The organism is Blautia luti, from assembly GCF_033096465.1.
Classification (GTDB): Bacteria; Bacillota; Clostridia; order Lachnospirales; family Lachnospiraceae; genus Blautia_A; species Blautia_A luti.
Window position 1 is genome coordinate 2269217 of record NZ_AP028156.1, and the last position, 461373, is coordinate 2730589.

Genomic DNA, 461373 nt, shown 5'->3' on the forward strand with positions numbered 1-461373 from the left:
AGGTGGTGGATGCCGTGCTTCCAACTATATTGCATTTATCCGCCGTGCATTAAAGAAAGCCGGTATGGAACAGATCCCGGTTATCTCTGTTAACTTAAGCGGTCTGGAAAGCAACCCCGGATTCAAGCTTACTCTTCCACTGGCAAAGAAAGTAGCTTACGGTGCTGTATTCGGAGATATCCTGATGAAATGTGTATACCGTATGCGTCCTTATGAACTGGAAGAAGGAATCGTAAACAGAAAACATAAGATTTGGGAACAGCGTATCATCTCCTTCTTAAGCGGAAGCAGTGTCAGCCACAGCCAGTTTAAGAAGATGTGCCGTGAAATGGTTCATGAATTTGATACCATCCCGATCAGTGATGTGAAAAAACCTCGTGTTGGTATCGTAGGTGAGATCCTTGTCAAGTTCCTGCCTGCAGCAAATAACCATCTGGCTGAACTTCTGGAGTCCGAAGGCGCTGAGGCAGTTGTCCCGGATCTGATCGATTTCATGTGCTACTGCTTCTACAACCAGAACTTCAAGGTAGAAAACCTTGGCTTCAAGAAGTCCAAAGCAACTATTGCAAACTGGGGAATTAAGGCAATTGAATGGGTAAGAAAGCCGGCAAGCGAAGCTCTCGCACAGAGCCGTCATTTCGCACCACCTGCTGATATCAGAGATCTTGCAAAAATGGCATCTCCGATCGTTTCCACTGGAAACCAGACAGGTGAGGGATGGTTTCTGACAGGCGAAATGATGGAGCTGATCCATGGAGACGTTCCGAATATCGTTTGTATCCAGCCATTCGGATGTCTGCCGAATCACATTGTAGGTAAAGGTGTTATCAAAGAAATCCGCCGTGAATATCCGACAGCAAATATCGTAGCCATCGACTACGACCCGGGTGCAAGTGAAGTTAACCAGCTGAACCGAATTAAACTGATGCTTTCCACTGCGCAGAAGAACCTGAAAAAAGTACAGGAAAAAAACGCTTAAACAGCATCTGAAAATTAACTTTAGTTTCTATGAATTAAGTTTACCTGACGGCGATCCCGTCTATACCCTAAAAAAAGTGATGGAAAAATTAGATTTTTCAGGCTTGTTTCTTAAAATAAAACTATCCCAAATAAGCAGTAAAGCGTAAAATCCTCGTACTTGCCGGGATAGTTTTATTTGGAGCTGATGGTGTTAAAAATCATTACTAACCGACACCTCCTTTTATGTACATTATATAAGATGTTTTGATCTGATTTTTCAAACAAAAAGCCATATTTTCACCATCCATTTTGAAAATATAGCTGGATTCTGAAATATGGCTTTTTCATTTTCTAATTCTTATTTTTCATATTTTATTCTTTATACATTCTGCCAAAACGGAAGTTTCTCCGCAATTCTTACCAGATAACTGCCTCCTGGAATTCTTCTGAGTTCTGCTTCTGACGGTTTACTGATAACCAGATAAGCAAACAGATACACAACTGCCGCAATCGGAATAGAAACGATCAGACAAATGAAGTTGGATTTTACAAAAATATTCAGTCCATAACAGATACATCCTGCAACGATTCCCATAGGAATAGAAGCAAGAATCGGATACAGGTAACCTTTTTTCCACGGATTTTTATACTGAAGATATTTCTTCATCGCCAGGTCGTTCAATACACATACAACAATAGAATAAACCACCATCGCGATCAGCAGTGCATATACACCAAGGTTTGTTGTAAACAGCAGCACTACAACCACAATAATATCTACAGCCAGTGCAATCGCTGCTGTTACCACAGGAATTCTCTGCTGGCCGATTGCCTGAAGCACACCATTGGAAATATTGGACATTCCATTCAGCAAAATGGAAAATGATCCAAGGATCAGCAGGTTTGCTGCAAGTCCTGTAGAATTTCCATAAAGAAGAAATACGATTGGCTGTGCAAGTACTGCAAGACCCATTGCACACGGTGCAGAAACAACCATAGAGAGCTGTACCGTCTGGTCAATACATGCCTTTGTTGCCTCAATATCACCTGTTGCATATAATGAAGATACTTCAGGAATCATAGAAGTCGGCGCTGTACTAGACAGCGTCAGCGGAATATTAATAATAGTCATGAAATAAGTTGCATACTCCGCATAAAGAATACCGATCTGTGTAGCATCCCCGCCTCTTCTGCCAAGAATATCAGAGAAAAGATATCCATTGATATAAGCGTTAACATTATAGACAAATGCACTGAGGATAATTGGTGAAACTACGAGCACAATGACACGGAATATCTCTTTGTAAGATTCTTCCTGATGTCTGTGGTCCCTGTTCACACGATGCATGATCTTACCGCGGTTCACACCATAAACAAGAAGCATAAAGATCAGCGCCGCAACTACGCCGGCACCGGTTCCTACTGTAGAACCTGCTGCTCCCCATTTCGCAATGCTGTTCTCTGTACCGTCTGCAAAAACATTGATAAATCCCCATGCTGCCAGCAAACTGACTGCTGCATTAAATACCTGTTCCAGAATCTGGGAAATAGATGTAGGCATCATATTTCTGTATGCCTGAAAATATCCTCTGAATACACCCAGGATACCGGACAGGAAGATTGTCGGTGCAAGAATCTGAAGTGCCAGGATCGCATCTTTCTGATTCTTCGGAATGATCAGTCCTGCCCCGAAGAGACAGAACAAAGCGACCGCTCCTCCCACTACCATGGCATAGATCATGGCACCCTTGAAGAACTTATGCGCATTTCTGTAATCTTTCAGAGCAATACGCTCAGAGATTAGTTTTGACACAGCCTGTGGAATACTGAATGACGCGATCATAAGAAGGATCATATATGCGTTCTGCGCAAGGCTTGTATATCCCATTCCAAGACTTCCGATAATATTGGAAAGCGGACTCTTATACAGAAGTCCGATCACCTTGGAGATCATCGCTGCAATCATCAGAAAGGACGCATTTTTTACTAGATTATTTTTCTGATTCATGTTATTGCTGTGTGTCGTTTCCTGACTACACATTACCTCTTTTCTTATATATTTTCTATCTGCCAGTCGATCGGTTCCAGACCGTTGGCAACCAGAAATTCGTTCGTTTTGCTGAAATGCTTACATCCAAAGAAGCCTCTGTAAGCAGACAGCGGACTTGGGTGAGGTGCTTCCAGGATCAGATGCTTCGGATTGTTCAGCATAGATTTCTTCATCTGTGCCGGACGTCCCCAGAGCAGAAATACCATGGGACGATCTTGTTCATTCAGAACCTGAATTGCTGCATCTGTAAACTGTTCCCAACCAATCCCACGATGGGAATTCGCCTGATGGGCGCGTACAGTCAGAACGGTGTTCAGAAGAAGCACTCCCTGCTTCGCCCATTTCTCCAAATAACCATTATTCGGAATATAGCATCCGCAGTCATCATGAAGTTCCTGATAAATGTTGACCAGTGACGGCGGTGTCTCTACTCCTCTCTTTACAGAGAAACACAGACCATGTGCCTGTCCGTCATTATGATATGGATCCTGTCCAAGGATCACAACTTTTACCTCATGAAGCGGTGTAAAATGAAATGCATTGAATAAATCATCTGCAGGCGGGAAAATTTTTCTCGTCTGATATTCTGACATTACTGTCCTGTAAAGCTTTGCATAATATGGCTGGCGAAATTCTCCTTTCAATGCTTCCAGCCAGTCGCCTGTAATCGCTGACATAACAGTTCTTTCCCTCTTTTCTATTTTCTCACAGAGATCCCCTTATCTGCCAGATAATCCTTAACCTGGGAAATCTCCAGTTCTTTATAATGGAACAAAGACGCAGCTAACGCAGCATCTGCTCTTCCTTCTGTAAGTGCATCATAAAAATGCTCCAGTACACCTGCACCGCCAGATGCGATCACCGGAATGGATACTGCATCTGCGATCGCTCTGGTAAGCGCCAGATCATATCCTGCTTTCGTACCGTCACAGTCCATACTGGTAAGAAGAATCTCACCTGCACCGAGAGCTTCCACTTTCTTTGCCCATTCTATAGCATCAATTCCCGTGTCCAGTCTTCCGCCATGCTTATAGATATTCCAGCCGCCGTCTTCTCTTCTCTTTGCGTCAATGGCAACTACCACGCACTGGCTTCCGAATTTATCAGCTGCTTCGCTGATAAGCTCCGGTCTGTCGATAGCTGCGGAATTCACAGAAATCTTATCCGCACCCTCTCTTAACAGCTTCTTGAAATCGTCTACTGTACGGATTCCTCCGCCTACTGTAAATGGAATAAATACATTGGCAGCTACACGTCTAACCATATCTACTACTGTATCTCTCTGTTCACAGGATGCTGTGATATCAAGAAATACCAGCTCGTCTGCACCTGCTGCATCGTATGCCTTCGCAATCTCCACAGGATCACCGGCATCGCGAAGCTGGACAAAGTTCACGCCCTTTACCACACGGCCGTTATTTACGTCAAGGCAGGGAATAATTCTTTTTGTAAACATTTTATTTCCCCTCCTTTTCATTGTTTTCATCTTTTCCGATAGCTGCAAAGTTCTCAAGAATCTTCAGACCCCATTTGCTGCTCTTCTCCGGATGGAACTGACATGCAAATACATTGTCTTTCTCTACAGAAGCATGTATACATGTGCTGTATTCCGTAGTCGCTTTTACGATTTCAGGATCCTCTGCCTGAAGATAATAAGAATGAACAAAATACACATAAGTCTGTTCCGGAATGCCCTGAAAGAGTCTGCCGTTATTCTGAAGGTGCAAGGAGTTCCATCCCATATGAGGAATCTTAAGTCCCTGTGCAGGCGGGATCTTAACGATCCTGCCCTTCAGAATTCCAAGCCCCTCTACTCCCGGTGTTTCCTCGCTGCTGTCAAAGAGAAGCTGAAGTCCAAGACAGATTCCCAGAAATGGTGTTTTTTTCTCTACCAGTTCATGGATCACAGGTACCAGTCCGTATGTATGAAGATTCTCCATAGCCTGTCCAAAGCTTCCAACTCCCGGCAGGATTACTTTGTCCGCATTTAACAGAGTCTGCGGATCACGGGATACTACAGTTTCCTCTCCAAGATAATGAAGCGCTTTTTCCACGCTTTTGATATTTCCAGCATCATAGTCAATTATTGCTATCATGTTATCCTCCTGATGTCATTATCTGTTTTCCTCATTAGTACAGTATAACCCAAAAACAGACAGTTGCAAAGTGATTTCTTTGCTTCTGTCTGTTTTTTCTAAGCGAAATTATTTAATGTCTGCAATTTACTTTTTCACTGTCTGCAGTCCAGGGTAAACCAGAATTCTACACCATTATCATAATTGCATACTCCATATTTCTGGTTCATACCTTCAATAATTGCTTTGACAATAGAAAGTCCGATGCCGCTTCCGCCATACTCTCTTGTACGGGCTTTATCTACTTTATAGAATTTATTCCAGAGATTCGGCAGGTCTTCCTCCGGGATCGGAGTTCCTGTATTAAATACTGTTACCTTCACACAGTCACCCTCACGGAGTACTTTGATCTCTATCTTGCGTTCCCCGTCCAGATGATTCAGCGCGTTGCTTGTATAGTTAGTCACAACTTCTTCCGTCTTAAATTCATCTGCCCAGACATATACAGATTCTGTTTCCTCAAAAATGACAGTTGCCTCTTTCTGCTCGATCATAATATGCATAGAACCAAGTACTCCCCGGATCAGGGAAACAATATCAAAGCGCTCCATTACAGGTGCATCCTTGCCGGATTCCAGCTGGTTGAGCGTCAGCAGATTCTTGACCAGCTTATTCATCTTGGATGCCTCATCCATGATAACCTCGCAGTAAAATTCTCTGCTTTCCGGATCATCTGAAATGTTTTCATTCAGACCTTCTGCATATCCCTGGATTAAGGCGATCGGTGTTTTCAGTTCATGAGATACATTATCCAGAAATTCTTTTCGCATTTCATCAATTTTGATCTTATCCTCAATATCTTTCTGAAGTTTATTATTGACAGATTTCAGCTCTGAAATAGTACTCTCCAGTTTCCTGGACATTTTATTAAAGTTATCTCCCAGAACATCAATCTCATTTCCTGCATGGCTCTGATATCTCGCTTCGAAATCCAGGTTGGACATCTTCTCCGACAGTTTGGTCAGCTCACTGATAGGACGGGTAATCCTGCTGGTCACCACCAGGATGATCACACCGCTGATTACAATGATCGCTGCGCCTACGAAGAAATAGAAGCTGTTCGATATGGATGCACTTTCCTTAATGCTCTCTAACGGAGAACGGACCAGATAATAATATCCATTGTCAAACTGGCCCCAGCATTCTACATATTCCATACCTGCAAAACGATCATGCACCTGCCAGATCGTACAGTTATCTGTTTTTTTCAGAGTATGGCTGCGTTCCATATCCTTGTCCAGGTCATTAATATAGCCAAACAGCTTACTGCGGAGCATTTTCGCCATATTATTCTCTCCCCAGTAATAATAACCGCTGTTTTCCTCATTTACAATGATCCAGGTAAGATTGTTTCTGGAACTGCTGTGTTCAATCTCATCCGGTATCTCATCAGCTGCATTTTCATTATTGTTTCCGGAATCTCCATCAGAATCTTTATCATATTCAAGAAAATCATCCAGGTTCATCTGGGAAAGTACATTTCTGGCTTCCAGCAGTACTTCTACTTTTTTGGAAACATAATATTTCTCCAGAAACAGGCCATTGATCAGAGTGATTGTAAATATGGACAGTAGCAGAAGTCCAATAAACAACACAGATATCTGTCGTTTCAGTGAATGAAATTTCCTGGGCTTTTTGCGAGGTTTTTTCACGGTTTTCATTCTGTCACCTCGAATTTATACCCCATACCCCATACAGTTTTAATATACTCACCCTTATCGCCCATCTTACTTCTGAGTTTTTTTACATGAGTATCAATAGTTCTGGCATCTCCGAAATAGTCATAATTCCATACAGAATTAAGGATCTTTTCTCTTGATAAAGCAATTCCCTCGTTCTCAAGGAAATAGGTCAGAAGCTCAAATTCTTTAAAGCTCAGATCCATAGTTTTCCCATCCACAGTCGCCAGATGGGCAGCTTTGTCAATCACGATTCCTCCTGCTGAAAGAACATCCTCTGCGCTTCCCTGCCCTGTACGGCGAAGGATTGCTTCCACTCTGGCTACCAGAATTTTCGGACTGAATGGCTTGGATATATATTCATCCACTCCCAGGTCAAATCCTAATAATTCATCCCTCTCGTCACTTCTGGCTGTAAGCATAATGATAGGTACTTTTGAATTCTTTCGTATTTCACGGCATACTTCCCATCCGTCCATCTTCGGCATCATTACATCCAGAATGATCAGTGCAATATCTTTCTCTTCATAAAAGATATCCATTGCTTCTTCTCCATCACCAGCTTCCAGTACCTGAAAATTCTTTTTTGTAAGGAAATCTTTTACCAGCTTTCTCATTCGGCTTTCATCGTCCACTACCAGGATCTTCAATGCATCCATTTTATCTCCTCCGTTATCCTCACAGGCTGTTCTGCCTTTTAATTTTCTTATAGCGATATCATATCAAAGATTTATGTCTCTTTTGTGAACAATATTCTAAAAAAATGGTATTAAGAATTCCTGAAAACGAAAAAAGAATCCTTGACATTCGGCTTTTGTTTCCATATAATATAGAAACAGTGGGTATATGTTATATCTTTTATACTTTCGTCTGATCACCAGCAGGATGTTTTTACATCTCAGCCACATTCAGGGCTTGTACTGGTTTCGACGGGGGCTTTGAAGTTGAGGAAGCCATCCGCAGACTCCTGGACTGCGTACCAACCGGGAACCTAAATATAAACGCAGACGAACAGTACGCGTTAGCAGCCTAATTGCTGCTCGTCAGCCTTGATGCACTCACACTTCAAGGGTCTGGCGTCGACCATGTGAGAAACCTTGCCGGATAAGCTTTGCTCCGGTAGATGTATCATGAAGCTACTGAATCTGTAAGCCTGTCGGTGGGCGTACAGCTGAGGGAATGTTAAAACAGCGACTGTGATGGGAGATGCCTCAATGAATAGGCTTTCGGACGCGGGTTCAATTCCCGCCAGGTCCACTATTCAACAAACTGGCCAACTTACAGGAAATGCCGGAAACCCTTGAATTTACTGGGGTTCCGGCATTTTTTTTTCAGATCGCGATCAGGTCTTTCCAGGTTGCGGGTCCGCATACGCCGTCTACGGCAAGAACCTCTTTTCTGGATTCCTGATAGGTTTTGAGGGCGTAGATGGTGTTGGCATCTGCGGTCCAGGTGAGTTTCAGGGCTTTTCCGTTCTTGCCTTTGAAGCCTCTGGCTCTTAAGATCTCCTGGAGTAATAATACAGATGTGTTTTTGTCTCCTGATTTTATGGTTTCTGTTTTCCTGGCCGAATGCTTTCATAAAACACCAGGAAACAAATGCTCCGCACCACGGCTGTCCCTGATAAGACGTCTTTACGTCCCGCCAGTATTTTGTATAATTGTTTGATCCAGCATTTCCGGTTTTGCTGTCCAGATCCCGGGCTGATTTCTTTTCCAGATAGCCGATTTCCTTTTCTGCGATTTTCAAAACTGCATCAATGGCTTCACTTTTTGTTATAGATCTTTTTTCTCTGACAGATCTTTCACTTCACTGTAATCTTTATAAAATACATTTCTATCTACAGTTCCATTGATACCAGGGATTTTTGCCCTGGAACTGTACTGCCATCTTATAAATTTTCTCTGTCCCCAGGCTTCTCTGATTGTTCCATTCCAGATCCAACCACACAGGAAACAAAAGTTTTCGCCCTTTCAAAACAGAAATTACTTTTCTGGCTTCATTCTGCATTTCTGTGATGTTCATAGCATAAGAATATTTATATACCCCTGTTGAAATATTATATTTCTGACATTCCGTATAATTTCTCTCGAAATATCTGTCGATCACATTTTCCGCTTCTGCAATCCTGAAAATAGCAAAATCCATACCATAAGCAGCTACCGTCTTCCAGTCAATCTGCCCCTGCTATGCGGAAACATCAATCCCTCTGATCTCCATGTATCTCTCCTGAAAATCCTCTTTATTATCAGTATTCATTTTATTTTTAATCTGTGAATTTCCGCGAACTGTATAATGTTTTCTCTTCCAATACGTGGTATAATCATATTATTATATACTTAGGAGGAAGCTCTGTTATATGAAGAGAAAAAACAAATTACTATCACTATTTTTATCATTATTTCTTCTGCTGTTCACCCTGGCGCCCCAGACAGCTCTGACTGTTTATGCTGACAGCAATGATATGGCAGTTCATTTTCTTGATGTAGGCCAGGGTTCTGCCATTCTGGTACAGTCAGGCGGTCAGAATCTGCTTTATGACGGCGGTGATCAGAATCATGCGGATCAGGTAGTATCCTACTTACAGCAACAAAATATACAGAACATTGACTATATGATTGCTTCTCACTATGATGAAGATCATATCGGTGGTCTTGTCCAGTGTTTAAACAGCTTCACTGTATGCAATGTTTTCGGACCGGATTATGTCCATACTTCTGACCTGTACAATACATTCATGAATACTGCTACTGCGAATGCCATCATTGTACAGTATCCTTCTGTAGGTGATACTTTTGATTTCGGTACCGGCAGTTTTACTGTTCTCGCGCCAGACGGTATCAGCCAGAACAGCAACGATAACTCTCTTGTGATCAAGCTTGAAAATGGTTCAAACAGCTTTATCTTTACCGGAGATGCAGAAGAAACCAGTGAACAGGATATGATCAGCACAGGAATGAATCTTGACTGCGATGTTCTTTCTATCGGACATCACGGATCTGCAAGCTCAACTACCTGGGATTTTCTTGAAGCAACTTCTCCTTCTTACGCAGTAATAAGCTGCGGAACCAATAACCAGTATCACCACCCGTCGGCAGACACTATGGGCCGTCTGTCAGATATGGGAATCCCGGTATTTCGTACAGATAAGCAGGGAACGATTATTGCCGTATCCAACGGTACAACCATCAGTTGGTCACAGGATCCCTGCAATGATTATTCTTCCGGCGACAGCACCCAGGAAACCGAAACTACTGTTTCCGGATCGCAGTCTTATGCTTCCGAATCTTCGTCATACACTTCAGATGCGAAATCAGCAGAAACACAATCTTACGGAACAACTGTATGGATTCCTGCAACAGGAGAAAAATACCACAGCATTCCCAACTGCGGAAGAATGAATCCTGCCAAAGCCCGCCAGGTTACAAAATCCGAAGCAGAAGCCATGGGATACACCCCCTGTAGCAAATGCTACTGAATTCCGACTGATTCACTATCTGAATCAGTCAAAAAAACGGAAAGATCATTGAATTTGATCTTTCCGTTTTTCGATTCTATCTATTTTTATTCTCCGAACTGCTCTGCGCATTCTTTCATCATCTTTCGGATTGGAAGATGATATGGACATCTGCCTTCACAGGCACCACACTCGATGCAGGCAGATGCTTTTGCTGTCAGCGTACTGTAACGGTCTCTCGCCCAGTCCCCCAGATCATAACGATTCAGATAACCTGCAAAAAGGAATACACTCGGAATATTGATTCCCACACTGCATGGTGCACAGTAATTACATCTGCGGCAGAAATTGGTTCCCAGCTGTTCTCTTACTGCTGCCATCTCCCCAAGCTCTTCCTCACTTAAAGGAGATGGATCCAGACAGGCTTTCATGTTTTCTTCCAGTTCTTTTTCCTCTGCCATTCCCGGAATGACTATTGTCACATCAGGATTTGCACAAATATAGCGCAGAGCCAGAGTTCCATTCTCAATGGCGCCTCCTGCCAGAGGTTTCATATCAATAAATCCAATGTTTTTCTCTTTACACTTCGCGATCAGTTCCTCGCCCTGATTTTCTACGATATTATACGGAAACATGATCGTCTCCACCCAGTTAAGTTCAAGCGCCCGTCCAAATACTTCTGTAGAGTGAGCTGTCAGCCCGATATGCCCGATTTTTCCGGCTGCTTTAGCTTCCTGCAAAGCCTCCAGTGCCCCACCTGCTGCCAGTATCTGATCAAGCTGTTCCATACTTGGATTATGTACCTGGTACAGATCAATATAATCTGTGCGAAGATTCTTCAGACTTTTCTCAATATCTGCTGCCATCGCCTCTTTGGTTCTCGCCATGGATTTCGTTGCGATCACAAATTTATCCCGGATTCCCTTCAGCGCATAGCCCAGATATTCCTCACTGACTGTATATCCTCTGGCTGTATCAATATAATTCACTCCCGCTTCTGCCATCTTACAGACAAGCTTTCTTGTTCCTTCTGCATCAATTTTCTGAACAGGAATTCCACCCAGTCCCATTTTAGAAACTTTCAAACCAGTTTTTCCCAATGTCACGTATTCCATTTTTCGCCCTCCTGTATGACTTATCTCTGTATACAAAAACTGCCACCGGCTTTCGCCGATGGCAGACTGCATTCTTTGTATTTCGCTTTTACAGCTGTACAGTTTATACTCGGGAAAGATACTCCCCTGTTCTTGTGTCGATTTTCAGTTTATCTCCCTGGTTAACAAACAGCGGAACCTGAACCTGTGCACCTGTTTCTACAGTAGCCGGTTTTGTAGCACCCTGTGCTGTATTTCCAGCGAATCCTGGCTCTGTCTCAACTACTTCAAGTTCTACGAACAGAGGCGGCTCGATTGCGAATACGTTTCCGTTATGAGAACATACTTTAACCATTTCATTCTCTTTAACAAATTTAAGAGAATCGCCAACCTGATCTTTTGTAAGACCAACCTGATCATAAGTTTCTACGTTCATGAAATAGTATAAATCACCATCGTTGTACAGATACTGCATATCCACACGCTCAATACGTGCTGCCGGGAATTTCTCTGTAGGACGGAAAGATTTCTCCAGAACTGCTCCTGTAATGATGTTTTTGTATTTTGTTCTTACAAAGGCAGCGCCCTTTCCTGGTTTTACATGCTGGAATTCAACGATCTGACATACGTTTCCATCAATTTCAAGTGTGATACCGTTTTTGAAATCACCTGCTGAAATCATAGTTATATTTCCTCCTTAATAGTACAGTTCAACGTTACTGCCTGCGATCTCTGCAGTAACTGCTCAATAGTGTGTGTCTATTCATTCTTCAGTCCTGTGACACACTCTTATCTGATTTTATAATATTCTGGTACTTTTTTCAACTATTTTTTTATATATGTTTTCAATTTTTCTTCAAGCTGACCGATCAGTTCTTCAAAAGGCTTGTCTCCGGTGATCATTTCAACATCTGCAAATTTCGCATACACCGGATCTCGCTGTTTGAGAAGTTTCTTGATCTTGTCCGCCTTATCAGCACCCTCGATCAGTGGGTTGCTGCTGGAATTTTCCAGACGTTTTTTTAGTGTCTCATAAGATCCCTTCAGATACACCACTGTTCCCAGTTTCTTAATGTATTTCTCATTCTGCTCCTGCATAGGAAGACCTGAACCAAGGGAGATCACCTTCTGCTCCGGATCCTCGATCAGGGCTTTTACTGCTGTGGTTTCCAGGGCACGGTAAAACGGTTCCCCAAATCTGTCAAAAATCTCCTTTGATGAAAGGTTCATCTTCTTTGTTACTACACGGTCGATATCCACGAATGGAATATCAAAGTCTTTCGCCAGCCTTTTGCCGACTCTTGTCTTTCCTGAACCCATAAATCCTATGATCACGATATGGTTCATGAATTCCCCTCCTCTTTATGGTAAAAATATAAAACAATTTTTTCAAGGTAGCGCTTCAGCACAATCTGTATCTCCTCTTTCGAGTCAATAGGTTTAACCAGAATATTCCTTATTCCGGCTCTCTTCGCCCCGTATATATCCGTAAACAACTGATCTCCTATGAAGATCGTGTTACTCCTGTCTGTTCCCAGAAGTTCCATTGCCCGGATATAGTTCCTTACCGAAGGTTTATGTGCATTTTCGATGAAGTGCTCTCCTATCACATCGTTAAAAGATGCTACTCTCTCGTACTGGTTATTTGAAATAAAACAGCATTTAAATCCCAGTTCTTTTAAATGTGAAAACAACGCACAGGCCCTTGCATCTGCCGGGGCTCCATGGGGTACCAGTGTATTGTCAATATCAAACAAAAGCCCCCTGTAACCCTGCTCATACAGTCTGTCAAAATCAATCACATACGTAGAATCCAGATATTCGTCTGGAAAAAAACAATTAAACATTCCTTTTTGTTCCTTTAGTCACTCGGATATTTGCGGTCCGTTTTTAACGTTCATTCAGTGGAACATATACCGCAGGTTCCAGCACATTCTTATATGCCGGACGGATGATCTTATCTGCATTGATAAGTTCTTCCATTCTGTGAGCGCTCCAGCCCACAATACGTGCAACTGCAAACATCGGAGTATACAGCTCCAGCGGCAGATCCAGCATACTGTACACGAATCCGCTGTAAAAGTCCACATTTGCACTGACACCTTTGTAAATACGTCTTTCTTCTGCAATTACCTCCGGAGCCAGACGCTCAACCATGGAGTATAATGCATAATCCTTCATTCTGCCCTTTTCCCTTGCCAGGGTTTCCACATATGCCTTGAATACCTCGGCACGTGGATCGGATACAGAATAGATCGCATGTCCCATGCCATAGATCAGGCCCTTTTTGTCAAAGGCTTCTTTATGAAGAAGTCTCTTCAGATATGCACGGATTTCCTCCTCGTCCGTCCAGTCCTTCACTTCTTTCTTCATGTCATTAAACATGCTGACAACCTTGATGTTGGCACCGCCATGTTTCGGTCCTTTCAGGGAACCAAGCGCTGCTGCAATGGCAGAATAGGTATCTGTTCCTGAAGATGATACAACATGAGTGGTAAATGTTGAGTTATTTCCACCGCCATGCTCCATATGAAGGATCAGTGCGATATCAAGGATCTTGGCTTCCAGATGTGTATATTTCTTATCCGGTCTGAGCATCCGCAGGATGTTTTCTGCTGTCGTCAGATCCTTCTTCGGATTGTGGATATAAAGACTTTTCCCTTTAATATAATGGTTATATGCCTGATATCCATAAACAGACAATAATGGAAATACACTGATCAGATTCAGACACTGTCTGAGTACATTCGGAAGTGAGGTATCATCCGGATTATTGTCATAAGAATAAAGTGTGAGCACACTTCGTGAAAGACCATTCATAATATCTTTACTGGGCGCCTTCATCACAACATCTCTGACAAAATTAGTCGGAAGAGATCTCTGGTTTGCCAGAAGTTCTGTAAAATCTGCCAGCTGTTTCTTATCCGGCAGTCTGCCGAACAGAAGGAGATAGGTTACTTCCTCGAAGCCATACCTGTCATCTTCGATAAATCCACGGGTCAGATCTTTGATATCATAACCTCTGTAGGAAAGGCTTCCCGCACATGGAACCTCTTTCCCGTCCACGATCTTCGTAGCCTTGACATTGGAAACCTGCGTGAGACCTGCAAGAACGCCCTTACCATTAAGATCGCGGAGTCCTCTCTTTACATCATATTTCGCATAAAGTGAAAGATCCAGGCTGGTATTGTCCTTACATATCTCTGTGAGATTCTCAATTTCCGGTGTTACTTTTGTTTTAAATCCTGCCATTCTTTTAAATCCCCTTTCTTCTCAATTCTTCCGATAAAGGTCCCCTCCTCATCCCTGTCATCGTTTTTACGTATCTCTGAAATAAAGTATACCATTTTTTTCTATTTTGGTCTATATCCAAATTTTCAGATAGCTCCGGATAAAGCAAAACAGGTTCAAAACCCGTCGGATTTCAAACCTGTTTTGCAGATTTTAACTGGTTATAATCACCTATTTGACTGTAATCTTACACTTTACTGATACTTTTCCTGATTTTACAGTAATAATCGCAGTTCCTTTTCCTTTCGCAGTAATCTTTCCTTTGGAATCCACTGCTGCTACCTTTTTATTGGAGCTGGTATAAGTAATCTTATCATCACTGTTTGAAGGATTTAATTTTACCTTCCATGTAATACTTTTTCCTTTTTTCAGTATCTGCTTCGAAGGAATACCACTGATAGATTTCGTAACTGTTTTTGGTACAGTTACTGTTACTACTGCTTTCTTAGATCCTGATTTTACTGTAATCTTTGCTGTACCTGCTGCTTTTGCTGTTATAACGCCTGCAGATGTTACAGAAACGATCTTCTTATTTGAAGAAGTATAGCTGATTTTTTCCTGTGCTGTGATTGGTGAAAGAACCGGTTTGAGTGTCACTTTCTTTCCTTTTTTCAGGGTGATCTTCTTTTCCAGACCTGTGATCGCCCTTGTTTTCACTGCTGTTTTCTGTACTGTTACCGCAATATCGCCTTTCATTCCACTGGCAAGTTCTACTGTAACAACAGCCTTTCCTGTCACTTTCTGAGCGGTGATCTTACCTGTACTGCTTACTTTGACGATCCTGTTATCACTGGATTTCCATTTTTTAATACCGTCCCCTTCTGCCAGTCCGGATACTTTTACCTTTGACGTTGTCTGTCCGATCTGCATGGTGAGTTTTGTTACATTCAGCTTTATGGAAGCAGGCAAGGCTTCTCCTGTGTCTCTGCTATCCTTTTCGCCGCATATCTGACACTGTCGCTCTTCTTTTGCCGGTGCCAGAACGGTTGCTTTCTGAACCTGTTTCCATTCACCCCATACATGAGATACTGTTATTTCCACAGAAGCTTTCGCTTCTTTATATTCCCCGTTTTCCGGTGCTGTAATGCTGATGGTTGCTTTTCCGGCAGCTTTTATTGTGACAGTTCCGGAAGCATCCACTGCAACAATATCACTGTCTGAAGAATATTTCAGTTCTCCGTCACCTCTGGAAAGAGATGCGTCCAGATTAAACTTCTCATCTCCCTCCTGTTTCTGAATTTCGCTTTCTACATTAATGCGCCTTACTTTTTTCTCTGTAACTTTCTTCCACTCCGCTGTAAATATAATGTTTCCATATGGCATTCTGTATGCAAAACCGGCCTGATATACACTGTTACCATCATTCCATCCGGCAAACTGATAACCATTTTTATTAAATGTATTTTCCGGAAGTATGATTCTGGTTCCACCGGCTGCCTTAATGGTATCCGGTGCTGCTCCATCGGCATCCTCACTCTGGAACTGAACTTCATATTCTGTTGTTTTATCCTTCGTTACAGAGACTGTACAGGTAACCTGTCTGCCTCCGTCCTGAGTAACAGCTGTAATGACTGTTGTCCCTGCTGCAATACCTGTTACAAGTCCATTCTGATCCACTGTAGCTGCTGTTTCATCTGAAGAAGTCCAGTTTACCTTTTTATTTGTGGCATTTTCCGGTAATACTTCTGCTTCCAGCTGGAATGTTTTTCCTTCTGCTATGCGCACAGACTGATCCTTCAGTGTAATAGAACTTACTGCTACTGTATCAGATACTGTCACTTTACACTTCGCAGATATTTTTCCAATCTTCGCTGTAATGGTAGCGGAACCTTTCGCAATGGCTGTTACCTCTCCATCATTTACTTCTGCGACTTTTTCATTGGAACTGCTCCATACTGCATCTGCTGCTGAAATATCAGATGAACCGGTATAAGCAACCTGCAGCCTGGATTTTTCTCCTGCCTGCAGATTCAGGCTGCTGCTGTTCAGCGTCACATTCTCTGTCTCTTCTCCGTCTATAAACAGATAATCGCTGTTATCCTCTACGCTGATCTCCGAAGAATCTGTTTCTGCATTTACATAAACGACATTGCCGATGGCCTGTGAATCTACTTTCAGCATTTCTTCCGGGATATCCACGGAAAAATCAGTCGTTTCTCCTGGTTTCAGTGTTTTTGCATCATAGGTTCCCAGCAGTTTGCCGGATGCATTTGTTTCATATACAGAAACTTTCACATTTTCCATGTTTCCATATCCTGTGTTATTCAGTGTTCCGGAAACAGCCGGTTTACTTCCTGTACCTGTCAGATGCAGCTCGTCAAGAACCAGGTTTCCATAACCGATAGTAATTATTTCACTGTTGTCTTTCTTATTGGTCTCTCCTTTAATTTCAGCTGTAAGAACTATCTTATGTAAGGTCAAAGTTTCCGAAAGTCTGTAAATATAAGCAGCTTCTGCAGAAGCACCAGGTTCCAGATGGGAGGAAACTTCTCCACTGCTTATCTTCTTTCCATCCTCATCAGTGAGAGTCACCTGGAATTTCTCCACTGCTGTCAGGCTGTTGTTTGTTACTGTGAAATGCAGAGGAAGCTGTCCTCCCGGTTTCACCATACTGTCATCATAGGTCACGCCGGAAATACTGATATCTTTTACAGTATCCATTCTCACAACCATGATACCTGCCTGATCCGTGAATTCTCCGGATTCTTTATTTACTTCTACCACATTCAACGCTGCTGCAAGATTTCCTTCTTCATCAATCTGTGCAGAATAGCTGCGGATATATTTTCCATAATTCGTCACTGCCACTGGATTTCCCCAGGTTCTGTTTACCTCATCATAAACAGACGCATAGAGTTCATTTCCCTGTCCGTCACTTCTTAATGTAAGAAGATATTTCACATCTGCACCTGTTACTACGGTAAAATTATCCAAATTACTGAATGTACTTTCTTCTGAGGATCCATCTACCATGTTATATTCATACATAGTTCCAGACTGTGTATAGTAAAGAATACCTTCTGAAATCACACTGTTATCTCCGGAGAATTCTTTTGTCTCTCCTTTATAAACAAGATGGATCTGATTGTTATCATTATTGTAAGTCTCATAAACTACAGCCAGACTGCCATTTACATAACTTATATCCACAGATGTAACAGGATCGGTTCCTTCTGCCAGAGTTTCTTCTTTCCATCCATCGCCCTGGCTGCGTGCAATCCGGATATAGTTTGTTCCTTCTGTCATAAACGGATCATTTGCACTGTTTTCCACCCATACAACAGCTGTTTCTCTGCCATCAGAAGCAACTCTCTGCATCATTTCATATGCAGTGTTTTCGCTGTTTCCGATCAGCTCAGGTTCTGTAAATGCCCCATCTGTATATGTGATGCAATACAGATTTGTGGCTTTCAAGGCATCTGCCAGTGAGGCTTTCTGTGATAATGGCTGTGCAGTTCTCTGCCATACAATATATGCTTTCTTTCCATCTGTGTACACATCCGGATAATCATTCAGACCACCTGTCTCATATAATTTCTTCGGTTCGCTCCATTTACTGTTTTTGTAAACAGATGCATACAGAGATGTTTTATTCACGTTGTTCTTTGATCCGTCATCATCGATCCATACCATGATCTTCGTTCCATCATTAAGCTCTGCCAGATTCGGGATACTGTACGGATAAGAACTGTCTCTCTCAAATATCGTTCCCTGACTGTCTGCAGTTCCGGCAAGAATCTGTTTCTGATCCTCTGACTCCAGGTAATCCCTGTTTCCGGATGCTGCGCTGAATTCACTCAAATCAAAAACATCTTTTCCATCAAATGCCTGAAGTGTTTTGGTCTGTGGATATATCTGCACATCCGGATAGTCTGATTTGTACGCCGGACCATCAAATCCCAAAACCTTACTTTCTATGTATACACCTCCGTTCAGCCAGACTGTCAGTGCCTGATCCAGGGAAGATGCAGGCAGACTCAGAGCTGTTTTTAATTTTCCAAACAGACCGCCTTCTGCATAACTTCCAGCTTTCTTCACACCAAGGCCAATTCCCAGGCGTGCTGCCAGTTCAAGCTTGGCTGCCATGGACAGGGTATAATTCATTTCGGTATTTTTTACAAGCTGCAGGTTTCCGTTGAAATCGCTGTCAAGACTCATGGTGCAGTATGCTGCCGGGAAAGACGGAATCTGACGGGTGATATCTGTGCCAAGACTTGCCTCCAGTACAATTCCACCTTCCTGGAACTGGAAGTCACCGGATGCAAAACTGAACTCCATGTAACCGGCTGCATATGATTTCGCATCAATGACCATTTTGATATTGGCAGGTCTCAGTTTTCCTCTCAGTTTGCTGAAATCATTCCACAGTTTCGTAGAGTCTACTTTCTTGCCAGTCATTCCTGTGTAGATATTTTTTACCTGTTTGTAGGATTCGCTCCAGTAATTTGTACTGTTTGTGTTTTTATCAAGGGTTGCGGAACCTGAGAAATCTTTGAAACCGATCAGTACCTGGACTGTTTTGGTATCCATGTCTACCTTTGCCTGTACCTTATCTGAAAGCTTAAGATCCATGCCTGCATCTACTTCAAAAAGATTAAAGGTTTTTCCGCCCACTGTGATCTGCGGGCCTATGATCTTGCCGTCTTTCAGTTCAATGTTATTGATCAGATTCTCTACAGGGAATTTGTCCAGAACTTTCTTGGCTGTATCATATCTGGTAATCTTTCCTGACTGGATCTCGCAGAATAGAATGCCTTTTTCTCTTGCATAATTCTCCGCATAAGAATTCTTTTCACCATAAATAGTTAATTCTTTACAGTTGGTGAAAGAATTATTTCCTATGGTTGTTACAGAGGAAGGGATTACGGCACGTTTTAAAGAATAATTTTCACTGCCGCTACGGCAAATGTTATCCGGAACAGTTTTGGCACCATCGGTAAAAATAATTTCTTTTAATTCCTCATCTCCCGCTGTAGCTCCGGCATATCCGCTTCCCACATAGGCGCATCCACTCCTCGTCACTGTACTTGGTACTGTCAGGCTTGTGATCCCTGTATTCATTATAAACTGGTAACCTACATTCTCAAGTCCCTCCGGCAGACTGATGTTTTCAAGACTGCTGCAGTTCCCAAATGCACGGTCACCGACGGATGTCACATTTTCCGGTACCTGTACTGCCGTCAGGCCTGTACAGCCATAGAACGCTTCCGTTCCTACTGTCTTTACATTCTTCGACCAGTCTATCTCTGTCAGGCTGCTGCAACCCGCAAATGCATCACTGCCTATCTCCAGCGGGTACAGTCTCTTCTTCCCATCTGTCCCTACTACCTGTTTCGAATTTTCCTCAAAACTGATCCTGCTTAAGCTTACACATCCAGCAAATGCATGGTCCCCGACCTTTCCCACTTCTTTTCCGAAGTTTACCGTTTCAAGGCCTGCACAGTTCTGGAAAGAAGAGTTTCCTACTTCCATTACTGTTGATGGCAGCACGATCCTCTGGATCGCACTGTTTGGTGATCCGTTCCGGCAGAAGTTCTCCGGGATCTTTTTCATCCCCTCTGCAAATTTCACCTCCTGCAGTTCCATCGCTCCCGCCGTGGCTCCGGCATATCCGCTTCCTACATATGCGTATCCACTCGCCGTCACTGTACTTGGTACTGTCAGGCTTGTGATCCCTGTATTCATTATAAACTGGTAACCTACATTCTCAAGTCCCTCCGGCAGACTGATGTTTTCAAGACTGCTGCAGTTCCCAAATGCACGGTCACCGACGGATGTCACATTTTCCGGTACCTGTACTGCCGTCAGGCCTGTACAGCCATAGAACGCTTCCGTTCCTACTGTCTTTACATTCTTCGACCAGTCTATCTCTGTCAGGCTGCTGCAACCCGCAAATGCATCACTGCCTATCTCCAGCGGGTACAGTCTCTTCTTCCCATCTGTCCCTACTACCTGTTTCGAATTTTCCTCAAAACTGATCCTGCTTAAGCTTACACATCCAGCAAATGCATGGTCCCCGACCTTTCCCACTTCTTTTCCGAAGTTTACCGTTTCAAGGCCTGCACAGTTCTGGAAAGAAGAGTTTCCTACTTCCATTACTGTTGATGGCAGCACGATCCTCTGGATCGCACTGTTTGGTGATCCGTTCCGGCAGAAGTTCTCCGGGATCTTTTTCATCCCCTCTGCAAATTTCACCTCCTGCAGTTCCATCGCTCCCGCCGTGGCTCCGGCATATCCGCTTCCTACATATGCGTATCCACTCGCCGTCACTGTACTTGGTACTGTCAGGCTTGTGATCCCTGTATTCATTATAAACTGGTAACCTACATTCTCAAGTCCCTCCGGCAGACTGATGTTTTCAAGACTGCTGCAGTTCCCAAATGCACGGTCACCGACGGATGTCACATTTTCCGGTACCTGTACTGCCGTCAGGCCTGTACAGCCATAGAACGCTTCCGTTCCTACTATCTTTACATTCTTCGACCAGTCTATCTCTGTCAGGCTGCTGCAACCCGCAAATGCATCACTGCCTATCTCCAGCGGGTACAGTCTCTTCTTCCCATCTGTCCCTACTACCTGTTTCGAATTTTCCTCAAAACTGATCCTGCTTAAGCTTACACATCCAGCAAATGCATGGTCCCCGACCTTTCCCACTTCTTTTCCGAAGTTTACCGTTTCAAGGCCTGCACAGTTCTGGAAAGAAGAGTTTCCTACTTCCATTACTGTTGATGGCAGCACAATCCTCTGGATCGCACTGTTTGGCGATCCGTTCCGGCAGAAGTTCTCCGGGATCTTTTTCATCCCCTCTGCAAATTTCACCTCCTGCAGTTCCATCGCTCCCGCCGTGGCTCCGGCATATCCGCTTCCTACATATGCGTATCCACTCGCCGTCACTGTACTTGGTACTGTCAGGCTTGTGATCCCTGTATTCATTATAAACTGGTAACCTACATTCTCAAGTCCCTCCGGCAGACTGATGTTTTCAAGACTGCTGCAGTTCCCAAATGCACGGTCACCGACGGATGTCACATTTTCCGGTACCTGTACTGCCGTCAGGCCTGTACAGCCATAGAACGCTTCCGTTCCTACTATCTTTACATTCTTCGACCAGTCTATCTCTGTCAGGCTGCTGCAACCCGCAAATGCATCACTGCCTATCTCCAGCGGGTACAGTCTCTTCTTCCCATCTGTCCCTACTACCTGTTTCGAATTTTCCTCAAAACTGATCCTGCTTAAGCTTACACATCCAGCAAATGCATGGTCCCCGACCTTTCCCACTTCTTTTCCGAAGTTTACCGTTTCAAGGCCTGCACAGTTCTGGAAAGAAGAATTTCCTACTTCCGTTACTGTTGATGGCAGCACGATCCTCTGGATCGCACTGTTTGGCGATCCGTTCCGGCAGAAGTTCTCCGGGATCTTTTTCATCCCCTCTGCAAATTTCACCTCCTGCAGTTCCATCGCTCCCGCCGTGGCTCCGGCATATCCGCTTCCTACATATGCGTATCCACTCGCCGTCACTGTACTTGGTACTGTCAGGCTCGTGATCCCTGTATTGGCTATAAACTGGTAGCCGATCCTTTCCAGCCCTTCCGGCAAACTGATGCTCTCTAACGTTCCGCATCCGGAAAATGCGCGATCTGCAATCTCCTTAACTTCATAACTCCCAATCTTGGCAGGAATCACAGCGCTTGTTCCGCTGCCTTTATATCCGGTTATTGTTACTTTGTTATTGTTGACACGGTAAGTAAGATCTCCGTATACCAGATCATCTGCTGAAGCTGTTGCAGGCAGTATTTCTTCTTCACCTGCTGAAAATTCCTCTGGTTTCTCTTCTCCGTCTCCGAAAAGTTCCTGTGGCTCCTGTTGTGTCTCATCTTCTCCTGTGCCGAATTCATCGGAGATATTTTCCTCTTCCTCCGCAGGTTCTTCTCCTTCTGTGATCACATCCTCCAGGGGATCATCCCCGGAAATTTCCTCTTTTTCTTCTTCATTTGGTAAAACTTCTTCCTGTTCTGAACTGTCCACTTCATCTTCAGGTTCTGCCGTCTCCTCCTGAACATCAGATACTGTTTCTTCAGATCCAAAATCTGACACTTCCGTATCTGATTGAACTACAATATCTGACGCATACGTTGGAAGTCCATTCTGGGCTATCATTGTTCCCGCAAGAACAACAGCTAACAGTTTTCTTTTCATACCATTTTCCTCCTGTTGTTTATTCTGCCAGTCTCCTTCTTTGGCTGAATCATCGCCTGATCACCGGCAGTTATCAGCTTCATAAAACCATTATATAGTTCTTCCAGGGCTTTTTCAATTTTTTTTAAAAAAATATCATTTAACTCTTTCCATTTGTAGCACTTTAGTGTATAATAACGTCGATTTAAAAAATACACAAACGATCGACGAGGAGGAAATCATAATGTCTTATACTGAAGAAGTATACGAGAGAGTCGTAGCACAGAATCCAAATGAGCCTGAATTCCACCAGGCAGTAAAGGAAGTTTTAGACTCCCTTAAAGTCGTAATCGACAAAAATGAAGAAGAATACCGCAAACTCTCCATTCTGGAGCGTCTTGTTGAGCCAGAAAGAATCATCTCTTTCCGCGTTCCGTGGGTAGATGATAAAGGCGTTGTACAGGTAAACAAAGGATACCGTGTACAGTTCAACAGCGCTATCGGACCATACAAGGGTGGTTTAAGATTCCATCCGTCAGTAAACCAGGGAATTCTTAAATTCTTAGGTTTCGAGCAGATCTTCAAGAACTCTCTTACAGGTCTTCCGATCGGCGGCGGTAAAGGTGGTTCCAACTTCGATCCTAAAGGAAAATCTGACAGAGAAGTAATGGCATTCTGCCAGAGCTTTATGACAGAACTTTCCAAATATATTGGTGCTGACATGGACGTTCCTGCAGGTGATATCGGTGTAGGTGGACGTGAGATCGGTTATCTGTACGGACAGTACAAGAGAAACCGTGGATTATATGAAGGTGTTCTTACAGGTAAAGGACTTTCCTACGGTGGATCTTTAATCCGTACACAGGCTACAGGATATGGTCTTGTATACATGCTTGACGAAATGGTTAAAGCTAAAAACGATACAATCTCCGGTAAAACTCTCATCGTAACAGGTTCCGGTAACGTTGCTATCTACGCTGTAGAAAAAGCTACAGAACTTGGCGGTAAAGTTGTTGCTATGTGCGACTCCAACGGATATATCTATGATCCGGAAGGAATCAAACTTGACATCGTAAAAGATATCAAAGAAGTAAAACGTGGACGTATCAAAGAATACGCTGACCGTGTGGAAGGTGCTACTTATACAGAAGGAAAAGGCATCTGGAACATCAAATGCGATATCTATCTTCCATGTGCAACTCAGAACGAGCTTGATCTTGACGGTGTTAAAACTCTTATTGCAAACGGATGCAAATATGTTGCAGAAGGTGCTAACATGCCTACTACCCGTGAAGCAACAGATTACCTTATGGCAAACGGCGTAACATTCATGCCTGGTAAAGCAGCTAACGCTGGTGGTGTTGCTACTTCCGCACTTGAAATGTGCCAGAACTCCGCAAGACTTTCCTGGACAGCTGAAGAAGTTGATACCAAACTTCACCAGATCATGGTAGACATCTTCAATAAAGTTGACGATGCTTCCAAACGTTACGGTATGGAAGGCAACTACGTTGTAGGTGCTAACATCGCAGGCTTCGAGAAAGTTGTAGATGCTATGAAAGCTCAGGGTATTGTTTAATCCCTTCACATTTCATAAAATCGTACAAAAAACGCCAGGCAGAAATTTCTGCCTGGCATTTTTATATACTTGAAAGTCAAGAAGATTTCGCAATCCGCTTCGATGCTTACTTAATTTGGTTAATTCATAAATTTCTTCAGTTCATCCATAAAGGTACTGACATCTTTAAACTCCCTGTACACAGACGCAAATCTCACATACGCAACCGGATCTAAATCCTTCAGGTGATCCATAACGATCTCACCAATCTTATTGCTGGAGATCTCCTTTTCTTCTGTATGAAAGATCTCTCCTTCCACAGCATCCATCATCTCTTCAATCTTCTCAATAGGAATCGGACGTTTATAGCAGGCTCTGAGTATTCCCGCCTGGATCTTATTCCTGTCATACTGCTCTCTGTTCTGATCCTTCTTGATCACAGTTAATGGTATGGACTCTACCTTCTCATAAGTTGTAAATCTTCTTCCGCATGCATCACACAAACGGCGGCGGCGAATAGAATTGGTATCATCCACAGGTCTGGAATCCACAACCCTTGTATTATCCTGATTGCAAAATGGACATTTCATAAAAAAGTCCCCCTTATGTCATAATATTATAAGATGATAATGCTGTTTTTATCCTCCAGAACAGCGTCTTTTCTGTCTTTTATTATACTGTATCTACATTTGTCATGTCAATAAAATGCCACGCATAAATTCTCTGAACCCTGCATAAATTTAACAAAAATATCTCTTAAAAGAGTGAGTTTCCATGCGCATCTGTGAATTAAGACAGAAAGAAGTCATCAACACCTGTACCTGCCGCAGTCTGGGCTGTCCCATAGATATCGAATTTAACTGCAAGACCAGCTGTCTCACCGCCCTGATCCTCCCGGGCCCCGGACGATTCTGCTGTCTGTTCGGCCGTGAAAGTGAATATGTCATCCCCTGGGACTGTATCTGCCAGATCGGAGATGACATTATCCTGGTAGAGATTGACGAAGATAAATGTTTTGTCAAGGGCTGATATTTTTTATATTTTTCCCTCGAAAGTATAAATCCCCTCCTGTATGAGAATCATTTTATTAGCGGCAAATACCGCGGCATAAGATGATAAGGAGGATTCAAAGGATGGCACTGAACAAAGTAGAAATATGTGGAGTCAATACATCGAAACTTCCTGTTCTTAAAACAGAAGAAAAAGAGGAACTTTTCCGGCGGATCAAAGAAGGGGATGAACAGGCACGGGAGCTCTATATCAAAGGAAATCTGCGCCTTGTTCTAAGCGTGATCCGCCGTTTTCAGAACAGCAGCGAAAACCCGGATGATCTTTTCCAGATCGGCTGTATAGGACTGATCAAGGCTATCGACAATTTCGATACCACGCTTCAGGTCAAATTCTCTACCTATGCAGTACCCATGATCATCGGAGAAATACGCAGGTATCTCCGTGATAATAACAGCATCCGGGTCAGCCGTTCCCTTCGGGATATTGCTTATAAAGCCATTTATACCAGGGAAAATTACATGAAGCAGCACCTGAGAGAACCTACGATCACAGAGATTGCCCAGGAGATCGGGATTGAAAAAGAAATGATCGTCTACGCCATGGATGCGATTCAAAATCCCGTCAGCCTTTTTGAACCGGTTTACACAGAAGGCGGCGATACTCTCTATGTGATGGACCAGATTAGCGATAAGAAGAACAAAGAAGATCTGTGGATTGAAAATCTTTCCCTCAGAGAAGCCATGCAGCGTCTGGGTACCAGAGAAAAGTATATCATTCAGCTGCGTTTCTACGAAGGAAAAACTCAGATGGAAGTTGCACAGGAGATCGGGATCTCCCAGGCACAGGTCAGCCGTCTGGAAAAAAATGCTCTGAAATCCATGAGAAATTATCTCCGTCCATAAGCTGCCCCAGCTCCATAACACAGCAAAGCAGTCCACTCATCTTACAGAGCCGACTGCCTTACATATCCTAAATCAGTGATTCTCTTTTAATGCCTTCTCAATCTCTCTGATCACAATCTTCAAAGCCTTAATACGGGCATATTTCTTATCTACAGATTCCAGCACGTGCCATGGCGCATAAACAGTACTTGTTTTCTGAAGCATCTCATCTACAGCCACTTCATAGGCATCCCATTTTTCTCTGTTGCGCCAGTCCTCATCTGTGATCTTCCATTGTTTCTCCGGATTATTCTGGCGTTCCTGGAATCTGGCAAGCTGGGTATCTTTATCGATCTGAACCCAGAACTTGATGATCACAGCACCCCAGTCCTTCAGTTCCTTTTCAAACTCATTCATCTCGTTGTAGGCACGTTTCCAGTCGTTCTCACTGCAGAAACCCTCCAGACGTTCTACCATAACCCTTCCGTACCAGGTGCGGTCAAAGATCGCTATATGGCCGCTCTTAGGCAGTCTTGTCCAGAATCTCCAGAGATAATGGCGTGCTTTCTCATGAGGTTCCGGGCTGGCTATCGGATTTACCTCATATCCCCTCGGATCCAGTGCTTCCGTGATTCTCTTGATATTTCCGCCTTTACCGGCTGCATCCCATCCCTCATAGGTAATGATCACAGGAATCCGTTTTAGATACAGACGATTATGAAGTTCTCCAAGTTCTTTCTGAAGCGTCTTCAATTCTTTTCTGTATTCCTCTTCCTCGACCACCTTGCCATCCAGCTGGATTTCTGAAAGTTTCGGCATTTTTTTCAACGGAAAAACATTCTGAAGAATCGGTACAGAATGTGCCTGATTCTGCATGGCTACCTCAATGTTGCTGACCATTGTCTCCAGCACCTGAAGTTCCGCCCATTTACGGTCACTGGCATCAATGATATACCAGGGAGCAGATGAAGCATTAGTATTCGACATATATTGATCAAACACCTTCGCGCATTTTTTGTAATGCTCGTTTTCCCATTTGTCAAATTCAGATACTCTCCATTTCGTATCTTTATGCGACAAAAGTATCTCCTTGCGACGGGTCTGCTCTTCTTTATCAATCTGCATGAAAAATTTCAAAACTAGATATCCATTATCTGTCAGCTGTCTCTCGAAGTGGCGTATACTCTCGATCCGGGAAGTATAAGCATTCCCCTCCAGTTTTCCTTCCAGACATTCCCTGCAGGTCTGTTCCATCCATCCGGAGTCCAGGAAAGTAAATTTACCTGCCTCCGGAATCTGTTTGAAATATTTGTACAGGAAAGGATACCGTTTCTCCTCTTCTGTAGGTACAGACATTGTGGCAACTTTAAAAAATCTGGGATCAATATTTTTGATCACTTTTCCGATGGTACTTCCCTTCCCTGATGATCCCCATCCTTCAAAAAGTACCAGTACCGGTATCTTATGTTCTTTGATCTTCATCTGAAAATCATACAGCTGTTCTCTTGCTGTACGAAGTCTTTCTTTTACTTCTTCTTTTTCCGGTACATGTGCCGGGCTCCAGTTTGTGATCATAAACAATCCCCCTTTTTATACACAGTCACAGCTTTTCGTTATTCAGGAATCTCTAATACTTTCTGCCAGTTCTTCGCACCATATACTTTCTTTACATCCAGCTTGCCTGACAATACCGGGAAAAACTTCTTCTTGGATGTAAAGATCACTGCATAATCGAATTTCGACATACCAAGAACTCTTCTGAGCTCACGGCTGTAGAAATCTTTCAGCATTTCCGGTACTTCTTTGGAATCGGAATCCATAAACATCTGATGGCATACATATTCCTCATCTGTAGCAGGATAAGAACGTTTCCAGTACAGAACTCTTACTTCCTTCGGAAGAGTATTCAGCTTTTCTTCTGCACTCTCCCTGCCGGAACCGTTTCCGATCAGGGTGACATCCATACGTGAGAAATCCACTTTCTCCAAAAAACTTTCGAATTCTTTTGTACTGTTTGTTTCACCGAACGCACCTGCATAGACAAGCACTTTTACTTTATCTGTTTTATCAGACATTACCTGTTTCTGCTCTTTTTCTTTTCCGAACACAATATCTGTGATCCGCTGGCAGGCTCTGCCGTCATCCTTCGGGCAGAATTTTCGGCGGGTTTCCTGATACTTCTGCTGATATGGTTTCACAGCAGCAGACAGGTCTTTAAAGATTTCTCCTACTTCTTCCAGTGTAGCTGCTGTCGGTCCCGGAAGATTTTCCAGAGAAGCATATACACCTCTGTATTCTTCGAAACTTCCTGCATCCGGAATGTAGAATACAACAGGCTTTCCTGTATTCAGATAATCGAAAAAGATACTTGAATAATCTGAGATCAGCACATCTGTAACAGACAGGATCTCATTGGCATCCATTGTTGCAGGAATAAATTTCACTTTCTCTTCAGCTGGTTCCTGCTCCTGCTCTTTCAGGTAACGGTAAACAGTCTGATGGAGTTTCACCAGTACCTGATATTCCTTTTCATCCACACTCTGCCGGACTTTATGGATCAGCTTGTAAACCTCCTGCAGGTCTGCTTCCGGTTCTTTATACTGAGCCCCTCTCCAGGTCGGTGCATAGAGAATGATCTTCTTATTCTCATCTACATCCACACCGTAAGACTGCATTTTACGGATCATTTCTTCCCGGCTGTTTTCGGTATTCTCGAACAGCTTATCATTTCTCGGGAATCCCTCTTCCAGGATCTGGCCTTCATACAGGTTCTGAAGTTTATAGGACTTCTTATAAGCGGTCTCAGTCATATACGGACCGGAAGAAACCAGATAATCTGCACTCAGAAGATTTCTTGCCGTATTTCCCTGTGAAATGTTTGAACCAGGGATATCAAATCCCATATTCTTCAGCGGAGTTCCATGCCAGGTGTTCAGATAAACCTGTTCTTCCCTTTTCAGGAAATAGCTTGGGAAACTTACATTATTGATCAGATATTTGGTAACTGCAAGCGCTTTACAGTATTCTTTTGTCTTATACTGTACGAATCTTACATTCGGATACTTTTCATACTTCTCAATCTGTAATCTGCTGTCTTCCAGATCATCGATCACCCAGATATGGGTATATTCCTGATATTCTTCCTTTTCCAGAAGATACTGGAAGATCGCGTAGGGACTGTCGATCATTCCGCGGCCGCCAAATGCTTCGTACAGGATAGTTTTATCTTTTACCGGATACTCTTTTACATATTCTCCGTAGCTGGTGCGAAGAGGATATTTCTCCTGGCATTCTAGGATCGCTTCTTTGTTTTTCTCATAGAAAGTTTCAATTCCCATTACACGGTTGAAAAGACGATTCCACTCTTTTACTGCTTTCTGGATGGCGAAATCTTCTGATTTCCAGATTGCATTTCTGGACATTTCTCTTCTCAGTTCTTCATCATGTGCCAGCTTCAGCATAGCCTCTGTGAATTTCTTTGTATCAAATGCTTCCGGAAGAAATCCTGTTTTCTGGTCGTCGATGATCAGATCCATGGCTCCTGTATGAAATGCAATTACAGGAAGTCCGAACTCGAATGCTTCCATGATAACCATCGGCCATCCCTCCCATCTGGATGGAAGAAGGAAGATAGAAGAATTCAGGTAATATTTCTCTGGCTCATTGGTATAACCTACGAAGTTTACACGGTCATCAATGTGGCGTCTTTTGGCATCCGCTATGATCTGGTTCCAAAGATCTCCGGCTCCAATGATATCCAGCTGCCATTCATCATCCTGTTTGCAGAATTCCTCGAAGGATTCCATCATAAGATCCAGACCCTTCGCATATACGAAACGGGTGGCCATGAGAAATCTCTTGGATTTCGGATCGCATTTACGTTCACTGACGAAACTTCTCGGATTGATCTTAACTTCTGTGTCAATATCCAGAAACTTCTTATAATCTCTCTTATCATAATCACTGAGTACAATGTATCTGTCCAGTTTCGGAAGATATTCCTGCAGCAGGCATTCCTGTTTCCAGAATACAACATTGGGAACTTCCAGATATCCTGCATAACAGTTATGCTGCCAGCCGATGGTCTTTGCCTTTAATTCAGGTGCCAGCATTCCCAGTCTCAGACTCAGGGATGCAGTTGTAATGATAATGTCATAATCCTGCTCATTTAAATATTTCACCCATTTTTCCCGTGTCTTTTTCGGGAAAATGGCATCTGCAAGAATATCATTATATTTAGGCTTATTGAACGTACCGTATTTCGCATTTAATTTCCGCACCAGATAACGCCAGCAGAACGCCGGTGTATGATGACGGTTTACAAATTCATTATTATCAATAAAGTCAACCTTGATATCCTCACTCATGTGATACATATTACGGTCTTCTTTAAATCTGTCCTGATATACCATAATAGTGACATCATGTTCTTTTACAAGTTCATTGGCAAGGAGTGTAACAACTCTCTTTGTTCCGCCAAGATCGAATATCTTAGTACACCAAATACATATTTTCATTTATCTTTTTTCTCCTGTCATGACTCTACTTTGTGATGTTAAAGTAATCCAGTACACGCTGGCAGTAATTATCACATACATTGTGTGTTTTCGCCCTTACCTGCGCACGCTGCTCTTTATAATTATCATTTTCATTTTTGATATCCATAATAAAGCTTTCGAAATCCTGCATGTTGTACATATGCTCGCCAGGCATATATTCCAGCGGATCATCGAATACCCAGCCTCTGGATTCTGTATACGCTTCGTAATCATCCAGAGTGAATCCCAGAGGTCTGTCCAGAAGAAGATAATCAATGGCAACAGAAGAATAATCAGAAACCAGTGCATCTGAACAGTTGATGAATTCATACAGCTGCAGTCCGTTATCCGCAAGATCTTTATTCTCCAGATATACGATATTGGTAAGAACGTTCTCACCGAAATCATATGGGATCTGCAGATAATGCTTCTTAATAACGATGAGCATATGATTCTCTTTACAGAAATCATTCAGTTCCAGAAGCTTGTCTGCATCATCAATGATCGGGATATTAAATTCATTGTTCAGAGTTTCTTCGTTCAGACGTACACTGGATGCATGTCTGTATGTGGGCATCCACAGGATCAGTTTTTCACTGTTTGTTTCCTGCAGAAGTTTCTTCTTAAATTCGTCTGCCCTTTCACTGCCTCTGAGCATCATATCATAACGGGGATATCCGAATGACAGAAGCTTCTTGGAAGTACAGCCGAAGAATTCCATTTTCGTCTTGATAAAGATATCTCCAGGAACCAGACAGTAGTCAAAGAATACTTTACGTCCGTTTTTATTTGCTTTATAACCGCAGCCATGCCACAGGTCAATAAAGATCTGATTCTTTCTTGACATTGCGATCCAGTTAAATGCCTGTGTGTAGAAAATGTACTTTGATGTCAGTGCATATTTATATGCCTCTGCCCTTCGGATCGTAGAATCTTTTTTGAAATTCTGGATGAATTTTACATTCTCATACTGATATTCTTTATACTTGGATGGATCATGTACCAGCCATACCATCTCATATTTTTTATTATAACCATTTTCGATGAGATAATCGAACAATGCACGTCCATTATCTGTAAAATCATCATTTGTTTCAAACAGCATTCTGTTTTCTACAAGTGCAGGCGGAAATTTTTTTAGACGTTTGATCTTTCGTTTGTCATATACTCCGTATGTGAAATCTGCCCATGCTTCCCGGAGCATAGCCTTTGTTCCTTTTTGTGCCTTTACTTTCTTGAGCTTTTTAACAGTTTTTCTGGTATTTTTTTTGATAGATTTTTTTATCTTTTTCAGTTTTTTCTTTATTCTTTTTTTCATGGTCACACTCCCCTTAAAACTCTTTTAACTTCTCGCGAAGTAAGGTTGAAGATGTATCTTTCGTATATGGCAGGAATACAAGCTTCGCACCCAGGCTTTCCATTTCTTTTCCGGTCTCCTCCCAGCGTGCGTTTCCTTTCCAGTCATCACCGATATAAATCTCATTGAAGCGTACTTTCTCCCACACTTCTTTCTTATTCAGTGTTTTCGTTACGATCACTTCATCCACATATTTAATGGCGCGGACGATCTCTACTCTTTCATTTAATGGCACAATAGGTCTTTTGTTCTTATATGACTCTACAAGATCATCATCATTTACACCAACGATCAGATAATCGCAGTGTCTCTTCGCATTTTTGATCAGATTCAGATGTCCGATATGAAACATATCAAATGTTCCCTGTGTGTATCCTATTACTTTTTCCATATTTCTCTCCCTGTTTCATGATAATTATTATAATAAATATTCTGCCAGCCTTTTGCAATAGCTTTCTGTTTTATTATGCATCTGCAGGAGCATCTGCGCCCTCTCCTGCATGTAAGTATCTGTTCCCTCTGACAGATGTTTCAGATACTTTATCATATCCTCTGCATTATAAATTTTCTCTCCTGGCATGTATTCCAGCGGATCGTCGAAGACAAATCCCCGCTTCTCTTTATAGATCTCATAATCAGCCAGAACATATCCCAGCGGTCTGTTCAGGAGCAGATAATCCACTGCCACTGATGAATAATCTGAGAGCAGACCATCACAGACTCCTATGAGTTCATACAGCCTGACTTCTTTTCTGTCCAGAAGATCTTCCGATACATACCGGATATTGGTAAATCCCTGTTCTTCCTGATCCCATCCGGTCTGAAGCGGATGTTTCTTTATGATCAGAAGGATCTGTTCTCTGCGCAGATATGCATCGATCTGTTTTAATTCTTCCTCATCCCGGATTCCAGGAAGCTGACAGGGCAGTTCGATCTCATTTTCCGCGCATCCTCCAAGTTCACTTTTGCGGAAGGTCGGCATCCAGATCACTGCCTTCCTGCCCTTCCACCCGAAAAGCCTCTCCAAGATCTCCTCCTGATTCATGGAAGGATGCAGCATCCAGTCATATCTGGGATATCCCATCATCAGCAAATGCCCGGGAGCACAGTTCCACAGTCTGGACTTGGTTTTTACGAACACAGGTCCCGGAACAAGCGCATAGTCAAAATCAGCTCTGCTGTTCTGGTTCTTTCTGGCCTGTTCTGCATCTTTATAACCACAGCCATGCCACAGATTTACCACTGTCTGTCCCTCACATCGATAACGGTTCAGTTCGGCACTGTTATGGGAATAAAAGAAAAAGGAAGCTGTGGCACCATAATAATATGCCAACGGGCTGCTCCAGCCGTATTTATTCTCTGCTGTTACAAACTTTACATTCTTTATCTTTTTATTTCTGAATTTCTTTTTCTGTGAAACCAGCCAGATGATCTCATATTCTTTATTATACCCGTTATCTATCAGATACTGGGAAAAAGCTCCCGGATTATCTGTGTAGTCCATCATTTCCCGGTTCTTAAATACCATTCTGTTTTTTTTCACTTTTCCGAAGCGCCGGGTCATTTTTCCTATGATCTGCATTTCAGCCTTTGTCAGGAAACGGCTGATATAATGCAGGATCATTCCTCCAATGCCCAGCTGCTTTGTATATTTTTTTACTGCATCTTTCGTCATATCTGCCTCCTGTCTTTCTTACCGTTCAAACGTTGATTTCTCAGGCAGGATACATTCGAAAGATTCTTTTATATTCTTTTTTTGCTGCTGGAAGTCGCCTATATTCTCCGTATCATTGATACAGATGATCCTGCACAGCTGTTTTCGCAGTACATTATGGATCTGTTCATCATGAAGTCCAATCGTCAGAAACTTCCCTGTTTTCGGTGACTGTGGCTCATAATTTCCTTCCATGTACTGCCAGTACTTCATCACATACTGATTGACATCAGATGCAGAACGGAACCGTGTCTTGCATACCCTGTCCAGAATTTCTCCCTCTTCTTCCCAGACTTTCTCAAATGTACTCTTCAGAAAAGCACTGGAAATATGAGAATATTTAAAACTGGAAAATTCCCTGTAAGGAAGCATCAGTACATTCCGAAGCACCATGGAACCATATGCCGGATGAAACCATTTTTTCCACTGTCTGCAGATCACTTCCCGCTTGGAATAATGCATATTCACCAGAGCTGCATCATTCATCAGGATGGATGCAAAGGGATTGTTGATATCATCCTGCACCAGGGCAGTTTCAATACAGTAGTCCCTTGGAAGACCTTTTTTGAAAAAATCCTCCGGCTGCATGGCATTTATAATAAATGTATCATCATTAAAGTATACAAACTGTTCGGAAAGCCCTTTAATCCTGTGCAGATTCAGTTCAATGGGGTGACTGCTGAATGTAGGAAGATATTCTTCCGGAATATAATCTTTATGGTTCACTACTGTGAGTTTCGGATTTTCCGTATTCAGCCAGGAAGGTATATGTCCCCATGTTATAAAATAAATATGGTTTACCCACGGAGTAAATTTCTCCACTCCGCGAAACCAGTACTGCAGGTTTTCCCAGTCACGGAATCTGCTGTTCGAAAGATCTCCATCTCTGGTATTCAGATATTCATTTCTCTGCCTGATCCACGCTTCATCAGAACCATCTACCCAGGGCAGTACAAAATCGATCTTATTCATTTCTCTTACCTCTGTCCTGATATAATTCTTTCAGACGTCCAGCTTCTGTTTCTATATTAAAATGAGCCTCTGTCAGTTTCCTTTTTATCTGTGCGGCATCCTCTCTCTCAAGGCTGCTCATCTCTTCTACAGCAGCAGCCCATGTCTGATCCGTTTCCTCAAGTGAAAGACGTCTGATCCTTTCCGGAAAAACAACTGCTTCTTCTGAAACAGCCTTGGACATTACACAGGAAAGCCCGTTTGCCTGCGCCTCGATCAGTGCAAAAGGAACTCCCTCGAAAACAGACGGAAACAGAAAAACATCCATGGCTGATAAATACCTGCGGATACTTTTCTGTCTGCCTGCAAAATACACATTATTCTCAAGTCCTTTTTTCTCTGTCTTATTCTTTATCTGTGTGTACAGACCTTCTTTTGGGCCAACCAGACATAAAACCACATTTCTGTTTTTCTTCACAAACTGCTGCAGGATATCGATCATTCTGTCATGATTTTTCGGAATGTCAAATCTTCCTACATGCCCGATCACAATCTTATCCTCCCAGCCCATTTCCCTGCGAAGCTGCTCTCTGTCTTCAGATGAAAAGCTGAATTTCTCTGCCTGAATGGCATTATTGACCACTGTCACCTTTCCCTTAAGAAAATTCTTCTCTCCGAACATCCATTTTCCTGCCAGTTCACCGCAGGATACCATATCAGTGGCATACCGTGCAATAAAAGGACGGTTAAAACTGTCCATCAGATTACGGATCAGTCCCGGGCAGGAGGAACTGTGGCTGTGGGCGATCACCTTTTTTACCCCCATCTCATGGGCCACACGCAGGGGGACAATGTTTGCCGCTGACAACATGTTTACATGAACCGCCGTATATTCATTCTCCTGCAGGATCTTTCGCAGTTCTTTTATATACCCATGATAATGTTTCTTTACATTGGGTACATAAAAGATCTTTCCGCCCAGCTTCTGAATCTCTTCTTCATATGCAATTTTATCATACATACAGACAAAATCAAACTGTACATCCATATGGATCAGTACCCTGTAGTAATTCATCACGAATGCTTCCAGACCACCGGCCACATTTCCCATTCCTATTTGAAGGATTCTCATTTTGATCATTTCACCTCAGTTTCCGCATCAGGGCGGATATTAATTTCTGGTATCCTGTAACCCTCTTGAGTACTTCCACCACATAGGCAAGAAGCAGAGAAATCAGCAGGAGCACAACAGGAATCAGCCAGAACTCTCTGACTGCAAATACAAACTTTCCAAAATAGTCACGTATGAAAGTGTGAATCAGCCAGATATCCAGTGAATATTTCCCGAAATGCTGAAAAACAGACGATATCCACGGAATTTTAAACAAATATTCCACGCAGAACATAATAACCAGAAACGGTACTGCCATATAATGATATTCCCAGATCACTTTCAGATCCAGTTTCGGGTACAGACAGAATGCAGCCGCCAGACACCCAAAAAGGAGCAGTCCCTTACATAATCTTCCGTTCTTTCTCCCGCTCCCCAGCTCATGAAACCAGGAAAAAAAGTTATATTCCGCACACACCATTCCCGTCACAAAAGCAAGGAAGAAAGAAAATACATCGGCACCTCCCGGGAATCCCATTCCTGTTGCCCTTGGTAATATAACTATGATCCCCAGAACAACTGCCCAGCCCCATTTCTTAATAGCAGTATACCCAATGGGCACAAATATGATAAATAAAACTGCCGCGCTCATATACCACCAGGAGCCGTTTAAAATCTTGGTTCCTGCCAGCTTCGCAAGACCCAGAATATCAATTATGACAGCGACAAACCTCTGCGGAACATTCTCTCCCCAAGATTCAAATCCGCTGCTGGCCAAAAACGCATACAACACATACGCCCCTGCTGCAATAAACCAGTAACCGGACAGAGTTGAAACCAGGTGTGCACCAATCCATCTGGAAGTGCCGGGATTTTTTTCCGACTTATATCTGCTGTAGCCGCACATCAGTCCATATCCTGAAACAAAGGCAAACAGCGCAACGCAGATCTTCATACAGGAGGCAGCTGTCATTACACTGTTTGCAGAAATACCTCTGAAAGCCACATCATATTTTGCAAATTTTGATGCTTTATAAAAGCAGTGATGAAAAACCATCATCATCACTGCAAGCCCCTTTAAAGCCATGGAGTCTTCTTTTTTCAGTCCGTTTTTCATAGGCTCCCCTCTTTATTTCGTCATCATCTCATACTGTTCGGAAATTGTATCAATATCTCCGTATGCGATCAGTTTTCCTTTCTCAAGGATCATGGCCTTGTTACATATTCTCTGCACCTGTGCCAGGGAGTGGGATACAAATAATACCGTTACACCTGAATCAAACATACTCAGGACTTTTTTCTCACTTTTTTTACGGAATTTCGCATCTCCTACAGACAACACCTCATCCAGGATCAGGATTTTCGGAGAGACTACTGTAGCAATGGAAAATCCAAGTCTGGATTTCATACCGGAAGAGTAATTCTTGATAGGCACATCAATAAATTCCTTCAGTTCGGAAAATTTTACGATCTCATCATATTTCTCATCAATAAATGCCTTGGAATATCCAAGCATTGCTCCATATAGATAGATATTCTCTTTTCCGGTATACTGGGGATCAAATCCTGCTCCAAGTTCCAGAAGTGGAACCATTTTGCCGTGTTTCGTAACAGTTCCTTCTGTAGGCTTAAAAACACCTGCGATCACCTTTAAAAGAGTACTTTTTCCTGCACCGTTAAGACCCAGGATTCCAACCCTGTCACCTTTTTCTACTGTAAAACTGACATTCTGTAATGCCCAGAACTCATTATATTTGATTTCTTTTTTGATCGATTTGATGATATAATCCTTCAGGCTGTCTACCTTTTCTTTGCTGAGATTAAATTTCATGCTGACATTGTCAACAACAATCGCTGGTTTGCTCATTTTTTCTCCTTATGTCTTTCTTAGTCAAGCGGATCTCTGCAGTCCGCATTCAGTTAAATATAAAGAATAAAATCATCCTGTTTCTTCTTGAAGCACACTAATCCGATGATGATCGCTGCCACTGAAAAGCCCAGTGCATATAAGAAATATTCTATATTCATAGGTTTTCCAAATACAGCACATCTGAAAATATCAATTGTACAGTATAACGGATTATATTTCAGGATCCATGCCCATCCACTCTTTAACAGTTTCGTCGGATAATAGAAGATCGCGCAGGTATACATTACCAGCATCAGACCTACTGACCACAGATATTCCATATCCCTGAAAAATACACCGATAGTTGCCAGGATCATTCCGAATCCATATGCCAGGCCGAAGATCAAAATCAGCGCAACCGGTGCTTGGATCAGATAAACCGTCGGCTTCACTCCCAGAACCACGCTTACAATTGCAAGCACGATCAGTGAGATCAGAAAGATCACATAGTTAAAAAGTACACTGGACAGAGGATAGAGATATTTCGGCACATACACCTTCTTGATCATCGCCGAGTTCTGCCTGATAGATTTCAGGGCAGCCTTCGTGGACTGTGAGAAAAAGCTGTACAGCAGTCGTCCTGTCAGAATATATACAGGGAAAGTTTTGTCAGTATTTCCGTAAAGGGTACCAAATACAATGGTAAGCACGATCATGGTAAGCAGAGGTTCCAGCATGGACCACACAATTCCCAGATAAGAACGTCTGTATTTCAGCTTGATGCCCTTTTTTACCAGTTCGCCCAGAAGGAACTGGTACTGTCTAAAATTGTCAACGTATTTTTTCATGTTCTCTCCATCGTTTCTATTTTATTTATTTGCTCCTTAACCGGCTTCTCGGATTAACTGCTTAACTCAAGATAAGCCACCTTGTACTGTAGCATATTCTTTGTCCTCTTGCAACCGGTATCCTTATATTTTTTCCTCTGAAGCTGCCAAAAACGCAAAAATGATCCCGGGCTTTGAAAAAGCACCGGGATCATCAGGGATCAGAAAGAACCTCCGGAACCACCATGGGTCTCTCCTGAAGAGCTTGTATGAGTACTGCTTCCTCCGCCTGAAGAATCCTCCTTGGGCTTCGCAGTACGGCTGACCTGATTATACAGGAACATATCCCCGCATCTTGTAAGATTCAGGCTGTTCTTTTTCATATAATCTGCTGCATCCGGCTTCATGCGGACTGTTTTCATCTGGCTGCGCATGGTTCCCGTAATGATCAGTGCCAGAGCCAGACCAATCCCCAGAGAAATCAGGATCCAGACCGGAGACATGGGCTCCTGCGGCATATTTCCTGTATCATATGGTTCCCCGTCCTCTGCCTGAATGATAAATTCTTCGCACAGACTGGCAAAACTGTCAAAGGCGTCATAATAATTTCCGTCAGACAGATCACTTTTTATCTGATCCTGTATGTATTCCAGCCCGCTGTCTGTAAAGGTATCGATCGCATCTCCATGGGTACTCATCCAGAATTTACGTTCTGACATGGTGACCAGAAACAGGATTCCGCTTTTGTCCTCTCCCATTCCATAGCCTTTATAATCAAAATAATCATCCGCATAGTCCATGGGTTCTGCCCCGTTGATGCTCTCTTCTGTCACAACTGCCACATCACAGTCATAATCTTCACTGATCTGATCCAGCCTGCTTTCCAGTCTTTTCTCCTCCTGCTCAGAAAGCAGATCGCCGTCATCCACCAGTCTCGCAGGATGTGTTTCTGCTGCCTGGCTCTCCACAGCCGGAACTGTAAAAAGGCAGGATACTGTCATAACAGCTGCAAGACACACAGGTATTATCTTTTTCTTCATATACACAGTCCTCCTCCCTAATAGATCAACATTACTGCCAGGTAAGCAGCTGCCGAACACAGGATCGTCAGGCCTGCCAGCCATTTGGCATATGCTCCGTTATCAATTGGAAGATTACCTGTCATTTTCCCGGTCTGTCCGTTCATTGCGAAAAGATACTTTTTCCCCTTCCAGGTGGTATTAAGGATCCATACAGGGTATAATGCATATTTCGCTTCTCCCCCATATACCTGCAGGCTGGTGCTCTCCTGTGTTACTGTAGCATAACCTTTTACCGTATTTCGCAGCACTTCCTGGGCACTTATTTTCATACGCTCCTGGGCCCGGTCCGTGCTCTCTCTGGCATCTACATCATATTTATCAGCCAGATATCCGGCCAGATATGCTGTCTGAAAATCAACAGCCTCCTCAATCCTGAAAGGTTCAATGGATTCCATCAGATCATCTGCCATTTTGGTGGAACCATCTACCGGCACACTGGCAAATGACATATTTCCGCTTCTGAAAACAGAATAATAGTTTGTTTCCGTATAGTCATAATCCTTATCGCTCCATACCCTGATTTTCGTAGCTTTGTATCTTGCATCTGCATTCACATCAGCATCAAAGAGCCAGAAAGGCACATAGACACCTTTGATCTCATCAATATGGTTCTCCTGACGGAAAACCCTGGGCAAAAGCGGCCTGCCCTTAATATGTCTGTAGTATGCTTCCTTCGCAGCTTTCTTATCCAGCTTGAAAGGTATGACCAGATCCGGCTTTAATGTACCGCTGAATTTCTCAGTCATGATCACCGGATTTCCGCAGTACGGACAGCTGGATGCACCTGTATTCTCATCTGCTACGATCTCGCCTCCGCAGGATTTGCAGGTATATACGTTCATTCCCGCAGTCTCGCCTTCCTGCCACTGGCTGCCTGCATTTGTCTTCCATTCCGTAGAAGCAGTCTTTCTTTCCTCTTCTTCACTGAGCTGTTCCTCATAAGCTTTTAATGTATCCAGATCAAATTCCGTATCACAGTACGGGCATTTCATTTTCTGGCTGCGGCTGTCAAACTCGATAGCGCCTCCGCAGGCAGGACATTTGTATTCTTTCAGATCAGACATAGGAACCCTCCTTATGGTCTTATTGTCTTGGTTTTCCACATTCCGCACAGAATTTACCGGTATTTACCGCTCCACAGCTGCAGGTCCATCTGTCAGCCGGTCTGGGGCTCCCGCATTCAGAACAGAATTTTCCGGTATTTACTGCACCGCAGCTGCAGGTCCACTCTGCTGGCTGAGGTTTCGGTTTTCCGCATTCTGCACAGAACTTGCCGGTATTCTCTGCACCGCATTCACATTTCCATGTACCGGATGCCGGTTGCATCTTTGGTGCTGCCTGTGCCTGCTGCTGCACTCCCATCTGATAAAGACTCTGCATATTGGCTCCGCCAGCCTGACTGGCCATTCCCATACCCATAAATCCTGTCATGGAACCGGCCTTATTGGAAGCTGCTGCTTTCATGGCATCTGCCTGCGCTCCTGCCAGTGTAGCAGCTGCCATTGTAGGATCCCTGAGAATGGCATTTTTCTGTGCATCTTTGATCAGCTGTGCATCTTCTTCCGGAAGAGTAACCGGATTCATGGCAATGGACACGATCGCCAGACCTCTGGCCTGCTGCCATTTCTGTGTCAGCGCCTGATTCATGGCATCACACAGTTCCTGTACATGTCCCGGAATCGCACTTGGCCGGATCTGCATCTCGGAAATCTGTGCAAACGCAGGCTGAAGTGCACTTATAAATTCTGTTTTCAACTGAGACTCAATTTCTTCCCTGTCATACTGCTGAGCAAAATTACCGCAGACATTTGTATAAAACAGCAGCGGATCTACAATTTTATAAGAATATACTCCATTGCAGCGCACAGATACATCAATATCCAGTCCGATATTTCTGTCTACCACTCTGAAAGGGATGGGATTGGCTGTTCCAAACTTGTTTCCTACCAGCTCTTTTGTATTAAAATAATATACTCTCTGATCTTTTCCCGTATCTCCTCCATAGGCAAAACGCTTCTTCACTGTTTCAAAGGTCTTTTTGATTCCTTCACTGAGCCCGCCTGTAAAAATACTGGGTTCTGTAGAGGTATCATAAGTAAATTCTCCCGGTTCTGCGCAGACTTCAACAACTTTGCCCTGCTCCACGATGATCATGCACTGGCCATCTGCTACCGCGATTCCCGAACCATCGGAAATGATATTATCACTGCCTCTTTTGTTAGAGGAACGTCCCCCTATCCTTTTCTCCCCCTTCACGGCAAGAACTTCATTATCAATTGCCTCACAGTAAAAAAATTCTTTCCACTGATCCGCCAGTGTGCTGCCTGCTGCTCCTGCAGCTGCTTTAATTAATCCCATAGAATGCTCCTTTCTCAAAGCTTATGCTCTTTGCAATAACAGTAATACAAATTCTTTAATCTGCTATGAACCCCAAACTCCCTTTTTCTGTCATCTTTTTGCATTTGCGGGAGTCTTTTCATTTATACATAAAGTATACCATATTCTTTCGATTATTTCTTTCTTTTTTATTATATTTTTACAATTTTCTTCTCATAAAAAAAGAATCCTGCCCGGAGGGCTTCTTATAAATAATAATAACAGAAAACCGGCAGAGCTTTTCACACCCTGCCGGCAAAATTCTTTCTATATTATATACTCTGCAAAAACTCAGCCTACTAAAGCAGCGCCTAAAGCTTTGCATGCATCTGTAGCTTCATCATCTGGCTCTTCCTGGCAGATTACACTGTCGCATACAAGATTTGCGCCTGTTTCTTTACAGGACTCTTCCCAGTTGCGCATCCATTCGCCGTCTCCCCATCCATAGGAACCAAACAGAGCAATATTTTTGCCTTTCAGGGCATCCTTACATCCGTCGAACATTGGCTCGAATTCTGTGTCTTCGAGAACTTCATCTCCCATTGCAGGGCATCCGAAAGCGATTGCATCATATTCAGCTACTTTAGATCCGTCAAAATCCTCGCAGGTACGAAGAACAGCTTCGCCGCCTTTTTCCTTGATTCCGTCTACAACTGCGTTTGCCATTGCCTCTGTGTTTCCTGTGCTGCTCCAATATACAACTGCTACTTTACTCATGATCAAAATCCTCCTTAAAATTCGCTCTGCTTCCTCTTTGCTACAAAGCCATAATTTATTATAATGAAAAGTCGTACGGCTTTTCTATTATACTAATTTATTTATGCTGCCACTGTCAGCTGGCGTACACTCCTGCCCTGGCTCCAGAGACGTACATATACGCTGGTGCATTTCTTAAATTTTGCAAAAGCCTTCACTGCTTCACATTCATTGCAGTAAACTTTCCAGCAGCCCACGCATTTACAATTCTGCCCTGCGTTCTTGACAAATCCGATCACATCTCCTAACGGATATCCCAGAAATAATCCGATTTCATGAGGAAAATCTTCTCGCTGTGCCAGACGGCTTCTCAGTCTCTCCAGCGCGTATGACGGATCTGTACTTTCATATCCATATTTCTTCATGAAATTCGCCACACCAGGTTTCTTCAGATCTTTCTCCAGACTGGAAGAACGACACACATAAATTAATGCCTTACTTTCACTCTTACGAAGTACTGTGAGGGAAACACCTTTTTCTTTTACGCATTCATTAAAGCCATCCACGCTTTTCCATAATTTTTCCTCAGATTCATATTTATATGTAAAAAGATTTCCGGTTTTAATAGATGCTAATGTAGGTGAACAATGTTCGATCACAGATTTCTCCAGCATGTCAGGTTTCCTTTCTTAATGTCAGAATATAAATTAGTGTACGCTAACCAGGTATCAAAAAATAAAGCTTTACGAAACATTCTATTGCTTCTTATGTACCGTAAGGCTTGAAGTTGCTGTTGCAGGAATACCAGCAGCGGGTTGAGTTATTCGTATCTAACTTCATGTCTTAATATATACTATTTGAGATATTCTGTCAAGTTAATTTTATATAACTTTTTTATTTTTACTATTTTTGACAAAACAGAGGAGTATGTCCCATCATACCCTCTGCTCTGCAATCTCTTAGTTTTCTATACAGATCGTACTTCCGACTCCCTCTTCTGTTCGTTCCTTAGTTACTATGATCTTCTTATCAATACGCTCCTTCAGCTCTGATACATGGGAAACGATCCCCACCAGTCTGCTTCCCTGACTGAGATCTTTTAATGCCCGGATTGCCTGGTCAAGTGCATCCTCATCGAGAGATCCGAAGCCTTCATCTACAAACATCGTATCAAGTTGAATTCCTCCAGAACTTGACTGGATCTCATCGGAAAGCCCTAACGCCAGTGACAGGGATGCCTGGAATGTTTCTCCGCCGGACAGGGTCTTAACGCTTCGGATGGTTCCATTATAATGATCTATTACATCCAGTTCCAGACCCGTTTTGCCTACCCTGCTTTTATTCTCTTTCCGGCGGACTAACTCATACTGACCGCTGCTCATAGTCATGAGACGGATATTGGCCCGCGCAAGGATACGGTCGAAGTACTGCATCTGAATATAAGTTTCCAGCATGATCTTTGCTTTACCCGTGATTGTACCATTTGCTGTATCTGAAAGAGATTTCATCCATTTCCAGCGGATTTCTGTTTTCAGGAGTTTCGTCTGCTGTCTGCGGATTTTCTCGTACATATCGCCATTGATCTCCAGGCGGGCATGGATTTCATCTCGTTCTGATGAAAATGCTTTCTTTTGCTGTATGAAATTTTCTTTCTGAGCATTCAGTTCCTCAACTGAAATATTTACAGCTTCTTTTAACTGCTCTGTCAGAGATGTGATCACAGAATTCAGCTCTGTCATCCTCTTCTCTAATGTTTCTTTCGCTTCTGTTACAGTTTTATAATGCGTTTCAAGCGTCTGGCGTTCCTGAGTCTGCAGCTGGATCTGAGACTGGATTTCCTCTTTCGTTTTTTCTCCCAGTTCCTTTTCCATGCTCTCTTTTTGTTTCTGCATCTGTTCAAGTCTGGACTTCTCTGCCGCTGTCTGCTGCTGATTCTGGTTGTTCTGGTCTGTAAGTGTTGTAAGTTCTGTCTGTATTTTGTTTATTTGGGTCTCCAGAAGTTTTCTCTGCTCCAGAAGTGCGGTCAGATCTTTTTGTTTTTGTTTCAGAATATCCTGCTGCTGTTTCAACCATTCTGATGCTTTCTTTCCCTGCTGCAGAAGCAGTGATACTTCTTGTCCTTCCTGCTGATGATGCACTGCCTTACTGCTCTGATCTTGCTGCAATCCTGAATCTGCTTTCAGTTTCTGCTGTATCTCTTCACACAGCCATGCAAATATCGGCTCTTCCAGTTGATTCTGTAATTGTTCCTGAATACTCTCCTGCTGACTCTTTCTCTTTTCCAGACTGATCTGTAGCTTCTGAAATTCTTTTGCATGTTGTTCCAACTGTCCGGTGAATTTTTCCTTTTTCTTCACCAAATCCTGCTGAACTTTCTTCTGTTTTTGAATTTCTTCTAATTCTGTCTGCACCTGGCTTTCCTGAGCTTTTACGAATAGGCGTAATTCAGGATCAGCAGCTTCATTCCGAAGTATTTCCTCTGCCTTCTCTTCTGGCAGAAACTGCGCTGCATAGTTTCTGACTTCTTCTGCCAGTTCTTCCTTTGAGCGCTGTACCAACCCTGCGGCTGATCCAGCCTGCACACTTGCATCAGATGCCGCTTTCTCCGCAGTTTCTGCTGACATTTTCTGCTTTTTCAGCTGTTCTTCTGTTGGAACTTCCTCTGGGATCTGCGTAAGCTTCGGATGATGAACAGAACCGCATACCGGACACGGCATTCCATCCTGAAGATCAGCTGCCAGTACGCCTGCCTGGGCATCCAGATAAGCCTGCTCCATTTTGTTCAGAATTTCTTTTATTTCTGCCCGGTTCTGAGAAGCTGTCAGATAAACCTTCTTTTTGCTCTCTGCTTCTTTTTCCAGATCCTGGCATCGTTTCTGCTGATCTTTCATTTTGTGTATCTGCTGTAAACGCATGATCAGACTGTTCTCTTTTGTTTCCAGATTACCGCCGAAAGCAAGCTGTTCTTCCAGATCAGCCAGAGACTTTGTCATCTGTTCAGACTGTTTTTCCATTTTCTCGGACTGTGTTCCCAGATCCTGGATCTTTGTCAGAAGAAACTCCAGATTACCGCAATTCTTACAGACTCCCGCATAGAGATTATCTATCTTCTCTTTCTGGAAATCTGTTTCTGCTTTTTCTTTTTCCGTGCGGTCTGTTGCCTGATATTCTTTCTGCTTCTCTTCCAGTACTGCTTTCGTTTCTTTCTGACGGTTCTGCAGTACTGTACTGTCTGTTTTCAATTTCTCTATCTGAGCAGAAACATTTACTATTTCACGGATCAGATTTTCCAGGTTCGTATAACGATCCAGATTCTCCTTTTCTTTCTGTATGGAAAGTATCAGCTGTTGAATCTTCTCAGGTTCTTTGGCTGCATTCTCTGCATCTTTTTGCGCCTGTTCAAGCTGTGGAAGCAGTACTTCTCTCTCTTCCAGAAGTTTCTCTTTTCTGGCCTTTGCATCTGCTTCTTTATGAATTTTTCCCAGAAGCTGGTTCACTTTATCCAGTTTTCCATCATTTTCTTTTATCTGCTTATTCAGGGCTTTCCATGTATCTTTGTCTGCTTTCAGAAACTGCTCCAGGATTTCCAGTCCTTCTTCCAGATTTCCCTCAAATTTATTCTTCTCCATCACTGTCCACTGCTGTCCCAGAGGATCTTCTATGGAATATCTGACCTGTTCCGTATACTGACGAATACTTCTCAGCAGTTCTTTATACGCCTTGTCCAGACCACCGGCTTCCAATTTCAGCTTCTCCTGGATCACCTTATAAATATCTGTATGAAAAAGCTTTCTGAAAATATTGCTGCGCTCCTCTGTATCAGCCAGAAGTAATTTCCTGAAATCTCCCTGCGCGATCATGGCAATCTGCGTAAACTGTTTCATATCCAACCCAATCAGCTCCGTAACCGCCTGGTTCACTTCCTTCAGCTTCGTCACCGGAGCTCTCCCATCCGAAAAAGTAAGCAGCGCCTCCCCTTTCTGTGTGGTCATTCCCGTACCTCTGGTCTTTGGCCGCTCATAATCCGGACTTCTCCGAACTGTATACACTGTATCTTTATACTCAAAAATATATTCCGCATAAGTAGGAGTCTCCGGCTTCGCATATTTACTTCTGAGCATAGATGCCTCCCGGACTCCTCCACTGGTCTCTCCATACAATGAAAACGTAATCCCATCAAAAATCGTTGTCTTTCCCGCACCTGTATCTCCAGTCACCAGAAAAAGTCCCTGACCTCCAAGCTGTGTAAAATCAATCACTGTTTCCCCTGCATACGGTCCAAATGCAGATAATGTCAGCTTCAATGGTTTCATGCGCGTGCCTCCTTCAGATCCTGGATCAGTTTCTCCACAAATTCTGCCTGTTCTTCTTTCATCGGCTCATTGTTCAACAACTCATAAAACTCACCAAACAGTTCCAGCTCCGACTTCTGCTCCTGAGCCTCCACTGCCTGAACCTCCCGGTTCTCCCGTGTTCGTTTATTGTCATATTCTAAGCGCATCAGATTCGGATAAACCGTACGCAGCTTCTGCAGTGCTCCCGGCACATCTTCTTCATCCATCAGGGTAATCTGCAGATAATCCATCTTATTCTCAGCAGTATAACTCTCCTTCGCTATCACCTCCATATAAGTTCCCCTCATCTTACGCATATCCCGCATCGGAACCAAAGGTACCATACTGATCTCCACATTCCCCTTCTCCAGAAGCTCCACAATTGTCACCAACTTCTTATGATCTGCTTCCGAAAAAGAATACTTAAGCGGTGTCCCACTGTAACGCAAAGTCTCTCTTCCCATCTTCTGAGGTCTGTGGATATGTCCCAATGCCACATAATCAAAACCCTCAAACACTTCCGCACTCACATTATCAAGACCACCCACAGACGTCTCCTCCGAATCACTCCGGTTTGCTCCCGTCACAAACTGATGCGCCACCAGAATATTTCTCTGCAACCTATCAATCTCGCACTCCTGCAGAGCAGCCACAACACCCTCCTCATAAGTATTGATATCCTCTCGCTGCAGCGCATGCCGCACTGTTGCAGGCTTCAAAAACGGAAGAAGATATACAGATACCGGACCATACTGATCTTCCAGCTCAATCCGCTTCATTTCTCCATTATAAACCTGCGAAATAAAAATACCGCTGCTCTCAAACAGCTTCGCCCCGAAAGAAAGCCTCTCCGCCGAATCATGATTTCCACTGATCATATAAACCGGAATCTTCTCCTTCGCCAGCCTCGTAATAAACTCATCAAACAATTGCACCGCCTCCGCTGACGGCACCGTCTTATCATAAACATCTCCCGCGATCAGAACCCCATCAACTTCCTGCTCCACAAAAATCCCCAACATCTGATCCAGAATATATCTCTGATCCTCCAACATAGAAAAATCATGCACCCTTTTCCCAATATGCAGATCCGCAATATGCGCAAACTTCATCCCACATCTCTCCAATCCAAATTTCATATCTACATACCATTCTACCAAAACACCAAAAAAATTTCTACAATATCATCCAAAGCCCAAAATAACAACGCTCCAAATATTGTTGTTCCACCTCCAGTATTCACCAAAAAAGGAGCCAGTCTTCCAGGCCTGGCTCCCAACACTTTTTCCGTGAATTATTTTACCTTCAGGATATTTCTGCTCTCCTGATATTCCTCCGGAATCTCTTCTGTCAGGATCCGGGCATCCCGGAATTCGCCGAAAGTTACGGAGCTTACCTGACCGAATTTAGCTTCATCTGCAAGGATATAGACATCTTTACACTGTTTTATTGCTGTACTCTTGACGATTGCTTCATTGGTGTCCGGTGTGGTAAATCCCTCTCTTCTGGTGATTCCGTTAGTTCCGAAGAAGCCTTTTGTGAAATGATACATCTGGATCATCTGCATTGCCTGGCTGCCCACAACTGCTTCTGTAGAACTCTTCAGTTCCCCTCCGATCAAATAAACGTGAATTCCCATCTTTGCCAGAGTCTGGGCGTGGGATACTGCATTTGTGACAAAAGCAGCTCCTGTCCCTTCCAGATATTCCAGCATCAGACCGGTGGTGGTTCCTGCATCCAGGTAAACAAAATCATCCGGTGTGATCAGACTGGCTGCATATTTTGCTATTTTCTTCTTTTCTTCTTTATTTAATTCTGATTTCTGCGCTACGGTCGGTTCATAGGCAGTTACTTTATGATTTAACGCTACTGCACCACCGAAAACTTTGGTAAGTTTTCCCACTTTGTCCAGTGCAGTGATGTCTCTTCGCACTGTGGATTCTGATGCGTCCAGAAGTTCTCTCAATTCTGTTACGGTAATACTTTTTCTTTCTTCCAGAAGCTTCAAAATAATGTCATATCTCTGTTCTGTCAGCATATATTTCTGCCTCCATTGTATATTTACTCTGATATCTACGAATTGCTCCGTTGTTACGCAACTTCCGCAATCTTTGTTCCACTACAGTCAGGCAAAACGTGTGTCACCGGCACACTGCACCTGTATATCTCATTATAACAGAAACAGGAGATGAATGCATCATCTCCTGTCCGTTAGCTTCTTATATTTAATTCCGTGAATTACAGATTCTCATGCATGAATTTGCTTACTGTTTCATATGCTGCTTCTTCATCAGCACCTTCGATTGTAAATGTTACTTCATGGCCTTTCTTAACGCCAAGTCCCATCAGTGCAAGAAGTTTTCTGCAGTCTACTTTCTTGCCTTCTTTTTCGATTGAGATTTTGGACTCAAAACCTTTTACCAGTTTTACAAGTTCTCCTGCAGGACGTGCGTGAATTCCTTCGTTGTCTGTGATCACATACTTAAATTCTTTCATTTTGATATCCTCCATGTTCTTTATTTTTTCTTAATTCTTATATTTTATCTGCTGATTCTTTATGTCAGCAGTAATCAAGCCAAATGACTACCATACTTTACTGCTTATGCTACTTTCTTCTTTAACAGACCAAGCATAACTGCGGAAATTACTGTTCCCACAACCAGCGCCACAAGATACATGACTGCATTTCCAACAACAGGGAATACGAAAATTCCACCATGTGGTGCCATCAGTGTACAGTTGAAAGCCATAGAAATCGCTCCCGCTGCCGCTGATCCAATGATACAGGACGGAAGTACACGAAGCGGATCAGATGCTGCAAATGGGATCGCACCCTCTGTGATAAATGCAAGACCCATGATGAAGTTTGTAGGACCTGCGTCTCTCTCTTCTTTTGTAAACTTATCCTTAAACAACAATGTTGCAAGTGCGATCGCGCAAGGTGGTGTCATACCTCCGATCATAACTGCTGCCATAATATCATAGTTGCCAGCTGCAATTGCTGCTGTTCCAAATACATATGCTGCTTTGTTAAACGGACCGCCCATATCAATGGCCATCATTCCGCCAAGCACTATACCCAAAATCACTTTACTAGAACTTCCCATTCCTGTCAAGGCATTGTTCAGACCTGTGTTGATACCGCCCATGATCGGTTCTACAATAAATATCATTAAGAGTCCCATAACAAGGATTCCCACTACAGGATAGATCAGAACAGGTGCTATTTTCTCTAATGCTTCCGGAAGTTTGTCACATACTTTACGAAGTCCAAAAATAATATATCCTGCAGCAAAACCTGCGATCAGAGCTCCAAGGAAACCGGATTTGCCGTTTGCTGCCATCATACCGCCAACAAGACCAAGTGCAAGTGCAGGCCTGTCACCGATTGCCATGGCGATAAATCCTGCAAGGATCGGAAGCATAAAACCAAATGCTGTATCACCAATGTTCTTGAACAACGCTGCTGCCGGAGTAATGGTACCAAAGTTTGCTCTCTGGTCTGCCGGAAGTGCGCTTAAGTCTACGCTTAATCCATCGATCAGGAATGCGATCGCGATCAGAATACCACCGCCTACAACCAATGGAAGCATATGGGATACACCGTTCATCAGCTGTGTATAGATTTTATGACCTACGTTTCCGCCGGACCTGGCACTGGAAGCAGATGACTGAGAACCGGCTGCAGCGTGGTAGACCGGTGCATCCCCGTTGATTGCTCTCTCGATGAGCTGGTCAGCTTTGCTGATTCCGTCTGATACCTGACACTCGATCACTTTCTTGCCGTCAAAACGTTCCATCGGAACCTTGGCATCTGCTGCAACAATAATACAGTCAGCATCTGCAATCTCCTGATCCGTCAGTACATTCTTTGCTCCGCCGGATCCTCGTGTCTCAATCTTGACAAAACAGTTCTTTGCTTTTGCAGCTTTCTCAATTCCTTCCGCCGCCATGTAAGTATGTGCGATACCAGTCGGACAGGAAGTAACCGCAAGGATCTTTGCCTGTGTTCCTTCTGTCGATCCGGTATCTGCGAGTCTCTCATCAATATCTTTCTTTTCACTGTCTGCTCTGTCAATGATATCCATGAATTCATCTACAGAGGATGCATTGCGAAGAGATTCTGTAAATTCTTCATCCATCAGCATTACGGAGAGCTTGCTGAGCACATCCAGGTGAATGTTGTCCTCTGTATTCGGAGCTGCGATCAGAAATAATAAGGTTACAGGCTCATCATCCAATGCCTCGAACTCCACACCGTTCTTGATGACCATTGCTGCAAGTCCCGGTTTCTTAACTGCATCACATTTACCATGAGGAATGGCAATTCCATCGCCAATACCCGTAGTGCTCTCTTCTTCTCTCAAATATACCTGTTTGCGATAGGCTTCACGGTCGCTGATCTTATCACTCTTTACCATGAGATCAATTGCCATATCCAGGGTTTCTGACTTTGTCTTCGGAGCTGCGGTCAGCGATACGCTCCGTCTGTCAAGAAGATCTGTAATTCTCATCCCATTCTCCTCCTTTTATTTTTCAGTTACCTGGCGGTAAACTGCTTTAATCTCTTCTTCTGTAGCAAGATTCTCGGAAAATGCGCTTGCGCTTCCTGCTGCGATTCCCATATGAAAAGCATACTCATAATCTTTCTTCTCCATCCATCCGGCTACGAAACCGGCTACCATGGAATCTCCGGCACCTACACCATTTACAAGTCTACCTTTCGGAGCAGGTTCTTTAAATACCTGTCCATCCTCTGCTACCAGAACTGCACCTTCGCCTGCCATGGAGATCAGGACGTTTCTTGCACCTTTTCCCTGAAGTTTCTTTCCGTATGGGATCACATCTTCTCTTGTCTTTAATTCTGCACCAAAGATTTCTCCCAGCTCATGGTTATTTGGTTTTACTAGGAATGGATGATATTTCAGGACATTGACCAGCAGATCTTTTGTCGCATCAACAACGATCATCACACCTTTTCCATCCAGTCTTGCCATAATCTGTTCATACATGTCATCCGGCATGGAAGATGGAATGCTGCCTGCCAGGAAAAGTACATCGCCCTCTCCAAGCTCATCCAGTTTCTTCATCAGCTCCTCTACTTTATCTCTGCTGATCACCGGACCCGCTCCGTTGATCTCGGTTCCATCGATAGATTTCAGCTTCACATTGATTCTGGAAACTCCCTCACTGATCTGGATGAAATCGGATTTCACCCCCATCTCCTGTAATCTGCGGATAATCTCTTCTCCAACAAATCCTGCGGTAAATCCAAGCGCTGTATTCTCAATTCCCAGATTCATCAAAACTGTGGAAACATTGATTCCTTTTCCACCCGGAAGCATCAGCTCTGAGCTTGTTCTGTTTGTCAGTCCCAGTTTAAAATCATCTACGGAAACGATATAGTCCAGAGACGGATTAAAAGTTACTGTGTAGATCATCTCATCTTTCCCTCCCATTTATATTTGTCATGCTTTATCTGCATGTTCGTGACTGTTTTTTGTTTATGGTCTTAGTATACTGTCATATTCGTTCAAAGTCAATCATACTAATTCATAAAATTCATGAGTGATTTTGGTTGAGATTGCACAAAAATCACTCATTATTTTCCATTTCATCCAAACTCAGTCATTTCTTATCATACGTCAATCATTGCCTGCAAGGCTGACGGATATTCACAACCTGTATTCGCCATCTGTCCATAGCCAGATTATATCCAGGCAGAAAAAAATCCTCTGACCGGGATATTAACTCCACAATCAGAGGATTCTCTGTTTTCCATTATTTTATTACGTTTTATAATTCTTTACATTTTGTGCTTCTTTGCATCAAAGAATGTCTTTGTTTCTTTTACAATCACACCGCTCAGTGCAAACAGTGCGATCATATTCGGAATTGCCATCAGTCCGTTGAAGATATCTGCGATAGTCCATACTGCACTTACGGTCATGTACGGTCCGATAAATACTGCAAGAATGTAAAGCCAGCGATATGTAAGGATTGTTTTTTTATGTCCATGTGTCAGATATTCCAGGCATCTTTCACTGTAGTAATCCCATCCAAGGATTGTCGTGAATGCGAAGAATACCAGACAGATCATTAATACAAATGCGGAAACCTGTCCAGGAAATGGAAGTCCGTGCTGGAATGCATAAGTAGTTACCTGCACACCTTCTATACCTTCTACCTGCCATGCACCTGTCAGTACAATGGAAAGACCTGTCATTGTACAGATTACGATAGTATCAATGAATGTACCTGTCATACTTACAAGTCCCTGACGTACAGGCTCTTTTGTCTGAGCTGCTGCCGCTGCGATTGGTGCACTACCAAGACCAGCTTCATTTGAGAAGATACCACGTGCAACACCCTTCTGCATGGCAACGATCATAGAACCTACCACGCCACCAGTAATAGCTGACGGATTAAAGGCTCCTTTTACAACTGTTACAATAGCTGCCGGGATTTCTGTAATATTTAAAATGATCAGTGTAATACTGAAGATCAGATAGATAACTGCCATAAACGGTACAATGATCTGGCTGACTGTTGCGATTCGTTTCAGACCTCCGATCAGGATCGCTGCAACACATGCTGCAAGGATCAGGGAGGAAATTACAACTGCCCAGGAATATTCTCCAAGGAACGGGATATTTACGCAGTTTGATTTGTTTGGATCAAAAAAGTTCTGAACTGCACTGGAAATACCATTTACCTGACTGAAAGTACCGATTCCGAAAAGGCCTACACATACACCAAAGAATGCAAAAATCTTTGCAAGCCATTTCCATTTCACTCCCATACCTTTTTCAATATAATAGAAAGGACCGCCAAGGCTGTGACCATCTTCTGCTACCACACGGTATTTAACTGCCAGAAGACCTTCGGAATATTTCGTTGCCATTCCAAAGAATGCTGCAAGGATCATCCAAAATAATGCTCCCGGACCACCTGCACAGACAGCAGTTGCAACACCGACGATATTACCGGTACCGATGGTCGCACTCAATGCTGTACATAAAGCTGCGAAACTGGAAATCTCACCGTCGCCTTCTTCTTCGTTCTTAAACATCCATTTCAGTGCAAGAGGGAGTCTTCTCATCTGAAGAAGTCCAAGTCTGACAGTTAACAAAATACCACCTGCCATGATCAAGGCCATAAGGGGCACACCCCAGACGAGATTGTCTACAGTAGATAAAAATGAATTGATCGCTTCCCACATAATAATAAATCTCCTTTTTCTTTTAAAAAGTGTAATATATTGTACAGCTGGGAAACAAAGTAATAACAGACCGTTTCAAAAATTAGAAAGTTCAGAAAATACTGTTCATATCTTTCATATGAATCAGCGGGGATGATAAAGCATCCTCTGTCCTTTTGCCTGAGAGATTCAAGACACGGGTCGTATAACCATTTGTCGGCGGTTATAGATCATCCATGTTATTTGCACCTTCGGCCCCCGATCTAACGGGTGTCTCCAGAGAAACGATCCATTTGCAGTTCTTCCCTGCGTCCAGGGAACCTGAGAGTTTTACTCCTTCGGCGGGTATAGCCTCTTTGTGTGGCTTCCACTTTCCTGCAAACTTCACCTCGTTAATTTGCTGTTACTGCGATATACTATATCTCTTAATTTTGAACTCGTCAATAGAAATTTAAATTTTTATAAAAAAATATAAAATTCCCGGGATTTCAGTTTTCCAAAATCCCGGGATATTTAAAAAAATAATTGTTACGCATTCACCATATCAACAGCAAACAACGCTGCACCAAGCGCACCGCAAAGCTGTGCCTTATCACTGATCACCAGTTTTGTTCCAAGCTTTTCTTCCAGAGTTTTTACCAGACCTTTGTTCTTGGATACGCCACCTGTCATCATGAATTTCTCCTCGCCGCCTACACGTCTGGTAAGAGCTGCAGTCTTTACAGCTACCGCTTTATTCAGTCCATGGACGATATCATCTGTCGCTTTATTCTGTGCGATCAGAGATACAACCTCAGATTCCGCAAAAACAGTACACATACTGGAAATAGTAATATCCTCTTTAAATTCCAGACCACATTCACTCATCTGATCCAGACTCATTTCCATGGTACGTGCCATCATTTCCAGGAATCGTCCGGTACCTGCCGCACATTTATCATTCATGACAAAGTTTGCAACTGCACCATTCTCATCCAGACGGATGACCTTACTATCCTGTCCGCCGATATCAATGACTGTACGGACTTCCGGATTCAGGAAGTGTGCACCTCTGGCATGACAGGTAATCTCTGTGATACTCTTATCACCACTCTTAATAGCAGTACGTCCGTATCCAGTAGTGACCAGCGCGTCAATATCTTCTCTCTGCAGATCAGCCTGCTTTAACGCTTCTGCCAGTGCACGGTCCGCACCAATGGCAGCCCCTGCACCTGTAGGCAGAATAATGCTGGTAACAATCTCATGTTCTTTATTTAAAATAACCACATCTGTACTGGTAGAACCGCTGTCAATTCCTGCGAAATAGCCTTTTCCCATTTTTTTCTCTCCTTTTGTGTCTCCCTCTATGGTCTGCTCCAGTGTATCAGGCTGGATACTCTCTGCAAAAGCTTCCAGTCTGGTAAGAAGCTGACCGCTGCTTTGAATGGTATAATCTGATTCAATCTTTAAAAGAGGTACATCTGTATGATTCTTGATATCTGCATATTCAAAACTATAGAAATCACAGAACTTTACAGTATGATAGATAATTCCCGCAACAGACGGATCATTATAAAGTTTCTTACGGCCTGTCGGATCCATCATACGCATACATGGGATCTGTCCCAGGATCTCCCCTGCATACCAGTCCATCAGTTCATCAAAGGAAGCGTTCTCCGGTGGAAGCACATTTCCTACAGAACGGTTATGTACACAGGTATCATTCTCCACGGGAAGAGGTATTGCTTTACTGGTCATTTCATATAATTCCTGTCCCATTCTGGCTCCAAGCACAGCAATATGCGGTTTCGTAATCTTCTCAGGTGCATGAAAAGCTGCCCGGAATTTATCCGCATCAAACTCCGTGCCTTTATACTTTGCATAAGCCTTTGCCAGACCTTTCAGCTGTACTGCCATTCGTTCCCTGCTGCAGGCACTGTCACAGTGAAGCACATCCAGAATATACAGAAAATCCAGCTTTCCACTTTCCAGAAGAATATCATACACACTCCGGATCGTATCACAGCAGCTTACCAGAACAAGCTCCTTAATCTTTCCTTCCATGACTCCTTCCAGAAGTGTTTTTCCAAATCCACAGATATTCGGATGAGAAACCTGATCTGCCAGGTCAAAGCCATCCGGCATATGGTTAAAGTTCTCGCATTCCCCGCCAAGAGATTCCAGAAGCTCGATCGGGGTATATTTACAGACATAATATGTTTTATTCATTTTCTGCACCTCCCAGCATTTCCAGAAAAGCTCCCAGTCTGGTGGATGTCTGCCCATCTCCTCCATGGCTTCTGTCACAGCCGTCACCGTCCAGGATCAGAAGTGGCAGACCGACTTCTTCGAATTTTTTCTTTGCAAGCTGGGCAGCACCAAGGGTATGCTTACAGCCCCAATGTCCAAACCACACCGCACCATCAGCACCTGCCTGTTTTGCATGACGAATTCCAGCTTCGATTCTTCTCAATGCACTTCCATTCAGCGAATGATATACCATTCTTCTTGCCATAGCTTCAAACGGTTTTTCAGGATCAAAATCCGGCTCACAGGTTTCTGCAAGTTCACAGCCCACGATCTGGGCTTTCTCACTGAAGCAAAGTTCCTGTTTTACTGCATCAGACCAGAACGGAATGGTATGCATCCAGTAAATATGCTTGCCCTTTGCTGCAGGTGCTTTCTTAATATCCTCAAGAAGCATCTGGGTATATTTCTCCTCTTCTTCGGTTCCAAGCAGGATATTATTTGTCATTCCCGCATACAGCGGCGTAACCAGATCTGACGGTACATATCTGTCCGCACGCATCTGCTGGTATTTTTTATAATTCTCCAGAGTCCGCTTGCTGCATGCAAGACGGTTCTTCAACGCATCCTCAGAAATTGTTTTTCCTGTATGCTTTTCCAGAAATATTTTCAGTTCTTTTAACTGATCTGCTACGTACTGTACATTCTCCTCATTCGGCTGCCACGGTACGTCAATAGCAAATGCAGGTACCTGGTAAAAATCAGCAAGTGTACGAAAAGTCAACAGATTAGCATCGCAGGTTAAATTAGTATAAACAATACATTTCGGCTTCGGAAGCAATCCTTTCTGCGCTGCGCCAAGGAATGTCTTGTGATAACTGCACAATGTCTCTGCAATTCCCTGATTTTCTGCCTGCTGCAGAAATGCTCTCTCTGCTTTACTTGCAGAAAGATAGCAGGAAAATCCCTCTACATTATAAGGATGTAATCCTACTTCCTCCATCATTTCGCAGGGTGTAAAAATACTTACAATAACAGAATCCTCCGGTTTCTGAAGCGGACGCAGCATGGTGTCCATCATCAGATTTGCAAGATGTCTGTCTGCAGGCATCAGTCTTTTATCCTGCATAAAGCGAAACTTCAGATTCTGCGCATCCCAGCCCGTTTTTAACAGCCAGCGGGCATTCTCCGGCTTTGTGTTAGTCAAATTTTCCACATAATGACCAAATGTCTCGATAATCTGCATAATTTTCTTCCTCATTATGGTAATAATAATTTATCAGTTTTCGGCGCATCATTTTCATACAAAGAAATCATTTTCATTATAATATTTGATATTCAAAATAAAACAACGCTATGGAATATTTTAGTGATATCTTTTTTCGAAGTCAAGCAAAATCTTTTCCAAAAATTACCCGTTTTTATACATTCTTCTTGACAAAAAAGTTTCAAATGATACACTTTTGAATGTATTATTTTTCACGAATGGAAAAATTAATAATATAGGATAGCAGTGTCAAAAGGTCAGAAAATCGTTCATGCTTGCATGATAAGACTTTTGAACTTGGGACCCGCCAAACATAAGGAAGTAGCGATTTACGAAGTAAATCAGCGGATTCCGAATGTTTGTAGAATTGTAAGAGCTGCTTTCGCAGCGGAACAATTCGTAGATATCAGTAAAATAAAGAAAGGAAGGAATTTAAAAAAAGTGCGTTCATTAGCAGTTTATTTAAAGGACTACAAAACAGAAAGCATTCTGGCGCCATTTTTTAAATTTCTGGAAGTTGTATTCGATCTGATCGTGCCGATCATCATTGCACAGATCATTGATGTTGGTATCGCCAACCATAACAATGGATACATCGTCCAGAGATTTTTTCTGCTTATTTTAATGGCAGCCTTTGGTCTTACCTGCAGTTTTACGGCTCAGTTCTTCGCAGCAAAAGCCAGCGTAGGTTTTGCTACCAAATTAAGACAGGCCGTTTACGATCACGTACAGCATCTGTCTTTCACAGAGCTCGACACTCTCGGAACAGATACACTGATCACCAGACTTACCGATGATATCAACCAGGTTCAGAACGGTCTGAATATGGGACTTCGTCTTCTTCTTCGAAGCCCGTTCATCGTACTGGGATCTATGGTCATGGCATTTACCATTGACTTCAAATGTGCACTGGTATTCGCCGTCGCCATCCCGTTTCTGTTTCTGGTTGTCTTTGTCATCATGTTCCTCAGTATACCACTGTTTAAGAAGGTACAGGGAAAACTGGATACTGTTACAGGACTGACAAGACAGAACCTGACAGGTGTACGTGTAATCCGTGCATTCTGCCGTGAGAAAGAAGCAGTTCAGGAATTTGATACCCGCAATGATGAACTGACAAAGTTAAACCTCTTTGTCGGAAGACTTTCTGCTTTATTAAATCCTGTTACTTATGTACTGATCAACATTGCAACCGTTATCCTGATCCAGAAAGCCGGCGTTGAAGTAAACTTAGGCAGTATGCATCAGGGACAGGTTGTTGCCCTGTACAACTACATGGCTCAGATGATCGTAGAACTGATCAAACTTGCATCCCTGATCATTACCTTAAACAAATCCGCAGCATGCGCAGGACGTGTGGCAGATATCCTGAAAGTAAAATCTACTATGGATTATCCGGCAGCTACTGCTGTTTCTGCTGCTTCTTCTGATGATGCAGTTGTATTTGATGATGTTACCTTCGAATACAGCGGAGCCGGCGCACCAAGTCTTTCACATATCAGCTTCTCTGTTAAGAAAGGTCAGACAGTTGGTATCATCGGAGGTACAGGAAGCGGTAAAACCACTCTGGTCAATCTGATCTCCAGATTCTACGATGTAACCAAAGGAACTGTACTTCTGAATGGTCAGAACATCGAGAACTATAAAAGAAATGACCTCCGTTCCAGAATCGGTGTTGTTCCGCAGAAAGCAGCCCTCTTCAAAGGCACGATCCGTGACAACATGAAATGGGGATGTGAAGATGCCACAGACGAAGATCTCTGGCAGGCACTTACTACTGCCCAGGGAAAAGAAGTGGTAGAGGGGAAACCAAGACAGCTTGATTTTGAGCTGGAACAGAACGGAAAGAATCTCTCCGGCGGTCAGAAACAGCGACTCACGATTGCCCGTGCACTGGTAAAGAAACCTGAAATCCTGATCCTGGATGACAGCGCCAGCGCACTTGACTTTGCAACAGACGCTGCGCTGCGTAAATCTCTCAACAGACTTGACTGGAACGCAACCACATTCCTGGTATCCCAGCGTTCTTCCAGTATCCAGCAGGCAGATCTGATCCTTGTCCTTGACAATGGGAATCTGGCAGGCAAAGGAACACATGCTGAGTTATTGCAGACCTGCGAAACATACCGTGAGATCTACTTCTCTCAATTCCCTGAAGAGAGAGCAAAATACGCCTCTGCACCTGCAGGTGGTAAAATAACGGAGGTGACAGTATGAGCAAAGTAGCATCAAACGATTCAGCAAAAGGAAAAAGTTCAGAAACCTTTTTCAAGGTACTTCATTTCATCGGAAGATACCGTTTTCTGCTGATCCTCAGTATCGTACTGGCAGCAATCTCCGTAATCCTGCAGTTATATGTACCGATCCTGTTCGGTAATGCAATCGACCAGATTGTTGCTGAACATCAGGTTAATTTTGAGATGATGTGGTACTATTTGTCCCGGATTCTGGTAATGGTCATTCTATCTTCTGTTGCCACCTGGCTTATGAATGCCATTAACAACCGTATAACCTATCAGACTGTAAAAGATATCCGAGCAAAAGCAATCCGCCATATTCAAAAACTTCCACTGTCCTACCTTGATGGACACAGCACTGGTGACATTATCAGCCGTGTGATCGCGGATGCAGATATCCTCTCAGATGGTCTGTTGCTTGGATTTACCCAGCTGTTCTCAGGAATCGTAACAATCATCGGAACTCTGATCTTCATGTTCTCCAAGAACTTCTGGATCACACTGATGGTCATTGTCCTGACACCATTAAGCTTCCTGGTAGCGAAATTTATTTCCTCTCATACCTTCCAGATGTTCAGAAAGCAGAGTGAGGCTCGTGGACGTCAGACTGCACTTATCGAAGAAATGATTGGAAACCAGAAAGTTGTTCAGGCTTTTGGATATGAGGATAAATCTTCTGAACGTTTCGCAAAGCTTAATGAAGAATTACAGGACTGCAGCCAGAAAGCTGTTTTTTACAGCAGTCTGACTAACCCATCCACACGTTTCGTAAACAATGTGATCTACGCATGTGTGGCACTGGTCGGTGCTTTCATTATTCCTGGCGGCAAGCTGACAGTCGGAGGACTTTCCGTACTCCTCTCCTATGCCAACCAGTATATGAAGCCATTCAATGATATCAGTTCCGTTGTTACAGAACTTCAGAACGCACTTGCATGTGCAGGCAGAATCTTTGATCTGCTGGAGGAAGAACCGGAAGTTGCAGAAGCTTCTGATACACTGGAAAATGTAAAAGGTGAAGTAGCTATTAAGAATGTATGCTTCCACTATGATGAATCCAAGAAACTGATCGAGGACTTCAATCTTCATGTAAAACCGGGTATGCGCGTTGCTATCGTAGGACCTACCGGATGCGGTAAATCAACATTTATCAACCTCCTGATGAGATTCTATGATGTAAATGCCGGATCTATCTCTGTTGACGGCAAGCCAATCAGAAACATTACCCGCCATTCTCTCAGAAACAGTTATGGTATGGTGCTTCAGGAAACCTGGATCAAGAACGGAACTATACGCGATAATATCTCTATCGGAAAACCGGAATCTACAGATACCGAGATCATTGAAGCAGCAAAACTTACACATAGCTGGGAATTCATCCAGCGTCTTTCTAAGGGACTGGATACTATGCTCAATGAGGACAGCTTAAGTCAGGGACAGAAACAGCTTCTGTGTATCACACGAGTTATGCTCTGCCTGCCTCCGATGCTGATTCTGGATGAAGCTACTTCCAGTATTGATACCAGAACAGAATTGCAGATTCAGGAAGCATTTGAACGAATGATGGAGGGAAGAACAAGCTTTATCGTTGCCCATCGTCTCTCTACTATCCGTAATGCGGATCTGATTCTTGTTATGAAAGATGGAAGTATTATTGAACAGGGTACACATGATGAACTAATCGCTAAAGGTGGATTCTATCATACTCTGTACAATAGTCAGTTTGCTAAAGTTTCTGAATAACAGGATTTAGTAACTGCATTTAACCTAATTAAGATCTAAATTAAGACAATAAAAAAGAACTGTTGTAATTCCTATATTCCATACATCATCTCTTCTATGATGTACAGAATTCATCGGAATACAACAGTTCTTTTTTATCTTAGTATCAAATTTGGTTGATCAGATTGTTCTTGTAGCTTCTTTCAGCCATACTCTCTCATCTTCATCCAGATACGGAGAAATCTTTTCGTATACCTGTGCATGATAGTTATTAAGGAGTTCTCTCTCATGTGCAGTCATCTGTTCCGGAACTACGGCATCAAGGTCAAATGGTACCATAGTCAGGAATTCAAAGTACATAAACTGACCATATTCTGTTTTTTCAGCTTTTTTGCATACGATCATATTCTCATGGCGGATTCCAAATCCATCCTCAACATAATATCCAGGCTCATCCGATGTGATCATACCCTCTTCCAGAACTGCCGTATTTCCCGGAACAATTTTCCAGCGGAAGTTATTTGGTCCTTCATGAACATTCAGCAGATAGCCAACTCCATGTCCTGTTCCATGATTGAAATCCTTTCCCAGTTCCCACAGAGGACCACGCGCCAGACAATCCAGGTTTGCACCTGTGCATCCATAACGGAACTTCGCATTTCCCAGATTCAGCATACCACGTAAAACTGCAGTAAAGAATTTCTTCTCCTCATCCGTCACAGATCCCATCACGATCGTACGTGTAGTATCTGTGGTTCCTTCATAATAGTTTCCACCTGTATCTGCAAGCACAAAACTTCTTGGTTCGATCGGAATATCTGTTTCCGGTGTTGCAAAATAATGAACAATCGCAGCATGTTTTCCATAGGAAATAATCGGATCAAAACTGTTGTCAATAAAGTTCTCCTGCTGTGCGCGGAAACTGTACAGTTTCTCTTCTGCACTTAATTCTGTGATCGGGATCTTACCTACATTCTTCTTCAGCCAGTAGATAAATTTCGTAAGTGCAACACCATCTTTAATATGTGCAATACGCTCATTCTCTACTTCCACCGGATTCTTGATCGCTTTCGGAAGAAGTGTCAGGTTCTCTTCATCAAGGATCTTAACCCCTGCCGGAATATTGCTTACCAGACGGCTGTTGGCTTTCTGTTTGCAGAGAAGCACTGTCATGTCTTTTTCAAATGTTTTTACATATTCATAGATACTGTCATATGGAAGAAGTGTCACGCCATCCTTTGTCAGTGCATCCAGAACTTCTGCTGGAAATGCTTTCTCATTGGCAAACAGCTTGATTGCTTTCTGTGTCATTATCAAATAAGACAATACAACCGGACAGCAATGTACATCTCCGCCTCGGATATTTAACAGCCATGCAATGTCATCCAGAGAAGTCAGTACAAAAGTATCTGCCTCTTTTTCTTCCATTGCTTTGCGGATCCTTGCAATTTTATCTGTACGGGATTCTCCTGTCCATTTAATATCCAGCTCCATAACAGGTTCGCAGGAAAGCGCCGGACGATTTTCCCATATGTCGCCTACCAGATCATAGTCTACACTGAGAGATACACCGTTTTTATCAAGAATTTTCTCCAGTTCTGACGCTTCTTTTGCGCTGATGGTACGTCCGTCAAATCCCAGACACATTCCCTGCGTCAGGTTCTTTTTCAGAAATTCATGGATTGTCGGAACTTCCGGCTCTCCCATTTTAAATAATGTGATTCCTGTTCCTTCCAGCTGATTGGCTGCCTGGATAAAATAACGTCCATCTGTCCATAAGCCTGCCATATCCTGCATGATCACTGCGGTACCTGCAGAACCATTAAATCCGGTGATATATTTTCTGCATTTAAAATACTCTCCTACATATTCAGAACCATGAAAATCATCTGTAGGAATCAGATATGCGTCAATTCCCGTCTCTTTCATGCGTGCATGAAGTGCTGCTACTCTCTCTTTTACTGTCATTTGCTTTTACCTTTAAGGCTGCTGCCTGCAGTCTTTCCTATCTGCATATAGTATAAAAGAGCGGCTACAAATATATGCAGCAGCCCTTTCTCTATTTATCAGTGTAATAATATCCCGGATATTTGTCAACTGATTTGTTTATCATCTACGTTCACTTTTATAATCGTTGATATATTGTATACCCCAATTTTCTATAAACTCTGTAGAAAATTGATTTTCGACTTTTCACTATTACTCTAATGTTTTCTTCTCAAGAGTCTCATTCATGCTTCCCATACGATATCCAAGAATATCCATGGTCACATAAGTAAATCCATACTCCTTAAATTTCTTCGCGATATCCTCACGGACATTTTTCTCCAGAAGTTTCGGGAATTCCTCCGGCATGATCTCGATCCTTGCAAGTAATCCATGAATACGAACACGAACCTGATGGAATCCATAGTCAAGTAAAAGCTGCTCTGCTTTCTCAACCATTCCAAGTTTCTCTTCACTGATGGTCTCTCCATACACAAATCTGGAAGACAGACAGGCAAAAGACTGTTTATCCCAGGTCGGTAGTCCCAGTTCTTTGGAATACTCTCTGATCTCTGCTTTTGTCAGTTTCGCTTCACGTAACGGACTTTTAACACCGAGTTCCTTTACCGCGATCAGACCCGGTCTGTAGTCGCCGTTATCATCCATATTGGAACCCTCTACAATGTATTCAATTCCATTCTCTTTCGCAATGTCACCGATCTTCTCAAACAGCTCTTTCTTACATAAGTAGCATCTGTTCGGCGGGTTCTGGGAAAATCCTTCAATCTCCAGTTCTTCAGACTGGCAGATCACATGCTTAATACCCTCTTTCTCGCAGAACGCTTTCGCTTCATTCAGCTCTCTTTTTGGAAAAGAACAGGACTGTGCTGTGATCGCGATTGCTTTATCTCCCAGCACATCATGTGCTACTTTTAATAAAAATGTAGAATCTACCCCGCTTGAGAAAGCAACTGCTACGCTGCCAAGTTCTTTGAGGTATTCTTTTAAATATTCCAGTTTATTTTCCATGGTGGTTAACCTCCTGATCATTCTTCTTACCATTTCGATTAATCATATCATTAAAGTAGGGTTTAATGTCAAGAGTTTTTATTATATAAACCCTTCAATATTTTCATTATTTTGGTATTAGTGATCAACGTGTAGACTTCGCTTTCGGATAAATCTGTTTCATTCTGACATCGTCAAAACGTGTATCCACCCATTGTTCTACCTGATTTTGCGCCTTAACTCCCTGTACACGCTGATCATAACGTATCAATGCCACCGCAGAAACAAGCATATTACAGCACATAAATATTGTCAGGATCCAGGTAATGATCTTGCCTATAATCCATTTAGACAAAAATAAAGTTCCAGACTTATTATCTGAAACTTTATTATAAATCCAGCATCATTGCATTACTTCACACAACGGAAATATACCATAGAACCGTCAACATGGATATCCGTTTCTTTATATAGTTTTTGAAGGATATCTCTCAGCTCTTTCTCCGTCTGAAACGGTGGAGAAAACCACCCTTTCTTTGCAAGAATATTTTTTACCAGCCAATCTGTCCGTTTCGATTTTCCCCTGATATAAAAACAGGCAATGAAATCGCCGCCTGGTTTCAAAACACGCCCTATTTCATAAAATGCTTTTTGCTTATCAGGAAATGCATGAAAACCATTCATACTGACAACGGTATCAACAGATTCATTCTCCATTTGCAGGTTCCCCACATCCCCCTGAATACATTTGATATGCGCATGACTACCAAGTCTTTTTCTGGCTTGTTCAAGCATATCCATGCTGTAATCAATACAAGTAATATGTGCATTTTTCAGAGAACTCCATTTGTTTTCCGTAAATACAGCAGTTCCAACCGGAACATCAAGAAGATTTCCTGAAAAGTCATCAGGAACATATGATAAAACTTTTCGTGCTATATCATTATCATCAGTGCCACTCCAAAATAACTTAATATACAGTTTGCTGAAAATATTTCTTTGCGTAAGAACATCGTCATATATATTTTTTGATGTTTCATAAGCATTTTGTATTTTGTCTGCCATATTACCCTCCAAATTTAATTTTAATTCTAAAAGCTTAAAACTATCGTTCTCTAATCTTCCTGACATTACGATTCATGAGGTGTCTTCCAATATGTCTATAAGCAAATGCTTTTAAGGCTGAAATTTCTTGATGATGTTCCTTCAACAGTTCATCTGGACAATCATAAACACCAAAATCCTGATTGATTCCCTCGCTCTGAATATAAGTATTGTTCCTATCAAACTCAATAATGAGATTTCTGAAATCCTTGACTGCTACTCCATAACCGCAAAATGCACCTGTACATTCCGAATTTTGTTCCTGTAACTTCTTTATGTAGGTTTTATCCAAAATGAAAGCTTCCAGTTCGTACCACTGATTTTCGAAATTAATTTCTACCCAGCTATGGAAAATACTTTTTGGAGCATTACAGTAAACAAACCCGGTCATAGCCCCTTTCTGCAATCTTTTATCAATCGTAAAACCATGTACTCTGCATGGAATATTGCAGGCACGTAAAAGTGCCATAAATAAAGTTCCTTTTGTATTACATTGTCCATAACCATCTGCAAGTACTTTTGAAGCTGAAATTCCGTCATCAATATTATATCCAAATAAAACATCATCTCTTACATAGTTGTAGATTGCCTTAATCCTTTCAAATTCACCCATTTCCTTCCATTTCATATTTTGAATAAGCTTTTGAATTGTCGGATTAGAAAAATCAACCATTCGTGTTTCCCTAAGATACTTATCTTTCATTTCCTATCGCCTTTCCCATAGGTTTTCTCACAACACAATGCATTCGCATTTCTTCATTTTTTCATATAAGCATAAAACTGCTTATGCAATTCCCTCATTTCATCTGGTGCCTTCATAGCATGTTGATACATAAATTTATCTCCAAAACTGCTTCCAAATGTAACTACCAGCATATTCGCTAAAAATGGCAAGGGTAAAAAGCGAAAAATATTCATTTTCCATGGTGACAGTTTACCCTGTTGTTTTCGCAAAAAATTAAAATTTCTTTTCAGCCTTTCTGCTGTTTTCCTCATGATTTTCCATTCTTTTTCTACTTTCTCCGGATCGTCTGATTCATAATACGCATCTGCAATCGGTACCACCATAGCAAGATGACAAAGCTGCCATAGATGCATATCCGTTACTTTCTGGTATGGTATATGAGCATGCCTCAATATCTCTGAAAACTGCTTAGTTCTTTCGGATTTATTTCCTGATATTTCTGCAAATGTTGTCGGCTGAATCAACCTTGGAGTAAGTGCTGCATCAAGGATACCATCATCATTTATACTTCCGCCTGCTCCTGGAAAAGCCGGTAATATTCTTCCTTTTCCGACAATGTCTTCCCATTTATTGTAACTGTCCAGTGAATTTATCATTGTAACAATCGTATTACTTTTATTATTTTTCAATTCAGTTAGTGCTTCATACAGCTGATTTTCCCGGACAGTAAGCAAGACAAAATCATAAATATCATCGTTTGGTAGTTCTCCAAGAATCCTAATCTCTGCCTTTATTACTTCCTGATTTTTCTTATATTGCAATCCATTATTTCTTAAAGCCTCAAGTCTTTTACCTCTGGCATAAATATTTGTATCATAACCGGCTTCTGCAAATAAAGCCGCATACAAGGATCCAATCACACCAGCACCATAAATCAATATTCTCATAAGAATCATTCCTCTCCTCTTACCCCAGTGCCACATCCAAGATCATCATCAAACTAAATCCAAGTGCAAAGAAAAGCGTACCGATATTCGAGTGCTGTCCCTGAGACATTTCCGGAATTAGTTCTTCAACCACGACATATACATAGCTCCTGCCGCAAACCCTGCAAGTGCACATTGCAGTAACTTGCTAAGTGTTTTTCTCATAAAAAACACGCATGCTGCACCTAGCGTTGTTTCAACAAATGGAATCAGTATACCTTCAAAAACATTCATTAGCATTATGTATACCCCTGTTTCTTTGGTTATATCGAACATTGTATTCCTCCTAAGTCCACTTGGTCTCCAAGTTTGTTGTAACTAATTATATCTTCTTTTGCATCAAAATTCAATTCACCTCTTTGCCATTTTCAAGCCTCCGAATTGTAGTATTAGTAGAGGGGAAAACGAGGGAAGGGTTACGGTAGCAAGCACAGCCAGCGAGTACCCACTGGCGGATTTTGTGTTTAGGGGGACCCCTGCCCCTAAACACAAAAATTGCTTGCTGGGATAGTTCCAGATCCTTATGAGAAACGGACGCGAAGCGGCTCATCGACGAGAAGATGGCCCAGCTCCCCACAAAGCGGTATGAGGCATACCTGCGGAAAATGGCGATTGACGGATACATCGTCCAGGTGGACACCACCGACATCAATGAGATGACAAAGGCCCTGGGCTCCATCGGCCGGAACATCAGCCAGATCGCCAAGAGGATGAACGCCGGGGGCCCTGCTTATCAGGCCGATATGGAGGAGATACGGGAGAGATTGGAGCAGATATGGCAGTTACAAAGACGCATCCTATTAAGTCAACGCTGAAAGCGGCCATCGACTTATATCTGCAATCCAGACAAGACGGATGGGAAGCTTCTGGTGTCCTCCTTCGGCTGCACCGCGGAGACCGCCAACATTGAATTTGCATGGACCCGCCGCCATGCCATCGATACCTCTCCCGCTCCCGCATCCGGTCCCGTCCCTTCCGGTCCGAGCCCTGGGGGTTGGGGGGATTGATTGGACAGGATTGGATCCTTCCGTACTTGATAGATCTTTTTTTGTTTTTTCTTTACTTGATCTATTAGTATTTAATTGTGCGGGGTTTTCCTGTTCAGGTTCTTCCAAGACAGGAGAAGCCTGTTCAGGATTATCCAAGACTGGATTTTCCCGTTCAGGTTTTTCCGGTTTTGGTTCCGGCGGTCTGGGCTGCTCCAGGATGGTGTACTCGATGGCGCCGAGCTGGCCGTTGGGTTTGCGCCCCTGTATCGCCGCCCGGCCTCCCATGAGGGAAAGAATATGGGCGGCTTCATTTGCGCCGCCCACAGGTGAAAAATAAGGGGATTTCCCACCCGTTTTCATACAGTTTTGCGTGCCCCCGGCAGGGCATAAAAAACGCCACAGGTTTGTGTTACCCATGGCGTTGCCCCGGCAGATGGCCGGTCTATATTCAGTTATATGGTCACGGGGCGGAGGCCCCGATTGACGGGTGCTGTACCCATATCTCGACATTTCGTGGTCTTTCAGCGTATCAAGGCTCACTCAACAGTAGTAAAATCGTAGTAAATGAGGTGGTTTTGACCTGTCTGAAATGCCCGTGGATACAGTGCTTTCAAGGGATAATCAGATTTCGGCTTGATTTTTAGGTTAAAAATGGTGCTGGACATAATACCCAACACCAAGTTTGTCTACAGCCTGAACAATAAAAAGAGCAACTTTAAGTAGCTCTTTTTATTGTTGGTTTGTTCATATTTATTTTTTCGTTTCTTCGCGTTTTGCTTTGTAAAAGTTTTGTTTTTTGTGGGTATAGGCTTATCAGGAAACTGACATGACCTTGCCAATGAACAGGACTTCATCATTATTTCTGTCATAAATCAGAAATGCAAATGGGCGGGTAAGCTCCACGGTTTTGATAATCGGTTCATCTTCCACTGCAGCAGACATACACTCCATGGTAACTGCCGTCACTGCAGCTGCCTTCGTGCCGTTTTCATCCAGCTCCAGTTTTGTTTTCTGTAGTATAGTATCCACATTTACGTTGTGGTCTGCAATACCGGAGAAATCAGCATTGCTGGAAAATATATTGTCCAGCCCCAGATTTGAGAGCATATCGTTCAGAACGGTGCTCGTTTCAAAGTTAAGTTTTGGCATCTTGCAGTCAACTGCATCATATTCTGGATTGGATTTCAGGAGTCCGCTAATATCCAGATCCTCCAGAGTGAAATCACCTTCATCATTTGGCAGGATCCCTATGAAACTTAACCCGTTGGCATAATCCCTGCCAAAAGCAGTAGACTTGTCATTTTCATAATACTGGTCTCCTGTACAGGTCATATATTTTGTCTTTTCTATTTTTCCAAAATTTTCTTCTGTATCAGAAACATTCCAAGGTTCCCCGCTCCATCCGGATTCAAAATACAGGGAATTGGTCAGGCACAGTCCCGTATTGTCATTGATCAGATCCGGAGTAACGATCTTCGGGATCAGCCCTTCTGTATTTTTGTCACACCAGGAATTGATGATATCACATGTTTCCTCCGCGGCAGAAAAATCTACAGCCTCCACTTCTGCCCCAAAACTATTCGATACCGTATTCTTGAATTTCTCCTGAAGTGTTAACCCATCATCCACCCAGACCGCATCTGCTATCTTTACTTTTGACTGATATCCGTAACTCTCATCTTCAGTATTGTATGCCTGAATCTTGTCCAGATACTCCTTTGCATAGGAGGCAAAATCACTGGTTCCCAGATAAGCACTCAGAACTTCTTTTGTCTCTCCTTTCGCACCTTCTGCAATCATGCCGAGTGCAAAATTCAAGCTTGTCGGGCTGAACATGATGTTTTTACCAGAAGCTTCCGTGGAGAGCATGTCTATCAATTTTACGGAATTTTGTAATGCTGTAGTTTTGTCAATATTGGTTTCAGTTTGCACAGTTTCATTTGAAGTAAGAATTTCGCTGGCTGCTGCGGTATCAACATATACGCTGACAGCTGGCATCACTGCTGTCAGTGCTGTCATTATCCCAGCCAGAAGTTGGTTTCTTCTCATAGGGCAGTTCCTCCTTTGGCATTTTATATAGTTTAACATGCCGGTCTATTTGCCGTGTAATTTTAGAAAACCAGATATCTGGATCCTATTTCCTGACAGCCAGAATTTAACAATCGTAGCAAGAATTCCCTCACCTCTATAGGTGATGGGATGAATTGCACATTCGAGCATATCTGCTCAAATTCATAAAAAACCACAAAACGCTTGTTCTGATACAATAAATATATTATAATAGGAAAAGAACAATATGCTCTTGACTTTGGGCCGGTCGAAATAAGTGTACAGAATGAGTTTAGATAATAATTCTCATTCAGTGTTTTTATTTGATCATGGTTATGAAATATAGCAGAAAGATGATGGACAATAAGAGGTCAAAGAGAGCAAAAGAAATCTTTGAAATATAGCACCTGTTGAAACAATCCATTAGTATATAGAGAGTCAGGGTGAGAAAGATAAACCGGGCAGTAAAAATAAGGATCTATCCAAATAAAGAACAGATAACCCAGATAGAGAAGACAATCGGCTGCAGTCGTTTCCTCTATAACAGGATGCTTGCGGATAAGATCCGTTATTATCAGGAAGAAAAAAAGATGCTGAAAAATACGCCGGCCGGATATAAAAAAGAATATCCATGGCTGAAAGAGGTGGATTCTCTTGCGCTGGCGAATGTACAGTTAAATCTGGAAGGGGCTTTCCGGAAATTTTCCCAGGAACCGGGAGTGGGCTTTCCGCATTATAAATCAAAAAAGCACTCGCGGAAATCTTATACAACAAATATGGTGAATGGGAATATCTGTCTGCAGGACAGGTTCCTGAAACTGCCAAAGATGCAGCCAGTAAAAATAAAACTCCACCGTATGATCCCGGAGGAATGGAAGCTGAAATCAGTGACTGTGAGCAGGGAACCATCCGGAAAATATTTTGCCAGCCTGCTGTTCGACTGTGAAAACCAAACAGCGGAGAAAAGACAGGCGGAAAAATTTCTGGGGATTGATTTTGCTATGCATGGAATGTGTGTATTTTCCACCGGTGAAAGGGCCGGATATCCCATGTTTTACCGGAATGCAGAGAAAAAACTTGCCCGGGAACAGAGAAAGCTTTCCAGATGTGAAAAGGGAAGCCGTAACTATCAGAAACAGAAGAAAAAGGTTGCATTATATCATGAAAAGGTAAAGAACCAGAGGAAGGATTTCCAGCATAAGCTCAGCCACAGCCTTGCAGAAGACTATGATGCAGTATGTGTGGAGGATCTGAACCTGAAGGGAATAGCCGGAGGCCTGCATTTCGGAAAAGGGATACAGGATAACGGATACGGTCAGTTCCTTTCCATGCTTGGATATAAGTTGGAAGAACGTGGAAAATATCTGATAAAAGTAGACAGATATTTTGCATCCAGCAAGATATGCAGTGTATGCGGACATAAGAAGAAAGAACTGGCATTATCAGAACGGACATACCTGTGCGAATGTGGAAACCAGATGGACCGGGATGTGAATGCGGCGGTCAATATTCTGGAAGAAGGAAAAAGAATATATATAAAATGTGCATGATAGCACAGAAAAGATCCGTAACCGGATAAAAAAGAACCGCGGGACACGCGGGGATAGCCTGTTTTAGCTTTGCCCTGAAGGGCAATCGAGCAGGAAGCTCCCACTTCAAAATCGTTACTGTTCAGGGGTATGTATAAGTCATTGTAAAAAATGACGAAATTTATTTTTTTTATTTTGTGGATAATCATTTTCAGCTGGAAAAACTGTGTTTATAGTTTTTCCGGCTGTTCTTTTTGTGAAAAGTTATACACCGGATTCTGGTTTTGAGCCCCCTTTCTTGAATTCGCAAGACTTACCTTAGTACTTTTTTTATTATAAAACCAATAGTTATCCACTGTCAGATTAACGAAAGGGTGATTTGGGGTAATTCGCTTTTTTCCTATGTTTTTGTTATACTCTTTTTAACAAAAAACAAGAGAGGTTTCTTCATGGAGATTGATTTAAAAGAAGAGCTTAAGAAACGCGATGAACTTCTTGCTGGTTATCTCAAACAGATTGAGATCCAGGAGGAATTTATCCAGAAACAAAAAGAATTGATCGAATATCTGGAAGATCATATTTCTAAGATCACAGACATAATCAGCGGCATTTGATTATAACTGTGCTGGGGGAAAATATATGCCTGATGCTTATGATTACATCACACTTATGTGCCGGCTGAAAACCGTACAGGCCAGAAATAAAGAACTGGAATCCGGCGAAAGATATATCCAGCTGAAAGAACTCCATCAAAAGGAGTGCAGGGTTTATGAACATAAAATCCAGAAACTGGAATCTGCGATAGCAGATGCACATAAAGAGACAATCCGTGTACGTAACTACTGGTTTCAGGTTCTGGAAGACATGCTCTTGGAGTTTGAGTCTATGCAGAAAAAAGCAGCCCAGGAACTTCAGAAGATGGAGAAGCGAGCCCTTCTTGCTGAAAAACAAAGAGATGATGCACTGGATAAGGTAAAAGAACTCCGGATTCAGTTTTACGAAACAGCTGCCAGACTGGAAGAAGAACAGGGAAAGAATCTGAAACTCCGTGCACAGATAAACCGGGATTATGAAAACTCATCGATTCCTTCCTCAAAGACCATTAAGCGTAAAAAGATCACAAACAGCAGGGAAAAATCAGGCAGAAATCCAGGTGCCCAACCCGGTCATAAAGGACACAGCCGAAAGAAACATGAGCCTACACATCCTATAATACTTCTTTCTCCACCAGAAGCGGTAACTGAAGACTGTGCTTTAAAAAAGACTGGAAAAACGATCATAAAACAGCTGATAAGCATCCGTATGATACTGGATGTGACGGAATATCATGCAGATGTTTATTATAACAGTAAAACGGGCGAACGTGTACATGCTGCATTTCCGGATGGTGTTGTTGATGATGTAAACTACGATGGCAGCATTCGGGCATTTTTGTTTCTCCTGAACAATGACTGTTGTACTTCTATTGATAAGAGCAGAAAGTTCCTGTCAGATCTGACAGGTGGAAAATTAAACATTTCTAAAGGAATGGTAAGTAAACTCAGCAAAGAGTTTGCTTTAAAAACTGAGCCTGAGCGCAGGTCTGCTTGTGCAGATATGCTGCTTTCCCCAGTTATGCATACAGACTGTACAAATGCCAGAGAGAACGGAAAGAGCTGTTATGTATATGTCTGTGCAACACCTGACGGAAAAGCTCTTTATTTTGCACGCAGAAAAAAGGGGCACGAAGGTGTAAAAGGAACTGTTGCTGAAGATTATCAGGGGGTCCTTGTCCATGATCATGATATCACCTTCTACAACTATGGGGAAGATCATCAGGAATGTCTTGCACATGTGCTGAGATACCTGAAATCCAGCATCGAAAATGAACCAGATCGAACCTGGAACAAAAAGATGCATTCACTGATACAGGAAATGATCCACTTCCGAAATAAATCCCAGGTGCCATACACCCCGGAGACAGAAAAATCTTCCGAGTTTGAAAAGCAATACCTGAAGATACTGGAAACTGCCCGAAAGGAATACGAGGACATTCCAGCAAACACTTATTATAGAGAAGGGTATAATTTATTCCTGAGAATGGAGAAATACATGCGGAATCATCTGCTATTTTTGCATGATCTCCGAATACCTGCTACTAATAACGAAGCGGAAAGGCTTCTGAGAAATTATAAGCGGAAACAGGCACAGGCCGTGACATTTAGGAGTTTCGAAAGTATCGATTATCTCTGCAAATGCATGAGCATGCTTATTTTGATGCGCTTGGAAGAACCAGAGAATATATTTGACAGAGTGTCCAAGATATTTGGATAAAGAAAATCGGGAAAAACAGATACTACAGTAATTTGATCAACAATGGGGATTTTAAGTCTCGCATTTAAAGAGATCATAATAACTTTTCCTCTTTATTATCTTCTAACTCTGCTTTATAATCTTCCAGATCCATAAGAAAAATCTCATAGCCTTCATCACTCATGCAGAACAGCTTTCTTATGGTATTGCAGACTAGCCCGATCATATCCGCATCTCCTTTCAGAAATTCTTCATTGAGTTTTCCCTGCAGCTTTGTGATCTGTTCATCGCTTCCCTCTTCCATCTGACACTGGATCAGTTCATTCGTAACATCACGGATCTTCACCATCCCTTTGACACGTTCCGCTGTCATTGCTGGAAGCTCCATGTTCTAGACACCCAAATATTTCTTAAATGCCAGATTCATCATTTCTGTATCCTGCCCTTTAAAAAACACATAGTAGGTCGATGGCTTGGTTGAACTGTCTTTTTTCAAGGCAAAATCTAAGCGGTATTTCTTCGCCACACGTTCAAAAAATTTGATATTTCCATCTGTGACCTCAATATTAGATAAACCAGAATCCTGGCTTTTCAATTCTTTGTATGACTGTTTTCCAACCTTATAAGGATTCTTTCCCTTTTGCTTCTGTCCTGACAGATACTTCCGCAGCATATTTTTTAACACGTCGGCAGTCACTCTTGCAGTTTTAACCGACAATGCGATTGTTTTCTGTGTAACTTCTTCCTGCAATTTGCACGCCTCCTTTCGATTCCGATCAGCAAATTACGGTGGTACTAACAGATGGGGAAGATATATTTTCATTGGAATTTGGCTCCTTTCCACTTCCCGACAAATTGTCGAGAAGTACTCTTTTAAATATAAAAAGCCGGCTGATTCCAATTTCTACTAAATTGAACCAACCGGATACAAACTAAATATTTCGTTTACTCTTTTTCTTTTCCGAATATCTTATTATATTCTTTTTCCACTTTTTTATTATCAGGGAACATCTCCTTTTCTACCATAACTCTCCCTCTCTTTAACATATCACTTCCTGCTAAACTTTTAAATTTTTCTCTCGTTTCTTTTACTCCATTTCCATGTAAAGTGCTTTCTACTACCATATCATCCTGAAGCAGTGCTGAGCTTGATAGTAAATGTGTATATCCCATAGAAATATTAGTTGATGCAGTTATTCTTTTTAATCCATATATTTGCTTATTTTTCTCTAATTGTACAAAATTGAATTGTGTCTGTAAAATTATTTTATATTATTTTTTTAGTTCCACTGGACAATCCTTTTTCCAAAATATAACATACATTACAGCATTACCAAATCTTATCGCTAATGTACTTTCATTTTCTGGAATAGTGATTGAATTAAAATTATGTGGTAGTTTAAACAAGAATTCAATTCCAATACTTGTTCCTCGTAGCTTAGGATTTTCGCATATTTGTAATGGTTGGTAGTTATAAACTTCCTCCAGTACAGGAGTTGTATTAATATGCAATCCCATAAATATGTCAAAATTATCGGAAAGCTCTACATTTTGCAAAATACAAGGAATATACTCTTCCATAAAACTACATTCAATCTTTCTGCTTCTAAAATAATTATATGCTATTTTTAATATCCACTTGGCAAAAAGATCATATTCTATTGTTTTTTCTATTACGGCATCTTTCATATCGTAATCTATTTCATCTTTAAACTGCTTCTTTATTAATTCGCCTCCATAGCTATCCAATTCCGACAAAGCTCCATTATTACATCCCGCACAGACATCAGCAATTGTTAACCCCGAATTATCTTTAAAAATCTTTTCCGGTGTAAAAGACACATCCTGCTCCGGATATAATTGTAATAATGTCTGAGGAAAGATATGCTCCGCCGTACGCTTCACTTCACCAAAAAATTCTCTTTTACAATACGCACATGTTTTACTTTTCATACCTTAGTCTCCTCCCATTTAATTTGTTACATCGTAGTTTACTATATTTTGTTAAAATTGTCACTTACTCTCCAACATATAAATTGTACTGAACTGCACATGCAACTTTTCTTCTTCCCAATCCATTTGATCCATCAGCAGGCACTGGAATAATACATCTACATCCTGCAATTTATAAATCCTGTTGCACGTTTCTGACAAACCTTTCAATTCCGGGATCTCTTGCATTGCGTTTCGCCTGTGCATAAGGCATTGCAGATATAATGCTTCCAGATGTTTCTGACTGAAAATAAGTGCTGTGATATCCTGTTCATTAACAGTACATTTACGTTTTTCTAACTCTTCCTGGGAAATATCCAGAAAACACCGGATATTTTCGACATATACATCACCATCAAATGTTGGATGCTTTTTCTTAATCCATCGTTTCGCCGCTACCGCTTGTCTGCCATCCTTCTTGCAGACATTCTGGCTTCACACTGCCATTTTTAAAATCATAAATTCTGTTAATGTGTTTTCGTGTATCTCTGTCAATTCCAAGACAATATACCAATGCTTCGTGATATACGTCTTTCCATCTGCATTTAGGCAGATATTCCAAATAGAATTCCTTATGTTCTTTGCTCATAAAAGTTATTGTGCGAGCATCCTCGCCAGCTGCACCTATCGCTGTATTTGCCATACTGATTTCCTCCTTATGAAATTAGCTTTTAAGTTAATAATTTGATTTTTGAAAATTATAGTGATCTGATGAAACCGCTGATAATTTGAGTAACTTCGCTGAAGATTGCAAGCCTTTGCTTTTACTCAGTTTTTCCTTACTCTATACTCAATTTTGGGAAATTCTTGTTGATTTCCAGCGATGCTTGGCGGTATTTAGGACTTTTTTAGAAAAATATAGAAAAAAGCCCCGAAAACCTTATAATCACTGTGAAACGTAGTGTTTATAAGGCTTTCAGGGCCTTTAAATACTTAAATTCAGACTTATTAAAATAATATAATGAAAACTTAAGTTAATGGATTATTTACCCATCTGCTTTGCAACTTCTTCTGCAAAGTTCTCTTCTTTCTTTTCGATACCATCACCTGTCTCGTAACGTACGAAACCTTTAACAGTAATCTTAGCACCGTTTTCTTTAGCAACCTGCTCTACGTATTTAGCTACAGACTGTTTTCCGTCTTCAGCTTTAACGTATGTCTGGTCAAGAAGGCAGATTTCTTTAAGCTCTTTTTTGATACGTCCTGTGATCATTCCTTCGATAACCTTAGCCGGTTTCTGGGATTCTTTCGGATCGTTCTGAATCTGAGCCATAAGGATTTCTTTCTCATGCTCAATGTATTCTGCGCTTACTTCGCTGTCGCTTGTGTACTGTGGTTTCAGAGCTGCAATCTGCATTGCTACGTTCTTAGCCATTTCTTTAACAGCATCGTTAACTACGTCTGTTTCAACGTCTACAAGAACACCAATCTTACCGCCCATATGTGTGTAGGAAGCAACGAAACCGTTCTCTTCTGTAACCTGAGCAAATCTTCTGATGTTCATGTTCTCGCCGATAACTGCGATCTGAGCTGCAAGAGCTTCTTTAACAGTCTTAGTTGTATCAAGTGCCCATGCTTCTGCAAGGAAAGCATCGATATCTGCTGCTGTTGTGTTCATAGCCTGAGCTGCTACGTCTGCAACGTAGTTCTGGAATTTTTCATTCTTAGCTACGAAGTCTGTCTCAGCATTAACTTCTACAACAACTGCTTTCTTTCCGTCTTCGGAAACTAAAGTTTTGCAAAGACCTTCTGCTGCTACACGGCTTGCTTTCTTCTGTGCTGTAGCAAGACCTTTTTCGCGAAGGAATTCTACTGCTTTATCCATATCACCTTCTGTAGCTGTAAGAGCTTTCTTACAATCCATCATTCCGGCGCCGGTCATTTCTCTTAATTCTTTTACCTGTGCTGCTGTGATAGCCATTTCATTTTCCTCCTGAATAATATTCGTAAATCGCCCGGAGGGGCTTTTCCTTTTTCAATGACAGGAAAGCCTGTCGGCTTTCCTGTACTGGTTCAAAAAATTATTCTTCTGTAGCTGCGAACTCTTCAGATTCAGCTTCGATTTCACCGTCTACATCTGCAGTACCCTGTTTTGCTTCGATAACAGCGTCTGCCATTTTGGAAACGATTAATTTTACTGCACGGATTGCATCATCGTTACCAGGAATTACATAATCCAGTTCTTCCGGATCACAGTTTGTATCGCAGATACCGATAAGCGGGATTCCTAATGTATGAGCTTCCTGTACGCAGATTCTTTCTTTCTTAGGATCTACGATGAAGATTGCATCTGGAAGTCTCTTCATTTCTTTGATACCACCAATGTTTTTCTGTAATTTGGCAAGTTCTTTTTTCAGCTCAATAACTTCTTTCTTAGGAAGAACGTCAAATGTTCCATCAGCTTCCATAGCTTCGATCTGTTTCAGTCTTGCAATACGGCTCTGGATAGTTTTGAAGTTTGTAAGCATACCACCTAACCATCTCTCGTTTACATAGAACTGTCCGCAACGCTCTGCTTCTGTTTTGATAGCATCCTGAGCCTGTTTCTTTGTTCCTACGAATAAGATGCTTCCACCGTCTGCTACGATATCAGCGATTGCATTGTAAGCATCGTCAACCATACCTACAGACTGCTGTAAGTCGATAATGTAGATACCGTTTCTCTCTGTGTAGATGTATGGAGCCATTTTAGGGTTCCATCTTCTTGTCTGATGTCCGAAATGTACGCCTGCTTCTAAAAGCTGTTTCATTGAAATAACGCTCATGTTTGTTCTCCTTTTTGGTTAATTTCTTCCGCCCGGTTCTTTTTCCTGGGGACCCAGCCTCACACCGCAGGGCACCATCCGCGGGAATCTCCGAACGTGTATATTTTTGCATACGCAATAGATGCGCATGACTCGCAACTCTTGTAGTATAGCATACAAAAACCCTCCATGTAAAGAGGATTTTTTGCAAATTTTTTATTATTATTACAGGTTTTTCCAGGTTCTGATTTACTTCTGCAAACTCAGTTTCCCGCATTTTATCGCCTCATATTATAATGTCCATTATATCAGCGGACAATCAACTGTATATTCTTACAATTTCAGTTATTTTGTGACAATACTGTCTTTTAATTTCTTTTCTTCCTCTGCAGTCAGCTGACGGCATTCGCCTTTTGTCAAGTCATCCGGCAAATTCAATACTCCCATGGAGATTCGTTTCAGATAGACAACTTTCTTTCCTACTGCTTCTGTCATTCGCTTGACCTGATGAAATTTTCCCTCTTTAATTATAAGATGAATTTCTGAGGACCATCCTGACGGATACTGTTCCAGTTCTGTCTCTTCAACTTTTCTTGTACTGAGGATCTCCAGTTTTGCCGGCATTGTGGGATTTTTTTCTCCGATTTCCAGACCATCTGCGAAGCGCTGCACATCCTCTTTGGTCATACATCCGTCTGTAACCGCATAATAGGTCTTGTCCACATGTTTCTTTGGAGAAAGCAATTCATGCGCCAGTGCTCCGTCGTCTGTGATCAGAAGCAGTCCTTCCGTATCTTTGTCCAGTCTTCCCACCGGAAACAGGCCTTTTCTGTCTGATGCTACAAGTTCCATCACTGTTTTGTCCCGCTTATCTTCTGTTGCACTGACATAGCCTGCCGGTTTGTTCAGAAGATAATAGACGAATTCCGGTGCCTGGGAAATTCTATTTCCATCCAGAACTACTTCATCTTCTTCACTGACCTTGATCTCCGGCTTCTTTGCAGGTACACCGTTGACCTGAACTTTTCCTTTTTGAATATATTTCTTTACTTCACTTCTGGTTCCTGCTCCTGCATCTGCCAGGAATTTGTCCAGACGAACTGCTTTCTTCATTTTTCTTCCTCGCCAGTTTCTACTATTTTCTTTATAAATTCCGGCTCTTTCGCTTTCAGTACAGCAAACTCTATTCCGTTTAGCGATTCTCCGGCAGACTCTGTACTGTTCAGAGCCACTTTCACACTCACACCCGCCTCCGTTTCCAGCCATGCCGGACACTCCAATTCACGGATCAGGCTCTGGGCTAATTCTTCTTTCTGTTCAGAATCTGTGACATCCATTTCTTCTGCATTATATGTCACTGAATAATCGTACTGTTTCAGATTTTCTTTTTCCATAACAAAAGCATAACCTTTTTCTTTCAGGAAAACAAGTGTCCGCTTAAATGTCGGGAAAATATATCTTCCTACTTCTGCATAGGATTCCGGTGCAATATGCTCATCCATATCTGCATAGGAAGTAGCGTAAAGCTCCATCTGTCCACACGGGATTCCTATAAGTTCCTGCGGTGAGGCTTCTGCTATATCCTGTTTCAGCAGATCCAGCAGCTTCTGACTGTCAGATTTTTCCAATGTTACAGAGTACTGATCATCTAATTCATTTAAAGGATCTACTGTTATAAAAGACACTTTCTGTCTGTACTTTTCCAGAATATCATATTTATTATCTTTTAATGTTCCCTGCTCATAGCATGCTTCCAGCAGTCTGCCAAGCTGCTCCGCTGTCACTATATATTGTCTGGTAATATCGAAACCGCTCTTCTTTTTAAACTGAACTCCTATTTCTGTTCCGCTGCACTCCTTACTGTTCTGATAAGACGCAATTTCTTTTAACACTTCATAGATTTTATCTGACATTCCTGCATCTGTCCATCTGCCATAATTTCCGCCCATAAAATAAAAGAGTCTGTCCAGTTTATATGAACCAGAACTCACTTCCATCTGCGGTTCATTCACACTCTCAGTTCCTATCCACTCCAGATTCAGACTGATTCCCTCAGTTTTTGCCATTGTCGGAATTCTTGTATCATATCCGATGGCATCTGTGTGTAATATCCAGGCGCTGACAGCTACACATATTCCCAAAAGCAGAAGCTGCAGCTTATGTGCTGCCATTTTACGGAAATCCATTGCAAAAATAACCTGCAAAATTCCATAAAATACAACTGTCCCCAGCACAAGCCCGAATATCCACCAGCCAGTCCTGTTCTCTTCCGGTCCGATCAGCGCAAACATCGTTCCAATTGCCAGAGCAGCAGGGATTACGACCATAAACAAAAGGATTGGTTCCAGAAATCCGTAAACAAAAGATTTTCCTGTTTTCTCAGCTGGACGCTTTGTATATGCCAGATATGCACATACTGCCAGAACAATCAGAAGCAGTATCCCGCCCACTATAATGATCCAGAAATTCTTTTGTCCTGAATAAGTCCGCAATGCCACGGAAATAGATACAGGTGAAAGAAAAACAGATATCTTTTCTGCCATTCCCTCTTTAAGTCCCATATTCGTTCTGAAATACATCATTTCCAGCACCCATAAAAGAATGCCCAGTACCGGTCCGTAAAGGTAAACACAGCATAATGACAGAATACCTGCCAGAATATTTCCCGCAATTGCCAGTGCCAACACTGCTCCGAAATACAGCAGCAGATACATAAGCAAATGTTCCAGAAACATTTTCCCCGCTGCCGTGATCAGATGACTACCATGTCCTTTGCTGACTGCGATCGCCATTGTGATCAGTTCCATGATCACATATGGAACCAGATACAGCACCAGACCTCTGATTGCTTTTTCCCAAAAGAACCTGCTTCTTGTTACCGGAAGACTGTGATAAAAATCAATCTTATCTCTAGAAAAAAGATACCAGAATTCATTCAAGGCATTTACAACGGCCGCAAGCATTGTAACCAAAAAGCCTGGAACTATCAGATAGGAACAGATCATGGCAAAAGTCATCCTGTGGATTTCATCCGTCTGATTTCCGATCAGCATCAGTTCTGCTACCGGAAATGCAACCATAAACCCCAGTAACAACAGCACCAGAATCCAGGTACTGCCTTTTAAGCTGCTTCTTAATGATCTACCAGAAAATGTTTTTGACTTCATAGCCTGCCACCTCCGTTTCGCTGATAAATATCTCCTCCAGTGTCAATGGAATCACTTCGCAGAATATTGGATTCTGTGTCTGTACTTTCTGAAGTATTTCTTCTCTGGTCCCTCTTGCAGTAAGTATCAGAAGTGATCCCTGATGTTCTTTCTTTAAAACGTCCAATTCTTTCAAAAGTGCTTCTTCTTTTGTCTGATCCGGCAGTACACACTGGATCTTATGGATATGGAATTTCATGTCTTCCAGTTCTCTGGATAAAAGAATTCCTCCTTTGTGCAGGAGTCCTACATGGTCACACACGTCCTCCAGTTCTCTCATATTATGAGATGCGATCACCGGGGTAAAATCCCGATTCATGATTTCAGACACAAACAGACTCTTTACTGCCTGACGCATGACCGGATCAAGTCCATCGAACGTTTCATCGCATAACAGATATTTTGTCCCTGCACTGATTCCCATAATGACCAGAAGCTGTTTCTTCATTCCCTTGCTGTAGGAACTGATCCTGCGTTTCTCATCCAGATGAAACTGGTCCATTAATTTACTGTAACGGTCAGTCATAAAGTCCGGATAATATTCTCTGTAGAAATCTTTCAGATCTGCTGCCGTATATCCCTGTGGAAAATATCCACCGTCTGAAATGTAAAATATCTGCTGTTTTATCTTTTCATTCTCATAGACCGGTTCCTGATCCACCAGGATTTCTCCTTCGTCCGGCTTTATCACTCCGGCAGCCATTCGAAGCAACGTGCTCTTTCCTGCACCGTTGGTCCCTACCAGTCCAAAAATCTGGCGTTCACCGATTTCCATTAATACATGGTCAATGGCATGGATCTCTCCGAAAGCTTTACTGCAGTTTCTGATCTCTATCATGATTCGTCCTCCTTTTCAAAGATTTCCGCAAGCATTTTCTCCAGTTCCTCTCTGTTGAATCCTGTGTTTCTGCCTTTCTGTATCAGTGCTGTGAATTCTTTTCGGTAGCTCTCTCTGTTTATCTTCTGTACCTGAGAGCTGTCTGCTACGAAATTTCCTCTGCCTTTTACAGGATAGATCAGTCCCAGTTTCTCCAGCTCCATATATGCACGCTGGATCGTGTTGGGATTGACGGACAGTTCTGTGGCAAGCTGCCTTACTGACGGCATCTGCGATCCCGGCGGCAGGACACCGTTCAGGATTAGGATCTGAAATTTATCTGTAACCTGTTCATAGATTGGACGCCTGTCCTGATAATCCAAAACAATCACTGGTGATTCCTCCTTTCTGTTACGTGTTTCATGATGTGTTGTTTTATTTTATGTGTGTATTTAGTGTATTAGTTGTATTAATACATTCATAATACAGAATACTGTTGTATCTGTCAAGTACTTAATAGCTAAATACTTATTTGTCAAACAGATATTCTCTGTTTAATTCAGTAAAAGGTTATTTCCGAATCCTAATCAAACTGTTAGGTTTTACTCTTTCCAGTACATCTAAATTTCCGTATACTGATTATTTTCTTTTTGCCTTAACATAATCTTTTTTCTAATAACAAAGACACCTGCATGTGTACTGTCATTCCACAATTGCAGATGTCTTTATCTTGTCTCTATTTTTATATCATTCTTTTCTTTTTTCTTATACTGCACATCTTTTCGAAATGGGTAAGGCAATATACCACACTGATCAACAGAATCAGATAGATCAATATGAGAATCTGTACCCCATATTTCATGGAATACAAATCCAGTGCATATTCTGAGATAAGCAGTGACCAGATGTTTGCTCCCATATGGAGCAGCATACTGCTGTAAATATTTCCACTCATTTCCAGTATCCATGCAAATGCAGTTCCGAGGATACTTGCATAAATTCCCTGCACGATATTTCCATGATAGATGCCAAAGATCAGTCCGGAAATTACTGCTGCAACCGGCATCTTCAGCCAGTCACGCAGACGCAGATAGATCAGCCAGCGAAAGATCATTTCCTCTGCTGCTGGTGCAACGATTCCCATCCAGAAGATCATCATAAGAAGCGATTTTCCTTCTGTGATCCTGGTCATGCTGTCTTGGTAAGTACTGCTGTTAATAAATGACTGAAGTATCATCATCAGGAAATTCCCATATTGCGCAAGTCCGGCTCCTGCCAGAAATAAAAGAATTACCTCCGGCAAAGAAAGCGTTACTTTTTTCTTAACCGGTATCAGGCCACCAGCGATTCTTCTCACTTTATCTTTTCGATAAAAATACAATGCCGGAATCATAACCAGGATTCCTGTCAGACCTGTGAGAAAAATCGTGTAATTGTAATACCTCTCAGCTGCGTTTGCTGCAGTTCTTGCAAATATTGCCAGTGCCGTTCCTGCAACAATCTGCGAAATTACAAAGTGGATTCCTACCGGATATCCTGCCCTCCAGATTTTAGAAACAATGTTTTGTTTTCGCAGAGGGCTCAGGCGAAAAAATTTACTATTTCTTCTGCAGAATCTACGATTTTCAAAGGTTCTGCCTGTTTCAGTTCTTCTTCTGTTCCATAGCCGAAAGAAACTGCGATGCATTCCAGACCTGCTTTGCGGGCTCCGTATACATCGTGCTCTTTGTCACCGATCATAATGACCTGGTCCCCGTGTTTCTCCATATGCAGGCGGTGAAGAACATCCTCGATCACTTCTGTTTTATTTGTTTTTCTTCCATCCATTTCGCTTCCCCCGATTTCTGTGAAGTACTGGGTAAGTCCGAAATGATCCAGGATCTGTCTCACATATACTTCCGGTTTGGAGGATGCTACCGCGAGAATATAGCCTTTATTCTTTAACTGCGCCAGCATATCTTCAATTCCCGGATATATCGCGTTCTCGAAGATTCCTGTTACAGAATAGCGTTCTCTGTAGATTTCCACTGCCTGTTTTGCAGTTTCTTCGTCAATCTGTGCGTATTTCATAAACATCTCCATAAGCGGAGGTCCTACGAAAACTTTCAGTTTCTCAAGATCCGCTTCAGGCTTGTCGATTCTCTCCAGTGCATACTGAACAGACTTCATGATACCCTCGCCGGATTCTGTTAATGTTCCATCTAAGTCAAACAAAATTGCTTTGTACATAGTTTCCTCCTGTTTCAGAAAAAAATTAGTATAACAGGATAGATTATATCATTGTTTTCATGAAGCGTCTATGCAGAAAAAATCCAGGGATCCATTTTTATCAGCTTTCCCCCCTGTGAAACAGCCAATAACTCTATTTTATTTTGATCTCCATCTGCCTCCGTATCAGATACGACTTTGTCTTCTTCCCAGTGCCAGGGACATTCTGTTCCGTTGAGGCAGACGGATAGAATCTGGACGGAACCCTGGGATAAGATCTGAATTTGTGGGATGTGGGAATTATCTGGATTTTGTGTACACTGGAATGTTACAGGTTCATCTTTTGCGTGTGCGTATTTAACGGTGTCTAATTGCGCATCTGTATTTTGAAGTTCTTTGAAATTATCTGTACTCTTGTTTTCTATTTTCTTTACTTTATTCTGTTTCTTTTTATTTTTCTTTTTGGATAGCTTAGGGGTTGGTGTTTGAGTTGGTTTGGGCGTTTTTGTTGGCTTTGGATTTTTCGTGGGCTGGGGCGTTGGCATCGGTGTTGATGTTGGCGATGTTTCTTCCGGTGTTTTAACAGGGGATCCACTATCTGTCTGAGGTGCAGTCTGTATCTTGTTATCCGTTTGAGATTGATCATTCCATGCAGAATTATTATTCTTCTGGATATTATTGTCCTGAGTATTATTGTTCTGGGAATTGTTATATCCCTGAGAGTTGCTGTCCCATTGATTACCATTATTCCAGTCATTGCTGCTCTGCTGTATATCGTTCCATTGTTGTGTATTATCCTGTGTTCCGTTTCCTATATCAGAATTATCCTTATACCTGTTATCCTGCATCTGATCGTTCTGTTCAGTAGTTTCTGATGCATTGTCACCAGTCTGCCAGCTGCTTTCCCAGGTGTTCTCCCAGCTGCTCTGATTCCAGTGCTGTTCTTCCTGCCATTGCCAGCTGCTGTTTTCTCCATTTTCCATGTTAATATCAAATCCGCCTATCTCCATGGCAGAAATGGTTGATGTCAAATACAGGTATAAACATCCCAATACAATGATCAAAAGTCTGTTACTGCTTTTCTTCAATCTCCGTCATCTCCTTTTCCCACAATCTTAGATTTCTGCTGACTGTATCGTCTAACATTGTTTCTTTTGACTTATATTCCGACCATAGTGTCTGACTGGCTTCCTGTTGTCCGGTGCGTAGCAGAAACATTCCATATTCACCATATCCGGCTCTGTAAGTTTCATCGTAGAAAAGCATCTGTTCAAAGTAGAGTCCGGCATCTTCGTAACTTTTCTGATATTCGCTGTTTACTGCCAGAAGCTGCAGTATCTTTCGGGATTCTTCTTTTTCTGTGCATTCTTTTTGTAATTCCCGCAGTCTGGTATCTGCCTGTTTGCAAATTTTTTCCTGATCCGCTTTACTGCCATTTTGAAATTCTTCCTGATAATAGAGGTCTGTAACAGCAGTCAGTTCTTCATAGAAATTAAATGGTTTAGAACCAGATACGAAATTAGAACTGAATAGAAGAAAGACAACTATTACTGCAAAAACAATGCTGCTTCCTGACAAAACCAGCATGTTTTTAATTTTACTCTGGTTTTGTCTTTTCTGAATCCTGTTTAGTTTTTTTTGTACAGTCTGCATGTTCTGATAACGTATTCCTGGTTTCTTCATGCAGCATCTGAAAATAAGCCAGAATAATGACATGTTTCGAATAAACAACAGATAATCTGTCTTTTTACATAAAACAGATAATGTTTTTCCAAATGTATAAATATCCGTTGCTGCGTTTATCTTTCCTTCATACTGTTCCGGTGCTGCAAAGCCATTTGTACCTGTGCATACTTTATGCTGATATTTATATCCATTTACAGCGCCACCCAGATCGATCAGGTATAATCTGCCATTCTCGCCCAGCATTAGATTGTCAGGTTTGAGATCTCCGTAATAAACTGGCGGTTTCCGGTTATGAAAATAGGAAAATACTTCTGCAATCTCCATTCCATATTTAACGATTTCATTTACAGAAAAGCGTTTCCCGTCTCTTAAATATTCACCCAGAGATTTTCCCCTGACATATTCCATGACAAGATAACATTTCCGGTCATCCTCTATGTAATCTATCATCTTTGGCAGAGATGGATGAGAAAGTTTCAGAAGCATCCGGGCCTCACTTTTGCCGGATACCGGTATTTCTTTTACCGCCCACAAAACGCCCAATTCCAGGTCTCTGGCAAGGTAGACTTTTCCTCCTCCGCCTTTTCCAACGGACTCCAGAATACAGTAGCGCCCTTTTAATACAGTTCCAGATAAATTCACTGGCGCACCTCCTATTCAATTGTCAAACAGATATTTATCAAATAACTGTTTCCCAATTTATTCAGTTAAATTAAAAATGGAAAATATGATGAAAGAATTTCATCACAATAGATTCAGATAAATATAGAATAGCACACTTCGTTCTTTTTGAAAAGCCCCATTTACAAATACAAGTAAATGGGGCTTAAGTTCATTGCTGAATTTCATTTCTTTAATTTATACATAACTCCTGTCAGAATACAGGAAGCAAAAACATATATCCACACCAGTTTCGTGACATTCTTACATTCTGTCCGGTGCGGAGAATCCGAGAAGATCAATGCATGTCTCCAGAACTTTCTTTGTAAGTTTCAGTAACTGGATAAAGGAAGCTTTCTGTATTTCGTTCTCTTCACTGAGGATCTTTGTCTCATGATAGAAGCTGTTAAATGCGTTGGATACTTCGTAAATATATGCACAGATCTTATGCGGTGCTTTTTCTTCGAAAGCATTCTCTACAGTTGCGCCGAAACCAACCAGCTGAAGCATCAGGTTCTTTTGGCTGTCGTTTACAGGATCAAGGATCACACCTGCGTCAAGGTCGCCACCCTCTTCCACAAAACGGTTCAGGATGGATTTGATACGAACAATCGTGTAAAGGATGTACGGGCCTGTATTTCCTTCGAATGATGTAAATCTGTCGATATCAAAGATATAATCCTTAGTAGCCTGGTTGGAAAGATCACCGTATTTGATCGCGGAAAGTCCTACGATCTCAGCTGTTTCTTTTGCATCTTTGTCCTTTACGCTACGGTTCTCAACGATCTTGTTAAACATCTCTTCGTTGATATCCTTGATGAGAGTTTCCAGACGCATAACGCCGCCCTCTCTTGTCTTGAACGGTTTGCCGTCTTTTCCGTTCATGGTTCCGAATCCGAGGAAAGAAAGCTTTGTACCATCTTTTACAAGGCCGGTCTTTCTTGCGCAGCGGAATACCTGGATGAAGTGAAGTTCCTGACGTTTGTCTACCACATACAGGATCTCGTCCGGGTTAAATAATTTCATACGCTCTACGATTGTTGCAAGGTCTGTAGTTGTATAAAGAGAGGCTCCGTCTGATTTCAGAAGCATACATGGAGGAATTTCCTTTGTATCATTGTCTTCTTTTACATCTACTACCAGTGCGCCCTGATCTACATAGGCGAATCCTTTTTCTTTCATATCCTCAACCATATTCGGAATATATGGCTGTGCATCAGATTCTTTTTTCCAGAGGTCAAAAGATACGTTTAATTTGTCATAGTTACGTTTCAGGTCTGTAACAGATACATTCATGATGTGGTTCCAGAGAGCCATGTATCCCGGTTTGCCCTGCTGAAGAAGATGAGTTGCTTCCAGAGCTTCGTTTCTGTATGCTTCATCTTCTTTGGACTTGCCGCTTGCGCATGGATAAATCTCTTCCAGTTCACTGATCGTAAATGGTGCTTCCTCCGGATATTCTCCTGTGTAGGAATCATCAAAGTAAACCAGCTCCGGTTTTCTGTGTCTCAGTTCTGTGATGATCAGACCCATCTGCAGACCCCAGTCTCCAAGATGAACGTCACCGATCACTTTATGTCCAACGAAACGGCCGATTCTCTTAATGCTCTCTCCGATGATCGCAGAACGAAGATGTCCTACATGAAGAGGCTTTGCAACGTTTGGTCCACCGTAGTCGATGATAATTGTTTTCGGCTCTTTTGCTGCAGATACAGAAAGCTTCTCGTCTGCTGCCATTGCCTTTAAGTACTCTGCAAGGAATTCACCTTTTACTTTCAGGTTGATAAATCCCGGCTTTACAACTTCTGCCATGGAGAAAACCTGGCTATCTTTTAAGTATGCTACTACGTCATCAGCGATCATAAACGGTGCTTTCTTATATGCTTTGGCTCCTGCCATGGCACCGTTGCACTGAAATTCGCAAAGGTCCGGTCTGTTAGATACGGTTACTTTTCCGTAGGATGGGTCGTATCCGGCTTTTTCAAATGCTGCGGAAAGTTCTTCCGCCATCTGTTCCATCAGTTTCTTCATTCTTTCCTAACTCCTCAAATCGTTCTATTTTATAAATCAGTCCACTACCACTTTTCTTGAACATGCAACTGCGATCGCACCATATCCGATGTGGCATGCAACACTTAATGATAACGGATTCTGCACGATCTCAATTCCAGGGAATGCTTCTGCGATCTCTTTCTTGAATTCCAGAGCTTCCTCTTCATTTCCCGTATATGCAGACTGCAGGCACATCTCGCCGCGTTTTACATATTCTGCGAAACGGTTCTCCCAGTCATTCTGCATGGCTTTCATCATGACACGTTTGGCCTGCTTCTTGCCTCTTGTCTTGGAATATGCGTCCAGCTTCTCACCCTGGATCTGAAGTACTGGCTTTAAGTTCAGAACTGTTCCGATAGCTGCTGCCGCAGGAGTGATCCTGCCGCCTTTCTTAAGATATTTCAGGGTTTCCAGGGTAATATAGATACTGGAATCAAATTTCTGTTCCTCCAGAACCTGTTTGATCTGTGCTGCATTTCTGCCTACATCTCTTAATGTAAGAGCATCCAGTACAGACTGTCTCTGTGTAACAGAAATTCTCTGGTTATCTACTACCTGCACTCTTCCATCATATTCCTGAGCCAGTCCCATCGCTGTATCGCAGGATGCGCTCAGTCCGCTTGACATTGGAATGTGTACCACTTCATCATACTTTTCAAGAAGTGTATTCCAGAGTCCACACACATCTGCCGGTCCTGGCTGGGAAGTGGAGATCGTCTCATCGCTCTTAAGCCGCTCATAAAATTCTTCCTGTGAAAGGGTGATCCCCTCCAGGTAAAGTTTCTCGTTAATATAAAAAGGCATTGGAATTACGCTGACTCCAAGTTCTCTCGCCTGATCCTGTGTTATGCCGCTGTTACTGTCTGTGACAATGGCAATTTTTCCCATATTCATATCTCCTTTACTTCTGATTTCTTATGTATCAGTTATCTTTTCATAAAATTACATACTATATTTAGTTTATCATATTTTTTTATGTATCACAATCAGGAACAGAAAATTTATTACAAAAAAATTCCGCATGGAACAAATCCATACGAAATTTTCATTGTCAGTCTCTGTCAGTTTATACAAGAAAGAATCCTGCCCGGAGGGCTTTTTATTCCATTTCTCTTACGATCTTACGAACCGGAAGAACAAATGTCGGAGATACGGACAGTTCGTCGATACCCATCTGTACGAAACGCTCTGTCATAGTTGTATCTGCACCAAGCTCACCGCAGATACCTGCCCAGATGCCCTCTTTGTGAGCATTGTCGATTACCATCTGGATCATACGGAGTACTGCCTCATGGTGGGAATCATAAATGTTGTCCAGTTTCGCATTCTGACGGTCAATTGCCAGTGTGTACTGTGTTAAGTCGTTTGTACCAATACTGAAGAAGTCAACTTCTTTTGCAAGAAGATCACTGATCATAACAGCTGCAGGTGTCTCGATCATTACACCCTGCTCTACGTCATCCCTAAATGGTACGCCCTGCTCTGTCAGTTCTTTCTTCACTTCTGCAACGATAGCTTTGATCTGTTTTACTTCTGTTACGGAAATGATCATCGGGTACATGATGGAAATATTTCCATACATGCTTGCTCTGAACAGTGCACGAAGCTGCGTCTTAAATACTTCTGGTCTGTCCAGGCAGATACGGATCGCACGGTAACCCATTGCCGGGTTCTCTTCATGTGCCATATTAAAGTAACCGATCTGCTTGTCCGCACCGATATCCAGTGTACGGATGATCACTTTCTTTCCTGCCATATTCTGTGCTACTGCTTTATAGATCTGGAACTGCTCTTCCTCTGTGGGATAATTGTCTTTCTCCAGATAGATGAATTCACTTCTGAAAAGACCGATGCCTTCTGCATCGTTAGCCAGTACACTTGCTACGTCTCCTGTGCTTCCGATGTTTGCATAAAGATGGATCTTATGTCCGCTCTTTGTCTCAGTTGTCTTACCTTTTAATTCTTTGAGCATTGCTCTCTGGCGTAATTCTTCGTCCTTCTGATCCTGATATTTCTTCAGAGTATCTGCATCCGGGTCTACGATAAGAGAACCGTTCTTACCGTCTACAACTGCCATCTTTCCATCCATGCTCTCATCATATTCGATATTGATCAACGCCGGGATGTTCATGGTTCTTGCAAGGATTGCTGTATGAGAATTGGAAGAACCTTTTCTTGTAACAAATGCGAGAACTTTACTCTTATCCATCTGTACGGTCTCACTTGGAGCCAGGTCCTCAGCAACAATGATGGATGGTTCTGCAGCATCCATATCTCCGTCATCATGTCCGGATAATACGCGAACCAGACGATCTGAGATATCTTTCACGTCTGCAGCTCTTGCTTTCATGTAGTCATCATCCATCTGTGCAAACATATCTGCAAAATTATCGCCGGTTGTTGCTACTGCATACTCTGCATTTACATTCTCTGTACGGATAATGTTGTCAATAGAATCCAGATAGTCCTCATCATCCAGCATCATCTGATGTACTTCAAAAATGGCAGCCCCCGACTCTCCTACCTCCTGGAGTGCCTTGTCATACAGCTTCTGAAGCTGTGCAACTGCCTTTTCCTTTGCTTCCTGCACACGTGTGATTTCTGCTTCCGGATCTTCTACCTTCGTACGTTTTACACTTGTGTCTGCTTTCTGCAGAATAGAAATTCTGCCAATGGCAATTCCGGAAAATACAGACTTTCCTTCTAATACTCTCATTGTTCCTGTTCTCCTTATAAAAGATTATTTTTAATAATGTTCCATAAAGTTTTCATATATTATAGCACAGCCTGTATGGAATATTCCATCCTTATTTTTACATTTTTTCCATTATTTAACCACTTTTTTTGATTTAATTTCCAGATTTCGTGATTTTTCTTCTTGAAATCAGATACAGAAAACATGAAATCGTTCCCATGATAACTGTTTTCTCCCAGAATGATCTGCCTGGTCTGTTCTGCTGATTTGGGAAGCATCAGATAAAGTTCAAATTCCGTCAAAGCAGACGCTGTTTTTTCTTTCCAGAAATGACCGCCAGCATTTCGGCCTTGGATTATGCATTGCCTATGAGATCATCGCTCTTCATAAAGGCTCTGTTACCATACAGGATACCCCCGGCGGAGGTTCCACTTTCCTGATCTTTCTGCCTGACATTCTTAGTGCCTGAATTTAAACATTATAAAACGGACTCTTTATACTATTTCTATCGTATATTGAGTCCGCTCTTTGTTTTCTTTTTATAGCTTCCTGTTTATTCACTTCTCAATGCATCAATCGGGTTCAGATTAGCTGCCTTCACAGAAGGAAGCAGTCCAAACACCACACCAATCACTGTAGAAAATAATACCGCGATCACAATGGACGGTATGCTGATCGCCGTGGGTGAACCTGTCACCTTTCCAACCACCTTCGACAACCCAATTCCAGTCATTACTCCAATAATTCCTCCGATGCTGGTAAGTACGGACGCCTCTGTCAGGAACTGCCCAAGAATGGTTTTCTTGCGGGCACCAATGGCTTTTTTCAGACCGATTTCCTTGGTACGCTCCGTAACAGATACCAGCATGATGTTCATAACTCCGATTCCTCCTACAAGAAGGGAAATACTTGCGATCCAGATCAGCTGGTTATTGGTACTCTCGCTTAATTTCTGCATGTTTCTTACCTGCTTCATGATATCATCCGCTTTATAACTCATGCTGGATTTGGAACCATTGGATGAAACAGGAATGGCTTCGTTCATGGCATCTGCCGCTGCATTTCCTGCAGTACTCATATTGTCTGTGCTGTCCGCTTTGATCACTGCATTCTGCGGCACATCAAATTTAAAGGAAATAGGCCAGCAGGTATCTGGGATCATTACACTTCCCACCATGTTCTCCATGTATTGATAGTACTCATTGATATCACTGATGGTGGGCTGATAATTTTCATCCTGCCGGATCACCCCTACCACTGTATAAGGTTCCTCATTGATCTCCACCGTCTTGCCTACAGGATTCTCCGACGGAAACAGATTCTGCGCTGCATTATCATCGATCAGTGCTACTTTACTGTAATCCTTATAGTCATTCGTTACAAATCCTCTGCCTGACTGAACCACATATCCGCAGGTGTTCAGATAATTCACATCAATACCATAAACACTTCCACCCTGCAGACTGTTATTGTTATTATAAATATTAGCACTGCTACTGCTATAGAAAAATGTTGCATTTTCCACATGATCCAGGTCACGTACCGATTCTTTCACATCATCAGAAAGGATTGGTGTTGCACTGGAAGATGAACCATAATCTGTATCATACTGATTATCTCCATCATAAAGATAAATATTTACTGTATTGGATCCTGCACCGATCAGGTCTTCCTTGATCTGTTCACTGGTTCCCTTAATGGTAGAAACAATGGCAATGATCGATGCAATACCAATGATGATTCCAAGCATGGTCAGGAAGGATCTCATCATATGTGACCATATTCCCTGAAAAGCCAGGCGTATATTTTCAATCATAAAATTTCTCCCTTCTCATCAATAGCCATACATCTCGTCGATAGTAACTTCTTTGGTCTTCGCACCCTCTACCACATCTTTTCCATAAGGGAACGCCAGAAGATCATCCATGCTGATTCCGCCTTTTACGATCACATTGTATCCACTATCTACAATAGAACCAACTGCGATTTCCTGTTTCTTCAGAACACCATTGTCATCTTTGTACACATAGTTCTTACCATTTTCACTGCGGACAAATGCTTTCTGGATCACCATACTGCCACTGTCTGCAGATGCCTGATAACTGATGGACACATAGTCCTGATCTTCAAGCTGAAGGCTCTTGTCTGTCACTACCGCTGTAAATGCATAATAGGATACATTCGGATTGCTGTCATAAAAAAAACTATTGGAATTAACCGGATATTCGGAAACATCCATCACCTCAGCTTCGAAGGAACCGCTTGTATAGCTGGTACAGTTCAGGATCGTTCCCTCTTTAATATCATCAAGCATCAATTCACTGATGGATCCTACTACATAGAAACCATCTGCACTTTTTACCTTGATCAGTGCTTTTCCATCTGTAGTTGTTCCGCTGGTCACATCTCCCACATAGGAAACGGTTCCATCCAGCTTGCTGCTGATCAGTTTTTTCGCTGCTTTCTTTTCAAGCTGAGCAATCTTGATATCACTTTCCTGAATATCCAGCTTCAGACTGGCGATCTGGCTTCTCTGATACTTAATGGCATCTGCTCTGGAAATGGTGGTTCCCGGGTCATCTGTTGTGCCCGGATCATCGGAAGGATCATCATCTGAAGGGTCATCTCTGTCATATTTATCCGCTTCATCCAAAGTAAACTCTACTTCTGAAAATTCATATACAGGATTTTCAAGAAGACTTCCATTGATCAGATAATATCCTGTACAGGATCCCTTTCTGTTCTCATAATCTGCAATCGTATCATTTTCATGGAATTCCAACTGATACCAGTATCCGCCTTCATGAACGATCCGTGTACCGTCAGGACTGTATCCTGCAAGTTTATTGAAAAAGGAGCCTGTTACGGTTACTTTTCCCTTCGCACTGCTACAGAGAAAAACATATGGATCATCCTTTGTCCCGGTTCCTGTAAATGGAATGGATTCTCCGTTCAGTTTCTGATAGAATGGTTCATTGCCATCTGTGAAATTCGGATCTCCCTTCTTATAGTAGGGATCGAAACAGCTGGTATGATCATCCAGTACTGGTGTAGGTGTAGGTGACAGCTGCGGTGTATCATTATTATCTCCTGAATTAAAGGAATTGTTGTCCTGTCCGTCTCCAAATTCACTGGCTGACGGATCTGTATAGGACGGTGTCTCACTGATACTGCTTCCATTTGTATCTGCAGATGGATCATCCGTATTTCCTGTATTATCTGCATCTGCTCCGGATGAAGCCGCACCGGATGCATCTGTTTCTGGATCATCTGATGTCCCATCTGTAAATGCAGCCAGCAGATACGGATGAATCGCTGCTGCCAGATAATTTCCTGAAAAGTCAGCGGCAGATGACATAGCACTGTCCGGTGTCATATCATCATCGCCTTCACTATCTGAACCTGTTGTAGTATTCAGAGTATTATCTGCATCTGTTCCACTGTCAGATTCCTGCACAGGACCGCCATTTAACAGACTGTTCAGTCTGTTTGCTGCTTTTGTCAGATCCTGCTCCTGTTTCTGTTTTTTCAGCTTCGCAATATTTAATTCCATTTCCACCAAAGTTGTATCAAATGAGATCAGAGGATCATCTTTCTTTACATTGTCACCTTTGGAAACAAATACCTGGTCTACCACAAGATCCTTATCACCGGTAACGGTCTGTGTGGCACTGGAAGCTATCTGCCCGTCCAGATTCGTACTCTGCTGATAATATTCCTGAAGCAGTCCGCTTACAGGAGTAACTTCCACTTCTTTCTGGCTGTTTTTCCTCAGCTGCATCAGCCCTGCGCCAATTCCCGTTCCGGCTACTGCCACCACCAGAACACCGGCGATGATTTTCTTTGCCTTACCCATGGAATCACCTCTTTTCCTGAAGGATGCCGTCTTTTATGGTAACTACTCTCTTCGCATGAGCAGCTATGTCGGCATCGTGGGTGATCATCAGGACTGACACCCCTTCATCATTCAGTCTCTGAAAAAGCTCCATAACCTGAGCTCCTGATTTACTGTCCAGCGCACCGGTAGGTTCATCTGCCAGAAGCAGTTTGGGATTATTTACGATCGCCCTTGCAATGGCAACCCTCTGCATCTGTCCTCCTGACAGCTGGTTGGGCTTAAAGTCTACTCTGTCTGCAAGTCCTACTCTTTCCAGTGCTTTCAGAGCTCTTTCCCTGCGTTCCTTCTTCGGCACCCTGGCATAATTCAAAGGCATCTCCACATTAGCCAGTGCACTCTGTTTCGGAAGAAGGTGGAAACTCTGAAACACGAACCCGATCTTATTGAGACGGATATCCGACATATCATTCTCTGAGCAGGACATGATATCCTGCCCATCCAGGAAGAAAGTACCTGAAGTCTGTTTATCCAGGCAGCCTATGATATTCATCAATGTGGTCTTACCGGAACCGGAAGGTCCCATGATTGCCACATATTCTCCCTCTTCCATAGAGAAATTTACATCTTTCAATACCGGGACTTTCATTTTTCCCTGCTGGTACTCTTTATAAATTCCCTTTAAGTCCAGTATCATTCAATCCCCTCCGTATCTTCGTCCCCGCTCATACCAGGTGCCTCATCCATCGGAACCAAGTCCTCATTGGGGTCTAATGTATCATCTGAATCATCTGTAACATCTTCGGTGTCCTCACCTGTATCCGATGTCATATCTACACTTGAACTTACATCCGAATCGTCTGTGCCGTCATATCCATCCATTCCATCAAGACCATCCAGATCATATCCATCAAGATTATCTGCACCAAGAGAATCATCCCCGCTGAGGGTCTGTGTAATATCTCCTTCTTCCGTGGTCTCGCCTTCCTGAAGCGCATCAGTAGGAAATGCAATGCTGTCCTTCTTGGTCAGGCCGTCAACAATCTCGTACTCCTCCAGATCATCGTCATGCTTTCCAAGGGTAACATACCGTTTCTCAAGTTTCTTCTTATCATTGGCAGCCCATACATACGGTTCATTGGTATCTGCATCCACAATATAATAATCGCTGATCCACAGACCGTCTTTCTGTTCATCCTGTCCAATATCCCGCTCTATGTATACATGCTGTCCCAGCATCAGGCCATCTGAAGAATCCAGTTCTACATAGAATGGATAAGACGTAGACGTTGTCTGATCATCTGAACTTCCTCCCATCATACTGTAATCGTCACTGTCTGAACTGTCTGATGATCCGTTATTTACATCAATAGATCCCATCGTACCTTTCCACGTCTTACTGCTATCCACTCTGGAACGGATGATCACTGATTCTCCCGGAACAATAGAATCCCGGTTCTGTTCATTAATCTTTCCCTTCACTCTGTAAGCTCCGGTGCTCAGGATCGTAATAAATGCAGAACTGTCTGAACTGCTGTCACCGGAAGAATAATCGGTATCAGTACTGTCATCTACAGAATCTCCGTCATCACTGGTCATCTTGGAAGTGTCTATCTTCTGGATAACGCCATCGATCTCGCTTCTCACCTCCGTATTACCTGTAGCATTCTGCAGCTTCTCGATTTCTGCTTCCTTGCTCTTCTGGCTGTATTCATTTTTCTTAAGATTCATCTTATTTGTTTCTATTTCAATGGTATAGGAAAGCTGATCTTCAGCCTTTGCCTTTTTCTTCTCTGCTTCCAGGGTGGCGATCTGCTCTGTCAGACTGATCTGCTCATTTTTCAGTCTGTCCATGTCCAGCTGTGCCTGCTTCAGATCATCCTGAATGCTACTCAGGTCATATACAAAGAGAAGCTGGCCTGCTTTTACCTCATCTCCTGTCTTTACCTGAACTTCTTTTACCTTACGTCCGCTTTCTATCTTTACATTTACCGTTTCCTGGGGCTCCACCACACCGGCAAAACGATTGGTTGCCGCTGATTCCACACCTGTAAGGACGCTTACCTTGGATACATAAACCACTGTATCATCAGAACCGCCTGACCCGCTGCCGAAATGATACCAAACACCGGTACCGATTCCGCCTGCAGCGATAAGAATTCCCAAAACGATAAGTACACGTTTCTTCATAGTTGCCTCCTTGCTGCTTTCGTAATGTCTATTTCGGATATATTATACACTATCTTTTCTCCGCAGCTTAAATATTCACTTTCCTATCATATCAGATTCTGCCTGAAAATAAAAGCTTTCCATCTAAATGATGCGTTTTTCACAAAATTTCCACCGATTTTTTATGAAATTCGTTCATAATTTATACTTTTTTGACATTGAAGATAAAATCTGGTAAAATACATAACATCTATTGGAAAGGAAAAGATACGTATGAAGATAAACAAACGTCTTCTCCCGATCTTCGCTATAGTATTGATCTTCCTGGCTGCATTCATAGCAGGCAGCTTTTCCCACAGAGATCAATCCGATGCCAGAGAAGTGATCAGGAGTGAACTGGACCGGCTTAAAGACCTGGATTCCAAAACAACTCAGAAATATATCTCCTACAAAGAAATGTTCCCCGATGCGACAGAAAATACAGAGCTATCTGATGAAATCAACAATGTATTTTCTCTTTTTTTCCAGAAATTTGACTATAAAATTCTGGATATCAGCGTCGATAAAAAATCAAAAACCGCCGAAGCTTCTCTTAAGCTTACTACTATTGATGCACAAAGTCTTGCCAGAGATTTTGCCACCGAACTGCTGAAGACACAGATCACAGAGACAGCCCAGGCCAAATCAGGAACTGTAAAAGATTCTTCCAAATCCCTGGAGGGACATTACCTCATTCTGAATCGTCTGCTTACCACTAATACTTACGATTCAACAGAAAACAATTGTACCATCCAGCTTATAAATAATGGCTCCGGCCAGAAAGAAAATTGGGAGATTCGGCGTACATATTCCCTTGAGAATGATCTTGTCGGCGGTCTAATGGTCTATCTGTCTGATCCCGATATCCTGTCACCGGAGGATACCCTTTCTGTTTATTTTAACACACTCCAAAAAATGAATCTGGAAGAAATGAGTTCTTATCTTGGTGTGCTTAATATTATGAATACTTCCGATTCCGTGAAGAATTCCATTGCCGAAGCACTGGTAGAACAGGTTCATCAGAATTTTAATTTCAAGATCCAGTCAAGCAGCGTCAACGGATACAATGCCACTGTCACTACTGCGATCACTACCTTTGACAGTAATGCTATTCTGTCCAATTATCAGAGCAGTCTGGATACTTACCTGGCATCCCCTGATGCTGTGATCGATGGTTCCCAGAAACGTTATGAAAAATCTCTGGATTTTCTACTGAATAGTATAAAAAACAACACTGCCACAACTACTTCAGATGTTGATTTCGTACTGATCAATGATGGCGCATCCTGGAATCTGCAGGATGAAGGAAATACACTTGGTGATGCCATATTCGGAACTCTGACATCTTCACCTCTGGATGAGGATTCAGACAGTTCTGATTCTGACTCTTCCGAAGACAGTTTCGAAACAACAGATGATACAGACACTGAAACATATGATTCCTGAAAAAAATCCCGGGCTTTTGATAACCCGGGATTTTTTGGCTTTTTACATGCCTGTTATTATTTTTATAAATAAAAGTACCAACACGATCAGAATAATAGGACGGACAATCTTGTTGCCGTTTTTCATTACCATTCCCGATCCTACATAATGTCCTGCAATAGAAAATACAGAAGCTGCCAGTCCCAGAAGAACAATGATCTTCCCGCTGAACAGAAAAACTGCAAGAGCCATTACATTAGAAGAAAGGTTTGCCAGCTTCATGGTACCTGTAGCCTTTGCTACCGGGAGTTTTGCCACTCCGGTATACAAAATAAGAAGAAAAGTCCCGGTTCCCGGTCCATAAAATCCATCATAGCAGCCCACTGCCAGAGAACAAACTGCACATAACAGCCATTGCTTTTTTCTGGAAATCCGGATATTTCCTGTATCATCCAGATCCTTTTTCTTCAATACATAAAATGCAACAACAGGAAGTACAGGAATCAGCATTCCTCTGAGGATCTTATCACTTGCCATCAAAGCCAGATGTGCACCTGCAAACGATCCCGCCAGTGCCATGGAAATACATGGAAGAGCAACTCCCCAATCCACAAATTTATTCTTACACAGACGCGCTGTGGAAATTGCAGTACCTGTAGCTGAAGACAGCTTATTCGTGGCAATGGCATTATGCATGGGAACCCCTGCAAGTAAATATGCAGGCAGGGAGATCAAACCTCCCCCGCCTGCAATAGCATCAACAAATCCAGCCAGAAAAACCAACGGGCATACAATTAAAAATGTCTGGACTGTAAGCTTCATAATTATTCAGCGTCTTTCTCCGGTCTTATTTCAAGTTCCAGCTCTTTTAACTGTACTTCACTTACTGCACTTGGAGACTGGGTCATAAGACAGGAAGCATCTTTAACCTTCGGGAACGCAATAACATCACGGATGCTGTCAACCTTAGCCATAAGCATAACCAGACGATCCAGTCCATATGCCAGTCCAGCGTGAGGCGGAACTCCGTATTTGAATGCATCCAGAAGGAATCCAAACTGCTCGTGGGCAGCTTCTTTTGTGAATCCAAGTGCTTCAAACATTCTCTCCTGAATGTCATCCTGATGGATTCTGACACTGCCACCACCGATTTCATTACCGTTTAATACGATATCGTACGCTTTCGCACGGACCTTTCCAGGATCTGTATCCAGAAGCGGAAGATCCTCTTCCATAAGCATAGTGAATGGATGATGCATTGCTGTGAAACGGTTCTCTTCTTCACTCCACTCAAGAAGCGGGAACTCTGTTACCCAGACGAAACGATATTCATTCTTGTCAAGCAGATCCATCTGTTTCGCAAGTTCCAGACGAAGTGCGCCAAGTACATCATAAACCAGTTTCTTCTTATCTGCCGCGAACAGAAGCAGGTCTCCTGCTTTACCATCCATAGCAGCTACCAAAGCGTCCATCTCTTCCTCTGTCATGAATTTGGCGAAAGAAGACTTTCTTGTGCCATCTTCGGCAATCGCAATGTATGCAAGGCCTTTGGTCCCGTAACCTTTGGCAAATTCAACCAGTTTATCAATTTTCTTACGAGGCATAGCGCCCTGTCCTTCTGCATTGATACCACGGATACTGCCGCCATTTTCCAGGGCAGAAGTAAATACGCTGAATCCACAGTTCTTCACTACGTCACTTACATCATGCAGTTCCATTCCGAAACGCATATCCGGTTTATCAGAACCGAATCTGTCCATAGCTTCCTGCCATGTGATACGCTGGATTGGAAGTTTTACATCAATGTCAAGAACTTCTTTGAACAGATATGCAAGGAATCTCTCGTTTACATCGATAACATCATCAACATCTACGAAAGAGAGCTCCATATCGATCTGCGTGAACTCCGGCTGTCTGTCAGCACGAAGATCCTCATCACGGAAGCATCTTGCAATCTGGATATAACGGTCATAACCGGAGCACATCAGAAGCTGCTTGTACAGCTGCGGTGACTGGGGCAGACCATAGAAATGTCCAGGATGGACACGAGACGGTACCAGATAATCTCTTGCACCTTCCGGTGTACTCTTGCCAAGCATTGGTGTTTCGATTTCAAGGAATCCCTCTTTTGCAAAGAACTGTCTTGTGAGCATCATAACTTTGCTCTTAAGCATGATGTTCTTCTGAAGATCCGGTCTTCTTAAATCAAGATAACGATATTTCAGACGGATCTCATCTTTTGTCTTGCTGTTCTCTTCGATTGGGAAAGGAGGTACTTCTGCCTCAGACAGTACACGGAGTGTTTTTACCCGAAGCTCGATCTCACCTGTTGCAAGATTCTTATTTACTGCGCCGCCTCTTTCTTCTACCACACCGGTAACAGCGATTACAAACTCGCTTCTCAGCTTGCCTGCTTTGGCAAAGCCTTCTTCGTCAATGCTGCCGTTCTCGAAGATCAGCTGCATGATACCGGAACGGTCTCTTAAATCTACGAAAATGATTCCGCCTTTATCACGGGCTTTCTGAACCCATCCCATAAGAACGACTTCTTTGCCCACCATTTCCTTCGTTACTTCTGCACATCGGCATGTTCTGTGCAGTCCCTGCATACTTTCAGCCATGTTTTTTTCCTCTTTTCATGCTTTTCTATATTAATTATAAAATCTAACGTGATCACATTCTGTCTTTGAAAAATTCTACAAACTCTGTATAGCCTTCTGCAATCATCTGGTCTTTCTGGAATTTCTTATTCTTCTTCATAATAGAAATATTGATCTGTGTTCCTGCATTACGTTCTTCCTGCGCCTGTTTCAGGATTGTAAGCAGTTTGTCTGCAGGCATATTTTTCTCAATGAGATATGCTTTCTTGCCGTTCTTTGTAGGGATTTCGTAGTTTCTCTCAAGAAGAAGCATAACAATACGTTCAAATCCGATGGAGAATCCGCATGCACAGGTATTATTTCCTGTAAACTTGCCGATCATCTCATCATAACGTCCGCCGCCGCCTACACTGCCGCCGAATTCATCCATGGAAATTTCGAAGATCGGACCTGTATAATAGGACATTCCACGTACCAGGGTCGGATCAAATGCCATCTTGAAATCTGCTGTTTTTACAGAATCAACAGTTGAAATGATCGTCTCCAGATCTTCTGCAACCTTAGAATCCAGTACATCTTTTAATTTCTCTTTGATAAAGCGGACACCTTCAATATCAGAAGTGATCTCTTTAAACATTCCCAGATAAGTATCAATACTTTCTCTGGCAAATCCTTCTTTCTCCAGTTCTTCTGCTACTCCGTCCAGACCGATCTTGTCCATCTTATCCAGAATGATAAATACTGTGTCAAAGCTCTCCTGCGGGAATCCACTGTACTGTGCCATTGCCTTTAAAATCTTTCTGTCATTGATACGGATAGTGAAATTATGGAAATCCAGTTTGCCTAACAGTGTTGTAGTAGCCAGCACCAGTTCAATTTCAGCCAGATAAGTAGGCTCTCCCAGAATATCAATATCGCACTGCATAAACTGACGGAAACGTCCTCTCTGTGGTCTGTCTGCTCTCCATACATTTCCCATCTGGAGTGCCTTAAAAGGAACCGGCAGTTCATTGGCATTGTTGGAATAATATCTGGAAAGCGGTACGGTAAGGTCATAGCGAAGTCCGGAATCCACCAGATCTGCCTCCTGCTCTGCTTCTTTCAGTTTCAGCTTCTCGCCACGTTTCAAAATTTTGAAGATCAGTTTCTCATTTTCTCCACCCTGCTTGCTGCAAAGGTTCTCAATATGCTCCACACATGGAGTTTCAATTGCTGAAAATCCAAATGTTCCATAAGTCTCACGGATCATGTTCATCACATAATTACGGATTTCCATCTCTTTTGGTAAAATGTCTTTCATACCGGTTACCGGCTTTTTCTTTAACGCCATATTGTCCTCCTTTTATCGCGTTGTTTTTTCATCTTTATGAACAACTCTCTGGAATGCAAGGAAAACCTGCATATCAAAGTTTTTCACTTCATCGATCATCAGTTCCATCACTGTGGAAATGTCAAATCCCTTCCTGTATGGCCGGTCTGAGATCAGTGCTGCATACACATCACAGACCCTCAAAATCCGCGCCCCGATAGGAATCTCTTCCCCTACCTTATTGGACGGATATCCACTGCCATCATAATTCTCATGATGGTACAGAATACTCTCCAGCACGAAATCCGAATATCCCTGATCTTTCAGTTCTTCATATCCCAATGTAGAATGCATACGGACATATTTCAATTCCTCGATCACCAGCGGATCCTGCTCCTGCCCGTTGATATAGCTTGTCAGTTTCAGTTTTCCAATATCATGAAGCATTCCGGCAATAGCCAGATCATAACACTGTTTATGGGGAAGTCCCAGTTCTTCTGCTACTGCATAGGCCAGATTACTTACCAGCATTCCGTGATGTAATTCTGATGACAGGTCAAACTCCAGAATTCTCTGCTGAGAACCGGCTGCTGTCTTTTGTACTGTACTCAAAGCATTCCCTCCCGGTTTTACAGCCAGGTACTGATCGCTGTCTGTTTTCTCTGGATCATTTCATCTATACGTGAAATGTAATTGGAAACATCTTTCACATTTTCTACCCGTTCAATTCTGTTTCCGTGGTCAAAGACCAGTTTGGAAGAACCGCCTGCGCCTAATGCGATGATCGGCTGTTTTTCCTCCATAATCAGTATATTGTAAATTCCGGCTTTGTCAACCTTTGCATAGCCAACATTTTCGAAATTTCCCTTCATATTCTTCTGTCTGTACAGATAATATGGTCCCATTCCCATCTCATAGGCAGTTTTCATGGTAAGATCCATGATTTCCTGATTATTTTCAAAAGACATTTCCTGATATTTTTCTTTAAAAATGTTCAGTCTTGCTGCTCTTTTCACAGCCAGAGAATGAACCGTCATACTGTCAGGAGCCAGTTCCCGTACCTGTTCCAGGGTACGCCCAACCATGGAAATATCCTCCCCTGGAAGCCCTACGATCAGATCCATATTGATATTATCATATCCCAGCTCCCTGGCCAGATAGAAAGCTTCTTTTGTCTGGGCAACGGTATGTCTGCGGCCGATAATATCCAGAGTTTCCTGATTCATAGTCTGTGGATTTACAGAAATTCTGGTAACCGGATACTCCTGGATCGCCTGCAGTTTCTCCCTGGTAATACTGTCCGGTCTGCCTGCCTCTATAGTAAATTCAGCAAGTCCCTCATAACCGAAAGACTCTCCAACTGTATCAAGAAGTTTCCTGATCTGATGAGGAAGCAATGTGGTAGGTGTACCGCCGCCTATATAAATAGTATCCAGTTTCCTGCCTTTCATCATCCGGGCAGTTTCCCTTACCTCCCTGCAAAGTGATTCCACATATTCATCCGTCCTCTTCTCCCATACTTTCAGCGGATAGGAACTGAAAGAACAGTAAAGACAGATGCTCGGGCAAAACGGAATCCCGATATACAGGCTGTACCCATTCTCATAATCAATGTCCTTAAGGATCTCTCTTTCTCTGTTTGCAATGGTAATGGCAAGGGCAGTTTTCTGCGGGCTGACCAGATATTTCTCTCGCATTTCCTGTGCAGCCTCTGTATTCTTCATCCCTGACTCGATCATTCCCATGGCCAGTTTGGCAGGGCGGATCCCTGTAAGGTTTCCCCACGGAAGTGTTCTTCCGGTCAGTTTCACCAACAGCTGATACAGGGCATATTTGATGCTGTCCTTATTTTCTTTTCTTAATTTATGAGAATCTCTAATCTTCTCATCCCTGATCACAGCGGCACTTATCACGCCCTTGTTTTCGTCCCGTTCATATCTGATCAGGTAACTGTCATTATCCCGTTCCACACGGAAGCGGAGGTCATACTCTGCTTCCTCATCTTCGTAAAGAGTATGTATCTCCGCTTCGGGATAAAATGCTTTGATCAGTTCATAAACATCATGTTCAAATTCTCTGTTCTCAAACAGAATGCCTATTTTATACAAATGGATTATACCTCTTTTCATAACCAATGGTGGTAGATGCATCATGTCCCGGGAATACTTCTGTCTCCTCAGGCAGGGAATCCACCAGTTTATGCAGACTTCTGACAATGTCTGCGGTACTTCCTCCCGGGAAGTCTGTTCTTCCTACAGAGCCGTAGAAAACTGTATCTCCACTGAAAAGTACATCTTCCTCTTCTATATAATAACAGCAGCTTCCTTTCGTATGTCCCGGTGTATGGATTATCTGAATTGTAAATCCAGCCACCTGGAAAACTTCCAGATCATTCAGCAGTACATCCGGTATGATAGAACAGTTTTTGCCATAGTGTGCTGTCATGTTCACAGAAGGTTCACGAAGCATCTCTTCCTCCTGACGACAGGCATAGATCGGAATATTGTATTTTTCTTTCACTGCCTGTGCCGCCATAATATGATCAAAATGTCCATGTGTCAGCAGGATCGCTGCGGGCTTTCCACCCATCTGTATCACTTTCTCATAAATTTTCTCCGGGAAATCAGCCGGATCTATCACAATCATTTCACCTGTAGTTTTATTCTTCAGAAAATAACAGTTTGTATATACAGGACCCAGGATGCATTTCTGCAGTTCTAAATTCTTCATAGAAATTCCTTTCTTTTATACCTTGCGGATTCTTATCAGCCGGTAGTTCTCTCTACATCAATAATACTGTCTACCTGACGTATCTTTTCGATCAGAGATCTTAATTCCTCTTTGCTTCCGATTTCAAAGCTCATGGAGATCGTCGCCTTTTCCTGTTTATTCGTACGGCTGTTAATACTTCTCAGATCTATCTTACGTTCTGTAAAGATCTTGGACAGGTCCACAAGAAGACCTGTTCTGTTGTTGGCATAAACCTGGATCTCCGCCATGTATTTCTCAGCCTGTTTCGTATCCGGCTGCTGCCATTCCGCCTCGATCAGACGTGTACGATCCATCTCTGACATATTCAGCACATTGATACAGTCTGTACGGTGAATAGTAATTCCACGTCCTCTGGTAACAAATCCCACAATCTCATCCCCTGGAATAGGATTACAGCACTTGGAGAAACGTACTGCCACATCATGGATTCCTTTTACCACAATGCCGCTTTTGTTCTTCGTAATATGAAGTTTCTCCTGGGTCTCCCCTGCCGCTTCCAGAACCTGCTCATCTGTGAGGTTCTTTTTGTTTTCTTTATCATAGGCTTCAACCAGCTTATTGAAGACCTGTCCCTCTTTCAGACCACCATGACCGATAGCAGCCAGAACAGATTCCCAGTCACGGAAACCATATTTATGCATAACAGCATCCTGATACTGAGGTTTCGTGTAATTCACAATCTTAAATCCCTTGGCTCTGGCATACTGGGTCAGCATTTCCTTACCTTTAAGAATGTTATCTTCCTTCAATTCTTTCTTGAACCACTGGTTGATCTTGTTCTTCGCCTGGGTACTCTTTACCAGTTTCAGCCAGTCACGGCTTGGTCCCTGAGAATTCTGGGAAGTGATGATCTCGATCCTGTCGCCGTTTTTAATCTGATATTCAATAGGAACAAGTTTGCCGTTTACTCTGGCACCCACCATCTTATTTCCTACTGCGCTGTGCACACTGTAGGCAAAATCTACAGGTGTGGAACCGCTTGGAAGGGTTTTTACATCTCCCTGAGGCGTAAAACAGTAAACACTGTCTGCAAAAAGATCCAGGTCATTCTTCAGAAGGCTCATGAACTCTTTATTATCAGACATATCCCTCTGCCACTCCAGGATCTGGCGTAGCCAGTTCAGTTTCTCTTCCTCACTCTTGCCTACCGGTGCTTTGCCATCCGAGGATTCTTTATATTTCCAGTGAGCGGCAATACCATATTCTGCAGTCTTATGCATTTCAAAAGTACGGATCTGGATTTCGAAAGGCTGTCCATTAGGTCCGATCAGTGTGGTATGCAGAGACTGATACATGTTCGGTTTCGGCATTGCAATATAATCTTTGAATCTTCCGGGAATCGGCTTGTACATCTCGTGAATGACACCAAGAGCTGCATAACAGTCCTTAACTGTGTCTACCAGAATACGTACTGCAAAAAGATCGTAGATCTGATCGATGGTCTTGTCCTGATTGACCATCTTCTTATAAATACTGAAGAAATGTTTCACACGCCCGTCTACCTGCGCTTTAATGTTGGCATCGTCCATGTGTTTCTTGACTTCTTTTACAATGGCACCTACGAATTGTTCTCTTTCACTCTTTCGCAGGGCAATCTTCTCTACCAGATCGTAATAGACGTCCGGTTTCAGATATTTCAGTGACAGGTCATCCAGTTCTACCTTGATCTTGGATATACCCAGACGCATGGCAATGGGAGCATAGATGTCCATGGTTTCTCTGGCTTTCTCCTGCTGTTTCTCAGGGCGCATATACTGCAGAGTACGCATATTGTGGAGACGGTCTGCCAGCTTGATAAGGATAACCCTGATGTCTTTTGCCATGGCAAGGAACATCTTTCGCAGATTCTCTGCCTGAACTTCTACTTTATCCGCGGAATAGGACAGCTGTCCCAGTTTGGTAACACCATCTACAAGAAGTGCTACCTCTGAGCCAAACTCCTTTTCCACTTCTTCATAGGTCATCCAGGTATCCTCCACCGCATCATGGAGAAGGCCGGCCACAATCGTTTCTTTGTCAAGTTCCAGATCTGCCAGAATGATTGCTACGCAAAGCGGGTGAATGATATATGGCTCTCCGGACTTTCTTTTCTGTCCTTCATGAGCTTCACTCGCAACTCTGTATGCTTTCTCGATCATGGAGATGTCTGTTGACGGATGATACTTCCGGACACTGTTTATCAGTTCTTCATAAAGTACCTCCGGACTTGTAAAATCGTGCATAGTCTTTACTGCCGCATCTGCTTTCTTTACAGATTCCAGTTTCTCTTTCTCAACCTGCATTTCATCTTTCTTTGCTTCTGTACTCTTCGTTATCTCTGCCATATGCTCCCACCTGCCTGTCCTGCACAATCAGCTGTGCTTATTTACCATCGTAGCAAATTACGGATGCTACATCATATCCCTTCAGTCTCTCGCGTCCTTTTAATCCTGCAAGTTCCATAAGAAATACAACTTTCACTACTTCTCCGCCAAGCTGTTCTACAAGCTTGATGGCTGCTTCAATGGTACCGCCTGTTGCGATCAGATCATCGATAATGGCAACCTTCTGGCCTGGTTTGATGGAATCTTTATGCATCTCGATCTCTGCACTGCCGTATTCCAGGTCATAGCTTGCAGATACTGTTTCACATGGAAGTTTTCCTTTCTTGCGGATCGGCACAAATGGTTTATGAAGATTATATGCAATCGGAACTCCGAAGATAAATCCTCTGGATTCTGTACCTGCGATCACATCCACGTCAAGGCCTTTCAGACATTCCTGCATGGAATCGATTGCCAGCTGCAAACCGTCTGCATCCTGCAGAACACTTGTAATATCTCTGAAAATAATTCCCGGTTCCGGGAAATCCGGTATGCTTCTTACGTATTCTTCAATTTTTTTCATCTTAATTTCCTCCAAAGCTTTATAATCTATGAATAAAAATACTTTTTTATATAATAAATCATAAATATTTTATAGTATAGCACCTTTTTATTTCAGAATCAATCCTTAGAGCAGCGCGTCTTTCTTCCTGAACAATTATTGGGTTGTTACTGTTCACTCCCAATGTCATTTACTTAAGAGCAAAATAATAGAAATATATCCGCCAAGCGCTATAGGCTTAGTATATTTAAGGATTTATCTAAAAACGGATGCATCTTGTTTGACAAAAAGTAGTTCTTTATAGCTGTTATTTTTCTTAATGCAACAAAAATATTGGAAAACATCTGTTTATGGGTAACCTTAATAAAGGTAAGCAAAAATTTATATTTTACTTCCCGTTTATCGATAAAAGGTCTATATTAATTATGAGCAGTTATCATTATCGGTAACAAAAGCTCATAGGTAGTTTGAACCTGGCTTGGCGGCAAAAGGTTCTATTAGGCCTGATTGCTCTGGCAAACACTTCCTGAACGATATATGTATATTTTTTACTATGGAATGCTTTCAGGCATAACGGATATTTTAAATCACGGTATGCATTTTCCTGTGTCCATCGGAGATGATAGAGTTCCTTGAGGTCATCCATATCAAATTCAATATCAGGAAGATTTGTAATCAGATTTTCATAAATGCCTGGTGCAATCACAATTCGGACAATCCGTAAGGATAGCAGATATTCTGTGAAGGTTTCCGAAATAAAATCCATTGGAACATCTTTACAGATATAACGGTAGTTCTGCAAAAGTTCCCATAGTGCATTATCTTTTAATTTTGCACGCTGGTGATAGAAAGCGGCTTTTGATGGTGTTTCATCCGTGCGTCCGAAGAAATGGTAAAGTTCTTCTCTTAAACAGTCATCTTCCATGGTCAGTAAAAGAAGAAGGAAATCATGAAAGCCAATTTTTCTGTTACGAGTAAAATCTTTATCCGGATGGACCGCAAAGTTTTCAGGTGTTTGGGAAAGTTCGTCAATGGATGCCATAAGCATCTGTTTCATCAAATTTGAATAAGTCATTTTTGCTTCCTTAGTTAGATGATAAATCGTAAATACGTTTCTAACTAATTGGCTTTTTTTCTGATGTCAATCAGAAAAAATCCGCACAAAATTGATGTAATGTCAAGAAATTTTTGAGTTACTGGTAAGAAAAAAGGAAATTCCTTTTTTAGTAAGAAATTTCCCTAAGTAAATGACATTGCCTGTGAACAATAACATTGGGTTACTGCCCACTCCATGCCACTCCTAACAATAATTCTGAATTACGATCTGAATGCTTTCACGTCCCCGGAAAATGTTGATCTCCGGATAGTAAGTTACAGAAATACTGTCTTTCCCATCTATAAATCTTACGAATTCTTCTGCTTCCCCGAAGTATACCCCATCCATAACTGTACCTGACGGATCCATAAGTTTTACTTTTGCCACATTTCGGTTTTTCCCGAACACCCTGCTTTCCAGAACACGAAGTCCTTTCTGGGCAAAAACCGGCTTGGTATTTCCTTTTCCAAAAGGTTCCAGTAAAGAGATCTGCTCTATCAGCTCTCTGGTTATATAAGAAACAGGCATCGGTACATCTATGATCACTTTTGGGCGCAGATCTTCTTCTGTAAGGGTACAGTTTTCATTTAACCGTCTTCTGAATTCTTCTACATTTTTTTCTTCCATGGAAAGGCCTGCTGCCATAGGATGACCGCCGAACTGTGTCATCAGATCCGCGCACTTTACCAGTTCTTCAAACATGGAATAGCCTTCTATGGAACGGCCGCTTCCCTTTATCCCGGTCTCTCCCCTGGTCAGTACAATTGATGGTCTGTGATACTTTTCCCTGATCCTTCCTGCAATGATCCCTGCAATACTTTCGTGACAGTCCGGCAGGAAGATCACAAGCACTCTGTCCTGACCGAGGGATGTCGTTTCCACCATCTGGATGGCTTCTTCTTTTCCTTTCTCTGTCAGTGCTTTTCGGCTTTGGTTTAAAGCTGTCAGATCACCTGCAAGTCTGGCGGCTTTCTCCCTGTCTTTTGCATTCAGAAGAGCCAGGGAACGTGCAGCTGTATCCAGCCTGCCGCTTGCATTGATGCAGGGACCAAGTACAAATCCCACATGATAAGAAGTGATTTTCATATCCTCCAGTCCATTGGCACGGATCAGTTCTCTCAATCCGATATTCTCAGTGTCCTTTAAACGTCTCAGTCCCTCTTTTACCAAAATACGGTTTTCTCCCTGAAGATCCATCACATCTCCTACTGTTGCAATCGCTGCAAGTTCATAATAATCCTCCAGTTCTTTCCTCGAGATTCCATATTCTTCATACAGTGCAATGATCAGTTTAAAGGCAACCACTGCACCACAAAGTCCTTTTTCCGGATAATCACAGTCGGACTGCTTCGGATTGAGGATTGCGTTGGCCGGAGGCAGGAGCACCTGCCGTGTCCCGTTTATTTCCCTGTATGGAATCTCATGATGATCCGTTACGATCACCGTCATATTCTTTTTTCTTGCCATATCTATTTCCGCTGCAGCTGCAATTCCATTGTCACAGGTAACGATCGTATCGATCCCGTCCTCTTCTGCCCTGTTGATCAGGTGTTCATGGATTCCGTATCCGTCTGCTACTCTGTCCGGAATATAAGTATCCACTTTCCCACCAATCCTTGTAAGTCCTTTTAGCAGTACATAAGTGGAAGTAACACCATCTATATCATAATCTCCAATGATTCGTATCTTAGCCTGTGCAGATATTTTCTCCTTCAGAATATCCACGGCTTTTCTCATATCCTTCATCAGCCACGGAGATGGAAGGTCTTCTATGGTTCCTGTCAGATACTCCCTGATTTTCGATTCGTCTGTCACATCCCTGTTTCTGATCAGCCTGGCAATCACCGGATCAATATGAAACTTTTCTCCAATTGCCTGAAAATCTGCTCTCTTAGCTGTCACTACCCATTTTTCCATCTGATATTCTCCTGCATATCTTTATTATATAAAATATCCCGGGGCATTGCTGCCTCGGGATATTTATGTGTCATATCTGTTTATTTCTGTTCCTGTTCATTCTGCTGATCCTTTGCAGCTTCCTCTGCTGCCAGACGCTCAGCTACTCTTTTTCTGTTTTTCTTCTTTGGCTGAGTCGGATCTTTCTGTGATACATCACGGGCTTTTTTCTGTTTGGAAGAAGAATTTCCGGCTGTGGAAGCTGTGGCAATTGCCGGCTGTCCTTTTCCTGTGAATTTCTTCTTCATTACATACCACAATGCACCTGTAATACATACAGAAGAATATGCACCAACAAGAACACCAACCATCAGAGGTGCTGCGAATTCACGGATAGAAGAAACTCCCATAACGTAAAGAACAGCTACCATAATGAAAGTTGTGAAAGAAGTATAAATACTTCTTGTAAGTGTCTGAGTGATACTTGTATTTACGATCTCTTCCAGTTTCTCACGGGAACCGCTGTGCAGGTTCTCACGGATACGGTCGAAGATAACGATTGTTGCGTTGATCGAGTAACCTACAATAGTAAGCATGCATGCAATAAATGTATTACCTACGGATACTCTGGCAATTGCATAGAATGCAAGTACAACCAGGACGTCATGAAGAAGTGCAAGTACCGCACTGCTTGCAAAACGGATATCTTTAAATCTGAACCAGATGTAAAGAAGCATGCAGATTGTAGCTACGATAACGGCTACGATGGCATCACGGCGCATCTCACTACTTACGGTAGAAGAAATACTCTCTGTGGAGATTGTGCTCTCATCTACACCGAATTTCTCAACCAGCGCGTTCTGAAGAGCTTCACGCTCGCTCTGATTCAGAGAACGTGTCTTGATCACCACCTGATTGGTTCCCACTACCTTTGTAGGCTGAACGTTCTTGTCGCCTGTTACCTCTTCTACAACAGGAGTTACTTCAGAGTCAATGGTCTTAATGTCCATATCTTCGTTAAATGTAACTGTTGTAGAGGTACCGCCTGAAAACTCAAGGCTGTAATTTAATGCTTTGTTTCCTGCATGTGAATTTGCGAGCATCGCTACTGGTCCGCAAAGGATCAGGATAATGGAAATAATGAAGAATACTTTCTTCTTTCCAAGGAAATTAATTGATTTGCATGCCTTTGTAGATCCGTAGAACTTCGGATCACGTACACCAACTGCATAAAGTGCATTCACTACAAATCTGGATACAACCAGTGCTGTAAACATGGAGATCACGATACCAAGGGCAAGCGTATAAGCAAATCCCTTAACTGTACCGGAACCAAGCCACATCAGCACGAAAGATGCGATCAAAGTTGTAATGTTTCCATCGAAGATTGCGGAGAAAGCTTTGCTGAAACCGGATTTGATGGAATTTCTTACAGATACCCCTGCGCCGATCTCCTCTCGGATACGTGCATAAATAATAACGTTGGCATCCACCGCCATACCGATACCAAGGATGATACCCGCGATACCCGGCAGGGTAAGGGTAATGTCAAAGGCATTCAGTGTGATCAGCATTAATGAGGTATAAAGGATCAGTGCAACACCTGCAACTACACCAGGTGCACGGTATGCAATGATCATGAAGATAATAACAATGATCAGACCGATCGCACCTGCAAGAACACTTGTGGAGATTGCTTCTTCACCAAGCTGTGCAGCTACAACGCTGGAACGAAGTTCTTCCAGTTCCAGTCCCAGGGAACCGATACGGATATAAGAAGCAAGGTTCTGCGCTTCTTCCAGATCAGACATTCCACTGATCTGTGCTTTTCCACCGGAGATCTCTTCATTTACGTTCGGAGCACTGATGATATTGTTATCATATACAATGGCGATCTGTTTGCCTACGTTATTCTTTGTAGCTTCGGCAAATTTCTCTTTACCGCTGTTGTCGCCGTCAGAAGTAAGTGTAAGGCTTACTACGTATTCTTTGGCACTTGTGCTCTGATTCTGGATGGCACCGCCCTGTGCATCTGCCACATCAGAACCTTCCAGAACAACACTTCCGGATTCTTTGATCTCATCCATACTTCTGGATAGAACATACCCATCCTGTCCTGTAGTAAAGTTCTGGTTTCCGTCAGCATCTTCTTTTGTGATGAAATACAGGGAACCTGGTTTACCCAGATCATTCAGAATAGTATCTGCATCTGTAACACCAGGGATCTCAACTGTAATACGGTCTGATCCTTCCTGGTATACCTGAGCCTCTGTACTGTACTGCTCTACACGCTTCTGGAGCTTGTAGATAGTATCTGACATTTCTTCGCTTGTCGGATTGCTCTCCTTGGCCTGGTAGGTAATGCTGACACCACCAGCAAGATCAAGACCTGTGTTGATATGTTTTGCTGCACCGGTTCCGGTAGGACCGATACCTACGGCTGCAGTAAAGCAAAAGAACACAGTCAGGATCAGTGTCAGAAGCAGCACTACGATTCCTTTACTTTTTTTCATAGTTCTTTTCCCTTCTTGATTTTTTGTCCGCGGTCATGTCCGTCCGCCTGCCAGCCATTTTCTGTTATGATAATAGCCGACGGCGGTATCAGCCAGACAGATTCCTGTCCGCTAATCACATGCTAGTGCGGCTTTTATCATGATGGCGCACTCCACACGTTTTCTCTGGAGTTCGCATCCGATTTCATAATTGCCTTTGATATCTCCCTGGAAATGGAATGCATTTGCTGCACATCCACCGCTACAGTAAAAACGCGCGAAGCAGTTTCTGCAGTCTTTCTTTGTGTAAACATTGCATCCGCCGAATTCCTTCTGGATCTCCGGTTTCACGATGCCTGCATCTACATTTCCCATGAGATACTGTTCTTCACCAACAAACTGGTGACATGGGTAAAAATCACCCCAAGGTGTTACAGCCAGGTACTCTGTTCCTGAACCGCAGCCTGACAGTCTCTTGTATACACAAGGGCCGCCTGTAAGATCGATCATAAAGTGGAAGAAGTTAAATCCTTTTCCTTCTTTCTCTCTCTTGATCATTTCTTTTGCAAGAGTATCATACTCTTCCATAATCTGCGGGATATCCTCCTCGCGGATCGCATACTCCTCTGTATCCGCCGCAACTACAGGCTCTACAGAGATCTGTTTGAATCCAAGATCTGCCAGATGAAGTACATCCTTGGAGAAATCAAGATTATGATGTGTAAAAGTACCTCTCACATAATACTTGTCCTGATTTCTGGATTCTGCAAATTTCTGGAACTTCGGCATGATCAGATCATAGCTTCCTGCACCTTTTCTAAATGGGCGCATGTAGTCATGAACTTCCTTACGTCCGTCCACGCTGAGTACAACGTTGCCCATTTCCTTGTTGCAGAATTCCATCACTTCATCATTCAGAAGAACTCCGTTTGTTGTCAGAGTAAAACGGAATTTCTTATTATGAAGCTTCTCCTGCTCTCTGCCATATTTGACCAGATCTTTTACAACTTTCCAGTTCATCAGCGGCTCTCCGCCGAAGAAGTCTACTTCCAGGTTTCTTCTGGAACCTGAATTGGCGATCAGGAAATCCAGCGCTTTCTTGCCGACTTCATAGGACATCAGAGCTCTTCTGCCATGATATTCGCCCTCTTCGGCGAAACAATAGCGGCAGGCCAGATTGCAGTCATGTGCAATGTGCAGGCACAATGCTTTTACAACGGTCTGCCGGTTGTTTGAAAATTCTTCAATTACATTCTCGTAAACATCTTTTGTAAAAAGCATTCCATCTTCTTTCAACTTGTTACACTCTTTTACAGATGTTTCGATATCTTCTTTCTTATATTTGTTTCCCAGTTTCTCTGCAATGGTATCTATGTCCAGACCCTCTTCCAGATACGGAAGAACTTCATATGTAACTTCATCTACTAGATGGATGCATCCACTGTTGATGTCCAGCACAATATTGAAACCATTGCTTTTATAACGGTGAATCAGACTCATTTTAATTAAAATCCTTTCTAAGCGTAAGATAAGCAGCGAAGCACTTACACTCCGCTGCTTATCTCATTTTTCCATAGCTGGTCTTATTTCTGCTCGCAGCTCTGGTTTCCTACTGTACAGGAAGTTTTACATGCGGACTGGCAGGAAGTCTGGCACTCGCCACATCCACCTTTCTTAACTGTGTTCTGTAAGTTCTTTGTATTCAGGGTTTTGATATGTTCCATAACTCTATCCTCCTTATGTAATTATATTCTTGGCATAGTATACCATAGATTTTCATATTTTGAAAGTTTTTTTTTACGACAGCATTCCACCAAGTGTTCCGCCCCCTGCACACATAAAAAAGCAGGTCACTGCATGGGTTATGCTCATATCCCAATGTCCCCTTACAGCAAAGGAAACAAGCAGTAAAAGCAGGTAATAGGCGGCCCCTGTTCCTACTCCCCAGAGATATTTATCTCTGTGCAGAATCCTGCCTGCCATAAATCCTCCCATAAAACACGCAAGCACATATACTACTGTAATTCCCACGTCAACCACAGTTTCCCCCAGATCAAAGGAAAACAGCGCAAATGCCAGCAAAAGCAGAAGTACACCCGTCAGTGCATATGCGAACAGCAGCGATTTCAAAACAGCTCTTATTCTCATGTCTTTCCCTCCTGCTTAAATATATGGAAAGAATATTTATGTTATTCTATCTTATTTCTTTTTCTTCTTCAGGAAAACAACGGCTCCTATGACCACGACTGCCGCTGCGATCAGAACAACAAACGGCACAATATTTGTGGTATCACCAGTTTCCACACTGTTCTGTCTGGAAGCATTGCTGTCCTCTGCCTGACTGTCATCAGAGGAAGCGTCTGATGCATCTGCTGCCGCACTGTTATCAGAGCTGTCCAGACCTGTATTCTGCTCATTTCCTGAAGCTGTACTGCTGTTTCCTGTATCTGAAACAGGTGTTACTGTTACCGGTGCTGCTGTAGGTGTTGCTGCCTGTGAATCAGAGCCGCTGTTCGGTCCCACCAGCTGTTTGCTGCCTGCAATTCCGAAAGGACTGAATGAATGAGTACTGAACACCATCACATCCCCCTCCACACTTGGAATGATCGTTTCCGTAGCACCATTATCCAGAAGATGCTCGATGGTATACTGATATCCTTCTTTGACAGGAACTGTCACACTGATATATTCGCCGCTTGGGATTTCATATTCTGTATTATTCTGCAGATCCCAGAGTTCAAATTCATAGGACTGGAAAATCATGGCATCATCTTCATTGGTAAACTGATAGTTGTCTCCGCTTGATACTCTGAACTGAACATACCATGGCAGATTGATCCCGCTCACCGTAATGCCATTACAGGTATGATTAATGTCTGCCCTTTCTTCTTTCTCTGTTTCAGAAATACTGTCATCAGCATCTTCTGGACGATCATCTTTCTGTTCCGGCTGAATTGGATTGTCAAAAATATTGTCAGATGGTTCTGGTGTTTCCGTAAGTTCTGGATCTTTCTGCTGATCTTCATCTTCTGATTCAGACGGGGTTTCTGTCACAGACAAAACAGGAGTTACTGACGGATCCTCGGATGGAACTTCTTCAGAGGTATCTGCAGGAGCTTCAGATACTGCCGGTGTCTGTTCTGCAGCTGATGAGTCCTCTGCATCTGGTGTCTCTTCGCCGTTTTCAGATGGTTCTTCTGATTCTCCCTTATCTTCCGTTTCTTCAGGTGTTACTGTTACCTGTGCATCCTCTGCCGAGTCTGTCTCTTCTTTATTTGCAGTATCTGTATTCTCTGTCGTATCTTCTGCTGTGTCTTCGTCCGGATCCTCTTCATCCGTGTCCGCCAAGTCATCACCGAAATCTGCAACAACAACATTTATGTATCCCACTACCTGTCCGGACTCTTCATCCCATCCTTCCAGATGGCTTAAATCCTGTCCTTCTGCAGGTGTCAGGAGCACCTGACAGGATTCAACTCTTTTCGTAGGAACATAGCTTCCATCTGCCCATTCCAGAATGCCGTACTCATTCCCCGGGAGTGTGATATTTTCCAGCTCTGTAGGTTCGCTGATCGTAATATTATCAGGAATCACATCTGCCAGTGTTTCCTGTCCCTGTGCTGCATTTACAGATGTCATGCTAACAGGAACCTGACCGGTGATCAAGGCTGCTGTTAATACCGCTGCTGCCAGAAAACCTGCTCTTTTTGTATATTTATTATTTTTGATCATTCTATTTCTATTTGACATATTTACACCTCTATATTATTCGACTGTTCGACTTATATTCTCTATTTTTCTTAATATTTTTAATTTATCTGTACTGATTTCTGTTTTATATGACACGATAATATCGTGTGTTTATATCTTATCAAAACAAATTGATTTTGTAAACATTTTGTAACATAATTTTCAATAATATTTTTCACCTGTATCACATTTCTATCAGAAAATGCGGAAAAAAAATCTTTTTTCCATAATACAGGCAAATTTTGTCGAATGAATTATAGCACAAATTATTTTGTTCTGACACCCCCATTTTCACATTTTTCATGTGTAATTTTCTTTTTCTTGATTTTCAATAAGAAATCATGTATATTCTTTAATAAAAATGATAAAAACAATTTCAGCCTGTTACAGACTGTCAATATAAAGGAGTGAATATTTTGGATTCAGGTATTATTTTTCAGGCAATTACAGTTCTTATATTGATCGCACTCTCTGCCTTTTTCTCTTCCGCAGAGACATCCATGACCACTGTAAACAAAATAAGGATACAGGCTCTGTCCGAACAGGGTGACAGGCGGGCGATCATTCTGGAAAAAGTCATTTCCGACTCTCCAAAAATGCTCAGCACTATTCTCATAGGAAATAATATTGTAAATATGTCTGCATCTTCCCTGATGACTACTCTGACCATCCGGGTATTCGGTAATGTATATGTAGGTATTGCCACAGGAATCCTCACCTTACTGATCCTGATCTTCGGTGAGATCACCCCGAAAAATCTGGCAACCATCCATTCCGAAAAATTTGCACTGGCCTATGCCAGAGTGATCTACGGACTGACAGTGTTCCTTACACCTGTAGTATTTATTGTCAACAAGATCACAGACTGTGTACTTGCACTTTTCCATGTAGACCCCAATGCCAAGGCCAATTCCATGACGGAACATGAGCTGCGTACCCTGGTCAATGTAGGTCAGAAAGAAGGCGTCATTGAAAGCGAAGAAAAGCAGATGATCTATAATGTTTTTGACTTTGGTGATTCCATCGCCAGAGATGTTATGATCCCCCGCATTGATATGACCTTTGTAAATGTGGATTCTACTTATAAAGAGCTGATGGAAATTTTCAAAGAAGATATGCATACACGTTTCCCTGTGTATGAAGATAATACCGACAATGTCATCGGCATTATTAATATGAAAGATCTGCTGGTTTACCCAAAAGAACAGCCTTTTTCTATCCGTGCCATTCTTCGTGAACCATATTTCACCTATGAACATAAATCCACAGCAGATCTGATGATCGAGATGCGTAAGGCGTCTGTAAACCTGGCTATCGTGCTGGACGAATACGGTGCCACCGCAGGACTTGTCACTCTGGAAGATCTTCTGGAAGAAATCGTAGGTGAGATCCGCGATGAATACGATGCTGACGAAGCTGAAGATATCAAAGAAATTCAACCAGGAAGAGAATATCTTGCTCTTGGCTCTGCCAAACTGGATGATATCAATGAAACCATCGGCACAGAACTGGCTTCCGAAGATTATGATTCCATCGGAGGCTATATCATCGAACAGCTGGACTGCCTTCCAAAAGACGGCCAGTCCGTTACTCTGGAAAGCGGTATCCGCCTGGTAGTTGACCGTATCGATAAAAACAGAATTGAACTTGTCCATATCTGGCTTCCTGAAAAACAGGAAGATCCAGATTCTGATGAATAAAAGCCGGGAATCCGGCTTTTATTTTTGCAACATCAGCGAAAACTGTTTTATGATCCTAGTGATCTCACCTGTAACTGCGTCAATCCCTTCTTCCGTTTTTCTCCAGTTCTGTTTATTAATCCCGTCCGTTTCTGAAGGCACTACATAGAATCTGGTTTCCGGATACAAAAGCTGATAATACATAAGCGCTCTTCTGCTGTGATAATTTTTACAGCACAGGATCGCCTTTTTTATATTCAGTCCTGCCTGATCCGTCACCTGTCTGGAATAAATTGCATTTTCATAAGTAAATGTTGCCATGTCTTCCCTGAGGATCCGCTCTTTTGGAACTCCATTCTTTATCAGGACATCCCTGAGAAATTCCCACTCTGTTTCATAAGTTCCATTATATATGTCCCCTTTTGCCAAGACTCCCGAAAACTTCTGATTTATCACACTGTAGCGTCCGCTTGGCAGCACCCAGGCTGCCATTCCTTCTTTATACAGCCTGGCTGCCTGTTCTGCCATCTGCGGATAACCGTTTCCAGGAACAAAAATAATGTCTGCCTGCTCCGGTTTGCTTTCTACAAAAATAAAATTCTCCGTATCTTCCAGAAATTCAGGATATGTCTGCTTCATCCTATTGTCTCTCCATTTCTCTGTATTTTTTCAGATTATATCACATTCTTCCTGACAGATAAAGTAACCCCTCTGCCATCTTATCTCGTAACGATCACTGTGCTGTATCCGTCATCCCGCAGCCGCTGCTCCATGTTTACTGCATTCCCAATCTGCTGATATGCTCCGGTCTGTACTTTATACAGTCCGTTCTCATGCAGCAAAAATGCCGGATATCCTTTCTCAAGAAGCTGATACAACATGCGATCTGCATTTTCCCTTTTCCTAAAAGATCCTGTCTGTACCCGGTAATACAAAGGTTCCTCCACTGTCTCCTGATCCAGGGTTCCCAGTATAGCTTCGGCAATGCTTCTGGCAATCTGGTCGAATTTTTCATCAAACAGTTTATTATCCTCATCTGAATTAATGAAACCTGTTTCGATGAGCAGTGCCGGCATCTTTGTTCTGCGCAGAACTACAAGTCCCGGCCTTTCTTTCACTCCGATTTCCCGGAATCCCAGTTCTCCAAGTGCTCCTACAATATTCTCTGCCATCTGGTACTTTATCCCACTTTTATCATAAACCAGCACTTCTACCCCATTATACTGGTTATCTTTCGAGCTGCTGTTTCTGTGAAAAGAAATAAAATAGTCCACACCTGCCTGATTAGCCAGCTGTGCTTTCTCAAATGGTGTCTGATAAACATCTGTTGTCCTGGTATAAGAAACATTAATTCCGTTATCCTCCAGAATCTTCCCCACAGCCAGTGCCAGTTTCAGATTATCATCCTTTTCCTGACGTCCCTTATATACTGCACCCGGATCCTGTCCGCCGTGTCCTGCATCCAGCATGATCGAATAAGCCATAATATATCCCTTCCTTTTTCTGCCTGTGCTGTTTTATGCACCGACAGAAGAAATCATTTCTGTTTCATTATATGTTTTCCTTTTCTTCATGGTTCCCTTTTGTATCCCTTATTTAATTCTTTAACTTTCAATATACTTCTTGACTTTTAAGCGTTAAAGCATTATACTGAAAAAGTCAATTTATTCCAAATATAATTTTAGGAGGAACCATATATGAAAAGAAAAGCATTAACCATCACTCTTGCCGCAGTCATGGCAATGGGAACATGCGCAGTAACAGCAAGTGCCGCTGACGGAGATACATATAATATCGGTATCTGCCAGCTTGTACAACATGACGCTCTTGATGCAGCAACACAGGGATTCAAAGATGAAGTTATCAAAGAACTCGGTGAAGAGGCAGTTACATTTGATGAGCAGAACGCACAGGGTGATTCCAATACCTGTTCAACAATCGTTAACAGCTTTGTTTCCAACAACGTTGACCTGATCCTTGCAAACGCAACTCCGGCTCTTCAGGCTGCAGCAGCTGGAACAAGTGATATCCCGATCCTTGGAACTTCCGTTACAGAATACGGCGTTGCACTTGGACTTGATGATTTCGATGGAACTGTAGGCGGAAATATTTCCGGAACTGCAGACCTCGCACCACTTGATGAGCAGGCTGCAATGCTTAACGAACTTTTCCCTGATGCCAAGAATGTAGGACTTCTCTACTGTTCAGCAGAAGCGAATTCCCAGTATCAGGTAGATACAGTAAAAGATGCACTGGAAAAACTCGGATACACCTGTGAATATTATGCATTCTCTGATTCCAACGATCTCTCTTCCGTTGTTACAACAGCTGCCGATGCAAGCGATGTGATCTATGTACCGACAGATAATACTGTTGCATCTAACACAGAAATCATCAACAACATCTGCCTTCCGGCAAAAGTTCCGGTAATCGCAGGTGAAGAGGGAATCTGCAACGGATGTGGTGTTGCAACTCTTTCCATCAGCTACTATGACCTGGGTGTTACAACCGGTAAAATGGCCGTTAAGATCTTAAAAGACGGAGAAGACATTTCCACAATGCCAATTGAATATGCACCTAACTTTACCAAAGAATATAACAAAGATATCTGTGAAGAACTCGGCGTTACTGTTCCGGATGACTATGTAGCTATCGGAGAAGCTTCCGATGACACAAAAGAAGCTGCTGACGACACAGCCGAAGAAACAGCAGATGATACGGAAGAAGCTGCTGAATAAGATCAGAATAAAATTTAACTTATATGCGATCAGCGGGAAAGGTTTTGACACCTCTCTCGCTTTTCGCGTCTCAACAGGAGGAAATAACAAATGCAAATTATGACATTAATCGCTGCACTTCCCGGTGCAGTGGCTCAGGGTCTGATCTGGGGAATTATGGCGATCGGAGTTTATCTCACTTTCCGTATCCTGGATATTGCAGACCTTACCGTTGATGGAACCATGTGTACCGGTGGCGCAGTATGTATTATGATGATGCTTTCCGGACATAACGTCTGGATTTCTATGCTGGCAGCTACCCTCGCCGGAATGCTCGCCGGTCTTGTAACCGGAATCTTTCACACATTTATGGGAATCCCGGCAATCCTTGCCGGAATCCTGACACAGTTGTCCCTGTATTCCATCAACCTGAAGATCATGGGAAAAGCCAATCAGGCGATCAATGTTGACAAATACAATCTTCTGGTTTCCCTGCGCCATATTAAGAATACAGACCTTTCCAAGAACACCATTTTTATCGTAGCAGTTATGTGCGTTATTCTTATCGCTGTTCTCTACTGGTTCTTCGGAACAGAACTTGGTTCTTCCCTTCGTGCAACCGGATGTAACCCGAATATGTCCCGTGCGCAGGGTATCAACACCAGCATGAACAAAGTTCTGGGGCTTATGATCTCCAATGGTCTGGTAGGACTTTCCAGTGCACTCCTTGCACAGTATCAGGGATTCGCAGATGTCAACATGGGACGTGGTTCCATCGTTATCGGTCTGGCTGCTGTTATTATCGGTGAAGCGATCTTCGGACGTATTTTCCGAAATTTTGCCCTTCGCCTGACAGCTGTTATCCTTGGTTCCATCCTGTATTACCTGGTACTTCAGGTTGTTATCTGGATGGGTATCGATACAGACCTGCTGAAAATGCTCTCTGCCATCGTGGTTGCCCTCTTCCTCGCATTTCCATACTGGAAAGGCAAATACTTCAGTAAACCAGTAAAAAGGGGAGGTAAATAAAAATGCTTGAACTTAAAAATATCTATAAAACCTTTAACCCGGGTACTATCAATGAGAAACGTGCCCTAAACGGACTGAACCTGAAACTGAATGAAGGCGATTTCGTGACAGTTATCGGTGGAAACGGTGCAGGAAAATCTACCATGTTAAATGCAGTTGCAGGAACCTGGCCTGTTGACGAGGGCCAGATTCTTATCGATAACATTGATGTCACCAAACTTTCCGAGCATAAACGTGCCACATATCTCGGCCGTGTATTTCAGGATCCTATGACAGGCACGGCTGCAACCATGGGCATCGAAGAAAATCTCGCCCTGGCGAAACGCCGTGGTAAATCCCGTCTCCTTCGTCCAGGCATCACTAAGGCAGAACGTGGAGAATATAAAGAACTGTTAAAAATCCTGGGACTTGGTCTGGAAGACAGACTTACTTCCAAAGTAGGACTTCTCTCCGGCGGTCAGCGACAGGCTCTTACCCTTCTTATGGCAACACTTCAGAAACCAAAGCTTCTGCTTCTGGATGAACACACAGCAGCTCTTGACCCTAAGACAGCAGCCAAGGTTCTGGAAATCACAGACATGATCGTAAACCGTGATCACCTTACAACCCTGATGATCACTCATAATATGAAAGATGCTATTGCACACGGCAATCGCCTGATCATGATGATGGAAGGTAAGATCATTCTGGATATCCAGGGTGAAGATAAGAAGAAACTCACTGTGAAGGACCTGCTGGATCAGTTTGAACGTGCCAGCGGAGAAGAATTCAGTAATGATTCTGCTTTATTAGGATAATATTGATATCTATATGTTTTTACAGAGACTGTCCGATAGGAACGGACAGTCTCTGTTTACGTTTCTCCTGATATCCTGTAGATTTCTTTATGATCTGACTGTAATTTCAGATTACCGAATCCGTTATGTCATCTGTTTCTTTTTCCGGTGTAACACAGATGAATTTATGCGTTTCCCGACAGTACTGATAAATTCTGGAGGTAAGATAGTCCTCCTTCGGTGTTGCCTCCTTAATCGTATCCTCCAGAACATTTTCCAGATCATCCGGATCTACACAGTGATCATTGTGTATCATCACTTCATGGATACTGGTAAAGACCATATAGAAATCAGAATCCAGCAGATATGCCAGCCGTTCAGCCACCCCCGGCAGAAATACAGCAACTGCTCCATTTGTCTTCCTGGATGTACTCAGGCAGTTTCCCATTGCATCTTTCTGAAGTTTCGCAATTCCCGTGAGATCCATGAAATTCTCTCCTTCATAATCTGGGTTAAAGATCATCTGCTCCCATCTGTAAATTCTGGGAGGACTCATAAAGTACGTATTCAAAAGAGCTTCTTTAAACACTTCATCGCCGTTTTTTCCCCATTTAATCAGTATTTTCTGACGGATCTTCGTGCTGGTCACACATCCGTTATATTCCGATACCTTCATATAAAGAACCAGTGCAATATCTCCCAGAGATCTGTATACTGCATCTTTTAACTCTTCTTCATATTTATCTTTATTCAGAAGCCGAATAAAAAGTCTGTTTTTTATTTTCTCATAATCTGTGATCTCTCGGGTCTTCTCATAAATTTCTGATTCCCTGATCCGGGAAATATCTCCTACGATTTCATCCAGAATCTCCCCCATGGAAGTTCCTGTCTCATAATTTCTGTAAAGTTCCCTGGTATACAGGCCGCATACTTCCCATGCATCCTCGTGCTCTGCAAATTTCACAAGAAGACGGTCACCTACAGGTGCATATTTCCCACCCTCCTTTTCAAAATGCATGTTTTCCCTGACAATCCCGGTTGCTTCATGAATTCCTGATTTCAGTTCCTCGATAAAGGTTTCATAACTTTTCTGCATATTCAGTTCCTTTCTTGATTTGAAAAATAAAACGGGCAGGACGCCCTGACTTGATATGGAATGTCCCATCCGGGACAATAGAAAAAGGGAAGCTTCGCGCTCCCCTGAGAGTCGCTGTAGACCAAGTATAAAATAGTCACAGCCATTTGTAAAGCAGTTTTCATCGACAAATCTGCTTACAGTTTTTTCATTTTTTCCAGATAATCCAGAAAAGCTTCACAGCCTTCCACCACATCCGCATAAGTGACATCAAATCTTCCCGTATACCAGGGATCCGATATATCTCTGGGAGCGTCACTGTAATCCAGAAGCAGCTTTACCTTCTTTTCCGGATCACTCTTCACTATACGCAGCATATTTTTCAGATTCCAGTGATCCATTTCCAGAATGTAATCGTATTTTTCATAATCTTCTTTCTTCAGCTGTACTGCTCTTTTCCCCTTACAGCTGATCCCATGTTTCGCCAGTTCTTCCCACGCCGGTGGATAAACCAGATTCCCGGTTCCATCCCAGATCTCTTCTGTACTGGTCGCAGCAGATGCGATATAAAATCTGTCAGCAAGATTCCTGCCGGAAACCACATCTTTAAAAATGAACTCCGCCATGGGAGAACGGAAAAGTTTCGTGAACATATAACAGAAAATCTTTTCCTGCTATTATAGCTCCTGCCACAATATCCAACTCTATTATAATATCACCATTTTCTAATACAGTAATCCTTTTTGTATGTTCAATTAAAAATCCACCTTACTATTGGTCTTATGTCAAGATTTAGTACAAGTTAAAATGAGAAATTTCTCCCCATTTTAACCTGCCTGAAGCTCAGCCTCAGTGTGCGTTCTTTCATACACTCGTTCGAATTCGTTTGGCGACATATAATTGCAATGGCTATGAATTCGTTTCGTATTGTAGAAAGCTTCCAGATATTCAAAAAACAACTGGTATGCCTGCTCATATAATCAAGTGTTTTTTATTAAAAATTAAAGGTTTTCAAGCCTCTTATATCTCAGCGAACAAGCGATGTATCAGGTACTGAAATAGCGGATAATGGGTATACGAAATAAATGGTTTCTTTGTGTACTCGATACCTCTGTAGTCGAAAGCTCTGGCATAGTGCATTTCACTTCCAACATCGATTCCGAGTACTAAAGTTTTTTCTGTAATAGCTTCAATTTTTGCATTCTGTGTGTTAAACTTCATTGTAGATACCTCAGAGTACAATAAGACTACTAACCTGCCAGTCAGTAGTCTTATTGTACTCTGAGGTATTTTCAATTTTCAACATCCACATTTTTTATTATACAGGAAGCTACTTACATCCAAAACGGTCATTCCTCTTCATTCTCTTCTCTTTAATTGTGGAGTTCTCCATGTTCTTTCAGATACTTTAAAAACCCCTCACATCCCTCAATTACATCATCATAAGTCTCATCAAAATTTCCAGTATACCACGGATCCTCTATATCTCTTCCTGATCCGGCGAATGAAAGAAACTTGTACACCTTTCCCTCCGGATCTCCCTTAAGCATCCTGTTAAGGTTCCGTATATTGGCGGTATCCATGCCAATAATATAATCAAACTTATCATAATCAGCTAACGAGATCTGCTTAGCTCTATGAGGCACTAACGGGATCCCTACCTCTCTCAGTTTATTTACTGTACCTCTATGCGGAGGATTACCAATTTCCTCCCGGCTTGTTGCAAAACTATCTATCACAAACTGATCTGCTAAGCCCTTAGCCTTTACCTTATAGTTAAAGACGCTTTCACTTAAAGTCGATCGACAAATATTCCCATGACAACAAAAAGCTACTCTTATCATTGTTTTCTCCTATCCTTACGCAATTTTTAAATACACCTTTCTCTCTGTTATTTGTTCACAATAGTGCAGGTAGTGCCGTGGCAGATAAATAACACTCTTATCATTGCTTAAAACTCCTTGAAATGCTGTATTTACGCTGTTTACAGGCATTTTCCGATAATCTTCAATCCTGTCATTTTCCTGTATATCACAGCATAAATTCGTATATTTTCTTATCCAAATTTAGTAACTTCTTAGTAATAACCAGCCTGGAAAACAGGCTCTCTAAGAACCTTATAATCAGATTATTTTTAATTCTTTTTTCTATTATTTTATCATACTATGCCAGTTTTGCAATCCTATTCATCTCTTCTTTTGCATCAATTAATCCCAGATGCGTATATACATTTAACGTAACCCCTATATCAGAATGTCCCATTAAATATTGGAGTGCTTTCGGATTCATTCCAGCTTTCGCCATATTGGAACAATATGTATGCCTACATACATGAGGCGTGATCTTTGGCATTTGTTCCTCATGAGTACGATTATACTTTCCTAACGCCCACTGAAAATGTTTTTCCCAATGGAGTGCTACCTCAGGCATATCTTTTTTATCCAGGAATAAAAATCGACTATATCCATCTATAATCGGCTCAACCCTTACTTTTTTACGGTTTTTCACAATCTGTTCAAAACATTCATAAACTTCATCTGTCATCGGCAACATTCGTGTTCCACTTGAAGTTTTGGTATCTTCAATGACGTACTGCATTCCTCTGGTTCTCTGAAGCTGATGATTCACATTGATTTTTCTCTCCTGAAGATCAATATCTTTCACTGTCAATCCACAAAACTCAGAAATACGAAGTCCAGTCTTAAACAAAATAAACATTCCATTATAGTATTTTGAGTAATGGTCATCATTTCGGATAAACTCCAGAAATAACTCTTCCTGTTCTTTTGTAATTGCCTGTCTTGTAACACTGTCATTTACGACAACTGTACATAATTGAAATTCAAAAGGATTCTTGCGCAGTAAATCATCTTCAACTGCCATCTGAAATGCAGGTCTTACAATTCCACGCACACTGTGAATGGAACTGTATCCTCTTCCATCTGCTTGCAGCTTAATAAACCATGCTTTTGCATCCGACAATTTTATTTTATCTATTCTTCTGGTTCCGAATTCTTCTTTTTTTATTATATTGATCACAAAATCATAGTTCGCCTGAGTATTATGACGAACCCCCTTTTTTTGTCCAATATATTTTTGAACCAAATCCAAAACTGTTAAATTTCCTCCGTAAGGTACTATACCATCATGTAAATCTCTTTGGATATTTTTTTCTTTTTCCCTTAGAGCTAAGCATGGTCTGCATCCAGTTGGCAGAGAATCTGTTGGCTCTAATTTCCAACTATACAAAAACTTCTGCTTTCCATAACAATCTGTATATACAAACGCATATCTTCCATCTTTTCTCTGACTTTCTCCGTTTCGTAAAATTCGACCTTTTTTATCTCGTCGTTTTTGGTCACTTTTTGTTTTACCCAAACGTCTTCGCCCCTTTCTACGAAGAAGCCCTAGCACGATATAGGTATTATATCATACCAGGGCTAACATTTCCACTTTAAAGTGCTAAATTGTTCGTATATTTTTTACAAAGACGTAGTCTGATCCAGAAAGGCCTCAAATTTCTTACGGTTAATCAATGACTTACACCCCACCTGGACTGTAAAGCAACATTCTGAATTTAGATGTTCCGAAATAAGCATCCTTATTTTCTTTTCACCTATTCCGAAATATTGCACTGCTTCATCCACCGTAAGCATATATTTTTCCCAAATTGGAATCTTACCTTTTTCAATTTTAATCGCCACTCTTCTCTCCTCCTTTTCTCTTTGGACAAAACATTTTTATCTGCCCATGACAATTTACAATTTTATACACTGTCATCGGCAGATAAAATTACAATACAGGTGGCAGTTCAGTACTCTGCCCACATCGGTTTTGCACCGTCATTAAATATGACCAGATTTTTTCTGGAAGTATCATTATCACAGATATGCTTCGTCGCCCTGTGCAGCTGCTACACATTTTGTCAAATTCTTCTCGCTCCATACCTTTACTTCAATGTTATATTTCAGCATTTCCTCGTATTTACTCCATTAACAGAGCAGATATATCATGGCGGATTTACCTAGTGGCTCTACATATCTTCACGTCCTGTATGTAAAACAATATACAATTTTCAAGGTACAAAAATTCCTGAAGGGGAAAAGGAATCTATATTAAATACTCCCTTTACTGATTACTTTTCCTTACATATGATTTCGTATCAAATCCCAAGGTCTTAGTAATCAGTTTTGCTTCCAGGCGTTGACGCAGAGTTTCATCTACACAGTAATGCACCTGTCCAAATTCGTCAAACATTTTTCTGGTAGCCAAAACTGTTATGTACCCTTCATAATGCTTCAACACTGCCTGGATTGCCTCAGTATCACCAGTTGATGCTGCCTCAATAACATGGAATGGCAGCAAATCAAATGCGCATTTCTGTTTTTTACTTTTTTTCATTTGCAGATTCCTCCATATTTTTTCTCATCAGTTCCAGTGATCGTCTACGATGCTCATTAATTGTGCTGCGTACAAGATTCATTTCTCTGGCAATGTCTGCATCACTCATATCCATAAAATATGATAATAACACAACATTCCTTTTCTTTTCAGTAAGTGTCTGCAGTGCTTCTGCAATCAATGCATCTTTGACTTCTATGTCGTAACCCAGGACCTGAAAACGATGTGTTTCCATTTCATGCTCATCCATTATAAAAAGTCTGCTCAACTCCTTTTCTGATAATTCTGACAACATCACTTCATACTTCTGGCGATATGCCATATGCTTTTCATAATTAATAACTTCACTTTTCAATGCCAGCTTGCACAGAGAATCAAACTGATGTCTGACTGTCTGCTCATCTTGAAAAGAGGATTGCTCCATAAGAGTTCACCTCCTTCCCCGCCGGTAGGCAATAAGCAAAGTTCTTGCTTCCCCTTCACACATATCCCAAACGGATGAGTGCATTTGTCGGGGTGTGGGAAGAAATTTTTAAAAAATTTCTTAATAAATACGAGAAAATTGTTTTTCCTGTATTTTGAGGTATATAAAAAACGTCCTAATGGGTAGTTTTTAGCCCATCGGACGCTATTTATATCAAAAGATAATATTTTGCCATCATTTTTTGTGGCATATAATTCACTTTTTGAGGTAAAGAAATTTATTTGCTTTTTTGAACTATTTATCTATTTCATCCGTCACGTAATGACGGATATGATACCAGACAATAAAATTCTTAATCTTTCCTATACCTCCGGATCTGTTTTACGGAAATTCAGAATTTTATATGTCTTTTAAAAAGTGAAATATCACCCTCTTTTTTAGTGAAATATTAGTTCATTTTCTTTCAAGAAAGGGAACTATACACTAAACATGGAGGTGTATCATATGCCAAAACAAACAGATAAAGAACTGGGATTGTTTTTTAAGAACGCCCGACACGAGCAAAAATTGACTTATGAAGAATTAGCTGAAAAAGCAGAAATGTCCAGCCGATATTTAAAGGAAATTGAAAATGGGGGCCGAGTTCCCAGTTTTCATAAAATCAGAAAACTGGTACGCGCTTTAAATGTTCCTCCTGAACCATTGTTTTATCCAAACAATCATACAGATAATCTTGATTATCAACGCCTGCTCATGTACCTGTCAAAATGCAACGATGAGCAAATTACCGCTATCCTTGCCATCGTAGAAGCATACCTGCGCACATACAAAATTCCTACAGACCACGATAAACAAGATCCCTGAAATTCATTTGAATTCTATCTGAATTATTCTGAAGAAGCGGTATGGTTTCCCATACCGCCACTCTTAACGTGCATATTTTTCTATCATTCTCTTAACATTCGTGGATTTCTTTATTGCCCCTATATTAATAAGAAACTCAACTACATCCATCATTCCCTGGTAATAAGCCCGCTGCTCCTCTTCATAATGGAAATGTTCTAACTGATCCAGATATTTATTCCAGAAATTCTGCTCACACTCTGGGATTTTTTCCAGATGTAGTGGCAGCTTCTTTTGTATTTGTTTCAAATTCTTCTCTGCTTCTTTCCATTCTTCCGGCTGTACTGTATATTCTCTTTCTCCGGAGTCACAGCGCAATTCCTCAAATAAATTCGATACTGCTTCATAAAATTCATTCATCTTCTTTCCACCTCTCATTAGAATTATTTCTCATTACAGGCAGCATTATCATTTTCTTATTTCAAAAATCAAATAAACTTTCCAAAAACTTCATCTTTAGAAGTATAGTAACAATATTTTTCCTTAAAATCAATAATAATACTTCATCTTTAGAAATTTTTGAGGATCAGAATGATTATTTATTGGGATAAAAAAACGAACAGTAAAAACAGAATAGGACAACGGGTAAAAGAATTACGAAAGGCTCATAATCTTACTCAGAAAACACTCGCTGCCAAATTACAACTTGCAGGATATGATTTTAATGATCTGGCAATCCTGCGAATTGAACAAGGCACACGTTTCGTTCCCGACTACGAAGTTGTCGCACTGGCCGAAGTATTTAATGTTTCCTGCGAATATCTTCTTGGTCTGACGGACGCTCCTGCAAAATAATTCAATTGTATTGCTGCCCATTCTATGCTAAACTATGGATAGATACTTCTGAACAACATACACTATTTATAAACCGTATGATTGGAGTGATTTCATGGAATTAACAAAAAAAATCCCTACAACCGATAAAAACCAGGAAAACAATCATCTTCTCCGCATGTTAGACCGGGGAATTGATGATATGGAAGCTGGTCGTGAATTGCCACTGGAAGATGCTTTTCGCAAAATCACAGAATTAAGGGATGCACGAAGAAATGCAAGAATATAAAATTATTTTAACCTGGGAAGCAATTTACGATGTCACAGACATTGCAGATTATATTGAAGAAGAATTCGGCCAGCAACGTGCTGACCGTTTTCAATCTGATCTGAAAGAACAAATGCAGAATTTAGGCCAGTTCAGTACTGCCTTTCCCCGAACTCAAATTCTGTACAGAGGATATTCCATACATAAAAGATCTTTTCCGCCATCTATTATTTTTTATATTATAATGGAAGAAACAAAAGAGATTCATATTCTCCGAGTGCTGCGCCATGAACGAGATTGGGAAAATATCCTGTTGCAAAGATCAACTTATACATATCCAGAATGAATACCTGGGAGCCGATCAGAGATTTTTCTGAAAGGCTTCCTTTTTAATTTTAATTACTTCCCACTGTCAATTAAATCATAACTCATATCCAGAAAATCTAGCGTCTTAGCTTCACTGACAGATTCATCCAAAAGAATCGTAATCCAGTGTCGCTTATTCATATGATACCCCGGTAAAAATCCATACGTTTGAATTAACATCCCAACCAGATCAGGATCACATTTTACATCCAGGATGTCAATGTTTCCATCTTCTTCTAATCCCAGTATTTTCTTTTCCACTGCCATAATTATAGCATACCATTTTCCATTTTTATGTCGAAGCACCGCAGAATCAGGATCTTTTTTCCATAAATATTCCGGTTCCGTTCCATATTGCTCTTTCACATATTGAAAAATTTCCTCACGTTTCAAATTTATCCCTCACTTACGATTTCTTGCTCTGATTATACGCTATCAGGATTGTATTCTCAACCACTTCTCACAGTTCTATTTATGTTTTATAGCTTTTGCATAGCCTGCTTTGCAGGCTACACCCCAAAAGAAGCAAGCACTGCCAGTGTCATGACACCTGGCTCATTTTGTCAAATTCCCTTTCCGGTTCATTCTACCAAAATGTATCAGGGAGTATCCCTGGCCCTCTCATATTTTATAATTTCTTAATTTGACGCTTTCACCCAGTCCTGTTAAAATAACTTACAGATACATCTGTCCAAACCAACAAAAAACCAAGTACCATAACTGTCATAGCCGAACTGGTTAGACAGTTTTTTTGTACTCTTTTTTATAGAAAAAAACGAATTGGAGGATTTCAATGAGCAAACGTACCAGAATTCATCCCGTACAATTTTATTTGAATGATGACGAACAATACATTTTAGAAGAAAAATATCGTCTTTCCAGGATGAAAAGCAAATCTGCCTTTCTACGGAAAATGATCTTATATGGATTTGTATATGAAGTAGACTACTCTCATATCCGAAAAATGAATACCCTGCTGGGCAATATCAGCAGCAATTTGAATCAGATCACCCATCGTATAAACAGTACCAATTCAGTTTACCCAAAGGACCTGGACGATATAAAGGAGTTAATGGAAAAAATATGGCAGTTACAAAAATCCATGGTATCAAAACAACCGTTGATAAAGCAATAGAATACATCTGCAATCCAGATAAAACTGACCAGAATCTATATATTTCTTCCTTTGCCTGCTCTCCCGAAACAGCCGTTCTTGACTTTAAATACACTTTGGATCATACACATGACTGCAGAGATCCGCACAATACAAATAAGGCATTTCATCTGATTCAGGCATTTTCCCCTGGTGAAGTTTCCTATGAAGAAGCCCATCAAATTGGCAAAGAACTTGCGGATCGCTTACTGGAGGGAAAATACTCCTATGTTCTGACAACACATATTGATAAAGGTCATGTACATAACCATTTAATTTTCTGTTCTGCAGATAACATCACTTTTTCTCATTACCATGACTGTAAAAAGAATTACTGGAAAATACGAAATCTCAGCGACACTTTATGCCAGGAACATAACCTGTCCACAATTATGCCAGATGGTAAAAAGGGAATGAAATACAATGAATGGGCTGCAAATAAATCTGAATCCAGTAAAAAAGCGCAGCTGCGAAAAGATATCAACCAGACAATCCGAATCGTTTCCACTTATTCAGAATTTCTTGCATTTATGGAAGCTAAAGGATATGAAATAAAAAACGCAGAATTTGGCGAAAACAGCAGAAAATACATTACCTTTCGTTCTCCCGATATGTCCCATCCAGTGCGTGGAAGTGCTAAATCTTTAGGAAAAAATTTTACTAAGGAACGTATCAAAGAACGCATTAATAATAAGCTCCACAGAACTACTGTTCCTTCTGTTCGTAATAAGTTAATAGACACCAACACTCCCAATATAGCAGGAAACATTGGACTTCAGAAATGGGCAAATAAGGAAAATTTAAAAATTGTCTCTGCTGAATATAACAAGATGTTCACACATAATCTACATAATTTTTCAGAACTTGAAGACCGCATAGCCTTGTTACATATGCAGCAAAAAGAGGTAAATACCTCTGTTGTTTCTCTCGAGTCTCAGATACGCCATCTTCGAGAAATGCTAAAATATGCCGAACAATATCAGAAAAATAAAATTTACGACGACCATTATAAAAGCTCCAAAGATCCAGATCGTTATTTCCGTAAATATGAATCTCAAATTATTCTTTTCGCGGGTGCTGAACATATTTTACAGGAAAATGGTATAAACCTGAAACATCTTAATTCCAATAAGTTGCAAGAGCAAATTGCAGATCTTATTTCCAGAAAGGAATCACTAAATACTCAATACGTTTCCTTTAAGCAAGAAATAAAAGAGTTGGAATTGATACATCAAAACCTGTCCAAATATCTCAAACAGGATGCTCCTGAAATACAAAGATCTTCTCATAACCAACTCCCTTCTTTGTAAAACCATAATAATAGGCAGCGATTTCACTCGCTGCCTAAATTCCCATTAAACCGATATCCTACACCTCGTACTGTTTGTATATATAATGGTTGTCCAGGATCATCTTCTATTTTTTCTCTGATATTGCAGATATGTCGCATAACCACATTATAATCACCGGAATAAGGTTCATTCCATACCAGATCATAAACCATTTCTTTTCCAAATATTCTACCTGGACTTTTCGCTAAAAGAAGTAAAATATCATATTCATATTTTGAAAGATGAACATCACTATCATTCTTTTTAACAATTCGTTCCTGTAGATATATTTTTAATTCTCCAAACCTTATAATTTCCGGTATGAATTGGTTTTTATGTTCCCAGCTAGTCAATATGTTTTCACTTATGCTTCCATTAGCATCTGTGATTCTCTCAATAATTTCTATCTTTTTCACCTTTATTGCCTCTACATTATTAATTTTATATTCTATATATCATCTGCCATTTGACTTTTTTCTTCTACAAGTAATATAATATATTTATTACATATGTAGGATTTAGCAGGAGGATTTTATTATGTCACTACCCCAGATTTCAGAAGCCGAATTTGAAGTTATGAAAATTGTATGGAAATATGCTCCCATCAATACAAATGAAATTACAGAAAAACTTACTCTAACTACCAGCTGGAGTCCAAAAACAATTCAAACTCTTATCAAGAGACTTGTTTCCAAAAAAGCTCTTTCCTACGAAAAACAAAGCCGGGTATTTGTCTATACTCCATTAGTCCAAGAAGATGAATATATACGCCAGGAAAGCAATTCTTTTTTAAAGCGATATTATAATGGAAATCTTTCTTCTATGCTGGCTTCTTACCTTGAAGACGATAAGCTCTCTTCAACAGAAATTGATAACTTACGCCATTTATTATCAAAACATCAGAAATAGGAGGTTTTGAATGAGCAACTGGATCATCCACTTTTTAATCAGTAATATCTTCATATGTATTTTTACACTTGTAATAATCGGAACAAAAAAACTTCTGAAAAAATATTTATCTGCGACTACACAGTACCATCTCTGTTTTCTTTTATTTTTATTACTTGCCGTGCCATTTTTTCCTGTACAGATTCATGGCTCACAACTTTTTTCATGGTTACATTTTTTTCAAACTGACTCAGGACTTAACTCTGGTACCGACACGCTATCCGAACTTACCAGTAATACACAAAATATTTTGTTAAACCAGGTGAATGATTTTTCAGTTTCCATCAGTAGTCAATTTTCTGGAGGCTTGAATACCATACTCTTTCTAATATGGATAACGGGTGTTATGATTATGTCAGTCCTCACCCTTCATTCATTAAACTATGTACGTTCCATAAAAAGATCTGCTCTCCCGCTTCAAAATCAGCAGGTAAAAACTATTTATTACAATTGTTTAAAGGAACTTAAAATCTCTCACCCAGTATCAGTCTACAGTACTGCATTTTTAAAATCACCAGTTTTAATCGGAATAATACATCCCAGAATTTACATTCCCATCCATTTAATTTCCGAACTGAATCCTGATGATATGCGTTTTATGCTGCTACACGAATTACAGCATTACCGTCACAAAGATACATTTATTGGCTTCCTCATGGTCATAAGTAATATACTCTACTGGTTTAACCCTTTTGTTTGGTACACTTTAAAAGAAATTCTCTGTGACCGTGAAATAGCCTGTGATTCTGCTGTATTGCAGATGATTTCTGCTGATGAATACCAAGCTTATGGAACTACACTGATTAATTTTGCAGAAAAAATATCCTCTTTTTCCTCTCCACTGGCAGTTGGAATGTCCGGAAATTTCAGGCAGATGAAACGACGTATTCTCAACATCGCCGTTTTTAGGAAAGAAACTCTTTATCAAAAAATGAGAGCATTGATAATTTATCTGGTCATTAGTGCTGTTTTTATTGGATGTACACCCATTTTATCCATTGATGCCTCTACTCAAAGCGTATATCATTTTAGTGATACAGACAAAAATATCTCCCTGTTAGATATATCCGAAACATTTGGAACATATGATGGATCATTTGTTTTGTATGACAATAATTTGGATTCCTGGAAAATATACGATCTTGAAGAAGCCACCAAACGTATTCCGCCAGAGTCTACCTACAAAATATACGATGCATTATTAGGGTTGGAATCCGGAATCATCACACCAGAACACTCTTCCATGACATGGAATGGTGATGCCTTTCCTTTTCCATCCTGGGAAGCTGATCAGGATTTAAACTCTGCTATGCAAAATTCCGTTAACTGGTATTTCCAGGCAATTGATTCGCAGCTCGGAATTAACAGAGTCCAGGAATTTTTGAATAAAATAGAATATGGAAACCAAACAACCAGTTCAAATCTGGATTTATACTGGTCCGATTTTTCATTAAAAATCTCGCCTTTAGAGCAAGTAACATTATTAAAAAAATTTAACACAAATGAATTCCATCTAAATTTCCAAAATGTATTTTCTGTTAAAAATGCTATAAAAATTGCCAGTACACCTAATGGTAATTTCTACGGAAAAACTGGAACCGGTCGTGTCAACGGACAGGATATCAACGGCTGGTTTATCGGATATGTAGAAACTTCCGATAACAGCTATTATTTTGCAACCAATATCCAAAGTGATTCTAATGCAACTGGCAAAAAAGCATTTGAAATCACTTCTGATATCTTAAAAAAATTACATATATGGAATTAACAAATATGAAAGGGCTGATAGTTGTTATCAGTTCTTTCTTTTTATTCTATATTGATATTTGGGAACTTCTTTCGTACCATTATTCAGAATTTTATTCCCCATATATTTAAAACTCTTATCATCGTTGAACTTAACAGTCAGCTCACTTGTAATAACGGCATCATTACATATAAATGTATCACATACAGCATCAACAACCAACACACTGTTTCCCTCTCCGCTATCTCTTATTTCAACGACCTCCGGTAAAGATGTTCCAAAATAAGTAGGGCTATAATTTAAACAGCCTAATCGTTCCCAGTCATAAGTTTGATGTTCCGAATCAAATACTGCCCATTTTTTAATTTGATCTGCTGTTATCGGCAAAAACTCCATTATCAGATTTTCAAACTCTTCTGCCGGAATTCCACTTGAGTTACCTGAAAACTCATATCTCTCCCCGTATTTCATTCGATATAAATATTCATATAAACCATTATAATCTAACCCTTCCATATCAGATCTATCCCAATCAGAACATAAAAGATTATTCCCCTGATATCCAAGCAAATACACACACCTCTTTGAAACTTCCCTGCATTCATCACTTAAAGGTTTAATTCTTATCATAGAACTGCCATCAACCGCTTCTGATACTTCCGGATACTTTGGAACGCATAGCGTATAACCAAACCAGCCTTTTTCTGTATATTTCCATTCTTCTATCCTTGTATACGAAACATATACAATAGATGGATTGTCGTTCATACCCCAAACAGCTTTCACAGCCAGCAAATACATATCTGTCCCATCATAATTGAATTTGAGTCTTTCTATCCCACCATCCCTGTTAATCCTATATAAGACGATATCTCCTGTCAGATCCTGTTCTGCCCTGAAAAGAAATTCTTCCATTTTAGAATAATTAGCCATATTTGAATACGGTGCTGATGTAATAACGGGGACATTTTTTTCCTTTAATACTTCCTGCATTTCTTCCATTACTGTCTCAGAAACTACTATATTCGATGAAGTCCCTTTATCCGCCTTTTGATAAATGACTTTCATCTGATTCATAACATTCTTACAATCTTCAATAGCTTCTTCTTTCACGACTTCATCTACTGGCAAATCATATCCTCTTTCTTGTACAGCATAATTCGCAGTTTCCTGTGAAATATATTCTAAATCAGCCCCTTTACATTTTGTATTTCCTATGAAAAAGCATCCCGAAATAAATAAAACGCTCATCATCTTTTTCAGTTTTCTTTTTGTAATCATATCAATTATCTCCATAACATTCCTCCCACTTTTCGTCTGATAATCTTTCTGTATACCAGGTAACCTCTATTTCTGACCTTGATACATAATTGGATACATATTGAAATCTATCTTTATCTAACAGCCGAATGGTTACGCTATGACAAAACGCCTGATCTAATTCTTTTTGTGGCCATACCGCATTTACTTCCAGTGTTATTGTTCCATCTTGATTTTCTATGTAGGAAACAACTTCCGGATATGGAATATATGGTGTGGGAGCAAAATCATATACGATTCCTCTGGTTCGATACCGATATGTCTGTATTTCTGTGTGAAATACCGTTCCTGTCTGCAGTATCTCTGCGCTTATATTAAAATATTTTTGAAATATCGTTTCAAATGATTCTTTTGGGATTTCATAAGTCTTTCCTTCCTTAAATTCATCAGTTTTTTCTTCCATTGAAAGTAAACGATCAAAAACATCATAAAAATTTATTCCATCATAATTTTTTTCACTCCAATTAGAAGTAAACAATTTATTAAGTGTATATCCAAAAGGAAGTATATATTTTCGATTCAACTCCCGACATTTTTTATTTAACGGTGCTACCCGAAAGTCCCGATATCCAGACGGTCCATCATATCCTGCCGGATGATATTCTTCTATAAAGAAATGCCCGTTTTCTGTATATTTCCATGAATTAGCTCTAAACTCATGATAATATGTTTCCTGCCAAGTGTCCTCTTTCCATTTAAAAGAGCTTACTTCAACGTCTATTTTCCCCTGTTTGGTTTTCAGATCATACCGGATAAAATGATCCCCTGCTATAACTTGAAATATAGTAGTTTTTCCATTCTTCTCTTTTTCTGCTTTTTTCAAAAAATCATCTACTTTAATACTTTGAACCATATCCAGCTGATTGTAGGAATCAATTACTGCATATCCATATTTTCCAAAATAATCCATACTTTTTTGTATTGTACTCAGCTCATATAGTGCATTTTCTTTCACAGCATTCTCATATATGTTCCGATAGCCTTCTGCTAGCATTTCACACTCTCTGTAAATTTTTTCTTTCGTATCTTCAATTGTCTTTTTCTGCTCTTTCTTTATGCCACATCCACTACAGACAGCAAGAAAAATAACTCCCACAAATATTTTCCAAATTTTTTTCATATCATTTTCCTCTTACATTTGTAATATTTAAAGGTAAAAATTATTCATTACCAAGATATTCATCCAGTATCGCCTTATCCTTTTCCACCACATAACCGCTTCCTCCAATATCTTTCACATTCTCTACCATACTGATGAGCAAAATAGGATTCTTTGTATCTCTATCTGTAGTAAAAACTGTAAACCAGCCAATTTCTGTTCCAGATGTATCTTCTTTTGTAGCTTTCAGTTCCGCTGTTCCGGTTTTTCCTGCTAATCTAATGTCTTCCCGGCATGCTCCATAACCAGTTCCTTCCGGGTTATTCACTACACCCTCTAACCCCTCCATAACCTCCGAAACAATTTGTGGTGAAAAAGCATCTTTTATCCAGATTTCACTGGAAGTGCTTCCACCATCCGCGTGAAGATATGGCTTTATCATATTTCCATCATTTAGAAAAGCCGTATAAATGCTTGCAAGATGCAAAGGATTTACCAGAATCTGTCCCTGTCCATACCCACTGTCAGCAAGCTGGATTTCTGTTTCTATCTTGTCCATATTAGAATATTGGGACTCTGACATTTTAATATCAAATGGAAGTTCCTGATTAAATCCTATTTGATTTAGAGACTGCATCAGTTGATCCGCACCAATTTTTAATGCTGCTTTTGCAAAATAAATATTATCTGAATAAATAAGCGCATTTTTCAAGATCACAGGTTCACAATCATGAAGTGTAGTCACTGTATAATCTCCCCACGAGGAATCTTTCTGCCACGCCAGACCCTCATTTCCAAAATCGTCATTTGCAGTAAATGCCCCCACTTTTAATCCAATTGCAGCAATTACAGGTTTAAAAGTTGAGCCAGGACACCATGTCTGGCGAAAGCGGTTGTATAAAGGCCTGTCTTCATTTTCATTTAATGCACTCCACTGGCTGTTGTCCATTCCACGTACAAAATCATTATTATCATAAGATGGCGTACTTACCAACGCCAATACTTCCCCTGTATAAGGATTCAAAGCTACAGAACATCCTCTGTCTTCTTTAAATTGTTCATAAAGAGTACTTTGAAGATCACCATCAATCGTAGTATGGATATCTTCTCCATCTTTTCTAGGCTCATATGCAATAACACTTTTTTTATTTCCATTTGCATCTACAATACAGATTTCACACCCATCTGTTCCTTTTAGTTCTTTTTCATAAAGCGTTTCCAGTCCAGTCTTTCCAATCACACTGTTTGTACGATACCCTTCCCCTTTATGTTCCTGCAAATCTTCGGCTGTAACCGCCTGTACATACCCTACCAGATGAGAGGCAGCTTCTTTTAGATAATAAGTTCGTACTTTTACATCAGATAACATAATACCTGGAATCTTCAATAATGTGTCCTGCTTTTCTTTTTCTTCCAGAACAGTTTTATCCGGATTCACTGTCAAAAGATCGACCTCTTGTATTTTAGGAATTGTTGCTACTGGTACAAAAGAATCTGCTTTTACCCAACCGGCTTTTAACTTATCCTCAATTTCGTCTGCTCCAATTCCAAGATACTCTGCCAGTTTTTTTATTGTATCTTCTCTGTTCTCCATCCTGCCCGAAACAATTCCTACCGAAGATGCAGTTCCCTCTCCAGCCAACTGACGACCATTTCTGTCTAAAATATCTCCTCTCTTTGCCTCTTCTGACGTTACCTGAACTTTATCCGTTGCAGATAACTCTGGAAAAATCAACTGATCCTGCCAGATTAAATGATATCCTGTCCAATCATGTGAAAATACCGCATCGTTGGTAAATTCTACATTTCCTGCAGCAGTCTGCATATTTGTTGTATAGGAAACTGCCGCATTTCCGTTTTCTTGTCTTTTTACTGTAATATCGGTTATGGACAGATCAGACATCTCAATGCCTTCATATATTTTAGAATTTCGTTCTATAAATTCTTCCTTACTGTTCATGCTGCTTTTTTTCTGATCCAGCATGGCATACATTTGCTCATATTCCCCTTTTTCAATATATTTCATATATTCCATTAGTCTTTTTTCAGGAACATTACAATTCATTGTTGTTACAATACCGATTCCACCACCAATCAATATACCGCTAAATAAAACTATTTTTGTAATAATCTTCGTGTGTTTTTTTCTTTTCTTTTTTCTCATATAGTTTTATTTCTCCTTTTTTCATATTTTCTTAAATATTACACTTGTAATATTTAAACGTCAAGCTTTTTCTTAGGTTTATATATGTAGACAAGAGAAAAGATTTGCATAAAAAAGAAAGGGCATCTCAAAGCCTTCTTTGATAAAGAACTTTACGACACTCTGAGGTAATGGTTTCTCCGGATGTTTCCCAAACGCTATAATCACTCTCCAGAAGAACCAAAAACGATTTTTAATTTTCTCTCAGAAAAAAAAGAACTACTCTAAATCTGCTGATCTTTGAAATAACCCTGCTCGTTTCTTATAATCACAAACATATTCAGACAACACATTCTTTGCTGGCAGATTATTATAGCAGAAAACGCAACAAATCCCTTTATTAACTTTTGTTCCATATATTTCCTGTACCAATCCTATTGTTTCATCATCTGAACAAAAGCTCTTCGGAATCTCCCTACAATCCCTGATAATAACGCAAATCTGTTTACTATCACTAAATACTCAATACGTTTCTTTTAAGCAAGAAATAAAAGAGTTGGAATTGATACATCAAAACCTGTCCAAATATCTCAAACAGGATGCTCCTGAAATACAAAGATCTTCTCATAACAAACTTCCTTCTTTGTAAAACCATAATAATAGGCAGCGATTTCACTCGCTGCCTAAATTTCCGTTAAACCGATATCCTACACCGCGCACCGTTTGTATATATACCGGATGTCCAGGATCATCTTCTATCTTTTCTCTAATGTTGCAGATATGTCGCATAACAACATTGTAATCACCCGAATAGGGTTCATTCCAGATTATATCATATATTTGTTCTTTACTAAACACTCTTCCAGGACTTCGCATTAATAAATGCAAAATTTCAAACTCTATAAAAGATAAATCTATTTTTTCCTGCTTTCGAAATAATTCTCTTTTATCCAACAAAATAACAATATCTCCATAACTCAAATTTGTTTTTGCATTTTCAATTACTTGAAATGCTCTTGCTCCCGTATTGACACAGGATATTATATGATTCAGGATTTCTTCCTCACTATCTTCAAATGTCAGTATTAACATTTTCCCATGTAATCACCTACTTTATTTTTTATGCATAAACTTTTAACTAAAACAAATCTGCCGTACTGTGACATTTTTCTTTTACCATCACACAGCTAAAGATTATTCAATATTCAATTCAATGTTTCCAGTAAATTCCTCACACTCAATGCCGACATAATTTCCGCCATCAGGAAGTGTAATTGTGTCACTATAAGTTCCGGTTGTTTCAAGCAAAGTGACTACTTCATCAGCTCCAGAAATCCAAAATACTTTTGCAGTTCCCTCCGCAACCTCCAAAGTGCAATCAATAGACAAATCCTTACCAGCTTCTCGCTTTATAGAAGTTCCTCCAAACAAATACTCTGAATCTGAAAAATTCTCATAATCAGCCGTATAAGTTCCCGTATAATCATCAATCCCTTTTTCTTTTGTTCCTTCCAAAGATAACTTTCCTGTAAGCTCTATGACTCCAGCCGACTGAACGATATTATTATAATGATTGAGAATTTCATCTTTTGAACAGCCAGAAATCATAAAACTTCCCAAAAGGACAAATGCCAATGCTAAAACTATTTTCTTAATAAAATCATCACCAGCCTTTCTTTGGTGCTACCTTTTTGGCCTTTTTCTTTGTTTGGGTTGCTACTCGCTCTTTCATGCACAAAATCAAGATGGCAGAAATAACAACAGCAAGCACAAGACTGCAAGAACAGCTTCCGATATTCCAGTTGACTGCGGTATCATAGCTGCGGTAGCCTACCATTCCAAGACTTGCGGTAATCGGATAAAGGTTTGCTAATGTCATATTTCCTGAGGCAAACATCCCTCCATATCCATAGACAAAAGCAATGATTACACCGACTAAAAAGCTACCTGTCCTCCGACAAGTAAGAGCGATAATCGGCAGAACCGCAAGATATAAAAAGAAATTAACCGCAGTAATCTGCAAGGCTGCTTTTAGAGCTAAGGAAATCTCAAAGCCTGGAAATCCCACAATCATTTCCGCTATGATTGTAAACAAGCTGCATATCAGCCCGAAAATAATAGACAATACGCCGCACACAATCAATTTTCCGGTCAGCAGCTTCTTAAAAGAAATCGGCACAGTCAGAATATTTTTCAGTGTGTCATCCGTCTGCTCACGAGAAATCATATATCCAGCAATTAGGCTGATACACATCGGAAAAATCATGGACATATTGTTTTTGATGACCTGTTCTGTAAGATAGGCGAAATCCCAAACGGAACCATCATTCGCCATAGAGGTAAACAAGGTCAGCAGGACGGATAGGAGCATGAGTGCAACGCCCGCCCAAAGGATATGATACCTTTTCAATTTATAAAATTCTGTTTTTACAATGCGAACCATGTTTATTCCCCCCTCTGCTTATATAATCTGTCAATCAGTAAGAACGAAACGAATGCCATGATTCCAAGAATGAATACAACTTGAAATGTTGAAGGAATTAGCCCTGTCATTTGCTCCAAGTCCATTTTTATTCCATGAGCCGCCATATCTCCCGCACTCCAAAATGTAGTCAGTGGCGTGGGCAGAAGCCATAACATGGTTTTAGGCAGTGTGTCAAACAATGCCGTAGCACTCATGTTCAGAACGCTGTAAAAGACACACAGCAAAATGGAAAAAACATAGGTCTTACTGAAAAAGACAACAAGGACAATCAACGGGAGTGTTCCTGCTGTAATGAAGATCCCCGTTTCAACCGCCAAAAACAGCTTATAACCAATTCCATAAACTTCTAATGTTCCAATTCCGCAAAGAATTGTTGCAATAGTAGAAGCCACGCAAAAAACAATTCCAAAGATAAAAAGGACAATGATCTTTGCAAGTACCATTTGCGTGCTGGTTACTGGAATTGTACGCAAATTTTTGAATGTATCGTTGTCGCGTTCCATAAAAAACAGGATGGCGGCAATCACTCCGATAATGCAGGGCAGTAAAAACTGGATACCATATCCCAACACCATGTTAAATAGTCCATCGAAAGCATCTGCCCGATCCGTATATCGCTCCATCATAGAGGGCGTTGTCATCAGATAAGTCAGCGGGATTGGAAACAGGAACGCAGCCAGAATAATCAGCGGAATAAATTTCTTCCGTTTCAATTTCAAAAATTCGCATTTGATTAGTTTAAGCAATTCCTTCGCCCCCTGTCACACGCTTGAAGTAATCTTCAAGACTTTCTTCACAGGTATGTGCTTCTGATACCTCCAATCCGTTTTCTACAAAAGCAGTTACAATTTTTCCCACAGGCAGCTCCATATTGTGTAGACGCAGATTGTGGTCGTCTTGTATGGAAAAATGGGTTTCATGGAAATTGCGTTCCAAAATTCTTGCCGCCTGTGCAGTATCAGAGATCGTAAACCGGATATGTTTACTGCTTTTTTGCTCCAACTCAGCAAGGCTTTCTTCTTCCAGCAGTGCACCGTGGTCAATAATTCCAATATCGTCAGCCAGCAAGGAAATCTCCGAAAGAATGTGACTGGAGATTAAAATGGTTTTTCCTCTTGCGTCACAAAGCTCACGGATAAAAGAGCGTACTTCTGCAATACCGATAGGGTCAAGCCCGTTGATAGGCTCGTCCAAAATTAAAAGTTCCGGATCGTGCATGACTGCAAGGGCAATCGCCAACCGCTGCTTCATACCAAGAGAGTATTGCGAAAACAGCTTTTTATCCTTGTAAGGAAGTCCGACTAAATCCAGAGCGTCTTTGATGGCATGGTTGTTTGGTACTCCACGCAGGGTAGCAAAGATACGCAGATTCTCCGTACCGGTCAGATTGGGATAAAAACCAGGGGACTCAATCAAACTTCCAATGCGGGGCAGCAATTTCTTTTCATTTCCCTGCAAAGACTTTCCCCAGATTTTGACCTCACCGGAAGTCGGCTTCGTTAAACCCAACAGCATTTTCATGGTTGTGGTTTTTCCGGCTCCGTTTCTACCCAACAGACCATAAATTCTCCCACGCTTGACATGGATATTTAAGTCCGCCACACTCTTTTGTGAGCCGTATTGCTTTGTCAGATTTTTTGTTTCAATAATATAATTTGAATCCATATTCAAAACCTCCTGTTCTGTAAGGTATTCTATCACGCCAACCTTGCATGAACCTTGCCACAACCTTGCATTAACCTTGCAATTTGAAATCCGACAAAATAAACAAAAGTTCCCGTCACAAGGACGGGAACCCGCTTAAATCTCCAAGGGAAAACGCAAAGAAAATTCAGTTCCTTTTCCCGGTATACTTTCAACAGCTATGCTTCCGCCCATTTTTTCTACAAGTTGATGGACAATGGAAAGACCAAGACCGCTACCTTTCTCAGACCGACCTTTATCGCACTTATAAAGCCGTTCAAAAATGTGTTTCAAATCTTCTTTCTCAATTCCAACTCCATTATCTGCCAGCAGCAGCTCCATGCTGTTTTCCTTCTTCAATAGGGAGATTTTAATTTTGTCCGCATGGCTATGAGCGATGACATTTTGAATGAGATTATTGATGATTCTCATATAGCTGTCTATATCCAATCTTACCCGGACAGGCTGTTCGGAAATATCAATGTCATAATCAACCTGTTTATCCTCAAAAATCGGTATCCAGTCAATCAGGATATTCCTTGTAAACTCTGCGGCCTCAATGCTCTGGATTTCCAAAGCAAACTCGTTGGAATTTAACTTGAACCAGTCAAAAAGCACATCAATATATTCTTTCAGATCGTGGGCTTTCCGGCGAGCAGTTTCAATATAATCATCCCGGTCTTTTCCCGTGACAATACCTTTGTGTGCAGCATCAAGATACCCGATCAGAGTGGTAAGAGGCGTCCGAACATCGTGAGAAAGGCTTGTCATAAGCTGGCGGTTGGTTTCTTCCGTCTGTCGCACAGCAGAAAGCCTGCTTTCATAAGCCACAACGATCTCATTGATTTCATAGGCAAGAGGGGCTGTTAGTTCATTTGTTGCAGACAAAATACGCCGATTGCCATTTCCATTTTTCACATCAACCAATGCATCGGTCATTTCTGCTATTTGTTTTTTTATACGCCGAACGAGAACGATGGAAGTCAATACAGCCACAACAGCAATCACAATGGACAAGAATATGATGATTTCCATGCTGACTACACCTCCTTGTTAAAGCGATAACCGATCCCTTTGACAGTTTGGATGTACTTTGGACTGGAGGGGTTGACTTCTAATTTTTTACGAAGTCGACTGATAATCGCCATAATGTTACTGTCATCATAGAAATATTCTTCACCCCATACTTCTTCATAAATCTGCTGCTTTGTTAAAATCCTTCCTTGATTTTTTACACAATAGAGCAGCAAATCAAATTCCTTTGGTGGAAGTTCAAAAGTGCCGTTTCCCGTAGTAACGGAACGATTTTCAAGGTCAATTTGTAATCCATCAAAATTCAGCTTTTGCATCGTTCCGGCTTGCTGATTAAAGCGAGTGTAACGGCGAATGAGGGACACAATACGGGCAATCAGCTCATCCATATCAAACGGCTTTGTCAGATAATCGTCCGCTCCGGCCCGTAACCCCCGCACCTTAGAAATGCTGTCATTTTTGGATGTGAACATTAAAATTGGCAAACTATGCTCTTTGCGGATTTCTTCCAGTGTTTCAAACCCATCCATACCGGGCATCATCACATCCAGTATTACAAGCTGATATTCCTGCTCTTTTAATTTCTGCAAGCCCTCTTTTCCGGTATTACAAAAATCGGCTGCTATATTTTCCGTTTGTACGCTGCGCTTAATTAAGGCACACAGTTCTCTGTCATCATCTATAATCAAAATTCTATTCATGGTACAATTCTCTCCCTTGTTTTGTCCGACCATCCACAGGTTTTTATGCTGATTTTGGTATCAGCCAAACCATTCCCATCTTTACAGGTCCTGGAATACGTCCACCCGAGCAAAAATAATTTATCCAACGAGGTGTTACTCCCCATTTTGCACTAGCTTCTTTTAATATCATATAATCCATACCCATTCCTCCGAATATTATTATAATTCGTTCTTTCGAATAATACAATCATATGCCTTCTACATTGGCACATCCTTCGGGACCGCCCATGTTAAGGATGTCGATGGGGATTGCTATGCTGGCATAGCAATCCGTAATGTGCCATTTTCTCGCCCCGTTGGGGCAACCGAAAATGATGCACAAAAACTTCATGCACGAACACAAATCAAAAATGGGTGTGCCTCCGACGCATGAAGTTTTATACCGGCTCCAAATCAGCCAGCATCAGCTTCAAAAGGATGTCACGCATCAGCTCTCCCGTTTCCTTGTAAACAGGCGTGACGATGAAGCGGATTTTTCCGATATGGTACACATATATCTTAATTCCAATAAGTTACAAGAGCAAATTGCAGATCTTATTTCCAGAAAGGAATCACTAAATAATCAATACGTTTCCTTTAAGCAAGAAATAAAAGAGTTGGAATTGATACAGCAAAACCTGTCCAAATATCTCAAACAGGATGCTCCTGAAATACAAAGATCTTCTCATAACCAACTCCCTTCTTTGTAAAACCATAATAATAGGCAGCGATTTCACTCGCTGCCTAAATTCCCATTAAACCGATATCCTACACCGCGCACCGTTTGTATATATAACGGATGACCAGGATCATCTTCTATCTTTTCTCTAATGTTGCAGATATGTCGCATAACCACATTATAATCACCAGAATAGGGTTCATTCCATATGATATCATATATTTGTTCTTTGCTAAACACTCTTCCGGGACTTCGCATTAATAAATGCAAAATTTCAAACTCTATAAAAGATAAATCTATTTTTTCCTGCTTTCGAAATAATTCTCTTTTATCCAACAAAATAACAATATCTCCATAACTCAAATTTGTTTTTGCATTTTCAATTACTTGAAATGCTCTTGCTCCCGTATTGACACAGGATATTATATGATTCAGGATTTCTTCCTCACTATCTTCAAATGTCAGTATTAACATTTTCCCATGTAATCACCTACTTTATTTTTTCTAACAATCATTTAATAGATTTCTAATTATCTCTTTAGATGTTCTTATATGCCGGTATAGCCCGTTATTCCGGGCTTTTCCGGCACTTTTCATATCGGAAGAACCTCACAAATCTTTTTATTACCCCTTATGTTTTCGCTCTCAAAAGTAGTAAAAGCAGTAGTAAATTCTGCGTACTACTTATGCCGCCTTGGTTTCCTCGGCGCTTTCCGCCGCAGGCTCCGGCTTGGCCTCTGCGGTGGTTTTTGCCTTGGCTTGCGGCCGTTCCATTTCCTCCTGTGCGGAATGGAAAGTAGCGTGGGCGTAATAGTTCAGCGTCATTACAATGTTGGCGTGTCCCATGATGTACTGCAATGCCTTGGGGTTCATGCCCGCGTTTGCCATTCTGGTACAGAATGTATGCCGCATGGTGTGCGGCGTCATCACATCGGGCAGCGGCTCCTTGTGGCACTTGTTGTACTTCTTGGCAAGGCACTTGAACATGGCGTCATAGTTGACGGCGGTTTTGGGCAGGCCGTCCCGGTTCAGGAACAGGAAGTCCTTATAACCGTCAACCTCAATGCACCTGCCGTCCCTGCGCTTCTTCAACACGCGCTCAAACGCTTCATAGGCGGCTGCGCTCATAGGCACTTGACGGAATCCGCTTTCTGTTTTTGGCGCTTCGATATAGTAGCCGTCCTCGGTGCTTCTCAAAAGCTGGTGGTCTACATTCACAAAGCGCTTCTCAAAATTCAGGTCAGCGGGCGTCAGGGCGCAGAGTTCGAAAATACGAAGCCCGGTTTCCAGCAGGATCACCACCTCGTCATAATACTTGGCATAGACGGGATCGTTCTGCATGAAGTCCAAAAGCTCGTTTTCCTGTGTAGGGGTAAGCGGCACCTTTGGTACGGTATCGTCGTTGATAACCTCATTGATCTGGAAGTCAAAGGGATTCTTGCGGAGGCAGTCATCCTGTACGGCCATATAAAAGATGGCAAGGTCGTTGTTCTCGGTGAGGATAAAGAACGGCAGAAGCCGGACAGGGGGATTCTTCATCTGGAACATCCCTGCCACCCGCCGCAGCGTATGAAACAGCTCCATTGCTGTGCCGTCCGGCAGTTTCAGATCGCACAAGATCAGTTCTATTTCCTTATCCTCAAAAATCCGGCGCTTGGCCTCCCCAATCGAGGGAACCAGAATCAGGTCAAAGCCCTTTTGCAGCATAGCCGCCCGCAGCACTCCGGCGCTGGTATCTTCTGCATGGACAAAAAGCAGCTTGTGAAAAGTCGGGGCCTTTTCGCCGGATAGCTGCCGGTAGGCATATTCCACCAGCTTATCTTGCAGCAGCAGTTCTTTCATTTTGTCCATGCACAGCGTCGCGCCCCGACGCTTGGCCTCCTGTTCGTAGTCGTCCCTGTCATGGCAGGATGCCAGAATAAAGGGCAGCTCCTTGTCTGCCGCCCGTACCTCGTCCAGAAAGTCCATGCCGGAACCGTCCGGCAGGTCGAGATCACAGCAGACCACCAGCGGCATTTCCTCTTGGATGGCGGCCCGCGCTTCTTTCAGCGTACAAGCCGTTTTTACCGGGTAGCCCCGGTGCTGTAAGTATTTTTGCAGATACCATGTATAGGTGTCGCTGTCGTCGATTAGCAGTATCTTTTTCATGTGTCCTCACCCCCAATATTGATTTACCACAAGCATAAACTACAAATGTTACACAAATGTCCGAGGTGCCTTTGATTTCGACAAAAAAACAGGCTGAATTGTTACAAAGCTCGGACATTTCAAAAATTTTTTGAGAAATGGCGAAAAAAGCGGGGCAGCACACGCCGCCCCGCCGATCCCATACGGTTATTCCATTGCCCGCATTTGTTCAATCAGAGATTGTTTTTTCTGTCTGCGGATTGTCCATACAGACAAGATCAGCTCCATTCCGAACAATACCAGAATGAACAGCCCCATTTCCAAAACCGGGAATTGATAAGGCACTACATTTCCGGCAAAAGCACCTACACTCATTTTTCTGCAAGCAAAGATGGAAGCCGGAAGCCCAACGATCAGCGTTGCAAATGTTGCAAAGAGCGCATAGCACAGCCCCTCACAGATGTTCATTTTACATAGCTGTTTTTGTGTTAGGCCGATAGAACGCAGAATACTGTTTTCCTGCTTTCGGGCTATCTGGTTAGAGAGTGTCGTATTGATAAGGTTGATAACGCCAAAGAGAAATACCAGCCATGAAAGTACCTCCATACTGCCAAACGCAAAAGAATTTGTCATTTCTTCATATCCAATCACTGTATTGATTTCATCTAAGGCAATATTACTATGGCTGGCAACAATATTTTTCAATTCAGCTCCCACATAGTCCGCTTTTTGCGGGTCATTTACAATGCTCCATGAATAGTCAAAAGAGGTGATTTCCGGGTGCAGTTCGTGGAACAATGCTTCTGGTGCAAAAAGAGTTGCCCCATCTAAGTGCATCCTGCCATGTCCTGAATATACCTTTGCAGGAGCGTATAACCCCGATATGGTAACAGAAACGGATGGTTGTTCTTCTCCCAAAGAAATCTCAACCGTTGAACCAACACCCATATCCTCATTCTGCTTTAGCACATTATAGTCAATTACAATACTACGGGAATCTGTTGGCATGGTTCCCTCTGTCAGAGCCGCTTCAACTGCCGCATAATTCTGGTCGGTCAGCATATCGCACATACCACCAGCTTGATGAATCTCTGTTTTATAAGTTGCATGGAGAGATTGCCTGCTTGGAATTATATCTGTAACGCCATCAATAGATAAGATTTCCTGCTTTAATTCCTCATTCAATGGATTTCCCGCTGCCATAACCTTTTCTTCTGTCATTTCAGAATCCAAATAAATTTTATAGTCGCCGTCTGGGAAAAACTGTCTTGCAAGCGCCTCTGGTGAGCGCAGCAAAACAATGGAGGATACCACAAGCAGGATAATTCCGCCCAAACTCAATGAGGCTACAATAGCAACGGTCTTTTTTCGGTCACGCCTAAAATTTGCAATTCCCATTGAAACAGGATTGAGCTTGATATTCTTTTTCCGGCTGCGGATGTCCTTTTGCGCCGGGGTAAAACGGACGGCTTCAATGGGGGAAATCCCTGCCGCAATTTTCACCGGCTTACGGATGGAAACAGATACCATGATCCAACTGCTTATAAGCGTTAAAATAACCGTTGCCACATAGGAAACAGCGTTAAAACCCTTGGAAAACAGGAGGGAACCGCCGCATACGCCCAGCACTGTGCCAATCAGAATCCCGATACTGCCGAGTTTGCGTCCCTCGTTCTTTACAATCCGCTTGATTTGCTTTGGTGTCGCACCAATCGTCCGAAGCTGCCCGTAGCTTTGGATTTTGTCATTGATGGAAATACGGAAAATACTTTGAATTACGATATAGCCGCCGATCAGAACAATGGCAATCACGCTAGCCATCAGTGCAAAATCAAAGGATTTAGAAGCATAGGCAAAATACTTGCTGTTCATTTTGGGCATAGGAAGCTGATATTCCTCCGCAATCTCCCTGCAATAAGAGGTCATCAGTTCTTCGCCCAACTGGTCGCTGTTTTTGAAATGGACATAGGCGCGATAGCCAGTCGGGTCAAACCCTTTCCATTCTGTCAGGGCAGCGTTGGAAAGAATGATAGCGCAGGTATTCGCTTCTTTTTCATTTACGCTGTCCATAATGCCGGTAACGACATAATCACCATGAAAACTCTCTGTATCTAAGGTCACAGTGTCCCCAATTTTGGCATTGTTTCCATAGGTGGAAAGAAAGTATTCGCTTACGACAACTTCATTTGCTTTTTCAGGAACCCTCCCCTCTAACAACTCCATCTGCGCCTTGGTAATCTCCATCATTTGCGCGTCGCAATACACATAAGACGCATGATAGCCCTGTTCCGAAAGTTCCTCACCCAGCATATAGTAGCCGCCTACGCGCTCAAACTCCGGCAGTCCTTTCAGGGTTTCAATGTCGTTTTCCTCCACGCCCAGCCAGACCGCCTCATAAGTATCGACAACCTGATTGCGTTGCATTTGTGTCAGGGAGGTAGACACAATTCCCGTAAAGCAGATTAGAAACGCCGCCAGTGCAACGGCAATCACCACCATCAGATTCCGGCGCTTCTCGCTTTGCAAACTTTTCTTTGCCAGCTTCTTTGTAATGGCGCTGGTATCATTCTCAAAAGGCCATGTCATAGCCTGCCACCTCCTTACTCCACAATCTTGCCGTCCTCAATGCGGACAATCCGATCTGCAAGGCGGGCAATGTCGTTGTTGTGGGTAATCATCACAACAGTTTGCCGGAACTCGGCGCTGGTACGCTTGATAAGCCCCAGAACCTCGGCGCTGGTCTTGCTGTCAAGGTTGCCGGTCGGCTCGTCGGCCAGCACAATAGCCGGTTTGGTAATCAGGGCGCGGGCAATCGCCACACGCTGCTGCTGTCCGCCGGAAAGATTGTTCGGCATATTTTTCAGCTTATCTTCCAGCCCCAGCAGGTGAACGATTTCATCCAAAAACTTCTGATCCACCGTGTCCCCGTCCAGTTCCACCGGCAGGACGATGTTCTCATACACATTCAGGATAGGAACAAGGTTATAGTTCTGGAAGATAAAGCCGATGTTGCGGCGGCGGAAGATGGTAAGCTGTTCGTCGTTCATTTTCGACAGTTCTTTGTCCCGGACAATCACATTGCCAGAAGTAGGGGTGTCCAGCCCGCCCATCATGTGAAGCAGGGTGGACTTGCCGCTGCCGGAGGTTCCCACAACGGCCACAAATTCGCCGTCATTTACAGAGAAGTTCACGCCGTCAAGGGCGCGGGTGATATTCGGCTTTGTGCCGTAATACTTTTTCAGATCAATCGTCTGCAAAACGCTCATACTCAAAACTCCTTTCAAGGCTTTCTGCCTGTTGATAAGGTCATTGTAAAACCCAAATGTCCGCGAAATGTTACAGCGGCCCAAAAATTTCATTGAAAATCGGGGTGAAATGTTACAGCGCTCGGACATTTCAAAAATTTTTTTGAGAAATGGCGAAAAAAGCGGGGCAGCACTCGCCGCCCCGCCGATTCCATACGATTATACTGTCACTTTGATTTGTTCAACAAGAGATTTCATTTTAACGAAACTTTAGTTACATTGATTCACTCAATCGCTTTAATACGCTCTACTACAGACTGCTTCGCTAAAATGTGTCTTTGATACACTGTTACTACTATATGAACCACAAAAACAAGCACGAAATACAGGAGTAGAAACGGCCACGGGAAGCGATAGGAAATATAGGATAATCCGGGTATTTCTGCGATCTTGTTGCATAAAAGGAACCCCAGCGGTATGCCTACCACACAACTCCCTATTAAACTACCAAAAAAATAAATCCTGTTTTCTGCACTCTGTGTTTGATAAATTTGTACTTTCGTCATACCAGCGGCCTCTAACAGCGCATAGTCATGGCGGCGTATAACGGTGTTTGTAATGCAAGTATTAAGCAAATTGACAAAAGCAAACAAACATATCAACACTATCACTGCTGTAACAACAATTTTGGCGTTATAAAAATACGCCTGATATTCAGATAAATCATCCGCAAATATGGAAGTATTTATACGGTTATCCGAAGCCACCAGTGCCTTAATTTCCTCAACAGCCTGTTTCGTTTGCATATCTTCAGTACAAATGTACCATGCCAGATCACAATTTATTTCTGCTAAAAAGTCCAGATATTCAGGAGTCGTATAGAATACGCTACCTTTGTCCTTATTTTCGATGAAACCACATACTGAAAAATCAATTTCTTTTGTAGACATTCCCGTATTTACTGATGCGGAAAAATGATCTCCCAAACTCAGGGAAAGACCTGTTTTTTCATAGTAAGGAGAGGCACGATTTATCACAATCGGAATAGTGCTGTTTGTATTTGGAGAATAAGGCATATCACCCTCAACCAGTTGGGTTTCAAAACTGGTTGTGCCGACAATACTATTGATGGATAGTTCATATCTATTCTCAGGTTGACCGGGAACGACGATCTCACAATCTAATTTTTTGGATGGATAAATTTCTGTTACACCAGAGATATTTTCAATCTGCGCTTTCAATTCCTCCGTAAAAGGACTATCTTTCATCAGTTCAAGAGTAGCGTTTTCGGCAGCTGTTGAGTTCAGTTTAAGATAAATGCTGCTGTTTTCATAATACGGTTGCCGGACAAGCTCTTTTATATCAATAGCCGAAACTACCGAAAAGACTACAAATACAAGGACTCCGCTCAACACAAGGGATAGCAGCGTATAAAATGCCTTTTTACGGTTACTGAAAAAGTATTTTTTTGCCAAACCATTAGGATTGATACGACTGCTTTTTTTGAAAATTTTAGCTGATTTTATTTCCTCTGTCCTCAATGCCGCCATAGGGGATAAAGACGCAGCCAGTTTTGCCGGTGTACGGAATGACCAAAAAACAATGAACCATACAAAAGCACCGGAAAGCAATGTGCAGGCCACACTGGGCACCAAATATAATTTCAAGGGTAATACACAATTAAAAAGAAAACCCAATAGCAAACCGCCTAAAATATACTTCCAAGATAACTGTTTTCGCTCGTTATGAATGACTGCTTTGATCTGTCGGTAGGTCGCTCCCACAGTCCTCAACTGTGCAAATTCTCGTGTGCGCTGTAATATGGAAATATACATGATATTTTTAATAGCGATTCCTGCTGTGAGTAGCAGAACAATAGCAATCCCCAAAATTACACTAAGTATTTCCTGTGTGTTATCGACACGAGAGATTATCTGTGTATCTATTGTGGCATTACAAAGTAAGATAGTCGAAAATGCTAACAATAGAGAGGCAATAAACATGATAATCCCTGCGAGGAAATTTCGTTGTTTATTTGCGGATAGACTTTGCGTCGCTAATTTTTTCTCCACTTTGTGAGTATCATTTTCAAAAGGCCATGTCATAGCCTGCCACCTCCTTACTCCACAATCTTTCCGTCCTCAATGCGGACAATCCGATCTGCAAGGCGGGCAATGTCGTCATTGTGCGTAATCATCACAACAGTTTGCCGGAACTCTGCACTGGTGCGCTTGATAAGCTCCAGCACCTCGGCGCTGGTCTTGCTGTCAAGGTTGCCGGTCGGCTCGTCGGCCAGCACAATAGCCGGTTTGGTAATCAAGGCGCGGGCGATAGCCACACGCTGCTGCTGTCCGCCGGAAAGATTGTTCGGCATGTTTTTCAGTTTATCTTCCAGCCCCAGCAGATGAACGATCTCGTCCAAAAACTTCTGATCCACCGTGTCCCCGTCCAGCTCCACCGGCAGGACGATGTTCTCATACACATTCAGGATCGGAACAAGGTTATAGTTCTGGAAGATAAAGCCGATGTTGCGGCGGCGGAAGATGGTGAGCTGTTCGTCGTTCATTTTCGACAGCTCTTTGTCCCGGACAATCACGGTTCCGCTGGTGGGAGTGTCCAGCCCGCCCATCATGTGAAGCAGGGTGGACTTGCCGCTGCCGGAGGTTCCCACAACGGCCACAAACTCACCGTCATTTACGGAGAAGTTCACGCCGTCAAGGGCGCGGGTGATATTCGGCTTTGTGCCGTAATACTTTTTCAGATCAATCGTCTGCAAAACGCTCATACTCAAAACTCCTTTCAAGGCTTTCTGCCTGTTGATAAGGTCATTGTAAAACCCAAATGTCCGCGAAATGTTACAGCGGCCAAAAAATTTCATCGAAAATCGGGGTGAAATGTTACAACGCTCGGACATTTCAAAATTATTATTCAACTACCCTTAATCGAGCTACAATACTTGTTTTTCTAAAATAGCGAAACGAAACATGAGGAACTATAATCGCCACAACGCAAATAACAATTCCCTCTAATATCAACGGGAAAATCGTAGGCTGTATTGTAAACAGTCATAAGTCAGGTTGATTAAAGAAAGTAGGAAGAATTGTATTTGCAACAATAAGAGAGAGAGGTAAACCCATTACACAAATCAGAAATGCGTAAAACAATCCCTCCAATACGGTCAATTTGTTAATTTGTTTTTTCGTCATTCCGATGCTCTCTAATGTAGCAAATTCCCGTTGCCGGTTTATAATGCCCGTTATAATGATGTTGGAAAAATTCACAAGCCCGATACTTCCTAATAGAAACCCAATAAGGCCACCTATGATAAAAATAGTTTGTTTTAATCCATTCATAGTTTGTGCCAATGTTTCAGACGATGCGTATTCAACGGTAGGCAAAGAATTGATGTACTCGGTCGCTGGCAAAAAGTGTTCTTTTTCCACATCAAACACATAACTCATTATGGCTGGATTGTTATACAATTCCACAAACATCTCATTACTCATATAGAAAATAGGACAATCGCCGCCAACATCAGTGTAGCCAACATTCTTACCCGGAGATTCTACCAATGAAAAATCAACCACTGCACGCGCAATTACCGAAACCGTTTTATAAGGCAATCCATCTTTGTAAATGGTAACTTCCTGATTGAGCGGACAAAGAAATTCAGGAGATTCATTTGGGTTGATCGCTGAAATTTCTATAACATAGTTTCCACTTTCCAAATATGAGGTTAGTTGCTGTATATCTGTTTCTCCCTCAATGAAATTCAATTTAGGAAGTATTGATTTTTCTACCCCGTAAATATTGCAAAGAGGTCGATAATCAACACCGAGTTTTACTGGATAAGTTCTGCCATTAACCATACCACTTCGTATAAGGTGATTATCTTCTGTGTATTCGTCTAATACTTCCGTGACCAAACTACCATAATCATAAGTAACACTGACATCATCCAAAGTGTTTTTATAAATTCGACTTCCGTTCAGCACAGGAATATTATTTTCAATATCAGATATGATTTCATTACTAACAGAATCATCTTTAAATCGAAAACCTTGCACATTAGAAAATGTGTTTGGGCTTGCCACAACAAAATCAAATGAGGTAACAGAAGATACATATTTTTTAACATCAACACTATTTCCGATTGCGATTGCACTGTTTAGGAGAATAATGCAGAGTATCATGGATAAGACGATAAATATGGTACGCTTTGAATTTCTTCTTAAATTTCTCCATGCCATTTCTGTTATTCTATTCTTAAACGAAAGACGATTCTTGTTGGCACTATGATAATTGTCTTTTTCATAGTATCTGGTTGCCTCAATGGGCGAAATCGTAGCTGCAATTTTGAATGGTTTCTTTATGCTCACCCAAACAGTAATCGCACTAAATATCCCGGCAACGACAAAAATAATAGGTTTAAAACTCAAGTTCACAGAAAGATTGTGATACTCGCCTTTCATAAAATTAAGAATCCACGGAAGCATAAGTATTCCTACTATATATCCTAAAATCAACCCAATAGATATACCAATTATAGACAGCCAAAATGCTTGCTTATAAACAATTCGCTTGATTTGCTTCTCCGTTGTTCCGATTGTTCTTAATAAGCCATATTTCTTTATTTCTTGAACAACAGAAATCTCAAAAATATTGCGAATGAGCAAATAGCCCGTTATTACAAAAATCATAATAAAAAACAGGGCTGCTATTATGGCAATCCAATTTACAGATGTACCAGTGGACGGGCTGGTTCCCCTAATTTGCAAAATAGTTGTCTGTATAGACTGGATCGCTCCAACACATAAAGTCGTTACAGAAGTAAAAAGCATTGATGTTAAAACGATTGCTATTACAGCAACAATATTTCGTAATTTGTTGGCTTTGAAGCTTCTTTGCGCCAGCTTCTTTGTAATGGCGCTGGTGTCATTTTCAAAAGGCCATGTCATAGTTGTATCACCTCCATATTTGATAAGGCTATTGTAAAACCTAAATGTCCGCGAAATGTTACAGCGGCCAAAAGATTTCATTGAAAATCGGGGTGAAATGTTACAACGCTCGGACATTTCAAAAAAATTACGGCGGGCAGCCGGAAATGGCCGTCCGCCGCGTTTTATTTTGTAGGCAGCATAATAGAAAATTCCGAACCCTTGCCCGGCTCCGAAACCACTTTGATATAGCCGCCCTGCCGCGTTACAATCTCGCGGGCCAGATACAGTCCAATGCCCACGCCCTGCTGTTCGTGTACTTCTTCCTCACGATAGAAGCGCCGAAAGATGGCAGCCTGATTGCTTTCGGAAATGCCCTTGCCGGTGTCGACTACTTTGATTTCCACATACATTTCCCACAGTACCACCGACACAGCGATTTTCCCGCCCGCCGGGGTGTACTTCACCGCATTGTCCAGCAAGTTAAAGAGGGCTTCGGATGTCCACTTGCTGTCATGGGAAAAAGTCAAATTCTCCGGGCAGTCCACGGACACGGCGATTTCCTTTTTCTCCGCTGCATACACGATCCCACTCATGGCCTGCGCCACGGTATCAAAGAGGCGGCCCGGTTTCTTGTCCAACTGGATCACGCCTGTTTCCAGCCGGGAGGTTTTTACAAGGGCCTGAAAGAGAAAGTCCAGCTTATCCGTCTGGCTGCGGATTCCCCGGATAAAGTCGGTGCGCTCCGCCTCGGTCATGGGCTTTTCCAGCAGGGTGTCCGTCGCCATTTTCAGATTGCTCACCGGCGTTTTCACCTGATGGGAAATATCTGATACAAGGGTCTGTAACTCCTGCCGTTCCTCGTCCACCCGGCGGCGGTTCTCCTGCATGATCTGGTAAAGCCTTGCCAGCCGGTGTCCGATTCTGGCAAGCTGGGTTTCGCTGTCCTCTGGCCGCTGGGGCGCTTCATTCCCAGCGATCATGTGGTCTAAAGTCTGGCACAGGTCAGCGGTAAACTGCGACAGCCGCTTTCCAAACGCCTGCGTCAGTACAAAAATCCCCACAAGGGCGCACAGCAGCAGCGCCCCGCCCGTCAGCAGCACCGCAATCTGTTTTGTCACAAGAAACAGGGCTATGGTGATCCCGGACATGGAGAGGGCAAGCCCCATTGCCACCCGGCTAAACAGCCGCTTTACCGAGAGATTTTGAAACTTCATTTTGCCTCACCTCCCGTCCATTGATAGCCCATGCCGTAAACGGTCTTGATGTAGGGCGCGCCGCCGTCGGATTCAATCTTGCTGCGAATCCGGCTGATGGAGGTTGTCAGGGTGTGTTCGTCTACAAACCGCTCGTCTATATCCCACAGCCTTTCCAAAAGCTGCCCACGGGTCAGCACTTGCCGGGGATTTTTGCGGAACAGGTTCAGCATTTTGTACTCCATCGGGGATAGGGTCAGGGGCTTGCCGTTTAGGGAAGCCGTCTGCTCCGAGAAGTCCAGAAACAGCCGCCCGTCGTCGTAAATGTCCTTAGCCGGTTTGTGGTGTTCCAGCATGGCGAACATGGCTTTGATTTTCCGCTGCAAGGCCCCGATCACAAAGGGCTTTGTGATGTAATCCACTGCGCCCACCTCATAGCCCCGTATCTGGTCGCTCTCCTGATCGTTGGCAGTCAGGAAAATCACGATGGTGTCCGGATGCTGGGGCTTTATCAGCTTGCACAGCTCAAAACCGTTGCCGTCCGGCAGGTTGATGTCCAGCAGCACCAGATCAAATTCCCGCTGGCGGATGGCGTCGGCTGCGGTTCTGGCATTTAGTGCAGAAGTCACGCCGTAGCCGTCTGCGGTCAGGTTATAGTCTAACATCTTATTCAAAAAACTGTCGTCCTCGACAATTAAAATCTGCTTCATATCCTCACTTCCTTTGCTTTTTGCAGATAGTATAACAGGCAAATGTCCGTGAAATGTTACAGCGGACGGATTTTTTCAAAAAATCTATCAGCAAAATATAGCTCTATTAAAAAGCAGCACCAAAGAAGATATTTTCATATTCCTCCCAGTGCTGTTTATATATTATTTTAGCTTATCCTTATTATCTTCTTGTTTCTTTTTATCCCGATATTTCCGTATGAGTTTATTGCGGATAGGAACGCCAACACCAATCAAAAGCACAACTGCCAAAATTGTGAAATCCATACAATCACCTCACATTTCCTTATTCTTCATAACCCGAATGGACAAGAAGATTGAAACCGCATACATCACGACAATAGCAAAAACCGCAAGCAAAACGAGAAGTATCGGAGAAGATTCAACGACTGAAATAATTGAGTTCCCGATAGCTGGCATTTTAGAGAGAAGAAGTAAAGTCACCAAAAAACCGGCCACTGGAATATACATAAATACCCGTCCTTTGATTGAACCGTACTTGTAATATCCCGGAATCTGGAACACAGTATAGAGTGCAAATAAGAATACTCCTGCAATAACGGCGGTCACAATGTCAAATGCGCCAACTGATGAAAACACACATTTTGATTGTCACAGGCTTTTTTTAAAATCTCTCCATATGAATTATCATATACATAGTTAAAGTTTTTAATCAGCCTCTTTCTCCACTTCTTACCATATACAAAATATCGTAATACTTCTTTACTATTATTAAGTTCCACAAAAATGCCCGGAATATATTTTCCGTCATGAATCAATTTCTTAATCTGTTCATCGGTATACTTATTTGCTTTTTTTCGTATTAAAAAAAGAGATGTCATAAGTACCAAAATCAAAACCCCTAGTGTAACAAGCCACCATAAATTTTGTATTGTATCACTAAAATTACTAAGTAAATCAATTATCATTGAAAAAGATACACCTTCTGTACACTCATTTTCCATTGCAGAAGTCATACTTTGAGTTGATATAAGATCCTGTTCTTTCTCGTTTTCTATTATAGTTTTCCCTTCGGATGCCCCAACTACTTCTTCAGTCTCCTGCTCCTCAACATTCTTCTTTTGTATTGTTGCTTGTTCCTGTTTTCCTTCTATATTTGCAGCTTCTGATATTGGAGAAAAACCTATAACGAGCAATGTAAACACTAATACTAAAAACATAATTTCCTTTATTTTTTTCATAAGTGCTTCCTCTCTGACATAACATGATATTTTTTCATGCTCTCGAAATTTCAGGGCTACTCCTGTACTACATACCCAACCTTTCATATATATTCTCTCATTTAACATCCCCCATTTTTACTATATCTACTAATTACTTAACAGCTTATCATAAATTTTCTATTTTATAAAGTAGCTCAAAAAGAAAACCCGCCATATTGACGGGTCTCCATGAAAAATTACTTCTTCTTCCTTTCCATCTCTTCTTCCACTGCCTTCTGTTGCTGTGGTTGTCCCTTCCCTGACTGGCTATCTTTTGCTGATGCTTGCGAAGTCGTTTCAATACTGATCTCCGAGGAGCATTTTTATCTTTTTTCTTTGGCATATTGTTCATCAGTCCATCAATCATATTGTAATTGGCTTCTTCTGCCATCTCCGCACTGCGAAGATATTCTCCATTGTCCATGACCTTCTGCCAGTTTGCCAGCTCTGGTTTCTTTTTCTGCTGTTCTAGTGACTGCTGCGTCTGATTCGGTTGCTTTTGTGATTGCACCTGCTGTTGTCTTTGCTGTTCCTGTTCTTTTGCTGCCTGTTGCTGCATAAAGTTCTGAATGTTCCGTCTTGCTTCTTCATCAAAGCCATTGTAACAGTCATTCATAACTACTGCTCCATCTTCACTGAGAATCACATAGACGGCTCTTGTCCCATACTCTTCATGTTCCATTAGGAACCATTTCTTCTCATTCATCAAAATATAATCTTGGGCAAGCCATGTTCCTTTCTTTCCTTCGATTTCATATCCTGTTGTATCAATGGAAAGTCTGGTATCAGCGGAACTTTTGATTGTGAGAAATTCTGGAATGATAATGAATCCGTCTTTATTAATATAGTAGGCTGTGGTTTTTCCCTCATCCGTGATTACCAGAACATCGCTACATCCGATGGAATGACCTTTGAAGTTCTTCGGTCGCTGTTTCTACAGGCGTATTTTTATATCCGCCGGAGTTTCCCCCGGCTGGATTCTTCCAATGTACACCTGCTGATAGTTCTCAATGCTGACGCTCTTTCCTTCGCTTCTCAGCTTTTCATAAGAACGGAAACGAACATCACGATACTCTGGTGTTTCTTTTACCTGATATACTGCACACTGACTTGTTCTCATTCCTCGTCCTCCTCTTCCAATTCCGTTTTATAATCTTCCAGATCCATAAGAAAAATCTCATAACCTTCATCACTCATGCAGAACAGCTTTCTTATGGTATTGCAGACCAGCCCTATCATATCCGCATCCCCTTTCAGAAATGGAATAATATTGTCGATGGCTTCCATCGTATCATTTCGGTTGCCTTTATCAAACATCGCAGTTACTAAACATTCGTCTGTATCAAAGTTCATTGCCAGATCCATCATAATTCTACCTCCCCCTTCTTACGTGCTTTAGATTTTTCAGTTGCCGTTTCTTTCTGCTCCTGTGCTTTTGCTCTTACCTGAAACTCTTTCAATGACTGCAGCACGGATTTTTTCAGTTCTCCTTTTCCACCCTTTGCAGGCTCTTTGTTTTGTTCCCGGTTTGGTTCTACTGATACAGATTCTTTCTTGACTGGTGCTTCTGGAACTTCCTGTTTCACTTCCACAGTCTGTTCTGCTTCCTGCACTTTTCCATGTTTCTCATTCAGATACTTTTCCATATCGTTGATTGCTTTCTGTACCAATGGACTCTCCTTATAATGTGGAATCATATCAATCAGATCCCTGTCTATCCTGTCTCCACTCATGAGTCCATATTCCCCGGAATAATCTTCATCACCATCTTGCAGATCAAATCCGATTCCTTTAATCCCATGCAGTCTCTCTGCTGGGATACTCTCATATATTTTAATGGCTTCTTCTAAAGTGAGGTTATTATGGTACTCTCCCATGACCGGAAACTCCATGCACTCTGCGACATAAAAACTGATCGTGGCTTCTGGCTGTTCCTGCTCTGGCTGTTTGTCAAAGATAGAAAATCTCTCTGCGTCCTCCAGACGGGAAAGTAAAGAACGGGCAGTTATAACATCGCTGTCTATATCGGATTCTTCAGATACTTCAACCAGCCAGTCCTTTAAACACTCTGTTTTCTTATTCAGAATGTCCTCTGTGATTTTCTCCACCTGTTCTTCCCTGTTCTCAACGGTATCTTTATATTCGTAAGTGTCATATTCATAGCTGAAATTATCTAAATCCACCGCCAGCTTTTTAATCTCCTGCTGATCAAGGTAAGCATCTGCTTCCTTCATATATTCTGCCAGAGTGATTCTTTTTTCTGCGATAGGATTGATGTCCACCTTAATGCCTGCCATTGCTATACCATGAGCATTTAATTCATTGAAGAAACTGTCTTCACGGATATTGCCACGATAAGAAAGCACTACATCAAGGTCAGAATCTTCCCGGTAAAGGTCTTGTCTGCTTCTGGAACCATACACTCTTGCAGCAAGCAGCTCTACCTCCTGTTCCATTCCCATATCTTCTAATACTGCCTGTGCATGATACAGGACACCTCTTTCAACTTCTGCCCTGCTCAGACTATTTAATGCCAGTTCATTTCTTCCAATCTCAGAAGTCGCACGAAGTCCCCCCTCCTGCAATAAATCCTTAGAGTGCTGGATCGTCATTTCTTCAAATTCTTTATAATCCACTTTGACACATTCCAGGTCATCCATTCTTTCACTTTTAAGGATTTCATAAGCAGCTTCCTGAATGGATGCGTCTGGATTATCGTAATCACCACTCTGGATTTCATGCAAATCAGAGTCATAAAAAATAAAGGAATATCCTTCTTCTGTTGCCTGTATGCTCAGATACCCTTTGCTCTCGGTAAACTGCATTGCGATTCCTTCATAGGTTTGCAGTGCTTCTTCCCTGTGAAATCCTTCAAAAATACTTGCTGGGCAGTTTTTTTCTAATTGTATCCGCTGTATCTGTTCTTCCTGAATTTCTTCCACATCTGCCATCAATTCTTCATAATCCACTACTTTTGCGTCTTCCAATGAGTACCCTTTATCTTCCAAAATATCACTGGCAGCTTCATCTACATAAATTGTCGGATTGTCATAGATTCCTCCATCATCCTCCTGATAATCTTCATTGTAAAATGTATAGTCATAGCCATCTTCTGCGGTCTGGATTGTAAAGTATTGTTTTCCAATCTGATATGCAATCTGTACCTCATTCCAGTCCAGCATGTTTTCCATTTTATTTACCGCTTCATATATTTCTGGATTCAGCCACCCTCCGATCTGTTCATACGCATGGGTCAGCCGATCTATCCCGTTTTCACATCGGATAAAATCCATGCTTTCCTGCATCGTTTCCGTATTCTGGATACCAAGCACTTTTTTCTGATGATTTGGTAGACGTAAATATTCCTGCATCGCTTCATCCAGTGATTCATACCGGTTTACTTTTACTACACCCTCTGCATTTACATCTTCCATCACATAAAAATTATCAATGTAATGAATCTCTGGCATTTTTAACTTTATGCCTTCCGGCAGCTGCACCTCACTGACTGCATGAAAATTAAACCGGACATCTGTTCCCGATTCATTTTTTCCTGCCATCGTTTCTTCCCATATGTCTTTCTGTACTGCCTGTATTTCTTCGATTGTAAGTGTCTGTCCACTCCGCAGGGTTACAACAGAATCTTCCGGGAATTCCGTCAAGTCATAAAGTGTTGTTCCATTTTCCTGCAGATATTCTGATACAGCTTCTAACGCTCCTTCATCAAATCCATTCCATAAGTCCTCCGCTACAAGCTGTCCATTTTCTGCTACGATAATGCCAGCCACATCGGAGCCAAATTCATCATGTTCCATTAAGAAAAACTTTTCCCCAGCATATTCCTTTTTATCAACCGTATGCCATGTCCCGTTATGTCCTTCTGCTTCATATCCTCTTGTCTCTGCTGTGATCGTCACTTCGTTTTCTCCTATCGCCTGTTCTATCCTCTGCATCCGGATCTCAGCTCTTGCCATGTCGATAAACCCATCTAAAACTGCCGGGTGGCTTTCAATCACATAATCCAGGTTCAGATTTCTGCCTCGGCTGATATTTTCCGGGATTTCGATATGCTCCGCCCAGTCTTTGTTCTGTCTGGAAAATCTTCCATCATGAGAAAGTTCACGGATGGTGTTTGCCATAACAAAATTCATACGTTCTTCCCCAAAGCGTTCCACGACTTCTTTTGCCGCACCCTGCTTTAAGTGCAGTCCGTCAAAATTCTCCCGGATAACATCCTCGATTGCTTTCTTGCAGTCCAGGTTTAACTTTCTGGAATCCAGATAGGCATCTACATCCCGTTCTCCCATTGCCTGTTCCAATGTTTCTTTATAAACTGGCGGATATGCCCTGACGGAATTATGTTCCAGCATGTTCATTCTCTGCTGGACAAACTCCGGAAGTTCCTGAAATCCAAAAGAATCTACATAATAGGCTGTGATCTCTGCCCCCCTGTTTATCACGATCACATCACTTACCGATAAGGAATGACCACGGAAATCTTCCGGTCGATCAATGTTAAATCGTTCAAATATATTGTCTAACGTGATTGTTGGCATCCACGGTGCTGCATAAACCATCCGGTAATCCTTTCCATCAATGGTATAGCCCAGGTTCTTTGCAGATTCCATTCCCATAAACTGATAGGTATGCTCATCTCCACTATCCATCTGATAAATGGCAAACCTTCTGCTTTCTCCATGCAGAAGAAGTGTCTCATCAATCTTTTCTGCACTCTGCCGTTCCAGTGCTTCCTGTTTTGTGGCAGAGACTTCTCTTTCTTTCTGGACTTCCCATTCTGTTTCTGTGATTCCAAAGATACCGTCATATCCAAAAATCTCATTTTCCGTTTCCACAAGCACCTGTTCTGCCCGTTGTGGATTCTCTGGATTTCCATATAAGATGTAAATTTCTGCCCCTCCACGGTATAATTCATATGCCCGGTCTTTCATAAGCGGTAGCATATGGTCTAACTGGATTCCTGCCTCGTGCATTTCCGTAAAACCGATCATGCCATCTGGGAAATTGTCAATCTGTGCCTGTGTTTCATTCATAAGGTTTCTCGTATATTCACTTTCCGGTCTGCGGATTGCGGTCATCATACGGTTCACCAGTCCAAGCACTTCGTCTTTGTCATCCATCTTATATGCAAAATTCACAATAAGATTTCTCTGGGAATCTGTGAAATTTCCTGTATTTGCAGCTTCTGCCGTTTCAATCAGACGGTGGGCATACTGCATGGCTGTTTCTTCTGCAATCTCCGGTTCCTTCACTGGGAAGTTTGCCCTTGCTGCCTGAATCACTTCATACACCAGCTTTGAACCGGCTTCATCATAAGATTCCCTCATATCCCATACCAGGTCATTCAGTCTTTCCACCTGTCCGGGGAAGGTTTCTGCATATTCATTTACAAATGTCTTTTCTTCTTCTGAAAAAATATTTCTTGGAAACTCTGCCTTTTGTACCAACATCTCTGCCTGCTCTTTCGGAGAAAGGTCAGAAATATAAGTAACGCCTATGTCAGCATCATATTCAACATCATAAAAATCAATCGGATAGTTCTCTCCGTGTCCACTGCTGTCATAGAGTGGTGTGACAGCAGCACCTTTTTCTTCCAGAAAACTTTCCAGAGGTTTCTCATTTTCCTCTATCTCACCACTTTCCAGAAGGCGGACGTATTCTCCCACATTCTGCTCTAACTGTTCCCTGCTCATGTTTTCAATCAGATCATAGGTAAACTCGGAACCCATACTGCCTGAAAGATGCAGAATTAAATCTTCCTTATGAAAAGTATCCCGGATTGGTCTTTCCATTTCCAACTCGTACATCTGTGCCTCGATATTCTCAATGATCTCTGCCGATGTTTTTCGGATGGTATCCATAGATGCTTTCAACGCCTTCATATCCCTGCTCTCGCACCAGCTGGCGATATAGGTAAACGAATATTCTGAAGTATCCAGACCAAAATGGTTGCAGACTATGTAAGCGATACTTTCTGCTTCCACTTCCTTTGTTGTCTGGTCTTTTAAGACGCCTTCCGCATCCATTACTTCCCGGTCATGCAACAATGCGTGGCTCACTTCATGGACTCCGGTTTTCATCGTCTGGACATTACTCATATCTTCCTTTATCGCAATATATTTTTCTGTCTGGTGATAATAGCCTTTTGCTTCCACATTCATCATGCGGATCGGTACAGGAGAAATATTCTGCAATGCCTGCATGAACGTATCATAAAACTGTACACTTCCGGTAAGCTCCGGCACCTCCAGTTCTGCGATCGGTTCTCCCTCTGTCTGGCTGACATCAAACACTGTCGTTATGCGGAATCTCGGTATCACCATCTCCACAATCTCTGTTTCCGGCTGTCCATCATCCCCGATCACAGGCTCTTTTGTTACCGGGTCGATCTTTTCAATCTCCTGTTTCTCCCGGATCGGTGCTGGTGCAATGATCTGGATTCCTTTCTCTCCACGTTTTACATGGCGGTTAAACTTCTTCTGCCATGCCTGATACCCTGCCACCAGTGTTGCTTCCGGTTTCTGCATGGTGATCAGCAGCGTGTTATTAAAGCTGTAATTATGGAACTTTGACATGGTATTCAGATATTCGGTATATCGCTCCGATGTAAAGATTTCCTTTACTCCCTGCTCCAGCCGTTCCGATATTTCTTTTAACTGTTTTTCTATATTATTTGCCATAAACAAACCCTCCATTTTATGTCCCCGCCAGAGAAAACTCTGACGGGAAATCTTTTATAACTCCTGTTCGTGTTTTTTCTTTGCAGTTTTCTGTGTAACGGTCGGTTCCGCTGTATTCTGCTGTGCCTTCTCCTGCTTTAAGCGTTCCAGAATAGATGGCTTATGAATTCTGTCTGCTGTTTCCGGAAGTTCTTTTTCTTCTACGGCATCCCTGCTGTCTGTGTTACTTCCTTCTCTGCCAATATCCTCATCTGCCATAATCGTCTCATTGCCCTTTTCATCCATGTTCAGCAAGGCATTTAACTCGGATAACCGTTCTATCTTTTCATTCAGCTCTGCTTCTTTCGGAAATGGTTTCTTTACCTCTTCCTGTGCAGTAGCAAGCTGCTGTTGTACGGTTTCCAATTTCTGCTCACTTTCCGTCAGCTTCCTGTCGATAGAAGAAAGCGTGTTATGGATACGCTGCATATTTCCTACCGGGTCTTTTCCGATCTCCAGCTTATAAGAACATTTTCCTTTGATTGTCAGTTCAAACGCATTGGAGAACATATTATAGGAAGCAGATAACGTGAACCCATGATATTCCCCGACCTTTCCGCCGGTGCTGACGGTTTTTAACCCTGCACAAGCAGCGATCAACGCTTCGCCTGCTTCTTTCTTATCTTCATAAAGGACATTCCCTACTGTCATGGCAAACGTGTCATTATCCTGTAAATCCACACTTTTTACTACCTGCGAATCCACCTGCATTCCGGCAATCCGCTCTTTCAATGCACTGATCTGTACCGGGAAATTCTTTGCAATATCGGATTCCAGACGGTAAATCTGACTGGTATGGTTTGCCTTTAGAAGTTTTAGCTTACTCACCTGCACATCCAGATCCATTTTTTCTTTAATGTACGGATTGCCTGTGGCAAGTGCCTTTATTTCCGCATAGGACAGTGCCGTATCATCCACATCTTCACAAGCCCTGACCGGGGATTTACTGGTCATGATCTGGCTGATGAACTTCTGCTTATTCTCCAAAATCTGCCACATATACGCATCAAAAGTGTTCTCCGTCACATACCGGAATATCTTTACTTTGTCATTCTGGTTTCCCTGTCTTAAGATACGTCCTTCCTGCTGTTCCAGATCAGTCGGTCATTTTTTGCGGACAGTTCATACATGCTATCCTTTTCTGTTCTCTGCTCCTGCGTTTGCTCTCGTTTGATTTCTCCCTCCGTATCTTCTTGGCACAAGCAGGACAATACCTTGATGCACCAGAGCCCGGGACATATTCAACGCCGCACACCGTACAATTTTTAGCGGGCATTGCTGCCCACCGTTTTGTAGGTATGATATGTAATTCATCGACAAAGCCGATGAATTTATAGTAAATATTGATTTCCTGCTTCACTGTTCCGTCTGCCATCTTCTCACGCTCCGAAACAAGTATCTTGTCTATGAGTGCGTTTATAACTGTTGCATCCAGTTCTTTTAAGCCTTGATAATTTCGGATAAGGGCGAGGAAGTCACGGATTCCCCGTGATTTCTCGTAGCTTTCATTAAGAGTTTCCGTCACCTCTTTCAGCCTTGCTTCAATTTCAAGCTGCTCTTTCTGGTATTTCCCCGACATCATCTCAAAATTCCGCTCGGTAATACGCTCCATGACCTTATCCTCGTAGAGAGAGGAAAACAGCCTGTCCAGTTCCGCAAGGCGTTTGTTCAGCTTCTTACGTTCTTTCTCTAATGCTTTCGCCCTGCTCTGGTCTGTTTCCGTGAGCCGCTTTTCTATGGCCCTGACCGCCTTTTCATCATTCACTGCCATATCCGCAAAACAGTTGATGTCGGCAAGAACGGCATTGAATAAATCCCTTGCTTCTATATTGTGGGCACTACACTCGCTTCTTCCGTTTCTTGCATAATTATTACATGAATACTGTACACAGTCGATAATCTCTGGGCGTTTCCTCCTGTGTACGTTCATTGCCCGCAGAGCACATCCGCAGTCCACACACTTGATAACGCCTGCAAAAATATTTACAAATCCTCCCTTGTTCTGTGGAAGCCTACGACTTGTAATAAGCTGTTGGACAATATCAAATTCCTCCTGCGTGACTATTCCCTCATGGGTATTGGGTATCACTTCCCATTCTTCGGGCAGCTTAGAGGGGCGTTTCTTGCTTTTCATATTGGCGGCAATCCGTTTGTAGCCTACAAGATTTCCCGCATATATCGGGCTTCTTAAAATGCTCCTCACGCTGTTCCCACTCCAAATATAGCGTTTGTCCTCGTTCCCCTCAAAATGACGTTCAAAGCCTGTTTCGCCACGCTCCGCCGCATAAGCGGCAGGGCGTAGGATATGCTGTTTATTAAGATGTCTGCAAATTTTGGCAACTCCATTCCCTTTTAATGCAAGGTCGAATATCTCTTTTACAACATGTGCCACTTTATCATCTATCAGCAGATGGTTGTGGTCGGCAGGGTCTTTGATATAGCCATAAGGGGCGGTAGTTCCCATGAATTTCCCCTGTTGAAACCTCGCCCGATATGCCGATTTTATCTTAACAGATATGTCAGCGGCATACATTTCGTTTAAAATGTTGCGGAAAGGCGTGATGTCCATAGCAGATTTATTCAAGGTATCTACGCCGTCATTGACCGCTATATACCTCACGTTATGCTCTGGGAAGAAAACTTCCAGATATAACCCACAATCAAGATAGTTTCTCCCCAGACGGGATAAATCTTTCGTAATCACGCAGTTTATCAGACCGCTTTCAATGTCTTTTATCATATTCTGGAAACTTGGTCTTTGGAAATTTGTACCAGAATAACCATCGTCCACATACGTTTTTGCTATGTGCCATCCCTGCTTTTTCACATAATCCGTGAGGATGGATTTCTGTGTCGCAATGCTCGCACTCTCGTTATCCGTACCATCGTCTTTAGATAAGCGGCAATAAATGCCGACTAAATAGATTTTCTTTTCTTCTTTGATTCCTGCCATACTGTAAAACCTCCGTATCTGTCCTATCTGTTTTCATGTCCCATTGCGTACATTCTAAGCGGACAGCCCCTCATTGTCGAAGGTGTCGCCCTCGGCAATCTTCTTCCGAATATCCTCGGAGATAATCGGGACAAACGCTTCTGTAACGGTCTGTGTGCCGACATATTCACGGCTGATTATCATCTGCACTGGTGCTTTTGGCACGATACGCTTTCTCTTTTTATCTGCTTTCTTATCCTCGCCCATACTTAAATCTTCCTTTCCAGACAGGGCAGGGAAGAGTTTGGAAATGTCCCCGCCCTGCCAATCAGATACCATTAATCCTCGCTGTTTAATTCTTTCTGTAATGCTTTAAGGAGTGCCGCCGCTTCATCAGCGTTCAGCGTGATTCCCTTGCCGCACTTTTCACGGTTCGGGGAAAAGCTGCGGATGTCATACTTCGGCTCTTTCCCATTCCATGAAATGAGATTGATTTCCTTTGTGTAGCCACTGTCGCCCGTAGACAATACTGCGATTTCCTTTACGATTTCATACTGGATTTCTCTCATTCTCCATACCTCAACTCTCTGTATTTACTTCCCGAAAAAAGAAGATTAGCGGCTGTCACGGTTGCGTTTCCTCTGCAACTCACGCTCCAAAAGTTTGATGATGGTTTCCTCCATCTGCTTCGGCGTTGTGTTCTTCGGAAAGTATTTTTTCAGCTTGCTTGTGTTGATTTTCAAGGTTTCTTTCTGGTTGCCCTTTTCCTCCGTCATAATCGCAAATATCGTATCCATGTCAAGCCGCCCGCTCTGGCTTAACTGTTTCATCCGCTGTGCCTGTGAGAGTGAGGGCGTTGCTTCTTCGCTCTCCATCGTGGCAAAGAGGTTTTCCTGCTCGTCTTTCTTCAAGAAGGACAGTTCCACCGCAGGCGTGAGGGCGATTTTCCCCTCGTCCACCATCTGCAAAATCGGCGGTATCAGTTCCGTCAGGCGGATAAAACGCTGCACGGTCATCCTGCCCACGCCGAAGCCCTGTGCCACCTTGTCGTCCGTCCGCAACTTCGTCACAACTTGTGACGAGGTTAAGTCTGTGCGGAAACCCTGCCGCTTCATGGCTTCGGATTTCATCTTGTAAGCAAACGCCCGCTCCGATGGCAGGATATTCTCACGCTGCAAATTGCTGTCTACAAGGGTGATGATGGCTCGGTCACGGTCTAAGGGCAGGACAAACGCAGGCACGGTATTTATCCCTGCAAGTTCAGAAGCACGGACACGCCGCTGTCCTGCAATCACTTCATAACCGTCCCCGTCCTCTTTCGGGCGTGTGATTATCGGCGTGACAATGCCAAATTCCTTGATGCTTTCCGCTAACTCTGACAGTGTTTCATCTTCTGCCACATGAAACGGATTGTCGGGGAACGGGTACAAGTCTTTGGTCTTTAACACCTTAAAATCCTGTTTCTTCATTCACATATCTACCTTTCTTTCGCTCTGCTTCTATGATTTTTCTGCAATTCTTCCAACACTTCGGGCGGTATTTTTGACAGCAGCCGCCCCATCTGCTCGTTGGTTCTCTGCAATTCAAATATCTTCTGATTCGCTTTCTGCACCTTTAGTTCCTGCTCGTACTTTTCATCACGCATACGCCCCGCATAGTCTGATTCCTGCCCAATTCTCTCTTTCAAACTGTCGATATACGCCTGCTGTTTCCCGATTTCCTTAGAGAATTTCTCCACGTCTGGCAGCCATGCAGAGAGTAAATCTAACGCTTTATCCCTTTTCTTCCCTGCGTTAAAGGCGTTGATGTCGGATAGGGCAGACACGATTTCTTCATACTGTTTATCAAGCCTGCCGCCTAATTTATAGAGCCATGTGGGGACGTGTTTCCGCTTGGTTTCCATTGAGGACTGCCCCCGTTCAAGCTGATTCCACCGTGAGGACATCCGCTCATGGTAGGCGGTCTGCCACTCGGATAATGATTTCTGGTTGCCTAAGATAGCTTTCGCTGACAGCTTATTGTCTGGCGTAATCGGCACAAAGCAGAGGTGCATATGGGGCGTTCTCTCGTCCATATGGACGACAGCGGAGAGGATATTCTGCTTTCCAACACGCTCCGAAATGAAGTCAAGAGCCGTCTGGAAATACGCTTTTTGTTCTTCGGGCGGTAACTGGTTCATAAATTCTGGTGAAGCTGTGATGAGCGTTTCCACCATCATCACGCTGTCTTTCCTTGTCCTGCACCCCGCTTCGGCTACCATGCGGTTAATCTCTTTCTTGTAGGTGTACTTTGGTGGTGCTATGAGATGGTAATTGTTTTTAGAGCGTTCCATATCTATATCTGGGTTGCTTTTGTAGGCTTCTTTCTTCCGCTCGTTGTGGCGTTCACAAGCCGCAACGCCGCCCGCTTTTCGTTTCTGGAAACGCAGGATTGCATAAGGCATAGGCGGATTCCTCCTTTCTTTCGGCGGGTGACCGTCCTTTGGGGTGACAGCGGTGACGGTGGTGACAGCAGTTTTGGGATACCCCCTGCCGACTGCCGCAACTGTCACCCTCACCCCCTGCATGACGGTCATGTCGATGATGACGGTGTTTTTGGGATACCCCCCTCGCAAGAGCCGTCACCGTCATGCCGCCATTCTTTTATCCGAAGCCGTAAGGCGTAGGATAGCAGGGCACAGCCCTGCCTTAAGGGAGTCCAGAGGGAACGTCTGGCACACGACTTTGCAGGGCAAAGTGTAGTGTGTTACACCCTGTAAACGCAGTCGGAAAAATCGGAATGATTTTTCTGACCGCAGGGGTGGTTTTACACGACCGAAAAGGGCGAGTAAATCTCACGCCTGCATTTTGCGTTTACGGGGTGTTCTCCCGTAGGGATGACAGCGGCAGGGTATCCTAAAATCACTGTCACCACCGTCACTGCTGTCACCCGCAGGGCAGAGCCGCCAGCTTTACATGGCTTTAAGCGTCAATGACAGTAACAGGGGGGTATCCTAATATCGCTGTCACCACCATCACCGCTGTCACCCGCCCTCCTTGCAAGGGCAATCCGCCTGCCGTCTTTCCTGCGGCTGTACTGGTAGCAGATACGGTTCTCGCTTAAAAATGTGGTGCGGTATTCATTCAGCCATTTCGTAATCACCGTGGGTATGGTTTCCGTTTCCCCCATAGCGGCTAACAGTTCCGTTGCCGTGCCTATCCATTCTTCCTTATCCCTCATAAAATCCACCAACCGAAAAAGGACATCTGGTATCGTTTCTTTCGCAAGCTGCTCCTGCGTTTTCCGCTCCACAAGCTCCCAACGGCAATCACGGAAACGCAGCGTGTATTCCTGATAAGGCGTGTCCCTGCCCGTCACATACAGCTTGGCGGTGTCAGACGCACGTTTCTCCTTTTCCAGAACAAAGGTAGCGTCCGCACTCCCCGTTAATCCTGTCGTCCCAGACACCTTGTTGAACACGTCGCTGTCATTCTGCTTTCGGATGTGGTGTACGACAATGACCGCCAGAGAGTGCCTGTCGGCAAAGTCTTTGATGAGGGAGATGTCCCCATAGTCGCTTGCATAGGCATTGTCTTTTGAAGCTGTACGGACTTTCTGCAAGGTATCAATGACAATGAGCCTGCTGTCTGGGTAATCTTTCAGATAATCTTCAAGCTGCACGATAAGACCGTCTGACAGCTTGCAGCTTGCCACGGCAAAGTGGAGCCGCCCGCTTGCTTCGTCCGTCAAACGAAATAACCTGTCCTGTATGCGGCAGAACGTGTCCTCAAGGCAGAGGTAAAGCACATCGCCCTCCATTGTCGGCATATCCCATAAAGGGATTCCCTGCGACACGCATAAGCATAGCTTCAGCATGAGCCAGCTTTTGCCTATCTTCTGTGAGCCGCAGAACAGCGATAAGCCTGTCGGGATAAGGCTGTCCACCACAAAGGATGGTTTCTCAAGCGGTTCATAAAGGAGCGTTTCGGCGTTGACTGTCTGTAACTTCTGCATGGCTTTCCTCCTTTCGGGCGGTGTCTTTGTTTTCGTTGCACATAGGCGTTGACCTCCTTAAAAATAGATTTACTCCCACGGAAAAAAGTGAGAGTATGTAATGCCGCCAATCCCACACAAATAAAAAACAGATTTCTTTTTCGGGCGGTGTCGGTCACGGTTGGAGATATTTCTTCAATTTCCGCCTTTACTTTCTCCTTTGCAATCGCAACAGATTTCTGTATTGCCGAAGCGGTGCAATGCTCCATAGCGGCGATTTGGTAAAAATTGAACTCATACTCGTAGTAGAGCAGGAAACGCCGCCTTTGTATCTCTGGAAGGCTCCCAACCGCCTTATAGAGCGTTTCATTCCGTTCTTCCTCAACCATGCGTTCATCAAGGCTCTTAGGCACACGCAACGCCCGTCTGTAAAGGGTTTCGTCCCATACCTCGTTAAACTCCCTGTGCCGCTCGTCCCATTAGAAAAGATTCCTGTTCCTGCGCTCCATCTGCCGAAACTCCATAAAGAACTGTTCCGACACTTCCAACTCGTGGGATTTGCCCTGCCCGTCCTTAAAGCTGATAAAATACCTTGTGCCGCTTTCCGTGGATTCCTCCCGAAGCGTGTATGCCTTAACCCTGTATGCCATCCTGTTGTCCTCCTGCAAAAAATGAGTGAGGGGATTTCCATCCCTCACCCAGTAGCCCGCAGGATGGCAGGCTGTTTTAGAAGCTATAAAATTTTCCGCAGCTTCTTCCGCAGATGGTCTAACCTCGCATAGATGGCACCAGTCGTCAAATGCACAAGCGGGGCAATCTCCTTTGTGGAATACCCCTGCATTTTCAGCAGGACGATTTTCAAGGTACGCCCGTCCACCGTGACTAATACTTGATAGAGATTTTCGCTCTCAATCTCTTCCAGTAACTCCGCAACCGTACCCACTTCCGCCTGCCGCTCCCTGCCTGCCATGTCCTCAAGATATTCCGCAACGTCATTCGTCCATCGGTAAAACCGCCTGTTGGAATTGAAGTCTGCCCTGTCCGCCATGCGTATCTGCTCAATGGTCGCTTCATCAACGCCGCACTCACGCAGCAGCTTTTCCTCCGCTTCTTTCCAGATACGCCATTTCCTGTCCTCCCGTCCGTGGTTGTATGCCATTCTTACTTCCTCCAATCAGAATTGATTGAGAGGGCAGAGAAAAGCCCCCTCATCTTCCCAAAGGAAAAAACAAGGGGGCTGAACGCCTTAAATTTTAATTTTCTATTATCTTTCTTAGTTTTATTAGGATTCTGGCTTTGCGTTTGTTTACAACGCTCTGGGTTATGCCCAACCTCGCCCCGACTTCACGCTCGGAAAGTCCGTCAAAAAAGATTGCCTGTATCAGCTCCTGTTCACTATCCGACAGCAAAGGCAGGGCGGCTTTCAGCCTGTCCACCATGACCGCATTGACAACGGTTTCTGCAATGTCCACCGCTTCATCAGTGATAAAGTCCAGAGGATTCCCCTCGCTGTCCGTAAATCCGTCGAGAGATAGCAGTCTATTCTTTGTATCTAATTTTTGCAGATAACGCCACCGTTCCTTGTCACGGTAGAAGTCTGTGTATTGCTCCCTCACGACTTCAAGCAGACAGCCTTGAATGGGGATAAACAGCTTGTCCATATAGGTCTGGTCGGATTCCCTGCAACGGCAGAACTCCGTGTAGGATAATTCCACATAGCCGCCACTTTCTCTGATATATACCTTTCTTGGTGCATATTTCACCATAAATACCTCCCATCTGAATTTTTGAAATGTAAAAAATCCAGATGGAGAGGCGGAGAACGACACCGCATATCAGAAACAGCCCTACGGCACTTTCCAACAAAAATCGACAAAAGAAAAACCGCAAAGGCTCTGTGACCTTTACGGTTATAGGAAATAGTAATTCTATTGTATGGAGATTGTACTTCTACTTTCAAGGTGAGAAGTACCGTTGCACTGGCAGAAATTTTTTTAACTGGTTTCCTGCCGTTCTCTGATATGCTATGTATTGATAAATTTTGCTTCGTATGAGCAGATAGATAACTGCCCGAAAAAAGGACATAAAAAAATCCCTCCAAATTTAAAAACAAATTCAGAGGGTAATTTAGGGTATAACAAAATAACCCACCCGAATATCGTTTTTTTTATTTGGTGAGTTTGTTCTTTCAAATACGAAACAAAAAGAGCCGATGATTCGTGAATTGTTCCACAATTTCATCGGCTCTGCGTCTTAAGCGTCTGGCTCTTTGATGACAGTTATCTTCAAGTTGTCAACTTTAATCAATCTTTCTTGTCTGCATTTTGGACAATAAAGGGGATAATTCTCCAAAACAGTGTCCTTCCTAATTTTATTACGGGTTTTGCTCCCACAAACAGGACACAATATCCATTCGCATTTCATCATAATTAGTCTCTAATCCTTTCAAATCTCATTTTATATGACTTTTGCAAGCTGTTAAGCTAACTTGTGGAACATATGCCGAACCTTATCTATACGGCTATTCGGGCGGCGGGGTTGGCAAATAAATTTACCAATAGCTGGCTGGTATCCTTTTAACTCTGTCAAGCAGACTCCCTGCCCATTTGTGAAATAAGTTAAATCGTTCCTGTATTCTTGAATACATCTAGCAGGGATTTCTCCTTTCAGAATGACCTCGTCATTCTTTATCTGAGTACTTACAATATCTGCACAATACCTTGGAGCATCATGATACGCCCGTGAGAGATATTCCTGCGGTGCATAAATTTCAAAGTGGAGATATGGCTCTAATAGTTCTGTCCCTGCTTTTTTTAAAGCCTGCTCCAATACGATAGGGGAAAGCAGCCGAAAGTCTGCGGGGGTACTTACAGGACTATAATACAATCCATATTCAAAACAGATTTTACAGTCTGTCACTTTCCATCCATACAGCCCCTGCTCGCAGCCATAAAGAACCCCCTCCATAACCGCATTTTGGAACGATTGATTTAAATATCCAAGTGAAACTCTGCTTTCATACTGCACTCCGCTTCCAATAGGGAGCGGCTCTATGGACAACCCGACAGAAGCCCAGAAAGGATTTGGCGGGACTTCTATGTGGATGGTATATTCTGCTTTTCTAAGCGGTCTTTCCATATATATAACAGTAGGCTCTTTTATTTCTGCCTCCACATGATATTTTTCCTCAAGGATGGCACAAATGACTTCCATCTGCACATTCCCCAAAAAAGAAAGTATAATCTCATGCGTTGTAGTATCCACATAATATTTTAAAAGAGGGTCGCCATCTGAAATTTCTGTAAGTGCCCCAAGCAATATTTCCCGCTGTTCAGATTTCTTTACTGCAATCGTTGTTTGGAGCATAGGGAGAGGATTTTCAATAAATTTTCTCTGCGGCAACAGTATTTCGTTCCCCAAAATACTGTTTAGCTGCAAAACATCATTTGGTAAAATTACAATATCACCAGAGCAGGCTGTATCGGATGAATATAATTCACCGTTTGTCGGAACACACATCTCTGTGATTTTTATTTTCTCTTTTTCAGATATTCTAATAACATCCCTCAAATGCAATGTTCCGCTATATATACGCACATAAACAAAACGCCGCCTTTTCTCTGAATATTCAATCTTAAAAACCTGCCCGCATAGTTCAGATTGACCTTCAGGCGTTGATGAATAAAATTTACTGGCAATTACTTCTATAAGCTGCCGAATCCCCAGATTGTTTTTAGCGCTTCCGTGATAAACGGGAAATAACGTTCCGTTTTGGAATCTCCTGTTTTCTTCCTGTTCCAGTTCTGACATTTTAAACGGTTTCCCTGACATATATTTCTCTAATAGTTCATCGTTTCCCATAATTACCGCATCCCACTGTTCCATATCGTCATTGTCCGTTACATTTATATGGGGATGCTGCCCAACCTTTTGCTTCACTATAATTTCCGAAGAAAGCTTTGCTTTCATTTCCCGATATACCATTGGCAAATCAATCCCCTCTTGGTCAATTTTATTGATGAAAAAAATTGTCGGAATCTTCATTATCTGTAGTGCATGAAACAGTATACGGGTCTGTGCCTGTATGCCATCCTTTGCAGAAACTAATAATACTGCTCCGTCTAATACGGATAAAGAACGGTATACTTCCGCCAAAAAATCCATATGGCCTGGCGTATCTATAATGTTGACTTTTACATCCTCCCACTGAAAAGATGTCACTGCTGTCTGGATAGTGATTCCCCTTTGACGCTCCAAATTCATTGTATCTGTCCTTGTTGTGCCTTCATCTACGCTCCCTAGTTCTGCAATTGCACCACTGGTATACAATAAACTTTCCGTTAATGTTGTCTTTCCTGCGTCAACGTGAGCCAGAATGCCTAAGTTAATTATTTTCATGTGATTTTCCTCCTATCAACACCCAAAAAAGGGCATAAAAATACCCAGTGATAAATACTCCTATCACTGGGTAAATAACTCCAATAGCCCCAAAACACTTATATGTTTTCGGGCATATAAAATTACATGATAAAAGTATTCTTAAACTGGGTACAAAAAACTAAGCCCCATATTAAAAGTGAAACGGGACTGCTACTTTTTGTTCCCACTATCAAATTGACAGTTTATTTAAGAATACCTTGCCGCATATTTATTAACTCCTTGTATAATACTGAATCTAATTATATTCCTTAACCCTTTATTTGTCAAGCTGACAAACTAAAGCAGAAAAAGCGGCAGGATTTCCCCCTGCCACTAATCATCTGTTTATGCAAAAATAATTTCCTTTTCCACAATCTCCCTCGCACAAGCCCTTATGTTATTGAGGCATCCTGTCCATTCTAAGGCGTTTTCTGCCTTTAGCTGTTCCGTTATGCCCTGTGCCTGTTTCATACCCTCTATGAGCCTTTCAAAGCGTTCCTGTGCCTGTCTGTTGATGTCGGCAAGGTAGGCGTTTAGCCTGCCGCTTGTAAGAAGATTGGTGTATGTAACTTTACGGTACTGTTTTAGATAATCTAAATGCCGTTGCCCCCAGATGCCTATTGCCTGTTCTTCTTCGGCGGGTACAGTTAAGCACGGTATCAAATAATCCCCTTGCCTTTCGTATTTGCCGCCCAGTTCCTCAAATAATGATTTTGCCATTGTCTGTTACCTCCACATTCTTTTTTATTTTGAATGTCCGCAAAATCCGTCCTACATCAGACGGCTTCCACGGACAGTCAAGGTGATGGAGGGCAATGAGCCTGTCCTGTACGTTGGTACCAGCACCGAGTTTTGGAGTGGAACCCATAAGGATTCTCACCTGCCCGGCCCGTACCTTTGCAAACAAATCTGCTTTCTTTGTCTCCGTGTTGTATTCATGGATAAACGCAATCTCTTCTTTCGGGATTCCCCTGGCAACCAGTTTGTTTCGGACATCATCATATACATTGAAAGTCCCATCCCCTTTTGGAGTAGACAAGTCACAGAAGATCAGCTGTGTTGTCCGATCTGCTTTTCCCTCGTCCCATACCTGAAAAGCATTTTCCACACAGGTATTGACCTTGCTTTTTTCTGCATCCGGAAGGAGTTCATTTAATAGCCTCTGATCCAATGCACATTTTCTTCCGTCATTGGTAATCTTGAGCATGTTGTCCACCGTTGGATTCACAAGACCGGCTCTTACTTCTTCCGCACGTTCCGAAAAGGCACTGACCATTTCCTGCTGTTCTTCACTTGGTTTTAAGACTTCATTGATAAACTCTGCTTCCGGTACAGGAAGATTCAGCATATCCGATGTCTGAATATCCGCAGCTTCCTTAAAAATGGAGATCAGCTCTGGAAGATTAAAAAAACGGGCAAACCGTGTTTTCGCACGATAGCCCGTTCCTTCCGGTGATAATTCGATTGCGGTTACTGTCTCCCCAAACGTTGCCGCCCAGGAATCAAAGTGTCCCATACCCATACGCATGAGTGTGTCATACTGGAGATAACGCATGATAGTGTAAAGCTCGGTCATACTATTTGATACAGGAGTACCTGTAGCAAAGGTGATTCCTCTGCCGCCTGTCAGTTCATCCATATACCGGCATTTCATAAACATATCCGAACTTTTCTGTGCATCCGTCTGTGAGATACCCGCCACATTCCGCATTTTTGTATACAAAAAAAGGTTCTTAAAACTATGGCTCTCATCCACAAACAGCCGGTCTACACCCAACTGTTCAAAAGTTACCACATCATCCTTTCTGGTCTGGTCATTGAGTTTCTTCATCCTCGCCTGCAGACTCTTCTTTGTTTTTTCCAACTGCTTGATGGTATAATTCTGCCCTGCCTGATGTGCCGCTTCTTCAATGGAAAATGTAATATCTGCAATCTGATCTTCCAGCATGGCAATCTGCCGTTCTCTTGAAAGAGGGATTTTCTCAAACTGTGTATGCCCAATGATCACGGCATCATAATCCCCTGTCGCAATACGGGAACAGAACCGTTTTCGGTTTGCCGGTTCAAAGTCCTTCTTCGTTGCCACCAGGATATTTGCTCCCGGATAGAGACGTAGGAAATCACTGCCCCACTGCTCGGTCAGATGGTTTGGCACGACATAAAGATTCTTCTGTGAGAGTCCCAGCCGTTTTGATTCCATACCGGCTGCGATCATCTGGAACGTCTTCCCTGCTCCTACGCAATGAGCCAGTAACGTATTATTTCCATACAGCACATGAGCCACTGCATTTTTCTGATGCGGCATCAGGGTGATCTCCGGGTTCATGCCGACAAACTGAATATGGCTTCCATCATATTCCCGTGGACGGATGCTGTTAAATCGTTCATTATAGATCTTGCAGAGATCTTCCCGTCGGTGCAGGTCTTTAAATATCCACTCCTTAAATTCCTCTTTGATCAGCTCCTGCTTCTGCTGTGCCAGCATCGTTTCCTTCCGGTTTAATTCCCGGTGTTCCCCATCGACATCCTGTACCGTGTCATAAATCTTGGTATCTCTAAGGTTTAAGGCATCTTCCAAAAGGCGGTAGGCATTGGCTCTCTGCGTTCCATATGTGGAAGTAACAAGAGCATTTCCGTAGCTGTCCACATTCTTTCCCATAACATTCCATTGTCCGGTCACTTCGGCATACTGGACTTTGACCTTGCTCCCTACATAATATCTTGGTGTATGGAATGTCTCTGCCATAAACCGTGTAATGTAATCCTCGGAGATCCAGGTTGCCCCAAGTCTTGCCTCAATCTCTGACGCATCCAGATCTTTTGGCTGCACCTGCTCCAAATATTGCACGTTCACCTGATATTCCGGGTGATCTTCTGCAAACTGTTTGGCGATCTGAAGTTTCTCCCTCACATTTCCAGAAAGATATTCGTCCGACGGCTCCCATTTTTCACCGATCGGATTCTTAAAGATCACCCCTGCCAGTTCTTCGGTAAGCTCCCCTTCTGTTTTCCCGGAAAGCTGTGCCATATAGGATAGATCAACGCCTGCCCTCTCACCAATGGAAACCGCAAGTGCTTCACTGGCAGTATCCACGGAAGTTACCGTTTCTGCCCTGCGGATTGTCCTTTTGGTAAAAATATCCGCTTTCCGTTTCAGTTCTCCCTTATCATCCAGAAATTCCAGAGAAGTCAAAAGACAATAGCTGCTGTCCTGGCTAAATGCCCTCTTATTGGCATTGCTGCTGATAAGACCATATTTTGCTGTAAAGGCATCATATTCTTCATTGAGTTTCCCCTGCAGCTTTGTGATCTGTTCATCGCTTTCCTCTTCCATCTGACACTGGATCAGTTCATTCGTAACATCACGGATCTTCACCATCCCTTTGACACGTTCCGCTGTTATTGCTGGAAGCTCCATGCGGTTCATCACAGAATTTTCCCGGTAATAGACTTCCTCATTCACTACGGTAAAACTGAAATTCTTTACATCCGGGTCTGCCGGGATAGAGACAACATCCTCCTCCAGCTCTGTATCCGAAAGTTCCAGTTCCGTGATCGTGCCATGGATATTCCTGATAGCTTCTTTTAACTGTTCTTCTAAGGTAACGCCTTCTTTTGGTTTTACAGTCACTTCCTGCTTTCCATACTGAGTGCTTTCTGTGGTAAATTCACCAAGCACCATTTCCGGATGCTCTGCAAAATAAGCATTGACTGAATAGCCTTCCGGCATTTCCTTTAAATTTAACCATTCCGGTTCCTCAATGGATGCCCTGTCTCTTTTCTGGAAAAACAGAATATCAGAAACAACGCTGGTATTGGCATTTCTCTGGAACGCATTATTCGGTAATCGGATGGCTCCAAGCAGTTCTGCCCGGTTTGCGATATACTGTCTCACTGCCGGATTCTGCTTATCCATCGTTCCACTGGAAGTTACCACAGCCACTACGCCACCGGGACGCACCAGATCAAGGGATTTTGCAATAAAATAATCATGGATCATAAAATGATGCCGGTCATATCTGCGGTCACTGACCTGATACGCTCCAAATGGAACATTGCCTATCACACAGTCAAAAAAGCTGTCCGGATAACTGGTTTCCTCGAATCCCTGTATGGCAATCTTGTTTTTCTGGTAAAGCTGTTTTGCGATCCTGCCCGAAACCGGGTCGAGTTCCACACCGTACATATTGGCTTTGCCCATACTCTCCGGAATCAGTCCCATAAAGTTACCGACTCCACACGATGGTTCCAGGATATTTCCCTGTTTCAGTCCCATATTTTCCAGTGCTTCATACATACTTTGGATCACGGTCGGGGATGTATAAAAAGCATTTAAGGTCGATGCCCTTGCTGCACTGTATTCTTCTGGTGATAAGATATTCTTTAACTCCAGATACTCATTCGCCCAGCTGCTGTTATTTTCCTCAAATGCCTGTGGGATACCACCCCAGCCAACATAACGGGATAAGATTTCCTGTTCTTCGGGTGTTGCCAGACGTTCTTCTTTCTCCAAAGTCTGTAACAAATGAATGGCTTCCATATTTGCCTTATACTTTACCTTCGGACCGCCTGCACCAAGGTCATTATCCTGAATACGGAAGTTGTATGGTTCTATCACGGCTTTTTCCTGTTCCTGACTTTCCAGCATAGATTCTTCGGCAGTAACCTCTTCCTCTTCTATTTCCTCCACATCTGACATATCTACTACGGTCGGTTCTGCCACTGCCTTCGTATCCAAGAAATCAAACATGGTCATCTGGTGTCCGGATGGTTCCGCAAAAGACGGTTCTGCTTCCGGTGTCGGGAATATCGTATAGGTTCCTTCTGCATACTGGTGGAGTTCCGAAAGAAGTTCTGTTTTCTGCTGATAGTTTGTCCCATACGCTTCAAAATCCAATGGCAGAGCTGCCAATGCTGCATCCATCTTCTGTAACAGTTCTTCTGTCTGCTCTGGATTCTCTAATACTGCGACCATTTCTTTTCCTGGTTTTTCCCAGAAGAAGTCATCTGTAAAGGGTCTGCCTATCTCTTCCGGAAGACGGTCATAAAAGCGGAGTACCTTATTCGCCATCTGCTCTCGTTCATATTCCGGCATACGAGCGTAATCTTCTGCCTGCAGGAACTGGTCATTCTTTATCAGATAAGCTACTCTGTTTGCAACTTTATTCCAGGATAATAAAATTGACGTATATGGATTCCCATAAGCACCTCTTGCAAGAAACAATCCTTTTCCATCATAGTTTGCATGTGAATCATCGGCACCAGACAGTGCATGACTGCTTCCACCGATCCCATACTGTTCCTTGATAAAACCTGTCCTCGATCTTTCATCTTCATGAAGTAGATAAAAGGAATACGTCCTAAGCCTGCCCTGCGAATACGCTCCACCTCCTGCAAGATAAGCATCAATCTCATCCTGTGTAATGAACATCGGATGTTCTTTCCAGGCAAAGCCGTCCCTAGCCTGATAAGGAATGACCTCATCCGCAAACTTCTGAAACTGCTTTGAGATATTTATAGGATTATAATGATGGAAACGCATAATAGAATGATTTTCTTCATAGGCTTCTGCCAGTGCATCCAGTCTTTCATTCAGTTCCGAAAGCCACTGGGGATCCTCCAGCTTTTCTTCCAGATAATCCGTGATCTCCGGATAGATACTGCGAAGATGTGGTAAATCCTCCTCATCGAAAACAATCTCCGCTACTCCTTCTGCCATATCCCCTTTCATATAGGCAAGAGCCTGGGCGTGTTCTTTTACTGCATTACTTCTTGCCGCATCCAATACAGACTGCGGTGCATATTCACCCTGGTCTAAAAGCTGATGGATACGTCCGCTGACATCTTCCCATGATAAAAATGCCTTATCTAAGATATGGTCTGTAACCGTATGCCCTACTGCGATCTGCATCCCGGTTTCATCAAACCAGACTGAATATTCATTTCCATCAATCTGAAAACCTTTTCCACCTTTACGGTATTCACGCTTCACAAACTCCGTATATTCCTCCGGTGTCTGTTCACTCATGAAATTATAGATGATCCGGAGCTGGCTGGCTTTCCGGTTTCCTCCTGTCCGTAAGATCTCATCAACAACTTGCTCTGGAATCGGAATTTCTCCGGCATAAAGGGCAGCTGCCCTTTCCTCGATCTGCCGTCTTTGTTCATTTGCGGTGGAATATTCGGGCAAAGATAAAGCAGAGGCGATTTCTTCCTCTGCTTTGCTTAATCCATCTTCTCTTGTCTCTTCGACTAACTGTATACCAATTCCGTTAAGATGCTCTCTTCCGCTGTTGCCATCAGTGCGTTCATGTGTGCTGTCCATGCCATCGGATCTGCTTCCTTGTCCGGTGCCGGATTCTTCTCCAGCAATTTCTCCATCTGGTTGTCCATTCTCTCCTGTGCTGCTTTCTCGATCTGTTCCAGATGGCTGTTCAGCTTTCCGGTCAGGAACAGGCTCTGATAAAGGCTGTTCTTGTGTTCTTTCAGAAATGTCCTCCGCAGCATCCCGTATTTCCCGATCGTCACTTCTTCCTCTTCGACGGTCAGATTCGGAAACAGGTAATCTCCCTTGCGATGATATGTCAGTTCCATAATCGGTTCCTCCTTCATTTTCAATATTTTCTTCTTTTTTCGTTTCTGCATCCCAGCTTTTAGTTTTACGCATTAACGTGGTAAAGTTATTATAATTCCTTTCATTGGAATTTTCAACCTCTTTTCTCGCTTCTTCCAGAGAAATTTTATGTACGGTCTTTCCAATATCAATCAGAATACTCTCACTGAGCTGGCTTGCCGCATTTCCAAGGAAGGTGAGAACTGACAGACGGTTATAATCTGTGATATGCATGAAGTCCTCTTCTTCCAGAAGTTCCATCGGGTCAAGCCCGCATCGCCTGGAAAGCAGATAGTAAACACTGTCTGTTGCCAGCTGACGAAAATCACTGCGGATCGTCACCTCATCCAGATCTTCCAGATAAGTACCTTCTACAGCATATTCCAATCCATCCAGGTATTCCTCCAGATTGTCATTGACCATTTCCCTTGCGACCGCCATCAATGCGTCCTGCAAAGTTGCCGCATCCTTTTCTTCCAGAGCATAGACTTCTGCCAGATGGGTGAGGATCTCTTCTCTCTGGTGTTCCTGCATCTTCCAAAGATATGGGCTTCTGCCTCCGGCTACCATGTGGGTATCCGAAATATCAAACACATAACGAAGTTTGGTATTCTGCCAGGTTTCATCAAACAAGGCAATTCCTCTTGCACCACGATTTACCCAGCGTAACATCTTTTCATTCCATAGTTCCAGTGATGCACAGGCTGTTGCGTCTGGACGCTGTGCATGGATCAGAAGCTGGTCTGAAAAAGAATAACGATATAACCTTGATGCTGTGTCCATATAATCCATCCAATCCCCTGGCGAACTGCTCACTGATACGGCATGTTCCTGCACCAAGTTTCGGATGTCCTGTAGTTTAGACATTAAACTTCCCTCCTATCAATAAAAAAACAGCCCACTCTTTTTAGAATTGGCTGCATAAAATGTACTTTACTTTTCGGAGAGAAAATGCTATATTCTAATTGAAAAGAGTAACCGCCCACAAGGTGGATGCTCCTGGATTAGGTTTTAATTTATTTTGCTCTCAAAGAGAGCTGCCTATCCTGTTGGCAGACAGGGTAGGCTATTTTTTTCGCTTGTTGTCCCTATTATCCAAATAGGCAAGCAAAGCAATCAGAAACGTACCGCCTAAGAACAATAAGCTCAAGACTTCGTATGTATCCATTCGCTCCACCTCCCTTCTTCTGTATCCCTTAACGGAATCTGAAAATCCAGGAGGTTTTTACCAACCCTGTACACGGTTACTCCAGTAATATTCTAACAGGTAACTCTCCGCAAAGCAATTCCTTTTTACTTCATACGGTTTTATATTCTGTTTTTCTCTTATTCTCTGGCCAATGCAGTTTCCATTCCAGATATTCCTCTTCTGTGATTCTTCCATCGCCCAATTTCTGCTTTTTCCCCATCCATTCCTGCAGATAAGACATTGTTTTTTTATCCCTCATTGTGATTCCAACTATTTCACTTTCTGAATCATTTAGCAGGAACAGATGAAAAAGCCCTCTATTTTCTTCATCCATCCAGAATAAAGTTTCCATTAATTCGTCCATTGTCGCAATTCCAGGACTTAAAAAATTTCGGACATCAACTTCCAATATTTCTGCTATCCGGATAAGCGTTTCCTGCTTCGGTGTACGCTGTCCACTTTCATATTGGGCGATTCTCACATCCGCACTACTTTCCCCATATCCTAATCTGCGTCCCAATTCCTTTTGAGTTATGTTGCGAAACATACGGATTTTTCTTATTCTTGCTCCTAATTTCAATTTCTTCTCCTTTTCAAAATGGGGCTGTGCAGTAACCACAGCCCCAGAACACTATTTATATTATCATTTGCGTTTTCTCTTAACTGTCACTACAGTTCCCAGACATCCTGCTGATACTGCAAGTGCCAGCACAAAAATAGCAATATTTGTATTATCTCCTGTTTTTGGTGAATTGGATACAGAAGTCGCATCAGAACCATGGGAACCAGGAGTGCTGACTCCCTGGTTTTCTGATGTTTCCGGAGTGTCTTTTTCCGGAGCTTTCTTATTTGTCAGATCCAGAGTATATTCAATCACAGGAGTACGGTCATTGACATATTCAAACTGAATCTTATGCTCGGTTTCATCAAGCTGATAGCCATCCAGTGTTTTTGTTTCTTTCAGGATATATGTGATTGCTTTTTTATACTGCCCATTCTTAAAAGTCGCAATCGGATAATTCTTTGATTCTGCATGGCCAGCACTGTCTGTTACCAGAGTTTCCAGAACTTTACCTTTGCTGTCACAAAGGGCAAATTCTACACCTTTCATTGGCTTCTTGGTATCTTTATCCGTTTTATTTAAGATTACCTTGCCCATTGCCTGTTCATCTTCCATTTTGGCTCCCTGAACATCTCCGGTGTCCTTAACCTCAAATGTCACTTTATTTGCCACAATATAGCCTTTCGGTGCTGTTTCCTCCAACAACGTATAAGTGCCGACTGAAAGTTTCTCTACATAATGGGGCTGATCACCAGATGTCCAGCTTTCCATAACTTCCTGGTTTTCATTAAGAATATACAGTTTAGCACCTTTGACCTCGCTGCTTCCATCTGTCATATCAACTTTACTGATCAGAATTTTTGTTGTATCATCCTGCATTTCTACTTTCTGTATATCTGCAGTATTTTCTACTACAAACGTAATGGATTCTGCAGTTGCATAACCATCAGCAGGAATTGTCTCTGTTAATGTATATTTCTTTCCAACTTCCAGTTCCTTAATGATGTGTGGTGTGCTTCCGGAAGTCCACTCATCCACAACGTTTCCCTCTGAATCGGATACTTTCAGTTTTGCACCTGGTAATTCTTCCCCGGTTGTAATATCTGATTTTGTGATTTCAAAAGTAGTTGGCTCATCTTCATAAGTGAACTCAAAGGATACTTCTGCAACCTCTTCTCCCGCATAAGCAAAATCAAATTCCTTGATTTCTTCTGTTGTCACAAATCCAGCAGGAGCCTGCACTTCTTTTACATAGTAGTTGCCATTGATTGGAAGATCTGCCGTAAATACAATCCTTCCATCCTGATCCGTAGCTTTCTGCTCGATCATGGTATCTGCTTTCAGGATTACTTCGCCTTCTGCATTTAAAATATCATTCTTTGTATAAAGTGCAAATACTCCGCCTTCCAGAACACGGTCTGTATTTTTTTCTTTCTTAACTACAGTTACTTTTGCTTTCTGGCGGTTATTCTGCCAGTCCTCATCATAAGTCACAACCGGAGTATTCTGATCACGATAAGTCAGATCAACCTCTCTGATTTCTCCATCCAGAACATATCCATCCGCCGTCTCTTTTTCCTTTACATAATATTTGCCTAAAGGAAGATCTTCTGATCTTGCATATCCAAGAGCATCTGTCGTAATTGTTGCTACCAATTCGTCCTTTTTATAATAATCACTGCTTTCCCCATCTGCAGCCTTGATATCCTCCGCTGCATAAATTTCAAAAGTAACATCTTTCAAAGAACCTGTAACATAGCCAAATGCTGCGTCCATGCCGCCTGCCAGCATATCTTTCCAGGTAACTTCCTTGACAAATTCACCTTTTTTATTGATGATGATTCGTCCAACCGGAACAGTATCCTTCATTTCTACTTTTTGAACATCTGCAGTATCAGAAACTGTAAATTTCACTTCCTCTGCCTGCAGATAACCATATGGTGCAAACTCTTCCCGAAGTGTGTAGGTTTTTCCCACATGGAGTCTTTTTATTACATGAGCTTTTCCTTTTACAGAAGTCCATTTTTCTACTTCTTTTCCGTCTGAATCCAAAACCGTCAGTGTTGCTCCGTCAAGTTCCACACCTGTTGTAATATCTGATTTCGTAAATTCAGTTGTTGTCGGCGCATTCCTAAAAACAGTTTCCAGTTTTACTGTTTTTACTTCCTGTCCCTGATATTTCGCAGTCACCTCAATCTTCTCATCCGAAGATACAAAACCATCTGGGGCTGCCAGTTCTTTCACATAATAAGTTCCAAATGGCAGATCCTGCTCAAAAACAGCTTTTCCATCTTCACCTGTTACCGCTTTTGTAAGCAGTTCGTCTGCTTTTACCAGTACCTTATCCCCTGCTTTTATATCCTCTTTTGCGTAAAGACCAAACTCTGCTCCAGAAAGCCCTTTCTCATTTTCAGCATCTTTTTTCACAACTGACATTTCTACTTTCTGGCGGTCATTTATAAACTCTGCACTCTGTGAGATCACTGGTGTATCCTGGTCTGCATAGACGAAAGAAATTTTCTGTTCTTCTTCATTTAATACAAATCCCTCTGGTGCAGTCTTTTCTACCACTTTGTATTCTCCTAAAGGCAGATTATCAAGATCTGCTTTTCCGGATTCATCCGTTGTCAGTTCTGCAACTTTTGCACCCTTTGCATATTCCAGGATTCTTTTTCCTGTGTCATCTTTCTGGAAATCAGCTGTATAAATATCCTCTGCAGCATACACTTCATATACTGCACCGGAAAGGTTCTGAACTTCATACCTAAAATCATTCTTATAGATCGAAAGAACCTCTCCTTTTTTCTGTACAGTGAGTTTTCCTTTCACCGGATGATTCTCATATGCAACTTCAATGATTGCATCACCTGATACCGGATCAGTCTGATACAGGGTATTGGTGTCCACCTGTATTTCGACATAATTTTTGTTAATGGTATAACCGTCCGGTGCTGTTACCTCTTCGATTCTATAATGACCGATTTTTAAATTCTGCGGCAGGATCAGATATCCATCTGTATCTGTGAAATAAGAGATATGTGTAACGGTTGTCGGGTATGTAGTTACCTGCTCTACATATTTTTCATGATCCATATCATAAATTTTAAACTCTGTTCCCGGAATTAGAACAGATTTTTTAGTCTCATCATCCTGTTTGATAATTTTCAGTTTTGCAGAAAATTCTTTATCCAAAAGAACTCTCCATGTCTGCGGCTCTGTTGGTTTATTCTCTGTAATCCGGACAATAAAATCATCTACAGGTTTGTAATTATGGGGTGTTGTAGTTTCTCTCACCAGATATGTTCCATATGGAATTGCAATGGATTTTACATAGCCTTTCTCATTTGTAAAAATTTCCGTTGCTCCATTTTCACCGATCACAACCGGCTCTGCAGAGGAAAAATCATAATTTCCATCCTCTTTTACCACCAAAGAAGATACCAGATATGCACTAAATCCAGCTCCTGATAGTAATGCAGCATCTGTGTCTCCATTATTGGCAGCTTTAATAAGTTCAAACGGCTGTTTCTTCACCGTTTCCAGTGAGGTACACTCTTTTTCTACAACCGCTGTCAGATCACCTTCATCACTGCATACAAGATCATATTCATGCTCGTCTGCCAGATATCCTACGGATGGGGTAATTTCCTTGATGTAATACTCTCCAAGATAAAGATTCTCTATCCTTGCTTTTCCTTCTTTATCGGTAGTTAGCGTACCAATCTGGCTTCCGGCTTTATAAATAACGCCTGTCTTTCCATCTGGATGGGTAATGTCGTTTCTTGCATAAAGTCCATACACCGCATTTTCCAGGGAAGCATCTCCCTGTGCCTTATTTTCTTTTGTCTCGGCATCTTTTTTATTCAAAGAGATTGCAGCACTGACCCTGTCATTCACAAAAGTATGACTGAAAGAAATTTTTGCCTGTTCATCATTGGTATAACTGAACTGGAAAGAATAAGTATCTTTCTCATTTCTGACATAACCAGCCGGAGCCTGGACTTCTTTTACATAATAAGAAAATCCCACTGGAAGATCTGCTTTAAATGCTGCTTTTCCATCAGTACCAGTAATTGCAGTCTCAATCAGAGCATCTTTTTTTACTGCTACTTTTCCATCCACAGTTTTCATATCCTGCGCTGCAAACAGAGCAAAATGCCCTCCGGATAGTGTATTTTCAGTATCTTTGTCTTTCTTTATCACCTGCACCACTGCTTTCTGACGGTCATTTGTAAAGGTAGTCTCTGAGAAAGCCGCTTCTGCAGTCTGCCCTGCATAAGAAATGGTTACTTTTTTTGTTTCTTTTGCATTATAAAAATTTTCCGGGGCCTGTGCTTCTGTTACATTATAGCTTCCAAGCGGAAGATTCTTTACCGTTACAGAACCGTTCTCACCTGTGATCAAATTTTTCGCTACTTCTGCGCCTTTTTTGTAAACTGTTTTTCCACCTGCTGTTACAATATCCTCGGCAGCATATACGTTATAAACAGCTCCTTTCTGACGGCGTTTCTCATACTGGAATGAAGTTCCATTTTCATCAGATACAGCTCCTACAAAAACTTCTCCCTCTTTATAAACGGTCAGATTTCCTTTCTGCTCTTTGTCCGTTACAGTCTGTTTGGTTGTACTGCCAACTACTAATTTCACTCCATACGAAGAAGCCTGGACAACATAACCTTCCGGTGCTGTAATCTCTTTTAAGTAAACAGTATCCTGTGTCTTGGTAAGAGTTACACGTGAAGAACCATTGCTGTCTGTTGGCGGCATTTTAGCAATCAGCTTTGTGCAGGCGTTATCACTATATATCCCATACACGGCTCCAGCTAGATTTTTTCCAGTATCTCCATCTTTCTTTGTAATTTCAATAACTGCTTCTTCCGGCCAGTCAACTGTAATCTGCAGGTCAGAGGAATCTGTATAGTAGCCAAAACCAATATCCTGTGAACTCTCCAGTTTTAAAAGCATTGCATGGAAATCCAGGGGAAAATTGGAAGTGATCGCATACTTTCCTTTCAGACTGCCCATATTGGCTGTTGTAGCTACAAGATGAAATTTCTCTCCACCTTTTACAGTGACATTTCCAGATGCCGTCTTTCCTGTAGTTTCGTTGACAAGGCTCACACCATTTTCCAGATGAATGGTAATGGTAAATGCTTCATTTGCCTTCCAGGTAAAACTTTCTGTTTCCTTTCCCGTTGCATTAACGGAAAGTCCTGGAAGAAGTTTCATTGCTGTCGGATCAGGCATTTTAGCAAGAGCTGCTTTAATCTCTTTCAGCATATTTTTAGCGGTTGTAGAAAGCGCACCTCCAAATCCGGATTCGCCATCATATAAATAGTCAACCAGGTAATGCTGCATGGCTCTTGTCTCAGAACTGCATCCATATTTTTCCATAATGGATTTTACATTATATCCATTGAATGTATGTCCCCATCCTGGACCGCCATATCCATAGAATAAGGCTTTTCTCAAATATTTATCATCTCCGCCTTCATCCAGTTCAACCATATTTTTATATGTTGTCCCACTTGGAGGTGACTGCATGGAGTGCTGCATACAATACGCATTTACTGTATAAGTCTTTCCGCCTGCTTTGTAACGAACATATTTGTAGCTGTCATTTCCACCCTGTCCCATAACTGTATCAAACGGATGAAGCTGGCCATCTGAATAATAGTAATATTTATTTGCTTCAATATTTGTTGCATCATCCCATGGAGTATCGGTTGCAAGTAACATGATACCGTTTTCTGCCTGATCCATGGAAACACTTAGGTCAATGTCATCTGCTGGCATTTCAAAACTGAATTTATCCGATTCTTCGTGATAAGTCACCTCAGAATACAATAAATCTTCTGTATTCTCTGTCTGGTTTGCCTGTACTTTTGTTGTTCCTACTGCAATTAAGCTGCCTTGCGGCATATCTCCAGAAAAAACAACGGTTTCTCCTGGCTGATACTGTCCATCTTCATGGTTCAGCTCAATATGAAATTCCTCTCCACGAACAATATTTACCTGATAATTTCCATCTGCATCTTCTGTTTTCTCTGTTCCATCTGTAAAAGAGTCGTCTGTCGCCTCTAGCATTTCTTCCGGATCTGTATCTGTAATTTCTTCAAATGTGCTGTCTGTATCCGGATTATCATCTATGGCAGGTTCTTCTGTTGAAACTTCCTCAGACGGGTTTTCCGGGATTGGTGTATCTATTGGCTCTTCCTCAACCGGAATTTCTGTCGGAGTTACTTCTTCATAGATTTCATCCTCTGACGGAATTTCTACATTTACCTCATCCTGCACAGGTTCTTCACTCTCTGCAGTGCCTATGGCTGGTTCCTCGCCTTCTGCTTCATTCTCATCTTCCTGGTTGCTTACAGATTCCTGATTCTCAGATTCAGCAACCTGCACCACCGCTTCCTTTACAATCAGCTTACGATTGATCTGATAAATTGGGTGGCCACTTACTGGCTCTACATAATAAACAGCTTTGTATGTATCTTCGTAATCTGTTGTAAAGTCCTGCTTTTCCTCATTTTTTGCCTCATGGAAAGTGATCTTCACCTTTTTTTCATCTGGTATTTCCAGTCCGGTAAAATCTTTCTCCACTTCAAAAATACTGCCTGTTTCCAGTTCCAGATCTTTTGCTTTTACCACCTCATCTGCATCAAGTTCATTTTTTACCTCTTCGTATAACGGTGGCTCTTCTGGCACTGGCACTACATCTGCCGCATAGGACAGTATTGGAGATAGAATTGTAGATAACACTGTAAGCATTGCCAAGAATCCCGACAAAAATCTTCTCATATTTTTTTTATTCTTCATTCTTTTTTCCTTTCTTCCGTTCCGGGAAAATCAACTGAAACTTTGGATTTCCGGTTTCTGAAACCTCCATCTTTATAGTTGCTTCATACTTCCTTTTTGTTTTCTCTGATACCAGATCTTTGAAATGCACCTGCTTCTCACTCAGCAGCTTCCTGACAGTTGCTTCATCAAGTGTTTTTCCCTGACTCTCAAAAAATCGGTTATTTTTCCATAAAGTAAAACTGCAATCACTTCCTGAACAATAATAATTTCTCTTTCCCACATAAACCTTATTGCCGCATCTTGGGCATTTTCCAATTTCTTTCCGACCATCTGAAAATAGTTTCTGGTATTCTTCCACTGGCTGTCCATTATCACTTACCAATTTGGTAACCATTTTTTCAATTTCGAAGAGAAATTCTTCTACATTTTTCTGGCCTCTGGAAATCAGTGTCAGATCATTTTCCCATTCTGCTGTAAGTTTTGGTGATTTGATCATTTCCGGAAGAATCCTGATCAGATTTCTTCCATCTGCTGTCGGTAATATCTGCTTCTTTTTACGCTCAATAAAACCTTTCTCGACCAGCTTCTCAATAATCGCCGCCCTGGTAGCCGGAGTCCCAAGACCTTTTCTCTCTGCGTCTTCTGTCATTTCCGAGCTACCAGCGTGTTCCATGGCACTAAGAAGTGTATCCTCCGTATAATGCTTCGGCGGTGCTGTAAAATGTTCACTAAATTTTACAACAACACTTTCAAATACCTGTCCCATTTTTATATCTGGAAAATCACTTTCCTCCTCTTCTGGATTTTCTGCATTTTTCCCATATGATTTAAAGAACCGTTCTTCCACTTCTTTCCATCCATATTGGAGAACATTCTTTCCAGATGCAGTAAACAGTTCTCCATGACAGGAAATTTCAGTCTTAATACTCTCATATATGTATTCCTGTTCCGATGCACATAATAACTTTGATGCAATCAGCATGAGAATTTCCTTTTCTCCACCCGGAAGTGCTTTTAAATCCATGTTTGTAATTTCTACCGTTGGTATAATTGCATGATGATCTGATACCTTTTTACTGTTCAAAAGTCTCTTTATATCTGGTTCTGAACCCTTTATTGACATTTCAGGAAACATACTATTTACTGCCCCGACAACCAGAAGAGCATTTTCTTCCATATCATCTGTAAGATATTGGCTATCCGTCCTTGGATACGTCACCAGTTTCTTCTCATAAAGGCTTTGGGTATAGTCCAAGGTTTGCTGTGCCGTAAATCCAAGAAGACGATTTGCATCCCTCTGTAATGTGGTCAGATCATATAATTTCGGCGGCTGTACCTTTTTCTTCTCTTTCTTTACTGAAAGAATCTGTGCAGTTTCATCCTTCATATCCTCCATCATCTGAACGGCAGCACTTTTCTCTTTTATCCGGCTGCTTACAGCATCCAATCCATCCATCAGAAGATGAACCAGATAATACTTCTCTTTCTGGAAGTTCTCGATGCTCTTTTCCCGTTCCACCAGCATTGCAAGTGTAGGTGTCTGCACCCGACCTACAATCAACCGATGGTGATACAGTACCGTAAACAGTCTGGTGGCATTAATTCCTACCAGCCAGTCTGCTTCACTTCGCGCCACTGCAGAATAATAAAGATCATCATATTCATGTCCATCTTTCAGCTGCTGAAATCCTTCCAGAATTGCTTTTTCCTCCATGGAAGAAATCCACAGTCTTTTAAAGGGAAGTTTACATTCTGCCTGGTTATATACCAGACGGAAAATCAACTCCCCTTCTCTTCCTGCATCTGTTGCACATATAACTTCTGTGATATCTGCTCTGTGAAGCAGTTCCTTTAAAACCCGAAACTGCCCTTTGGTACTTTCTTTAATCTGATATTTCCAATTCTCCGGAATCATGGGAAGTGTTTCATATTTCCATGCTTTCCAGTCATCCCGGTACTGATCCGCACTAGCCAGTTCAATCAAATGCCCAATACACCAGGAAACCAGATATTCTTTTCCTTCCAGGTAGCCATCTTTTACGTTTGTGGCATGAAGCACCTTCGCAATGTTTCTGGCTACGCTGGGTTTTTCCGCAATTACAAGCTGCAATTTTCTATCTCCTTTCTGCACCTGTCGCTGTAATTAAGTGAAACAAAGTTATTCCTCTGATTCTTCGTCTTCTACTTCACCTTCCATTTCATATTCTTCTAATTCTTCATCATCCTCACGAATTGTATCTTCTTCCTCCTCATCGTCGTCCTCGTCCTCTTCATAATCAAAAGAAGTATTTCTTCCTTTCATAAATTTCCAATAATAGTAAGCACCACAAACTCCTGCCAGAACCAGCAGCATTAATAAAATCGTGCCGGAATTATTGCTTTTCTTCTCAGGTTCTTCCTTTTCTTCCGGTATGATCGTAACTTCTGGTTCCGGTGTATCTGTGAGCTTCTCTGTTTCAAGTGGCAGTGCGGATTCTGCAATAGCCTGGTTCTGTGGAAGTGTGACCATGTTGGTATCCGTAAAGTTCAAAAGATCATTTTCGCCTACCTCTGTAAGAAGATAAACATTTTCATCCGTTTTATCCTTATCTACAATCAGATAAAAAACCTTATCACTTTTTGTCTTGATCGTATAAAATTCCTTTCCCCCTTTGTCCTGAACTGTTCCTGTTGTCATGCCGGAAGCAGAACTTTCTCCCTGCACCCGTCCGGTATCTGCTTCTGTATCCGTTTCATTTCCTGTGTTTTCTGGTTCTGTTGGTGCAGTAGCAGTCTCGTTCGTTGTCTGATGTTCCGTTACGGTTGCCGTAGCACTGGTGGGCTTACTTGCAGTTCCATCGGCTGGCAAAGAAGCTGCATTCTGCTCCGTTCCGGAAACCTCTGTATTCTCTTTTACTGCATCTGGATTTTCATAATAAGGGTTTCCTACTTTATAGATCTCTGACATATTTCCTGCTTTGTCTTTTGCCTGCAGGGTAAAGTATTCATAGGAAGTATCCGCTTTTTGCAAACGGACATTTAACGTATTATTCGTCAGTTCTGTGAATTCATTTCCATTGACATACAAAGCAGCAATTCCCGATTCCGCATCAACTCCCTGCACGATCAGTATCCCATTCTTCGCAGCCGCAATAATAGTTGGTTTGGTTTTATCAAAACACTCTATGTAACGATTCTGCTCATAAGTATTTCCATTCTGATCGGTAACTCTCACATAAACACTACAATTAGAAGAGATGGATACTTCCATATTTCCGGTTATGTCTGACCATCCTCCATTTTCTGAAAGTCTTGCTTCTACTTTTGCAATAGAAAAAGCACCTGTATTCTTTGTATCTTCCACTTGAATTTTTACGGTTGCCGTATCTGTCTGCCAGCCTTCGGGTTCTGTAAAGATAATCCCTACTTCTGGTGTTTCCGTCACATCATTTCCTGCATCTTCCTGTGCCTGTTCCACTGGATCTGCAAGAATTTCAGCTTCTGATCCATCTGAAAAATCAACATCTTCCGGGCTGCTTTCTTCTGATGATTCCACTTCTACATTATCTGCCCATACAGTCAGACTTCCGGGCGAACTATAAAAGAAAGCTCCTGCCGGAAGTCCTGCTAACGTAGCTGCGGTTAAAAATACAGCTGCTCTTTTATGAAATTTCTTCATTTTCTGTCTGCTCCTTTTCTCTGGTTTCCAATATCTTTTTTTGTTCCTCCTTGCTGATATCAATCATCAACTGAAGTTCCTCTGCGGAAACTCCATTGCTTCGGATAATTTTCAGATACTCCATATCCTCTGCCTGTTTCTTCTGTTCTTCCAGATCCCTTGCTTTTTTCTGTAGCTTTTCAATCTTAACGTAGGTTCTTGCAAGTTCTTCTTTTATTCGTTCAATGTTCAAATACGCCCCTCCTTATGGCCTGCCAAAAGCATAAAAATGAGACTGCCAGTATGCAGAATTAATGGACGTATACTGAATTGGATTTCCACAATGGATCATCTGTCCATCTCCGGCATAAATTCCTACGTGGGTAACCGGCTCTCCCGCATCATACGTCCCAGTGAAAAAGATAATATCTCCTGGCCTTGCTTCTTCTGGTGATACAGGCATACAAATGTCATAAATTCCCTGTGCAGTAAGTCTTCCCATATTGCAGACACCCGAATTGGTAAACACATAGCTTACAAAACCAGAACAGTCAAAAGAAGTCTCCGGGCTGGAACCGCCCCATACATACGGCATACCAAGATATTTGTCTGCTTCCGCAAATAATCTCCGCACAGTCTCATCATCATAACTGCCGCCTCCACCATACAGCCCGCTATCTCCGGTACTGATATAAAAAACAGGATTATAATATTCCCCATCTTTGACCAGTTCCAAATATAACTGGCTTCCGGTTGCACTTCCTGTACTTCCCGTTGTACCAATTACAGTATCTGTTGTTACTTCCTGACCATTTGCTACCGAAATGCTCTGCAGATAAGCGTATTTAATCTGCACACCTTTTTTATCCTGCGTAACTACATAATTTCCAAAAGTTCCGCTATATCCTACATCTACAACAAAACCATTCATCGCTGACTTCACTTCTGTTCCCTGTCGTACATTAACCGTCACACCTCTGTGAAGTTGTGTCTGCCCGGTTCCATTGTTTACAGAATACCCATAATAGGTACTGATATAGGCATACCAGTTTAACTCAACCGGAGTTTTATATGTCTGTAAATTTCCTCTGTTGGAATAGACCTCTTCATAAATTTCCTGCTCATCCTCTTCCATTCTGGACAGAATAACACTTCTAAGCGGTTTTGCCTGAACAGAAACATTCAGTACATCTGCAGTTACTGTACGGGTAACTTCCACAGAGTTCTGATTGCCCTCTGCCAGAAAACATTCCCAGGTCTGATGACCATGTGCCTCAGCTACTGCGTGATTATCATAATAAACATCAAACTGGACACCATACTGGGCAAAGTTTCCAGTATCTTCTACGGTGTACTCAATCCCATTCATCACTACTTTCGTCCCCATTGGAAGAAATGGGTTTGCAGCATCAACCGCAAGCGTATGATTAGCCTGTGGCATTGCCCCTGAAGCAGTTGGTCCTCCACTCCACACGCCACAGCAGATAGGACAGTTACAGTATCCACTGGTCACAACATTTCCCAATGACTGCCCTACCTGTATTGTAGATGTTTCCTGCCGGGTTTCACTTTTTTCCTCTACGGTGATTCCGTACTGTAAAGAAAAAATTGTTTCCAGTTCTCCTTTTATCTCATCAAACTTAAAATCCCCATACCTGGCAGTCAGATAACTGATCAATGTATGGGGATCATGGCCGATTTCACCAATGTTATATCTGTATTCATCTTTTCCTGGATACCGGGCTTCCATCTGGTTTATTTTCTGTTGAAGACTGGCTTCCAACTGCGTATAATACAACTCTGCTTTTTCAATTTCGTCCGGATCCGCAATGTAACTGGAAGCGATTACCGTAGAAATTCCATTAGAAAACATAGCCGAACAGGAAGCAAATCCTGTCATTACGGAAAGAAGCAAAATCAATAACAACCCCATTGAGATCAGAGTAGTTACATTTCTTACAAATACTTCCTGTGCCTTTCTTGCAATTTTAGTAGCAAGATTTACTGACCGGATTGAGGTGTCTTTTGTTTCTTTTGCAATCTTCCCAGCCCGGTATGCCATCTGATACTCTCGCTTAATCCTCTGCTTCTGTATTAATTTTCTGATCAGCTTTTTCTGCATCTCTGGATGTTCTTCCAGATATTTCTGATATTGATACCTGGATGCACTCTTCCAGGCTCTTTGCTCTAAACGGTTTTCTTTATGTATCTGACTGCGGTTCTTCCGGATATTTCGACTGCTATGTTCCTGTAATATCCACTCACCTGAACGCACCAGCTTATGTGCTGCATCTACAGCACTGTTTTCCTCTTCGTCTTCGCCTGCTTTCTGATATACTGCATTTTTTAATGCTTTCTTTGGAACAGAAGACAATGTTTTCTTTTTACCATCCGTTTTCCCTGTTTTTTTGTCGAAATATAAATGATACTTTATCTTTGCCTTCTGTTCCTCATTTGTTTTCTTGGTATAAACAGAATCTTTCGGGACTTGGTTCTGCCTTTCAGCTTCCAGTTTTCTTGCAGCCTTATCCACTTCCTGATAAGTTTTTATTGTTTTTCGGCTATATTTCTGCTTTCCTTTTTTTCGGTTTGTAGAAACATCATTCTTCTCTGCCTGAAAATGTCCTCCATCTGTTTCAGCCGAAGTTTTCTTTTCTTTCTTCAGACTTCCATCTGTCTCCAGTTTTCCAAACTGCAGTCTCTGCTGTTTCTTTTTCTGTCGCTGATACTGGCTCCTGTGTTTTTCTTTGCGCTCACGTATTTCTACCGCTGAATCCACAGATACACCTGCAGGCTTGTCCCGGTATCTGTACCGTCCCTGTGTTTTTCGTTTTCCCGGAGGACTGTTTGCAGCCTCTTCTTTTTTGGCAGGATTTCCCTCCTGAACTTTTTCGGAAAATTGTTTCTTTTCAGCTTTTTTATGAGAGTTTTTCTTCTTTTCAGAAGTAATAAATGCCTGTTCTACATCCTTCTGTTTATAAGGCAACTCCTGATCGCTGTTTGTAACTTTTCTGGTCTCCTTTGTTGCAAGATTTTCCTCAACCAGACCATTTCTGGTCATACGGCTGACTTTCTTCTCTTTCGCCGTATATTTTTGTTTTCCCAATGTACCTCACCTCTGCTTTTTTGTCCGTTAAGTCTGAATCTCATCCGGTTTAGTACTCATCAAAGCATAGGTTCTGGTATCCTGCGGATATCTGTCTGCAAAAGGTATGATTACATTTCCGTAAAAAAGCAGCCCTTCTCCTGCATTACTGTTATTTACAAAAGAAATCTGATGTTTGGAAATATTCAATTTCTCCGCAAGGATCTTCTGATCCCCGCTGTGCTGATTTAACATCAGGATAAAATCACTGTTTCCCACAATACTTTCTACTGCCAGAGAGCCAAGAAAATCTGTTACATTCTGACTGATTCCTGTAATGATTCCACCCCACTTACGAAATCTCTTCCACATTTCAATAGAATAATTAGCAGTCTGTGGCTGGTTCAGCAAAAGGTGAAATTCATCCACATAATAACGGGTTGATTTCCTGCGACTGCGGTTCTGTGATACTCTTGTCCAAACCATATGCTGGACAATCAACATCCCTGCTTTTCGTAGTGTGGTTCCAAGTTCCCGGATATCAAAGCATACCACTCTGTTCTGCGTATCGACATTACTTCGATGGTTAAATACATTCTGCGATCCTGTTACATACAGCTGCAGACTGTTGGCAATGTTCTGTGCTGCTGATTTATCTGGTGCATAAAAGTTCAGACGTTCATAGAAATCCTGCAAAGTCGGCATATTTTCCGGTTTTGGATCATTGTAAAGATATTTTTTATAAATGTCTTTTACACACAGGTCAATCATGGAAACCTCATCACCATTTAATTCTGCATTTTGAGGTTTCTTCATAATGACCTCGCAGAAAGATGTGATAAACTCTGCTTTATCAGCAATAATGGTATCAATATCCTCCACATCGCCATTAATCCTGTATTTCTCCGGATGATAAATAACATCCAGGTTCACTTCCATAGGATTGATGTAATCATTACTTTTTGCACTGATTTTAATAACTTCACCATTTAAGGCATTTACCAGCGGAAAATATTCTCCCTCCGGGTCACAGATAATAATGTCATCGTCTGTAATCAGGAAAACATTGAGAATTTCTCTTTTCGTTGCAAAACTCTTACCGGAACCAGGAGTACCCAAAATCAGGCCGTTAGGTGTTTTCAATCGTTTCCGATCCACCATAATGAGATTGTTTGACAGTGCATTTAAGCCATAGTAAAGAGCTTCACCGCCTTGGAAAAGTTCCTGTGTGGTAAACGGAACAAAGATTGCTGTAGAAGTCGTAGTCATAATTCTCTGTATTCCAGTCTGGTTCATTCCCAGTGGTAGTGATGCCACAAGTCCCTGTTCCTGCTGATATTGAAGTCTCCGTATATTGCAATTATATTTCTGGGCGATTCCTGCAGTCTGATACACAATATTGTCCAGTTTTCTCTTATTGTCCGCTGTATTCATCAGCAAAAAAGTAAGTTCAAAAAGTTTCTCATTCCTGGACTGGATTTCATTGAGCAATCCCTCCACATCCTCTCCGTATGTAGAAATGTCCGTTGGAATAATATCCATATCATATCCGCTTCTGACCGCTTTCTTCTGTTCTTCAATTTTCATTTTCTGAATATTTGACAGCGTACTTTTCAGGCTTTTAATAGCTGCCTTGGGATCAATTGGACGCAGGTGCATATTGATGATAAGATTCTCTTCCAGATCCAGCAGATCTGCCAGCAGTTTATCCGTAAGTTCTGGTGATGTAATCTGTAAATATGACACGCATCCAAAAGTCTGTCCCATCCGAAAATAGCTGTCATTGCGAAAATCAAATCCGGTAGGTGCAATAAAGTCTTTTGTCTGCAGACCTGTTTTTGCAACCATCCCATAATGGAAATGGAAAGATTCTTTTGTGTCCATATTCATCACATCATGCAGAATTTTCAGACGTTCTACCCCATTTAAAGGCTCTGCCATGGCTCCCATCACCTTAAAATTATTCAATACACTGGCTTCAATTCTCTCCAGCCTGGATTTTGCATTTCGCAGATTATCCGCCTTAATGGAAAATGTAATATATTTTGTTTTTACAAGCCCATTATTTCCTTTGGAAAGCTGCATTTTCAACATATCCGAATATTCTTTCCGAATATCATTGAAACAGTCATCCTGCTCTGGAATATCAATATTTTTTGCATACTCATCAAAATTCACCTGTTGATTAAGAAATGTAATTTGTACCTCAACAGAGCTGTCAAATGAATTCAGGAACTCACAATAGTTCTCAAAAATAGCCGCTTTATCATCATTCTGCGCTAACTGGTAATTTATATCGTAAAACTGCACCATCTTTGAATAATAGTTATCATCTGTCCTGCAGATACCATCCTTATATATTTCCTTATATGGAATCGTATCCTGCGCTGTAAAAGGCTTCCTCTTCTTCTGATTCTCCGCTTTGATCATCCGAAGTTCTTTCAGACGCTTTTTTTCTTCTTTCGTAAATCCGGTTTTCTGTTTCTTATTTTTTTCGGTCTGCTTTTTTAAGGAAATGGAACGGATTTCTCGCTTCCCTGGCTTCTTTTGCCTTTTTCTCAAGCCATGCACCCTCTTTCTCTAATTTATCGTACTCTATAATCCGGTCATATAAGTTTTGGGAACGATAGACCCTGATTCCAGGTCTTAAAAATTTCTGCCGGATAATGTGAAGCAATATTTTCTCTGCTGGAAATCCATCCTTTTCATACATTGCAAAAAAGAAAAATGGCAGCATCACTATGATCATAAGCGTTGCTGCCACATCTGTTCCCAGTCCTGCTTTTGTCAGCAAATAGACCGGAACACCACAAATTCCTGCCAGAAAAAAACATATAATTTGTCTTTTAGTTAAATTCAGTGCTAATTTTGTCTTTATTTTTGAAAAATCTTTCGGCACTGGAACATATGCCATATTCTTGTTTCCTCCTAATGTGCATTGAAGATTGATTTTGCCAGGGAACTGGTCTTAAACAGGCTGAAACATAAAATAACTGTATATGCTGCAACTGACCAGATAGCTGTATGAAGATTATCCGCAACTGTAATAGCATTTACCAGAACTGCATAAATCGCAACACATACCATCATAAAAAATCCCTGGAATCCCAACGCTAATAATGCCTTCACGTAATTATTTCCAATACTTCCCCATTCCCTGTTCGTAAATGTTGAAAACGGAATAGGTGCCACAGAGACATAAAGATATATTTCTATCATTCGTCCATATAAAATGACGGTAATCAGGACTGATATGATTTTTAGACATAAACTGACCAGCATCGTTTCCAGACCAAGCCCCAGTAATTCTCCGATTCCCATATCTTCAATCTGCGTTTCAAGAAGCGTTTTCAATGCTTCTGTAACATCAATAGATGCGGAACCGGTTATCATACCGCCAGCATTGGATACCACATGATTCGCTACATCAAAAATTGCCATCGCAATATCAAAAGTATGAGTAACAAGATATACCGCTACCCACATCTTGAAAATGTATTTGAAAAACATAAACGTATCCGTATCGTGCATATTGTTTTTTTCCATAATCATGGAAATCAGTTCATAACACAGTACAAATGTAATAATCATCCCCGCAATGGGGACAATGACATTATCCGACAGATTTTTTATCATGGAAAAAATGCCACTGTTCCAATTTTGGGGTGTTTTCCCAACCTCCGCAGCAATCGTTTCTACTTTGGTATTTACATCAGTGAACATGGTATCCAGGTTTGATGTGATCCAGCCTGTTAGCAGATCCTTTATGAACTCTGTTATTTTTTCGGTTATTCCACCCATTTATTTATCCAAACAAAGTTGCAAGCTGTGGAATCAGGTTTATTCCAATCAGTACGATGCCACCGCCCGCCATCAACTGTTTTATTCCTTGTGACTTTGCACCCGGATTGTCCGTTCCATATCCTTCCAGCAGATTGATCACTCCCCAGGCTGCAAGTCCGGCTCCGATCGCACAAACCAATGTTTTTAAGGTCGTAATTGCCGTTGTAAAAAATGCCATAAGTGTACCTTTGGAAAACTTACATTTTCCAGTCCTTTCTTAGATTTTTTCCAGAAAGGGAAGAAAACACTATATAAACCCTGCCTTTTGTGCTACACTAAGCATAGGATTTTCTACTTGGAAAATTCCTCACACGTACAGTCGGTATATTCATTTTCGTCGATGGATACCGACTGTTTCTTTTTTCCAAATTATTCATGATTTCCTCCCATGATCCACTTCCCGACAATTTGTCGAGAAGTTACATCTGATACAATTCCACTTCATCCTCTGGTTTCAGTATCAGATTAGTACTCAGATATTTTTCAATATCAAAGGTATTCTTTTTGTCATAATCGGACAGATATTTGTAGTTTTTATGTTTGCAAATATCGTATTTATTTGAGAAAAATGGTCTGACACCTCTCACCTGCAGAATACATTTTCCTCCGTCCATGACTGCTATTTCATCCTGGCTCATCAACTCCTTTCCTGTTTTCTGGTAGTTCATTCCATAAGACCGCTGACTGCCTCTCGTATCCGATGTGTTATAAAGATCTATGGTTTCTTTTCCCAGGATCTCCGCTATTTCCTTTAATGTCGTTTTTTCCTTTCCCCCCAGGAATAAGGTCGTATCACAGTTCCCTTCGATGGTATCGGCATTATCCTTATAAATTGCCTTAAGCTGAGACTTTGACTGCAAAATAATAGAAGCTGAGATTTCCCGGCTTCTAATCGTAGCAATCAATTTTTCAAATTTAGGAATTTGTCCGATGTTCGCAAACTCGTCCAGGAGACACCTCACATGAATTGGAAGTCTGCCTCCATATACATCATCAGCTCTGTCACAGAGCAGATTAAAAAGCTGTGTGTACATAATAGAAACAATAAAATTAAAGGTATCATCGGTATCTGAAATAATAACAAACAATGCAGTTTTCCTGTCACCAACCAGATCCAATTCCAGCTCGTCATAACTCATAAGCTCCCGCAGTTCCGCAATATCAAAGGGTGCGAGTCTTGCACCACAACTGATCAGAATAGATTTTGCTGTCTTACCGGCAGCCAGCTTGTATTTTTTGTACTGCCTTACTGCAAAATGGTTCGGGTCTTTCTGCTCCAGTTCATCAAACATCAGATCTACTGGATTCTTGAAATTCTCATCATCTTCCCTGGCTTCTGACACATTGATCATTTCCAACAGAGTATTAAAATTCTTTTCTTCTTCCCTGCCTTCATACCAGATATAACCAATCAGGGCACAATAATAGAGTTTTTCCGCCTATAGTGATAGGTAAGGTTTTGATATTATCTCCACCTTTTCCCCCACTTCACACCGGACATGCGACTTTCACCGCATCCGGCGCTCCATCGATTGTCTTCACGAGACATTTAATCAGTCACCAAATTTAAGTTTTATATTATTGCTGACAGGTTCGCCTGCTCTCGCAGACTATTGATTTTCACGAGCATCTTTTTTGTGATATTGAGTGTTTTTATCAGGTCTTTTATTACTGCTTGGGGCAGTTCTTGTAACAGAATCAGATATTTTTTGTGAATCAGAACCATGTTTTTATATCTTTCAAATCCACCAAGTGCTCTTGGTACTTTGAGCCATACAGCTACATGTTCCGCATCTGCGAATTCTTCTCCACTGATTGCACATTTTCCCTTTTGAGCAGAAAATAAAGATATTTTACTGTCATGGTATTCTGTGCTATGACCAACGGATATTTTTTCTCTCAGTCCTTTCAGAACATACTGATTAAGGTTAAGTTCTGTATGAATCGGAGCACGACCTTCTTTTGTATAACTACAAACGATTGATCGCTTCGCCATCGGTATTTTATTTTTGATGAATGCAATCGGATAGATCATCTGGTCAATTCCTGAAACATATCGAATCATTTTTGACTGTCCGAATCTTTCCTTTTCTGCTTGGGTGATAGTTCCACCCTCATGTTTTAGCATACTTCCTGTTTCTGTATTTAACCTGTTCGTCAAAACTGTCATTACTCGCCTATGGAGTTCTCTGCAATCAATACTGATACAGGTGGCAAGCTGATAGTAATTCTGTATGCCTAACACCATAGAGTTATATAGCTGAATTTCTGATAAACAACTTTTTTTCTCTCTGGGTTTTGCGATGTTTTTCGCTTGTTCCACTAGCTTTGCTCTTTCAATTTCAACCTTTTTGTCACAGATTGCCGACTGCACCACATATTTATGATGCTTCAGCCTTACCCTTATTTTGAATCCAAGAAACTCTGACCACCGTTTTCTGGTGTTCACAATCCTTGTTTTCTCAGGGGACACCTCTAATTTCAACCTCTCTTCAATCCACGCCGTAACCGCTTCTTTTGTCCTGACTGCGTCCTCTTTCGTTCTACAGAAAATCCTAAAATCATCCGCATACCGAATGATATGCATTTCTTTCATTTCTGTGTTTTTCATAATCCTATAACCATGGCTTTTATCAAAAACTTTAGTTTTTCCGATTATTCTTTCTCGCCCTCTGCTTATAGCAATCGGATTTTCCTCCCATTGACTAGCTATCCACCAATCCAATTCATTTAGAACGATGTTTGCCAGTAGTGGTGAGATAATTCCTCCCTGTGGTGTACCCTTGTTGGGCAGTACCGTTGTATTATCGGGCATTTTAATTGGAGCTGTTAGTATTCGCTTGATAATAAAAATCAGCGTTTTATCATGGATACCCAGCGACCATATCTGTCTGATTAACTTGCTATGATTTACGTTATCGAAAAATCCTTTAATATCAAACTCAATAACATAATGAAGATTCATCATTTGAAGCATGGTGTAGGTTCTGTTAATGGCATGTTCAACGGATCTATTCGGACGAAATCCATAACTATTATTGCAGAACTTTGCTTCGCAGATTGGTTCCATGATCTGCTTGATACATTGCTGTATCAACCTATCCCATATGCATGGGATTCCCAGCGGACGTGTTTTTCCGTTTGGTTTCGGGATATCTTTCCGTCTTACAGGCTTTGGTCTGTAGCCGTGTTCGCTTCCCGTAACAATAAATCTCACTCTTTTTACCACATCATCAGGAGTTTGACTCCCAATATCTGTGATGTTCTTTTTGTCTGTTCCTGCCGTGTAGCTGCCTTTGTTCGCTTTGATGTTTCGGTACGCAAGTAAAATGTTATCCCTGCTCAGTATCAAATCCATAAGATTCTCAAATACTTCACCGTTCTGACTTTTTTGATATAGTTCATCAAAAGTACCTTGCATTCCGTAGTACTCCGCATGACGCAGGTCATCTACACATAATGTTTTACTTTTCTTTGGCATAAGGCATCACCTCCTCTCGAAAGTGACCCTTTTGGTCTTACTCGTAATCCTTATCATTAGACTGAATAATGCCTGTTTATTTCAACCGACTTGTGACCATTCCTCCGAGTTCCTCTTTTTCGCAGAACTCATCATAAGTTCGATCACGGCTTTTCAGCACCAGTTCACCTGCTTATTTTCTTCGTCAGGCTATCCTCTAATGGAATCTGGTGCCTTTCCACGTTCCGATAATCCTATCTGTACATATATCCTTAGATCTCTGCTATAGTCCTGTCAGCTTAGATGTGCCTGTAACACAACATGGTCGTTCGTAGGGCGAATTTCTACTGAACCACACTGACTGCGCTTTAACGCACCCATACATTTCTATATGGTCTTCTTTTAGAACCGTACATTCGCAGTTTTCGTCAGTTTACTCGCCAAAGTAAACATTCTAATCATAGATATTTTATAGATCCTAGACCTATAGGTAGCGCACCCCACCTCTGGGGCGTTTTCGAGAATCTTTTGGCAGATTCCTACGACTACTCTCGGTCGTTGTCACGGAGCTTCTCACCCCAACCATTACAGCTGACGCAAGTCCGTCAAGGATAGACGTTTCAGGGCGTTACCCCATCATTCCACCTATCGGATTACCAGTTCACAGACTGGTTATGATTTAATAAACCAACACTGTGCGCAGACTTTTTACCGCCTGCGAACGTGTCGCACTCACCCAAAAATCTTCGGAAGCTTTTTCCCCTTCGCCTTTGGTATTAACAATGATTGTTGTAACCAGCTTCAGGATATCTTTTTCAGACCGTATATAAGCAAATGGATTGTAATGAAGCGATTTGGAAAAATTGATGGTATTCAGAACCTTAATCACATATGGCTCATGTACCACTTTTCCAGATTTATCTTTCATGATATTTCCATTCTTATCTTTCTTAGGTGGTCCCTTTGCTAACATCTTCCCACACTCTTCAATCAAAGTGCCTTTCGGATCTGTAATGACCATGGAACAGTTCATCTGCATGACCGATGGTTTTACGAAAAAACGTGTCTTACCGGAACCACTGCCGCCGATGACCACTATATTTTTATTTCTTGCATACTTCGGCTGCTTCGGTCTGCTCTCCATGGTCAGTGCTTCTGTTGCTGTCAATGGAATGTTCATCCATGGATCTTCCGACATATAAGGCTTGATATCCTCTGCGGTTCCCCATCTGGCTGAACCATACTCGATGCCTTTCCGTAATTTCTTTGCGTCTGCCTGTTTCTGCCAAACCAACACTTTCAGAACGACTGCAACAACAATACCTGCTAGCAGATCTTTCCAGTTATTGCTTAACACAAAACCAGCAAAAATCCGGTCTGCGTGTTCCATTGCATATAAAAATTTGTTCCCCATATCTTCTCCCGGACTGTTCCGGTAAAGAAAAAATGCCCGGTCTGCATAGAAAGCAGCCAGAGCATAAGGGATATTTGTAAGAACCAGTTTCTTTTTATCCAGGGCGGACAGCTTACCCCCGATTTTATTCTTCCACTTCTGCATCAGAGTTTTGCCGCTTTTCTTTTTCATCGACTCTGCTCCTGATGCCGGTTCTTTACTTTGTCCTTCGTCTTCTTTGGCATCATTGCCCGGTAAGCTGCAAGACGCTTATGAATGGAAGGCTTATTCGCTTTTTGAATCTGTTTCTGGGAAAACTCACGGAAAGCAGCATTGAGGGCATCCTGATCACGTCCCTTGAAAAATACCAGATAAACCGGAGGATCTTTGCTCTTGTCTTTTTTCAGAGCATAATTGATCCCGTATTTTCTGGCATACCGTTCAAAGGACTTGATATTTTTGTCCGTGATCTCGATATTGACCATCCCGGCATTCTGTTTTGCCAGCTCTTTTACCGTGACCTTTCCCTGTTTCGGCTGATTTTTCTGTGCTTTCTTCTCTACTGATTTCTGCTTCTGATGTCGCAGATACGCAACAAGAACCTTTTTCAACAGGTCTGCTGTAATCTTAGTTGCCCGAATACAGAACGTGACCGTTTTCTGAGTTACCTCTTCCTGCATGACTTTTCCCTCCTTTCAGCGATTCAACTGCTGTCCAGATCTGTAATCATGGCAATCACCCCCTTTAATGAAAAAAGACAGATTAACCGGTAATCAGGTTCTGCACCTGTACGAGTTTTTCTGTCCCTTCTTCTTTTCTCTTATCGTCTCCACCACAATAGATGGGAACACACATTTCAAGTATTCTACTGTAAATACGCTGATGGGCAGTATCCAAATCTGTGGATTTCATTTCATTCAGTCCTAGATTCGTTGTTACGATCAGCGGAAGCATTTTACAATAACGGCTGTCTATCACATTATAGACCTGCTCCAAAGCAAACTCGGAATTTCGTTCTATGCCTAAATCATCAATAATCAGCAGCGGATAATCCACAAGATTTTGTATGATCTGATTCTTGTCTGCCTGATAGCTGGTCATTTCATTTAAGATCCTGGAAAAATTTGTCATCATGACACGTTCTCCCTGTTCCAAAAGTGCATTTGCAATACAGCCTGCAAAGAAACTTTTCCCAGTTCCAACTGGTCCCATCAGAAGCAATCCTACATTTTTTCTCTTCATATCTGTCCAGTTTTCTACATACTGCCTGGCAATTAGTATCTTCTGGTTGCTTCCATTGTCATTTTCAAATTTCCATTCCCAGAATCTTCTTTCCCGAAGTCCGACGGATTTTCTCTGATAAAGCTGCCGCTGTGTTTCTTCCCGCTGCATCTTCTCATCAAGTTCCTGCCTGGCTTTTACCTCGCATTCACACAAACAGGACACTACATGCTCAAATCCCATCAGACTAACTTTCATCTGTTTTCTTTTTCCACAGATACCACAATGAAGACATCCCTCTTCATCCAGATAATCTGCTGTTACTTTATTTTCCATCACAGGCTTTCTCCTTCCTGAAACTCATATTTATCCATTCCTGCCCTGGCGCCATCCCGTTCTGCCCAAAGACAGATTGTTGCAAAATGATTCTGATACTCTTTTCCACTGGATTTCATATAAACAGAAAGATGATCAATCCGTTTCTGATAATCCCATGGAAATATTGTCATCAACTCCTGCAGTTCAGCTTCCGACAGAACAACATTTTTAAATCTACCATACTGACTGAATTTTTCTTCCAGAGCGGGAGTATTGCCCTTACTCTTATCAGTATGATTCTTTTCAGTCTTATTTATCTTAGTATTACTTCCATCCAGATTCTTGCAGTCCGGACTTCTATTTTTTTGTGTTCCGGACTTCCAGTTTCTTGCAATCCGGATTTCCAATTCCTTGCAGTCCGGATTTCCAGTTTCTGGCGTTCCAGAAGCAAAGTATCTTACGGGCTTTCCTCTAATCCGTTTCACAAAATTTTTCACGTATATGACAGAGGGACGATTATTCCCCTGCCGATACCGTTCAATCAATCCAATCCCATGCACACTGTCAAGCTCATAAAGAAGCTTTGTTACTGTTGTATGCGACATTCGCAACAGCTCCTGCAATTCTGCAATCGTGTAAATGATATAGACATAACCATCACCGTCAATCCAGCCATTTTTCTTGGATAGGCTGATTCGATCAAGCAGAATTCCGTAAAGGAGTTTTGCGTCTGTGGACAGGCTTGCAAACTCTTTTTCTGTGAACAGAGCTTTTGGTATCCGAAAAAAAGAAAACTGGTCAGATTCTTCTGCTCTGAAATATTCAAAATCTGCCATAATATTTTCCTACTCTTCTACATCGAAATCACAATTTGCCGCACTGCCTGTACCATGACACATCTCATTAAACACAAAGTTGAAACACATCATTAACTCACTCAGATAATAATTCCTTGCTTCTTTATTGCAGGCATACATATCCTCGATATAAACCTCCTCGTTTCCATTCATTCGTGCGATTGTTTCCAGAACTTTCATAAACTTCCTATTAGAGCAGCACTCATACTGCTCATTTACATATTTCTGAATTTCCAGCACACGTTCAGGCTTTCCTTCATAAACAGATAACACGCCAAATGCCAGATCCATGCCAAACTCATAGCCATCGGCTTCTACGGCATCAATATCAAGATTACCTTTTTCATCGTAATAGCCACGCTCTTCCATAGGAGTCAGTGGTGTCTCATATTCATTCAGATATCCCATATCTGCAATTGTTCCCAGAATATCTCTGGATGCTGCCACCATCTTGTCCATGATAATTTCTCTTTCTTCCATCTGCATATTTGCCATAATTCTGTCTAATGTCATCATTGATTCTTCCTCCATCTCATTTTCATAAATATCATTGATATAAAAGTGGTTCGCCTTTCCATCGTTTTGAACAATACGCACCAGCTTTCCAATCTTAACAAGTTCCTGTACTGCCTGATCTACGCCATATCGAGTCGTATTCAGATCTTTCTTCATTTCGCTTTTTGGATAGATAACAAACAGATCTCCATTATGATCTACCCAGCCATTCTGCACCGCAAATTTCAAACGATCCAGAAATAAGCTGTATAAAATTTTTGCTGTATTTGATAGATTTTTGAATTCTTCCACCTGGAACAGCATCTTTGGCACCTGCAAACAATCTACCGGCATATACTCCATCTTACTCATTGATTATTTCCTCCTTCTGTTTGTACAGCACTTCGGCTGAATTAATATTGATTTCCAGCATCCCTACAAATACCTGATAGTACAGCAGGCATATCTGTTCATCCTCTCTTGCCAGATACAATCCTTCCAGTTCATCGGACGGATGTTTCATTCCATATACTGCCTGACAGATATCATGGATTTTCTCACATTCCACACTTCTAAGATGCATCTCCAAGGTGTGGTTAAATCTCTGCCAGTCCTCCAGTTTCTGATTTACTGACATCATGCACTGGAACAGTTCCGCTGCTTCACATGCTGCTGACAGCACTACATTTTTGTTATTGATACTTCCATCGGCATTTTTCATATGCCCTACCATATACGCCTGATCTACTGAAATCATCTTTTATCCTCCTCTATCTAAACGGCATTTCTTCTTCCATGCCCTCTGGGATCTCTAAGAACCCTTCCGCATCTTCTGGAAACGGTGGTCTGTCAACCATTTTTGCACCTGCGAATTCAATCCGGTTTGCATACACTTCGGTGGTATAAATCTTTTTCCCGGTATCCTTATCTTCATAATTACCTGTGACAATCTCGCCTTCCACCATGACCTTCGTGCCCTGCATCAGATAATCTCTGGCAAATTCTGCTTTCTTTGCAAAAGCCTTTACCGGAATGAAACTGACTTCATCGGAATAATTTCTTCTGACTGCCAGAACAAACTTGGCAATCTTATGAAGTCCTTTTTCATTCTCCACTTCGTTGTATCCGGGATTTCTTACCAATCGCCCGGAAATAACTGTTGTATTCATTGGCTTAACCCTCCTATGCTTTCATTGATTTGTAACAGATACCGATACATGGTCCACATTTTCCATAGACACATCCGTAACATTCATCTTTTTCCAACTCTTCCTGCTTCATTTCATCGGCAAACATTCCTAACAGCGTTGTGTAAATCTTTTTCATTGCCAAGAACTTCACTTCTGCTTTTTCCATCTTCTCTTTGTAAAATGGAATTAGTCCACGAAGAACTGGATGGAAACGTTCATTTTCATCATCCCAGGCACAGGTTTTCATCATACAGCGTGGCTGTTTTTCATAATTTCCCAGATAATACGGGCAGAACGTACAGCCTCTTTCTTTAACAATTTCCACCGGAATCACTGGCATCTGACTTTTGATTTCTTTTGTTACATGCTTACTTTCAATTCGCTCTCTCATCTTAAAAATCCTCCAAGTATATATATTTGCAAAAGGGATTTCCCCTGAATTGCCTGATTTTTGGTACAAAAAAAGAGGCAAGCTTACGATTTTATTTTCGCAAGCCTGCCTCTTATCAAATATTCAATTATTTTCCGATGATATATCGTAAGAAAACGTATACCGCACGGATTACATACACTGGAATCATGATACAGCCAATCAAAGCTCCAATGATGACACTTAATGCAGCCATACCAAGTGTTGCTGTGGTATCCATTCCTCTAGGGATTAGAATCAGCCGCATTTTATGTATTCCAAATGGCAATCCGGCAATAAATATCCACCAGAACCAATCTGTCTGACCACTGACTTTCATAATTGTTTTTGTCATCCAAAACCAGAATACCATAAATGCCAGCGGCAGAATTGATTTTTTAATTACGTCTTCAATCGTCACCTTTTTTCTCCTTCTGTCTGATTCCTTCCGCCACCTCCCGATTAAGGTTAGCTAATATTTCTCTAACCACAGGAGAATCCAATCGAAAGGTTTCCAAATCTTTCTCCGTAAGCTCCCTTCCGTTCGCATCATATCTTCGTACAATTTTTAAAGCCATACTTTCACTTCCTTCCTGCTGATAATCCTAATGTTTTCAACAAATGTTCAAACTTCTCTCTTTTCATCCGTTTAACACGTATCTTTTCTATCTTTTTCAGATAGGCTTGTATTCTACTTACCGTATCTTCATTGCTCATTCTTTACCCTCTCTTTCTGCCCACGATGCCAGAAGCTTAAATATAATTTCTTCCATCTGAGTCTTTGTATATGTCTCTGGAAAATATTGTTTCAATTTCTTCGCCGGAATCTGCACCTGAACTTTTTCATTACTTTCATTCATGCAAATCTGATCAATCTCTGAATACGTCAACATCCGCTCTTTTGAAATCTGTTTCAATTCCTTTGCCTGCTTCATGGACGGTACCATATTGTGATTACTCATATACTGAAATAATATCTGCTGCTCTTCAGTTCTCAAATAAGAAAGTTCAACAGCTGTGTTAAAGGGAAGCTTCTTCTCGTCTGCCAATTCTAATAGCTCTGCTACTAACTCTGTCAGATGAATATATCGAAGAATCTGTCTGGAACTATCTCCTGTATTCTGACTGACTTCTTCTGCCGCCAACTTCTTGCCAACTTGGCAAGAAGTTAAATCAGATCGTTTTCCCTGACGCTTTAACGCCTCATATTTCATTTTATAAGCAAATGCCTTTTCGCTGATCAGCAGCTCTTCTCGTTGAATGTTGGAATCTACCATGATCACCGTCGCTTCATCATCTGTAAGATCTTTGATGATAACAGGCATTTTCTCTAATCCCGCAAGTTCACATGCTCGTTTTCGCCTATGACCAGCTACCAGCTCATAACCACCGGACTCTCTCAACCGCACAATACCAGGAACCAACACGCCATATTGTGTAATGCTTTCTGATAATTCTTCCATTTTCTTATCATCTTTTACTTGAAACGGGTGATTTGGAAATGGATAAAGGCTTCCTATTTCTATCTCGCAAATTCCATTGTTTGTTTCTTCGTTTGTTCCAAACAACGCATCAAGTGGCTGTAAGGAAATGGGAGTTGCTCTTTTTTTAGATGGCATCTTTTAGCACCTCCTCCGTCACTCTCCGATAAGCTTCTGTAGCTTTGCCTTTCGGATCATAAGAGAAAATACTCTGTCCTTCTCTGACTGCTTCCTTCATTCTTACAGAAAATGGAATATAATTATCAAAGATATGAATTTGACTTCCATATACATTTCTGAGAAGTTCCATATTATTTCTGGCATCATTTGTATGCGCATCGACCATCGTGAACAGAATCCCACCGACTTGCAACTTCGGATTAATCTGCTTACGAACCTTACCGATCGTTTTTAACAACTGCTGCAAGCCTTTAATTGGCAGGTAGGACGCTTCAACTGGAATGAGGACTTCATCTGATGCAGCCAGCGCATTGATCGTAATCATTCCCAATGATGGCATACAGTCAATAATGACTGCATCATATTGATCCTTGATACCATATAAAATCTGTTTCAATACATATTCCCTGCTCATTGCATTTACCAACTGTACTTCCGTACCTGCCAGTCCAATGTTAGAACAGATAATGTCTATTCCCTCTGCCTGATGTCTGATATAACAGTCTGAAGGAATATCTTCATCTTTCATTACTGCATCCATAAGAGCTGTAAGTGTTTCATTACTGTCATCACAATCACGATATCCAAATCCTGCGGATACATCAGACTGGGGATCGGCATCTACAATCAACACTTTCATATTCTTTTGTGCTAATCCTACTGCTAAATTAGCTGTACATGCGGATTTTCCCGTTCCCCCTTTTTGGTTTACAATAGAAATAATTCTAGCCATTTTTCATCACCTTTCATCGTCGTCAATCAAAAAGAGGACTGAATTAGACAACCGGAATCTATATTCCGTACGAGCTAATTCAGTCCTATAATTACAATAATTCTGTTGTTTTTACTCTTGTCTTACACAAATCCATTTCCAGTCTGGATCTGTAATAATTCATATTCTGGAATGACAGCGCTGCCTTATTTTTCCCTTTTTCAGGGAGTTAAAAATAAGGACTAAATTAGTGCAACCCCTTGTATTTACTGGAGTTTTCTAACTTGTCCTTATTATAACTCGACCATGTGGAGTAATCAAGGGTAAATCTTATAGCTTTGCTATTAATAATATTTAGTTGTATTTCTAATCATCAATTATTTCCCAGTGTCCATTGGAACCACGACCAACAAATCGGACAATACCTATATCTTTGATGTGACGTTTTACAGTCTTGGAACTTATTCCTAACGTCATTGCCATTTTTTCTGTACTGATTTTATTATCCTTTTTTATCATATTCAATATTTGAATTTCCAACGGATTGCTTTCTTTTTTCTGAGGGACATTCCGAGGGACATTCCGAGGGACATCCTGAGGGACATTGTAATTCAAATTTGGCATCACAACTGTAAACTGGTACCGATCAGATCTAAAAGACGGCTTTTTACTTTCATCATAGTTGATCTGAAATTCATAGCCGCCGATAATTTTTCCAAATCCACTACCTTTACGTTCCATATATCCCAGCCGATTAAATATATCTGCCAAAACCGGGTTTCTTCTCGTTGACGGAACTGTAAGCGGATCTCTGTCCTGAATAATTGAACCGTCCGGCATGCCTCCCGGCGAATAAATTTCCATACGATCATCGTAAATATCAATATGCACTTCACTACCATTCACAAGATAATCTCTATGAGCCAATGCATTAACCAATGCTTCATGATAACTACGTTCTACATATTCCGGCATTTCTTCTCTGGAATTAGCAGTCTTTCTCCACATTAATTTCGCATTTCTCTTAATAAAAGCTTCTCCATTATCAATTAATGACAATACACTTCCAGAATATTCCGCATCGTCAAATGCATCTATTGTACCACCGCTTTTATTTAATCCATTCCACCGGGTACAAAATAATCTTGACCATCGAATAGGGCTTTCATCTGCAACCAAAGCTCCGGCATTTGTCAAATATCCTTGCTCATTCGCCAACCCAAATGATATAAGATCTTTCTCATCAAAACTATTTCCTGTCCATTTTTTATATCTTTCCCGGAGTTTGGAAAAAGCAAAATCTTCCACCTTATACGTAGAAATCTGCGAATCATAAGATGTATTTCTACCGCGCAATACCAGTCTTTTCAATTCCGTTGATGTCGCTTTCACACTCTCGTTTCCAACACGAACATATGCTTCCAGCACACCATCACCCGAATAATAGTACGGTGTCTCTTCACCTTTGAAGATATCCAGTATAATTAATACTTTTCCATCTTCAACCTGTTCAAATCGAAGACGAAATTCTGGAATTGGATCCATCCTTGTCTTAATGATTTCACTTATTTTCTCAGCATCGCTATTCGGATTCTCAAGTCCTACAATTTCATCATTATCGGCTATTCCAAAGATTAATGCTCCACCAAATGTATTTGCAAAAGCACTTACGCTCTTACACCAACTCTTTGGTTTCTTCGCTTCCAAAGATAGCTTTTTGTCATATTCAGTTGCTTCACCGATTAATTGTTTTATATCCAAGCTTTCCACCAACTTTCTAATTCATATATATTTTGAATGGATTTTCTCTTCATTCGTAAGCGCAAAATATTGCTGCGTTACTCGTAAATTACTCTTGCACCAAAATGATAGATGCAAGCGTTTTACTTTATTTTAGTTTTGACAGTTCGCTTTCGCAGTCTCGCTCCATGGAGCAAATTGTTACAGCTGTTCATCTGACATTTTATCGTTTGGCCGTTGTGATAAGAGATATGTCAGATATTTATAGGTATTCAGATCATTCGCTTTTGCCATCTCAACTATTGTATACACAATAGCACTAGCGGTGGCTCCTTTAGGACTGGCGCTGAACAGCCAGTTCTTCCGGCCAACAGTGAATGGTCTGATTGCATTCTCGCTAAGATTGTTGGATAAACTGCAATGACCGTCTTCCAGATAGGTCATCAGGGTGTCTTTCCGATTTTGGGCATAGTTCACCGCTTTCGCCAAACGGGTTCCCTTGTTTGGGCGCTGTTGATCCAGCCAATTCCAGAATGCTTCCAGTATCGGCTTCTCCTTTTCAAGACGAAATTGTTTTCTCTGCTCCGCAGTGTGATTTTTTGCTTTTGAGTACCGCTCACAATCAAACAGCTTGCAACAGAACTGTACTCCCTGCACTGCCGGAAGGCTGTAATCATACTCTTTCCCTTTCGGTATGGCATCTGTGAAGTAACGTCTCACATGTGCCCAGCAAGAGCAGCGCTTGATATCCGGCAGATTATTATAACCCTGATATCCATCAGTCTCCAGATATCCGCTGAAACCCTGTAGGAAAGATGCTGCATGGAACTTTGCCCTTGTCTCTGTATAATGATAGAGCAGGATCGGCGGAAGTCCATCTTCTCCAATGCGGAAGAGCCACATCCAGGAATCCGTTTCAGGATTACGCTCCGGTTCATTCAGTACCTGAACCCGGGTTTCATCTGCCATCAGATATTTACGCATCCGTAACTGACAGTGAAAATAATCATAAACATGATGGAGATAATTCTCGGCACAGTAAATGATCCAGTTAGCAAGCGTAGCCCGGCTTAATGGGACACCCAGTTGCTTCCAGTCCTCTTCCTGCCGGTTTAACGGCAGACCATTCTGGTACTTCTGGTGCATTGCCCATCCGACAACGGATTCCGATGCATAACTTTCCGGGATCAATGGTTCCTGAACAGGGGCTTTGACAAATGTCTGATCATCCGGATGTTCCTCTGATATGGCACACTCCGGGCATTTATAGGTTTCACGATAGATATTTACTACTTTTCCTTTGGCAGGGGTAAAGCGAAATTCATGGCGGACGAATTCTTTCCCGATACATTCCATCTGCGTTCCGCAGGTTGGACAGTTTCGCTCCTCCTCCGGAAGAGAAATGATCTCGTCGCAGGAAGGAACATTTTAAAGAGATCTGCATATGTCCGTCTTGCTTTTCTCTTATGTTCCGGAACAGTGATGTCATCAGAAAGTTCCTGTTCACATGTCGGATCTGCTTCCTGCCCGGCTTCATCAAAAAGATTCAACTGGCCATCGATATCTTTCCGTTTTTCACTGGAAGTGCCAAAAAGCTTCTTCGTGAGATATTCAATCTGCTGACGAAGGTTTTCTTTTTCCAGACGGTCTGCTTCCAATGTTTTTTGTAAAGACTGGATCAGTTCTGTCTGTGTGGAAATGGTCTTATTCAGTTGGTTGATCATGTCCTTGTACACAAGGATTTTTGAATCTTTTGAATTACCAGCCATATGTTTTCTACTCCTTTTTCACTGCTCTTATTATACCATAAAAAGCAATGAAAAAGAAACAGAAACCCCGGCATTTACAAGGGATTTCAGACATGATACAGGGTGAGACCCCCTCCGTTTCTGTTGGTTTGCATAGATGTATGACAGGGTATCTTATCTTTCACTTCCTCTGTTTTTGTACTCGTTCCGGTGGAATATTGAAACAAGCTACTATGAGCAGAAAACCTTCTGGTCACTTTGCAGTTATATGGTACGAAGCTACAAGGGTATTGAAATGCTGGTAAATCTGATCAATATCTGTTATTGTGCAATGAAGATCTTACCCTATCAGGATGAGCAGTTTTCCGAATACCGTACAAAAAGTGTACAGGAGTTTCGTTTTGAATTAAGTCAGGGCATTCGCAGCCAGATATTTTTGACCAATTTCGTTAGAAACATCGAAACACATATAAAATCAAATGTTATCATAAAGGCTTTAAAACAGCTGATTCGTCAGCAAGTCTATTAATTATAAAGTTGTAAACTGGTGTGAATTTATTAATCTATATGTTATGACAACATATCTTTCAGACATGTACTCCGGTAGTCACTCGGTGATATTTTATATCTTTCTTTAAATACTCGGTTAAATGTTCTCTGACTTTCAAATCCACTATCCAGACAAATGTTTGTAATAGAATCACTCGTATTTTCCAAACGATGGCATGCATAGTTCAGCCTTGCATCGTTAAGATATTGATTAAAGTTTCTATGGAATGTTTTGGAAAAGAGTCTGGATAAAACATATTTGCTCACCCCCAGATCTTTTGCCATCTCTTCCAGAGAAAACTTCTTCTTAAAATTTGCTGATATATAGGAAACTGTCTGGTAAATAAGATCGTTGCTCCCCACATTACTCTTTTCTACCAAATTTAATTTTCCTATGCAGCGTGCCAACACAATTTGAAGATATGCCTGTGCAACAGTAATATCCGACTGTTCTGTCTCTAAAATTGCATTTATAACCCTATATACCTCCGGTTCAACCTTTTCCGCTTTGATGATTGGGTATTCAGGAGCCATGGATTGCATGATATCTGCAAATTTGGCTATCGTAAATGGCGATGCAATCAGATAAGTCGCTTTATTTACACCGGATGTCAGTACCTGATAGTGATGAATAACATCTGGAAATACAAAGCCTATATCTCCTTTTTCCATATGGTATAGTTCCTGTCCGACACCAAATTCTAATGCTCCACTTGTTACACAAACGATCTCCAGTGCATTATGAAGATGTGGTTCAATATGTTTTGACTTCCTATTTATTGCTATGATCTCCTCTTTTGTGTCAACATATTTTAACTGCATGAAATACTCCCCTTTGCAACATTTGTCTATATCTTCTTTCGATTTGGCAAGCAATCCTTTTACACCTATCTTATAATCAACTTGTAAATAAGGAAAGGAGGAATTGCAAATGAGCAACCTGAAAAAATATCTGAATGACCTTTTAGTATTCTACACTGAATATTTTGAGCATCCTTACCATGTATAAATACTAAAAGGACTATTTTGTGAAAACTGAATATTTTCTTAAGGCCATTTCACAAAAATGAAGTGGTCCTTTTTTATTTTCAAAATACAGTTCAATCACTTTATATATAGAAAAAAGCACTGTCTCATCGAGCAATGACCAGACAACGCTTTCTCCTGTCAATTCTAATTTATGTCCGATGCATCTGTTACTTCATCTGCAGCAATTTCTTTTTCTGCTTTCAGTTTTTTATTTGCATCTTCTACATTCATTCTTGAAAGTACAAACATAATCAATACATCAAAGATTAACGGAAGCCAAAGATACATAAACTGCATCATATCAAGTGCAGACTGCGGCTGAGTTACATTTGTTCCGACATATCCACTGAACTCAAGCATCCATCCAACAACAGCGGTTCCAATACCTCCACCGATTTTTACGCCAAGAGAAGTACAAGAGTACATCGTTCCGTCAATTCTCTTTCCCTGTGTAAGATAAGTGTATTCAGAGCAGGATGCGATAACTGCATTCATATCTCCCTGCCATGGCCCCTGACCTAAGGCTGCAAGAGCTGTAAATGCCATCATCAGCGGAACACTGCCCATATATCCGGCAATAACAACAAGTGCTCTACCAATGACTGCTAAAACATAACCTCTTAAGTTCAGTTTGTACATACCTTTCCACTTACCAACTAAGGTTGGTGTAAAAATTAAGGCAATGATCAGTGGAATATTAACTGCCCATGCAAATTGTCCAAACAAATTCTTATTTTTCAGTACCCATGTCATGTAATAAATGCCAGCTCCAATCATGGCACCATATAACTGCTGTAAAATATATGTTCCACAAATCATCATGTAATATTTGTTTTTAACAAGAAGCTTGAATGCCTGTACCATTCCGTACTTTTCATTATCATCCTTTACTTCTCCTTCGTTAAGTTCTTCCTCAGGAAGTTCCTTAACAGAAAGTGCTGAAATCGTATTTATGACAAGACCAATGATTGCATAGATAATAGCAACCGTTCTCCATGCCGCAGCATCTCCACCACATTTATCTACAAATCCAACTGTAATCGCCTGAATCAGAAGACTTGTTGAAAATGCAAAAATAAAACGGTAAGATCCCATCTGCACACGCTCTTTGCTGTTCTTTGTAATCAGTGACGTAAGTGCTGAGTAAGCAATATTGTTTGCTGTATAAAACACACCATTTAACAGTGTATAAGAGATAAAGAACCATGCGTATTTAGCCGTTGTTCCAAAGCTGACTGGTATTGCAAAGCAGCAGACCAGCGTAATGGCACAACCAATGTATCCGTATAGCATCCATGGCTTCGCTTTTCCCATTTTACTGTGTGTTTTGTCAATCATTGATCCAAAAAATATATCCGTAAAACCATCAAATAGTTTTGATACGGCAATCAGGGTACCTACGACACCTGCAGCAAGTCCTACTGAGTCCGTCAGATAGACCATCATGAAAGATGTCAGGAAGGCATAGACTACATTACCTGCAATATCACCTGATCCATATCCAATTTTGTTATACCATTTCAAATACTTTTTTTCTTCCATCGAATTTCTTTGCTCCTCATCTTCATCGCACTTAGAATCTCAATATGTCTAACCGTATGATGTCTAATTATATTTTTTTCTCTGTTTTTGTCTGATTGCTCTGTATATCCGGACTTTACATTGCAATCAGACTATCCTTCTTTGTTTACGAGTTACATGAAACTTTATTATCCCTTTACATACGGTATCAGCGTAAACTGGAACCGGAATAATACATCATCAAATCGGTACTGATCCAATACAACTGGACCACAACTATTAGAACCAATGCCATTTAATGCGTAGTCAACGCAAAATACTACACTATCTGATTCTGTCAGTTCATAATTATGCGTTTTCTTCTCAAGTTCTTCCTGCGTATAATAAGAAGCATTGAATGAGAAGGCATTTTCCGCAGATACCACAATTCCATATCGGCTGTTGTTAAGCTCTACATATTCACAATCATAATGGCTTCCATTTTCCTGTGGGCGAATATAATCCTCATGCAAATCATCTACATTTGCATGATACAAACCGTGGCTCGCAGCCTGATGTTTGTCACAATAGCTTTCCTGTGGTCCCATTCCAAAGTATCGTGCAGCTGAAAGTTTTTTATCCAGGAACATCCTCACACCAAATCTTGGCAGGTCCGGAAATTCATCATCTTTTGTTACCGCAATATCTGCATCAATCTTTCCAGCAGCTTCTATTTTCCATGTGATCGTCACATCAAGAATCTTCTGTACTGTCTCTGCCACAACGGATGCGTGGCTTGTAATTTTCACACCATGCTTTCCCTGCACGACCTCTGTCGTGTAAGCTCTTGTATAAGCTTTATCATAATGGGCTTTCTTCCATTCAGACTTGATGTACATATCATTATCTGTTGGTGCCCTCCAGATATTTAATTCCATCGGGTGGTTCAGATATTCCCGACCTGCAAATTTCATCTCTGTAAAAAGTGCAGTCCGTCGGTCGATTGTATATGCGAATTCACGGCCTTTGATATGAATCTGTGTATCATCTTCACTCACCTGTAATTCAGAATCCGTCACTGTTTTTTCAACCCATTTTTCTGCTAACTGGCATTTGGCATCCTTCTGGCTTACTTCGATCTCATCAAATCCAAGGATATGGTCTTCATCCAACAGTGGCAATTCCTTTTTCAGATGGTAAATAAATTTTAAATAACATTTTCCACTCTCTGGCACATTGATTTTAAGGTTTATTTTTCCTTCACTGTGTGGTGCTGCTGAAACTTCTGGGAGTTTACCTTTGCTGATTACAAGCCCGTCCTGCGTCAGTTCATAACTAATCTTCACATAATCTTTCAAGTCATCAAAATCCATGTAGTTATGAAGCACCAGTTCTCCGCTTTCTTTGTCATAGGAAATAACCCTTGCCGGGCGATAAACATTCTTGTATTCCAAAAGTCCTGTATGTACCGTTCTGTCCGGATATACTAATCCATCCATACAGAAGTTGCCATCATGAATTTCTTCGCCATGGTCGCCCCCATAAGCATATATAGTCTTTCCATTCTCAGCAGTTCCATGAGCAATCGCATGGTCACACCATTCCCAGACAAAGCCGCCGCACATTTTATCATTATCCTGAATCATCTGGAAGTAATCTTCAAAATCTCCAGGTCCGTTTCCCATACTGTGACAGTACTCTACCAAAAGGAAGGGTTTGCTTCCATCTTTATCCAGATATTCCTGAATTTCGGAAAGCGCCGGATACATCCGGCTGTACACATCCAGATTGCTGTAATCATATGTTTCATCATAATTACGGTATCTTGCACTCTCATATTGTGTGATGCGGTCTGGATCAAAATTCTTTGTCCATTCCAGTGCTTTTTCAAAGTTGCAGCCATAAGCACTCTCATTTCCCATTGACCACATAACAATACAGAAACGGTTTTTGTCACGTTCCACCATAAGTTTTACGCGATCAACGATTGCCTCTTCCCATACCGGATCATCTGCAATCTTCTCATTCCATCGTTTGAACCGATTGTAATCGGTGTCTTCTTTTCTGTAGATCATAAATGGACCATGAGCTTCAATATCTGCTTCATCTATTACCATGAATCCATACTTGTCACACATTTCATAGAAAAATGGTGCATTCGGATAGTGGCTGGAACGGATCGCATTAAAATTATGCTGCTTCATTAACGTAAGATCGGTTGTAATCTGTTCCAGATTGATTGTAAATCCAGTAACCGGATCAGAATCATGTCGATTGACACCACGGAATTTAATCTTCTGTCCATTTAAATAAATAACCTGGTCTTTAATCTCTATCTTTCTTAATGCAATGTGATCTACAATTACTTCATTCTCTGTTTCAAGAATCAGTTTATATAGATATGGATTTTCTGTATTCCAAAGTTCCGGACTTGCGATTTCTAATACAGCTGTTCCTTCTTCAGCAATACTTCCTATTGCTACAACTGCTCCGTTTCTATCTTCAATCGAAATTTTTACATTTAACGGAGAGTAGAATTTCATTTCAATTTCTACTTTTGCAAGCATATCCTCAATTCTTGTTTTAATATGATAATCACTGATTGCCTGTTTTGGGCGTTTCAAAATGTACACATCCCGGAAAATACCACTCATACGGAATTTGTCCTGATCTTCCAAATAGGAACCATCACACCATTTCATTACCAACACTGCCACCGTATTCGTTCCATCCTGAAGTACATCGGTAACATCAAACTCACTGGTCATATGTGAAACCTGGCTGTATCCTATGTAAGAGCCATTGATCCATACGTAAAAGCAGCTGTCTACTCCTTCAAAGTTCAAAAAAGCTTTTGATGCTTTCTCATCTCTGCTGTACTCAAAAGTATGTACATAAGCTCCACACGGAATATCCTGTGGCACATATGGTGGATCAAACGGAAACGGATACCGGATGTTTGTATACTGGTGTGTATCATATCCTGCCATCTGCCATACACTTGGAACCTGAATCTCATCAAAATTTTCTGTATCATAATTCTTCTCAAAGAAAGAATCTTGAATGTCATAGATGCTGTTAAAATACTGGAATTTCCAAGTTCCATTCAATAACTGCATACGATCTGATTCTTCTCTGTGTTCCACCAAGTTATCCATTCTTTTGGATGCCGGAATATAATAGGCTCTGGCTGGCATTGTGTTTTCGTGCAGTACGCTTAGATTTTCATAATAACGTGGTACGATCATAAATAACTCTCCTCCAATACATATACTTTTTTGTTCTTTGTTTCCCTAAAGCAAACCTTATACTTTACTTTTTTGTTTACGTTCCTTAGTTATGCTATATATAGCTTATCCTAATCCGCAAAATATGTCTATGAATTGGATTAGACAAAATATGCACTAAATGATACAATGATAAAAAGTGTGAAAAGAGGTGCTGTCCTATGTATTTGAACACCGGTTATTTGAACCACTCACATATGGATTTCAAAGACAAAAGTCATCCGCTGATTGTAGGTAGCTGTGGTACTTACCGTCTTTCCAGACATCCCAAACTTCCTACCTACCGTCCAAGGGGTCGTCTGGATTATCAGATTATATATATCACTGCTGGTTGTGGGCATTTTCATTTTGATAATGTAAATAATGAAACGATTGTTCCAGCCGGCAACATTGTACTGTACAGACCGAAAGAACTTCAGAAATATGAATATTACGGAGAAGATAAGACAGAAGTATACTGGATTCACTTCACAGGAAGCAATGTGAAAAATATCTTACGTCAATATGGGTTTCCGGATAAAGAACGTGTCTTTCAAGTGGGTACATCTAATGAATATGAACAAATTTTCAAACGTATCATTATCGAGCTCCAACGCTGTCAAGATAATTATGAGGAAATGCTTGTCCTTTTGCTACGTCATCTTCTGATTAGTTTCCACCGGGAACTGACAAGAGAGCACATATTAAAAAATGAATATCTTGATCATGAGATGGATAATGCTGTTACCTTTTTCAGTGAAAACTACAATCAAAATATCAATATTGATGATTATGCTGCCTCACGAGGCATGAGTGTCAGCTGGTTTATCCGAAATTTCAAAAAATATACCGGTTCTACACCAATGCAATTCATTGTGGGAATCCGCATCAACAATGCTCAGATGTTACTTGAAACAACAACTTATTCCATCAATGAGATTTCTAAGATTGTCGGATATGATAACCAGCTTTATTTCAGTCGGCTTTTTCACAAGTTGAAAGGATATTCGCCGAGAGAATACCGAAAGCTGAGAAACAAATTCTGAAATTCACAAAGAGGATACCACCGAATTATCTCTGGTCATTCGTTTCCCGGCATAAGTGATCTTATTATTCAGGATCCGTTGCAAAAAGCACCAGCCAACTGAATGACTGGTGCTTTTAACATCAATATACTTTATTTGTATAAACTGTATTCCCTTTTGCAATTACTTCAACAAGCTGAAGTTCCTGGTCAAGAATACAAAGATCCGCATCGTAACCTTCTTCAACCTTACCTTTTCCTTTGAGGCGAAGAATATCTGCCGGATTAGATGTAATTGTAGAAATAGCTATTTCTAAAGGAATTTCTGTTTTAAATACACATTCCTTTACTTCCTTCAGAAGGCAGCTAGACTGTCCAACGCCCATTCCAAGGAATTCGCCATCACTACTGTACATCGGAAGGCTTCCCTGTCCATCAGAAGAAATTGTCATGCGGTCAGGATTTACTCCTGCATCCAGCATCCGTTTGATACCATTACATACACGTACCTCATCACAGATAGTTTCCCAATAGTCAATATCTTCATTTCCGGTAAAGTCTACTGCTCCGCCTTTCAGCGCATACTCAATCGACTTGCCAAAAAGCATCTCATTTCGATTGATATGTGTTGGCAGTATTTGAGAAGCCGGTATCTCTGTCTCATCTACCACTCGTTCAATAAGATCTAAGCATCTCGGACTGTCGCCAAGATGAACATTTACAATACCTGCTTTCCCGGAAAGAACACCGCCAAGTCTTGTATCCGCAACGACACGCGCAAATTCCTCAAAAGTCGGCTGTGAAGAACGATGATCAGAGATCGCGATTTCTCCGGTTCCAATGATTTCCTGAATCATCATAATATCTTTGACAATACTGTCCGTCAACGTGTGAACCGGAATCTGATAACTGCCTGTATAACAGTATGCAGACATTCCCTGCTCATTCAATCCTTTTGTCTTTGCAACCAGTGCACACATATCACGACCGATTCCATCCGTTCCAAGGCAGCCAACAACTGTTGTTACTCCAAACTTCGTAAGTCCTTCCATAGTTGCTTCCGGAGTACGATTGGCGAATCCACCTTCACCACCGCCTCCAAGTACATGAACATGACAGTCAATGAATCCCGGAGTTAAAAGTAACCCCTCTCCATTGATCATTTCTGCCTCAGAAAGAAATCCGTCTGCGCATATAGAACCTGCACCTTTAATCTTGACAATCTTATCATTGATTATAAGTACATCTTTTTTCCCCAGATGCTGTGGGGCATAGACATCAATATTCTGAATTAATTTCATCATAAATCACTCTCAATTATCAAATGTATGTTTTAGAATCCAGTTCCAACTGCAATAAGAATTGTAATAATTGCACCAATCATTAATACGCCAAGGAATTTCCACATGAATTTAATCCAGTTAGACCACTCAATCTTTGCAATTGCAAGAGATCCGATCAGGCATCCTGATGTAGGAACAATCAGGTTAGTAAATGCATCACCAAGCTGGAATGCAACTACAGCTGTCTGACGTGAAACACCTAACAGGTCTGACAGTGGAGCCATGATCGGCATTGTGATCGCAGCCTGTCCGGTTCCGGATACAACGAAGAAGTTGAATACGGACTGGAACAGATACATAAGTACTGCTGCAACTGCTCCGGAAACTCCAGACAGTACATTTGAAATATTATACATAATTGTATTAATAACCGTAGGTGTTGTCGGATCAGATCCACCAAGAACCTGCATGATGCCCTGTGCCATAGCAACAACAAGTGCAGCACCGATCAGGTCTTTTGCTCCATCTTTGAATGATGTTGCGATATCATTCAGTTTCATATCGTTCAGTTTAAAGATAACTCCAATCACACCGGAAACAATTCCCATAATGAAGAACTGAGTAGCAATCTCCGGCATGTAGTATCCTTGAGTCATAACTCCCCAAACTACCCATACTACTGTAGCAGCCAGTGTCATAAGAACTAAAATGTGTCCAAGACCAAATGAATGTCCTTCGTCAATTCCTGTTTTTTCATTCTGCTCACGGAAATATGAATCAGTCTTATATGCGATTGAGATTGTCGGAGTCTTTTTGATCTTTGACGCATAGAACATAGTCATTCCACAGCCAAGAACTGTAAATACTACCCACATTACCATACGGAACCCTGCTCCGGAGAATACATCAATACCTGCAATACCCTGTGCAATACCTACAGAGAATGGATTCATCCAAGATGAACCGAAACCAATCTGTGTTGCAACATAAGTAACAAGAACTGCAATAACTGAATCATATCCAACTGCTACAAACAACGGACAAAGAATCATAGTAAACGGAAGTGCTTCTTCTCCCATTCCAAAAACTGCACCACCAAGAGAAAACAGTACGAAAAGTATCGGAATCAGCAGTTTTTCTGCTCCCTTTGCCTTACGGATCAATCCGATCAATCCGGATTCAATCGCACCTGTACGGATCATGATACCGAATGCACCACCTACTACCATAAGGAATGCGATAATCTCTATTGCAGAACTACTTACGATTCCGTTATACATATAGTTGAAGAATCCTGTTCCACCATCTCCACTAAAGAGTGCTACTCCTTCTGTTACTACATTTCCTGCATCGTCTGTCAGATACTGGAAACTTCCGTCTTTGATTACTGTACGGGTTTTCTCAACACCATTGATCATGTACGAAATATCCTGTGTTTCGTAAAATCCCTTTGGTACAAGGAAAGTCAGAAGTGCTGCGACAACAACTACTAAAAAGATAATAATGTAGGTGTCAGGCACTTGAAATCCCTTGTTAAAAGATTTTAACCCTTTTCCTTCTTTTTTGCTCATTTTCGAGTTTCCCTCCCATTTTTGATATACTATACCAGTGTACCATAGAATGCTTAAAATATAACTAAAAATTTACATATTTTATCAATTTTTGTCATTTTCCTGTATTTTTATACATCAAAAATAGGATTTGGCTCTGATAATGCAAAAATATAACGCTCCTGCCATAAAAACAAGAGCGTTATACTTATCCTTCGTTGCCAGGCAGGTATCTGACACAGCACTATTTTCAGCCGATACACAACCTTTTATTTAACACCGTATCTCCTGAATACAGGTAATCATTTAATGTAACCATAAGCTTTTCCTCTTTTGAAGTTATTCAACTTTCATAAACTAACAGACGATTCATGCCTTCCTGCCAGGGAGTTTCCACTTTCAAATCTACAGGTGTACATTCTTTAAAAACCTGATTCCACATTTTTATTTCCTGTTCATATACTTTATTCAAGACTTCGTCATCTCCTCATTACTTAATTCCTTTTTTTCCAAAAAGAAACTGCTCCAGATATTTTTTTCACCGACCTGCTCATTTCTCTCATTTCATCTACAGCAATCATGCTAAAGTGTGTTTGAAAAATCATTCTAACACTCTACCGCTACTTTGATCACACCATCTCTCTTATTTTCAAAAAGTTCATATGCTTCTTCGATTCTGCTAAGCGGATAGGTATGTGTGATAAGTGGTTCTGTATTAATCTTACCTTCTGCGATCAGTTTCAGGGTTTCCTCACAATCACATCCATCCACTCCACCGGTTTTAAATGTAAGGTTCTTACCATACATATCTGGAAGTGGCAAAGTCTGAGCCTTATCATAAAGTGCAACCACAGTCACTATCCCGTTTGGTCTTGCACATTCCCATGCCAGACGAAATGTAGATTCCGCTCCCGCAACCTCAAGAACTACATCAGCTCCGCCGTGATCACTATGGTCCTGGACAAAATCAAAGCATTCCTCCGGCGAGACAGTAAGAACCTCCTGATAATGTTCATTAATAAAATGAATTCTGTTTTCATCTTTTTCACACATAATAATACACTTTGGATTCTTCAGCATAACACTTAGCAAAGTGCAAATCCCTGTAGGACCGGCTCCGATGATCAGCACAGTATCCTCCTCTGTGATCTCAGAAATACGCGCAGCCCAATAACCGGTGGCAAGAACATCTCCTACCAGCAAAGCTTGTCTGTCAGTAACTCCTTCCGGAATTTTGTTCAGTCCCTGATCTGCAAAAGGCACACGCACATATTCTGCCTGACCACCATCTATACGACAGCCAAGAGCCCATCCGCCATTCTCATCTGTACAGTTATTTACATAACCTTTTTTGCAGAAAAAACATTCACCACAAAAGGTTTCTACATTTACAGTCACACGATCTCCCGGTTTTACATGAGTTACAGCACTTCCAACTGATTCAACAATACCTACCATCTCATGTCCCACAGTTATACCAGGAACTGCACGGGGAACACTTCCGTGTTTAATGTGCAGATCACTTGAACAGATACTGGCAAGCGTTACTTTTACAACTGCATCCCGTTCATGCATAAGTACTGGTTTTGGTTTTTCCATTAATTCAAATTTTCCCTTTGAAACATATGTATAAGTCTGCATTATTTTATCCCATCACTTTCCGGACCATTTTATCAGATGATCCTTCATAAATTTTAATGTTTCGTCGGCCTTTAACCAAACTGCTTCCTGTTCTTCATGGGTAACAAAAATCAATGTCTTTCCCTCAGTCTTTTTCAAAATATAATCAATTGTTTTTATTCTGGTTTTTTCATCAAGACCTCTGAGAGGTTCATCCATAATCACACAATCTGAATCAGCCAGCAATGCCCTCAGGATAGACACTCTTCTGCGCATTCCTCCGCTTAATTCACGAACCGGTTTCTGCCATACCTCAGTAAGTGCAACTGCTTTATATGCTTCCTCCAGTTCTCTGTCTGATATTGTTTTTGCGCATACCAGTCTTATATTGGAAGCAGCACTCAGATTTTCGCACAGGCGATCTTCCTGAAATACTGCACTGATCTTCCTGTCACTTATCCCTTCTATTTTTCCCTTATCCGGAATATCCAGCCCCAGAAGAAGCCGTATCAGTGTAGTTTTTCCACATCCGGATCTTCCTCTTATACAAGTGGTTTTCCCTTCTGGAAAAACACAGCACAAATCTCTCAGTATCTGCTGCTCTCCGTATGCTTTACTGACATGATCTACCTTTATATCCATATCTTTTCTCCACCTGTAACAAACCTCGTAAATAACGCATTTAAGAGAATTACCATAAATCAAAATCTCCGTTATTTATGTTCTATTATATAAACTACTCTGCTTACAATTCCAAGAAAACACTTTTCAAATACAAAACTTATCACAATGATCACAATCGTCCACGCAAAAAGATCGGGAGTATTCAGATATATTTTTGCATTATACAGTTTCTCACCAATAGAACCTGAGGGTACTCCGATAACCTCTGCTGCCACTCCTGCTTTCCAGCACATCCCAAGTGAAAGCCTGCATGCAGAAAGAAAATAAGGCAGTACCTGCGATACATAAATATATCTAATCCTTCTTTCGGGATTCACCTGAAATACTTTTGCCATTTCCAATATCTTACTGTCAGTCTGTCGTATTCCCTCAAGGATATTTGTATATATCACAGGCAGGACCATAAGAAAAGAAATAAAAACTGACAGATTTCTGGAAGGTATCCATATCAGGCACAAAATGATAAAAGACGCCACAGGTGTAGATTTGACCACTGCAATTACAGGCGCTATCAGGATTTCCACTGTTTTTGACCAATATGCCAACACTGCCAGAAAGATTCCCAGAAACATAGCCAGAAGAAATCCTGTCACAATACGCACAAAACTAAATCCAACAGACTGCCAGAAATTTCCGGTAAAAATCAGTTCAAAAAGCTTTCGGACAACAGAAACAGGAGATGCCAGAAGGATCTCCTGTCCCAAATACATACTTGCAAACTGCCAGATTGTGATCCAGAAAAACACTGCCACTATGCGGATTCCTGTATATTTTGTTCCATTGTCAGTTTTTGCTCTATCTCTTGTAATAGAATGCATCATCTGGTAACTGTCCTCCTATAATCTCAGGATTCTGCTCATCCAAAGTTGCCAGATATCCTGAAAGCATGGTTTTCATCTCATCGCCTTCAATAAATACAATACTGCAGTCAGGGATTGCTTTCTGCGCAACCTCCTTTGTAATAATGTCATGATCTCCTATGATCTGAGCCGCAGATTCTGTGTCACTGTTGACAAAATCCACAGATTCTTTATAGACATCCATAAAGTCATTTACCTTATCTGCATGATCCTGAACAAATTCATTGTTTGCAATCACAACACCTGTCACAAGTTTACTTCCGTCATCCATAGAATCTTCCCACAATTTATTCAGATCCAGGGCAACTTTCAGCTTATCGTTTTTCATCAGAGCCGTAGTTACAAAAGGCTGCGGAAGAAGTCCGACTGCTGTCTGATCCTGCACAAGTGCTGAAACCACCTCTGCGTGCTCAGACTTATATTCAACAGTCACATCTTTCTCAGGATCGATTCCATTCGCCTTAAGGACAGAATTCAGGGCATATTCCGGAGTTGCGCCTTTTCCACTGGCATATATGGTTTTTCCCTTCAGATCCTCCACAGATTTCACACTGTCTCCATTCTCCACAAGGTAAAGAACACCCAGAGTATTGACTGCCAGAACACTGACATCCTTATTTGTCTTCTGATACAATGTTGCTGCAAGATTTGCAGGAACAGCTGCAATATCAAGCTTATCCTGCACTACCATCGGAACAATCTCATCTGGAGATGCAGCAACCGTAAAATCATATCCGTCTGCATCAAGAAGCTGAGCCATTCCCATCGCAGTCGGTCCTTTCAATGCTCCTATCCGGACAGTATCCGGATCTTCTTCAGAGGCAAATACATTAATCACTCCTGTATTGCCGGTCAGCCCTGCACATATACATAAAGCCATTGTCCAAACCATTAATTTTTTTTTCATTTTTCTCCGCATCCTTTCTTTATTTGAGAATTCAAGAAGTATTTAAGTTCATGGAATTATTTTATCACACAATAAAAAATATTTAATGAAAACTTTGATATTTACCAATAATTTTTCTATTCTTTTCATAACCTGACGGCATATTTTGTTGCTTTTCCATACTGATTATTCTATAATATATAATATCTGTTTGCAATTTTTTGTTGTTATTTCTGAAACAGCAAAAATCGAAAAACATGTTGCTGAAAACGGAATGAGCAGTAACAATATCAAACGATCTCATCTATAAAATAAAATATCAGGAGTATACAGATATGGAATTGAAAAACAGAACTTTATCAAATTTCGCCGATCTTGTTCAAACCGGTGAATGCAAAAAATTCAAAGGCCGCCTGAAAGTAGGTGTGGATTTGGGTACAGCTAATACAGTTCTGGCAGTTGTAGACACTACCAACCGTCCGATTGCCGGCATATCCGCTCCCTCCCAGGCTATCAGAGACGGCGTGATCGTCAATTATTATGAATCCGTTCAGCTTGTTACACGGCTGAAGACTGAACTTGAAGAAAAACTGAAAACTGAGCTTCCTTACGCTGCAGCTGCAATCCCACCCGGAGTTTCCGAAGGAAGTTCAAAAAGTATCCAATATGTGCTGGAGGGTGCAGGTTTTGAGGTTTCCAATATCGTAGACGAACCCACCGCTGCAGCTGCTGTACTTAAGATTTCAGACGGCGCTGTAGTGGATGTAGGTGGAGGCACTACAGGAATCAGTATTCTCAAAGACAGCAAAGTAATCTACACAGACGATGAAGCTACTGGCGGCAGTCACATGACCATGACTGTAGCAGGACACTATAACATCCCATACGAAGAAGCTGAAATTTTAAAAACTGATCGTTCAAAAGAAGCTGAAATTTTCCCTGTGATCAAAGCAACTGTAGAAAAAATGGCCACGATCACTCAGAAATTTCTCACAGGCTACCAGGTACCCGCTGTATATGTTGTAGGCGGTTCCGCAAGTTTTGAAGATTTCACAGGCGTATTTGAAAAAAAGCTTGGTCTGCCTGTTTATCGTCCGGTCCATCCTCTGCTGGTAACCCCACTGGGTATCGCTTATCACTGTGATCTTCCACCGGTCACACAAAAAAAATAATCAAAACTTTTCATAAAATACTATATAAGGGGGTATTATACCATAAGAGAACTAAAAGCAACAAAAATCAATGCTGCTGGCATTTATGTCCTCTTCCTTTAAACAATGAAGTACTCCTTGCCATGATCATTCTTCCGGAATGCACTTATGCAAATGACTGCACAGTAGTAGATTTTGAAGAAAAAGACTGGTTTAAGATTACTGTCTGATATACATAAATATCCCCGGAACTCCACTGTTTTTACATGAAGTTCCGGGGATATTTTTATTGTCCGATTTTTACAATACCCCCTGCTTCTGCATTTCGGCAGACACAGAAACATACTCTTTACTGTTTTCAAGATTTCCCAGCTTTTCTTCCCATGTAAGGTTTCGTTTAATCTTTGCAGGACTTCCCATCACCAGAGAACCATCCGGTATCACTGTGTTCTTTGTCACAAGACTTCCTGCTCCTATGATACAATCCTTACCTATTCTGGCACCATCAAGAACAACCGCTCCCATTCCAATCAATGTACGGTCACCGATCATACATCCATGAAGCACAGCATTATGCCCAACTGTCACATTATTCCCAATATGTACCGGCATATTACGGCTTACATGAATCGTACAGTTTTCCTGAACATTAGATTCCTCACCAATCACGATCGGAGCATCATCGCCACGTATCACAGCATAATGAAGAACACAACTGTCACGCCCGATAGTTACATCTCCAATAACCACTGACTGCCTTGCAATTCTTGCATCTTCTGATATTTTTACACTCTTATAATCCATTTTCTGAAATACCTGCCTTCTTGATTCGGTTAAATCGCAAAATTCCGCAATATCTATAAAATGCATAATAGAATAATCAAAAATATTGGGATATATCTTTTTATATTTTTCTAGCATTCTCTGGACAACTGTACAGTTGACCCTGTAATTCTCATATAATTTTTTAAGTAAATTTTCTGAACACCTGTTAACTATCATTTGAATTATTCTCCATCCATTGTATTACTTATTTTTCCTGCCGGACTTTCTTTTTTGAATCTTCCCTTACTGTATCCCGCAGTTCTTTCATATATTCCGAAAAGCTGCATTCTTTATTTCCGTATGTCATCTGAAGATCATATTCCAGTGGAATCCAGGTAGAAAGGTCAGCCTCATTATGCTGAAAATGCCGGAATATCTCCTGTAATCGCCTCCCCCATATCATGGAATATGCACATCTGTATTACCTTATCAATATCTGCTTCCGGAAATTCATCCTGTACAAAATAAGCCATCACTGCAAGTCTCCAGCTATGCTCTGCAACACTCTCACACCTCCAGGAGGAGGTGTAAGAATGTCTGGTGTTACATTTTAATTTTTCCGCCACTTTAAGAAAATCCAGAAATGCTCGACTATCCATATCATCTTCTCCTTGTTTAATATTGCTTATTATTTTCTTTCTCAAATCCGTATACCCATTTTCCACGCAAAAACAGATATAGGAAAATTACAGAGCTGATGCTCCAGGTCAGTGGATATGCCCAGAATATCACCCGGATATCTGAGATAAGGCGGACTGCTACCGTGATATAGCTTACACGAAACAGGCACCAGTCACAAAGCATGACTATCATGGGGACTGCCGCATGACCGGATCCGCGTAGCACTGCTGCAATACAATGCGAAAATGCCAGCAGACAATAAAACAACGCAATTATTCTCGCCTGCATCACACCATAATGTATTACACTGGGATCTCTGTTAAAAGCAGCGATCAGTACCGGTGCCGCCGCATATATGATAATACCGATCAGCTCTGCAATGATCACCGAACAAATGACTCCAAATCTTGCACCTTTTTTCGCACGTTCATACTGTCTGGCACCAAGATTCTGGCTGACAAAAGTTGTCAGAGCCATTGTAAAACATGTTACCGGTAAAAAAGCAAATCCCTCTACCTTTGAATAGGAACCACAGCCTGCCATTGCCATTTTCCCAAATGCATTGATATTTGACTGTACAAAAACATTTGCAATAGCGATCACTGAATTCTGAAACCCGGACGGCACGCCATTCTGAATAATCTGTTTTAGCATATGTCTGTCAAAACGGATCATTCTCAACTCTAACCGATATTCTTCTTCCACACGCATCAGGTGGATCATACAAAGAATGGCGCTGACAAACTGAGAAATAGCTGTTGCCAGTGCAGCTGAACCAACACCCATACCAAGGCCTGCAATAAAAAAAATATCCAGTACAACATTAATGCAGGAGGAGATGATAAGATAAATCAGTGGGTGGCGACTATCTCCGACAGACTGCAGGATTCCAACAAAAATATTATACATAACAACCCCTATGGATCCTGCAAAATATGTTCGGAAATACACGATGGACTCCGGTAGCACATCGGCAGGTGTTCCCATCAGTACCAGGATCCTGGGGGCCAGAAACATTCCCATAATCGTCAACACTACACCGGCCACAAGTCCAAACGCTACCGTTGTATGGATTGCTTTCTGCAGGCAGTCCTTCATTTTTGCCCCGTAATATCTGGCAACAACAACTCCGGCTCCCATAGCAATTCCATTGATAAACCCCACCATCAAAAAAATCAGATTTCCGGAAGAACTGACTGCAGCCAACGCATTGCTTCCAAGGAAATTGCCTACGATCAGGGAATCTGCTGTATTATACAATTGCTGAAACAGATTTCCGAGAAACAGTGGAATGGCAAAAAAAATAATCTTTCCGGAGATACTTCCCTCTGTCATTCTTGAATCCTTTTTCATAATTCTTGATACCTTCCCGTTTTTTCTTTATTTTATCACACGTTTCTCAACTCCTAAAAAATATACATTGCAGAAGAATTTGAATTATCCTCCCTCAATTTACACTGCTTATTTCTATCATTATACTCAAAAACAGCAGCCTTGTATATAGCTGCTGTTTCCAAAACTATCTTTCTTCTCTTTTTCTTAATTTCATGCGTATCCATTTAAGTAGCTGAATGATTGGAAGACTGGCAAACGCATACAGATATACACATCCAAGCTGCATCAGATTCAATGTCTCCACTTTAAACAGAAGATGAAGACCCGGAACTGTCAGTACTGCTGTAATAAGTACTGCTCCAAGTGCAAATGCTCCCTGAAGCCATTTATTATTAAAGAAACGTTTTGTAAAGATAACCGGATGATCTGATTTGCAGTTGAATCCATGGAACAAACGTGCCAGACAAAGTGTTCCGAAGGCGTAAGTACTTCCGAGCAATGCGCCATTCTGGTGATATCCTGTCAAAAATCCGATCATTGTCATCACACCGATCACAAAACCTTCCAGCCCGATCTTACCAAGAAAATCCTTTGTCAGTATTGACTCGTCTGCAGATCTTGGTTTCTCATTCATCACCTCACTGCTATGAGGTTCCACACCCAGTGCGATTGCCGGAAGGCTGTCTGTCAAAAGATTGATAAACAGCAGATGCACCGGTGCAAAGGGAACCGGAAGTCCTGCAAGCGATGCACAAAGAACTGCCAGAATCGCGCCAAAGTTTCCTGACAGGAGAAACTGAATCGCATACTTGATATTCTGATATAAATTTCGCCCATTTTCCACTGCTTTTACAATTGTTGCAAAATTATCATCTGTAAGCACCATTGCTGCGGCATCCTTTGCAACCTCTGTTCCGGTCACCCCCATTGCAACACCAATGTCTGCCTGCTTCAACGCCGGAGCATCATTCACGCCATCTCCGGTCATTGCCACGATCATCCCTTTTTCCTGCCATGCACGGACAATACGGATTTTGTGCTCCGGTGACACTCTTGCATACACAGAAATATTCGGGACAAATTCCCTCAGCTGCTCATCACTCATATTTTCAATCTCAGCACCCTCACAGGCCTCCGACAGATCATGTAAAATCCCTATTCTCTTTGCAATTGCCGCTGCTGTGATCTTATGATCTCCTGTGATCATAACCGGTCTGATTCCTGCTTTTATACATTCTGCAACTGCAGCCTTTGATTCTTCCCTGGGCGGATCCATCATAGCGATCAGGCCAAGAAATACCAACTGCTTCTCATCTTCCATCGTCAATACATGGTTCTGCGTAATTTCGCGATAGGTAAATGCCAGTACCCGTAACCCTTCCATTGAAAATTCCTGATTCTGACGTTTTATTTTTTCTTTATCTGCTTCTGTAATTTCCCGAACTCCGTCTTTCGTCCAGATTTTCTCTGTCAGTTCCAGAAGCCGGTCAACAGCCCCTTTTGCGATCATCCGGTTCTCACCATCGATCCTGTGAAGTGTTGACATCATCTTACGGTCACTGTCAAAGGGAAGCTCACCTTCTCTTGGATAAAGATTTCTTACGCCTGCAGCCTCTATTCCGTATCTGCTGCCAAGATTGAGCAATGCCGTTTCCGTCGGATCTCCGATCTCCACTCCATTTTCATTTGTTGAATCATTACATAAAATGCTGTAATCCAAAAGACATCTCTGTGCCGGATCTTCCACATTAATTGCATCTGCAGTAATCCTTTTTTCATCAATATAGTAATCTTCCACTGTCATTTTGTTCTGTGTGAGCGTTCCTGTTTTATCCGAACAGATAACAGATACACTTCCAAGACCTTCCACAGCCTGAAGCTTACGAATGATTGCGTGCTCCTTTGCCATCTTCTGTGTTCCAAAAGAAAGAACGATTGTCACAATAGAACTTAATGCTTCCGGGATTGCTGCAACTGCAAGCGCTACTGTAAACATAAATGCACTACTGATTTTCTCACCACGGAATACATTGATTGCAAACAGAATTCCGCAAAATATCAGAATCAGGATGGAAAGCTTTTTTCCAAAGTCATCCAGATTCGCCTGAAGTGGCGTTTGTTTTTCAGAAGTCGATTTCAGAAGTCCCGCAATCTTTCCAACCTCTGTCTGCATACCTACATCTGTTACAACCGCTTTGCCACGCCCATATGTGACAAAGCTGCCGGAAAACAGCATGTTTGTCCGATCACCAAGGGGTGCTTCTGCCAGAATAGGGTCCATACTCTTTTCAACCGCAAGACTTTCACCTGTAAGGGCACTTTCATCGACCTTAAGGCTTGCATTTTCAATCAGTCTTCCATCTGCCGGAATCATATCTCCTGCTTCCAGCAGAATCACATCTCCCACAACCAGCTCTCTTGCCGGGAGCTGGACAGCCACACCATCACGCAATACTTTTGCTTCCGGCCCGGAAAGCTTTTTTAGACTCTGCAGTGACTGCTCAGCCTTTACTGTCTGCACAGTTCCCAAAATCGCATTAATCGTAATAACGATCACGATAACCGCTGCACTTTCCACATCTCCAAGCATACCGGATATTACCGCCGATGCAATTAAAATCAGCACCAGAAAATCCTTATACTGCTCAAAGAAAATCTGTAAAATACTTTTTTTCTTTCCTTCTGCAAGCTCATTCCATCCACACTTCTCTCTGGATCTTTTAACCTGTTCACTGGTAAGCCCTGATTCCCAGCTTTCCACGTGATCCAGAACTTCTTCTACCGTTTGCTGATAGATTTCCCTCATTGCTTTTGCCTCCTTTTTATAAACATTCAACAGCTTTTAATTTTTATGCAATGAAGGATTTTTTAATAAAATGATATAAAAAAAGAAACCCTTATTGCATAACAAAAAATGCAATAAAAGTCTCACCATTTCCTTGCAACGCCGGATGTCTCCACCGTACTGACGACACTGCAAACGCAGATTTTCAAACGTAGGTTACTCCCCTTTATTGGGTCTAATACTATAACAAAATTAATACTTCTGTCAAGATATTTTGTAAATATTCTGTTGTAATATTCTGTTGTAAATAATACTTTCATCCTGATACAGGCAAGTCTAACACACTGCTTATTGCTTTTCGCCCCCCCCCCCGCAGGGGAGTTACTTGATTCGGTTAAATATGCTATTTACAGCAGTCCTCGTAAATAATGTATTAATAAGAGGATTGCTATAGTCAGAAGGGAGATTTCAATGCCGAAAAGCATTTATAAAAATATTTATAAAGATTTAAAAAAAGGAAATAGAAAATAACACTTTTACATATCAGGAGTTTCTGCCTCCTGATTTTTAAGGAGATTGTACCAGAATAAAAATCGAAAAAACAGATACGGATGATTACTTACTGTTTTTCCACAGTTTATCATCTCTTTGCGTCAATCCATATTTTTTTAAATCCACCGTTCCATTGACAACCTCAATTCCATCTGCTTCCAGTAGCTTTTTCTGTACATCTTTACCGCCGAAGGCAAAAGCCCCTGACAGTTCTCCTCTGAAATTCACTACCCGATAACAGGGAATATGCTCCGGATCCGGATTCTTATGGAGGGCATTCCCTACCGCTCTCGACATTCTCGGATTCCCTGCCATTTCGGCAACCTGACCATAAGTTGCAACGCATCCTTTCGGAATTTGCTTCACTGCCTCATAAATCTTCTTTGTCGGGCTGTATGTTACGAGATCATAGCTTTCGGATATCATTCTTTTAATATCTTTATCCGGTACCGTCCCATTTAGAATAATGGTATTCCAATGTTCCTTATTCTGATGATAACCAGCCTGTACAGATTCATAGGCACTTCGCCAAAAATCACGCCACTCCGGATCTGCCTTTACATTCAGATTAACATAACCGTTTCGTTCATAGATCCATAAAAAAATTTTTTTGTTTTCCCTCGCTCTTACCACTTGCCAGTTCTGGTCACGGAAAGGTCTTTCCGTATATGTATTCTGAAATGATAAACCGAATTCCAACGCTGCTTCTCGTGTAATCATGCAATTTTGATTCATTTATTTCACCCTTATTCCCTGAAATTATTTCTGGCATCTTCATAATCTCTTGGAAGTCCCTCAAACAAAATTATTGCCTTATCATACTGTTCCTCTTCCATACATGATATAGCTTTCCTATACTGTTCCTGCTCTATCCTCACACGGAAAAAGTCAAGCTGTTTATCACATCTATTTTTCCCCTTCATTCGCTTCCTCTATTGTCACACTCTCCTGTACCTGCATATCCGTATACTGAACACGAATAACTGCCTGCGGCCAGTTTATGCTGACCATTGCTGTTTTGTCTTTCTCATCTCCTGCTTTCCGGATAAGCTCCAGCAATTCCTTCAGTACTTCCTTTGTCAGATAACCGCCTCTCCAGTGAAAAATAAGTACCCTGCCTTTCTTCGCCGCCTGCAAAGAACGTTTATACACATCCTCTTTCTTAGTAAAAGAAAGCTTCTTCTCCTTATAGTAAAAGTGCTCATGATCACCGCAGTGAGGCGCCGGCGCAATAAGAGGCTCATGATCCCTGAAAATCTGTGAATCATCCAGATTGAAATAATCATAGCGGATTTCAGAAGTCTCACGATCTTTCCCCAGGGTATTATCAAAGGTCGCATCCAGATGATAATATGTACCTCCTATTTTTACGATATTCCATGTGTGGCGATACTTAATCCCCTTCTCAGGATTATTTCCACAGATTGCAATCACACACCAGACTCCCAGTGCATCTAACAAAACCTTTACTGCTTTTGCGATTCCCTCACAAACACCAACGCCTTGCCCCAACGGTCCGATAATTTCATGGGAATATGATTTTTTCAGTTTGTCATAGCGGATATTTTCACAGATAAAATCATGTACATACTTCTCTTTCTCCCACTCAGACAGCTTCTGAGCCGGACGAATCAGCTTCTCAACTCTGGCAGTCATAGCCTTTTGATGTTCACAAATCTTCTTTTTATCAAAAAGATACTCCGGAATAAAAATCAGATTCGGCGAGTCTTTATAATACCGGTATTTATAACTGCTCACCCAAAATATCTCCGGATGATCCAGACGCATCTGAAAAAATACATTATAAAGTTCTTCTCCCTCTAATGCCGGAATCTGAAATTCATCCGCCAGGTTTTTCACACCACTAAGAATGCTGTGATATGCAGCCTGCTGCGCCTTATTCATATGGTTGTAATAATATTGCTCCATTGTTATCTTATCTCCAAGTTCTTCGTCACTTATAATCCCTTCCGGTACATTTCACTGATCACTGCCTGCGCATATTCAGATTCCTTTTTCTCTATTATCTGTGCCCTGTCACTTAAAATCGCCAGCATCTCATCTACCAGATCTTCGATTTTAGGATTTGTATACCGATACAAATAACCCAGCATTCTGGTTGCGGTATAATCTGTATTCATATTTTTATATGCGATCTCTGCACAAAACTCCTTCGGATAGCCCTTGCTGAGCAAAACCCTGTATAGTTCTTCTGTTCTTTCTGATGCCATGTTTTTGCCTTTCTTATCATGTTTCTGTGTCACCAGCCATCTGATTTACCTCGTTAAAAATCATATGATATAGCTATGTTTTTTCTTATAGTAACATACTCCAACTGATATTCGCAATCAGAATATGGAGCTTATTTGATATGGAAAAAGATTGTTAGTTACTGTTCACACATCACTATCCCGCGAGGTGTTTTGGCATGAATATGCCAAAATTCCATTGTCGCTGGCAATCTGGAATGAATTTTGGCTACGTTACTGTGAACGGAGTGAACAGTAACGATTGTTACAAGGCACTGAGTAAACAGTAACACAGTAACTCCAAGACTTACAAGGTTATCAACGTGACAGTAGAATGTGCGCAATAACTATGTTATACTGATAATATCTAAATGCTTCAGATATAATATCTGCCTATCTGAATCATTCAAGCCACATTCTCAGGAGGAAAAAATGTCGAAAAAAGAAATAAGTTTTACAGAAGGACCTGTGTTCCAGTCTTTGCTTCGGTTTGCTATCCCCGTACTTGGAGCATTGATCCTGCAGGCTGCGTATGGCGCAGTTGATTTGCTGATTGTTGGAAAATTCGGAAATGCCTCGAGTATTTCCGCAGTAGGAACAGGAAGTTCCTTTATGCAGATGGCTACTTTTATCATTACAAGTCTTGCAATGGGCTCCACCGTAATAATCGGGCATCACATCGGAGAACAAAAACCAAAAGAAGCAGGAAATGCGGTCGGAACTACGATCATTCTTTTTCTGATCATTGCTGTCATCATGACATTTGTACTGGAATTTGCCGCCGGAGGAATTGCGCATCTTTTACAGGCACCGGCTGAATCCTTTGACAAAACAATTCTTTATATCAGAATCTGTTCTGCCGGTATCGTTATTATCATTGCATACAATGTAATCAGCGGTGTGCTGCGAGGTGTGGGAAATGCAAACCTTCCACTTCTATTCGTAGGAATTGCCTGTGTCATAAATATTCTGGGAGATTTGCTTCTGGTTGGAGTATTTCACATGGATGTTGCAGGTGCCGCCATTGCCACTGTATTTGCACAGTTTGTCTCTGTCGTCTGTTCTGTCGTTGTATTAAGAAAGCAGGATATGCCTATAGAATTTTCCAGAGAACAATGTCGGATTTATAAGGAAGAGTTAGGGAAAATATTGAACGTAGGTGTGCCGATTGCACTTCAGGAGACAACGGTTCAGATTTCATTTCTTGTCGTAAATTCTGTTATCAATCAGATGGGTCTGATGCCATCTGCCGGATATGGAATTGCACAGAAAATCGTTTCCTTTATTATGCTGGTTCCGTCCTCTATCATGCAGAGTGTATCAGCATTTGTTGCGCAGAATATCGGTGCCGGAAAGAAAAGCCGGGCATGGAAGGGTTTTTACACTGCAATTATTACCGGATGTTCCGTTGGAATCATCATCTTTATGGTAGGATTCTTCGGAGGCGGAGTATTATCCTCTTTCTTTACCAATGATTCCGAGGTAATCGCGCAGAGTGCCGCTTACCTGAAAGGTTTCTCTGCCGACTGTATACTGACTTGTGTACTTTTCAGCAGTATCGGATATTTTAATGGCTGTGGAAAAAGTATTCCTGTTATGATCCAGGGAATCACTTCCGCATTCTGCATCCGAATTCCGGTATCTATCATTATGTCGAGATTACCGGAAACATCTCTGACTTATGTTGGAATGGCGACACCTATCACAACTGTATATGGAATTATCTTTTTTGTAATCTGTTTCCGGCTGTTAAATAAAAACTCAGCCAAATAATAAAAATGGTTTCCTGTTATCAGTTCTCTTAGTAGAGATGCTGATAACAGAAAACCATTTCCATTATTTGATTATCCTCCGATACATGAATCGCATAGAAAATTTCATTAAGATACGAATCACGTACAACTGTCAGATACCATGCCTGAATCCATAAACTTCATAATCTTATCTAAATACATTTCCATCGTCCTGTCATCGCTGCGGTAGGTCTCATGTCTGGTTCCCGGCAGGTAAACATATTCGCAGGAAGTAATTCCTCTGTGATTAATTTTCTCTGCAAATTTTCTCAATGCGTTTACAGATACAAAATCATCTCTTTCTGCCTGAAATAGCAAAACAGGTGCTGTCAGTTTTTTCCATCCATAATATTTTATGTACCAACTCATTTTTACAGACGCCAGAAGCCACCCATAAGAAGCTGCACTAACCTGGAATTTTTTATTCTCTTTACACAGCTCATTATATTTTTCGAATCTCGGTCTGGAAGTACATCCACTGATTTCGAAAGTCTCACCACCATCATAAGGCTTCTGACCAGTCACATAGTCTTCCTCCCTTCCCAAAAGGCACTTCGTCTGTGCAATAGCAATCACCAATGGCCAGGGAACATTTCCGGTAAGCAGGCGGAGCATAGGAGAATTCAATATAATCTTCTGAAACAGTTGCGGCTCCCATGCAGCTGCAATTGTGCCAATCGCCCCACCCATAGAATGTGCAAAAAGAACTAACGGCAGTTCAGGATATGTTTTTTTAATTACATGGCATATTTTCAAAAAATCTCTCACATATCGCTTCCAGGTATCTATATGTACAAGAGATGAATCTGCTGTCAGACGATAACTTTGTCCATGTCCCATATGTTCCGGCATATACACATGATATCCAGCCTTCAGAAAATAATAAATCATCTCATCATATTTCGGCGCTGCTTCTGTAAAGCCATGACTGATTATAATAACGCCTTTCGGCTTCTCTGCCAGGTAACGCTGTACATGAATTTTCCCCACTATCCCCATATCTTTTCGATGCAGATGATCCTCTGCACCAGGAATGTATCCCTCCTGACGGTGCGTTGCAAGATATGGTTCTATTTCATCATTCATTTTATACACATATTCATTCTCATGTATTATTTCCATTGTATGTACTCCTGTTACTTTTTCATAATTCTATTGCTATCTGCTTTTCACCATTCGATACATACCTGTATTATAATCTTTACTGGTGCCTGTTAATAATCCCATTAATCTTTTTCTCATTATAAAATACCAGTATAATTCCACCTATACAACAGAATACTGCTGCCCCAAAAGCAGCAACTCTATAACCAGTTCCCTCTGCTGCCCCTATCGTCGAGACTGCTGTAAATATCAACATAGAAATACTCTGCCCAAGTTTAAACGCAAATGTTCTCGCCGCATAAAACATTCCTTCACGATTGCTTCCTGATGTAATCGAGTCGCTCTGCGAAATATCTGCCACAACAGCCTGCGGAAGAATTCCGAAAATTGCCATAGGAAGGGCCGCCACAACTGTCAGGAGCAGTCCCTGCACCGATGCCGGAATAAAACTCATTTTTCCCATAAATCCGGTATAAAAATAAGCAAGACTAAATACTGCAAATGCGAACAAGATCATCTTTTTCTTTCCAAGTTTAGGAGTAAGCTTATTTACCGGAATATAAAATACAAGGGACAACGCTGTCATTCCCACAAAATACAGAGTTGTCATTGTTTCCGGAAGTTTCAAAAGACTGGTGACAAAAAATGGAAGACCTGTCTGAAACATGGTAAGTGCAATCCAGTAGAAAATATCAGATGCCACAAACTTGCGAAATTCTCCATTCTTAAAAGTAGCTGCAAGAGATCCAAAAACTGACTCTTTTGCAGGAACCGTATCTACATAATCCTTTTCACGGATACAAAATACCGGCACAAGCATACAGATAAACGCTATAGCCGCCATCAAAGTAAAGGTCATACGGATAGCACCAACTCTGCCAAAAGCAGGAATAAACATCCCCCATATCGTAGGTGCCAGATACGCCACTGCAGTTCCGGCAATAAATGTAAAGGAAATGACTGTGGAAATATTAAGTCTTTCCTGCTGGGTATGTCCAAGCTCCGGAATCAACGCATTATATGGTGTACAGTAAGCAGTAATGGAAAGATAGTACGCCAGAATCATAATCAGCAAAAACACTCCATTGATCCAGCTGTTTTTATTAACCGGTGACCAGAAAACCAGTACTGTAGAAAGCGCCAGCGGTAAAGATGCCCATTTCAGGAACGGAATTCTTCGCCCATTCTTTGACGTACATCTGTCAGATAAAGAGGCGATCATTGGATCTGTAAAAGCATCAAAAATCCTTCCGAAAGCTGTAATTCCGCCAATAATAGTAAATATGCCAAAGACCACCAGCCCCTGTGGAATGAACACTGTCTGTCCCTGACTGATGGCTGTCTTATCCGGCTGATAAAAATATACAAGCCAGTTAGAAATAATCCCGGACAACATCGCCCATCCAAACTGTCCGGCTGCAAACTGCCATATTTTCCCTGTTGTTAACTTTTTCACCGTGCACCTCCAGATTTCAGAACTACTACTTATTTCTTGCAAGAATCGAACTCTTTTCCAGGCATGGAAGTTCTTCTCCTTCAACAGTCGTCACAATTCCGCCTGCTTCTTCAACAATAAGTGCACCTGCCGCAAAATCCCATGGAGATAAAATAAGCTCGAAATAAATTTCCGCTCTTCCTGATGCTATGGCACATAAATCAAGTGCTGCAGATCCGCTTCGTCGGATATCAAGGCATTTTTGAAAATATTCGTAAGCTAATTCAAAGGATGCCTTCGCAAGCTCCGTATTATACGGTGATGAACCAAACAAAACAATGCTGTTTGCCAGATCATCCTTCGATACATGAATCGCATTTCCATTCATATATGCACCCTCACCGGAAATCGCATAGAAAGTTTCATTAAGATACGGATTATGCACGACTCCCATATATCTCTTTCCATTTCGAATCAATCCAATAGATACACAGCTCATATGATAATCTTTAATAAAATTGGTAGTTCCATCAATCGGATCCACCACAAAAATATATTCTGCATTTCTGTTAATCTGGCAATCCTCTTCTTCCCCCAAAAACTCCGCTTCCGGAAGAATCTCAGACAACTTTTTCTCCAGCATTTTCTGAATTTTGCAATCATACTTCGTAACAAAATTTGCTTTTCCTGCCTTATCCTTAATGCCAAAATTTTCCCTGTCCGCCTGAAGCATAACCTGTCCGCATTCTTTTGCCGCTTCAATTATTTCATTTAATATCGTATGTGGAGTTTTCTCCTTTAGTTCCATATTATCTGTCACCTCTCAATAGAAAATGGTTTCCTTTTTATCAATACTTTTATAATTTCTCATACTTTTCAATCAGACACTGATGTTCTTTTGTCTTCTTGTCATAGTTTATCCCAACCAGTAAAATGTCTCCGGTATAATCCAGAACTGAATCCGGATATTGTTTTTCCTTAATCTGCTGTAATGCTGTCTTGACATTCTTATTACATTTAAGTTCTACGACAAGCGCCGGATAACTGGAAACGTATTCTGGTTTTGGAATAAATACAAAGTCTGCAAACCCACGTCCTGTCGGCAGTTCACGAACTGGTTTAAAATAATATTCCATTGAACTCAGATATGCAATTGCAAGTACACTGCTCAAAGAATTCTCATTATTATACTGAATATTCGAAACATACTCTGTATGGATTTTCTCAATTCCCTCTTCAACTGCTTCTTCATCCATGTCCAGCGTAGCCTCCAGTAAATGTTCTGATTCCTGCTGAAAAGTAATCATCTCATTCCATTTTCTACTCTCAACCGCCGTAGTCAGCTCCTGCCGGATTTCTTCATTTGGAACAAATGCAGTTCTTCTGTTCTGGTTATATCCCAGATAGCCAAGATGGATCAAATACGTAAGTACATCATCTTTGCTTTGTATATTCACCGTATCATTTTTGAAAGCAGATGTATTTACTTTAATCGAAGCACCGGAAAGTATTTCAATTATAGCGTTTTTCAAACCATCGTAATTCATATTGATAAAAGGAACAATTGCTTCATAAGAAGCAGTCTCAGACCAGTAACTTCTAAACCTGCCCCGCACACAAACACTTACTACTGCTTTAGGATTATATACCTGATAGTCCTCCAGCAAATAACCATCATACCAATATTTTACTTTTTCAAAATCTCTGTGATATCTTTCGCAAAGATCCTTCACTTCAACTTCTGTAAATCCAATATATGGCGCCATCACTCCTGCATCAAGCATTGTAAATTCATCAAAATTATTTAATGCAGACTGCGTTTTTTCTTTCTTTATCGGCAAAATACCTGTAAGATACGCTAACTGAATATATTTTGTCGGTTCCGTTCCCTTGAACATTGCCCGCAGGAAATTAATGTACTTTTCCTGTACTTTTTTATTCGCAGCTTCATCTCTGATCAAAACATCCCACTCATCAATAATTACAATAAATTTCTGACCCACATCATTTTTGATACGTGAAAGGCATTCTGACAAACTTATCTCCTCTTCAGGCAAGACACCAGGATAAATCTCTCTTAATTCATCCTGTACTGATTTCGTGATAAACGCTACAACATTATCCACTTCATCGCAGTTTGCCAGAAACCACTGAATATCAAGATGAATCACATCATGCTTATTAAGGTGAGTCCTGAAATCCGATTCCCTGCTTATATCCAGCCCTGAAAACATTTCTTCGGAATTACAGCCTTTACTATAATAAGCGGCCAGCATATTTGCAGCATATGATTTTCCAAACCTGCGTGGTCTGCAGTTACAGATATAAGCTTCTGTTGTATTAAGTACGCTGTTTGTATATTCCAACAATCCGGTTTTATCCACATATATCGGAGAATTCAGTGCCACCTGAAATGCACTGTTATCAGGATTTACAAATCTACCCATTCCTTACACCCCACAATCAAAAAACAGCTTCACGTTATCAAAATTTTTAATAAAATAATGATAGCATGAAACTATTTTAACGTAAAGCTGAAAAAAACTGTTATATATCCAGACACCCGGGCTATATCGGGATTCTATAAAATAATCTCAGTTATTTTGCGTAAATAGAACCCACAATCTTTCCCCGTAATGTACATGGCAGAATTTTACATAACAATCTCAGAATCTTATACTTCACACCCGCCACACAAATTGGTGCGCAGTTCTTTTTCTGTGCGATCTGCGCAATATATGTACCAATAACCTCCGGCGACATCCCACTCAGTTCATCTTTCTCCATCTGACTGACGCTGCGTGAAATACGGCCACCGTATTCATCATCACCCAAAACTGTCTTTTGTCTGGCCTGGGTAAAACCGGTATGAATATCTCCAAGTTCTACTGCTGTTACCCTAACACCATAAGGACTTACTTCATTATCAAGCGCGCAGGAATAAGAAGACACTGCTGCTTTACTGGCTGAATAAAATGCCTGAAACGGAATGTGTGCCACCGCTGCCACAGAACTGATATTGACAATATGTCCACTGTGCTGTCTGCGCATAGATGGAAGAACAGCTCTGCTTACATTGACAGTTCCAAAAAAATTCACATTAAACTGCGCTTTCGCCTGTTCTGATTCTGTAAACTCCACCGCACCTGAAATACCAAAACCTGCGCAGTTTACAAGAATCTCGATACTTCCTCTTTCCGAAAGGATCTGCTCAACAGCTTCCTGCACGGAAGCCTCATCTGTCACATCTACACACATACGCCTCACGCCTTCTACAGGAACATCCCGGCGACTGAACTCATAGACTATATAGCCAGCCTTACTCAATGCTACTGCAGTACATCGTCCGATTCCGGAACTTCCGCCGGTGACAAGAGCTGTTCTTTTCTGTTTTGATTCCATATTGTTACTTACCTCATTCCATTTTTTCTTCTTACCACACGGGTAAGTTCCTGTCGTATTTTCTCATTTTTGAATAACTGTCTGCACCATTCGTCCTGCGCCATAACATCACCACAAATCATATTGTTTCATAGTTTCTGCGTTTCGATATTCATGTTTTTCATAATATCCTATCAGTTTTCCCTCTTCTCTGAGTGCAACCATATAAACATCTTTATTCTGCTTCTCATTATGGAAAGTATAGACAAGGTTATGGCTCTCATCTGCCGCAAACCAGTCCACTACCTTCTGTATTTTATCCCTGGATTCCTGATTATGACAATCTAACAGGCTTCTTCCAATAAGTTTATCACCGCCTCGCTTCGCATAGCTGTTAACAGCTGCCGGATTCATGTAGATAATCTCATGCTTAAGGTTGCATATAACAATCGAAGCCCTGTCCTGGTCAACAATACTCTTATAAAAACTAATCATATATTTTTTTATGTCCTTTCATTTTTTTCTTTCGTCTAATAGTTTACTATCCACATCAAATATCTTTAAATATCCGTTGGCATACATACGGACACCATCAATGGTATTTATAATAAATTATTACAAAATTTTCGAAACAAAATAATCTGCCTCAATAATATGCCTTACATTCTTCTCCCTGGAGTCAACAATACTCACACGTCCATTCTCCGCTGTCAAAGTCACACTGGAACCATCATTCCGATAAACAGTCATATGTTCCACTGGGCGTTCCAATGTCTCTATTGGATTCTTCATCTTTTTTAATCGCCGATACTCATATTCTGGAATAAAAAATTCAAGTTTTGAAATAGCTCTTTTTTTCTTTAATGGTGTTTTTCTTAATGAACCATTTTTATTCATAAAACGATCCGCAAATTCAACATTTTCCGTCATTTTATCAATTACATCCGAAATCCCTTCAATCTGCTCAATCGGTCTTTCCTGTAATACTCCTGTTATAATTTTCTTATAGTCTTCTTTTGAAATTTCTACTGACAGCTCATTTCGTAAGCGCTTAATTTTTAGGTATGATAGAAAAATCCCCGACTACTTTTCAGTAGCCGGAGCACCTTGACAATTCACATAGGATTGATTTGATTCGTTTGCACGACGTTCGATTTCAGCTTTGACGGTTTCGTTCCATGGAGCCAGAAGTTCTAACTCATCATCACGCATTCTATCATCAGGTAGTTTTTCCAGCAGATAAGTAAGATAGTGATAGACGTTTACTCCATTGGCTTTTGCCATCTCTACCATTGTGTACACGATAGCGCTGGCCTGGGCTCCGTTTGGTGTGTCACAGAACAGCCAGTTTTTACGGCCTACTGTAAACGGACGGATCGCATTTTCACTGAGATTGTTAGAAAAACTGCAGCGCCCATCTTCGAGATAGATAGTCAGATAGGAGCGGCGGTTCTGAATGTAGGTGACAGCTTTATCCATTCTGCTTCCACGGATAGGGTTCTGCTGATCAAGCCACGACAAAAAGCCTTCTACTACCGGCTTTTCTTTTTCAAGGCGAGCCTTTTTAATTGCATCGAAGGAAGCATACTTTGATCTGATCACATCTTCCAGATGGAAGAGCTGGTTAATGTACAGCATTCCCTGTACGGATGGCTGGGTATAATCCAGCGCCTTTCCCTTAGGGATGGCATCTGTCAGATATCTTCTGATGTGTGCCCAGCAGGCTGTACGTTTGGCATCCGGTACTTTATTGTATCCGCTATAGCCATCACACATCAGATAACCCTTGAAGCCGTGAAGAAAATCTACGGCATTGTCCCCGGCTCGGGTCTCCGAGTATTTATAGAGGATAATAGGTGGTCCTCCGTCTTCACCGCTGCGGAACAGCCACATATATGACTTGGTCTGTGCACGGCGTTCCGGTTCATGCAGAACCTGAAGTGGCGTTTCATCTGCCATCGCGAATCCACGTTCCAGAAGTTTCCTGTTGAAGTATTCGTACATAGGAAGAAAAAATGCTTCAGAATTCCGGATCACCCAGTTTGCCATAGTAGCTCTGGTGATCTCCACGCCATACTGTTTCCAATCCTTTTCCTGACGGTAGTATGGGAGACCATTACAAAACTTCTGGTACATTACCCAGGCAACCGTTCCGGCAGAAGCCATTCCATAAAGCATATGAGATCTGCCATCTTTTCCTTTTTTGATAACCGGAATATCCTGAAGCCTGCACTGCGGGCACTCATAGCTCTTACTGTAGTATTCATATACTTTCAGTTTTGCCGGTACAAAAACCAGTTCCCGGCGGACAAACTCTTCCCCGATTTCTTTCAGCGGGGTACCACAGACAGGACAGAGTTTCTCTTCCTCAGAAAACTCCAGATACTTTTTTTCAACAGGAACTCCCTTAAAACGTTCCGCATCTGTAGCTCTTGCTTTTCGTTTTTTGGCTGTTTTTTCCGGAAGGAGTGCTTCAAGATCCTCTGCTTTTGCAGCTTCTGGATCCTGTTCCAGCTCCGCCTCATTGAAAAAGTTTAACTGACCCGGAATATCGAGGGTCCTTTTTTCGCTGGAGTAGCCAAACAGTTTTTTACGGAGAAGGTCTATCTCTTCTTTCAGATTATCCCGCTCCTGGGTGAGAGCCTCTTCCCGTTTATTAGCAGCATCGACAGTTGCCTGAAGTGTTTTTATCATCTTTTTGAGATCGTTTATCATGTCCTTCAGCTCACGGAGCTGGATATCTTTGGAACTGTTTGCCACTGCTTTTTCCTCCTGTTTCTGATGTTTCCATTATACCAGAAAACAGTGGCTTTTCCCAGCAAAACAGCGGATTTACCAGACCTTGAAAGTGCCGAAAATACAGCAAAAAACAAGAGTTTTATGTGCATCTTTTTTATGTTGCCTTGATCGCTTTAGGCTGCTCAATATCAATGCCAGACATCAGCCAGTCGAACTCCCGCCATGTAAGATTCCGGACCTCAGATTTATTCCTGGGCCACCGGTAAGATCCCTGGGCGGTCAGTCTTTTGTAGATCATAACGATCCCGTCAGGTTCTTTTAAAATAGCTTTGATACGGTCACATTTACGACCGCAGAAAAGAAAAAGTGCATGGTCGATCTCCATCGAAAACTGTTCCTGGATGATCGCACATAATCCATCAATAGACTTGCGCATATCTGTTCTGCCACAGACGATATAGATCGCATCAACACTTGAGATGTCCGCTAACATAACGACTCCTTAAGCGTATCCATAAGCATCTTCAGAAGTAACGGTTTGATCTCATTACTCATTCGTATAATGTGAACTTCCAGTCTTTTTCCGCCTAAATCGAGAGTCCCTATATCTGTGCTTCAAAATAATTCTATTTTTCCGTCTTTTCTCCATCTGATCCTGCATTTAAAAAGTTCATGATCTCCTCATATGACCGCCCGCTTTTTACAACTGCTGACAGGATCTCTTCTTTTCTTATGGCATCCCGCTTATCTAACAGTTCTTTCAGATTTGCTGTTGCCTGGTCATACTTTTTCTTCGCTGCAATCACATCAGCCTCTGCTTTTTTAATCTTTTCTTCCAATGCTTCCTTACTTGTTTTTCTTGTTCTTGTCATCTTTATTTTCCTTCCTTATTCTGCTTCTTTCAGTTCCTTACTCAGCTCTGACGCAAAGTATTTTATACTATCCGCATCCAGTCCAAAGGCTTTCAATATTACTTTCTGGTTCGCTGTTACTGCATGATCCAGACGGTATATATTGTCTAACTGACGTACCATTTCTATTTTTTCCAGCTCTTTTATTGCCGCCGGTACAGTCATATAGTTCAGTTTCTTATCCAGTTTTTTCATTTCTTCTTTTAGTTTTATATACATCTTGCAGCGCACTATCATGGCTACAAATTCAACAAATATCTTCGCTCTTGCTGATTCTTCTGAATACACCCGGATGCTCTTATTCCCCAGATATGATTTGTCTCCGCGGAATAGTTTCTCCGATACATCCCTGCTCTTATACAGTTCGATTGCTTCCTTCGCACTCATCTTTTCCGATGTAACGATACAAAAATATCCTGCCAGATCCAGTTCTCTTTCTACCACACTGCACCGTTCTTCTGGTAGTATAAAAGCCTGGCTCTTTTCATCATAATGAAGGTTAAAATACTTCTCAAATCCAGGACCGAATTCCTTTACCTTATTCTGGTACTTTTTCAGATACTGCGTCATCTGGTTGATCCGGTTTTCAATCTCTATCCGTTCTGCGCTTTCTTTTGAAATGCTATGATACAGATGAAAATAACGCTCTTTTTTATCACTTGCATACAGTTTGTGCCGTATTGTCTTTCCGTAAACTCCATATTCATAGATATTGTTTACCCGCTTATTTTCAAATGTCCCTTTATTTTCCAGGATCAGTTCATTCACAAAGGCAGACATCCCTTTCACCATGATAACAAAACTATACCCACATTTATCCATATATTGTATATTCTCGCAGCTGAAATATCCCCTGTCCAGAATGAATCCGATCTTCTTATAACCATATCCGGATGCTTTATCCAGCATGAACTGAAGCTGGGAGATATCATTCAGACTTCCTGGATATTTTTCATAAAATAATGGTTCCTGATTATGAGTGTCATACGCAACTGCATAATTAAATACCGGCTCTCCCATATCTACTTTCGGATGCCCAAATTCCACCATTTTTATATCCCCGGCCTGACAGTTTTTATTCGTTGAATCATAAGAAATATAAATCTTTTCACGGTAATTCCGTGACTCATTCCATGTATTCAGAAATCCTGTACTCTGATCATCTGTTACTGAATTCAGGAAATCTGATACGGTTGAATCGCTGTATTGTTTCATCTTTTCCGTAAAAAGTGGATGGTTGTATGTATAATCCGGATAGTACTGCGCTGCATTGTTTTCTGCTATGATCGAATAAACAGCCAGATCTAAAAACAGCCCCATATCACGCGATCCAAAATACTTTCCAAGGATATCGTTCAAGCTGCATTCTTCTATGATCTTACGCAGTACAAAATATGTTCCTACCCTGAGACAACTGCTTCTGGAAGTCCTGTTTTTGCTTTCCGGAAGCTCTGCATCGGGGAAATATTTCAGGAAATTTTGATTCGGTTTCATGAATTCCGGATCTGTATCTGACAGTTTTCCGATCGTTACTCTTTTGGGAAAAGTATACTTCCGGGATGGATCATAAACCCGGTCATACTCATACTCTATATATACAACATTTGACTTTTTTCTTCGTGTGATCTTGCCTTTTACAGTTGGTACTTTCACTAAAAAATCCAGATACATAGCGCCCTCCTTCTAGGCGGTTATCCGCCTAAAATAATTGTACTATATTTCCCGGCTGTCTGCAATGGAAAAGCGCAGAAAACCGGGATTTTTTATGATTTTATTTTTGTTCTTTTTTCTTTAGGCGGAAAAATTACTGGAAGTTCACATATAAGCAATCCGTCTGCTTCGATTTCAATCGTATGTGAATTGTCAAGGTGCATAGGTCTGTTTCCATTATCTGGGATCAGTCCTGCCGGAGAAGACTCCGGTTCTATAGCAATCTGGACTACATCCTGTTTATGGGATGTAAGGTCAAGAGTGCTGGCTTTTCCAACTGGATCCGGTATCTGACAGGCTTTTTTGCGGAGACGGGTAACTGCATTGTAAAAACAGCTGGGAGATATCCCATGCTCATTACACCATGCAGCATCTGTCAGGCCGCTTTGTCTGCATTCGGTTACCAGTTCCATCCATTCGTCCAGGGAACGCCCTGGAGCACGTTTCTTACTCATAATGAAACCTCCAAATGTAGTAAATTTCTATCTCCTATCAAGCGGAGTGTAGTAAAAATCTATTTACTATCATTATGAGTTTAAAAATGTAGACAGTAAAGCTACCCAAGATTTAAGCGCTTACAAATGACCGCACTTAAATAAGCCTATTGATGAATGCTGGTTCTATTTTAGAAAGAAACTTTTTTATTTCGAAAATGTGAACGTCCCTTGGATTTCAATTTCTTCCTTGGAAATGACCTTCCGGGCAGGAGCTGTGATCTGCAACGTACAGCATCTGTATATAACTGTTCAATAATTGAAAGCTCAAACAGTCCGCAGAGTATTTTGGGAATAATACTTTTAATCCGTCCAATGATAAATGCACGATTGGCCTGATAACGGAACTTATTTGTGCTTTTGGCAGAAATCTGTATTTCCTCATCTGCTTCATTTTTTATAAGGGAAGCCAGATTCGATAGAAGCATATTTATGTAAAATTCCTGCTGTATAGATACTGCAGTAGCACCGGAAAACTCTTCCATGGCAAAGCGGCTTTTTAATTCTTTGTACTTAAGTTCTACAGGCCATCTGTAGAAGTAAAGTTCCTGGAACATATCTTTTGTAACAGCAGGATCAAACAGGTTTGTTGCAAGATATTCTTTTGTGCCATCATCAAGCGGGATCTTAAGGACACGTATAGGTACATCGGAAGTACCTTCTTTTGAAGTTCCCTGAAGAATGGAAATCATATCACCATTGCATTTTTTAGATAAATTGATTCCCTCTTTCAGTCTCATAACACAGAGATGCCCATGCTCTACACAGTAGCGGAACATATCTTCTGAATAATAACCTCTGTCAAAAATAATAATACTGTTGTTATATAGTCCCATATCTTCAAGAACTTTAAGATGTTCTAATGCAGCTGCCCGTTCAAAAGAGAGAAATTTATGGATAGATGCATGAAGGATATAATCATCCAGAACATCATAAATTATGGAAGCCAGTCCCATGGTATAACGTCGGTTGGGATCAGGATAGCTGGACATTTCGCCAAAGAAATCAAAAGTTGATTTTGAATTCGGAAGTTCGATCCTGGAACCATCTACTGCAAAAAGATGATAACCCTGCCACAGCTTTCTTGAAGGGATCTGGCTGTAAAACAGATCAACAGAAAGATAATAAAGTTCCTTGAACAGTGAAGGATTAATGAACTGTCTGGCTTTGGAAAGTGCCTGTTTTGAAACATCCGGAAAAGAAAACGTGCCCAGTTCTTCTCTGATCTGTGAAAGATTCTGGAACATGGAAGCTTTTGAAGAGAAGAACAGATAGATAATAACTTGCAAAAGTGAAAGTTTTCTCCGCCGTACAAAATGTTTTTCCACCCGATGGGGTTCCAGTTTAACTTGATCTGTGATATAATCTTTAATGGATTGGACGATATTTTTACAAATATTAGTTCGATTCATATGGCATACCTCCTACGTATTGGAATAGATAAATATTTCGCTGGTAACGTAATATTGCTTAATCTATAAACCACATATTTAGGAGGATATGTCAAGATATTTATATAAAAAAATCCAGAATATAAGCCCAGAATCGTTGAATTTTCAGCATTCTGAGCTTAAGTTGACCACATTGGGGTCTGACCCTAGTATCCTTCAACTAAGCGTGGAAAGAACCGTTTGAGGATTTACTTTTTCTCTGATAGTCTTTTTACAAAATACATTTAATAATCTGCCTTTGATATCTATGATTTCACAATAGTCTTATGAAACTTTTAGTTTCTCTGGCATATTCTTTCTTACACTTGCAATTTCTTTATTTAAATCTTTTATGTATTCTTTACACACATCTATATATAATCCAGTTTTATATTCCGGATTTTCCAAAAACTGTAATTCAACTGGATGCTTTGTAAGCTGCACAAGTAACTTTACAAATATACTCTTCAAATTATTTTGACTCTCATCATCATTAAGACATACTTCTGCAATTTCTTCAAAACCAAATACTAAATAGTCTTTACTTTCTCTTTTCTCTAAATGTACATTAATCACTTTGTTTTCCTGATTCATAAATATCCTTCCTATCATAAAATGCATTTTTACCACCCTCAAGAGTATGCATACTTTCTTGAGTCCAGTTCTTAACGTCTGTTTCATCATCTATATTTCTAAGCTCATCATAAAATGGATTACCAACATACGTCTTATACATCCCATTTTCATGCGTTCTTAGTATACTAATATATGGAAGTGTACCAACCGCAATATTAGCATTATGAGTTGCTATAATTACTGTTTTTCTTCTTTTTGCAAGATCAATTAACCTCGGAAGTATATTAGATGTTATATATGAATTTCCCATTCCTAATTCTGGTTCATCTAAAATATATACATCCTTTTCTGAATCCAATAGTTTCTGCATCAATAAAATTCCACGTTCTCCATTAGATGGTTTATAAATTTCTCCATTTTCTAATGCAGTTTCTTTAGATACTCCAATAAATGCTCCTATATCTTTAATTCCTTCATCATAAAATTCTTGAAAGCTTGATATTTCCTCTGATATATTCTCCTCTAAAATAGCTTTCTTTATTTCATTTATTACAGTTTTACAATTTTTTAGAATAGTTATTCCCAGTTTAAATTCATCTGTACGTGATTCTTTGGTTAACATTCGGTATCGCGTTTGAATATATATATCACCTTTTTCCTCAAGATTTCCCAAATATTCTTTTTCAACTTTATCCACGGCAGAAAAAGCACTACATATTTCTTCTACATTTTCAAACAGTTTAAACCTCTCCATGGCAAAATCATAAAATCCTGCACTACTAGGTTTAGATATTGTGTCAGAACATTTATCCGCTATTGCTTTTATCTTATCAATACTCCAGTTCGTAAGTTTAATACTTTTGTCACTGTTCCATTTTTGCATTTTTGCATCATTTATATTTTTACATAGTTTTTCTAATAGCGTCATTAAAATTTCACTATCTTGTTCACCCAAATATTTTTTTATATCAATTTTTTCAAATGTAGATTCTGTAAATTCCTTCAAATATTTATAATTTAAGTCAAGTTTTCGGTCACGTATTCCCTCCTCTATATGTACACACTCTGTTATTTTCATTCTTCCTTTATTTTTATTATTATCTTTTGTTTCCATCCAACTTATATATTTTTCAAAAGATGTTGGTAATTCTTCTTTCCAATTATAAATGTCTGTGAACTGTTGTCTCATACTATCCAATTGAAGCTTGTCAGGTGTTGCTATTACATCATTAACTTTTAACATTTTTGAAAAATCTGTATCTTTTTCATTGCCTTTGTAGCTTTCCATTGAAATTCCATTTTCAATATAATATTTTTTCAGAGATTCAAGAATTTCCGTTTTTCCCGTTCCTTTCTGTCCAAAAATAATATTAATATCTTCATAAAAAGGTAATTTAAAATTTACTTTTTTATATGGTGAAACAGAAATCTCTTTTTTCCGTTTTTGATTAAGCAATGTATCTATTATTTGTGTATCCTTTTTTGCTAACAAACAAAATTGCTCAAATGTTTGTACCGGTAGTCTTATATCTGCAAACTTGCTATTTTCATACTTGTCCCAGTCTTGCACATCACTTCCAATAATAACACTATAATCAAAATTTGAAAAAACTCCCAGACTTCGATAATCAGATGTTTCTTTAAATAATCGGCTAGAATCTGGTAATAACTCCCCTAATTCCTGAATATCCTCATCTGAAAGTTTTGGCTCTTTATGAAAATGTGGTATATAAATGCAATCACATATTCCTAGCATATCATATACTTTTTTCACGCCAATTTGAAATGTATTTACATCTTCATCCTTAATCAATTCTTGTACTTGAACATTAAACAACTCAACATTTTTAGGATTAGCAATTACTATCAAATGCCCTCTTTTATAATTTCCCTTTTGATCTACTTTTCCTATAATATCAAGTTCTATTCCTGGCCATATATCGCAATATCCTTCCGTAGCATTTTTTAATTCTTTATATTGCTCATAGTCAAATTGATTATGATTTGTTATTGCAACAATTTTAACTTCTGCTTCAATAATTTTCTGAAAAAATTTATCCTTGGTAACATTTCTTGTATAAGCATCTCCTGTTTTTACCTTCTTTGTATGACAATGTAAATCAATTCTCATTATTTTCTCCTATCTCAGATATAAATGTTTTTAATCTATTACCATACTCCATTCATCCAAAAATCCTCCATTTTTTAGCTTATAGATATTTTTCCGTGTTTCTTCAGACAATATAGCCCATTCCCATGGTCTTGCATATCCTCTAGCATTACCAAAAATATTTAATTTTCTCATGTAAGTTACAATATCTCTTACACTCGAATATCTCCATGCAATATTTTGAAGCAAATCAAAAACACATACACCTACAGGAGTAAAAAATTCTTCTTTATTATCCGATGCTACATACCCACTCATAACAAAATTTCCTTTTAACCCTTTAACGTTATCGTAGTTTGGTACAATCATTTTCTGAGATTTCCATACTCCTAAATCAGCAACACATATTATGTCTGGGATTTCTCTAGGGTGTGTAATATACTTTTTATTATATTCCCAGATAGCCTTTTCTATAATTTCTTTTGGATTTGAATTTTCTTTTTTCCCTTCATGCGAATGTGCTAATAATCCGTAATAAATTTTACTTTGTAAATCTTTTCTCGGAGTCCCATTCTCATTAAACGCTAGTTTCTCTATCTTCCTCGAATGTTCTACAAATTCCTCAATATGTTTGCGTCTTAATGTAGTTTTACATTCAAAAGCAGCTACAACTCCTCCAGATAAGTATTCTTTACAATTTAACATATTTTTAGGATAATCTGGAGATAAAACAATTACATCTACTTGTGGACTTGTTTCTACCGAAGCGCTTAAAATTCTTCCCTTTATAACTATTTAAAAATAAGGCGTAATCCATGATTCTAAAAGTTCTCTCCAGTTTTCTTCTTCCTGATTTCCTGCTGTTCCCGGATCTTCATTAACTCTTTTATAAATTCTTATATATTCATCAGAAATATTATTGTTCACTCTTTAAAAATCAAACAAATCATGTGTCCAAGTGCTTATATTTTGTTTCTTACCTTTCTCTCCAAAATCTATTTTAGGCATTTTTCATATTCATAAATCTATTTGGGCATTAATATTCTGTCTTTAACCAATTTGTAACGGATTTTATCACACAATATATATATACAGACATTATCTTAAACAACTTACCATTTTAATCATCATATAATAACTGTACTTTTCTCATTCATAAATAGCTATATCACGTAGTATCTAAGCATTTGCTTTCTTTATTACAATAAAGTTAATTACCTCTGGCAATACTATACACATTTTACAGAATACGCCTTTTTCAACTAATAGACACACATAGTCTTCTTTCACATCCATTTTCGTATTTTTATATAATTCGTGAAATATGGAATTCGTAGCATTGTGTTTATTCTTCATTTTTATATGTATCGTATGTCCTCCATTAATCAAATGGTTAGATTCTTAATACTTCAATACTTTTTACTTCTAATTTTATTAATATTTTCAACAGAATGTCTAGCAAGTTTCGAATCATCCATACATTTGTCTACTCCTAACATGAATACAGCTCCATCTTCATCATCAGATATATTACATGGCCATGCAAATGGACGTAAATGTTTAGTTTCTGGAAAATAACAACTACTACAATCAACAGGCACTTCAATTATTTCATTTATGTCTTTACTACATATACTAAATAAGTCAAATAATCCACATTTTTCCTTGTCAGTCGAAATTATATAAGCAACAGGAAATGCATTCATAATACTTATTACCCCTTTGGGGAATTCATATTTATTATAATTTGGATAAACACAAATATCTCTCATTATAGCTATAGTAGAATACGGATAAGTCCAATATAATAACGACATATTATAAGGTGGAAGTTCCTCTTCACAAAGAACATATTTTCTCAATTTATTTTCTGTTAAACATTCATTATCATAAAAATTTTTTGCTGCCAAAATATGTCCACAAATTGCCCTACATAATTTATTAACTTGAACAGATATTTTTATTACTGGTGGTAATATGATTGAAGACAGCATGATTCTTGCTACTTGATTAGTAAATTCTTCCAACGTCTTATCATAATTCGCTCCTAGTAATTTGTTATTACACTCTTCACATAATGATCGATATTTAATTCCATTCTGATAATTCTTTCCATAACTAGTTTCTCTTGGAATACCATCCATCCAAGAATTCGTCTTTATTGCATAATGATTATTACAGCATTTTGGAGGTACATGATCCCATGTTAATTGTCTTTGTTTCCCACATATATTGCAAAAATCATATTCTTTCCTTTTCTCTTTTCTATAATACATAGCATAACTCTCCTTCCTAATTTATATCAAAACATTCAATTCACAAAATATCCAAAACTTTTTAATTCATTGGTTTATTAGCTAATCCTTTATAATGATTAAATACTTAATTTTTAATCTTATAACTTTAACCCCATAAAATTAGTTAAATTATCACTTTGCAAGATCTTTTAGCACATCTGGAAACAAAGTCGTTCCCAAAAAGTTTTGATAATTAAAACTATCTAACATCTTAATTTTAAAGATTGGTAACCACCATTTTGAAAACATAATTCGACTTTTCCAATCATCTTCCCCTGTCTGTTCCTTATAGCCTCGACATATATATGCAACAACTGATCTATTTTTATTATTTCCTTGAATTATAAAATGACTTACAATAATCGGATTCGCATTAAAAAAACTAAACGCATCGATATACTTTGAAAATAAACTTAATCTATCCATTTCATTCATATTTTCCGTCATTATATAATAATGCCATATCTGGATCAAACTATCAGAATAATGTATATCCACAAATTTTCTCTTTTCTTCTAGTTCTTCTAAGAGTTCCGCTTTATTAGAAACCATTTTTAAAATCTTATTCAAAATTTTGTATATATGACAGGCTAAGGTTTCTTCTTCAAATACCAAGGATAAAAAATAGTAAAACCACGAATCAATTTCATTAAATAATATTTTTTCTTCATTCATTCTATTTAAAAAACGTGTTAATAGCGTTTTTATCTGTCCGATTCTTCCTGTCTCAAGTAAGTTGATTATATAACATTTAAAGTCAAAAAAATCCTCATATTTTAATTCTAAATTATCTACACTATTCAAATATTTAAATTTTTCAAATATCTCTACCTTTGATATCTTCATCCCTTGATTTTTTACTAACTTCCCTTTTTCTACTTTATTCCCATTAATTCTCAAACGATAGTTTGTCAATATTTTCTGCACACTAATAACCATACTATCCAATTCCTGCTGATCATCTGAATAAAACGTCATATCATCCACATAACGTACATATCCTATTTTTCTCTCACCAATTGTTTTTCTAATATCATAATCTACACACAACATTAATAATTCAGCTCCAATATGCGATGAAAAATTTCCAGCTGGAACTCCCTTCGTCTGATTATCATTAATTCTTTGATGAAATTTATCCATAAAATCATAATAATACTGCGGAACGTCTAAACTTTTATATGGTTCACGTTGTCCAATTCTCGCCAAATAATGTGTATATAAATTTGGAAAAAATGATTCTATATCCAACTTTATAAAATAAATTTTACTTTTCTGGTTCTTCTGAATCCTCATCTTACCTTCTTCCATTTTAATCCAACTTGCAGTTTTATTATTTCCATTAACAAAAACACCCTCATCAATTTCTTCTACATCGTATTCCAAATCAATACTAAAACTTTCTCCTACAACAAGATAAGAATTAGAACTACTAATATATTCTGAGTTTTCTTCATCCAAATACAGTTTTGCAAAAATATCGTCAAACACATATAATGAATTATAGATAAATGCACAATAATGAATTAAATTTACCATTTGCATTTCTCGCAAAGATTTATTTCTTTTAAATGTATAATATGTAATAGGTTCTACTCCTGGTTTTCGTAAATATGATGGAGAATCAATCCCCTTAAAGTCTATAATAAAACCATTATCATCTACTTTATAATAAGCATAGTCTCCTCGTCCTATTTTTTCCAAAACATTTCTCATATTGTGATAAATTCTCGTAATATCTATCAATTCTGGTAATTCAGAATACCACATTCCCTGTAACAAAGCTTCTACATTTGATTCAAAATTAGCATCATAGTATCCTATAGCCATTATTTTATATTCCTTTCATTATAAGTAGCTTTTATTATATAGCATATTTTTTTCAACAATTAAAATAATACTGTAATTAAATGACTAAAAACTTAATATTTTTATCAATGAATAATTTTAGATTATCCACGTTGCAAAAAGTTTTCCATATTACTTGATTATCCAATAGCAATGTGAATCCTTCCATATAATGTGAACCACTTTATCTCCTTCTTATATACATAATTTTCTGTTTCCATACGATGTCTCCATCACTGTAAAAGAACTGTCATTTGTTCTTTATATCGTCTCTGATAATAATCCATTGCCCTATATTCAATTACATCTTTCATCTGCTGTGCTAATACTGGATTCTTTATAATTTCTTTCATTTGATCCCTTAATACCAGCGCTGAATCCTCCTTTTTCACAAAGAAACCTTTTCCTGATTTCACTAAGAAGTTCACCGGCATATTGATAATCTTTTTAATATGATCTTTATCCGAAATTTTGCAATACTGCTCATATGTAATCCCTGTATCCAGATCTTTCCAGTTTGTTCCTGTAGAAAAGAATTCTTTCCAGCTTGCCAGAAACTCTGTCTCTGTCACTTCCATTCTTACATCACCATGATTATAGAAAGCCATCAGTACTGGCATTTTATATACTTTGGTCATATTGGTGTTTTCCAGCAGTTTTACAAACTCTTTTCCTATTCCCTGGCAGAAACTTTTTTGTTCATCTGTTAGCTCATTTAATTCATTCAGGTATTCTAGATACTTCTTAAATGGATTTTCATTTGAATGTGTAATAGCCATCTGATAAACATCATCGTCCATATATGTAAATAAATCCATTCTGGATGGTTGTTTGCCTAGTAATTCTTTTACTCTGAAATATTCATTTCTAATCTGTTCTTTGATGGTCTGTTGTTTCTTGTCCATTTCTGCAAACAGGTCAATTAGTTTCATATCAAAGTCAACAAAACAATCATCAGGATAATTCGTTTTATCTGCTGGAGAATAGGTTTGTTTCTCTGCTTTACTTTTTCCTGTCAGTAAGTATCTGACTCTTCCTGCCTTTTCGTAATTGCCGATGAAGTCCAGGACATTGAGATATTCTTTTCCTTTACTTCTCCGCAATCCTCTTCCAAGTTGCTGCAGGAATACTATTGGAGATTCCGTCGGACGGAGAAACATTACCATATCTACAGAGGGAATATCTACGCCTTCGTTGAACATATCCACCGAAAAGACGACTTTGATTTTTCCACTTTCCAATTTCTCAATTGCTTCTGTTCTGTCCATGGAGAATTCTCCATTTGCATTACTGTAAACTGCTGCTGATGGGATTCCTCTTCTGCTGAATTCCTTTGCCATTTCTTCTGCATGTTTTCTGGAACAGCAGAAGCCTAATGCCTGTTTTGATCCATATTTGCAGTAATATTTGTAAATCAGATCATGTCTGTAGGCGTTTCCTATGTATGTTTTGTTCAGTTCTTCTTCCACATATTTTCCTCTGACTATATGCAGTTTGGTATAGTCTGTCTCGTCGTAGATTCCGTAATAGTGAAATGGAACCAGCATTCCTTTATTGATGCCATCTTTTAATGAAATCTCATAGGGCACATTATAATCGCAGATTTCATATATATTTTTGCCATCCATTCTTTCAGGTGTTGCTGTCAGTCCGAGAAGAAATTGGGGTTTAAAGTATTCTACGATTTTTCTATACTGATTATTGACTGCATGATGAAATTCATCAATCACTACGTAGTCGAAATAATCCGGTGCAAAATATTTTTCATTCAGGTATTCTGATTTTCCGAGAGTTGCTACAGAAGCAAAGATAACGGATTTATCTGTGCATTTCTCATCTCCTGTAAAGAATCCATAATCCTCAGAATTTCTTACATTTCTAAAAGAATCTGCTGCCTGTTTCAGGATTTCTTCTCTGTGTGCAACAAACAAAACCTTTTCATATGATTTGGAATCAAATGCCGCCAGATAAGTTTTTCCGATACCTGTTGCAGCATGGATGAGTGCTTTCTTTGCTCCTTCAGCTCTTGTATCTTCCAATGCACAGAGTGCTTCAATCTGTGCCCCTCTTGGTTCATACATTGTTTTAATTTTAGTATCTTCTGTATCCTGTTCAAAGTCATATTTATCAAGATCTTTTGCAACTGCAGGACGATGCCAGTTCTGGGAATATCTCTTTAATTCTTTATCATCGATTATGATGGAATGGTTTTCAAACAAGTCTTCAAATGTATAAAAAAATTCAGCATAGTTTTCTGGATCTTTTTTGCTGCTAAAACGGTAGTTCCATTCTATTCCTGAAGTCAGTGCACTTCTTGAAATATTGGACGATCCAATGTAAAGTTCACTATGGTCTGCATAATGGAATATGTAAGACTTTGGATGAAAAGAACGGCCTTTTTCGCAGTAAAATCTAAGATCAACTCTGTCACCGAGTTTTCTTTTAATCAGATATAGTGCAGACGGCTGGGTTATTCCGAGATAATTTCCTGTCAGGATTCGGATTTTGGCTCCGCGTTTCAGGGTGTTTTCCAGTTCCTGAAGAAGCATTTTTACTCCTGATTCCATAAGGAATGAAACAATGATATCAACGCTTTCTGCTTTCTTCATACTCTGGATTAACTGATAATATAATTGTCTTCTTTTATCAGGTCCGCCGGTCATGGCATCTGTGGAATATTCATTTTCATATCCGATGTTCATTTTTTCTGCATAATTAAGTTCAGCCATTTTTCCTCACCTCTTCCCGGTCGGACATCTCCTGTGATCCAGTGTTCTTCTATTTGCAGATTGTGTATCTCCTGTACAAAATCCGCAAATGTGTCTATTGTAAAATCTGTAAAGTATCGTCCGTTTCGCTCTCCCTCATACTCTCCATATTTGAAAGAAGTATAAATCCGTCCACCAGGTTTCAACGCTGTGAGCATTTTCTTGAAAACCTCTTTTAGTTCTTTTTTCGGTAAATGAAGAATGGAAGCACAAGCCCATATGCCGTCGTATTTCTCATTCACTTTCAGTTCCTGAAACAGCATCTGTCTAACTTTGATTCCAGTATGTTTACTCGCAATCTGGCATAACTGTTCGGAACCGTCTATTGCCTCTACCAGATAGCCTTGGTCCAAAAAATATTTCGTGTCCCTTCCTGCGCCGCAACCAAAATCGAGTATATATGCTCCCGGATTAAGCTTTTGCAAAAATTTGTCCTGCATTTCTGTAAACTCTACGGAAACAGTTCCAGACGCAAAGGACTGTGCATTTTCGTTATAGTAATTTAAAGTCTTATTCATTATTTTTATCCAATTTCCAAATGTCTCTTCAGACATTATTTCTCTTTTATATTCTTTACTGCCTAAGTCATCTGATAAAACTAACTACTTTACGTCATATTATACAATTTTTCGACATAAACGGCAACAATTTTCATTCGACATTACCTATTATATTCAATTCACTGTAATACAAAAAGAGACATACCTTCTACCTCTGATATGTCCCTTTCTTTCTAAGCAATTTTTGTTACTTTATTATTCAGTTTTAATATTTACGCTTCCGCGTCCATCTCCGCCTTAATCTCATCCTCACAGTCTGCCATTGCCTGCAGTGTCATGGTGAGCAGTTTCTGCAGTTCCCAGCCGAGTTGTTCGGCGCCGCGTTCGATTACTTCTCGGGAGCATCCTGCGGCGAAGCCTTTGCTCTTGTATTTTTTCTTGAGAGATTTGAGTTCCATGTCTTTGGTGCTTTTGGATGGTCTCATGAGCGCAGCTGCCCAGATAAGGCCGGTGAGTTCGTCGGCGGCGAAGAGGACTTTTTCCATTTCGTGTTCCGGGGCTACGTCGAGGGTTGTGCCGCAGGCTATGGTGATGCCGTAGCCGTGGGATACGACTGCGTGGATCACGTCTTCGCCTACGCCGGCTTCGCGGAGCATTTCCGGGGCTTTGAGGCAGTGTTCTTCTGGGTAGAGTTCGAAGTCGATATCGTGGAGGAGTCCTACGGTTCCCCAGTATTCTGCATCTTCGCCATAGCCAAGTTCACTGGCATACCATTTCATTACTGCTTCTACAGTCAGAGCATGCTGAATGTGGAAGGGATCCTTGTTGTATTTCTTTAATAATGTGAATGCCTCATCTCGTGTAATTGTTTTCATTATTTTGTCACTCCTCATATCTGAATTGTCAGGCGGATAAAATATCTGCTTTGCTGCTTGCTCATAACTGAATAACTGCTCTGCAGTTTATCTGTCAATCTGAATCTGGCATACTTCCATTGCTTTCAGTGCATTCTCATGGCTTTCCGGTGTTACGCCTGCGCAGCATTTAGCGTCTACGATAATCGGAACTTCCGGGAGAGATGCTTTTGCCAGAAGTGCATTGGAAATAACACAGATGTCTGTGCATAAACCTACGAATGTGATACTTTCGATTTCATTATCCTCATTCATTGCCACCAGTTCTCCTGCAAGGTCTGTGGAACCAAAGGTTTCTTTATCAATAGGTTCTGTTTTTCTGAATGCATCTAATTCGCTTCGGATCTGCCATCCTTCAGTGTCACGGATACAGTGCGGTACAGGAAGCTTCTTTCCTTCCTGGGTGTCGAGATAATTAGTCTCGTGAGTGTCCCTGGTAAAAAGAACAACTCCATCAAAGTTTTTGATTTTCTCTTTTACACCAGGTACAATGGCAACTGCCTCTTTTGTTCCAAGAGCTCCGTCGATGAAGTCGTTCTGCATATCTACAACTACTAATACCTTCTGCATATTTCCTTCCCTTTCGTTCTTTCTGCACATTTTTTCAGATAATGCTATAAAATCTCTGGAAACGTGTGCTGTTATTATTTGTTATTACTATACAACAACAAAATATTTTTGTACAGGCAGAAGTGCCTGTTTTACTATAGCAATTCCATAAAATATCAATCATCTATTTTTCAGTATATTTTTCAAATCTGTACTTCTGTTTAATATCTGGATATTTTTCTCTGTCTACTTCACTCATAAACATATCATAGGGTCTGGCACAGATTTTGAAGGGTGCGTAGAGTGCCTGGTAAATCATCAGTTTTTCACCATTTTCTGTGTGATGGGCTACTGCCAGGACTTTATAGAGATATTCGGAAGTATCCGGGGATACCCATTCTCTTTTGAAATGCTGTACAATGTCGCCTGCATGAATATCGTGTTCCGGTGTTTCCAAAGTATTTTCATTTTCCGCACTGTCAGGTTCTTCTGGTTCTGTATTGAGTTCCATATACTCTTCTTTATCAAGGGAAACCGGGATTCCGGAGCGACCATTGATGTGGACACCACCATACCAGGTACCTGTGACCTCACAAATATCGCCTACTTCGTATTCCATGCTACAGTCATTATTTTTCTTTATGATTCTGATCTTTGCCATCTTTTATTTTTCCTTTTATCTCTTATCATTTTAAATATATTCACATTTTTTATTTCCAGTTCTTCCAAATCTCTGGCTGATATCCCACTGTCGCCTGTTTTCCGTTTCTTACCACAGGGACTTTGATGATGCTCTGGTTTTCGAGGATTTTCTCTGCTTTGTCTTCCTCTGCAATATAGGTAATCAATGCCAGCAGGTCTTTATCCTTGCAGTCAGTATCTATCAGCTTGTTATAACCGCCAATTGCCTTGCAGACAGATTGGAATTCACCTTTACTTAAGCCTTTTTCTTTCATATCTATAAACTGATATTTAATTCCCCGTTCTTTGAAATAGCGTTCTGCTTTTTTGCTGTCGAAGTTTTTCTTTGTACCAAAAATCTGTATATTCATAGTCTAATACTTTCTCCTATTTTCCAGAGGATTGTTGTTCCTGTTCATTTTTAATTTTCGTTCATTTCACATTTTTTTCAAATTCTCACCACATATTTCTCACATTTTCCGGTTATATTATTACCTGTACAGAGCAAAGAGTAATTGCAAATAAAACTTTTTCTTTTTCATACTTTTGCCGGGAATCAATAAGGTTCCCGGCCTCCTTCTTTTATTCCGTTATTTTTTATTCCATTAGATTTTCTTTTTAATATGGTTATAGATATTCAGTCCTTTTGTCTGTCCGTATTTGGAAATGATAGATCTGTAAATCTGCTGCTTTCTGTTTTTGTCTTCTGCATTTTTCTCCACAGTTGTAGAAACATAGTTTACTACTTCCTTTGGCATGCCTGCCTTGTCGAGAACCAATACTAATTCTTGCTGTAATTTCTTTGTTCCGGCTTTCATGTCAATTATCTTTTGTTTTGGCTTTTTTGTATTCTGATTCTCTGATTGTTTGGCAGACTGCTTTTCAGATTGTTCATTCAACTGTTTTTCTGTTTTCTGATCAGTTTGTTCTGCCACCTGTCTGTCTTTTTCTTTATCGGTCTGTTTTTTTACCTGTTTTCTTGTCTGCGCTTGTTTTCCGGAAATCTTCTCGTTTCTGGAAATTTTCACATTTTTTTCTGTTTTCCAGAACTCTATAATATGGTCAAATCCTGTATCCTTGCTGATTACGACAATTTTACATTCTTCATCCTGACCTGTACACTCTTTTCCTATCAGATATCCCAGATAAGATCCCAGATGCATATCTGCTGACTGATTTCCTGTCGGTACTTTATGTGTGATCAGTTTTGACTCTCCGTGATCATTGATAATATCAAGATCTATTTTTCTGCTGTTATCTGTATAAAAAAGATGGATAATATCTGTTTCCCGTAATTTTTCGCATCCTTTGAAGCCTTCACTTCCTACATTTTCATAATCAATCAAATAATAAGTTTTGATAATCTTCATCCTCTCTTTACTTTTCTCTGCTGTATAATACTCTGTCATTTTTCAGACAGATAATTCTTTCCTATTTTAACATGCATCTTTTATCAGCACAACCACATAGTGGCAGCTCTCCTGGTTAGTATTTTCTGGTTGCCTTTCCTGTCTGTTCCAGTCAGACAGAATATTATCATATCCACGAATAGTATTCCCATATTGCCACTATAATAAATTTACATACCTTTTGTGAAAAGTGACGGATTTTTATCAGATTTAAGTTGATAAATCTTTAACAAAATTCAAAAAAACGCAAAAACCCTGTTGATTTTAACCGTTAAATATGTATAATAGAAAAAGAGAAGCGAGAACTATTCGCTTTTTTGGTAAGGTATCTTAAGGCCTGTTTAAACAGGCGCTTTCATTAACGAAGAAAAGAGGTTAAACGTAAGATGGCAAAAATCGATTTAAGCAAGTATGGCATTACCGGAACTACAGAAATTGTCTACAACCCTTCTTATGAAGTATTATTTGAAGAAGAAACCAAACCGGAACTGGAAGGCTTTGAAAAAGGTCAGGTCAGCGAACTTGGTGCAGTTAACGTTATGACAGGTATCTACACAGGACGTTCTCCTAAAGATAAATACATCGTTATGGATGAGAACTCCAAAGATACAGTATGGTGGACAACAGACGAATACAAAAACGATAACCATCCTGCAACTCAGGAAGCATGGAATGCAGTAAAAGAAATCGCTAAAAAAGAGCTCTCCAACAAGAGACTTTTCGTAGTAGATGCATTCTGCGGTGCTAACAAAGATACTCGTATGGCTATCCGTTTCATCGTTGAAGTTGCTTGGCAGGCACATTTCGTAACAAATATGTTCATCCAGCCAACAGCTGAAGAACTTGAAAACTTCGAGCCAGATTTCGTTGTATACAACGCTTCCAAAGCTAAAGTTGAAAATTATAAAGAATTAGGCCTTAACTCTGAAACAGCTGTAATGTTCAACATCACAACTAAAGAGCAGGTTATCGTAAACACATGGTACGGCGGAGAAATGAAGAAAGGTATGTTCTCTATGATGAACTACTTCCTTCCACTTAAAGGCATGGCTTCCATGCACTGCTCTGCAAACACAGATATGAACGGCGAAAACACAGCTATCTTCTTCGGTCTTTCCGGAACAGGTAAAACTACTCTTTCCACAGACCCGAAACGTCTCCTGATCGGTGATGACGAGCATGGCTGGGATGACAACGGCGTATTCAACTTCGAAGGTGGATGCTACGCTAAAGTTATCAACCTTGACAAAGAATCTGAGCCAGACATCTACAATGCGATCAAACGCAACGCTCTTCTTGAGAACGTAACACTTGATACTGAAGGCAAGATTGATTTCGCAGATAAGAGCGTAACAGAGAATACTCGTGTATCTTATCCGATCAACCACATTGAAAACATCGTTCGCCCGATTTCTTCTGCACCGGCAGCTAAGAACGTAATCTTCCTGTCCGCAGATGCTTTTGGAGTACTTCCTCCGGTATCTATCCTGACAGAAGCTCAGACTCAGTACTATTTCCTGTCTGGATTCACAGCTAAACTTGCTGGTACAGAGCGTGGAATCACAGAGCCTACACCTACATTCTCTGCTTGCTTCGGACAGGCATTCCTTGAACTGCATCCGACAAAATACGCAGAAGAACTTGTTAAGAAAATGGAAAAGAGCGGAGCAAAAGCTTACCTGGTTAACACAGGATGGAACGGAACAGGAAAACGTATCTCCATCAAAGATACTCGTGGTATCATCGATGCAATCCTTAACGGAGATATCCTTAACGCTCCTACTAAGAAGATCCCATTCTTCGATTTCGAAGTTCCTACAGAGCTTAACGGCGTAGACACAGGTATCCTTGATCCTCGTGACACATATGCTGATGCAGCTCAGTGGGAAGAGAAAGCTAAAGATCTTGCTGGAAGATTCATCAAGAACTTTGCTAAATACGAAGGAAACGCAGCTGGTAAAGCACTTGTTGCTGCTGGTCCTCAGTTATAATTTAAATTGTCCAGATGATTATGAAAGGGATGCGAATGATTCGCATCCCTTTTTTGTACTGTTTCAAATATCAGACAACAAAATTATAAATGATGTCTTTATAATGCTTTAAGTTTTTCTGCCACCTTCTCATATGCCGGTACCGGAACGTGATATTTTTCACCCATTCTTACTACTTCATAGACTAATCCATCAATTTCAGACCGTTTTCCTTCCATGATGTCCCTCTGCATAGAGGTAGTTGCTTCCGGTGCAAGGTTGGAGAGAATTTTTAAGTTTACATCTACCATATCTTTCTGAAACGGAACTCCCATGGCTTCTGCAAGTGCAGCGATTTCTCTTATCATGGCTTTAAAGAGTTCTCTGGCTTCGCCTTCTTTCTGAAAATCTGCGGCTGTTGCATGATAGTAGAGCCCTGCTGCACCGATTGGGGAAACGTAGGAAAATTTCTCCAGAGCTTCGCGGCGGATATTCTCGGAGAGGATTCCGTCGATGTTGCTGTCGCAGAGGTCTTTCTGGATTTCTTTCAGTTCTGGTCTGGATTCTGCTTTGTCACGCACACCAAATACGATACGCAGGATCTGTCCGTGTTGGAGTAGTCTGCCTGGTTCTTTGATGTTTGCGGAGACGTAGATGCATCCGTCTGTTACAAGGAGCTCAGGAAGCTGTTTCTGCATCTTTCCGCCGGTTCCGTAGATGTTTAAGACCGGAATTACAATGGTTGTTTTCTTTGCAATCTGTTTGATAAATGGAATGGTTTCATCCAGGGAATAGCCTTTTACGCAGACAAAAATTACGTCTGGATGGTCTGTGTAATGTTCCATGTCTGCAGCCGGGATGGTGATCGTTTCTTCGGTTTTGTCCCACATTTTTTCTAAGGTAAGGCCCTGTTCCTGGATTGTTTTCAGGTGTTCGCCTCGGGCGATCAGAGTTACATCCTTGCCTGCTTTTTTCATATAATATCCGGTAACGCCGCCGGTTCCGCCGGCTCCGATGATTAAGTATTTCATAGTTTTTTCTGCCCCGCTTTCATAGTTTGTTTCTTATATTATCATAGCACAATTGTAATTTTTCTTCAGTATATTTATGCATTACGTCGACATAATTTTGCATTGACAGTTTATTTTTTGACCTGTAATATCAATATATTAATATTTATCCAATTCTGACATCAGTAAAACGGATATAAACAATATGGCAATAATTATCCATACGATTAATTGTGCAAAGGAATCATCAAGATGGAACGATATCTGGAATTTAGAATAAATGAACAAACTGCAGAAATTAAAATTGAAGCATTCCTGAAAAAGAATGCAGGACTTACGAAACGACAGATCAGTCAGGCGAAGTTTCGACTGGATGGGATTACAAAAAACGGGATACGCTGTCGTGTGACTGAGACAGCATATCCCGGTGATGTGATCCGTGTTTGTCTGGAGGAAGCGCAGACTGCTTCTGCACATCTTGAAAATTATAATTTCAAAATCGGTAGTAAAACTCAAGCAGGCCTTCATTGTGATAAAGCTTCAATTCCAGTTTCCGAAGCTTCTCTTTCTCTGGATATTGTATATGAAGATACAGATATTTTGGCAGTTAATAAACCGGCGGGAATGGTTACGCATCCGACAGGAATACATTATGCAGACAGTCTCTCCAATCTTGTTGCCGACTACTTTCGAGAGAAAAATGAGTCTGTCTGCGTCCGTCCAGTAGGACGGCTGGATCAGGAAACTTCCGGGATTGTGATTTTTGCCAAGAATCAGGTGGCTGCTTCGAGACTTCAATCTGTAAAGTCTCCATGCAAGATCCATAAGCAGTATCTTGCTGTTGTATCCGGTGCTTTGCCTGTAGATGCCCCTGATGTCTGGCATACCATAAATCTGCCGCTGATACAGGACCCTGCGAATCATCTGAAAATGAAAACTGCTGCTGATCTTTCCTTACATTCCTCTGTATTATCAGGAAAAATCAAAACAGCAGTTACTCATTATCATACTCTCTTTACCAGTCAGGATTGGTCACTTGTCACACTTAAACTGGACACCGGACGTACCCATCAGATCCGTGTCCATATGTCTTCGACTGGGCATCCACTTCTTGGGGATTCGTTGTATGAAAAAAATATTACTGAAAAACAGTCACCTAATAAGGATGCAGATATAGCTCCAGTATCATGCTTGCGACATCCATTCAAACGTGCGGCACTTCATGCATGGAGAGTTTCTTTTCAGCATCCTTTCAAAGATGAATTTATCTCACTGGAAGCTCCATTGCCTTTCGATTTTCGTGAGCTGGTTTCATTTTTTGGCCCTGGCTCTATTTAAGCCTCAAGTTCTTTTATTAAATTTACCATCTCAATGGCACTGAGTGCACAGTCATAGCCTTTATTTCCTGCTTTTGTACCTGCGCGCTCAATTGCCTGCTCGATGTTCTCTGTAGTAAGTACTCCGAACAGTACCGGAATCCCTGTTTCTAATGACACAGATGCAATGCCTTTGGAAACCTCGTTGCATACATAATCATAATGACTGGTATTTCCACGAATTACAGCACCGACACAGATTACAGCATCATATTTCCCACTTCTTGCCATTTTAGACGCGATCAGCGGGATTTCAAAAGCTCCCGGTACCCACGCCACCTGAATATCTTCTTCTTTTACATTGTGTCGTATCAGTCCATCCATTGCACCGCCTACCAGTTTAGAGGTAATAAATTCATTGAAACGTGCTGCTACAATTCCTACTTTCATTCCTTCTGATACTAATTTTCCTTCTAATGTTTTCATTTTTTTAGTCCTTTCATCTGTAAATTTATATTTTTAACCTGTACAGGTTTTTTCCAGAAATCATCCGCTTTGCCGAGTAGTTCTACACGGAATAACTGCTCGGCAGTTTATCCAAAAGAGCCTGCACTCTTATTTAATACTTCAGAATATGCCCCATCCGTAATTGTTTCGTTTTAAGATAGCGCAGATCATATGCTGTGGCATTCATCTGAATCGGAACTCTCTGATTGATCCTGATTCCAAATTCCTCCAGCTGATAAACCTTATCCGGATTATTTGTCAGCAGACGCAGCTCTTTTACTCCCAGATTTCTCAGAATCTGTGCCCCAATATAGTATTCTCTTTCATCCCCCGCAAATCCAAGTGCCAGATTTGCTTCCAGTGTATCCATGCCCTGTTCCTGAAGTTCATAGGCACGAAGTTTATTGATCAGTCCGATTCCTCTTCCTTCCTGTCTCATATAAAGAAGTATTCCCCTTCCCTCTTTCTCAATCTGAGACATAGCTGCTGCAAACTGCTGTCCGCAGTCGCAACGCTGAGATCCAAAAACATCTCCTGTCAGACACTCCGAATGCACACGACACAGAACATTTTTTCCGTCTCCGATCTCACCTTTTACCAAAGCCACATGATGTTCACCATTAAGACGGTTTACAAATCCATATGCCATAAATTCTCCATATTTGGTAGGCATTTTTGTAGTCGTCACGCGATCCACCAGAATATCATGGCATTTACGGTAGTTCTGAATATCTTTGATCGTTATGAATTTCAGATTCCACTTTACGGCAAGCTCCCGCAGCTCAGAGGTCCGCATCATAGTACCGTCTTCTCTCATAATTTCACAGCAAAGCCCACACTGTTTTAATCCTGCAAGTCTGCAGAGATCTACCGTTGCTTCTGTATGTCCGTTTCTTTCCAGTACACCATTCTTCTTTGCCAGAAGCGGAAACATATGTCCGGGACGTCTGAAATCTTCGGGTTTTGCATTCTCATCCACACATTTCATGGCAGTAACAGATCGTTCCGCTGCGGAGATTCCTGTACTGGTACTGATATGATCTACAGAAACCGTAAAAGCAGTCTCGTGATTATCAGAATTTTCCTCTACCATCTGGGGAAACTGCAGTTTTCTGACATATTCCTCAGACATCGGCATGCAGATAAGTCCCTTTCCATGAGTTGCCATAAAGTTAATATTTTCTGTTGTGGCAAACTCTGCCGCACAGATAAAATCTCCTTCATTTTCTCTGTCCGGATCATCCGTTACCAGAATAATTTTTCCATTTCGAAGTTCTTCCAGAGCTTCTTCTACTGAATCAAATCTGTTCATTATTTCTCTCCTTATGCGCTATATTTTTCTGCTGTTAACCGGGCAAAATCATCCGTATTGGCCGCTTATCTGATCTGGTCAAAATCCATACTTACTCAGAAAATCTCTTGTAATATTGCTTTTTGATGGCTGTTCTTTCACAGGTGTTATTAATTTCTCCACATATTTTCCAATAATATCTGTCTCAAGATTAACCATATCCCCTTCTTTACGTTCTCCGAGAACTGTAATCTTTACTGTATGAGGAATTGCAGAGATAGAGAAATCTTTTTCCGAAACTTTTGCCACTGTAAGGCTGATTCCATCAATTGTTACAGAACCTTTTATGACTATATATTTCATGATCTGGTCTGAGGTCTGAATCGTGTACCATACAGCATTATCATCTCTGTGGATTTTTGTGATTCTTCCCGTTCCATCTACATGCCCTGCAACAATATGTCCTCCGAATCGTCCATTTGCAGGCATTGCCCTTTCCAGGTTTACATGCTGCCCCGGTGAAAGCTGAATCAGCGCAGAACGGTTCAATGTTTCGTGCATCACATCTGCCGTAAAACCATTTTTCAGACATGCAGTTACAGTAAGGCAGATTCCATTTACAGCTACGCTGTCTCCTGTTTTCAGGTCATCCAGTATTTTCTCTGCCTGTATCGTAAATACCGCTGAATTTGCTCCTTTTTTTATTTTTTTTACAGTTCCCAGTTCTTCAACAATTCCCGTAAACATTTCTCTTCACCTCACTCTCTATAAGAAAATCATCTCCCAGTCTGATTATTTCACTGTTTTTTAATAATACTGCGCTGACAGGATCAGGAAATCCCTTTCCTTCCACCGGCGTCTTTGCTTCTTCGCCTCCAAAAAGTTTAGGTGCTATATAAGTCTGAACTTTCTGAACAATACCGCTTTCCAGTGCTGACCAGTTTAAAGAACCCCCTCCTTCCAGCAAAATACTGTCTATCCTTGCAGCTCCCAGAAGTTCCATTAATCTGTTTAAATCTATGTGTCCGTTTTTCTCCGGAACATACAGAACCTGGCATCCCATTTCTTCATAATTCTTTATCTTCTGCTGGTCTTTACTGCTGCTTGCAAGGATTGTAGGAATTGTCTTTGCTGTTCTTACAATCTTAGATGTCAGTGGTGTTCTCAGATGGGAATCGCAGATAATACGCACAGGATTTCTGCTGTTTTCCAGTCTGCAGGTGAGCATCGGATCATCTGCCAGCACAGTTCCCACCCCAACCATAATTCCTGTATATTTCAGTCGCTGTTTCTGTACATGAATTCTGGCAGCTTCTCCTGTCACCCATTTGGATTCACCTGTATATGCGGCAATTTTTCCATCCATAGTCATTGCATATTTCATGACCACATACGGTTTTTTATTTTGGATGTAATAAAAGAATGCTTCATTCAATTTATCACACTCTTCTTTTAAAATATTTTCTGTTACTTCAATTCCATGATCCTTCAAAATCCGGATTCCTTTTCCTGCAACCAGCGGATTAGGATCTGATGATCCGATGATCACGCGTCTGATTCCGGCCTCCAGGATTGCATTCACGCATGGAGGCTGTTTTCCATAATGGCAGCAGGGTTCTAAAGTAACATATATAGATGCACCTTCGGGTTCTTCCGTACACACTGCCAGAGCTTCTCTCTCCGCATGGAGTCCACCGTATTTTCTGTGATATCCCTGACCAATGATCCTTCCGTTTTTAACGATCACAGCACCTACCATCGGATTAGGTGCTGTAAAACCCATTCCTTTTTGTGCCAGTTCCAAAGCCATTTTCATATACTGCCTGTCCTGTTCTATATCCGTTGTGTTTTTCAATCCATCATCTCCTGCTCTTTTATAACAATTCCATAAAATAAAGCCCCGGTGTTTTTTCAACATCCAGGGCTTGGTAATTAATATTTGATATGAATTATCTTCCAATGAATCTGACTCTTTATTTCATCACTGAAATCACTTTAATTGATATAAAAAAGCTCTGGAATAAATTAATTATTCCAGAGCAGTCAGCTTTCATAGATCAGTTAATTCTTCTGTATCTCTACTGTTATCTTCTTTCATCCAGACTGTACTGTCGGCTTCGGAATTACACCGAATCATGCCTTACGGCTCGTGGGCTTTACCACCGGTAGGGAATTGCACCCTGCCCTGAAGATCTTATTTTATTTTTATCAGCAATTTTTACAATTTACCTTGCTGATGTCTGACAGTATACTCTTAACTTTTATCTCTGTCAAGTTTTTTTTCAGGAAAGTAACCCTCTTACCATCTCTGCATTAAATGTCACACCTGTCAGGTGATCTACTTCAATCTGATACAGGGCATTGGCTGCGATATGCTCTGCTGCCTGTTCCAGATCACGAATACCGCTTGTATTTTTATGCAATTCAACGATGGCATCCAGACCGTCTTCTGTTACTACACATTCTTCTGCTTTCAGGCTCATGCGTTTCAGAACTTTCGGAAGAACGTATTTGGAGAAGATGATCTTCTTCTCTTCTGATGTATAATCCGGGATATCAATCACCGCGAAACGGGACATCAGAGGTGCGCTGATCTGGGATTTATCGTTTGCCGTAGCAATAGGATAAACGCCCACTGTAGGCACCATACATTCCATATAGTTATCTGTAAATCCAAGGTTGTCAAGCAGAGTAAGAAGTACGTCTGCAGGATTTCCGTTGCCCTTACCTGACGCTGCTTTATCAAGCTCGTTGATAATAAATACAAGATTGGATTCTCCTGCTGCCGAGAAGGCTTCCATGATGATTCCGGGCTTTGCGTTTGCATAGATTCTGGAACTTCCTGTAAGCTGTTCCGGATCATTGATGGAACTCATGTCCAGAGTTGTCCAAGGCAGTTTCAGGATGCGGGCAACTGCGTATGCAATCTGGGATTTACCTGTACCCGCAGGGCCTACAAGGAGAAGTCCGTATGCAGGAAGTGTATGGGTACGGTTGATCTGGATGATTGTTTCAATGATACGCTGCTTTACAGATTCCATTCCGTAGAGTTCCTCATCAAGGATCCTGCGGGCTTCCTGAGGATCGATTGCTTCAAAGTAATTGCTCTTCCACTGTACATTCATCATGATGGAAAGTGCTCTCTGAGCATGACGTCTCTCCTCCGGAGATACTTCGTGTGAACGGGCAACTGCAAGGTTTCTTCTCGCCCAGAGACGGATATTGTCCGGCAAGGTTCTGCCTGCGCAGGTCATAAAATCAGTAATGCTCTGGATGCTTGTCAGCTTCATTTCATCCCCTGTCTCTTCCTCATCTTCATCCTCAATAATCTCTGCCGGCGCACTGCTTGCCAGAAGTCTCTCGATCATAAACTGAAGAAATCCGTCCTCTGCGGAAAGCTTGGTACCGCCACCAAATGCTGTCTCACGGATCTTATAAACTGCATATCCGTTCTCCTGGTTCTGTCCGGAAAGACGTACATTAATGTGGTTCTCTCCAAGCCATTTCAGAAGGCTTACGAATCTGGAATCAATGCTTAAAATGTCTGCGCTAAAGTTTCCGTCTTCTTCTTTAAATTCAAAGGAAGTACGTTTGATCGGATTGGTAAAGATACCGCAGGAATGGTGTTTCCACTGGCGGCTGCTGTTGTCCAGGATCATAATCGGTTTCTCAGGAGAAGTCTCCTTTTCATTGGACTGGAAAGTAGTATAGGTACATTCAGACTGTACACCTGGTTTCTTATCTGAAGCACCGCTGAAATCAAATACTGGCATGGTGATTACTCCTTTTATTTTATCCTTGTTCCGTGTAATTTTTAATTTATAACTCTTTATTATTCTAGCAGAATCTTTCGTTTTAATCAATTCCAGAAACGTACTTAATGCATATTTATTCCGTCAAAGTCATTGACGGTAACATCCGCAGGCTTTATAATAGGAATAACTGAGAATTTCCAGAAACTCTCTGGGAAATCGAAATTCACTTTTAGGAGAACAAAATGAGCAAAATTATTTTAACCGGTGACCGTCCAACCGGCCGCCTTCATGTTGGACATTATGTTGGTTCATTATCCGAGCGTGTTCGTTTACAGAATTCCGGCTTATATGATGAAATTTATATTATGATTGCAGATGCACAGGCATTAACAGATAACGCAGAACACCCTGAGAAAGTTCGCCAGAATATTCTCCAGGTTGCGTTGGATTACCTTGCATGCGGCATTGATCCTGAGAAATCCACTATCTTTATCCAGTCCATGGTTCCGGAGCTTACAGAGCTTACTTTCTATTATATGAACCTTGTTACTGTAGCACGTGTGCAGCGTAACCCTACTGTTAAATCTGAGATCCAGATGCGTAATTTCGAAGCAAGCATCCCTGTCGGATTCTTCTGTTATCCGATCAGCCAGGCGGCAGATATCACTGCTTTCCATGCTACTACTGTTCCGGTTGGAGAAGACCAGCTCCCAATGCTTGAACAGTGTAAAGAGATCGTGCACAAATTTAACACTGTATACGGGGAAACCCTGACAGAGCCGGAGATCATTCTGCCATCCAATAAAGCATGTCTCCGTCTCCCTGGTATCGACGGAAAGGCCAAAATGAGCAAGTCTCTTGGCAACTGCATCTATCTTGCAGATGAAGAAGCAGATGTTAAGAAGAAAGTTATGTCCATGTTCACAGACCCGAATCACCTTCGTGTGGAAGATCCGGGCCGTGTAGAAGGAAACCCTGTATTTATTTATCTGGACGCATTCTGCAAACCGGAATACTTCGCAGAATTCCTGCCTGAATACCAGAATCTGGACGAGTTAAAAGCACACTATACACGCGGCGGTCTGGGTGATGTTAAAGTTAAGAAATTCCTGAACAAAGTACTCCAGGCAGAACTTTCTCCGATCCGTGAGAGACGTAAATACTGGGAGCAGCATCTGGATGACGTATATGAGATCCTGAAAGAGGGAAGTAAAGTTGCTGAAGCGAAAGCAGCACAGACACTTCATGATGTACGTTCCGCAATGCAGATCAACTACTTCGATGATAACAGTCTGATCAAATAAGCATTTTATATTTTCAAAAAGTTCCGTCTATGATGCGATTCATAGCCGGAACTTTTTATATAAGTATTTATTATCATAGATATTTTCAGGATTCCAAATCCTTCTTTACTGTCTTCCTTCTGAGCTTCTTTGCCTCGTAAAGTGCCCTGTCTGCCTCCTTCAGCACATCAGCGATCACAAGCCCGTTTCTGCATATCACAGACGTGCATCCTGCCGACAGTTCCACATAATATTCTTTATCCGAACTGCGGTTAAAAATTTCATTCTCTTCCCTCACTTTTTCTATGATCCGCTGCCCGTCTTCCATATTTCCCAGAATGACCACACAGAATTCGTCACCGCCGATCCTGCCTACAATTCCCTCTTTTCCCACAACAGACTTCAGGGTCTGTGCGCAGTGTCTGATGGAAAAATCCCCCTCTATGTGTCCAAATGAATCATTGATTTCCTTTAGATGATCCAGATCCGCAAACAGGATCACCATCTCTTTTCCTTCATTCTCCTTATTCATCTGAAGAGTTTTTTCCATAAAACCTCTGCGGTTCATACATCCTGTCAGTGCATCGGACTCGGAAATGAAATTCAGGACTTCATTTTTCTCCCTGATCTCCTGAACCAGAGCCTCCAGTTTCCACTGCATATCTTTCTGTTCCCTGGACATCTGATACATACGCAGCATATTGCCGATCTGACGGCTGATAAGATAAAACAGCGCCAGATTGGATGGATTGATCTCTGCCACCAGAATTCCATACTGCATTTCTCCTGAAAAAAGACACAGGAGCGTTGCCACATAATTCCGTCCGTTCCTCTTTCTGGTAACAATCATTCCTCTGCCTGCACAGATAGTAGAAACTTCCGGCCTCTCGTCCTCTTTAAATGAGATGATCTGCTCTCCGGACTGATAGGCAGCCAGATACATCCGTTCCGGGCAGTGCCATTCTTCATTCCTGAAATGTGCAATAGGTTCCTTAAATATATACAGATAAGATGCTTCTGCTTTCAGCGCATGAAGCTTCACCAGCGCACGTCTGTACATCTCCTGTTCATCATCCATATGGCACAGCATATCCTTGGAAATCAGCGGCACAAACCAGCTCTCCTGCTGAAACGTACTGAAATAGTCTTTTTCACCTTTTATGATATATGCCAGGATCTTATCATGCAGCTGTCGTTTTCTCAACAGCAGATTGCTGATTGCTTCTTTATGGATTTCTTTTCTCTGCAGTTCCATCTGCACACACTCATCCGTAAATCTATCAAAAACCTTCAACAGGGAAACACCGCTGATATATTTACTGATCTCACTGTCAAAAAGTTTCTGAAGGCCTCTTTTTATATTCTCTTCACTCTCAGGGATCCTGAAATCCACTTCCATGATGGACCAGAGATATTCCTTCGCTTTATATTTTAATACAATATCGGTATTCTCCACCAGGATCTCTTCCAGGCATTCTTCTATATAGCTTTCTGAAATCCATTTCCAGACATTCTTTTGTGTGTGGACAGAATTTGGATCCTGCCAGCAGGTCTGCATGCTGCATCCACAGGACTCTCTCAGTCTCAGTTTCGCCGGCACTACCACGGAATGACATTTCTTACCTTTGCACAGTTCTGCTGCACCGATCACTGCCATATATCCCATATCAAATGCATTCTGAAGCACGGTAGTAAGAGGGGGATTCATGGTTTCCGCCAGCTCCCAGTCATCATATCCTGTAATCGCAATATCTATTCCGACTATCATTCCTCTTCTGGCGCATTCCCGGTATGCTGTCTCTGCCATTACATCGTTGGCGCAGATCATAGCTTCCATATCTGGAAAGCGATCCAGCAGCCGGTTCACCTGTTCCTTGACACAGGAAGAAAAATCCCCATATGCAATCCTGCTCTCATCAAAGGAAATCCCGTATTCTTTCATTACATCGTAAACAGCCTGCCGCCTCTCACGGGCATCTGTATTCCCATGAGGACCTGCAAGATAAGTAAAGCTGCGATAACCATGATCCCTTACCAGATGTTCGACAATCCCATACATGCCATGGTAATTATCCGCAATGATAGAGGTAGAAGTTCCGGAGCAGTCCCTCTCTTCTACCAGAACACGGGGTTTATCTTTATATCTGTCCAGAAATGTTTCCCGCTCCTTCTCATCCAGGAAAATACACAGAGAACCATATGCTATGATCAGCGCATCTACATCTGCAAATGCCTGATAATCATATGCTGCATTAAACTGGTAATCATAATCATCTTCTGTATCTTCTCCAAAGTATGATTTATAATAATAGCTGCTGTGAATTCCAAGAAAAAACAGAACATTGATGTCCATAGATCTGGCCGCATGGAAAATCCCCTGCATCAGATCCATCGTGTGGGGTGAATTTGCATTTCCGATCATCACTCCAATGGTATATCTTTTCTTCATACGCATGCTTCCTTTCAATAACCAACACGCCTTTATTTCGTTTTATTTTACAATATTTTTCTATTTCATTCAATATATTTTAGCAATTTTGCCTTTATTCCCACCTGACTTACCTGATTTTCGTCAGAGGAATCTGGCAGTCCCTCTTGCATTTTATCTGATTTAATATAGCGTCATTTTATAAATATTTATAGATTTCATTTATAAGAAAGTATGGTATACTATAACTATCTTTTAAGAAATTATGAGGTTAAATACATATGAACAAGATTTATCTGGATCAGGCAAGTACTTCTTTCCCGAAAGCTCCCTCTGTGGCAGATGCTGTATATCATTATCTTTCCAAGGCACCCGTAAATGTAAACCGTGGAACCTATCAGGATGCCTATGATACCGAAGAACAGATATTTGAAACCAGGGAGCAGCTCCTGAAGCTTTTCCATTTTTCTTCAGGAAAAGGGAAAAATGTAATCTTCACTCCCAATATCACCACCAGTCTGAATGTCCTTTTAAAAGGACTCCTGAAACCCGGTGACCACGTTCTGGTCACTTCCATGGAGCATAATGCAGTCATGCGTCCCCTGGTACAGCTCACCGGTCAGGGAGTAATTTTTGACCGGATTCCATGTACATCAGACGGCTCTCTTCTTCTGGAGCAGGCCAAGAAACTTCTCACTCCCCGGACCCGGCTTCTGGTCTGTCTTCACGCCTCCAATGTATGCGGCACCATCATGCCTGCCAGAGAGATCGGCCAATTCTGTCGGGAACACGGACTTTTATTTATTCTGGATACTGCCCAGACTGCCGGAACCATTCCTGTGGATATGGAAGATTTCCAGATCAGTGCACTGGCTTTTACCGGTCATAAGGGGCTTCGCGGGCCTCAGGGTACAGGCGGATTTCTCATACGCAGCGAACTGGTCAGCCAGATCGATCCTCTGCTCAGCGGAGGAACCGGAAGTGCTTCCCACACAGAAGAGGTTCCGGATTTTCTCCCGGATCGCTTCGAACCCGGAACTCCCAATATTCCCGGAATCCTGGGACTTCATGCAGCACTTGAGGATCTTTCCCGGACTTCTATGGAGGAAACTTTTCAGCACGAAATGATGCTGACCAGCTATTTCATTCAGGGAATCCTGGATCTGGATCCGGCAGAGAAACATCTTCGGATCATTGGAAAAAAAGATACTGCTGGCAGATGTCCGGTTGTGTCTGTTCAGACCCTGGATACAGATATTGCACTGGCTGCCTTTGAATTGGACAATACCTATGGGATCATGACCCGTGTAGGGCTTCATTGTGCGCCATCTGCACATAAGACATTGGGGACGTATCCCACTGGCACTATCCGTTTTTCTTTTGGCCCGGAAAACACAGTTTCTGAACTGGATCAGGCTCTGGATGCACTTGCACATATCACAGAAACACAAAGTAAAAGAGGGAGGTAACACCCTATGGAATTTAAACAACTGGAAGCCTTTGTGGCTGTAGTAGATTATGGAAGCTTTTCAGAGGCAGCCAGAAAACTTTACCTGACCCAGCCTACTATCAGCACTCACATCCGTTCCCTGGAAGAAGAACTTCATACCCGGCTGATCATCCGCACGACCAAAAAACTCACTATCACGCCCAAAGGTTATCAGCTCTACGACAGTGCCGTCCGTATGCTGGATATTCGCAATAACCTTTTTGAAAACTTTACCGGTTCGAAGAAACAGATCATTGATCTGGCGGCTTCCACCATCCCTTCTTCCTATCTTCTCCCAGAACTTATGGCAGGTTTCGGCAGAATGTATCCGGATGTATATTTCCACTCCTGGCAGACAGACAGTGCCGGAGCTATCAGCCGTGTTCTGGACGGAAGCGTAGATCTAGCTCTCACCGGGCAGAATACAGGAGATGACAGTTGTATATTTATTCCTTTCTGCCAGGATGATATGGTGATCGCCACTCCTGTAAATGACCATTACCTGCAGCTGAAAGAACGCCCTGTTACATTTTCTGATTTTCTCAAAGATCCCATTATCATCCGCGAAAGAGGTTCCGGTACCAAAAAGGAAATGGACATCTTTCTGGAAAACGCCGGAATTGAGCCTTCCAGTCTGAATGTTGTGGCGCGGATGAATGATCTGGAATCTATCAAAAAATCCATTGTAAATGGTCTGGGCATTTCCATTCTTTCTGCCAGATCCGCAGTGGATCTGAAAAAAACAAAACAGATCCTTCTGTTTCCATTAGAGGGAACTGCTCATAAACGCAGTTTTTATATTGTTTGCAGCAAAAACAGGATCCTGAAGGCCCATGTCCGCCAGTTTATTCAATATGTAAAAAATTATTACTTATAGTATCTTTCTGAGAAATTCCGGCAATCTCCCATTACAGCATTGCAATTCCTGCCGGTTTCCTGTACAATACTTTTATATTGTAAAGTATGAAACAGGAGGTAATTTATTATGGCTTTTGATATCACACCCTATGTAGATATGTCCCCTAAGGAGGTTCGTGAACTGATCCGTAAAGGAGTTATCGATTTTCCTACCGCCGGTATGTGCCGTGGTTATGCACAGGCGAATCTGGTAATCCTGCCGCCGGAATATGCCGCAGATTTTGAGGAATTTGCGCATAAGAATCCATTCCCGTGTCCGATCCTTGAAATCATTAAAGGTACTCCTGAGACCCACGATATGGGCGAGGGCGGAAATATCTGCACAGATATTCCGAAATATCGAATCTATGAAAACGGCGTATTTACAAAAGAGACCACGGATGCTTCCGAATACTGGAAAGAAGGATATGTGGGATTTCTCATTGGCTGTTCTTTCTCTTTCGAAGAAGCATTAATCAGAGAAGGAATTGAAATCCGCCACATTGCACAGGGAAGAAATGTACCTATGTTTAAGACCAACATCCAGACAGTTCCTGTCGGACCATTCTCCGGCCCTATGGTCTGCTCCATGCGCCCGATGACACCGGAAAACGCGAAAAAGGCTTACGATATTACTTTCAAAATGCCGAATGTTCACGGTGCTCCTGTACATATGGGCGATCCAAAGGAAGTTGGTGTTGCCGATGTTATGAAACCGGATTACGGAGAGGCTGTTGATATTTACGAAGGTGAAATTCCTGTATTCTGGCCATGCGGTGTTACTCCACAGGCAGCAATCGAAAACGCAAAACCACCGATCGTTATCACCCATGCACCGGGACATATGTTTATCACCGATATTCCAAATGCAGAGCTGAATGACTATCTGGAGGCTAAGAAAAAAGAGAACTAATGCAGTTTACATTTCCCAATTATTATAAAAAATTCTCCTGCATTGCAGGAACCTGTCCCGATACCTGCTGCGCTGGATGGCAGATTGTGATCGATGACAAAACCTTAAAGAAATACCAGCATTTCAAAGGACCATTCCGCAATCGTCTACATAATGATATTGACTGGAAAGAACATATTTTCCGCCAGTATGACCGGCGCTGTGCATTTCTGAACGAGGAGAATCTGTGTGATATTTATACCGAGGCCGGACCGAAAATGTTCTGCAAGACCTGCCGCAATTATCCGAGGCATATTGAAGAATTTGAAGGCTTGCGGGAGATTTCTCTTTCGCTTTCCTGTCCGGAAGCTGCGAGGATCCTGTTATCACAGAAAGAAAAAGTTCAATTCGTTACCAGAGTAAAAGATACCCGTGAAGAAGTTTACGATGATTTTGATTATCTTCTGTTTACTGCTTTAATGGATACCAGAGATGCGCTTATAGAAGTGATCCAGGACAGAACAGTTCCTATACAGAAACGCCTGTGGAAAGTGCTGGCAATTGCACATGATTTCCAGTTATGCGTAGATAAAAATGAACTGTTTCAGTGGGAAGACATCCGGAAACGTCATGAGATTTCCGGATATGGAGATGCCTTCTGCAGCAAAATTGCTTCTCGAATAAACCTGAATAACAGAAGTGGAACAGCAAATACAGCGATCCATGAATTATTTAAAGAAATGTGGAAAACTGTTGTCCCGGAAATGGAAGTTCTCCGCCCAGGTTGGCAGGAATACTTAAGGGATTGTCTGACTCCGTTGTATAAAGAAGATACAGATCCACTGTATGACTCAGGAAATCTTTATTCTCATCATAAAAGCGAATTTGATCACTGTTATCCTGACTGGCAGATCCAGGAAGAACAGCTTCTGGTTTACTGGATCTATACTTATTTCTGTGGTGCAGTTTATGATGATGAAATCTTTGCCAAAATTAAAATGACAGTTGTCTGTACCCTGTTTATCCATGAACTAAGTATTGGTACTTATCTGAAAAATAACCGCCAGTTCAGTCTGAATGACCAAATTCAGATCTGCTATCAGTTCTCCAGAGAGCTGGAACATTCGGATCTTAATCTGAATAAATTTGAGGAACTGATGTCAGAAGATAAGACTTTCTCTTTTGAAAATCTGTTGAGAATATGCTGATATAAGTTTTATAAATTTTCCTTATAACTGTCAAAAAACCTTGCTGACTACAGAAGTATTACTGTTAAAGTATTTATCTGTACAGCAAGGTTTTTATGTTTTACACTATTTGTCCATATCTGCTTTCTTTCTGGAATCTTCTCTGACCATATCACGCAGGCTCTTCATGTATTCACTAAAGCTGCATTCTTCCGTCCCATAAGTCATTTGCAGATCATATTCCAGTGGAATCCAGGTGGAGAGATCTGCTTCGTTATGCTGGATCAGTGCCTCTAATTTATCCAGTGCTTTATAAATCTTTGCTTCCAGAGTTTCCAGTGCTTCCATTTCAGCAAATAAGTCTTTCAGGTCTGTTCTGTATGGTTCCGGCAAAGTATCCAGCAGTTCCTCCATCACATGATTCTCATTGTCTGAATCTGCGGATGTTTTCTCAAACGCAGGAATGTCTCCTGTAATCGCCTCCCCCATATCATGGAACATACACATTTTAATCACTTTGTCTATGTCTGCCTCCGGGAACTCATCCTGCATGAAATAAGCCATCACAGTAAGACGCCAGCTGTGCTCTGCCACACTTTCATGCCGTCCCGAGGAGGTATAGGAATGTCTGGTATTACACTTTAATCTCTCTGCTACTTTTAAAAAATCCAGAAATGCTCTGCTATCCATATGTATCTTTCTCCTGTTTATAATGCATCAGTATTGTATAAATCAGGCGGAAACTCAAATCAGTTTACCGCCTGATATCATAACTATTTTCTGATTCAGTTCAAACTAATTTATCCAAAATGGAATGCCCAATGGTTCCTTCCGGCATTTTTACCTGGAAATTGTCTGCAACGGTTGCTCCAATGATTGCAAATGTGTTTTCATCTTCCAACCTGCCACCCTGTTTCATCCTGGGTGACCAGGAAATAAATGGTACATATTCTCTGGTATGGTCTGTTCCTGTATAAGTCGGATCGTTTCCGTGGTCTGCTGTGATGATCAGAAGGTCATCGGATGTCATTTCATTCATCAGTACACCCAGATTCCTGTCAAATTTCTCGATTTCCCGTCCATATCCTTCCGGATTTCTGCGGTGTCCCCAGAGTGCATCGAAATCTACCAGATTGGTAAAGCAGAGTCCGTGGAAATCCTTCCTGCTGAGGTCAATGGTCTGCTCCATTCCATGTACGGAACTGTTGGAATGCAATGCCTCTGTCACACCCTCTCCACAGAAAATGTCATTGATCTTTCCTACGCTGATCACATCATATCCTCCATCTTTCAGGGCATTCATAGCAGTTAATCCCGTTGGCTTCAGCGCATAGTCGTGACGGTTGCCTGTACGTTTAAACTCGCCTTTCTTCCTGCCAACATATGGTCTGGCTATAACACGGCCTACACGCCATTCATCTTTCATTGTGATCTCACGCGCGATCTCGCAGCAGCGATAAAGATTCTGAAGATCAAAGGTTTCTTCATTTCCACAGATCTGCAAAACAGAGTCAGCAGAGGTATAGACAATCATCGCGCCTGTATTAATTTCTTCCTCTCCCAGCTCCTCAATGATCTCTGTACCGCTGGCACTCTTATTTCCAATTACACGTTTGCCACAGCGTTTCTCAAGTTCTGCGATCAGTTCCGGTGGAAATCCTGTATCTGTAAAAGTCTTAAATGGTTTCTCTGTCTTGATTCCCATCATTTCCCAGTGTCCAGTCATAGTATCCTTACCATTGCTGGCTTCGCTGACGCGCATGAAACGTCCCATTGGTTTCTCTACTGTCTCCATCTTTCCTCCCTGATGAAGATTTACCATTCCCATTTTCTGCAGATTGGGAATATCCAGAGTTCCCATACGATCCAGAATATGTCCGAAAGTGTCTACGCCTGTATCTCCGAATTTCTCTGAATCAGGCATTGCACCAATTCCCAGAGAATCCAGAACGATTACAAATATTCTTTTATATTTTTCCATTTCGTTCACCATATCCTTTCCTTTTTTCTATGGCACCATTCAGCTCTTAACAGACTACGGTTATGCTAATGCCAGCAATTCTTTTCCTTCTTTCAGTCGTGCATAAAACTGTGGATAGAAGTCCTGATCCTGATCATATGGCTTAAAATAAAATCTGTTCACTACAAAAAGATTCAGATTTCTGATCAGGTCTGAGTCCTGTGAATTGTATAGTACTTCCTGTACATCCAGCAGAAAATAATGCCAGTCATTGATAAATCTCTCATAATTTTTCAGATCCGGTGTATCGATCCATTTCTTTACTTTAATCTTACTGCGGTTTGTTTTCGGACATTCATGGACCTGAAGAATATATTTGAACCCGCCGTCTTCATAAAATCTTCCCAGGGGAAATAATCTGCAGAATCCCGGCCTGATGGCATGGATACTGCAGCGGCCTTCCTGATTGAGGAATACGCATTGTTCTGCTGCACCTGTCATTCGAAGATGTGGCAGGATATTACCATCTGATACACCCAGTTCCAGACATTCCTGCAAAAGCTGTTCAGCCGGTTTCTTTAAGCCAATTGATAATCGGTGTACATCAAATGGGTCTAAGATTACAGAATCACCCATTCCCTGACAGCAGTCACAGCAGCCTTCACAGTTGTGGCTATCTGCCTTTACCATATCATTGGAGTCATATAATTTTCCATCTGAAATTTCTTCCAGTGTCTGTTCTCTACGCATAGTGTATACTGTTTCCTTTCATTGCAGACAAATCAGGCACAATCATCTGCGCGCCTGACTTCCTGATTTTATTCGATCAGAATGCTTCTATTCCGCTGACGCCCCAGTCAGAAGCCAAATCTTTCATTCCCTCTAATACTTCTTCTCTGGAATATCCGTTATCATCCAGAAAATCTCCATCCATATCATTCAGGTACAGATAAAAGGTCAGAGCCAGTTCCAGATAATCCACGTCATCCTCTACCATTCCTTCATACAGCTCATTCTCTGCCTCATTGATCTTACCTTCTTCTGCAAGCTTCATAATAGATGCGAAAAGCTTATCTGCCTCTGTATAGTCTGCTTCGTTCTCAGGAAGTGTATAGGCAGGCTGCTGTTCATGAAGTAGAAGCTTCGCGATCAGTCTCCCTACATCCTGAATATTTCTTATCATATGATCATCCTGTACTGCCATATCTGTTTCATCCTTTCGATTTATTTTTAGTCCAGCTTCAGTCCTGCAAGTGCCTGTGCAAATGCATTATTCACCGATTCTTTGGCTTCTTTCTGCTGCTGTCTCATGTATTTCTGGACATCACGCTTGTTAACTCCTGCACCTTCTTTAGCTCTTCTTGCCTGAAAAACAGAAAGTTTTTCTTTGTATCCGCAGGCACAGATAAATGTCTCTTCTTTGCCTTTTACATACATTTCCATACGCTTATGACACTTCGGGCAGCGTGCATTGGTAGTTCGGGATATAGTTTCTTTATATCCGCACTCTCTGTCCTGGCATACCAGCATCTTTGCATTCTTTCCGTTCACTGCCAGAAGTTTCTTTCCGCAATTCGGGCAGATTTTATTCGTGAGGTTATCATGACGGAACGTTCCCTGCCCGGTTTTAATCTCATCTACAATGTCACAGGTATAATTTCTGATTTCTTTTAAGAATGTTTCCTGCTTCATCTTTCCTTTGACAATATTTCCAAGTTTCATCTCCCAGTCAGCAGTCAGTTCCGGTTTACGCAGTTCTTCAGGCACCAGTTCCAGAAGCTGTCTGGCCTTGGACGTCAGATAAATCTCATTTCCCTTCTTTTCCATCAGAAAACTGTTGAAAAGTTTCTCAATAATATCTGCCCTTGTAGCAACAGTTCCCAGACCGCCTGTTTCACCGAGAGTTTTTACTGCCTTCGCATCGTAGCTCTCCATATAGCGCACAGGATTCTCCATTGCAGCAAGAAGTGTGGCTTCTGTAAATCTTGCAGGCGGTTTTGTCTTTCCTGTGTTCACAGATACATGATCGATGTGCAGTTTCATGCCCTTTTTCATCTGAGGAAGTTTCTGATCTTTCAGCTTCTGTGCATCATCTGCTCCATCTTCCTCATCTTCATCAGTGTCCGCATTTTCGTATACTTCTTTCCATCCGCTGCTCTTTACAACCTTTCCGCTGGCTGCAAACACTTCCCCTGCTACTGTTCCCTCCATGCTTACCTGTTCATAAATAAAAGGAGGATACAATACACTTAAGAATCTTCGCACTACCATATCATAGATTTTACGTTCTTCGTTTGTCATATGGTCAAGCTGCACAAACTGTTCGGTGGGAATAATGGCGTGATGGTCACTGACCTTTTTATCGTCCACAAAGCTGGCGTTGGCACGAACCGGCTGATTCAGCAGTACACCTGCCAGTTTCCTGTACGGTCCCACTGCACAGGCCTTCAGGCGTTCTTTAATAGTAGGTACAATATCCTGGCCAATGTATCTGGAATCTGTTCTCGGATAAGTAAGGACTTTATGGTTCTCATAGAGTCGCTGCATGATGTTCAGAGTCTGCTTCGCGGAATACCCATATTTCTGGTTGGCTTCCCTCTGCAACGTAGTCAGATCATATAAACCAGGGGCAAAAGATTTCTTTTCTTTACTTGTTACAGAATATACTTCCAGGAACTGGCTGCGGACAGCATCTGCGATCTCCTCTGCTCTCTCCTTATTGAATGTTCTGAAACTCCTGCTCTTCGGTTCTCTCCATGTCCACACAGCCTCTCCGGCCTTCAGGGTAAGTCCATAATATTCCTTTGGTTTAAATGCACGGATCTCCTCTTCCCTTTTCGCGATCATTGCCAGTGTGGGGGTCTGTACACGGCCACAGGAAAGCTGTGCATTATATTTACAGGTAAGCGCCCTGGTCCCGTTCATTCCTACCAGCCAGTCAGCTTCTGCTCTTGCCACAGCTGCCCTGTACAGATTATCGTACTCGTGACCATTTTTCAGATTAGCAAATCCTTCTCTGATGGCTTTATCTGTAACTGAAGAAATCCACAGTCTGCGAATGGGTTTATGGCAGTCCGCTTTATCAAGGATCCAGCGGGCTACCAGTTCACCTTCTCTTCCGGCATCTGTGGCTATAATAATATCCTGTATATCTTTTCTGTAAAGCTGGGTCTTAACAACATTGTACTGTTTCCCTGTCTGGCGTATCACGACCAGTTTCATCTTATCTGGCATCATGGGAAGTGTGGACATTTCCCATTTCGTGTACTTTTTATCGTACTCTTCAGGATCTGCCAGCGTGACCAGATGACCCAGTGCCCAGGTAACAACATATTCTTTTCCTTCCAGGATACCGTTGCCTTTCTGTGTACAGTGCAGTACTCTGGCAATGTCTCTGGCAACAGATGGTTTCTCTGCAATTACTAATGATTTCATGTTTATGCTCCTCATGGATATCCGCCAGCGCACTGACGGATTTTTCTCTCCTGAAAGTATAGCATAGAACTTCCATCCATTCCAGAGTTTCCCCTTATTTTATGTTTATTTTATATCCTACACCTCTGACTGTTTCTACCAAATCTCCTGCTGTTCCAAGCTTCTGTCTGAGAGTCCTGATATGTACATCTACGGTTCTGCTCTCACCGTCAAACTCATATCCCCATACCTGATTCAGAAGCTGTGTTCGAGACAGCACGGTTCCGCTGTTTTTCAGCAGCAGACATAATACCTCATATTCTTTCAGTGTCAGGTTTATCTTCTTGTTATCTACTGTCACCACATGTCTGGCAGGACATACATACAGATTCCCTGCCTGGTATTCTTCCGCTCCATGATCCTCTGATCTTCGCAGCAGGGCTCGGATTCTGGAAATCAGTTCCATCATTCGGAATGGTTTGGGAATATAGTCGTCTGCCCCACTGTCCAGCCCGATCACTGTATCATATTCACTTCCTCTGGCAGTCAGCATGATTATGGGAAGTTTTCGGGTATCCGGACGGACACGTAATTTTTTTAATATGGAAATACCATCCTCTTCAGGAAGCATCACATCCAGAAGCAGCAGGGAAGGGTGCTCTTTTTCCAGTTCTTTCCAGAACAGGGATGGTCTTTCAAAACCTTTTGCTTCGAATCCCTGGCTTTTCAAGGTATAGATCACAAGTTCACGGATACTTTCATCATCTTCTACCAGATATATCATCATTCATTCTCCATTTTCTTTTTGTTATTTTTTACATATTCTTATTACAGTACCAGTACAGCGAAAATTAAGTATCTGGTATATGACGCAGGATGATTTCTCATATGCAAGGCGGAGGAATGAGGCGTAGCGGTGGCTATGGCGATTGACGACAACGCGGCATATGAAAAATCAGACAAGTCAATATGGCGGTTACTTAATATTCGCTGTACTAGTATAATAGTATACAGTTAAATCTTTCTGTTTTTTTATGTTAAAAGTTCGTAAAATGCTACATATTTTTTCACATTTATTTATAAAAATTTTATGTAATAACAGTAAAAATTTATTTGTAAAAATGTTTCAGAGATGTTATTATAACTTTGAAAATATTATGACGATACTTAAAAGTAAATTTTATGCCGTAATCTTTCGTACAAAAATAAGGAAGGTGAAATTTTGAAAACTTTTTTTAAGAAATACAGACACGGACTTGTGCTCAGTATTTACGGTATTGTTTATATTTTGGCATTCCGATATCTGGAAACCCGTCCGATCCACGGATACCATATCGTACACACGGTATTCGATGATATGATCCCGTTCTGCGAGTATTTTATCATCCCCTATCTGCTATGGTTCCCTTACATGCTCCTGGCTGTTATTTATTTTGTTTTCTTTAATAAAAACAAACATGAATATTACCAGCTGGCATTTAACCTTATGACGGGTATGACCATTTTTCTGATCGTATCTTATGTTTATCCTAACGCCCAGCACCTTCGTCCTGCTGAGTTTCCAAGGAACAACCTATTTACCTCTATTGTGAAATGGCTGTACAAAACGGATACTCCTACCAATATCCTTCCAAGTATTCATGTATTTAATTCCCTTGCTGTTCATATGTCCCTGACTAACTGTGAAGCACTGAGGAACCGGAAGGGTATCCGTATCGCGTCCCTGACGCTGACTACCCTGATCATCATGTCCACTATGCTGCTGAAACAGCATTCTGTTATTGATGTATGTATGGGCGCAACACTTGCTCTGTTCGGTTATCTGGTATTTTATCCGGAGAGATTTCACGCAGTTTCACGTTCAAGAGTTTCTTATGCCAGTGAAACCGGCCATAATAATAATGAAAATTAAAAAATCTGCGCAGGAGTTGTTTTTCACTCCTGTGCAGATTTTTTTATGCTCTGAATCAGTGGATAATTATGATTTGTCTCTTCACTGCCTGTCCGTAACTGAATAACCGTCCCACGGTTTATCAGTTAAATCCATAAAATTTCTGGCTGATCTTATAAGCAGCTACAGACATCTTTCTTCCACCTCTTCCAGGCAGGTTCATCACTCTGCCAAAAAGACTGTGGCGGAGTTTTCTGTAAACCAGGCGGTTCTGTGTCTTAATATAATCCAGAAGTTCTTTCTTCTTCTGAAGTGCCTCCTCTGAACCGGCGCGGATCAGCATGATAGAAGAAATAGTTGTAATAATATCCAGGTAACTGAACATATAGTTCTTTAAATGTTTGTTCAGATTTCTGCAGTTAATGTATGCATCCACCATCAGTTTATTTACCCTGATCTGCTGATCGATACGGTGGATCATGACCTTCTCATTCACAGACTGATCATCACGTCCAATAAAGTAACGGTAGAAATTTACATCCAGATAATACAGATTCTTTACATATGGAAGGGGCTCAAAAGCAAACAGATTATCTACGTAAAAGGTATGCTTCGGAAGCTCCAGGTTACAGTCATGAAGAAGCTGTGTTCTGTAGATCATAGAATGCATCAGCAGATATTTACCCTTATGCATATGTACCTCATCCCATCCGAACATCCGTCCCTGTGGAAGGCATCTGCGGTACTGCATGACCTTTTTGTGAGATGCCCCCTGTTTCTCATAGACAAAATTGCAGATAAGAAGATCCAGTGTCTGAGGTCCTCTTGATAATTCATATAAGGTCTTCAGAATCTCTATATATGCTTCTTTGTTTACCCAGTCATCACTGTCCACAACCTTGAAATACAGTCCTGTTGCATTTCTGATTCCTGCATTGACTGCTGAACCATGGCCTCCGTTCTCCTGGTGGATTGCTTTTACAATAGTCGGATATTTCGCAGCATATTCATCTGCGATCTGGGCAGTTCTGTCAGAAGATCCATCGTTTACCACAAGGATCTCCACCTCTTCTCCTCCTGCCAGCAATGATTCTATACACTTTCCCATATAATCCTGTGAATTATAACATGGAATTGCAATACTTAACAGCTTCATCTCTTTTCCTCCTTGATATAGTTCGAATACGCCCCGAAAGCCGACGGGATTGCGTACTGTTTACCTGTCTGTTCTTTATCTGCGAAAATAAGCTCTTTTTCTTCTGTCTGTTCCAGGGATGATACCCTAATCCTGTATGCCTGCATTCTCCACTCAATGTGGGAAAAAATATGCTTAGCATCAGGCAGTTTCTCAATATACAATGGAACAAGTCCCAGATTTCGGACATATTCCAGTGCTTCCTCCTGGCTAAGATTTCCGGACAGATTGGGAAGCTCATACAAACCAGCCAGAAGCCCTTTATCCGAACGCTGGCGGATGGCAGTATATTCTCCATCCTGTATCACAAATACTGTCCTGTTCTCGGTTTTCCTTGCTTTTTTCGGCGCTTTTACCGGAAGTTCATCTACTGTGCCATGTCTGTATGCCATACATGCAAATGCAGCGGGGCACTTCTCGCATATCGCCTGTCCGTTGGGAACACAGATCACTGCTCCCAGCTCCATAAGAGCCTGATTAAAGTCTCCCGGACAATCCTGGGGCATGATCTCCTGAAGATCCCTTTCCATCTTTCGCCGGACTGACTGTCTGCTGATATCATCCCTGCTCTCTGTGATCCTGGATATTACCCGGAGTACATTTCCATCCACAGCCGGAACTGCCTTCTTATAAGCGATGGATGCAATTGCACCTGCGGTATAACTTCCTATTCCCTTTAACGATATAAGTGCCTCATATTCTTCAGGAAGTTTTCCCGCATATTCCTGCATGACTGTGCGGGCTGCTTCCTGCATATTTCTTACTCTGTTATAATATCCCAGCCCTTCCCATAACTTGAGTAGTTTTTCCTCCGGACATTCTGCCAGAGCTGCAATATCCGGCAGTTCTTTAATAAAGCGATGAAAATAGGGCTTTACTGCCTCTACTCTCGTCTGCTGAAGCATGACCTCAGAAACCCATGTATAATAGGCATTGTTTCGATCCCGCCAGGGCAGAGTCCGTTTATTCTTCCGGTACCATTTCAATAAGGGGATTACTATTTTTCCCAGTTCTTCCTGCATTTCTCTCTCCGTCTTCTTTTCACCGGTCTATCTGTTACAGTCTGATGGGAACCGGATCCTGTATTTCTATATAGTCTTCCCTGATCAGGCAGTCATATGCCAGCAGATGTACTCCTGCATTTTGGGCCTTTTGTAAAACTTCCCCGAATTGAGGATGTGTACTCCAGTTGGGTTCAAATTCCCTGATTCCCTTCATCTGGATCACGAACAGAAGATATGCCTCATAACCGTCTTCCTGACAACGGATCAGCTCTTCCACATGCTTGACGCCTCTCTGAGTAGGCGCATCCGGAAATCTGGCAATATCATTCTCTTCCAGAGTCACTCCCTTGACCTCTATGAAAGCCTTTCTGCAGGGTGATTCTACATAAATATCGAATCTGGAATTCCCATAGACTTTCTCAGTTTTCAGGGTTACCTCTTCCGGAAAAAGTCTTCCTGCACGGATCCATTCTGCTGCTGCTTTATTGGGCACCTGGGAATCCATATTGATCCATCTGCCGGATTTGTTCACGCAGATCAGATCATACTTCGTCTTTCTGGCAGGATTTACACTTTCTTCCAGGATCACCTCTGTTCCGGGAATAAGAAGTTCTTTGCATCTTCCCGTATTTTTTACATGAACCGTTTCTGTCTGCCCGTTCAGATCAACATGGGCAATAAAACGATTGGGACGATCAAGAAAAACTGCTCTCTTCGTGTTTTCATATTTCATGTCTTTTCTTCCTCGCTTGCTCTATCATACCATAAAATCATAAAAAAGACAGTTGAAATTTTTTCTTTTCTGCCATAAAATTAACAGTACAGCGTTTTTACAGAAAGGGATTTTATAATATGGACAGTATTATTTTCGATGTAGACGGAACCTTATGGGATTCCACAGAAATCGTAGCACAGGCCTGGACCTGGTATCTGCAGACCAGGGAACATATGGATATTACGCTGACTTCCCAACGGTTGATGTCTTTGTTCGGTCAGCTTCTTCCTGATATTGCCAGACAGCTTTTTCCTGATCTCAGTGAAGCAGAGCAGCTGCGCATTATTGACGGATGCTGTCAGGCAGAACATGAAGCTTTATTAAAAAAATGCGCTCCTCTCTATGAGGGGCTGGAACATACCTTGCAGGAACTTGGGAAAAAATATCCTCTTTTTATCGTCAGCAACTGCCAGGCAGGGTATATCGAAGTCTTTCTGAAAGCCACCGGTTTCGGTCACTATTTCAAGGGACATCTGTGTCCCGGAGATACCGGACTTGCCAAGGCAGCAAATATCAGAAAGATCGCAGAGACTTATGATCTGCAGTCTCCTGTTTATGTGGGGGACACTATGGGGGATTTTCAGGCATGTGAGAAAGCCAGGGTTCCATTTATATTTGCTTCCTATGGTTTCGGTCATGTAGAGAACCCATGGAAGTCTATTAAAAAGCCACTGGATCTTCTTGACCTCTGTCTCTGATTCCCTGTCACTTATCATCAGACCTGTCCTGCATCACCGGCAGATCTGATGCCGACAACTCCTTACGGATGCATGACTGCCAAAAGAAAAAGCAGCTTGAAAGGCCACAGACATTCTATTCTGGTGGATCTTCAAACTGCTTTTTTATTTCGTTATTTTTTACATTTTACTTTCAGATAATATACCAGTCCTGCAACGATCACAAGCAGAACCACTATGTAACCAATCTTGGCTGCAAGGCTTGTAGTAAACATATCTATCCCTGAAATGATACCGATCAGGATCAGTGCTACCCCACAGCCTTTCTCCATCTTCTTCTCATCGTAGAGTTTTTTGCGGACATCTGCGTTTCCGCCCTTCATAAAAATTTCCCCATGGCCTGTCAGGAGCATTACTCCCACGATCAGTGCCGCTGCTGTTAAAATCAGGTCTAAAGATCCCATAACTTCTCCTTTTCTTTCTGTATAAATTTCTGCAAAAATTTTCCTGTATAAAATTATCAGCATATGATTCCCGGCCGACAGTTTTCATGCTGATAACCATTAAGGCTGTCTGTTCTCTTTCAGACAGCCTTAAGCGCAGTTTCTCTTATTGCTTAATAGAAGCAGACGATCGGAACATTATACTGAATGATATTATAAAGCTCTGCTGCACTATCCGGCGGCATATTGATGCATCCGTGGGATCCTCCCTCCAGATAACGGTCTCCGCCGAAGTATGGCTGCCAGGAAGCATCATGAAATCCGATTCCTCCGTTAAACGGCATCCAGTAATTTACCTTTGTCTCATATTCGTATTTACCATTGGCAAGCTGCTTGCCTCTTAACACATCCGGGCTCTTCTTATAATACAGGGTATAAATTCCGGCTGGCGTCTGACGGTCTGCATACCTCATATCACCGGAAACAATGTCCGATTCAAAGATCACTGATCCATCCTGATAATAATACATATGCTGCCCTGACAGGTCTACCTCGATATAAGTGTTTCCAATATCATTGTATCCATGTGCATTGGCTGTCATGGAATAGATCGGATCTCTGGTTGTCTGTGTACCGGACTGGATCTCCTGTGTAAGCTGTGCTACCTCAGAAGCCTGATCAATCTGCCAGCCATACGCGGAACCGTAAACACTGACTGTTCTTCCGCTCGTAGTCTGGAATTCACGTTCTGTACCTACTGTATCATGAGCTGCTGCAAGCTGTGCCACATAATCTGCAATATGCTGCTGGAACGATGCATCGTCTCTGATCAGCTGGCCTTTCTCATCGAAATTCAGCCAGTCTTTAATGGTACTTCCGTCCAGAGTCACTGTCTCGTCTCCAAATGTATATGTGATGCTTGCTTTCGTAAAGTTATTACATGCATCCAGAGATGCCTGCAGATCCGGATCATCACTGGTAACTTCTGCTTTCACATATACGTCCGGATCACTATTGAAATCTACAGATGTCTCATTATCTGATACTGCTTCGGATAATGCATTATAGGCCTGGCGGAGGTCCAGTTCACTTCCTTCTGTCTCAGGAACGATCTCAAACTGGCCGTCTCCGTATGCCACATATGCATTCTCCGGCGCTACCTGATTCTCTTCCTGCGCGCAGTTAAGTGCTTTTACCTGCTCTTTAAGTTTCTGCTTATCATAAGTAGTATTCTCAGCTGCAGTGTAACTTCTGGTTTCAAAAAATCCCAGAACCCATTCATAGGATTTCTGCTCCTTCAGAAGTTTCAGAACACTGCCGTCTGAAACATAACTGTAACCGATCTGGTCACCGCTGATGGTCTGGGAGTCCTGATTACGCGAATCCACTTCTATAGAATAATTCTCCACTGTCTTCGCGATCTCCTGCTCTACTTCATATGCGGTTTTCCCTGAACAGTCAATTCCGTTAATAGTAGTACCTTCGAAAAATTTATCTGAATAATAATAAGATATTCCTGCGTAAGCTGAACCAGCCACAGCAAGGATCATCGCCAATGTAAGTCCTGTGATCTTCAATGCCTTGTGTTTCTTTTTCACCGGCGGTTCATAAGGGGCAAGATCTTCTTCTGCAATAGGCACATAGGCGATCCTGCTTGGTTTCGCAGATTTACGGACTGTACCTTCTGACCTTTCATTTCTCTCTTCGTTTTCGCCCATTTATATTCTCCTCTATAAAAATCGCTGTTTGTCAGCCCCTCTATTATAACATAATTCTTTTATTTTGCATCTGTTATTCATTTTTTTCTCAAAAAATTTACAAAAACCATGTGTCCTTTTCCAGACACATGGTTTTCATTCGATCAATTCTTATACACCCAGCCGTTTCTTCATGTCTTTCATCACATAAAAATACATAGCGATCAGCAGTCCTCCTGCCAGGATCCATGCTACAGGGCTTGCCATACATGCACCAAAATAGCTTTTATGTGCTGCCGCAACAGTTGCTGTCACACCTCTTCCGGTCAGTTCTGCCACACCTGCCAACATAGGCAGCAGACCATATCCCATACCCTGGATTCCATTTCTGAGTACATTTACGAAATGAAGCGGAATAAAGAATACCGCCACACACTTCACGTAAATATCCACCATAGGAATCACTTCTGCGGCATTATCTGAGATAAACAGATACGAGAAATATTTTCCGAAAAAGAAAATGATCACACCTGTTACAATTGCATAGATCACGCCCATGATATGTGCACAGTTAAATCCGGATCTGACTCTGTCCAGCTTACGTGCTCCCACATTCTGGGCATTATAAGTCGCCATGGTAGTTCCCAGTGCCACATATGCCTGTGTAAAAATATTCTCGATCTTATTTCCCGCAGTAAAAGCTGCCACTGCATAAGAGCCCAGAATATTCAAAGCTGACTGTACCATCATAGTTCCGATCGCTGTAATAGAATACTGAAGTCCCATGGGAATTCCCACTTCGATTTCTTTCCTGGACAGCTCCCATCGGAATTTCCAGTCATCTCTGCACAGCCGAAGCTCAGGTACACATTTTATGATATATGCCAGGCACAGCAGTCCAGAAACACCCTGGGCTGTAACAGTTGCCCAGGCTGCCCCAGCCACACCCATATGAAATACAATAATAAATACCAGGTCCAGCACAATATTTAAAACAGCCGCCAGGATCAGGAAATACAGGGGCGTTTTGCTGTTTCCCAGTGCACGGAGGATACTTGCCAGGATATTGTATAACACCTGGGCAAAAATTCCTCCGCAGATGATCATAATATAAGCATAAGCATCCTGAAAAATATCTTCAGGTGTATGCATAAATGTAAGCAATGACCGCATTCCCACCATGCTCACTGCTGTCATGATCACGGAGATCAGTACAGACAATATGGCAGCATTTCCCACTGACTGCCGCATTTCGTCCATTTTCCCTGCTCCGAATTTCTGTGATGTCAACACTGTAAATCCCGCAGTCAGACCCATCAGAAATCCTATGATCAGAAACATGATCGTTCCTGTGGATCCTACTGCCGCCAGCCCCTTAGTACCTACAAACTTCCCCACAATAATGGCATCTGCCATATTGTAAAACTGTTGGAATACATTTCCCATAAATACAGGGATGGTAAAATTAAGTATCATTTTCGCCGGTTTCCCGGCAGTCATGTCTGTCTGCATTCCAAAACCCTCCATTTTTCTGCAAGTTTAAACCTGCTCTGCGCAACCCATGACAGAGCTTTTTTAATGTATCAGAGCGATTATAGTTGAAAACTTTTTCCATTTCAAGATGTGTTTTCCAATTCCTGTATTTTCTACATAATCACAAAAAGACCCCCGGCAAACCGGAGGTCTTTTTCGTTATAATCACGAAGAATCCATTCAGTGCTTCGCTGATTATTTCATTTTTATTTCGCCTATTATTTCTCTACAAGAAGAGACTTGCCAGTCATTTCTGCCGGCTGTTCCATTCCCATAAGCTGGATCAGTGTAGGAACAATATCTGCCAGGCATCCATTCTCGCGCAGTGTATATTTCGGATCTGCGTTTACAAGGATGAATGGTACAGGGTTTGTGGTATGTGCAGTCCACGGAGCACCTGTCTCATAGTCAATAAGCTGCTCTGCATTTCCGTGGTCAGCGCAGATGAACATCTGTCCGTCAACTTCTTTCAGGGCTTCTACTGCCTTGCCTACACATTCATCTACAGTCTCTACTGCCTTGATCGCAGCTTCCTGTACACCTGTATGTCCAACCATATCCGGGTTAGCAAAGTTAATTACGATCACATCGTATTTGTCGGATTTGATCGCATCAACAAGTTTCCCGCAAACCTGCGGAGCGCTCATTTCCGGCTGAAGGTCATAAGTTGCAACCTTCGGAGATTTTACAAGAATTCTGTCTTCGCCTTTGTTTGGCTCTTCTACACCACCATTGAAGAAGAATGTAACGTGTGCATATTTCTCTGTCTCAGCGATACGTGCCTGGGTCATGTTGTGAGCTGCAAGATACTCGCCAAATGTATTCTTAAGCTGAACTTTGTGGAATGCAACCAGTTTATTCTGAATAGTATCATCATAGTCTGTGAAGCATACGAATGTAACGTGTGGTCTTGCTTTTCTCTCAAATCCCTGGAAATCATCATCACAGAATGCTCTTGTGATCTCACGTGCACGGTCAGGACGGAAGTTGAAAAATACAACAGAGTCATTGTCAGATACAACACCTGTCGGCTGTCCGTCTTTCTCGATCACTGTAGGAAGGACGAATTCGTCTGTCTTGTCATTGTCATAGGAAGCCTGAACTGCTGCAGCAGCGTCTGTTCCTTTTACGCCTTCTCCGGATGTAAGAGCGTTGTATGCAAGCTCTACACGATCCCAACGGTTGTCACGGTCCATTGCATAGTAACGTCCGGAAATTGTAGCGATCTCACCTACACCGACCTTCTTCATCTCAGCTTCCAGAGCTTCTACAAATTCTTTTCCAGATGCAGGAGGTGTGTCACGTCCGTCGAGAAAACAGTGTACATAAACTTTCTCAACGCCTTCTCTCTTAGCCATCTCAAGTAATCCATAGAGATGTGTGTTGTGGCTGTGTACACCACCGTCAGAGAGAAGTCCCATAAAATGTACTGCGGAGTTGTTCTCTTTTGCATTCTTCATTGCTGCAAGAAGAGCTTCGTTCTTGAAGAAATCTCCATCCTGGATCTCTTTTGTGATTCTGGTAAGTTCCTGATATACGATACGGCCTGCACCCATGTTCATGTGGCCTACTTCGGAGTTACCCATCTGTCCGTCCGGAAGACCTACTGCCAGTCCGCTTGCGTTTCCTTTTACAAAAGGATATTCTGCCATAAGCTTATCCATTACAGGAGTCTTAGCCAGATATACAGCGTTTCCTTCTTTTTTGTCGTTCAGACCATAACCATCAAGAATCATTAAAACGGTTGGTTTTTTGCTCATAATGTTCTCCTTATATATATGTTTGTATAATTTTTAACGTTTCCAATGTATATAGTACCAAAAATCCAGGATTTTTCAATTCTTTTATTAAAAAAATCCTGTTTATTTACCATATACACGGATGATCGTGGAAATCTTACGTACGGAATCCCTGTTTCTGATCTCTTCGATCGCAGTACGGAAATCTCCTTCTCTTACCTTCTCCGTAATCACAACAACTTCTGCGCATCCCTCTATCTTGGTGTCTTTCTGGATGATCTGCGCCACGCTCACCTGATATTTGGCAAAAATCGCGGTCATTTCCGCAAGTACACCGCAGCGGTCCTCTACCTTCAGACGGAGGAAATAACGGTTATAGGTATTTTCCATTTTCTTTACAGGGATTTCTTTATAACAGGTACATCCAATCCTTCCGCAGCAGCCTACCAGCATATTACGTACAATGTCAAAAATATCTCCCACAACAGCACTGGCTGTAGGCAGCTCCCCTGCTCCTCTTCCAAAGAACATGGCATCTTCTACTGCATCTCCATGCACGAAAACTGCATTATAAGAATCATTTACTGTAGCAAGGGGATGAGAACTTGGAATCAGCATCGGGCATACATATGCTTCGATTCCATCCTCTGTATTTCTAGCTACACCGAGAAGCTTGATATCTCTTCCCATTTCTTTCGCATAGCGGATATCTTTGGAAGTGATCTTCGCGATTCCCTCTGTATAAACATCATTAAATACTACACGTGAATTAAATGCTACAGAAGCAAGGATCGCTACCTTACGTCCTGCATCCAACCCTTCGATATCTGCAGTAGGATCTGCTTCTGCATATCCAAGTTCTGTAGCCAGAGCCAGGGCATCTTTAAACTCCATTCCTTCCTGAGTCATCTTTGTCAGGATAAAATTCGTGGTACCGTTAACGATTCCCATGATCTCTGTCATATGGTTTCCTGCCAGACACTGCTTCAGTGGTCTGATGATGGGAATACCACCGGCTACTGCTGCTTCAAACAGAAAATCCACATGATGCTCATGTGCAGTTTCCAGAAGCTCATGTCCATGTACGGCAATAAGATCTTTATTGGCAGATACTGTATGCTTGCCGGCCTTTAATGCTTCAAGAATATATTTTCTGGCAGGATTGATTCCTCCCATCAGTTCGATCACGATCTCGATCTCCGGATCATTGACAATTTCTTCCCAGTTATTGGTTAACATAGAAGGATCTTCCAGCTTGCCGGCTGCTTTCTCAATATTTCGCACAAGGATCTTCTTGATCTCCACCTTGCAACCGATCTTGGCTTCCATCTCTTCTTCCTGATTCTTTAATACTTTGTAAACGCCTGTTCCTACTGTTCCAAATCCAAGCAGTGCTGCTTTGACGACTCTTTCACTCATTTTCCAGGGGTCCCCTTTCTACTTTTATCACGCGCATTTTCATAATCTTATGATGCGATCGGGCTGATTTTTATACTAGGGCAGAATCCATTATTTGTCAAGCTTGTCTGCGTTTTTATACTCTGTTTCCAGCTGTTTTTCCAATTCTGACAGTCTCCTTTTCAGCACTATGATATAACCATATTCAATCCATATCACAGCTGCAGCCAAAAACACCGTCCCCAATGTCAGCCATTGAGTTTCTCCTATCATCCGCAGGAACAAAGCAGTACCGCCGAATACGGTAATTCCTGCGCAGAACAGTTTCTTCCATACCTTTTTCATACACTTTCGTCCTCTCTGCGATAGTGTCTTTATAAAGACACTATTATATAGATCATTTTACCCCCATAATAGAAGTATCGCAATAACCAAATGGGACGGATATTAACCAATGATATGTTATGATAAATTATGGATAACAATGGAAAAACGCGGCATTTCTCAGTATGATCTTTATATGAATTACGGTATCCACCGTTCTTTACTGGATCGCCTGCGCCACAATAAAAATATTGAGACCTTTACTCTTAACAAACTCTGTACGATTCTGAACTGTGATCTGTGTGATATTGCAGAATACATTCCGGATGAAACGGATACAGACCAGAATCTCTGAAACATCTCCTGATTTCTTTTGCCCTGTTCAAGAACGATTTGTGCTACATTTTTTTTGTAAAAACAAAAGCTTTGTTGTCTGATTTATGATATAATCAGCAGGGATTTGTTTATCTGAAAAATTTTCCTGAAAAATGCTTCTAAAAAATGTTTCTATAAAAAAAGAAGGGAGACACTATACTATGAAATATGATGTGATCATCATTGGCGCAGGGCCTGGAGGGATTTTCTCTGCCTACGAACTGATGGAACAGAATAAAGATTTAAAAATCGCGGTTTTCGAAGAGGGAAATCCGCTGAACAAACGTCATTGTCCCATCGATGGCAAGAAAGTAAAAACCTGTATTAAATGCAAAACCTGTTCTATCATGAGCGGTTTCGGCGGTGCCGGTGCCTTCTCTGATGGTAAATACAATATTACCAATGACTTCGGCGGTACACTTTATGAACATATCGGCAAAAAAGAGGCCATTGATCTGATGCGTTATGTGGATGATGTAAACGTAGCTTACGGCGGACAGAATACAAAAATGTATTCCACTGCTGGAACCAAGTTCAAAAAGCTCTGTATGCAGAACAAATTAAAACTTCTGGATGCTTCTGTTCGTCACCTTGGTACAGATATTAACTATGTGGTTCTGGAAAACCTTTATGCCAAATTAAAAGAACATGTGGATTTCTATTTCAACACTCCTGTAGAGCGTCTGGAACTTCTGGATGGCGGATACCGTATTATCACCAAAGATGCTTCTTACGACTGCAGCAAATGTATTGTTTCTGTGGGACGAAGCGGAAGCAAATGGATGGAACAGGTCTGTAAGGAACTGGATATTCCTACCAAATCCAACCGCGTGGACCTGGGTGTACGTGTAGAGCTTCCTGCTGTAATCTTTTCCCATCTTACAGATGAACTTTATGAGAGTAAGATTGTTTACAGAACTGAGAAATTCGAAGACAATGTCAGAACCTTCTGCATGAACCCGTACGGCATCGTTGTAAACGAAAACACCAATGGTATTGTAACAGCCAACGGACACAGTTATGAAGATGTTTCCAAGCAGACTGAAAATACAAACTTCGCACTTCTGGTTGCCAAACATTTCTCAGATCCGTTCAAGGACAGTAATGGATACGGTGAGAGCATTGCCCGCCTTTCCAATATGCTGGGCGGCGGTGTGATCGTACAGCGTTTCGGGGATCTGGTACGCGGAAGAAGAAGTACTGTGGCACGTATTGAAGAAGGTATGGTACGTCCTACTCTAGCAGCCACACCTGGTGATCTGAGCCTGGTTCTTCCGAAACGTATTCTGGATGGCATCATCGAAATGATCTATGCCCTAGATAAAATTGCACCCGGAACAGCTAATGACGATACTCTTCTCTACGGCGTAGAAGTTAAATTCTACAATATGGAAGTGGAAATTGATGAAAATCTGGAGAGTAAATATAAAGGACTTTATATCATCGGAGACGGAAGCGGCGTTACCCATTCTCTGTCCCATGCATCTGCAAGTGGTGTATATGTAGCACGACAGATCGTGAATAATCTGTAAACTTTGAACATTTTATCTGAAATCAAGCGGATATTCGCAGTCTGCTTTGCAGTTTATCTGGTTAAGCAGACCGAGAAACAAAGTTCAAACGTCTGCCAGAATGTAAAAAACAGCGATGGTCTTTTATGGTTATCGCTGTTTTTCATATTATCTAATATATTTTATTTCAGTCATACTTTCTGGTATGCCATCCACTTCTCAGAACCCAAACGTTCAAAGGAACCACAGTACTGAAATCCACACTTTTTCAGCAGATTCTGCATGGGAATATTGTCGCTGTAGGTATCCATCCTGAGATTAGGTGTCTGTTCGTAAGCCCAGTTCAAGCAAAAGACCGCTGCTCCTTTCACAATTCCCGTTGAAGCTACTCTATGAACTACTGCATAGGGTTCTTCATTGAGCCATCTGCCATTGATCTGTCTGTAGTCTTCATCCTCTTCTGCTGCATAGTAAAATACACAGGCGGTTCTGCCATTTTCTACACACAGATAAGTTCTGTCCAGTCCTTCCTCGATCAGTTTCCTGCCCGGATAGCCGTCTTCCCACTGATCCTTATTTCCGTTTTCTCTCATGAACACTTTCGCATGATCATATATTTGCATGATTTCATCTATATCCTTAAAAGATGCTTTCCTGATTTCCATTGGTATCTTCTATACTCCTTTTGTTCTATCTTTTTATCACCTGATTTTCCTGTTATTCAGGAATACCTTCAAGAATATAGTATACCAGATTTTCTTCTGTTGTGCCAGAAACGTATGTTATGTTCAGAATTTATTCTACAAGTTCCATCCCGTGGCCTGCATCTGGGTTTCCATCATATGGTGGTAGATTCCCTGCTGTTTCTCCACCGCCGGACGGTCCTACGAATGCTACGTGTTCACCGTCTTTGAGTTCTTTTTTCTGAGTGGATTCCACTGTTTCAGGAAGCGGCTGACGCTCCAGAATGCCGTCAACTCGTATTCCTTAATATAAATATAGCTGAACAATTAATTGACTCCCCTTTTTTATAAATATATAATGATATTTAGGAGGATTTACCCTGTATGAAAAAACTTATGACAATATTTCTGGCATTTTTGAAGATTGGTGCATTTACGTTCGGTGGAGGATATGCAATGATTGCTTTGCTTGAAAATGAGCTGATTGAAAAGAAAAAATGGATTGAACATGACGAATTTCTGAATATGGTTGCTGTCGCGGAGTCCACGCCCGGACCAATTGCGATCAACAGTGCAACTTATATTGGATATCACCTTGCCGGTTTTTCCGGTGCAACAGTGGCAACTCTTGCAGTATGTATCCCGTCTTTTCTGATCATTTACTGCATTTCACTTTTCCTTGAACGCTTCCTGAGCCTTACCTATGTTGCCTGTGCATTTAAGGGAATCCAGGTCTGTGTGATTTATCTGATCCTGTCAACGGGTATCCAAATGTTAAAGACTTTGGAGAAAAATTGGATGAATGTCTGTATTCTGTGTGCTGTAATGGCAGCTATGCTGATCTGTTCCGTCACTGCTGTTTCTTTTTCTTCTGTTTTTTATGTCCTGATCTGTGGTGCAGCTGGCGTTTTTATTTATTTTCTGCAAAAGGTAAGAAAGGAAACTATAGATAAATGATCTATCTGAAATTATTTCTGAACTTTTTTATGATTGGTACGCTTTCTTTTGGTGGCGGATATGGGATGATCTCACTGGTGCGGGATACGGTACTGTCCAATGAATGGCTTACGGAAAGTGAGTTTATGAATTTCATCGCTGTTTCTGAATCTACTCCCGGATCTATCGCTGTTAATATAGCAACTTTTATCGGTTCCTCACAGGGCGGGCTTTTCGGAGCATTTGTGGCAACTCTTGGTGTAGTTTTGCCATCCTTTTTTATTATCCTGCTGATCGCAGCAGTTCTGAAAAACCTTATGAAATATGCAGGTGTGAATGCTTTTCTGTCCGGTGTGCGTCCCTGTGTAGTGGCAATGATCCTGGCAACCGGGATCAATATGGCGCTGCCGACACTTGCAGGATATGTATCAAAAAACACAAATCAACCTGAGACTTTTCACCCCGATATGCGTTCTGTCAGTGTATTTCTGATACTTATTACCATTCATTTCCTGTATAAAAAAATCCAGAAAAGAAATCCATCACCAATTCTGATGATCCTGCTGTCTGCAGGACTGGGGATTCTCTTCTGGAAATAATTTTGAAAATAATGTCTGTCAGATATTCGCAATTGAAACAGGGGACTTACTTGATTTGGTTAATTTACAATCTACAGTCAATTCTATTTTTTCTTTATACTTCTGAAAAAATAGCAAATCGCCCACGCAATACTCATCCCTGCCGCAATTCCAAAAGCAAAAAGAAAAGTATCCCGTCCATATTCCAGTGCCTGCACTGTATTTCCCTCTACAATACTGTTCATACAGTAATAAAGTGTGCTTCCTGGAATGAGAGGAATCACGGATGTGACGAAAAAGGAAGTAGAAGTCTCTTTGCAGATTCTTGCAAGAATTTCCGCATACACATCTGCAATAAATCCAGCCAGTAATGATGGCTGAAAAACCTCTCCCCAAAGTCCCTTTCCCAGCAGGAAGAACATCCAGCTTAAAAAACCACCAGCTGCTGCCAGAGGCAGATACTTATTTTTCATATGAAAGAGAATTCCAAATCCCACAGAACCAATGGCTCCGGTGATCAGCTGTATCACTGTTGTTATCATCAAAGTCCCAGCCTCCCAAACAGAATGATTGCCCCCATAAATCCAAGTGCCAACGCCGCAGCCAGAAGTAATGCCGTGATCAGACGGATAATTCCGGAAAGTGTATCACCAATAAGGACATCCCGGATTGCATTTGTTGACATCAGTCCCGGGATCAGGAGCATGATGTCACCGATCATAATCTTGTCCATATGGAGAGATGGGCAAAGTAATGTAAATCCACAAATTGCACAGCCCGTGAGAAACGATGCTGCAAACTGAAAAGTCACTTCATTCATACACACCGGACGAAGATACTGCTGCAAGCCCCAGATAAGAGCAGCTCCAAGCCCTGCTGCAATCATATCTGGAATACTCCCGCCATAGAAAAGTGCAAAACTGCAGGCCGCCAGAAGACTTCCGAGAAGTTTACAGAAGGGATGTGGTTTATTTGTATTGATTTTATCAAATTCTTCCCGAAGCTCTGCCGCTGAAACAGGATGCTTACAGAAACGACGGCTCAGGTCATTCAGCTGCTCCAGCTTCGTGAAATCATTTCCGCCACCTTCCCGGATCCTGCGGGTCTGCGTCCGTGCTCCCTCTCCTGGAAATTCCATAGTAATAACAATGCTTGAAGTGATCACAAAAACATTCATCTGAGCAGCACCACAGGCATAACCCATTCGATTCAATGTATCCTCCACACGAAAAATTTCCGCACCACTGTTTAACAGTGCATCACCCATATCGAGAAAAATATGCAAATAATCTTTTGATGTATGCATAGAGATTGCTCCTTATCAAAAACATACCTCTGACCTATCCGGATCAATAATCTTTTAAAATATTGCCGAATCCAGTCTCAATCAGATATGGTTACTATTTTTCTTATGTTTATTTACGACGAAGTAACACTACATTTTCACAATGATCTGTAAAACTAAACATATCTACCGGCTGAATCTTCCTGACTGTATAGCCGTGTTCGGTAAAATATTCCAGATCCCTTGCCAGAGATTCCGGGCCACAGGAAATGTAAACAATTCTTGAAGGCGCCAGTTTGATCACAGAAGACATGAATTTCTTATCACTGCCAGTACGGGGAGGATCCATAAATACTACATCTGCACGCTCACCCTCTTCTGCCATTTTTTCCATAAATTCTCCTGCATCTCCCTGATAAAAACGTGTATTGGTTATCTTATTTTCCCTCGCATTGATTTTCGCATCATGAACAGCATCAGGATTCAGTTCCACACCAATCACATTTTTCGCCTTGCCGGCAGCCACAAGCCCGATCGTTCCAATCCCGCAATATGCATCGATAACGGTTTCTTTCCTTCCAAGTCCTGCATACTCAATGGCCGTTTTGTACAGAATTTCTGTCTGCACCGGATTTACCTGATAAAATGACTGTGGAGATATTCTAAACGAACATCCGCAAAGATTATCTCTGATAAATCCCTTTCCATAGAGCACAATGTCCCTTTCTCCAAGAACCATACTGGTTTTTTTGTCATTTACATTCAGCACTACTGTTGTAATCTGCGGATATTTTTTTCTCAAAGCTTTCACAAAATTGTTCTTCGAAGGGAAAATGGGAGACGCAGCTACCAGAACTACCATGATCTCTCCTGTAGAAAATCCTCTTCTCACCAGTACATGACGCAATAATCCATATCCTGTATCTTCGTCGTAAGTTTTGATCTTAAAAGATTTCAGCATATCTCTGATGGTACGGATGATCTCCTGACTGATCTTATCCTCGATCAGACATTCTTCTACCGGAACCACCTTGTGAGTCTTCGCTTCATAAGTACCACATATAATATTTCCTTTTCTGTCCCGGTCAAAAACAGCATGGACTTTATTCCTGTAATAGAAAGGGTTTTCCATGCCAATGATCGGTTTTACATTTGCAAATTTCTTCAAAAGTTTATTCATTTTTTTCTGCTTGACTGCAAGCTGTTCTTTATAGGAAATCCCCTGATACTGGCAACTTCCACATTTTTTTGATACTGTACATTTTTTTAATTTTTCTTCCATGAGTCACTGACCTGCTTTCTGTTTACATACTTTTTTCATTATAGCAGTCAATGCCTTTTCATGCAATTAGATAGATTCAATTCTGTTTCTTAATTTCAGCATTTTCTGATCCAGTGCAGCGATCTCATCGGAATAACTTTTCAGCTCTTTTCCCACTTTATCTGCCCCTTTTACATTTTTTTTGTATAGAAGCTGATATTCCAGCACAGACCAGAAATCCATCGCTGTAGTACGTATCTGTATCTCCACTTTTTTCATCTCGACCTTGTCCCCCATACATACGGGGATCTCCACGATAAGGTGTAAACTCATATATCCGTTCTTTTTGGGTTTCACAATATAATCTTTTTCTTTGATCACTTTAATATCTTTCTGTTTCTTCAGCATTTCTGCGATTTCATATACATCATCAAGAAAAAGACATACTATACGAATACCGATCAGATCATTTAATTTCTCTTTTGCCAGGGAAAACTCCGGTTCCAGATTTTTACGGAGCATTTTTGCATAAATACTTTCCGGAGTTTTTATTCTCTGGGAAACATTCTGGATTACATCTCTTTTATTCCTGAGAACCAGCTGTTCTCCGATAATCTTTATCTTCACAGCCAGTATTCCCATTATGTACTGACAATGAAGGTAATACTGATCCTGATTCATTTCATTACGTATTTTCTCTATCTCTTTTTTCACTGTTTTCACCGTCCATTATTATCCTTAAATCTGCTTTTAAACATCTGGTCTTCAAATTGATAACAGAATATCATATACCATATATCCCCTCTATCTTGTTTATGTAAAATAGCTGTTAAATATTGGTGGATCGGTACGGTTTTATGAATTTGTCGAATATTACGTATTCTTGTCGAAATGTTTTCCGAAGATTTATGTTGAAATCTGTAGACGAATGTAGAAAAATATGATATACTCCGTATATACAAAAGAGCTGAACGCATAAAGTACCAAAGATACTTACAGAAGATAACATGAGTAAAGAACACCAGAACAGGTTCAGTACACCAGATGAAATATATGATCTGCAGGTCATATATAACTATACCTAACGATAAAGAGGACAGTTTCCTAGCGGAACTGTCCTTTATTATTTTTTATGTTACTGAATACCCTCTTCGCCTCAGTGAGCTCCCGCCCGTAGGGCTTTTATATTCCTATGATATTATATGGCATTAAAAAGAGGCACCCGCCGGTAACCCGGCAGAGTGCCTTATGCTTGAACATAATGATTATCTCTATATAACCAGTTTTGAATTTTATTCTTATTTGTAGTTTATGACTCCACATAAGTCATGCGTGAAACCATTGATTTTACTGATGTTATGGACATCATATTCAAAAAGTGATAATTATTCGTGATAGTTACACCAGTTCCAAACGCTTTCAAATGTTATATATAGACCTCTTTGCCGACCATATTTTTCAAGAAATCTTCCTGCGCTTTCTTGGACACATAATACTCTTTTCCGATCTTGTTTCCGTAACCCATCTGGAACATCAGCTTCAAAATCCGAAGTGCTTTATCACTCTCACAATGGTAGACATCCATAATTTCTTTCTTGCCGAGCATCTTAGGACACTGAGCCTTAAGTGACTTAACACAGGACTCTATTATCGCATCCTTGTCAATGCACACCGCCATCAGCTGTCTTTAGTCAGTGTAGCATAGTTCTGTCCATTATTCAATCCAGATATTGACTACTCTGTCTTTTGACTATTAGATTTGTTACTGTTCAGAGGCATACATAAGTCGTTGTAAAAAATGAAGAAATTTATTTTTTTATTTTGTGGATAATCATTTTCGGCAGAAAAAACTGTGTTTGTAGTTTTTTTCTGCCGTTCTTTTTCAGGAAAGTTATGCACCGGATTTAGTTTCTACAGCTTATCCCTAAAGTTTTGAGGCTTATATTAATGCTTTTTTATTTTAAAGTAATTACTTATCCACAGTCAGATTGACGAAAAGACGTTTTCCAGTAGTTCGCTTTTTTCCTGTGTTTCTATTATACTTTTTCTCAAATTAAATAATGAATATCTGCGCCAGAATCAGCAGTTTCGTGTGGCACTGGAAAGAGAATCAGCAATTCTTGCAGCGAGGAAGTGCACACCGCTGAACGCAGCAGAATTATAGATGATTCTTGCACGGTGGACGCCGCAGAAGATGAAAAGATACGGGGGAAACTGGATTGCGAACTTCACCAGAAGATTGCAAAGATCGCAGATAACCCGATGATTTACAGTGTCCTTGCGGCAGCGGATCAGCTTACGGAGAATATTGTTTCCGGGACGAGAGACTACATTATGAAAAAGAATAATTCTGCCAGAGAGGTTGATGAACAGCATCATCGGCTTGTTGAGGCAATCATCAACGGAGATGCAGAACAGGCGAAACGATGTATGTCCGAACATATGGATACGATTGAACGTTATATGGAAGAAATGCCAAAAAAATCCTAAGAAATTTTGGACATTTTTACAGAGTTAATTGATATGCCTCTATTGCGTTTTGGTAATACCAGTGGTATAATTAAAACGCAAATTGGTAATACCAATAAACAAAACTGACAATACCAGAAAGAGGTGCGAAACAATGGGATATGTGAAATGGTCATATGAGACACTGAATCATTTTTGCGGAGACGTATTCAAGGCGTTTGGATTTACAGAGGAAGAAAGCAATCAGATCAAGGATGTGCTTCTTACGGCTGACCTTTATGGAATAGAAAGTCATGGTATGCAGAGAATGGTGCGTTATCATAAGGGAATCGAAAAGGGAACGATCCATCCGCAGGCAAAGCCTGAAGTTGTATTTGAAACACCGATATCTGCAGTGATTGATGGTCATAATGGAATGGGACAGCTTATTTCCGTTTACGCAATGAAAAAAGCCATCGAAAAAGCCAAAAAAACCGGAGTTGGAATTGTAACCGTCCGTGAGTCCAATCATTTCGGTATTGCCGGATATTATGCAAAGATGGCGTGCGCTGAAGGACTTCTGGGAATGGCTTGCACCAATTCAGAGGCTATTATGGTCCCTACGTTTGGCAAAAAAGCCATGCTTGGATCAAACCCAATCGCAGTAGCTATGCCGGCAGACCCGTATCCGTTTTTCTTTGACTGTTCTACCACAGTAGTTACAAGAGGAAAACTAGAAATGTACAACAAAATGGAGAAACCGCTTCCTGATGGATGGGCGTTGGACAAAGATGGTCATGCAAGCACAGATGCACCGGATGTCCTTGCCAATATTGTTGCAAAGAAGGGGGGCGGAATCATGCCTCTTGGTGGAAATGAAGAAGTTACAGGAAGCCACAAGGGATATGGATATGGTATGTTATGTGAACTGTTCAGTTCCATTCTTTCCATGGGTGTTACTTCGGATCATTGCTGCACATTCCCGGATAAAACAGGAATCTGTCATGGATTTATGGCAATCGATCCGGCTGCATTTGGTGATCCTCAGGCAATCCGCAGACATTTTTCAGAATACCTGGAAGCTTTGAGAGAAAGTCCGAAGGCAGAAGGCAAAGAACGTATTTATACACATGGTGAAAAAGAAGTTTTAGCAGAAAAAGAAAGAAGAAAGCATGGATTACCTGTAAACGATAATACGATGGTCGAACTTGCTAATCTGTGTGGATATCTCAAACTTGACTTTGATAAATATTTTGACGGATATGAGCTTCCAAAAGACAGCAAATTCTTTACAGGAAATTATTAATAGATTAGAAGGCAACTGTTCACAGTAACAATAGAGGCAACCAAATCATACGGCTTCACAAAATTTAAGATACCAGGGAGGACAATAGAAATGGATTATGCAAAAGAATCTTTAAGACTGCATGGAGAATGGAAAGGTAAGATTGAAGTTGTAACAAGAGTACCTGTAGAAAATAAGGATGATCTGTCACTTGCTTATACACCTGGAGTTGCACAGCCTTGTCTGGAAATCCAGAAGGATGTAAACAAATCCTACGAACTCACAAGAAGATGGAACATGTGTCTGGTAGTTACAGACGGTTCTGCTGTTCTTGGACTTGGAAACATTGGACCGGAAGCCGGAATGCCGGTTATGGAAGGTAAATGTGTCCTTTTCAAGGCATTTGGTGATGTAGATGCATTTCCACTCTGCATTAAAAGCAACGATGTGGACGAAATTGTAAATACAATCTATATGATCTCCGGTTCCTTTGGTGGAGTAAACCTGGAAGATATTTCCGCACCGAGATGTTTCGAAATTGAAAAGAAACTGAAAGAAAAATGTGATATTCCGATCTTCCATGATGACCAGCATGGTACTGCGATCATCACACTGGCAGGTCTTACCAATGCACTTAAAGTTGTTGGCAAAAAGAAAGAGGATGTCCATGTTGTAATGAACGGAGCAGGAGCAGCAGCAATCTCTATCGCTCGTCTGCTTCTCACAGCCGGATTTAAGAATATCACACTCTGTGACAGAAAGGGTGCGATCTTTGAGGGACGTCCGGAAGGAATGAATCCAATCAAAGATGAAATGAGCAAGGTGACCAATCTGGATAAGAAAGCAGGTTCTCTGGCAGATATGCTGGTCGGCGCAGATGTATTTATCGGTGTTTCCGCACCGGGTGCCGTTACAACAGAGATGGTTAAGACCATGAATAAGGATGCAATTGTTTTTGCATGTGCAAACCCGACTCCGGAGATATTCCCGGATGACGCAAAGGCAGGCGGAGCAAAAGTTGTTTCCACAGGAAGAAGTGATTTCCCGAACCAGATCAACAACGTACTTGCTTTTCCGGGAATTTTTCGTGGCGCATTTGATGTGAGAGCAAAAGAGATCAATGATGAAATGAAACTGGCAGCGTCTGAAGCACTTGCAAATCTGATCACAGATGAGGAACTTTCTCCGGAATATATCATTCCGAAGGCATTCGATAAGAGAGTAGGACCGGCGGTAGCCAAAGCGGTTGCGGAGGCAGCAAATAGAACCGGCGTAGCCCGTATTAAAAAAAATACAATTTAATCAAGTAAGATAGATAATTTTCCCCGGCATAACTTATTATAGAGATAGCAAGGACGTGTGACAACAATAGATTTTACTTCAAGGAAACGTCCGCAGTATGCCGGGGATTTTCTTATAATTTTTCACGAACGAATAGAGATTTATAGCTGGCAATAAAACAAAAGTTACATCGAATGAAAACTGGAATAGGAAATACTTTCTAAAATCGTGGACAATGTCAGAAATAGCTATTAAAATTTTATAGAAAAAACTTTGATACGGTAAAATAATGATCATAAGCCGTTGGACAGGACGGGATGTTGAGTACCGACGGCTCTATAGTGATGATTTTATCGTTGGCATTAGGTGCATTGCCAGGAAACATTATTGATCTGGATACACAATTTGAACGCTTTGGCGAGTGGCTTAAGCATAAGACAGGCAGTGACGGTCTAATATATTATAGAACTTGCATGTGTTACATCAACTACCATATGGTATGGTCGGTGAAATACCGGTGGAATATAAAACCCAGAAATTGAGGAATAACTAAAGAAACTGGTGCAGCAGATTGCTGGAGGATAAGGGATTTACCTCTGTCTCAATATATTCAGACATATATTCGCCAAAGTTCTTGGCTTTATTAATCTTTGTATCTCTGTCTCTCTCAATTTCCTTCTCCCAGACGGCAAGATCCAGCTTTGCTTTTTCACGGGCAGCCTTTTCTGTTTCTCACACTCGTTTAATTCTTTTAGGTTTCCCGGTCTTTGGATTAATGTATTTGCTTTGTACTACACATTCATATTTTCCGCTTGGCAGTTTTCTTACATTGCCCTCGCCATTTTCTTTTCTACCCTCATAGTTCTTCGCCATTTACTTCCTTCCCTGTAGCAATTATCACTTTTTTGAATGATAGTGATTTTTCCTTCCAAAAGTGATACCAAAAGGTGATAGTAGGTAAATTATAAAACGCCCCTATCCACAATTCAATTGGTAATATTTACCAATCATCCTTGTGTTTAGGGGCGTTTAATTACTTCTCGCTTGGACACATTAGCCAAAAAATAGCTATTATTTTATTATTTGTAGTTAACGATCTTTCCGAAATCAGCTTTCAGAGAAGCGCCACCTACAAGTCCGCCGTCGATATCGTTCTGAACGAATAAGTCAGGTGCTGTTGCAGGATTTACAGATCCGCCGTACTGGATGCGAATTGCTTCTGCTGTTGCTTCATCATAGATTTCAGCGATGCATGCACGAATACCAGCGCATACTTCCTGAGCCTGCTCAGTTGTAGCTGTTTTACCTGTTCCGATTGCCCAGATTGGCTCGTAAGCGATAACTGCTGTCTTAGCCTGATCTGCTGTAACACCCTGGAATCCCACTTTAACCTGCTGACGGATGAAATCCATTGTTACGCCCTGCTCTCTCTGAGTAAGAGTTTCGCCGCAGCACATGATTGGTGTGATTCCATGTTCGAAAGCTTTGAGGATCTTCTTGTTAACGTCTTCGTTTGTTTCTCCGAAGTATTCTCTTCTTTCGGAATGTCCGAGAACAACATATTTAACGCCAGCATCTACGAGCATTGCAGGGGAGATTTCTCCTGTGTATGCACCTTTCTCTTCGAAGTACATGTTCTCAGCGCCAACCTGAATGTTTGTTCCTTTAGCAGCTTCTACTACCGGGATAATGTCGATTGCAGGTACGCAGAATACTACGTCTACTTCGTCATTAACTACTAATGGTTTTAATGTTTCTACTAATTTAACGGCTTCGCTTGGTGTCATGTTCATTTTCCAGTTACCAGCGATAATTTTCTTTCTTGCCATGATAATTTATCTCCTTAGTGTCCCTGTGGGACGTATTCTTTTCTTACTTATCGTTTGCTGCTGCAACGCCCGGGAGTTCTTTTCCCTCCAGGAATTCAAGAGATGCACCGCCACCTGTGGAGATGTGTGTCATCTTGTCGCCATAGCCAAGGATGTTAACTGCTGCTGCAGAATCACCACCACCGATGATTGTTGTAGCATCTGTGTCAGCAAGTGCTTTGGCAACAGCTTCTGTACCATGAGCGAAATTCGGCATTTCGAAGCAGCCCATCGGTCCATTCCATACAACTGTCTTAGCATCTTTTACAGCGTCAGCGAAAAGTTTCTCTGTTTCCGGTCCGATATCCATTCCTTCCCAGCCATCCGGGATCTCACCACGTTTCACAACCTGAATGTTGCAATCGTTAGAGAAGTCATCACCGATTCTGTTATCTACAGGAAGAAGAAGTTTCACGCCTTTTTCTTCAGCTTTCTTCATCATGTCTAATGCATACTGAAGATAATCATCTTCGCAAAGAGATTTACCGATATGTCCACCCATAGCTTTGGAGAATGTGTAAGACATACCACCACCAATGATAAGAGTATCTACTTTATCAAGAAGGTTATTGATTACAGAAATCTTACTGGAAACCTTAGCTCCGCCAAGGATTGCAACAAATGGTCTTTCAGGATTGTTAACTGCATTTCCAAGGAAATCGATTTCCTTCTGCATTAAGTAACCAACAACTGCTGTATCAACATATTTAGTTACGCCAACGTTAGAGCAATGTGCTCTGTGTGCTGTACCAAATGCGTCATTTACGAATACATCGCAAAGAGAAGCAAGTTCTTTGCTGAATTCGTCTCCGTTCTTTGTCTCTTCTGCACGATAACGTGTGTTCTCAAGTAAGATAACATCTCCGTCTTTCATCTCAGCTACTGCTGCTTTTGCATTTGGTCCTACTACTTCAGGATCTGCTGCAAATTTAACTTCCTGTCCTAATAACTCGGAAAGACGTTTGGCAACCGGCGCAAGAGATAATTCCGGTTTCGGTTCTCCCTTCGGTTTTCCAAGATGAGAACAAAGAATAACTTTTCCACCATCAGCGATCAGCTTCTTAATTGTAGGAAGAGCTGCAACCAGACGGTTCTCATCTGTAATTTTTCCATCCTGAAGCGGAACATTGAAGTCACATCTTACAAGAACTTTTTTACCCTTTACGTTGATATCATCAACAGATTTTTTATTCAGCATTTGTGGTGCCTCCTTAATAATATTCTTTAACTGTTACCGCATATTTTGTAAACAGTAACATATGATTTCCATGCATCTGCCAATTGTCGGCGGCAATATGCATACTGTTCAGACAACGCGAAAAGAGTCCGGCCCATTTCAGACCGGACCCTTCGTTGGAGTCTATTCTTCTACACTTACTGAAAATTAAGCGTTCAGCAGTTTACCAAAATGTTTGATTGTACGAACCATCTGGCTTGTGTAGGAGTTTTCGTTGTCATACCAGGAAACTACCTGTACTTCTGTTGTGCCATTCTCAAGTGGAAGAACCATTGTCTGAGTAGCATCGAACAGAGAACCAAATCTCATACCAACGATATCGCTGGATACGATTTCATCTTCGTTGTATCCGAAGGATTCATTAGAAGCTGCTTTCATAGCTGCGTTGATCTGTTCTTTTGTTACGTTTCCTTCAACAACTGCTGTTAAGATTGTTGTAGAACCTGTTGGGGTAGGAACACGCTGAGCAGATCCGATTAATTTGCCGTTCAGTTCCGGGATAACAAGACCGATAGCTTTAGCAGCACCTGTGCTGTTAGGAACGATGTTAACTGCAGCTGCACGGGATCTTCTTAAATCACCTTTTCTCTGTGGTCCATCAAGTGTCATCTGATCGCCTGTGTAAGCATGGATTGTGCACATGATACCAGATTTGATTGCAGCAAGGTCATTTAATGCTTTAGCCATTGGAGCTAAGCAGTTTGTTGTACAAGAAGCTGCGGAGATGATGTGGTCTTCTTTTGTAAGAGTTTCATGGTTTACATTGTAAACGATTGTCTTAAGGTCGTTTCCAGCCGGAGCGGAAATGATAACGTGTTTAGCACCTGCATCGATATGAGCCTGAGCTTTGTCTTTGGATGTATAGAATCCTGTACACTCAAGAACTACGTCTACACCGATTTCTCCCCATGGAAGTTCAGCAGCGTTAGCTTTTGCGTAAATTTTGATTTCTTTTCCGTCAACTGTGATGGAATCTTCTCCTGCTGTTACTGTGTCTGCAAGAGCATATTTTCCCTGTGTTGAATCATATTTTAATAAGTGAGCAAGCATTTTAGGAGATGTTAAATCGTTGATTGCTACGATTTCAAATCCTTCTGCTCCAAACATCTGACGGAATGCAAGACGTCCAATACGTCCAAAACCATTGATTGCAACTTTTACTGCCATGATAAAATTCCTCCTATGAATTAAGTGGTTAATTATGGTAATCCTTTGTTTGTTAAAGAATCATCAACCTGTAATGTATTGTACATAATTCCAAACAAAAATTCAAGACCATTTTCTAAAAAACAGATAAAAAATACGTAAAAAAAGAAATAATGTGCTATACTCTATATGCAGTACAGTGCTTTTTTGTATGAGAGTACAATAAACCGTGCACTGCCTGAAATTTTCATGATCTATGGAGGTATCTTATGAACAGACGTATCTTGTGGGACTGCCATATGCACTCCTCTTTTTCTGCCGATTCTCCCACTCCCATGGAAGATATGATCCGGCAGGCAGTTTTCCTCGGACTCCAGGGAATCACGTTTACAGAGCATCTTGATCCTGACTACCCTGCCACTCCTGACGGTCTGGACTTCTCGCTGGATATTCCCTCTTATCAGGAAAAGCTTTTTCAGCTTCAGGATACATATAAAGATAAAATCCAGATACGCTTCGGCATAGAACTTGGCCTGCAGATGCATTTAGCCGACTATTTTCATTCGCTTATGCAGGAATTTCCTTTTGATTTTGCCATTGGCTCTTCTCATCTGGTCCACGGTTTCGACCCTTATTATCCGGAATTTTTCCAGGGACGTAAGGAATCGCGTTGCTACATGGAATACTTTGAATCCATCCTGGAAAACCTTTCCTGCTGCAAAGATTTCGATGTATATGGTCACATTGACTATATTGTAAGATACGGTTCAAATAAAAACCGCGAATATTCTTACGGCCGCTACAAAGACATTCTGGACGAAATCCTGAAAAAGCTTATCTCCATGGGAAAAGGAATCGAGCTGAATACCGGCGGCTACCATTATGGTCTGGGAGAGCCCAATCCCTGCGTGGGAATTATCCGAAGATACAGGGAACTTGGGGGAGAGATCATCACCATCGGTGCTGATGCACACACACCTGACAAAGCAGCCTATGCATTTGACAGGGCAGAAGCGGTTCTTGACCGCTGTGGATTCCGCTATTATACAGTGTTTAAAGAACATAAGCCTGAATTTCTGCCTCTTTGAGAAAACCGGCAATGTTGGGCAAATACAAAAATCCTGCAATGTACGATCTTATCTTGTACATTGCAGGATTTTTCTCTTTATTTCTGGACTCTTTTAAGAAATTTTCCAATAACTCCCATGTCTTCTTCGTCTTTATCCAGAGATTTCTCATATCCTTTGCGGATCCAGCTTGTAATCGCCTCGATCACTACAGGTGAAAATGTCATCAGCAGGAATACCAGAATGATCATTCCGAACTCCAGAGAACCTAACGTAAGAAGATTTTGCAGAATTACCGCTCCACCAAAAAATACAAACTGCATTCCGTAAATGATCACTTTACGATAGGTGTTCAGCGGAGAATATACGGTTCTCAGTGCCGCCATATAATTCCAGCCGGTTACCAGCACACAGGCTGTATTCAGCATCGTATTGGAATGATATACATTCTGACATACGAGCATAATGGTAAATACGCATCCTGTGATGGTAACTGCCGCCGGAAATGCATTCATAAACACATGTCTCAGGAATGTATGGTCAATCTTATCGTAATTATTCTCCTGTGTCAGCAGAAATGTAGGAATCCCTACCGCACATGCACTGATCAGAGACATCTGGATCGGCTCAAAGGGATAGGCATCTCCGAAAAAGATCGTGATCAATGACAAAAGAACGGAAAAGATCGTCTTGATCAGGAACATGGATGCTGCACTTCGAATGTTATTCACTACGCGGCGGCCCTGATTTACAATATGAGGCATTGCCCCAAAATTGGAATCCAGCAGTACCACATTGGCAATGTTCTTGGCTGCATCACTTCCGGCTGCCATGGCAATACTGCAGTCTGCTTCCTTTAAGGCAAGTACATCATTTACGCCATCACCGGTCATGGCAACTGTATGTTTCTGTGCCTGCAGTGCCTGTACCATCTGTTTCTTCTGCTGTGGTGTTACTCTGCCGAATACACTGCACTCTGCCACTGCCCGCTGCATTTCTTCCGGTGTCGTAATGGTTGTTGCATCAATATAATGATCCGCATTCTTCAGTCCTGCTTTCTTCGCAATGGCAGAAACTGTTACAGGATCATCTCCGGAAATCACTTTCAGATCAACACCCTGACTGTCAAAAAACGCCAGCGTATCCGGTGCTTCCTCCCGAATCACATCTGTGATCAGAAACAGTCCCACAGGTTCCAGCCCTGCCGGAAGTTTTGTGCTTTCTGTTTCCTCATCACTGTGTGCCAGGATCAGAATACGAAAACCTTCTTCTGCATAAGTGCTGCAATGCGCAAGAAGTTCTTCATTTCCTTCCGGAAAAAGGAACTGCGCAGCTCCTATCAGATAAGTACCCTTTTCTTCAAACACAGCACCGCTGTATTTCCGGTCTGAGGAAAATGGTATGGCATGAACCAGCTTCAGGTCTGATTTGGCCGGAAAGCGTTTTCGCAAAGCATCTGCCGTCGCATTCTGGTCATGGAGAACTGACATCAGATTTTCCATAATATGTTCCATCTCCTGCAGCTTCTTTTTATCAGCTTCTGATGTGGCATCTTCCATGCTGTCAGATCCGGCTTCTGTTTCTGCATCTGTATCAATAGTTTTCTCTCCGGAATCCTGTCCACTTTCATACAGCTGCACATCTTCCACTTTCATGGTTCCCTCTGTGATAGTGCCTGTTTTATCCAGACAAAGTGTATCAACCCGAGCCAGCGTCTCAATGCAATAAAGTTCCTGCACCAGCGTCTTCTTGGTTGCCAGAACCATGGAACCCAGTGTTAATGCCACACTGGTCAAAAGCACCAGGCCTTCAGGAATCATGCCCAGAACTGCAGCAACCATATTTACTACGGAATCCTTTAACGTATCCCCGACAATATAATACTGTTTATAAAAGAGCATTGCACCAAGAGGTACAATGATAATGCTGATCACCTTCAGAATCGCATTCAGAGAATTACGGAGTTCTGAATTATGACGTTTAAATTCTTTGGCCTCACTGGTGATCTGGGAAGCATAGTTATCTTTTCCCACATGGATCACCTGACAACAGGCTTCTCCCGATGTCACGAAACTGCCGGAAAAAAGTTCATCCCCTGGATTCTTTGCCAGATTATCTGACTCTCCTGTCAGAAGAGATTCATTCACCTCCACAGATCCTTCCAGGATCTTCACATCAGCCGGAACCTGATCTCCTGTTTTCAGAAAGATCAGATCATCTATTACCAGTTTCTCTGTTGAAATGTTCCATTTTTTGCCTTCGCGCAGTACAACGGTTTTGCTTTCTGTAAGGATTGCCAGCTTATCAATGGTCTTTTTGGCACGTACTTCCTGAATGATTCCGATCACCGTGTTGATCAGAATGATCCCCATAAACATGGAATTCTTGTAGGAACGTACAAAAAGTACCAGAACCAGCAGCACCAGGTTCAGGAAATTGAAGAATGTAAGCGTATTCTCCCTGATGATCTGCTTATAGGTTCTGGTATTAGGATTTTCGTTGGCATTGACTTTACCTTCTGCAATTCTTTCCTGTACCTGTTCATTTGTAAGTCCTGTCATTATTACCTCCAGTGGAAATATCAAAATTTCTGTTATATATATTAATAAGGGCAGATGATGAGTATCACCCGCCCTCTTTACTTAATATAACGACTGCGATCCGATATTGGATTCAGGACTGCTGAAAAAATATTTTTTATTAATATTCTTCCTCTTCAGCCTCTTCTCCTTCATGGATATCAGACTTCGGTTTCTTAAGACCCTTGATCTCAATATGATGTTTCTGGGCATAATCCCATAAAGCTGCATGGATTGCCTCTTCTGCAAGCAGGGAACAGTGAACTTTCACTGGCGGAAGTCCGTCAAGTGCTTCCATAACTGCTTTATTTGTAACTTCCATAGCTTCTTCGATTGTTTTTCCCATTACCATCTCTGTTGCCATGCTGCTTGTTGCAACTGCTGCGCCACAGCCGAATGTTTTAAATTTGCAGTCTTTGATGATATGTGTTTCATCGTCAATATCAAGGAAGATTCTCATGATATCACCGCATTTTGCATTTCCTACTGTACCTACGCCGCTTGCGTTCTCTATTTCTCCAACATTACGTGGATGCTGAAAATGATCCATTACTTTCTCACTGTAAGCCATTTGTGTTTCCTCCTGTTATCCTGACATTACTGTCCTATTAATGATATTTATTTCTGTTTTTTCATGAAGTCTTCATATAATGGAGACATGCTTCTTAAGTGTGCCACGATTTCTTTCAGTCTGTCTACTACGAAGTCCACATCTTCCATTGTTGTCTCTTCGCTGAGTGTCATACGCAGAGAACCATGTGCGATCTCATGAGGCAGGCCGATTGCCAGAAGCACATGAGACGGATCAAGAGAACCTGATGTACAAGCAGATCCACTGGATGCACAGATTCCATAGTTATCAAGCATAAGCAGCAATGACTCACCTTCTACGAACTGGAAGCTGACATTTACGTTGTTCGGAAGACGTTTTACACGGTCACCGTTTACCTTTACATAAGGAATCTCTGCTTCGATCCTCTGGATGAGATGATCCCTGATAACGATTTCTTTCTCTGTACGTTCTTTCATGGAAGCATTTGCACGTGCTGCTGCTACGCCGTATCCGACGATTCCCGGTACGTTTTCTGTACCTGCACGACGTTTACGCTCCTGTGCACCGCCATGTACGAAGGAACGGATCTTAACACCTTTACGGATGTAGAGGAAACCGATTCCTTTCGGTCCGTTGATCTTATGTCCACTGGAGCTTAACATATCGATATTGCACTCATCTACATTGATCGGGACCTGACAGAAAGCCTGAACAGCATCTGTGTGGAAAAGAACACCGTGCTCTTTCGCAATACGTCCAATTTCTTTGATCGGCTGGATAGATCCAATCTCATTGTTTGCAAACATTACGGAGATCAGGATTGTCTCCGGTGTGATGGCTTTCTCAAGTTCATCCAGTTTCACAATACCATTCTCATCTACATCTACGTATGTGATCTTCGCACCGCGTTTCTCCAGATATTCGCATGTATGAAGAATTGCATGATGCTCTATCTTCGTTGTGATGATGTGGTTTCCTTTTGATTTATATGCTTCAAAAGTGGCTTTCAGAGCCCAGTTATCAGACTCGGAGCCACCTGCTGTAAAATAAATTTCCTCTTTCTTGGCGCCAAGGACTTCAGCAATCTGCTCTCTTCCCTTAGTAACTGCTTCTTTGCTCTTACCTGCAAAATCATAAATACTAGACGGGTTGCCATAAAATTCCGAAAAATATGGCAGCATAGCCTGGACAACCTCCGGTGCTGTTTTAGTTGTTGCTGCATTGTCCAGATAAATCATTTTTCCCATTTTCTTGTCCTCCTGTTTTATTTAAGTATGTCCGACACAACTTCCTTCGTGTTCAGACCTGCTGTTTTTCTTCATGTACTCTTCTGCTCTCTTCGATCAGCTGACCAAGCATCAGGGTATCAACAGCATTGGTAATGCTGTCGTTAATTCTTTTCCAGACGAGTTTCGCCACACACACATCACTGCCGTGACAGGTTCCGTCATTCTCAATCCCGGGACAGGCTGCTGCTTCCAGGCTGCCCTCCAGCACACGCAGGACTTCACCGACTGAGATCTCATCTGCCGGCTTGCCAAGCTGGTAACCGCCGTAAGCACCTCTGCTGCTCTTTACCAGCCCTGCTTTCTTAAGCATGGCCATAAGCTGTTCGAGGTAGCTTGTGGAAATATCCTGTCTCTCCGCAATGCTCTGTAAAGACACTGCTTCATTCTCGCTGTGTAACCCCAGATCGATCAGTGCTTTCAAACCATAGCGTGCTCTTGTTGACAGCTTCATTTTCTCACCTCGTTCTAATTCCCAGTGTTTCCCTCGGATTTCATGACTACTTTATCAGAAAGATGCAGTTCTGTCAAGGCTGTTTTATGCATATATTGGCAAAAAGGTTAAGGTCTAAATCAAGGTCTCAAGATTATGTCCAAAAAGCTCTTTATCAAAGGAACTCTGCTGCTTACCTTTGCAGGTCTGGCAAGCAGGCTCATAGGTTTCTTTTACAGAATATTCCTTTCTCATACGATTGGTGCAGAAGGACTTGGAATTTTTCAGCTTGTTATGCCGCTGCAGATTCTTGCACTGGCATTCTGTGCATCCGGGATCCAGACTGCCATTTCCCGCCTTACCGCATCCAGGAAAGCTTTGGGTTGTCCAGGAAGAGCAGGGGATTATTTCATATCCGGAACTTTGTTTTCTGTACTTTTTTCTTTAGTCCTGTCCTTTCTTTTCTATTACAGGGCTGATTTCTGGGCTGTGAAAATCCTGAAGGAACCACGGACTGCTTCACTGATCCGGATGATGGCTCCCGCCGTTCCTTTAAGCACCCTGCATACCTGCATCAACAGTTATTATTTCGGCAGAAAGAAAGCCGGACTGCCTGCCGGGATCCAGCTTCTGGAACAGGCTTTCCGTGTAGGCGGCTGTTATGTGATCTATCTTGTCTGTATCTCAGAAAAACGTACCGTCACACCTCTTATGGCAGCAGGAGGAAATCTCATCGGGGAAACTGCTGCCTGCATTGCTTCTCTCTTTTTTATCAGTATGCATTTTAAAGAGATACATTATTCCTTTTTTCAGCTTCAAAAACCTCTTGTGCTGTTAAAAGAACTGTTTCATATCTCTGTTCCCCTTTCTCTTAACAAAATTCTTCTGACTGTACTGGGAAGCATGGAGGTCATCCTGATCCCCGGCAGGCTTCAGATGTCAGGATTAAATGCATCGGACGCTTTAAGTATTTACGGTATTTTTACAGGAATGGCCCTGCCCCTGATCCTGTTTCCTGCAACCCTTACCAATTCTGTTTCCGTAATGCTTCTTCCTTCTGTCACAGAACTGCAGACTCTGGGATATCAGAAAAGGATCCGGTATGTGATCCGTCAAATTTTCCGGTATTGTGTATTTTTAGGCGGTGCCTGTATGCTCCTTTTCCTGTTCTTTGGAAAATATATGGGGATTTTTTTATTCCACAGCACTACTGCAGGCACGTATATCCGCACTATGTCCTTTATCTGTCCATTCCTGTATCTCAATACTACCCTCACCAGCGTGCTGAATGGTCTGGGAAGATCCGGGATCTGTCTGATACACAGTGCAGTCAGCCTATGTATCCGGGTAGCTTTTGTACTCTTTGCCATACCGATTTTCGGAATCCGGGGATATCTGTACGGGATACTATTCAGCGAACTTATCCTTACAGTACTGCATATCATTGCGCTCTCTGCTCTTGGTAACCTTTCCGAAAAACACTGAAAAATATTTTTTCTATCGACATTCTGTTTAGAATCGTTTATAATTAACGGTTGAAGTACAACGGAATAAGAAACAAAGGAGATACAAACATGGGATTCGATTTTATCAAAAAATTACCAACCCCTGAAGAAATTCGCAATCAGTATCCCATCGATGCTGAAATTCAGGCCATTAAAGATGCAAGAGACCAGGAACTTCGAGACGTTTTTACAGGCAGATCAGACAAATTTCTTGCAATCATCGGTCCTTGTTCAGCAGACAATGAGGATGCTGTACTGGATTACCTTACAAGATTACGCAAGGTTCAGGAAAAAATAGCTGACAAGGTTCTGATCGTTCCTCGTGTTTATACAAATAAACCAAGAACAACAGGTGAAGGATACAAAGGTATGGTCCACCAGCCGGATCCGGAAAAACAGCCGAACCTTCTGGCCGGCCTGATTGCTATCCGTAAGATGCATATTCATGCGATCCAGACCAGCGGTATGACCTGTGCAGATGAAATGCTTTATCCGGAGAACTACCGTTATCTTTCTGACCTGCTTTCCTATGTTGCAGTAGGTGCACGTTCTGTAGAAGATCAGCAGCATCGTCTTACAGTCAGCGGCATGGAAGTTCCTGCAGGTATGAAGAACCCTACCAGCGGTGACCTGGCAGTTATGTTAAACTCAGTCGTGGCAGCTCAGGGCGGTCATCGTTTTATCTACAGAAGTTGGGAAGTAGAAACTACCGGTAATGAACTGGCACATACCATTCTCCGTGGTGCTGTAAGCAAGCACGGAGAAGCAATCCCGAATTATCATTATGAAGATCTGCGTCTTCTCTGGGAAAAATATCAGCAGAAGAATTTAAAAAACCCGGCAGTCATTGTAGACACCAACCATTCCAACTCCAACAAGCAGTATGATCAGCAGGTTCGTATTGCCAAAGAAGTTCTCCACAGCCGCCAGGTAGACCCTGAACTTCATACTCTGGTGAAAGGTCTTATGATCGAAAGCTATATTGAACCTGGCAATCAGAAAATTGGCTGCGACCATATTTATGGAAAATCTATCACAGATCCATGCCTTGGATGGGAGGAATCCGAGAAGCTTCTGTATACTATCGCAGAAATGTGCTAAACTTAAAAGCTCCGGCAGCCTTTCGGCTGTCGAAGCTTTTTTAATGGCGTGGATGATTTTTCATGTACACGTCTCTCATTTTATTCATATTCACGCCCAGATAGATCTGTGTGGTGGAGATATCCGAATGTCCCAGCATTTCCTGTACGCTTCTGATATCTGCTCCATTCTGGAGCATATGTACGGCAAAGGAATGCCTCAGTGTGTGCGGTGTGATATCTCTCTTGATCCCTGCGCTGTCTGCATATCCTTTTAATACTTTCCAGAATCCCTGACGGCTCATCGCTTTACCGGAACAGTTGGTAAACAGTGCAGATTCCTGCTGATCTTTTACAAATACATTTCTGGCAGACTCCAGATAATGTTCCATCGCTTTCTTACAGGGAACACCGATAGGAATAATCCTCTCTTTTCCATTCTCATGACACACTACATATCCGAATTGCAGATTCACATCTGTGATCTGCAGATGAAGCATCTCGCTGACACGCATTCCGGTGGCATACAAAAGTTCCAGCATGGCAGAATCCCTGATCCCTTTTACAGTATTCAAATCCGGCTGCTGAAGCAGTTTATCCACTTCCTCGATAGTAAGGATCTCCGGTGCTTTCTTCTCCACTTTCGGCGGCTTCAGATTCTCTGCAGGATCTTTACTGATATGTCCTTCTTTCCACAGGTAATTAAAAAAAGCCCTGATAGATGCCACACTTCTTGAAATAGAAGAGGAAGCAAAATGTTCCCGTTCCATGTAGCTGATGTATCCCTCAAGTTCCAGTTCTCTTACTTCTTTCAGATCCTTTACTCCGCGATCTCCCAGAAATTCTGCCATTTTCTTCAGATCCCGTTGGTAGGATACCTCGGTATTGGCAGACATCTTCTTTATATTATGCAGATATGCAACAAACTCCCTTATCTCTATATCCATATGTTATACTTCCCGTTCCCTTTATATTCTCATTATTGTCAACTGTATTCGCCCTCTACAGCTTCTCTTTTATCCTTTTTGTTCTCGCCCAGGCGGGAATCCGCGATCTGCCTGCCGCATGATTCCATTAAAACGTACCTGTATTATACTGTTAATTTGACATAAAATCAAACCCTTTTTTTACAGAAATCCACTAAATCCGGGCTGTTCCGACATTATGTACCATATATCGGATATTTTATGACAACCTCTACAAAATCTTGTATATCCTCTTCCTGAAAAATTTTTAACTTTCTAAAAGAAATCAACAAAAGTCAGAAGTTTTTCTGCGATCCACGGATTTATATAACATTCTGTGAGTATTCCGGCAGCATATACCAGCAGGGCAATCCCGGCGCTTATAAGATATCTTCTGCATCTTCCGGGAAACAGGCCTTTATTTCTCCAGATCCCCAAGGATAATTCCCATACCTGTGCCATCAGATACATCCACACTGGAATATAAAAAAGATACTGCGGCAGCAACAGACCTGCTCCGATCAGACCGCCGGCAAATCCAAATTGCAGAATGGACATGGCAGCTACCGTGCCTATGATAAATCCCAGAAACAGCATTCCTGCAACAGCCAATGGAACCCCGAAAATCGAAAACCCACAGAGAACACTCAGGATAAACAGACTACCCCGGATCTTTATGAGTTCTTTTAAATATTCTGTACCTGAAATATTTCCGGCTGCAAATATGCTTAAGAAATAGATACTTGCCAGCGTTTTCTGCTGCCACTTTATTTTCCAGAGAATATTTGGTATAAGATTTCCAGTCAGAAACCCACACAAAAACAGGATCAGTGCAGGAAATCTGGTTTTCTTTTTCATAATTTCGCTTTGTTTCATGGCTTCACCCTGTACCAGTCTATGGGAGACCAGTCCGGGATATGCACACAAAAAAATCCTGCAGACCGTATCTTTCTATACAATCTGCAGGATTTATATCTGCAAAGAACTAATTATTTCGCATAGTCAACTGCTCTGCTTTCGCGAATTACATTAACCTTAATCTGACCAGGATATTCAAGCTCTGCTTCAATCTGTTTGGCAATATCTCTTGCCAACAGAACCATATCTGCATCACTTACGTGATCCGGTACTACCATCACACGAATTTCCCTTCCTGCCTGAATAGCAAAAGATTTCTCAACACCCTTAAACTGATTGGTAATGTCTTCCAGCTGTTTCAGTCGGTTGGTATATGTTTCCAGAGTTTCACGTCTTGCACCAGGTCTTGCAGCAGAAATTGCATCTGCGGCCTGTACAATGCATGCAATCAGTGACTCCGGTTCTACATCACCATGATGGGATGCAACCGTATTGATAACGATAGGGGATTCTTTGTATTTCTTACAAAGGTCAACACCGATCTGAATATGTGAGCCCTCTACCTCATGGTCAATGGATTTACCAATGTCATGAAGAAGACCAGCTCTCTTCGCCATGCGGACATCTACACCAACTTCACCAGCCAGCATTCCTGAAAGCTGTGCTACCTCGATGGAATGCTTTAATGCATTCTGTCCATAGCTCGAACGGAATTTCATACGTCCCAGAAGTTTCAGTAATTCCGGATGAATACCATGGACACCTACATCCATAGCTGCTGTTTCACCGTCTTCACGGATCTGTGCCTCTACTTCTTTCTGTGCCTTCTCCACCATCTCTTCGATTCTGGCCGGATGGATACGTCCATCTACGATCAGTTTCTCAAGTGCCACACGGGCAATCTCACGACGGATTGGATCAAATGCAGACAATACAACTGCTTCCGGTGTATCGTCAATAATAAGATCTACACCTGTGAGAGTTTCCAGCGTACGGATATTACGGCCTTCACGACCGATGATCCTTCCCTTCATCTCATCACTTGGAAGCTGTACCACAGAAATAGTAGTCTCAGATACATGATCCACTGCACACTTCTGAATGGCATTGACCACATATTCTTTGGCTTTCTTTCCTGCTTCTTCCTTGGCTCTGCTTTCCAGTTCTCTGTAGAGTCTGGCTACATCCACTTTTACATCATCTTCAACGGATCTGAGTAATTCTTCTTTTGCCTGTTCGGAGGTCAGACCTGAAACTCGTTCCAGTTCCTGTACTCCTTTTTGCTCAAGTTCTTCTACCCGTTTTTCTTTTTTCTGCACCTCAGCTGCTCTCGCTGTGCATTCCGCCTCACGCTTCTCCACTGCATCTGCTTTCTTGTCCACCGCGGATTCTTTGGCCAATACACGGTTTTCATACTTCTGCAGTTCGTTTCTTCGTTCCTTGGTTTCTTTCTCCAGTTCATTTTTTGTACGGAGAGATTCTTCCTTCACTTCCAATAAAGCTTCTCTTTTTTTAGTCTCAGCTGTTTTCAGAGCTTCATCTATGATGCTTCTTGCTTTGTCTTCTGCTGTTCCAACGATTTCAGCATCTTTCTGAATCTTGTTGTTCACAGCAACTTTGCAAGTAACAGGAACCGCAATAAGTAGCGCGACTACCACAGCGACAATTGCAACAATAATTGTTGTTGTCACAGGAGCACCTCCTTATTTAGTTTTCATTGTACAAATACAACAATACAAGTTTATCTTTTTTTGATACTTATGTCAAGTTTTTCTAGGGAATTGTTTCAAGAATTTTCGGTATTGCTGTACGGGGTGACCTGTATCTTCAGTTCTTCCAGAACACCGGAAATATCAGAAAACTGAAATCCTCTTCTTCCAAGATATCCGTAAAGCCTGCGCATTTCTTTCTCATCCAGTCTGGCTCCGGGAGCATATTTCTTCTCCACTTCCCTGCGCAGGATCTCCCGTTCATCCGGTGCGTGAAGGGCTGCCTCTTCTTCCCAGGCTGCTGCTGCCACAGAACGATCTACTCCTTTCGCAGCCAGCTCCTGCAGCACTTTCTGGCGGCTCTTCGAATCCATCCTGTAAGCAATATAGGTTCTGGCATAGCGGTAGTCATCTATGTATCCATAGGACTCCACATATGCCATGGCTGCCTCTATGGCATCCTGCCCAAATCCGGCCTGATGCAGTCTGTCCCGCAGTCCCTTCTCTGTACGGTCCATATGTTCCAGAAGTTTCATCGCTTTCTTCGCTGCTCGCTTATGCTCTTCTGACAGAAACTGCATGATCAATCCTCTGCTGTTTCGGTTTCTGTTTCAGCACCTGTATTCTCAGTGCCCTCAGCAGTTTCTGCTGCCTCCTCATCAGGAAGAAGATGATAATGAATACGTACCTTCTTCTCGATTTCGTCGCAGATGTCCGTATGTTCCTTCAGGAACAGTTTCGCATTCTCACGTCCCTGTCCGATCTTATCTCCGTTATAGGCATACCATGCTCCGCTCTTGTTCACGATACCACAGTCCGCTGCCAGATCCAGGATATCGCCTTCCTTCGAAATACCTGTGCCGAACATAATATCAAATTCTGCCTGCTTGAACGGCGGTGCCACTTTATTCTTAACGACCTTGATCCTGGTGTGGTTTCCGACCATCTCTCCGCCCTGCTTCAGAGTCTCTACCCTGCGTACATCCAGACGTACGGAAGAATAAAATTTCAGTGCACGTCCGCCTGTAGTGGTTTCCGGATTACCGAACATCACGCCCACCTTCTCACGAAGCTGATTGATAAAGATTACCACACAGTTGGATTTACTGATCACTGCTGTAAGCTTACGAAGGGCCTGGGACATCAGACGGGCCTGAAGACCTACATGGCTGTCTCCCATATCTCCATCAATCTCCGCTTTCGGTACCAGGGCTGCAACAGAGTCCACGATCACAATATCCACAGCTCCTGAACGAACCATAGTCTCAGTGATCTCCAGTGCCTGTTCCCCGTTATCCGGCTGTGAAATATATAAATTGTCAATATCTACTCCGATATTTCTGGCATATACAGGATCGAGGGCATGTTCCGCATCAATAAATCCTGCGATCCCGCCTCTCTTCTGGACTTCCGCTACCATATGGAGGGCAACTGTCGTCTTACCACTGGATTCCGGTCCGTAGATCTCGATAATACGTCCCTTGGGTACTCCCCCGACTCCAAGGGCAATATCCAGGCTTAAAGAACCTGTAGGGACTGTCTCCACCTGCATATTCGTGCTGGATTCTCCCAGTTTCATGACAGATCCCTTGCCATAGTGCTTCTCAATCTGTCCAAGAGCTGCCTCTAATGCTTTCTGTTTTTCTTCATTTATCATCTATATTAATCTCCTTGCATATATTTCGAACCTATGTTCGTGTTTTCTTTTAATATAGTATTATACTTTTTTCCGGATGTCAAGCTTTTCCGTAAATTTCAGGAAATAATCCTGCCCGGGTGATTTTGGCATAAAAAGAACGGGTGCACAGTCTCTGCCATGCATTTCCCGTTCTTTCGTAAAATTCTTTCTATTCTGTTTATTCCGGTTTATCACCGATCAGCCAGTTATACATCTCTTCATACTGACGTGCGGAATTGTTCCAGGAAAAATCTGCTGCCATAGCACGGTCAACCATCTTATTCCATTCACGTTTCTTATCGTAGTAGATCCTCTCTGCATTCCGTACTGTATTGAGCATCTCATGGGCATTGTAGTTGCGGAAGGAGAATCCTGTACCTGTTCCTTCATATTCATTAAACGGTTCCACTGTATCTTTCAGACCACCTGTTTCACGGACGATCGGAAGAGTTCCGTAACGAAGGCTCATCAGCTGGCTTAAACCGCATGGCTCGAACAGAGACGGCATAAGGAATGCATCAGAAGCAGCATAAATACGGTGTGACATCGATTCGTCATAATAGATCTGGGCAGAAACCTTTCCATGGTATTTCCAGTCGAAATGACGGAACATATTCTCATAACGTTCATCACCGGTTCCGAGAACTACGATCTGCACTGCATCTTGGCAGAGTTCATCCATCACATATGCGATAAGGTCAAAGCCCTTCTGGTCTGTCAGACGTGAAACGATACCGATCATCATTGCCTTCGGATTTTCTTCCAGTCCCAGATCCTTCTGAAGCTGGATCTTATTTTTTACTTTTTCCTTGCGGAAGGTTGTCGCGTTATAGTTCTTCGTGATATATGGATCAGTCTCCGGATTAAAGATATTGTAGTCAATACCATTGACAATTCCTCTCAGACTGTTAGCCCGGGCACACATCAGGCCGTCAAGGCGTTCGCCGTAGAACGGTGTCTTGATCTCCTCTGCATAAGTATTGCTGACAGTTGTCACAGCATCCGCAAATACGATACCTCCCTTAAGGAAATTGGCATCCTTGTAAGCTTCCAGCTTGTCTGAAGTGAAATAATAATCAGAAAGACCTGTGATATCCTGTACAGTCTTCACATCCCAGACGCCTTGGAATTTCAGGTTATGTATTGTCATGATCGTCTTGATATTCCAGAAAAATTCATTCTGCTGGAAGCTGTCATGAAGATATACAGGGACAAGTCCTGTCTGCCAGTCATGACAGTGGATCACATCCGGTCTGAATCCGATCACCGGAAGTACGGATAATACTGCTTTGGAAAAGAATGCAAATTTCTCCAGATCCCACGGAGCACTGTCATATGGTTTCGGACCACTGAAATAGTATTCATTGTCAATGAAATAGAACTGAATTCCATCATACTCCATATGCATAATTCCTACATAGCAGTTCTTATATCCCAGATCCATGTAGAAATGTGTGACGTATTCCATTTTATCTTTCCATTCCTGTTTCATACAGGCATATTTCGGTAAGATCACACGAATATCGAAATATCTCTTGTCGAAATATTTCGGTAAAGCGCCTGCTACATCTGCCAGTCCTCCTGTTTTGATAAACGGAACTGCTTCAGATGTTGCAAATAAAATATTTTTCATGCGTAAAACCCTCCTTGGTAGCCTTTATACTACAATTATACTCCAAAAAACGCCTATTGGAAAGTGCGATTTTTATATTCCAGTCTGATTTTATCTGCGATCAGTGCAATAAATTCAGAATTCGTAGGCTTACCTTTTCCTGTGCTTACCGTATATCCGAAAAGCTCATCGATCGTATCCATCTTTCCTCTGCTCCACGCTACTTCAATGGCATGGCGGATCGCTCTCTCCACTCTGCTGGAAGTTGTCTGATGCCGTTTCGCAATGGTGGGATACAGAATCTTCGTAATGGAATTCAGCATTTCCATATCATTTACAGACAGGATAATGGCATCTCGCAGATACTGATATCCTTTGATATGTGCCGGAACACCTATCTCATGAATGATGTTCGTTACATCTGTCTCCAGATTTCCCTGGGTCATGGTATTTTCTTCTTTTACTTCTGTCTGTCTGCTGATCTGTCTGAATTTCCTGTCTCCTAAGCTTCTCACATGCTTGATCCGATTTAACAGCATCCTGTTGTCAAAAGGTTTCAGCACATAATAATCCGCTCCCAGACTGAATGCATCTTCCGTGATCCTCTCTTTTCCTACAGCGGAAACTACAATAAACGCCGGTATTTTCTTCAAACTGCTGTCATGGACAAAACGTTCCATCACTGCCAGGCCGTCCATCTTCGGCATAATAATGTCCAATACCACAACGTCCGGCTCTTTTTCCCTTATAATATTACAGATTTCTTCTCCATTATGGGCTTTGCCAACCAGTTCCAGATCCTTATCTTCTTCGATGATCTTTCCAAGTACTTCCACCATTCTCTCATTATCGTCCGCAACCGCCACATTTAATTTTTCCATGAGGCCAGCCTCCTCCCTGATCTAAATCCTCTATATTTTTGTTCCTGTTTTTTTGGCACATCACATATTATAGAGGAACGATAAGGGAGAAATCAAGCCGAATCAGGGAGGTCAGACCCATTTTCCATCGCGCTTATCTGCGCTTATCTGGCTTTTATTTTCATCATTCGCCACGAATATATCTTACCGGACAGCAATCGCATTTTTCTTTATTTTTTCAGTTCACTTTTGATCTGGTCTGTTACCAGGGCGATCAGTCTTCTCTGTTTCGCATAGAGCTTTATGGTGTTAAATACCCGTCTGTATACTACCTGGGCATCGAACGGACGGTTGATATAATCCATGGCTCCCATTTCATAGGCTTTTTTCACATAGGTCTCTGATTCCTCACTGGAAATCATGATCACCGGAATATTGTCCAGGAAATTCTTCTCAGACATTACCCGCAGAACCTCGAAACCATCCATCACAGGCATGATAATATCCAGAAGCACCAGTGAAATATCTTCTTCATGCTCTTCAAGGTATTCCAGGCCTTCTTCTCCGTTGGCAGCTTCTAGGACAGCAAATTCTTCTCCCAGTACCTCCCTGAGAATGGCACGGTTCATCTCTGAATCATCTATGATCAGGATCTTCGGCCGTAAATCTTCAAAGAATTTCTCTTTTCTGCCTTCCAGCTTCCCGCCGGTGCTGTTCTCCTCTGTAACGACCATGTTCTTCTTATTTTTCGCCATATACATAAAATGATCTGCACGGCTGATCGCTTCTTCTATCGTGTCTCCTTCTGACATTACGCCGCCTATACTGACAGACATCTTCAGTCTGGGATAGCCAGGCACTTTTGCCTCCTGCACCTTCCTGCTGATACTTTTCAGCTTCCGGGTAAAAATCTCCGGTTCTACATCAGCCATGATCAGGATGAATTCATCCCCTCCGTACCGGATCAGAATATCTGTTTTACGGATACAGCTTCTGATAACTTCTGCTACCGTACGTAGCACCAGATCTCCCACTTTATGCCCAAGAGTATCATTATATAACTTGAAATCATCCAGATCGATCATTGCAACTCCTGCAGGAGTTTTCATATTTTTGATCATATTCTCATAGAAATGCCGATTGGATGCACCTGTAAGGGCATCTGTATACAGAGCTTCCTGGTATCCGCTTATTTTTTTCAGCAGACGGTTTTTGCCCTGAGGATCCAGGATCAGTTCATCGTCCAGGCAGTTGATCATCTCCATGACATACTCTCTGCCGTCAATCTCCATATATTTTGCAATCACCTGGTAAAGTACAGAATCAATAAATTCCATTTTTACTTTTCTGTTCTTTTCCTCCAGTGCACGTATAGATACACAATTCTCGCACGGACTGCTTTTCTTCCAGAAATCGTAGCACTGACAGGGGGCTTTTGGCTCCTTGGACGTATAATCTCCATAATGGATCTCTCTTAATGTATCAGCTTCCAGAAGACGCACTACATCAAATACAGACTCCATATACCGCATGGTTTGCTTTGCTTCCTGCATTGTCATATTCCTATCATCCTCTATCTGTAAATCCTGCGGCAGCTTTGCTTCCTGCCCACAGTATTGGTTTATATGTATTTCTTTTTTGCAACGAAAAAAAGTATTGTTATAACAATAACAATACTTTTGATTAACTCCCTGCAGCTGGCTGTCATTTTACAGACCCTATAGCTTTGCGTCGCAACCTTTCGATTGTTTTGCCATATCTTATACAATACTTCTCATCAGACAATCTGCCGCTTTTCACACGAAAATCTAACTCATAATATTATTACTATAGCACATACCCGGAGGAAAGTCAAAAAATATTATCTGCAGTAACGACAAAAACGCTGCACGGGCAGCGTCTTTTTGTCCTATTTCTCATGGTTCAGCATATTTTCTATGAATATCCCATATCCACTGGTGGAATCCTGCACAAACACATGGGTAACTGCGCCAACTACTTTTCCATCCTGCAAAATAGGCGACCCGGACATTCCCTGGACCACGCCTCCGGTCAGTTCCAGAAGATTTTCGTCTGTTATCTGGATCACAAAGCTCTTATTGGTATCTTCATGGTTCAGATCGATCCTTTTGATCTCTGCTGCATATTCCTTTACCTGTCCATCCACACACGCCAGGATCGTGGCATCTCCGGTGTGCACTTCCTGCTTATGTGCTGCCGGCATTTTTCTCAGAGAAATACTGTTTTCTTCATTTGTATAAAGCTGTCCGTAAATGCCGTTTTTGTTATTTTCTGTAATAGTCCCCAGAAGATTTCTTTCCTCGTAACGGATCAGTCCTGCCAGTTCCCCCGGATTTCCTTTGCTGCCTTTATTCACTGCCAGAACCTGTGCTTTATACAAAGCACCTCCTGATATTTCCAGAAGATCTGCTGTATCAATATCACTGATCCCATGCCCCAGTGCACCGTAGCTGCCGTTCCCATTCACATAGGTCAGCGTTCCGATCCCCTGGGTGTCATCTCTTACCCACAGTCCAAGTTTGTAGCTGCCGGAGGCATCTTTGGCAGGTGTGACAGAAACAGGCAGCGTCTCACCATCTCTGTTGACTTTCAGCGTAACTGCTTCTCCATTCATGTTTTCCAGATCCCTGATCAGTTCTTTTTTGTCTGTAACCTTCTGATCATTAAATGCTACAATATAATCTCCCGGACGGACAATATTTCTGGATGGCTCTTTCGTTTCACCATCTTCAGCCTGTATCTCTCCTGTATCAATAACCAGTACACCCTTTGTTTCCATATAGATCCCTATGGTATTTCCACTGACATACACTTCCCTGTCATCCACAGGGGTTACTTTTACTTCTTTGAAAGGCAGATATCCAAGAAGTCTGCAGGGCAGTACATACCCTCCGTCACCTGAAACAGGCACAGCCTCATCAAAGGTTACAAAAGGATTGGAAAGGAGCTCTGACACATCTGTACTGTTTTGTCTTGAAACCTGGATCTCATCCGGTATTTTACGGTTGAGATACTGATATCCCAGAAATGCCATTACAAGGAGATCAAGAACCAGGAAACACATCAGAAACAGCCGGTATTTTTTTCTTCTGTTCATTTCTGCACATCCTTTCAGGTATAATCTTTCAGGTATGATCAGAAAAAAGAGAGGATTCTCTTTTCAGATGATCCTCTCTTAGTATGCGGTCAAATATTTTATTTCAATCTTGTATTTTTTTGTTTCTGTGCCAATTCTTTCATTTCTTTTGCATTTTCCAGAACAGCCGGTGTGATCTCTGTTCCGCTGAGAAGCCTTGCCAGTTCACGGACAGAATCTTCTTCAGAAAGTACATGGATCTGGGTAATGGTTTCTGTACCTTTCAGATGCTTTTCAATCTCGAAATGACTGTCTGCCATAGCTGCGATCTGAGGCAGATGTGTAATGCAAAGTACCTGGTGATGCTGTCCGATCACAGCCATTTTCTCTGATACTTTCTGTGCAGTTCTTCCGCTGATACCTGTGTCGATCTCGTCGAAGATCAGTGTTTCGATCTGGTCTCTGTCTGCCAGAATTGCTTTCAGCGCAAGCATGATCCTGGAAAGTTCACCGCCGGATACGATCTGACCTAACGGTTTCAGGCTCTCTCCCGGATTGGTGGAGATCAGATAACCGATGTCATCAAAGCCATTGTCTGTATAATTTTTCTTTCTCTGGAAATCAATGGCAAAATTTACATCAAGAAAATTTAGATCTTTCAGTCCCTGAATCACTTTCTGCTCAAGCTGGCTGCTATATTCTCTGCGGATCCTGGACAGTTTATCCGAATTTTCAAAGAGAATTTTTTCCAGTTTTGCAAGACGGTCTTTCATTTCCTGTAAATTTTCTTCAAATCTGCGAAGTTTTTCCAGTTTTTCTTTCTGCTGGCTGCAGTATGCACCGATTTCTTCAATGGTACGTCCATATTTCGCCTTCAGCCCATTGATAAGATCCAATCTTCTCTCTGTCTCATAGAATTCCCCTTCATCGAAGGTAAGGTCTTCCAGATAAGCAGAAAGTTCCCTGTTAAAGTCATTCAGCAGACCATCCACGGAAGTCAATGTCTCTTCTAACGGTGCAAGCCCCTCATCAAACTGGGTCACACGGACCAGTTCCCTTATGGCTTCTCCCACTGTTTCTCCTGCTCCTTCTGTAGTGTCATAACCTGTCAGTTTATGTACCAGCAGCAGAGAATCTGTCAGCTGCTTTGCATTGTTCATTTTGCGGTAACGGCACTCCAGCTCTTCGTCTTCTCCCGGCTGCAGGGCTGCTTTCTCTATTTCTTTGATCTCGAACTCCAGAAACGCAGCTTCTCTGTTTCTCTGTTCCTCATTTATATCCATGGAATCCAGTTCGTTTCTGCAGACACTGTATTCTTTATACGCCTGGCGGACTTTTTCCTTCGCAGGAAGAATCTTCTCTCTCCCGTATGCATCCAATATCTCAAGCTGCTTATCCTGATACAGCAGTGACTGATGTTCATGCTGTCCGTGAATGTCCAGCAGACAAGCTGCTGCTGCCTTCATCTGGCTTACAGTACTGGTTTCTCCATTGATCTTATTGATACTCCTTCCGTCCATGATCTTTCTGGACAAAAGCACCTGCCCGTCCTCCGGATAAAAGTCCATGGCAGCAAGGGCTTCCCTGGCTTTCTCATTCTCTACCTGAAAAAGCAGTTCCACCAAAGCATAAGGAGCATTTTCTCTTATTATGTTTCTGGAAATCTTGGCTCCCAGGATCAGCTGCATGGAACCCAGAAGAATGGATTTACCTGCACCGGTCTCACCTGTAAGGATATTAAGTCCCGGTCCGAATTCCACCTCGATCTCTTCTATCAGTGCAAGATTTTTTACATGGAGATGTGCTAACATTTCTTTCCTCCTGATACGAATGGCCCCGTTTCCGGGGCCTTATGTCTTAATCTAATGTTATTGGTTCAGTCTTACAAAGCTTCTCAGCTTCTCAGCAGCGCCAAGCGCCATGTCTGTATTCTTGGCAGCACACATAATTGTATCGTCACCTGCGATACATCCCAGGATCTCCGGCCATTTCAGTGCATCCAACGCTGTAGCTACCCCCATTGCCATACCTGATACTGTTTTGATCACAATAATGTTCTGTCCTACATCAATAGACAAAAGTGCATCTTCCAGCACCCTTGTGTATTTCGCACTGAGACTTCCGGACTCATTGTTAATGATCGCATAACGGGATTTTCCGTCTTTTCCTGCCACCTTGGTCAGCTTCAGTGCACGGATATCTCTGGAAACTGTTGCCTGGGTCACTTTAAATCCGGCTTCATTTAACCTGGAAGCCAGTTCCTCCTGTGTATCTATATCATATTGATGAATCAGTTCTATGATCTTCTCATGTCTCGCAACCTTCATGCCGCTTCCTCCTTAACTGTCCCTCATTTTCCGTCGAAGAACTTCCACGAAGCTTAAATGGTTCAGCTTCAGGATCCTGGTCTTTACCTTCGCCTGCCGGATCACAATACAATCCCCTGTGACCATTCCTATAGAAGAGGCTCCGTCAAAAGAGGCAAGGCCTTTCTCACAGTCACAGTGTCTGCCTTTGCCGATCTCCACAGTGATCACATCTTCTGACGGAAAAATAATGCTTCTTGTATTCAGAGTATGAGGGGCAATAGGTGTCATAATGGTCATGGCTGCATTCGGTGATACAATAGGACCTCCTGCCGACAGACTGTAACCTGTAGATCCTGTAGGTGTGGAAATGATGATTCCATCTGCATTATAAGAATTAAGATATACATCATTTACGTAATTTTTGAAACGTACCACTCTCAAATGTCCGTCCCTGCCGATCACAATATCATTCAGGGCAATATCTTTCCCGATCAATTCATCTCCACGGTACACACATCCTTCCAGCATCATCCGCTCTTCTACCTCATAGTCATCTGCCATAAGCTGGTCCAGCGCACTGTAAAGAGACTGCAGATCCACTTCTGCCAGAAATCCCAGCTGTCCAAGATTGATTCCCAAAAGAGGGATCTCTCTGTGCACTACATCCCTGGCAGCCTGAAGAAGAGTTCCATCTCCGCCCAGAACAATAATGCACTGAACACCATCGGGGATCAGGGATGGATCTGTATAATGATAAGTTCCCTCATGCTGTCTGGAAGCCTGCTGTATTTCACAGCTTCTTTTATATTCTTTTAAATAATCAACGATCTTCCCTGTGATCTCCATACTGGGATCTTTATCGCTGTTTGTAATAATATAAAACCTGTCCATATCTGTCCGTTCCTAAAGACTTATTTATCCAGCTGTCCGTGGGCCTGTGAAACAACCTCTTCCACAGACACCTGAAGGCTGTCCGATACCTGGCTTCCTTCCGGATGTTTCTTCAGATGAAGAAGGTACTCAATATTTCCTTCCGGCCCTTTGATAGGGGAAAAGGACAGATGGCATGGTTCCATGGAAATACTCATGGCATAATCCCGAACCTTCTCGATCACTTCCTGATGCACTGCCGGATCACGGACTACGCCTTTCTTTCCCACTTTCTCTCTCCCTGCTTCAAACTGTGGCTTGATCAGACACACGATCTCACCTTCTTCTGTAAGAAGATTCCTTACAGGAAGCAGTACTTTAGTCAGAGAAATAAAGGAAACGTCAATGGAAGAAAAGTCCGCAGGACCTTCCAGATCTTCCGGCACTACATAGCGGATATTGGTTTTTTCCATACAGACTACCCTGGGATCATTACGCAGTTTCCAGTCAAGCTGTCCGTATCCTACATCAATGGAATATACTTTTACAGCCCCGTTCTGGAGCATGCAGTCTGTAAATCCACCGGTGGAAGCTCCTACATCCATGCAGACCTTGTCTTTCAGAGTCACATCGAAATTCTTCATGGCTTTCTCAAGTTTCAGTCCTCCCCTGCTTACATAGGGAAGTGTGTTGCCTCTTACTTCTATTTTTACAGTCTCAGGGAACATGGTTCCTGCCTTGTCCTCTTTCTGACCATCCACATATACATCTCCTGCCATGATGTACGCTTTCGCCTTCTCCCTGGAAGGAGCAAGGGCACGTTCCATCATCAGCATATCCAATCGTTTTTTCATTTTTTCTTCAAAACCTCACTGTTCTCTATTGCCCGACGGATGTCCTCCACTCCTAGACCAATCCTTGCCCGGAGGCTGTCCACCTTACCCTGTGGCACAAACTGATCCCACACAGTGGCAGTCAGCACCCGTACTTCCGGATGACAGGCTTCCATATACGCGGCAATATGTTCTCCGTATCCACCGCTTTTTACATTCTCTTCCACAGTGACAAAAAGACTGTGGTCTTTCGCCAGCTGATCCAGAAGTTCTACATCCAGTGGTTTGACAAACCGGGCATTTACCAGAGTAGGCTCATATCCGTCTTCCCTAAGTCCCCTGCAGACTTCTTCGCAGGACGGGATCATACTTCCTACTCCCAGGATCGCGATCTCCTTTCCTGTGGTCAGGATCTCGCTTCTGCCATACTCCACTGGTGCACGATGTTCATGAAGACCCTGATATGCACTGCCTCTGGGATAACGGATCGCCACCGGTCCGTTCCAAGCCACGGCAAATTCCAGCATATCCTCCAGTTCCCTGTCATTCTTCGGTGCAAGCACTGTCATATTCGGCATCATGGAAAGATAGGAAAGATCAAAACATCCCTGATGTGTCTCACCATCTGCCCCCACCAGACCTGCCCTGTCTATGGCAAAGATCACATGAAGCTTCTGCATACATACATCATGAAGCATCTGGTCTACCGCTCTCTGCAGGAAAGAAGAATAAATCGCCACAACAGGAACCAATCCACCCAGAGCCAGTCCTGCTGCGAAACTTACCGCATGTTCTTCTGCAATTCCCACATCAAAGAAACGTTCCGGGAACTTCCTGGAAAACTCCACCAGCCCGGTTCCGTCCGGCATTGCCGCAGTGATAGCCGTCAGCTTTTTATTTTGCTCTCCAAGAGCTGCCAGCTTTCTGGAAAAGATATCCGTATATCCCGGACAGACTTTCTTTTCCAACGGTTTCCCGGTTCTTATATCAAAAGGACCTGTTCCATGAAAACGGTCAGGATGTGCGCTTGCAGGGCCATATCCTTTTCCTTTCTTCGTAAGAACATGAACGATCACTGGGCCCTCCACGCGCTTCGCCTCATTAAAAAGCTTCATCATCTGACGCATATTGTGACCGTCCACAGGGCCCAGATAAGTCAGCCCCATATTCTCAAAAAGCATTCCCGGAATAATCAGCTGCTTGATGCTGCTCTTGGTCCTGCGCATGGTATCTACCATGGCAGTTCCTATTTTTGGAACTTTTTTCAGTGTCTTCGTCACGCCCAGTTTCATTCCTGTATAGGCTTCTGCTGTTCTGAGCGCACTCAGATATGTGGACATTCCTCCTACATTTCTGGAAATAGACATATTATTGTCATTAATGATTATGATAAAATTGGTTTTCAGCTCAGCCGCATTATTCAGCGCCTCATATGCCATGCCCCCTGTCAGGGCACCGTCACCGATCACAGACACTACATGATGCTTCTGTCCCAGGATATCCCTGGCCCGGGCATAGCCAAGCCCTGCAGAAATAGAGTTAGAACTGTGTCCTGCATCAAAGGCATCACAGTCACTTTCGCATCTTTTGGGAAATCCGCTTAAACCGCCTTCCTGACGAAGATTTTCAAATTCATCTTTCCTTCCGGTCAGGATCTTGTGGGTATATGCCTGGTGACCCACATCCCAGATCAGTTTATCTTCCGGAAAATCCAGCACATTATGCAAAGCGAGGGTCAGCTCCACCACCCCAAGGTTCGAAGCCAGATGTCCTCCTGTACGGCTTACAGCCTGGATCAGAAACTCTCTGATCTCCTCTGCCAGAAGCCCGAAATCTGCCAATGGTATGTTATGGATATCATTGGGCTTTATGATTTTTTCCAGAATCATTCGTATCCTTCCTTTATTTTCTGCGATTTATCAGCTTTTCCACCAGTAAATACAGAAATTCATTATTCTTGTTCAGTCCCTTCAGCAGACTGACAGCATCTTCAGAAAGCTCCTTCACCTGTCTGGAAGCCTCCTCTATGCCGAAAAGTGTTACATACGTAACCTTATTGTTCTTCTCATCACTGTGAACCGGCTTGCCAAGTTCTTCCTCTGTGCTGGTCACGTCCAGGATATCATCCTGGATCTGGAATGCAAGTCCGATCTTTCCAGCCGCCTCTTCTATTATGGCTACAGAGTTCTCATCAGCACCTGCCAGGATGGCCCCTGTCATCATAGCTGCTTCGATCAGTGCTGAAGTCTTATTCCTGTAAATATAATCCAGCATTTCCTTGGTAAGAGGGGTTCCGTCATTCTCCACATCTACACTCTGACCGCCCAGCATTCCGTGGATCCCTGTTTTCTCTGCCATTACAGAGAGACCACGAATCACTCTCTCCGGATATGCTGTCCGTTCAAATGCCAGCAGCATAGTCTCATATGCATAGTTCAAAAGAGCCACACCGCTTAGTATACCCATCGCCTCTCCATAGACTTTGTGGGTAGTCAGCCTTCCTCTTCTGTAATCATCATTATCCAGTGCAGGAAGGTCATCATGGATCAGGGAGTGGGTATGGATCATCTCCATCCCTGTCATAAAAGGCCTGATCACCTTTTCTTTCCCGCCAAACAGCCGGTAAGTTTCCTGCATCAGAAGAGGCCTGAGACGTTTGCCTCCTGCCAGCATGCTGTAATTCATGGCCTGTGCCATGGATTTCGCGAATCCTTCTTCTTTCGGAAGAAACTCCCGGATTCCCTTTTCTATTTCATCGGTTCTTTTTGTTAATTCATCTTGAAAATTCACTGAACGTCCCATCCTCATTCATCTGCAGCATCTTTTTCTCTACAGTATCCAGTTTATCGCTGCAGAATTTCAGAAGTTCCATACCTTGTTTATATAGATTAAAGGAATCTTCCAGTGATGTTTCTTTATCCTCCAGCTTCTCTGCCAGGTCATCCAGCTGCGCAAAAACCTCCTCCAGAGTTTCCTCCTGAGATGTCTGCTCACTGTTTCTGTCCTTCCCCATGGATCCTGTCCTCCTTTTCTGTGCCGCATACCTGTGCTTCTATGGTTCCATCTGTTACGGATACATATATGGTATCCCCGTTTTTTACCTGTTCTACACTTGTAAGTGTTTTTCTATTCTGATCTGCCACATAGGCAAATCCCTGATTCAGCTTTCTCAAAGGTGACAGACCGCCAAAACGTTCCAGATAAAGTTCCAGCTCATGTCTGTACCCTTTCATCTTCCTGTCCATCCCGCCTCGAACAGCATCCTCCAGATCTACCAGACGCTGTCTCTGTTCTCTCAGCCTGCTCTGGGGACTTAAATATCCCAGACGCATCTGAAGCTGTTTCAGACGATTCCTGTCGGAATCTAGCTGATTACTCATAGCACGGTAAAATCTCTGTCTGTATAGAAAAACGGATTCTGCCACGCTTCTAAAGTCATCCACAGCCAGCTCAGCTGCCGCAGATGGTGTAGGCGCTCTTAAATCCGCTACAAAATCAGCAATTGTAAAATCTGTTTCATGTCCCACAGCGGAGATCACCGGCGTCCGGCATTCAAAAATGGCTCTCGCCACTATCTCTTCATTAAATGCCCACAGATCCTCAATGGAACCGCCGCCTCTTCCCACAATGATCACATCAACCCCTGCAGCATCCAGCATTCTGATTCCTTTCACAATACTCTCTGCTGCTCCTGCGCCCTGTACAAGGGCAGGATATAAGATGATCTGAAGATATGGATTTCTCCTGAGAGAAATATTTCTGATATCCTGAACTGCTGCTCCCGTAGGTGCAGTCACTACTCCCAGACGCTTGATAAACCGGGGAATAGTCTGTTTGTATTCCTGCGCAAACATCCCCATCTCTTCCAGTTCCTGCTTCAGCGCCAGATAGCGTTCATACAGTGCACCGGCTCCCTCCAGAGTGATTTCTCTGGCATAAAGCTGATAACGTCCGTCCCGCTCATACACATCCACAGAACCACCCACGATCACTTTATCTCCGTTCTTCATGGAGAAAGCCAGCCCTCTCCTGTGTCCTGCAAACATCACACAGCTTAAGGTACCGGTCTCATCCTTCAGGGAAAAATATATGTGTCCGCTTGTATGATATTTACAATTGGACACTTCTCCCTTTACATATATTTTCTGCAGAAAAAAATCCTGGGTAAACATATTTTTTACATAGCGGTTTACCTGGCCTACAGAATATGCATTTTTCATTCTGATTTCTCTTCACTTTCACTATTTGCGATCTTACCAAGGATTCCGTTTACAAAAGATCCTGAAGTATCGCCGCCGAAACGCTTGGCAAGTTCTACTGCCTCATTGATGGCTACACCGGTAGGTACATCCTCATCGAATTTCAGTTCGTAAACAGCCAGACGAAGTGCGTTAAGATCTACGCGGCTCATTCTCTTCGTCTTCCAGCCTTTACTTGTCTCATTTAAAATTGTATCGATCTCTCCCAGGTGTTCCAGCACGTGGTTATATTTGGCACGCATATACTCCTGGTCTTTCTCTGAAAGCTCCTCCAGACTGTCAAAATAAAGAGACAGCTGTTCGCTCATCTCTTCTTCTGAATTAAATTCTGTCATAAACAGAAGCTTAAATATATGTTCTCTCTGCTCTCTTCTTCGCATAATTCCTCCTCAAGCACAAAAAAGGAAAGGGTTACTTTCCTTTTTCATTCTCCATATCTACGCTGGCAATGTGGATGTTTACATCCGCAACCTCAAGACCTGTCATATTCTCGATGGATGATTTCACCTTCTCCTGGACCTTCTTGCTGGTTTCCAGAATGTTCTTTCCGTATTCGATATTCAGATTCAGATCTACTGTTACTACACCTTCCAGCACAGTAACCTTTACTCCCTTGGAAAGATTCTTCATTCCAAGCTTGCTTACCAGTTCATTGGTAATATTACCTGCCATGGAAGCAACTCCATCTACTTCTGTAGCAGCAAGTCCGGCAATGATAGCAACCACTTCATCAGCGATCTGAACTTCACCAATGCCGCCTAAATCCTGTATTTTATATGTTGTTCTTTTCTCTGCCATGGAAAAACCTCCTAAGAAATTCTGTTCTTATATTATAATCTTTGTATATTATACCAAACCGGCAGATAAATGAAAAGGGTTATTTGCTGAATTCCGTTAATATTAAGCCCGGATTTCTGTCTTCTGTCATACCCACACTCCATGCATTTACAAACAGAAGCAGCGGATTTCCCTTGAGATCTGTAACCTTCTTCATGTCTGAAGTTCCTGTGATCTTTTCAACATTTACTTCTTCTTTGTTAGCAATCCAGCGGATATGCTCATATGGAAGTGTCTCCAGACGAATATCCACATTGTACTCATTTTCCAGGCGGTATTTTAGTACATCAAACTGCAGTACACCAACTACACCTACAATGATTTCTTCCATACCTGTATTAAATTCCTGGAAGATCTGGATCGCGCCTTCCTGTGCGATCTGGTTGATCCCCTTTACGAACTGCTTTCTCTTCATGGTATCGATCTGCCGCACTCTGGCGAAATGTTCAGGTGCGAAAGTGGGGATTCCCTCAAAAGCAAATTTCCTTCCCGGTGCACAGATGGTATCACCGATGGAAAAAATACCCGGATCAAATACACCGATAATATCTCCTGCATATGCCTCATCTACAACATGACGGGACTCTGCCATCATCTGCTGTGGCTGAAGGAGACGCATCTTCTTATCTCCCTGCACATGATATACTTCCTGGGACGCATCGAACTTACCGGAACAGATCCTCATAAACGCGATCCTGTCTCTGTGTGCCTTGTTCATATTTGCCTGGATCTTAAATACAAATGCAGAGAAATCATCATCCATAGGATCGATCACTCCCTCGTCTGACATTCTGGCAAGAGGAGAAGTGGTCATCTTCAGAAAATGTTCCAGAAAAGTTTCCACACCGAAGTTCGTCAGGGCAGAACCGAAAAATACAGGAGTCAGTTCCCCTTTGCTTACCAGTTCCTGGTCGAAATCCGCACTTGCTCCATCCAGAAGTTCAATTTCTTCCAGAAGCTGCTCTTTCTGTTCCGGATCCATCACTTCATCTGCACGACTGTCATTCAGCGGGATCTCCTCGATAATACCTTCCTTCGTTCCCTTCTGGGTATCAGAGAAAGTAAGGATCTTCTTTGTATTACGGTCATAGACACCTCGAAACTTCTTACCGGAACCAATGGGCCAGTTTACAGGGCAGGTTGCGATTCCCAGTTCCTTCTCGATCTCATCCAGAAGGTCAAAGGTATCATTGGCATCCCTGTCCATTTTGTTGATAAAGGTAAAGATCGGGATATGACGCATCACGCAGACCTTGAACAGCTTACGTGTCTGTGCCTCTACACCCTTGGAACCATCGATCACCATAACTGCAGAATCCGCAGCCATCAGGGTACGGTAGGTATCCTCGGAGAAATCCTGATGTCCAGGTGTATCCAGAATGTTAATGCAGTATCCATCGTAATGGAACTGAAGTACAGATGAAGTTACAGAGATACCTCTCTCTTTTTCGATCTCCATCCAGTCAGATACTGCATGGCGGGCAGTTGCCTTGCCTTTTACACTTCCGGCAAGATTGATGGCACCGCCATACAGCAGGAATTTCTCAGTCAGGGTAGTTTTACCGGCATCCGGGTGAGAAATAATGGCAAATGTTCTTCTTTTTTCTATTTCATTCGTATACTTAGACACGTTCGGCCTCCTGTACTTTCTATCTTTTTATTATAATATCCGCAAACTGCGCTCTGTGGGGCAATTTCTGATATTTTTTCTTCATCAGTTATTTTTTTACAGCATTCCTATTCTAGTATATGCACCGGCTGCCTGTCAAGGGAAAATGTCAGTCATAAATATCCGTGGTATCTACTGTAGTATCCTCGTAGGGCTGAGCGGCGGTTTCTGTATCTGCAGTATCCCCATCCGTTTCTGTCTGTGCTGCTGTATCCTGTGTTTCCTCCTCTGCTGTCTGGCTCTCTTTCAGAGGAGTGATCACAATATTTTCAGCTGCAATACCTGTTTTCCGTTTCACAATGTCTTCAATCTGGGCTCTCTGTGCATCAGAAAGCTCCGCATCCGGAACTACCACATCCGCAGTTTCCCCTGTAAGATTTACCACTACATCCTGAAATCCCTTCGCTTCCAGCAGGAGTTCTGCTGCTGCCTCTTTTTCAGTCAGGTCAGTCATGGAAACCATGGTATGTATGGCTTCCTGTTTTTCTTCATCATCAATCTCTGAGTTATTGATAATATCCTGCAGGTCTGCCTTGTTCTGGGAGCGCACCTGTTCCCGGCTGACTTTTGCCTGTGCAGCAAATCCTGTGGAACCAGTCAGAACTGCCTCCCCCGGTGTATCTGTATCCTGTGTTCCCAGACTGTCCCCTGCATTGTTTTCATCCAGCATGGCAGTCTCGTCTGTCAGATCATAGCCTGCATCCTCCAGGATACTGCTGCTGTCTGTACTTGCTTCCTGATCCTTAAACCCCAGATCCACATCTGCGAAATTCAGATATCCTGCCACTGCGATAAGAATTGCCAGGGAAGTGATGATCACTTGATTCTTTTTAATGATTTTCTTCACCTTATTCTCCTCATTTCATTTTCATTATTTTAATTTTATGTGCGTCTACCTGAAATAATGCCATTACCGCTTCCTGAATGTTCTGTACCACTACGGGATCTCCTCCTCCCTGGGCACAAACCAGAACGCCGGTCACCTGTTGTATCCCTGAATCATAAAAGCCCTGTATTTCCTTTTTTTCCTCTGTCATCAGAACTACCTGTACCTGTCCTACGCCTTCCACATTTCCCAGCAGATTTTCCAGTTTTTCTTCCAGCTGCAATTTTTCTGCTGTCTGGGACGAAGACCCGGAAATGCTGTTTTCACTCTTGTTATCTGATACCGGCATTGCTGTTACTGCCAGAAGAAGTCCCAACAGAAGCAGCACGATCCATTGTACCGGTTTCATGTTCTGCAGTCTGGATCGTATATCCATCTTCTTCAAGTCCACACTCTTCCCTGAGTTCATCAGCAATCCTTCCTTTCTGTTCCGGCGCAGGTTCTTCCTTTACGGTGATCTCTGCCTGTATTTTCTCCCCTTTTATATTTACTTCCACACTCTGCACTTCTATTCCAGTATTCTGCAAAGATTCCCGGATTTTTTTGCGAAGCTCCAGAAGATAGCTTTTCTGGAGACAGATTTTCTGCAGGGCATACAGTTCCTGTTCCTCTTTCTGCCTGTTCTCTTTTTCATAAAACAGCTGAAAGTTTTCTGCCAGTTCCTGTCCTTTTCCAAACAGTGCAAAAACGGGAGTACTCATCATAAAGATCAGAAGAAGTCCCATAAAAAAGCGGACATATTTCTCATATTTTCCATCCGGTGCCAGATGAAGGATCGCTGTAAAAAGAATATAAAAAACCGCCAGATTCCAGATCCATTGATACAACTCTTCTTTCATTTTCTCTCTTATTCTCCTTTATCCTCCGGCCATAAGCACCAGAAATGCCAGCATGCAGAGAATCTGGGCAGTAAGCAGAAGCTTCAGCAGCCAGGCACACCCTTCTCCCATTGTGCTGAGCGCCCCTACGATCCGTTTATCTGAAACAGGCTGCGCCAGGGCTGCCAGGAATCGATAGGAAAGAGAAAGAGCACCGTAATGGATCAGAGGCTGCAGTCCTGCCGCCGCGATCAGCACCAGGATTACCGCGCCGAAGCTGTTTCTTACCAGAACCGCACTGGTAAGGATCAGCTGTGTGATGGCGTTTACTGCATTTCCGATCCCCGGAATGGCACCGGCTGTTTTTCCTACTGCGGTCCGCTTCAGGGAATCCATCACAGGCGCCACCAGATTTTTCACCACCTGCAGCCCCACTGCCAGTCCGATCAAAGTTTTTAATGCCCAGCTGATCACCACTTCCAGAAGCTCTGACATTTTGCTGAGCATTTCTTCTTTTGATAAATAGTTGACCATTTTCAGAAGAATGCACAGATTTACCCCTGGCAGAAGGAAATTCACCAGCACCCACTGGATCATCCACACCAGAAGCAATACCCCTTCATAAAATACAGCTGCCGTAGAAACTCCATTCGCTGTACTGACAGCCAGAAAGTAAGCCGGTGCCAGTGTTTTCATAAATTCCCCCAGCCAGTTCAGCCGTACAGTAAGGGTACTGCTCAGACGCCCAAACGCCTCCATCAGCATCATGAAAAGCACCAGATATACAACATAAAAGCTCACTGCTCCAATCTGCCCGTTTTCAAATACATCCACAAATCCGTCCAGCACTGCTGCCAGCAAAACCAGTAACAGAAGACGGAAAAACAGCGTTTTTTCATTTTTCAGTCCTGAAAAAAAGAAGCTGTACAGAACTCCCCGTACGGCTTCTTTTGAAATGGGTTCCTCCCCGTTTATCATATTTATAACTGCTTCCTTCAGGGAAAAGCTCTGTTCTCCCAGAAGCTCATCCACCATCTTCTGTATTTTCCCGAATTCTATTTCCTCCAGCATTCCCTCTGCTGCCTCCGGATCTGTCTGGTCTGTATTCTGTTCTTTGTCCTGGCCCTTTTCTGTGCTGCCATAACAGCAGACTGTCCCTATCCCCCAAAGCCAGACTGCCAGAAAAAAAACTGCCAGAATTTTGATGCCCCTGTTCATACCAGAAACTCCGATATGGTATCCAGGATTGCCAGAAGCACAGGCATACTCAGCACCATAACAGAAAGTTTGCAGAAAAGATCGATCTGGGCACTGATGGCCTGATGTCCCGCATCCTTGCAGATAGCTGAGGAAAACTGCCCGATATAGGTGATCCCTATGATCTTTACCAGAGATGTAATGTAACTTCCATCCACAGGCAGACTCTGTCTCAGTCTTTCCAGAGTTTCAAACAGATAAGAAACTTTCCCCACTGCCAGTCCAAGGATCAGAAGTCCCACAGCCATGGAGATAAAAGAAGCATACTCCGGTCTGGTGCCTTTCAGGATAAATCCAAGCATCACGCCACATACGCCGATCATTGATATTTTTACAATGTCCATAATTCTTCTGCCTCCGGCCTTCATAATACAAAGAGCTGCTGAATGCTTTCAAAAAGTTCATATATATAAGGCACGATCCAGAACAGTACCATCAAAAGTCCTGCAAGACTTACCAGAAATGCCTGTTCTTCTCTCCCGCTGTGCTTCAGCACCTGGCAGAGAACGGAGACCAGGATCCCTACAGCTGCAATTTTAAAAATAATACTGACCTCCATGAATTCCCCTCCACGGTTATCATGCTGCAAGAACTGCCAGAAAGATTCCCAGAAGCATTCCCAGGCTTCTGCAGAGTTTCTTTTTTTCCGGCAGTTCTTTTTGCAGCTCTCCAAGTGAATATTCCAGCTCCCTTTCCAGCATTTCCAACTGTTTCAGCTGCATGTCCATTCCCAGATATCCCAGACGGTCTCCAAGGGAATACAGTTTCTCCCTTTCCTCAGGTGTAAGACCTGCAGTTCCAAAGGTCTTTTCTGCACAACTGCGGAAAAGGTCTCCAAAATTTTCCCCTTTACGGGTCTGCATCATTTCTGCTGTATTTAAAAAAAATTCTCTGTACTTTCCATCCAGTTTACCGGCTGCACCGGTAAAGGCATCGTACAGAGATGTATTTCCATAACGTATTTCTCCTTTTAAAAGGATCGTCATCTGTAAAAGTTTTTCCAGATGCCTCTTTCTCCTGGACAGCTCTCCGGAAAGAGCCAGTCCGAAACCGGCACCTGAAATTACCATTACACATAACCCTATTGTTTTAAGCATACCCTTCCATTCTCATCCAGAATTCCTTCCAGTTCTCCTGCCTGGCTGCTTTTTCCCAGGATGATATACCTTTCAAAGATCCGTTCTTCCATCAGTTTACAAAAAAACGGCTGATCCAGGATATCTTCCAGACAGTTTCCATGAGCAGTGGCGATCAGTTTACATCCACAGTGGATCACCGACTCCACAGCCTTGAAATCCTCTTCGCAGCCCAGTTCATCCACAGCCACCACATCTGGCGACATGGAACGGACCAGCATCTGCATTCCTTCTGATTTCGGACAGCAGTCCAGAATATCCGTGCGCATTCCCAGGTCATTCTGGGGAATTCCCTGGTAGCAGCCTGCCAGTTCACTTCTCTCATCCACCACTCCCACTGTAAGCCCGGGAGTATTTACCCAGCCATTGCTGAGCTGGCGGATAATATCACGAAGCAGGGTGGTCTTGCCACATCTCGGTGGAGAAATGATCAGCGTATTCGCTACCCAGTTCTCTGTACGGATGTAGGACATTACCTGATCTGCACATCCCTGGATCTCGTGGGCAAGTCTTACATTAATACAGGAAATATATTTCATTCCCATGATCCTTCCCCTGTCCAGGAGCACTTTGCCTGTTACCCCGACTCTGTGTCCTCCCTGTACGCTGATATAACCCTGACGTATCTCATCCTCATATGCATACAGGGAATATCCTGTCACATACTCCAGTGTCTCTTTCAGATCCTCCCTTGTAACAAGATACTGCGTCTGACCGTGACTACGGAGAAAACATTCTCCCCCGTCATAAGTCAGAAACAGTGGTCTTCCTACACGGAGACGTATTTCATATAATTTATCATAATCCAGCTGCGCTTCCATTAAAAGCTGCCTGATATTTCCGGCAAACAGGTTTTCGATCTGTTCCGCTTCTATGTGTCTCACCTCTTTACACTTAATATATGTGGACATTCTATATTTATTCTATATTTAAAAGAGTTTTCTCTTCTTCGTAACTTTCCATTTTCGGCAGATTCAGCTTCAGGACACGGTCCACCACATTTCCGGCATATCCTCTGTATGCATAGGCCCCGGATTCAAATAAAACATAAAGGTCATCCCCATCCACCACGATCTGCTCGATCATCTCCGGAAAGCGATAGGTTTTCGCAGAATTTTCATTTACATACAGTCGTTTGTCTGACTGCTCATAGAACACTACCCTTGAAGGCAGGATCCCGAAAGAATGGGACAGCAGCAGCTTATCATTATAAAAAGCCATGCCCTGGGCCTGTTCTGAAATTGTAGAATAGTCCAGAGGAACTGCCATCTCAAAGTTCATTCCAAGCTCTTCATCCAGAGTATTCACCAGATTTCCTTCTTCGTCCACTGCGTATCTGGCTATGGAACTCTCGGTGTATTTATTAAAACAACCTACATACAGGCAGCCCTTATAAAAAGTCATAAAGGAATCTCTCACGATCCCGTAAAGACTGCAGGTCTGGTTCACCTGCACAGGCATACGATTATCTGCATAACTGTAATCTTTGAATACCGGCATCTTTATGCTTACAGCCTGGGCAATCCCGTTGGTATTGGAAGAATACCACAGCATATCATGATCCAGATCATAGGCAAGGCCACCCACATGGGGAAGTCCCGGAAGAACCACCTCTTTTATAAAACGATGCGTTTCCTTGTTGATTACATAGATCACGGAATTATGTTTCGCGGTATGACAGTAAGCACTGATGAGTACATATTCATCTGTTACAGCCAGCCCCTGCGGGGTCATGGATGTACAGACTGCCTGTTCACTACCCTGAGCATTAAGAAAAGTTCTTGTATATTTCAGCCCGGGAATGATATAGGTTCCATATTCTTTTTCTTTTTTCCGGTCTTCGAAAGCAAATGCGATCAAATCCTCCTTCTGAGACAACATCTGGATCTGTCCCCTCAGAGAATAGACTGCTGCATCCTGATTGGTAACCAGATATTTCGCAGGAGGTTCCGTTTTTCCTCTGTAGACAAAGGCATATCCCCAGAATGCCAGCCCAATCGCCAGCACTATGACCAGGACCTTCACCGCCAGCCATCGTATTTCCCGTTTCGTCTGTTTATTCATGTCTTATCCAAGTATTATATCTTCAAGTCTCCAGATGATTTCCATGGGATGCATGGACCATACTGCCCCGCTGTAGCCTTCATCCAGATCCAGGAGTGCGTAAGTTCCCTCATTCATGGGAATCGTCCTCATATCTCTGGACAGGCCTTCTCCTGTCCATTTGATATAGGCTTCTCTCAATACCCACTGTCTGAAAAATTCCTTTTCGGGATCTTCTCCTTCCAGGATTTCTATGCGCTGTGCCGGTGAAACCATACGTTCCAGCATCCGTTCATAATTGGCTTTTTTGTGGATCTGCACATCGATTCCTACCTCCTGGTCTGCCAGGATACACACTACGTAATTTCCTGAATGACTGACATTATAATGGATCTGCGGACGCCAGGAAAGAAATGGCTTGCCGTGTTCCCCCTCTGCTCTGGGTTCATGTTTCAGATTGATCCCGTATTCTTTCTTTAGTCCAGTTTCCAGAAGCTTCTCTGCGATCATATGATCCAGATGTTCTCCTGCATATTCTTCCCGTACTCTGGTATAATAGATGACTCCTTTTTTCATAGACCTGTCTCCTCAAGGAAACGGGAAGGTTCCCGTTCCTTCTCATACTGGCGTTTCACATAGGCAAGCACCAGCTTCTTCCTGGCACGGGTCATGCCTACATAAAACAATCTGCGTTCTTCTTCTACTGCTTCTTCCAGAACTGCTTTCCTGTAAGGAATACTTCCTTCATTCACATTCAGAATATATACAATATCAAATTCCAGTCCCTTCACTGCATGAAGGGTGGATACCGTTACCCCTTCTTTACGGTTTTGTTGTTTCCGTGCCTGTTCATTGAGTTTCTCTGTATATTCTTCTATATATCTTTCCCATTGTTCCAGATCTTTCATTCCTTTTGTGCTTTCATGGATCCGGTCCAGGGTTTCAAGCAGTTCCTCTGGTTTTATTTTACGATACTGTGCATACTCGCGCAAGTATTCTTCGTATCCCATTCCCTTTCTTATGAAATTAATTGCAGCAAAAGGGGAAAGGGTGCCCAGAATACGCAGATGTGTTTCCAGTGTAGTGATCCTGTCACACATCCAGTCTTTATCTTTATAGTATTCTCTCAATCTGTCAAAACTGATCTGCTTATCCGGCAGTGCATCTCTGGATATATATCGATTCGGCCTGTTCATCATTTCCAGAAAGTTCTTCCTGCTTCTGTCTCCTGCTGCCATATGCAGATATGCCTGCAGATTTCTGCAGATCCAGTGCCGGAAGAGATTGGGAAGCTGTTCCTTCATGGTAAAAGGCACCTGATATTCCATCAGCGCATTGACAAGTCCCTCTCCCTCCTGGTTTGTCCGGAGAAGGATGGCTGTGTTTTCCAGATTTTCTCCTTTTTCCAGTCTTTTTTTCAATGCTGCTACTACGCAGATATATTCTTCTCTGGGATTTTCGAAAGCCTTGCAGGTCACCGGCATTCCTTCTTCATTAGGTGTGGTCAGTGCTTTCTTAAAACGTCTGGAATTACATCCGATTACCTTCATGGCAGTACGCAGGATACTGCCACTGCAGCGATAGTTTACATCCAGCAGAACGGTCTGTGCTTTCGGATAATCCCTGGTGAAGTTCAGCATGATCTCCGGTCTGGCTCCCCGGAAATGATAAATGGACTGGTCGTCGTCCCCCACAATAAAAAGATTATCTGCAGGAGCTGCCAGCATGCGCAGGATTTTGTACTGCAGACTGTTGATATCCTGAAATTCATCCACCAGAATATGTACAAACTTTTTTCTCCATCCATTTAAAATATCCGGCCGTTTGTCAAAAAGTTCATAGCAGCTCAGGATCATATCGTCAAAATCCAGTTTTCTTCTTGCCCGCAGTGCATTTTTGTACCCGGTAAATATTTCACGGAAAACTTCGTCTGAACAGCAGGAAGCATAATAATGTTCCAGTGAGATACAGTTTCCTTTTACAATGCTGATCTCCTTGGAGATTTCTTCCAGAAAGTCTCCTTCCTGGGACATTTCCTGGCCATATTGTTCTGTCATTTCCCTGAGAATACTGTATTTCTCTTCTTCTGAAAGAATATTGGCAGCACTCAGATTGTAAGCTGCTTTCAGAATCCCATAAAAAATTCCATGAAAGGTTCCGAAAGTTACATCACTTCGTTCCTGATCCACGAATTTCAAAAAACGTTCTTTCATCTCTATTGCCGCTGCTCTGGAAAAAGTTACAACCAAAATAGAAGAAGCCGGTATCTTCCCCTCTTTGATCATGTATGCAGTTCTCTCCACAATAACGGAAGTTTTGCCCGAGCCTGGGCCTGCCAGGACCATCATGGGTCCCGACAGGTGGATGATCGCCCGGAGCTGAGATGGATTTCTCTTCATATTTATTTGCTTAATTTCTCAATAGCCGCCTTTACACGTTTGATCGTCTCGTCTTTACCGATGATCTCCATGATCTCGGTAGCACCGGCCGGTGTCATCTGCTTGCCAGAAACAGCAGTACGCAGAGGCCACATTACGTATCCGTTCTTATAGCCATGTTCTTTTACGAATGCACTTAAGGTTTCAAATAACGGATCATTTGTATAATCTTCCTGCTCTTCCAGTACCGGAAGTACTTCTTTTAATACTGCAAGAGAGGTCTCTTCGTTTGTTTTCATCTTCTTGTGGCAGTACATTGCGGAATCGTATTCCGGTACTTTCTCAAAGAAATCGATCAGAGCCGGGATATCTGGGAATGTTTCGATTCTGGTCTGGACCATTCCTGCGATTTTTTTGAAGTTATAGTCTTTCTTCAGAACTTCTTTCATGTATGGAAGTGCTTTCTCATAGAATTCATCTGGATCCATTTTCTTAATATATTCGCCGTTCATCCAGCGGAGTTTGGCGATGTCAAAGACTGCCGGTGATTTATTGATATGGTGGTAGTCAAATGCCTGTACCAGTTCATCCAGGGAGAAGATTTCTCTGTTATCCGCAGGACTCCATCCCAGAAGTGCTACATAGTTAACGATCGCTTCTGATACAAATCCCTGATCAAGCAGGTCTTCGTAGGAGGAATGTCCGCTTCGTTTGGAGAGTTTCTGGTGTGTTTCGTCTGTGATCAGAGGACAGTGTACATAAACCGGGATGTCCCATCCGAATGCTTCGTAGATACGGTTGTATTTCGGAGCGGAGGAGAGGTATTCGTTGCCTCTTACTACGTGTGTGATCTCCATTAAATGGTCGTCAACTACGTTTGCGAAGTTGTAAGTCGGGTATCCGTCAGATTTGATAAGAATCAGGTCTTCCAGCTCTTCGTTGTTTACTGTGATGTCTCCGTAGATTACGTCGTGGAATGTTGTGGTTCCTTCTGTCGGCATGTTGAAGCGGATTACGTGTGGTTCTCCAGCATCAAGGCGGCGCTGTACTTCTTCTTTGGAGAGTTTGAGACAGCGTTTGTCGTAGATGGAGATTTCTTTTCCTGCTACGATGCGTTTCATGCCTTCGAGTTCTTCTTTCTTGCAGAAGCAGTAGTATGCATCTCCCTGTTCTACTAACTGCTGTGCGTATTTCAGGTAGATTCCCTGTGCCTGACGTTCGCTCTGTACATATGGGCCGAATCCTTTGTCTTTGTCCGGGCCTTCGTCGTGGATGAGTCCTGTTTTGGCAAGGGTGCGGTAGATGATGTCTACGGCGCCTTCTACGTAGCGTTCCTGGTCTGTATCTTCAATACGGAGGATGAAGTCCCCGCCTTCATGTTTGGTAATAAGGTATGCGTATAATGCTGTTCTTAAGTTTCCAACATGCATTCTGCCTGTAGGGCTTGGTGCAAATCTTGTTCTGATCTTGGTCATAACTTTTCACTCCTGAATTTTTCATATATTCAATCTGTAAAAAAAGACCCTGCTTAAAAGCAGTGGTCTTTCTACTTTCGGGTTTATTATACGTCAGAGATGGGGGTATTTCAAGTCAGGTTGGGGGAAAATTTGAGGTTTTTATGGAAATGGACGCATTTCCTACCTACATCCTGCGAAACCTTTCATATCTTTCCTGCGCAATCTGTTCACCACTCTTACCACCTTGTTTATTCAGAAACTGCTTCATTCTGATCTTCATATACTCTGCGATTTCCGGTAAGTTTTCCTCACTTGCAGGATATTCTTCTGGTATGATGCGTTCGATGATTCCCAGTTCTTTCAGATGTGCCGCCGTTACTTTCATAACTTCTGCAGCTTCTGGCGCTTTCCTGCTGTCTTTCCAGAGGATGGATGCGAATCCCTCCGGTGAGAGGATGGTGTAGGTTGCGTTTTCCATCATCCAGACTTCGTTGCCGACCGCCAATGCAAGTGCACCGCCGCTGCCGCCTTCACCGATCACGATTGAAAGTACCGGTACTTTCAGGTCTGACATTTCCAGAAGGTTGCGTGCGATGGCTTCTCCCTGTCCCCGTTCTTCTGCTTCGAGTCCGCAGAATGCTCCCGGGGTATCTACAAATGCGATGACTGCGCGTCCGAATTTTTCTGCCTGTTTCATCAGGCGAAGAGCCTTCTTATAGCCTTCGGGTGAGGGCATTCCGAAGTTGCATTTGATGTTTTCTTTTGTGGTGTGTCCTTTTCGGATTCCGATCACGGTGACAGGTTGTCCGTCCAGTGTGGCAATGCCGCCGATGATGGCGTTGTCGTCTCTGACTCCTCTGTCTCCGTGAAGTTCCATGAAGTCGTCAAAAATGGTTTCAATGTATTCTGCCGCAGACGGACGGTCGCTGCTTCTGGCGATCTGGACTCTATCCCAGGCGGTAAGGTTTTTTTGTTTCTTTAGTTTTTTCTTTTTGCCAAAGGTGTCGAATGCTCTTGCCGGGGTTTCCTGTGGGAATTCTTCGTACTGGTCTCTGGTGCCGTGCAGTTTCAGGATGAGAGAAAGGGTATCACGCATAGATCCTCTCTCTGCGATTCCGTCGAGGAAACCATGTTCCAGAAGAAATTCAGGTCTCTGGAAGCCTTCCGGGAGCTTCTGGCCTATGGTCTGTTCGATGACTCTTGGGCCGGCGAATCCGATCAGGGAGCCTGGTTCTGCAAGGATGATGTCACCAAGCATGGCAAAGCTTGCAGTGACGCCGCCAGTAGTCGGGTCTGTCAGGATGGATGTGTAGAGAAGTCCTGCTTCGGAGTGGCGTTTGATGGCTGCGGAGGTCTTTGCCATCTGCATCAATGACACGATTCCCTCCTGCATTCTGGCGCCGCCGGAGCAGCAGAACAGGATGACCGGGAGACCCTGGCGTGTGGCTTCTTCGAATGAGCGGGTGATTTTTTCTCCTACTACATAGCCCATCGATGCCATCAGGAATCTGGCGTCCATAGCTCCGAGTACGGTGCGGATGCCGCCGATTGTAGCTTCTCCGATAAAGATGGCTTCATCCATCTTTGTTTTCTCTTTCAAGTCTTCGATTTTCTGTGGGTAATCCGGATAGTCCAGAGGATTGCTGTTTTCGATTCCTGTGAACCACTCTTTAAAGCTTCCCTTGTCTGCGATCATTTTGATGCGTCGTTTCGCGCTGATTCTGAAATATCCGCCGCATTTCGGGCACACATAGGCGTTGGACATTACGTCTTCTCTGTAAACCATTTCTCCGCACTTTGGACATTTGATCCATAATCCCTCAGGTACGGAAACAGATGCGGACTGTTTGTTCCGCTCTTCTGAAACTGTTTTCTTAAAAAATCTCTTCAAGTCTGCCATTAAAATCCTGCTCCTTTATGTAACCCAATTTGATGTTATTTTCAGACAGTAAAATAATGTTAATAACTATTAATCAAACTTATTCTCTCAAAAATAATTTTATCGATTTAAGTTATTAATTACCCTTTAATCAATATGTAATTTCTACCAAGCTATAAAATATATTTGCATCAAATTTTATTTTACAAGTCTGGATAATGCTGTGGAATGAAATCCGTAGTAATGTTCCCATCCTGGAAGTCCGGCTGATTCAGCAGTTCGTACAGGAAGTCTACGTTCGTCTTTACTCCTTCGATTGCGACTTCCCCAAGGGCGCTGATCATTTTCCGGATGGCACTGTGACGGTCTTTGTCATAGACGATGATCTTGGCGATCATGGAATCATAGTATGGCGGGATTGCGTAGTCATTGTAGACTGCCGTGTCCACGCGGATTCCATTTCCGCCGGGCAGATGCAGGTCTGTGATCCTGCCAGGGCATGGCATGAAATGTCTCTCAGGGTCTTCTGCGTTGATCCTGCATTCCATGGCGTGGCCGCGGATTTCTATATCTTTCTGCTGAACGCTTAATGGTTCACCTGCTGCGATGCGGATCTGCTCTTTGATCAGGTCTACGCCTGAGACGAACTCTGTTACCGGATGTTCTACCTGAATTCTGGTGTTCATTTCCATGAAATAAAATTCCCCGGACTGATCCAGCAGGAACTCTATGGTTCCGGCACTTTCGTAACCTGCTGCTTTTGCGGCACGGACTGCGGTCTCACCCATTTTCTTTCGCAGTTTGTCGGAAATTGCGATGCACGGGGATTCTTCAATCATCTTCTGGTGGCGTCTTTGAACAGAGCAGTCACGCTCCCCGAGGTGGATCACGTTTCCATATTTATCTGCAAGGATCTGTACCTCTACATGTCTGGGATTTTCCACGAAGCGTTCCAGATACATGGTATTATCTGAGAAAGAATGAACAGATTCCTGCTGTGCTGTCTCGAATAATTTGGCAAATTCCTGCTCGTTTCTGGCTACACGCATTCCCTTTCCACCGCCGCCTGCAGAAGCCTTGATCATAACCGGGAAGCCAATTTCTTTTACTGCTCTCTCTGCCTCTACTACTGTATAAACCGGCTCTTTTGTTCCCGGGACTACCGGGACTTTGGCTTTGCGCATCGTGTTTTTTGCTTCGGATTTATTTCCCATTCTGGAAATCACTTCTGCTGACGGGCCGATAAATGCTACGTTGCATTTCTCACACATTTCCACGAAGCGGCTGTTCTCTGAGAGAAAACCGAAGCCCGGATGGATGGCTTCTGCATTTGTGGCAATGGTTGCACTTAAAATCCGTTCCATATTCAGATAGCTGTCTGTGGACTGTGCTCTGCCAATGCAGACTGCTTCGTCTGCAAGCTGTGTGTGCAGGGCATCTCTGTCTGCTTCCGAATATACAGCAACTGTACGGATCCCCATTTCGCGGCATGCACGGATAATACGTACTGCGATCTCGCCTCTATTGGCGATCAAAATTTTTCCAAACATTTGTTATGCTCCTACTGCAAAAGTCAGTTCTGCGATCACTGCTACTTTGCCGTCCTGATTTGTGGCTTTTGCTTTGCCGACTCCCATTGGACCTTTTTCCTTGATGATCTCCACTTCAAGTGTAAGAGTGTCTCCCGGTACTACCTTGTTCTTAAATTTCGCGTTGTTGATGGATGCAAAATATGCGATTTTTCCCTTATTTTCCGGTTTGCTTAAGATTGCAACTGCGCCGGTCTGGGCAAGTGCTTCGATGATCAGGACTCCCGGCATGATCGGTTCCTGCGGGAAGTGGCCGGCGAACTGCGGTTCATTGTAAGTGATGCATTTCTTTCCTGTTGCTCTTACGCCCGGAACCAGATCTTCGATTGTGTCGATCAGGAGGAACGGGTGTCTGTGGGGAATGATTTCCATGATTTCTTTTGTTGTAAGTTTCACTATAAATACCTCCTTTTTCCTCTATTCTATCACAAACATTGGCTGTCCGAACTCTACCATCTGTTCATTTTCTACCAGGATTTCTTTGACTGTGCCGTCGAATTCTGATTCGATCTCGTTCATCAGTTTCATTGCTTCTACGATTCCGAGAACCTGGCCTTTGGTTACTTTGTCTCCGACTTTTACAAACGGGGCGCTGTCAGGGGATGAGGCTGCATAGTAGGTTCCTACAAGCGGGGATTTCACTATATTTCCTGTAAGTGGTTTCTCACTGGATGATGCGCCGGCACCTGCATTATTCTGCACGGCAGACTGAGGTACTGACTGCAAAACCGGCTGTACTGCCGTCTGGTACTGAGCAGCAAATGCTACTGCATCTGCGTTTGCTGCTGCCTGCTGCACGATTGTTTTCTCTGCTGACATGGAAATGTTTAAGTTTCCGTCCTGCAGATTAAATTGTGTCAGATTTGAATCACTGACTGCATGGATCAGTTCTAATATATTTGATAATTCCATTTATTTCCTCCTGCCTGAATCAGCTAAGTATTCAGGCTGTCTGATCCAGACAGATATCTGATTTTTCGCTCCGCCGGATCTGTATTAATTATGTTTCTATAAGATTAGTCTTCGTATTTCTTAATAAGTAAAGATGCATTATGTCCGCCAAATCCAAGGGAGTTGGACAATGCATATTTGATATCCATCTTAACAGGTCCGTTTCCTACATAGTCCAGATCGCACTGTTCGTCCGGTACCTGATAGCCTGCTGTCTGATGGATCAGCCCCTCCTGGAGTTCTTTGACGCAGGTGATCACTTCTACTGCACCTGCTGCGCCCAGAAGATGTCCTGTGATGGACTTGGTGGAGTTTACTTTCATTTCTTTTGCATGCTCACCAAATGTCTTCTTGATCGCGATGGTCTCGAATAAGTCATTATGGTGTGTACTTGTACCGTGAGCATTCACATACCATACATCATCTGTGGAAATACCTGCCTCTTTTACTGCAAGTTCCATAGCTTTGGCTGCACCGGAGCCGTCTTCTGCAGGGGATGTGATGTGGAACGCATCTCCTGTTGCACCATAGCCTACAACTTCAGCAAGGATCTTTGCACCGCGGGCTTTTGCATGTTCCAGTTCTTCCAGAACTACGACACCTGCACCTTCGCCCATAACAAAGCCGCTTCTTTCTTTGTCAAAAGGAATGGAGCATCTCTTCGGGTCTGTGGAAGATGTCAGGGCTGTCAGGGCTGCGAAACCGCCGAAACCTATCGGTGTGATGGCTGCTTCTGTTCCACCTGCAACCATTACATCTGCATCAGACCACTGGATGGTGCGGTATGCTTCACCAATGCTGTGGGTTCCTGTTGCGCAGGCTGTTACAACGTTGATGTTCTTCCCACGGAGGCCGAACTGGATGGATACATTTCCGGATGCCATGTTGGAGATCAGCAGCGGGATCATCAGAGGGTTCAGTCTGCCCGGACCTTTTGTCTCCAGGATTTCGCAGGATTTCTCTACTACCTGCATGCTTCCAATGCCGCTTCCCACGCTGCATCCTACACGGAAGGGGTCTTCTTTTGTTATATCAAGGCCGGACTGCTCGATGGCTTCTTTTGCTGCTGCTACTGCATACTGGCTGAAAAGTTCCATACGTTTGGCAGATTTGAAATCCATGTAGTCTTTTGCATTGAAGTTGTTGATCTCTGCTGCCATGTGGGCTCTGTATTTAGTTGTGTCAAAACGGGTTACTTCTGCAAAATTTGTTTTTCCCTCTTTTACGCTCTTCCAGAATTCTTCTACATTTAATCCTACAGGAGTGATTGCTCCCATACCTGTAATTACAACTCTTCTCATCTTAAATCTCCTCGTCTGTCTATACGTTCATACCGCCATCCACACTGATGACCTGTCCTGTAATGTAATCTGCTTTGTCCGATGCCAGAAATACTGCTGCATTCGCAATATCCTCCGGTTTTCCGAATCGTCCAAGAATAATCTGTTTACACGCACTCTCTTTCAGTTCTTCAGAAAGTACTTCTGTCATTTCTGTATCCACGAATCCCGGTGCAATGGCATTTACGGTAATACCGCGGCTTCCCAGTTCCCTTGCCATTGTCTTTGTCAGACCGATGACTCCTGCTTTGGATGCTGCATAGTTCGCCTGGCCTGCATTTCCAAGGATTCCGGAAACAGAGGAAATGTTGATGATCTTTCCGCTTCTCTGCTTCAGCATCTGGCGGGCGCTGTGACGGATAGTATTAAATGTGCCTTTCAGGTTTACATTCAGTACAGCATCGAAATCTTCTTCTTTCATCTTCATGATCAGTCCATCTCTGGTGATCCCAGCGTTATTTACCAGAATGTCCAGATGTCCGTATTCTTTTACTACGTCTTTGATCATGGTTTCGCAGGCTTCGAAATCGCTGACATTGCATTTATATACGGAAGCTTTTCCACCATTTTCTTCGATGGTCTGCTTTACTTCTTTTGCACGTTCTTCAGAGCCATTGTAATTGACGATCACCTCTGCCCCCTCTTTGGCAAGCGCAATAGCGATGGCACGTCCGATCCCACGTCCTGCACCTGTGACAAGTGCTACTTTATTCTCCAGCATTTACAAGAATCTCCTTTCTTACCGTTTCCAGATCTTCTACTTTCTCTATATGTAAAGCTTTTACATTTCTGTTGATTTTCTTAAGGAAACCAGTCAGGGTTCTGCCAGGTCCAATCTCAATAAATGTGTCCACACCATCACTGATCATTTGCTCTACACACTGCTGCCAACGTACGGGAGACGAGACCTGTTTTATCAGAAGCTCTTTTACCTGTTCCGGTTCTGTTACATTCTGTGCAGTTACATTTGTCACATATGGAGTGGTGAATTTCTGAATTTCCACATCTGCCAGGGCCTGTCCAAGTTTCTCTCCTGCTTCTCTCAGAAGTCCGCAGTGGAAAGGTCCGCTGACTTTAAGTGGGATCACGCGTCTTGCACCAGCTGCACTTAACGCTTTCCCGGCTGCTGCGACTGCATCCTCTTCTCCTGTGATCACGATCTGGCCAGGGCAGTTATAGTTTGCAATGGATACGATTCCTTCTGTCTCTTCGCAGATCTTCTCGATCAGTTCTGCATCTGTTCCAAGAACTGCTGACATTGCACCGCCTGTCGGATATGCCTCCTGCATCAGGATTCCTCTTTTTCTTACTATTGCAAAGGCATCCTCCTCTGTCATAACTTTGGAAGCTACGAGTGCACCGTATTCTCCAAGGCTCAGTCCGGCATTTACCTGGGATGTGATTTCGGATTTCTCTACAGCTCTTAAAATAGCGATTTCTGCTGCCAGCATGGCAATCTGTGTATATTCTGTAATATTTAAAATCTCATTTTCTTCAAAACATAAAGTTTCCACATTGAGACCGGATACTTTGGATGCTTTCTCAAACACTTCACGGCTTACAGGGAATTTCTCGTAGAAATCTTTCGCCATTCCTGTATACTGCGCTCCCTGACCTGGAAAAACAAATGCGATTCTGGACATAAATTTAATTCCTTTCAGATGCTATTATTTATTTTGTTTTTTAAATAGTTTGATTTTCAAAGTATATATTCAAAAAATTCTCCCCGGAATCTGATATAGATTCCAAGGAGCCACTTTAGTCTGATGGTCAAATTCCGCAATTATGCTTCTACACCTTTATCTTTCAGATAATCCATTACAGCGCCAACTGTAGTCATATCTGTCAGATCTTCTGCCGGGATCTCAATGTTATACTCATCTTCCAGTGCCATAACCAGTTCAAAAAGATCCAGGGAATCCGCACCAAGATCATCCTTGAAAGAAGTTTCTGCTGTAATATCTCCTGCTTCACAATTTAACTGTTCTGCAATCATTTCGCTCATTTTTTCTAACATAATTATTTTCTCCTTTAATCCAATCTTATTTTGATCAAGTATTTTATCCGCTGTCTTTCACAGCATCATTTATCTCTCATTTACTTTGATATTCAAAGTATATATGCTTCCCTTCTGTTTGTCAAGCATTATTTCGCATCTTCAAACTTTATTTTCCTTGCCACACTGAGCGCCAGCCCCATCTCAGCCATCAGAAACAGGATCGAAGTACCTCCATAACTGATAAATGGCAGGGTAATACCGGTATTGGGCATCAGGTTTACCACAACCGCAATATTCAGAATAACCTGCAATGCCATATGAATGAAAATACCGCTGACCATCAAAGATCCAAACATATCTGGTGCATTCTGTGCAATAAAGAAAAGTCTATACAGAAGATATGCATACAGAAGCAGTACTATAATCCCCCCGAAAATCCCCAATTCCTCACAGATAATGGAAAAGATCATATCATTCTGCGCCTCTGGTACACTTCCAAGTTTCTGAATACTGTTTCCAAGTCCCCTTCCGAAAAATCCTCCGGAACCTATCGCATACAGTGCCTGGATAGTCTGATATCCTGCATCATCTGCGAAGTCCTCCGGATGAAGCCATACCAGAATACGGCGGATACGGAAACTTCCACTGCTGTCTACACTGACTGTTGCGTTCAGAAAAATAACTGTCACTACGGCCAGGGCAATTCCCACACCTGCAATGATCAGAAATATTTTGGTATCCGGATGTGCCACGAAGATCAGTCCTGCTGTAATGCAGAAGATAATGATTGCTGTACTCAGGTTATCTGTACATACATAGGCGATAAGAGCCAGAAGCCCTCCCATTCCTGCCAGCACCATACAGGCTTTCAGAGTACGAACCTGCTTTCCCATATGAACGATCATATATGACAGACATACGATCACCGCGATCTTGGCTATCTCAGCAGGCTGGAACTGGATTGGCCCAAGTTTCAGCCATCTCTGTGCACCATTGGCAGCCTTTCCAAGAGGAGTTTTTACCAGTGCCATCAACCCCAGGGCTGCCACATACAAGAGCGCGGAAAAATGTTCCAGGATATGATAATCGATCCTCGAAATAAAGAGCGCCATCACAATGCATGCAATACTGATGGCCGCCTGCTTCTTAAAGAAATACATATCATCTCCATATCTCACTTCAGCCCTATAAGCGCTGGTGCTGTACAGCATGATCAGGCCGAAACAGATCAGAAGTACAATGATCGCCACCAGACTGTAATCATAATAATCCGTTTTTGTTTTCCTGGCGGATTTTGCTTTCGGCGCGGAAGCAGAATAAGAATGCTTCCGTGCTTGTGTTTTCTGCATTCAATCACCTGTCGCTTTCTAAAATGTTTTTTCCCATTATAGCAGAAACTTATTTCAGACGCAACACAGGAGAAGGGGTTTTATTTCCTTCTCCTGTGTTGTTGGATTCTGTGTACGACATCACACTTCGCGATCACAGAATTTATTATTCATCATCTGATACTTCAATAGGATCAGATTCGAAAATGAATTTTACATTTCCATCCATATCAGAAGATTTATCTGTAAACGTTGTATACAGAACATCATCAGACTGAATTGCTTCAAAACGATCCAGAACTTTCTGAAGATCTTTGTTTACTGTATCATCTAATTTCTTGATACCTTCTTTATAGAATTTCTTCTGGCCTTTATTCAGCTCTTTCGCACCATCGTTCAGTTCCTTGATACCATTTTTTACCTGGTCACTTCCATCGGAAAGCTGTTTGGTTCCATCAGAAAGTGATTTGGTTCCTGATACAAGGCTACTGGTTCCACTCTTTAAGCTCTTGGTTCCGCTTGCCAGTGTGCTGGTTCCACTTGCCAGTGTGCTGGTTCCACTTGCCAGTGTGCTGGCTCCGCTTGCCAGTGTGCTGGTTCCATCTGCCAGTGTCGCAGCTCCATCTGCCAGCTGGGATGCTCCGCTGTTTAAGGAGGAACTGTTTGCAGAAAGCTGGGATGCTCCGCTGTAAAGAACTCCGCTGTTGGAGGATAAAGTACTTACTCCGCTGGTAAGCTGTCCTGTTGCTTTACTGATCTGTGACATTCCGCTTGTCAGGCTCTTCTTCGCACTCTTCAGTGTCTTCGCTCCCTGAAGCAATGCATTGGCATTGGCATTCTTGTTGCCCTGAAGCTGTGTAATACCATCAGATATCTGCTTTCCTGCACTTTGAAGATCAGATGCACCCTGAATCAACTGTTCTGTATTTGCTTTTGCTAATGATCCATAACCACTCTGCAGTGTTGTATTAGCTTCTGTAAGCTGTTTGGAACCTGACTGAAGTGTTTCTACTCCCTGTAACATTGCCGGAAGCTTCTCTTCCAGTTCTTTAAACAGATCACTCATATCACCTACACCTTTGGCGATCTGGGTTCCTGCTGCTGACAGCTGGTCTCCTGTACCGGTCAGTACTGCATCATTGGCTGTCAGAACCTGTGCTCCGGAATTCAGCTGGTCTACTGCTGTTTTTACAGTCTGCATACCCTGGCTTAATGCTGCAAGCTGCTGCTGAAGTTGTTCCAGACTGCTGTCTACAGAATCAGCCTGTGTATCTGCTGTATCAGATGCAGCTCCTGCCGCGCTTCTCAAGCTGGCTGCTGCTGACTGAAGTGCAGAAGTATCCGGTGCGGAAACTGTGATTGTAGAAGTATCAATGGCAGAAGCACTTTCTTCTGCTGACTGTACTGCGCCAAGGGCACTGTTTACAGCCGCTTCCACTGCTGCAGCTGTCTCATCATCCATACTGCTGTAATCAATATTATATAATGCTGATTCAGCTGCCTCCAGCTGACTGCTTACAGCATTTACGCCAGCTTCTACAGAAGAAGCATCTACAGACACTTCTGAAGAATCGCTGATCCAGGATTCAATGGCATCTGCCTGGCTGTTCATGGTATCCGCACTGCTGTTTAACTGACTGGAAAGAGCTTCTGCCCCTTCTTTGGCAGCCTGTGTCTCAGAAGATCCCATCTGCTCTAACTGGCTCTGCAGCTCGCTTAAGCCGGAAGCAAGAGTTTCTACATTCTGTACATAACTTTTTACACCTTCTGCATAACTGGAAACACCATCTGTATAAGCTGTAATATTATCGCTAAAATCTTTGATCGTATCCGGATCGATCTTTGATGCAAGTGCTGTCATCTGGTCTGCAGCATCCTGGATTCCTTTTACTTCACTGTCAATACCCGGAACTATTTTTCCCATTCCTTCTACCAGGCTCTTGATACCGCCTACATACTGACTCACGCCTTCTGCAAGAGTATTGGCTCCTTTAATATAATCACTTACACCATCCGTCAGAGTAGTAGCACCATTTACATAATCCTGCACACCGCCTGCCAGCTGATTTCCACCTGACACATAAGCATTTACGCCATCGCTGAGGGTTTTCATTCCTGCTTCGTATTCAGTCATCTTTTTGTTCAGGGTATCTACTCCTGCTGTATACTGCTGAATTCCTGCTGAAAGAGTATCTGCTCCTGAAGTATAAGACTCAACTCCACTGCTGAGAGATTCTGCTCCTGATTCCAGTGACTGTGCACCGCTATTTACCTGCTGTGCTCCGCTGTTTACCTGCTGTGCTCCACTGTTTACCTGCTGCGCTCCACTGTCTAACTGTGTTGCGCCGTCATCCAGTGTCCTGACACCATCATCCAGTTCTTTGGCGCCATCTGTAAGTTCGCTGACACCTGAGCTTAAACTGCTGATACCATCCGAAAATTCTTTATATTTATCATTGAGAGTGCTGGTTCCTTTATACAGATCCTTGCTTCCATCTACCAGTTTCACTGCTGCATCTGTCAGATCTTTCATGGAATCCTTCAGATCATCCAGTCCGTCTACATTATCCAGGTCCAGGTTGTCCAGAAGATCTGTCATTGCAACGGTAAATGCAGAACTCATCTCACAGTCTGTTACATTAGCTTCCATTGTAAAGCCTTCCGGAATATTAATTTCATCTGCCAGATCAGAATCCAGATCCAAGCTGTCTTTCATTCCCGGCATTCCAAGGCCTACTACGATATTTCTGCTTCCATCAGAAATTACTTTACCATTATCTACCGTCACATTTGCGAAATTGTCTGTAGAAAGGATCATTCCTGTTACCATCACAAACGGAGAATAAATTTCTGCATTTTTACCATTTACTTTCTTAGTTGTCTTCGATGTATTGGTATAGGTAACTTCCATCTTAAGGTGTCCGGTCTTTCCTGCCAGATCATCCGGAGAAATTTCTTTTCCATCCAGATAATATTTAATGCTTACGGAAACAGGAAGTTCTTTATCTGTTTTTCCCTGATAATAAATATCTTTTCCGTCTGTACTCCAGGTCAGGTTGTCACCGTCCTGTGTAAAAGTTTCATCACCTTTTACATTCTTGATATCTGTCAGATCAGAGGTATCTTTGATCTCAGATTCTGAACTGTCTCCGGAATTCTTCAGCCAGTCAGATACTGTAACATCTGTTACATCTCCGGCTGCTGTTGTATTTACATAAACAGTCTCTTCTTTCTGAACACTATTATCGCTTGTTGAAGCAGCTGCCATTACAGTGCCTGCTCCGAGAACTACGGCCATTCCTGCTGCAAGTGATGCTGCAGCTGCTTTCTTTCTGTTTCTGTTCATAATAGATTACTCCTTTATATTCTCTCTTTACAACAATAAGCTTCTTTATATAATTCTCTTTCTTATTTCTTTTCTTCTGCTGTTTTCTTCTTGGCAAATCCAATAGATGTATGGCAGATAAGCGGGTCAAAGATCATAAACATTGCCGGCAGTACCAGAAGTACGACCAACGTACTGATAACTGCACCACGTGAAAGCAGGTTTGTGATACTTCCGATCATATCAACCTCTGTGTAAAGGCCAACACCAAAGGTTGCTGCGAAGAAACTGCATCCACTGATCACGATGGACTTCATGGAAGTCTTGTGTGCAATGGCAATGGATTCTTTCTTGCTCTTTCCAAGGCCTCGTTCTTTCTGATATCTGCTGGTCATCAGGATCGCATAGTCAACCGTTGCACCCAGCTGGATACATCCGATAACGATACTTGCTACGAATACCACTTCTTTTCCCTGATAATATGGAACAGACATATTGACGAAAATCGCAAACTCAATAACTGCAACCAGGATAAACGGAAGAGAAATTGATTTGAATACAATCATAATGATAACAAAGATCGCCAGGATAGAAACTGTATTTACTGTCTTTAAGTCGACATCTGTAACATCCTGTAAGTCCTTGGTCAAAGGTGCTTCACCGATTACCATGGATTCCGGACTGTAGCCTTTTACAATCTTCTGAATCTCATCGATCTGATTGTTTACCTCATCTGTCGCCGTCTTATATTCAGAACAGATAAATTCCATCTCATATTCATCGCTCTCTAGCATCTTCTTCAGATCACTTGGGATCATGGTATCCGGGAATGCTGCACCTACGAAGGAGTCCATTCCGAGTGCCCATTTCACACCGTCAACATTCTTGATCTGGTTGAGCATTTCTGTCTTCTCTTTTGATGTCAGTCCCTTCTTTAATAACACCATATGCACATTATTCATATTAAAGGTTTCCTGAAGTTTCGCGTTTGCCACGTTACTGTCCAGGGTAGAAGGAAGTGATTTATCAATATTATAGTAGTTTTTCAGGTTGTTGTTTCCGTGGATAGCCGGGAAAAGCATTACCAGGAAAATGATCAGCCATACTTTATAATGCTTTGTAATAAATTCTGATGCTTTATCAAAGCTTGGAAGCAGCGGTTTATGTTTTGTCTTCTCAATTGCTTTGTCAAAGGTAAGTACCAGAGCAGGAAGTAAAGTTACACAACAGATAACACCGATCACAACACCTTTTGCCATTACGATACCCATATCACGTCCAAGTGCAAAAGTCATAAAGCAAAGTGCGATAAATCCGGCAACTGTTGTAATGGAACTTCCGATTACAGATTTGAAAGTTGCATTGATGGCATGCGCCATAGCTCTCTCTTTGTCGCCTTCAAATCGTTTCTTGTTTTCCTCGTAACTGTTCAGCAGGAAAATGGAATAGTCCATGGTAACACCTAACTGAAGGACTGCTGTCAGTGCCTGAGTGATATAGGAAATCTGGCCAAGGAAAATATTACTTCCAAGGTTGTATAAAACTGCCACACCGATACACAGAAGGAACAGCACCGGAACTACCAGGGAGTCCATTGCAAGAAGCAGTACTACTAATGAGAGACAGGATGCAATGACAACGTAAATTGGCATCTCTTTCAGTGCGATCTGTTTAATATCTGTAACAATACCGGTCATTCCGCTGACGAAACAGTTCTCAGAAGTAATCTTACGGATCTCTGTTACCGCTTCCATGGAAGTTTCTGATGATGTTGTGTTGTCAAACAACGCGATCATCATTGTTGCATTCCCGTTAAAGAATGCTTCTCTTAAGTCTTTCGGGAGCATTTCTACAGGAACGGAAACATCCAAGACACTGTCATACCATAAAACTTTCTCTACATGATCTACTGCTTCTATTTTCTCTTTCAAAGTAGCTACATCTTTTAGTTCCATATCCTCCACGACTATCATGGAGAACGCTCCCATTCCGAACTGGTCTACCATGATATCCTGGCCCTTAACTGTTTCCAGGGTATCCGGCAGGTAGCTTAATACATCGTAATTGATTCTGGTTGCAGCCATACCGAGATAAGACGGAATCAGTAAAACGATTCCGATGATAATGATCAGTATTTTGTGTTTTGCAATCCACTTTCCTACCTTAATCATCTTTTTCTCCTTTTCTTTTTACTTATTGATACTGTTTAATCATTCTATGACCAACAGTCATTTTTTATCTCATGCATTGTTATATACCAAAAAAAAAAGATAGTCAATAAACATTAGGTGCCATTTGTCCAAAAAATCAGTTTGACTTTTAGTCATTTCTGATTAAAATAGAAAACAGATGAAGTAAAACCAGGAGGGGGTTTTATCATGAGTAGATTAGAAGTAAATAAGAAAAAGAAAAAAGATGCCCTTTTTCACACTGCCTTTGAGCTTTTTACCACAAAAGGGCTTACCAAAACCACAATTTCTGATATCGCTGATCAGGCAGGTGTTGCAAAAGGCACCTTTTATCTGTATTTTAAAGATAAATATGATATCCGGAACAAGCTTGTCTCCCATAAAACAGGGGAGCTCTTTTTCCATGCACATGAAGCACTGAGTCAGACTGAACTGACAGACTTTCAGGAACAGGTACATTTTATTGTAGATCATATACTCACTGAACTGGAGCAGAACCGTACGCTCCTGACTTTCATTTCCAAAAATCTCTCCTGGGGAATTTTTAAAGGTGCTTTCGAGGAAAAAATGCCAGATGAAGACTATCATTTCTATCAGTCTTACCTGGACATGCTTTCTCAGAATAAAACCTCCTACAGGAACCCTGAACTTCTGCTCTTTACCATCATCGAGCTAGTGGGATCCTCCTGTTACAGCTGCATTCTTTACCAGCAGCCTATTTCAATGGAGGAATACCGTCCTTATCTTCACAATGCCATTACCGCTATTATGAAAACCTTTGAGGAACAGTCCTGAGATATTACAGTTCTATGGTTTCCAGATCATCCGGAATCAGAAGATTTCCATTATAATATGGTTTCCCTTCTGCTGTATAAAGTTCCTTGCGTCTGGAAATATTTTTGTCCTCTGTGTGATAGAGGATCAGGTTCTCTGTTCCCAGTTTCTGTGCCAGTTCACAGGCATCTTTTACTGTGGAATGATGTTTCTCATAAGGCTTGAATTTATCTGCCTGGGAATACAGACAGAACGCCTCATGCAACAGCCAGGTACTGTTTACGGCATATTTTTCCTCGCATTCATTATAAGGTTCATCTCCACAGCAGGTCAGTTTCTTTCCATCTGCATATTCCATGCAGAATCCATACTGTTTTGCCTTGGTAGATCTGATATCAAAAAAGGTGGTTTTATGTCCGAGAATACTCTTCTCTTCTCCATCTTTCACTTCGATAAGATATACCTTTTCTCCAATAAAAGCGGTTTCCTTCGGAGTAAGAAGCATTTCAGACATCTGCCTCAGAAGCCGGATCACCTCGTCATGTGCATAAATCCTGACCTCTTCATCAAACTGTCCTCTTGCCATTCCCTGACAGTACATTCTCAGCATCCAGATAATTCCCAGGAGATGATCTATATGCTTATGGGTAACAAAAATTGTATGAATGTCCTTCCAGCTGATACCTGCATCCTCCAGCTGTTTCAGGATCGTGCTTCCGCCGCCTCCGTCAACCAGAAAATATTCCTTCTCGTCTTCTTCATTTAATGTAAAACATGTATTATAACATTTCGTCACTTTGGCATTTCCTGTTCCCAGTATTGTAAGTTTCATCTGCGGTATCCTCCTGTATGGTTTTTCTGATATTTTCCCTGATGATTTCCAAGTATAGCATATTTTTTTCCTAAAAAAAACTGTTCTGTTTTGCAGTCTCCGCCGGATTATTGTTTATGGTTGCTGTTCATGTACCACAGTTCCGGCAGAGACCCCTTTCTTCCTATTTAGTGCTGCAGCCGCATTCCCTGCAAGATGCTGTACACGGATTATCAAAGGATGGATTAAAAGCATAGAAGTTCTTCGCATCCAGTTCTTCCTGAATGGACCGCAGTGCTTCACCAAATCTCTGGAAATGAACCACTTCCCTTGCGCGCAGGAATTTGATGGGATCTGCAATCTCCGGCATATCCCGCACTACCCGCAGAATATTATCATAAGTCGACCGGGCCTTCTGCTCTGCTGCCAGATTCTCGAACAAATCTGTAATCGGGTCTCCCTTGCTCTGGAACTGGCAGGCATTAAACGGAACCCCTCCTGCTGCCTGCGGCCATACTCCCACTGTATGATCAATATAATAAGGACCAAATCCAGATTTCTCGATTTCTTCCATGGACAGATCCCGGGTAAGCTGGTGAACGATGGTGGAGACCATTTCTAAGTGGGCAAGTTCTTCCGTCCCAATATCATTCAAAACCGCTGCCGCCATCCGGTTCGGCATGGTAAATCTTTGGGACAGATAGCGCATGGATGCGCTGATCTCACCATCTGGGCCACCATACTGGCTCATGATATACTGGGCGATCTTTGCGTTGGGCTGTGTAATGTTTACCGGGTACTGGAGTCTTTTTTCATAATTCCACATATACTATCTGCACGCTCCTTCCTTTTCCCATGGAAACGGCTGTTCCATCCACTTCCAGGTGGCACTTTCCTGCTGGTCCGTGCAGTCAATAGTCAGAGGCCCAAACTTCTCTGCATATTCCTGGAGAAGTTTCCTTCTTTCTTTCACCAGTTCATCACAATACTCCAGTGCCTTTCTGTCGCAGGGATGGGTATCCAGATACAACAGCATATCGTCTACTGCAAAGCTGACTTCATTGATCCTGGAAAGCTGGCTGTTTCTCGAACCTTTTTCATTCATCTGCGCCCACCTCTCTTTCCACAAAACGGTTTACAAAGCTGAGGAAAAATCGTGCCAACACTCAGTCCATAGGAAAGTGTAAAGTTTTCTGTAAATTTCTGGCAGGGCACATATGCCATGGCAGGTTCTAGATATTGTAAATGAGAAAACATCTCATCATTCATTCCTTTTGCTCCAGGCATGACGCAGTCGCACTTCTGCTGTCTGCTGCAGGAACATTCTCTGTCAGGCATTTCATTTATAGTCCGGGGCCGGTTCATGCCGCAAGTACGGTTATACGGTCTGTTACAGGCCCTGCGCATCTGATAATTTTCCATACACAAAATCCTTTCTGTCAAAGCTGTTTCTTTTAATATTTTATGACATATTTTCCAAAAGGTGCGCATACTTAAGGCGCTTATAAGAAATCACAAAAATTTCATATTTACAAATAGATTCAACAGTGCTATAGTATCTTTGCTTTATTATGATGTTAAGGTCAAAAAAGGTTTTTGTAACTAAACGAATATACTTTATAAATGATTTTGAGTACGCTGTTTTAGCTTCAGCGTACTTAAATCTATTATTGGAGGAATTATGCAGATAATTATTATCGGGTGCGGCAAAGTCGGACGCACCCTGGCTGAGCAGCTTCAGGAAGAAGAATCAGATATTACCCTGGTAGATGTATCTTCCACAGTAATCAATTCTCTTCAGGATGACATCGATGCCATGGGTATCGTAGGAAACGGCGCCAGCATTAACACTTTAATGGAGGCAGGCATTGAAAATGCCGATATCCTTATTGCCGTGACAGGTTCTGACGAAATGAACCTTCTGTGCTGTCTCATCGCTCAGAAAACAGGACACTGCCAGACCATCGCCCGTGTCCGCAATCCTATCTACGGAAAGGAGATTGCATTCATTAAAGAACGTCTGGGCGTAACCATGATCATCAATCCTGAACTGGCAGCTGCACAGGAGATTTCCCGTCTTCTACGTTTCCCGTCTGCTATCAAGATCGACACCTTTGCCAAGGGACATGTAGAACTTTTGAAATTCAAAGTTCTTCCGGAATTCGACCTGGATGGAATGACTATTTCCCGAATTACGGAAACCCTGCGCTGCGATGTTCTTTTCTGCGCAGTAGAAAGCCGTGACGCTGTTTCAATCCCCGGCGGAAATTATGTGATCCATGACGGCGATATGGTATCCATTCTGGCATCTCCCATGAATGCTGCCGCCTTTTTCAAAAAGATCGGGCTGAAAACCAACCAGGTAAAAAATGCTATCATCGTCGGTGGCGGAACTATTTCCTATTACCTGACCAAAGCCCTGCTGGATATGAATATCTCTGTAAAAATCATCGAACAGAATGCAGCACGCTGCGAAACCCTCAGTGATCTTCTGCCTGATGCAACCATCATCAATGGCGACGGTACGAACCGTTCTCTCCTTATGGAAGAAGGGCTTCCCAGAGCAGAAGCATTCGTATCCCTCACAAACCTGGATGAAGAAAATGTATTCCTGGCTCTTTTTGCCAAAACGATCTCCAATGCCAAACTGGTTGCCAAAGTAAACCGTCTTGCCTTCGACGACGTGATCGACAATCTGGATATCGGAAGCGTAATTTATCCCAAATATATTACCGCAGACTATATTCTTCAGTATGTACGTGCCATGCAGAACAGTATCGGAAGCAATATCGAAACTCTTTATCATATCCTGGATAACAAAGCTGAAGCATTGGAGTTTGCCATCCGCGAGAATTCACCGGTAGTAGGCATTCCCCTTTCTGATCTGAACCTGCGCAAAAATCTTCTGGTGGGCTACTTAAACCGCAACGGTGTGGTAATGATCCCCCGCGGACATGATACCATCCAGGTAGGAGATACCGTGATCATCGTCACCACCCAGAAAGGACTCCGGGATATTACAGATATTCTCGAAAGGTAAGGAAACCACATTATGAATTATTCCATCATTATTTATATCATCGGATATATTCTGGAGATCGAGGCTGCATTTATGGCACTTCCACTGGTCACTTCCATAATCTACAGGGAAACTTCCGGATATGCTTTTCTCATTACCATCATCCTCTGTCTTGCACTCGGTATTCCGATGACATATAAAAAGTCTTCCAAAAAGGCCTTTTATACCAAAGAAGGTTTCGTGACCGTAGCACTGAGCTGGATCGTATTAAGTATTATGGGTGCAGTTCCCTTTGTGATCAGCGGAAGTATTCCCCACCCTGTGGATGCGCTGTTTGAAACAGTTTCCGGATTTACCACAACCGGTGCCAGCATCCTAACAGATGTAGAAGCACTGCCTCACTGTATACTGATCTGGAGAAGTTTCACACACTGGATCGGAGGTATGGGAGTTCTGGTCTTCATCCTTTCTTTGCTGCCTCTTACAGGCGGTTACCACATGAACCTGATGAAAGCAGAAAGCCCTGGACCATCGGTAAGTAAACTTGCTCCAAAAGTACAGTCTACTGCCAAAATCCTGTATACCATCTACATTGCAATAACACTGATCCAGATCGTATTTCTGCTGATTGGAAAAATGCCTCTGTTTGACACTCTCTGTACTGCATTCGGTACTGCCGGTACCGGAGGTTTTGGTATTAAAGCTGACAGCATGGCAAGTTACAGTACCTACCTTCAGGTAGTGATCACTGTATTCATGATTCTGTTTGGGGTAAACTTTAATGTATATTTCTTTATTCTTACAAAGAAATTTGCTCAGGCATTTAAAATGGAAGAAGTACGCTATTACTTCGCCATTATCGCTATAGCTGTACTGATCATCACCTGCAACATCTACCATATGTTCGGAAGTATTCCCGAAGCATTCCAGCAGGCTGCATTCCAGGTCGGTTCTATCATCACCACTACCGGGTATGCTACCACAGATTTCAATCTGTGGCCCGAAATCTCACGAACGATCCTGGTATTGCTGATGTTTATCGGTGCATGTGCTGGAAGTACAGGTGGCGGTATCAAAGTCTCCAGAATTCTGATCCTGTGTAAAACAGTCCGCAAGGAACTTCACATTTTCCTGCATCCCAATGCAGTAAAGAAAATAAAAATGGATGGCAAAGCCATCCCTCACGAAGTGGTTCGTTCCACTAATATTTTCTTTATTGTATTCGTGCTGATCTTCTCAGGATCTGTATTTCTCATCGCATTTGATGACTTTGACCTGATCACAAACTTTACAGCAGTAGCCGCTACCATCAATAACATCGGACCTGGTTTTGAACTGGTGGGACCAAACGGAAACTTTTCCATGTTCTCCTGCTTTTCCAAACTGGTTCTTACGTTTGATATGCTGGCAGGCAGACTGGAAATCTTCCCCCTTCTCTTATTATTTGTAAGAGATACCTGGAAAAAATTCTGATACCTGAACATCTCACAGACTCAAATCTGTGAGATGTTTTTATTTTTCCCTTTTATTTTCTTTCTTTTTACATTTTGTTCATATTTTATTTACATATTTTGGATATACTATTAATCGGGAAAGGCGGTAAGCCTTTCTTATAAATATTTTTCTTTTTCATACGCGCCGGTACGAAAGTACCGGCCTCCTTCCATTTATGGGGGATTTTTTTATTTCACAGATTTTCTTATCCCCTCATAATCAAATGCTGGAATAAAGCTTTCCCTGGCAGTTTCTCCATCCTGAAAAAATCCATTTTCAATTCCAAGTTCCAATGCAGCATTCAGAACTTTTTCATACTCCCGCTGTGTCACTCTTCGATTCAGTTCCTTAAACTCTTTCTGTTCAAAAACCGGTGTATACTGATTCATAATGCTGATATAGATCTGATTTCCGTAAGTTCTGTGAAGATATTCCAGTACTTTTATGGAATTTCTGGTATGCCCCGGCAGAATCAGATTGCGCACAATCGTTCCACGTCTCATATATCCCTCTTCATCAAACACTGCCGGTCCGGTCTGGCGCACCATTTCTGCAATGGCCGCTGCAGCAGTTTCCGGATAATCCTCTGCCCTGGAATACTTCTCTGCCAGATTACTTTCCGCATATTTGTAATCAGGCAGGTATACCTCCACGTATCCTTCCAGCATCTTCACAGTTTCCACCTTTTCATAGCCGCTGGAATTATACACCACCGGCAGACGCAGCCCCTGTTCCCGTGCCAGGTTAAGCGCGGCAATGATCTGCGGCACATAATGAGCTCCTGTCACCAGGTTAAGATTGGCAGCCCCCTGTTCCTGAAGTTCCAGAAATATTTCAGCCAGCCTGTCTTCTGTAATTTCCAATCCACTTTTTCCTATTGCTATATCACGGTTCTGACAGAAACAGCATCTCAGTCCGCATCCTGAAAAAAACACTGCGCCGGAACCTTTTTTACCGGAAATACAGGGTTCCTCCCACATATGCAGGGCTGCTCTGGCTCCATATATTTCTCCCGGCATTCCGCAGAATCCTCTCCTGCCCTTCGTTCTGTCCACATGACAGTTTCTGGGACATAAAACGCAATCCGTCATGGCTTCCTGTATCTGTGACCTGTCTTCTGTTTCTCTTATCTGCTCTGTTTTCATCTTGTTCCTCTGTCCCCGGTTTCTCACCGTTTCTTTTCTCTTCGTCTATTATACATGATTTCTCTCCGGAATCTATTCATATTTTACAATTTCTTTTTTCAACCGCTTCATGATCCGCTTTTCCAGCCGGGAAATATAGGACTGGGAAATCCCCAGGAAATCTGCTACTTCTTTCTGGGTCTTTTCCGTATCGTCCTTTTTTCCCAGTCCGAAACGCAGACGGATGATGGTCTGTTCCCTGGGAGACAGTTTATTAATCGCTTTTGCCAGAAGGGAAATCTCCACTTCGTCCTCCAGTCTTCTTGATATCACATCCTCATCTGTCCCCAGAATATCTGATAACAGAAGCTCATTGCCGTCCCAGTCTACATTCAGCGGTTCATCTATGGATACCTCCATCCGCGTCTTGCTGTTACGCCTGAGATACATCAGGATCTCATTCTCAATGCATCTGGACGCATAAGTTGCCAGCTTGATATTTTTTACAGGGTTAAATGTATTAATGGCCTTGATCAGCCCAATCGTCCCGATAGAGATCAGATCCTCCACCCCCACACCTGTATTGTCAAACTTTTTCGCAATATATACCACCAGTCTCAGATTATGTTCTATGAGAACAGATTTCGCTTCCTCTGCCTGCTCTGTCCCCAGTTTCTCCAGAACAAATGCTTCTCTCTGCGGCTCCAGCGGTGCCGGCAGAACATCATTTCCGCCAATATAAAAGATTTCTCCTGACCGGTTCATCACCAGTCTTGATACGACCTGAAATGGATAACAACTCATAGATATGCCCCTCCCGTTACAGTAATCTGGAATTCAAAAGTACTTCATATTCCTTACCAAAAGCGGAGGGTTCCAACGCAAATGCAAAAACCGGTCTGTCCACCTGCACCACCTCTGCCGGGGTCTGAATACAAAGTTTCTCCAGTGTGACCGCCAGCAGCATTCCCTGTTCCTTTCCAATACTTTGAAAAGTAACGAAATGAGGCTGAAGCCCTGCAGCCACCGTACCTTGCAGCTCCCCTGGATTCTCTTTCAGGTGTTTTAGCTGATCCGCTGTTTCAGCAGGCAGAAGGTCATATAAAATATCAGGTTTTCCGATGGAAACCGGTTTTCGGGTCACAGAATCCATCAGGAGATTTCCTGAATCATAAAACCCGTAAAAGGATTTACTCCTTCCCCCACAGACCAGTGTTACAGGATAAACATTTTTCATCCGTATTCTTATGGAATCTGCCAGATAAGACCACGCAGAAGCTCCCAGACAGGTCACTGCTGCAAAAAGCACAAAGGCTCTGGCCGTCAGATTTTCGCTCTTTGCTGCCTCCCAGAAACCGCCACATAAAAAAGCCGCCATATAAAGAGTCAGCACCGCTTTTACCAGCAGACTTCCTTTTTTCAGTCCACATCCCACCACCAGCATTCCCACTGCACAGGCTCCATGAAGAAGTATCACTGCCGGAAGAAAACCAGCGGCTGGTACATAAAGAATACAACAGGAAAACAGGGCTCCCAGAAGTGCTCCCAGAAGAGTCCTTCCCCGGCTTTTTCCACACCGGAAGATTTTTCCGGTAAACCGCAGAAGAATATAATCCATCAGGAGATTTGTGACAAATACCACATCTATGTAGATCTCGTAATGCATTCCCTGCCCCCTTCATTATCACAGCAGTAAGTTTCGGATTTCCATCCGGGACTCTGCCGTCTGATCCTTCACTCAGGTAAGTGTTATTCATTATAGGGGATTGGATTTGCAGATTTTGTCAAAACAGCGGACGCCTGTCTTAGAATTTATCGCTGGAAAACGACATAAATTTGCTTTCTTGATTTTTTACATTAAAGTGTCACAGTGGCTTGACATCTCGTCTGTCTCAGAATAAAATGATAGGTAATTTCTATGTTTTACGAGAAATTTTTTATAGATTCTTACGATTGGAGGTCCATGACCATGAAAACAATTACCGGACATACCGGTCTTACTGCTCTTCTGGGCAGTCCGGTTGCACACAGCATTTCCCCTCTGATGCATAACGAAGCCTTCCGTATTCTGGGACTTGATTACGTATATCTTTGCTTTGATGTAAATGAAGATACCCTTCCTGCTGCAGTAGAAGGATTGAAAACCTGCGGGATCCGCGGATTTAATCTGACTATGCCGAATAAGAATAAGATCGTAGAGCTTCTGGATGAGCTTTCTCCTGAAGCGCAGCTTATCGGTGCAGTAAACACTGTGCTGAATGACAATGGGAAGCTTACTGGCTACAATACAGACGGATACGGATTTATGCAGTCTGTCCGTGATGCCGGACATGACATCACCGGAAAGGCTGTTACAGTGATGGGTGTAGGTGGTGCATCCATGGCAATCTGTGCACAGTCTGCTCTGGATGGTGCCAGTGCAGTTCAGATCTTCGCCCGTCGCACCAGCCGCTATTGGGATCGTACACAGAAATTCGCAGAGAACCTAAGCGCAAAGACAGGCTGTCAGGTATCTCTTCATGATAACGATGACCATACAGCACTGAAAAATGCCATTGATCGAAGCTATCTGCTGATCAATGCCACCTCGGTAGGAATGGTTCCTGATATTAATGATTCTATTATTAAAGACACGGGTCTTTTCCGTCCGGGACTGGTCGTGGCAGATATTGTCTATGAGCCACAGGAGACCAGGCTTTTAAGAGAAGCAAAGGCTGCAGGATGTCAGACCTTTAACGGCATGTATATGCTCCTTCACCAGGGTGCCAAGGCATTTAAAATCTGGACAGGACAGGAGATGCCTGTAGAAGTGATCCGTGAGAAATATTTTTGTCTGTAAACAGTAAAACAGCGGAAGAGGGGGATTTTCCTCTCTGCCGCTGTTTTTATAAATTTCCTATTATTTTATCTTTTATGATTGCCAGAATTTCCCTGGGAATATAGATTAGCAGTCTCCAGGAACGATATCTGGACGGAATGGGATAAATTTCCCTGCATCCGCATTTCCTGCCAATAGCAGTGCCACGGAAAACATGAAAATGATTGGTGACTACTCCTACTGAATGATCCAGTCCGATCAGATCCAGACTGAATTTCAGATTCTCCGCTGTACTGGTGGATCTTTCCTCCAGTATCAGGCGTTCTCCCTTTATCCCATGCTCTGTCAGGTAATGATACATTGCCTGCGCTTCCGTAATTGCTTCACCAGTTCCTTTTCCACCGGACAATACCGCCTTTGTCTCCGGATTCTCCTGAAGATACTGCAATGCCCTCCTGGTTCTTTCCAGAAGGGCAAGTGTAAGCCGGGTTCCCTCTACATGGGCACCCAGTACGATAATATATTCCAGCCTGGGGATATTACGCATTTCTTCCGCAGCAATATTTATATTTCTTGCCGCTTCCGCATGGACACGGATCATTACGTCCGATCTTATGTGCTTTTACAACTGTACCGGATTTCTTCTGTTCCAGGTAAAGTTCTTTCTTCTTCTCAGGTGTGAAGATTGCATCCCACTGTGGCAGTTCATAGAGCCAGTCAGCTCTTGCATCTACCATGTTCTTATAAAGGAGCTCTTTGTCAAAGCAGAGAGATACTTTCGTATTCTCGTCCATTGTCTCGATCGGGTTCTTGATTTTCAGACTGTCATTGATTCCATCCAAGAAACCTACCATAGTCAGAACATCCTGTCCGTATTTCTCAGCCAGTTCTTTAACTGTACCGGTAACTACTTCATCCGGATTGGTAAGAAGCTGTTCATAAATTCCCTTTTCAATATTAAAATAATTAGCCCAGAATCTCTGAAGCTTATTACGGTCTGCCTGCTGGTCATAGGCGATGGAACGCCACTGCTCTAAGATTGTTTTATCGCTCATTTCCTTAATCCTCTTTTCCAATATTTCATAGGTATTATGTTCCCACAAGTGTATTTATTATATCATCTTTTTCATAAAAATACAAATCTTATTGTTTGTATTTTTGGTGAAATTTATGGTTTTTCTTTATTTTATACCCATTTTCTCAAGGTCTGCCGCTGCCTGTTTGAAAGAATGGAACTGAATGGCATGAATTCCTGCCTTTCTGGCAGCCTCACAGTTTTCTGCCCGGTCATCCAGAAATACAGATTTCTCCGGATTCAGATGATATCTGCTGATCAGAGTCTGATAGATATCCGACTCCGGCTTGATCTGCTTCACTTCGCAGGAAAAAACAGCTCCGTCCACATATTTCAAAAATGTCAGCTTGGAACGGGTTTTCCGCAGGGTATCTGTGGCATAATTGGATAAAATATAAATATAATAACCTTTTTCTTTCAGATACTGTACCCAGGTGTCTGCGTAATCGGTTTTATGGATTGTTTCGTCAGAGCGGCGCATCAGCTCTCTGATATCTGCCTCATATTCCGGTGCTTCCTTTACCATCTGGTTCACATAGTACACTTCATTATGGGTACTTCTGTCGCGTTCATTCCAGGTATTGCTTAAAAACACTGTTTTCGCAAGTTTCTCACGTTCCTCTGCCGGAAAACCAAAGCTGTCCAGATAGGTTTCCCAGTCATATTTCACCAGTACCTGTCCTACGTCAAAAATAATATTCTCCACTTCTGAATTCACCGCCTTTTTATTTTTGTTCAGTATCCTGTAAACCATCCACATAGCATATAAGAGAATGGGCAATGCTATGGCTGCACCCAGAGATGCGCGAAACCAGTTTCCTGCGACCTCACCTCTTCCGAAAGCAAATACCATAGGAAGGCAGAATACCAGAATTATCAGGATGATAGCAGCCCAGGCTCCTGCACGTTTAAATTTATTGTTTTTCATCGTTTCCCTTTCTGTGCGGAATATTTCTTTAAAAAAAGACGCGCCGGAGAAAACTCCCCGGCGCAGATTCGTCTTATTTATTTCTGTAGATGATGTCATCTCTTCCCGGACCATTGGAAATCATGGTGATCGGGAATCCGATATGTTCTTCTACGAATTCGATATATTTTTTGCAGTTTTCCGGAAGATCTTCGTAATTCTTAATTCCACGGATATCACATTTCCATCCTGGAAGCTTTTCGATTACCGGTTTCGCTTTCTCAAGCTTCACAGTAGTCGGGAAATCAGTAGTGATCTCTCCGTCAATATCATATGCAGTGCATACCGGAATCTCATCCAGATATCCCAGAACATCCAGAACTGTAAAGGCAACGTCCGTAGTTCCCTGCATACGGCATCCGTACTTGGAAGCAACACAGTCAAACCATCCCATACGTCTCGGACGGCCTGTAGTAGCACCGAATTCACCGCCATCACCACCGCGTCTTCTCAGCTCATCTGCCTCATCTCCGAAGATTTCGGATACAAAAGCACCTGCTCCTACTGCACTGGAATAAGCCTTGCATACTGTAACGATCTGTTTGATCTCATACGGAGGAATACCTGCTCCTACTGCACCGTATCCTGCCAGTGTAGAAGAAGAAGTAACCATCGGATAGATTCCGTGATCCGGATCCTTCAGAGAACCAAGCTGACCCTCTAACAGAACTTCTTTACCTTCTTTTAATGCATTCCACAGATACAGGGAAACATCACATACATATGGCTCTACCATCTTCTTGTATTCCATCAGTTCTTCGAAAAGCTTGTCCGGATCAAGAAGAGGTTTATGATACAGATGTTCCAGTGTGATATTCTTGGTTTCGCATACACTCACAAGTTTCTCTTTCAGATGTTCTTCATCGAAAAGTTCACTTACCTGGAAACCGATCTTCGCATATTTGTCAGAATAGAACGGTGCGATACCGGATTTGGTGGATCCGAAAGATTTACCGCCCAGACGCTCTTCCTCATACTGATCGAAAAGGATGTGATAAGGCATAACCATCTGTGCTCTCTCAGAGATCAGAATCTTCGGAGCCGGAACGCCTCTGCTTACCACTTCATTGTACTCTTTGAAAAATACAGGGATATTCAGGGCAACCCCGTTTCCGATCACGCTTGTTGTATGGTCATAGAACACACCTGACGGAAGAGTATGAAGCGCAAATTTACCATAATTATTTACAATTGTATGACCTGCATTTGCACCACCCTGAAATCTTACAATAATGTCTGCTTTCTGAGCAAGTGTATCGGTAATCTTGCCCTTACCTTCATCACCCCAGTTAGCACCAACAACTGCTTTTACCATAACTTTAATTCCTCCTGCTTAATAAGCTGAATTTTATATTATACATTAATTTCTGCCTTGATTCCCAGCATCTCTTTATGAGAATCCAGGATTGGCTGAACTACCTGACTTACAAATCTCTCGGTCTGTTCTTTCGCACGTCCTGTGTATTTCGCAGGATCCATGGACTTCTGCAGTTCTTCCAGAGTAAGGTTGAATGCAGGGTCTGTCGCGATCAGTTCCAGAAGGTTATTATCTTTACCTTCTACCTTCACTGTCTTACCGGCTTCCATAGAAAGCTCACGGATGCGTTCATGAAGTTCCTGACGGTCTCCGCCTGCCTTTACAGCATCCATCATGATATTCTCGGTAGCCATAAACGGAAGCTCTGCCAGCATATGTTTCTCGATGACTTTCGGATAAACCACAAGGCCGTCTACCACATTCAGACACAGATCCAGGATTCCGTCAATAGCCAGGAATCCTTCCGGAATGCTCAGGCGTTTATTCGCAGAATCATCCAGGGTTCTCTCGAACCACTGTGTAGCAGAAGTGATCGCCGGATTCAGGGCATCTACCATTACATATCTGGAAAGGGAAGCAATACGCTCACTTCTCATCGGATTTCTCTTATATGCCATAGCAGAGGAACCGATCTGGGATTTCTCGAAAGGCTCTTCCACTTCTTTCAGATGCTGAAGAAGGCGGATATCATTGGACATCTTATGAGCACTTGCTGCGATTCCTGCGAGTACATTCAGTACACGGGTGTCTACCTTACGGGAATAAGTCTGTCCGGATACAGGATAGCACTCCTTGAATCCCATCTTCTGTGCGATCATCGGATCGATCTTATCGATGGTCTCCTGATCCCCCTCAAAGAGTTCAAGGAAACTTGCCTGTGTTCCTGTTGTTCCCTTGGAACCAAGAAGTTTCATTGTGCTTAACACATATTCCAGGTCTTCCAGATCAAGAAGAAATTCCTGGGTCCAGAGTGTGGCACGTTTTCCCACTGTAGTAGGCTGTGCAGGCTGGAAATGTGTGAAAGCCAGTGTGGGCTGTGTTTTATATTTATCTGCAAAAGAAGCAAGCTCTGCAATTACATTGACCAGTTTCTTACGTACAAGCTTCAAGGCTTCTGTCATAACGATAATATCGGTATTATCACCTACATAACAGGAGGTAGCTCCCAGATGGATGATTCCTTTCGCTTTCGGACACTGCACTCCATATGCATATACATGGGACATTACATCATGACGCACCTGACGTTCACGTTCCTTGGCAACTTCATAATTAATGTCATCTGCGTGAGCCTTCAGCTCATCGATCTGCTCCTGTGTAATGTTAAGACCAAGTTCCTTCTCTGTCTCAGCAAGAGCAATCCAAAGTTTTCTCCATGTGCGGAATTTCATATCCGGAGAAAAAATATACTGCATTTCTTTACTTGCATAACGCTCTGATAAAGGACTTACATATCTGTCTGTACTCATTATTCACTCTCCTGTTTTTTCTTATAGCAGTCAGGTAAAATATTATGATATTTTCCATAACCGCTACTAGGTTGATTATATCCTTTGAAATTATATAACATCATTCCCCTAAAAGCAACCACAAAAAGCCTATCCCTGATGGAATTTTCCAAGAAACTCCTTCATTCGCGCATGTTCTGATGCAAATACTTCCTGTGAGGTTCCCTCCACTGCGATCAGTCCTTTGTCCATAAAGATGATATGGTCTGAAATATCTCTGGCAAAAGTCATCTCATGAGTAACAATTACCATGGTAATGTGCTCTGCTGCCAGATCCTTGATAACCTTCAGGATCTCTCCTGTCAGCTCCGGATCCAGGGCGGAAGTAGGTTCATCGAAGAACAGGATCTTCGGATTCATGCACAGAGCCCTTGCAATGGAAACTCTCTGCTGCTGGCCCCCTGATAACTGGAACGGATAAGCATTCTCCCTGTCTGACAGCCCCATCTGTTTCAGCAGGACTCTGGCCTGGGTATAAACTTCCTCTTTCTTTCTTTTCTGTACCCGGATCGGTGCATCTGTAATGTTCTTTAATACGGAGAAATGGGGAAACAGGTTAAAGTTCTGAAATACCAGTCCCACATCCCCCTGTTTGATGATCTCACCGCTGTCCGGTGTCTCAAGTCCTGTGGCACACCGAAGCAGGGTGGACTTGCCGGATCCGGAGGGACCGATGATACTTAATACCTCTCCCTCTTCCACTTCAAGTGAAATATCCTTCAGCACCTCAAGACTGCCGAAGCTCTTTTTTATGTGCTTCATTTCAAATAATTTCATAAAACATTCCTCTCAACTCCAGAGCGTATTTGAAAAATCATTCCCGCAATCTGCAGAAAGCCTTTCTCAAACATGCTCTACCGGTAATAGTTCAGCTTCTTCTCGATCTTGTCCATGACAATGGCAACGATCAGGTTAAATACAAAATAAAATACTGCTGCGATCACAAAAGGCATCATGGTAGTCTGCGCACTTGCGATCTGCTTGGCAATGGTAAACATCTCTGCTACCGCTACAACGAAAGCCAGCGAAGTATCCTTGACCAGTGTGATGACTTCATTTGTCACAGACGGAAGGATGCGTTTCACTACCTGCGGAAGGATGATCCTGAAAAAGGTCTGCGCCTTACTATATCCCAGGATCTTCGCAGCCTCGTACTGTCCTGTGGAAATTGATTCAATACCACCTCTGTAAATCTCTGCAAAATAAGCAGCATAGTTGATGCTGAACGCAATAAATACTGCGATCAGGCTGTATCCCATGGAAATGCGGATACCGAAAATAAAATATGGTCCGAAATATACAACCATCAGCTGCAGCATCAGAGGTGTTCCACGCATAATGGAAATGTATGCTGACACGATTCCCCTGATCACCGGATTTTTGGACATTCTGCCGAAACAGATCAGCAGTCCCAGAGGCAGTGAAAACACCAGTGTCACTACAAAAATTTCTACTGACACTACCATACCGCCGGCAAGCTGCTGGAGCATTACATTTAAAGACATGTCTTTTCCTCCTGAAAAATTTTTCTCCTGTACAGTAAGAAAAGAGGGTGCACATAAAATGTACCCTCTGTTTCTTTTTATAATCCGGAAAGGCTTTATCCTTTCCTCTTGTATGTTTTATTCTGCTTTTGTTTCTTCTGCTGTATCATCTGCTTTTTCTTCGGAAGCATCATCTGCTGTCTCATCTTCGGCAGCGTCTTCCTTCTCTGCGTCTTCGTCACCGATGCAGAGCATATCAGCAACTTCATATTTCTCAGCCAGCTTGTCTACTTCTCCGGCATCATAAAGTTTCAGGACTTCAGCCCATACAGTATCCTTCAGATCATCATTGCCTTTCTTGAATCCAATTCCATACTGCTCACTCTGGATCGGCTCGTCAAGAATAATGTATTTACCCTCTTCTCTCTGGGAAAGCTGATACTTCGCAACTCCGATATCTACTGCAATGGCATCAGCCGCACCGGAATCCAGGTTCATGAATGCGGTGTTGTAATCCGGGTTCTCTGTAAGGGAACCGAAGCTTGCTGTAAGATCCTTATTATCATCACTGTTTAATGCATCCAGTGCTGCAGAAGCTGCCTGAACGACTACGTTCTTTCCTGCCAGATCATCCAGCTTCTCAATCTTTGAATCGGCAGCAACTACCATTACCTGCTCATTGTTCAGATATGGGTCCGACCATGTATAATCATCTTCACGTCCGTTGATGGTAAAGCCATTCCAGATGCAGTCAATAGAACCGGAATTCAGTTCCATATCCTTGGAATCCCAGTTAATAGGCTTCTTTACAAGTTCCCATCCCAGATTGTCACATACTTCCTGTGCCAGATCCAGGTCGAAACCTACATAGTCTCCGTTGTCATCCTTATATCCGAAAGGCGGATACTCCGCATCAAATCCTACTGTTAATGTTTTATTCTCAGCGTCTGCATATACGGAAACAACGCCTGCCATCATAGAAGCTGCCATTGTACCTGCCATGATTACTGCTAATGCTCTCTTCTTCATGATAAACTCTCCTCTTTATCTGTTTTGTTGTTTACCACATAGTCACTCTACCATGTGAAAGTATGTGTTAATCCTAACACATGGATCTGTAGCTGTCAAGCATAAGAATCCGGTTTCTTTCAGGATCCGGTACTTCTGTGATAATCTCTGGCCAGTTTTTCAAGCATGACATCCAGACTGTCTGTTTCTGCCTGTTTCTCAGGGATCTTCGAGAAATGGTTCAGTGCTTCACGAATTTCTGATCTTAATTCTTCACTGATCTTCAGTTCTTTCAGGCGATGGGCATATTCCTCTTTACTGCGGATGCTACGGTATGCCAGAAGATATGCTTTCAGTGCTTTTTCATTCTCTGTGCCTGAACGGCTGTATGCATTCCAGAAACATTCCATGGCTTTTTCCATCTGGAAAAGATAACTGTAGGCACAGCCCAGATTGTACATGATCCGGGCTTCCAGTCCGTCCCGTTCTTTACTGAAATCCGTCTGATCCAGCAGTTTCTGATAAACGCGGATCGCATTTACATACATCCCGTTCTCTACCAGTGCATCTCCTTTTCTTTTTTTTCTGATGGCTGTACTTTCTTTATTCAGTTCTGTAAGCCGGCCATTCAGCGCTTTCAGTTCCTCATAGGTCAGATAATTGATCTCCTTGAATACAGGGTACAGGATCTCTTCTGCTCCTGCCTCCCTCTCCATTGCCTGGCGCAACTTTGATGCTAGCTGGGTAAGTTCCAGCTCCTCTGCCAGCCATTTGCACAGATCTTCATTGATGATCGTCTGATCCACCAGATAAAGGTTATGATACAGATAATAGCAAAGTTCTTCTATGGTATAAATATTGGTACTGATACTCTCTACGAAATAGGGATGCTCTGCCTTCTTTGTCTGACATAAAATATATCCACTCATCCTCTCGTCTCCTTTACCATTCTACTGTCTCTGTCCAGACCTTACCACTGGACGGAAACATTTCCCCGAACCCCAGATCCTTCACCGTTACCCTGCATTCTTTCTGGGATACATACTGAAGTTCCAGTGACAGCCTTGTAGTCTTATTGGGACGGGGTGGAATTCCCGGCAGCATCATGCCTACCCGTCTTTTCTCCGGATTCTCAAAAGTACTGATAGTAAATACCAGTTCTTCCGTGTTATCCAGGATCAGCTCGCAGGATGCCTTGCAGTCATACCAGTTGTTTCCGGCCTGAATCAGTGGATAATATGTGGGGGAACCCATCACTCTCATTTCCATTCCCACATCTGCCATGACCAGAGAATCACTTAAGAAACGATATCCCTTCAGTGATTTATCCTCCAGTCTTTCTTTGCCTGCTTCACAGGCGCCTCTGGCAAACAGGTTATTTCCATAATATACCTTGCGTTTCTGATAACACAGAAGCTTCACAGACTGCACTGCCCAGTCCTGAGAAAAGCCCTCTCCTGTGATCTGAATGCTGGAATACAGATCTTTTCCCAGTGTCTTCTGGGCGAAGCGGTAAAACTCTGTATCTCGTTCCTCTTCTTCCATGGGAAGTTCTGTCTCCACCGGATCTTCCAGTTTCACCAGTACCGGTCTGGTACCGCCGTTTAGTGTTAATTTACGGAATATCACTTTCTCAGGGGTAAATGCATACCAGGCTACACTGCGGTTCCAGATCTCTTTCTTCTGGGAGAGCACATAATAATAGAAACTCTCTGCATAATCCTGGAGCATATATTTATCATTGGGAAATCCCAGGCTCTCAAAAGCCTTCTGGAAATTCTCCACCTGAATATCTCCAAGTTTCGGAAGTGTAACGATCACGCATTTCGTATTTTTTACCAGCTCAGTGATCCCCAGGAACTTAAGCATTCCGTTCAGAAACTGTGCCAGAAGTCCCCAGGGCTCAGTTTCTGTCCCTGCAACCATGACTTTCTCCCGTTTCTGACAGATCCCGTAAAGGTCATCGATCATGATCCCGCCTTTTTCCCTGGCAAAATATTCAGCTTCCAGTCCTACACAGTAATCCTTCTGTTCCACTCTCCGACAAAGACAGGTAGGCGCTTCATACTGGCTGCCTCCGACCTTCATGGACAGCGAACGGGGTTCTCCGGCCTTTCGGTCATAATAACAAATCTGGGAATGCTCTTTTCCAAAATCAATTCCCACTATCAAATCACGGATTTCGTTCATCTGTTCCTCCTGTCCTTACTGCTCGTCTGATTCCTTTTCGATCACAAACATCTCTTCCACATACTGCTCCTGGCGGAGATATTTTTTCACCTGTTTTAAAACTTCCTGTTCTTTATCCAGTCTGCGTGCAGAAAGCATCTGATTGATCAGCTGATACCTGCTCACCGGGATTCCCTCTACCTTGTTCATGGTGATCACTCTCTCCTGGGTCTGGTGAACCTTTCCGTTCACTTCGGTCCGGAAATAGTACCTGAGGGATTCCCCGTAAAACAGCGTAAAGGTTTTCATAAATATTCCTTCATATAAGTTACGCAGAGGTTCTGTCTGATATTGCAGTTCTCTGCCAAGTCCCGCATCCAGCGCATAGTACAGTGTTACCCTGGCCTCCGGATCTGTATGGTACTCCACGAAGGTCTTATCATCTAACTGATACTGGGTTTTCAGCTGTGCAGGAAGTCTTCTGAAAAATGCAAACTGAAGATCTTTCTTCATGCATTTCTGCAAAATCTCCTGCTCCATTGCAAACTGTTCCTCAGACAGATCTTTATCCCTGGAAAGGGATTCAAACAACGCCAGCCTGCAGATGAAATTCACAGGCCATTTCTGTCTGTATGCAGTTTCCAGCTCATTTCTTACGAAAATACTCATAGGATATTCCCGTACAAATACTCCATATGAGATCTGGGTAAGATATGCGCCGATGATATATTCCTTTCCCGCATGTTTCACATAGTCTTCCAGGATCTTCTCTCCATCCTTGCGGTAATCAGAAGTAAACATCAGAATGCCCAGCAGTTTCTCCTCGAAATCATAAGTATCCATCTCAAATCCCCGGGCACTTTTCCATACAGCCAGCAGGCCATCTACAGGGCCATAGCGGTACTCCATCAGGTATTTCAGGATCACTTCGTCATATTTACCCATACGGTAAACATCCGATGCCAGCGCCAGCAGTTCTTCATCCTCTGCCATATCACAGCGGATCAGCATTCTGCTTGTAAGTTTCAGAAGACTTTCTGTGCTGAGTCCTTCATATCCCAGTTCCGAGATCACAGACATGGCCTGTACGTACAGCCCTCTTTCAATAAGGAGTTCCAGAAGTCCGGTGCGGTCTACCGCCGCATAGGCTCTGTAATCCATCTCCTTCAGATAATCATCCAGATCCTCCCCTCTGACATTCTCCCCGTAATATTTCAGAAGTTTCTTCCTGATATCCTTCTGATATTCCGGTGAAAATTTCTCATCCTGTGGGATTCTGCGGAAAATATCCAGCCCCCTGCGGTCAGGTTCCGTACTTTCACAATAATGGAGGATCAGTCCTGTATCTTCTGCTTTCTGCTCCAGCGCATAATCCACCATCTCCCGCTCATCGAACAGTTTCTTTACATTATAATCCACAGTAGAACAGTAGCGTCTCTGCTGACCATCCTGAAACAGTATCACTGCATCCTCTGTATAGATCCGCGGATATGCGATCCCATGAATGCACGGATATTTTTCCTCATTCTCCAGCTGTTCATGGCGCACAATGATCCACCGGATCTTCTTATCATCGCAGTACAGCCTGTTTGTAAACATCTTTCCGGCGATCAGTTCTGCCTGTCTCCGGTTCTTAGGACAGCTTAAAAATTCCTGATACAGTACTGCATAATTCTCATTCATTTTCCCCTCATTTGCCTTGCGCATGGCAAAGATCTTCATATGATCTCTGTAGTCATCGTAGGTCTGAGGCTGTTTCTCTTTATTATTTATGATACTTGCATAAATAAAGGCTTTTTTATCATCCCCGAGGGAAGTATTATTATACGTGAAATACATCAGCAGAGCCTTGGGCAGTTCTCTCTGATAAGAAGTGTCCATAGTCTCCACATAATATTCATACAGCCTGGTCAGACGAAGACCATGTTCCACTGCCAGTGAAAACCAGCGGAAATATTCCGGCTCTCTGGGATTTCCCAGCATGATATAACGGCAGATCGCTTCCAGGGTATCGTCAGAAGGAAACGCCTCATAGCCCATGGCCATGGCACGGTACATGCTTCTGTTAAATTTCCTTTCATATCCTGTGAGATAGGCAAAACGCATGATCAGTTCCTCTGTAAGGATTCCTTCTTTCCCTGCAAGGAGAAATACCTGTGCCCAGAAACTGCTCATTCTGTGAAGCAGGGACATATCCTGACTGATGTATTTCCATGCTTCCAGATAAAGAAGAGGATTCCTGCAGCCTTTCTCAAACTGTTCTTCCAGCATAAATACAGTTCTGGAAGGTGACTGTGTAAGCTCTCTGTCTGTCTGAAGCCTGATCCAGAAGAGAAGGAAGCTGTCTTCTTTCTGCATATAAAAATTTCTTAATCTTCTGACAGCATGTTCTGTGTCTTTATACAAGCCGGTCAGCATGCAAAGATACAGATAAGCTCCTGCATATTCCGGGTCTTCCTTATGGAAGGATTTATTGCGCAGACTCTTCAGGATCTCTACTGCCTGTTCCATATTTTTCTCTATATCTCTGTTCTCTTCTGTATCTGCATTTCTTTCTGTCCCTGCATTTCCTTCCATATAAGAAAGATAAGCTTCATACATCTGATATTCCGGCGCTTCGCATCCTTCCTCGCGAAGCTGGTTCAGCAGAAATCTGCCGCTGCTGACCCAAGTCTTAAGCTCCATCCTGCCGCAGGAATATTCCAGAAAATCTTTCAGCAGTTCCAGCTTCATTTTTTTCTCATGAAGCCCTGTTCTGAGCTGTACCTGTGGTTCCTGTGATGCAGTGATCTGATATACCAGTTCCTGATAGGGACTTTTTACCACAACCTCACCAAACTGTCTGCCGTGGGTGAGTTTCTCCTTATGGATCACATATTCCACCTGATAATAACTTCCAATGAAATCATCATCCATTACCACTTTCTTCGATACTTCCAGGAAGTCTCCCTTCGTCTCGATGTCCAGCCTGAGATGTCCCCATCCATCCCTCTGTACAGGGAAAGATTCGCGAACGGATTCCCTGATATCATAGAAACTGCTGCTGTCTGTCTTTAATGAAATGTGCACCGGTTTCTTTTTCCCTGTGCTGATGAGAAATTCTTCCAGATGCTGAAAGGTGACCGGCTGTCTAGAAAGTCCTTTATAAAGAGCCATCTGTTTCTTATCTTTCTGATCCAGAAGCTCACGAAACCTGCTGTCTGTAAAAAGACGGTACGCTTCCCTGAAATCATCTTTCGCGATATTTACAAAAGAATCCAGGTCTGTTACCTTTCCTGCCACACTTTTTATTTCTTCTTTCTGTGCACGGATCACGAAAGGAAGCTTGTATTCTCCGATACTGGTGGTAAAGCAAAGCCATCCTTCATGCTTCTCCCCGGGGCGCATACCGCTGCCGTCCACACCGTACTGCAGGCGCACGGTAGTTCCGGAAAATTTATCCATCCCCGGCACTACACGGCGGTTCGAAGAGGTGATATATCCACGGATCCTGTGATTGTCCTCTGTGCCGAAATACAGTTCTCCCCTGTACACATCTCCGGCCTTCACCGTAACTTCGATCTTCTCCTGAGAAAACAAGAGCTGCGGCTGTTCATATTCAAATTTTCCATTTAAGAGTTCTTCAATCTTCTTTTTCAAAGTCGTTCACCTTATATCCTTGCTTATCCATAAATTTTGCTCATTATCTTCTGATTATACACCACAAACCCATTCCGCGCAATAAAGGTCGAAAAATTCCGGAACGGATCTGCCAGCTGGCAGATCCGGTGCATACTTGTTGGCCGTAAGCTCCAGTGAGTCACCGGTCCAGCTCTGCGGACTGCACTGGAGGGGAGAACTTTTTCTTCAGGATGCTTATCCGGATGAGGCATGGCAGGTTCCTGCGAGCCGGAAATTTTCCCTGAAAGACCAGTTGATGTATCTGCTGATCTTTTATCTCTGGACAGACTGGCTGTGATCTTTTTTCTGACTTTTTCTGTTTTTCATTGCACAATTTCATTATATTTTGTATAATTTAATTATCATTATACATTCAGGGAGGGTTTTATGGGGAAAAGAAAAAGTCTGTCTGTAATCCTGCTTCTTATGGCTGTCTGCCTGGTTTTTTTACTGCCTGTTAATGTACAGGCTGCTTCTAAGCTGCGCAGTAAATTCGATCATAAGGCAAGCGGCAACATTTACTACTATGACAAAAAGGGGAAAACTGTCAAAGGGCTGGTGAAGATCCGCGGGAAGAAATATTATTTCAATGAGAAGGGAATTCAGCAGAATGGCTGGCAGAAGATTAAGGGGAATTATTATTTCTTCCAGATCAGAAATGGTTCTTATGCATATATGGTGACCAACCGCCGTGTGAACAATATCTATCTGGATAAGAATGGCAAAGCCAAATATAACAGCGAAGAGCTGCGAAAACTGAAGATCATGGTCATTGCCAACCAGGTGATGAGACAGGTTACCAGAAGAAATATGTCCAAACCTGAGAAGCTTTGGAAATGTTATCTTCGTGCTGTAAATTATAATTACGGAGGCGGCGGCAATGATTACGATTTCCGGTATTATTATTCCAACTGGGATGTGAGTTACGCAGAAGATATGTTTTACCGTGGTGCCGGTGACTGCTTCGCTTTCGCTTCTGCCTTCGCTTATCTGGCCAATGCCATCGGTTCTTTTGATGCGAAGGTGATCTCCTCCGGCGGCCATGGCTGGGCTGAGATTAAAGGAAAAGTCTGTGACCCTAACTGGGCGAAGGTTACCGAACAGACGGAGCGTTATTACCGTATGGATTACGGATTAAGCGGCGTAGACGGACGGCCCTATTACCGCGGAAACAGGGCTTATGTAATCACGATCTGATCCGGGTCAAAAATTAAAGTTTCGGAAGTTCCCGTACATGGGGCTCTCCGAAACTTTTTTCTTATTTATTTGTATTTTTTCTTTGTTATTTATACCAATTTAAATTCAACAAAAGACTGACTGATCGATTTTTTTATGACCAGTCAGCTTCATGCCGCCTTTTGTACTTCCGGAAATTTTTACTGAAACAACTGGTTTCACATCCTCTGAAACTTCTATTTTCACGGATTCCCCGGGATTTATTACTGCAATTGGCATCTGTACTCTTTGTTCTCTGCAAATGCTACCAGGCTTTCCAGGCCGCAGTGGACCATGCTGACTACTGCCTGTTCTGTGTAGAATGCCATGTGCTGGGTCATGATGACGTTTGGGAACTGACGGAGGTAGGCCATGTCTTTATTTTTGATAATGTCAGTTTTCCGGTCGTGGTGATAGATGCCGTTTTCGTTTTCAAATACATCCAATGCCAGTGCACCGATCTGTTCGTCTTCGATTCCTGTTGTGATATCTGCAATGTTCATTAATTCTCCACGGGCGCAGTTGATGAGGATTACGCCTTTTTTCATTTTCGAGATTGTGCGTTTGTTTACCATATGGTAGGTTGCATCATTTAATGGAGTGTGGAAAGAAATGATGTCACATTCGGAATAGACGGTGTCCATGTCTACATATGTTGCATACTTCTTTACATTCTCGTCTTCATGTCTGGAATGTGCAAGGAGTTTACATCCGAAGCCGGACAGATTCTGGATCACTGCTGCTCCGATCTTGCCGGTTCCTATAATCCCTACAGTCATATCATGGAGTTCTTTTCCGATAAGGCCGTTCAGGGAATAGTCGTTGACGTTGATCCTGTATAATGCAGGCTTGTAGTTACGCAGAGTCATGAGAATTAACATTACCGTGTATTCTGCTACTCCATGAGGTGAATACGTTGCATTGCTTACACGGATTCCTGCTTCTGCCGCTGCTTTTAAATTTACATGATTATAGCCGACGGTTCTGGTAGAATACCCTTTCACACCGACATTCTTTAATGCTTGACAGACTTTTTCATCAATAATACTCTGACCCAAAGTAGTAACACCTGCTGCTCCCTCTGCAAGATGCACGGTATCAAGAGTCAGTGGCTCTGCAGTAGTGACCAGTTCATCTATTCCAAGTTTGCCAGCAAGTTTTTTCATGATTTCCGCTTCGTCTTCTCTTACTTCATATGCTACAATTTTCATATATACCCTTACCACCTTAGTAATTCTCTTCTATCTGCGTGTCTTACACTTTTCCTTTATGCTCATAGTCCTGTCAAATATATCTTAAAATTTATAATACGTGATGCGCAGAGAAAAATCAATCCCTGCCTATAAGTATTAAAAAGCTTACATTGACTTTTTCATCGTTATATAGTATTATTTAATACAGTTCAAAAAAATACTTTTTTTCAAAAAGAGGTGAACCTATGCTATGACTCCATCTACATTCATAACTTTTTTTCATGATGCACTCAGTGCTTATAATAAAATGTGCGAACCTATTCTTCATGAGTTTGATATCCCACAGGTTTCTTTTGATATTTTAATGTTTCTGAAGAATAATCCGGATTTATGTACTGCCCAGCAGATTAGTGAATTTCGAAATATAAAAAAGAATCTGGTTTCTGTGCATGTGGATAAGCTGGTAGCTGCAGGTTATCTGCAAAGGGGAACTGTTGCCGGGGACAGGCGGAAAATCTTGCTTTCCTGTACGGAAAAAGCGAAACCAATTCTTAAAGCAGGACTTAAAATGCAACAGGATTTTAATCAAAAACTAATACTCAATATTCCGAAAGAGTACATGAGTATTTACAAAGAGATCATTGATTCTATGGCAGCTAATGCACGCCAAATGATGAATGAATAATCAATAGATTTCCATATCACTCATTGCTTTTCACAATTACAACTGGAAATTCTCTTGATTCATTAAAAAGTTCAAAAAAGGGAGGGTACGTCCATGCAGGACAATAAAAATTTTCTGGGTACGGAGCCTGTTGGAAAGCTTCTTTTGAAACTGTCCATTCCAACGGTGATCGCCCAGCTTATCAACATGCTTTACAACATTGTAGACCGAATTTATATCGGCCATATCCCGGGGGAGGGAAGTCTGGCACTTACCGGTGTAGGAGTCTGTATGCCGATCATTATGATCGTTTCCGCTTTTGCAGCACTGGTCAGTTCCGGTGGTGCACCAAGAGCTTCTATCTATATGGGAAAACAGGATAATGACTCTGCTGAGAATATATTAGGCAACTGTTTTAGTCTCCAGATCATTATTTCTGTTATCCTGACAGCAATCCTGCTGATCTGGGGGAAAGATTTATTACTGACGTTCGGTGCCAGTGAAAACACGATCAGTTATGCGGTAGATTATATGAATATCTACGCTTTCGGTACACTCTTTGTACAGTTAACTCTTGGTATGAATGCATTTATCACTGCGCAGGGATTTACAACCATTTCCATGGTGTCTGTCCTGATTGGTGCTGTCTGCAACATTACCTTAGACCCAATCTTTATCTTTGCTCTTCATATGGGTGTAAAAGGTGCAGCACTGGCAACCATTATCTCTCAGGCGATTTCCACAATCTGGATTATCCTGTTTCTCTGCGGTAAAAAGACACAGCTTCACCTCAGAAAAAGATATCTGCGTCTGGCACCGAAGGTGATTCTCCCATGTGTCGCACTCGGACTTGCAGCATTCATTATGCAGGCAAGTGAAAGCGTTGTATCTGTCTGCTTTAATTCTTCCCTGCTTCATTACGGAGGAGATATTGCAGTCGGAGCTATGACCATTCTGACCAGTGTTATGCAGTTTGCCATGCTTCCGCTTCAGGGAATCGCACAGGGATCACAGCCTGTTTCCAGCTACAATTATGGAGCGAAAAATGCAGACAGAGTGAAGAAAACTTTCCGTTTGCTTCTGATCACCTGCCTGTCATATTCTGTACTTCTCTGGGCTTCTGTACAGCTTGTTCCGAGAGTATTTGTAAGCATTTTTACTGCAGATACAAGCCTTATCGAATTTACTGCACCAATGCTGAAAATCTATCTTGGCGGTCTGTTCCTGTTCGGTATTCAGATTGCCTGCCAGATGACATTTACTTCACTTGGAAAAGCGATAAATTCTATTATTGTTGCGGTTGTCCGTAAATTTGTACTGCTGATCCCGCTTATTTATATTATGCCGCATATGGTGTCTGATCCAACTACAGGCGTATATATGGCTGAACCGATTGCTGATATTATTGCGGTACTCTTTACCTCTGTTCTATTTACAGTTCAGTTTAAAAAGGCACTTGCTGAAATTCGGGATTAAATAATTTCAACTTCATTCACAATAAGGGGCGAACATTAACATTCGCCCCTTAATCTATGTTTTTCTATAAAGTTAAGCTTTTACTGTTCTATTTCTGCGGATAGTCTTCCATTCTGAACGGAATCCTGAAGGTTTCCATAGCTTCTTTCAGGTCTGCGATATTTCTCGGTCCGTAAAGAGGCAGACAGGTAAATTTCTGACAGGTAAGATAACCAAGTACTGCCTGTGTCACAGAAATTCCGTATTCTTCCATAAGTTCATGAAGACGTTCTGCGTTTCTCAGGTTGCCCTCTGTATAATATTCAGATCCTGAAACTGCACTTCTGCCATTGGCAAACAATTTATGAAAAAATCCGTTGCATGCCGCGGAATAGGGCATTGCCAGATTTCGTGGATTCTCCTCATGGTATTTCTGCATTTCTTTGTCCATGATCACCAGCGTGTCATCTGCCATAGGTTTCATCCACGGCTCTCCGATATTATATAAAGCTTCGTTTGCCACGAAACCGCGGTATCCTTTGGATGCGGCATAGGCATCTGCTTCTTTCATTCTGGTTGTGGTCCAGTTGGAGCAGGCATAATAACGGATCTTCCCCTGCTTTTTAAAGTCCTCCATAATATCAATCAATTCGCTGACCGGAACTTCCTCGTTATCTCTGTGATAAAAATAGATATCAATATAATCGGTTCCCAACACACGCAGGGATTCTTCCAGATCATATTTCAGGCATCTTTCACTGACCCTGGATTTATGCATATCCGGATCAGGACCTGTCATATCCGGGTGCCCGCCTTTGCTCACCAGAACAATATCGTGGCGCTTCCCACTGTGTGCCAGCCACTGTCCCAGTACACGTTCACTGCGCCCTCTCTCAGAAGGAATCCAGTCAGAATATACCCTCGCCGTATCATACACATTTCCGCCCATATCCAGGAACGCATCAAACAGGTCAAATGCTTCCTGTCCGGCCCATTTCACACCTGCTTTCACACATCCCAGTCCAAGTCTGGATAACTCCAGGTCTGTATCTTTAATCTTTATTCTGTCCATAAAAACTTTCTCCTGTTCACATCACTTCTGTCTCTTGCTCTTCTGCATCCGGAAACAACTTCAGGATTTTGTCCAGCTTGTCCCATCTCTTATCATTCCTGTCATACTCAACCAGCACAACTCCAACAATTGCCGCCAGAACCACACATCTGCGGATCAGTTTTCTGATACGGATGCGCCTCTTCACATCCATTTTAAACTGCTTTTCATTTTTTCACAATAGAAAAAATGCCCTCCTTACCATTTTCTCTGATAAAGAGGGCACTATTCACTCCATGCACAGACAAACTGATCACGATCGCACAGACCAGTCCTGTGAAGCCTGCTGTCTTTTTCATCTGCTCCTCAGCCGCTTTAAGCGGTAAGGTTAAATATCGGCGGATACGCCTATAACTTAGATTTGCGCAAATATGCGTATTTTTACTGCCGGATACGGCAGATTTCCACATTACAGGTAGTCTGCTGTATATCTGCCTGCATTTATGCTGCCTTTAAAGAATGCGACACGCAGTTATTCAAAACAAGTCATTAATTACTTCCGATACTGTCTCCAGGCGATCGGCTCTCCACGCCTTTGCACCGCAGAAGAGAAGGCCATCGTCTATGTTTCCTTTTACCGCATTGATGAGTCCGTCCGTGATACAATAAGGGATTTCTTTCGGGCTGCATTTTACGAGACATCCGTGGCAGGGACTGTGAGGGATCTGTTCGCCGTTCATGACGCGGGTCATAAATTTGTTCATGATGGCACGGCCGGGCATTCCTACGGGACTTTTTACGATGGCAATGTCGGATTCTTTTGCTTTTAGGTGGGCTTGTTTGTAGAGGATGTTGGCGTCGCATTCCTCGGTTGTGATAAAGCGGGTGGCTACCTGAATGCCGTCGGCACCGAGGGCATCTGCTTTTCGGACGTCTTCCCGATCGCAGATGCCGCCGGCTACGATCACGGGAATTTCGGTCTGGTATTTCTCTGCATATGATTTTACTGTTGTGATGATTTTCTGTATTTCTTCGCCATAGGATTCTTCGGTGTATTTCTCCAGCTCTTCTTTATGGAATCCGAGATGTCCGCCTGCCTGGGGTCCTTCGATCACTACCAGATCTGCAGTTCTTTTGTATTTTCGTTCCCAGTATTTCAGAATTACTTTTGCAGATTTGTCTGTAGATACGATGGGAGCGATCTTCGTCTGGCTGCCTTTTACCAGTTCCGGAAGTTCTGTGGGAAGTCCGGCACCGGAAATGATAATGTCTGCACCTGCTTTCACGGCGGCTTTTACATGGGAGGCATATTCCTTTAATGCTACCATGATGTTGTAACCTATAATCCCGTCCCTGGAAATCCCCCGGGCTTTTTTCATTTCGCTGGCAATGGCCCGTTCATTGGCTGCTGCCGGATTTCTGTCAAAATCTTCTTCTCTGTAGCCGATCTGTGCGGTGGAAATGATCCCTACACCTCCCGCCTTTGCTACAGAGCCCGCCAGTCTGCCAAGACTGATGCCAACTCCCATTCCTCCCTGGATCAGTGGAACTCTTGTGATTTTATCTCCAATTTTGAAATTTTTCATAGTTTTCCTTTCATTAATTATTTTGCAATTTGCTTTGTATTTTAAATATTTTGATATTCAAAGTATATCACAGATAAACTATTTGTCAAGAAAAACTATTTTATATAGTTTTAATAACTATATGTGTCACAACAGTTCTCTGATCCCGCCTCCTGCAGTAAGTTCCTCACAGCTGAACAGCTCATTTACTGCACTTTCATATACTGTACATTTTTCTGCTTTACGGATCTTTTTCGCATATTTTTTATAATTTGTGAACAATGGTGCCAGATAAAACCACAGTTCTTTCATACGAAAAAGAATATTTCTGTCCCCGGACAGATCCTGACAATATTCTGCATACATCCTGTCATGAAACTTCCGGATCTCTGATTTTTCTGCCGAGCAGCCACCACGGATTTCTCTGGCAAGTGCCGGATTCCCAAGTACGCCCCTGCCCATCATGATGCAGTTTAATTCCGGAAAACGTGCCGTCAGTTTTTCATAATCTGCTGTTGTAAAAATGTCCCCGTTATAACATACCGGACCTACGGCATTCTGAAATGCCTTCCCAAAAGCTTCCATGCGGGGAGTATTTTTATAATAATCTTTCTGTAATCTAGGATGGATGATCAGCTCTTCCAGCGGATATTTATTATAAATTTTCAGCAGATCTTCAAATTCCCATTCTTCTTCCATTCCCAGCCGGGTCTTTATGGAAATCCTGACATCACATTTACGAAAAATCTCATCCAGAAATCTGTCCAGTTCATCAGGCCTGTCCAGAAATCCTGCTCCACGGCCTCTGGTCACCACTGTCTTCGAAGGACAGCCCAGATTCAGATTCACTTCCTCATACCCATATTCTTTCAGAGTCTCCACTGTTCTGATAAAATCCTCCGCATTTTTGGTAAGTATCTGAGGAACCGCCTGCATTCCCTGATTATTCTCCGGTGCAATATCTTTCTTTTCTCTGGTGCTCAGATGTCCTTTCTGATTTGGCAAAATAAATGGAATAAAATATTTGTCGAATCCGCCAAAGCATTCCTGCAACGCACGTCTGTATGTATATCCTGTCACTCCCTCCAGCGGGGCTAAGTATATTTTCATCTTGTTACTCTCCTGTATTCTGCTTTATTTCCTGTACACTGTCTCTTATTTTATAATCTCGTTTCTCCTCCTGTCAAATTCTTTCTTTTTCTCCCTGTGAAATCCTTTCCCGTTGGAAAAGCACAGACACCCCGTTCCTCACATAGACTATATAGAAAACCTCTTCGAGGTAAGCATTTGAAGGCTTTTTTGAAACCTTTGTCCATTTCTCAGGAAAAATATTATCTGCTGAAATATAAAGAAGGAGATCTTCATGCCAAAAACCTTCTGATCGAGCATAATCTTCGCCTTGTAGCACATGTGGTCAAAAAATATCAGGGTGTAGACGAAGAAACAGATGACCTGATCTCCATAGGTACCATCGGGCTGATCAAAGCCATTACCACTTTTGATCCACAGAAGGCAGCACGTCTCTCCACCTACGCAGCCCGGTGCATCGAAAATGAGATTCTGATGTTTCTACGTTCCAAGCGCAGACGCTCCAGGGAAGTTTCCCTTTATGAACCTATCGGTACTGACAAAGAGGGAAATGAGATCAATCTGCTGGATGTGATTGAAAGTACTCCGGTGGATATCGTAGAAGACTGTTATATGCGTGAAAACACTTCCTACCTTCTTCGCTCCTTGAAGGATACCCTGACTGAAAAAGAATATCAGGTCATCTGCTGCCGTTACGGCCTTTTCGGCGAAGAAGAACAGACTCAGCGGGAAATCGCCCACCGGCTTTCCATCAGTCGGTCCTATGTCTCCAGGATCGAAAAAAACGCCATCGAGAAACTTCGTATTCTTTTTGAAAACAAATAGCCGCAGCCAACATCTTCTTTCGTTGGCTGCGGCTGTCTTTCCTGTATTCTTTTATTCAGCTCTTCGTAAAAGGTCATAAACCGAAATCTCTGCTCCCAGATCCACAAACAGTTTCTGCTGTGCATGAGGTGCACTCTCCATCGGGTTTCCCTCTTCGTCATAGATCCCTTTCACTGTCACAGACAGGTTCTGTCCGTCCGGTTTCATGATCTCGATAGTTTCCCCTGCTGAGAATTTATTTCTCTGTGTGATCTGTGCGAAACCGCGGTCATCTACTGCCTCTGCGAATCCCAGATAAGTATATTCCTTCTGATAGGTATTATTATCATAGATCTGGGTATTTTCATCCGGCTTTCCATAGAAAAATCCAGTAGTAAACTGACGATACGTACAATTGGAAATCTGTTCCTGATACCATGGCATATTGGCCTGATACTTCTCTGGACTTTCCATATAGTCATCAATGGCCTTACGGTAAGTTCTGGCAACAGTTGCCACATACAGAGCTGTTTTCATACGGCCCTCTATCTTCAGACTGTCAATTCCGCTGTTCACAATGTCGTCTATATGCTCGATCATGCAGAGATCCTTTGAGTTAAAAATATAGGTTCCTCTCTCATTCTCGAATACCGGCATATATTCTCCCGGGCGCTTCTCTTCCACAATGGAATATTTCCATCTACATGGATGGGTACAGGCTCCCTGATTGGCGTCCCTGCCAGCCAGATAATTACTGAGCAGACATCTTCCGGAATAGGAAATACACATGGCGCCATGGACAAATGTCTCGATTTCCATATCATCCGGGATATGTTCTCTGATCTCCCGGATCTCAGCAAGGGACAGCTCTCTGGCCGTTACCACACGCTTGGCTCCCAGATTGTACCAGAAACGATAGGTTTCATAATTGGTATTGTTCGCCTGGGTGCTGATATGGCGCTCAATCTCCGGGCAGATTTCTTTCGCATACATATAGATTCCCGGGTCTGCAATGATCAGCGCATCCGGTTTTAATTCTTTCAGCTCTTCCAGGTATTCTCTTACTCCCGGCAGGTCATAATTGTGTGCCAGGATATTCACTGTCACGTAAACCTTCACTCCATACTCGTGGGCAAAGGCAATTCCCTGTTTCATATCCTCATGGGAAAAGTTTTTCGCTTTGGCACGGAGCCCGAAAGCTTCTCCGCCGATATATACAGCATCCGCTCCGAAAATAACTGCAATCTTTAATACTTCAAGGCTGCTTGCCGGAACCAGCAATTCTATTTTTCTCATACTGTTTTCACTCCTGTTTCACACTGACTGTTACTCCATCTCCCAGAGGAAGAATGGACGTTACCAGTGCAGGGTCATGTTTTAACTGATACAGATATTCCCGCATCCGTTTATATATGGTTCTGTTTCTGCGCTCTACCAGATAATGGGATTCAATAATATCTCCCTCCTGAAGTACATTATCTGAGATCAGCACGCTGCCTTTCTTCATCAGTCTCTTCACATCCGGCAGCCAGTTGATATACTGCCCTTTGGCAGCATCCATAAAGATCATGTCAAAAAATCCATTCAGGCCTTTCAGGATCTCTCCGGCATCGCCTTCCAGCAGGGTGATCTGTGATTCTCTCTCTGCCTTACGGAAATTCTCTATGGCAATGGGAATCCTTTTCTCATAATTCTCTATGGTTACGATCTGCAGATCCTCCGGTCCGTATTCACACATAAGAAGTGTGGAGAAGCCAACGGCTGTCCCCACCTCCAGAATACGTTTCGGCTGGTTTAAAGCCAGAAACATCTTTATAAAGCTCTGCATTTCTCTTCTTATAATGGGCACACGGTCTCTTAATGCTGTCTGCTCCAGTTCCTCCAGAAACGGTGTATTTCCCATATCCAGAGAATTAATATAGGTGCGCATTCTCTCATCAACTATCACGAACCGCTTACCCCTTCCTGTTCATCATCCCCTGCCAGGATTCCCATAATACGGTTAGGTGTATAGGCAGTACTCAAAAGATAAGTACCTGCCTGCAGCTTTCCGTGATAAGTGGACAGTCTCTCCTGAACATAAAATACAGGAGCACTTTTTACCAGCCCTTTTTTCTGCAAGGTCTTGGCGATCTTATACAGAGAAGCATCTTCCGAGATCACCACAGTCACTTCCTGTCCTTCTCCCGGACTCATGGCCTCCTGGTTAAAAACATCATGCCCGAACTGATATGCGGATTTCCCGATCCAGAAAAGCAGAACTACAACACAGACATAGAGGGCGATCTTAAAGATCACTCCTGCCACTGCCACTCCTGCTGCGCCTGCCCGGTCTCTTGTATCACTCATAGCATTCTTCCTTTCTGTTCCTAAGTCTTCTATACTGTGAACGGAGCATCCAGGTCAATTCCGTCAGTCAGTTCCATACTGATCTTCTGCATCATTCTGCAGAGCGCAAGCTCAGCATCCAGATAGGCATTTACCTGCGGATTGCTGCGAAGCTGAGCAGATTCCTTACTGATCTGCTCCACCACATCGAACAGGCTGTCCGCATCACATTCATTCTGAATACGGTAATTCTCACCTCTGAAAGCATCCACCCTGTGTTTCAGGTCAGAATCCACCCTAAGAATATCACTCTGCTTCCTGAATTCTTTATATTCAGGGCTCTCTTTAATGGATTCGATCAGACGGCTGATGCTTTCTCCTATTGTATTTTCTTCCATTGCTATTGCTCCTTATGCCTCCATAATGATCGGCAGGATCATAGGACTTCTCTTCGTGCGTTTCCACAGGAATTCACTCAGCGCGTCCTTTACTACAGTTTTGATCTTGCCCCAGTCTGTAATATTGCGTTCCAGACAGGAATCCAGTGCATTCTCCACAACTTCCCTGGCGTGATCCATCAAATCCTCGGACTCTCTTACATAAACAAATCCTCTGGAAACAATATCCGGTCCTGCCAGAACCACATTGCTGTGACGTTCCAGCGTTACCACTACGATCATGATTCCGTCCTCTGCCAGATGCTGGCGGTCACGAAGCACGATATTTCCTACATCTCCAACGCCCAGACCATCTACCAGGATCGCACCTGTATGGACAGTACCTGTGATCTGTGCACTCTGGCTGTCAAGTTCCAGCACATTGCCGGAAGCCAGTACGAAAATATTTTCCTTCGGGATTCCAAGTTCTTCTACTACATTCTTCTGCGCAGTCAGATGGCGGTATTCTCCATGAACAGGGATCGCATATTTCGGTTTCACCAGTGAATAGATCAGCTTGATTTCTTCCTGGCAGGCATGTCCTGAAACATGGACATCCTGGAAGATTACTTTCGCGCCTTTCATGGACAATTCATTGATAACCTTGGATACAGCTTTCTCATTACCCGGGATTGGGTTGGAACTGAAGATAATGGTATCGTTCGGTTTGATCACAATCTTCTTATGGATATTCGCTGCCATACGTGACAATGCTGCCATAGACTCACCCTGGCTTCCTGTTGTGATCAGCACCACCTGCTCATCCGGGTAATTCTTCACCTGGTCGATCTCAATCAGTGTCTGATCCGGAATGCGCAGATATCCCAGCTCAGCTGCAGTCGTAATGACATTTACCATACTGCGGCCTTCCACTGCAACCTTTCTGCCGAATCGATATGCAGTATTGATGATCTGCTGTACACGGTCTACATTGGATGCGAAAGTTGCGATAATGATCCTGTTGGTCTTATATTCATTGAACAGATTATCAAACACATGTCCTACAGATCGTTCTGACATAGTGAATCCAGTACGTTCTGCATTAGTACTGTCGCACATCAGAGCAAGTACGCCCTTTCTGCCGATCTCTGCGAAACGCTGCAGGTCAATAGCATCTCCGAATACAGGTGTATAATCCACTTTAAAGTCACCGGTATGCACAACAATACCTGCCGGAGAGTAGATGGCAAGTGCAGAAGCATCCTGGATACTGTGGTTGGTTTTGATAAATTCAATGGAGAAATCTCCCAGATTAATGACCTGTCCATGTTTCACTTCTTTCAGTTTCGTGGTACGGGTCATATTATGCTCTTTTAATTTATTCGCGATCAGGGCAATGGTCAGTTTCGTGGAATAAACCGGCACATTTACATCTTTCAGTACATACGGAAGAGCTCCGATATGGTCTTCATGTCCATGTGTGATCACGAATCCCTTTACCTTCGAAATATTTTCCTTCAGATAGGTTACATCAGGGATGACCAGGTCAATTCCCAGCATATCGTCCTCAGGGAATGCCAGACCACAGTCAACAACTACAATACTGTCTTCGTATTCGAATGCAGTAATATTCATACCGATCTGCTCCAGACCTCCCAGCGGAATGATCTTTAATTTGGAAGTCGGCTTCTTTGGTCTCCGTACATTATTCTTCATTGGATTCTTAAATGCCAGCGGCTTTCCGGATTTCTCTTTGTCAGGAGTTTGCTTCTTATCCTGTGCCTGTTTTTTATTATAGAAATTCTTATGCTGTGGTTTGTATTTGTAATTTTTCTGTCTGTTATACGGTCTTTTCTGTCCATAACCGGACTGCCCTTCATGAGATTCACGGCTCTCATGATTCAGTTCATTATTATTCTCGTTACTCAAGCATTTACACCTCCATGCTTTTATTTTTTATTATTTTACATTTCAAGGTCTACGTCATCTAACATCTGTTCAAAAACTTTAAACACTGCCTGCAGTTCGTTCTCATCCTCGACCATTTCATAGCAGGCTTCCTGACTTTCATCATCCGATACGTCTTTGAAAATATAGGCTGTTGCCTCATCATCCAGAGAATCGGACACCAGAAGATAGGCAGTTCCACCGATCCTGGTCTGCTCTTCTACATAAAACTCTGCTTCTTTTCCGTCCTCCAGCTGAAATCTGATCTTTTCCATAAAATTATTCTCCTACATGGACAGGGAATCAAGATATCCCTGCAAAATAAACACAGCCGCCAGTTTATCCATATACTGTTTGCGGTTCTCTCTGCGCACACTGGCTTCCATAAGGGTGCGGTTGGCCTCCACTGTTGTCAGCCGTTCATCCCACATGATCACAGGCAGACCTGTCCGTCTCTCCAGCATCTGCTGAAATTCCAGGGATTTCTCTGCTCTCTCCCCTATTGTATTATTCATATTCTTCGGATACCCAAGTACGATCCGTTCCACCTGATACTCCGAAATCAGTTCTTCAATACGTGCAAGAGTCTGACGAAGCTTGTTCTCCTGTTTGCGCCAGATCGTCTCCACACCCTGCGCAGTAAGCCCTAACGGGTCACTGACTGCCACTCCTACGGTCTTCGATCCGTAATCTAATCCAAGAATCCTCATATCAGCGTTCCCAGGATTTGTTCTTAATATACTCGTTTAAAAGTTCCTCTACCAGTTCGTCGCGCTCAACTTTCATGATCATGCTTCTTGCGCCTTTATGGCTGGTAATATAAGTCGGATCTCCGGACATAATGTAACCTACAATCTGATTGACCGGATTATATCCTTTCTCATCCATTGCATTATAAACCAGGTCAAGAACTTCTTTTACCTGAAGTTCCTGGTCCGGTTTGGTTCTGAAGTATTGGGTATTTCCCAGATTATTCTCTGCCATTTCTCTCACGTCCTTACTTTTTTTATTCTATATTATTTTAATATAATTCGAATTATTGTGCAACTGCTAAATTACAACACCTCTCCTGTAATGATATGCTCTTCCAGGAAATGGTCTGCTTTTACTGTAACTATGTCATTTACCGTATATCCGTCTTCTTTCGGTACCGCTGTTTTAATGTATTCTTTGCTGTGGCCTACGTACCAGGTTTTGCCCTGGATCTCCACCTCTTCTTCCAGAAGCACCTGCAGCTGGTTTCCGATCATGGATTTCTCATATTCTACTGCATGTTTCTCATTCAAAGCCAGCATCTGATCACTTCTGGTCGCTTTCTGGGCTTCTGTCAGCTGTCCGGACATCGCTGCCGCCTTTGTCCCATGTCTTCTGGAATATTTGAAAATATGTGTTTCATAGAAATGAATGCTGTCTACAAAATCGTAGGAAGCCTGGAACTCGTCTTCTGTCTCCATAGGGAATCCTACGATCACATCTGTAGTCAGTGCCGGATTTCTGAAATATTTGCGCAGAAGTGTGCATTTCTCTGCATATTCTGTACTTCTGTATCTGCGGTTCATCCTCTCCAGCGTAGCATCACATCCGCTCTGAAGGGACAGATGGAAATGGGGACACATTTTCGGAAGTGCAGAGATGGTTTTCGCAAATTCCTCTGTGATAATTCCAGGTTCCAGTGATCCCAGACGAATCCGCTCAATCCCGTCGATCTCATGCACTGCCTGGATCAGGGAAAGCAGGGTTTCTTTTTCCCCTTCCGGGAAATCTACACCGTAAGATGTAAGATGGATCCCTGTCAGTACCACCTCTTTGTATCCTTTTTCTGCCAGAGCACGTACTTCCTCCAGCACATGGGCGATCTTACGGCTTCTGACTCTTCCTCTGGCATAGGGGATGATACAATAAGTACAGAACTGATTGCAGCCATCCTGAACTTTGATATATGCACGTACATGTTCTGCAGTATGATCAATGGCCAGGTCTTCGTACTCTTTCGTCTGATTGATCTTTATCACATGTTTCTGTTTGGTATGCTGCTGTTCATATTCTTCCAGAACCTCTACAATGTTCTTCTTCTGATTATTTCCCAGGATCAGGTCTACGGCGTCATCTTTGTCCAGCTTTCCTTCGTCTGTCTGTACATAACATCCGGCTGCAATAACAATGGCATCCGGATTCATCTTTTTCGCCTTATGGAGCATTTGTCTGGATTTACGGTCTGCAATATTGGTAACTGTACATGTATTTATCAGATAAACATCAGCTCCTGGCTCAAACGGCACGATCTCATATCCTGCCTGTTCCAGCAGCTGCTGCATTGCTTCTACTTCATATGCGTTGACTTTACAGCCTAAATTGTGAAGTGCAACCTTTTTTTTCATTTTTCCTCCTAAACTGTGGTTTCTGTGCAACCTTTCTACATTTTCACTAAATCTTTCTGGAAATTTTATCCGTTTTCACCTTGACTTTTTGTAGGGGTGCAGGTAAGATGAAGACTGTAAGCTGAACGTGTAATTCGTCAGCAATAACTATTCTTAAGGGAGGTTCTCATAATGAAAACAGTAAAAATCTCACTGAACTCTATTGATAAAGTGAAAGCATTCGTAAACGAAATCAGCAAATTTGACTGCGATTTCGATTTAGTATCCGGAAGATACGTAATTGATGCAAAATCTATCATGGGTATTTTCAGTCTTGATTTATCCAAACCAATCGACTTAAACATCCATGCTGACGGTGCTGCTCTTGATACTGTTATGGGTATCGTAGGTAAATACGTTACTGAATAATCAGCACATCTGATTTTTGCAATTGACGGGGAACTGGTAACAGTTCCTCTTTTTTTGTGCCACCAGGGTTTCAAACATGAGGAAGCAGTGAAACGGATTCCGAATGTTTGTAAGATTGTGGTGTTGCTTTGCAACACCACAATCGGGTGGCAGCTACTACCCTATAGCATCTCAATCTACAGGTATTAACGTACCGTAATCGACATCAGTCAATCTCAATAATCTCAACCGTCTCCAATGCTGTTTTCATCAGTTCGTCAATTTTCTCTTCCAGTTTGGTTTCTGAACGATGGATCACATTCAGATTTGGTTTGGTTACCGGGTGTTTGGCTACGAAGATGGTACAGCAGTCTTCGAATGGCTGGATGGATGTCTCGTAGGTTCCGATCTCCCAGGATCTTTCTACGATTTCCTGTTTATCGAATCCGATAACCGGACGATATACAGGGAGTGTGCAGACTTCATTTGTTGCAGCAAGGCTCTGTAAAGTCTGGCTGGCAACCTGGCCGATGCTTTCTCCTGTGATCAGGCCGAGGCATCTGCTTTCTTTTGCAAAATGCTCTGCAATACGCATCATGTAACGACGCATGATAATAGTCAGCTCATCGTGTGGGCACTGGTCATAGATATAGAGCTGGATATCTGTAAAGTTTACCACATGGAGACGGATCGGTCCACTGTATTTTGCTACCTGTTTTGCCAGGTCTACGACTTTCTGTTTTGCTCTTTCGCTTGTGTATGGCGGAGCATGGAAATATACGGCGTCAATCTTAACACCACGTTTTGCGATCATGTAACCAGCTACCGGGCTGTCGATTCCGCCGGAAAGGAGAAGCATGGCTTTTCCGTTTGTGCCGATCGGCATTCCGCCTGCGCCTTTAATGGTCTGGGAATATACATAGATCTTGTCACGGATTTCTACTGAAAGAGTCAGGTCCGGTTCATGTACATCTACACTTGCATCCGGGAACTCATCCAGGATACGGCCACCCAGTTCTGCGCTGACTTCCATGGATGTGATTGGATAGGATTTCTTTGCTCTTCTTGTATATACTTTGAAGCTTCCGTTGTAGTTCGTGTGGCAGTTCTTCATATAGGAAACTACGTCTTTTGCCATCTGCTCAAATCCCTGGTCTTCATAGATCACTACAGGGCAGATTCCAACGATACCAAATACGTGCTGCAGAGCTTCTACAGTCTCATCATAGTCATACTGCTCCGGGCAGAATACATAGATTCTTCCCTGTTCTTTCTTTACTTCAAACTCGCCTTCTACTTTGGAAAGGGCGATGTTCATCTGCTTTACAAGGGCATCTTCGAAGATGTATCTGTTCTTACCCTTGATTGCGATTTCTGCGTATTTTATTAAAAATGCGTGAAATATCATTTGTTTCTCCTTCTCTTATTTTAATTATTATCTGCGTGCATAGCGTTTCAGCATCGGCAGTACTTCGTTCAGAACTCCCAGGCAATAGTCAGCTTCTTCGAATGTATTCTCCTCTGAGAAACTGATACGTACAGTGTTCTCGATCTGTGCATTGCTCATTCCCATTGCGGAAAGTGTTGCGCTTGGTTTTCTCTTATGGCTGGAGCATGCGCTTCCTGCTGATACATAAATGTTTCTGTCCTCTAAGGTATGAAGCAGTACCTCGCTTCTGATCCCCAGAAAGCTGACGCTTAAGATATGTGGTGCGCCCTCTCTTACAGGCATTCCGTTGATCACTACGTCATCAATCTTTGAAAGTCCCTCTGCCATGCGTTCTTTCAGCTGGTAAAGATGTTCCACTTTCTCATCAAAATTCTGGTACATCATCTTAGCTGCAACGCCAAGTCCTGCGATTCCCGGTACATTGTCTGTTCCGGAACGCATACCGTTCTGCTGACCGCCGCCAAGGATGAGAGGCTGCACTTTTGCTTTGCTGTTGATGTACAGAAATCCTACGCCTTTCGGTCCGTGGATCTTATGTGAGCTGACTGACAGAAGATGAATGTTCCATTTCTTCGGATAAATGCGGTATTTGCCAAATGCCTGGATTGCATCTACATGGTACAGTGCCTTTGGGCATTTCTCCTGGATCATAGCTCCGATTTTCTCTACAGGCATGACTGCGCCAGTCTCATTATTTACCATCATTGTAGATACGAGGATGGTATCCGGTCTTAATGCTTTCTCCAGTGCATCAAGCTTTACAACGCCATGCGCATCTACAGGAAGAATGGTTACTTCAAATCCCTGTTCCTGAAGAAAAGCTACCGGCTGGCTGACTGCTGCATGTTCTACGGCAGTTGTGATGATATGATTACCGCTTCGTTTATTGGCAAGTGCACCGCCGATCAGAGCCAGATTATTAGACTCTGTTCCACCGGAAGTAAACAGGATTTCTTTGTCTGTTACTTTCAGTATCTGTGCCAGTGTTGTGGCAGATTCTTTGACATACCGTTCTGCATCTACGCCTTTCTGATGCATAGCAGATGGGTTTCCGAAATCTTCCATCATTGTTTTTACCACGATGTCCTTTACTTCTTCGAAGCAGCGGGTCGTGGCTGAATTATCAAAATATGCTTCCATTTTTATTCTCTCTTGTTCTATATATTATCATGATGTCTCTAAATCACTTTATTCTCTACAGCTTTAAACATAAAGCTAATCATCTTTGATAATAGAATCAAGTAATTTTGACCATCCTGAATATCTCATTTATTCATTCTCTAACTGGAACATCAAAACTGACAAAATCGCCAGTCCTGCTGTCTCTGTTCTGAGGATTCGTCTTCCAAGCGTAATCGCATGTGCACCTGCCTCCAGTGCCTTTGCCACCTCTTCTTCCTCGAATCCGCCTTCTGGTCCGATAAAGATGCCGATAGACTGTCCTGGTTTGATCTGGCTGAGGATTTCTCTGGTTTCTTTCATTCCTTTTGCAAGTTCATACGGGATCAGCTTTACATCCAACTGTTTTGCAAATTCCAGTGCCTGTTTGTAGGTCATTACCTCATGGATCTCCGGAATCAGCATTCGCTTGGACTGCTTTGCTGCGCTCTCTGCGATCTGTTGCCAGCGGGCTACTTTCTTTGACGCTTTCTTTGCATCCAGTTTTACTACGCATCTCTTTGTCTCTACCGGGATTACAGAATATGCTCCCAGTTCTACTGCTTTCTGGATGATCAATTCCATCTTGTCTGCTTTCGGCAGTCCCTGGAACAGATAGATCTTATTCGACAGTTCATATTCCGGTTCCTGGGCATAAAGGATATGAAGCAATACTTCATCCTCACCCAGTTCTTCAATCTGACAATGATACTCTTTATTTCCGCCATCACTGATCCAGACATCTTCACCGCATTTCATACGAAGAACATTCTTAATGTGATTTACATCTGTTCCATTGATGTGGATGCGATGTTCCTCTTCCTCAATCTGATAAGGTTCCACAAAAAAACGCTGCATAGGATCATTCCTTTCTTGCTGTTATGGAAACCCACTCGCCCTGATGTGTCACTTCTACGACTGTCAGACCTGCTGCTTTTACTGCCTCTACGACAACTTCTTCTTTCACATCAAGGATACCGGAAGTGATGTAATAAGCACCTTTCTTCATCTGGTTTACGATTACCGGAGTCAGCGGGATCAGAACGTCAGCAAGAATGTTTGCTGTTACGATATCATATTTCTCATATCCTGCCTGATCCTGGATTGCTTTATCATCAATGATGTTTCCGATCACCATATCAAAGCTTTCATCTGCGATCTGGTTTGCTTCTTTGTTCTCTGCAACTGCCGGAATTGCACATGGATCAAGATCTGTTCCCAGTACATGTTTTGCGCCAAGTTTCAGGGCAACAATGCCAAGGATACCGCTTCCGGTTCCTACATCAAGCATTTCTGTATTCGGTGTTACATATTTCTTTAACTGACGGATCACAAGCTGAGTCGTCTCATGCATACCTGTTCCGAATGCTGTACCCGGGTCAATGTGGAGGATCATTTTGTCCCTATCTTCTGTTTTTACTTTTTCCCATGATGGAATGATCAGGATATCGTCTACATAGAACTGGTGGAAATACTGTTTCCAGTTATTGATCCAGTCTTTGTCTTCTGTCTGGGATTCTTCGATGGTAGCTTCTCCGATGTCCATGAAATTCTTCAGATCATCTAATGCTTCGCGAACGTCTTTCAGGATTGCTTCTTTGTCTGCATCTTCTTCCAGATAGAAGTTCAGATACGCAATACCGTCATCTGAAGGCCCTTCTGGCATAATGTCTACAAACATCTGAGCTTTGTCTTCCTCTGTCAGAGGCTGTTTGTCCTGGATTTCTACGCCTTCAATACCGACTTCTGCAAGTGTGCTGATGACGATATCTTCTGCTTCTGTTTTCGTTTTTACTGTAAAACGGTTCCACTTCATATATTTGTCTCCATTTCTTTTTATTTTCTTATTTTATTTATTTTCTCAAAAAAATTTCGGAATACGCTGTGACGGTTTCCTGTATTGTAAAATCTCCATGCAAATTCCACAAGTGCCACCCCTGCAATGGCATCCACCAGATAATGCTGCTTCAGCACCTGAGTAGATATGATAATCAGTATCGCAAATATCAGGGAAAAAATCTGATACCATTTCGAAATCCTGTCTGAGTTGTTGACTCCCCTCCAGCTCAGCCAGCTCACATAACAGTGAATGGACGGAAAAAGATTCGAAGGGCTGTTTCCCCCATCCAGTGCATAGACCAACTTCAGTATCTGTTCTGACCATGTACTGCCGACAGTTTCCGGCCGTACATTTGTAGTCGGCAGTAAAAGAAAAATCACAAAGCATGCCAGATGTACCGTAAGGTCTGTAGCCACAAACCTGTAAAAGCCGTCTTTTCCTCTCTGTGCGGCCAGAATATAATTCACTGCCCAGAACGGAAATGCCAGAATATAAATCCAGACAAATCCCGGAATCAGCGGCACAGCTCTGTCGATACTCATGGTAAAGTCAAAATGATACCTGTCGACTGTCAGAAGGTCACTTCCCCAGTAGATCAGGCAGTTTAATACAAAAATACTAATCAGAGGCAGTATTGCCCATGTTGGGAGATATTTCTCCCGGAATGTTTGGAATTTCTCTTTTTTCGTCAAATACCTCTCCTTTGTATGCAAAATTTTTCCGTTACCTTTCAATATACACGACTGCACAAAAAAAGAAAAGAGGATAAACCTCTTTTCTTTAGTTTTCTTTTACTTTTTTGTTCTTCAGACAATTTGTCAGTCATTCTGAAGATCAATCTTCAAAAGTCTCTTTTAATTTGTCCATGAAGCTTTTTTTCTTCTTCTCGGTTTTCTCTGTTCCGTCGGAAGATTCTTTCGTGCGGTTGCCGCATGCTTCGTCAAATCTACGCAGTGCTTCTTTTGCTTCTTCGTTGAGATTTACAGGAACCTGAACAACGAAAGTTACATAGTGATCTCCACGTACATTCTTGTTTCTCAGTGATGGCACACCTTTTCCTTTCAGACGGATTCTTGTATCTGTCTGAGTTCCCGGTTTCACTTCATATTCCACTTCTCCGTCCACCGTATTGATACGTACAGTACCGCCCAGTGCAGCCTGCGCGTATGTAAGAGGCGCAGTAGAGAAGATATTCATATCCTGTCTCTGGAAAATCGGATGACGTGCAACATTTACCTCTACAAGCAGATCGCCTCTCGGTCCCCCGTTTGTGCCTGGCTCACCTTTCTCACGAATACGGATACTCTGACCATTGTCAATACCTGCTGGCACAGATACCTGTATCTTCTTTCTGGAAGATGTATATCCTGTTCCGCGGCATGAAGTACATTTATCCTTGATGATCTTACCTGTTCCGTGGCAGTCCGGACATGTCTGTACATTACGCACCATCCCAAACATTGACTGCTGCGTATATACAACCTGGCCTTCACCGTTACATTTCGGACAGGTTGTCGGGGAAGTACCTGGTTTCGCACCTGTTCCGTGGCAGGTAGTACATTCGTCTTTCAGTACGATTTCCAGTTCCTTTTCACAGCCAAAGACAGCTTCTTCAAAAGTAATATTTACACGTGCACGAAGGTTTGCTCCCTTCATCGGACCATTATTGGCGCGCCTGCTTCTGCCGCCGCCTCCAAATAAATCGCCGAAAATATCGCCGAAGATATCACCCATGTCAGCACCGTTGAAGTCAAAACCTCCAAAGCCGCCGCCAGCACCGCCACCACCGTTTTCAAATGCTGCATGGCCAAACTGGTCATACTGTCTTCTCTTATCCGGATCACTCAGGATGGTGTAAGCTTCTGTCGCTTCTTTAAATTTCGCTTCAGCCTCTTTATCACCCGGATTTACATCCGGGTGATACTTTTTGGCTAACTTACGATATGCTTTTTTAAGTGTTGCGTCATCGGCGCTTTTGTCCACGCCTAAGACTTCATAATAATCTCTCTTATCAGCCATGATTATTTATTCCTATGCTCTCAATTAAACTTCTTTGTAGTCAGCATCTACAACGTCATCGTTGCTGCTTCCTGTATTTGTGCTTCCTGCTGCGCCGCCGCCCATGTTCATATCAGGACCAGCCTGGCCGCCTGCCTGCTGTGTCTGCTCATACATCTTAGCGAACAGTTTCTGTGCACTTTCCATCATCTTCTCCTGAGCAGCTTTGATATCAGCTACCTGAGAGTCTGTCAGTTCTTCTGAATTTGCATTCTGAGCAAGTAAATCTTTCAGTGCATTCAGATCTGCTTCTACAGCAGCTTTATCGTTGGCATCAATCTTATCGCCAGCTTCTTTCAGTGCATTCTCAACCTGGAATACCATGGAATCAGCATTGTTTTTTGTATCGATTGCTTCTTTACGTTTCTTATCCTGTGCTTCGAATTCAGCAGCTTCTTTGACTGCTTTGTCGATGTCGGAATCAGACATGTTAGAACCAGCTGTGATTGTGATGTGCTGTTCTTTACCTGTTCCAAGATCCTTAGCGGATACATTTACAATACCGTTTGCATCGATATCGAATGTAACTTCGATCTGCGGAACACCACGACGTGCTGGCGGGATTCCATCCAGACGGAACTGACCAAGAGATTTGTTGTCTTTCGCAAACTGACGCTCACCCTGTACAACGTTGATATCTACTGCTGTCTGGTTGTCTGCTGCTGTTGAGAAAATCTGGCTCTTTCTTGTAGGAATAGTTGTGTTTCTCTCGATCAGTCTTGTTGCAATACCACCCATTGTCTCGATGGACAGTGACAGTGGTGTAACATCCAGAAGAAGGATATCGCCTGCGCCTGCATCACCAGCAAGTTTACCACCCTGGATAGAAGCACCAAGTGCTACACATTCATCCGGGTTCAGGTTCTTACTTGGCTCTTTGCCTGTTAACTGTCTTACTTTATCCTGTACAGCCGGGATACGGGAAGATCCACCAACCAGAAGTACCTGGCCAAGTTCAGATGCTGTGATACCTGCATCAGAAAGTGCACGACGTACCGGTTCAGCTGTCATTTCTACTAAGTCATGTGTTAATTCATCGAATTTAGCTCTTGTAAGGTTCATGTCGAAGTGTTTCGGGCCTTCTGCTGTAGCTGTAATGAATGGCAGGTTGATGTTTGTAGTTGTTGCGGAAGAAAGTTCCTTCTTAGCTTTCTCTGCAGCTTCTTTTAATCTCTGAAGTGCCATCTTATCGTTGCTTAAGTCAACACCTTCTGCTTTCTTGAACTCAGAAAGCATGTAGTCTGTAATCTTCTGGTCGAAGTCATCACCACCCAGACGGTTGTTACCAGCTGTAGAAAGAACCTCGATAACACCATCACCGATTTCAATGATAGATACATCGAATGTACCACCACCTAAGTCGTATACCATGATTTTCTGTTCTTTTTCATTATCAAGGCCATAAGCAAGAGCTGCTGCTGTAGGCTCGTTGATGATACGTTTTACTTCAAGGCCAGCGATCTTACCGGCATCTTTTGTTGCCTGACGCTGAGCATCGTTGAAGTATGCAGGAACTGTGATAACTGCTTCTGTAACTTTCTCACCGAGGTATCCTTCTGCATCTTTTTTCAGTTTCTGAAGAATCATAGCGGAAATTTCCTGTGGGGAATATTTCTTGTCGTCGATTGTTACACGGTAGTCAGTACCCATCTCTCTTTTAATGGAAGAGATTGTTCTCTCTGCGTTTGTTACTGCCTGACGTTTTGCAGGTTCACCTACAAGACGTTCTCCTGTTTTTGTGAAAGCGACAACAGATGGTGTTGTTCTTGCGCCTTCTGTATTTGCGATAACTGTTGGCTGTCCACCTTCCATTACGGCTACACAGCTGTTTGTTGTACCTAAGTCAATACCAATGATTTTTCCCATAATCTTGTTCCTCCTGTTTATTTTCAACTAGATTTGATATATTCTATATTTTCATGTAAATTAGTTGGCTACTTTTACCATACTGTGACGGACTACGAAATCCTTGTAAGTGTAGCCCTTCTGGAATTCTTCTACCACAATATTCTCACCGGCTTCTTCGTCCTCCACATGCATTACTGCGTTATGGAAGTTCGGATCAAATTCCTTACCGACTGCCTCGATTGGTTTCACACCCAGCTCATCCAATGTTGTGATCAGCTGTTTGTAGATCATCTTCATGCCATCCGCGAAAGAATCTCCTTCAGGTGCCTGTGCAAGGCCTCTTTCGAAGTTATCCACAACCGGGAGGATTTTCTCAACGATATCCTTGGCTCCGATGATGTACATGCTGGATTTCTCTTTCTCCGTTCTCTTACGGAAGTTATCGAACTCAGCCATGTTTCGTTTCAGTCTGTCTGTAAGTTCTTCGATCTGCTGTTCAAATTTATCTTTCTCTTTTTTCTTCTTGCCGAAGAAAGAAGTTTTTGATTTGCTTTCTTTTTTGTCATCCTGGGAAGCTTCTTCGTCTCCATCCTCTACTGGGATTTCCTCTGCTTCAGCTTCACCGTTCTCTACAACTTCAGGTTCATTCTCAACAATTTCTTCTGTTACAGGAGTCTCTGTTGTTTCTTCTTCCTGAGCTGTGTTCTTTGTTTCTTCTGACACTATCTATTACCGCCTTTCTAACTCTCTTTCTTAATCAGTTCGTCCAGCTGGACTTTCAAAGCCTTCAGGCTGTCAACTACATTTGCATAATCCATACGCTTCGGACCGATGATACCAATGGTACCATGCATTCCTTTTCCAAGTTCGTAAGTAGCTGTCACCACACTGCAGTCTTTCATGGTCTGCACCGGCATCTCATCACCAATGTACACCTGAATTCCTGTGTTCTCGGTATCAGACATTCTCTCTTTCACCAGGTCTACCAGATCCTGCTTCTCTTCAAATGCTGAAATCAACTCGCTCGCTTTGCTTGTGTCTGCAAGCTCCGGATACTTGAAAATGTTGGTTGCTCCTGAAGTATATATCTGCATATCGTCTTCGTCTACCTGGATGGTGTCTGCCACTGCATCAAGGACTGTGCCAACCACAGAGCCATGTACACCTGCCTGTTCTTTCAGGCGGGCGATCATTCCCAGGTTGATATCCTGAATGGGCACCCCATTTAAGTTGGTGTTAAGAAGAAGATTTAATTTCAGGATTGTCTGATCGTCCATCTCCTCATCCAGATTGATGATCTGGTTTCGGATGACATTGTTATCACTCACTACTACTGCTACAAGCTGAAGGGGTGTTACGCGGGAAAGCTGGATGAATTTAATCTTGCTTCCGCTGTACTGTGGAACAGAGATCATGGTTGCATAGTTGGTATTGGAGGCCAGTACCTTTGCTACCTGCTTCAGCATTTTATCCAGTTTGTCAGTTTTCTCTATCATGAGATCCTTGATTTCCTGAACCTCTGATTCCTTTTCTTTCATCAGCTCGTCTACGTAGAGGCGATAACCTTTATCAGAAGGAATTCTTCCGGCTGAGGTGTGGGGCTGTACGATATATCCCATATCTGTCAGGTCTGACATCTCATTCCGGATGGTGGCAGAGCTTACATTTAAATCTGCAAACTTGGAAATGGTCCGGGAACCCACCGGTTCGCCTGTTTCCATGTAGGTTTTGATGATGGCTTTTAGTATTTTCTTTTTACGATCATCTAATTCCTGATCCATGAAATTCCACTCCTTTACTGCCTTTGTTTTTTGGTTTGTTAGCACTCATGTTTCAGGAGTGCTAACACCTTATGCTCATAAGATAGCACTCTTGATTTGGTTTGTCAATATTATTTTGTGAATTTTTTGTTATTTTACAAACAATGGGAATTATTATTTATCCAGAGTATCCAGGTTCTTTTTCAGGTCGATCATTTTATCGCGGAGTTCGGCGGCTTGTTCGAAGTTGAGGTCTGCAGCTGCGGCGCGCATTTGTTTTTCTACCTGGGCGATGAGTTTGGTGAGTTCTTTGCGGGTCATGGACTCTGGGTCTTTCTGAAGTCGGACTTCAGTTTCGGCTACTGCTTTGGATACGGCGATGAGGTCGCGGACTGCTTTTTTGATAGTAGTCGGAGTGATTCCGTGTTCTTTGTTGTAGGCTTCCTGAATGGTTCGGCGGCGGTTGGTTTCGGTGATGGCTTTGTTCATGGAATCGGTCATATTGTCTGCGTACATGATTACGTGGCCTTCGCTGTTTCGTGCAGCTCGTCCGATGGTCTGGATGAGGGAGGTTTCAGAACGGAGGAAACCTTCTTTATCTGCATCCAGGATTGCTACCAGGGTGATTTCCGGGATGTCCAGGCCTTCTCGAAGGAGGTTGATTCCTACCAGTACATCAAAAACATCCAGACGCATATCCCGGATGATCCGGGCACGCTCTAAGGTATCGATATCAGAATGGAGATAGCGAACCCGTATTCCTACTTCTTTCATATATTCTGTCAGGTCTTCTGCCATTCGTTTGGTAAGAGTGGTGATCAGGATTTTGTGTTTCTTTGACACTTCTTTGTTTACTTCTCCGATCAGATCATCAATCTGGCCTTCAATGGGGCGGACTTCTACTTTCGGATCCAGAAGTCCGGTTGGACGGATGATCTGTTCTGCGCGGAGGAGTTCGTGATCATACTCATATTGTCCCGGAGTGGCGGATACAAACATTACCTGATCCAGTTTGGATTCAAATTCTTCGAAGCTTAAGGGGCGGTTGTCTTTGGCTGAAGGAAGCCGAAATCCGTAGTCTACCAGTGTCTGTTTCCGGCTCTGGTCACCGGCGTACATTCCTCCTACCTGAGAGACTGTAATATGAGATTCATCTATAATAAGTAAGAAGTCATCTCCAAAATAGTCCAGCAGTGTGTATGGCGGCTGTCCGGGCTTTAATCCTGACAGATGTCTGGAATAGTTTTCGATTCCTGAACAGAATCCTGTTTCTTTCATCATTTCAATGTCGAAATTGGTGCGTTCTGAGATTCGCTGAGCTTCCAGAAGCTTGTCTTCACTTTTGAAATACTCTACACGTTCTTTTAATTCTTCTTCTATGGCTACAGCTGCTCTCTGGATCTGTTCTGCTGGCACTACATAGTGGGATGCAGGAAAGATACTGATATGAGAACGCTGGCATTTGATTTCTCCTGTCAGTACATCAATTTCTGAAATACGGTCAATCTCATCTCCGAAAAATTCTACTCTCACAGCTGTATCGGAGCTATTGGCAGGGAAAATTTCCAAAGTATCTCCGCGGACACGGAAGGTGCTTCGGTGGAAGTCCATCTCATTTCTGGTATATTGAATGTCGATCAGTTCCCGGATCACCTCATCCCGGTCTTTGGTCATTCCCGGACGCAGGGAAATCATCATGTCAAAGAATTCCTGAGGGGAACCCAGTCCGTAGATACAGGAAACGGAGGAAATGACCACTACGTCTTTCCGCTCTGACATTGCGGCTGTGGCAGAGAGACGGAGTTTGTCAATTTCGTCATTGATGGAGGAATCTTTAGCAATATAGGTGTCTGAGGACGGGACATAAGCCTCCGGCTGATAGTAGTCATAATAGGAGACAAAATATTCCACTGCGTTCTCAGGGAAGAATTCTTTCATCTCTCCGTAAAGCTGTGCTGCCAGTGTTTTATTGTGCGCAAGTACCAAAGTTGGTTTGTTGAGCCGGGCAATGACATTCGCCATAGTGAAGGTCTTACCGGAACCTGTAACACCAAGCAAAGTCTCAAACTGGTTGCCTTCCTTGAAGCCCCTGACCAGTTTTTCGATTGCCTGAGGCTGGTCACCGGTGGGTTTGTATTCGGAGTGTAATTTGAAGATTTGTTGTGAATTTTGCACAAAAGCACCTCCTGATTTTTATATCAAAAAAGTTCATCTATCAGGCAGAAATTCGTCGAAGCGCATTTCCTGATTTTACCCGAATACACCTCTCGACGAATTTTGTTCACCACCTGACATTTTATAGACTGGTAAAAAGTAGTAAAACTAACGTGGACGAATTAACACTCAAATGTAAAAAATATTATATCATGGAAATTTGAAATTGTATATATGATGCGAACATTAGTTCTTTAAAAATTTATCTACATTTATCATTGTATCCAGAACAATTATCCCATCGTTTATCATACTTTATATGGTGTTGTTTTGTATTATTTAATCAATATATAGTATAAAAATCAATATCAAGATACTAAGAAACGAAATTTCAGACAAATGTATGAGCATATTACAGCAGACTCATTGTCATATCATATATGCAGCTTCTTCCTATAATTCAGAATCAGAAGATTTCTTGGGTTCTCCCAGCTTTAACAACGGATTATTTTGAATTGACTTGCTTACTTAATGTACATCGTTCGTTTGGCTCAGACCTGGGAGTATATAAGAGAATTTATGCCTACTATATGAATTTTAAGAAAATAGATATTAATGCAGCAAAGAATTTTTTAGAAGGAATCTATACTTCCGTAACTTTAGCTGAGCTTTCTTTAAGGTTATAGCTTAAGCTGCTTTTCGGGTATATTATAATTTCCACCAAAATGTCAGATTCATGACCTCATTGTGTTCTTTTTATATACAGACAGATTTTGTCATTTAATAAGGAAATCTTTCCTAAAATCATGATCTTTCTGTTTTTTTATTAGTATTTTTGTATAAAAAGTACCATTTTTCTATAAATCAGCCAGATGAATATTCGTAATCTGATTCATTACCTGCTCATATATTTTTCTGAAATTGTGTTATTTTATGTCATGATTCTGATACTTACTTCATGTTTCTTATTTCCGAAAGATCTCAGTTCCGATATAATTTCCATACAATATTTATGGAAGGAGAAAAAAGTTGAAACATATTAAGTTTATTGATAATCATGGAAGCTTTTGTATAAACAGACCGGAAAATACCAGTTATCTTTATTTTCCTCTTGCATCAGAAACAGGTCTGAAAAGCTCCGTCACACCAGATCTTGGAGGTGACAGCAAGATCAATCAGGACACCTTCCTGCTGGAACCAGTCAGTTCCGAAAATCTTCATAACAACCGTTCTTCCAGAAATTTCTGGATCGTAAAGGAAGGACATGCCCCTTATTCAACAACAGGTGCTTCCGCGCAGCAGGAGGCAGACCGTTTTACCAGTAGACAGGAAGACAGTGAACTGACCGCCGGATTTATGTGGCAGACTCTGAAAAGAACTTCCAGAGAACTTGGGCTCATCTCCACAGTTACTTCTTTTATCCCCAAAAGTGATAATGTGGAGATTATGTATGTGACGGTTGAAAACCAGACAGATACTGTACAGAAATTTACTGCATATGGTGCAATTCCTGTTTACGGAAGAAGTGCGGATAACATTCGTGATCATCGAAATGTCACTTCCATGCTCCATCGTATCGAGACAACAGAACATGGAATCGACGTCTGCCCCACCATGTCATTTGACGAGCGGGGACATCAGCCAAATCATAAAATCTATTATGTAAATGGCTGTTCCGGAAAAGGTGAAAGTCCGATTTCCTATTATCCGACTGTAGAAGATTTTATCGGAGAAGGCGGCACTTATACCCATCCACGTGCAGTATATGAAGGATATAAAGGACTTCCCGCACACAGTCTGGCAGCAGGAAAGGAAGCAATGGGTGCTTTCTGTTTCTCATCTTTCACACTGGCTCCCGGTGAAAAAACAGACTTTATTTTATTATCAGGTATTGCCGACAGTAAAGAAGAAATTGAAAATATTTTTGAAAAATACAATACTTCCGATAAAGTGAAAAATGCACTGGAAGAAACCAGAATTTACTGGAAAAAACAGGTAAACGTTGACTTCCACACACAGGATCCTGACTTTGACAGTTATATGAAATGGGTAAGTTTTCAGCCATTCCTGCGCCGTTTATTTGGCTGTTCTTTCCTTCCTCATCATGATTACGGACGCGGTGGACGCGGATGGCGTGATCTGTGGCAGGATTGCCTTTCTCTTCTGCTGATGAATCCTCAGAATGTAGGTGCCATGATTAAAAAGAATTATGGCGGCGTACGTATTGATGGTACAAATGCTACTATTATCGGAGACGGTGACGGCAATTTTATCGCTGACAGAAACGGAATCGCACGTGTATGGATGGATCATGCACTCTGGCCGCTAATCACGACCAGTCTTTATATTAATCAGACCGGAGATATAGAGATCCTTAAGAAACAGGTTCCTTATTTTAAAGATGCACAAACCATGCGCGGCACAGAAATTGATACTCTCTGGAATGACGCATATGGAAATAAACAGCGCACCGAAGACGGTCAGGTATATACCGGAAGTGTTCTGGAGCACATTCTGATCCAGCAGCTTGCCGCTTTTTATGATGTAGGTGTTCATAATATTTACCGTCTCCGCGGAGCTGACTGGAACGATGCCCTGGATATGGCAGCAGAAAATGGTGAAAGTGTTGCCTTTACCTGTGCTTATGCGGGCAATCTCCATACTCTTGCTTCCATATTACGCCTTATGGAATCTACAGGCGAAACCAGTATCCCGCTGTCAGAGGAAATTGAAATCCTGCTGAATGACCAGACAGATATGTTTGACAGTGTATCTGAAAAGAAAAAGGTTCTTACTGAATATGCCAAAAGCTGCAGGCATAACCTGAGCGGCAGAAAGAAAAACTTCTCTCTCTCCACACTTGCTGCCAACCTGATCCAGAAATCCAACTGGCTGACAGATCATATCCGTTCACAGGAATGGATTGATGGCAAAGACAGCGAAGAAGGATGGTATAACAGCTATTACGATAATCATGGAGAGGCAGTGGAAGGTTTCCACCATGAACAGGTGCGTATGATGCTCACAGGCCAGGTTTTCTCTATTATGGGAAATGTTGCCACTGATGCGCAGATCAGAAAAATCGTAAAAAGCGCAGATCATTATCTTTACAGAAAAGAAATTGGCGGTTACCGCCTGAACACAGATTTTCAGGAACTGAAGTTTGATATGGGACGTATGTTCGGTTTCGCTTATGGCGAAAAAGAAAACGGTGCTGTTTTCTCTCATATGGCAGTTATGTATGCAAATGCCTTATATCAGAGAGGCTTTGCAAAAGAAGGCTGGAAAGCATTGCGTTCTCTGTCTGATACAGCTCTCGACTTTGATACCAGCCATATTTACCCAGGAATTCCTGAATATTTCCGTTCAGACGGACGTGGCATGTATCATTATCTGACAGGTGCTGCAAGCTGGTATCTTTTTACCATGATCACAGAGGTCTTTGGTGTCCGTGGAGTTTCCGGAAACCTTCTGATTCATCCAAAACTTCTGGCAGAACAGTTCGATGAATCAGGAACTGCTTCTGTCTCTGTTACTTTTGCAGGAAAACAGTTCCATGTTACCTACCGAAATACAGACAGAAAAGATTATGGTTCTTATCATATCGCCGCTGCGGACTGCGACAAAACAGCAATAGAAATCGCAGAAGATTCCCATATTATGATCTCCAGAGAATTTATTAACAACCTCTCTTCTGATCTTCATGAAATTACAGTGACACTTGCCTGAAAACAATAGCTGCTCAGCCTCCATAAAAGCAGGCGACAGGCAGTTATAAATATTGTTCTGACAGAAGGGATTTACTATATGAAATACGGATATTTTGACAATGAAAACCGAGAATACGTGATTACTAATCCGGCAACACCTGCACCATGGGTAAACTATCTGGGTTCCCCGGAGTACGGTGCAATCATTTCCAATAATGCAGGAGGCTACAGTTTTGCAAAATCCGGTGCAAACGGACGTATCCTGCGCTATGTTTTTAATAACTTTGACCAGCCGGGACGTTACATTTACATTCGCGATGACAGATCATCAGACTTCTGGTCTGCATCCTGGCAGCCTGTAGGCAAAGATCTGGCTCAGTATAAGAGCGAATGCCGTCACGGAATCGGTTATACAAAAATTTCTGCCGACTACAGCGATATTCACTCAGAAGCCCTTTACTATGTTCCTCTTGGAAAAAGTTATGAAGTATGGGCATTATCTGTGACCAATCATTCTGATCACGAAAGGAACCTGACTCTCAGCGGATATGCAGAGTTTACCAACCACAGCAATTACGAACAGGATCAGGTTAATTTACAGTACTCTCTTTTTATTTCTCGTACACTGTTCGAAGGAAACAGAATTACTCAGCAGATTCATGGAAATCTTGATGCAATTCCTGAAAATGAGAAAGTAGATGGGAAAAATGTGACAGAACGTTTCTTTGGACTTGCAGGTGCTGAGGTTTCTTCTTACTGTGGGGACAAAAATGAATTTCTCGGAAGTTACCATGGATATGGAAACCCTGAAGGTATTGTCTGTGGTGATCTTGGTGATAAGACAAGCTATAATGAAAACTCCTGTGGTGCTCTCTCCTGCAAAATAACTCTTAAAGCAGGTGAAACCAGAACAATTGCTTTTCTTCTTGGAATGAAACCGTCATCTGAAGCTGCTGAAGTAATCAGATGTTACGAAAATCCGGCTCCAACTGTAGCAGAAGAACTGGAAGCATTAAAAGCTGACTGGAACAGTAAGCTTGATAATCTTAAAGTCAGCACTCCAAGTCCGGAATTTGATACTATGATTAATACCTGGAACGCATACAACTGTTTTATGACTTTCATCTGGTCCCGTGCAGCTTCCTTCATTTACTGTGGACTCAGAAATGGATACGGATACAGAGATACTGTACAGGATATTCAGGGAATCATCCATCTGGCACCGAAAATGGCACTGGAAAAGATTCGTTTCATGTTGTCTGCGCAGGTAAATAACGGTGGCGGACTCCCTCTTGTCAAGTTTACTCACACACCTGGAAAAGAAGATACTCCGGATGATGCTTCTTATGTACAGGAAACCGGCCATCCGGCTTACCGTGCAGATGATGCATTATGGCTTTTCCCAACTGTATATAAATATATTTCAGAAACCGGAAACACTGCTTTTCTTGATGAAGTGATTCCTTTTGCCAACAAAGATGAAGCTACTGTATATGAACATCTGAAACGTGCGGTTGCTTTCTCTCTTAATCACCTTGGACCTCATGGAATGCCCGCCGGACTTTATGCAGACTGGAATGACTGTCTCCGTCTGGGTGCAAACGGAGAATCTTCTTTTGTTGCTTTACAGTTCTATTATGCAATGACAATCCTGAAAATCTTTGCCGAATACAAAAAAGATACAAAATATGTACAGTATCTTGAAGAGACTCAGAAAGCATTTGGTGAAAAAGTTCAGGAACTGTGCTGGGATAACGACCGCTTCGTACGTGGTTATACAGAATCAGGAGAAAGAATCGGTGAAGCTGCTGCTCCTGAAGCAAATATGTGGCTGAATCCTCAGAGCTGGGCTGTCATCAGTGGTCTTGCCAGCCCTGAACAGGGAGACGCTGCACTGAACAATGTATACGAACGTCTAAACACAGAATATGGTGCGATCCTTATGGATCCACCTTATCATGCGCATGCTTTCGATGGTGCACTGGCAGTTATCTATAATCAGGGTACCAAAGAAAACTCCGGTATTTTCTCCCAATCCCAGGGCTGGCTGATTCTTGCTGAGGCACTCCGCGGTCATGGAGAACGTGCTTTTACCTATTTTATGGAAAATTCTCCTGCTGCGCAGAATGACTGTGCCGAAATCCGTCGTCTTGAACCATACTGCTATGGTCAGTTTACAGAGGGAAAAGCAAGCAAACACTTTGGACGCTCTCATGTTCACTGGCTGACAGGAACTGCTTCTACTGTAATGGTAGGATGTGTGGAAGGTATCCTCGGACTTCGCCCTGATCTTGAAGGACTTCGACTGTCTCCTTCTGTGCCAAAAAGCTGGAAACACTTTGAGATTGAGAAAGTTTTCCGTGAAAAACAGCTTCATATCTCTGTAGAAAATCCAGACGAAAAAGAATCTGGCTGCTGCAGTCTGGTTCTTAACGGACAGAAATTAGCAGATAATTATATCCCTGAAAAACTTCTTCAGGATAAGAACGAAGTCATATTAACTCTTTAATCCCCCGATATTACCAGATGAAAATAAGCGGCCGGCTTACAGAAAATTTATATTTCCTGTAAGCTAGCCGCCTGTTTTACTTATCTTAATATTTTGATTAATCCTGTTCTTTTTTCAGTTCCGACTCTGATGCGACACAAAGTTCTTTTTCTATATCCCAGTGTATCATATAATGTTCATCCCTGTATTTGCCCGGTGTCATTCCCGTAACTTCCCTAAACTGCTGGATGAAATGACTCTGGGAAGAAAAGGAAAGACGGTTTGCAATCTCAATGATCGAATAATCACTGTACTGCAAAAGATTTTTCGCCATTTCTATCTTCTGTCTGCGGATATAGGCACTGACCGATATTCCTGTTTCTTTTTTAAATAATCTGGAGAGATAGCTCGCAGATACTCCAAGTGAATCTGCAAGATCTTCTATTGTAATTCGTTCTTTGATATGAGAATAAATGTATTCTTTACTTGCGTTGATATGTTTAGAATAAGTGTTGTCTCTGAAATATCTGCGCATTTTTTCAGTATAATCCATCACCATCTCATCATGAAGGCTCTGAACCTCTTCTACTGTATGAATGCCATCCAGCTTTTGAATATAAAAATCACTCAAGTGAAATGCCTGTTCCATCTCCATTCCATTTTGTTTACAGAGTCTGGTTATCATTGCGGTAGTGATAACAAAATGATATTTCATATTTGTGACCGCATTCTTTGACAGTACTCCCACACCATCACACTCTGTAAATCTCTGCTGTTCACAATTCTTCTTAACAGCTTTTATATCTCCACTTGCAACTGCACGATAGAACAATAATTCCTCTATCGGTTCTCTGTGCTCAATTTCATCAAACTCATCTTCTGCCTCAAAAAGAAGCCATTCGTTCTGATAACTCATATGTCTCTCCTACGCCAATGCCAGCAAATATTATTGTTCACTCCGCCTGCTCAAAACCCCACAAATAGTCTTCTCAACTTTTTCTGCATCAACAGGTTTTGCAATATGTCCGTTCATTCCTTTTGCCAGTGCCTTTTTTCTGTCTTCCTCAAAGGCATTGGCTGTCATGGCTATGATCGGAATAGTGGCTTTGTCTTTATCTGACAGTCCGCGGATCATCTCAGTTGCCCTGTAGCCGTCCATGTTCGGCATCTGGATATCCATAAGGATCAGGTCATAGGTGCCTGCCGGTTTCTGTTCTATCCTTGACACACATTGAACTCCATCCTCAACACGGTCAACTATAAGTCCCATATCCTCCAGGATAAACTCTGCGATTTCCGCATTCAGATCATTATCCTCTGCAAGCAAAATATGTTTTCCGCTGATCCTGGTTTCATCCATATCTGAAAATTTTTCCGTAGCCCGTTCATAGTAACTCTTATCAGCAATCCTGTATTCCAGGGTAACTGTAAATTTACTTCCTTCTCCCTGCTTACTTTCTACTTCAATAGTTCCGTACATCATATCAATATACTTCTTTATGATCGGCATTCCCAGACCTGTTCCCGCAATCTTTCCGTCTGTTGTATTTCGTTCCCTGGCAAAAGCCTCAAAGAGAGATGGAAGGAATTCTTCGCTCATTCCGATACCTGTATCAATTACCTGAGTCCGTATCCGCACATAGTCTTTCCTGTCACAGTCAAGCTCTGTGATCCTTATGGTAACTCTTCCCCCTGAAGCTGTATATTTTACCGCATTACTGATCAGATTGAGGAAAATTTCCTTGTTCTTCGTCTCATCGCAGATTACGTGCTCATGCTTGACATCGTATTCCATCTTAAGGTGAATACATTTTTTCTCCGCTTCCGCCTGGAAAATTTTGTAAATTCCCTGATAAATATCTCTGATCTTCACATAATCCTCATCCAGTTCCACCTTACCGCTTTCGATCCGGGCCATGTCCAGCACATTATTGATAATAGACAGAAGCAGATTTCCGGACTGTTCCATCTTCTCCTGATAATCCAGAAGTTTCGGATCAGTCAGTTCCCTTTTTATCAGCTCACTGTATCCCAGCAGGGCATTCATGGGTGTCCGGATATCGTGAGACATATTGAAAAGGAAATCTGATTTGGCGGCATTGGCCTTTTCTGCCTGAATCTGGGCTTTTCTCGCTTGTATCAGCAGATAAACTATAATCCATACAATAATCAAGACCACACTTACAAACCAAATGGAGACTACCCACATATTATCCTTTATGTATTCTGCCAGAGTAACCTTGCCCGGTGCGTTTTCATATACGCAAAACTGACTGGAAAGTCTGGAATCAGGCAGAGTCTGAATGGTTTTGTTCAGGATATTCATTAATGTTGTATTGTCCCTGGCGACTGCAAAGCAGGAAGCGCCGGATTTCGTAAGAAAAATACTGCGCATTTTGCTATCTGCCATTGTCTTTAATGCCTGTCCTGCCTTCATAACAAAACAGTCTGCCTCACCGCTGTGAACTGCCTTCTCAACCTCATCGGATGAATCATATTCCTTTATTTTCCAGAATGGATAATTAAAAGAAATATACCACTTTCCCAGCAGGTTATTCCTGCTCACTGCTACTGTATTCTCTTTATTTTCATCAAACGTCTTAACACCGGTGAGTACTGCAACATTAATTTCAAAAACAGTATTTGACAATATAACATCGTTTTGCTCAGCTTCATATGGATTCTGATTCATATGAAAAATCATATCAATCCTGCTATCCTTTAATGCCTGCAGCTCTTCCACCTGGGAATCAAAGCCTGTCAACTGAAATTCTATGTTTTTTTCTCCCAGACAGCCAGAAGCCAGACTAATATAATCGTTAATAATTCCTACCGGTTTCTCTGACTCCGTATCCACAAGGCTGATACCCACATCATTTTTCAGATATCCAATCCGGACCGCCCCATGCTGTTCCAGCCAGTTCTGTTCCTCATCCGTAAGAGTTTCAAGGGAATTTGCGGAGAGATACCTTTTATAAAGATCGTCTGTATAAAAAGGATTCTCCCTCTCTATCTTCTGCATTACCTGATCCAGCTCTTCTTTCAAATCCGGGCGTTTTTTGCTGACTGCAAAATAATTATAGGAGCCACCAATCAGAATAGCTGGTGAAATGTTGTCTCTTTCCCACTGCGGAGATTCATTCAAAACAAACCCATCAATTTCATGATTTTTCAATTTCTGACGGACATCGTCTGCACCGGTAATATCAACCTGCTGCGTGTTCACTCCATGGCTTTTCTCCCACTCATGGAACATTTCGGCAGGAAGTGCATTCGGCAGCATACCGATTCTTTTTCCATTTAATGTAGTCAGATCTGAAGTGGAGATATCTGTATTAGAAGTATCCACATACAGGTAATATTTATCCTCTCCCATAGGCAATTCTGAAAAAAGCATGGAAGTGGAACGTTCCTCTGTATAGGAAATGTCTCCCAGCAGATCGATCTGTCCATTTTTCAGCATACTCATCAGTTCTGCCCAGCTTCCCTCCACATATTCATATTTCCATCCGGTATGCGCAGCTACTGCCTGCTGGTATTCGTAGCTGTAGCCTCTCCTCTGACCGTCTGGTCCTGTGGTATTATAAGTTCCCTCATACCAGCCTACCCTGACAACCTTAGATCTGTCCTCCTGTGCTGATACAGGAATGGGAAGTAATATCATAATACATAAAATAAGACATAATAAAATGCAGCCATACCCTTGTACATTTATCTTAAACTTTTTCATATGTTTCTCCGAACAGTATTTTATTTTCAGCCAGTGTACCTGACGATATTTTTCATTATACATTTATTACAGGTAAATGTCTATTTTTCTCTTTCTGATTATATAATAAAAGACAAAAACACCTCCTGGAATATTACCGTTAGGCGTACCACGAAAAAAGCAGAGGGAAAGATACGACAAAAAGCAATTTCTTTCGAAATTGCTTTTTGCACGCGAAGTATTAAGGTTACTATTTATTGCATGGGGAACATGAGAGGCATTAGGAAGATGGTCATTATGGCAAGTATAATTGCTAAAGGTGTTCCACACTTTAAATAGTCTTTCAGTTTATATCCGCCTGGTTCGATAATCATGATCTGGCAGGGAGCTGCCATTGGAGTCATGATGGAAATACAGCTTGCTGTAAGAACGCCTACTACTGCTGCTCTTGGATCTACGCCTATTTTTATACAGGCAGAAGTTACCAGAGGGATAAAGATTGTCAGAGTCGCAAGGTTTGACATTACCTGCGTAAGGATAAACGGGATCATGAAGAAAACCGCCATGATCACGTATGTATTTGTATTATTTCCAATGATTTTGATCATCAGGTCTGCAACCACTTCACCGGCACCGGTTACTTTGATCGCATCGGATAATGCAAGCACACCGGCAAACAGGAAAATTGTTGGCATGTGGATGGATTCCAATGCTTCTTTCTCAGAAAGTACACCGGTAAGTACCAGGAGTACTGCACCAATACATGCGATCAGATACATATCAACCCCTATCACATTTTCCAGCAGCATCAGACCAATACTTCCCAGAATGATGACCATGGCTATTTTTTCTTTTAAAGGGCTTAATTTTGAATCTGCAGTGTTCTGATGAACATGATCCGAAAAACTGTTGTTATCAATGTCCGGCATTAATTTGTATCCGACAAAAACCATATAAGCAATGGCAACTGCCAGAAGTGGGATTCTTGCAATTGTGAAATCCCATACGTGTAATGTTTTTGTTGCTCCTGCTTTTAACATTACATCATTCCATGTCATGTTGCTGGCGCCCTGGCCAAGGAATGTCATGGTTGTTGCAATATTGGCACATGCCATTGCCGGATAGAGAAGTTTACTCCGGCTGGTACCAATATCATTGGCAATTCCAACAAGAAGTGGAATCATAATAGCGGCCGTTGCCGTTGCACTTGTTACTGCGCCCAGAAAAGAAGCTGCCAGACAAGATAAAAAAATCAGCATTCTTGGATTATCTTTGTAACGTACTACCAGATTCTGAGCCTTATCGATCAGGCTTGTCTTTGTAAGGCCGGCTCCGATCACAAACATAGCTACAAACATAACAACATTTGTATTTATAAATCCACTGAAAGCCTCTGCCGGTGTCATAACTCCTGTCATAATAAGAGCAAGAATAATTCCTGATGCGATTACTGAGAATGGGATTTTTCCTGTCATAAATGCAACCAGCGTTGCAAGTAAGATGATCAAGGTAATTTCTAATGGTGTCATAGCTTCCTCCAATACCGTTTGGTGTCGTATAATATGATAATACGTCAGAGAAAGCCGAAAGTACAGTTCCATATTCTCAATTTATCTTGCATCAGACTCAATATTGGGTTATGTAGATTATTGGATTGCTTCTGTCATAATGTTTTTCAATGTTTCAATTTCTTTTGTCAGAACAGTGTCTTTCATATACACCAGATCCAGGTCTGTATACATAGGTTTTTCCCCTATGGAAAGAGGCAGGATCTGCTCCGCGAAAACGTTGTTAAAAATCATATGATCCAGTGTGATCATAACCCCATGATTGTATGCAACGCAGGCTAAACCAGTTCTTGTTCCGCTTATCTGATATACAATATTGGGCTCAGCTTCCGCTTTTGCATAAACTTCATCTGCCATTTTCCGAAACAGGGAACCCGGAAGAAGCATTACATTTTCTTCTACGGCACATTGTTTCAGGTTGATCCATGGATAAGAAAACTCCATCTTTTTTTCTGTCTTTTCTAGCAGTGAGTGATCTTTTCTTACAGCCATTACGATCTGACATAACTTGACTTTTCTGTATTCTAAATCAGTTTCCTTTTTGTCTGTGGTTACAAGAGCTACATCTATCTTTTGATTTTTTATCATACTGATCAGCTGATCTTTGGAGTATTCCTGAAGAATTACTTTCATTTTGGGGTAATGTTTCTGAAATTCAGGAATGACTGTACGCAGGGTAACATCAGAAAAGGAAGGCTGTACACCAAGACAGATGATGTTATTATTTAAATTAGCCAGATGCTTCATCTGCTGATCCATTTCATTTTGGATCCGTTCAATTTCCTCACATTTTCGGACATAATATTGTCCGGCATCTGTAAGCACGAACTTTTTGCCAAGTCTGCGAAATAATCTGATATTCATTTCTTCTTCCCTTGCCTGCACAAATTTACTTAGTGCGGATGGTGTAATATATAACTTTTCTGCTGCCCTTGTGATTCCGCCACACCGGGCCACTTCCAGAATATACTGTATATTTTTATCCATATCTGCTGCCTCCCTTTAGCCAAACAATATTTTCAGTGTTTTTTCCAATTTTTCTCTATCCCCTGCTCACCATTGTATTGCAGGATTCGAACAGTAACACCCCGTAAAACAAAATGGCTGCTATAATTGAAACTTTGATTCGTTAAATACCAAAAAAGCGATTCACAGACCATATATGGGAGAAAAATCTGTGAGTCGCCTTTTCTTTTTCATCTTAGAGATGTTTATCTTTTTTTATTTTTGAAACAATAAAGGAGAAATTTTTATCATCGTCCGTACCAAAGTTTTCATGTTCTTTTTTCCTCATGGTACGGTTTTTAATTTTGTAAGACTGAAATGCATTATTTATTTCAGCCCAGAATGTTTTTAAGGAGACTCCCTTTGCCTTATCATATTTAGATGGATATAAAACATATAGCAGAAGGGTTAGAAGTACGCCAAAGCCTGTGTCCAGGATACGCGCGATTGTGTATAGTAAAACCCTTTCCTTTCCGACAGTAAACATAACAACAAAGTAAATCACAATTCCGGGCTGAATTGCAGAGTCTGCGCCCAGTGCGAAGTTGCACCAGAGTACAAGACAAACCCCTGCAACAAGCCATACCCAGCCAGGTATCCCAAAGGGCTGACTGATATACAGCTTATAAAAAGGGATCACCAGAAGACCACCAACCAAAGTCCCTATCACACGGTTGATCCCATTATGAAAACCCTCTTCAAACTGGCTTCCCACCCCATATACTGCACCAATCAATGCAAAACAGGGATTTCGTCCTTCCAAAGGATATTCATAAATAATAGAAGTAATTAATACTACCAGAGCAGTACGCCACATACGTTCTGTAAGACGTGGTGATTTAAAGTTTTTCAGAGGCGTCAGCTTCCACTTATTTTTCACTTCTGCTCTGTCCAGCATTTCCTGTGGTCCCATAATGTTAATTACAAAGTCTTATGGCAGGTACGTGCAATTACATCAAGCTGCTGTTTCTTTGTTAAGGAGATAAATTTCACAGCATAACCGGAAACACGGATAGTAAAGTTCTGATATTCCTCTTTTTCCGGATGTTCCATTGCATCAATCAGCTTTTCTGTACCGAATACATTTACATTCAGATGATGGGCATCCTGTGTAAAATATCCGTCAAGAATCTGAACCAGGTTATTCTTGCGTTCCTCTGTTTCATGTCCAAGTGCATCCGGATTAATGGTCTGGGTATTGGAAATTCCATCCAGTGCCCAATGATACGGAATCTTTGCAACAGAGTTCAGGGAAGCCAGAAGTCCGTTCTGCTCTGCGCCATAAGATGGTGACGCACCTGGGGCAAATGAGGTGTATGCTTTACGGCCATCCGGTGTGGCACCTGTAGCTTCACCATAAACTACGTTAGAAGTAATTGTCAGGATAGAAGTACTTGGCTTGGAATCACGGTAAGTATGACGGCGGCGGATCTTATCAAAGAAAGTACGCAGCAGCCAGGTTGCGATCTCGTCTGCACGAGGATCATCGTTACCATAGCGCGGGAAGTCACCCTCGATTTCAAAATCTTTTGTAATACCTTCTTCATCACGGATGATCTTCACTTTCGCATACTTAATTGCACTAAGTGAATCAACAACATGTGAAAATCCAGCAATTCCAGTTGCAAAGGAGCGCTCACAATCATTATTGATCAGAGCCATCTCTGCAGCCTCATAGTAATATTTGTCATGCATGTAGTGGATCAGGTTCAGCACATTTACATAGATGTCTGCCAGCCAGTCCATCCACCAGTCAAACTTCTCGATTACCTCGTCATAATCTGCATATTCAGAAGTAATGCGCTGCATGGCAGGTCCGCACTGGATCCTGTGTTTCTCATCAAAACCACCGTTAAATGCATAGAGCAGAGTCTTGGCAAGGTTTGCACGTGCACCGAACAGCTGGATTTCTTTTCCTGTTTTTGTTGCGGAAACACAGCAGCAGATAGAGTAATCATCTCCCCACTCCGGCTTCATAACTTCATCATTCTCATACTGGATAGAGCTGGTGTCGATGGAAATCTTGGCTGCATATTTCTTGAATGCAGTCGGAAGATTTGGACTGTAAAGTACAGTCAGATTCGGCTCCGGGCTTGGTCCCATGTTTTCCAGGGTATGAAGGAAACGATAGTCAGTCTTTGTAACCATGTGTCTGCCATCCAGACTTGTACCGCCTACTTCCAGAGTAACCCAGGTAGGGTCTCCAGAGAATAACTGATTGTATTCCGGAATACGGGCAAATTTTACCAGACGGAATTTCATAGTCATATGATCGATCAGCTCCTGCGCCTCAGACTCGGTAAGAGTACCATTCTGCAGGTCACGTTGAATATAAATGTCAAGAAATGTAGAAATACGTCCAACACTCATTGCTGCACCATTCTGAGTCTTAACAGCAGCCAAATATCCAAAATACAGCCACTGAACTGCCTCTTTTGCATTTCTTGCCGGCTTGGAGATATCATATCCATAAGCCTTTGCCATTTCTTTCATTCCGTTAAGAGCTTTCAGCTGCTGGCTGATTTCCTCACGCATGCGGATTACATCATCATACATGTTTCCGCAGCCAGCCCGGTAATGAGCCACTTTTTTCGCCTCAATAAGGCGGTCGATTCCATAAAGGGCAACACGACGGTAGTCACCAACAATACGTCCACGGCCATAAGTATCCGGCAAACCTGTAACAACATGTGTTTTTCTGGCAAGACGCATCTCAGGAGTATAGGCACCAAAAACAGCATCATTGTGAGTAGTTACATAGGTTGTAAAGATCTTCTTCAGTTCCGGATTGATCTCATATCCGTAAGTCTCTGCTGCCTGAACTGCCATACGGATACCGCCATAAGGCATAAATGCACGTTTCAATGGTTTATCTGTCTGCAGACCTACGATCTGCTCCAGTTCCTTCATGTCCTCACTGATGTAACCGGCACCATATGCGGTAAGACCAGAAACGACTTCTGTCTCACATTCCAGAACGCCACCTTTTTCACGTTCTTCCTTCTGAAGCTTCTGAACATGGTTCCATAACTTCTGTGTTCGGTCTGTAGGATCAGTCAGGAATGCTTCGTCTCCATCATATGGAGTGTAGTTTTTCTGGATAAAATCGCGGACATTGATCTCTTCCTGCCAGATTTCACCGCGAAATCCATCCCATGCTCCGTTGCTGTCAAATTTTCCAGGAGTTGTCATAGGCATTGTTTGGATCCTCCTTATTTAATGAACTTAACTTCCGGATAAATAGCCTGCTTAGCGGCTTCTTTTCTCTCATTGAAGATAACCTTGTTTTCTTCAAACAGGTTGCGGCCCTGTGCATCGATAGATACGATCAGTGGACCAAATTCTTTTACCTTGTTGCACCATAAGGTCTCAGGCATTCCAAGCTCATCCCAGTGATGTTCTACGATCTTCTCAACCTCTGTTGCAGCTACTACTGCACAGCCAGCCGGGAATACACAGTGGATCGCACCAAATTCTTTGCATGCACGCTCTGTATTCGGTCCCATTCCGCCTTTTCCAACGATTACTCTTACACCTGTAAGCTTAGTAAATTCATACTCAAATTTCTCCATACGCATGGAGGTTGTCGGTCCAACGGAAACCATTTCATAGTCATCTTCTGTTCCCTCAATTTTACGAACGATTGGGCCAGCGTGGAAAATTGCTTTGTCCTTGATATCATATGGAAGTTCTCTTCCATACTCAACCAGACGGCGATGTGCCACATCACGGCAAGTCATCAGCTCTCCGTCCAGCCATACAATATCACCGATTTTGATGTCAGCCAGGTCTTCTTCACTGATTGGTGTAATAAGAACTTTTTTATCTCCTCTGATTTCGATCATGTTTTTTCCCTCCGATTATGCGTTGAATTTCCATGTGGAATGTGTATCACAGATTACTGTAAGGTCAGAATTTACGGTCAGGTGACCACGGCGGTGTGACCAGCAGCCTACATTTACTGCTACACCGATTGTAGACGGATGACGGGCTGTATTCTCGATATTAACGCCCATTACAGAATATTTTCCGCCCATTCCCTGCGGTCCAAGGCCGATTGCATTGATTCCGTCTTCCAGAAGCTTCTCCATTTTTGCTGCATTTGCATTGTCATTGTGAGAACCGATCGGACGCATAAGTGCTTTCTTGGAGTTGAGGGCTGCTGTCTCTACAGATGTTCCTACACCTACACCCACAAGAAGCGGAGGACAAGCATTCAGTCCGTAAGTTGTCATCTGATCAAGAACAAAATCGGTAACGCCTTCATATCCTGCACCTGGCATAAGTACCATTGCTTTTCCCGGAAGAGTACATCCGCCTCCTGCCATGTATGCGTAAATCTCACATTTATCACTGTTTGGAACGATGTCCCACCATACAGTCGGAGTTCCTTTTCCAACGTTTTTCTTGGTGTTGTACTCGTCAAAAGTTTCTACAGAGTTATGTCTTAATGGTGCTGCAAAAGTAGCCTGTACAACAGCTTCTTTCAAAAGGGCTTCCAGCTCGTTGATGTACGGGAAATTAGTTCCGCATTTCAGCCAGAACTGAAGAACTCCTGTGTCCTGGCAGCTTGGGCGGTTCAGCTCTACAGCCAGCCCCTGGTTCTTAGTCATTGTCTCATAAAGTACTTTTGGAAGTGCTGCGCTTTCCTGAGAACCAAGCTCTTCCAGTTTTGTTACTACGTCGTCCGGTAATTTTTTTCCAATATGGGCAACAAAATCTGCTACCATGTCTGTTAATACTTTAACTCCATTTTCCTTAGTCATGATTTACCTCCTGATCATTCAATGGTTTAGGGTTGTTTGGCTTTTAATTTTGGGTTATTTATCTAAAGCAGCATGTTTTCTGCTTTATTTCTATTAATACATTTACATTAAACGGAAAATCTTCCGTCTCATATGTTTTATCCTCTCACGGATAGAACGGGAACAAAACAGGCAAAAGGATCATACAGATCACGAAGGATACCAGAATCAACGGTAAACCTGATTTCACGTAATCCTTGAATTTATATCCTCCAAGTCCTACTACCATAGTGTTTGCAGGCATTCCAATCGGTGTTGCATATGCACAGGAGCCTGCGATAACAGTGGCGATAACAACAGCTCTCGGATCCGCACCAAGGTTGTTTGCCAGAGAAACTGCAATTGGGATCATCAGTGCGGTTGTGGCCGTGTTTGACATGAAGTTTGTCAGTGCACAGGTTACAATGAATATTACCAGAAGAAGCACGATCGGGTTCGGGTCTGCACCCAGAAGGCCTACGATCTTATCTGCTATCAGTTCACCGGCACCTGTTGTATCCAGGGCTTTGGCAAGTGTAAGAGATCCTCCAAAAAGGAATACTACTTTCAGATCAATGGAAGCCAGTGCTTCTTTTTCTGAAAGAACTCCAAACAGCACCAGAATGATTGCTCCGACACATGCAGAAATCTCAATACTGACTCCGATCTGTTTCTCAAAAATCATTGCAAGAATCACAAGTATCAGAACTACCAGTGAAACAGTCTGTTTCCATTTCGGTACATCACTGAAATCTTTCTGTTTTTCAACAGTTGCCCCTGTATCCCCTTTTCCATTGGGCAGAAATCTGTATCCGATGAAAACGAAGTAGATAATTCCCATAAGAAGCATTGGGATTCCCACTGGCGCATACATGAAGAAGCTTGTGGAAAGTCCCATTTCCTGAAGTGCGTTTACACCCATCAGATTTCCGGGTGCGCCAATGATGGAAAGGTTTCCGCCAAGTGCTGCTGCAAATACCAGAGGCATCAGAAGGCGGCTTCTTGAATAGCCGGATTCATCGGCGATTCCACAGACTACCGGGATCAGCACTGCTGCTGTACCTGTGTTGGATAAAAATCCGGACATCACACCTACAATTACCATGATCGCAATGATCAATGTTCTTTCTGTTCTGGCAAATCTGGTAACCAGACCTCCGATTTTATTTGCCATTCCTGTTTCAAATAGTGCCTGACCTACTACAAACATGCCGACACAAAGGATTACGTTACTGTTTACATACTGTGAAAACGTTGTAGATACATCCACTACTCCGGTGAGTGTCAATCCGATTGCACAGATCGAAGCTGTAAGCCCAAGTGGTATCTTTTCGAGGATGAAACTAATGATCGTAAACACAAGAAATAACAGTGTGATTGTTTGTTGAGACATTTTATTGATCTCCTTTCACTTTTTTCTGTGATTTCATTTTTTATTTTGCTCTTTGCTTTTGTCTTACTTATCCGTCTTTTTTTTATTAATCTCTCTTGAAAGGTACCGGCCGTGCACGTTTCCTTTGATGAGTTTATTATAAATCATGCACGTATAAAAAAACAAATTAATGGGTTGCATATCCCCATAAAAAAATTTTATAATCTCAATTTTAGCAGGTTTTTTTTATGCAATATTACTACATTAAAGAAAACTTTAGAAATAAATATGGAAATTATGATAGGTATATGGTATTTTTTATTTGAAGATAACTTAAAGCAGTTTCAGAAAATACTATACTTGCTATAGAAATGACATATTTCGACACACTACAACGAATTTAGAGGAAATTACTTATGACACTTAACCAACTCCGTTACTTTTGCACAGCAAGCCGCTGCCACAGTATCACCAAGGCAGCCGAGGAATTATACGTTACTCAGCCCACTGTGTCCGTTGCTATCCGCGACCTGGAAATTGAATTCGGCATCAGCCTTTTCTATAGAAAGGGAAACCGACTGATTCTTACCGAAGAAGGCGAAGAGCTTTATAACAAAGCTACCTACATTCTTCAGTACTGCACCGAGCTTCAGGCAGATTACTCCAGTATGGCGAGAGTAAAACCCCCTCTTCGTATCGGAATTCCGCCTATGCTGAGCACCGTCTTTTTTCCTGAGCTTCTCATCGCATTTCATGACCAATATCCGGAAATCGCTGTTGTTCTGGAGGAATATGGTTCTGTCCGTGCCTGCAATCTGGTACAGGACGACACTCTGGATCTGGCTCTGGTAAATATGGAACAGTATAATATTGATAAGTTTAACAAGGCTCTCCTTGCCAACGACCAGGTTGTTTTTTGTGTAAGTGATGACCACCGACTGGCAGCCAAAGAAGTGGTTACCACAAAAGAAATGTCTAAAGAATCTTTGATCTTTTTCAATGCCGATTCCGTACAGAATCAACTGCTGAAAACACGCTTCGAAATGGACGGTTACATTCCGGATATCGTCATGCGCAGCAGCCAGATTTATACCATTTTGCAGTTAGTAAAGACCTGTAAATATGGTAGCTTTCTCTATTCCAGCATGACCGACAGATTTGCCTCTTCTGGCATAAAAGGAATTCCCCTCAGTCCACCCATCCGCATAAAGATCGGAATGATATGGAAAAAAGGGAAATACATCAGTGATAATATGCAGAAATTCCTGAACTTCACCAAGATGTACTACCGGGAACATCCGCTGATTCAGAAGTTCTGATTTGTACGCCACTAAGCTGAAAAAAGCAACTTACTACAAGTACATTGTAAAGGCTTACAAGATGGTGGATGGAAAGAAAGTAGTAACTGTGACATCTGATGGTGTAATCAAAGCTATGAGAAAAGGAAACTGTAAGATATGGGTATATGCACAGAATGGTGTATATAAAGTGATTACAGTTACAGTAAAATAATTTTTATGTGCGCATCAGTTTTACGGCTGATGCGCATATTTTTATGACCACATGAGGTCATGCATATTGGAATCAGACTCCACGAAATACCGATATGTTCAAACACACTCCAAAAGATAGTCAAATGAATAGTTTGATATCAGAAATCCATTGCAGATTGTCCAGAGATACCATAACGATTGAGCTCCGAAAAATATATATAAAAATTTTATATATGTATTGACATTGTGGTAGCATCGAAGTATAGTATATGTAAAATTTATATATATAAATATTTTACATATATACCAGGAGGTGATTCCATGTATTTTCCGGTATCAGCATTATTGATTGAATATATGATACTGTCAGTGGTAGAAAGCAGGGATTCTTATGGCTATGAGATCAGTCAGACAGTGAAGAAGGCTGCTGACATTAAAGAATCTACGCTCTATCCCATATTGAAGAAGTTACAAATTGCAGGATATCTGACTACCTATTCGCAGGAGTATCAGGGAAGAAAGAGAAAATACTATTCCCTTACAGAAGAAGGCAAGGCACAGATTGCATATCTGAACAATGAATGGCAAATCTACAAAGACACTGTAGATGGAATTATTGAAGGGAGGATAAGAGGTTGAGCAAAGAGGAATATTTAAACCAGCTGCATAAATATCTGCGGAAGCTTCCGAGACAGGACTATGAAGATGCAATGGAATATTTTACCGAGTATTTTCAGGAGACAGATGAGGAAGGAGCAGAAGAACTGATGAAAGAACTTGGTACGCCGAAGGAGGCTGCCAGAGAACTGATGGCGAATCTTCTGAATAAGAAAATAGAAGCTCATCAGAATTATGAAACAGATGGACAGACCAGAGCAGAACAGAAAGGTTCCGGAAAACATGTGGTATGGATAGCGCTATTGGTATTATTTGCTGCACCGGTAGGAGCTCCGCTTCTGGCAGCATTTGCTGCAGTCGTTCTTGCATTAGTTGTGTGTGTATTTGCAATTTTGTTATGTGTAGTTTTATGTCTGATGCTTATTGGCGGGAAAATCCTTATCCGCGGTATACTGGCAGTTCCGTTTTCTATGAGCGGTTTTGCAATGCTTACAGGAAGTGGGCTGTTGGCTGTTGGCGCTGGCATCCTTGGTGTACTGTTGTGCGTATATCTATGTAAATGGAGCAGCATGCTGATTGCGAAGCTGGTACGCCGGATCACAGGCAGAAAGAGAGAGAGGTTAGAACGATGAAAAGATGGGCAAAGGTATGGCTTGCAGCAGGAGTCGGATGCTGTGTATGTGGTGCAGCTTTGACGGGCATCGGTGTTGCGAGCGGTGGAAGTAAATATGTGAAATCAGCAGATTTAAACAAAATGGATGGAGCTGCAAAAAAAAGCGATAATGAGATGGTTCTTGAGAAAACAAAGCTTGATGATTTCGACTCAGCAGACATCTCCATGACAGATATGAATTTGCAAGTAGTCAGTTCAGATGATCAGTACTGTTATATTTCTTATCGGGCATCCGATCAGAAAAAGGATCCGATCAGTTATCAGGTAAAGGATGGTAAATTAAGGATTCAGGAAAATAACAATGATGGGAAGACTTATTATCATGTTGATATCGGATTTTTGTCGGGTCTTTTGGGTGAAGGAACACTTACTACAGATGAAAATGTGGTAACAATTTACGTGCCGGAAGGTCAGAAATGGAAGCTTGCAGATATTAAATCGGATATGGGCAATATATTGCTGAATGGATGCGAAATCGAAAATGGAGCCGTTCAGACGGATTCAGGAGATGTATTTTTTAAAAATTGCGATTTCAATAATCTGAAAGTGAAAACGGATATGGGTGATCTTTGTTTTATTGGTAAAGAAGACGTGATGCGCACATGGAACATACAGGTGAATACTGATATGGGAGATATCAATGTAGATGATGCGCTGACCGGTAAGATGGTGGAAGACCAGGAGGACTGTGATATTTCTTACACACAAAAAGGAACGGGCGGAAATCTGGTGATCCAGACTGACAGTGGAAATATAAGGCTGAAATGCAGATAACGTTACTGTTTACTTCAGTTATGATACAGGGAATTCTTGGTGCATTCTGCGTCAGAGTGCCGGTATCTTACATTATGAGTATCCAGCCGAATATCTCTCTGTTCCATATCGGGCTGGCAACACCGATGTCCTCTATATTACAGTTGATTCTCTGTGTTGGATTTATGCTCTGGTTAAGAAAAAAAGGAATGCTGAATGATTTTTCAAACACGCTCTAATACGCTCATTCTTTTTGACTGAAAAATTCTATCTAATCATAAAATATAAATAAACATATCAGGGTCAGAAGTTTCCAAAATCTCATCGTATAAACACGAATAATCTAAGAATCTTCTGACCCTGATATTTATTTGCGTTCTACAATATGATAGTAAGAACGCGCCGTCATAAGATAAATCAACCCATACACAACAGCAAAAATCAGAACTGTTCCCGCCGTACATCCAATAAACAGCTTCGTATTTGTCATTCCAAAGAGCAGGAGCATTCTTCGGATCATTGGAAATGCCATGGTAATATGAAGCATTGCCATTAACAGCGGGAGGAAAAATACCATCAGAATCTGTCTGCGGACAGAACTTCTGACCTCCCGGCGGCTTAATCCAACCTTCTGCATGATCTCAAATCGTTTCTGATCTTCATATCCTTCAGAAATCTGTTTATAATAAATAATCATAGCTGTTCCCATAAGGAAAAGAGAACCGAGAAAGATTCCGATAAACAAAAGAGAACCATTATCCGCATAATAGGACTCATATTCCTGCTGGCGGATTCCGGAAGTTATCCATGAGTTTTCTGACAAGCCTCCGTTTTTCTTCAAGTCTTTAACAACCTCCATTACCGGGGTTCCAAAATCAATCTTATCTGTCTCCGAACCGGTAATATCCAGACCAAGATGAAGTGTCAGATCCTCTCCCGCAGGAGCAGAAGAAACGCCTTTATACATTTCTGTACGCATCTCGTCAAATTTCTTAAAATCTTCATCTGTAACAACCAGCACTGCATTATCACTGACTGCATCTTCGCCACAGGTCAGGGGATTCTTATCCAGCCATTTTTTCACTGTAAATTCTGTCTCATCAACAGTAACTGAATCTTTCTGCACAGCTGAAGGATACCATGCAAAAATTTCACCATCCTTAAGATTTGCAGAAATTCCTGTAAGTCTTTCATATTCTGCCTGATTCAAAAGAGAAAGTACCAGTACCGAATCAGAATTTCGAATAGTATTTGCTGGTTTTATCAGAATCTGATCACCGTTTTTGCTGCATACGATATCCAGATAGATTTCCTCCACAGACTTTTCTACCGGAACTTTATTATCCGCAATAGCTTTTTCAAAAGCCTCTATTGCGGTCTGACATTCATCTTCGCTTATGCTGGTAACAGACATATCAACATCATACGGATAGCGATTCAGCATAATATCATTCATTCCGAAATAAATGGAAACTGTCATGGAAATCATAAGCAGAACACCTGTACTTAGTATACAGATACTTGCCAGACCGATTGCGTTCTGCTTCATTCGATAAAGCATTCCCGATATGCTGATAAAATTTCCAGTCCTGTAATAAAAACTCTTTCTGAGTCGGAGAAACTTCAGAATCACAATACTTCCTGCGGTAAAAAGCAGATAAGTCCCTGCCATAACAAGAATAACAGCAAGAAGAAATATCGTAATTGCCTTAATTGGAGATTCAGTCGTAACCGCAAGGTAATAACCTGCGCCAAGGCAAATAAAACCAATCAATGCCATAAGCCATTTTGCTGCCGGCTCTTTTTCTCCGGTATTATTACCGCGAAGTAATTCTACCGGACGGCTTAAATGAATTTTCGCAAGATTCAGAAACAGAATCATCAAAAATATGATGCCAAACATGAACAGACAGGTAAAAATCCCCTTTACTGAAATATAAAATCCAAGCACTGAAGGGATATGAAGCAGCTTTAACAACAAAAGAAGTGCCAGCTTACTTCCAATAATTCCGACTGCAATACCGCCGGCAAGTGAACCTATTGAGGTAATGATCGTTTCAAGAAACATTACGATTCCAATGTGATTTCTTTCCAGTCCAAGAATATTATAAAGACCTATCTCTTTCTGCCTTCTCTTCATTAGAAAACTATTACTGTAGATCAGAAAAATAATACAGAAGATCTCTACGACTATCTCTCCTGTAAACACGATCATACGCACTTCATCCGCCTGACGCACTGCCTGATCCAGTGTCGGGCAGTCACGCAGAAATTCCATCATATAAATCATTGCAATACAGAAAATACAGGTGATTATGTATGGAATATATGTGCTTTTGTTGTTTCGGATATTCTGTTTTGCAAGTCTGGAAAAAATTCCCTTATGCATGCTGCTCACCACCTGTCGTAAGTATCGTAAGCGTATCCGCGATCATCTGATACATTTCCTGACGTGATTTACTGCCTTTGTATATCTGATGAAAAACTTCTCCGTCTTTGATGAAAAGAACTCTGGACGCATGGCTGGCTGCCTGTGCACTGTGTGTGACCATGAGGATTGTCTGTCCCTCTGCATTGATTTCACCAAATACGGAAAGAAGTGCTGATGCCGCCTTTGAATCAAGTGCGCCCGTCGGTTCATCCGCAAGAATCAGTTTGGGATTCGTGATCAACGCCCTTGCAACAGCAGCACGTTGTTTCTGACCACCGGAAACTTCATATGGAAATTTATCCAGAAGCTCTGTGATCTTAAGAACCTGCGCAATCGGGCGGATTTTCTGTTCCATCTCACGATAATCTTCTCCTGTAAGAACAAGTGGAAGATAAATATTATCTCTCAGGCTGAAGGTATCCAGCAGATTAAAATCCTGAAAAACAAATCCAAGATTTTTCCTTCGGAATGCTGATATTTCTTTTTCTGTAAGGTATACGATATTTTTTCCTTCCAGAAGAACCTCTCCGGATGTCGGACGATCCAGAGACGCAAGAATATTCAGCAAGGTTGTCTTACCGGAACCAGATTCCCCCATAATCGCGACAAACTCACCTTCCTCTACAGAAAATGTAACATTTGAAAGCGCCTGTACCTTGTTTCCCCCGAAACGTGTACTGTATATTTTTTTGATATTTGTAACTTCAAGCAAAGCCATAAATGGGGCTCCTTTCTTTTAATTGATACCGTAAGTATAAGGATTTTTTACGGCTTCTGCCATCGAAACAGGTTACATTATATGAAAAAACCTTACATTTCTGTAAGGTTTCGTGTCACTTAAATATTAGCAGGTTTCCTCTAAAACGTGTAAAAAAACTCTAGAGCGTGTCTGAAAAAGGCTTTCTGCAAGATGTGCGTCACAATTTGTGGGATATTTTGCCCGGATGAGGGCGCCGTAGTGGGCTACGGCAACTGAATTCGGGTGAAATATCCCGCAAAGTGGGGCGTGCAGATTGCGGGAATGATTTTTCAGACACGCTCTAATACATATTCAAATCTTCAACTGAAAATTCAAGAAATACTTTCGTTCCTTTTCCTTCCGTAGAAGTTATATAAAGACGATGTCCCAGTTTGCGCATAATCTTGTTGCTGAGATACAGTCCGATACCTGTTGCGCGGTTATCATCCCGTCCGTTTACTCCGGTGTAGCCTTTTTCGAAAATTCGCGGAATATCTTCTGCACGAATACCAATTCCGGTATCTTCAATGACCAGTGTAAGGTTTTCTACTTTATTGCAGTCATCATTTCCTATCGAAATGCTTACATCATCTGTGTCCAGAGATAATTTTTTCTCCAGATAAATTCTGATTCCTCCGGTCCGGGTATATTTCAGGGCATTGGATAAAATTTGTCCGATCACAAATCCCAGCCATTTTTCATCCGTCAGAACATCCTGCGAAATACTTTCATAAGTAAGTGTGAGTTTCTTTGAGACAAAAATTCCTGCATATTTATGAATCTGATCACGTATGATCCGGTCAAGAGAACAACGGGAAAGTTTGAGATCCGAAGACATATCCTCTGTCCTTAGATAACCAAGAACCATCTCCACATACTGCTCAATTTTAAAAAGTTCCGAAAGTTTCTCTTTATTTTCCTCAGGACTCTCCTGAAGCAAAAGTCGCAGTGCAAAAATCGGCGTTTTGATCTGATGTGCCCACATCGTATAATAATCTTTCATGTCTTCAGATGCCTTCTGGCTGGCATTCTCCACATCGATACGCATCTGATTTAACTGCTGCATAATTTCCTGTTGGAATCTTTCATACTGACCGACAGGAGAATCCATCTGTGAAAGATTGATATCCGGTGCAGCTGCAATCAATTCCAACTGTTCTACCTTTTTCCTGTATCTGTAAAATCCGTTCAGACACGCACAAATACCAGTTATTAACCAGAAAACAGTAACATACACCATCGGTTCAATCGGCAGCTGATAAAGAAAAAAAATTATTTCTGCAAGCATTACAGGAAACAATTGCAGAATGATATAGAATTTAATTTTGCTTATATAATCCAGAAAAAGTTTCATAAAAAATCCTTTTATTTATACTGTCGTCTTATACCATATATCCAAGGCCTTTTTTGGTAATGATAAATTCTTTCAGTCCTTCTTTTTCCAGTTTCCTGCGCAGGCGGGTAATATTCACAGTCAGCGTATTATCATCAATAAAGCTGTCACTCTCCCATAGTTTCGTCATAATCGCATCTCTGGAAACAACCTTTCCGGCATGCTCCATCAATATTTCCAGAATGCGAAGCTCATTTTTCGTAAGATCAATATCGTTTCCATTCCACGTCAGTGTACAGCGGGAAGGACTCAGAACAACCCCTTTATATTCCAGAACATTTCCCGGAGTTCCAAAGGAATATGTGCGGCGCAGAATCGCCTGAATTTTGGCAGTCAGTACATCCATATCAAATGGTTTTGCAATAAAATCATCTGCGCCACGACTCATTGCCATAACCATATTCATATTATCTGCCGCCGAAGAAATAAAGATAACCGGAACCTGAGAAATTCTGCGTATTTCTTCACACCAGTGAAAGCCATTATAAAAAGGCAGCTTCAGATCCAGCAGGACGAGCTGGGGATCTCTGCGTACAAATTCCTGTATAATATTGGAAAAATCCTCCGCACAGGATACATCATATCCCCAGGACGAAAGATTCTTTTTCAGTACTTCTGAGATGATCTCATCATCCTCTACGATAAAAATACGATACATAGTTATCCCTTCCCTCTGTTCCACCCACTGCTTATTGCTCTCCGCAAATGCAGCAGGTGACTAGATTCATTTAAAAAGCACTCATGAATCTCTATCTGATAAAATGTGTGAATGCATGTTCTTCCTTTTCCGGAAGTCCAAACTGCTTTTTACCAAGTTCGATACTCTTCATCAGAAAAGTCATATTTCTGGCGAGTACACGCATGGTCTGCTTTCCTTCTTCATCCCTGTCAGCTTCTCCCAGTTCGCGTCCATGTATGCAATTCCAGTACTGGCTAGCCGCAATCGGCATGTTTGATATGGTAAAATACTTGTTCAGCTCATCAAAAGTCGCTGAACAGCCTCCACGTCTTGCACAGACCACGCTTGCGCCCACTTTCATTGTTTTATCAAAAGATGTGCTGAAAAACAGTCTGTCAAGGGTGGCAATCAGTGTAGCATTCGCTGAAGCAAAATATACCGGACTGGCAACCACAATTCCATCTGCTTCTTCAAATTTCGGTGCCAGTTCATTCACCACATCATCAAAAACACATTTGCCAAGTTCCACACAACGTCTACAGGCAATGCATCCTCTTACATCTTTATTGCCTACCTGTACAATTTCCGCTTCTACACCTTCTACTTCGAATACTTTTTTCATTTCTTCTAATGCAATAAATGTATTTCCTTTTGTTCTCGGGCTGCCGTTGAGCATTAATACTTTCATTATGTACCTTCCTCTTTTCGTTATTTTTTTGCTCATTCAAAAACTCCTTATTATTCTGGATTTCATAAAAAATGTTTTTCTTATCTATTTCCATCTCTAGAATCAGAATTTATAACTGTTCTCTCACTAACATTAAAGCATATCCCAGAAGATTGTTGCCTTTCCATTTGCTTCGCTCAAACCTGTTTGGATCACCCATGGATAAACCTATTCCCCAGATTTGATCTCTTACTGCGCATTCAGCTAACACAGCATCCCCTGTATCAACAAGTTGTCGTTTTAATTCTGCATTTTGACTGAATTTCGCTTTTAATCCCTCATAAACAATAATCTGCCTTACACCATTCCAGACATTTTCATCATAGGCATGTACTTTACGAC

Annotated in this window: 405 protein-coding genes, 1 other RNA gene, 15 pseudogenes and 4 riboswitches (2 of these 425 only partly in view); of the genes and pseudogenes, 71 read left to right on the forward strand and 350 right to left on the reverse strand. The window is 42.0% G+C overall.

Annotated features, from left to right (window positions below; all coding sequences use genetic code 11):
- Positions 1–979, forward strand: partial view of a 2-hydroxyacyl-CoA dehydratase gene (locus R8695_RS10545; RefSeq protein WP_154779835.1) — the 3' end only. 3263 nt of this gene lie to the left of the window's left edge; the window shows 979 of its 4242 coding nt (coding positions 3264–4242); its start codon lies beyond the left edge, outside the window; its stop codon occupies positions 977–979.
- A gap of 7 nt (positions 980–986) precedes the next feature.
- Positions 987–1085 (forward strand): annotated as a pseudogene (locus tag R8695_RS17940) (transposase); the annotation flags it as partial.
- A gap of 254 nt (positions 1086–1339) precedes the next feature.
- Here R8695_RS17940 and R8695_RS10550 read toward each other — a convergent pair.
- The 6 genes from R8695_RS10550 to R8695_RS10575 form a co-directional block, all read right to left on the reverse strand.
- Positions 1340–2968 (reverse strand): putative polysaccharide biosynthesis protein, encoded by a 1629-nt coding sequence (locus R8695_RS10550; RefSeq protein ID WP_118508756.1) that lies wholly within the window; start codon positions 2966–2968, stop codon positions 1340–1342.
- 44 nt (positions 2969–3012) lie between these two features.
- Entirely contained in the window at positions 3013–3687 is a 675-nt protein-coding gene (gene ung / locus R8695_RS10555; protein ID WP_118508755.1) for a uracil-DNA glycosylase, read from the reverse strand.
- A gap of 20 nt (positions 3688–3707) precedes the next feature.
- Positions 3708–4466 (reverse strand): imidazole glycerol phosphate synthase subunit HisF, encoded by a 759-nt coding sequence (gene hisF, locus R8695_RS10560; RefSeq protein WP_118508754.1) that lies wholly within the window; start codon positions 4464–4466, stop codon positions 3708–3710.
- A gap of 1 nt (position 4467) precedes the next feature.
- On the reverse strand, positions 4468–5106 hold the full coding sequence (gene hisH, locus R8695_RS10565) for an imidazole glycerol phosphate synthase subunit HisH (protein WP_118508753.1): 639 nt from the start codon (positions 5104–5106) through the stop codon (positions 4468–4470).
- A 134-nt stretch (positions 5107–5240) separates the two neighbouring features.
- Positions 5241–6806, reverse strand: coding sequence for a sensor histidine kinase (locus R8695_RS10570; protein WP_118508752.1), 1566 nt, complete (start codon positions 6804–6806; stop codon positions 5241–5243).
- Positions 6803–7483 (reverse strand): response regulator transcription factor, encoded by a 681-nt coding sequence (locus R8695_RS10575; protein WP_118508751.1) that lies wholly within the window; start codon positions 7481–7483, stop codon positions 6803–6805. Before R8695_RS10575 ends, R8695_RS10570 begins: the two co-directional genes overlap by 4 nt.
- A gap of 252 nt (positions 7484–7735) precedes the next feature.
- Between R8695_RS10575 and ssrA the strand changes: the two genes are divergently transcribed.
- Positions 7736–8084: a transfer-messenger RNA gene (ssrA, locus tag R8695_RS10580) on the forward strand.
- Positions 8085–8155: 71 nt separating this feature from the next.
- On the opposite strand, the gene R8695_RS17880 is transcribed toward ssrA, so the two are convergent.
- Complete coding sequence (locus tag R8695_RS17880) at positions 8156–8374, reverse strand: peptidoglycan-binding domain-containing protein (RefSeq protein ID WP_167829745.1); 219 nt, start codon at positions 8372–8374, stop codon at positions 8156–8158.
- A gap of 286 nt (positions 8375–8660) precedes the next feature.
- A complete protein-coding gene (locus R8695_RS10585) occupies positions 8661–8972 on the reverse strand; it encodes a GH25 family lysozyme (protein ID WP_154779836.1) in 312 nt (103 codons plus the stop codon).
- 211 nt (positions 8973–9183) lie between these two features.
- Here R8695_RS10585 and R8695_RS10590 point away from each other — a divergent pair, with 211 nt between their 5' ends.
- A complete protein-coding gene (locus tag R8695_RS10590; protein WP_154779837.1) occupies positions 9184–10302 on the forward strand; it encodes a ComEC/Rec2 family competence protein in 1119 nt (372 codons plus the stop codon).
- Positions 10303–10388: 86 nt separating this feature from the next.
- Here R8695_RS10590 and R8695_RS10595 read toward each other — a convergent pair whose 3' ends face one another.
- The 6 genes from R8695_RS10595 to R8695_RS10620 all read right to left on the reverse strand — a co-directional run bounded on the left by R8695_RS10595 (position 10389) and on the right by R8695_RS10620 (position 22862).
- Positions 10389–11396, reverse strand: coding sequence for an aldo/keto reductase (locus R8695_RS10595; RefSeq protein ID WP_154779838.1), 1008 nt, complete (start codon positions 11394–11396; stop codon positions 10389–10391).
- Between the two features lie 103 nt (positions 11397–11499).
- Positions 11500–12057: an elongation factor P gene (efp, locus tag R8695_RS10600; RefSeq protein ID WP_118508747.1), complete on the reverse strand. Its 558-nt coding sequence runs from the start codon at positions 12055–12057 to the stop codon at positions 11500–11502.
- A 143-nt stretch (positions 12058–12200) separates the two neighbouring features.
- Positions 12201–12722: a shikimate kinase gene (locus R8695_RS10605; protein WP_118508746.1), complete on the reverse strand. Its 522-nt coding sequence runs from the start codon at positions 12720–12722 to the stop codon at positions 12201–12203.
- The gene (locus tag R8695_RS10610; protein ID WP_154779839.1) at positions 12719–13222 is read right to left on the reverse strand and encodes a YqeG family HAD IIIA-type phosphatase; all 504 of its coding nucleotides are present in this window, start codon (positions 13220–13222) and stop codon (positions 12719–12721) included. Before R8695_RS10610 ends, R8695_RS10605 begins: the two co-directional genes overlap by 4 nt.
- A gap of 43 nt (positions 13223–13265) precedes the next feature.
- Entirely contained in the window at positions 13266–14627 is a 1362-nt protein-coding gene (locus tag R8695_RS10615) for a citrate/2-methylcitrate synthase (protein ID WP_154779840.1), read from the reverse strand.
- Positions 14628–14837: 210 nt separating this feature from the next.
- Positions 14838–22862, reverse strand: a complete 8025-nt coding sequence (locus R8695_RS10620) for a leucine-rich repeat protein (protein WP_317676128.1) — start codon at positions 22860–22862, stop codon at positions 14838–14840.
- 223 nt (positions 22863–23085) lie between these two features.
- On the opposite strand from R8695_RS10620, the gene gdhA reads away from it, so the two are divergent.
- Entirely contained in the window at positions 23086–24420 is a 1335-nt protein-coding gene (gdhA, locus tag R8695_RS10625) for an NADP-specific glutamate dehydrogenase (protein WP_118508741.1), read from the forward strand.
- Positions 24421–24539: 119 nt separating this feature from the next.
- Here gdhA and nrdR read toward each other — a convergent pair whose 3' ends face one another.
- On the reverse strand, positions 24540–24989 hold the full coding sequence (gene nrdR, locus R8695_RS10630; RefSeq protein WP_118508740.1) for a transcriptional regulator NrdR: 450 nt from the start codon (positions 24987–24989) through the stop codon (positions 24540–24542).
- Positions 24990–25173: 184 nt separating this feature from the next.
- Between nrdR and R8695_RS10635 the strand changes: the two genes are divergently transcribed.
- Together R8695_RS10635 and sigG are read left to right on the forward strand one after the other, a co-directional pair.
- Positions 25174–25428, forward strand: a complete 255-nt coding sequence (locus R8695_RS10635; protein WP_118508739.1) for a YlmC/YmxH family sporulation protein — start codon at positions 25174–25176, stop codon at positions 25426–25428.
- A 104-nt stretch (positions 25429–25532) separates the two neighbouring features.
- On the forward strand, positions 25533–26312 hold the full coding sequence (gene sigG / locus R8695_RS10640; protein ID WP_154780473.1) for an RNA polymerase sporulation sigma factor SigG: 780 nt from the start codon (positions 25533–25535) through the stop codon (positions 26310–26312).
- Between the two features lie 72 nt (positions 26313–26384).
- Here sigG and pap read toward each other — a convergent pair whose 3' ends face one another.
- The 24 genes from pap to R8695_RS10760 form a co-directional block, all read right to left on the reverse strand.
- Complete coding sequence (gene pap, locus R8695_RS10645; protein ID WP_154780474.1) at positions 26385–27866, reverse strand: polyphosphate:AMP phosphotransferase; 1482 nt, start codon at positions 27864–27866, stop codon at positions 26385–26387.
- A 38-nt stretch (positions 27867–27904) separates the two neighbouring features.
- A complete protein-coding gene (locus R8695_RS10650; RefSeq protein ID WP_154780475.1) occupies positions 27905–30808 on the reverse strand; it encodes a CDP-glycerol glycerophosphotransferase family protein in 2904 nt (967 codons plus the stop codon).
- 25 nt (positions 30809–30833) lie between these two features.
- Positions 30834–32147 (reverse strand): CDP-glycerol glycerophosphotransferase family protein, encoded by a 1314-nt coding sequence (locus R8695_RS10655; protein ID WP_154780476.1) that lies wholly within the window; start codon positions 32145–32147, stop codon positions 30834–30836.
- 13 nt (positions 32148–32160) lie between these two features.
- Positions 32161–32577 carry an FAD synthase family protein gene (locus R8695_RS10660; RefSeq protein WP_118508734.1) on the reverse strand — a complete coding sequence of 139 codons (417 nt, stop codon included), beginning with the start codon at positions 32575–32577 and terminating at the stop codon, positions 32161–32163.
- A gap of 27 nt (positions 32578–32604) precedes the next feature.
- Positions 32605–33861, reverse strand: a complete 1257-nt coding sequence (locus tag R8695_RS10665) for a CDP-glycerol glycerophosphotransferase family protein (protein WP_118508733.1) — start codon at positions 33859–33861, stop codon at positions 32605–32607.
- Positions 33862–33879: 18 nt separating this feature from the next.
- On the reverse strand, positions 33880–34872 hold the full coding sequence (locus R8695_RS10670; protein ID WP_154780477.1) for a Stealth CR1 domain-containing protein: 993 nt from the start codon (positions 34870–34872) through the stop codon (positions 33880–33882).
- Positions 34865–35992, reverse strand: a complete 1128-nt coding sequence (locus R8695_RS10675; RefSeq protein ID WP_154780478.1) for a glycosyltransferase family 1 protein — start codon at positions 35990–35992, stop codon at positions 34865–34867. Before R8695_RS10675 ends, R8695_RS10670 begins: the two co-directional genes overlap by 8 nt.
- A 1-nt stretch (position 35993) precedes the next feature.
- Positions 35994–37079, reverse strand: a complete 1086-nt coding sequence (locus R8695_RS10680) for an acyltransferase family protein (protein WP_154780479.1) — start codon at positions 37077–37079, stop codon at positions 35994–35996.
- A 12-nt stretch (positions 37080–37091) separates the two neighbouring features.
- Positions 37092–37829, reverse strand: a complete 738-nt coding sequence (locus tag R8695_RS10685) for an ABC transporter ATP-binding protein (protein WP_118508730.1) — start codon at positions 37827–37829, stop codon at positions 37092–37094.
- Between the two features lie 53 nt (positions 37830–37882).
- Entirely contained in the window at positions 37883–38659 is a 777-nt protein-coding gene (locus R8695_RS10690) for an ABC transporter permease (RefSeq protein ID WP_118508729.1), read from the reverse strand.
- A 200-nt stretch (positions 38660–38859) separates the two neighbouring features.
- Positions 38860–39678 carry a TPM domain-containing protein gene (locus tag R8695_RS10695; RefSeq protein WP_118508728.1) on the reverse strand — a complete coding sequence of 273 codons (819 nt, stop codon included), beginning with the start codon at positions 39676–39678 and terminating at the stop codon, positions 38860–38862.
- 17 nt (positions 39679–39695) lie between these two features.
- On the reverse strand, positions 39696–40784 hold the full coding sequence (locus R8695_RS10700; protein ID WP_154780480.1) for a TFIIB-type zinc ribbon-containing protein: 1089 nt from the start codon (positions 40782–40784) through the stop codon (positions 39696–39698).
- A gap of 19 nt (positions 40785–40803) precedes the next feature.
- Positions 40804–42078: an SPFH domain-containing protein gene (locus R8695_RS10705; RefSeq protein ID WP_118508726.1), complete on the reverse strand. Its 1275-nt coding sequence runs from the start codon at positions 42076–42078 to the stop codon at positions 40804–40806.
- Between the two features lie 309 nt (positions 42079–42387).
- Positions 42388–42813: a flavodoxin gene (locus R8695_RS10710; protein ID WP_154780481.1), complete on the reverse strand. Its 426-nt coding sequence runs from the start codon at positions 42811–42813 to the stop codon at positions 42388–42390.
- A gap of 101 nt (positions 42814–42914) precedes the next feature.
- The gene (locus R8695_RS10715) at positions 42915–43466 is read right to left on the reverse strand and encodes a DUF3793 family protein (RefSeq protein ID WP_118508724.1); all 552 of its coding nucleotides are present in this window, start codon (positions 43464–43466) and stop codon (positions 42915–42917) included.
- 285 nt (positions 43467–43751) lie between these two features.
- On the reverse strand, positions 43752–47105 hold the full coding sequence (locus R8695_RS10720) for an AAA family ATPase (RefSeq protein ID WP_154780482.1): 3354 nt from the start codon (positions 47103–47105) through the stop codon (positions 43752–43754).
- Positions 47102–48238: an exonuclease SbcCD subunit D gene (locus R8695_RS10725; protein ID WP_154780483.1), complete on the reverse strand. Its 1137-nt coding sequence runs from the start codon at positions 48236–48238 to the stop codon at positions 47102–47104. Before R8695_RS10725 ends, R8695_RS10720 begins: the two co-directional genes overlap by 4 nt.
- A 182-nt stretch (positions 48239–48420) precedes the next feature.
- Positions 48421–49164: a DeoR/GlpR family DNA-binding transcription regulator gene (locus R8695_RS10730; RefSeq protein WP_118508721.1), complete on the reverse strand. Its 744-nt coding sequence runs from the start codon at positions 49162–49164 to the stop codon at positions 48421–48423.
- 200 nt (positions 49165–49364) lie between these two features.
- Positions 49365–49622: an HPr family phosphocarrier protein gene (locus R8695_RS10735; RefSeq protein ID WP_154780484.1), complete on the reverse strand. Its 258-nt coding sequence runs from the start codon at positions 49620–49622 to the stop codon at positions 49365–49367.
- Between the two features lie 104 nt (positions 49623–49726).
- The gene (locus R8695_RS10740) at positions 49727–51640 is read right to left on the reverse strand and encodes a PTS fructose transporter subunit IIABC (RefSeq protein WP_154780485.1); all 1914 of its coding nucleotides are present in this window, start codon (positions 51638–51640) and stop codon (positions 49727–49729) included.
- Between the two features lie 15 nt (positions 51641–51655).
- Positions 51656–52567 carry a 1-phosphofructokinase gene (pfkB, locus tag R8695_RS10745; protein WP_118508718.1) on the reverse strand — a complete coding sequence of 304 codons (912 nt, stop codon included), beginning with the start codon at positions 52565–52567 and terminating at the stop codon, positions 51656–51658.
- Positions 52568–52932: 365 nt separating this feature from the next.
- A complete protein-coding gene (locus R8695_RS10750; protein WP_118508717.1) occupies positions 52933–54348 on the reverse strand; it encodes an alanine/glycine:cation symporter family protein in 1416 nt (471 codons plus the stop codon).
- A gap of 137 nt (positions 54349–54485) precedes the next feature.
- Positions 54486–54617, reverse strand: a riboswitch (glycine riboswitch).
- Positions 54618–54626: 9 nt separating this feature from the next.
- A riboswitch (glycine riboswitch) is annotated at positions 54627–54715 on the reverse strand.
- A gap of 140 nt (positions 54716–54855) precedes the next feature.
- Positions 54856–56535: an acyl-CoA dehydratase activase gene (locus R8695_RS10755; protein ID WP_154780486.1), complete on the reverse strand. Its 1680-nt coding sequence runs from the start codon at positions 56533–56535 to the stop codon at positions 54856–54858.
- Positions 56528–57799 (reverse strand): 2-hydroxyacyl-CoA dehydratase subunit D, encoded by a 1272-nt coding sequence (locus R8695_RS10760; RefSeq protein WP_154780487.1) that lies wholly within the window; start codon positions 57797–57799, stop codon positions 56528–56530. Before R8695_RS10760 ends, R8695_RS10755 begins: the two co-directional genes overlap by 8 nt.
- A gap of 462 nt (positions 57800–58261) precedes the next feature.
- On the opposite strand from R8695_RS10760, the gene R8695_RS10765 reads away from it, so the two are divergent.
- Positions 58262–60037, forward strand: coding sequence for an ABC transporter ATP-binding protein (locus R8695_RS10765; RefSeq protein ID WP_167829769.1), 1776 nt, complete (start codon positions 58262–58264; stop codon positions 60035–60037).
- The gene (locus R8695_RS10770) at positions 60034–61800 is read left to right on the forward strand and encodes an ABC transporter ATP-binding protein (RefSeq protein ID WP_154780488.1); all 1767 of its coding nucleotides are present in this window, start codon (positions 60034–60036) and stop codon (positions 61798–61800) included. Before R8695_RS10765 ends, R8695_RS10770 begins: the two co-directional genes overlap by 4 nt.
- A 159-nt stretch (positions 61801–61959) precedes the next feature.
- Here the strand turns inward: R8695_RS10770 and R8695_RS10775 are convergent, their stop codons facing one another.
- From R8695_RS10775 to R8695_RS17705, 7 genes and pseudogenes are all read right to left on the reverse strand, one after another.
- On the reverse strand, positions 61960–63747 hold the full coding sequence (locus R8695_RS10775; protein WP_154780489.1) for an aminopeptidase P family protein: 1788 nt from the start codon (positions 63745–63747) through the stop codon (positions 61960–61962).
- Between the two features lie 231 nt (positions 63748–63978).
- On the reverse strand, positions 63979–64794 hold the full coding sequence (larE, locus tag R8695_RS10780; protein WP_118508711.1) for an ATP-dependent sacrificial sulfur transferase LarE: 816 nt from the start codon (positions 64792–64794) through the stop codon (positions 63979–63981).
- A gap of 124 nt (positions 64795–64918) precedes the next feature.
- The gene (locus R8695_RS10785; protein WP_154780490.1) at positions 64919–65128 is read right to left on the reverse strand and encodes a hypothetical protein; all 210 of its coding nucleotides are present in this window, start codon (positions 65126–65128) and stop codon (positions 64919–64921) included.
- A gap of 56 nt (positions 65129–65184) precedes the next feature.
- Positions 65185–65838 carry a class I SAM-dependent methyltransferase gene (locus R8695_RS10790; protein ID WP_154780491.1) on the reverse strand — a complete coding sequence of 218 codons (654 nt, stop codon included), beginning with the start codon at positions 65836–65838 and terminating at the stop codon, positions 65185–65187.
- A gap of 40 nt (positions 65839–65878) precedes the next feature.
- Positions 65879–66580: a transglutaminase-like domain-containing protein gene (locus R8695_RS10795; RefSeq protein ID WP_154780492.1), complete on the reverse strand. Its 702-nt coding sequence runs from the start codon at positions 66578–66580 to the stop codon at positions 65879–65881.
- A gap of 53 nt (positions 66581–66633) precedes the next feature.
- Positions 66634–67509 (reverse strand): ketopantoate reductase family protein, encoded by an 876-nt coding sequence (locus R8695_RS10800; RefSeq protein ID WP_118508879.1) that lies wholly within the window; start codon positions 67507–67509, stop codon positions 66634–66636.
- A gap of 19 nt (positions 67510–67528) precedes the next feature.
- Positions 67529–67677 (reverse strand): annotated as a pseudogene (locus R8695_RS17705) (ZIP family metal transporter); the annotation flags it as partial.
- Between the two features lie 419 nt (positions 67678–68096).
- On the opposite strand from R8695_RS17705, the gene R8695_RS10810 reads away from it, so the two are divergent.
- Positions 68097–68363, forward strand: coding sequence for a plasmid mobilization protein (locus R8695_RS10810; RefSeq protein ID WP_330585177.1), 267 nt, complete (start codon positions 68097–68099; stop codon positions 68361–68363).
- A pseudogene (locus R8695_RS10815) lies at positions 68324–68486 on the forward strand (relaxase/mobilization nuclease domain-containing protein); the annotation flags it as partial. The gene R8695_RS10810 and the pseudogene R8695_RS10815, both read left to right, overlap by 40 nt.
- Positions 68487–69350: 864 nt before the next feature.
- On the opposite strand, the gene R8695_RS10820 reads toward R8695_RS10815, so the two are convergent.
- Positions 69351–70586 carry a serpin family protein gene (locus R8695_RS10820; protein ID WP_154780494.1) on the reverse strand — a complete coding sequence of 412 codons (1236 nt, stop codon included), beginning with the start codon at positions 70584–70586 and terminating at the stop codon, positions 69351–69353.
- A 443-nt stretch (positions 70587–71029) separates the two neighbouring features.
- On the opposite strand from R8695_RS10820, the gene R8695_RS10825 reads away from it, so the two are divergent.
- From R8695_RS10825 to R8695_RS10835, 3 genes are all read left to right on the forward strand, one after another.
- On the forward strand, positions 71030–72136 hold the full coding sequence (locus R8695_RS10825; protein WP_154780495.1) for an RNA-guided endonuclease TnpB family protein: 1107 nt from the start codon (positions 71030–71032) through the stop codon (positions 72134–72136).
- 428 nt (positions 72137–72564) lie between these two features.
- Positions 72565–72729, forward strand: a complete 165-nt coding sequence (locus R8695_RS10830) for a hypothetical protein (protein WP_167515477.1) — start codon at positions 72565–72567, stop codon at positions 72727–72729.
- Between the two features lie 25 nt (positions 72730–72754).
- On the forward strand, positions 72755–74428 hold the full coding sequence (locus R8695_RS10835; RefSeq protein ID WP_154780496.1) for an IS66 family transposase: 1674 nt from the start codon (positions 72755–72757) through the stop codon (positions 74426–74428).
- Positions 74429–74501: 73 nt separating this feature from the next.
- On the opposite strand, the gene R8695_RS10840 is transcribed toward R8695_RS10835, so the two are convergent.
- The 19 genes from R8695_RS10840 to R8695_RS10930 all read right to left on the reverse strand — a co-directional run bounded on the left by R8695_RS10840 (position 74502) and on the right by R8695_RS10930 (position 92769).
- Entirely contained in the window at positions 74502–74795 is a 294-nt protein-coding gene (locus R8695_RS10840) for a hypothetical protein (protein ID WP_330585170.1), read from the reverse strand.
- A gap of 3 nt (positions 74796–74798) precedes the next feature.
- The gene (locus R8695_RS10845) at positions 74799–75158 is read right to left on the reverse strand and encodes a PcfB family protein (protein WP_154780497.1); all 360 of its coding nucleotides are present in this window, start codon (positions 75156–75158) and stop codon (positions 74799–74801) included.
- 194 nt (positions 75159–75352) lie between these two features.
- Complete coding sequence (locus R8695_RS10850; RefSeq protein ID WP_154780498.1) at positions 75353–75532, reverse strand: hypothetical protein; 180 nt, start codon at positions 75530–75532, stop codon at positions 75353–75355.
- A gap of 147 nt (positions 75533–75679) precedes the next feature.
- A complete protein-coding gene (locus R8695_RS10855) occupies positions 75680–76360 on the reverse strand; it encodes a hypothetical protein (RefSeq protein ID WP_154780499.1) in 681 nt (226 codons plus the stop codon).
- A gap of 415 nt (positions 76361–76775) precedes the next feature.
- On the reverse strand, positions 76776–77042 hold the full coding sequence (locus R8695_RS10860; RefSeq protein WP_118511660.1) for a DUF6075 family protein: 267 nt from the start codon (positions 77040–77042) through the stop codon (positions 76776–76778).
- Positions 77043–77381: 339 nt separating this feature from the next.
- Entirely contained in the window at positions 77382–78320 is a 939-nt protein-coding gene (gene tsf / locus R8695_RS10865) for a translation elongation factor Ts (RefSeq protein WP_019162109.1), read from the reverse strand.
- 100 nt (positions 78321–78420) lie between these two features.
- On the reverse strand, positions 78421–79164 hold the full coding sequence (gene rpsB / locus R8695_RS10870; RefSeq protein ID WP_019162110.1) for a 30S ribosomal protein S2: 744 nt from the start codon (positions 79162–79164) through the stop codon (positions 78421–78423).
- A 324-nt stretch (positions 79165–79488) separates the two neighbouring features.
- Entirely contained in the window at positions 79489–80256 is a 768-nt protein-coding gene (locus R8695_RS10875; protein WP_154780500.1) for a pseudouridine synthase, read from the reverse strand.
- Entirely contained in the window at positions 80253–82310 is a 2058-nt protein-coding gene (locus tag R8695_RS10880; protein WP_154780501.1) for a DUF6449 domain-containing protein, read from the reverse strand. Before R8695_RS10880 ends, R8695_RS10875 begins: the two co-directional genes overlap by 4 nt.
- Entirely contained in the window at positions 82285–83187 is a 903-nt protein-coding gene (locus R8695_RS10885) for an ABC transporter ATP-binding protein (protein WP_025578709.1), read from the reverse strand. Before R8695_RS10885 ends, R8695_RS10880 begins: the two co-directional genes overlap by 26 nt.
- Positions 83184–83558 carry a GntR family transcriptional regulator gene (locus tag R8695_RS10890; protein ID WP_019162114.1) on the reverse strand — a complete coding sequence of 125 codons (375 nt, stop codon included), beginning with the start codon at positions 83556–83558 and terminating at the stop codon, positions 83184–83186. Before R8695_RS10890 ends, R8695_RS10885 begins: the two co-directional genes overlap by 4 nt.
- A 350-nt stretch (positions 83559–83908) precedes the next feature.
- Positions 83909–84559 (reverse strand): CPBP family intramembrane glutamic endopeptidase, encoded by a 651-nt coding sequence (locus R8695_RS10895; RefSeq protein WP_154780502.1) that lies wholly within the window; start codon positions 84557–84559, stop codon positions 83909–83911.
- Between the two features lie 188 nt (positions 84560–84747).
- A complete protein-coding gene (locus tag R8695_RS10900) occupies positions 84748–85395 on the reverse strand; it encodes an HAD-IA family hydrolase (protein WP_154780503.1) in 648 nt (215 codons plus the stop codon).
- 68 nt (positions 85396–85463) lie between these two features.
- Positions 85464–86462, reverse strand: coding sequence for a hypothetical protein (locus R8695_RS10905; RefSeq protein WP_154780504.1), 999 nt, complete (start codon positions 86460–86462; stop codon positions 85464–85466).
- A complete protein-coding gene (locus tag R8695_RS10910; protein ID WP_167829767.1) occupies positions 86446–87702 on the reverse strand; it encodes a serine/threonine protein kinase in 1257 nt (418 codons plus the stop codon). Before R8695_RS10910 ends, R8695_RS10905 begins: the two co-directional genes overlap by 17 nt.
- Before the next feature lie 282 nt (positions 87703–87984).
- The gene (gene argS / locus R8695_RS10915) at positions 87985–89751 is read right to left on the reverse strand and encodes an arginine--tRNA ligase (RefSeq protein WP_154780505.1); all 1767 of its coding nucleotides are present in this window, start codon (positions 89749–89751) and stop codon (positions 87985–87987) included.
- 36 nt (positions 89752–89787) lie between these two features.
- The gene (locus R8695_RS10920) at positions 89788–90660 is read right to left on the reverse strand and encodes a DegV family protein (RefSeq protein ID WP_118512189.1); all 873 of its coding nucleotides are present in this window, start codon (positions 90658–90660) and stop codon (positions 89788–89790) included.
- Between the two features lie 211 nt (positions 90661–90871).
- Positions 90872–92488 carry a phosphoenolpyruvate--protein phosphotransferase gene (gene ptsP / locus R8695_RS10925; RefSeq protein ID WP_118512191.1) on the reverse strand — a complete coding sequence of 539 codons (1617 nt, stop codon included), beginning with the start codon at positions 92486–92488 and terminating at the stop codon, positions 90872–90874.
- A 59-nt stretch (positions 92489–92547) separates the two neighbouring features.
- Positions 92548–92769 (reverse strand): hypothetical protein, encoded by a 222-nt coding sequence (locus R8695_RS10930; RefSeq protein ID WP_154780506.1) that lies wholly within the window; start codon positions 92767–92769, stop codon positions 92548–92550.
- A gap of 8 nt (positions 92770–92777) precedes the next feature.
- On the opposite strand from R8695_RS10930, the gene R8695_RS17885 reads away from it, so the two are divergent.
- Positions 92778–92936: an ATP-binding protein gene (locus R8695_RS17885; RefSeq protein WP_416385741.1), complete on the forward strand. Its 159-nt coding sequence runs from the start codon at positions 92778–92780 to the stop codon at positions 92934–92936.
- A gap of 84 nt (positions 92937–93020) precedes the next feature.
- Here the strand turns inward: R8695_RS17885 and R8695_RS10935 are convergent, their stop codons facing one another.
- Genes R8695_RS10935 through R8695_RS10950 form a run of 4 tightly spaced genes read right to left on the reverse strand, consistent with a single transcriptional unit; the run spans position 93021 to position 98492 of the window.
- Positions 93021–94283, reverse strand: a complete 1263-nt coding sequence (locus R8695_RS10935; protein WP_154780507.1) for an ABC transporter permease — start codon at positions 94281–94283, stop codon at positions 93021–93023.
- Positions 94284–94301: 18 nt separating this feature from the next.
- Positions 94302–96323, reverse strand: coding sequence for a hypothetical protein (locus R8695_RS10940; protein ID WP_154780508.1), 2022 nt, complete (start codon positions 96321–96323; stop codon positions 94302–94304).
- 4 nt (positions 96324–96327) lie between these two features.
- Complete coding sequence (locus R8695_RS10945) at positions 96328–96999, reverse strand: ABC transporter ATP-binding protein (RefSeq protein ID WP_118512198.1); 672 nt, start codon at positions 96997–96999, stop codon at positions 96328–96330.
- Complete coding sequence (locus R8695_RS10950) at positions 96996–98492, reverse strand: efflux RND transporter periplasmic adaptor subunit (protein ID WP_154780509.1); 1497 nt, start codon at positions 98490–98492, stop codon at positions 96996–96998. The genes R8695_RS10945 and R8695_RS10950 overlap by 4 nt, the downstream gene beginning before the upstream one ends.
- A 252-nt stretch (positions 98493–98744) precedes the next feature.
- Between R8695_RS10950 and R8695_RS10955 the strand changes: the two genes are divergently transcribed.
- Positions 98745–99956 (forward strand): hypothetical protein, encoded by a 1212-nt coding sequence (locus R8695_RS10955; RefSeq protein ID WP_154780510.1) that lies wholly within the window; start codon positions 98745–98747, stop codon positions 99954–99956.
- 42 nt (positions 99957–99998) lie between these two features.
- Here the strand turns inward: R8695_RS10955 and R8695_RS10960 are convergent, their stop codons facing one another.
- The 15 genes from R8695_RS10960 to R8695_RS11030 all read right to left on the reverse strand — a co-directional run bounded on the left by R8695_RS10960 (position 99999) and on the right by R8695_RS11030 (position 118715).
- The gene (locus R8695_RS10960) at positions 99999–100757 is read right to left on the reverse strand and encodes a sulfite exporter TauE/SafE family protein (protein ID WP_154780511.1); all 759 of its coding nucleotides are present in this window, start codon (positions 100755–100757) and stop codon (positions 99999–100001) included.
- A gap of 2 nt (positions 100758–100759) precedes the next feature.
- A complete protein-coding gene (gene aspS / locus R8695_RS10965; protein ID WP_154780512.1) occupies positions 100760–102556 on the reverse strand; it encodes an aspartate--tRNA ligase in 1797 nt (598 codons plus the stop codon).
- Positions 102557–102608: 52 nt separating this feature from the next.
- On the reverse strand, positions 102609–103865 hold the full coding sequence (hisS, locus tag R8695_RS10970) for a histidine--tRNA ligase (RefSeq protein ID WP_154780513.1): 1257 nt from the start codon (positions 103863–103865) through the stop codon (positions 102609–102611).
- A gap of 12 nt (positions 103866–103877) precedes the next feature.
- Positions 103878–104456 carry an HD-GYP domain-containing protein gene (locus tag R8695_RS10975; protein ID WP_118512210.1) on the reverse strand — a complete coding sequence of 193 codons (579 nt, stop codon included), beginning with the start codon at positions 104454–104456 and terminating at the stop codon, positions 103878–103880.
- A 17-nt stretch (positions 104457–104473) separates the two neighbouring features.
- On the reverse strand, positions 104474–105973 hold the full coding sequence (hemZ, locus tag R8695_RS10980; protein ID WP_154780514.1) for a coproporphyrinogen dehydrogenase HemZ: 1500 nt from the start codon (positions 105971–105973) through the stop codon (positions 104474–104476).
- Positions 105945–106574, reverse strand: a complete 630-nt coding sequence (locus R8695_RS10985) for an MBL fold metallo-hydrolase (protein ID WP_118512214.1) — start codon at positions 106572–106574, stop codon at positions 105945–105947. The genes hemZ and R8695_RS10985 overlap by 29 nt, the downstream gene beginning before the upstream one ends.
- 35 nt (positions 106575–106609) lie before the next feature.
- Positions 106610–108940 carry a RelA/SpoT family protein gene (locus tag R8695_RS10990; protein ID WP_118512216.1) on the reverse strand — a complete coding sequence of 777 codons (2331 nt, stop codon included), beginning with the start codon at positions 108938–108940 and terminating at the stop codon, positions 106610–106612.
- A 37-nt stretch (positions 108941–108977) separates the two neighbouring features.
- The gene (locus R8695_RS10995; protein ID WP_118512218.1) at positions 108978–109502 is read right to left on the reverse strand and encodes an adenine phosphoribosyltransferase; all 525 of its coding nucleotides are present in this window, start codon (positions 109500–109502) and stop codon (positions 108978–108980) included.
- 418 nt (positions 109503–109920) lie between these two features.
- Positions 109921–110556 (reverse strand): transposase, encoded by a 636-nt coding sequence (locus R8695_RS11000; protein WP_154780515.1) that lies wholly within the window; start codon positions 110554–110556, stop codon positions 109921–109923.
- A 225-nt stretch (positions 110557–110781) separates the two neighbouring features.
- Positions 110782–112494 carry a single-stranded-DNA-specific exonuclease RecJ gene (gene recJ / locus R8695_RS11005; RefSeq protein WP_118512313.1) on the reverse strand — a complete coding sequence of 571 codons (1713 nt, stop codon included), beginning with the start codon at positions 112492–112494 and terminating at the stop codon, positions 110782–110784.
- 80 nt (positions 112495–112574) lie between these two features.
- Positions 112575–114986, reverse strand: coding sequence for a protein translocase subunit SecD (gene secD / locus R8695_RS11010; RefSeq protein WP_154780516.1), 2412 nt, complete (start codon positions 114984–114986; stop codon positions 112575–112577).
- 111 nt (positions 114987–115097) lie between these two features.
- A complete protein-coding gene (gene scfB / locus R8695_RS11015) occupies positions 115098–116465 on the reverse strand; it encodes a thioether cross-link-forming SCIFF peptide maturase (RefSeq protein WP_182437472.1) in 1368 nt (455 codons plus the stop codon).
- Positions 116466–116548: 83 nt separating this feature from the next.
- Positions 116549–116689 carry a six-cysteine ranthipeptide SCIFF gene (scfA, locus tag R8695_RS11020; RefSeq protein ID WP_008703734.1) on the reverse strand — a complete coding sequence of 47 codons (141 nt, stop codon included), beginning with the start codon at positions 116687–116689 and terminating at the stop codon, positions 116549–116551.
- A 73-nt stretch (positions 116690–116762) separates the two neighbouring features.
- On the reverse strand, positions 116763–117113 hold the full coding sequence (locus R8695_RS11025; RefSeq protein WP_154780517.1) for a TIGR04086 family membrane protein: 351 nt from the start codon (positions 117111–117113) through the stop codon (positions 116763–116765).
- A gap of 51 nt (positions 117114–117164) precedes the next feature.
- Positions 117165–118715 (reverse strand): LPXTG cell wall anchor domain-containing protein, encoded by a 1551-nt coding sequence (locus R8695_RS11030; protein ID WP_154780518.1) that lies wholly within the window; start codon positions 118713–118715, stop codon positions 117165–117167.
- Positions 118716–119131: 416 nt separating this feature from the next.
- Here R8695_RS11030 and R8695_RS11035 point away from each other — a divergent pair, with 416 nt between their 5' ends.
- Positions 119132–120415: an HlyC/CorC family transporter gene (locus R8695_RS11035; protein WP_118512321.1), complete on the forward strand. Its 1284-nt coding sequence runs from the start codon at positions 119132–119134 to the stop codon at positions 120413–120415.
- 18 nt (positions 120416–120433) lie between these two features.
- Here the strand turns inward: R8695_RS11035 and R8695_RS11040 are convergent, their stop codons facing one another.
- Both R8695_RS11040 and R8695_RS11045 read right to left on the reverse strand, forming a co-directional pair.
- A complete protein-coding gene (locus R8695_RS11040; protein ID WP_118512323.1) occupies positions 120434–121033 on the reverse strand; it encodes a YdcF family protein in 600 nt (199 codons plus the stop codon).
- An 80-nt stretch (positions 121034–121113) separates the two neighbouring features.
- The gene (locus R8695_RS11045; RefSeq protein WP_118512325.1) at positions 121114–121878 is read right to left on the reverse strand and encodes an N-acetylmuramoyl-L-alanine amidase; all 765 of its coding nucleotides are present in this window, start codon (positions 121876–121878) and stop codon (positions 121114–121116) included.
- Between the two features lie 213 nt (positions 121879–122091).
- Here R8695_RS11045 and R8695_RS11050 point away from each other — a divergent pair, with 213 nt between their 5' ends.
- The 3 genes from R8695_RS11050 to R8695_RS11060 all read left to right on the forward strand — a co-directional run bounded on the left by R8695_RS11050 (position 122092) and on the right by R8695_RS11060 (position 124937).
- Positions 122092–123132: an ABC transporter substrate-binding protein gene (locus R8695_RS11050; RefSeq protein ID WP_154780519.1), complete on the forward strand. Its 1041-nt coding sequence runs from the start codon at positions 122092–122094 to the stop codon at positions 123130–123132.
- 90 nt (positions 123133–123222) lie between these two features.
- Positions 123223–124140 carry an ABC transporter permease gene (locus tag R8695_RS11055; RefSeq protein WP_118512329.1) on the forward strand — a complete coding sequence of 306 codons (918 nt, stop codon included), beginning with the start codon at positions 123223–123225 and terminating at the stop codon, positions 124138–124140.
- Between the two features lie 2 nt (positions 124141–124142).
- A complete protein-coding gene (locus R8695_RS11060; RefSeq protein ID WP_154780520.1) occupies positions 124143–124937 on the forward strand; it encodes an ABC transporter ATP-binding protein in 795 nt (264 codons plus the stop codon).
- A gap of 106 nt (positions 124938–125043) precedes the next feature.
- Here the strand turns inward: R8695_RS11060 and R8695_RS11065 are convergent, their stop codons facing one another.
- The 9 genes and pseudogenes from R8695_RS11065 to R8695_RS11105 form a co-directional block, all read right to left on the reverse strand.
- Positions 125044–126012 carry a DUF5688 family protein gene (locus tag R8695_RS11065; RefSeq protein WP_154780521.1) on the reverse strand — a complete coding sequence of 323 codons (969 nt, stop codon included), beginning with the start codon at positions 126010–126012 and terminating at the stop codon, positions 125044–125046.
- A gap of 176 nt (positions 126013–126188) precedes the next feature.
- The gene (locus R8695_RS11070) at positions 126189–126644 is read right to left on the reverse strand and encodes a low molecular weight protein-tyrosine-phosphatase (RefSeq protein WP_167515478.1); all 456 of its coding nucleotides are present in this window, start codon (positions 126642–126644) and stop codon (positions 126189–126191) included.
- Between the two features lie 174 nt (positions 126645–126818).
- Positions 126819–126953: pseudogene (locus R8695_RS17710) on the reverse strand (hypothetical protein); the annotation flags it as partial.
- Between the two features lie 124 nt (positions 126954–127077).
- Positions 127078–127212 (reverse strand): annotated as a pseudogene (locus tag R8695_RS11080) (IS110 family RNA-guided transposase); the annotation flags it as partial.
- Between the two features lie 152 nt (positions 127213–127364).
- Positions 127365–127835: a low molecular weight protein-tyrosine-phosphatase gene (locus R8695_RS11085; RefSeq protein WP_118512335.1), complete on the reverse strand. Its 471-nt coding sequence runs from the start codon at positions 127833–127835 to the stop codon at positions 127365–127367.
- Positions 127836–128154: 319 nt separating this feature from the next.
- The gene (locus tag R8695_RS11090; protein WP_154780522.1) at positions 128155–129369 is read right to left on the reverse strand and encodes a site-specific integrase; all 1215 of its coding nucleotides are present in this window, start codon (positions 129367–129369) and stop codon (positions 128155–128157) included.
- Positions 129370–129473: 104 nt separating this feature from the next.
- Positions 129474–129695: an excisionase gene (locus R8695_RS11095; RefSeq protein WP_021650362.1), complete on the reverse strand. Its 222-nt coding sequence runs from the start codon at positions 129693–129695 to the stop codon at positions 129474–129476.
- A 424-nt stretch (positions 129696–130119) separates the two neighbouring features.
- Positions 130120–130392, reverse strand: coding sequence for a helix-turn-helix domain-containing protein (locus tag R8695_RS11100; protein WP_015541278.1), 273 nt, complete (start codon positions 130390–130392; stop codon positions 130120–130122).
- A complete protein-coding gene (locus R8695_RS11105) occupies positions 130379–130816 on the reverse strand; it encodes an RNA polymerase sigma factor (RefSeq protein WP_005426505.1) in 438 nt (145 codons plus the stop codon). The genes R8695_RS11100 and R8695_RS11105 overlap by 14 nt, the downstream gene beginning before the upstream one ends.
- A 504-nt stretch (positions 130817–131320) precedes the next feature.
- On the opposite strand from R8695_RS11105, the gene R8695_RS11110 reads away from it, so the two are divergent.
- Entirely contained in the window at positions 131321–131680 is a 360-nt protein-coding gene (locus tag R8695_RS11110) for a helix-turn-helix domain-containing protein (RefSeq protein ID WP_015524620.1), read from the forward strand.
- Between the two features lie 63 nt (positions 131681–131743).
- On the opposite strand, the gene R8695_RS11115 is transcribed toward R8695_RS11110, so the two are convergent.
- On the reverse strand, positions 131744–132079 hold the full coding sequence (locus tag R8695_RS11115; RefSeq protein ID WP_243096989.1) for a hypothetical protein: 336 nt from the start codon (positions 132077–132079) through the stop codon (positions 131744–131746).
- 171 nt (positions 132080–132250) lie between these two features.
- Here R8695_RS11115 and R8695_RS11120 point away from each other — a divergent pair, with 171 nt between their 5' ends.
- The 3 genes from R8695_RS11120 (at position 132251) to R8695_RS11130 (ending at position 133107) form a co-directional block, all read left to right on the forward strand.
- Positions 132251–132514, forward strand: coding sequence for a helix-turn-helix domain-containing protein (locus R8695_RS11120; protein WP_015541275.1), 264 nt, complete (start codon positions 132251–132253; stop codon positions 132512–132514).
- A gap of 94 nt (positions 132515–132608) precedes the next feature.
- Positions 132609–132782 carry a hypothetical protein gene (locus R8695_RS11125; protein WP_021650358.1) on the forward strand — a complete coding sequence of 58 codons (174 nt, stop codon included), beginning with the start codon at positions 132609–132611 and terminating at the stop codon, positions 132780–132782.
- Complete coding sequence (locus R8695_RS11130) at positions 132769–133107, forward strand: type II toxin-antitoxin system RelE/ParE family toxin (RefSeq protein ID WP_019162149.1); 339 nt, start codon at positions 132769–132771, stop codon at positions 133105–133107. The genes R8695_RS11125 and R8695_RS11130 overlap by 14 nt, the downstream gene beginning before the upstream one ends.
- A 53-nt stretch (positions 133108–133160) precedes the next feature.
- Here the strand turns inward: R8695_RS11130 and R8695_RS11135 are convergent, their stop codons facing one another.
- Complete coding sequence (locus R8695_RS11135; RefSeq protein ID WP_154780523.1) at positions 133161–133520, reverse strand: MmcQ/YjbR family DNA-binding protein; 360 nt, start codon at positions 133518–133520, stop codon at positions 133161–133163.
- 400 nt (positions 133521–133920) lie between these two features.
- Between R8695_RS11135 and R8695_RS11140 the strand changes: the two genes are divergently transcribed.
- Both R8695_RS11140 and R8695_RS11145 read left to right on the forward strand, forming a co-directional pair.
- Positions 133921–134262, forward strand: coding sequence for a MobC family plasmid mobilization relaxosome protein (locus R8695_RS11140; RefSeq protein ID WP_154780524.1), 342 nt, complete (start codon positions 133921–133923; stop codon positions 134260–134262).
- Entirely contained in the window at positions 134211–135590 is a 1380-nt protein-coding gene (locus R8695_RS11145) for a relaxase/mobilization nuclease domain-containing protein (protein ID WP_154780525.1), read from the forward strand. The genes R8695_RS11140 and R8695_RS11145 overlap by 52 nt, the downstream gene beginning before the upstream one ends.
- Before the next feature lie 23 nt (positions 135591–135613).
- Here R8695_RS11145 and R8695_RS11150 read toward each other — a convergent pair whose 3' ends face one another.
- A complete protein-coding gene (locus R8695_RS11150; protein WP_005426519.1) occupies positions 135614–136027 on the reverse strand; it encodes a winged helix-turn-helix domain-containing protein in 414 nt (137 codons plus the stop codon).
- Positions 136028–136145: 118 nt separating this feature from the next.
- Between R8695_RS11150 and R8695_RS11155 the strand changes: the two genes are divergently transcribed.
- Together R8695_RS11155 and R8695_RS11160 are read left to right on the forward strand one after the other, a co-directional pair.
- Entirely contained in the window at positions 136146–136520 is a 375-nt protein-coding gene (locus R8695_RS11155) for a BlaI/MecI/CopY family transcriptional regulator (RefSeq protein WP_092073165.1), read from the forward strand.
- Between the two features lie 10 nt (positions 136521–136530).
- Positions 136531–138327: a BlaR1 family beta-lactam sensor/signal transducer gene (locus R8695_RS11160; RefSeq protein WP_117457978.1), complete on the forward strand. Its 1797-nt coding sequence runs from the start codon at positions 136531–136533 to the stop codon at positions 138325–138327.
- Positions 138328–138354: 27 nt separating this feature from the next.
- On the opposite strand, the gene R8695_RS11165 is transcribed toward R8695_RS11160, so the two are convergent.
- The 11 genes from R8695_RS11165 to R8695_RS11215 form a co-directional block, all read right to left on the reverse strand.
- The gene (locus R8695_RS11165) at positions 138355–139602 is read right to left on the reverse strand and encodes a DUF6070 family protein (RefSeq protein WP_055059611.1); all 1248 of its coding nucleotides are present in this window, start codon (positions 139600–139602) and stop codon (positions 138355–138357) included.
- Positions 139589–140746: a DUF6070 family protein gene (locus R8695_RS11170; protein WP_062807810.1), complete on the reverse strand. Its 1158-nt coding sequence runs from the start codon at positions 140744–140746 to the stop codon at positions 139589–139591. Before R8695_RS11170 ends, R8695_RS11165 begins: the two co-directional genes overlap by 14 nt.
- A 40-nt stretch (positions 140747–140786) precedes the next feature.
- A complete protein-coding gene (locus R8695_RS11175) occupies positions 140787–142889 on the reverse strand; it encodes a penicillin-binding transpeptidase domain-containing protein (protein WP_154780526.1) in 2103 nt (700 codons plus the stop codon).
- Between the two features lie 651 nt (positions 142890–143540).
- A complete protein-coding gene (locus tag R8695_RS11180; protein ID WP_015524608.1) occupies positions 143541–143960 on the reverse strand; it encodes a winged helix-turn-helix domain-containing protein in 420 nt (139 codons plus the stop codon).
- Between the two features lie 102 nt (positions 143961–144062).
- On the reverse strand, positions 144063–144524 hold the full coding sequence (locus R8695_RS11185) for a hypothetical protein (RefSeq protein WP_110102444.1): 462 nt from the start codon (positions 144522–144524) through the stop codon (positions 144063–144065).
- Positions 144525–144531: 7 nt separating this feature from the next.
- Positions 144532–145311: an ABC transporter permease gene (locus R8695_RS11190; protein ID WP_154780528.1), complete on the reverse strand. Its 780-nt coding sequence runs from the start codon at positions 145309–145311 to the stop codon at positions 144532–144534.
- Between the two features lie 2 nt (positions 145312–145313).
- Complete coding sequence (locus R8695_RS11195; RefSeq protein ID WP_024738632.1) at positions 145314–146099, reverse strand: ABC transporter permease; 786 nt, start codon at positions 146097–146099, stop codon at positions 145314–145316.
- A complete protein-coding gene (locus tag R8695_RS11200; protein ID WP_015524607.1) occupies positions 146092–147018 on the reverse strand; it encodes an ABC transporter ATP-binding protein in 927 nt (308 codons plus the stop codon). The genes R8695_RS11195 and R8695_RS11200 overlap by 8 nt, the downstream gene beginning before the upstream one ends.
- A 135-nt stretch (positions 147019–147153) precedes the next feature.
- The gene (locus R8695_RS11205) at positions 147154–148071 is read right to left on the reverse strand and encodes a sensor histidine kinase (protein ID WP_154780529.1); all 918 of its coding nucleotides are present in this window, start codon (positions 148069–148071) and stop codon (positions 147154–147156) included.
- A 5-nt stretch (positions 148072–148076) separates the two neighbouring features.
- Positions 148077–148769, reverse strand: a complete 693-nt coding sequence (locus R8695_RS11210) for a response regulator transcription factor (protein ID WP_110102441.1) — start codon at positions 148767–148769, stop codon at positions 148077–148079.
- A gap of 43 nt (positions 148770–148812) precedes the next feature.
- A complete protein-coding gene (locus R8695_RS11215; protein WP_080633534.1) occupies positions 148813–148950 on the reverse strand; it encodes a helix-turn-helix domain-containing protein in 138 nt (45 codons plus the stop codon).
- A 172-nt stretch (positions 148951–149122) separates the two neighbouring features.
- On the opposite strand from R8695_RS11215, the gene R8695_RS11220 reads away from it, so the two are divergent.
- Positions 149123–149500, forward strand: a complete 378-nt coding sequence (locus R8695_RS11220) for a hypothetical protein (protein WP_243139540.1) — start codon at positions 149123–149125, stop codon at positions 149498–149500.
- A gap of 23 nt (positions 149501–149523) precedes the next feature.
- Here the strand turns inward: R8695_RS11220 and R8695_RS11225 are convergent, their stop codons facing one another.
- From R8695_RS11225 to R8695_RS11530, 61 genes and pseudogenes are all read right to left on the reverse strand, one after another.
- A complete protein-coding gene (locus R8695_RS11225; RefSeq protein WP_118611278.1) occupies positions 149524–149943 on the reverse strand; it encodes a winged helix-turn-helix domain-containing protein in 420 nt (139 codons plus the stop codon).
- Positions 149944–150153: 210 nt separating this feature from the next.
- A complete protein-coding gene (locus tag R8695_RS17715; RefSeq protein WP_154780530.1) occupies positions 150154–151617 on the reverse strand; it encodes a tyrosine-type recombinase/integrase in 1464 nt (487 codons plus the stop codon).
- Positions 151618–151803: 186 nt separating this feature from the next.
- Positions 151804–154182: an ABC transporter permease gene (locus R8695_RS11235; RefSeq protein ID WP_154780531.1), complete on the reverse strand. Its 2379-nt coding sequence runs from the start codon at positions 154180–154182 to the stop codon at positions 151804–151806.
- 14 nt (positions 154183–154196) lie between these two features.
- Entirely contained in the window at positions 154197–154862 is a 666-nt protein-coding gene (locus tag R8695_RS11240; protein ID WP_112146590.1) for an ABC transporter ATP-binding protein, read from the reverse strand.
- A 263-nt stretch (positions 154863–155125) separates the two neighbouring features.
- Positions 155126–156946: an ABC transporter permease gene (locus R8695_RS11245; protein WP_118050871.1), complete on the reverse strand. Its 1821-nt coding sequence runs from the start codon at positions 156944–156946 to the stop codon at positions 155126–155128.
- A 14-nt stretch (positions 156947–156960) separates the two neighbouring features.
- Positions 156961–157626: an ABC transporter ATP-binding protein gene (locus tag R8695_RS11250; RefSeq protein ID WP_154780532.1), complete on the reverse strand. Its 666-nt coding sequence runs from the start codon at positions 157624–157626 to the stop codon at positions 156961–156963.
- Between the two features lie 280 nt (positions 157627–157906).
- Complete coding sequence (locus tag R8695_RS11255) at positions 157907–159799, reverse strand: ABC transporter permease (RefSeq protein WP_243139541.1); 1893 nt, start codon at positions 159797–159799, stop codon at positions 157907–157909.
- Positions 159800–159963: 164 nt separating this feature from the next.
- Entirely contained in the window at positions 159964–160995 is a 1032-nt protein-coding gene (locus tag R8695_RS11260) for a sensor histidine kinase (protein WP_154780533.1), read from the reverse strand.
- A complete protein-coding gene (locus R8695_RS11265; RefSeq protein ID WP_008689652.1) occupies positions 160992–161684 on the reverse strand; it encodes a response regulator transcription factor in 693 nt (230 codons plus the stop codon). The genes R8695_RS11260 and R8695_RS11265 overlap by 4 nt, the downstream gene beginning before the upstream one ends.
- Positions 161685–161846: 162 nt before the next feature.
- On the reverse strand, positions 161847–161969 hold the full coding sequence (locus R8695_RS11270; RefSeq protein ID WP_262348839.1) for a hypothetical protein: 123 nt from the start codon (positions 161967–161969) through the stop codon (positions 161847–161849).
- A gap of 9 nt (positions 161970–161978) precedes the next feature.
- Positions 161979–162290, reverse strand: a pseudogene (locus R8695_RS11275) (ABC-2 transporter permease); the annotation flags it as partial.
- Entirely contained in the window at positions 162269–162991 is a 723-nt protein-coding gene (locus R8695_RS17890) for a hypothetical protein (RefSeq protein WP_243098910.1), read from the reverse strand. The gene R8695_RS17890 and the pseudogene R8695_RS11275, both read right to left, overlap by 22 nt.
- A 61-nt stretch (positions 162992–163052) precedes the next feature.
- Entirely contained in the window at positions 163053–163541 is a 489-nt protein-coding gene (locus R8695_RS11280; protein ID WP_308418842.1) for a DUF4316 domain-containing protein, read from the reverse strand.
- Positions 163521–164045: pseudogene (locus R8695_RS11285) on the reverse strand (YodL domain-containing protein); the annotation flags it as partial. The gene R8695_RS11280 and the pseudogene R8695_RS11285, both read right to left, overlap by 21 nt.
- Positions 164042–164293: a transposon-transfer assisting family protein gene (locus tag R8695_RS11290; protein WP_118049825.1), complete on the reverse strand. Its 252-nt coding sequence runs from the start codon at positions 164291–164293 to the stop codon at positions 164042–164044. The pseudogene R8695_RS11285 and the gene R8695_RS11290, both read right to left, overlap by 4 nt.
- On the reverse strand, positions 164290–169623 hold the full coding sequence (locus R8695_RS11295) for a DUF3849 domain-containing protein (protein ID WP_154780534.1): 5334 nt from the start codon (positions 169621–169623) through the stop codon (positions 164290–164292). Before R8695_RS11295 ends, R8695_RS11290 begins: the two co-directional genes overlap by 4 nt.
- A 54-nt stretch (positions 169624–169677) precedes the next feature.
- A pseudogene (locus tag R8695_RS11300) lies at positions 169678–170766 on the reverse strand (DNA methylase); the annotation flags it as partial.
- Positions 170759–172615, reverse strand: coding sequence for a recombinase family protein (locus R8695_RS11305; RefSeq protein WP_154780535.1), 1857 nt, complete (start codon positions 172613–172615; stop codon positions 170759–170761). The pseudogene R8695_RS11300 and the gene R8695_RS11305, both read right to left, overlap by 8 nt.
- A gap of 54 nt (positions 172616–172669) precedes the next feature.
- Positions 172670–172861, reverse strand: coding sequence for a hypothetical protein (locus R8695_RS11310; protein WP_001820669.1), 192 nt, complete (start codon positions 172859–172861; stop codon positions 172670–172672).
- 71 nt (positions 172862–172932) lie between these two features.
- Entirely contained in the window at positions 172933–173163 is a 231-nt protein-coding gene (locus tag R8695_RS11315; RefSeq protein WP_001206986.1) for a YdbC family protein, read from the reverse strand.
- 45 nt (positions 173164–173208) lie between these two features.
- Positions 173209–174063, reverse strand: a complete 855-nt coding sequence (locus R8695_RS11320; RefSeq protein WP_000743700.1) for a ParB/RepB/Spo0J family partition protein — start codon at positions 174061–174063, stop codon at positions 173209–173211.
- 8 nt (positions 174064–174071) lie between these two features.
- Positions 174072–175037, reverse strand: a complete 966-nt coding sequence (mobV, locus tag R8695_RS11325; RefSeq protein ID WP_001820668.1) for a MobV family relaxase — start codon at positions 175035–175037, stop codon at positions 174072–174074.
- 517 nt (positions 175038–175554) lie between these two features.
- Positions 175555–176587: pseudogene (locus R8695_RS11330) on the reverse strand (AAA family ATPase).
- 154 nt (positions 176588–176741) lie between these two features.
- Positions 176742–177216, reverse strand: a pseudogene (locus tag R8695_RS11335) (RNA polymerase sigma factor).
- Between the two features lie 83 nt (positions 177217–177299).
- Entirely contained in the window at positions 177300–177725 is a 426-nt protein-coding gene (locus R8695_RS11340; RefSeq protein ID WP_000323895.1) for an RNA polymerase sigma factor, read from the reverse strand.
- A 94-nt stretch (positions 177726–177819) separates the two neighbouring features.
- A complete protein-coding gene (locus tag R8695_RS11345) occupies positions 177820–178329 on the reverse strand; it encodes a sigma-70 family RNA polymerase sigma factor (RefSeq protein ID WP_105116765.1) in 510 nt (169 codons plus the stop codon).
- A gap of 490 nt (positions 178330–178819) precedes the next feature.
- Complete coding sequence (locus R8695_RS11350) at positions 178820–178993, reverse strand: cysteine-rich KTR domain-containing protein (RefSeq protein WP_002779755.1); 174 nt, start codon at positions 178991–178993, stop codon at positions 178820–178822.
- 51 nt (positions 178994–179044) lie between these two features.
- The gene (gene tet(O) / locus R8695_RS11355; protein ID WP_000691758.1) at positions 179045–180964 is read right to left on the reverse strand and encodes a tetracycline resistance ribosomal protection protein Tet(O); all 1920 of its coding nucleotides are present in this window, start codon (positions 180962–180964) and stop codon (positions 179045–179047) included.
- Between the two features lie 366 nt (positions 180965–181330).
- Positions 181331–181705, reverse strand: a complete 375-nt coding sequence (locus R8695_RS11360) for a TnpV protein (RefSeq protein WP_001129922.1) — start codon at positions 181703–181705, stop codon at positions 181331–181333.
- The gene (locus tag R8695_RS11365; RefSeq protein ID WP_154780536.1) at positions 181686–188465 is read right to left on the reverse strand and encodes a DEAD/DEAH box helicase family protein; all 6780 of its coding nucleotides are present in this window, start codon (positions 188463–188465) and stop codon (positions 181686–181688) included. Before R8695_RS11365 ends, R8695_RS11360 begins: the two co-directional genes overlap by 20 nt.
- Positions 188466–188664: 199 nt before the next feature.
- Positions 188665–188766 (reverse strand): putative holin-like toxin, encoded by a 102-nt coding sequence (locus tag R8695_RS11375; RefSeq protein WP_015524590.1) that lies wholly within the window; start codon positions 188764–188766, stop codon positions 188665–188667.
- A gap of 130 nt (positions 188767–188896) precedes the next feature.
- A complete protein-coding gene (locus R8695_RS11380) occupies positions 188897–189367 on the reverse strand; it encodes a helix-turn-helix domain-containing protein (protein WP_114002924.1) in 471 nt (156 codons plus the stop codon).
- Between the two features lie 63 nt (positions 189368–189430).
- Positions 189431–196168, reverse strand: coding sequence for a SpaA isopeptide-forming pilin-related protein (locus tag R8695_RS11385; RefSeq protein WP_154780537.1), 6738 nt, complete (start codon positions 196166–196168; stop codon positions 189431–189433).
- Positions 196158–198260 (reverse strand): DNA topoisomerase 3, encoded by a 2103-nt coding sequence (locus R8695_RS11390; RefSeq protein ID WP_092072749.1) that lies wholly within the window; start codon positions 198258–198260, stop codon positions 196158–196160. The genes R8695_RS11385 and R8695_RS11390 overlap by 11 nt, the downstream gene beginning before the upstream one ends.
- A gap of 48 nt (positions 198261–198308) precedes the next feature.
- Positions 198309–199808 (reverse strand): CD1107 family mobile element protein, encoded by a 1500-nt coding sequence (locus tag R8695_RS11395; RefSeq protein ID WP_154780538.1) that lies wholly within the window; start codon positions 199806–199808, stop codon positions 198309–198311.
- Entirely contained in the window at positions 199792–200040 is a 249-nt protein-coding gene (locus R8695_RS11400) for a DUF4315 family protein (protein WP_021652602.1), read from the reverse strand. The genes R8695_RS11395 and R8695_RS11400 overlap by 17 nt, the downstream gene beginning before the upstream one ends.
- A gap of 12 nt (positions 200041–200052) precedes the next feature.
- On the reverse strand, positions 200053–202893 hold the full coding sequence (locus R8695_RS11405) for a CD1108 family mobile element protein (protein WP_243139543.1): 2841 nt from the start codon (positions 202891–202893) through the stop codon (positions 200053–200055).
- Positions 202894–202920: 27 nt separating this feature from the next.
- Positions 202921–205302, reverse strand: a complete 2382-nt coding sequence (locus R8695_RS11410; RefSeq protein ID WP_154780548.1) for a VirB4-like conjugal transfer ATPase, CD1110 family — start codon at positions 205300–205302, stop codon at positions 202921–202923.
- A 55-nt stretch (positions 205303–205357) separates the two neighbouring features.
- Positions 205358–205786, reverse strand: coding sequence for a PrgI family protein (locus R8695_RS11415; protein WP_021652599.1), 429 nt, complete (start codon positions 205784–205786; stop codon positions 205358–205360).
- Positions 205787–205800: 14 nt separating this feature from the next.
- Positions 205801–206673: a VirB6/TrbL-like conjugal transfer protein, CD1112 family gene (locus tag R8695_RS11420; RefSeq protein ID WP_015541262.1), complete on the reverse strand. Its 873-nt coding sequence runs from the start codon at positions 206671–206673 to the stop codon at positions 205801–205803.
- A gap of 4 nt (positions 206674–206677) precedes the next feature.
- On the reverse strand, positions 206678–206893 hold the full coding sequence (locus R8695_RS11425; protein ID WP_015524585.1) for a Maff2 family mobile element protein: 216 nt from the start codon (positions 206891–206893) through the stop codon (positions 206678–206680).
- Positions 206894–207134: 241 nt separating this feature from the next.
- Positions 207135–208154 (reverse strand): annotated as a pseudogene (locus tag R8695_RS11430) (VirD4-like conjugal transfer protein, CD1115 family); the annotation flags it as partial.
- A gap of 134 nt (positions 208155–208288) precedes the next feature.
- Positions 208289–210196 carry a group II intron reverse transcriptase/maturase gene (ltrA, locus tag R8695_RS11435; protein ID WP_154781075.1) on the reverse strand — a complete coding sequence of 636 codons (1908 nt, stop codon included), beginning with the start codon at positions 210194–210196 and terminating at the stop codon, positions 208289–208291.
- Between the two features lie 700 nt (positions 210197–210896).
- Positions 210897–211760: pseudogene (locus R8695_RS11440) on the reverse strand (type IV secretory system conjugative DNA transfer family protein); the annotation flags it as partial.
- Positions 211757–212248 carry a PcfB family protein gene (locus R8695_RS11445; RefSeq protein ID WP_008371518.1) on the reverse strand — a complete coding sequence of 164 codons (492 nt, stop codon included), beginning with the start codon at positions 212246–212248 and terminating at the stop codon, positions 211757–211759. The pseudogene R8695_RS11440 and the gene R8695_RS11445, both read right to left, overlap by 4 nt.
- 82 nt (positions 212249–212330) lie before the next feature.
- Positions 212331–213125: an ATP-binding protein gene (locus R8695_RS11450; protein ID WP_096240022.1), complete on the reverse strand. Its 795-nt coding sequence runs from the start codon at positions 213123–213125 to the stop codon at positions 212331–212333.
- Positions 213125–213943 carry a replication initiator protein A gene (locus R8695_RS11455; protein ID WP_096240024.1) on the reverse strand — a complete coding sequence of 273 codons (819 nt, stop codon included), beginning with the start codon at positions 213941–213943 and terminating at the stop codon, positions 213125–213127. Before R8695_RS11455 ends, R8695_RS11450 begins: the two co-directional genes overlap by 1 nt.
- A gap of 9 nt (positions 213944–213952) precedes the next feature.
- Positions 213953–214831 (reverse strand): replication initiator protein A, encoded by an 879-nt coding sequence (locus R8695_RS11460; protein WP_154781000.1) that lies wholly within the window; start codon positions 214829–214831, stop codon positions 213953–213955.
- Entirely contained in the window at positions 214824–215216 is a 393-nt protein-coding gene (locus tag R8695_RS11465; protein WP_154780999.1) for a hypothetical protein, read from the reverse strand. The genes R8695_RS11460 and R8695_RS11465 overlap by 8 nt, the downstream gene beginning before the upstream one ends.
- Before the next feature lie 13 nt (positions 215217–215229).
- Positions 215230–215628: a single-stranded DNA-binding protein gene (locus R8695_RS11470; protein ID WP_005344165.1), complete on the reverse strand. Its 399-nt coding sequence runs from the start codon at positions 215626–215628 to the stop codon at positions 215230–215232.
- A 13-nt stretch (positions 215629–215641) separates the two neighbouring features.
- A complete protein-coding gene (locus R8695_RS11475; RefSeq protein ID WP_154780998.1) occupies positions 215642–216040 on the reverse strand; it encodes a hypothetical protein in 399 nt (132 codons plus the stop codon).
- Positions 216041–216167: 127 nt separating this feature from the next.
- On the reverse strand, positions 216168–216479 hold the full coding sequence (locus R8695_RS11480) for a DUF6050 family protein (protein ID WP_096240028.1): 312 nt from the start codon (positions 216477–216479) through the stop codon (positions 216168–216170).
- Positions 216469–216636, reverse strand: coding sequence for a hypothetical protein (locus R8695_RS11485; RefSeq protein WP_167515502.1), 168 nt, complete (start codon positions 216634–216636; stop codon positions 216469–216471). The genes R8695_RS11480 and R8695_RS11485 overlap by 11 nt, the downstream gene beginning before the upstream one ends.
- 4 nt (positions 216637–216640) lie before the next feature.
- Positions 216641–216775 carry a hypothetical protein gene (locus tag R8695_RS11490; RefSeq protein WP_262583413.1) on the reverse strand — a complete coding sequence of 45 codons (135 nt, stop codon included), beginning with the start codon at positions 216773–216775 and terminating at the stop codon, positions 216641–216643.
- Entirely contained in the window at positions 216772–217677 is a 906-nt protein-coding gene (locus tag R8695_RS11495) for a ParB/RepB/Spo0J family partition protein (protein WP_154780997.1), read from the reverse strand. Before R8695_RS11495 ends, R8695_RS11490 begins: the two co-directional genes overlap by 4 nt.
- A complete protein-coding gene (locus R8695_RS11500; RefSeq protein ID WP_054337283.1) occupies positions 217667–218452 on the reverse strand; it encodes a ParA family protein in 786 nt (261 codons plus the stop codon). Before R8695_RS11500 ends, R8695_RS11495 begins: the two co-directional genes overlap by 11 nt.
- A gap of 345 nt (positions 218453–218797) precedes the next feature.
- Positions 218798–220192, reverse strand: a complete 1395-nt coding sequence (locus tag R8695_RS11505; RefSeq protein ID WP_205730809.1) for an ATP-binding protein — start codon at positions 220190–220192, stop codon at positions 218798–218800.
- A gap of 180 nt (positions 220193–220372) precedes the next feature.
- Positions 220373–221940 (reverse strand): annotated as a pseudogene (tnpC, locus tag R8695_RS11510) (IS66 family transposase).
- Between the two features lie 549 nt (positions 221941–222489).
- A complete protein-coding gene (locus R8695_RS11520) occupies positions 222490–223290 on the reverse strand; it encodes a helix-turn-helix transcriptional regulator (RefSeq protein ID WP_154780994.1) in 801 nt (266 codons plus the stop codon).
- A gap of 351 nt (positions 223291–223641) precedes the next feature.
- Positions 223642–225039 carry an MFS transporter gene (locus R8695_RS11525; RefSeq protein ID WP_025577106.1) on the reverse strand — a complete coding sequence of 466 codons (1398 nt, stop codon included), beginning with the start codon at positions 225037–225039 and terminating at the stop codon, positions 223642–223644.
- A 167-nt stretch (positions 225040–225206) separates the two neighbouring features.
- Complete coding sequence (locus R8695_RS11530; RefSeq protein ID WP_154780993.1) at positions 225207–228245, reverse strand: glycoside hydrolase family 2 TIM barrel-domain containing protein; 3039 nt, start codon at positions 228243–228245, stop codon at positions 225207–225209.
- A 200-nt stretch (positions 228246–228445) separates the two neighbouring features.
- Between R8695_RS11530 and R8695_RS11535 the strand changes: the two genes are divergently transcribed.
- Complete coding sequence (locus R8695_RS11535; protein WP_154780992.1) at positions 228446–229309, forward strand: AraC family transcriptional regulator; 864 nt, start codon at positions 228446–228448, stop codon at positions 229307–229309.
- A gap of 121 nt (positions 229310–229430) precedes the next feature.
- Here R8695_RS11535 and iadA read toward each other — a convergent pair whose 3' ends face one another.
- The 7 genes from iadA to R8695_RS11570 all read right to left on the reverse strand — a co-directional run bounded on the left by iadA (position 229431) and on the right by R8695_RS11570 (position 236191).
- The gene (iadA, locus tag R8695_RS11540) at positions 229431–230588 is read right to left on the reverse strand and encodes a beta-aspartyl-peptidase (RefSeq protein ID WP_118508514.1); all 1158 of its coding nucleotides are present in this window, start codon (positions 230586–230588) and stop codon (positions 229431–229433) included.
- 32 nt (positions 230589–230620) lie between these two features.
- Positions 230621–232141 carry a putative basic amino acid antiporter YfcC gene (yfcC, locus tag R8695_RS11545; protein WP_154780991.1) on the reverse strand — a complete coding sequence of 507 codons (1521 nt, stop codon included), beginning with the start codon at positions 232139–232141 and terminating at the stop codon, positions 230621–230623.
- Between the two features lie 322 nt (positions 232142–232463).
- The gene (locus tag R8695_RS11550; RefSeq protein ID WP_279238221.1) at positions 232464–232592 is read right to left on the reverse strand and encodes a hypothetical protein; all 129 of its coding nucleotides are present in this window, start codon (positions 232590–232592) and stop codon (positions 232464–232466) included.
- 134 nt (positions 232593–232726) lie between these two features.
- Positions 232727–233761: an alcohol dehydrogenase gene (locus tag R8695_RS11555; RefSeq protein WP_118508480.1), complete on the reverse strand. Its 1035-nt coding sequence runs from the start codon at positions 233759–233761 to the stop codon at positions 232727–232729.
- 12 nt (positions 233762–233773) lie between these two features.
- Complete coding sequence (locus tag R8695_RS11560; protein WP_154780990.1) at positions 233774–234382, reverse strand: ATP-binding cassette domain-containing protein; 609 nt, start codon at positions 234380–234382, stop codon at positions 233774–233776.
- A gap of 71 nt (positions 234383–234453) precedes the next feature.
- Complete coding sequence (locus R8695_RS11565; protein ID WP_118508513.1) at positions 234454–235242, reverse strand: ABC transporter permease; 789 nt, start codon at positions 235240–235242, stop codon at positions 234454–234456.
- Positions 235220–236191: an ABC transporter substrate-binding protein gene (locus R8695_RS11570; RefSeq protein ID WP_154780989.1), complete on the reverse strand. Its 972-nt coding sequence runs from the start codon at positions 236189–236191 to the stop codon at positions 235220–235222. The genes R8695_RS11565 and R8695_RS11570 overlap by 23 nt, the downstream gene beginning before the upstream one ends.
- Positions 236192–236505: 314 nt before the next feature.
- Between R8695_RS11570 and eutJ the strand changes: the two genes are divergently transcribed.
- Positions 236506–237342: an ethanolamine utilization protein EutJ gene (eutJ, locus tag R8695_RS11575; RefSeq protein WP_154780988.1), complete on the forward strand. Its 837-nt coding sequence runs from the start codon at positions 236506–236508 to the stop codon at positions 237340–237342.
- 279 nt (positions 237343–237621) lie between these two features.
- Here the strand turns inward: eutJ and R8695_RS11580 are convergent, their stop codons facing one another.
- The 8 genes from R8695_RS11580 to R8695_RS11615 form a co-directional block, all read right to left on the reverse strand.
- Positions 237622–238125, reverse strand: coding sequence for a gamma carbonic anhydrase family protein (locus tag R8695_RS11580; RefSeq protein WP_118508512.1), 504 nt, complete (start codon positions 238123–238125; stop codon positions 237622–237624).
- A 374-nt stretch (positions 238126–238499) separates the two neighbouring features.
- Positions 238500–238745, reverse strand: a complete 246-nt coding sequence (locus R8695_RS17520) for an HD domain-containing protein (protein ID WP_330585320.1) — start codon at positions 238743–238745, stop codon at positions 238500–238502.
- A 16-nt stretch (positions 238746–238761) separates the two neighbouring features.
- Complete coding sequence (locus R8695_RS11590; RefSeq protein ID WP_154780987.1) at positions 238762–240120, reverse strand: MATE family efflux transporter; 1359 nt, start codon at positions 240118–240120, stop codon at positions 238762–238764.
- 166 nt (positions 240121–240286) lie between these two features.
- A complete protein-coding gene (locus tag R8695_RS11595) occupies positions 240287–242908 on the reverse strand; it encodes a cation-translocating P-type ATPase (RefSeq protein ID WP_154780986.1) in 2622 nt (873 codons plus the stop codon).
- Positions 242909–243502: 594 nt separating this feature from the next.
- Entirely contained in the window at positions 243503–244159 is a 657-nt protein-coding gene (locus R8695_RS11600; protein WP_154781003.1) for a methylated-DNA--[protein]-cysteine S-methyltransferase, read from the reverse strand.
- 26 nt (positions 244160–244185) lie between these two features.
- The gene (locus R8695_RS11605) at positions 244186–244362 is read right to left on the reverse strand and encodes a hypothetical protein (RefSeq protein WP_154780985.1); all 177 of its coding nucleotides are present in this window, start codon (positions 244360–244362) and stop codon (positions 244186–244188) included.
- On the reverse strand, positions 244346–245368 hold the full coding sequence (locus tag R8695_RS11610; RefSeq protein ID WP_020994048.1) for a transglutaminase domain-containing protein: 1023 nt from the start codon (positions 245366–245368) through the stop codon (positions 244346–244348). Before R8695_RS11610 ends, R8695_RS11605 begins: the two co-directional genes overlap by 17 nt.
- A 29-nt stretch (positions 245369–245397) precedes the next feature.
- The gene (locus R8695_RS11615; RefSeq protein ID WP_154780984.1) at positions 245398–245670 is read right to left on the reverse strand and encodes a hypothetical protein; all 273 of its coding nucleotides are present in this window, start codon (positions 245668–245670) and stop codon (positions 245398–245400) included.
- Positions 245671–246120: 450 nt separating this feature from the next.
- On the opposite strand from R8695_RS11615, the gene R8695_RS11620 reads away from it, so the two are divergent.
- On the forward strand, positions 246121–247461 hold the full coding sequence (locus R8695_RS11620) for an MATE family efflux transporter (protein ID WP_022380953.1): 1341 nt from the start codon (positions 246121–246123) through the stop codon (positions 247459–247461).
- 119 nt (positions 247462–247580) lie between these two features.
- On the opposite strand, the gene R8695_RS11625 is transcribed toward R8695_RS11620, so the two are convergent.
- From R8695_RS11625 to R8695_RS11745, 25 genes are all read right to left on the reverse strand, one after another.
- The gene (locus R8695_RS11625) at positions 247581–248603 is read right to left on the reverse strand and encodes an alpha/beta fold hydrolase (protein ID WP_154780983.1); all 1023 of its coding nucleotides are present in this window, start codon (positions 248601–248603) and stop codon (positions 247581–247583) included.
- A 79-nt stretch (positions 248604–248682) separates the two neighbouring features.
- Positions 248683–250041, reverse strand: a complete 1359-nt coding sequence (locus tag R8695_RS11630; RefSeq protein ID WP_167829787.1) for an MFS transporter — start codon at positions 250039–250041, stop codon at positions 248683–248685.
- 25 nt (positions 250042–250066) lie between these two features.
- On the reverse strand, positions 250067–250828 hold the full coding sequence (locus tag R8695_RS11635; RefSeq protein WP_154780982.1) for an inositol monophosphatase family protein: 762 nt from the start codon (positions 250826–250828) through the stop codon (positions 250067–250069).
- 49 nt (positions 250829–250877) lie between these two features.
- Positions 250878–252467, reverse strand: coding sequence for an AAA family ATPase (locus tag R8695_RS11640; protein WP_154780981.1), 1590 nt, complete (start codon positions 252465–252467; stop codon positions 250878–250880).
- 151 nt (positions 252468–252618) lie between these two features.
- Positions 252619–253422, reverse strand: a complete 804-nt coding sequence (locus R8695_RS11645) for an SDR family oxidoreductase (RefSeq protein ID WP_154780980.1) — start codon at positions 253420–253422, stop codon at positions 252619–252621.
- Between the two features lie 108 nt (positions 253423–253530).
- On the reverse strand, positions 253531–253896 hold the full coding sequence (locus R8695_RS11650; RefSeq protein ID WP_154780979.1) for a PAS domain-containing protein: 366 nt from the start codon (positions 253894–253896) through the stop codon (positions 253531–253533).
- A gap of 120 nt (positions 253897–254016) precedes the next feature.
- Positions 254017–254331, reverse strand: coding sequence for a hypothetical protein (locus R8695_RS11655; RefSeq protein WP_118588183.1), 315 nt, complete (start codon positions 254329–254331; stop codon positions 254017–254019).
- A 153-nt stretch (positions 254332–254484) separates the two neighbouring features.
- Positions 254485–256161: an IS66 family transposase gene (gene tnpC, locus R8695_RS11660; RefSeq protein WP_167829786.1), complete on the reverse strand. Its 1677-nt coding sequence runs from the start codon at positions 256159–256161 to the stop codon at positions 254485–254487.
- Between the two features lie 133 nt (positions 256162–256294).
- Positions 256295–256633: an IS66 family insertion sequence element accessory protein TnpB gene (gene tnpB / locus R8695_RS11665; protein ID WP_117689872.1), complete on the reverse strand. Its 339-nt coding sequence runs from the start codon at positions 256631–256633 to the stop codon at positions 256295–256297.
- Between the two features lie 133 nt (positions 256634–256766).
- A complete protein-coding gene (locus R8695_RS11670; RefSeq protein WP_154780978.1) occupies positions 256767–257012 on the reverse strand; it encodes a hypothetical protein in 246 nt (81 codons plus the stop codon).
- Between the two features lie 15 nt (positions 257013–257027).
- Positions 257028–258722, reverse strand: coding sequence for an IS1634 family transposase (locus R8695_RS11675; protein ID WP_317676136.1), 1695 nt, complete (start codon positions 258720–258722; stop codon positions 257028–257030).
- Positions 258723–258814: 92 nt separating this feature from the next.
- The gene (tnpA, locus tag R8695_RS11680) at positions 258815–259216 is read right to left on the reverse strand and encodes an IS66 family insertion sequence element accessory protein TnpA (RefSeq protein ID WP_154780270.1); all 402 of its coding nucleotides are present in this window, start codon (positions 259214–259216) and stop codon (positions 258815–258817) included.
- Between the two features lie 170 nt (positions 259217–259386).
- Positions 259387–260667: an IS4 family transposase gene (locus tag R8695_RS11685; RefSeq protein ID WP_154780269.1), complete on the reverse strand. Its 1281-nt coding sequence runs from the start codon at positions 260665–260667 to the stop codon at positions 259387–259389.
- A gap of 303 nt (positions 260668–260970) precedes the next feature.
- The gene (locus R8695_RS11690) at positions 260971–261279 is read right to left on the reverse strand and encodes a hypothetical protein (protein WP_118517037.1); all 309 of its coding nucleotides are present in this window, start codon (positions 261277–261279) and stop codon (positions 260971–260973) included.
- Positions 261254–263392: a PHP domain-containing protein gene (locus R8695_RS11695; RefSeq protein ID WP_118248150.1), complete on the reverse strand. Its 2139-nt coding sequence runs from the start codon at positions 263390–263392 to the stop codon at positions 261254–261256. The genes R8695_RS11690 and R8695_RS11695 overlap by 26 nt, the downstream gene beginning before the upstream one ends.
- 30 nt (positions 263393–263422) lie before the next feature.
- On the reverse strand, positions 263423–264166 hold the full coding sequence (locus tag R8695_RS11700; RefSeq protein WP_317676277.1) for a DUF6602 domain-containing protein: 744 nt from the start codon (positions 264164–264166) through the stop codon (positions 263423–263425).
- A gap of 614 nt (positions 264167–264780) precedes the next feature.
- The gene (locus R8695_RS11705; RefSeq protein ID WP_118248151.1) at positions 264781–265647 is read right to left on the reverse strand and encodes a hypothetical protein; all 867 of its coding nucleotides are present in this window, start codon (positions 265645–265647) and stop codon (positions 264781–264783) included.
- A 153-nt stretch (positions 265648–265800) separates the two neighbouring features.
- A complete protein-coding gene (locus tag R8695_RS11710) occupies positions 265801–267498 on the reverse strand; it encodes an RNA-directed DNA polymerase (RefSeq protein ID WP_118248152.1) in 1698 nt (565 codons plus the stop codon).
- 251 nt (positions 267499–267749) lie between these two features.
- Positions 267750–270245 carry a DEAD/DEAH box helicase family protein gene (locus R8695_RS11715; RefSeq protein ID WP_154780268.1) on the reverse strand — a complete coding sequence of 832 codons (2496 nt, stop codon included), beginning with the start codon at positions 270243–270245 and terminating at the stop codon, positions 267750–267752.
- Positions 270215–270802 (reverse strand): class I SAM-dependent methyltransferase, encoded by a 588-nt coding sequence (locus R8695_RS11720; protein ID WP_119243985.1) that lies wholly within the window; start codon positions 270800–270802, stop codon positions 270215–270217. The genes R8695_RS11715 and R8695_RS11720 overlap by 31 nt, the downstream gene beginning before the upstream one ends.
- Positions 270803–271056: 254 nt before the next feature.
- Positions 271057–271659: an HDIG domain-containing metalloprotein gene (locus R8695_RS11725; protein WP_154780267.1), complete on the reverse strand. Its 603-nt coding sequence runs from the start codon at positions 271657–271659 to the stop codon at positions 271057–271059.
- A gap of 87 nt (positions 271660–271746) precedes the next feature.
- The gene (locus R8695_RS11730; protein ID WP_154780266.1) at positions 271747–272268 is read right to left on the reverse strand and encodes a cysteine hydrolase family protein; all 522 of its coding nucleotides are present in this window, start codon (positions 272266–272268) and stop codon (positions 271747–271749) included.
- A 163-nt stretch (positions 272269–272431) separates the two neighbouring features.
- Positions 272432–272908, reverse strand: coding sequence for a DUF1653 domain-containing protein (locus R8695_RS11735; RefSeq protein ID WP_154780265.1), 477 nt, complete (start codon positions 272906–272908; stop codon positions 272432–272434).
- Positions 272909–272957: 49 nt separating this feature from the next.
- Positions 272958–273299 carry an arsenate reductase family protein gene (locus tag R8695_RS11740; RefSeq protein WP_119243975.1) on the reverse strand — a complete coding sequence of 114 codons (342 nt, stop codon included), beginning with the start codon at positions 273297–273299 and terminating at the stop codon, positions 272958–272960.
- A 234-nt stretch (positions 273300–273533) separates the two neighbouring features.
- Positions 273534–274298, reverse strand: coding sequence for a PIN domain-containing protein (locus R8695_RS11745; RefSeq protein WP_154780264.1), 765 nt, complete (start codon positions 274296–274298; stop codon positions 273534–273536).
- Between the two features lie 425 nt (positions 274299–274723).
- On the opposite strand from R8695_RS11745, the gene pckA reads away from it, so the two are divergent.
- Positions 274724–276328 carry a phosphoenolpyruvate carboxykinase (ATP) gene (gene pckA, locus R8695_RS11750; protein WP_154780263.1) on the forward strand — a complete coding sequence of 535 codons (1605 nt, stop codon included), beginning with the start codon at positions 274724–274726 and terminating at the stop codon, positions 276326–276328.
- Between the two features lie 98 nt (positions 276329–276426).
- Here the strand turns inward: pckA and R8695_RS11755 are convergent, their stop codons facing one another.
- Positions 276427–277338, reverse strand: a complete 912-nt coding sequence (locus R8695_RS11755; protein WP_154780262.1) for a ketopantoate reductase family protein — start codon at positions 277336–277338, stop codon at positions 276427–276429.
- Positions 277339–277569: 231 nt separating this feature from the next.
- Between R8695_RS11755 and R8695_RS11760 the strand changes: the two genes are divergently transcribed.
- The gene (locus R8695_RS11760; protein ID WP_154780261.1) at positions 277570–278655 is read left to right on the forward strand and encodes an RluA family pseudouridine synthase; all 1086 of its coding nucleotides are present in this window, start codon (positions 277570–277572) and stop codon (positions 278653–278655) included.
- On the opposite strand, the gene ribH is transcribed toward R8695_RS11760, so the two are convergent.
- From ribH to R8695_RS11785, 5 genes are all read right to left on the reverse strand, one after another.
- Positions 278652–279119, reverse strand: coding sequence for a 6,7-dimethyl-8-ribityllumazine synthase (gene ribH, locus R8695_RS11765; protein ID WP_118508451.1), 468 nt, complete (start codon positions 279117–279119; stop codon positions 278652–278654). The two genes, R8695_RS11760 and ribH, sit on opposite strands and share 4 nt — an antisense overlap.
- A gap of 133 nt (positions 279120–279252) precedes the next feature.
- Entirely contained in the window at positions 279253–280452 is a 1200-nt protein-coding gene (locus R8695_RS11770; protein ID WP_154780260.1) for a bifunctional 3,4-dihydroxy-2-butanone-4-phosphate synthase/GTP cyclohydrolase II, read from the reverse strand.
- Positions 280453–280530: 78 nt separating this feature from the next.
- Positions 280531–281178: a riboflavin synthase gene (gene ribE / locus R8695_RS11775; protein WP_055149430.1), complete on the reverse strand. Its 648-nt coding sequence runs from the start codon at positions 281176–281178 to the stop codon at positions 280531–280533.
- Entirely contained in the window at positions 281159–282268 is a 1110-nt protein-coding gene (gene ribD / locus R8695_RS11780; RefSeq protein ID WP_465220656.1) for a bifunctional diaminohydroxyphosphoribosylaminopyrimidine deaminase/5-amino-6-(5-phosphoribosylamino)uracil reductase RibD, read from the reverse strand. Before ribD ends, ribE begins: the two co-directional genes overlap by 20 nt.
- Positions 282269–282513: 245 nt before the next feature.
- A riboswitch (FMN riboswitch) is annotated at positions 282514–282628 on the reverse strand.
- Positions 282629–282713: 85 nt separating this feature from the next.
- The gene (locus R8695_RS11785; RefSeq protein ID WP_154780259.1) at positions 282714–284204 is read right to left on the reverse strand and encodes an AAA family ATPase; all 1491 of its coding nucleotides are present in this window, start codon (positions 284202–284204) and stop codon (positions 282714–282716) included.
- Positions 284205–284428: 224 nt separating this feature from the next.
- On the opposite strand from R8695_RS11785, the gene trpS reads away from it, so the two are divergent.
- Positions 284429–285490, forward strand: a complete 1062-nt coding sequence (gene trpS, locus R8695_RS11790; protein WP_118508447.1) for a tryptophan--tRNA ligase — start codon at positions 284429–284431, stop codon at positions 285488–285490.
- 85 nt (positions 285491–285575) lie between these two features.
- Here the strand turns inward: trpS and R8695_RS11795 are convergent, their stop codons facing one another.
- Positions 285576–287918 (reverse strand): GGDEF domain-containing protein, encoded by a 2343-nt coding sequence (locus R8695_RS11795; RefSeq protein ID WP_167515470.1) that lies wholly within the window; start codon positions 287916–287918, stop codon positions 285576–285578.
- Positions 287919–288178: 260 nt separating this feature from the next.
- On the opposite strand from R8695_RS11795, the gene R8695_RS11800 reads away from it, so the two are divergent.
- The 4 genes from R8695_RS11800 (at position 288179) to fliB (ending at position 292383) form a co-directional block, all read left to right on the forward strand.
- The gene (locus R8695_RS11800; RefSeq protein WP_118508445.1) at positions 288179–289366 is read left to right on the forward strand and encodes an aminotransferase class V-fold PLP-dependent enzyme; all 1188 of its coding nucleotides are present in this window, start codon (positions 288179–288181) and stop codon (positions 289364–289366) included.
- Between the two features lie 6 nt (positions 289367–289372).
- A complete protein-coding gene (locus R8695_RS11805) occupies positions 289373–290263 on the forward strand; it encodes a selenium metabolism-associated LysR family transcriptional regulator (RefSeq protein ID WP_154780258.1) in 891 nt (296 codons plus the stop codon).
- Between the two features lie 108 nt (positions 290264–290371).
- Positions 290372–291196 carry a putative hydro-lyase gene (locus tag R8695_RS11810; RefSeq protein WP_118508443.1) on the forward strand — a complete coding sequence of 275 codons (825 nt, stop codon included), beginning with the start codon at positions 290372–290374 and terminating at the stop codon, positions 291194–291196.
- Positions 291196–292383, forward strand: coding sequence for a flagellin lysine-N-methylase (gene fliB / locus R8695_RS11815; RefSeq protein ID WP_118508442.1), 1188 nt, complete (start codon positions 291196–291198; stop codon positions 292381–292383). Before R8695_RS11810 ends, fliB begins: the two co-directional genes overlap by 1 nt.
- Positions 292384–292488: 105 nt before the next feature.
- Here fliB and R8695_RS11820 read toward each other — a convergent pair whose 3' ends face one another.
- The 6 genes from R8695_RS11820 to R8695_RS11845 form a co-directional block, all read right to left on the reverse strand.
- Positions 292489–293052: an HD domain-containing protein gene (locus tag R8695_RS11820; protein ID WP_118508441.1), complete on the reverse strand. Its 564-nt coding sequence runs from the start codon at positions 293050–293052 to the stop codon at positions 292489–292491.
- Between the two features lie 100 nt (positions 293053–293152).
- The gene (locus R8695_RS11825; protein ID WP_118508510.1) at positions 293153–294343 is read right to left on the reverse strand and encodes a phosphopentomutase; all 1191 of its coding nucleotides are present in this window, start codon (positions 294341–294343) and stop codon (positions 293153–293155) included.
- 60 nt (positions 294344–294403) lie between these two features.
- Positions 294404–295072, reverse strand: a complete 669-nt coding sequence (locus tag R8695_RS11830; RefSeq protein ID WP_118508440.1) for a YkgJ family cysteine cluster protein — start codon at positions 295070–295072, stop codon at positions 294404–294406.
- A 76-nt stretch (positions 295073–295148) separates the two neighbouring features.
- Positions 295149–295526 (reverse strand): DUF6483 family protein, encoded by a 378-nt coding sequence (locus tag R8695_RS11835; RefSeq protein ID WP_118508439.1) that lies wholly within the window; start codon positions 295524–295526, stop codon positions 295149–295151.
- Between the two features lie 26 nt (positions 295527–295552).
- Positions 295553–297757 carry a DNA topoisomerase III gene (locus tag R8695_RS11840; RefSeq protein WP_154780257.1) on the reverse strand — a complete coding sequence of 735 codons (2205 nt, stop codon included), beginning with the start codon at positions 297755–297757 and terminating at the stop codon, positions 295553–295555.
- 94 nt (positions 297758–297851) lie between these two features.
- Entirely contained in the window at positions 297852–298520 is a 669-nt protein-coding gene (locus R8695_RS11845; protein WP_118508437.1) for a response regulator transcription factor, read from the reverse strand.
- Between the two features lie 438 nt (positions 298521–298958).
- Between R8695_RS11845 and R8695_RS11850 the strand changes: the two genes are divergently transcribed.
- Complete coding sequence (locus tag R8695_RS11850) at positions 298959–299648, forward strand: phosphatase PAP2 family protein (RefSeq protein ID WP_118508436.1); 690 nt, start codon at positions 298959–298961, stop codon at positions 299646–299648.
- Between the two features lie 121 nt (positions 299649–299769).
- On the opposite strand, the gene R8695_RS11855 is transcribed toward R8695_RS11850, so the two are convergent.
- Genes R8695_RS11855 through sfsA form a run of 3 tightly spaced genes read right to left on the reverse strand, consistent with a single transcriptional unit; the run spans position 299770 to position 302559 of the window.
- Positions 299770–300783, reverse strand: a complete 1014-nt coding sequence (locus R8695_RS11855; RefSeq protein WP_118508435.1) for a glycosyltransferase family 2 protein — start codon at positions 300781–300783, stop codon at positions 299770–299772.
- Complete coding sequence (gene mutY / locus R8695_RS11860) at positions 300780–301844, reverse strand: A/G-specific adenine glycosylase (protein WP_118508434.1); 1065 nt, start codon at positions 301842–301844, stop codon at positions 300780–300782. Before mutY ends, R8695_RS11855 begins: the two co-directional genes overlap by 4 nt.
- 34 nt (positions 301845–301878) lie before the next feature.
- On the reverse strand, positions 301879–302559 hold the full coding sequence (sfsA, locus tag R8695_RS11865) for a DNA/RNA nuclease SfsA (protein WP_118508433.1): 681 nt from the start codon (positions 302557–302559) through the stop codon (positions 301879–301881).
- Between the two features lie 119 nt (positions 302560–302678).
- Here sfsA and R8695_RS11870 point away from each other — a divergent pair, with 119 nt between their 5' ends.
- A complete protein-coding gene (locus R8695_RS11870; RefSeq protein WP_118508432.1) occupies positions 302679–303299 on the forward strand; it encodes an HAD family hydrolase in 621 nt (206 codons plus the stop codon).
- A 152-nt stretch (positions 303300–303451) separates the two neighbouring features.
- Here R8695_RS11870 and R8695_RS11875 read toward each other — a convergent pair whose 3' ends face one another.
- The 6 genes from R8695_RS11875 to R8695_RS11900 form a co-directional block, all read right to left on the reverse strand.
- A complete protein-coding gene (locus R8695_RS11875; RefSeq protein WP_118508509.1) occupies positions 303452–303742 on the reverse strand; it encodes a DUF3784 domain-containing protein in 291 nt (96 codons plus the stop codon).
- A 152-nt stretch (positions 303743–303894) separates the two neighbouring features.
- The gene (locus tag R8695_RS11880) at positions 303895–305439 is read right to left on the reverse strand and encodes a L,D-transpeptidase family protein (protein ID WP_154780256.1); all 1545 of its coding nucleotides are present in this window, start codon (positions 305437–305439) and stop codon (positions 303895–303897) included.
- A gap of 150 nt (positions 305440–305589) precedes the next feature.
- Positions 305590–306930, reverse strand: coding sequence for an MATE family efflux transporter (locus R8695_RS11885; protein WP_118508430.1), 1341 nt, complete (start codon positions 306928–306930; stop codon positions 305590–305592).
- A gap of 239 nt (positions 306931–307169) precedes the next feature.
- Positions 307170–308711, reverse strand: coding sequence for a 2,3-bisphosphoglycerate-independent phosphoglycerate mutase (gpmI, locus tag R8695_RS11890; protein WP_118508429.1), 1542 nt, complete (start codon positions 308709–308711; stop codon positions 307170–307172).
- A gap of 102 nt (positions 308712–308813) precedes the next feature.
- Positions 308814–310109 (reverse strand): homoserine dehydrogenase, encoded by a 1296-nt coding sequence (locus R8695_RS11895; protein WP_118508428.1) that lies wholly within the window; start codon positions 310107–310109, stop codon positions 308814–308816.
- 90 nt (positions 310110–310199) lie between these two features.
- On the reverse strand, positions 310200–310433 hold the full coding sequence (locus tag R8695_RS11900; protein WP_154780255.1) for a hypothetical protein: 234 nt from the start codon (positions 310431–310433) through the stop codon (positions 310200–310202).
- 109 nt (positions 310434–310542) lie between these two features.
- On the opposite strand from R8695_RS11900, the gene R8695_RS11905 reads away from it, so the two are divergent.
- Both R8695_RS11905 and R8695_RS11910 read left to right on the forward strand, forming a co-directional pair.
- Complete coding sequence (locus R8695_RS11905) at positions 310543–310767, forward strand: helix-turn-helix domain-containing protein (RefSeq protein WP_118508426.1); 225 nt, start codon at positions 310543–310545, stop codon at positions 310765–310767.
- 181 nt (positions 310768–310948) lie between these two features.
- Positions 310949–312319 carry an NAD(P)/FAD-dependent oxidoreductase gene (locus tag R8695_RS11910; protein WP_154780254.1) on the forward strand — a complete coding sequence of 457 codons (1371 nt, stop codon included), beginning with the start codon at positions 310949–310951 and terminating at the stop codon, positions 312317–312319.
- A 170-nt stretch (positions 312320–312489) separates the two neighbouring features.
- On the opposite strand, the gene R8695_RS11915 is transcribed toward R8695_RS11910, so the two are convergent.
- The gene (locus tag R8695_RS11915) at positions 312490–312963 is read right to left on the reverse strand and encodes a GNAT family N-acetyltransferase (RefSeq protein ID WP_118508424.1); all 474 of its coding nucleotides are present in this window, start codon (positions 312961–312963) and stop codon (positions 312490–312492) included.
- 130 nt (positions 312964–313093) lie between these two features.
- Positions 313094–313237, reverse strand: a complete 144-nt coding sequence (locus R8695_RS11920; RefSeq protein ID WP_154780253.1) for a hypothetical protein — start codon at positions 313235–313237, stop codon at positions 313094–313096.
- A 128-nt stretch (positions 313238–313365) separates the two neighbouring features.
- Between R8695_RS11920 and R8695_RS11925 the strand changes: the two genes are divergently transcribed.
- Together R8695_RS11925 and R8695_RS11930 are read left to right on the forward strand one after the other, a co-directional pair.
- Complete coding sequence (locus tag R8695_RS11925; protein WP_118508423.1) at positions 313366–313938, forward strand: chromate transporter; 573 nt, start codon at positions 313366–313368, stop codon at positions 313936–313938.
- Positions 313935–314516 (forward strand): chromate transporter, encoded by a 582-nt coding sequence (locus tag R8695_RS11930; RefSeq protein ID WP_118508422.1) that lies wholly within the window; start codon positions 313935–313937, stop codon positions 314514–314516. The genes R8695_RS11925 and R8695_RS11930 overlap by 4 nt, the downstream gene beginning before the upstream one ends.
- A gap of 83 nt (positions 314517–314599) precedes the next feature.
- Here R8695_RS11930 and R8695_RS11935 read toward each other — a convergent pair whose 3' ends face one another.
- The 5 genes from R8695_RS11935 to R8695_RS11955 form a co-directional block, all read right to left on the reverse strand.
- Positions 314600–315037, reverse strand: a complete 438-nt coding sequence (locus tag R8695_RS11935; protein WP_118508421.1) for a threonine/serine exporter family protein — start codon at positions 315035–315037, stop codon at positions 314600–314602.
- Positions 315037–315801 (reverse strand): threonine/serine exporter family protein, encoded by a 765-nt coding sequence (locus tag R8695_RS11940; protein ID WP_118508420.1) that lies wholly within the window; start codon positions 315799–315801, stop codon positions 315037–315039. Before R8695_RS11940 ends, R8695_RS11935 begins: the two co-directional genes overlap by 1 nt.
- Before the next feature lie 109 nt (positions 315802–315910).
- Positions 315911–317062, reverse strand: coding sequence for a 23S rRNA (uracil(1939)-C(5))-methyltransferase RlmD (gene rlmD / locus R8695_RS11945; protein ID WP_118508419.1), 1152 nt, complete (start codon positions 317060–317062; stop codon positions 315911–315913).
- A gap of 66 nt (positions 317063–317128) precedes the next feature.
- The gene (locus R8695_RS11950; RefSeq protein WP_308418821.1) at positions 317129–317764 is read right to left on the reverse strand and encodes a GTP pyrophosphokinase; all 636 of its coding nucleotides are present in this window, start codon (positions 317762–317764) and stop codon (positions 317129–317131) included.
- A 703-nt stretch (positions 317765–318467) separates the two neighbouring features.
- Entirely contained in the window at positions 318468–318719 is a 252-nt protein-coding gene (locus R8695_RS11955) for a hypothetical protein (protein WP_154780252.1), read from the reverse strand.
- 500 nt (positions 318720–319219) lie between these two features.
- Between R8695_RS11955 and R8695_RS11960 the strand changes: the two genes are divergently transcribed.
- The 4 genes from R8695_RS11960 (at position 319220) to R8695_RS17895 (ending at position 322597) form a co-directional block, all read left to right on the forward strand.
- Positions 319220–319531, forward strand: coding sequence for a FadR/GntR family transcriptional regulator (locus tag R8695_RS11960; protein WP_308418820.1), 312 nt, complete (start codon positions 319220–319222; stop codon positions 319529–319531).
- A 133-nt stretch (positions 319532–319664) separates the two neighbouring features.
- Positions 319665–320795, forward strand: coding sequence for an Ldh family oxidoreductase (locus R8695_RS11965; RefSeq protein ID WP_154780251.1), 1131 nt, complete (start codon positions 319665–319667; stop codon positions 320793–320795).
- Positions 320796–320885: 90 nt separating this feature from the next.
- Positions 320886–322076 carry an NAD(P)-dependent malic enzyme gene (locus tag R8695_RS11970; RefSeq protein ID WP_118508416.1) on the forward strand — a complete coding sequence of 397 codons (1191 nt, stop codon included), beginning with the start codon at positions 320886–320888 and terminating at the stop codon, positions 322074–322076.
- Between the two features lie 323 nt (positions 322077–322399).
- A complete protein-coding gene (locus tag R8695_RS17895) occupies positions 322400–322597 on the forward strand; it encodes a DUF554 family protein (RefSeq protein ID WP_416387475.1) in 198 nt (65 codons plus the stop codon).
- A 190-nt stretch (positions 322598–322787) separates the two neighbouring features.
- Here R8695_RS17895 and R8695_RS11975 read toward each other — a convergent pair whose 3' ends face one another.
- The 4 genes from R8695_RS11975 to gap form a co-directional block, all read right to left on the reverse strand.
- Positions 322788–322928, reverse strand: a complete 141-nt coding sequence (locus R8695_RS11975) for a hypothetical protein (RefSeq protein ID WP_154780250.1) — start codon at positions 322926–322928, stop codon at positions 322788–322790.
- Positions 322929–323134: 206 nt separating this feature from the next.
- Positions 323135–323884 (reverse strand): triose-phosphate isomerase, encoded by a 750-nt coding sequence (gene tpiA / locus R8695_RS11980; RefSeq protein ID WP_118508414.1) that lies wholly within the window; start codon positions 323882–323884, stop codon positions 323135–323137.
- A gap of 43 nt (positions 323885–323927) precedes the next feature.
- Positions 323928–325121, reverse strand: a complete 1194-nt coding sequence (locus R8695_RS11985; protein WP_118508413.1) for a phosphoglycerate kinase — start codon at positions 325119–325121, stop codon at positions 323928–323930.
- Positions 325122–325307: 186 nt separating this feature from the next.
- Entirely contained in the window at positions 325308–326327 is a 1020-nt protein-coding gene (gene gap, locus R8695_RS11990; protein WP_008704062.1) for a type I glyceraldehyde-3-phosphate dehydrogenase, read from the reverse strand.
- Positions 326328–326575: 248 nt separating this feature from the next.
- On the opposite strand from gap, the gene R8695_RS11995 reads away from it, so the two are divergent.
- Entirely contained in the window at positions 326576–327394 is an 819-nt protein-coding gene (locus R8695_RS11995; protein WP_118508412.1) for a histidinol-phosphatase HisJ family protein, read from the forward strand.
- A 77-nt stretch (positions 327395–327471) separates the two neighbouring features.
- On the opposite strand, the gene R8695_RS12000 is transcribed toward R8695_RS11995, so the two are convergent.
- The 4 genes from R8695_RS12000 to R8695_RS12015 form a co-directional block, all read right to left on the reverse strand.
- Positions 327472–329934, reverse strand: coding sequence for a cation-translocating P-type ATPase (locus R8695_RS12000; protein ID WP_154780249.1), 2463 nt, complete (start codon positions 329932–329934; stop codon positions 327472–327474).
- 139 nt (positions 329935–330073) lie between these two features.
- The gene (gene nifU, locus R8695_RS12005) at positions 330074–330523 is read right to left on the reverse strand and encodes a Fe-S cluster assembly scaffold protein NifU (protein ID WP_008704067.1); all 450 of its coding nucleotides are present in this window, start codon (positions 330521–330523) and stop codon (positions 330074–330076) included.
- 47 nt (positions 330524–330570) lie between these two features.
- Positions 330571–331752 (reverse strand): cysteine desulfurase NifS, encoded by a 1182-nt coding sequence (nifS, locus tag R8695_RS12010; protein ID WP_118508410.1) that lies wholly within the window; start codon positions 331750–331752, stop codon positions 330571–330573.
- Between the two features lie 52 nt (positions 331753–331804).
- A complete protein-coding gene (locus tag R8695_RS12015) occupies positions 331805–332245 on the reverse strand; it encodes an RrF2 family transcriptional regulator (protein ID WP_118508409.1) in 441 nt (146 codons plus the stop codon).
- A 135-nt stretch (positions 332246–332380) separates the two neighbouring features.
- On the opposite strand from R8695_RS12015, the gene R8695_RS12020 reads away from it, so the two are divergent.
- Both R8695_RS12020 and R8695_RS12025 read left to right on the forward strand, forming a co-directional pair.
- Positions 332381–333709, forward strand: coding sequence for a polysaccharide biosynthesis protein (locus R8695_RS12020; protein ID WP_154780248.1), 1329 nt, complete (start codon positions 332381–332383; stop codon positions 333707–333709).
- A gap of 89 nt (positions 333710–333798) precedes the next feature.
- The gene (locus R8695_RS12025; RefSeq protein ID WP_118508407.1) at positions 333799–334830 is read left to right on the forward strand and encodes a 3-deoxy-7-phosphoheptulonate synthase; all 1032 of its coding nucleotides are present in this window, start codon (positions 333799–333801) and stop codon (positions 334828–334830) included.
- A 40-nt stretch (positions 334831–334870) separates the two neighbouring features.
- On the opposite strand, the gene xerD is transcribed toward R8695_RS12025, so the two are convergent.
- The 43 genes from xerD to R8695_RS12240 all read right to left on the reverse strand — a co-directional run bounded on the left by xerD (position 334871) and on the right by R8695_RS12240 (position 380921).
- Positions 334871–335755, reverse strand: a complete 885-nt coding sequence (gene xerD / locus R8695_RS12030; protein WP_118508406.1) for a site-specific tyrosine recombinase XerD — start codon at positions 335753–335755, stop codon at positions 334871–334873.
- A gap of 294 nt (positions 335756–336049) precedes the next feature.
- Positions 336050–336649, reverse strand: coding sequence for a stage II sporulation protein M (locus R8695_RS12035; RefSeq protein WP_243139508.1), 600 nt, complete (start codon positions 336647–336649; stop codon positions 336050–336052).
- A gap of 113 nt (positions 336650–336762) precedes the next feature.
- Complete coding sequence (gene rny / locus R8695_RS12040) at positions 336763–338322, reverse strand: ribonuclease Y (RefSeq protein WP_118508405.1); 1560 nt, start codon at positions 338320–338322, stop codon at positions 336763–336765.
- Between the two features lie 95 nt (positions 338323–338417).
- Positions 338418–338921, reverse strand: coding sequence for a regulatory protein RecX (locus R8695_RS12045; protein ID WP_118508404.1), 504 nt, complete (start codon positions 338919–338921; stop codon positions 338418–338420).
- Between the two features lie 2 nt (positions 338922–338923).
- Positions 338924–339997, reverse strand: coding sequence for a recombinase RecA (recA, locus tag R8695_RS12050; protein ID WP_118508403.1), 1074 nt, complete (start codon positions 339995–339997; stop codon positions 338924–338926).
- 199 nt (positions 339998–340196) lie between these two features.
- Positions 340197–341651 (reverse strand): glycogen synthase GlgA, encoded by a 1455-nt coding sequence (glgA, locus tag R8695_RS12055; protein ID WP_118508402.1) that lies wholly within the window; start codon positions 341649–341651, stop codon positions 340197–340199.
- 53 nt (positions 341652–341704) lie between these two features.
- Complete coding sequence (gene spo0A, locus R8695_RS12060; RefSeq protein ID WP_118508401.1) at positions 341705–342511, reverse strand: sporulation transcription factor Spo0A; 807 nt, start codon at positions 342509–342511, stop codon at positions 341705–341707.
- A gap of 209 nt (positions 342512–342720) precedes the next feature.
- Entirely contained in the window at positions 342721–344049 is a 1329-nt protein-coding gene (locus R8695_RS12065; RefSeq protein WP_154780247.1) for a diguanylate cyclase, read from the reverse strand.
- Between the two features lie 130 nt (positions 344050–344179).
- Positions 344180–344255: riboswitch (cyclic di-GMP riboswitch) on the reverse strand.
- A 144-nt stretch (positions 344256–344399) separates the two neighbouring features.
- Positions 344400–345608 carry a SpoIVB peptidase gene (spoIVB, locus tag R8695_RS12070; RefSeq protein WP_118508399.1) on the reverse strand — a complete coding sequence of 403 codons (1209 nt, stop codon included), beginning with the start codon at positions 345606–345608 and terminating at the stop codon, positions 344400–344402.
- Positions 345609–345706: 98 nt separating this feature from the next.
- On the reverse strand, positions 345707–347398 hold the full coding sequence (gene recN / locus R8695_RS12075) for a DNA repair protein RecN (RefSeq protein WP_154780246.1): 1692 nt from the start codon (positions 347396–347398) through the stop codon (positions 345707–345709).
- A gap of 57 nt (positions 347399–347455) precedes the next feature.
- Positions 347456–347914: an arginine repressor gene (gene argR / locus R8695_RS12080; protein ID WP_118508397.1), complete on the reverse strand. Its 459-nt coding sequence runs from the start codon at positions 347912–347914 to the stop codon at positions 347456–347458.
- A gap of 12 nt (positions 347915–347926) precedes the next feature.
- Entirely contained in the window at positions 347927–348787 is an 861-nt protein-coding gene (locus R8695_RS12085) for an NAD(+)/NADH kinase (RefSeq protein ID WP_118508396.1), read from the reverse strand.
- 20 nt (positions 348788–348807) lie between these two features.
- Positions 348808–349620 carry a TlyA family RNA methyltransferase gene (locus R8695_RS12090; protein WP_154780245.1) on the reverse strand — a complete coding sequence of 271 codons (813 nt, stop codon included), beginning with the start codon at positions 349618–349620 and terminating at the stop codon, positions 348808–348810.
- A complete protein-coding gene (dxs, locus tag R8695_RS12095; RefSeq protein ID WP_154780244.1) occupies positions 349617–351488 on the reverse strand; it encodes a 1-deoxy-D-xylulose-5-phosphate synthase in 1872 nt (623 codons plus the stop codon). Before dxs ends, R8695_RS12090 begins: the two co-directional genes overlap by 4 nt.
- A 13-nt stretch (positions 351489–351501) precedes the next feature.
- The gene (locus R8695_RS12100; protein ID WP_167829757.1) at positions 351502–352389 is read right to left on the reverse strand and encodes a polyprenyl synthetase family protein; all 888 of its coding nucleotides are present in this window, start codon (positions 352387–352389) and stop codon (positions 351502–351504) included.
- Positions 352373–352612, reverse strand: a complete 240-nt coding sequence (xseB, locus tag R8695_RS12105) for an exodeoxyribonuclease VII small subunit (RefSeq protein ID WP_118508394.1) — start codon at positions 352610–352612, stop codon at positions 352373–352375. Before xseB ends, R8695_RS12100 begins: the two co-directional genes overlap by 17 nt.
- Positions 352590–353819 carry an exodeoxyribonuclease VII large subunit gene (gene xseA, locus R8695_RS12110; protein WP_154780242.1) on the reverse strand — a complete coding sequence of 410 codons (1230 nt, stop codon included), beginning with the start codon at positions 353817–353819 and terminating at the stop codon, positions 352590–352592. Before xseA ends, xseB begins: the two co-directional genes overlap by 23 nt.
- Complete coding sequence (nusB, locus tag R8695_RS12115) at positions 353816–354238, reverse strand: transcription antitermination factor NusB (RefSeq protein ID WP_154780241.1); 423 nt, start codon at positions 354236–354238, stop codon at positions 353816–353818. The genes xseA and nusB overlap by 4 nt, the downstream gene beginning before the upstream one ends.
- Positions 354239–354269: 31 nt before the next feature.
- Positions 354270–354656: an Asp23/Gls24 family envelope stress response protein gene (locus R8695_RS12120; protein ID WP_118508391.1), complete on the reverse strand. Its 387-nt coding sequence runs from the start codon at positions 354654–354656 to the stop codon at positions 354270–354272.
- Positions 354657–354735: 79 nt separating this feature from the next.
- A complete protein-coding gene (locus tag R8695_RS12125; protein ID WP_118508390.1) occupies positions 354736–356325 on the reverse strand; it encodes a peptide chain release factor 3 in 1590 nt (529 codons plus the stop codon).
- A 148-nt stretch (positions 356326–356473) separates the two neighbouring features.
- Positions 356474–357211, reverse strand: a complete 738-nt coding sequence (locus R8695_RS12130; RefSeq protein ID WP_118508389.1) for a SpoIIIAH-like family protein — start codon at positions 357209–357211, stop codon at positions 356474–356476.
- Between the two features lie 10 nt (positions 357212–357221).
- Positions 357222–357539, reverse strand: coding sequence for a hypothetical protein (locus R8695_RS12135; protein WP_243139507.1), 318 nt, complete (start codon positions 357537–357539; stop codon positions 357222–357224).
- Positions 357523–358089 (reverse strand): stage III sporulation protein AF, encoded by a 567-nt coding sequence (locus tag R8695_RS12140; protein WP_154780240.1) that lies wholly within the window; start codon positions 358087–358089, stop codon positions 357523–357525. The genes R8695_RS12135 and R8695_RS12140 overlap by 17 nt, the downstream gene beginning before the upstream one ends.
- Positions 358090–358107: 18 nt before the next feature.
- Entirely contained in the window at positions 358108–359286 is a 1179-nt protein-coding gene (locus R8695_RS12145; RefSeq protein WP_154780239.1) for a stage III sporulation protein AE, read from the reverse strand.
- Positions 359283–359669, reverse strand: a complete 387-nt coding sequence (locus R8695_RS12150; RefSeq protein WP_118508503.1) for a SpoIIIAC/SpoIIIAD family protein — start codon at positions 359667–359669, stop codon at positions 359283–359285. Before R8695_RS12150 ends, R8695_RS12145 begins: the two co-directional genes overlap by 4 nt.
- A gap of 20 nt (positions 359670–359689) precedes the next feature.
- Positions 359690–359884 carry a stage III sporulation protein AC gene (spoIIIAC, locus tag R8695_RS12155; RefSeq protein ID WP_118508502.1) on the reverse strand — a complete coding sequence of 65 codons (195 nt, stop codon included), beginning with the start codon at positions 359882–359884 and terminating at the stop codon, positions 359690–359692.
- Positions 359885–359903: 19 nt separating this feature from the next.
- Complete coding sequence (locus tag R8695_RS12160; RefSeq protein WP_154780238.1) at positions 359904–360422, reverse strand: stage III sporulation protein AB; 519 nt, start codon at positions 360420–360422, stop codon at positions 359904–359906.
- On the reverse strand, positions 360407–361372 hold the full coding sequence (gene spoIIIAA, locus R8695_RS12165; RefSeq protein WP_182437279.1) for a stage III sporulation protein AA: 966 nt from the start codon (positions 361370–361372) through the stop codon (positions 360407–360409). The genes R8695_RS12160 and spoIIIAA overlap by 16 nt, the downstream gene beginning before the upstream one ends.
- Positions 361373–361379: 7 nt before the next feature.
- Positions 361380–362525 (reverse strand): hypothetical protein, encoded by a 1146-nt coding sequence (locus R8695_RS12170; protein ID WP_154780237.1) that lies wholly within the window; start codon positions 362523–362525, stop codon positions 361380–361382.
- A 3-nt stretch (positions 362526–362528) separates the two neighbouring features.
- Positions 362529–363080, reverse strand: coding sequence for a 4'-phosphopantetheinyl transferase family protein (locus tag R8695_RS12175; protein WP_154780236.1), 552 nt, complete (start codon positions 363078–363080; stop codon positions 362529–362531).
- The gene (locus tag R8695_RS12180) at positions 363077–364903 is read right to left on the reverse strand and encodes an ATP-dependent helicase (RefSeq protein ID WP_154780235.1); all 1827 of its coding nucleotides are present in this window, start codon (positions 364901–364903) and stop codon (positions 363077–363079) included. The genes R8695_RS12175 and R8695_RS12180 overlap by 4 nt, the downstream gene beginning before the upstream one ends.
- 2 nt (positions 364904–364905) lie before the next feature.
- Positions 364906–366357 carry a glutamate--tRNA ligase gene (gltX, locus tag R8695_RS12185; protein WP_154780234.1) on the reverse strand — a complete coding sequence of 484 codons (1452 nt, stop codon included), beginning with the start codon at positions 366355–366357 and terminating at the stop codon, positions 364906–364908.
- A 166-nt stretch (positions 366358–366523) separates the two neighbouring features.
- Positions 366524–368239 (reverse strand): acetyl-CoA carboxylase carboxyltransferase subunit alpha, encoded by a 1716-nt coding sequence (locus R8695_RS12190; protein WP_118508382.1) that lies wholly within the window; start codon positions 368237–368239, stop codon positions 366524–366526.
- A gap of 182 nt (positions 368240–368421) precedes the next feature.
- A complete protein-coding gene (locus R8695_RS12195; protein ID WP_154780233.1) occupies positions 368422–369768 on the reverse strand; it encodes an acetyl-CoA carboxylase biotin carboxylase subunit in 1347 nt (448 codons plus the stop codon).
- Positions 369769–369771: 3 nt separating this feature from the next.
- A complete protein-coding gene (gene fabZ, locus R8695_RS12200; protein WP_118508380.1) occupies positions 369772–370203 on the reverse strand; it encodes a 3-hydroxyacyl-ACP dehydratase FabZ in 432 nt (143 codons plus the stop codon).
- A 21-nt stretch (positions 370204–370224) separates the two neighbouring features.
- Positions 370225–370719, reverse strand: a complete 495-nt coding sequence (accB, locus tag R8695_RS12205) for an acetyl-CoA carboxylase biotin carboxyl carrier protein (RefSeq protein ID WP_154780232.1) — start codon at positions 370717–370719, stop codon at positions 370225–370227.
- A 104-nt stretch (positions 370720–370823) separates the two neighbouring features.
- Positions 370824–372059: a beta-ketoacyl-ACP synthase II gene (gene fabF, locus R8695_RS12210; RefSeq protein WP_118508378.1), complete on the reverse strand. Its 1236-nt coding sequence runs from the start codon at positions 372057–372059 to the stop codon at positions 370824–370826.
- Between the two features lie 19 nt (positions 372060–372078).
- The gene (gene fabG, locus R8695_RS12215) at positions 372079–372819 is read right to left on the reverse strand and encodes a 3-oxoacyl-[acyl-carrier-protein] reductase (RefSeq protein ID WP_118508377.1); all 741 of its coding nucleotides are present in this window, start codon (positions 372817–372819) and stop codon (positions 372079–372081) included.
- The gene (gene fabD, locus R8695_RS12220) at positions 372806–373741 is read right to left on the reverse strand and encodes an ACP S-malonyltransferase (RefSeq protein ID WP_118508376.1); all 936 of its coding nucleotides are present in this window, start codon (positions 373739–373741) and stop codon (positions 372806–372808) included. Before fabD ends, fabG begins: the two co-directional genes overlap by 14 nt.
- A gap of 140 nt (positions 373742–373881) precedes the next feature.
- Positions 373882–374115 carry an acyl carrier protein gene (gene acpP, locus R8695_RS12225; protein ID WP_118508375.1) on the reverse strand — a complete coding sequence of 78 codons (234 nt, stop codon included), beginning with the start codon at positions 374113–374115 and terminating at the stop codon, positions 373882–373884.
- Positions 374116–374243: 128 nt separating this feature from the next.
- The gene (locus R8695_RS12230) at positions 374244–375446 is read right to left on the reverse strand and encodes an FtsW/RodA/SpoVE family cell cycle protein (RefSeq protein WP_154780231.1); all 1203 of its coding nucleotides are present in this window, start codon (positions 375444–375446) and stop codon (positions 374244–374246) included.
- A 145-nt stretch (positions 375447–375591) separates the two neighbouring features.
- Positions 375592–378771, reverse strand: coding sequence for a YhgE/Pip domain-containing protein (locus R8695_RS12235; protein WP_154780230.1), 3180 nt, complete (start codon positions 378769–378771; stop codon positions 375592–375594).
- Positions 378772–378833: 62 nt separating this feature from the next.
- Positions 378834–380921 (reverse strand): efflux RND transporter permease subunit, encoded by a 2088-nt coding sequence (locus tag R8695_RS12240; protein WP_154780229.1) that lies wholly within the window; start codon positions 380919–380921, stop codon positions 378834–378836.
- A gap of 207 nt (positions 380922–381128) precedes the next feature.
- Between R8695_RS12240 and R8695_RS12245 the strand changes: the two genes are divergently transcribed.
- The gene (locus R8695_RS12245; protein ID WP_154780228.1) at positions 381129–381734 is read left to right on the forward strand and encodes a TetR/AcrR family transcriptional regulator; all 606 of its coding nucleotides are present in this window, start codon (positions 381129–381131) and stop codon (positions 381732–381734) included.
- A 4-nt stretch (positions 381735–381738) separates the two neighbouring features.
- Here the strand turns inward: R8695_RS12245 and R8695_RS12250 are convergent, their stop codons facing one another.
- The 4 genes from R8695_RS12250 to R8695_RS12265 all read right to left on the reverse strand — a co-directional run bounded on the left by R8695_RS12250 (position 381739) and on the right by R8695_RS12265 (position 383946).
- Positions 381739–382545, reverse strand: coding sequence for an MBL fold metallo-hydrolase (locus tag R8695_RS12250; RefSeq protein WP_154780227.1), 807 nt, complete (start codon positions 382543–382545; stop codon positions 381739–381741).
- A gap of 163 nt (positions 382546–382708) precedes the next feature.
- A complete protein-coding gene (locus R8695_RS12255) occupies positions 382709–383350 on the reverse strand; it encodes a manganese catalase family protein (protein WP_154780226.1) in 642 nt (213 codons plus the stop codon).
- A gap of 3 nt (positions 383351–383353) precedes the next feature.
- Positions 383354–383629 (reverse strand): spore coat protein CotJB, encoded by a 276-nt coding sequence (locus R8695_RS12260; RefSeq protein ID WP_118508326.1) that lies wholly within the window; start codon positions 383627–383629, stop codon positions 383354–383356.
- Positions 383626–383946 (reverse strand): spore coat associated protein CotJA, encoded by a 321-nt coding sequence (locus tag R8695_RS12265; RefSeq protein ID WP_243139506.1) that lies wholly within the window; start codon positions 383944–383946, stop codon positions 383626–383628. The genes R8695_RS12260 and R8695_RS12265 overlap by 4 nt, the downstream gene beginning before the upstream one ends.
- 259 nt (positions 383947–384205) lie before the next feature.
- Between R8695_RS12265 and trkA the strand changes: the two genes are divergently transcribed.
- Together trkA and R8695_RS12275 are read left to right on the forward strand one after the other, a co-directional pair.
- Positions 384206–385564, forward strand: a complete 1359-nt coding sequence (gene trkA / locus R8695_RS12270; protein ID WP_118508325.1) for a Trk system potassium transporter TrkA — start codon at positions 384206–384208, stop codon at positions 385562–385564.
- Positions 385565–385576: 12 nt separating this feature from the next.
- On the forward strand, positions 385577–387016 hold the full coding sequence (locus R8695_RS12275) for a TrkH family potassium uptake protein (RefSeq protein WP_118508324.1): 1440 nt from the start codon (positions 385577–385579) through the stop codon (positions 387014–387016).
- A gap of 209 nt (positions 387017–387225) precedes the next feature.
- Here the strand turns inward: R8695_RS12275 and R8695_RS12280 are convergent, their stop codons facing one another.
- The 3 genes from R8695_RS12280 to R8695_RS12290 all read right to left on the reverse strand — a co-directional run bounded on the left by R8695_RS12280 (position 387226) and on the right by R8695_RS12290 (position 389827).
- On the reverse strand, positions 387226–388182 hold the full coding sequence (locus tag R8695_RS12280; RefSeq protein ID WP_243139505.1) for a radical SAM protein: 957 nt from the start codon (positions 388180–388182) through the stop codon (positions 387226–387228).
- A 72-nt stretch (positions 388183–388254) separates the two neighbouring features.
- A complete protein-coding gene (gene sigE, locus R8695_RS12285; protein ID WP_118508323.1) occupies positions 388255–388965 on the reverse strand; it encodes an RNA polymerase sporulation sigma factor SigE in 711 nt (236 codons plus the stop codon).
- Positions 388966–388981: 16 nt separating this feature from the next.
- Positions 388982–389827 (reverse strand): sigma-E processing peptidase SpoIIGA, encoded by an 846-nt coding sequence (locus tag R8695_RS12290; RefSeq protein ID WP_118508322.1) that lies wholly within the window; start codon positions 389825–389827, stop codon positions 388982–388984.
- Between the two features lie 303 nt (positions 389828–390130).
- Between R8695_RS12290 and R8695_RS12295 the strand changes: the two genes are divergently transcribed.
- Complete coding sequence (locus R8695_RS12295) at positions 390131–391000, forward strand: shikimate dehydrogenase (RefSeq protein WP_118508321.1); 870 nt, start codon at positions 390131–390133, stop codon at positions 390998–391000.
- A gap of 46 nt (positions 391001–391046) precedes the next feature.
- Here R8695_RS12295 and R8695_RS12300 read toward each other — a convergent pair whose 3' ends face one another.
- The 11 genes from R8695_RS12300 to R8695_RS12350 form a co-directional block, all read right to left on the reverse strand.
- The gene (locus R8695_RS12300; protein ID WP_167515469.1) at positions 391047–391526 is read right to left on the reverse strand and encodes a YdcF family protein; all 480 of its coding nucleotides are present in this window, start codon (positions 391524–391526) and stop codon (positions 391047–391049) included.
- Positions 391519–392034 carry an SEC-C metal-binding domain-containing protein gene (locus R8695_RS12305; protein WP_118508319.1) on the reverse strand — a complete coding sequence of 172 codons (516 nt, stop codon included), beginning with the start codon at positions 392032–392034 and terminating at the stop codon, positions 391519–391521. The genes R8695_RS12300 and R8695_RS12305 overlap by 8 nt, the downstream gene beginning before the upstream one ends.
- Positions 392035–392160: 126 nt before the next feature.
- Complete coding sequence (locus R8695_RS12310) at positions 392161–392982, reverse strand: HAD family hydrolase (RefSeq protein ID WP_167515468.1); 822 nt, start codon at positions 392980–392982, stop codon at positions 392161–392163.
- Positions 392983–393055: 73 nt separating this feature from the next.
- Positions 393056–394336, reverse strand: a complete 1281-nt coding sequence (locus R8695_RS12315) for an adenylosuccinate synthase (RefSeq protein ID WP_118508318.1) — start codon at positions 394334–394336, stop codon at positions 393056–393058.
- Between the two features lie 38 nt (positions 394337–394374).
- Positions 394375–395808: an adenylosuccinate lyase gene (gene purB / locus R8695_RS12320; protein ID WP_118508317.1), complete on the reverse strand. Its 1434-nt coding sequence runs from the start codon at positions 395806–395808 to the stop codon at positions 394375–394377.
- 129 nt (positions 395809–395937) lie between these two features.
- A complete protein-coding gene (locus tag R8695_RS12325) occupies positions 395938–396624 on the reverse strand; it encodes an amino acid ABC transporter ATP-binding protein (RefSeq protein ID WP_118508316.1) in 687 nt (228 codons plus the stop codon).
- Positions 396625–396701: 77 nt separating this feature from the next.
- Complete coding sequence (locus R8695_RS12330; RefSeq protein ID WP_154780225.1) at positions 396702–397352, reverse strand: amino acid ABC transporter permease; 651 nt, start codon at positions 397350–397352, stop codon at positions 396702–396704.
- Between the two features lie 117 nt (positions 397353–397469).
- On the reverse strand, positions 397470–398360 hold the full coding sequence (locus R8695_RS12335; RefSeq protein WP_154780224.1) for an amino acid ABC transporter substrate-binding protein: 891 nt from the start codon (positions 398358–398360) through the stop codon (positions 397470–397472).
- A 119-nt stretch (positions 398361–398479) separates the two neighbouring features.
- A complete protein-coding gene (locus R8695_RS12340; protein ID WP_154780223.1) occupies positions 398480–399268 on the reverse strand; it encodes a hypothetical protein in 789 nt (262 codons plus the stop codon).
- Between the two features lie 13 nt (positions 399269–399281).
- Positions 399282–400529 (reverse strand): DUF5716 family protein, encoded by a 1248-nt coding sequence (locus R8695_RS12345; RefSeq protein ID WP_154780222.1) that lies wholly within the window; start codon positions 400527–400529, stop codon positions 399282–399284.
- A gap of 15 nt (positions 400530–400544) precedes the next feature.
- Positions 400545–404147: a DUF5717 family protein gene (locus R8695_RS12350; RefSeq protein ID WP_154780221.1), complete on the reverse strand. Its 3603-nt coding sequence runs from the start codon at positions 404145–404147 to the stop codon at positions 400545–400547.
- Between the two features lie 139 nt (positions 404148–404286).
- Between R8695_RS12350 and R8695_RS12355 the strand changes: the two genes are divergently transcribed.
- On the forward strand, positions 404287–404466 hold the full coding sequence (locus R8695_RS12355; RefSeq protein WP_167515467.1) for a hypothetical protein: 180 nt from the start codon (positions 404287–404289) through the stop codon (positions 404464–404466).
- An 89-nt stretch (positions 404467–404555) separates the two neighbouring features.
- Positions 404556–405365 (forward strand): transglutaminase domain-containing protein, encoded by an 810-nt coding sequence (locus tag R8695_RS12360; RefSeq protein WP_118508309.1) that lies wholly within the window; start codon positions 404556–404558, stop codon positions 405363–405365.
- Positions 405366–405607: 242 nt separating this feature from the next.
- Here the strand turns inward: R8695_RS12360 and R8695_RS12365 are convergent, their stop codons facing one another.
- Positions 405608–406594: a D-isomer specific 2-hydroxyacid dehydrogenase family protein gene (locus R8695_RS12365; protein ID WP_154780219.1), complete on the reverse strand. Its 987-nt coding sequence runs from the start codon at positions 406592–406594 to the stop codon at positions 405608–405610.
- A 232-nt stretch (positions 406595–406826) separates the two neighbouring features.
- Here R8695_RS12365 and R8695_RS12370 point away from each other — a divergent pair, with 232 nt between their 5' ends.
- Positions 406827–407261: a MarR family winged helix-turn-helix transcriptional regulator gene (locus R8695_RS12370; RefSeq protein WP_118508307.1), complete on the forward strand. Its 435-nt coding sequence runs from the start codon at positions 406827–406829 to the stop codon at positions 407259–407261.
- A gap of 93 nt (positions 407262–407354) precedes the next feature.
- Positions 407355–408716, forward strand: coding sequence for an MATE family efflux transporter (locus R8695_RS12375; protein ID WP_154780218.1), 1362 nt, complete (start codon positions 407355–407357; stop codon positions 408714–408716).
- A gap of 88 nt (positions 408717–408804) precedes the next feature.
- On the opposite strand, the gene R8695_RS12380 is transcribed toward R8695_RS12375, so the two are convergent.
- The 5 genes from R8695_RS12380 to R8695_RS12400 all read right to left on the reverse strand — a co-directional run bounded on the left by R8695_RS12380 (position 408805) and on the right by R8695_RS12400 (position 412421).
- Positions 408805–409767, reverse strand: a complete 963-nt coding sequence (locus R8695_RS12380; protein WP_154780217.1) for an aldo/keto reductase — start codon at positions 409765–409767, stop codon at positions 408805–408807.
- 16 nt (positions 409768–409783) lie between these two features.
- Positions 409784–409960, reverse strand: coding sequence for a hypothetical protein (locus tag R8695_RS12385; RefSeq protein WP_154780216.1), 177 nt, complete (start codon positions 409958–409960; stop codon positions 409784–409786).
- 13 nt (positions 409961–409973) lie between these two features.
- Entirely contained in the window at positions 409974–410105 is a 132-nt protein-coding gene (locus R8695_RS12390) for a hypothetical protein (RefSeq protein ID WP_279238203.1), read from the reverse strand.
- Positions 410106–410282: 177 nt separating this feature from the next.
- Positions 410283–411332: an NAD(P)H-dependent flavin oxidoreductase gene (locus R8695_RS12395; RefSeq protein WP_154780215.1), complete on the reverse strand. Its 1050-nt coding sequence runs from the start codon at positions 411330–411332 to the stop codon at positions 410283–410285.
- 126 nt (positions 411333–411458) lie between these two features.
- Complete coding sequence (locus R8695_RS12400) at positions 411459–412421, reverse strand: tRNA dihydrouridine synthase (protein WP_154780214.1); 963 nt, start codon at positions 412419–412421, stop codon at positions 411459–411461.
- Between the two features lie 177 nt (positions 412422–412598).
- On the opposite strand from R8695_RS12400, the gene sigK reads away from it, so the two are divergent.
- A complete protein-coding gene (gene sigK, locus R8695_RS12405) occupies positions 412599–413225 on the forward strand; it encodes an RNA polymerase sporulation sigma factor SigK (RefSeq protein ID WP_154780213.1) in 627 nt (208 codons plus the stop codon).
- A 51-nt stretch (positions 413226–413276) separates the two neighbouring features.
- Here sigK and R8695_RS12410 read toward each other — a convergent pair whose 3' ends face one another.
- The 9 genes from R8695_RS12410 to mtaB all read right to left on the reverse strand — a co-directional run bounded on the left by R8695_RS12410 (position 413277) and on the right by mtaB (position 420234).
- The gene (locus R8695_RS12410; protein ID WP_118508300.1) at positions 413277–414500 is read right to left on the reverse strand and encodes a peptidase U32 family protein; all 1224 of its coding nucleotides are present in this window, start codon (positions 414498–414500) and stop codon (positions 413277–413279) included.
- 7 nt (positions 414501–414507) lie between these two features.
- Complete coding sequence (locus R8695_RS12415) at positions 414508–415152, reverse strand: O-methyltransferase (RefSeq protein WP_118508299.1); 645 nt, start codon at positions 415150–415152, stop codon at positions 414508–414510.
- Positions 415149–415553 (reverse strand): endolytic transglycosylase MltG, encoded by a 405-nt coding sequence (locus R8695_RS12420; protein WP_118508298.1) that lies wholly within the window; start codon positions 415551–415553, stop codon positions 415149–415151. The genes R8695_RS12415 and R8695_RS12420 overlap by 4 nt, the downstream gene beginning before the upstream one ends.
- A 29-nt stretch (positions 415554–415582) precedes the next feature.
- Positions 415583–415930, reverse strand: a complete 348-nt coding sequence (locus R8695_RS12425) for a YlbF/YmcA family competence regulator (RefSeq protein WP_118508297.1) — start codon at positions 415928–415930, stop codon at positions 415583–415585.
- 12 nt (positions 415931–415942) lie between these two features.
- On the reverse strand, positions 415943–417625 hold the full coding sequence (locus R8695_RS12430; protein ID WP_118508492.1) for a ribonuclease J: 1683 nt from the start codon (positions 417623–417625) through the stop codon (positions 415943–415945).
- A gap of 248 nt (positions 417626–417873) precedes the next feature.
- Positions 417874–418131, reverse strand: coding sequence for a DUF1292 domain-containing protein (locus R8695_RS12435; RefSeq protein WP_118508296.1), 258 nt, complete (start codon positions 418129–418131; stop codon positions 417874–417876).
- Between the two features lie 12 nt (positions 418132–418143).
- Positions 418144–418566, reverse strand: coding sequence for a Holliday junction resolvase RuvX (ruvX, locus tag R8695_RS12440; RefSeq protein WP_118508295.1), 423 nt, complete (start codon positions 418564–418566; stop codon positions 418144–418146).
- A gap of 1 nt (position 418567) precedes the next feature.
- Entirely contained in the window at positions 418568–418840 is a 273-nt protein-coding gene (locus R8695_RS12445; RefSeq protein ID WP_118508294.1) for an IreB family regulatory phosphoprotein, read from the reverse strand.
- Positions 418841–418911: 71 nt separating this feature from the next.
- Positions 418912–420234: a tRNA (N(6)-L-threonylcarbamoyladenosine(37)-C(2))-methylthiotransferase MtaB gene (mtaB, locus tag R8695_RS12450; RefSeq protein WP_118508293.1), complete on the reverse strand. Its 1323-nt coding sequence runs from the start codon at positions 420232–420234 to the stop codon at positions 418912–418914.
- A gap of 171 nt (positions 420235–420405) precedes the next feature.
- On the opposite strand from mtaB, the gene R8695_RS12455 reads away from it, so the two are divergent.
- Positions 420406–420642, forward strand: coding sequence for an HPr family phosphocarrier protein (locus R8695_RS12455; RefSeq protein ID WP_118508292.1), 237 nt, complete (start codon positions 420406–420408; stop codon positions 420640–420642).
- A gap of 205 nt (positions 420643–420847) precedes the next feature.
- Here R8695_RS12455 and thiI read toward each other — a convergent pair whose 3' ends face one another.
- The 10 genes from thiI to uvrB all read right to left on the reverse strand — a co-directional run bounded on the left by thiI (position 420848) and on the right by uvrB (position 432910).
- Positions 420848–422029, reverse strand: a complete 1182-nt coding sequence (thiI, locus tag R8695_RS12460) for a tRNA uracil 4-sulfurtransferase ThiI (protein WP_118508291.1) — start codon at positions 422027–422029, stop codon at positions 420848–420850.
- Between the two features lie 27 nt (positions 422030–422056).
- Positions 422057–423211: a cysteine desulfurase family protein gene (locus R8695_RS12465; protein WP_154780212.1), complete on the reverse strand. Its 1155-nt coding sequence runs from the start codon at positions 423209–423211 to the stop codon at positions 422057–422059.
- Positions 423212–423340: 129 nt separating this feature from the next.
- Positions 423341–424087 (reverse strand): 16S rRNA (uracil(1498)-N(3))-methyltransferase, encoded by a 747-nt coding sequence (locus tag R8695_RS12470; RefSeq protein ID WP_118508289.1) that lies wholly within the window; start codon positions 424085–424087, stop codon positions 423341–423343.
- Positions 424088–424091: 4 nt separating this feature from the next.
- Entirely contained in the window at positions 424092–425045 is a 954-nt protein-coding gene (prmA, locus tag R8695_RS12475) for a 50S ribosomal protein L11 methyltransferase (RefSeq protein ID WP_154780211.1), read from the reverse strand.
- Between the two features lie 20 nt (positions 425046–425065).
- On the reverse strand, positions 425066–425761 hold the full coding sequence (locus tag R8695_RS12480) for a phosphatase PAP2 family protein (protein WP_243139504.1): 696 nt from the start codon (positions 425759–425761) through the stop codon (positions 425066–425068).
- Between the two features lie 142 nt (positions 425762–425903).
- Entirely contained in the window at positions 425904–427088 is a 1185-nt protein-coding gene (dnaJ, locus tag R8695_RS12485; protein WP_118508287.1) for a molecular chaperone DnaJ, read from the reverse strand.
- A 24-nt stretch (positions 427089–427112) separates the two neighbouring features.
- The gene (gene dnaK / locus R8695_RS12490; protein WP_118508286.1) at positions 427113–428993 is read right to left on the reverse strand and encodes a molecular chaperone DnaK; all 1881 of its coding nucleotides are present in this window, start codon (positions 428991–428993) and stop codon (positions 427113–427115) included.
- Positions 428994–429053: 60 nt separating this feature from the next.
- Positions 429054–429698, reverse strand: coding sequence for a nucleotide exchange factor GrpE (grpE, locus tag R8695_RS12495; protein WP_167829756.1), 645 nt, complete (start codon positions 429696–429698; stop codon positions 429054–429056).
- Between the two features lie 17 nt (positions 429699–429715).
- A complete protein-coding gene (gene hrcA, locus R8695_RS12500) occupies positions 429716–430756 on the reverse strand; it encodes a heat-inducible transcriptional repressor HrcA (protein ID WP_008707388.1) in 1041 nt (346 codons plus the stop codon).
- A gap of 153 nt (positions 430757–430909) precedes the next feature.
- Positions 430910–432910, reverse strand: a complete 2001-nt coding sequence (gene uvrB, locus R8695_RS12505; protein WP_167829755.1) for an excinuclease ABC subunit UvrB — start codon at positions 432908–432910, stop codon at positions 430910–430912.
- A 1008-nt stretch (positions 432911–433918) separates the two neighbouring features.
- On the opposite strand from uvrB, the gene R8695_RS12510 reads away from it, so the two are divergent.
- Both R8695_RS12510 and R8695_RS12515 read left to right on the forward strand, forming a co-directional pair.
- The gene (locus tag R8695_RS12510) at positions 433919–436618 is read left to right on the forward strand and encodes a GH36-type glycosyl hydrolase domain-containing protein (RefSeq protein ID WP_154780209.1); all 2700 of its coding nucleotides are present in this window, start codon (positions 433919–433921) and stop codon (positions 436616–436618) included.
- Between the two features lie 78 nt (positions 436619–436696).
- Complete coding sequence (locus R8695_RS12515; protein WP_154780208.1) at positions 436697–439108, forward strand: glycoside hydrolase family 94 protein; 2412 nt, start codon at positions 436697–436699, stop codon at positions 439106–439108.
- 97 nt (positions 439109–439205) lie between these two features.
- Here R8695_RS12515 and R8695_RS12520 read toward each other — a convergent pair whose 3' ends face one another.
- From R8695_RS12520 to R8695_RS12560, 9 genes are all read right to left on the reverse strand, one after another.
- A complete protein-coding gene (locus R8695_RS12520) occupies positions 439206–440003 on the reverse strand; it encodes a helix-turn-helix domain-containing protein (RefSeq protein ID WP_154780207.1) in 798 nt (265 codons plus the stop codon).
- A 30-nt stretch (positions 440004–440033) separates the two neighbouring features.
- The gene (locus R8695_RS12525; protein ID WP_154780206.1) at positions 440034–442817 is read right to left on the reverse strand and encodes an ATP-binding protein; all 2784 of its coding nucleotides are present in this window, start codon (positions 442815–442817) and stop codon (positions 440034–440036) included.
- Positions 442818–443050: 233 nt separating this feature from the next.
- Complete coding sequence (locus R8695_RS12530; RefSeq protein WP_118508280.1) at positions 443051–444325, reverse strand: SLC13 family permease; 1275 nt, start codon at positions 444323–444325, stop codon at positions 443051–443053.
- Positions 444326–444442: 117 nt separating this feature from the next.
- Positions 444443–445351: a LysR family transcriptional regulator gene (locus R8695_RS12535; RefSeq protein WP_154780205.1), complete on the reverse strand. Its 909-nt coding sequence runs from the start codon at positions 445349–445351 to the stop codon at positions 444443–444445.
- A 214-nt stretch (positions 445352–445565) separates the two neighbouring features.
- Entirely contained in the window at positions 445566–446282 is a 717-nt protein-coding gene (locus R8695_RS12540) for an FUSC family protein (RefSeq protein ID WP_154780204.1), read from the reverse strand.
- A gap of 8 nt (positions 446283–446290) precedes the next feature.
- Entirely contained in the window at positions 446291–448567 is a 2277-nt protein-coding gene (pflB, locus tag R8695_RS12545; RefSeq protein ID WP_173720396.1) for a formate C-acetyltransferase, read from the reverse strand.
- A 14-nt stretch (positions 448568–448581) separates the two neighbouring features.
- Positions 448582–449214, reverse strand: a complete 633-nt coding sequence (ttdB, locus tag R8695_RS12550; protein WP_008707382.1) for a L(+)-tartrate dehydratase subunit beta — start codon at positions 449212–449214, stop codon at positions 448582–448584.
- 15 nt (positions 449215–449229) lie between these two features.
- Positions 449230–450135, reverse strand: coding sequence for a L(+)-tartrate dehydratase subunit alpha (gene ttdA / locus R8695_RS12555; protein ID WP_154780203.1), 906 nt, complete (start codon positions 450133–450135; stop codon positions 449230–449232).
- Positions 450136–450280: 145 nt separating this feature from the next.
- Positions 450281–451546 carry an SLC13 family permease gene (locus tag R8695_RS12560; protein ID WP_154780202.1) on the reverse strand — a complete coding sequence of 422 codons (1266 nt, stop codon included), beginning with the start codon at positions 451544–451546 and terminating at the stop codon, positions 450281–450283.
- 395 nt (positions 451547–451941) lie between these two features.
- On the opposite strand from R8695_RS12560, the gene R8695_RS12565 reads away from it, so the two are divergent.
- The 6 genes from R8695_RS12565 to R8695_RS12590 all read left to right on the forward strand — a co-directional run bounded on the left by R8695_RS12565 (position 451942) and on the right by R8695_RS12590 (position 455301).
- A complete protein-coding gene (locus tag R8695_RS12565; RefSeq protein WP_154780201.1) occupies positions 451942–452844 on the forward strand; it encodes a LysR family transcriptional regulator in 903 nt (300 codons plus the stop codon).
- Position 452845: 1 nt separating this feature from the next.
- Positions 452846–453037, forward strand: coding sequence for a hypothetical protein (locus R8695_RS12570; RefSeq protein WP_154780200.1), 192 nt, complete (start codon positions 452846–452848; stop codon positions 453035–453037).
- A 302-nt stretch (positions 453038–453339) separates the two neighbouring features.
- On the forward strand, positions 453340–453657 hold the full coding sequence (locus R8695_RS12575; protein ID WP_154780199.1) for a PadR family transcriptional regulator: 318 nt from the start codon (positions 453340–453342) through the stop codon (positions 453655–453657).
- Entirely contained in the window at positions 453654–454268 is a 615-nt protein-coding gene (locus R8695_RS12580) for a DUF1700 domain-containing protein (protein ID WP_154780198.1), read from the forward strand. Before R8695_RS12575 ends, R8695_RS12580 begins: the two co-directional genes overlap by 4 nt.
- Positions 454265–455083, forward strand: coding sequence for a DUF4097 family beta strand repeat-containing protein (locus tag R8695_RS12585; protein ID WP_167515465.1), 819 nt, complete (start codon positions 454265–454267; stop codon positions 455081–455083). Before R8695_RS12580 ends, R8695_RS12585 begins: the two co-directional genes overlap by 4 nt.
- Positions 455074–455301, forward strand: a complete 228-nt coding sequence (locus R8695_RS12590) for a hypothetical protein (RefSeq protein WP_118409617.1) — start codon at positions 455074–455076, stop codon at positions 455299–455301. Before R8695_RS12585 ends, R8695_RS12590 begins: the two co-directional genes overlap by 10 nt.
- A gap of 128 nt (positions 455302–455429) precedes the next feature.
- Here the strand turns inward: R8695_RS12590 and R8695_RS12595 are convergent, their stop codons facing one another.
- The 3 genes and pseudogenes from R8695_RS12595 to R8695_RS17730 form a co-directional block, all read right to left on the reverse strand.
- Complete coding sequence (locus R8695_RS12595; protein ID WP_154780196.1) at positions 455430–457451, reverse strand: FtsX-like permease family protein; 2022 nt, start codon at positions 457449–457451, stop codon at positions 455430–455432.
- Positions 457444–458211 carry an ABC transporter ATP-binding protein gene (locus tag R8695_RS12600; RefSeq protein ID WP_154780195.1) on the reverse strand — a complete coding sequence of 256 codons (768 nt, stop codon included), beginning with the start codon at positions 458209–458211 and terminating at the stop codon, positions 457444–457446. The genes R8695_RS12595 and R8695_RS12600 overlap by 8 nt, the downstream gene beginning before the upstream one ends.
- 126 nt (positions 458212–458337) lie before the next feature.
- Positions 458338–458466 (reverse strand): annotated as a pseudogene (locus R8695_RS17730) (DUF6783 domain-containing protein); the annotation flags it as partial.
- Here R8695_RS17730 and R8695_RS17735 point away from each other — a divergent pair.
- Positions 458425–458598: pseudogene (locus tag R8695_RS17735) on the forward strand (DUF6783 domain-containing protein). The pseudogenes R8695_RS17730 and R8695_RS17735 sit on opposite strands and share 42 nt — an antisense overlap.
- Here the strand turns inward: R8695_RS17735 and R8695_RS12615 are convergent.
- The 4 genes from R8695_RS12615 to R8695_RS12630 form a co-directional block, all read right to left on the reverse strand.
- Positions 458534–459385, reverse strand: coding sequence for a sensor histidine kinase (locus R8695_RS12615; RefSeq protein WP_243139503.1), 852 nt, complete (start codon positions 459383–459385; stop codon positions 458534–458536). The pseudogene R8695_RS17735 and the gene R8695_RS12615 sit on opposite strands and share 65 nt — an antisense overlap.
- Positions 459386–459614: 229 nt before the next feature.
- On the reverse strand, positions 459615–460283 hold the full coding sequence (locus R8695_RS12620; protein ID WP_118573895.1) for a response regulator transcription factor: 669 nt from the start codon (positions 460281–460283) through the stop codon (positions 459615–459617).
- A gap of 91 nt (positions 460284–460374) precedes the next feature.
- Positions 460375–460992, reverse strand: coding sequence for a flavodoxin family protein (locus R8695_RS12625; RefSeq protein WP_118508268.1), 618 nt, complete (start codon positions 460990–460992; stop codon positions 460375–460377).
- Between the two features lie 109 nt (positions 460993–461101).
- Positions 461102–461373, reverse strand: partial view of an NADAR family protein gene (locus R8695_RS12630; RefSeq protein WP_118508267.1) — the 3' portion only. 202 nt of this gene lie beyond the right edge of the window; 272 of the gene's 474 nt are visible here — the last part of the coding sequence; its start codon lies off the right edge, out of view; its stop codon occupies positions 461102–461104.

Excerpts from the sequence above, each read along its gene's own strand:
- R8695_RS12470 (WP_118508289.1), bottom strand. The coding sequence starts at position 424,087 with ATGCAGCGTTTTTTTGTGGAACCTTATCAGATTGAGGAAGAGGAACAT.
- R8695_RS11200 (WP_015524607.1), bottom strand. The coding sequence starts at position 147,018 with ATGGATTCAAATTATATTATTGAAACAAAAAATCTGACAAAGCAATAC.
- R8695_RS11450 (WP_096240022.1), bottom strand. The coding sequence starts at position 213,125 with ATGGAAAATAAAGTAACAGCAGATTATCTGGATGAAGAGGGATGTCTT.
- R8695_RS10895 (WP_154780502.1), bottom strand. The coding sequence starts at position 84,559 with ATGATTCCGGCATTGTATTTTTATCGAAAAGATAAAGTGAGAAGAATC.
- R8695_RS11955 (WP_154780252.1), bottom strand. The coding sequence starts at position 318,719 with ATGGCGGTGTGCATTGACAAGGATGCGATAATAGAGTCCTGTGTTAAG.
- R8695_RS11070 (WP_167515478.1), bottom strand. The coding sequence starts at position 126,644 with ATGTTCACGAAACTTTTCCGTTCTCCCATGGCGGAGTTCATTTTTAAA.
- R8695_RS10950 (WP_154780509.1), bottom strand. The coding sequence starts at position 98,492 with ATGAAGAAACGTGTACTTATCGTTTTGGGAATTCTTATCGCTGCAGGC.
- R8695_RS11030 (WP_154780518.1), bottom strand. The coding sequence starts at position 118,715 with ATGTCAAATAGAAATAGAATGATCAAAAATAATAAATATACAAAAAGA.
- R8695_RS12295 (WP_118508321.1), top strand. The coding sequence starts at position 390,131 with ATGAAAACAATTACCGGACATACCGGTCTTACTGCTCTTCTGGGCAGT.
- R8695_RS10705 (WP_118508726.1), bottom strand. The coding sequence starts at position 42,078 with ATGGGATTAATTAAAGCAGCTGCAGGAGCAGCAGGCAGCACACTGGCG.
- R8695_RS12590 (WP_118409617.1), top strand. The coding sequence starts at position 455,074 with ATGCAGATAACGTTACTGTTTACTTCAGTTATGATACAGGGAATTCTT.
- R8695_RS10575 (WP_118508751.1), bottom strand. The coding sequence starts at position 7,483 with ATGGATGCATTGAAGATCCTGGTAGTGGACGATGAAAGCCGAATGAGA.
- R8695_RS12360 (WP_118508309.1), top strand. The coding sequence starts at position 404,556 with ATGGGGAAAAGAAAAAGTCTGTCTGTAATCCTGCTTCTTATGGCTGTC.
- R8695_RS10880 (WP_154780501.1), bottom strand. The coding sequence starts at position 82,310 with ATGAAGTCAAAAACATTTTCTGGTAGATCATTAAGAAGCAGCTTAAAA.
- dnaJ (WP_118508287.1), bottom strand. The coding sequence starts at position 427,088 with ATGGCTGATAAGAGAGATTATTATGAAGTCTTAGGCGTGGACAAAAGC.
- R8695_RS11280 (WP_308418842.1), bottom strand. The coding sequence starts at position 163,541 with ATGAATGACTGTTACAATGGCTTTGATGAAGAAGCAAGACGGAACATT.
- pflB (WP_173720396.1), bottom strand. The coding sequence starts at position 448,567 with ATGCCTATGACAACTCCTGGAAAATTTGACAGCAACGGAGCATGGGAT.
- pckA (WP_154780263.1), top strand. The coding sequence starts at position 274,724 with ATGGCAAAAATCGATTTAAGCAAGTATGGCATTACCGGAACTACAGAA.
- R8695_RS12620 (WP_118573895.1), bottom strand. The coding sequence starts at position 460,283 with ATGTATCGTATTTTTATCGTAGAGGATGATGAGATCATCTCAGAAGTA.
- R8695_RS12625 (WP_118508268.1), bottom strand. The coding sequence starts at position 460,992 with ATGAAAGTATTAATGCTCAACGGCAGCCCGAGAACAAAAGGAAATACA.
- R8695_RS12310 (WP_167515468.1), bottom strand. The coding sequence starts at position 392,982 with ATGAAAAACAATAAATTTAAACGTGCAGGAGCCTGGGCTGCTATCATC.
- R8695_RS12345 (WP_154780222.1), bottom strand. The coding sequence starts at position 400,529 with ATGAACGAAATCCGTGATTTGATAGTGGGAATTGATTTTGGAAAAGAG.
- R8695_RS11310 (WP_001820669.1), bottom strand. The coding sequence starts at position 172,861 with ATGGGCGAGGATAAGAAAGCAGATAAAAAGAGAAAGCGTATCGTGCCA.
- hemZ (WP_154780514.1), bottom strand. The coding sequence starts at position 105,973 with ATGAAAAGAGGTATAATCCATTTGTATAAAATAGGCATTCTGTTTGAG.
- R8695_RS11055 (WP_118512329.1), top strand. The coding sequence starts at position 123,223 with ATGCAAATTATGACATTAATCGCTGCACTTCCCGGTGCAGTGGCTCAG.
- R8695_RS11600 (WP_154781003.1), bottom strand. The coding sequence starts at position 244,159 with ATGATTACACGAGAAGCAGCGTTGGAATTCGGTTTATCATTTCAGAAT.
- R8695_RS11760 (WP_154780261.1), top strand. The coding sequence starts at position 277,570 with ATGGAACGATATCTGGAATTTAGAATAAATGAACAAACTGCAGAAATT.
- R8695_RS11190 (WP_154780528.1), bottom strand. The coding sequence starts at position 145,311 with ATGGTTCGCATTGTAAAAACAGAATTTTATAAATTGAAAAGGTATCAT.
- R8695_RS11925 (WP_118508423.1), top strand. The coding sequence starts at position 313,366 with ATGAAAAAACTTATGACAATATTTCTGGCATTTTTGAAGATTGGTGCA.
- R8695_RS11115 (WP_243096989.1), bottom strand. The coding sequence starts at position 132,079 with ATGAATGAATTTTATGAAGCAGTATCGAATTTATTTGAGGAATTGCGC.
- R8695_RS10735 (WP_154780484.1), bottom strand. The coding sequence starts at position 49,622 with ATGAAAGAATTTAAGTATGTGATCACAGACAACGAAGGAATTCACGCA.
- xerD (WP_118508406.1), bottom strand. The coding sequence starts at position 335,755 with ATGGATATAGAGATAAGGGAGTTTGTTGCATATCTGCATAATATAAAG.
- recA (WP_118508403.1), bottom strand. The coding sequence starts at position 339,997 with ATGATAAATGAAGAAAAACAGAAAGCATTAGAGGCAGCTCTTGGACAG.
- spoIIIAA (WP_182437279.1), bottom strand. The coding sequence starts at position 361,372 with ATGTCCACATATATTAAGTGTAAAGAGGTGAGACACATAGAAGCGGAA.
- R8695_RS11220 (WP_243139540.1), top strand. The coding sequence starts at position 149,123 with ATGATGCACAAAAACTTCATGCACGAACACAAATCAAAAATGGGTGTG.
- R8695_RS11565 (WP_118508513.1), bottom strand. The coding sequence starts at position 235,242 with ATGCATTCTATTACAAGAGATAGAGCAAAAACTGACAATGGAACAAAA.
- R8695_RS11740 (WP_119243975.1), bottom strand. The coding sequence starts at position 273,299 with ATGAATATACAGATTTTTGGTACAAAGAAAAACTTCGACAGCAAAAAA.
- R8695_RS11205 (WP_154780529.1), bottom strand. The coding sequence starts at position 148,071 with ATGGAAATCATCATATTCTTGTCCATTGTGATTGCTGTTGTGGCTGTA.
- R8695_RS11085 (WP_118512335.1), bottom strand. The coding sequence starts at position 127,835 with ATGATAAGAGTAGCTTTTTGTTGTCATGGGAATATTTGTCGATCGACT.
- R8695_RS12045 (WP_118508404.1), bottom strand. The coding sequence starts at position 338,921 with ATGCAGTTTCTGTCAGAAGAGCATAAGCGAGCAGCGAAGAAAGCGATG.
- R8695_RS12305 (WP_118508319.1), bottom strand. The coding sequence starts at position 392,034 with ATGAGCGATAAAACAATCTTAGAGCAGTGGCGTTCCATCGCCTATGAC.
- R8695_RS12025 (WP_118508407.1), top strand. The coding sequence starts at position 333,799 with ATGGGATTCGATTTTATCAAAAAATTACCAACCCCTGAAGAAATTCGC.
- R8695_RS11460 (WP_154781000.1), bottom strand. The coding sequence starts at position 214,831 with ATGAGTAAGATGGAGTATATGCCGGTAGATTGTTTGCAGGTGCCAAAG.
- gpmI (WP_118508429.1), bottom strand. The coding sequence starts at position 308,711 with ATGAGCAAAAAACCAACCGTTTTAATGATTCTTGATGGTTATGGTCTG.
- R8695_RS10935 (WP_154780507.1), bottom strand. The coding sequence starts at position 94,283 with ATGATTGAAAATATACGCCTGGCTTTTCAGGGAATATGGTCACATATG.
- R8695_RS12240 (WP_154780229.1), bottom strand. The coding sequence starts at position 380,921 with ATGATTAAGGTAGGAAAGTGGATTGCAAAACACAAAATACTGATCATT.
- R8695_RS10710 (WP_154780481.1), bottom strand. The coding sequence starts at position 42,813 with ATGAGTAAAGTAGCAGTTGTATATTGGAGCAGCACAGGAAACACAGAG.
- R8695_RS11420 (WP_015541262.1), bottom strand. The coding sequence starts at position 206,673 with ATGGGTGGAATAACCGAAAAAATAACAGAGTTCATAAAGGATCTGCTA.
- R8695_RS11735 (WP_154780265.1), bottom strand. The coding sequence starts at position 272,908 with ATGGCAAAGATCAGAATCATAAAGAAAAATAATGACTGTAGCATGGAA.
- R8695_RS11725 (WP_154780267.1), bottom strand. The coding sequence starts at position 271,659 with ATGAAAACAATTACACGAGATGAGGCATTCACATTATTAAAGAAATAC.
- R8695_RS11525 (WP_025577106.1), bottom strand. The coding sequence starts at position 225,039 with ATGGAAGAAAAAAAGTATTTGAAATGGTATAACAAAATTGGATATGGA.
- R8695_RS12430 (WP_118508492.1), bottom strand. The coding sequence starts at position 417,625 with ATGAAGAATAATGTACGGAGACCAAAGAAGCCGACTTCCAAATTAAAG.
- R8695_RS10840 (WP_330585170.1), bottom strand. The coding sequence starts at position 74,795 with ATGGAGCTTCCAGCAATGACAGCGGAACGTGTCAAAGGGATGGTGAAG.
- dxs (WP_154780244.1), bottom strand. The coding sequence starts at position 351,488 with ATGATTCTGGAAAAAATCATAAAGCCCAATGATATCCATAACATACCA.
- R8695_RS11995 (WP_118508412.1), top strand. The coding sequence starts at position 326,576 with ATGAACAGACGTATCTTGTGGGACTGCCATATGCACTCCTCTTTTTCT.
- R8695_RS10680 (WP_154780479.1), bottom strand. The coding sequence starts at position 37,079 with ATGAAAAACGGACTGAAAAAAGAAGACTCCATGGCTTTAAAGGGGCTT.
- R8695_RS10730 (WP_118508721.1), bottom strand. The coding sequence starts at position 49,164 with ATGCTGACAGAACAGAGATATGACATTATTTTGAAGCTTCTGGAAGAA.
- R8695_RS11500 (WP_054337283.1), bottom strand. The coding sequence starts at position 218,452 with ATGGCTAGAATTATTTCTATTGTAAACCAAAAAGGGGGAACGGGAAAA.
- R8695_RS12235 (WP_154780230.1), bottom strand. The coding sequence starts at position 378,771 with ATGAACAGAAACAGAAAGAAAGCAGCTGCAGCATCACTTGCAGCAGGA.
- sigG (WP_154780473.1), top strand. The coding sequence starts at position 25,533 with ATGGCACTGAACAAAGTAGAAATATGTGGAGTCAATACATCGAAACTT.
- eutJ (WP_154780988.1), top strand. The coding sequence starts at position 236,506 with ATGGAATTGAAAAACAGAACTTTATCAAATTTCGCCGATCTTGTTCAA.
- R8695_RS11845 (WP_118508437.1), bottom strand. The coding sequence starts at position 298,520 with ATGATATATCTGGTAGAAGATGATGAAAGTATCCGTGAACTTGTGATC.
- R8695_RS11425 (WP_015524585.1), bottom strand. The coding sequence starts at position 206,893 with ATGGCATTTTTTACAACGGCAATTACGACCTTAAAAACATTGGTTTGT.
- R8695_RS11690 (WP_118517037.1), bottom strand. The coding sequence starts at position 261,279 with ATGAATCAGGAAAACAAAGTGATTAATGTACATTTAGAGAAAAGAGAA.
- pfkB (WP_118508718.1), bottom strand. The coding sequence starts at position 52,567 with ATGATCTACACAGTAACTTTTAATCCGTCTCTGGACTATATCGTTTCC.
- R8695_RS11350 (WP_002779755.1), bottom strand. The coding sequence starts at position 178,993 with ATGATGAAATGCGAATGGATATTGTGTCCTGTTTGTGGGAGCAAAACC.
- R8695_RS12280 (WP_243139505.1), bottom strand. The coding sequence starts at position 388,182 with ATGAAAACAGAGCAGATAAGAGAAACAGAAGACAGGTCACAGATACAG.
- fliB (WP_118508442.1), top strand. The coding sequence starts at position 291,196 with ATGCAGTTTACATTTCCCAATTATTATAAAAAATTCTCCTGCATTGCA.
- R8695_RS11810 (WP_118508443.1), top strand. The coding sequence starts at position 290,372 with ATGGCTTTTGATATCACACCCTATGTAGATATGTCCCCTAAGGAGGTT.
- xseB (WP_118508394.1), bottom strand. The coding sequence starts at position 352,612 with ATGGGGAAGGACAGAAACAGTGAGCAGACATCTCAGGAGGAAACTCTG.
- R8695_RS11320 (WP_000743700.1), bottom strand. The coding sequence starts at position 174,063 with ATGAAGAAACAGGATTTTAAGGTGTTAAAGACCAAAGACTTGTACCCG.
- ribH (WP_118508451.1), bottom strand. The coding sequence starts at position 279,119 with ATGAAAACATTAGAAGGAAAATTAGTATCAGAAGGAATGAAAGTAGGA.
- R8695_RS11705 (WP_118248151.1), bottom strand. The coding sequence starts at position 265,647 with ATGTATTATAGAAAAGAGAAAAGGAAAGAATATGATTTTTGCAATATA.
- R8695_RS11245 (WP_118050871.1), bottom strand. The coding sequence starts at position 156,946 with ATGACATGGCCTTTTGAAAATGATACTCACAAAGTGGAGAAAAAATTA.
- R8695_RS17895 (WP_416387475.1), top strand. The coding sequence starts at position 322,400 with ATGATTTTATCGTTGGCATTAGGTGCATTGCCAGGAAACATTATTGAT.
- R8695_RS12370 (WP_118508307.1), top strand. The coding sequence starts at position 406,827 with ATGACTCCATCTACATTCATAACTTTTTTTCATGATGCACTCAGTGCT.
- R8695_RS17520 (WP_330585320.1), bottom strand. The coding sequence starts at position 238,745 with ATGGATAGTCGAGCATTTCTGGATTTTCTTAAAGTGGCGGAAAAATTA.
- R8695_RS10595 (WP_154779838.1), bottom strand. The coding sequence starts at position 11,396 with ATGGAATACGTGACATTGGGAAAAACTGGTTTGAAAGTTTCTAAAATG.
- R8695_RS10720 (WP_154780482.1), bottom strand. The coding sequence starts at position 47,105 with ATGAAACCATTGAAGCTGACATTATCTGCATTTGGACCGTATGCAGGG.
- R8695_RS12390 (WP_279238203.1), bottom strand. The coding sequence starts at position 410,105 with ATGAAAAAGACAGCAGGCTTCACAGGACTGGTCTGTGCGATCGTGATC.
- secD (WP_154780516.1), bottom strand. The coding sequence starts at position 114,986 with ATGAAAAAAAGTAAAGGAATCGTAGTGCTGCTTCTGACACTGATCCTG.
- R8695_RS12465 (WP_154780212.1), bottom strand. The coding sequence starts at position 423,211 with ATGGAAGCATATTTTGATAATTCAGCCACGACCCGCTGCTTCGAAGAA.
- R8695_RS10830 (WP_167515477.1), top strand. The coding sequence starts at position 72,565 with ATGGAGATTGATTTAAAAGAAGAGCTTAAGAAACGCGATGAACTTCTT.
- R8695_RS10770 (WP_154780488.1), top strand. The coding sequence starts at position 60,034 with ATGAGCAAAGTAGCATCAAACGATTCAGCAAAAGGAAAAAGTTCAGAA.
- efp (WP_118508747.1), bottom strand. The coding sequence starts at position 12,057 with ATGATTTCAGCAGGTGATTTCAAAAACGGTATCACACTTGAAATTGAT.
- trkA (WP_118508325.1), top strand. The coding sequence starts at position 384,206 with ATGCAGATAATTATTATCGGGTGCGGCAAAGTCGGACGCACCCTGGCT.
- R8695_RS11105 (WP_005426505.1), bottom strand. The coding sequence starts at position 130,816 with ATGGAGCAATCCTCTTTTCAAGATGAGCAGACAGTCAGACATCAGTTT.
- sigE (WP_118508323.1), bottom strand. The coding sequence starts at position 388,965 with ATGAGTTGTTATCCATTTCAGGTCGTATCAAGACTGGTGATGAACCGG.
- R8695_RS12090 (WP_154780245.1), bottom strand. The coding sequence starts at position 349,620 with ATGAAAAAACGATTGGATATGCTGATGATGGAACGTGCCCTTGCTCCT.
- tnpB (WP_117689872.1), bottom strand. The coding sequence starts at position 256,633 with ATGTTAGCGGACATCTCAAGTGTTGATGCGATCTATATCGTCTGTGGC.
- R8695_RS10860 (WP_118511660.1), bottom strand. The coding sequence starts at position 77,042 with ATGGCAAATACAGCGATAGGTGCAGCTGGCGAGGATGCTCGCACAATA.
- R8695_RS11465 (WP_154780999.1), bottom strand. The coding sequence starts at position 215,216 with ATGATTTCAGTAGATCAGGCGTATATGGTAGGGCATATGAAAAATGCC.
- accB (WP_154780232.1), bottom strand. The coding sequence starts at position 370,719 with ATGGAATTATCAAATATATTAGAACTGATCCATGCAGTCAGTGATTCA.
- R8695_RS12120 (WP_118508391.1), bottom strand. The coding sequence starts at position 354,656 with ATGGCAGAGAAAAGAACAACATATAAAATACAGGATTTAGGCGGCATT.
- R8695_RS11555 (WP_118508480.1), bottom strand. The coding sequence starts at position 233,761 with ATGCAGACTTATACATATGTTTCAAAGGGAAAATTTGAATTAATGGAA.
- R8695_RS11560 (WP_154780990.1), bottom strand. The coding sequence starts at position 234,382 with ATGGATATAAAGGTAGATCATGTCAGTAAAGCATACGGAGAGCAGCAG.
- R8695_RS10995 (WP_118512218.1), bottom strand. The coding sequence starts at position 109,502 with ATGAAAAAAATTGAAGAATACGTAAGAAGCATACCGGATTTCCCGGAA.
- R8695_RS12400 (WP_154780214.1), bottom strand. The coding sequence starts at position 412,421 with ATGAAAATATACTTAGCCCCGCTGGAGGGAGTGACAGGATATACATAC.
- purB (WP_118508317.1), bottom strand. The coding sequence starts at position 395,808 with ATGAGTACAGACAGATATGTAAGTCCTTTATCAGAGCGTTATGCAAGT.
- R8695_RS10590 (WP_154779837.1), top strand. The coding sequence starts at position 9,184 with ATGAAGAGAAAAAACAAATTACTATCACTATTTTTATCATTATTTCTT.
- R8695_RS10795 (WP_154780492.1), bottom strand. The coding sequence starts at position 66,580 with ATGAAAGATAAGTATCTTAGGGAAACACGAATGGTTGATTTTTCTAAT.
- R8695_RS11295 (WP_154780534.1), bottom strand. The coding sequence starts at position 169,623 with ATGGCAAATAATATAGAAAAACAGTTAAAAGAAATATCGGAACGGCTG.
- R8695_RS11655 (WP_118588183.1), bottom strand. The coding sequence starts at position 254,331 with ATGACGGAAAATGTTGAATTTGCGGATCGTTTTATGAATAAAAATGGT.
- R8695_RS11210 (WP_110102441.1), bottom strand. The coding sequence starts at position 148,769 with ATGAATAGAATTTTGATTATAGATGATGACAGAGAACTGTGTGCCTTA.
- ttdB (WP_008707382.1), bottom strand. The coding sequence starts at position 449,214 with ATGATCGAAATCAGAGGAGATAAAAAAGTTCTTATTACACCAATCAGT.
- R8695_RS12325 (WP_118508316.1), bottom strand. The coding sequence starts at position 396,624 with ATGAAATTATTTGAAATGAAGCACATAAAAAAGAGCTTCGGCAGTCTT.
- R8695_RS10605 (WP_118508746.1), bottom strand. The coding sequence starts at position 12,722 with ATGAACCATATCGTGATCATAGGATTTATGGGTTCAGGAAAGACAAGA.
- R8695_RS17890 (WP_243098910.1), bottom strand. The coding sequence starts at position 162,991 with ATGAAAGGTTGGGTATGTAGTACAGGAGTAGCCCTGAAATTTCGAGAG.
- fabF (WP_118508378.1), bottom strand. The coding sequence starts at position 372,059 with ATGAGAAGAGTTGTAATTACAGGTATGGGAGCAATCACTCCTGTAGGA.
- R8695_RS11240 (WP_112146590.1), bottom strand. The coding sequence starts at position 154,862 with ATGAGCGTTTTGCAGACGATTGATCTGAAAAAGTATTACGGCACAAAG.
- R8695_RS11365 (WP_154780536.1), bottom strand. The coding sequence starts at position 188,465 with ATGTCTAAACTACAGGACATCCGAAACTTGGTGCAGGAACATGCCGTA.
- R8695_RS11535 (WP_154780992.1), top strand. The coding sequence starts at position 228,446 with ATGTATTTGAACACCGGTTATTTGAACCACTCACATATGGATTTCAAA.
- R8695_RS12160 (WP_154780238.1), bottom strand. The coding sequence starts at position 360,422 with ATGCTTAAAACAATAGGGTTATGTGTAATGGTAATTTCAGGTGCCGGT.
- ung (WP_118508755.1), bottom strand. The coding sequence starts at position 3,687 with ATGTCAGCGATTACAGGCGACTGGCTGGAAGCATTGAAAGGAGAATTT.
- R8695_RS11830 (WP_118508440.1), bottom strand. The coding sequence starts at position 295,072 with ATGCGTAGAGAACAGACACTGGAAGAAATTTCAGATGGAAAATTATAT.
- R8695_RS11880 (WP_154780256.1), bottom strand. The coding sequence starts at position 305,439 with ATGGGCGAAAACGAAGAGAGAAATGAAAGGTCAGAAGGTACAGTCCGT.
- R8695_RS10855 (WP_154780499.1), bottom strand. The coding sequence starts at position 76,360 with ATGAAAAGTAAAACATGTGCGTATTGTAAAAGAGAATTTTTTGGTGAA.
- gap (WP_008704062.1), bottom strand. The coding sequence starts at position 326,327 with ATGGCAGTAAAAGTTGCAATCAATGGTTTTGGACGTATTGGACGTCTT.
- R8695_RS11130 (WP_019162149.1), top strand. The coding sequence starts at position 132,769 with ATGCAAGAATATAAAATTATTTTAACCTGGGAAGCAATTTACGATGTC.
- R8695_RS11060 (WP_154780520.1), top strand. The coding sequence starts at position 124,143 with ATGCTTGAACTTAAAAATATCTATAAAACCTTTAACCCGGGTACTATC.
- R8695_RS11445 (WP_008371518.1), bottom strand. The coding sequence starts at position 212,248 with ATGCAGGAAGAGGTAACTCAGAAAACGGTCACGTTCTGTATTCGGGCA.
- R8695_RS12150 (WP_118508503.1), bottom strand. The coding sequence starts at position 359,669 with ATGGACATTGTAAAAATATCAATGATCGGCGTATGTGGCGTGATGCTT.
- pap (WP_154780474.1), bottom strand. The coding sequence starts at position 27,866 with ATGATCACAAACTGGAGCCCGGCACATGTACCGGAAAAAGAAGAAGTA.
- R8695_RS11685 (WP_154780269.1), bottom strand. The coding sequence starts at position 260,667 with ATGAATCGAACTAATATTTGTAAAAATATCGTCCAATCCATTAAAGAT.
- R8695_RS10550 (WP_118508756.1), bottom strand. The coding sequence starts at position 2,968 with ATGAATCAGAAAAATAATCTAGTAAAAAATGCGTCCTTTCTGATGATT.
- R8695_RS10635 (WP_118508739.1), top strand. The coding sequence starts at position 25,174 with ATGCGCATCTGTGAATTAAGACAGAAAGAAGTCATCAACACCTGTACC.
- R8695_RS12250 (WP_154780227.1), bottom strand. The coding sequence starts at position 382,545 with ATGAAACTTACAATACTGGGAACAGGAAATGCCAAAGTGACGAAATGT.
- R8695_RS12145 (WP_154780239.1), bottom strand. The coding sequence starts at position 359,286 with ATGAACAGGGGCATCAAAATTCTGGCAGTTTTTTTTCTGGCAGTCTGG.
- sfsA (WP_118508433.1), bottom strand. The coding sequence starts at position 302,559 with ATGAAATATGAAAACACGAAGAGAGCAGTTTTTCTTGATCGTCCCAAT.
- R8695_RS11795 (WP_167515470.1), bottom strand. The coding sequence starts at position 287,918 with ATGAAGAAAAGATATACCATTGGAGTGATGATCGGAAATGCAAATTCA.
- prmA (WP_154780211.1), bottom strand. The coding sequence starts at position 425,045 with ATGAAGTGGAACCGTTTTACAGTAAAAACGAAAACAGAAGCAGAAGAT.
- R8695_RS10820 (WP_154780494.1), bottom strand. The coding sequence starts at position 70,586 with ATGAGAAGAAACCAACTTCTGGCTGGGATAATGACAGCACTGACAGCA.
- R8695_RS11620 (WP_022380953.1), top strand. The coding sequence starts at position 246,121 with ATGTCGAAAAAAGAAATAAGTTTTACAGAAGGACCTGTGTTCCAGTCT.
- R8695_RS10760 (WP_154780487.1), bottom strand. The coding sequence starts at position 57,799 with ATGCAGATTATCGAGACATTTGGTCATTATGTGGAAAATTTGACTAAC.
- R8695_RS12560 (WP_154780202.1), bottom strand. The coding sequence starts at position 451,546 with ATGTCTCAACAAACAATCACACTGTTATTTCTTGTGTTTACGATCATT.
- R8695_RS17715 (WP_154780530.1), bottom strand. The coding sequence starts at position 151,617 with ATGAAAAAGATACTGCTAATCGACGACAGCGACACCTATACATGGTAT.
- R8695_RS12085 (WP_118508396.1), bottom strand. The coding sequence starts at position 348,787 with ATGGACAGGTTTTATATTATTACAAACAGCGATAAAGATCCCAGTATG.
- R8695_RS11755 (WP_154780262.1), bottom strand. The coding sequence starts at position 277,338 with ATGAAATACTTAATCATCGGAGCCGGCGGAACCGGCGGCGTTACCGGA.
- R8695_RS11495 (WP_154780997.1), bottom strand. The coding sequence starts at position 217,677 with ATGCCATCTAAAAAAAGAGCAACTCCCATTTCCTTACAGCCACTTGAT.
- R8695_RS11785 (WP_154780259.1), bottom strand. The coding sequence starts at position 284,204 with ATGCCAGTATTTGATTTCAGCGGTGCTTCAGATAAGAAACCAGGTGTA.
- R8695_RS11640 (WP_154780981.1), bottom strand. The coding sequence starts at position 252,467 with ATGGGTAGATTTGTAAATCCTGATAACAGTGCATTTCAGGTGGCACTG.
- R8695_RS12175 (WP_154780236.1), bottom strand. The coding sequence starts at position 363,080 with ATGAAAAAAGGAGTCATCTATTATACCAGAGTACGGGAAGAATATGCA.
- yfcC (WP_154780991.1), bottom strand. The coding sequence starts at position 232,141 with ATGAGCAAAAAAGAAGGAAAAGGGTTAAAATCTTTTAACAAGGGATTT.
- R8695_RS12365 (WP_154780219.1), bottom strand. The coding sequence starts at position 406,594 with ATGAAAATTGTAGCATATGAAGTAAGAGAAGACGAAGCGGAAATCATG.
- argR (WP_118508397.1), bottom strand. The coding sequence starts at position 347,914 with ATGAAGGTTGCGAGACATGAGAAGATCATAGAACTGATTCATCAATAT.
- R8695_RS11885 (WP_118508430.1), bottom strand. The coding sequence starts at position 306,930 with ATGCAGACAGACATGACTGCCGGGAAACCGGCGAAAATGATACTTAAT.
- R8695_RS11470 (WP_005344165.1), bottom strand. The coding sequence starts at position 215,628 with ATGAATACAACAGTTATTTCCGGGCGATTGGTAAGAAATCCCGGATAC.
- R8695_RS11180 (WP_015524608.1), bottom strand. The coding sequence starts at position 143,960 with ATGTTAATACTGACATTTGAAGATAGTGAGGAAGAAATCCTGAATCAT.
- R8695_RS11490 (WP_262583413.1), bottom strand. The coding sequence starts at position 216,775 with ATGAGCAATGAAGATACGGTAAGTAGAATACAAGCCTATCTGAAAAAG.
- R8695_RS11250 (WP_154780532.1), bottom strand. The coding sequence starts at position 157,626 with ATGAGCGTTTTGCAGACGATTGATCTGAAAAAGTATTACGGCACAAAG.
- spoIIIAC (WP_118508502.1), bottom strand. The coding sequence starts at position 359,884 with ATGGAGGTCAGTATTATTTTTAAAATTGCAGCTGTAGGGATCCTGGTC.
- R8695_RS10885 (WP_025578709.1), bottom strand. The coding sequence starts at position 83,187 with ATGATAGAGATCAGAAACTGCAGTAAAGCTTTCGGAGAGATCCATGCC.
- R8695_RS11805 (WP_154780258.1), top strand. The coding sequence starts at position 289,373 with ATGGAATTTAAACAACTGGAAGCCTTTGTGGCTGTAGTAGATTATGGA.
- R8695_RS11985 (WP_118508413.1), bottom strand. The coding sequence starts at position 325,121 with ATGCTGAATAAAAAATCTGTTGATGATATCAACGTAAAGGGTAAAAAA.
- R8695_RS10850 (WP_154780498.1), bottom strand. The coding sequence starts at position 75,532 with ATGGTAGTAGAAAGCACTTTACATGGAAATGGAGTAAAAGAAACGAGA.
- R8695_RS12600 (WP_154780195.1), bottom strand. The coding sequence starts at position 458,211 with ATGGCTTTGCTTGAAGTTACAAATATCAAAAAAATATACAGTACACGT.
- R8695_RS11915 (WP_118508424.1), bottom strand. The coding sequence starts at position 312,963 with ATGGAAATCAGGAAAGCATCTTTTAAGGATATAGATGAAATCATGCAA.
- R8695_RS12195 (WP_154780233.1), bottom strand. The coding sequence starts at position 369,768 with ATGTTTGGAAAAATTTTGATCGCCAATAGAGGCGAGATCGCAGTACGT.
- hrcA (WP_008707388.1), bottom strand. The coding sequence starts at position 430,756 with ATGGATCAGGAATTAGATGATCGTAAAAAGAAAATACTAAAAGCCATC.
- R8695_RS11065 (WP_154780521.1), bottom strand. The coding sequence starts at position 126,012 with ATGCAGAAAAGTTATGAAACCTTTATCGAGGAACTGAAATCAGGAATT.
- ribE (WP_055149430.1), bottom strand. The coding sequence starts at position 281,178 with ATGTTTACGGGAATTGTTGAAGAACTGGGAACTGTAAAAAAAATAAAA.
- R8695_RS11120 (WP_015541275.1), top strand. The coding sequence starts at position 132,251 with ATGATTATTTATTGGGATAAAAAAACGAACAGTAAAAACAGAATAGGA.
- thiI (WP_118508291.1), bottom strand. The coding sequence starts at position 422,029 with ATGATATTTCACGCATTTTTAATAAAATACGCAGAAATCGCAATCAAG.
- R8695_RS10615 (WP_154779840.1), bottom strand. The coding sequence starts at position 14,627 with ATGGCAGGATTTAAAACAAAAGTAACACCGGAAATTGAGAATCTCACA.
- R8695_RS11360 (WP_001129922.1), bottom strand. The coding sequence starts at position 181,705 with ATGGCAAAATCATTATTTGAGGAACTGGGCGGCAAATACGAAAGGCAA.
- R8695_RS12290 (WP_118508322.1), bottom strand. The coding sequence starts at position 389,827 with ATGCATTACGAGATCTACATAGATGTGGTATTTGTCACAAATCTCCTG.
- acpP (WP_118508375.1), bottom strand. The coding sequence starts at position 374,115 with ATGTTAGAAAAAATGAGCGAAATGATTGCAGAACAGTTAAATTGTGAA.
- R8695_RS12525 (WP_154780206.1), bottom strand. The coding sequence starts at position 442,817 with ATGAAAAAGTTTAAGATAAATGTACAAGGGTATGGCTGCATTTTATTA.
- dnaK (WP_118508286.1), bottom strand. The coding sequence starts at position 428,993 with ATGGGAAAAATCATTGGTATTGACTTAGGTACAACAAACAGCTGTGTA.
- R8695_RS10835 (WP_154780496.1), top strand. The coding sequence starts at position 72,755 with ATGCCTGATGCTTATGATTACATCACACTTATGTGCCGGCTGAAAACC.
- R8695_RS12015 (WP_118508409.1), bottom strand. The coding sequence starts at position 332,245 with ATGAAGCTGTCAACAAGAGCACGCTATGGTTTGAAAGCACTGATCGAT.
- spo0A (WP_118508401.1), bottom strand. The coding sequence starts at position 342,511 with ATGGAAAAATTAAATGTGGCGGTTGCGGACGATAATGAGAGAATGGTG.
- R8695_RS12065 (WP_154780247.1), bottom strand. The coding sequence starts at position 344,049 with ATGACAATGCAGGAAGCAAAGCAAACCATGCGGTATATGGAGTCTGTA.
- R8695_RS11625 (WP_154780983.1), bottom strand. The coding sequence starts at position 248,603 with ATGGAAATAATACATGAGAATGAATATGTGTATAAAATGAATGATGAA.
- R8695_RS12140 (WP_154780240.1), bottom strand. The coding sequence starts at position 358,089 with ATGAAAGAAGAGTTGTATCAATGGATCTGGAATCTGGCGGTTTTTTAT.
- R8695_RS11855 (WP_118508435.1), bottom strand. The coding sequence starts at position 300,783 with ATGAAGCTGTTAAGTATTGCAATTCCATGTTATAATTCACAGGATTAT.
- R8695_RS11650 (WP_154780979.1), bottom strand. The coding sequence starts at position 253,896 with ATGATTAGTTTTTATAAGAGTATTGTTGACCAGGACAGGGCTTCGATT.
- R8695_RS11485 (WP_167515502.1), bottom strand. The coding sequence starts at position 216,636 with ATGGCTTTAAAAATTGTACGAAGATATGATGCGAACGGAAGGGAGCTT.
- R8695_RS10960 (WP_154780511.1), bottom strand. The coding sequence starts at position 100,757 with ATGAAGCTTACAGTCCAGACATTTTTAATTGTATGCCCGTTGGTTTTT.
- iadA (WP_118508514.1), bottom strand. The coding sequence starts at position 230,588 with ATGAAATTAATTCAGAATATTGATGTCTATGCCCCACAGCATCTGGGG.
- R8695_RS12275 (WP_118508324.1), top strand. The coding sequence starts at position 385,577 with ATGAATTATTCCATCATTATTTATATCATCGGATATATTCTGGAGATC.
- R8695_RS11520 (WP_154780994.1), bottom strand. The coding sequence starts at position 223,290 with ATGCAGTTAAAATATGTTGACACAAAAGAGGAGATCATAGCAATAAAT.
- hisS (WP_154780513.1), bottom strand. The coding sequence starts at position 103,865 with ATGGCGTTAAAGAAAAAGCCGGTAACCGGTATGAAAGACATTTTACCA.
- R8695_RS11590 (WP_154780987.1), bottom strand. The coding sequence starts at position 240,120 with ATGAAAAAGGATTCAAGAATGACAGAGGGAAGTATCTCCGGAAAGATT.
- R8695_RS10660 (WP_118508734.1), bottom strand. The coding sequence starts at position 32,577 with ATGGAAAAAGTAATAGGATACACACAGGGAACATTTGATATGTTTCAT.
- R8695_RS11745 (WP_154780264.1), bottom strand. The coding sequence starts at position 274,298 with ATGAAGATTATCAAAACTTATTATTTGATTGATTATGAAAATGTAGGA.
- nifS (WP_118508410.1), bottom strand. The coding sequence starts at position 331,752 with ATGGGAAAAATGATTTATCTGGACAATGCAGCAACAACTAAAACAGCA.
- R8695_RS11215 (WP_080633534.1), bottom strand. The coding sequence starts at position 148,950 with ATGGATTATATGATATTAAAAGAAGCTAGTGCAAAATGGGGAGTAACA.
- R8695_RS11825 (WP_118508510.1), bottom strand. The coding sequence starts at position 294,343 with ATGGAAAAATATAAAAGAATATTTGTAATCGTTCTGGATTCTCTGGGA.
- R8695_RS11605 (WP_154780985.1), bottom strand. The coding sequence starts at position 244,362 with ATGAAGGGGAAAAATAGATGTGATAAACAGCTTGACTTTTTCCGTGTG.
- ptsP (WP_118512191.1), bottom strand. The coding sequence starts at position 92,488 with ATGAGAGTATTAGAAGGAAAGTCTGTATTTTCCGGAATTGCCATTGGC.
- R8695_RS12315 (WP_118508318.1), bottom strand. The coding sequence starts at position 394,336 with ATGGTAAAAGCAGTTGTTGGTGCTAACTGGGGTGATGAAGGTAAGGGC.
- R8695_RS11270 (WP_262348839.1), bottom strand. The coding sequence starts at position 161,969 with ATGGATTTCACAATTTTGGCAGTTGTGCTTTTGATTGGTGTTGGCGTT.
- R8695_RS10790 (WP_154780491.1), bottom strand. The coding sequence starts at position 65,838 with ATGGCAGACAAAATACAAAATGCTTATGAAACATCAAAAAATATATAT.
- gltX (WP_154780234.1), bottom strand. The coding sequence starts at position 366,357 with ATGACCAAGATCAGAACAAGATTTGCACCAAGCCCTACAGGCAGAATG.
- R8695_RS11340 (WP_000323895.1), bottom strand. The coding sequence starts at position 177,725 with ATGGCATACAACCACGGACGGGAGGACAGGAAATGGCGTATCTGGAAA.
- R8695_RS12585 (WP_167515465.1), top strand. The coding sequence starts at position 454,265 with ATGAAAAGATGGGCAAAGGTATGGCTTGCAGCAGGAGTCGGATGCTGT.
- ruvX (WP_118508295.1), bottom strand. The coding sequence starts at position 418,566 with ATGAGGATTCTTGGATTAGATTACGGATCGAAGACCGTAGGAGTGGCA.
- R8695_RS11570 (WP_154780989.1), bottom strand. The coding sequence starts at position 236,191 with ATGAAAAAAAAATTAATGGTTTGGACAATGGCTTTATGTATATGTGCA.
- R8695_RS11900 (WP_154780255.1), bottom strand. The coding sequence starts at position 310,433 with ATGAAAAAGGTATGGAAGAAACTGTTCTGCGCAGGAATTACCGTATTC.
- R8695_RS11910 (WP_154780254.1), top strand. The coding sequence starts at position 310,949 with ATGAAATATGATGTGATCATCATTGGCGCAGGGCCTGGAGGGATTTTC.
- R8695_RS12190 (WP_118508382.1), bottom strand. The coding sequence starts at position 368,239 with ATGGCAGACTTGAAGAGATTTTTTAAGAAAACAGTTTCAGAAGAGCGG.
- scfB (WP_182437472.1), bottom strand. The coding sequence starts at position 116,465 with ATGAGTCTGATTCACCGTTATAAAAGCAATGGTTTCAATATTGTGCTG.
- R8695_RS10675 (WP_154780478.1), bottom strand. The coding sequence starts at position 35,992 with ATGATCAAAATGAGAATCCTTCAAATAGGAATGGGAAATGTGGCCGGT.
- R8695_RS11125 (WP_021650358.1), top strand. The coding sequence starts at position 132,609 with ATGGAATTAACAAAAAAAATCCCTACAACCGATAAAAACCAGGAAAAC.
- R8695_RS11265 (WP_008689652.1), bottom strand. The coding sequence starts at position 161,684 with ATGAAGCAGATTTTAATTGTCGAGGACGACAGTTTTTTGAATAAGATG.
- R8695_RS12020 (WP_154780248.1), top strand. The coding sequence starts at position 332,381 with ATGTCCAAAAAGCTCTTTATCAAAGGAACTCTGCTGCTTACCTTTGCA.
- R8695_RS10955 (WP_154780510.1), top strand. The coding sequence starts at position 98,745 with ATGAAGATAAACAAACGTCTTCTCCCGATCTTCGCTATAGTATTGATC.
- ltrA (WP_154781075.1), bottom strand. The coding sequence starts at position 210,196 with ATGCCAAAGAAAAGTAAAACATTATGTGTAGATGACCTGCGTCATGCG.
- R8695_RS11395 (WP_154780538.1), bottom strand. The coding sequence starts at position 199,808 with ATGAAGAAATTTCATAAAAGAGCAGCTGTATTTTTAACCGCAGCTACG.
- R8695_RS11695 (WP_118248150.1), bottom strand. The coding sequence starts at position 263,392 with ATGAGAATTGATTTACATTGTCATACAAAGAAGGTAAAAACAGGAGAT.
- R8695_RS12540 (WP_154780204.1), bottom strand. The coding sequence starts at position 446,282 with ATGGGACCACAGGAAATGCTGGACAGAGCAGAAGTGAAAAATAAGTGG.
- tpiA (WP_118508414.1), bottom strand. The coding sequence starts at position 323,884 with ATGGCAAGAAAGAAAATTATCGCTGGTAACTGGAAAATGAACATGACA.
- R8695_RS10570 (WP_118508752.1), bottom strand. The coding sequence starts at position 6,806 with ATGAAAACCGTGAAAAAACCTCGCAAAAAGCCCAGGAAATTTCATTCA.
- recJ (WP_118512313.1), bottom strand. The coding sequence starts at position 112,494 with ATGGAAAAATGGGTAGTGACAGCTAAGAGAGCAGATTTTCAGGCAATT.
- R8695_RS11935 (WP_118508421.1), bottom strand. The coding sequence starts at position 315,037 with ATGATAACAACAGTGATACAGCTGATCACCGGAGCCATTGGTTCTGTG.
- R8695_RS11615 (WP_154780984.1), bottom strand. The coding sequence starts at position 245,670 with ATGGCATCAGAAAGAACAGAAGAACTATACAGGGTTTTGCTCAGCAAG.
- R8695_RS12445 (WP_118508294.1), bottom strand. The coding sequence starts at position 418,840 with ATGGCAGAGAATAATCTGGGAAATACCCAATACTTCAGAACCAAACCG.
- R8695_RS10775 (WP_154780489.1), bottom strand. The coding sequence starts at position 63,747 with ATGACAGTAAAAGAGAGAGTAGCAGCACTTCATGCACGCATGAAAGAG.
- R8695_RS11305 (WP_154780535.1), bottom strand. The coding sequence starts at position 172,615 with ATGGCAGGAATCAAAGAAGAAAAGAAAATCTATTTAGTCGGCATTTAT.
- tnpA (WP_154780270.1), bottom strand. The coding sequence starts at position 259,216 with ATGAGTAAGAAACGTGCTCCAGGGCGTTCCCTGGACGAATGGATGGAA.
- R8695_RS11770 (WP_154780260.1), bottom strand. The coding sequence starts at position 280,452 with ATGAACAGATTTGATTCAGTAGAAGAAGCTCTGGAAGAACTTCGAAAT.
- fabD (WP_118508376.1), bottom strand. The coding sequence starts at position 373,741 with ATGTCCAGAATCGCATTTGTTTTTCCAGGTCAGGGAGCGCAGTATACA.
- R8695_RS12575 (WP_154780199.1), top strand. The coding sequence starts at position 453,340 with ATGTATTTTCCGGTATCAGCATTATTGATTGAATATATGATACTGTCA.
- R8695_RS12245 (WP_154780228.1), top strand. The coding sequence starts at position 381,129 with ATGAGTAGATTAGAAGTAAATAAGAAAAAGAAAAAAGATGCCCTTTTT.
- R8695_RS11835 (WP_118508439.1), bottom strand. The coding sequence starts at position 295,526 with ATGGCAGTACAGGATGATCATATGATAAGAAATATTCAGGATGTAGGG.
- rlmD (WP_118508419.1), bottom strand. The coding sequence starts at position 317,062 with ATGGAAGAAAAATTAAAAAAATGTACAGTATCAAAAAAATGTGGAAGT.
- hisF (WP_118508754.1), bottom strand. The coding sequence starts at position 4,466 with ATGTTTACAAAAAGAATTATTCCCTGCCTTGACGTAAATAACGGCCGT.
- R8695_RS12135 (WP_243139507.1), bottom strand. The coding sequence starts at position 357,539 with ATGCCGGTATCAGATAACAAGAGTGAAAACAGCATTTCCGGGTCTTCG.
- xseA (WP_154780242.1), bottom strand. The coding sequence starts at position 353,819 with ATGAAAAATGCATATTCTGTAGGCCAGGTAAACCGCTATGTAAAAAAT.
- R8695_RS11710 (WP_118248152.1), bottom strand. The coding sequence starts at position 267,498 with ATGGCTATAGGATACTATGATGCTAATTTTGAATCAAATGTAGAAGCT.
- R8695_RS10585 (WP_154779836.1), bottom strand. The coding sequence starts at position 8,972 with ATGGATTTTGCTATTTTCAGGATTGCAGAAGCGGAAAATGTGATCGAC.
- R8695_RS11800 (WP_118508445.1), top strand. The coding sequence starts at position 288,179 with ATGAACAAGATTTATCTGGATCAGGCAAGTACTTCTTTCCCGAAAGCT.
- R8695_RS12565 (WP_154780201.1), top strand. The coding sequence starts at position 451,942 with ATGACACTTAACCAACTCCGTTACTTTTGCACAGCAAGCCGCTGCCAC.
- R8695_RS11875 (WP_118508509.1), bottom strand. The coding sequence starts at position 303,742 with ATGGGATCTTTAGACCTGATTTTAACAGCAGCGGCACTGATCGTGGGA.
- mobV (WP_001820668.1), bottom strand. The coding sequence starts at position 175,037 with ATGCCTTATGCAATCCTGCGTTTCCAGAAACGAAAAGCGGGCGGCGTT.
- R8695_RS12180 (WP_154780235.1), bottom strand. The coding sequence starts at position 364,903 with ATGAAGAGAAATCCATCTCAGCTCCGGGCGATCATCCACCTGTCGGGA.
- R8695_RS11040 (WP_118512323.1), bottom strand. The coding sequence starts at position 121,033 with ATGAAGCAGACATATCCTGAATTTCTGGAAGATACGGAGAATTTTATT.
- R8695_RS11375 (WP_015524590.1), bottom strand. The coding sequence starts at position 188,766 with ATGGATACATACGAAGTCTTGAGCTTATTGTTCTTAGGCGGTACGTTT.
- ttdA (WP_154780203.1), bottom strand. The coding sequence starts at position 450,135 with ATGACTAAGGAAAATGGAGTTAAAGTATTAACAGACATGGTAGCAGAT.
- R8695_RS11110 (WP_015524620.1), top strand. The coding sequence starts at position 131,321 with ATGCCAAAACAAACAGATAAAGAACTGGGATTGTTTTTTAAGAACGCC.
- R8695_RS11175 (WP_154780526.1), bottom strand. The coding sequence starts at position 142,889 with ATGAGAAAAAAGAAAAGAAAAAAACACACGAAGATTATTACAAAAATA.
- R8695_RS10800 (WP_118508879.1), bottom strand. The coding sequence starts at position 67,509 with ATGAGAATATTGATTTATGGTGCTGGTGTGATTGGATCCTTGTATGCG.
- R8695_RS12330 (WP_154780225.1), bottom strand. The coding sequence starts at position 397,352 with ATGTCTTTAAATGTAATGCTCCAGCAGCTTGCCGGCGGTATGGTAGTG.
- R8695_RS11635 (WP_154780982.1), bottom strand. The coding sequence starts at position 250,828 with ATGGAACTAAAGGAGAAAACTCCACATACGATATTAAATGAAATAATT.
- R8695_RS12000 (WP_154780249.1), bottom strand. The coding sequence starts at position 329,934 with ATGACAGGACTTACAAATGAACAGGTACAGGAAAGAATTGCAGAAGGT.
- R8695_RS11905 (WP_118508426.1), top strand. The coding sequence starts at position 310,543 with ATGATATGTTATGATAAATTATGGATAACAATGGAAAAACGCGGCATT.
- R8695_RS12375 (WP_154780218.1), top strand. The coding sequence starts at position 407,355 with ATGCAGGACAATAAAAATTTTCTGGGTACGGAGCCTGTTGGAAAGCTT.
- R8695_RS10945 (WP_118512198.1), bottom strand. The coding sequence starts at position 96,999 with ATGATACTGGACTTAAAGGGAATTTATAAAGAGTACCAGCAGGGAAAA.
- R8695_RS10755 (WP_154780486.1), bottom strand. The coding sequence starts at position 56,535 with ATGAATAAAACATATTATGTCTGTAAATATACCCCGATCGAGCTTCTG.
- fabG (WP_118508377.1), bottom strand. The coding sequence starts at position 372,819 with ATGCTGGAGAATAAAGTAGCACTTGTCACAGGTGCAGGACGTGGGATC.
- glgA (WP_118508402.1), bottom strand. The coding sequence starts at position 341,651 with ATGAAAAATATTTTATTTGCAACATCTGAAGCAGTTCCGTTTATCAAA.
- R8695_RS12395 (WP_154780215.1), bottom strand. The coding sequence starts at position 411,332 with ATGAAAAATTTCAAAATTGGAGATAAAATCACAAGAGTTCCACTGATC.
- R8695_RS10875 (WP_154780500.1), bottom strand. The coding sequence starts at position 80,256 with ATGAAGAAAGCAGTTCGTCTGGACAAATTCCTGGCAGATGCAGGAGCA.
- R8695_RS12035 (WP_243139508.1), bottom strand. The coding sequence starts at position 336,649 with ATGAAACAAAGCGAAATTATGAAAAAGAAAACCAGATTTCCTGCACTG.
- R8695_RS12515 (WP_154780208.1), top strand. The coding sequence starts at position 436,697 with ATGAAATACGGATATTTTGACAATGAAAACCGAGAATACGTGATTACT.
- R8695_RS11820 (WP_118508441.1), bottom strand. The coding sequence starts at position 293,052 with ATGGATAGCAGAGCATTTCTGGATTTTTTAAAAGTAGCAGAGAGATTA.
- R8695_RS11840 (WP_154780257.1), bottom strand. The coding sequence starts at position 297,757 with ATGAAATCATTAGTAATTGCAGAGAAACCATCTGTTGCCAGAGACATT.
- R8695_RS12520 (WP_154780207.1), bottom strand. The coding sequence starts at position 440,003 with ATGAGTTATCAGAACGAATGGCTTCTTTTTGAGGCAGAAGATGAGTTT.
- R8695_RS12380 (WP_154780217.1), bottom strand. The coding sequence starts at position 409,767 with ATGGACAGAATAAAGATTAAAGATACAGACCTGGAGTTATCCAGACTT.
- R8695_RS11645 (WP_154780980.1), bottom strand. The coding sequence starts at position 253,422 with ATGGAATCAAAACAGAAAAGAACAGCTCTTGTCACCGGCGGAAGTTCC.
- spoIVB (WP_118508399.1), bottom strand. The coding sequence starts at position 345,608 with ATGAACAGAAGAAAAAAATACCGGCTGTTTCTGATGTGTTTCCTGGTT.
- R8695_RS11000 (WP_154780515.1), bottom strand. The coding sequence starts at position 110,556 with ATGACTTATTCAAATTTGATGAAACAGATGCTTATGGCATCCATTGAC.
- mutY (WP_118508434.1), bottom strand. The coding sequence starts at position 301,844 with ATGCAGGAAGAACTGGGAAAAATAGTAATCCCCTTATTGAAATGGTAC.
- R8695_RS10690 (WP_118508729.1), bottom strand. The coding sequence starts at position 38,659 with ATGAAAAAATACGTTGACAATTTTAGACAGTACCAGTTCCTTCTGGGC.
- R8695_RS10620 (WP_317676128.1), bottom strand. The coding sequence starts at position 22,862 with ATGAAAAGAAAACTGTTAGCTGTTGTTCTTGCGGGAACAATGATAGCC.
- R8695_RS10725 (WP_154780483.1), bottom strand. The coding sequence starts at position 48,238 with ATGAAGTTTGCGCATATTGCGGATCTGCATATTGGGAAAAGGGTGCAT.
- nrdR (WP_118508740.1), bottom strand. The coding sequence starts at position 24,989 with ATGAAATGTCCATTTTGCAATCAGGATAATACAAGGGTTGTGGATTCC.
- R8695_RS12265 (WP_243139506.1), bottom strand. The coding sequence starts at position 383,946 with ATGGAAAATTATCAGATGCGCAGGGCCTGTAACAGACCGTATAACCGT.
- R8695_RS11455 (WP_096240024.1), bottom strand. The coding sequence starts at position 213,943 with ATGGCAGATTTTGAATATTTCAGAGCAGAAGAATCTGACCAGTTTTCT.
- trpS (WP_118508447.1), top strand. The coding sequence starts at position 284,429 with ATGAGCAAAATTATTTTAACCGGTGACCGTCCAACCGGCCGCCTTCAT.
- R8695_RS12230 (WP_154780231.1), bottom strand. The coding sequence starts at position 375,446 with ATGCAGAAAACACAAGCACGGAAGCATTCTTATTCTGCTTCCGCGCCG.
- R8695_RS12300 (WP_167515469.1), bottom strand. The coding sequence starts at position 391,526 with ATGCGTAATATCCCCAGGCTGGAATATATTATCGTACTGGGTGCCCAT.
- R8695_RS11730 (WP_154780266.1), bottom strand. The coding sequence starts at position 272,268 with ATGCAGAAGGTATTAGTAGTTGTAGATATGCAGAACGACTTCATCGAC.
- R8695_RS10685 (WP_118508730.1), bottom strand. The coding sequence starts at position 37,829 with ATGAGCAAACCAGCGATTGTTGTTGACAATGTCAGCATGAAATTTAAT.
- nusB (WP_154780241.1), bottom strand. The coding sequence starts at position 354,238 with ATGCGAAGAAGAGAGCAGAGAGAACATATATTTAAGCTTCTGTTTATG.
- R8695_RS12535 (WP_154780205.1), bottom strand. The coding sequence starts at position 445,351 with ATGGATAAAAATATACAGTATATTCTGGAAGTGGCCCGGTGTGGCGGA.
- R8695_RS12340 (WP_154780223.1), bottom strand. The coding sequence starts at position 399,268 with ATGAGTGGATATATTTTATGTCAGACAAAGAAGGCAGAGCATCCCTAT.
- R8695_RS11315 (WP_001206986.1), bottom strand. The coding sequence starts at position 173,163 with ATGAGAGAAATCCAGTATGAAATCGTAAAGGAAATCGCAGTATTGTCT.
- R8695_RS11410 (WP_154780548.1), bottom strand. The coding sequence starts at position 205,302 with ATGATCAAAGCGGAGAATCAGAAGAAGAGGAAGCCTTTTACAGCGCAG.
- tsf (WP_019162109.1), bottom strand. The coding sequence starts at position 78,320 with ATGGCTATCACAGCAGCACAGGTAAAAGAATTAAGAGAAATGACCGGC.
- R8695_RS11940 (WP_118508420.1), bottom strand. The coding sequence starts at position 315,801 with ATGCATACATCAAAAGATTATTTGCATATTTTTCTCGATATGGGTGAT.
- R8695_RS11530 (WP_154780993.1), bottom strand. The coding sequence starts at position 228,245 with ATGATCGTACCACGTTATTATGAAAATCTAAGCGTACTGCACGAAAAC.
- nifU (WP_008704067.1), bottom strand. The coding sequence starts at position 330,523 with ATGGCTTACAGTGAGAAAGTAATGGATCATTTTCAGCATCCACGTAAT.
- recN (WP_154780246.1), bottom strand. The coding sequence starts at position 347,398 with ATGTTAGCACATCTCCATGTAAAAAATCTTGCACTGATAGAAGAGATC.
- R8695_RS11610 (WP_020994048.1), bottom strand. The coding sequence starts at position 245,368 with ATGGAGCAATATTATTACAACCATATGAATAAGGCGCAGCAGGCTGCA.
- R8695_RS12530 (WP_118508280.1), bottom strand. The coding sequence starts at position 444,325 with ATGACACCATTAGAAATTACCTTGATCATCTTACTTGCAACGCTGGTT.
- R8695_RS10740 (WP_154780485.1), bottom strand. The coding sequence starts at position 51,640 with ATGAGAATTACAGATCTTCTTGACAGACGGAGCGTATCGCTGACCGCA.
- R8695_RS10940 (WP_154780508.1), bottom strand. The coding sequence starts at position 96,323 with ATGGGTAAGGCAAAGAAAATCATCGCCGGTGTTCTGGTGGTGGCAGTA.
- R8695_RS11140 (WP_154780524.1), top strand. The coding sequence starts at position 133,921 with ATGAGCAAACGTACCAGAATTCATCCCGTACAATTTTATTTGAATGAT.
- R8695_RS10920 (WP_118512189.1), bottom strand. The coding sequence starts at position 90,660 with ATGGGAAAAATTGCCATTGTCACAGACAGTAACAGCGGCATAACACAG.
- R8695_RS11715 (WP_154780268.1), bottom strand. The coding sequence starts at position 270,245 with ATGGCTGAACTTAATTATGCAGAAAAAATGAACATCGGATATGAAAAT.
- R8695_RS10750 (WP_118508717.1), bottom strand. The coding sequence starts at position 54,348 with ATGTGGGAAGCGATCAATTCATTTTTATCTACTGTAGACAATCTCGTC.
- rpsB (WP_019162110.1), bottom strand. The coding sequence starts at position 79,164 with ATGAGCGTTATTTCAATGAAACAGCTTTTAGAAGCAGGCGTACATTTC.
- R8695_RS11025 (WP_154780517.1), bottom strand. The coding sequence starts at position 117,113 with ATGAGAATAAGAGCTGTTTTGAAATCGCTGCTGTTCGCATATGCACTG.
- R8695_RS11255 (WP_243139541.1), bottom strand. The coding sequence starts at position 159,799 with ATGACATGGCCTTTTGAAAATGACACCAGCGCCATTACAAAGAAGCTG.
- R8695_RS10610 (WP_154779839.1), bottom strand. The coding sequence starts at position 13,222 with ATGTTTAATTGTTTTTTTCCAGACGAATATCTGGATTCTACGTATGTG.
- gdhA (WP_118508741.1), top strand. The coding sequence starts at position 23,086 with ATGTCTTATACTGAAGAAGTATACGAGAGAGTCGTAGCACAGAATCCA.
- R8695_RS12385 (WP_154780216.1), bottom strand. The coding sequence starts at position 409,960 with ATGGATGTGAAGAGGCGCATCCGTATCAGAAAACTGATCCGCAGATGT.
- R8695_RS12170 (WP_154780237.1), bottom strand. The coding sequence starts at position 362,525 with ATGAATAAACAGACGAAACGGGAAATACGATGGCTGGCGGTGAAGGTC.
- R8695_RS11670 (WP_154780978.1), bottom strand. The coding sequence starts at position 257,012 with ATGACAAGAACAAGAAAAACAAGTAAGGAAGCATTGGAAGAAAAGATT.
- R8695_RS10655 (WP_154780476.1), bottom strand. The coding sequence starts at position 32,147 with ATGAAAAAAAGAATAAAGAAAAAACTGAAAAAGATAAAAAAATCTATC.
- scfA (WP_008703734.1), bottom strand. The coding sequence starts at position 116,689 with ATGGAACATATCAAAACCCTGAATACAAAGAACTTACAGAACACAGTT.
- R8695_RS10650 (WP_154780475.1), bottom strand. The coding sequence starts at position 30,808 with ATGAAAATATGTATTTGGTGTACTAAGATATTCGATCTTGGCGGAACA.
- R8695_RS11870 (WP_118508432.1), top strand. The coding sequence starts at position 302,679 with ATGGACAGTATTATTTTCGATGTAGACGGAACCTTATGGGATTCCACA.
- R8695_RS12420 (WP_118508298.1), bottom strand. The coding sequence starts at position 415,553 with ATGAGTGATACAAGAGACCGGGCAGGCGCAGCAGGAGTGGCAGTGGCA.
- R8695_RS11165 (WP_055059611.1), bottom strand. The coding sequence starts at position 139,602 with ATGGAGATAATTGATATGATTACAAAAAGAAAACTGAAAAAGATGATG.
- R8695_RS11475 (WP_154780998.1), bottom strand. The coding sequence starts at position 216,040 with ATGAGAGAGCGAATTGAAAGTAAGCATGTAACAAAAGAAATCAAAAGT.
- R8695_RS10985 (WP_118512214.1), bottom strand. The coding sequence starts at position 106,574 with ATGAAGAATTTAGAACTGCAGAAATGCATCCTGGGTCCTGTATATACA.
- R8695_RS10715 (WP_118508724.1), bottom strand. The coding sequence starts at position 43,466 with ATGCTGGAGAAATCTGTGATCGAACATTGTTCACCTACATTAGCATCT.
- R8695_RS10700 (WP_154780480.1), bottom strand. The coding sequence starts at position 40,784 with ATGTCTGATCTGAAAGAATACAAATGTCCTGCCTGCGGAGGCGCTATC.
- R8695_RS11895 (WP_118508428.1), bottom strand. The coding sequence starts at position 310,109 with ATGAGTGAAAGAGTCGTCAAAGCAGCACTGCTTGGATTTGGAACAGTA.
- R8695_RS12335 (WP_154780224.1), bottom strand. The coding sequence starts at position 398,360 with ATGAAGAAGAGAGCATTAGCAGTAATCATGGCAGGTACAATGGCAGCT.
- R8695_RS12455 (WP_118508292.1), top strand. The coding sequence starts at position 420,406 with ATGAAAACAGTAAAAATCTCACTGAACTCTATTGATAAAGTGAAAGCA.
- R8695_RS11415 (WP_021652599.1), bottom strand. The coding sequence starts at position 205,786 with ATGGCATATGTTCCAGTGCCGAAAGATTTTTCAAAAATAAAGACAAAA.
- R8695_RS11965 (WP_154780251.1), top strand. The coding sequence starts at position 319,665 with ATGGGATATGTGAAATGGTCATATGAGACACTGAATCATTTTTGCGGA.
- R8695_RS10990 (WP_118512216.1), bottom strand. The coding sequence starts at position 108,940 with ATGGCAGAGATAACGAAGAGTACAGAAGCAAAGAAAGATGAAATGCAG.
- hisH (WP_118508753.1), bottom strand. The coding sequence starts at position 5,106 with ATGATAGCAATAATTGACTATGATGCTGGAAATATCAAAAGCGTGGAA.
- R8695_RS12595 (WP_154780196.1), bottom strand. The coding sequence starts at position 457,451 with ATGCATAAGGGAATTTTTTCCAGACTTGCAAAACAGAATATCCGAAAC.
- R8695_RS11050 (WP_154780519.1), top strand. The coding sequence starts at position 122,092 with ATGAAAAGAAAAGCATTAACCATCACTCTTGCCGCAGTCATGGCAATG.
- R8695_RS11595 (WP_154780986.1), bottom strand. The coding sequence starts at position 242,908 with ATGAGGGAAATCTATCAGCAAACGGTAGAAGAAGTTCTGGATCACGTG.
- R8695_RS11385 (WP_154780537.1), bottom strand. The coding sequence starts at position 196,168 with ATGAAGAATAAAAAAAATATGAGAAGATTTTTGTCGGGATTCTTGGCA.
- R8695_RS11580 (WP_118508512.1), bottom strand. The coding sequence starts at position 238,125 with ATGGATTATAAGAGTGTAAAAATATCAGAAGATGCAAGAATTGCAAGG.
- R8695_RS12260 (WP_118508326.1), bottom strand. The coding sequence starts at position 383,629 with ATGAATGAAAAAGGTTCGAGAAACAGCCAGCTTTCCAGGATCAATGAA.
- R8695_RS12410 (WP_118508300.1), bottom strand. The coding sequence starts at position 414,500 with ATGAGAAAAATAGAATTGCTGGTTCCGGCAAGCAGCCTTGAAGTATTA.
- R8695_RS11170 (WP_062807810.1), bottom strand. The coding sequence starts at position 140,746 with ATGAAAAAAATTTGGAAAATATTTGTGGGAGTTATTTTTCTTGCTGTC.
- aspS (WP_154780512.1), bottom strand. The coding sequence starts at position 102,556 with ATGGCTGAAAGTATGCAGGGACTGCACAGAACATGCCGATGTGCAGAA.
- R8695_RS12435 (WP_118508296.1), bottom strand. The coding sequence starts at position 418,131 with ATGGAAAAGATCAGATTTCAGCTGGAGGACGGAAAAGAAGCAGAGTTT.
- R8695_RS11675 (WP_317676136.1), bottom strand. The coding sequence starts at position 258,722 with ATGTATCTGGATTTTTTAGTGAAAGTACCAACTGTAAAAGGCAAGATC.
- R8695_RS11100 (WP_015541278.1), bottom strand. The coding sequence starts at position 130,392 with ATGAAAAAAAGTAAAAAACAGAAATGCGCATTTGATTTGCTGCCATTC.
- R8695_RS11235 (WP_154780531.1), bottom strand. The coding sequence starts at position 154,182 with ATGACATGGCCTTTTGAGAATGATACCAGCGCCATTACAAAGAAGCTG.
- R8695_RS10900 (WP_154780503.1), bottom strand. The coding sequence starts at position 85,395 with ATGTACAAAGCAATTTTGTTTGACTTAGATGGAACATTAACAGAATCC.
- R8695_RS11225 (WP_118611278.1), bottom strand. The coding sequence starts at position 149,943 with ATGTTAATACTGACATTTGAAGATAGTGAGGAAGAAATCCTGAATCAT.
- R8695_RS11970 (WP_118508416.1), top strand. The coding sequence starts at position 320,886 with ATGGATTATGCAAAAGAATCTTTAAGACTGCATGGAGAATGGAAAGGT.
- R8695_RS11290 (WP_118049825.1), bottom strand. The coding sequence starts at position 164,293 with ATGATGGATCTGGCAATGAACTTTGATACAGACGAATGTTTAGTAACT.
- R8695_RS11930 (WP_118508422.1), top strand. The coding sequence starts at position 313,935 with ATGATCTATCTGAAATTATTTCTGAACTTTTTTATGATTGGTACGCTT.
- R8695_RS11720 (WP_119243985.1), bottom strand. The coding sequence starts at position 270,802 with ATGAATAAGACTTTAAATTACTATAACGAAAATGCACAGTCCTTTGCG.
- R8695_RS10695 (WP_118508728.1), bottom strand. The coding sequence starts at position 39,678 with ATGAAGAAAAAGATAATACCTGTGTGTCTTGCAGCTGTTATGACAGTA.
- R8695_RS12255 (WP_154780226.1), bottom strand. The coding sequence starts at position 383,350 with ATGTGGAATTATGAAAAAAGACTCCAGTACCCGGTAAACATTACACAG.
- R8695_RS11145 (WP_154780525.1), top strand. The coding sequence starts at position 134,211 with ATGGCAGTTACAAAAATCCATGGTATCAAAACAACCGTTGATAAAGCA.
- R8695_RS11045 (WP_118512325.1), bottom strand. The coding sequence starts at position 121,878 with ATGGCTTATTCGATCATGCTGGATGCAGGACACGGCGGACAGGATCCG.
- R8695_RS11260 (WP_154780533.1), bottom strand. The coding sequence starts at position 160,995 with ATGAAGTTTCAAAATCTCTCGGTAAAGCGGCTGTTTAGCCGGGTGGCA.
- mtaB (WP_118508293.1), bottom strand. The coding sequence starts at position 420,234 with ATGAAAAAAAAGGTTGCACTTCACAATTTAGGCTGTAAAGTCAACGCA.
- R8695_RS12425 (WP_118508297.1), bottom strand. The coding sequence starts at position 415,930 with ATGGAAGAAAATACAATAGGAGAAAGCATCAGCCGTCTGATCGAATCC.
- R8695_RS10670 (WP_154780477.1), bottom strand. The coding sequence starts at position 34,872 with ATGAATAAGATCGATTTTGTACTGCCCTGGGTAGATGGTTCTGATGAA.
- R8695_RS11975 (WP_154780250.1), bottom strand. The coding sequence starts at position 322,928 with ATGGCGAAGAACTATGAGGGTAGAAAAGAAAATGGCGAGGGCAATGTA.
- argS (WP_154780505.1), bottom strand. The coding sequence starts at position 89,751 with ATGAAGAAACTGATGGAACAGATGGCGGAAGAACTTTCCGCAGCATTT.
- larE (WP_118508711.1), bottom strand. The coding sequence starts at position 64,794 with ATGGAAAATAAACTGGAATATTTAAAAGAATACCTCAAAGAACTTGGC.
- R8695_RS10665 (WP_118508733.1), bottom strand. The coding sequence starts at position 33,861 with ATGACGAAAGATGCAGTAAAAAAATATACAAAGCAGCTGGGCATTGGA.
- R8695_RS11160 (WP_117457978.1), top strand. The coding sequence starts at position 136,531 with ATGAGCAACTGGATCATCCACTTTTTAATCAGTAATATCTTCATATGT.